This is a genomic window from Flavobacterium hungaricum (assembly GCF_015182285.1).
GTDB classification, from domain to species: Bacteria; Bacteroidota; Bacteroidia; order Flavobacteriales; family Flavobacteriaceae; genus Flavobacterium; species Flavobacterium hungaricum.
Genome location: NZ_PRDM01000001.1, coordinates 519,044 through 980,416 on the forward strand (window position 1 = coordinate 519,044; position 461,373 = coordinate 980,416).

The 461,373-nt window shown below is 34.0% G+C and carries 411 protein-coding genes and 2 pseudogenes (2 of these 413 only partly in view); 207 read left to right on the plus strand and 206 right to left on the minus strand.

Annotated features, from left to right (window positions below; all coding sequences use genetic code 11):
• The 15 genes from C4F50_RS02185 to C4F50_RS02255 form a co-directional block, all read right to left on the minus strand.
• On the minus strand, nt 1–132 hold the 5' portion of the coding sequence (locus C4F50_RS02185) for a M61 family metallopeptidase (protein WP_193844787.1). It extends 1,725 nt beyond the left edge of the window; only the first 132 of its 1,857 coding nucleotides appear in the window; the start codon lies at nt 130–132; its stop codon lies off the left edge, out of view.
• A 98-nt stretch (nt 133–230) separates the two neighbouring features.
• The gene (locus tag C4F50_RS02190) at nt 231–509 is read right to left on the minus strand and encodes a DUF2805 domain-containing protein (RefSeq protein ID WP_193844788.1); all 279 of its coding nucleotides are present in this window, start codon (nt 507–509) and stop codon (nt 231–233) included.
• A gap of 111 nt (nt 510–620) precedes the next feature.
• Nucleotides 621–1,457, minus strand: a complete 837-nt coding sequence (locus C4F50_RS02195; RefSeq protein WP_193844789.1) for a sterol desaturase family protein — start codon at nt 1,455–1,457, stop codon at nt 621–623.
• Nucleotides 1,458–1,565: 108 nt separating this feature from the next.
• On the minus strand, nt 1,566–1,805 hold the full coding sequence (locus tag C4F50_RS02200) for a GlsB/YeaQ/YmgE family stress response membrane protein (RefSeq protein WP_193844790.1): 240 nt from the start codon (nt 1,803–1,805) through the stop codon (nt 1,566–1,568).
• Nucleotides 1,806–1,826: 21 nt separating this feature from the next.
• Nucleotides 1,827–2,543 (minus strand): aquaporin Z, encoded by a 717-nt coding sequence (aqpZ, locus tag C4F50_RS02205; protein ID WP_193844791.1) that lies wholly within the window; start codon nt 2,541–2,543, stop codon nt 1,827–1,829.
• Between the two features lie 26 nt (nt 2,544–2,569).
• A complete protein-coding gene (locus C4F50_RS02210; protein WP_193844792.1) occupies nt 2,570–2,926 on the minus strand; it encodes a DoxX family protein in 357 nt (118 codons plus the stop codon).
• 85 nt (nt 2,927–3,011) lie between these two features.
• On the minus strand, nt 3,012–3,911 hold the full coding sequence (locus C4F50_RS02215; protein ID WP_193845830.1) for an EamA family transporter: 900 nt from the start codon (nt 3,909–3,911) through the stop codon (nt 3,012–3,014).
• 200 nt (nt 3,912–4,111) lie between these two features.
• On the minus strand, nt 4,112–5,242 hold the full coding sequence (locus tag C4F50_RS02220) for a peptidylprolyl isomerase (RefSeq protein ID WP_193844793.1): 1,131 nt from the start codon (nt 5,240–5,242) through the stop codon (nt 4,112–4,114).
• Between the two features lie 35 nt (nt 5,243–5,277).
• Complete coding sequence (locus tag C4F50_RS02225) at nt 5,278–6,354, minus strand: peptidylprolyl isomerase (protein WP_193844794.1); 1,077 nt, start codon at nt 6,352–6,354, stop codon at nt 5,278–5,280.
• Between the two features lie 13 nt (nt 6,355–6,367).
• Complete coding sequence (gene gldI / locus C4F50_RS02230) at nt 6,368–7,051, minus strand: gliding motility-associated peptidyl-prolyl isomerase GldI (RefSeq protein ID WP_193844795.1); 684 nt, start codon at nt 7,049–7,051, stop codon at nt 6,368–6,370.
• A 4-nt stretch (nt 7,052–7,055) separates the two neighbouring features.
• Nucleotides 7,056–8,060, minus strand: coding sequence for a DHH family phosphoesterase (locus tag C4F50_RS02235; RefSeq protein WP_193844796.1), 1,005 nt, complete (start codon nt 8,058–8,060; stop codon nt 7,056–7,058).
• A 123-nt stretch (nt 8,061–8,183) separates the two neighbouring features.
• Nucleotides 8,184–9,440 (minus strand): voltage-gated chloride channel family protein, encoded by a 1,257-nt coding sequence (locus C4F50_RS02240; RefSeq protein WP_193844797.1) that lies wholly within the window; start codon nt 9,438–9,440, stop codon nt 8,184–8,186.
• A gap of 78 nt (nt 9,441–9,518) precedes the next feature.
• Nucleotides 9,519–9,902 (minus strand): RidA family protein, encoded by a 384-nt coding sequence (locus C4F50_RS02245; protein ID WP_193844798.1) that lies wholly within the window; start codon nt 9,900–9,902, stop codon nt 9,519–9,521.
• 149 nt (nt 9,903–10,051) lie between these two features.
• Nucleotides 10,052–10,357, minus strand: a complete 306-nt coding sequence (locus C4F50_RS02250; protein WP_193844799.1) for a chaperone modulator CbpM — start codon at nt 10,355–10,357, stop codon at nt 10,052–10,054.
• Entirely contained in the window at nt 10,347–11,270 is a 924-nt protein-coding gene (locus C4F50_RS02255) for a DnaJ C-terminal domain-containing protein (RefSeq protein ID WP_193844800.1), read from the minus strand. The genes C4F50_RS02250 and C4F50_RS02255 overlap by 11 nt, the downstream gene beginning before the upstream one ends.
• Nucleotides 11,271–11,717: 447 nt before the next feature.
• Here C4F50_RS02255 and C4F50_RS02260 point away from each other — a divergent pair, with 447 nt between their 5' ends.
• A complete protein-coding gene (locus tag C4F50_RS02260; protein WP_193844801.1) occupies nt 11,718–12,428 on the plus strand; it encodes a hypothetical protein in 711 nt (236 codons plus the stop codon).
• Between the two features lie 148 nt (nt 12,429–12,576).
• On the opposite strand, the gene C4F50_RS02265 is transcribed toward C4F50_RS02260, so the two are convergent.
• Complete coding sequence (locus C4F50_RS02265) at nt 12,577–13,104, minus strand: hypothetical protein (RefSeq protein WP_193844802.1); 528 nt, start codon at nt 13,102–13,104, stop codon at nt 12,577–12,579.
• Nucleotides 13,105–13,383: 279 nt separating this feature from the next.
• Between C4F50_RS02265 and guaA the strand changes: the two genes are divergently transcribed.
• The 10 genes from guaA to C4F50_RS02315 all read left to right on the plus strand — a co-directional run bounded on the left by guaA (nt 13,384) and on the right by C4F50_RS02315 (nt 27,995).
• Entirely contained in the window at nt 13,384–14,913 is a 1,530-nt protein-coding gene (guaA, locus tag C4F50_RS02270; protein ID WP_193844803.1) for a glutamine-hydrolyzing GMP synthase, read from the plus strand.
• Between the two features lie 199 nt (nt 14,914–15,112).
• Nucleotides 15,113–17,011 (plus strand): muramidase family protein, encoded by a 1,899-nt coding sequence (locus C4F50_RS02275; protein WP_193844804.1) that lies wholly within the window; start codon nt 15,113–15,115, stop codon nt 17,009–17,011.
• A 95-nt stretch (nt 17,012–17,106) separates the two neighbouring features.
• Nucleotides 17,107–19,176, plus strand: coding sequence for a PBP1 and LysM peptidoglycan-binding domain-containing protein (locus C4F50_RS02280; RefSeq protein WP_193844805.1), 2,070 nt, complete (start codon nt 17,107–17,109; stop codon nt 19,174–19,176).
• Nucleotides 19,176–19,577: an OsmC family protein gene (locus C4F50_RS02285; protein ID WP_193844806.1), complete on the plus strand. Its 402-nt coding sequence runs from the start codon at nt 19,176–19,178 to the stop codon at nt 19,575–19,577. The genes C4F50_RS02280 and C4F50_RS02285 overlap by 1 nt, the downstream gene beginning before the upstream one ends.
• 417 nt (nt 19,578–19,994) lie before the next feature.
• Nucleotides 19,995–21,923, plus strand: a complete 1,929-nt coding sequence (nagB, locus tag C4F50_RS02290) for a glucosamine-6-phosphate deaminase (protein WP_193844807.1) — start codon at nt 19,995–19,997, stop codon at nt 21,921–21,923.
• Nucleotides 21,924–22,136: 213 nt separating this feature from the next.
• Complete coding sequence (locus C4F50_RS02295) at nt 22,137–22,373, plus strand: DUF3820 family protein (protein ID WP_056186218.1); 237 nt, start codon at nt 22,137–22,139, stop codon at nt 22,371–22,373.
• A 449-nt stretch (nt 22,374–22,822) separates the two neighbouring features.
• Nucleotides 22,823–24,436 (plus strand): CTP synthase, encoded by a 1,614-nt coding sequence (pyrG, locus tag C4F50_RS02300; RefSeq protein ID WP_193844808.1) that lies wholly within the window; start codon nt 22,823–22,825, stop codon nt 24,434–24,436.
• Between the two features lie 80 nt (nt 24,437–24,516).
• The gene (yidC, locus tag C4F50_RS02305; RefSeq protein WP_193844809.1) at nt 24,517–26,427 is read left to right on the plus strand and encodes a membrane protein insertase YidC; all 1,911 of its coding nucleotides are present in this window, start codon (nt 24,517–24,519) and stop codon (nt 26,425–26,427) included.
• 93 nt (nt 26,428–26,520) lie between these two features.
• Entirely contained in the window at nt 26,521–27,240 is a 720-nt protein-coding gene (locus C4F50_RS02310; protein ID WP_193844810.1) for a toxin-antitoxin system YwqK family antitoxin, read from the plus strand.
• 197 nt (nt 27,241–27,437) lie between these two features.
• Nucleotides 27,438–27,995: a DUF4956 domain-containing protein gene (locus C4F50_RS02315; RefSeq protein WP_193844811.1), complete on the plus strand. Its 558-nt coding sequence runs from the start codon at nt 27,438–27,440 to the stop codon at nt 27,993–27,995.
• Here the strand turns inward: C4F50_RS02315 and C4F50_RS02320 are convergent.
• Entirely contained in the window at nt 27,992–29,869 is a 1,878-nt protein-coding gene (locus C4F50_RS02320; RefSeq protein WP_193844812.1) for a PEP/pyruvate-binding domain-containing protein, read from the minus strand. The genes C4F50_RS02315 and C4F50_RS02320 overlap by 4 nt on opposite strands.
• Nucleotides 29,870–30,295: 426 nt before the next feature.
• On the opposite strand from C4F50_RS02320, the gene C4F50_RS02325 reads away from it, so the two are divergent.
• The 5 genes from C4F50_RS02325 to C4F50_RS02345 all read left to right on the plus strand — a co-directional run bounded on the left by C4F50_RS02325 (nt 30,296) and on the right by C4F50_RS02345 (nt 37,096).
• Nucleotides 30,296–32,701, plus strand: a complete 2,406-nt coding sequence (locus C4F50_RS02325) for a T9SS type A sorting domain-containing protein (RefSeq protein ID WP_193844813.1) — start codon at nt 30,296–30,298, stop codon at nt 32,699–32,701.
• A gap of 175 nt (nt 32,702–32,876) precedes the next feature.
• Nucleotides 32,877–34,064: a tRNA 2-thiouridine(34) synthase MnmA gene (mnmA, locus tag C4F50_RS02330; protein WP_193844814.1), complete on the plus strand. Its 1,188-nt coding sequence runs from the start codon at nt 32,877–32,879 to the stop codon at nt 34,062–34,064.
• A gap of 42 nt (nt 34,065–34,106) precedes the next feature.
• On the plus strand, nt 34,107–35,714 hold the full coding sequence (locus C4F50_RS02335) for a S8 family serine peptidase (RefSeq protein WP_193844815.1): 1,608 nt from the start codon (nt 34,107–34,109) through the stop codon (nt 35,712–35,714).
• An 8-nt stretch (nt 35,715–35,722) separates the two neighbouring features.
• Nucleotides 35,723–36,667 carry an NAD(P)H-dependent flavin oxidoreductase gene (locus tag C4F50_RS02340; RefSeq protein WP_193844816.1) on the plus strand — a complete coding sequence of 315 codons (945 nt, stop codon included), beginning with the start codon at nt 35,723–35,725 and terminating at the stop codon, nt 36,665–36,667.
• A gap of 18 nt (nt 36,668–36,685) precedes the next feature.
• Nucleotides 36,686–37,096, plus strand: coding sequence for a hypothetical protein (locus C4F50_RS02345; RefSeq protein ID WP_193844817.1), 411 nt, complete (start codon nt 36,686–36,688; stop codon nt 37,094–37,096).
• A gap of 86 nt (nt 37,097–37,182) precedes the next feature.
• On the opposite strand, the gene C4F50_RS02350 is transcribed toward C4F50_RS02345, so the two are convergent.
• The 4 genes from C4F50_RS02350 to C4F50_RS02365 form a co-directional block, all read right to left on the minus strand.
• Complete coding sequence (locus tag C4F50_RS02350; RefSeq protein ID WP_193844818.1) at nt 37,183–39,153, minus strand: DUF3857 domain-containing protein; 1,971 nt, start codon at nt 39,151–39,153, stop codon at nt 37,183–37,185.
• The gene (locus tag C4F50_RS02355; RefSeq protein ID WP_193844819.1) at nt 39,153–41,096 is read right to left on the minus strand and encodes a DUF3858 domain-containing protein; all 1,944 of its coding nucleotides are present in this window, start codon (nt 41,094–41,096) and stop codon (nt 39,153–39,155) included. The genes C4F50_RS02350 and C4F50_RS02355 overlap by 1 nt, the downstream gene beginning before the upstream one ends.
• Nucleotides 41,062–44,316 carry a toxin-antitoxin system YwqK family antitoxin gene (locus C4F50_RS02360; protein ID WP_193844820.1) on the minus strand — a complete coding sequence of 1,085 codons (3,255 nt, stop codon included), beginning with the start codon at nt 44,314–44,316 and terminating at the stop codon, nt 41,062–41,064. The genes C4F50_RS02355 and C4F50_RS02360 overlap by 35 nt, the downstream gene beginning before the upstream one ends.
• Before the next feature lie 197 nt (nt 44,317–44,513).
• Nucleotides 44,514–44,948 (minus strand): DUF4268 domain-containing protein, encoded by a 435-nt coding sequence (locus tag C4F50_RS02365; protein ID WP_193844821.1) that lies wholly within the window; start codon nt 44,946–44,948, stop codon nt 44,514–44,516.
• A gap of 93 nt (nt 44,949–45,041) precedes the next feature.
• On the opposite strand from C4F50_RS02365, the gene C4F50_RS02370 reads away from it, so the two are divergent.
• Both C4F50_RS02370 and C4F50_RS02375 read left to right on the plus strand, forming a co-directional pair.
• A complete protein-coding gene (locus C4F50_RS02370) occupies nt 45,042–45,698 on the plus strand; it encodes an NUDIX hydrolase (protein ID WP_193844822.1) in 657 nt (218 codons plus the stop codon).
• 120 nt (nt 45,699–45,818) lie between these two features.
• On the plus strand, nt 45,819–46,628 hold the full coding sequence (locus tag C4F50_RS02375; protein ID WP_193844823.1) for a lysophospholipid acyltransferase family protein: 810 nt from the start codon (nt 45,819–45,821) through the stop codon (nt 46,626–46,628).
• 167 nt (nt 46,629–46,795) lie between these two features.
• Here the strand turns inward: C4F50_RS02375 and C4F50_RS02380 are convergent, their stop codons facing one another.
• Together C4F50_RS02380 and C4F50_RS02385 are read right to left on the minus strand one after the other, a co-directional pair.
• Complete coding sequence (locus C4F50_RS02380; RefSeq protein WP_193844824.1) at nt 46,796–47,428, minus strand: DUF8845 family protein; 633 nt, start codon at nt 47,426–47,428, stop codon at nt 46,796–46,798.
• A 9-nt stretch (nt 47,429–47,437) separates the two neighbouring features.
• The gene (locus tag C4F50_RS02385; protein WP_116752151.1) at nt 47,438–47,932 is read right to left on the minus strand and encodes an RNA polymerase sigma factor; all 495 of its coding nucleotides are present in this window, start codon (nt 47,930–47,932) and stop codon (nt 47,438–47,440) included.
• 148 nt (nt 47,933–48,080) lie between these two features.
• Between C4F50_RS02385 and C4F50_RS02390 the strand changes: the two genes are divergently transcribed.
• The gene (locus tag C4F50_RS02390; RefSeq protein WP_193844825.1) at nt 48,081–50,837 is read left to right on the plus strand and encodes a carboxypeptidase-like regulatory domain-containing protein; all 2,757 of its coding nucleotides are present in this window, start codon (nt 48,081–48,083) and stop codon (nt 50,835–50,837) included.
• Nucleotides 50,838–50,841: 4 nt separating this feature from the next.
• A complete protein-coding gene (locus C4F50_RS02395; RefSeq protein WP_193844826.1) occupies nt 50,842–55,377 on the plus strand; it encodes a TonB-dependent receptor plug domain-containing protein in 4,536 nt (1,511 codons plus the stop codon).
• A 77-nt stretch (nt 55,378–55,454) separates the two neighbouring features.
• Here the strand turns inward: C4F50_RS02395 and C4F50_RS02400 are convergent, their stop codons facing one another.
• Nucleotides 55,455–56,516, minus strand: a complete 1,062-nt coding sequence (locus tag C4F50_RS02400; protein ID WP_193844827.1) for a DUF3810 family protein — start codon at nt 56,514–56,516, stop codon at nt 55,455–55,457.
• Between the two features lie 188 nt (nt 56,517–56,704).
• Between C4F50_RS02400 and C4F50_RS02405 the strand changes: the two genes are divergently transcribed.
• Nucleotides 56,705–58,165, plus strand: a complete 1,461-nt coding sequence (locus tag C4F50_RS02405) for an aminoacyl-histidine dipeptidase (RefSeq protein WP_193844828.1) — start codon at nt 56,705–56,707, stop codon at nt 58,163–58,165.
• A gap of 578 nt (nt 58,166–58,743) precedes the next feature.
• Here C4F50_RS02405 and C4F50_RS02410 read toward each other — a convergent pair.
• From C4F50_RS02410 to C4F50_RS02430, 5 genes are all read right to left on the minus strand, one after another.
• Nucleotides 58,744–59,082, minus strand: a complete 339-nt coding sequence (locus tag C4F50_RS02410) for a DHCW motif cupin fold protein (RefSeq protein ID WP_193844829.1) — start codon at nt 59,080–59,082, stop codon at nt 58,744–58,746.
• Between the two features lie 92 nt (nt 59,083–59,174).
• The gene (locus tag C4F50_RS02415; protein WP_193844830.1) at nt 59,175–59,948 is read right to left on the minus strand and encodes a carboxypeptidase-like regulatory domain-containing protein; all 774 of its coding nucleotides are present in this window, start codon (nt 59,946–59,948) and stop codon (nt 59,175–59,177) included.
• Nucleotides 59,949–60,036: 88 nt separating this feature from the next.
• Nucleotides 60,037–61,962 (minus strand): DEAD/DEAH box helicase, encoded by a 1,926-nt coding sequence (locus tag C4F50_RS02420; protein WP_193844831.1) that lies wholly within the window; start codon nt 61,960–61,962, stop codon nt 60,037–60,039.
• Between the two features lie 204 nt (nt 61,963–62,166).
• A complete protein-coding gene (locus tag C4F50_RS02425; RefSeq protein ID WP_193844832.1) occupies nt 62,167–62,745 on the minus strand; it encodes a non-canonical purine NTP diphosphatase in 579 nt (192 codons plus the stop codon).
• The gene (locus tag C4F50_RS02430) at nt 62,711–63,115 is read right to left on the minus strand and encodes a DUF2809 domain-containing protein (RefSeq protein WP_193844833.1); all 405 of its coding nucleotides are present in this window, start codon (nt 63,113–63,115) and stop codon (nt 62,711–62,713) included. The genes C4F50_RS02425 and C4F50_RS02430 overlap by 35 nt, the downstream gene beginning before the upstream one ends.
• A gap of 195 nt (nt 63,116–63,310) precedes the next feature.
• On the opposite strand from C4F50_RS02430, the gene C4F50_RS02435 reads away from it, so the two are divergent.
• From C4F50_RS02435 to C4F50_RS02445, 3 genes are all read left to right on the plus strand, one after another.
• Entirely contained in the window at nt 63,311–64,489 is a 1,179-nt protein-coding gene (locus tag C4F50_RS02435; protein ID WP_193844834.1) for a glycoside hydrolase family 88 protein, read from the plus strand.
• A gap of 8 nt (nt 64,490–64,497) precedes the next feature.
• Nucleotides 64,498–64,902: a hypothetical protein gene (locus tag C4F50_RS02440; protein WP_193844835.1), complete on the plus strand. Its 405-nt coding sequence runs from the start codon at nt 64,498–64,500 to the stop codon at nt 64,900–64,902.
• A gap of 266 nt (nt 64,903–65,168) precedes the next feature.
• Nucleotides 65,169–65,603, plus strand: coding sequence for a hypothetical protein (locus tag C4F50_RS02445; RefSeq protein WP_193844836.1), 435 nt, complete (start codon nt 65,169–65,171; stop codon nt 65,601–65,603).
• Between the two features lie 68 nt (nt 65,604–65,671).
• Here the strand turns inward: C4F50_RS02445 and C4F50_RS02450 are convergent, their stop codons facing one another.
• Both C4F50_RS02450 and C4F50_RS02455 read right to left on the minus strand, forming a co-directional pair.
• Nucleotides 65,672–67,186 (minus strand): FMN-binding glutamate synthase family protein, encoded by a 1,515-nt coding sequence (locus C4F50_RS02450; RefSeq protein WP_193844837.1) that lies wholly within the window; start codon nt 67,184–67,186, stop codon nt 65,672–65,674.
• 36 nt (nt 67,187–67,222) lie between these two features.
• Entirely contained in the window at nt 67,223–67,999 is a 777-nt protein-coding gene (locus C4F50_RS02455; protein ID WP_193844838.1) for an NYN domain-containing protein, read from the minus strand.
• A 201-nt stretch (nt 68,000–68,200) separates the two neighbouring features.
• Here C4F50_RS02455 and C4F50_RS02460 point away from each other — a divergent pair, with 201 nt between their 5' ends.
• The 7 genes from C4F50_RS02460 to C4F50_RS02490 all read left to right on the plus strand — a co-directional run bounded on the left by C4F50_RS02460 (nt 68,201) and on the right by C4F50_RS02490 (nt 75,941).
• Nucleotides 68,201–68,650 carry an RrF2 family transcriptional regulator gene (locus tag C4F50_RS02460; protein ID WP_193844839.1) on the plus strand — a complete coding sequence of 150 codons (450 nt, stop codon included), beginning with the start codon at nt 68,201–68,203 and terminating at the stop codon, nt 68,648–68,650.
• A gap of 21 nt (nt 68,651–68,671) precedes the next feature.
• Nucleotides 68,672–69,202: an azurin gene (azu, locus tag C4F50_RS02465; protein ID WP_193844840.1), complete on the plus strand. Its 531-nt coding sequence runs from the start codon at nt 68,672–68,674 to the stop codon at nt 69,200–69,202.
• Nucleotides 69,203–69,302: 100 nt separating this feature from the next.
• The gene (locus C4F50_RS02470; protein ID WP_193844841.1) at nt 69,303–71,546 is read left to right on the plus strand and encodes a nitric-oxide reductase large subunit; all 2,244 of its coding nucleotides are present in this window, start codon (nt 69,303–69,305) and stop codon (nt 71,544–71,546) included.
• A gap of 26 nt (nt 71,547–71,572) precedes the next feature.
• Nucleotides 71,573–72,304: an iron-sulfur cluster repair di-iron protein gene (ric, locus tag C4F50_RS02475; RefSeq protein ID WP_193844842.1), complete on the plus strand. Its 732-nt coding sequence runs from the start codon at nt 71,573–71,575 to the stop codon at nt 72,302–72,304.
• A 240-nt stretch (nt 72,305–72,544) separates the two neighbouring features.
• Nucleotides 72,545–73,696 carry a hypothetical protein gene (locus C4F50_RS02480; RefSeq protein ID WP_348536970.1) on the plus strand — a complete coding sequence of 384 codons (1,152 nt, stop codon included), beginning with the start codon at nt 72,545–72,547 and terminating at the stop codon, nt 73,694–73,696.
• Nucleotides 73,697–74,078: 382 nt separating this feature from the next.
• Nucleotides 74,079–75,341 carry a cysteate-C-fatty acyltransferase gene (capB, locus tag C4F50_RS02485; protein WP_193844844.1) on the plus strand — a complete coding sequence of 421 codons (1,263 nt, stop codon included), beginning with the start codon at nt 74,079–74,081 and terminating at the stop codon, nt 75,339–75,341.
• A 123-nt stretch (nt 75,342–75,464) separates the two neighbouring features.
• Nucleotides 75,465–75,941, plus strand: a complete 477-nt coding sequence (locus C4F50_RS02490) for a hypothetical protein (protein WP_193844845.1) — start codon at nt 75,465–75,467, stop codon at nt 75,939–75,941.
• Nucleotides 75,942–76,240: 299 nt separating this feature from the next.
• Here the strand turns inward: C4F50_RS02490 and C4F50_RS02495 are convergent, their stop codons facing one another.
• Together C4F50_RS02495 and C4F50_RS02500 are read right to left on the minus strand one after the other, a co-directional pair.
• A complete protein-coding gene (locus tag C4F50_RS02495; RefSeq protein ID WP_193844846.1) occupies nt 76,241–77,359 on the minus strand; it encodes a GTP cyclohydrolase in 1,119 nt (372 codons plus the stop codon).
• Between the two features lie 54 nt (nt 77,360–77,413).
• Nucleotides 77,414–78,391, minus strand: a complete 978-nt coding sequence (locus C4F50_RS02500) for a transporter (protein ID WP_193844847.1) — start codon at nt 78,389–78,391, stop codon at nt 77,414–77,416.
• Nucleotides 78,392–78,514: 123 nt separating this feature from the next.
• On the opposite strand from C4F50_RS02500, the gene C4F50_RS02505 reads away from it, so the two are divergent.
• The 6 genes from C4F50_RS02505 (at nt 78,515) to C4F50_RS02530 (ending at nt 86,432) form a co-directional block, all read left to right on the plus strand.
• A complete protein-coding gene (locus C4F50_RS02505) occupies nt 78,515–78,814 on the plus strand; it encodes a DUF4834 family protein (protein WP_193844848.1) in 300 nt (99 codons plus the stop codon).
• Nucleotides 78,815–78,866: 52 nt separating this feature from the next.
• Complete coding sequence (locus tag C4F50_RS02510; RefSeq protein ID WP_193844849.1) at nt 78,867–81,326, plus strand: YfhO family protein; 2,460 nt, start codon at nt 78,867–78,869, stop codon at nt 81,324–81,326.
• Nucleotides 81,327–81,343: 17 nt separating this feature from the next.
• Entirely contained in the window at nt 81,344–82,630 is a 1,287-nt protein-coding gene (locus tag C4F50_RS02515) for a glycosyltransferase family 4 protein (protein ID WP_193844850.1), read from the plus strand.
• 47 nt (nt 82,631–82,677) lie between these two features.
• The gene (locus tag C4F50_RS02520; protein WP_193844851.1) at nt 82,678–84,147 is read left to right on the plus strand and encodes a lipopolysaccharide biosynthesis protein; all 1,470 of its coding nucleotides are present in this window, start codon (nt 82,678–82,680) and stop codon (nt 84,145–84,147) included.
• A gap of 95 nt (nt 84,148–84,242) precedes the next feature.
• Nucleotides 84,243–85,895, plus strand: a complete 1,653-nt coding sequence (locus C4F50_RS02525) for a mechanosensitive ion channel family protein (protein WP_193844852.1) — start codon at nt 84,243–84,245, stop codon at nt 85,893–85,895.
• A 186-nt stretch (nt 85,896–86,081) separates the two neighbouring features.
• On the plus strand, nt 86,082–86,432 hold the full coding sequence (locus tag C4F50_RS02530) for a DUF8108 domain-containing protein (protein WP_228011942.1): 351 nt from the start codon (nt 86,082–86,084) through the stop codon (nt 86,430–86,432).
• Nucleotides 86,433–86,550: 118 nt separating this feature from the next.
• On the opposite strand, the gene uvrA is transcribed toward C4F50_RS02530, so the two are convergent.
• Nucleotides 86,551–89,346, minus strand: a complete 2,796-nt coding sequence (gene uvrA, locus C4F50_RS02535; RefSeq protein ID WP_193844853.1) for an excinuclease ABC subunit UvrA — start codon at nt 89,344–89,346, stop codon at nt 86,551–86,553.
• A 192-nt stretch (nt 89,347–89,538) separates the two neighbouring features.
• On the opposite strand from uvrA, the gene C4F50_RS02540 reads away from it, so the two are divergent.
• The 9 genes from C4F50_RS02540 to C4F50_RS02580 all read left to right on the plus strand — a co-directional run bounded on the left by C4F50_RS02540 (nt 89,539) and on the right by C4F50_RS02580 (nt 103,981).
• Nucleotides 89,539–92,340: a triple tyrosine motif-containing protein gene (locus tag C4F50_RS02540; protein WP_193844854.1), complete on the plus strand. Its 2,802-nt coding sequence runs from the start codon at nt 89,539–89,541 to the stop codon at nt 92,338–92,340.
• A gap of 242 nt (nt 92,341–92,582) precedes the next feature.
• Nucleotides 92,583–95,645, plus strand: coding sequence for a SusC/RagA family TonB-linked outer membrane protein (locus C4F50_RS02545; protein ID WP_193844855.1), 3,063 nt, complete (start codon nt 92,583–92,585; stop codon nt 95,643–95,645).
• Nucleotides 95,646–95,656: 11 nt separating this feature from the next.
• Nucleotides 95,657–97,153, plus strand: a complete 1,497-nt coding sequence (locus C4F50_RS02550; protein WP_193844856.1) for a RagB/SusD family nutrient uptake outer membrane protein — start codon at nt 95,657–95,659, stop codon at nt 97,151–97,153.
• A 12-nt stretch (nt 97,154–97,165) separates the two neighbouring features.
• Nucleotides 97,166–98,767 (plus strand): hypothetical protein, encoded by a 1,602-nt coding sequence (locus C4F50_RS02555; RefSeq protein ID WP_193844857.1) that lies wholly within the window; start codon nt 97,166–97,168, stop codon nt 98,765–98,767.
• A gap of 11 nt (nt 98,768–98,778) precedes the next feature.
• On the plus strand, nt 98,779–100,440 hold the full coding sequence (locus C4F50_RS02560; RefSeq protein WP_193844858.1) for a family 16 glycosylhydrolase: 1,662 nt from the start codon (nt 98,779–98,781) through the stop codon (nt 100,438–100,440).
• A gap of 74 nt (nt 100,441–100,514) precedes the next feature.
• Nucleotides 100,515–101,270 (plus strand): glycoside hydrolase family 16 protein, encoded by a 756-nt coding sequence (locus tag C4F50_RS02565; RefSeq protein ID WP_193844859.1) that lies wholly within the window; start codon nt 100,515–100,517, stop codon nt 101,268–101,270.
• A 325-nt stretch (nt 101,271–101,595) separates the two neighbouring features.
• Nucleotides 101,596–102,180 (plus strand): RNA polymerase sigma factor, encoded by a 585-nt coding sequence (locus C4F50_RS02570; protein ID WP_193844860.1) that lies wholly within the window; start codon nt 101,596–101,598, stop codon nt 102,178–102,180.
• 49 nt (nt 102,181–102,229) lie between these two features.
• Nucleotides 102,230–102,373 (plus strand): hypothetical protein, encoded by a 144-nt coding sequence (locus C4F50_RS02575; protein ID WP_193844861.1) that lies wholly within the window; start codon nt 102,230–102,232, stop codon nt 102,371–102,373.
• Between the two features lie 543 nt (nt 102,374–102,916).
• Nucleotides 102,917–103,981, plus strand: coding sequence for a tetratricopeptide repeat protein (locus tag C4F50_RS02580; RefSeq protein ID WP_193844862.1), 1,065 nt, complete (start codon nt 102,917–102,919; stop codon nt 103,979–103,981).
• A gap of 239 nt (nt 103,982–104,220) precedes the next feature.
• Here the strand turns inward: C4F50_RS02580 and C4F50_RS02585 are convergent, their stop codons facing one another.
• Nucleotides 104,221–104,865, minus strand: a complete 645-nt coding sequence (locus C4F50_RS02585) for an endonuclease III domain-containing protein (protein WP_193844863.1) — start codon at nt 104,863–104,865, stop codon at nt 104,221–104,223.
• Nucleotides 104,866–105,257: 392 nt separating this feature from the next.
• Between C4F50_RS02585 and bcp the strand changes: the two genes are divergently transcribed.
• On the plus strand, nt 105,258–105,710 hold the full coding sequence (bcp, locus tag C4F50_RS02590; RefSeq protein WP_193844864.1) for a thioredoxin-dependent thiol peroxidase: 453 nt from the start codon (nt 105,258–105,260) through the stop codon (nt 105,708–105,710).
• Nucleotides 105,711–105,996: 286 nt separating this feature from the next.
• Here bcp and C4F50_RS02595 read toward each other — a convergent pair whose 3' ends face one another.
• Entirely contained in the window at nt 105,997–107,457 is a 1,461-nt protein-coding gene (locus C4F50_RS02595) for a TonB-dependent receptor (protein WP_193844865.1), read from the minus strand.
• Between the two features lie 91 nt (nt 107,458–107,548).
• Here C4F50_RS02595 and C4F50_RS02600 point away from each other — a divergent pair, with 91 nt between their 5' ends.
• Genes C4F50_RS02600 through C4F50_RS02610 form a run of 3 tightly spaced genes read left to right on the plus strand, consistent with a single transcriptional unit; the run spans nt 107,549 to nt 109,296 of the window.
• Nucleotides 107,549–108,313, plus strand: a complete 765-nt coding sequence (locus tag C4F50_RS02600) for an MBL fold metallo-hydrolase (protein WP_193844866.1) — start codon at nt 107,549–107,551, stop codon at nt 108,311–108,313.
• A 10-nt stretch (nt 108,314–108,323) separates the two neighbouring features.
• On the plus strand, nt 108,324–108,827 hold the full coding sequence (locus C4F50_RS02605) for a hypothetical protein (RefSeq protein WP_193844867.1): 504 nt from the start codon (nt 108,324–108,326) through the stop codon (nt 108,825–108,827).
• Between the two features lie 46 nt (nt 108,828–108,873).
• The gene (locus C4F50_RS02610) at nt 108,874–109,296 is read left to right on the plus strand and encodes a hypothetical protein (protein WP_193844868.1); all 423 of its coding nucleotides are present in this window, start codon (nt 108,874–108,876) and stop codon (nt 109,294–109,296) included.
• A gap of 67 nt (nt 109,297–109,363) precedes the next feature.
• Here the strand turns inward: C4F50_RS02610 and C4F50_RS02615 are convergent, their stop codons facing one another.
• The 5 genes from C4F50_RS02615 to C4F50_RS02635 form a co-directional block, all read right to left on the minus strand.
• Nucleotides 109,364–109,933, minus strand: coding sequence for a cysteine hydrolase family protein (locus tag C4F50_RS02615; protein WP_193844869.1), 570 nt, complete (start codon nt 109,931–109,933; stop codon nt 109,364–109,366).
• Nucleotides 109,934–109,986: 53 nt separating this feature from the next.
• Nucleotides 109,987–110,631, minus strand: a complete 645-nt coding sequence (locus C4F50_RS02620; protein WP_193844870.1) for an alpha/beta hydrolase — start codon at nt 110,629–110,631, stop codon at nt 109,987–109,989.
• Between the two features lie 67 nt (nt 110,632–110,698).
• Nucleotides 110,699–111,025 (minus strand): hypothetical protein, encoded by a 327-nt coding sequence (locus C4F50_RS02625; protein ID WP_193844871.1) that lies wholly within the window; start codon nt 111,023–111,025, stop codon nt 110,699–110,701.
• Nucleotides 111,026–111,029: 4 nt separating this feature from the next.
• Nucleotides 111,030–112,277, minus strand: a complete 1,248-nt coding sequence (locus C4F50_RS02630) for a dihydroorotase (RefSeq protein ID WP_193844872.1) — start codon at nt 112,275–112,277, stop codon at nt 111,030–111,032.
• 179 nt (nt 112,278–112,456) lie between these two features.
• On the minus strand, nt 112,457–114,385 hold the full coding sequence (locus C4F50_RS02635; RefSeq protein WP_193844873.1) for a vWA domain-containing protein: 1,929 nt from the start codon (nt 114,383–114,385) through the stop codon (nt 112,457–112,459).
• A 238-nt stretch (nt 114,386–114,623) separates the two neighbouring features.
• Between C4F50_RS02635 and C4F50_RS02640 the strand changes: the two genes are divergently transcribed.
• Complete coding sequence (locus C4F50_RS02640; RefSeq protein WP_193844874.1) at nt 114,624–115,736, plus strand: lactonase family protein; 1,113 nt, start codon at nt 114,624–114,626, stop codon at nt 115,734–115,736.
• Nucleotides 115,737–115,965: 229 nt separating this feature from the next.
• Here the strand turns inward: C4F50_RS02640 and C4F50_RS02645 are convergent, their stop codons facing one another.
• Together C4F50_RS02645 and C4F50_RS02650 are read right to left on the minus strand one after the other, a co-directional pair.
• Complete coding sequence (locus C4F50_RS02645) at nt 115,966–117,318, minus strand: DEAD/DEAH box helicase (protein WP_193844875.1); 1,353 nt, start codon at nt 117,316–117,318, stop codon at nt 115,966–115,968.
• A gap of 796 nt (nt 117,319–118,114) precedes the next feature.
• Nucleotides 118,115–118,330 (minus strand): helix-turn-helix domain-containing protein, encoded by a 216-nt coding sequence (locus C4F50_RS02650; protein WP_193844876.1) that lies wholly within the window; start codon nt 118,328–118,330, stop codon nt 118,115–118,117.
• A 94-nt stretch (nt 118,331–118,424) separates the two neighbouring features.
• On the opposite strand from C4F50_RS02650, the gene C4F50_RS02655 reads away from it, so the two are divergent.
• Complete coding sequence (locus C4F50_RS02655; RefSeq protein ID WP_193844877.1) at nt 118,425–118,610, plus strand: SymE family type I addiction module toxin; 186 nt, start codon at nt 118,425–118,427, stop codon at nt 118,608–118,610.
• Here C4F50_RS02655 and C4F50_RS02660 read toward each other — a convergent pair.
• The 3 genes and pseudogenes from C4F50_RS02660 to C4F50_RS25820 form a co-directional block, all read right to left on the minus strand.
• On the minus strand, nt 118,607–119,371 hold the full coding sequence (locus tag C4F50_RS02660) for a TIGR02757 family protein (protein ID WP_193844878.1): 765 nt from the start codon (nt 119,369–119,371) through the stop codon (nt 118,607–118,609). The two genes, C4F50_RS02655 and C4F50_RS02660, sit on opposite strands and share 4 nt — an antisense overlap.
• A 112-nt stretch (nt 119,372–119,483) precedes the next feature.
• Nucleotides 119,484–119,933, minus strand: a pseudogene (locus tag C4F50_RS25815) (ABC transporter ATP-binding protein); the annotation flags it as partial.
• 216 nt (nt 119,934–120,149) lie between these two features.
• Nucleotides 120,150–120,362 (minus strand): annotated as a pseudogene (locus C4F50_RS25820) (ATP-binding cassette domain-containing protein); the annotation flags it as partial.
• 246 nt (nt 120,363–120,608) lie between these two features.
• Between C4F50_RS25820 and C4F50_RS02670 the strand changes: the two are divergent.
• Both C4F50_RS02670 and C4F50_RS02675 read left to right on the plus strand, forming a co-directional pair.
• A complete protein-coding gene (locus C4F50_RS02670; protein WP_193844880.1) occupies nt 120,609–121,322 on the plus strand; it encodes a phosphodiester glycosidase family protein in 714 nt (237 codons plus the stop codon).
• Nucleotides 121,323–121,334: 12 nt separating this feature from the next.
• Nucleotides 121,335–121,622 (plus strand): hypothetical protein, encoded by a 288-nt coding sequence (locus C4F50_RS02675; RefSeq protein WP_193844881.1) that lies wholly within the window; start codon nt 121,335–121,337, stop codon nt 121,620–121,622.
• Nucleotides 121,623–121,671: 49 nt separating this feature from the next.
• Here C4F50_RS02675 and C4F50_RS02680 read toward each other — a convergent pair whose 3' ends face one another.
• From C4F50_RS02680 to C4F50_RS02710, 7 genes are all read right to left on the minus strand, one after another.
• Nucleotides 121,672–124,446, minus strand: coding sequence for a T9SS type A sorting domain-containing protein (locus C4F50_RS02680; protein ID WP_228011943.1), 2,775 nt, complete (start codon nt 124,444–124,446; stop codon nt 121,672–121,674).
• Nucleotides 124,447–124,874: 428 nt separating this feature from the next.
• Nucleotides 124,875–125,180, minus strand: coding sequence for a DUF6787 family protein (locus C4F50_RS02685; protein ID WP_193844882.1), 306 nt, complete (start codon nt 125,178–125,180; stop codon nt 124,875–124,877).
• 33 nt (nt 125,181–125,213) lie between these two features.
• Entirely contained in the window at nt 125,214–125,645 is a 432-nt protein-coding gene (locus C4F50_RS02690) for a DUF6146 family protein (RefSeq protein ID WP_193844883.1), read from the minus strand.
• A 220-nt stretch (nt 125,646–125,865) separates the two neighbouring features.
• On the minus strand, nt 125,866–126,435 hold the full coding sequence (locus tag C4F50_RS02695; RefSeq protein ID WP_193844884.1) for a hypothetical protein: 570 nt from the start codon (nt 126,433–126,435) through the stop codon (nt 125,866–125,868).
• Between the two features lie 103 nt (nt 126,436–126,538).
• Nucleotides 126,539–127,489, minus strand: a complete 951-nt coding sequence (locus tag C4F50_RS02700) for a D-2-hydroxyacid dehydrogenase (protein WP_193844885.1) — start codon at nt 127,487–127,489, stop codon at nt 126,539–126,541.
• 251 nt (nt 127,490–127,740) lie between these two features.
• Entirely contained in the window at nt 127,741–128,811 is a 1,071-nt protein-coding gene (gene serC, locus C4F50_RS02705; protein ID WP_193844886.1) for a 3-phosphoserine/phosphohydroxythreonine transaminase, read from the minus strand.
• A 93-nt stretch (nt 128,812–128,904) separates the two neighbouring features.
• Nucleotides 128,905–129,978, minus strand: a complete 1,074-nt coding sequence (locus C4F50_RS02710; protein WP_193844887.1) for an acyl-CoA reductase — start codon at nt 129,976–129,978, stop codon at nt 128,905–128,907.
• A gap of 140 nt (nt 129,979–130,118) precedes the next feature.
• Between C4F50_RS02710 and C4F50_RS02715 the strand changes: the two genes are divergently transcribed.
• Both C4F50_RS02715 and C4F50_RS02720 read left to right on the plus strand, forming a co-directional pair.
• Complete coding sequence (locus tag C4F50_RS02715) at nt 130,119–130,469, plus strand: 4Fe-4S dicluster domain-containing protein (protein ID WP_193844888.1); 351 nt, start codon at nt 130,119–130,121, stop codon at nt 130,467–130,469.
• A 277-nt stretch (nt 130,470–130,746) separates the two neighbouring features.
• Nucleotides 130,747–131,907: a peptidase associated/transthyretin-like domain-containing protein gene (locus C4F50_RS02720; protein ID WP_193844889.1), complete on the plus strand. Its 1,161-nt coding sequence runs from the start codon at nt 130,747–130,749 to the stop codon at nt 131,905–131,907.
• Nucleotides 131,908–131,909: 2 nt separating this feature from the next.
• Here the strand turns inward: C4F50_RS02720 and C4F50_RS02725 are convergent, their stop codons facing one another.
• Together C4F50_RS02725 and C4F50_RS02730 are read right to left on the minus strand one after the other, a co-directional pair.
• Complete coding sequence (locus C4F50_RS02725; protein ID WP_193844890.1) at nt 131,910–132,656, minus strand: class I SAM-dependent DNA methyltransferase; 747 nt, start codon at nt 132,654–132,656, stop codon at nt 131,910–131,912.
• 89 nt (nt 132,657–132,745) lie between these two features.
• Complete coding sequence (locus C4F50_RS02730) at nt 132,746–135,400, minus strand: TonB-dependent receptor (protein ID WP_193844891.1); 2,655 nt, start codon at nt 135,398–135,400, stop codon at nt 132,746–132,748.
• 328 nt (nt 135,401–135,728) lie between these two features.
• On the opposite strand from C4F50_RS02730, the gene ychF reads away from it, so the two are divergent.
• The 12 genes from ychF to C4F50_RS02790 all read left to right on the plus strand — a co-directional run bounded on the left by ychF (nt 135,729) and on the right by C4F50_RS02790 (nt 149,165).
• Entirely contained in the window at nt 135,729–136,823 is a 1,095-nt protein-coding gene (ychF, locus tag C4F50_RS02735) for a redox-regulated ATPase YchF (protein ID WP_193844892.1), read from the plus strand.
• Nucleotides 136,824–137,146: 323 nt separating this feature from the next.
• Entirely contained in the window at nt 137,147–137,824 is a 678-nt protein-coding gene (locus C4F50_RS02740; RefSeq protein WP_193844893.1) for a TIGR02117 family protein, read from the plus strand.
• A gap of 7 nt (nt 137,825–137,831) precedes the next feature.
• Nucleotides 137,832–138,500 carry a hypothetical protein gene (locus C4F50_RS02745; RefSeq protein ID WP_193844894.1) on the plus strand — a complete coding sequence of 223 codons (669 nt, stop codon included), beginning with the start codon at nt 137,832–137,834 and terminating at the stop codon, nt 138,498–138,500.
• A 99-nt stretch (nt 138,501–138,599) separates the two neighbouring features.
• Complete coding sequence (locus tag C4F50_RS02750; RefSeq protein ID WP_193844895.1) at nt 138,600–139,559, plus strand: YihY/virulence factor BrkB family protein; 960 nt, start codon at nt 138,600–138,602, stop codon at nt 139,557–139,559.
• Complete coding sequence (locus C4F50_RS02755; protein WP_193844896.1) at nt 139,556–140,080, plus strand: NADPH-dependent FMN reductase; 525 nt, start codon at nt 139,556–139,558, stop codon at nt 140,078–140,080. The genes C4F50_RS02750 and C4F50_RS02755 overlap by 4 nt, the downstream gene beginning before the upstream one ends.
• 4 nt (nt 140,081–140,084) lie before the next feature.
• Complete coding sequence (locus C4F50_RS02760) at nt 140,085–141,065, plus strand: transglutaminase domain-containing protein (RefSeq protein WP_193845833.1); 981 nt, start codon at nt 140,085–140,087, stop codon at nt 141,063–141,065.
• A gap of 4 nt (nt 141,066–141,069) precedes the next feature.
• Nucleotides 141,070–142,050 (plus strand): transglutaminase domain-containing protein, encoded by a 981-nt coding sequence (locus C4F50_RS02765; protein WP_193844897.1) that lies wholly within the window; start codon nt 141,070–141,072, stop codon nt 142,048–142,050.
• A 77-nt stretch (nt 142,051–142,127) separates the two neighbouring features.
• Nucleotides 142,128–143,306 (plus strand): nicotinate phosphoribosyltransferase, encoded by a 1,179-nt coding sequence (gene pncB / locus C4F50_RS02770; protein ID WP_193844898.1) that lies wholly within the window; start codon nt 142,128–142,130, stop codon nt 143,304–143,306.
• 159 nt (nt 143,307–143,465) lie between these two features.
• On the plus strand, nt 143,466–145,334 hold the full coding sequence (locus tag C4F50_RS02775) for a DNA topoisomerase IV subunit B (protein ID WP_193844899.1): 1,869 nt from the start codon (nt 143,466–143,468) through the stop codon (nt 145,332–145,334).
• A 263-nt stretch (nt 145,335–145,597) separates the two neighbouring features.
• Nucleotides 145,598–145,729, plus strand: coding sequence for a DUF1016 N-terminal domain-containing protein (locus C4F50_RS25835; protein ID WP_228011944.1), 132 nt, complete (start codon nt 145,598–145,600; stop codon nt 145,727–145,729).
• 298 nt (nt 145,730–146,027) lie between these two features.
• Nucleotides 146,028–146,411, plus strand: a complete 384-nt coding sequence (locus C4F50_RS02785; protein WP_193844900.1) for a hypothetical protein — start codon at nt 146,028–146,030, stop codon at nt 146,409–146,411.
• Nucleotides 146,412–146,447: 36 nt separating this feature from the next.
• Nucleotides 146,448–149,165, plus strand: a complete 2,718-nt coding sequence (locus tag C4F50_RS02790; protein ID WP_193844901.1) for a DNA gyrase/topoisomerase IV subunit A — start codon at nt 146,448–146,450, stop codon at nt 149,163–149,165.
• 63 nt (nt 149,166–149,228) lie between these two features.
• Here the strand turns inward: C4F50_RS02790 and C4F50_RS02795 are convergent, their stop codons facing one another.
• Nucleotides 149,229–151,691 (minus strand): AAA family ATPase, encoded by a 2,463-nt coding sequence (locus tag C4F50_RS02795; protein ID WP_193844902.1) that lies wholly within the window; start codon nt 151,689–151,691, stop codon nt 149,229–149,231.
• Nucleotides 151,692–151,698: 7 nt separating this feature from the next.
• Entirely contained in the window at nt 151,699–152,751 is a 1,053-nt protein-coding gene (locus C4F50_RS02800; protein WP_193844903.1) for a PKD domain-containing protein, read from the minus strand.
• A 345-nt stretch (nt 152,752–153,096) separates the two neighbouring features.
• Between C4F50_RS02800 and C4F50_RS02805 the strand changes: the two genes are divergently transcribed.
• From C4F50_RS02805 to C4F50_RS02950, 30 genes are all read left to right on the plus strand, one after another.
• On the plus strand, nt 153,097–153,738 hold the full coding sequence (locus C4F50_RS02805; protein ID WP_228011945.1) for a C40 family peptidase: 642 nt from the start codon (nt 153,097–153,099) through the stop codon (nt 153,736–153,738).
• Nucleotides 153,722–154,666, plus strand: coding sequence for a hypothetical protein (locus C4F50_RS02810; RefSeq protein WP_193844904.1), 945 nt, complete (start codon nt 153,722–153,724; stop codon nt 154,664–154,666). Before C4F50_RS02805 ends, C4F50_RS02810 begins: the two co-directional genes overlap by 17 nt.
• A 2-nt stretch (nt 154,667–154,668) precedes the next feature.
• Nucleotides 154,669–155,649: a TssN family type VI secretion system protein gene (locus C4F50_RS02815; protein WP_095931719.1), complete on the plus strand. Its 981-nt coding sequence runs from the start codon at nt 154,669–154,671 to the stop codon at nt 155,647–155,649.
• A gap of 23 nt (nt 155,650–155,672) precedes the next feature.
• Nucleotides 155,673–156,755, plus strand: coding sequence for a LysM peptidoglycan-binding domain-containing protein (locus C4F50_RS02820; RefSeq protein ID WP_193844905.1), 1,083 nt, complete (start codon nt 155,673–155,675; stop codon nt 156,753–156,755).
• A 67-nt stretch (nt 156,756–156,822) separates the two neighbouring features.
• Nucleotides 156,823–157,317, plus strand: coding sequence for a DUF4280 domain-containing protein (locus tag C4F50_RS02825; RefSeq protein WP_193844906.1), 495 nt, complete (start codon nt 156,823–156,825; stop codon nt 157,315–157,317).
• 11 nt (nt 157,318–157,328) lie between these two features.
• Nucleotides 157,329–159,968, plus strand: coding sequence for a peptidoglycan DD-metalloendopeptidase family protein (locus tag C4F50_RS02830; protein ID WP_193844907.1), 2,640 nt, complete (start codon nt 157,329–157,331; stop codon nt 159,966–159,968).
• On the plus strand, nt 159,955–161,142 hold the full coding sequence (locus C4F50_RS02835) for a hypothetical protein (RefSeq protein ID WP_193844908.1): 1,188 nt from the start codon (nt 159,955–159,957) through the stop codon (nt 161,140–161,142). Before C4F50_RS02830 ends, C4F50_RS02835 begins: the two co-directional genes overlap by 14 nt.
• A 117-nt stretch (nt 161,143–161,259) precedes the next feature.
• The gene (locus tag C4F50_RS02840) at nt 161,260–162,462 is read left to right on the plus strand and encodes a hypothetical protein (RefSeq protein ID WP_193844909.1); all 1,203 of its coding nucleotides are present in this window, start codon (nt 161,260–161,262) and stop codon (nt 162,460–162,462) included.
• Nucleotides 162,463–162,607: 145 nt separating this feature from the next.
• On the plus strand, nt 162,608–163,612 hold the full coding sequence (locus C4F50_RS02845) for a hypothetical protein (protein WP_193844910.1): 1,005 nt from the start codon (nt 162,608–162,610) through the stop codon (nt 163,610–163,612).
• A 119-nt stretch (nt 163,613–163,731) separates the two neighbouring features.
• Nucleotides 163,732–164,271: a hypothetical protein gene (locus C4F50_RS02850; protein WP_193844911.1), complete on the plus strand. Its 540-nt coding sequence runs from the start codon at nt 163,732–163,734 to the stop codon at nt 164,269–164,271.
• Between the two features lie 21 nt (nt 164,272–164,292).
• Nucleotides 164,293–164,865: an SH3 domain-containing protein gene (locus C4F50_RS02855; protein ID WP_193844912.1), complete on the plus strand. Its 573-nt coding sequence runs from the start codon at nt 164,293–164,295 to the stop codon at nt 164,863–164,865.
• 104 nt (nt 164,866–164,969) lie between these two features.
• Nucleotides 164,970–165,860 carry a hypothetical protein gene (locus tag C4F50_RS02860; RefSeq protein WP_193844913.1) on the plus strand — a complete coding sequence of 297 codons (891 nt, stop codon included), beginning with the start codon at nt 164,970–164,972 and terminating at the stop codon, nt 165,858–165,860.
• Nucleotides 165,861–166,302: 442 nt separating this feature from the next.
• Entirely contained in the window at nt 166,303–166,596 is a 294-nt protein-coding gene (locus C4F50_RS02865; RefSeq protein WP_193844914.1) for a superantigen-like protein SSL4, read from the plus strand.
• 106 nt (nt 166,597–166,702) lie between these two features.
• Nucleotides 166,703–167,443, plus strand: a complete 741-nt coding sequence (locus tag C4F50_RS02870; RefSeq protein WP_193844915.1) for a hypothetical protein — start codon at nt 166,703–166,705, stop codon at nt 167,441–167,443.
• A gap of 223 nt (nt 167,444–167,666) precedes the next feature.
• Nucleotides 167,667–168,836 (plus strand): hypothetical protein, encoded by a 1,170-nt coding sequence (locus tag C4F50_RS02875; protein ID WP_193844916.1) that lies wholly within the window; start codon nt 167,667–167,669, stop codon nt 168,834–168,836.
• 23 nt (nt 168,837–168,859) lie between these two features.
• Entirely contained in the window at nt 168,860–169,372 is a 513-nt protein-coding gene (gene tssO / locus C4F50_RS02880) for a type VI secretion system TssO (RefSeq protein WP_193844917.1), read from the plus strand.
• 52 nt (nt 169,373–169,424) lie between these two features.
• Complete coding sequence (locus tag C4F50_RS02885) at nt 169,425–169,874, plus strand: hypothetical protein (protein ID WP_193844918.1); 450 nt, start codon at nt 169,425–169,427, stop codon at nt 169,872–169,874.
• Nucleotides 169,875–169,895: 21 nt separating this feature from the next.
• A complete protein-coding gene (locus C4F50_RS02890; RefSeq protein ID WP_193844919.1) occupies nt 169,896–171,266 on the plus strand; it encodes a DUF5458 family protein in 1,371 nt (456 codons plus the stop codon).
• Between the two features lie 95 nt (nt 171,267–171,361).
• Nucleotides 171,362–171,889 carry a hypothetical protein gene (locus C4F50_RS02895; RefSeq protein ID WP_193844920.1) on the plus strand — a complete coding sequence of 176 codons (528 nt, stop codon included), beginning with the start codon at nt 171,362–171,364 and terminating at the stop codon, nt 171,887–171,889.
• A 58-nt stretch (nt 171,890–171,947) separates the two neighbouring features.
• Nucleotides 171,948–172,661 carry a hypothetical protein gene (locus tag C4F50_RS02900; protein WP_193844921.1) on the plus strand — a complete coding sequence of 238 codons (714 nt, stop codon included), beginning with the start codon at nt 171,948–171,950 and terminating at the stop codon, nt 172,659–172,661.
• Between the two features lie 12 nt (nt 172,662–172,673).
• Complete coding sequence (locus tag C4F50_RS02905) at nt 172,674–173,105, plus strand: GPW/gp25 family protein (protein ID WP_193844922.1); 432 nt, start codon at nt 172,674–172,676, stop codon at nt 173,103–173,105.
• A gap of 180 nt (nt 173,106–173,285) precedes the next feature.
• Nucleotides 173,286–173,672 carry a type VI secretion system tube protein TssD gene (tssD, locus tag C4F50_RS02910; protein ID WP_012025247.1) on the plus strand — a complete coding sequence of 129 codons (387 nt, stop codon included), beginning with the start codon at nt 173,286–173,288 and terminating at the stop codon, nt 173,670–173,672.
• A gap of 154 nt (nt 173,673–173,826) precedes the next feature.
• Nucleotides 173,827–174,222 (plus strand): type VI secretion system tube protein TssD, encoded by a 396-nt coding sequence (tssD, locus tag C4F50_RS02915; RefSeq protein WP_095930969.1) that lies wholly within the window; start codon nt 173,827–173,829, stop codon nt 174,220–174,222.
• A 123-nt stretch (nt 174,223–174,345) separates the two neighbouring features.
• Nucleotides 174,346–176,067, plus strand: coding sequence for a type VI secretion system Vgr family protein (locus tag C4F50_RS02920; RefSeq protein ID WP_348536971.1), 1,722 nt, complete (start codon nt 174,346–174,348; stop codon nt 176,065–176,067).
• Between the two features lie 3 nt (nt 176,068–176,070).
• Nucleotides 176,071–177,354, plus strand: coding sequence for a zinc metalloprotease (locus C4F50_RS02925; protein ID WP_193844924.1), 1,284 nt, complete (start codon nt 176,071–176,073; stop codon nt 177,352–177,354).
• Nucleotide 177,355: 1 nt separating this feature from the next.
• On the plus strand, nt 177,356–178,159 hold the full coding sequence (locus C4F50_RS02930; protein WP_193844925.1) for a hypothetical protein: 804 nt from the start codon (nt 177,356–177,358) through the stop codon (nt 178,157–178,159).
• A gap of 221 nt (nt 178,160–178,380) precedes the next feature.
• A complete protein-coding gene (locus tag C4F50_RS02935; RefSeq protein ID WP_193844926.1) occupies nt 178,381–180,027 on the plus strand; it encodes a DUF3289 family protein in 1,647 nt (548 codons plus the stop codon).
• Between the two features lie 6 nt (nt 180,028–180,033).
• The gene (locus C4F50_RS02940; protein WP_193844927.1) at nt 180,034–180,534 is read left to right on the plus strand and encodes a membrane lipoprotein lipid attachment site-containing protein; all 501 of its coding nucleotides are present in this window, start codon (nt 180,034–180,036) and stop codon (nt 180,532–180,534) included.
• A 98-nt stretch (nt 180,535–180,632) separates the two neighbouring features.
• Nucleotides 180,633–182,471 carry a type VI secretion system baseplate subunit TssF gene (locus C4F50_RS02945; protein WP_193844928.1) on the plus strand — a complete coding sequence of 613 codons (1,839 nt, stop codon included), beginning with the start codon at nt 180,633–180,635 and terminating at the stop codon, nt 182,469–182,471.
• A gap of 173 nt (nt 182,472–182,644) precedes the next feature.
• Nucleotides 182,645–182,980, plus strand: coding sequence for a hypothetical protein (locus C4F50_RS02950; protein ID WP_193844929.1), 336 nt, complete (start codon nt 182,645–182,647; stop codon nt 182,978–182,980).
• A 62-nt stretch (nt 182,981–183,042) separates the two neighbouring features.
• Here C4F50_RS02950 and C4F50_RS02955 read toward each other — a convergent pair whose 3' ends face one another.
• From C4F50_RS02955 to C4F50_RS03010, 12 genes are all read right to left on the minus strand, one after another.
• Nucleotides 183,043–184,827 (minus strand): cytochrome-c peroxidase, encoded by a 1,785-nt coding sequence (locus C4F50_RS02955; protein WP_193844930.1) that lies wholly within the window; start codon nt 184,825–184,827, stop codon nt 183,043–183,045.
• Nucleotides 184,828–184,896: 69 nt separating this feature from the next.
• Nucleotides 184,897–186,375 carry a PhoX family protein gene (locus C4F50_RS02960; protein ID WP_193844931.1) on the minus strand — a complete coding sequence of 493 codons (1,479 nt, stop codon included), beginning with the start codon at nt 186,373–186,375 and terminating at the stop codon, nt 184,897–184,899.
• A 171-nt stretch (nt 186,376–186,546) separates the two neighbouring features.
• On the minus strand, nt 186,547–187,173 hold the full coding sequence (locus tag C4F50_RS02965) for a 3'-5' exonuclease (RefSeq protein ID WP_193844932.1): 627 nt from the start codon (nt 187,171–187,173) through the stop codon (nt 186,547–186,549).
• Between the two features lie 2 nt (nt 187,174–187,175).
• Entirely contained in the window at nt 187,176–189,095 is a 1,920-nt protein-coding gene (locus tag C4F50_RS02970) for a DUF294 nucleotidyltransferase-like domain-containing protein (protein ID WP_193844933.1), read from the minus strand.
• Between the two features lie 163 nt (nt 189,096–189,258).
• Entirely contained in the window at nt 189,259–189,630 is a 372-nt protein-coding gene (locus C4F50_RS02975) for a DNA topoisomerase IV (protein ID WP_193844934.1), read from the minus strand.
• A 138-nt stretch (nt 189,631–189,768) separates the two neighbouring features.
• Complete coding sequence (locus C4F50_RS02980) at nt 189,769–190,233, minus strand: hypothetical protein (RefSeq protein ID WP_193844935.1); 465 nt, start codon at nt 190,231–190,233, stop codon at nt 189,769–189,771.
• A 10-nt stretch (nt 190,234–190,243) separates the two neighbouring features.
• Nucleotides 190,244–190,819, minus strand: a complete 576-nt coding sequence (locus tag C4F50_RS02985; RefSeq protein WP_193844936.1) for a DUF1572 family protein — start codon at nt 190,817–190,819, stop codon at nt 190,244–190,246.
• A 194-nt stretch (nt 190,820–191,013) separates the two neighbouring features.
• Nucleotides 191,014–191,586, minus strand: coding sequence for a pentapeptide repeat-containing protein (locus C4F50_RS02990; protein ID WP_193844937.1), 573 nt, complete (start codon nt 191,584–191,586; stop codon nt 191,014–191,016).
• A gap of 233 nt (nt 191,587–191,819) precedes the next feature.
• A complete protein-coding gene (locus tag C4F50_RS02995; protein WP_193844938.1) occupies nt 191,820–192,041 on the minus strand; it encodes a DUF6095 family protein in 222 nt (73 codons plus the stop codon).
• 173 nt (nt 192,042–192,214) lie between these two features.
• The gene (murQ, locus tag C4F50_RS03000; protein WP_193844939.1) at nt 192,215–193,027 is read right to left on the minus strand and encodes an N-acetylmuramic acid 6-phosphate etherase; all 813 of its coding nucleotides are present in this window, start codon (nt 193,025–193,027) and stop codon (nt 192,215–192,217) included.
• Nucleotides 193,028–193,326: 299 nt separating this feature from the next.
• Nucleotides 193,327–193,995 carry a ZIP family metal transporter gene (locus C4F50_RS03005; protein ID WP_193844940.1) on the minus strand — a complete coding sequence of 223 codons (669 nt, stop codon included), beginning with the start codon at nt 193,993–193,995 and terminating at the stop codon, nt 193,327–193,329.
• Between the two features lie 89 nt (nt 193,996–194,084).
• Nucleotides 194,085–194,840, minus strand: coding sequence for a class I SAM-dependent methyltransferase (locus C4F50_RS03010; protein WP_431357467.1), 756 nt, complete (start codon nt 194,838–194,840; stop codon nt 194,085–194,087).
• Nucleotides 194,841–195,004: 164 nt separating this feature from the next.
• Here C4F50_RS03010 and C4F50_RS03015 point away from each other — a divergent pair, with 164 nt between their 5' ends.
• The 3 genes from C4F50_RS03015 to C4F50_RS03025 all read left to right on the plus strand — a co-directional run bounded on the left by C4F50_RS03015 (nt 195,005) and on the right by C4F50_RS03025 (nt 197,284).
• Entirely contained in the window at nt 195,005–196,171 is a 1,167-nt protein-coding gene (locus C4F50_RS03015; RefSeq protein ID WP_193845836.1) for a THUMP domain-containing class I SAM-dependent RNA methyltransferase, read from the plus strand.
• Nucleotides 196,172–196,334: 163 nt separating this feature from the next.
• Nucleotides 196,335–196,571 (plus strand): hypothetical protein, encoded by a 237-nt coding sequence (locus C4F50_RS03020; RefSeq protein WP_193844942.1) that lies wholly within the window; start codon nt 196,335–196,337, stop codon nt 196,569–196,571.
• 20 nt (nt 196,572–196,591) lie between these two features.
• Nucleotides 196,592–197,284 (plus strand): aspartate/glutamate racemase family protein, encoded by a 693-nt coding sequence (locus C4F50_RS03025; RefSeq protein ID WP_193844943.1) that lies wholly within the window; start codon nt 196,592–196,594, stop codon nt 197,282–197,284.
• A 295-nt stretch (nt 197,285–197,579) separates the two neighbouring features.
• Here C4F50_RS03025 and C4F50_RS03030 read toward each other — a convergent pair whose 3' ends face one another.
• The 3 genes from C4F50_RS03030 to rlmD are packed head-to-tail and all read right to left on the minus strand — an operon-like array spanning nt 197,580 to nt 200,308.
• Complete coding sequence (locus C4F50_RS03030) at nt 197,580–198,335, minus strand: DUF6048 family protein (RefSeq protein WP_431357466.1); 756 nt, start codon at nt 198,333–198,335, stop codon at nt 197,580–197,582.
• 19 nt (nt 198,336–198,354) lie between these two features.
• Nucleotides 198,355–198,885, minus strand: a complete 531-nt coding sequence (locus C4F50_RS03035) for a DUF6452 family protein (protein ID WP_193844945.1) — start codon at nt 198,883–198,885, stop codon at nt 198,355–198,357.
• A 10-nt stretch (nt 198,886–198,895) separates the two neighbouring features.
• A complete protein-coding gene (gene rlmD, locus C4F50_RS03040; protein ID WP_193844946.1) occupies nt 198,896–200,308 on the minus strand; it encodes a 23S rRNA (uracil(1939)-C(5))-methyltransferase RlmD in 1,413 nt (470 codons plus the stop codon).
• A gap of 159 nt (nt 200,309–200,467) precedes the next feature.
• Between rlmD and C4F50_RS03045 the strand changes: the two genes are divergently transcribed.
• On the plus strand, nt 200,468–201,517 hold the full coding sequence (locus tag C4F50_RS03045) for a sensor histidine kinase (RefSeq protein WP_193844947.1): 1,050 nt from the start codon (nt 200,468–200,470) through the stop codon (nt 201,515–201,517).
• Between the two features lie 99 nt (nt 201,518–201,616).
• Here the strand turns inward: C4F50_RS03045 and C4F50_RS03050 are convergent, their stop codons facing one another.
• The 5 genes from C4F50_RS03050 to C4F50_RS03070 all read right to left on the minus strand — a co-directional run bounded on the left by C4F50_RS03050 (nt 201,617) and on the right by C4F50_RS03070 (nt 206,326).
• Nucleotides 201,617–202,723, minus strand: coding sequence for a hypothetical protein (locus C4F50_RS03050; RefSeq protein ID WP_193844948.1), 1,107 nt, complete (start codon nt 202,721–202,723; stop codon nt 201,617–201,619).
• Between the two features lie 300 nt (nt 202,724–203,023).
• On the minus strand, nt 203,024–203,422 hold the full coding sequence (locus C4F50_RS03055; protein WP_193844949.1) for a hypothetical protein: 399 nt from the start codon (nt 203,420–203,422) through the stop codon (nt 203,024–203,026).
• Between the two features lie 132 nt (nt 203,423–203,554).
• A complete protein-coding gene (locus C4F50_RS03060) occupies nt 203,555–204,541 on the minus strand; it encodes an aldo/keto reductase (RefSeq protein ID WP_193844950.1) in 987 nt (328 codons plus the stop codon).
• A 104-nt stretch (nt 204,542–204,645) separates the two neighbouring features.
• A complete protein-coding gene (cysM, locus tag C4F50_RS03065) occupies nt 204,646–205,533 on the minus strand; it encodes a cysteine synthase CysM (RefSeq protein WP_193844951.1) in 888 nt (295 codons plus the stop codon).
• 1 nt (nt 205,534) lies between these two features.
• Nucleotides 205,535–206,326, minus strand: a complete 792-nt coding sequence (locus tag C4F50_RS03070) for a serine acetyltransferase (protein WP_193844952.1) — start codon at nt 206,324–206,326, stop codon at nt 205,535–205,537.
• A 190-nt stretch (nt 206,327–206,516) separates the two neighbouring features.
• Between C4F50_RS03070 and C4F50_RS03075 the strand changes: the two genes are divergently transcribed.
• Nucleotides 206,517–207,218: a DUF1003 domain-containing protein gene (locus tag C4F50_RS03075; RefSeq protein ID WP_193844953.1), complete on the plus strand. Its 702-nt coding sequence runs from the start codon at nt 206,517–206,519 to the stop codon at nt 207,216–207,218.
• Between the two features lie 14 nt (nt 207,219–207,232).
• Here C4F50_RS03075 and C4F50_RS03080 read toward each other — a convergent pair whose 3' ends face one another.
• Complete coding sequence (locus C4F50_RS03080) at nt 207,233–207,517, minus strand: DUF2752 domain-containing protein (RefSeq protein WP_193844954.1); 285 nt, start codon at nt 207,515–207,517, stop codon at nt 207,233–207,235.
• Nucleotides 207,518–207,646: 129 nt separating this feature from the next.
• On the opposite strand from C4F50_RS03080, the gene C4F50_RS03085 reads away from it, so the two are divergent.
• Both C4F50_RS03085 and C4F50_RS03090 read left to right on the plus strand, forming a co-directional pair.
• Complete coding sequence (locus C4F50_RS03085; RefSeq protein ID WP_193845866.1) at nt 207,647–207,796, plus strand: hypothetical protein; 150 nt, start codon at nt 207,647–207,649, stop codon at nt 207,794–207,796.
• A 1-nt stretch (nt 207,797) separates the two neighbouring features.
• On the plus strand, nt 207,798–208,349 hold the full coding sequence (locus C4F50_RS03090; RefSeq protein ID WP_193844955.1) for a DUF8465 domain-containing protein: 552 nt from the start codon (nt 207,798–207,800) through the stop codon (nt 208,347–208,349).
• Between the two features lie 148 nt (nt 208,350–208,497).
• On the opposite strand, the gene C4F50_RS03095 is transcribed toward C4F50_RS03090, so the two are convergent.
• Nucleotides 208,498–209,496, minus strand: a complete 999-nt coding sequence (locus C4F50_RS03095) for a hypothetical protein (RefSeq protein ID WP_193844956.1) — start codon at nt 209,494–209,496, stop codon at nt 208,498–208,500.
• Between the two features lie 86 nt (nt 209,497–209,582).
• On the opposite strand from C4F50_RS03095, the gene C4F50_RS03100 reads away from it, so the two are divergent.
• Complete coding sequence (locus C4F50_RS03100; RefSeq protein ID WP_193844957.1) at nt 209,583–210,707, plus strand: cysteine desulfurase family protein; 1,125 nt, start codon at nt 209,583–209,585, stop codon at nt 210,705–210,707.
• Between the two features lie 194 nt (nt 210,708–210,901).
• Here C4F50_RS03100 and C4F50_RS03105 read toward each other — a convergent pair whose 3' ends face one another.
• Nucleotides 210,902–211,471, minus strand: coding sequence for an L-threonylcarbamoyladenylate synthase (locus C4F50_RS03105; protein ID WP_193844958.1), 570 nt, complete (start codon nt 211,469–211,471; stop codon nt 210,902–210,904).
• A 284-nt stretch (nt 211,472–211,755) separates the two neighbouring features.
• Here C4F50_RS03105 and C4F50_RS03110 point away from each other — a divergent pair, with 284 nt between their 5' ends.
• Genes C4F50_RS03110 through C4F50_RS03125 form a run of 4 tightly spaced genes read left to right on the plus strand, consistent with a single transcriptional unit; the run spans nt 211,756 to nt 215,537 of the window.
• Entirely contained in the window at nt 211,756–212,883 is a 1,128-nt protein-coding gene (locus C4F50_RS03110) for a glycosyltransferase family 4 protein (RefSeq protein ID WP_193844959.1), read from the plus strand.
• Nucleotides 212,884–212,892: 9 nt separating this feature from the next.
• Nucleotides 212,893–213,822 carry a nucleotide-diphospho-sugar transferase gene (locus C4F50_RS03115; protein ID WP_193844960.1) on the plus strand — a complete coding sequence of 310 codons (930 nt, stop codon included), beginning with the start codon at nt 212,893–212,895 and terminating at the stop codon, nt 213,820–213,822.
• Nucleotides 213,823–213,828: 6 nt separating this feature from the next.
• Complete coding sequence (locus C4F50_RS03120) at nt 213,829–214,650, plus strand: glycosyltransferase family 2 protein (RefSeq protein WP_193844961.1); 822 nt, start codon at nt 213,829–213,831, stop codon at nt 214,648–214,650.
• Nucleotides 214,651–214,673: 23 nt separating this feature from the next.
• Complete coding sequence (locus tag C4F50_RS03125; RefSeq protein ID WP_193844962.1) at nt 214,674–215,537, plus strand: hypothetical protein; 864 nt, start codon at nt 214,674–214,676, stop codon at nt 215,535–215,537.
• A 2-nt stretch (nt 215,538–215,539) separates the two neighbouring features.
• Here the strand turns inward: C4F50_RS03125 and C4F50_RS03130 are convergent, their stop codons facing one another.
• The gene (locus C4F50_RS03130) at nt 215,540–216,616 is read right to left on the minus strand and encodes a glycosyltransferase family 4 protein (protein ID WP_193844963.1); all 1,077 of its coding nucleotides are present in this window, start codon (nt 216,614–216,616) and stop codon (nt 215,540–215,542) included.
• 84 nt (nt 216,617–216,700) lie between these two features.
• Here C4F50_RS03130 and C4F50_RS03135 point away from each other — a divergent pair, with 84 nt between their 5' ends.
• A complete protein-coding gene (locus C4F50_RS03135) occupies nt 216,701–217,468 on the plus strand; it encodes a Kdo domain containing protein (RefSeq protein ID WP_193844964.1) in 768 nt (255 codons plus the stop codon).
• Here the strand turns inward: C4F50_RS03135 and C4F50_RS03140 are convergent.
• The 3 genes from C4F50_RS03140 to C4F50_RS03150 all read right to left on the minus strand — a co-directional run bounded on the left by C4F50_RS03140 (nt 217,465) and on the right by C4F50_RS03150 (nt 220,236).
• Nucleotides 217,465–218,235: a glycosyltransferase family 2 protein gene (locus C4F50_RS03140; RefSeq protein ID WP_193844965.1), complete on the minus strand. Its 771-nt coding sequence runs from the start codon at nt 218,233–218,235 to the stop codon at nt 217,465–217,467. The two genes, C4F50_RS03135 and C4F50_RS03140, sit on opposite strands and share 4 nt — an antisense overlap.
• Nucleotides 218,222–219,307, minus strand: coding sequence for a glycosyltransferase family 9 protein (locus C4F50_RS03145; protein ID WP_193844966.1), 1,086 nt, complete (start codon nt 219,305–219,307; stop codon nt 218,222–218,224). Before C4F50_RS03145 ends, C4F50_RS03140 begins: the two co-directional genes overlap by 14 nt.
• A gap of 113 nt (nt 219,308–219,420) precedes the next feature.
• Entirely contained in the window at nt 219,421–220,236 is an 816-nt protein-coding gene (locus tag C4F50_RS03150) for a 2,3,4,5-tetrahydropyridine-2,6-dicarboxylate N-succinyltransferase (RefSeq protein WP_193844967.1), read from the minus strand.
• A 264-nt stretch (nt 220,237–220,500) separates the two neighbouring features.
• Between C4F50_RS03150 and C4F50_RS03155 the strand changes: the two genes are divergently transcribed.
• From C4F50_RS03155 to C4F50_RS03165, 3 genes are all read left to right on the plus strand, one after another.
• Complete coding sequence (locus tag C4F50_RS03155) at nt 220,501–221,124, plus strand: PAS domain-containing protein (protein WP_193844968.1); 624 nt, start codon at nt 220,501–220,503, stop codon at nt 221,122–221,124.
• Between the two features lie 148 nt (nt 221,125–221,272).
• Entirely contained in the window at nt 221,273–221,686 is a 414-nt protein-coding gene (gene ruvX, locus C4F50_RS03160) for a Holliday junction resolvase RuvX (RefSeq protein WP_193844969.1), read from the plus strand.
• Nucleotides 221,687–221,812: 126 nt separating this feature from the next.
• Nucleotides 221,813–223,306, plus strand: a complete 1,494-nt coding sequence (locus C4F50_RS03165) for a malate:quinone oxidoreductase (RefSeq protein ID WP_193844970.1) — start codon at nt 221,813–221,815, stop codon at nt 223,304–223,306.
• Nucleotides 223,307–223,342: 36 nt separating this feature from the next.
• Here C4F50_RS03165 and C4F50_RS03170 read toward each other — a convergent pair whose 3' ends face one another.
• Nucleotides 223,343–225,565, minus strand: coding sequence for an FUSC family protein (locus tag C4F50_RS03170; protein WP_193844971.1), 2,223 nt, complete (start codon nt 225,563–225,565; stop codon nt 223,343–223,345).
• 201 nt (nt 225,566–225,766) lie between these two features.
• Between C4F50_RS03170 and def the strand changes: the two genes are divergently transcribed.
• From def to mazG, 3 genes are all read left to right on the plus strand, one after another.
• On the plus strand, nt 225,767–226,357 hold the full coding sequence (gene def, locus C4F50_RS03175) for a peptide deformylase (protein WP_193844972.1): 591 nt from the start codon (nt 225,767–225,769) through the stop codon (nt 226,355–226,357).
• Nucleotides 226,358–226,420: 63 nt separating this feature from the next.
• Nucleotides 226,421–226,921 (plus strand): DUF5606 family protein, encoded by a 501-nt coding sequence (locus tag C4F50_RS03180; RefSeq protein WP_193844973.1) that lies wholly within the window; start codon nt 226,421–226,423, stop codon nt 226,919–226,921.
• A 104-nt stretch (nt 226,922–227,025) separates the two neighbouring features.
• The gene (gene mazG, locus C4F50_RS03185) at nt 227,026–227,796 is read left to right on the plus strand and encodes a nucleoside triphosphate pyrophosphohydrolase (protein WP_193844974.1); all 771 of its coding nucleotides are present in this window, start codon (nt 227,026–227,028) and stop codon (nt 227,794–227,796) included.
• Here mazG and C4F50_RS03190 read toward each other — a convergent pair.
• Nucleotides 227,793–228,476, minus strand: coding sequence for a Crp/Fnr family transcriptional regulator (locus C4F50_RS03190; RefSeq protein WP_193844975.1), 684 nt, complete (start codon nt 228,474–228,476; stop codon nt 227,793–227,795). The genes mazG and C4F50_RS03190 overlap by 4 nt on opposite strands.
• Before the next feature lie 201 nt (nt 228,477–228,677).
• Between C4F50_RS03190 and C4F50_RS03195 the strand changes: the two genes are divergently transcribed.
• The 8 genes from C4F50_RS03195 to C4F50_RS03230 all read left to right on the plus strand — a co-directional run bounded on the left by C4F50_RS03195 (nt 228,678) and on the right by C4F50_RS03230 (nt 237,299).
• Nucleotides 228,678–231,065, plus strand: a complete 2,388-nt coding sequence (locus tag C4F50_RS03195; protein ID WP_193844976.1) for a heavy metal translocating P-type ATPase — start codon at nt 228,678–228,680, stop codon at nt 231,063–231,065.
• 114 nt (nt 231,066–231,179) lie between these two features.
• Complete coding sequence (gene ccoS / locus C4F50_RS03200) at nt 231,180–231,371, plus strand: cbb3-type cytochrome oxidase assembly protein CcoS (RefSeq protein WP_193844977.1); 192 nt, start codon at nt 231,180–231,182, stop codon at nt 231,369–231,371.
• A gap of 2 nt (nt 231,372–231,373) precedes the next feature.
• Nucleotides 231,374–233,560 carry a cytochrome-c oxidase, cbb3-type subunit I gene (ccoN, locus tag C4F50_RS03205; protein ID WP_193844978.1) on the plus strand — a complete coding sequence of 729 codons (2,187 nt, stop codon included), beginning with the start codon at nt 231,374–231,376 and terminating at the stop codon, nt 233,558–233,560.
• A gap of 7 nt (nt 233,561–233,567) precedes the next feature.
• On the plus strand, nt 233,568–233,762 hold the full coding sequence (locus tag C4F50_RS03210) for a CcoQ/FixQ family Cbb3-type cytochrome c oxidase assembly chaperone (protein WP_193844979.1): 195 nt from the start codon (nt 233,568–233,570) through the stop codon (nt 233,760–233,762).
• Between the two features lies 1 nt (nt 233,763).
• The gene (locus C4F50_RS03215; protein ID WP_193844980.1) at nt 233,764–234,702 is read left to right on the plus strand and encodes a cbb3-type cytochrome c oxidase N-terminal domain-containing protein; all 939 of its coding nucleotides are present in this window, start codon (nt 233,764–233,766) and stop codon (nt 234,700–234,702) included.
• Between the two features lie 9 nt (nt 234,703–234,711).
• Entirely contained in the window at nt 234,712–236,130 is a 1,419-nt protein-coding gene (gene ccoG / locus C4F50_RS03220; RefSeq protein ID WP_193844981.1) for a cytochrome c oxidase accessory protein CcoG, read from the plus strand.
• Nucleotides 236,131–236,142: 12 nt separating this feature from the next.
• Entirely contained in the window at nt 236,143–236,592 is a 450-nt protein-coding gene (locus C4F50_RS03225; protein ID WP_193844982.1) for a FixH family protein, read from the plus strand.
• 5 nt (nt 236,593–236,597) lie between these two features.
• A complete protein-coding gene (locus C4F50_RS03230) occupies nt 236,598–237,299 on the plus strand; it encodes a sulfite exporter TauE/SafE family protein (RefSeq protein ID WP_193844983.1) in 702 nt (233 codons plus the stop codon).
• A gap of 36 nt (nt 237,300–237,335) precedes the next feature.
• On the opposite strand, the gene hemN is transcribed toward C4F50_RS03230, so the two are convergent.
• The 5 genes from hemN to C4F50_RS03255 all read right to left on the minus strand — a co-directional run bounded on the left by hemN (nt 237,336) and on the right by C4F50_RS03255 (nt 242,024).
• The gene (hemN, locus tag C4F50_RS03235; protein WP_193844984.1) at nt 237,336–238,700 is read right to left on the minus strand and encodes an oxygen-independent coproporphyrinogen III oxidase; all 1,365 of its coding nucleotides are present in this window, start codon (nt 238,698–238,700) and stop codon (nt 237,336–237,338) included.
• Nucleotides 238,701–238,817: 117 nt separating this feature from the next.
• Complete coding sequence (locus tag C4F50_RS03240) at nt 238,818–239,294, minus strand: hypothetical protein (RefSeq protein ID WP_193844985.1); 477 nt, start codon at nt 239,292–239,294, stop codon at nt 238,818–238,820.
• 104 nt (nt 239,295–239,398) lie between these two features.
• Complete coding sequence (locus C4F50_RS03245; RefSeq protein WP_193844986.1) at nt 239,399–239,746, minus strand: hypothetical protein; 348 nt, start codon at nt 239,744–239,746, stop codon at nt 239,399–239,401.
• Nucleotides 239,747–239,852: 106 nt separating this feature from the next.
• On the minus strand, nt 239,853–240,275 hold the full coding sequence (locus C4F50_RS03250; RefSeq protein ID WP_193844987.1) for a DoxX family protein: 423 nt from the start codon (nt 240,273–240,275) through the stop codon (nt 239,853–239,855).
• A gap of 120 nt (nt 240,276–240,395) precedes the next feature.
• A complete protein-coding gene (locus tag C4F50_RS03255; protein ID WP_193844988.1) occupies nt 240,396–242,024 on the minus strand; it encodes an acyl-CoA carboxylase subunit beta in 1,629 nt (542 codons plus the stop codon).
• 139 nt (nt 242,025–242,163) lie between these two features.
• Between C4F50_RS03255 and C4F50_RS03260 the strand changes: the two genes are divergently transcribed.
• From C4F50_RS03260 to C4F50_RS03275, 4 genes are all read left to right on the plus strand, one after another.
• A complete protein-coding gene (locus C4F50_RS03260) occupies nt 242,164–242,754 on the plus strand; it encodes a TetR/AcrR family transcriptional regulator (RefSeq protein ID WP_193844989.1) in 591 nt (196 codons plus the stop codon).
• A gap of 69 nt (nt 242,755–242,823) precedes the next feature.
• The gene (locus C4F50_RS03265; protein ID WP_193844990.1) at nt 242,824–243,282 is read left to right on the plus strand and encodes a hypothetical protein; all 459 of its coding nucleotides are present in this window, start codon (nt 242,824–242,826) and stop codon (nt 243,280–243,282) included.
• 2 nt (nt 243,283–243,284) lie between these two features.
• On the plus strand, nt 243,285–243,596 hold the full coding sequence (locus tag C4F50_RS03270; RefSeq protein ID WP_193844991.1) for a DUF3817 domain-containing protein: 312 nt from the start codon (nt 243,285–243,287) through the stop codon (nt 243,594–243,596).
• A 5-nt stretch (nt 243,597–243,601) separates the two neighbouring features.
• Nucleotides 243,602–243,808 (plus strand): hypothetical protein, encoded by a 207-nt coding sequence (locus tag C4F50_RS03275; protein ID WP_193844992.1) that lies wholly within the window; start codon nt 243,602–243,604, stop codon nt 243,806–243,808.
• Between the two features lie 60 nt (nt 243,809–243,868).
• On the opposite strand, the gene lpxD is transcribed toward C4F50_RS03275, so the two are convergent.
• The 4 genes from lpxD to prfB all read right to left on the minus strand — a co-directional run bounded on the left by lpxD (nt 243,869) and on the right by prfB (nt 247,616).
• Nucleotides 243,869–244,867, minus strand: a complete 999-nt coding sequence (lpxD, locus tag C4F50_RS03280) for a UDP-3-O-(3-hydroxymyristoyl)glucosamine N-acyltransferase (RefSeq protein ID WP_193844993.1) — start codon at nt 244,865–244,867, stop codon at nt 243,869–243,871.
• 316 nt (nt 244,868–245,183) lie between these two features.
• Nucleotides 245,184–245,630, minus strand: coding sequence for a peptide-methionine (R)-S-oxide reductase MsrB (gene msrB, locus C4F50_RS03285; protein ID WP_193844994.1), 447 nt, complete (start codon nt 245,628–245,630; stop codon nt 245,184–245,186).
• 32 nt (nt 245,631–245,662) lie between these two features.
• Nucleotides 245,663–246,517, minus strand: a complete 855-nt coding sequence (locus C4F50_RS03290; RefSeq protein WP_193844995.1) for a hypothetical protein — start codon at nt 246,515–246,517, stop codon at nt 245,663–245,665.
• A protein-coding gene (gene prfB, locus C4F50_RS03295) for a peptide chain release factor 2 (RefSeq protein ID WP_193844996.1) occupies nt 246,518–247,616 on the minus strand; the annotation gives its coding sequence in 2 pieces (ribosomal slippage) (nt 246,518–247,552 and nt 247,554–247,616; 1,098 coding nt in all). It lies immediately after the preceding gene.
• A gap of 153 nt (nt 247,617–247,769) precedes the next feature.
• Here prfB and C4F50_RS03300 point away from each other — a divergent pair.
• Nucleotides 247,770–248,789 carry a threonine aldolase family protein gene (locus C4F50_RS03300; protein ID WP_193844997.1) on the plus strand — a complete coding sequence of 340 codons (1,020 nt, stop codon included), beginning with the start codon at nt 247,770–247,772 and terminating at the stop codon, nt 248,787–248,789.
• Between the two features lie 165 nt (nt 248,790–248,954).
• Here C4F50_RS03300 and adhE read toward each other — a convergent pair whose 3' ends face one another.
• A complete protein-coding gene (gene adhE / locus C4F50_RS03305) occupies nt 248,955–251,654 on the minus strand; it encodes a bifunctional acetaldehyde-CoA/alcohol dehydrogenase (protein ID WP_193844998.1) in 2,700 nt (899 codons plus the stop codon).
• 626 nt (nt 251,655–252,280) lie between these two features.
• Entirely contained in the window at nt 252,281–252,601 is a 321-nt protein-coding gene (locus C4F50_RS03310; protein ID WP_035648504.1) for a YbaB/EbfC family nucleoid-associated protein, read from the minus strand.
• Between the two features lie 69 nt (nt 252,602–252,670).
• Between C4F50_RS03310 and C4F50_RS03315 the strand changes: the two genes are divergently transcribed.
• The 3 genes from C4F50_RS03315 to C4F50_RS03325 all read left to right on the plus strand — a co-directional run bounded on the left by C4F50_RS03315 (nt 252,671) and on the right by C4F50_RS03325 (nt 257,202).
• Nucleotides 252,671–254,806: a S9 family peptidase gene (locus tag C4F50_RS03315; protein WP_193844999.1), complete on the plus strand. Its 2,136-nt coding sequence runs from the start codon at nt 252,671–252,673 to the stop codon at nt 254,804–254,806.
• A 71-nt stretch (nt 254,807–254,877) separates the two neighbouring features.
• Nucleotides 254,878–255,918, plus strand: coding sequence for a cysteate synthase (gene capA, locus C4F50_RS03320; RefSeq protein ID WP_193845000.1), 1,041 nt, complete (start codon nt 254,878–254,880; stop codon nt 255,916–255,918).
• A gap of 369 nt (nt 255,919–256,287) precedes the next feature.
• Nucleotides 256,288–257,202, plus strand: coding sequence for a LamG domain-containing protein (locus C4F50_RS03325; protein WP_193845001.1), 915 nt, complete (start codon nt 256,288–256,290; stop codon nt 257,200–257,202).
• A gap of 122 nt (nt 257,203–257,324) precedes the next feature.
• Here C4F50_RS03325 and C4F50_RS03330 read toward each other — a convergent pair whose 3' ends face one another.
• From C4F50_RS03330 to C4F50_RS03365, 8 genes are all read right to left on the minus strand, one after another.
• Nucleotides 257,325–257,897: an SUKH-3 domain-containing protein gene (locus tag C4F50_RS03330; protein ID WP_193845002.1), complete on the minus strand. Its 573-nt coding sequence runs from the start codon at nt 257,895–257,897 to the stop codon at nt 257,325–257,327.
• A 24-nt stretch (nt 257,898–257,921) separates the two neighbouring features.
• Nucleotides 257,922–258,428, minus strand: coding sequence for a hypothetical protein (locus C4F50_RS03335; protein WP_193845003.1), 507 nt, complete (start codon nt 258,426–258,428; stop codon nt 257,922–257,924).
• 44 nt (nt 258,429–258,472) lie between these two features.
• A complete protein-coding gene (locus tag C4F50_RS03340) occupies nt 258,473–258,832 on the minus strand; it encodes a hypothetical protein (RefSeq protein ID WP_193845004.1) in 360 nt (119 codons plus the stop codon).
• Between the two features lie 51 nt (nt 258,833–258,883).
• Nucleotides 258,884–259,249: a hypothetical protein gene (locus tag C4F50_RS03345; RefSeq protein ID WP_193845005.1), complete on the minus strand. Its 366-nt coding sequence runs from the start codon at nt 259,247–259,249 to the stop codon at nt 258,884–258,886.
• Nucleotides 259,250–259,333: 84 nt separating this feature from the next.
• The gene (locus C4F50_RS03350; RefSeq protein WP_193845006.1) at nt 259,334–259,843 is read right to left on the minus strand and encodes a hypothetical protein; all 510 of its coding nucleotides are present in this window, start codon (nt 259,841–259,843) and stop codon (nt 259,334–259,336) included.
• Nucleotides 259,844–260,157: 314 nt separating this feature from the next.
• Nucleotides 260,158–260,703 (minus strand): hypothetical protein, encoded by a 546-nt coding sequence (locus C4F50_RS03355; RefSeq protein WP_193845007.1) that lies wholly within the window; start codon nt 260,701–260,703, stop codon nt 260,158–260,160.
• A gap of 317 nt (nt 260,704–261,020) precedes the next feature.
• Nucleotides 261,021–262,172, minus strand: coding sequence for a hypothetical protein (locus tag C4F50_RS03360; protein ID WP_193845008.1), 1,152 nt, complete (start codon nt 262,170–262,172; stop codon nt 261,021–261,023).
• Nucleotides 262,173–262,405: 233 nt separating this feature from the next.
• On the minus strand, nt 262,406–262,945 hold the full coding sequence (locus C4F50_RS03365; protein WP_193845009.1) for a hypothetical protein: 540 nt from the start codon (nt 262,943–262,945) through the stop codon (nt 262,406–262,408).
• A 427-nt stretch (nt 262,946–263,372) separates the two neighbouring features.
• Between C4F50_RS03365 and C4F50_RS03370 the strand changes: the two genes are divergently transcribed.
• Complete coding sequence (locus C4F50_RS03370; RefSeq protein WP_193845010.1) at nt 263,373–264,296, plus strand: LamG domain-containing protein; 924 nt, start codon at nt 263,373–263,375, stop codon at nt 264,294–264,296.
• A gap of 227 nt (nt 264,297–264,523) precedes the next feature.
• Here C4F50_RS03370 and C4F50_RS03375 read toward each other — a convergent pair whose 3' ends face one another.
• The 3 genes from C4F50_RS03375 to C4F50_RS03385 form a co-directional block, all read right to left on the minus strand.
• Complete coding sequence (locus C4F50_RS03375) at nt 264,524–265,129, minus strand: SUKH-3 domain-containing protein (protein ID WP_193845011.1); 606 nt, start codon at nt 265,127–265,129, stop codon at nt 264,524–264,526.
• 209 nt (nt 265,130–265,338) lie between these two features.
• Nucleotides 265,339–265,833 (minus strand): hypothetical protein, encoded by a 495-nt coding sequence (locus tag C4F50_RS03380; protein WP_193845012.1) that lies wholly within the window; start codon nt 265,831–265,833, stop codon nt 265,339–265,341.
• Between the two features lie 85 nt (nt 265,834–265,918).
• Nucleotides 265,919–266,419 (minus strand): hypothetical protein, encoded by a 501-nt coding sequence (locus C4F50_RS03385; protein WP_193845013.1) that lies wholly within the window; start codon nt 266,417–266,419, stop codon nt 265,919–265,921.
• A 131-nt stretch (nt 266,420–266,550) separates the two neighbouring features.
• Here C4F50_RS03385 and C4F50_RS03390 point away from each other — a divergent pair, with 131 nt between their 5' ends.
• Entirely contained in the window at nt 266,551–266,970 is a 420-nt protein-coding gene (locus tag C4F50_RS03390; protein ID WP_193845014.1) for a hypothetical protein, read from the plus strand.
• A gap of 7 nt (nt 266,971–266,977) precedes the next feature.
• On the opposite strand, the gene C4F50_RS03395 is transcribed toward C4F50_RS03390, so the two are convergent.
• The 7 genes from C4F50_RS03395 to gcvT form a co-directional block, all read right to left on the minus strand.
• A complete protein-coding gene (locus C4F50_RS03395; protein WP_193845015.1) occupies nt 266,978–267,217 on the minus strand; it encodes a hypothetical protein in 240 nt (79 codons plus the stop codon).
• Nucleotides 267,193–267,798: a hypothetical protein gene (locus tag C4F50_RS03400; RefSeq protein WP_193845016.1), complete on the minus strand. Its 606-nt coding sequence runs from the start codon at nt 267,796–267,798 to the stop codon at nt 267,193–267,195. The genes C4F50_RS03395 and C4F50_RS03400 overlap by 25 nt, the downstream gene beginning before the upstream one ends.
• Before the next feature lie 18 nt (nt 267,799–267,816).
• Nucleotides 267,817–268,230: a hypothetical protein gene (locus C4F50_RS03405; protein ID WP_193845017.1), complete on the minus strand. Its 414-nt coding sequence runs from the start codon at nt 268,228–268,230 to the stop codon at nt 267,817–267,819.
• 2 nt (nt 268,231–268,232) lie between these two features.
• Nucleotides 268,233–268,763 carry a hypothetical protein gene (locus C4F50_RS03410; RefSeq protein ID WP_193845018.1) on the minus strand — a complete coding sequence of 177 codons (531 nt, stop codon included), beginning with the start codon at nt 268,761–268,763 and terminating at the stop codon, nt 268,233–268,235.
• 128 nt (nt 268,764–268,891) lie between these two features.
• Nucleotides 268,892–269,605: a YebC/PmpR family DNA-binding transcriptional regulator gene (locus tag C4F50_RS03415; RefSeq protein ID WP_193845019.1), complete on the minus strand. Its 714-nt coding sequence runs from the start codon at nt 269,603–269,605 to the stop codon at nt 268,892–268,894.
• A 327-nt stretch (nt 269,606–269,932) separates the two neighbouring features.
• Nucleotides 269,933–271,969, minus strand: a complete 2,037-nt coding sequence (locus C4F50_RS03420) for a S41 family peptidase (RefSeq protein ID WP_193845020.1) — start codon at nt 271,967–271,969, stop codon at nt 269,933–269,935.
• 252 nt (nt 271,970–272,221) lie between these two features.
• The gene (gene gcvT, locus C4F50_RS03425) at nt 272,222–273,304 is read right to left on the minus strand and encodes a glycine cleavage system aminomethyltransferase GcvT (RefSeq protein ID WP_193845021.1); all 1,083 of its coding nucleotides are present in this window, start codon (nt 273,302–273,304) and stop codon (nt 272,222–272,224) included.
• Nucleotides 273,305–273,666: 362 nt separating this feature from the next.
• Between gcvT and C4F50_RS03430 the strand changes: the two genes are divergently transcribed.
• The 3 genes from C4F50_RS03430 to C4F50_RS03440 all read left to right on the plus strand — a co-directional run bounded on the left by C4F50_RS03430 (nt 273,667) and on the right by C4F50_RS03440 (nt 275,941).
• Nucleotides 273,667–274,524: an NAD(P)H-hydrate dehydratase gene (locus C4F50_RS03430; RefSeq protein WP_193845022.1), complete on the plus strand. Its 858-nt coding sequence runs from the start codon at nt 273,667–273,669 to the stop codon at nt 274,522–274,524.
• A 261-nt stretch (nt 274,525–274,785) separates the two neighbouring features.
• Nucleotides 274,786–275,568 carry a HipA family kinase gene (locus C4F50_RS03435; RefSeq protein ID WP_193845023.1) on the plus strand — a complete coding sequence of 261 codons (783 nt, stop codon included), beginning with the start codon at nt 274,786–274,788 and terminating at the stop codon, nt 275,566–275,568.
• Nucleotides 275,558–275,941, plus strand: a complete 384-nt coding sequence (locus tag C4F50_RS03440) for a DUF3037 domain-containing protein (protein WP_193845024.1) — start codon at nt 275,558–275,560, stop codon at nt 275,939–275,941. Before C4F50_RS03435 ends, C4F50_RS03440 begins: the two co-directional genes overlap by 11 nt.
• A 587-nt stretch (nt 275,942–276,528) precedes the next feature.
• On the opposite strand, the gene C4F50_RS03445 is transcribed toward C4F50_RS03440, so the two are convergent.
• Nucleotides 276,529–277,641, minus strand: a complete 1,113-nt coding sequence (locus C4F50_RS03445; protein ID WP_193845025.1) for a pectate lyase family protein — start codon at nt 277,639–277,641, stop codon at nt 276,529–276,531.
• 238 nt (nt 277,642–277,879) lie between these two features.
• On the opposite strand from C4F50_RS03445, the gene C4F50_RS03450 reads away from it, so the two are divergent.
• Nucleotides 277,880–278,452 carry a Crp/Fnr family transcriptional regulator gene (locus tag C4F50_RS03450; RefSeq protein WP_193845026.1) on the plus strand — a complete coding sequence of 191 codons (573 nt, stop codon included), beginning with the start codon at nt 277,880–277,882 and terminating at the stop codon, nt 278,450–278,452.
• A 207-nt stretch (nt 278,453–278,659) separates the two neighbouring features.
• Here C4F50_RS03450 and C4F50_RS03455 read toward each other — a convergent pair whose 3' ends face one another.
• Nucleotides 278,660–279,166, minus strand: a complete 507-nt coding sequence (locus C4F50_RS03455) for a GNAT family N-acetyltransferase (RefSeq protein WP_193845027.1) — start codon at nt 279,164–279,166, stop codon at nt 278,660–278,662.
• 251 nt (nt 279,167–279,417) lie between these two features.
• Here C4F50_RS03455 and C4F50_RS03460 point away from each other — a divergent pair, with 251 nt between their 5' ends.
• Complete coding sequence (locus tag C4F50_RS03460) at nt 279,418–280,188, plus strand: hypothetical protein (protein ID WP_193845028.1); 771 nt, start codon at nt 279,418–279,420, stop codon at nt 280,186–280,188.
• Nucleotides 280,189–280,380: 192 nt separating this feature from the next.
• On the opposite strand, the gene C4F50_RS03465 is transcribed toward C4F50_RS03460, so the two are convergent.
• Nucleotides 280,381–280,707, minus strand: coding sequence for a hypothetical protein (locus tag C4F50_RS03465; RefSeq protein ID WP_193845029.1), 327 nt, complete (start codon nt 280,705–280,707; stop codon nt 280,381–280,383).
• Nucleotides 280,708–281,276: 569 nt separating this feature from the next.
• Here C4F50_RS03465 and C4F50_RS03470 point away from each other — a divergent pair.
• Nucleotides 281,277–281,669, plus strand: a complete 393-nt coding sequence (locus C4F50_RS03470) for a helix-turn-helix domain-containing protein (RefSeq protein WP_193845030.1) — start codon at nt 281,277–281,279, stop codon at nt 281,667–281,669.
• Nucleotides 281,670–282,071: 402 nt separating this feature from the next.
• Here the strand turns inward: C4F50_RS03470 and C4F50_RS03475 are convergent, their stop codons facing one another.
• The 5 genes from C4F50_RS03475 to thrA all read right to left on the minus strand — a co-directional run bounded on the left by C4F50_RS03475 (nt 282,072) and on the right by thrA (nt 289,197).
• On the minus strand, nt 282,072–282,503 hold the full coding sequence (locus C4F50_RS03475; protein ID WP_193845031.1) for a hypothetical protein: 432 nt from the start codon (nt 282,501–282,503) through the stop codon (nt 282,072–282,074).
• Nucleotides 282,504–282,648: 145 nt separating this feature from the next.
• Nucleotides 282,649–283,842 (minus strand): Shedu immune nuclease family protein, encoded by a 1,194-nt coding sequence (locus C4F50_RS03480; protein WP_193845032.1) that lies wholly within the window; start codon nt 283,840–283,842, stop codon nt 282,649–282,651.
• Nucleotides 283,843–284,107: 265 nt separating this feature from the next.
• The gene (thrC, locus tag C4F50_RS03485) at nt 284,108–285,397 is read right to left on the minus strand and encodes a threonine synthase (RefSeq protein ID WP_193845033.1); all 1,290 of its coding nucleotides are present in this window, start codon (nt 285,395–285,397) and stop codon (nt 284,108–284,110) included.
• Nucleotides 285,398–285,666: 269 nt separating this feature from the next.
• Nucleotides 285,667–286,590 carry a homoserine kinase gene (locus C4F50_RS03490; protein WP_193845034.1) on the minus strand — a complete coding sequence of 308 codons (924 nt, stop codon included), beginning with the start codon at nt 286,588–286,590 and terminating at the stop codon, nt 285,667–285,669.
• A gap of 159 nt (nt 286,591–286,749) precedes the next feature.
• Nucleotides 286,750–289,197: a bifunctional aspartate kinase/homoserine dehydrogenase I gene (gene thrA, locus C4F50_RS03495; RefSeq protein ID WP_193845035.1), complete on the minus strand. Its 2,448-nt coding sequence runs from the start codon at nt 289,195–289,197 to the stop codon at nt 286,750–286,752.
• Between the two features lie 829 nt (nt 289,198–290,026).
• Between thrA and hutH the strand changes: the two genes are divergently transcribed.
• The 4 genes from hutH (at nt 290,027) to C4F50_RS25600 (ending at nt 294,362) form a co-directional block, all read left to right on the plus strand.
• Complete coding sequence (gene hutH, locus C4F50_RS03500) at nt 290,027–291,541, plus strand: histidine ammonia-lyase (protein ID WP_193845036.1); 1,515 nt, start codon at nt 290,027–290,029, stop codon at nt 291,539–291,541.
• Nucleotides 291,542–291,589: 48 nt separating this feature from the next.
• Entirely contained in the window at nt 291,590–292,234 is a 645-nt protein-coding gene (locus tag C4F50_RS03505; protein WP_029269365.1) for a DUF47 domain-containing protein, read from the plus strand.
• Between the two features lie 31 nt (nt 292,235–292,265).
• The gene (locus C4F50_RS03510) at nt 292,266–293,606 is read left to right on the plus strand and encodes an inorganic phosphate transporter (protein ID WP_193845037.1); all 1,341 of its coding nucleotides are present in this window, start codon (nt 292,266–292,268) and stop codon (nt 293,604–293,606) included.
• A gap of 309 nt (nt 293,607–293,915) precedes the next feature.
• On the plus strand, nt 293,916–294,362 hold the full coding sequence (locus tag C4F50_RS25600) for a hypothetical protein (RefSeq protein WP_228011946.1): 447 nt from the start codon (nt 293,916–293,918) through the stop codon (nt 294,360–294,362).
• Nucleotides 294,363–294,377: 15 nt separating this feature from the next.
• On the opposite strand, the gene C4F50_RS03520 is transcribed toward C4F50_RS25600, so the two are convergent.
• The 3 genes from C4F50_RS03520 to C4F50_RS03530 all read right to left on the minus strand — a co-directional run bounded on the left by C4F50_RS03520 (nt 294,378) and on the right by C4F50_RS03530 (nt 299,062).
• Nucleotides 294,378–294,896: a DUF421 domain-containing protein gene (locus C4F50_RS03520; RefSeq protein WP_193845039.1), complete on the minus strand. Its 519-nt coding sequence runs from the start codon at nt 294,894–294,896 to the stop codon at nt 294,378–294,380.
• A gap of 109 nt (nt 294,897–295,005) precedes the next feature.
• Nucleotides 295,006–296,376 carry a 30S ribosomal protein S6--L-glutamate ligase gene (gene rimK, locus C4F50_RS03525; protein WP_193845040.1) on the minus strand — a complete coding sequence of 457 codons (1,371 nt, stop codon included), beginning with the start codon at nt 296,374–296,376 and terminating at the stop codon, nt 295,006–295,008.
• A 139-nt stretch (nt 296,377–296,515) separates the two neighbouring features.
• Entirely contained in the window at nt 296,516–299,062 is a 2,547-nt protein-coding gene (locus tag C4F50_RS03530; protein WP_193845041.1) for an ATP-dependent Clp protease ATP-binding subunit, read from the minus strand.
• A gap of 257 nt (nt 299,063–299,319) precedes the next feature.
• Here C4F50_RS03530 and gyrA point away from each other — a divergent pair, with 257 nt between their 5' ends.
• Together gyrA and C4F50_RS03540 are read left to right on the plus strand one after the other, a co-directional pair.
• Entirely contained in the window at nt 299,320–301,965 is a 2,646-nt protein-coding gene (gyrA, locus tag C4F50_RS03535; RefSeq protein WP_193845042.1) for a DNA gyrase subunit A, read from the plus strand.
• Nucleotides 301,966–301,999: 34 nt separating this feature from the next.
• The gene (locus C4F50_RS03540; protein WP_193845043.1) at nt 302,000–303,268 is read left to right on the plus strand and encodes a tetratricopeptide repeat protein; all 1,269 of its coding nucleotides are present in this window, start codon (nt 302,000–302,002) and stop codon (nt 303,266–303,268) included.
• Nucleotides 303,269–303,342: 74 nt separating this feature from the next.
• Here the strand turns inward: C4F50_RS03540 and C4F50_RS03545 are convergent, their stop codons facing one another.
• The 8 genes from C4F50_RS03545 to C4F50_RS03580 all read right to left on the minus strand — a co-directional run bounded on the left by C4F50_RS03545 (nt 303,343) and on the right by C4F50_RS03580 (nt 312,778).
• Nucleotides 303,343–303,759: an OsmC family protein gene (locus tag C4F50_RS03545; RefSeq protein WP_193845044.1), complete on the minus strand. Its 417-nt coding sequence runs from the start codon at nt 303,757–303,759 to the stop codon at nt 303,343–303,345.
• 184 nt (nt 303,760–303,943) lie between these two features.
• Nucleotides 303,944–305,923 (minus strand): DUF349 domain-containing protein, encoded by a 1,980-nt coding sequence (locus C4F50_RS03550; RefSeq protein WP_193845045.1) that lies wholly within the window; start codon nt 305,921–305,923, stop codon nt 303,944–303,946.
• Between the two features lie 249 nt (nt 305,924–306,172).
• On the minus strand, nt 306,173–306,919 hold the full coding sequence (locus tag C4F50_RS03555; protein ID WP_193845046.1) for a lipid A phosphoethanolamine transferase: 747 nt from the start codon (nt 306,917–306,919) through the stop codon (nt 306,173–306,175).
• A gap of 68 nt (nt 306,920–306,987) precedes the next feature.
• On the minus strand, nt 306,988–307,734 hold the full coding sequence (locus tag C4F50_RS03560) for a shikimate dehydrogenase family protein (RefSeq protein WP_193845047.1): 747 nt from the start codon (nt 307,732–307,734) through the stop codon (nt 306,988–306,990).
• The gene (locus C4F50_RS03565) at nt 307,721–308,131 is read right to left on the minus strand and encodes an energy transducer TonB (protein ID WP_193845048.1); all 411 of its coding nucleotides are present in this window, start codon (nt 308,129–308,131) and stop codon (nt 307,721–307,723) included. The genes C4F50_RS03560 and C4F50_RS03565 overlap by 14 nt, the downstream gene beginning before the upstream one ends.
• 2 nt (nt 308,132–308,133) lie before the next feature.
• Nucleotides 308,134–309,528: a tetratricopeptide repeat protein gene (locus C4F50_RS03570; RefSeq protein WP_193845049.1), complete on the minus strand. Its 1,395-nt coding sequence runs from the start codon at nt 309,526–309,528 to the stop codon at nt 308,134–308,136.
• A gap of 202 nt (nt 309,529–309,730) precedes the next feature.
• Entirely contained in the window at nt 309,731–310,924 is a 1,194-nt protein-coding gene (locus C4F50_RS03575) for an aspartate aminotransferase family protein (RefSeq protein WP_193845050.1), read from the minus strand.
• A 198-nt stretch (nt 310,925–311,122) separates the two neighbouring features.
• Nucleotides 311,123–312,778 carry an OstA-like protein gene (locus tag C4F50_RS03580; protein ID WP_228011947.1) on the minus strand — a complete coding sequence of 552 codons (1,656 nt, stop codon included), beginning with the start codon at nt 312,776–312,778 and terminating at the stop codon, nt 311,123–311,125.
• Nucleotides 312,779–313,060: 282 nt separating this feature from the next.
• Between C4F50_RS03580 and C4F50_RS03585 the strand changes: the two genes are divergently transcribed.
• A complete protein-coding gene (locus C4F50_RS03585) occupies nt 313,061–314,926 on the plus strand; it encodes an alpha-amylase family glycosyl hydrolase (protein WP_193845838.1) in 1,866 nt (621 codons plus the stop codon).
• A 64-nt stretch (nt 314,927–314,990) separates the two neighbouring features.
• Here the strand turns inward: C4F50_RS03585 and C4F50_RS03590 are convergent, their stop codons facing one another.
• The 8 genes from C4F50_RS03590 to rsfS form a co-directional block, all read right to left on the minus strand.
• Nucleotides 314,991–316,052, minus strand: a complete 1,062-nt coding sequence (locus tag C4F50_RS03590) for a glycoside hydrolase family 130 protein (protein WP_193845051.1) — start codon at nt 316,050–316,052, stop codon at nt 314,991–314,993.
• A gap of 70 nt (nt 316,053–316,122) precedes the next feature.
• Nucleotides 316,123–316,902 carry a superoxide dismutase gene (locus C4F50_RS03595; protein WP_193845052.1) on the minus strand — a complete coding sequence of 260 codons (780 nt, stop codon included), beginning with the start codon at nt 316,900–316,902 and terminating at the stop codon, nt 316,123–316,125.
• An 8-nt stretch (nt 316,903–316,910) separates the two neighbouring features.
• Nucleotides 316,911–317,180: an acyl-CoA-binding protein gene (locus C4F50_RS03600; RefSeq protein WP_193845053.1), complete on the minus strand. Its 270-nt coding sequence runs from the start codon at nt 317,178–317,180 to the stop codon at nt 316,911–316,913.
• Entirely contained in the window at nt 317,181–317,834 is a 654-nt protein-coding gene (locus C4F50_RS03605; protein WP_193845054.1) for a phosphatidylserine decarboxylase family protein, read from the minus strand. It lies immediately after the preceding gene.
• The gene (locus C4F50_RS03610) at nt 317,824–318,714 is read right to left on the minus strand and encodes a phosphatidate cytidylyltransferase (RefSeq protein WP_193845055.1); all 891 of its coding nucleotides are present in this window, start codon (nt 318,712–318,714) and stop codon (nt 317,824–317,826) included. Before C4F50_RS03610 ends, C4F50_RS03605 begins: the two co-directional genes overlap by 11 nt.
• Before the next feature lies 1 nt (nt 318,715).
• On the minus strand, nt 318,716–319,321 hold the full coding sequence (locus C4F50_RS03615; protein WP_193845056.1) for a lactate utilization protein B/C: 606 nt from the start codon (nt 319,319–319,321) through the stop codon (nt 318,716–318,718).
• Nucleotides 319,322–319,437: 116 nt separating this feature from the next.
• The gene (ftsH, locus tag C4F50_RS03620; protein WP_193845057.1) at nt 319,438–321,363 is read right to left on the minus strand and encodes an ATP-dependent zinc metalloprotease FtsH; all 1,926 of its coding nucleotides are present in this window, start codon (nt 321,361–321,363) and stop codon (nt 319,438–319,440) included.
• Between the two features lie 15 nt (nt 321,364–321,378).
• Nucleotides 321,379–321,750: a ribosome silencing factor gene (gene rsfS, locus C4F50_RS03625; protein WP_007809313.1), complete on the minus strand. Its 372-nt coding sequence runs from the start codon at nt 321,748–321,750 to the stop codon at nt 321,379–321,381.
• A gap of 93 nt (nt 321,751–321,843) precedes the next feature.
• Here rsfS and C4F50_RS03630 point away from each other — a divergent pair, with 93 nt between their 5' ends.
• Nucleotides 321,844–322,572: a biotin--[acetyl-CoA-carboxylase] ligase gene (locus C4F50_RS03630; protein WP_193845058.1), complete on the plus strand. Its 729-nt coding sequence runs from the start codon at nt 321,844–321,846 to the stop codon at nt 322,570–322,572.
• Nucleotides 322,573–322,698: 126 nt separating this feature from the next.
• On the opposite strand, the gene C4F50_RS03635 is transcribed toward C4F50_RS03630, so the two are convergent.
• The 3 genes from C4F50_RS03635 to pyrE form a co-directional block, all read right to left on the minus strand.
• The gene (locus C4F50_RS03635) at nt 322,699–323,355 is read right to left on the minus strand and encodes a hypothetical protein (RefSeq protein WP_193845059.1); all 657 of its coding nucleotides are present in this window, start codon (nt 323,353–323,355) and stop codon (nt 322,699–322,701) included.
• 330 nt (nt 323,356–323,685) lie between these two features.
• Nucleotides 323,686–324,078, minus strand: a complete 393-nt coding sequence (locus tag C4F50_RS03640) for an SRPBCC family protein (protein WP_193845060.1) — start codon at nt 324,076–324,078, stop codon at nt 323,686–323,688.
• A 163-nt stretch (nt 324,079–324,241) separates the two neighbouring features.
• The gene (gene pyrE, locus C4F50_RS03645) at nt 324,242–324,886 is read right to left on the minus strand and encodes an orotate phosphoribosyltransferase (RefSeq protein WP_193845061.1); all 645 of its coding nucleotides are present in this window, start codon (nt 324,884–324,886) and stop codon (nt 324,242–324,244) included.
• Nucleotides 324,887–324,893: 7 nt separating this feature from the next.
• On the opposite strand from pyrE, the gene C4F50_RS03650 reads away from it, so the two are divergent.
• A complete protein-coding gene (locus tag C4F50_RS03650; protein WP_193845062.1) occupies nt 324,894–325,496 on the plus strand; it encodes an NUDIX hydrolase in 603 nt (200 codons plus the stop codon).
• Nucleotides 325,497–325,629: 133 nt separating this feature from the next.
• On the opposite strand, the gene C4F50_RS03655 is transcribed toward C4F50_RS03650, so the two are convergent.
• Both C4F50_RS03655 and C4F50_RS03660 read right to left on the minus strand, forming a co-directional pair.
• Nucleotides 325,630–326,217 carry a hypothetical protein gene (locus C4F50_RS03655; protein WP_193845063.1) on the minus strand — a complete coding sequence of 196 codons (588 nt, stop codon included), beginning with the start codon at nt 326,215–326,217 and terminating at the stop codon, nt 325,630–325,632.
• A gap of 2 nt (nt 326,218–326,219) precedes the next feature.
• Nucleotides 326,220–326,399, minus strand: a complete 180-nt coding sequence (locus tag C4F50_RS03660; RefSeq protein ID WP_193845064.1) for a hypothetical protein — start codon at nt 326,397–326,399, stop codon at nt 326,220–326,222.
• Nucleotides 326,400–326,831: 432 nt separating this feature from the next.
• Here C4F50_RS03660 and C4F50_RS03665 point away from each other — a divergent pair, with 432 nt between their 5' ends.
• Nucleotides 326,832–327,251 carry a helix-turn-helix domain-containing protein gene (locus tag C4F50_RS03665; protein ID WP_193845065.1) on the plus strand — a complete coding sequence of 140 codons (420 nt, stop codon included), beginning with the start codon at nt 326,832–326,834 and terminating at the stop codon, nt 327,249–327,251.
• 1,141 nt (nt 327,252–328,392) lie between these two features.
• Here C4F50_RS03665 and C4F50_RS03670 read toward each other — a convergent pair.
• Together C4F50_RS03670 and C4F50_RS03675 are read right to left on the minus strand one after the other, a co-directional pair.
• The gene (locus C4F50_RS03670) at nt 328,393–328,728 is read right to left on the minus strand and encodes a cyclic-phosphate processing receiver domain-containing protein (RefSeq protein WP_193845066.1); all 336 of its coding nucleotides are present in this window, start codon (nt 328,726–328,728) and stop codon (nt 328,393–328,395) included.
• 154 nt (nt 328,729–328,882) lie between these two features.
• Nucleotides 328,883–330,610, minus strand: coding sequence for a M14 family metallopeptidase (locus tag C4F50_RS03675; protein WP_193845067.1), 1,728 nt, complete (start codon nt 330,608–330,610; stop codon nt 328,883–328,885).
• A gap of 318 nt (nt 330,611–330,928) precedes the next feature.
• On the opposite strand from C4F50_RS03675, the gene C4F50_RS03680 reads away from it, so the two are divergent.
• Both C4F50_RS03680 and C4F50_RS03685 read left to right on the plus strand, forming a co-directional pair.
• Nucleotides 330,929–332,293 carry a DEAD/DEAH box helicase gene (locus C4F50_RS03680; protein ID WP_193845068.1) on the plus strand — a complete coding sequence of 455 codons (1,365 nt, stop codon included), beginning with the start codon at nt 330,929–330,931 and terminating at the stop codon, nt 332,291–332,293.
• A 176-nt stretch (nt 332,294–332,469) separates the two neighbouring features.
• Nucleotides 332,470–332,913, plus strand: a complete 444-nt coding sequence (locus C4F50_RS03685; RefSeq protein ID WP_193845069.1) for a hypothetical protein — start codon at nt 332,470–332,472, stop codon at nt 332,911–332,913.
• Nucleotides 332,914–333,466: 553 nt separating this feature from the next.
• On the opposite strand, the gene C4F50_RS03690 is transcribed toward C4F50_RS03685, so the two are convergent.
• From C4F50_RS03690 to C4F50_RS03705, 4 genes are all read right to left on the minus strand, one after another.
• Nucleotides 333,467–334,045, minus strand: coding sequence for a PhnA domain-containing protein (locus C4F50_RS03690; protein WP_193845070.1), 579 nt, complete (start codon nt 334,043–334,045; stop codon nt 333,467–333,469).
• 276 nt (nt 334,046–334,321) lie between these two features.
• Complete coding sequence (coaD, locus tag C4F50_RS03695) at nt 334,322–334,780, minus strand: pantetheine-phosphate adenylyltransferase (RefSeq protein WP_193845071.1); 459 nt, start codon at nt 334,778–334,780, stop codon at nt 334,322–334,324.
• 182 nt (nt 334,781–334,962) lie between these two features.
• Nucleotides 334,963–335,655 carry a DUF421 domain-containing protein gene (locus tag C4F50_RS03700; protein WP_193845072.1) on the minus strand — a complete coding sequence of 231 codons (693 nt, stop codon included), beginning with the start codon at nt 335,653–335,655 and terminating at the stop codon, nt 334,963–334,965.
• 187 nt (nt 335,656–335,842) lie between these two features.
• Nucleotides 335,843–336,814 (minus strand): D-alanine--D-alanine ligase, encoded by a 972-nt coding sequence (locus C4F50_RS03705; RefSeq protein WP_193845073.1) that lies wholly within the window; start codon nt 336,812–336,814, stop codon nt 335,843–335,845.
• A 419-nt stretch (nt 336,815–337,233) separates the two neighbouring features.
• On the opposite strand from C4F50_RS03705, the gene C4F50_RS03710 reads away from it, so the two are divergent.
• Nucleotides 337,234–337,851 carry a PASTA domain-containing protein gene (locus C4F50_RS03710; RefSeq protein WP_193845074.1) on the plus strand — a complete coding sequence of 206 codons (618 nt, stop codon included), beginning with the start codon at nt 337,234–337,236 and terminating at the stop codon, nt 337,849–337,851.
• The gene (locus C4F50_RS03715) at nt 337,841–338,884 is read left to right on the plus strand and encodes an RluA family pseudouridine synthase (RefSeq protein WP_193845075.1); all 1,044 of its coding nucleotides are present in this window, start codon (nt 337,841–337,843) and stop codon (nt 338,882–338,884) included. The genes C4F50_RS03710 and C4F50_RS03715 overlap by 11 nt, the downstream gene beginning before the upstream one ends.
• Before the next feature lie 157 nt (nt 338,885–339,041).
• Here the strand turns inward: C4F50_RS03715 and C4F50_RS03720 are convergent, their stop codons facing one another.
• The 15 genes from C4F50_RS03720 to C4F50_RS03790 all read right to left on the minus strand — a co-directional run bounded on the left by C4F50_RS03720 (nt 339,042) and on the right by C4F50_RS03790 (nt 352,812).
• On the minus strand, nt 339,042–339,653 hold the full coding sequence (locus tag C4F50_RS03720) for a 3-keto-alpha-glucoside-1,2-lyase-like domain-containing protein (RefSeq protein WP_193845076.1): 612 nt from the start codon (nt 339,651–339,653) through the stop codon (nt 339,042–339,044).
• An 88-nt stretch (nt 339,654–339,741) separates the two neighbouring features.
• Nucleotides 339,742–340,983, minus strand: coding sequence for an ATP-binding cassette domain-containing protein (locus C4F50_RS03725; RefSeq protein WP_193845077.1), 1,242 nt, complete (start codon nt 340,981–340,983; stop codon nt 339,742–339,744).
• 169 nt (nt 340,984–341,152) lie between these two features.
• The gene (locus C4F50_RS03730; protein WP_193845078.1) at nt 341,153–342,001 is read right to left on the minus strand and encodes a sulfurtransferase; all 849 of its coding nucleotides are present in this window, start codon (nt 341,999–342,001) and stop codon (nt 341,153–341,155) included.
• A gap of 142 nt (nt 342,002–342,143) precedes the next feature.
• Nucleotides 342,144–342,533 (minus strand): DUF1398 domain-containing protein, encoded by a 390-nt coding sequence (locus tag C4F50_RS03735; RefSeq protein ID WP_193845079.1) that lies wholly within the window; start codon nt 342,531–342,533, stop codon nt 342,144–342,146.
• A gap of 110 nt (nt 342,534–342,643) precedes the next feature.
• A complete protein-coding gene (locus C4F50_RS03740) occupies nt 342,644–343,633 on the minus strand; it encodes an alpha/beta fold hydrolase (RefSeq protein WP_193845080.1) in 990 nt (329 codons plus the stop codon).
• 94 nt (nt 343,634–343,727) lie between these two features.
• Entirely contained in the window at nt 343,728–344,564 is an 837-nt protein-coding gene (locus C4F50_RS03745; protein WP_193845081.1) for a maleylpyruvate isomerase N-terminal domain-containing protein, read from the minus strand.
• Nucleotides 344,565–344,677: 113 nt separating this feature from the next.
• Nucleotides 344,678–345,115, minus strand: coding sequence for an acyl-CoA thioesterase (locus C4F50_RS03750; protein ID WP_073409155.1), 438 nt, complete (start codon nt 345,113–345,115; stop codon nt 344,678–344,680).
• Nucleotides 345,116–345,347: 232 nt separating this feature from the next.
• Entirely contained in the window at nt 345,348–346,928 is a 1,581-nt protein-coding gene (locus C4F50_RS03755; RefSeq protein ID WP_193845082.1) for a T9SS type A sorting domain-containing protein, read from the minus strand.
• A 132-nt stretch (nt 346,929–347,060) separates the two neighbouring features.
• On the minus strand, nt 347,061–347,522 hold the full coding sequence (locus C4F50_RS03760) for an SRPBCC family protein (protein ID WP_193845083.1): 462 nt from the start codon (nt 347,520–347,522) through the stop codon (nt 347,061–347,063).
• Between the two features lie 78 nt (nt 347,523–347,600).
• On the minus strand, nt 347,601–348,068 hold the full coding sequence (locus tag C4F50_RS03765) for a hypothetical protein (RefSeq protein ID WP_193845084.1): 468 nt from the start codon (nt 348,066–348,068) through the stop codon (nt 347,601–347,603).
• A gap of 36 nt (nt 348,069–348,104) precedes the next feature.
• Nucleotides 348,105–349,388, minus strand: coding sequence for a Na+/H+ antiporter (locus C4F50_RS03770; protein ID WP_193845085.1), 1,284 nt, complete (start codon nt 349,386–349,388; stop codon nt 348,105–348,107).
• 68 nt (nt 349,389–349,456) lie between these two features.
• Entirely contained in the window at nt 349,457–350,020 is a 564-nt protein-coding gene (locus tag C4F50_RS03775) for a DUF3592 domain-containing protein (protein ID WP_193845086.1), read from the minus strand.
• A gap of 31 nt (nt 350,021–350,051) precedes the next feature.
• Nucleotides 350,052–350,621, minus strand: coding sequence for a hypothetical protein (locus C4F50_RS03780; RefSeq protein WP_193845087.1), 570 nt, complete (start codon nt 350,619–350,621; stop codon nt 350,052–350,054).
• A gap of 289 nt (nt 350,622–350,910) precedes the next feature.
• Nucleotides 350,911–351,669: a hypothetical protein gene (locus tag C4F50_RS03785; protein WP_193845088.1), complete on the minus strand. Its 759-nt coding sequence runs from the start codon at nt 351,667–351,669 to the stop codon at nt 350,911–350,913.
• 462 nt (nt 351,670–352,131) lie between these two features.
• Entirely contained in the window at nt 352,132–352,812 is a 681-nt protein-coding gene (locus tag C4F50_RS03790; RefSeq protein ID WP_193845089.1) for a hypothetical protein, read from the minus strand.
• A gap of 410 nt (nt 352,813–353,222) precedes the next feature.
• Here C4F50_RS03790 and dnaK point away from each other — a divergent pair, with 410 nt between their 5' ends.
• Entirely contained in the window at nt 353,223–355,106 is a 1,884-nt protein-coding gene (gene dnaK, locus C4F50_RS03795; RefSeq protein ID WP_115886724.1) for a molecular chaperone DnaK, read from the plus strand.
• An 81-nt stretch (nt 355,107–355,187) separates the two neighbouring features.
• Here dnaK and C4F50_RS03800 read toward each other — a convergent pair whose 3' ends face one another.
• Nucleotides 355,188–355,820 (minus strand): hypothetical protein, encoded by a 633-nt coding sequence (locus C4F50_RS03800; protein WP_193845090.1) that lies wholly within the window; start codon nt 355,818–355,820, stop codon nt 355,188–355,190.
• A 210-nt stretch (nt 355,821–356,030) separates the two neighbouring features.
• On the opposite strand from C4F50_RS03800, the gene corA reads away from it, so the two are divergent.
• From corA to C4F50_RS03880, 16 genes are all read left to right on the plus strand, one after another.
• Complete coding sequence (gene corA, locus C4F50_RS03805; RefSeq protein ID WP_193845091.1) at nt 356,031–357,104, plus strand: magnesium/cobalt transporter CorA; 1,074 nt, start codon at nt 356,031–356,033, stop codon at nt 357,102–357,104.
• Between the two features lie 67 nt (nt 357,105–357,171).
• On the plus strand, nt 357,172–359,262 hold the full coding sequence (gene pta, locus C4F50_RS03810) for a phosphate acetyltransferase (protein WP_193845092.1): 2,091 nt from the start codon (nt 357,172–357,174) through the stop codon (nt 359,260–359,262).
• A gap of 102 nt (nt 359,263–359,364) precedes the next feature.
• Nucleotides 359,365–360,549 carry an acetate/propionate family kinase gene (locus C4F50_RS03815; RefSeq protein WP_193845093.1) on the plus strand — a complete coding sequence of 395 codons (1,185 nt, stop codon included), beginning with the start codon at nt 359,365–359,367 and terminating at the stop codon, nt 360,547–360,549.
• A gap of 104 nt (nt 360,550–360,653) precedes the next feature.
• Complete coding sequence (locus C4F50_RS03820) at nt 360,654–363,401, plus strand: histidine kinase (protein WP_193845094.1); 2,748 nt, start codon at nt 360,654–360,656, stop codon at nt 363,399–363,401.
• 244 nt (nt 363,402–363,645) lie between these two features.
• Nucleotides 363,646–366,654 carry a SusC/RagA family TonB-linked outer membrane protein gene (locus tag C4F50_RS03825; RefSeq protein ID WP_193845095.1) on the plus strand — a complete coding sequence of 1,003 codons (3,009 nt, stop codon included), beginning with the start codon at nt 363,646–363,648 and terminating at the stop codon, nt 366,652–366,654.
• Nucleotides 366,655–366,658: 4 nt separating this feature from the next.
• Nucleotides 366,659–368,137: a RagB/SusD family nutrient uptake outer membrane protein gene (locus C4F50_RS03830; protein WP_193845096.1), complete on the plus strand. Its 1,479-nt coding sequence runs from the start codon at nt 366,659–366,661 to the stop codon at nt 368,135–368,137.
• Between the two features lie 76 nt (nt 368,138–368,213).
• Nucleotides 368,214–369,581, plus strand: a complete 1,368-nt coding sequence (locus C4F50_RS03835) for a glucoamylase family protein (RefSeq protein WP_193845097.1) — start codon at nt 368,214–368,216, stop codon at nt 369,579–369,581.
• Nucleotides 369,582–369,589: 8 nt separating this feature from the next.
• Nucleotides 369,590–370,303 carry a carboxylesterase family protein gene (locus C4F50_RS03840; RefSeq protein WP_193845098.1) on the plus strand — a complete coding sequence of 238 codons (714 nt, stop codon included), beginning with the start codon at nt 369,590–369,592 and terminating at the stop codon, nt 370,301–370,303.
• An 83-nt stretch (nt 370,304–370,386) separates the two neighbouring features.
• The gene (gene bglX / locus C4F50_RS03845; protein WP_193845099.1) at nt 370,387–372,687 is read left to right on the plus strand and encodes a beta-glucosidase BglX; all 2,301 of its coding nucleotides are present in this window, start codon (nt 370,387–370,389) and stop codon (nt 372,685–372,687) included.
• Nucleotides 372,688–372,797: 110 nt separating this feature from the next.
• A complete protein-coding gene (locus C4F50_RS03850) occupies nt 372,798–373,577 on the plus strand; it encodes a glycerophosphodiester phosphodiesterase family protein (protein ID WP_193845100.1) in 780 nt (259 codons plus the stop codon).
• A 31-nt stretch (nt 373,578–373,608) separates the two neighbouring features.
• Nucleotides 373,609–375,531: a discoidin domain-containing protein gene (locus tag C4F50_RS03855; RefSeq protein ID WP_193845101.1), complete on the plus strand. Its 1,923-nt coding sequence runs from the start codon at nt 373,609–373,611 to the stop codon at nt 375,529–375,531.
• A gap of 166 nt (nt 375,532–375,697) precedes the next feature.
• Nucleotides 375,698–377,089: a M20/M25/M40 family metallo-hydrolase gene (locus tag C4F50_RS03860; protein WP_193845102.1), complete on the plus strand. Its 1,392-nt coding sequence runs from the start codon at nt 375,698–375,700 to the stop codon at nt 377,087–377,089.
• A 334-nt stretch (nt 377,090–377,423) separates the two neighbouring features.
• Nucleotides 377,424–379,064, plus strand: a complete 1,641-nt coding sequence (locus C4F50_RS03865) for a tetratricopeptide repeat protein (RefSeq protein WP_193845103.1) — start codon at nt 377,424–377,426, stop codon at nt 379,062–379,064.
• Nucleotides 379,065–379,242: 178 nt separating this feature from the next.
• A complete protein-coding gene (locus C4F50_RS03870; protein WP_193845104.1) occupies nt 379,243–379,380 on the plus strand; it encodes a hypothetical protein in 138 nt (45 codons plus the stop codon).
• Between the two features lie 88 nt (nt 379,381–379,468).
• Nucleotides 379,469–385,600, plus strand: a complete 6,132-nt coding sequence (locus C4F50_RS03875) for a M4 family metallopeptidase (RefSeq protein WP_193845105.1) — start codon at nt 379,469–379,471, stop codon at nt 385,598–385,600.
• A gap of 63 nt (nt 385,601–385,663) precedes the next feature.
• Nucleotides 385,664–386,305, plus strand: coding sequence for a porin family protein (locus C4F50_RS03880; protein WP_193845106.1), 642 nt, complete (start codon nt 385,664–385,666; stop codon nt 386,303–386,305).
• 59 nt (nt 386,306–386,364) lie between these two features.
• On the opposite strand, the gene C4F50_RS03885 is transcribed toward C4F50_RS03880, so the two are convergent.
• From C4F50_RS03885 to C4F50_RS03965, 17 genes are all read right to left on the minus strand, one after another.
• Nucleotides 386,365–386,667: a hypothetical protein gene (locus C4F50_RS03885; protein ID WP_193845107.1), complete on the minus strand. Its 303-nt coding sequence runs from the start codon at nt 386,665–386,667 to the stop codon at nt 386,365–386,367.
• A gap of 4 nt (nt 386,668–386,671) precedes the next feature.
• Nucleotides 386,672–387,124 carry a hypothetical protein gene (locus C4F50_RS03890; protein ID WP_193845108.1) on the minus strand — a complete coding sequence of 151 codons (453 nt, stop codon included), beginning with the start codon at nt 387,122–387,124 and terminating at the stop codon, nt 386,672–386,674.
• 85 nt (nt 387,125–387,209) lie between these two features.
• Entirely contained in the window at nt 387,210–387,881 is a 672-nt protein-coding gene (locus C4F50_RS03895; protein WP_193845109.1) for a YiiX family permuted papain-like enzyme, read from the minus strand.
• A 101-nt stretch (nt 387,882–387,982) separates the two neighbouring features.
• Complete coding sequence (locus C4F50_RS03900; RefSeq protein WP_193845110.1) at nt 387,983–388,876, minus strand: hypothetical protein; 894 nt, start codon at nt 388,874–388,876, stop codon at nt 387,983–387,985.
• 19 nt (nt 388,877–388,895) lie between these two features.
• Nucleotides 388,896–389,714: a 3-deoxy-8-phosphooctulonate synthase gene (gene kdsA / locus C4F50_RS03905; RefSeq protein WP_193845111.1), complete on the minus strand. Its 819-nt coding sequence runs from the start codon at nt 389,712–389,714 to the stop codon at nt 388,896–388,898.
• Between the two features lie 238 nt (nt 389,715–389,952).
• Complete coding sequence (locus C4F50_RS03910; protein WP_193845112.1) at nt 389,953–390,387, minus strand: hypothetical protein; 435 nt, start codon at nt 390,385–390,387, stop codon at nt 389,953–389,955.
• Nucleotides 390,388–390,390: 3 nt separating this feature from the next.
• A complete protein-coding gene (locus C4F50_RS03915) occupies nt 390,391–390,717 on the minus strand; it encodes a hypothetical protein (protein WP_193845113.1) in 327 nt (108 codons plus the stop codon).
• 25 nt (nt 390,718–390,742) lie between these two features.
• Nucleotides 390,743–391,192: a 2-dehydro-3-deoxyphosphooctonate aldolase gene (locus C4F50_RS03920; RefSeq protein WP_193845114.1), complete on the minus strand. Its 450-nt coding sequence runs from the start codon at nt 391,190–391,192 to the stop codon at nt 390,743–390,745.
• A gap of 9 nt (nt 391,193–391,201) precedes the next feature.
• Entirely contained in the window at nt 391,202–391,897 is a 696-nt protein-coding gene (locus tag C4F50_RS03925) for a lysoplasmalogenase (RefSeq protein ID WP_193845115.1), read from the minus strand.
• A gap of 8 nt (nt 391,898–391,905) precedes the next feature.
• Nucleotides 391,906–393,177 carry a sterol desaturase family protein gene (locus tag C4F50_RS03930; protein WP_193845116.1) on the minus strand — a complete coding sequence of 424 codons (1,272 nt, stop codon included), beginning with the start codon at nt 393,175–393,177 and terminating at the stop codon, nt 391,906–391,908.
• A 176-nt stretch (nt 393,178–393,353) separates the two neighbouring features.
• Entirely contained in the window at nt 393,354–393,629 is a 276-nt protein-coding gene (locus C4F50_RS03935) for an ATP-dependent Clp protease adaptor ClpS (protein WP_193845117.1), read from the minus strand.
• A 34-nt stretch (nt 393,630–393,663) separates the two neighbouring features.
• On the minus strand, nt 393,664–394,497 hold the full coding sequence (gene prmA / locus C4F50_RS03940; protein WP_193845118.1) for a 50S ribosomal protein L11 methyltransferase: 834 nt from the start codon (nt 394,495–394,497) through the stop codon (nt 393,664–393,666).
• A gap of 226 nt (nt 394,498–394,723) precedes the next feature.
• Nucleotides 394,724–395,476 carry a triose-phosphate isomerase gene (gene tpiA / locus C4F50_RS03945; protein WP_193845119.1) on the minus strand — a complete coding sequence of 251 codons (753 nt, stop codon included), beginning with the start codon at nt 395,474–395,476 and terminating at the stop codon, nt 394,724–394,726.
• Between the two features lie 81 nt (nt 395,477–395,557).
• Nucleotides 395,558–396,052: a TlpA family protein disulfide reductase gene (locus tag C4F50_RS03950; protein ID WP_193845120.1), complete on the minus strand. Its 495-nt coding sequence runs from the start codon at nt 396,050–396,052 to the stop codon at nt 395,558–395,560.
• Between the two features lie 467 nt (nt 396,053–396,519).
• Nucleotides 396,520–397,986, minus strand: a complete 1,467-nt coding sequence (locus C4F50_RS03955; protein WP_193845121.1) for a hypothetical protein — start codon at nt 397,984–397,986, stop codon at nt 396,520–396,522.
• 109 nt (nt 397,987–398,095) lie between these two features.
• Nucleotides 398,096–399,217, minus strand: a complete 1,122-nt coding sequence (locus C4F50_RS03960; RefSeq protein ID WP_193845122.1) for a BT_3928 family protein — start codon at nt 399,215–399,217, stop codon at nt 398,096–398,098.
• Nucleotides 399,218–399,310: 93 nt separating this feature from the next.
• Nucleotides 399,311–399,853: a DUF1599 domain-containing protein gene (locus tag C4F50_RS03965; protein ID WP_193845123.1), complete on the minus strand. Its 543-nt coding sequence runs from the start codon at nt 399,851–399,853 to the stop codon at nt 399,311–399,313.
• A gap of 401 nt (nt 399,854–400,254) precedes the next feature.
• Here C4F50_RS03965 and folP point away from each other — a divergent pair, with 401 nt between their 5' ends.
• Genes folP through C4F50_RS03980 form a run of 3 tightly spaced genes read left to right on the plus strand, consistent with a single transcriptional unit; the run spans nt 400,255 to nt 402,577 of the window.
• Entirely contained in the window at nt 400,255–401,085 is an 831-nt protein-coding gene (folP, locus tag C4F50_RS03970) for a dihydropteroate synthase (protein WP_193845124.1), read from the plus strand.
• A gap of 8 nt (nt 401,086–401,093) precedes the next feature.
• Nucleotides 401,094–401,921: a hypothetical protein gene (locus C4F50_RS03975; protein WP_193845125.1), complete on the plus strand. Its 828-nt coding sequence runs from the start codon at nt 401,094–401,096 to the stop codon at nt 401,919–401,921.
• A 23-nt stretch (nt 401,922–401,944) separates the two neighbouring features.
• A complete protein-coding gene (locus C4F50_RS03980) occupies nt 401,945–402,577 on the plus strand; it encodes a hypothetical protein (protein WP_193845126.1) in 633 nt (210 codons plus the stop codon).
• A 78-nt stretch (nt 402,578–402,655) separates the two neighbouring features.
• Here C4F50_RS03980 and rlmH read toward each other — a convergent pair whose 3' ends face one another.
• From rlmH to C4F50_RS04015, 7 genes are all read right to left on the minus strand, one after another.
• Nucleotides 402,656–403,129 (minus strand): 23S rRNA (pseudouridine(1915)-N(3))-methyltransferase RlmH, encoded by a 474-nt coding sequence (gene rlmH / locus C4F50_RS03985; RefSeq protein WP_026729408.1) that lies wholly within the window; start codon nt 403,127–403,129, stop codon nt 402,656–402,658.
• Between the two features lie 172 nt (nt 403,130–403,301).
• Nucleotides 403,302–403,607 (minus strand): antibiotic biosynthesis monooxygenase family protein, encoded by a 306-nt coding sequence (locus tag C4F50_RS03990; protein WP_193845127.1) that lies wholly within the window; start codon nt 403,605–403,607, stop codon nt 403,302–403,304.
• A 128-nt stretch (nt 403,608–403,735) separates the two neighbouring features.
• On the minus strand, nt 403,736–405,151 hold the full coding sequence (locus C4F50_RS03995; protein WP_193845128.1) for an amidohydrolase family protein: 1,416 nt from the start codon (nt 405,149–405,151) through the stop codon (nt 403,736–403,738).
• Between the two features lie 221 nt (nt 405,152–405,372).
• Nucleotides 405,373–405,654 (minus strand): GNAT family N-acetyltransferase, encoded by a 282-nt coding sequence (locus C4F50_RS04000; RefSeq protein ID WP_193845129.1) that lies wholly within the window; start codon nt 405,652–405,654, stop codon nt 405,373–405,375.
• 10 nt (nt 405,655–405,664) lie between these two features.
• A complete protein-coding gene (locus tag C4F50_RS04005) occupies nt 405,665–406,060 on the minus strand; it encodes an OsmC family protein (protein ID WP_193845130.1) in 396 nt (131 codons plus the stop codon).
• Nucleotides 406,061–406,062: 2 nt separating this feature from the next.
• The gene (locus C4F50_RS04010; RefSeq protein WP_193845131.1) at nt 406,063–406,944 is read right to left on the minus strand and encodes a pirin family protein; all 882 of its coding nucleotides are present in this window, start codon (nt 406,942–406,944) and stop codon (nt 406,063–406,065) included.
• 311 nt (nt 406,945–407,255) lie between these two features.
• Nucleotides 407,256–408,356, minus strand: a complete 1,101-nt coding sequence (locus C4F50_RS04015) for a DNA alkylation repair protein (protein WP_193845132.1) — start codon at nt 408,354–408,356, stop codon at nt 407,256–407,258.
• A gap of 271 nt (nt 408,357–408,627) precedes the next feature.
• Between C4F50_RS04015 and nadC the strand changes: the two genes are divergently transcribed.
• From nadC to priA, 5 genes are all read left to right on the plus strand, one after another.
• On the plus strand, nt 408,628–409,485 hold the full coding sequence (gene nadC, locus C4F50_RS04020) for a carboxylating nicotinate-nucleotide diphosphorylase (RefSeq protein WP_193845133.1): 858 nt from the start codon (nt 408,628–408,630) through the stop codon (nt 409,483–409,485).
• A gap of 96 nt (nt 409,486–409,581) precedes the next feature.
• The gene (locus tag C4F50_RS04025) at nt 409,582–410,511 is read left to right on the plus strand and encodes a YihY/virulence factor BrkB family protein (protein WP_193845134.1); all 930 of its coding nucleotides are present in this window, start codon (nt 409,582–409,584) and stop codon (nt 410,509–410,511) included.
• Nucleotides 410,508–410,942 (plus strand): DUF2147 domain-containing protein, encoded by a 435-nt coding sequence (locus C4F50_RS04030; RefSeq protein ID WP_193845135.1) that lies wholly within the window; start codon nt 410,508–410,510, stop codon nt 410,940–410,942. Before C4F50_RS04025 ends, C4F50_RS04030 begins: the two co-directional genes overlap by 4 nt.
• 14 nt (nt 410,943–410,956) lie before the next feature.
• Nucleotides 410,957–411,709 carry a subclass B1 metallo-beta-lactamase gene (bla-B1-FLAV, locus tag C4F50_RS04035; RefSeq protein ID WP_193845136.1) on the plus strand — a complete coding sequence of 251 codons (753 nt, stop codon included), beginning with the start codon at nt 410,957–410,959 and terminating at the stop codon, nt 411,707–411,709.
• A 25-nt stretch (nt 411,710–411,734) separates the two neighbouring features.
• Nucleotides 411,735–414,185 (plus strand): replication restart helicase PriA, encoded by a 2,451-nt coding sequence (priA, locus tag C4F50_RS04040; RefSeq protein WP_193845137.1) that lies wholly within the window; start codon nt 411,735–411,737, stop codon nt 414,183–414,185.
• An 8-nt stretch (nt 414,186–414,193) separates the two neighbouring features.
• Here priA and C4F50_RS04045 read toward each other — a convergent pair whose 3' ends face one another.
• Entirely contained in the window at nt 414,194–414,892 is a 699-nt protein-coding gene (locus tag C4F50_RS04045) for a LytR/AlgR family response regulator transcription factor (protein ID WP_042564338.1), read from the minus strand.
• Nucleotides 414,893–415,069: 177 nt separating this feature from the next.
• Here C4F50_RS04045 and rpsF point away from each other — a divergent pair, with 177 nt between their 5' ends.
• From rpsF to C4F50_RS04090, 9 genes are all read left to right on the plus strand, one after another.
• Nucleotides 415,070–415,411: a 30S ribosomal protein S6 gene (rpsF, locus tag C4F50_RS04050; RefSeq protein ID WP_007810575.1), complete on the plus strand. Its 342-nt coding sequence runs from the start codon at nt 415,070–415,072 to the stop codon at nt 415,409–415,411.
• A gap of 5 nt (nt 415,412–415,416) precedes the next feature.
• Nucleotides 415,417–415,713, plus strand: coding sequence for a 30S ribosomal protein S18 (gene rpsR / locus C4F50_RS04055; protein ID WP_002987043.1), 297 nt, complete (start codon nt 415,417–415,419; stop codon nt 415,711–415,713).
• A gap of 67 nt (nt 415,714–415,780) precedes the next feature.
• A complete protein-coding gene (gene rplI, locus C4F50_RS04060; protein ID WP_193845138.1) occupies nt 415,781–416,221 on the plus strand; it encodes a 50S ribosomal protein L9 in 441 nt (146 codons plus the stop codon).
• Between the two features lie 138 nt (nt 416,222–416,359).
• Complete coding sequence (locus C4F50_RS04065; RefSeq protein WP_193845139.1) at nt 416,360–416,833, plus strand: DUF6495 family protein; 474 nt, start codon at nt 416,360–416,362, stop codon at nt 416,831–416,833.
• 1,237 nt (nt 416,834–418,070) lie between these two features.
• On the plus strand, nt 418,071–428,483 hold the full coding sequence (locus C4F50_RS04070) for an Ig-like domain-containing protein (RefSeq protein WP_193845140.1): 10,413 nt from the start codon (nt 418,071–418,073) through the stop codon (nt 428,481–428,483).
• Nucleotides 428,484–428,530: 47 nt separating this feature from the next.
• The gene (locus C4F50_RS04075; RefSeq protein ID WP_193845141.1) at nt 428,531–429,463 is read left to right on the plus strand and encodes a PorP/SprF family type IX secretion system membrane protein; all 933 of its coding nucleotides are present in this window, start codon (nt 428,531–428,533) and stop codon (nt 429,461–429,463) included.
• Between the two features lie 11 nt (nt 429,464–429,474).
• On the plus strand, nt 429,475–431,412 hold the full coding sequence (locus C4F50_RS04080) for an OmpA family protein (protein WP_193845142.1): 1,938 nt from the start codon (nt 429,475–429,477) through the stop codon (nt 431,410–431,412).
• 245 nt (nt 431,413–431,657) lie between these two features.
• The gene (ligA, locus tag C4F50_RS04085) at nt 431,658–433,664 is read left to right on the plus strand and encodes an NAD-dependent DNA ligase LigA (RefSeq protein ID WP_193845143.1); all 2,007 of its coding nucleotides are present in this window, start codon (nt 431,658–431,660) and stop codon (nt 433,662–433,664) included.
• Complete coding sequence (locus C4F50_RS04090) at nt 433,651–434,343, plus strand: lysoplasmalogenase family protein (RefSeq protein WP_193845144.1); 693 nt, start codon at nt 433,651–433,653, stop codon at nt 434,341–434,343. The genes ligA and C4F50_RS04090 overlap by 14 nt, the downstream gene beginning before the upstream one ends.
• Here the strand turns inward: C4F50_RS04090 and C4F50_RS04095 are convergent.
• Together C4F50_RS04095 and C4F50_RS04100 are read right to left on the minus strand one after the other, a co-directional pair.
• Nucleotides 434,330–435,244, minus strand: coding sequence for a bifunctional metallophosphatase/5'-nucleotidase (locus tag C4F50_RS04095; protein WP_193845145.1), 915 nt, complete (start codon nt 435,242–435,244; stop codon nt 434,330–434,332). The genes C4F50_RS04090 and C4F50_RS04095 overlap by 14 nt on opposite strands.
• 41 nt (nt 435,245–435,285) lie before the next feature.
• Nucleotides 435,286–436,065 (minus strand): 5'-nucleotidase C-terminal domain-containing protein, encoded by a 780-nt coding sequence (locus C4F50_RS04100; RefSeq protein WP_193845146.1) that lies wholly within the window; start codon nt 436,063–436,065, stop codon nt 435,286–435,288.
• A gap of 47 nt (nt 436,066–436,112) precedes the next feature.
• Between C4F50_RS04100 and C4F50_RS04105 the strand changes: the two genes are divergently transcribed.
• From C4F50_RS04105 to C4F50_RS04190, 18 genes are all read left to right on the plus strand, one after another.
• Nucleotides 436,113–436,625 (plus strand): DUF6913 domain-containing protein, encoded by a 513-nt coding sequence (locus tag C4F50_RS04105; protein WP_193845147.1) that lies wholly within the window; start codon nt 436,113–436,115, stop codon nt 436,623–436,625.
• 12 nt (nt 436,626–436,637) lie between these two features.
• Nucleotides 436,638–437,519, plus strand: a complete 882-nt coding sequence (dapA, locus tag C4F50_RS04110) for a 4-hydroxy-tetrahydrodipicolinate synthase (protein ID WP_193845148.1) — start codon at nt 436,638–436,640, stop codon at nt 437,517–437,519.
• A 138-nt stretch (nt 437,520–437,657) separates the two neighbouring features.
• Nucleotides 437,658–438,452, plus strand: a complete 795-nt coding sequence (locus tag C4F50_RS04115) for an outer membrane protein assembly factor BamD (protein WP_193845149.1) — start codon at nt 437,658–437,660, stop codon at nt 438,450–438,452.
• 9 nt (nt 438,453–438,461) lie between these two features.
• Complete coding sequence (locus C4F50_RS04120) at nt 438,462–438,779, plus strand: DNA-directed RNA polymerase subunit omega (RefSeq protein WP_008463064.1); 318 nt, start codon at nt 438,462–438,464, stop codon at nt 438,777–438,779.
• A gap of 9 nt (nt 438,780–438,788) precedes the next feature.
• A complete protein-coding gene (coaBC, locus tag C4F50_RS04125; RefSeq protein ID WP_193845150.1) occupies nt 438,789–440,003 on the plus strand; it encodes a bifunctional phosphopantothenoylcysteine decarboxylase/phosphopantothenate--cysteine ligase CoaBC in 1,215 nt (404 codons plus the stop codon).
• A gap of 67 nt (nt 440,004–440,070) precedes the next feature.
• Nucleotides 440,071–440,955 (plus strand): type IX secretion system protein PorD, encoded by an 885-nt coding sequence (gene porD / locus C4F50_RS04130; RefSeq protein WP_193845151.1) that lies wholly within the window; start codon nt 440,071–440,073, stop codon nt 440,953–440,955.
• A gap of 57 nt (nt 440,956–441,012) precedes the next feature.
• A complete protein-coding gene (recN, locus tag C4F50_RS04135) occupies nt 441,013–442,665 on the plus strand; it encodes a DNA repair protein RecN (RefSeq protein WP_193845152.1) in 1,653 nt (550 codons plus the stop codon).
• A 53-nt stretch (nt 442,666–442,718) separates the two neighbouring features.
• Nucleotides 442,719–443,420 (plus strand): hypothetical protein, encoded by a 702-nt coding sequence (locus tag C4F50_RS04140; RefSeq protein WP_193845153.1) that lies wholly within the window; start codon nt 442,719–442,721, stop codon nt 443,418–443,420.
• A 47-nt stretch (nt 443,421–443,467) separates the two neighbouring features.
• Nucleotides 443,468–444,658 carry an enoyl-ACP reductase FabV gene (gene fabV, locus C4F50_RS04145; RefSeq protein WP_193845154.1) on the plus strand — a complete coding sequence of 397 codons (1,191 nt, stop codon included), beginning with the start codon at nt 443,468–443,470 and terminating at the stop codon, nt 444,656–444,658.
• A 127-nt stretch (nt 444,659–444,785) separates the two neighbouring features.
• On the plus strand, nt 444,786–445,784 hold the full coding sequence (locus C4F50_RS04150; RefSeq protein WP_193845155.1) for a glycosyltransferase family 2 protein: 999 nt from the start codon (nt 444,786–444,788) through the stop codon (nt 445,782–445,784).
• Nucleotide 445,785: 1 nt separating this feature from the next.
• On the plus strand, nt 445,786–446,382 hold the full coding sequence (gene coaE, locus C4F50_RS04155; protein WP_193845156.1) for a dephospho-CoA kinase: 597 nt from the start codon (nt 445,786–445,788) through the stop codon (nt 446,380–446,382).
• A 59-nt stretch (nt 446,383–446,441) separates the two neighbouring features.
• Nucleotides 446,442–448,025 carry a sensor histidine kinase gene (locus tag C4F50_RS04160; protein ID WP_193845157.1) on the plus strand — a complete coding sequence of 528 codons (1,584 nt, stop codon included), beginning with the start codon at nt 446,442–446,444 and terminating at the stop codon, nt 448,023–448,025.
• 3 nt (nt 448,026–448,028) lie between these two features.
• Nucleotides 448,029–448,745, plus strand: coding sequence for a response regulator transcription factor (locus tag C4F50_RS04165; RefSeq protein ID WP_193845158.1), 717 nt, complete (start codon nt 448,029–448,031; stop codon nt 448,743–448,745).
• Between the two features lie 566 nt (nt 448,746–449,311).
• The gene (locus tag C4F50_RS04170; RefSeq protein WP_193845159.1) at nt 449,312–450,058 is read left to right on the plus strand and encodes a hypothetical protein; all 747 of its coding nucleotides are present in this window, start codon (nt 449,312–449,314) and stop codon (nt 450,056–450,058) included.
• 3 nt (nt 450,059–450,061) lie between these two features.
• Nucleotides 450,062–451,453, plus strand: a complete 1,392-nt coding sequence (locus tag C4F50_RS04175) for an RtcB family protein (protein WP_193845160.1) — start codon at nt 450,062–450,064, stop codon at nt 451,451–451,453.
• An 18-nt stretch (nt 451,454–451,471) separates the two neighbouring features.
• Nucleotides 451,472–452,077, plus strand: coding sequence for a hypothetical protein (locus C4F50_RS04180; RefSeq protein ID WP_193845161.1), 606 nt, complete (start codon nt 451,472–451,474; stop codon nt 452,075–452,077).
• Nucleotides 452,065–452,754: a peptide chain release factor H gene (prfH, locus tag C4F50_RS04185; protein WP_193845162.1), complete on the plus strand. Its 690-nt coding sequence runs from the start codon at nt 452,065–452,067 to the stop codon at nt 452,752–452,754. The genes C4F50_RS04180 and prfH overlap by 13 nt, the downstream gene beginning before the upstream one ends.
• Nucleotides 452,741–453,289 carry a hypothetical protein gene (locus C4F50_RS04190; protein WP_193845163.1) on the plus strand — a complete coding sequence of 183 codons (549 nt, stop codon included), beginning with the start codon at nt 452,741–452,743 and terminating at the stop codon, nt 453,287–453,289. Before prfH ends, C4F50_RS04190 begins: the two co-directional genes overlap by 14 nt.
• Before the next feature lie 114 nt (nt 453,290–453,403).
• On the opposite strand, the gene C4F50_RS04195 is transcribed toward C4F50_RS04190, so the two are convergent.
• The 10 genes from C4F50_RS04195 to C4F50_RS04240 all read right to left on the minus strand — a co-directional run.
• On the minus strand, nt 453,404–454,150 hold the full coding sequence (locus C4F50_RS04195; RefSeq protein WP_193845164.1) for an acyl-[acyl-carrier-protein] thioesterase: 747 nt from the start codon (nt 454,148–454,150) through the stop codon (nt 453,404–453,406).
• A gap of 32 nt (nt 454,151–454,182) precedes the next feature.
• A complete protein-coding gene (locus C4F50_RS04200) occupies nt 454,183–454,776 on the minus strand; it encodes a hypothetical protein (RefSeq protein WP_193845165.1) in 594 nt (197 codons plus the stop codon).
• Between the two features lie 115 nt (nt 454,777–454,891).
• On the minus strand, nt 454,892–455,464 hold the full coding sequence (locus C4F50_RS04205) for a hypothetical protein (protein ID WP_193845166.1): 573 nt from the start codon (nt 455,462–455,464) through the stop codon (nt 454,892–454,894).
• Nucleotides 455,465–455,512: 48 nt separating this feature from the next.
• On the minus strand, nt 455,513–456,436 hold the full coding sequence (miaA, locus tag C4F50_RS04210) for a tRNA (adenosine(37)-N6)-dimethylallyltransferase MiaA (protein WP_193845167.1): 924 nt from the start codon (nt 456,434–456,436) through the stop codon (nt 455,513–455,515).
• A 154-nt stretch (nt 456,437–456,590) separates the two neighbouring features.
• Nucleotides 456,591–457,430, minus strand: coding sequence for an ion transporter (locus tag C4F50_RS04215; protein WP_193845168.1), 840 nt, complete (start codon nt 457,428–457,430; stop codon nt 456,591–456,593).
• 22 nt (nt 457,431–457,452) lie between these two features.
• Nucleotides 457,453–458,814 carry an exonuclease domain-containing protein gene (locus C4F50_RS04220; protein ID WP_193845169.1) on the minus strand — a complete coding sequence of 454 codons (1,362 nt, stop codon included), beginning with the start codon at nt 458,812–458,814 and terminating at the stop codon, nt 457,453–457,455.
• Between the two features lie 118 nt (nt 458,815–458,932).
• Nucleotides 458,933–459,280 carry a four helix bundle protein gene (locus tag C4F50_RS04225; protein WP_193845170.1) on the minus strand — a complete coding sequence of 116 codons (348 nt, stop codon included), beginning with the start codon at nt 459,278–459,280 and terminating at the stop codon, nt 458,933–458,935.
• 60 nt (nt 459,281–459,340) lie between these two features.
• Nucleotides 459,341–459,997, minus strand: coding sequence for a YggS family pyridoxal phosphate-dependent enzyme (locus C4F50_RS04230; RefSeq protein ID WP_193845171.1), 657 nt, complete (start codon nt 459,995–459,997; stop codon nt 459,341–459,343).
• Nucleotides 459,994–460,566 (minus strand): hypothetical protein, encoded by a 573-nt coding sequence (locus C4F50_RS04235; RefSeq protein WP_193845172.1) that lies wholly within the window; start codon nt 460,564–460,566, stop codon nt 459,994–459,996. Before C4F50_RS04235 ends, C4F50_RS04230 begins: the two co-directional genes overlap by 4 nt.
• 7 nt (nt 460,567–460,573) lie before the next feature.
• Nucleotides 460,574–461,373 carry the 3' portion of a 3-hydroxyacyl-CoA dehydrogenase family protein gene (locus tag C4F50_RS04240; protein WP_193845173.1) on the minus strand. It continues 88 nt past the right edge of the window, so the window shows 800 of its 888 coding nt (coding positions 89–888); its start codon lies beyond the right edge, outside the window; its stop codon occupies nt 460,574–460,576.

Consider the following 461,373-nt stretch of genomic DNA (forward strand, 5'->3'; position numbering starts at 1 on the left):
AACTTTATCGTCTTTAACATCTACCAGGTTGATGTTTACCTCTACTATATTGCTTTTTGCGGAACCAGTGCTACCTGTTTTACAGCTCCAAAAGGTTACCGCTAGAGCTAAGGTGTAAAGTATTTTCTTCATTTCTTAATGTTTAGTTATGTCTATATGACTCTTTATTTGTAATAAAGTTACACTAAAATTAAAATAAAAAAAACTCCTGAAAAACAGGAGCTTTATTTTTAGTCAAATTTATTTTTTATATAATATTTTCCATCCAGATCTTCATCAAAATCGTCTATTTTAACCGGTTTTGGTTTTGGTTTATTAGCAATTGCCTTCTTTTTCCACATCTCAAATTTTTCAAGAGGCATTTTCTTTTTCATGATTTCCAGAACTTCTTTTTCTGCCAATCCAAATTCTTTTTTAATTACTTCGAATGGATTTTTTTCTTCTAACGCCAGCGAAACAAGTTTTTCGGTTTGTTCCCAAGTCAATTCTTTGCGGTTACTCTTTTTCATCACGTGAAAATTAATTCAAAATAGGGTGTTAATTATTAATAGATTGATTTTCAATTTATGTTTCAATATTAAAAAAAATAATAATAAGTTGGTTAGTAAAGCTTACTTTTTTTAATGATTTTTATTGTTTTTTTCAGATCTTGATTTTTGAAATGGAATTTTTAACAAATTTTTTAATTGATTGTTTTCTTCAACACGCATATGTGTATCTACTCCGTATACAAGCTGCTCTTTTGGAAGATAGGTAAAAGTGCCGAAAAGACGGTCCCAGACTGAAAAAATATTGCCATAATTGCTGTCAGTATAAGGTAAAACATAGTGATGATGAACCTTGTGCATATTGGGAGATACGATAAAGTAACTTAAATACCAATCGAGCCTTTCTGGAAGCGAAATATTGGCATGATTAAACTGAGAAAATACAACAGATAGGGATTGGTATAGAAAAACCATCCACATTGGAGTTCCGACAATTAAAACACCGAGCGTAGTAAAAACAAACCGAATAACACTTTCACCAGGATGATGCCTGTTGGCTGTCGTTGTATCTATCCAAGTATCAGTATGATGGATTAAATGAAAACGCCACAAAAATTTTGTTTTATGTTGGACCAAGTGTGCCAGATAAGCCCCGATTAAATCGAGTAATAACAAACCAATCAGGGTATAGAGCCAGAGAGGTATTTTAGGAATCCATTGTAATAAACCAAAATTGCTTCTTACAGTCCAGTCTGCAGTATATATTAAAATAAATGCTAAGATAAAATTGACAACAATGGTGGTAAATGTAAAAAAGAAATTTATTCCCGCATGATGCCATTTTTTATACTGCATCTGAAATAATGGAAAAGTATTTTCGATAAGCCAGAAAAGTGTAATGCCGCCAACTAAAATCAAACTCCTGTGTGAAGATGGAATCGTACTGAAATAATTGATAATATCATTCATAATACATCGATATTAGATTTGAAATACAATGTTTTACCTAATAAAAAAGAGAAAATCTAATATAAATATATTGGATTTTCTCTTTAAAAGTACAATTGTTGTCTGATATTATTTTCTGATGAGACTAACTAGGAATAATAAAATCCAGGCACCACCAGCAGCGATAATTATCTGCCAGAGCAGTCCGCCTTCGCCAATACCAAGTTTTCCTGCGATCCATCCTCCGAAAAACCCTCCAATAATACCCACAATAATATTACCGATGATACCAAATCCGCCGCCTTTCCATAATTGTCCAGCCAGCCATCCTGAGATTGCTCCTATCAGTAAAAAATATAAAAATCCCATTTTGTAAGGTTTAATGCGTTGTTAATTATTTTCAGTTTCAGAATCCTTTTGCAGTAAAGTTTTATAGAGAAGTCCGCCCACTACAGCCCCTAGAATGGGCGCTGCCCAAAAGAGCCAGACCTGAGAAAGTGGTTCTCCTCCAACAAAAATGGCCTGAGATAATGATCTTGCAGGGTTTACAGAAGTATTGGTGATTGGAATACTGATTAAGTGAATCAGCGTTAGAGCCAAACCGATTGCAATACCGCAAAAGTTAGTATTGGCACATTTGTCTGTACTGCCCAAAATAATCAGTAAGAAGAATAATGTAAGTACAAACTCAGCAATAAATGCCGCGGTTAGTGAATAACCATCTGGAGAAAAAGCTCCAAATCCGTTTGACGCAAAGGCTCCTGCTTTAGTAGCATCAATTACAAAACCTGCTTTTCCAGAAGCAATCGTGTACAAAGTACCTGCTGCGGCTATAGCACCGATACATTGCGCAATTATGTACGGAATTAAATCTTTGGCCGGAAATCTGCCTCCAGCCCATAAACCAAATGATACCGCTGGGTTAAAATGACCTCCAGAGATATGTCCTACAGCATAAGCCATTGTTAATACTGTTAAACCAAATGCTAGTGCAACTCCTGCAAATCCGATTCCGAGTTCAGGATACCCCGCTGCAAATAATGCACTTCCGCAACCTCCAAACACCAGCCAGTAGGTTCCGAAAAATTCTGCGAATAATTTTTTCATAATAAAATAATTTTAATGGTTAATTGTTAGAATGTATATTGGTATGCCCAATAGATCAAAACAAATTGTAGGGGCAAACGTACAAATAAAATCCATTTAGGTAAACCAAAACTTGCTTTTTTTTCTTGGAGCATGTAAAAATTGGCAGGAAAGACAGCAATTAACAATGCTATGATTCCCCAAGCTGCTATACGGCTGATAAAAGAGAAAGTTAACAGTACGCCTAAAATTATTTCGGCAGCACCACTTAAAATATTTATTAATTTGGGATTTTTAAACAGGGGCGGAATGATTCTGATGTACATTCCGGGTTTTCGAAAATGATTGATTCCAGCAATTATATACAATAAAGCCATTAAATACAAATGCCAAGGTAAATTCATGATAGTGAGTTATTTATCACGAAATTATGAAAAAAATTAACAATTATTACATTACAATTGCTTTTTTTAATTTGTTTGAAAAGGATTATTTTTTTGGCTTAAAATTTACATTCATAATAATGATCGCCAGAATGATCAGAATAATTCCAATCCATTGAGATAGAATTACTTTTTCGTTTAAAAGTACAAAAGCCATCATTACAGAAACAGGTAGTTCTAATGCAGAAACGATGCTTCCTAATCCAATTCCCGTTAAAGGAAAACCAGCATTCATCAACATTGGCGGAATAATTGTGCCAAACAAAGCCAAAACGATTCCCCACTTTAAGAAGATTTCAAAGTTAAATGGGGTTATCTGAGTTGCAAACGCAAAAGAAAATACGATAGTGGCACCGCCCAAAAGCATGTACAAACTTCTTTGTGCAGAAGAAATTTCGGTAGCAACACGGTTTGCCGTAAACATAGTGGTAGTAAAAGATGCGGCAGCCAAAATTCCCCAAATCAGACCACGCCAGTCTAGTTCAATATCGTTATTGATAATATTGGTTGCTAATACGGTTCCAAAAAGAACAATAATAACTGCAATTACCTTTTGCTTTGAAGGAAGTTTTTTTTCTAAAATCATTTCTAGTAAAACCCCCATCCAGACTGTCTGCATTAATAAAACAATTCCAATAGATACAGGGATGTATTTTACAGCCAGATAATAAAACAAGCTGGTCATTCCTAAAGAAGTTCCGGCAAGCATTAAACTAAAGATATTTTTTGGAGTAGCTTTTAAGGTAGTATTCTTGTTTTTTATTTTTTGAAATAGATTAATAAGCAGAATACCCATAATCCCATATATAAATTGTGAGGTCGTAACTTCTGCAGTAGTATATCCTTCAGAGTAAGCCATTTTTACAAAAGTGGCGAGCATTCCGTATGTAGTTGCACCAATAGCTACTAGAAATACACCTTTTAATACATTGTTTTGCGACGTCATCATATTATTTGTTTGAAAAAATTAAGCCGGCAAAGGTAACGTATTTTATTCAGTATTTAGTGTGAAATAATTAAAAACATTGACTTATTGATAATAGAGCATGGTTTTAATGCTGAATTTTAAGGATTTGATAAAAAAGAAAAAAGCCGTCAAAATAAAATCTTGACGGCTTTTTGAAAGTATAGCAAAACGTTTGTTTATTATTTATTAGGTTGATTTTGATACGTTTCAATTTCAAAAATCAATGTAGCATTTGGAGGAATTACACCGCCGGCACCTTTTTCTCCGTATGCTAAATTAGAAGGTAAAAAGAAAATAGCTTTTTCACCATCTGTCATCATATCCAATGCTTCGATAAAACCAGGAATCATACCATCTTTTTTACCTACTGTAAATGGAAATGCTTTATAACCGCCTTGAGAATCTCTACTGGCATCATATTTTCCGTATGTTTTTGCTATTTCTGCTATGCTGCTGTCAAAAAGAGTTCCATCTTCAAAATAGCCTGCATAGTGAAAATAAATTGTAGAACCTTCGGCACCTTTTATACCCGTTCCTTTCTTTGTAACAACATACTTTAAGTTAGAAGCTGTAGTAACAGCTTTTGCTTTTGTTGCTGCAAAATATGCTGCTTTTGCTGCAACGACTTTTTTAGCTTCTTCTTTTTTTGCTTCTAGTTTTTTTACTTCTTCACTGAAAACTTTTACAGCATCAAATTTTTTAGCTGCAGCACCTTTACGAGTAATTGTAATTTTAGTCATAATATCATCCTGAGCAATTTTGTTTACATTTTCCTGTCCAGAAATTACATGACCAAAAATAGTGTGTTTTCCGTTTAACCAAGGTGTATCTTTATGTGTGATAAAGAACTGGCTTCCGTTTGTTGCAGGTCCAGAATTAGCCATTGCCAAAACACCGCCTTTTTCAAATCTCAGGTCTTCAGCAAATTCATCTTTAAAAGAATATCCAGGGCCTCCAGAACCGTTTCCGTCCGGATCACCGCCTTGAATCATGAAATCGTTGATTACTCTGTGAAATTTTAATCCGTCATAAAAAGGTTTTCCTTTTAGTTTTTCAACTTTAACATAAGGATTTTTTCCTTCTGCCAAACTAATGAAATTAGCTACTGTTACAGGGGCTTTTACATATTCTAAAGAAACAACAATATCTCCTTTTGTGGTAGAAATTGTTGCAAAAATTCCATCGTTCGGGTCGGTGCTTGCGGCTGGTTTTGCAGCTGCAGTTTTTGCAGCAGGTTTAGCCGCTGGTTTGGTTTGTGCCTGAATATTTGCTATTGCTAAGCAAAATAAAAAAAGAAATTTAAACTTCATTGCTATTTAAATTTAAGTCTGTTATTAATCTTGTATTATGGTTTTTCTAACAATTGAATTTCAAAAATAATGTTAGCATTTGGCGGAATTACACCTCCAGCACCAGTTGCTCCATAAGCTAAGTGTGAAGGAATAAAAAGAATCGCTTTATCACCAAAAGAAAGCTGCTCAATTCCTTCGATAAAACCAGGAATCAATCCGTCTTTTTTTCCTGCAGTAAAAGGAATTGGCTGATATGCTTTTGCATCGGCTCTCTGCTGGTCAAATTTTCCAAATTGTTTTGCAACCTCTTCGATACTAGTGTCAAATAATGTTCCGTCTTCTAAGAATCCTGCGTAATGAATGTATACTTGTGATCCGTTTGCAGGTTTTTTACCGCCTCCTTTAGCTGTAACAACAAATTCTAAACCACTCGTAGTTTTAGTAGCTTTTGCTTTTTCTGCTGCGTAGTAAGCTGTTTTTTCTTTTTGAACACCAGCATATTTACTTTGCTCTTTTGCTATGTCAGCAAAATAATCGTGGAATACTTTTACAGCGTCAAATTTCTTAGCAGCTTCGCCATTTCTAACAATTGTTACAGAAACAATAGTATCTCCTTGAACTACTTTGTTTACTACTTCTTGATCTTTTACGGCTACAACATGACCAAAAATAGTGTGTTTGTTGTCTAACCAAGGAGTTTCAACATGAGTAATAAAAAACTGGCTGCTGTTGGTTCCAGGACCGTTATTAGCCATAGCCAAGATACCCGCTTTGTCAAATTTTAGATCAGAAAACTCGTCTTTAAATTTATAACCTGTATCGCCAGAACCTGTTCCAAGCGGATCGCCGCTTTGAATCATAAAACTTTCGATAACTCTATGAAATTTTAAACCGTTAAAAAAAGGTTTGTTTTTAAGGTTTTCGTGTGTTACAAATTCGTTTTTACCTTCGGCCAAGGTTACAAAATTGGCAACTGTAATGGGTGCTTTTTTATAATCAAGCTCAACAATAATATGTCCTTTGTTGGTTTCTATATCGGCGTATAAACCATCTGGAAGATTGCTGTGTTCCTCTTTACAAGAATAAAACGAGCTGATGGCAATTAATAATAATAAAATAATCTTTTTCATTTTAAGATGTTTTTTATGGAGTTAATGTGTCTTTTTTGGTTGAAGAAACTGGTTTGGCAGCTGCTGGTTTTGGTGCCGCTGGTTTTGTTGCAGCGGGCGGATTTTGTCCTGCTGGGGTATTTGCCGGAGCTGCAGTTTTTGCTGCAGGATCGGGTACAAAATTTCGAAGTGTCACAGTACAAATTAAGGACTCGTTCGGACCTATTTTTTTGTTGTCTCCATGATAACCGTAAGCAATATGAGATGGAAATAAGAAAGTTACGGTTTCATTTTTATGCATTCTTTTAATACCGTCGCGAAGCCCCATCATGATATCCTGCTTGTCAACATAATAAGTCTGAGGTCCAAGATCGGCTTCAGAATAAATGATTTTTCCAGAAATATCTTTAACTTCTAAATTGTAATACGCAATATCGCCTTTTCTTGGCGCAGCAGTTTCGGCAGTATTCTTTTCTTCATAACAAAACCAATAACCTTTTGGAGTTGCATAATATTTTACCTTCGGATTGTTTTTGATGATTTTCTTGATGACCTGTTCCTCGTTAGCGACTAACTTTTTGTTACGGTCGGCTGATTTTTTCATGAAGGTCCCAGAAGTTCTTTTGATAGGTCGTCTGGCTTCTTCATGATGTTTACAGCTTACCAATAAAACGGCAAAAAGCAGCAGCGATATGCTAAATTTCAAATTGTTTTTCATGGGACTATATTTTTAGTGTGGTTACTAAATCTTCAAATTTTTTCACTGTTTCTTCCATCGAGATTTCAGATCTTCCGCCTGCTGCATTACTGTGTCCGCCTCCATTAAAATGATCTCTTGCAAATTGATTGACGTCAAAACCTCCTTGAGAACGGAAAGAAATTTTAATAATTCCTTCGTCCTTATTTTCAATAAAAATAGCTGTAAAAACGATTCCTTTTATGCTTAATCCATAATTTACAATACCTTCTGTATCTCCTTTTTCATAATTAAAAGAGTCTAATTCTTCTTGTGTAAGGGTCATGTAAGAAGTTTTGTGCTCTTCAAATATTTTCATATTCTGTAAAGCACGGCCTAAAAGCTGTAGTCTGCTAAAAGAACTATTGTCAAATAATAATACCGGGATTTCGGTATTTTCTACGCCAAGGTCAATTAATTCTCCAATAATTCGATGCGTATTTCCTGTTGTTCCTGGAAAACGAAACGAACCTGAATCGGTTAAAATTCCGGTATATATACAAGTCGCTATGTTTTTGTCAATGTCTTCTTTTTTACCCAGGTAGGAAATAAAGTTATAGACCATTTCGCAGGTCGAACCAAAAGAAGTATCAGAATAGGTATATAGCGCATAATCATCAGGTTTTTGGTGATGATCGATCATGATAAACGGAGCTGTCAGCTTGGCCAAAGTATGTTCCATCTCACCTGTACGATGAAAAGCGTTAAAATCTAGCGTAAAAATAAGCTCTGCTTCTTGTAAAATCTGCGTACAGGTTTCAGTGTCTTTTTCGAATATTTTGACAGTTTCTGAGCCGGGCAGCCAAGCCAGAAAATTGGGAAAATCATTGGGAGCAATTACCGTTGCATGGTGATTGTTTTTACGCAAAAAATGATATAAACCTAATGTAGAACCCATAGCGTCGCCATCTGGTCCTCTGTGCGGAATGATGACGATTTTTTTTGGGGCAGCGAGTAACAACTGAATCGCTTGAATGTCTTGTATTTTCATAGTGTGCGAATTTACATTTTTTTAATGTAATGCAGCAAACATTTTACAGATTAACATATGATTTAGAAAAATACAATTATAAGTAATGAATTATAAATTTGGAGTTTTGAATTTGAAATTTTATTACAAATTTTGAAGTTCTTTTCGACGTAATTTCTGATATAACTTGTATTTTGGACCTTTAACAATCTGTGATTTATAAATCCCAATAGAGCCTGATGAAAAATAGGCAATTGTGCAAGCTGTTGCAATGAATATTCCTGGGGCAATTCCGAATAATTCCATCCCCATAATCGTACAGGCGATAGGAGTGTGGGTGGCGCCGGAGAAAACAGCAACAAATCCGATTCCTGCTAAAAGAGCAATTGGCATCGGAATCAGAATTGATAAGGCGCTTCCTAAAGTTGCACCAACAAAAAACAAAGGCGTTACTTCGCCGCCTTTAAATCCAGCTCCTAAAGTAAATCCGGTAAACAAAATTTTTAATAGAAAATCATACCACTGGCTGGTATTTGAAAACGAATCGACAATTACAGGAACTCCCAATCCTGAGAATTTGGTAAATCCAAAACCTGCAATCGCAATTGCTAAAATGATACCGCCAACAACTGGACGAAGCGGCGGATATTTTATATTTTTTGAAAAAAGGGAACTCCAAAAATGAGTACTTCTTGCAAATAATAATGCAGCAAATCCTGAAAGAATTCCAACTATTATGGTAAAAATAATGTTATTAAAGCTAAGTTGTGGGATTACAGGAATGCTGTAATGCGTGTGTTTGATTTCCCAGAATTCTACTGTAAAATAGGCGGCATAAGCGACTAAAAAAGAAAGCAGAATACTTTTAAGATTGATTTTACTGAAATACAAAACCTCTAAAGCAAAAATGGCGCCTGCCAAAGGTGTTCCGAAAACAGAAGCAAAACCAGCGCTTATTCCGAGAATAATGAGAATTTTTCGTTCAGAATTATCTAATTTAAAAATTTTAGTGAATTGATCGGCAATTGCACCTCCCATTTGTACCGCAGTTCCTTCGCGTCCTGCAGATCCACCAAATAAATGCGTTGCCAAAGTTCCGAAAAGTACCAAAGGCGCCATTCTAAACGGAATGACTTTTTTAGGATTTTCGTATTCTTCAAGCAGTAAATTATTTCCCTTAACAACCGATTCTCCCCAGTAGTAATAAGTCAATCCGACTAAAAATCCGCCGAAAGGCAAAAGCCAGATAATCCAATTATTGTGAAGTCTGATTTGTGTAACCCATTCTAAAGAAACCAAGAAAAAAGCAGATGCTGAACCAGAAAAAATACCAATTAAAAAACAAATGAGAATCCATTTGAAAGAGGTAAGAAGTGTTTTTTTTAATTGAAAAGAATTCATTAACAGGTTTATTTTTTCGCCGTGAATTCACGAAATTAGGTATAAAAAAAGAATTCGAGAATTCGCAGCGAAAAATATTTATTGAATAACAGCAGTAAATTCTATTTCGACCAGATATTCTGGAGCAACCAGTTTACTGATTTCGTAAAAACCTGTTGTTGGTTTTATATCTTTAAAAAACGAGGAATGAGCTCTTGCTACCTCTTCAAAAGTATCAACATTTGTGGTGAAAATTCGAGTTCTGATAACATCTTTCATGCTAACATTTAGATCTTCTAAAACTTTTTCAACACGTTCCAAAATGTTGTACGTCTGTGCATAAGCATCGTCAGTTTTTACTTTTTCGCCGTCAACAATCGCAACAGTTCCAGAAACTTCGACAATATTGCCAATTCTTACCGCACGACAGTATCCCATTTTATCTTCCCACGGAGAACCGCTTAAAATGTTTTCTCTTTTCATTTTTTTTGTTTTTTGAATTTATTCGATTTACAACAAATTCAGGTTAATTAAAGTTGCTGCAATTTAAGCATAATGATTAGGAACAAAAACAGAAAAAGCCTGAAATCAAATCGAAAATCAAGCTTTTTTGTTAAATTTATTTCAGAAAGTTATTCTATCTGATTTTCTTCATACAGGCGAAGTTTGTTTTGTGCTGCCTTAAGATTTTGCTGTAAACTTTCTATTTTGTTTAATAAATGCGCAATGGCATCAATTCCTTCCAGATTGATTTTGAGATCATAATGCATGCGAATCATTTTTTCTACCGTTGGGAGTTGTTCGGGTTCTAGAAACTCGTCATTTTCTTCAACTATTATTTGTATCAATCCATAGTTGTTAAGCTCGGTAATAAAAGTATTTTCAATTTCGTGATAGATACAAAACTGTTTGATCTGGATTAAATTTTTATTTTTCATGATTTCTAAGTTTTGCCAATTCTTCAAATAATTCTTTTTCTTTCTCACTCAATTTTGTCGGCAGTTTTATGGTGTATGTGATATACAAATCACCAAATTGATTTTCTTTTTTGTAAACAGGAAAGCCTTTTCCTTTTAATTTAACCTTTGTTCCAGGTTGTGTTTCTGGTGCCACTTTGATTTTTACCTTCCCATCAAAAGTAGTAATGTAAGTTTCGCCTCCAAGAATTGCAGTGTACAAATCCAAAGGAGCATCGGCATACAGATTATTTCCTTCGCGTTTAAAATCAGAATTATTAGAAATACTAAAAGTAATATACAAATCGCCGTTTGGACCGCCGTTGGAACCAGGTCCGCCGTGATTCGGGATTTTAATCACCTGTCCGTTTTCTACACCGGCCGGAATTGTGATTCTGATGTTTTTTCCGTTTACCGTTAAATTTTGTTTTTGCGTAGTGTACGCAGCGGTAAGATCTAATTCTAATTCGGCATTAAAATCCTGACCTCTATATTTAGACTGCGTTCGGCTTCTGCCGCTTCCGTACATCGAATTGAAAAAATCGGAGAAATCGCTTCCAGAAAAATCACCGCTTTCAAAACCAGAGAAATCACCGCCCGAATATTGCGAACCGCTTTGTCTGTTTTGCTGCTGATTTGGATTGTAGCCTGCTTTTTCAAATTCGTCAGCATGTTTCCAGTCTTTTCCGTATTTGTCGTATTTTTTTCGATTTTCAGGATTGCTTAAAACTTCATTGGCTTCGTTAATTTCTTTAAACTTTTTTTCAGCCTCTTTATCATTTGGATTCAAATCGGGATGATATTTTCGGGCCAATTTTCGATAGGCTTTCTTAATATCCGCTTCCGTTGCAGATTTGGTAACATCTAATGCTTTATAATAATCGATATAGTCCATTTTATTAAGGTTTTATAAATGGTAAATAAAGTCTTGAAGTTAAGAAAAATCTGCTGATTTTCAAAATGCTTATCAGAACGGGTGTGAAACAGATTCACTTTTGCGAAGACGAAGATTAATGCTGATTTTGAATTTTAGATCGCAAAAAGATTTGTTGTTTTTAGTATCAGTAAATCTGCATATAGGTTTTGGATTGATTGTTTAAAATTAATACAGATAGGAATGTTTTGATTGTTTTAGTTTTAGAATTTGGAATTTAAAATTTAGAATTTATTTTTCGAAGATTAATTATGTTTTGGCAGGTTTTTTGATTCCAAAAATTAGCTTAATTTAATGTTATAAAACTCATAAAGCCGTTAGGCGTAATGAAATTATAGTATTTTTGTAATGCTTGGCTTTTTGAGCCTGACAATTAATTATAAAAGCCGATTCTATAATCCCTATTGAATGAAACAGATTTTATTTTTCATATTATTGCTTACTGCAATGTCAGTTTCCGCGCAAGAGATAGGTGGAAAATACAAGCCTATTCCTGCGCCAAAATTTGGTGTAAAACCCAAAAAGACACCAATTCCTGAGGTAAAAGATCCACAAGCTGAAAATCTGGATATTCCTAGTATCAAAACACCAAATGTTTTTGAAAACAAGAGTATAACTCCAAAATCTCAATTGCAAGTAGGAGTAGAGAAAAGTAAATTCACCATGTCAACAGAAACAGATTTTGCAAATCCCGGCGATCGTTATATTGATAAAATGGAAAAAGATTTAGATAGATCTTTAAAAGATGCTGGTTTAAAAGAGGGACGCGGGGTCTTGGTGAAGAAAAATATTTCGTTAGGAGATTTTAAAACCAAATCAGAATATTTCATTATTAAGTTACGTGATTTTGGAGCGATTGATGGCGATTTAGTAAAGGTTTCTACAAATGACGTTGTGGTCAAGGATCAGATTTTATTGGATTCTAGTTACAAACAAGTAAAAATCGATCTGACCACTGGATTTAATAAATTGGATTTTGAAGCACTAAATATCGGTACTCTTGGCGGTAATACTGCAGAAATTCAAGTTTATGATGATAAAGGAACTTTAATCACAAACGACTATTGGAATAATCTTGCCGCTGGATTTAAAGCGACTATAATTGTTACGAAAGAGTAAATTTTTAAAGTCTATATATAATAAGGTTCTAAAGTGCTAAGCTAAAACTTCGCATCTTAGAACCTTAATTGTTTTTAATAATAGTTTTGTTTTAACGAAGCTAAAAAAAACTTAGAACCTATGTGGCTGAATATTTTAGCAGCTCAGATTAAAACGGATCTGCAGTAACCTTAAATTTCATTGCTGCTTTAACCGTTACATCTTGTGTAAGCGTTTCTTTTAGAGTTACTTTAGTTCTGATTTTGTAACTGTCAGCTTTTAAATATTCGTCTAGTTTTTTATCCGTACAAATCAAATCGATTGCGTTTGAAGTTGAATTGATGTTGTCTTGGTACGCCAATTCGATTTCGTTAGAATCGGTTGTCGAAATATACAGATGAACCGATTTTAAGAACGTAAATGTTTTGTCTGCTGGATTTTCGATGTTTAATTGCAGTGATCTAAGCTTCACATCTTTTACCAAGCTTGCTTTTGTTTTGTTGTTTTCAAATTCAGCAGAAGAATTTGTAGTTACTTCAGGAGTGATAATTTCCAAAGGAAGATTGATTGGAGAAGTACTTTTAATTTTAATCGAAGTATTGTTCGAAATAGTAAAAGACAGCAGGTCATCAACGGCATCACATGAAGTTAAAAATACAGATAAACAGATTGTAAGAGCAATTAATTTTGATTTCATAGTTTTTTAATAGTTGCAAAGTCACAAAGGTTCAGAGTGAAAAATGAAACTTAGACTTTTTAGGGTTAATTTAAATTGTTTTCTCTAATTACGAAGTTTTCCAGAAAATGGTTTTTTGTTTTAGGGACAAAGTTGCAAAGGCTCAAAGTGACAAAGTTTTTAAACCTTTGAGCCTTTGTCACTCAGTACCTTTATACCTAAAAATCGGAAGTGCGAAAAAAATATATTTTTTTCGCACTTCCGATTTTTCAATTTAAAATATAAAAAGTATTTTTGCGCATGCAACACAACGTACTTATTTTAGATTTCGGATCGCAATATACACAGCTTATTGCGCGTAGAGTTCGCGAATTAAATATATTCTGCGAAATTTTTCCTTACAATCACATTCCGAGTGATTTATCAAGTTATAAAGCCGTAATTTTAGGAGGGAGCCCTTTCTCTGTTCGTGGAGAAGATGCGCCTCATCCTGACTTATCAGAAATTAGAGGTAAACTGCCAATGCTTGCCGTTTGTTACGGAGCGCAGTATTTAGCGCATTTCAGCGGAGGAGAAGTTGCAGCTTCAAACACTAGAGAATACGGCAGGGCTAATTTGTCTTATATTAAAGAGAACGAAGTTTTCTTTGAAGGAGTTTCAGAAAACAGCCAGGTTTGGATGAGCCACAGCGATAGTATAAAAGCTTTGCCGGCAAACGCAGTAAAACTAGCAAGTACACATGACGTAGAATATGCTGCTTATAAAATTGAAGGCGAAACTACTTATGCAATTCAATACCATCCAGAGGTTTATCACTCTACTGATGGATCAAAAATGTTAGAAAACTTCTTAGTGAAAATTGCAGAAGTTCCTCAAAACTTTACTCCAAATGCTTTCGTTGAAGAAATGGTAGCAGAATTAAAAGAGAAAATTGGTGACGACAAAGTCGTTCTTGGTTTATCTGGAGGAGTAGATTCTACTGTTGCTGCGGTTTTATTAAATCAGGCAATTGGAAAAAATTTATACTGCATTTTTGTAAACAACGGACTTTTACGTAAAAACGAATTCCAAAATGTATTAGATCAATACAAAGGAATGGGATTAAATGTAAAAGGAGTTGATGCAGGAGATCGTTTTCTTGGTGAATTAGCCGGAATCAGTGATCCTGAAACCAAACGTAAAACGATCGGACGTGTATTTATCGAAGTTTTTGATGATGAATCACACCTTTTAGAAGACGTAAAATGGCTGGCACAAGGAACAATTTACCCAGATGTAATTGAGTCTGTTTCTGTAAAAGGACCATCGGCAACAATTAAATCGCACCACAACGTGGGCGGATTGCCAGATTATATGAAATTAAAAATAGTAGAACCGCTTAGAATGCTTTTTAAAGATGAAGTAAGAAGAGTAGGTGCTACATTAGGAATAGATCCAGAATTGTTAGGAAGACACCCTTTCCCTGGACCTGGATTGTCAATTAGAATTCTGGGAGATATCACGCCAGAGAAAGTTCAGATTTTACAAGATGTAGATGCAGTTTTCATCGACGGATTAAAATCTTGGGGATTATACGACAAAGTTTGGCAGGCTGGAGCAATTTTGCTTCCTGTAAACAGTGTTGGTGTAATGGGGGATGAGCGTACCTACGAAAAAGTAGTAGCGCTTAGAGCGGTAGAATCTACAGACGGTATGACTGCTGACTGGGTTCACTTACCTTACGAGTTTTTAATGAAAGTTTCTAATGACATTATAAATAAAGTAAAAGGGGTGAATCGTGTAGTTTACGACATTAGTTCTAAACCGCCTGCAACAATTGAGTGGGAATAAGATTTAATTAACACCTGAAAATACAATAAAAAAATGCCCGCATTGCGGGCATTTTTTTATACAATAAGATAAAGATGCTGTAATTCAGCACAGCAGTATTTTTTAATGTTCTAAGTTGTAACAAACATGTAAGTAAGAATAGTATCATTTTTAAAATTAAGTTACATTTGTAAGGCCTTAATTTTTAAACCTACTATTTATGAGAGAACTTTTAATGATTTCTCTTGTGTTTATTTTGTCTTTTAACAGAATAGCTGCACAAGATTCAATTATTGAATACCAAATTCAAAAAGGAGAAACTGCTTATTTTATAGCCCAAAAGTATAAGGTTTCTGTAGATGAGATTTTTAAACTCAATCCCGATTCACAAAATGGAATCAAGGAAAACCAGATTTTAAAAATTCCTGTTCATTCCCCAGCCAATTCAAATCTTAAAACGCATATTGTACAGCCCAAAGAAACGCTCTACGGACTTTCTAAACAATATCATGTTTCTGTTGAAACCATTCAGAATGCGAATCAGGAAACTCTTGCCGGCGGACTTCAAATCGGACAAGAACTTGTAATTCCGCAAAATTCGGAAATTACCGCAAAGGCTGTTTCGTCAAAAGTTACGCATCAGGTTATGGCCAAAGAATCTTTGTTTAGTATTGCCAGGCAATACAATGTTTCAGTGCAGGATTTAGAAAGCTTAAATAAAGAATTGCTGCAAAACGGATTACAGATCGGTCAGACAATTGCGATTCCCAATAAGCGCAAAACGCTGGACGGAAGAGTTCGTGTAATCAATCAGGAAACGGTTTTTCATGTTGTTGAACCAAAAGAAACTAAATTTTCAATTGCCAAGAAATACGCTATTTCAATTGATCAGCTTGAATCTCAAAATCCTGAAATTGTAAACGGATTGGTTATTGGAAATAAATTGGCCATTAATAAAAATGAAATTAAACCTGCCAATGAAAGTGAAGAACTAATGCTGGCTTTGGCCGAAAAACAAGTTGTAGTCGAAAAAACAAAAGCCAAAACTGTAGAGTTAGAGGATTTAAAAGACCGACTTGTCATTCAAAAAGAAATGAATCAGAAAATCATAAAAATTAATGATTTGAAATTGAATTTGAATGATATGAATGGTTCTAAAGAAAATTCAGTCGAAAAACTGCGCTTGGTTTTAGAAGCCAATAAAAATGTTCAGGATATTTTAATGGCAAAATTAGATTCGCTGGTAGTTTCCATGAATAATGATTTAAAAGAATTGAAAGGAATGAATGTTTTGAATATTGAAGAATCTAAAAGATTAGAAAAGCAATCTTTTGACGGAATCAATAAAACCAATGAACTATCGAATCAATTAAAGAAAGAATTGGCAGCAAACAGAAAAGCTTATGCCGGTTTGATGAATAAAGTAGAGCGAATTGCTGTCGAGGAAAATCAGGAGTACAAGAAGAAAATCCGCGAAAGCGAAAAAAATACCAACACAACATCATTGCAGCAGCGCTTGTCTTTAGAAGAAATTAAACGCTATAAAATAGAACAGGAGCAGGGAGATGCTCAGAACCAGCTTTTGATTGCTAAAATTGATTCATTGGACGTTCAGAGAAAAATTGAAGTAAAAAGGCATATAAGTATGGCATCTTATTATAGTATGGAGGCCCGAAAATTTGATGACAAACTCGCTCTGGTTAAATTGAAAAAATACCAAGATGCTGCGGTTAAAAAGCAAAACGATCCGAGTTTGACAGAAAATGCAAAAACACTTTCTTTGGAAGAAATGAAACAAGAGCTGAAAAACAATCCGTTAAAAGCGGGCAAAACAGTTAATGTAGAAGTTTATGATAATCTTAAAGAAGTTTCAAATGGGTATTACTTAGTTTTAGGTATATTTACAGACGCAGTTGAGCGCGATCAGTATATTATGAAACTCATTGATTCTGGCAATTTTAACGCTAGTTTCTTTTTTAACATTAACAGTCTTTCGTATTTTGTATATTCAGATAAGTTCGAAAACATGGAAGAAGTTTTGTACCAATGCAAGAAAAAAGAAGAAGATGAGTTATATAAAGATATCATAATTGCCAAAGTCGAAATTGATTTGAGGTGATTTTTTGCTTGAAAGCACAAACGGCTCGAATTTTGCTTTTGGTTAGAATATGAGTTGTTTTAAAATTAGAAATTAAATTGTTTTAAGTCCTATTTATGAAATATTATTTAACATTATTGTCTCTTGTTTTTTTTATAACTTCTACTGCTTTTTCGCAAGATAAAGTGGCAAAGTATAAAGTGTCAAGCGGTGAGACGATTAACCAGATTGCTCAAAAATTTAAGGTTACACCTTACGATATTTATCAGTTAAATCCAGATGCCAGAACGAGTCTGCCTCCAAATACCGTATTGTTGATTCCGATTAAGTCGGGAGAGGCCAAAAAAGAAGCTGCAGAATCTAAAAAAGCAGTTTCTTCTGGAAAAGAAATAATTCACGAAGTGCAGGCAAAAGAAACTTTTTGGAGTATTGAGCATAAATACGGAATCTCTGATGAAGCATTAAAAGCTGCGAATCCGTTTTTAGAAAAAGACGGTGTTCAAATTGGACAAAAATTGGTAATTCCAGCAAAAGGCAGTACGCCAAAGACTGCTGCAAAACCTGCTAAAGAAAAAGGCCCGGAAAAATATGTTTATCACGAAGTGCAGCCAAAAGAAACCAAGTATTCTATTGCGAAACAATATGATACAACAATTGAAGATTTAGAAAAAAGAAATCCAGAAATTGTATCCAGTCTTCCTGTGGGCTATCGTGTGACTATAAAAGGAACTGCTCCAAAAACAGAAAATGCTCCAGCTGAAGCAGCAAAACCTGCTGAAAACAAAAAAGCGGCAGAGACTTCAAAGAAAGCGGTAACGTATATGGAATATCAGGTTAAACCAAAAGAAACGTTATACAGTTTGTCTAGAACTTTTCACTTAACGCAAGACGAATTAAATGCCTTAAATCCTTCACTCTCTACAGGAGTTAAAGAAGGAATGGTTTTAAAAGTTCCAGCAGGATATGTTGCTCCGGTCGCTATAGTTCCGGTACAGCAGCCAGCTGAAAAATCGCCTGTAAGCACAAATGAAAAACCTGCAGCAGGCGGCATTAAAATTGTAGAAAGAGTAGAGTCTGAAGAAAATGATGCTGAAGTTGCGGCTTTAACTACTCTGACTAAAAAGAAAACAAACGAGCGTAAAAAAATTGCTTTGTTACTGCCTTTTAATTTGGCTAAAATACAAAGTGACACCACAGGAATCGCAACTAAATTAAAAACGGATAAGTTTTTAAACATGACATTGGATTTTTATGCTGGTGCAATGCTTGCAATTGATTCTGCTAAGACATTGAAACTGCCAATTGATGTGACTGTTTATGATTCTCAAGAAACCAAAACGACTTCAAATGTTTCAAGTCTGATCAATAAACTTCAGGATGCTGATGCCGTTATCGGACCATTTTATCAGAATAATGCAGAAGCAGCAGCAAATTCACTTCGATTGTATAATGTTCCTGTAATTTCGCCATTGTCAAAAGATGCTGCCAATCCGATTGACAATTTGTATCAATCGATTCCTGCTAATGACGTGATTAGAAATGCTGTTTTTGATTATATGCGTTCTAAAAACGGAAATATTGTGGCAGTTGTAGATAAGAAAAAAGAATCGGTTATTAATTATATAAAGCAAAATCAGCGCGGTGTTGCTTTTGCTTCTCTAACTGAAACTGGAGGTTTGGACGTGGCAAATCTAAAAAGCTTATTAATGCCGAACCGAATGAATTATGTGGTGATGGAAACGGGAAATACGGCGATGGTTAAAACAACGATTAAAGCTTTAATCGATTCTCAGAAAACGTGCCAAGTACAACTGGTTATTTTAGAACCTAATAGTACATTAGATACCGATGAAATTAGTTTTGAAAATTTAGTAAAACTAAAATTAATGTTTCCTTCTGTGACTCGAGAGAGTGAGGATCCGGCAGTTTTAATATATGAAAAACAATATCGTCTGAAAAATAAAATGAATCCGACAACCTATGCAACCAGAGGATTTGATATTACGTTTGATACCATGATGCGTTTGGTGCAGGGCAAGACATTTCAGGAAACAGCCGATTTAATGGCAACCCAGCAAGTTGATAATAAGTTTCAATATTATAAAAAAGAAGACGGCGGTCATGCAAACAAAGGTGTTTATATCTTGTATTATGACAGCGATTTAACTTTAAAAGCAGCAAATTAATGACATCAAAAGTAACCTATTTAGGCGATTTAAGAACAAAATCAATCCACGTACAGTCAGGAAGCGAAATCATTTCTGACGCACCAGTAGATAATAACGGAAAAGGAGAAGCATTTTCTCCAACAGATACAGTAGCAAATGCTCTGGCAAGCTGCATGATGACGATTATGGGAATCAAAGCTCGTGATCTGGAAGTTGATTTTATTGGTTCTACTGCAGAAGTAACTAAAATCATGAATGCAGAACCAAGAAGAATTGGAGCAATCGAAATTGTTTTTCAAATGAAAAGTAATGCTGATGAAAAAAACAGAACCATCTTAGAGCGTGCTGCAATGACTTGCCCAGTATTTTTAAGTTTAAGCAGTGAAATTGAGAAAAAAATCACTTTTAACTGGAGTTAACCTCTTAAAATTATAGTTTAAATAAAAACCATCAGGAAACTGATGGTTTTTTTATGGAATGTATTTTTTTATGTTGAGTAAATTTTGCAAAAAACAGATCCAACTACAATTTTTTTGCAAAATTTAAGATTGATTTTGCATCTTTAATTTTATTAAAGCTTATATTTGCAAAAAAAATGCAATATTTGAATCTAGAATTGCAAATTAATTTTAGAGTTATGTTTTTGAGTTGATGATTTTGCATTGTTCTTTTTATGGTGGGTAAAATTCTAAGCATTAAAAAAAAGGAACTATCTTTATGTGATTGACTGCTAAGTTTTTAAGTTTTTTAATAAAATAATGAATTTGGCAAATTCAGATTTACAGTTATAGTTCTGTATAAGATTGAAATTTATAATAAAATAAAAATAAACTATCATGTTAAAAAGTAAAATCGATAAAGCAACAGGTTTCGAAAAGCGCTTCGAAAACATCAATACTGTTGTTTTTGAAAACTCAACAGACGCATCAAAAGAAGTGGCGCAGGAAATAGCTGCTTTAATTAAAGCAAAACAAAAAGAAAATCAGCCTTGTATTTTAGGGTTGGCAACAGGATCTTCTCCAAAAGGTTTGTACGCAGAATTGGTACGTCTTCATAAAGAAGAAGGTTTGAGTTTTAAAAATGTAATCAGTTTTAATTTGGATGAATATTATCCAATGGAACCAAACTCGATCAACAGTTATGTTCGTTTCATGAAAGAATTACTGTTTGATCATGTCGATATTTTACCAGAAAACGCTCATGTGCCAGACGGACTTTTAACAAAAGAACAAATTGCGGATTACTGCCATGAATATGAAGCAAAAATAGAAGCTTTGGGCGGGATTGATCTTCAGATTCTTGGAATTGGAGGTAACGGACATATCGGTTTTAACGAATCGGGTTCGCTTCAAAACTCAAAAACGCGTTTAGTCGCTTTAGATCATATTACCAGAGTAGCTGCTAGTAAAGATTTTTTCGGATTGAACAATACACCGAGAACTGCGATCACTCTTGGAGTTAAAAAAATTATGGAAGCCAAAAGAGTAATTTTACTTGCTTGGGGTGAAGGAAAATCGAATGTTGTTAAAAGATCTGTAGAAGACGAAGTGACCAACAGAGTGCCAGCATCTTTTTTGCAGGAGCATGATAATGCTGTTTTTGTTTTAGATAAAGAAGCTTCATCAAAACTAACGAGAATTAACAGCCCGTGGCTGGTAGAGAAAGTTGTTTGGACAGATAAATTAACCCGAAAAGCAGTTTTAGGATTAGCACTTAAATTGAAAAAACCAATTTTGATGCTTACCGATGCCGATTATATCGAAAACGGAATGAGTGATTTATTGGCAGATTCGGGGCCGGCTTACGATACAAATATTAAGATCTTCAATAAATTACAAAATACAATTACGGGCTGGCCAGGCGGAAAACCAAATGCAGACGATAGTAATCGTCCAGAGAGAGCAGAACCGGCAAGAAAACGTGTTTTAATTTTTAGTCCGCATCCAGATGATGATATCATTAGTATGGGAGGAACTTTTATGCGTCTTCAAGAACAAGGGCATGATGTGCATGTGGCATACCAAACGTCTGGAAATATCGCTGTTGCAGATGACGAAGCATTGCGTTTTGCTAGTTTTGTAATTGATTATAATGAGAAATTCGGAATCAAAAGTCCGGAGGCTGATGCGATTTATGAAAAGGCGGTTACCTTCTTAAAAAATAAAAAGAACAGCGAAATTGATATTCCAGAAGTTCGTTACATTAAAGGATTGATTAGAAAAGGTGAGGCGAGAGCAACCAGTCATTTTGTTGGTTTGGATGACGATCATATTCACTTTATGGAATTACCTTTCTATGAAACTGGAACTATTGAGAAAAAACCAATAGGACCAGAAGATATTCAGTTAACAGTTGATTTAATTGAAAAAATTAAACCGCACCAAATCTACGCAGCAGGAGATTTAGCAGATCCGCACGGAACGCACAAAGTTTGTCTGGATGCTATTTTTGAAGCGGTGAAAGTTTTAAAACCAAAAGAATTCATGAACGACTGCTGGTTATGGTTGTACCGCGGTGCTTGGCAGGAATGGGGAATTGACGAAGTTGAAATGGCGGTTCCAATGAGCCCGGATCAGGTTTTGGCAAAACGTCACGGAATCTTCAAACATCAGTCACAAAAAGATGGTGTTGTTTTCCAAGGAACAGATGCGAGAGAATTTTGGCAGAGAGCAGAAGACAGAAACAGCGAAACAGCTGCTGTGTACCAGCAATTAGGTTTGGCAACTTATGCAGCTATGGAAGCATTTGTGAGATGGCATTATTAAGATGCTAAGGTTCTGAGTTTTTTAATGAAAAAGGTTCAAAGGTTTAGGGAACAAAGGCTCAAAGGCTTTGATTTATTGAAAATTTATTCAATGAAATCCTTTCATTATGACAAAAAAATAAAAAAATAGAATAGCTTTGCAATAATTAGAAGCAAGAGGAAAGAATGAGTTTGTATTCTTTTCTCTTGCTTCTTTTTTTCTTTTATAAAAAAAATGGAACAAGACAAAAAACTTCTCATAAAATTAGCTCATACTAAAATGCCTTTCGGGAAATATGAAGGGCGTTTTTTAATCGATTTACCTGAATATTATGTGGTTTGGTATCAGAATAAAGGTTTTCCAAAAGGAGAATTAGGGCAGCAGTTGCAGCTTATTTATGAGTTAAAATTAAACGGACTCGAAGAATTAATTCGCAACATAAAAAAGCAATATCCAAAGCCTTTGAAATAAATAGTAAGAAAAATCTTTTGTTATTTGGTTTTTTTTATTTAAGTTTGAAATACAAAAATATTATAATTTTTAAAAACAAAGTGATACCACAGAATTCCAGACTGAATTCGTAAATGTGTACAAGTCAGTGTTTTTTAAATTATAATATTTTTTTTAACCTGCTCAGAAACGATACACTAAGATTATTGCTGCATAAAATAGACGCATTACTTCCTTATTTTTTTAGATCTATTTTCTTTTCAGCTTCCTTAAAAATATTTTTTGACTTAGAATTAAAGACATTCTTCAAAAAAATCTCTAATTAAAAGTTAAAATTATCGATTACAAAACCAAGTAATCGATCTGTTTAAAAATTTGCAAAATTATCTCATTCTCTAATTGATAAATTATCTAATTAAATTTGTACTTTTGCCAAGTTTTTTACACAACTACTTACAAACAACAACAGAATGAATCAAACAAAATATATTTTTGTTACAGGAGGTGTGACCTCTTCATTAGGAAAAGGGATTATCGCGGCATCTTTGGCAAAATTGTTACAAGGAAGAGGGTACCGCACAACTATTCAGAAATTTGATCCGTATATTAACGTTGATCCGGGGACACTAAACCCTTATGAGCATGGAGAATGTTATGTAACAGATGATGGTGCAGAAACAGATTTAGACTTAGGACACTACGAGCGTTTCTTGAACGTTCCTACGTCTCAGGCTAATAATGTTACGACAGGAAGGGTGTATCTTTCGGTTATTGAAAAAGAAAGAAGAGGAGAATTTTTAGGAAAAACAGTTCAGGTTGTTCCTCATATCACAAACGAAATCAAAGACAGAATGCAATTGCTGGGTAAATCCGGCGATTATGATATTGTTATAACTGAAATTGGTGGAACTGTCGGTGATATTGAATCTTTACCTTATATAGAGTCTGTTCGTCAGTTAGTTTGGGAATTAGGAGAAAATAACGGAATTGTTATTCATTTAACTTTAGTTCCTTATTTGGCTGCTGCCGGAGAGTTAAAAACAAAACCAACGCAGCACTCGGTAAAAACATTAATGGAAAGCGGAATCAAAGCCGATATTTTGGTTTGTAGAACTGAGCACGAATTGTCTCAGGAATTACGTCAAAAATTAGCTTTGTTTTGTAATGTTAAAAAAGAAGCGGTTATTCAGTCAATAGATGCTTCTACGATATATGAAGTTCCAAATTTAATGCTGGAAGAAGGATTAGATGTTGTGGCTTTAAAGAAATTAGATTTACCTAAAAAAGCATCTCCGGATCTTAAAAACTGGAATACTTTCTTAAAAAGATTAAAAAATCCAAAACAAACTGTAAACATTGGTTTGGTTGGTAAATATGTAGAAATGCAGGATTGCTACAAATCTATTTTAGAGGCGTTTATTCATGCAGGAGCTGCAAACGAAACCAAAGTAAATGTAATCTCGATTCACTCAGAACATATTAATTCTGATAATGTTGAGGAGAAATTAGGAACACTTGATGGAGTTGTAGTTGCTCCAGGTTTTGGAGAAAGAGGTATAGAAGGAAAAATCGAAGCAGTTCGTTTTGTGCGTGAAAACAACATTCCGTTCTTCGGAATCTGTTTAGGAATGCAGATGTCTGTTATCGAATACTCTAGAAATATTTTAGGGTATAAAGAAGCAAATTCTACAGAGATGAACGATAAAACGCCTCATCCAGTTGTGAATTTAATGGAAGAACAAAAAACAATTACCGATAAAGGAGGTACAATGCGTCTTGGTGCTTGGAAATGTGATATCAAACCAAACACTTTGGCATACAAAATTTACGGACAAAAAACTATTTCGGAGCGTCACCGCCACCGTTATGAGTACAATAATAAATATGCCGACGAATTGCAGAAAGCAGGTTTAAAAGCGTCTGGAGTTAACCCAGATACAGGTCTTGTAGAGATTGTAGAGCTTGAAAACCACCCGTTCTTTATTGGTGTGCAATACCATCCAGAATACAAAAGTACCGTTGCCAATCCGCACCCTATTTTTGTAAACTTTGTGGCAGCTGCGGTTAATGCGCATAAAAAATAATAATTATATTCTGAGAGGCTGTAACATTTGAGAAAGACTCACAACTAATAACCTCAAACGAATAACTTTTTTAAATAATAATGGAAGAAAAAAAATTAGACTTTAATTCAATCATTGGTTTTGTATTGATATTTGGAATTTTGATTTGGATCATGTATCAAAATCAGCCTTCTGAAAAAGAAATTGCTGCTGAAAAAGCCAAAAAAGAATTAGTTGCTAAACAAGAAGCACAAGCAAAAACGGATAAAGCTAAAACTGCTGCATTACCAGCTGCAACAACTCCTGGAGATACGGTTCAATTGGCGAACTTGCAAAAAACTCTAGGCGGATTTGCTTATTCTGCAACACTTCCTTCTGCAAAAGAAGCTTTTACTACAATCGAAAATGAGAAATTGAGATTAAAAATCGCAAATAAAGGCGGTTATATTGTAGAAGCAACTTTAAAAGAATTCAAAAAATTTGAGAAAAATTCAGGGCAATTAGTTGAATTAATCAAAGACAATAATTCTAATTTAAACATTCAATTACAAACAACTGACAACAGAACTTTAAACTCTAAAGATTTGTATTTTGAGCCGACTTTAGAAAAAATTGGTTCGGATCAGGTTTTATCTATGCGTTTGAAAGCGGGTGCAAACGAATTTTTAGAATACAAATACATATTAAAACCAAATGATTATTTAGTTGGTTTTGATATTCGTTCTCAAGGATTAAACAGAGTTTTAAATTCTTCTAAGCCATTAGATTTACAATGGGATTTAAAAACATACAGAAACGAAAAAAGTATTTCGTATGAAAACCGTTATGCTGAAATTTATTATGAGCACGAAGACGGTAAAATTAATTATGCAGGTTTAGGTAAACATGAAGAAGAAACAGTAGAAAAAGTTAGTTTTATAGCTTACAAACAGCACTTTTTTACTTCTATCTTAGTAACTGACAAGCCATTTGCAACATCTAAATTAGAGTCAACTAATTTGGTTAACGATGAAAAAATCGATACTGTCTTTACTAAACAATTTAAGACAAATGTTCCTTTAGCATTCTCAAATGGTGAAATTGATTATAAAATGCAATGGTATTTTGGACCTGCAGATTATAAAGTTTTAAAATCTTATGATAAAAATTTCCAAAAAATCATTCCATTAGGATGGGGAATTTTCGGATGGATCAACAGATTGATTTTTATTCCATTATTTGGCTTCTTAAGTTCAACAATCGGACTTTCATTAGGAATTGCGATTATCATTTTTACAATAATTATCAAATTGGCGATGTCGCCAATTACCTATAAATCATTCTTGTCTCAGGCAAAAATGAAAGTTTTACGTCCTGAGATTACTGAGTTGGGAGAAAAATTCAAAAAAGACCCAATGAAGAAACAACAGGAAACAATGAAACTGTACAACAAGGCAGGAGTAAACCCAATGGCAGGATGTGTCCCGGCATTGATTCAGCTTCCGTTTATGTACGCATCGTTCCAGTTCTTCCCATCAGCTTTTGAGTTAAGACAAAAAGGATTCCTTTGGGCAGACGATTTATCATCTTTTGATGCGGTTGTAAAATTACCTTTCAGTATTCCGTTGTACGGAGATCATATCAGTTTGTTCCCAATCTTGGCAGCAATTGCAATTTTCTTCTACATGAAAATGACTTCTGGAGATCAGCAGATGGCAGCGCCGCAGCAGGAAGGTATGCCGGATATGGCAAAAATGATGAAAATCATGATTTATGTTTCACCATTAATGATGTTAATTTTCTTCAACAGCTACGGTGCAGGTTTGAGTTTGTACAACTTTATTTCGAACTTAATTACAATCGGAATTATGTTTGTAATTAAAAATTACATTGTAGACAGCGAAAAAATTCACGCTCAGATTCAGGAAAACAAATTAAGAGAGCCTAAAAAGCCAAGTAAGTTTCAGCAGCGTCTTCAAGATGTAATGGAGCAGCAGGAAGCAGCTAAGAAAGCTCAAGGCAAAAAGAAATAATTCTAAATAAAAAAATCTCGATTTATCGGGATTTTTTTTATACCGCTATAATTTATAATTTAGATTTTCGTTAAGTTAAAAAATAAAAATACTATGATCTCTAAAAAAATCATACTTGGATTACTATTTCTAAACGCATTGTTTTTGAATGCTCAGACAGAAATGAATAAAGTAGATGCCAATGGTAAAAAAGACGGACTTTGGAAAGGTACTTATGCCGAGTCTAAACGTCCTCGTTATGAAGGAACTTTTAGCCACGGAAAAGAAACGGGGATTTTTAAATTTTTTGATGATACCAAAAAAGGAGACGTTGTTGCGACAAGAGATTTTAGCGCAAACGACGGCAGTTCGTACACGATTTTTTATGATCAGAATAAAAACATTGTAAGCGAAGGGAAAGAAGTTGGAAAACTACGCGAGGGACAATGGAAATATTATCATAAAGCTTCTAAAGTTTTAATGAGTGTTGAAAATTACAAAAACGGAAAACTAGAAGGTTTAAAAACAGTTTATTATCCAAACTCAAAAATTGCAGAAGAACTGACTTATAAAAATGGTTTAAAAGAAGGAGCTTATAAAAAAATAGGTCAGGACGGCACGCTTCAGGAAGAATCTAATTATAAAAATAACGAATATAATGGCGACGCTGTTTTCTATGATTCTGATGGAAGTGTTGCATCAAAAGGGAAATTTGTTAACGGAAAAAAGGCAGGAATGTGGCAGTTTTACCAAAAAGGTAAATTGCTAAAAGAAGTTAACATGAGCGATCCTAAAAGCAGTTATCAAGCCGATTCGAAACCTAAAAATAAATAGTACCAATTTGTGCCCGCATTGCGGGCATTTTTTTTGCCGCGAATTACACGAATTTTCACGAATTGTTAGTAGCTGAAGAAAGCTAAAATTAATTCGTGAAAATTCGTGCAATTCGTGGCAGCCTTTTTTTGATAAAATTAATTAATGAATTCGTGGCTGTTTTTTTTCTACTTTTGAAAGTACAAAAACATTAACTTATGGATTTAAACGAACTGATTGGACGCTTTTTACTGCTGTTTTTTTCAATTTTAGTTTTGTATTTCTTCTCAAATAGAAAAGATAACGAAACCATAAATCCGTTAATGGTTATTGTTGGGCTTTGTACGTTTTCACTCTGTTATTTGTTTACCAAAATTGAAATCGGTGTTGGAATTGGTTTTGGTTTGTTTGCTATCTTTTCTATACTCAGATTCAGAACACAGTCTTTTACGGTAAATGCGATTATTTTTCTTTTTGCCACCATTACTTTGTCTATTTTAGATATCATGTATCCGTTTGAGAAGATTGAAATAGTATTGTTTTTTCAATTCATTATCATCGGATTTTATATAGCGGCATCGATAATCGTCAATAAAAAAGCGTCAAAATATTTAAATACAATTGATGTAAAAATTCCGATTGAAGGCAATTTTACTTTAAGCCAAGAATTTATTCGAAAATCAATTCAGCAGAAATTAAACATTCAAGACTTTGACTTCAAAATTATCCTGATTAACACATCAAGTAACGAAATAGATCTTCAGGTGTTTTATTAATCGTTAAAAGGGCGAACTTGTTTAATGTATAAATCCCGACTTTCGTTCACGATTTTAAATTCGATATCTACGGGATTAAGCGAACTTTTTCGCCAATAACGGGACATTTTGTGTTCTATGGTTTTACTGATTTCATAAAGACGCGTGATTTCTTTTTTGTTCAGAAGCGGTTCGTTATTGTTTAAATTCGAATTAGAAGTATAATCAATATCAAGATCTAAAGTCTTGTTTTCTTCATCAATCTGATAAGCAGTAAATTGTTCGCAGATTTCACCTTTTTCGGGTTTCACAACCGAGTTTTCTCCTTTTTGGATGTTAACAGTAATTCCTAGAAAATTTTTTCTGAAAACATTTTTTGTAATTACTACGCCATTCGCCAATTCGTCAGGAAAAGAACGATGCACCAAAACCGCCATAGCGATATTTTGCTGGTCGATGCCAAAAAGTTCTCTTTCGTTGTACGAAGCTTCATTCCAGACACTTGCCCAGACTTGTTTTATGGCTTTTTCAAAAGTTTTAATGCTGTCACCCAAAATACCGGTTTTAGAATCGTACAATCCGGCGCCGTTAAAATCGTCTAAATCTTCGGCATTAGTAGAAGAACGAAATCTAAAGTTCTTGAAAGAGGCATTTTTAAAGGTTTGATTTAATTTAGTAATTAGTTCAGGATCAATGTCTTCTTTTTTAATAGCGTCACGAATTTCTTTTAGTTTTTTGTTAATCCAAATTAGGGAATCTTTATTTTGATTGGATAATAGTTCCTTTATTAAAGGCGAAATGGCTGCTTTCTCAATATGTTTTGTATAATAATAAAACGGAATTGCATGGGCATTTTCGGGAGTTTTAAACGGAATTTCTTTGGAAACAGCGATTAAATACGCCATATTTTGCGCTTTAGAACCAATAAAATTGACACCTTTTTTTGGAATGACAGAAAGATCTACTAATTCGGTAACGCTGTTGTCAATGCTTAATTTTTTCTTTTTTGAGTTTTTTTTCTCGGTTATTTTTTTAGCAGTTTCTTTGATATAAAAAGTATCAATTTCAATTTTAAATTCTACTTTTTTAGAAAGCAGCCTTTTAAGATTATTGTCTTTATCGACAACGGTATACGCCATTATTGGAATCTTACGGTTTTTGCCCAAAAGAACCAAATGACTCAATGGGGTTTGCAGTTCGTTTACAATTATTCCTTTTACATCAGGAAGAATATTTGGAGTTCCGTCCAGAATTATAATTTCGTTAGAATTCGGTTTTATTTTCTCTAAGTCCTTGATTTTATATTGTTTTAAAATGCCAATTGTTGAGCCTGATACAACTTGCTGGTATTTTAAATCATTAAATATATAATCTGATTTTACACATGGAATTTTGAATTTTTGCTGCTGAAACAATTCTATTTTTTCTGGATCGTTGAGATAAAACTTGAGATTATCGCCGATAAAAGAAGTCAGTTTAACTTGATTGTAAAACCATTCGATCTGAGAAACCTGCATATGATCGGATGCAGCAAGCTCAAAAATCCATTTATCAGTTCCTTTAATGTGATTAAGATTTCCGAGCAGAAAATCACGATCTTTTAGACTGTTACTGTAATTTTCTTTATTAAAAACTTCAACGCCTTTGTCATAGCCTAAATATCCCGTTGCAAAATCATAATGATGCAAAATAATTTTACTGTTGAAATAGTACATTTTTTGTTTTTTCAAATCGTACACAATTTTTACCGATTCGATATTGGAGAATTTATCAGATAAAGGTTTTCCTTTAAAAGCTTTAAACGCTTCGTAATCTTTGATGGAGGGCAAAAATCGCTGCGCGTTTAAGGTGGTAAACACGAATATTGAAAACAAGATGTAAATGTATTTTTTCATGTTTTTGATTTAATGAATAAATGTAATTAAAAAAGGCATAGGTATATTTTTCTAATACATAGAATTGTAGTTTATTGAATCTGTAATCAGGTGTTTCAATTTTTTACTGCAAGTACTTATGAATTTGCAGTGAAAGAATCTCGTCAATTAGTTTTTTTATGGATTAAGTTCAATTTTTCAAACAATAGTGGAGTTAGTAAAAGTGATTATGAGAAATAATTTTATTCTATAGTGTTTGAATAGAATGACTTGGGAATGTATCGCTCGATTTTTGATATTTTTTTGTGTTCCAATTTAAAAGAATAATGCTTATTGATGTTTTTTTAATAAGTAAACATTTATATTCGTTGTTAAATTTTGATAATTTCCATTTTAATCCAAGAAGTATCTGCGTAGGCTTCTTCTTCATACAAAAAGAAAAAATACATGAAAAAAAATTACATTTTTTTATTACTCTTAATGTTTACTGTTTTTTTTAATAATGCGGCTGTCGCTCAGACCTCACTAGGGACATGCAGCAGTTTTATAAATAAATTGAAGAAGGAGCTTAGTGTTTCTACCGCAAAAAAAGAAAATAATGATATTATACTTAAAGTTTTGGATTCAAAAATTTTTACCGCAAAAGTCAATTATAAAGAATCGACGGTTTCGAGTGAATTTTTGATCGGAGAAATCAAAAACATCTCTGGATCTTCTTTTTACCTCAAGCTAATGGAGCGATCACTTGAAGGGCATATTATTCTTAAAAATTCAAAAGAAGCATACAAATATTCTTCTGATGCTCATGGAAATGCTTATGTTTCAAAAGTTGATATTAATTCAGTAATCTGTGTAGATTATATAAATGTATCACAGAAAGGAGCTAACACAGCAAAAGTTAGTGCCGCTGCTATTAGTCCTGAGCTGTTAAAGTTAGAAAGTCTGCCAGGAGGGATAGGTTGTGTATTATTGGATTTTGACGGATATAACATGCCTGCTGGAAATCTTTGGAATTTCGGTGGTGCGATCTATGCACTTCCCTCAGGAATGAGTGATGCCTTTATACTTCAGGCTTTCGAAATAGTTTCAGAAGATTACAGGCCTTTTAATTTAAACATTACAACAAATGAGGCTGTTTTTAATACCTATCCAAAAACAAAAAGAAAGCGTGTTGTAATCACTCCTACAGATACTGCACAACCGGGAGTTGGAGGAATAGCTTTTGTAGGAGCTTTTGCTGCGGACAATGATGTTCCAGCCTGGTGTTTTAATGTCAATACCGGTCAAGCAGCCGGGAATACAGCTTCACATGAGATTGGGCATCTCTTTTCATTAAGACATGATGGCCTAAGTTCTCCTGGAGAAGAATATTTTTCAGGGTTAGATGGAACATCTTGGGCGCCTATTATGGGATCGAGTGTCAAAACTGTTGTGCAATGGAGCAAAGGGGAATATAATAGAGCTAATAATGCACAGGATGATGTTGCCATTATTGCCGATAAAATTTATGGAGTAGGTTACAGAGTTGATGATTATGGGAATGATACAGCTTCGGCATTTAATCTGGCGCTGGATAGTAGAAGTGATATTATTCAAACTGATGGTGTAATAGAAAAAGAAAGCGACAAAGATTTTTTTGCTTTTACTACTCGCGGAGGAACTGTAAGGATTGCAGCGAATACAATAATCGGAACAGGAAGCGGTAATCTTCATATTTTGATTCAGCTATACGATGCAGCTGGTATCGAAATTGCACAACAAACAGATCCTGATCCTTACTATTTAGACGCTTTATTGTATGCAGATGTCCCGGCTGGTAAGTATTTTATCAGCATTAGTGGTGTTGGGGCAGGAGACAAAGCTTTTGGTGGGTATTCAGCGTATGGTTCTATTGGTAGTTATTCTATTACTGGAACTATTCCACCTCCTCCAGTTTCCGATATTATTATTTCGGGATTACAAACAAATATAAGTTGTTACGGAGCATCAGATGGATCTATAACGGTTAACCCTTCAGGAGGTGCTGGCAATTTTCGGTACGTTTGGTCACCATCTGGAGGAACAAAAGCGACAGTGTCTGGCCTGAAAGCCGGTACTTATACTGTTACTGTAGTGGATGAAGAGGGAAACTCCAAAGTAAAAAGTTTTGATATAATAGAGCCTGCAGAAATTAAAATATCAGGAATAAAAACAAATGTTACCTGTTATGGTGAATCAGACGGATCTATAACGGTTAATGCTTCAGGAGGTAATGGTGGTTTTACCTATGCATGGTCACCAACTGGTGGAACGCAAGCCGCTCCATCTGGCTTAAAAGCTGGAAACTATACAGTGACTGTAACGGATAAAAACGGATGTTCTAAAAAGGAAACTTTCAGTATAACGCAGCCTGTAATAGTAGATTCGGGCATAACAGTAGAAAATGATAGGCTGACTGCTAATCAATCGGGAGCAAGTTATCAATGGTTCGAATGCCCTGCTTCGCTGATCGCAGGCGAAACAAATCAGTTTTTTAAACCCAAAAAATCCGGTTCTTATAAGGTTGTGGTTAGATCAAATAATTGTGAGATTTCTTCAGATTGTGTGAATTTTAATAGTCTTAATACGGAATCATTTAATAAGGAAATAAAATTTTGGCTATACCCGAATCCTTCAAATAACAGCATCACTCTAACATCTGATCATGACGCAGACTTTCAATTTATAAATGCTTTAGGAAAGGCTGTTAAGACAGTAAAAGTATTGGCCAATGTGAATAGTGTAATAGATGTTGAAAACTTATCTACTGGGATTTATTTTATTTGTGAAGTGAAGGAAGGAGAATTAATAAGTCATAAGTTTATTAAAAATTAGTGTTTTAAAGTTCTTTTTATAACCTTTTTAAAACTTAAGACAAGCTTTTCGGTTAATCCAACACAAAAGCAATAAGTTTTATCTACTGCGGAATTACTTAAACTAATGAAAACGAATGCAGAGAATTCTATTATTTGGCTTACCTTTGCAACCTTGAAAAATTAAACATTTTAAAATGAAACGAGTAGTTGTTGGGCTTTCTGGCGGGGTAGATTCTAGTGTTGCGGCTTATTTATTGCAGCAGCAAGGATACGAAGTAATTGGTCTTTTTATGAAAAACTGGCACGATGATTCGGTTACTATTTCTAACGAATGTCCTTGGCTGGAAGACAGTAACGATGCACTTTTGGTTGCTGAAAAACTCGGGATTCCGTTTCAAACGGTTGATTTAAGCGAAGAATACAAAGAAAGAATCGTTGACTATATGTTTAACGAATACGAAAAAGGAAGAACTCCAAATCCTGACGTGCTTTGTAACCGCGAAATCAAATTTGACGTGTTTATGAAAATCGCTTTAAGTCTGGGCGCCGATTATGTGGCAACGGGACACTATTGTCAAAAAAGTGAAATTGAAGTTGATGGAAAACCAGTTTATCAGCTAATTGCTGGAAATGACGTCAACAAAGATCAATCGTATTTTTTATGCCAATTGTCTCAAGAACAGTTGTCTAAAGCTTTATTTCCTATCGGAGCTTTGACCAAACCAGAAGTACGTGAAATTGCGGCTGAAATGGAATTGGTTACCGCTGAAAAGAAAGATTCTCAAGGTTTGTGTTTTATTGGAAAAGTACGTCTTCCTGAATTTTTGCAGCAAAAATTACAGCCAAAAGATGGGAAAATCGTACAGATTGATAAAAATGATCCGATTTATACAATTGAAAAACCTGATGGAATTTCGTTAGAAGAAGAATTAAAATTAGAATCTCAAAAACTGCATTATCTTCCGACGATGGGAAAAGTTGTGGGAAAACATCAAGGAGCCCATTATTTTACGGTAGGACAGCGAAAAGGTTTGAATGTTGGCGGGACAACAGATCCGTTATTTGTAATTGGCACTGATGTTGAAACCAATACGATTTACACAGGTTTGTCAAGCAATCATCCCGGCTTGTTTAAAAAAGCATTGTTTGTAGAAAAATCAGAGGTACACTGGGTTAGAGAAGATCTAAAATTGAAATCAGGCGAAAAGATGGAAGTTATGGCGAGAATTCGTTACCGCCAGCCTTTACAAAAAGCTGTTTTACATCAGTTTGAAGATGGAATGTACGTTCAGTTTGAAGAACCGCAGTCTGCTATTACCGAAGGACAATTTGTAGCTTGGTATTTACAAAATGAATTAGCTGGTTCGGGAGTAATTTCTTAGCTTTATACTTTCTTAGGAAGTAATTCCGCTAAAAAGTATACTATGAGATGCAGCTTTACATTTCTTTTATTATTTATTTCGTTTGCCGTATTTTCTCAGGAAGATGCCTGGGTTTATTTTAATGCTAAACCAAATTCTCAGGCGTTTTTCAGTAATCCGCTTGCAGAGCTTTCTCAAAAAGCTTTAGATCGCAGAACAAATCAAAATATAGCTTTAGATTTAACCGATGCACCTCTGGAAACTGCTTTTGCAGATCAAGTTAAATCAAGTACCGGAATTACAGTAATGGCACAGTCTAAATGGCTGAATGCACTTCATATTCGAGGAACTCAAGCCAATATAAACGCTTTAAAAGCTCTTTCTTTTGTGTCAAAAGTCGTTTTTGCAGACAAAACCCTGAATACGACAGCGAAAAGTACTGCCGCAGCAAAAAGCAATAAAACAGCCGATAAACTCCAAACAACTATAGATTATTCGTACGGCAATGCAGCTAATCAAATCCAGATGTTAAACGGGCAGGTTCTCCACCAGCAGAATTACACCGGAGAAGGAAAAATAATAGCTGTTTTGGATGGAGGTTTTCCAGGTGTCAATACAGCACAGCCCTTTGAAAATTTAAGAAATAATAACCGAATTTTGGGCGGCTACGATTATACCACCAGAAACAGTAATTTTTACACTGGCGACGATCACGGTACTTTGGTACTTTCTACAATGGGCGGTTATAAAGAAAATGCTTTAGTTGGAACGGCTCCAAATGCATCCTATTATCTGTTTATTACCGAAATTCAAACCGTAGAAAATCCTGTTGAAGAATCGCTTTGGGTAGAAGCTGCGGAAAAAGCAGATGCATTAGGTGTTGATATTATTACCTCTTCTTTAGGATATTTTGGAGATCGAACAGAATCCAGATACGATCACACCTACAGCGACATGAACGGCACGAGCAATTTTGTTTCGCTTGGTGCAGAGATTGCCTTTAGTAAAGGAATATTGGTTTTGGCTTCAGCCGGAAATGACGGCGGGAGACCAGAAAACCATATTGGGTCGCCTGCAGATGCCGTTTCGGTGCTTGCTATCGGTTCTGTCAATTCAGTAAAATCAAGAGCAGCTTCAAGTTCTATTGGGCCAAGTTTTGACGGAAGAATAAAACCAGATGTGATGGCTCAGGGTGTCGCAGCTGCAGTTTCGAATGCAGCTGGTACTATTACAACTGCAAGCGGAACTTCATTTTCATGCCCAATTATGGCCGGAATGGCAGCTTGTTTATGGCAGGCTTTTCCGTCTAAGACCAACAAAGAAATCAGACAGATGATCTTGGCTTCTTCGGATCGATATACCAGTCCGGATAATAATTACGGATACGGAATTCCGAATTTTGGTACTGCTTTGGGAGTTGAAAATTTTGAGGCAGAGACCGCCTTTGCTGTTTATCCAAATCCTGTAAAGTCTTCTGTTACTTTTTCTTTTTTGAATGAAAACAATACTGCTTTAGTGACGATTTATTCTGTGCTAGGGCAGAAAGTAATCGAAACACAAATCACCAATACCAATTCAACTCTTTCTTTGCAGCCCCTTACAAGCGGCCTCTATTTTTATACTTTTGATGCTGGAAATCTGCATAAAACGGGAAAGATAATTAAGCAATAATTTTTTTGATGAATAAAATCACACAACTCTTTAATATAAAATACCCGATTGTTCAAGGCGGTATGATCTGGAACAGCGGTTACAAATTAGCCTCGGCAGTAAGTAATGCCGGCGGATTAGGACTTATTGGTGCAGGATCAATGTATCCAGAAGTTTTAAGAGAACATATTCAGAAATGTAAAAAAGCGACATACAAGCCTTTTGGTGTCAATATTCCGATGTTATATCCGAACATTCAGGAAATCATGGATATTGTGGTAGAAGAAGGCGTAAAAATCGTTTTTACTTCGGCTGGAAATCCAAAGACATGGACTTCATTTTTAAAAGAAAAAGGCATTACCGTTGTACACGTGGTAAGCAGCAGTGTTTTTGCTTTAAAAGCACAAGAAGCGGGAGTAGATGCTGTGGTGGCAGAAGGTTTTGAAGCCGGCGGCCACAACGGACGTGAGGAAACGACTACTTTAACTCTGATTCCGATGGTGAAAGAAAAAATTCAAATTCCGTTGATTGCCGCAGGCGGAATCGCAACGGGCAGAGGTATGCTGGCTGCTATGATTTTGGGTGCAGACGGTGTGCAGGTAGGAAGCCGTTTTGCAGCTTCTGTAGAATCATCAGCTCATAATAATTTTAAAGAAACGATTGTTACTGTAAAAGAAGGAGGCACGCAATTGACATTGAAAGAATTAGCTCCTGTTCGTTTGGTTAAAAATAAGTTCTTTGATGACGTTCAGGAATTGTACCAAAAAGGTCCGTCAAAAGAAGAATTAGTGCAGCTTTTGGGCCGGGCAAGGGCAAAGAAAGGAATGTTTGAGGGAGATTTGGAAGAAGGCGAACTTGAAATTGGACAAATTGCAGGTTTGATTCACGAAATCCTGCCGGCAGAAAAAATTGTAAAAGAAATGATGGCAGAATTTGAAACTGCCCAAAAAGAAAAGACTACATTTGAGTTTTAATTAGCGGAAGGAATTATTATGAGTTTGGGACGTATATTTATTATTTTACTTTTTATAGGTTTTGGTTATCAAAATGTTCAGGGGCAATCGTATCGTTTTAAAACTTCGGGATTTAGCGTTTTAGAAAAAAATGAAAGAGGCAAATGGGGCGAATGGTCTGCTCTTGATTTGGTCAATCTGTCGGTTGTACTCGATACAGACAAACATAGAATCGTAGTTTATTCTCAGGAATTACAGCTCTTTAATATTTTAAATTATATTGAAAGAGAAGAGAACGACACCGATATTGTTTACTCTTTTGTGTGTAAAGATAATGACGGCAGAGAATGTAAATTGTCTATCATTACCCGAAAAAAGCAAGATTACAGAAAGCAGTTATATATTAATTATGATGATCATATTATTGTTTATAATATCATCACAGTATAAAAAATAAAATAGTCAAAAAAAAAATTCCAAATTCCAAGCAGAGATGCACTTGGAATTTGGAATTTTATTTTTAGAATTTTCTCTGTTTACTGCGTTACAATAACCACAATTTTATTAAAATCGGCAGCAGCATTGATTACCGCTTTGTATTGATCAAAACTTGAAAGCGGATAATTGACGATGTTGTAAAACTCTGTATTTTCGACAATTACTTCGTTTTTGTTCTGTGTATATTTACTCGTAAACGCAGCTTCTGTTTTGCCATCCAGATCGGTTTTATAATCCATTACAAACTTATCTAAGTTTTTAATCGTAGCTCCGTCAGGAAGTAGAATTCTAATTTTTCTGGTATAATAATGCGGATAATCAATTTCTATCGGGAGAAGACGTTTGCTTTCCTGATAAAACTCCATTTGGCTTCCGATTGTTTGTCCAACCGAAAATAAATAGTTAGCGCCTGCTTTCTGAATCATGTCTTTACCATCAAAAGTCAAGTTTAACTGATACGGTTTTTTACCCACAAATTCAGTTCCGTCGTTTTCTGTTGTTAAGGTTTTATATTCTTTTTGCAGGGTATAATTCTCAGAAATAGACTTCAGCATTGTTTTATACTGTTCTGCAGAAACAAAGTCTTTTAAAGGCTGAAAATTCATCCCAGAATAACCACCATAAGTCATTTTACTGGTAATTAAAGGATTTTCTAAGTCTTTTGTAAAATCAACCGTGATGTCCATATAATCGTGTGTGATTTCTGTTCCTGGAATTTCAATAAAATTAACCTCGCCAATTCCCATTGCCACACCTGCAAAAACTTTTTCTTTTAAGAAAAGCCCGTTATTGTTTCCTAAATAATTTGGAAAAAGCGGCAAACGGTATTCAATTTCAGTAGGAGTAAGATATTTTTTTATTGCAGGAAAATAGAATAAAAACTCCGCTAAATTCTCATGGCTTTCAAAATCTTTATCAAATGGTATTTTATATCGGTTAGAAGTAAAAACCAGATTTTGTTCTATTTTAAAATATTTAAAAACCGCGATGTATAACTTTACAATATCGGGACTATTGGCTTGTTTAGAACTTAAAACTTCAGAAAGAGAAGATTTTGAATCAATATACTTATCGTAAATTATTGTTTTTTTGATTTTGTTTTCGATATTCCAAATCTGTTCCTGAGTATCTTTTGACTGCGGAATACTGCTGCAAAAATTAGCAATGGCTTTTTCTTGTTTTTTGTCTAAAACCGGATTTACAATCTCGAATGTAGTAGTGGCATATTCTTTAAAACTGTTTAAATTTCTGCCTTGCGTGTATAAATTGGCATCCAGTTTATAACGAAATAATTTAACACGAACGTCCCAATTAGAATACTGTTCATCATCTTTTAATGCTGGAGTATCTTTTTCGTTAACACGAAGAATTTTTTTATGTTCCAATGATTTCTCATCCAATTCCGGCTCGCTTAATCCGTTGTATGATTTTGTTTTAAAAACTAAATGCTCAGGAAAAATAAGTTCAAAGCTAGAGGCTGCGATCGGAAATTCGTCCTGTAATTTTACAGTATTTCCTTTTAAATTCGGAAGTTCCTGCAGCACGTACAGTTTTTCGATAACAGCTCCTTTTTCAAGACCGTTTATAGCAAAATAGTTGTATTTCATTCCCTTTTCCTCGTCGATCTCTTCTTTGATATCTTTTTTGTCTAGAGTAATTACTTTACCGCTTTTTAAGATTACACGCAGTTTGTTGACCAAGATATTCGCCTGATCTCCAATCGGAATGTATACTTTATTATTTCTTTCGATGGCATCGTCAGAATTAATGTATTTTTTCTCGTGTATTAAGCGATACTGTACAGACGAGTTTTTGTCGACAGCAATTTCAATTTTGATATTACGGTTTAAAATAACCTCTTTTTCATTTTGATAATTTTTCGGAACGTCTATTTTAGTGTCTTTTGCGTCCCAGTCGTAATTTTTAAAACTATAATCTTGACCAAAAAAGACAGTCGAGCACAGTAATGCTATAAAAGTTAAAATACTTTTGAGTAAGTGTTTTTTCATTATTTTTCTAATAAAATTATAGTTTCGTTATAGTTGGATTTCAGTTTTTTAATGGTTTCATTCCAAGGCTCAAAATCGTTTGGATTCAGCATCATCTTTTTTAATGTTATATTGGCTGTGAGCTGTAAATTACTGCCTTTCAATTCGTATGAAAAATTAATTTTTAAATAATCATTTTCTAAATCAAAGTTTTTAGGAAGGTATTTAACCGAATAGCCAGCAGGAATTTTTAAAGAATATACGGTATTGAACTGCGTTAAATATTCAAATTCATATTGCGCGACACGATCTTTTTCCATCAACGCTTTTTCCAGAATTTTGTCTAAAAACAAATTCAGATAAATTTCTTTATCAACCTTAACCAGATAATTATCAAGTTCAAAAGTATAGTCTACGCTGTACGGAAGCTCCTTATCGCCAAGATTTTCTTCTTTAAAATCTTTAAGAGTAAATTTGTTATTTCCTTTTATAACCAGCGATCTTATCATATCCATACGCGCTTTGTTGGCTGCATCGCCAATCTGCATCAAAGTATGGCTTCTGTTATAACCGTAACGATCTACTCTTGCAGTTCCTAATAATTTTGATCCAGAAACAATCAATTGTATGTTCTCGTCGATCTTATTTTGAACGGCAGGAACAGTAGGAACAGGAAAAATTTTATATTGATCGTTTTCACTAAAGAGTACTTCTTTGCCTTGAATAAAAGCAGTTGGGATTCCGTATCGGGTTTCTTTATCAGTTCCGTCCAGAAAAATATATTCCCCGTCTTTTTTAAAAATGGCAATCATGTGATTGTCAACAGACGGTGTCGCCAGATCTTTGTAAGAATACGGAATAGAGCGTGTGCCAATCCAGGCAACAGTGACATTTTTTACGCCCGCATATTGCGCCATACAAGAAATGATACTCGACATGTCTTTACAGTCTCCGAATTTTCTATGAAAAACCAGACTAGCTTCTCGCGGAATAAATCCTTCGTAACCATTTTCAAAAGCAATGTATTTAATGTTTGCTTTTACCCAATAAAAAATACTTTTAACTTTCTCCTCGTCTGTAGTTTTATCTTTAGTGATTTCAAGCGTTAAAGCTTTCAAATCGGCATCCTCGGTTTTGTTTAGATCTTTGACAAATTTTCTATAATAATTATACAATTCAGCTACATCTCCTAAAACAGGCGTTGTTTTATTGTTTATCGTATATTCTTTAATATAAAAATCGATGTGCGGTACCTGATACAAATATCCTGGTGTATTTTGTTCAAACTTAATAGGTTTTATATCTGCCGATTCCCATCGATGAACCCATTTGCCTTTTTTTTCTGTTTTAGAATAGGAAATGGTTTTGTTTGGATCATTAAAGATTTTATAATCTATTACAATGTTTTTATCTGTTTTTACTTCTAAAACACTCGATTGTACCGGCATGTAACTGCCAAATATAAACTTGTGCAAAAGATGCGGATCTATAAATTGTGTCTGGTAATTGTACACCTTTTTAGCACCTGGTTCCATATTCGGAAAAACCAGCTGACGCTCTTTTACATCATTATAAAAAATAGAACTTTGCTGCGACTGCTTCTCTAAAGATTGTGTAACCTTTATCTTTTTGTCTTTTCCATTTTCGTTTACAACCGTGTAAGCATCATAATTTTTTAATTGAACCAGATCTGAATAAGAAAATGATTCTTTGTTATTAATGATGCCGTTCTGGCTTAAAATCATCGATTCAAAATGATTGTCCTGAATGATTTTTAAGCCGCTGCTTTCAATAGAAATATCATAAGATTCGGTATTGGCTACAATAATTTCGTTATAATCCGGATACAGGTTTTTAATGTCTGCAAAGGATTTTTGTGCTATTGCCGCAACAGTACTTAAAACAAAAAACACTAAGCAGCCAACAGTTTTATTTGCTAATGCCGACCAATTCATCAGAATCATATTTTTTGGTTGCTATAAGTTTTCCAGCGTTGTAAAGTAAACTATCGCCGTGTAATTCGTCTTTTTTAATTGTAATGCTCGCCCAAAGCTGACCGTCTTCTTTAAAATATTCTTGTTTACCATCGTATTCGTTGTTTACAAAATGTTCTTTTTTGTAAACTTTTCCGTTAGCATAATATTCGATACGGTCTCCGTCCAGTACATCATCTTTATAAGAAGACTCATAATCAGGTTTTCCTTCAGCATTATTAATGACAAATTTACCCTGTAAGTTTCCTTTATTGATCGTAAACTGAATAGCAGTTTTACCGTTTGGATACTGAGATGCAATTGCAGCTGTCTGGTTTTCGATTACAACTTTCTCGTTCAATTCTCCCGTTTTATTTTTTCTGATGTAGAATTTAGGAGCGTCATTTTCATAATTAACAATTAAAATTGGCTCGCCTTTTTGGTTGTAATAAGTAGTGTTTCCGTTATGAAGATCGTTTTGATACTCACCTTCAGACATTTTAGATTTATTATTGTAATAACGAATCGATTTACCATTTTCTGAACCAAAAGCGTATTCTAAAGTAAGTCTTAGATTTCCAACATAATCATAGTATTTGTTAAGACCGTTAAGGCTTCCGTTGTAGTAATTACTTTCAACTAAAATTGAACCAGTCGGACTGAATTTTTTGTATGCATTTTGAAGGACACCGCTTTTATATTCACTTTCCAACATTTTAGTTTTGTTCTTGTCAAGAATAATTTGTTTACCATCTAATAAACCATTTTTATAGTTATTATTTTTGGTATACAATCCACCGCCATAGGTTATGCTAAAAGCTCCGTTCTTGTTTTTAAAATCAATGTCATTTTCTAATTTCTCCGTAACACTAAACGATTTTAATGTAGTTGGAACATTCTCAATATAAGATTCAATTCGTAAAATTTTTCCGTCTTGTCTGTATGTTATTTTATTGTTACTGAGTTCGTTATTGGTTAAATAACCTTCTGTATTCAGCGCTCCGTCAGAATAATACGTTTTAAAAGGACCGTTTTGATCTCCATTTTCGTAATTGTAAACCTGGCTTAGTTTGTTGTCTGTGTATACTTCGTACAAACCATTTAAAAGGTCGTTGCTTTCGTAATTAATGCTCGAAATTGTTCCGTTTGATTTGTAATTGGTAACAATACCATTTGTTTTACCGTTCGTGTAAGATTCTTTAAGGCGCAAAATTCCAGAATCGTACAAATAAGTCCATTCTCCTGTTTTTTTGCCTTTTACAAAATCACCTTTAATTTTTTCGCTTCCGTCAAAATTCTTTACCTCAAAACCTTTTTTGTTCAGACTGATTTCAGAACCTTTCGGATTAGCTACGGTAAACTGAAGAGCAGATTTTAACTCGCCTCCTTTGTATTTTTCTACAAAATACTTATTGCCGTCGTTGTCAAAGCAGTCATAGCTTTCCATTTCCTCTTTGTCATTGTAATAAGTTTCATATTTTTTCTTGCCGTTTTCAGCATAGTCCACCATTTTTACAATTTTCCCAGCGTTATAAATATTTTCTCTTTTTAAAGTTTTGTTCGGATAATAAGATTTATAAGTGCCTTCTATTAAACCATTTTTGTAAACAGTCTCCGATTTTATGGTTTTTCCATCATAATATTCTACATAATTACCTTCAATTTTGTCGTTTACACATACATAATTTTCGGTGATATCTCCAGCTTCGTTATAACGGATAAATTTTCCGTTAAGTTTATCCTCTGTATAATCAATTTCCGTTTTCTTATTTCCAGCTTCATGCAGACAAATTAATGTTCCGTTTCTTTTTCCGTTTACAAAATTCACCTCACATTGTTTACCGCCATTAGGATAATAAGAAGTACTAATACCGTCTAGAACATCATCTTTGTAATTTTCTGTCATCGAGATATTACCGTTTGTATAGTAAGCGTTACGAGTTCCGTTGGCTTTTCCGTTTACAAAATATTTCTCATCGGCAAGTTCCCCTTTGTCGTTAAAATACTTCTGGCTTCCGTCCAAGAATCCTTTTTTAAAGTTTAAGTCTCCTTTCAGATTCCCGAAATTATCCAGATATTTACATCTTCCTTCAAATTCGCCGTCTATTTGTTTTCCTATAATGTATGGTCTTTCCTGATCAATAGAAACGACTACTTCTTCTACAGTACCAAACATGTCTAGTTTTCTTTTTCCGAAAGCAGACCAAAAATCTTTTTTAAGATAATCCGTTACAAATGAGATTATTTTTTTCTTTTGTTTGGTCAATTCTTTACCAAGCTGTTCTTCCATAGAAATAAGGCTGTAATAGGAATAAGCTTCAAGCTGGTTCTTTTCTACCATTTGTTTTACCCACGGCAGGTAAGTGTTTTCAAAGAAACCATCGCCCATTTTATGTTCTAAGCTGTATTCTGCAATTGCCTGAATTTGTCTTGTAATTTTATCGTCGATGCTTGATTTTATTTTGTAAACCTTTTTTAAAGGAAGCTGATTTCTTAAAATAGTTTCGATTTCTTCAAAATTATCTCCAGATTTAGAGAAAACGAATTTATTTTCGCCCAAATAATTTTGTCCGTAGTTCGCATTTAAAGCCACAATAGCCTTGGTTGCATAAGGTCCTGTCGGAGCCAGAACAAGATAACTCATAAGAGCCAGTGTTCCCTCTGTGATTTTTCCGTTTTCAAAAGCGCTGATTCCTAATAAATAATGAGAAGAAGCATGATTCGGATTATTGGTAATGATGTTTTTCAGGATGTCAATTCCCTTTTGTGTTTCGCCTTTTCTGATGTAAAGAAGCGCAAAATTATATTGATAAGGAGAATAGTTGGACATGTATTTTTCGCCCTCTTTAAAAATCTTTTCTGAGGCTTCGTATTCTTTTTCATCACTTAAAAAGATACCGTAAATTTGAAAAAGCTCCGGATTTTCCGTCATTTTTCCTTTTGAATGCAAATCTTCCAAGAAAGCTCTCAGTTCTGTTTTCTTTTCCTGAGCACTCAGCGTAAGTGCTATTTCGTATTGTGTAGTAAGATATTTTGGATCAATTTTACTGATTCTCTGATATTCTTTTAAGGCTTCGTCGTATTTTTTTTCATTATGAAGACGAATTCCTTTTCTAATAATTGAGTCATTGTTGTAGACAAAAGCGTAGTCAGTTTGTGAATAGTTTTTTGAAAATGAAACTAATAAAAACAGCAGTAAAATTTTTTTCATTGCAGAGGTTTAGGTTTTTCCAAATATAGAAATTTTCACTAAATCTCGAGTGGTTATAGGTATTTCTTTATTAAATATTTTTAAAAAAGTTACATAATTATCATTAAAAGTATTAAAATTACAATGTTTTTAATATTAATTTCAGATATTTTTTACGTAACTTTCTGTTTGTTAATAAGTTGTGTTGCTGTTAAATGTTATTCTATATCTTTAATGAACTCATCGTATTCTAAATAAAACATTTCCAGTGCATGCATTTTTTCATTAAAAAAATCGAAAATTGCATCCCAGTTATTGCGGTTGCTAAAACCTACACCTTCTTTTTCGACCCAGATTCTGCTTATCGTTTTACCGCTTTCTAAAGTATAATTTTTTTCAAAAACCAGATCTTTAATAAATTCTTCTTCCAAAATGCCTTTTAAAGCTTCCAGCTTCTCAAAATAAGCAATACGTTTTTCTTCGCTTCTTTGCTCGATATCAATCAAAACCTGAGCTTTTTTATTATCAACAAAAAACTTAAAAGAAAAATCTTTTATTTTGGTATCGTACAGCACCCATTTGCGCGGATATTTTTCTGCAAACGCTACCCAAAATTCTCTCTTAATTCGTTGTGATTCTTCTCTACTGTACATTTTTTAAGGCTTTAATAGCAGAAAACTTGCGGTACTGCGTTTTCTGAAGTATATTTATGTTTTAATTTAAAAATACAAAAATAAGCTTTGATTATGAATTTTCAAGACTTTTTAAAATATGTTCCTGATATAATTCCTGCAGCATTGCCAGCCATTAGTTCTCATTTAAAAATGGCGCCAAAAGAACGTATAGAGGGCTTGAAAAATCTTGATACAGCAGCTCTAAATGCCAGAATGGCGGGAGTCATGATGTTATTTTATCCTAAAGAAGAGCAGACACATTTGGTTTTAATAGTCAGAAACTCTTATGAAGGAGTGCATTCGGCTCAGATTGCTTTTCCGGGAGGGAAATTTGAAAATGAGGATTTTAATCTCGAAAATACCGCACTCAGAGAAACTCAGGAAGAAATCGGAATTGACCGTGAAAAAATAGAAGTGATCAGACATTTTACACCAATGTACATTCCGCCGAGTAATTTTTTAGTGCATCCATTTTTAGGTATTGCAAAAGAAGAACTTGCTTTTTATCCCGACATAAGAGAAGTAGCGTCTATTATAGAATTGCCTTTGTCGGTTTTTTTGAACGATGAAATTATTATCGAAGCCAGATTATCAACGTCTTATGGAGCAAATATTCTCGTACCGGCTTTTAATATTCAAAACCATATTGTTTGGGGTGCAACAGCAATGATTTTGAGTGAATTGCGCGACGTCTTGAAATTGGTTTTGGATGAAAAACGTAATGACTAAAAAATTAACAATTTAATATTCTTTTTGATAACAGTTAGTTAAGGTAATTGTTTTATTGTATGGGTAAAAGAATAATTTTTGTATGTTTGCGAACTCACAAAAAAATAAGATTTAGTAGTTATGGGATTGTTTAAACGAAATCCTTTCGGTCATATATTATTCATCAAAAAATGGTTAATCCGTATTTTGGGGGCAATGACACATAGAAGATATCGAGGTTTTAATGAATTACAGATTGAAGGATCTGAAATTATTAAGACACTGCCCGATACTAATGTTTTGTTTATATCCAATCATCAGACTTATTTTGCCGATGTTGTAGCGATGTTTCATGTCTTTAACGCAAGTTTATCGGGACGTCAAGATACTATTAAGAACATTGGTTATTTGTGGCAGCCCAAAATGAATATCTATTATGTTGCCGCCAAAGAAACGATGCAGGCGGGCTTACTGCCGAGAATTCTAGCTTATGTGGGAGCTATTACAGTAGAAAGAACCTGGCGTGCAAAAGGGGTAGATGTGACCGAAAAACGAGATGTAAACCCAAATGATACCGAAAACATTAGAATTGCGCTTAAAGACGGCTGGGTAATTACTTTTCCGCAGGGAACTACAAAGTCATTTAAACCAGTCCGTAAAGGAACTGCACACATTATCAAACAGCATAAACCAATCGTAATTCCGATTGTTATCGACGGTTTCCGCCGCTCTTTTGACAAAAAAGGACTTCGAATGAAAAAGAAAAATATTCTTCAGTCTTTCATTATCAAAGAACCTCTAGAGATTGATTATGAAAACGATACCATCGAAGAAATCGTAGAAAAAGTAGAATACGCTATCGAACAGCACCCTTCATTTTTAAAAGTAATTCCAGCAGAAGAAATTAAAGTTCAAGAAGAACTAAACAAATTGCGACGTTGGGATTATTAGGATTTTTGTTTTGAAGTTTTAGGTTTGAGGTTTCAAGTTTCAAGTTTCAGGTTTGAAGTTTCAAGTTTCAGGTTTCAAGTTTGAGGTTTCAAGTTTGAAGTTTCAAGTTGAAATCTAAAATCTCAGAACCTTAGTACCTTAGTACCTTACCATCTCAGCACCTTCTCTTAAAAATCTATCTTCTTCAATTCCTTGTAATTCGCATATAATCTTCTTAAAAGTGTTCCGTAAATCAATCTATAGAAGCACCAGAATAAGCCGAAGAATCCGGCAATCATAAGAAAAAGAATTCCGATTGTAGCAAGCATTGCTTTTCCGTCTGCGGCTAGTTTATCTCTTAAAAATTCCATATCGGGATTGTAAAGAAAAACGATAAAGAAAGTAAAAATAGATACGATTACAATCATTCCTAAATTATACCAAACATAATACTGCACTGTTTTTCTGGTTCGTAAAATTGCACTCATTAATAATTTGGTCGAAACAGTAGCCGAAATTGTTCTATAATTTTTGTAAAAGAGTACAACAAAAATAAGCACAACAACGTAATTAAAATACGTAAGTATATTAAGCGCGGTTACTATTCCGGGATGATTCGCTTTTCTCGTAACTTCATCTGTGTTCAGGAATAGGTTAGAAAAAGTCGAAAGTGAAATCTCCAAAATGCTTATAATCAAAATCCATTTTACAATAGACGATGATTTTTTGTGAATCATTATGTAAATCTCTTTTTCAGAAATCTGTACAAAAGAATCTGAGTTCTTTTTCCAGTCTTTTTTTAATAAATCCAGTTCTTTCATAAATATCGTTTAGGGATTTAATATTTTTTTAAGTTTCCCTTTAATTCTGTTCATTTTCACGCGGGCATTTACCTCGCTGATTCCTAGTGTTTCGGCTATTTCCTGATAATCTTTATCTTCAAGATACATAAAGACCAACGCTTTTTCAATATCATTTAATTGATAAACCGCTTTGTACATCAATTTAATTTGTTCTTCCTCTTCATAATTATAATCAACATCTTTTACAAAATACTGGTGGCTTTCATAATCTACGGTAGATATGGTTCTTTTGGTTTTGCGGTATAATGTTATTGCAGTATTTAAAGCGACACGATAGGTCCAGGTAGAAAACTTACTGTCTCCTCTAAATTTGGGATACGCTTTCCAGAGCTGTATAGTAATTTCTTGAAAAAGGTCTTTATGAGCATCTTCGCCAGCAGTATACAACCTACAAATCTTGTGGATTATATTCTGATTTGCCTGCAGCTGCGCAACAAATGACTGTTCTAGATTTTCGCTCATATTTTGTATTAGTAGCGCCGTGATGCGTTTTGTTACATTCAAAAATAAAAAAAAATAAAATATCCTTTCTTTATTAGTTTTCTGAATAATTTTAATTTTCTTTCCAACCTTTTAACAAAAATAATTCTCTATAAAGAAAACGCCTCCTATGAAAATAATTTTACTCTTCTTTTTTATATCGACTGCAGTATTTTCACAAAAGATGTACAAAGGCAATATTAGCGACGAATACGGTGCTCTTCCTGGTGCCTCTATTTGTGTTAAAAATACTCAAAGATGTACTTCGTCAGATTTTTATGGAGATTATCAGATTTTAGTAAATCCTGACGATGAATTGATTATATCGTATATCGGGATGGAAACTAAGACTATCAAAATTAAAGATCTCGAAGAAAGACAGAGCGGTCTGGCTGTAAAACCCGTTTTGAGTGATGACTACAACGAAAAAATCAAAAAAGAAAATGATACCATTATAATTTCTAAGCCCGCTGGTAAAATTGATTCTAATGAATTTAATAAACTAGGATTTTTGGAAATAAAGAATATTGCACGAAAAAGCGATGGAGAATATGTCTTAAAACAAAGACGCGACTATGATGCTTTGTCGTTTGAGATAAATCAGGAATTTAGTGTTGCAGCACCAATTCGGCTTCCTAAATATCAAAAAAGTTTTGCGCAGGGAAGAAGCCAGAACGGACAATTGGTTTATCAGTCTCCAGAAACAAACGAAGTTTTCAGCTGGGGGCCGGACGTTACTACTTTAGCATATTCTAATACGGTTTCAGAATATTATCCTCAGGGAAATATTGTAAATCAATCGGCAGCAAATACGAGCCCTATAGCATTATACAATCCAAATCATTTTTTTCAAAATAAAACGGATAGCAAAACTTCTTTAATGGCTCAAATTGAAAATGTAAAAAATGATTTACTGACATTAAATCTCGCCTATGCAAGAGGAAATATTGTAATTCCAGACAGTAAAAACTACGAGATTAATACGTCATTGCGGTATTTAAAAAACATTTCAAAAAAGAGTAAAATAGAAATGCTTTTAAAATATAATACTTTTTATAATAATCTTTCGAACGCCAATTTCGGAGTCAACAAAATTGTTTTTGCCAATGCTGTAACACCAGTTCATTTTGATAATCAGCTTAACGCTTCATTGGCCTCTGGTCTGCAGCGCAGTTTTTCAAATACAGAAAACAATCCCTACTATCTCATTGATCAAAATATAGACAGTAATAAAAGTTCGACTATAGATTTTTATTTTAAACACGATTATTCTCATAGAAGCAATTCAAATATTGTTGACTTTACTTTTCAGTCTTCACAAATAAAAGGAGAAAACGGCCAGCATCCTTATTTTGCAGGAATTGATCTTCCGAATTTTGACATAAGAAATGAAAAATTCAATACTTTTTTGTTCTCAGATCGGTTTACATACGATTTTAATGGTGGATATGTCGAATCAAAAACAAGTTTAGGATTTAAAAAAAGAGATTTAGAACGAAATTATTTCTCCAATTATAACGCAGTCGAAAATTATCCGCTGCAAAGCGAGAATTCAGATCAATTTAAATCGGTGCAGGACCGTTTTGAGGCCGCTTCTGGTTTGAACGCTGCTTACACCATACAGGATATTTTAGGCAATTACGAAAGACTTATGCTAAGGGGGAGCGGCAATCTTACGTATTCGTCTACAGTAAACAACAGTCTGCTGGGTAATGCATTGTTTTCTGCACAATTACAAAATTTATTTAATACGAATTTGTCATTTTCTGCAACCCAGAATTTTATTCAAGCAGAGCCTTCGCTTCAAAATAATAATTTAAACTTTAATACTCTGAACTATGCTTTGGGCGACTTTAAGAAAAGCCGTAATAACTTAGAATTAATTACGCCGAAAAATGCCGTTCCGACGAATGAATTGTTGACCCATTTTATTTTGGATTATTCTATTTACAGTTGGAATTTTACGCTCAATTACTATTTCAAAAAAACAGATAATTTGTATGTCCCGCTTTTAAATTCGGGTACTTTCAGCTGGTCTCCAGAAGTAAATTACAAAGAGCGCGGTGTCGAACTTGAAATTAGAAAATACCTTTACTATGGTACTAATTTCCGTTACGGATTCAGTTTCAATTTTGCCTCTTACCGAAATGAAGTAACCAGTATCCATAACGGTCAATCCAGAATTTCGTTTGCTGGATTCAGCGATATCAATAAAAATTATGTTGTCGGCCAGCCGTTGGGCGTTATTATGGGAAGCAGTTATTTACGAGACGCATCGAATAATTTAGTTATTGATACAGATGGTTTTCCTATTAAAAACTCAAATCCGAAAATACTCGGAAACCCTAATCCAGATTTTGTGCTGGGTTTTAATAATACCTTTAATTACAAAGATTTTACGCTCAATGTTTCTTTTGATTATAATAACGGAGGCGAAATCTGGAACGGGACACAGCAGACGCTCAATTACTACGGAAAATCGGCTTTCACAGAACAACAGCGCAGTATTTCGAATTATGTTTTTGAAGGAGTTACACAAACTGGCGCTCCAAATACAAAAGCAGTTTCTTTTTATGATGTTAATCTGCCGGCAGAACAAAATCGCTGGGTACGTTATGGAACCGAAGGTGTAGCAGAAGACGCCATAGAAAAAGCAGACTATTTAAGATTGAGCTCACTGAGTTTACAATACAAAATAAGAAACAATAATTATGCTGCGCTCGATTTTTCGATTACTTTCTTTGTCGATAATGTTTTTGTCTGGGCCAAAAGTAAATCGGCTTTTAGTAACAATACCATGTTAAGTTCTGTCGAGACCAGCGGACTGGATTATTTTAATACACCTATGATGAGAAGTTTTGGTTCTCGATTAACTCTTAAATTCTAAAGCCATGAAAATTTTAAAAACGATATTTTTTCTTTTGATGTTTCAAACTTTTTCTGCGCAGCATTTAGAAAAAGATCTGGCGGCAGTGTATCAAAAATCAATTACCGAAAAAGTATACCTGCAGTTTAATAATGTTTTGTATACGCCTGGTGAAGTTGTTTATTTTAAAGCCTATATCGCTGCAGGAAATAATGCTCCGACTTTTTTAAGCGATTATTTGTATGTAGACATCTTGGACGGCAGTAATAAAAAAATCAGCTCGCAGACTTATTTAATAGAAAGCGGCAGTGCATCCGGCTCCTTTTTGATTCCAGAAAATACAGTATCCGGAATCTATAAAATTAAAGCCTATACCAAGATTCAAATTGATCTTGCAGACGCCGTTTTCGAAAAAACATTTTTTATACAGAAAGTCGTTTCGCCAAGGGTTTTAATGAAATTGGATTTTAAGAAAAAAGCATACGGAAAAGGCGAGGTCTGCGAAGCTGATTTTGATTTGAAAAACCTCGAAAATAATCCAATCAAAAATTATGAATTTAAATACGATGTTTTTATTGCTGGACAAAAGATAGATTCTCTCCATAGTAAGACAAATGAAGAAGGAAAAGCCGTTATTCAATTTAAACTCCCGAAAACGCTGCAATCGAATGACGGAATTTTAAATGTAATGATCGATTATGATAATTTTAAAGAATCGGTTACGCGTTCTATTCCAATAAATTTAGAGTTTGTCGATCTGCAGTTTTTACCAGAAGGCGGCAGTTTTGGTTTTAACGAAAAATATTCGCTGTTTTTTATTGCAAAAAATGAATTTGGACTTCCGATGGACGTGGCTGGATATATTGAAGATCAAAAAGGGAACAAAATAACCGAGTTTAAATCTTTTCATGACGGAATGGGAAAACTCGCTTTGAAACCTGAGGAAAATAAAAAGTATTACGCCGTTTTGACTTCGCCTTTTGTATCAAAAGAAAAAATAGCGCTTCCAGAAGCCGAAAAGAATGTTTTTGTAATGAATGCGGTAAAGGCTTCAGGAAATGTTTCTGTAACTATTTTTTCGCCAATTGAAAGTAAAGCTAAAATTCTGATCCGAAATACGTTTAAAGTACATCAGGTTCTGGATTTGAATTTAAAAACGGGATCGAATTCAGTTACTGTTGATACTAAAAAATTTCCTGTCGGGATTCACTCTTTTTCTTTAGTGGTTGAAGATAAAATCGCAGCAGAAAGACTGGTATTTTTAAATTATCAAGACGGCTTAAAAATTGAAATAAAAACAGACAAACAAACCTATCTGCCAAGAGAAAAAGTACAGGTTTCTATTTTGACAAAAGATAAAAATAGCAAACCAATAAGTTCCAATTTATCGGTTTCAGTTATTGATTCAAAACTGCTCTCTTATATAGACGACAAACAGGATAATATCTTGTCCTGGATGCTTTTGGGTTCTGAGTTAAAAGGAAAAGTATTTGAGCCTCGATTTTATTTTGATGAAAATAAAAAGCTGGAAGACAGAGAAGAAGCTGTAGACTTACTTTTGAATACATTGGGATGGCGAAAATACAGTCAGGAAAATATCGCAAAATTACTGGTGCAGAAAAATGCAGAACCAGAAAAAAGCAGCATGGTTGAAGGCTTTATAATCGACCATAACAATCGACCTGCAGCAGTAAAAGTGCTGTTTTTTACCGATACCGGAAAAGTGTTTGAAGTAAAAAGTAATACCAGTGGTTATTTTAAATTCAATAAAGTGCATTACGACAATTTGGCTTATTTGAGTGTTCAAAACAAATCAAAGAATAACCCATACGTGATTAAAAATTCGATTGTAAACAAAGACGAAGTTTTAAGAATGAAAGATACTCTTTTGAATAAAAAAGTAACTGAAATTGATTATAAAGATTTAATTAAAAAAGCTGGTTCGACGCAGGAAGACAGCAAAGAAATGAAAATCATTTCGTTAAAAGCTTCGGCAAATCACCTTGAAGAAGTTGTTACAATTGGTTATGGAATAAACTATAAAAAAGATTTGACATATAGTACTGTAATTGTAAGAGCAAGTGAAATTTTAAACTCAGTCAGCGGGCGCATGGCAGGGTTGTCTATTACAGCAACCTCTGGTCAAACAGGAACAACCGATAAAATCAAGATTAGAGGATTAAGCTCTATTTACGGCAGCAGAGCAGGCGGACAGCCCTTAATTGTGATAGACGGAATTCCTTATGTAAACAACGAAAATGCTTCTTATCTGGGAGGATTAACAGCAGCTTCAATAGATAATATTACAATCTTAAAAGATGCTGCAGCAGTTTCTCTGTACGGTTCTGAAGCTGTCAATGGAGTTATTGTCGTAACCACCAAAAAGAAAATGTGGAGAGGTAATCTTCTTTTTGGAAAAAAGAACCACTATACTTTTCAGTTTGTGAAAAAAGGAACATTGAAAAAAATGGATCAAGCCATTAGTTTCTATGCCCCTAAATATGAATCAACAATCACAGAAGAAAAAACAGATTTTAGAAACTGTATTTATTGGAATTCAATCGTTCAAACCAATAATAAAGGCGAAGCTAAATTGGAATATTTTAATTCTGACGATGCTACTTCGTTTAGAATTCTGGTAGAAGGAACCTCTTTTAAAGGTGATTTAGGAAAAGCAGAAGCCGTTTATACAGTAAAAGATTTAATTCAGACAGATTTAAAAATGCCAATTTATGCTTCGGAAGAAGATTTAATTAAAATACCGCTTTGGCTGAAAAACAATTCAGAAAAAATACAGACTTTAAATTATGCAGTAGATTTTAATGGACTGCCTTATAATAATCAAGGGAATAACGAATCGGTTTTATTGCAGCCCAATGAATCTAAAGTCTCTTATGTTTATTTACAGACTTCTAAAACAGGTAAAAATATTCCGTTTGAAATTACGGTCTCAGGAGAAAATTATAAAACAAAAATTAAAAAATCGATCGATATTTATGCAAAAGGTTTCCCAATGCATATTGCCATTTCGGGAACAAAATCGCAAGAGCAGGACTTTACACTTTATGATGTACTGCCGAATTCAGTTCAATCAGAATTCAAAATATTTTACAATCCGTATTCGTCAATTTTTGATGGTTTAGAAAGTATGCTGCGCGAACCAAGCGGTTGTTTCGAGCAAGTTTCGTCTTCTAATTATCCTAATATAATGGTAATGCAGTTGTCAAAATATAAAAATGGTGCAGAAGATTTTAAAGCAAAAGCTTTGAAACAATTACAATCAGGATATCAAAAACTAAAAAACTACGAATCCAGAGACGGCGGTTTTGAATGGTATGGCGGTAATCCCGGCAACGAAGCACTTACAGCTTATGGATTGCTGCAATTTCATGAAATGAACGAATATGTAAATGTTGATAAAAAGATGATTGACAGAAGCATTAAGTGGCTTTATTCTAGAAAAGATGAAAAAGGAGGTTTTATGCAAAACCCAGGAAAGTATGGTTTTTCTGGAATGAGATACGCAGTCAATAACGCTTATATCGTCTATGTTTTATCCGAAATAGGAGGAATGGATATTGAACTACAGTACAAAAAAGCAGTAGAAGAGGCGTTAAGCAGCAGAGATATATACCGAATGGAATTAGTGGCTTTGGCATCATTCAACTTAAATAAGATAGAGCAGTACAATAGATTAATGGAATTTATAAAAGCACAAGTCACCAAACAAGGTTTTGAAAATTTGAAGGCAGAACAAACCGTTATCAATAGTTATGGTAATTCGATGAATGTTGAAATTGCGGCGCTTTACGCTTTAAATCTGCTAAAAGAGAAAAGCGATTTTGTGGAGGTTGGCAAGGTTTTAGATTTTATTCAATCTTCCAGAAAATATTATGGTTTTGGTTCAACACAGGCAACGGCTTTGGCTCTAAAAGCTATTGTTGAATTTACTAAATTGAGTTTAGAATCAAAACTTGCAGTGCCTGTTTTGGTTAGTTTAAATAAAGAAGATATTCCGGCAAATAGTAAAGATAAAGATGGAAATGTTGTTTTAAAAGATTTAAAAATTAATAATGCTGCCAATAATTTTGCTGTTAATATTCCTGATGGAAGTTTTATTCCGTATTATTTGGCGGTTAATTATCAAAGTTACAAACCAAACAACTCAAAAGATTGCAGATTACTGCTGACGACAAAAGCAACGGCAGAAAAAGTAAAATTGAGCGAAACGGCAAGGGTTGAAATTACAGTTCAAAACAATAATGCTTTTCAGGTTTCTAATCCAATTGCGAGAATCGGAATTCCAGGCGGCTTTACTCCAGAACCTTGGCAGTTAAAAGAATTAATGGATAAAAATGTTGTGGACTATTATGAAATTTTTGGAAGCGAACTCGTATTGTATTTCAGAAAACTGGACGCAAAAGAAAGTAGAAAAGTCAATATTGATTTAAAAGCAATTATTCCCGGAAAATACAAAGGAATTGCTTCTTGCGCATATTTGTATTATGAAAATGAACACAGAAATTGGAATTCGGGAATTGAGCTGGAAGTTTTGCCTTAAAGCAGTTCTACCTGACAGGTTTTAAAGACCTGTCAGGTATTTTAGTTTAGAATTGCTGTGTTCTTTAAAAGAAATACTTAAAACTCTTTTCCCTTATAATAATTAATCATCAAATCAATAAACTTACTGTAGCTTTCCATTCCGTCTTTTTGGTTGTTTGTTTTTAAGAAATTATCATAAAGAAAATGAAAACCTTTGTCGATAAAAGTGTCGTATTTTTTCCAGAAATCCTGACTTTCCTGATAGTTTTTTAAAATGCCGGGATGAATCGTTTTTTTCAATTCATTAAAGATCCTTTCATTTTTAAATTTCCAGATTCCGAGACAATATCTAAGAGCAAAACTATATCCAGAATATTGAAAATATAAATCTTCATTTTTAATGGAAGCCAAAACGCCAATAAAATTACACTCGTTTTCGCTTGCAAAACCAATTTGATGTGCCATTTCATGAGCACTTGTAAGCGGAAAATTATACATCGGCAGCAAGTCATTAACCTGCGCTTCGTTTGTAAAAGGATTTAAATAGCCGCCAAATCCCATATAGGTCAGCGACATACTGAAAAGTGATTTTTTTACACTTAAAATTTCATATTTAAAAAACGAATGTTCTTTTTCTAAATTGCGATAACCATTCAGGTTCATTTGAAAAGTTTCTTCCTGTGAGTACGGAAAAACTACTTTTGCGGAATCATTTTTTGTAATCTGAAATTGAATGTCATTTGTTTTAGTAATTAATCTTTTGGTAAAAGCTAAAAGATCGGCATCGCTGTATTCTCTTTTGATTTCCATTTTTTCAAAAAGAGGTTTACGATAGTAATTAAAAGCCCATAACAAATGGAAGAAAAAATAAAAAATAGAAATTTTACCCACAACTTTTAAGAGATGATCTTTCCATGCCAATTTCCAAGTTTTTCGAATTCTCCAAAACCAGCTGATAATCGATAAAATTAAAAAGGCATACATAAAATCGCCAAACGAAAATGGAAGACGGCCTAATAGACCTCTTGAAAAATGCGAAATTCTAACATATAAATTGTTGCTGTAAAAGCCTTCTACAAAATCTGGAAAAAACGGTAAGATTTTTAAAAAGATAATTTGAACAAGAAGAAATAGAGGTAGAATGTATTTTTTTTTCACAACATTTTTTTTGGATAGGTAAATATAAAAATAAGTTAGCCACGAATGGCACGAATTTTTACTAATTGATTATTTGAATCGAACTTGGAAACATTATAATTTGCGCTAATTAGTATAATTCACGGTAAAAAAAGCATTAAACTTTGTAACTTTGAGGCTCTTAATTGTTAAACATCAAACAAAATATAATGAGTCAAGAAATTAGAAATCTGGAGCCAAAAGCACTTTGGAATAAGTTTGCAGATTTAAACGAAGTTCCTCGTCCGTCTAAAAAAGAAGAACGTGTAATCGAGTTTATGAAAAACTTCGGGAACAGTTTAGGTTTAGAAACTTTTGAAGACGAAATTAGAAACGTAATCATTAGAAAACCAGCGACTCCAGGAATGGAAAACCGCAAAGCAATCGTAATGCAGGGACACTTAGATATGGTGCACCAGAAAAATGCAGATACTGTTTTTGATTTTGATACGCAGGGAATCGATATGTACGTTGACGGAGACTGGGTTCGTGCCCGCGGTACCACACTTGGAGCCGACAACGGTTTGGGAGTTGCAACGATAATGGCAATTCTGGAAAGCAAAGATATTCCGCATCCAGCAATCGAAGCTTTGTTTACAATTGACGAAGAAACTGGAATGACAGGCGCTTTAAACTTAAAAGGAGGCATTCTTCAAGGTCAGATTTTATTGAATTTGGATACTGAAGAAGATGATGAAATTGATATTGGATGCGCTGGTGGAATCGATGTTACAGCAACAAGAAGCTACAACGAAGAAGAAGTGCCAGAAGGCTCTGTTGGATATACTATTACGGTTAAAGGCTTAAACGGAGGTCACTCTGGAATGGATATTCACAAAGGTTTAGGAAATGCTAACAAAATCATGAACCGTCTGCTTTTTGATGGTTTCGAAAATTTTGGACTGCAGGTTGCAGAAATCAACGGAGGCAGTTTGAGAAATGCAATCCCGCGAGAAAGTGTTGCAAAAGTAATTATTTCTGAGATGTTTGATGAAGCGTATCTTTTTGATATGCAGGAAATCATTAACGATATTAAAACCGAATTTAAAACCACAGAACCAAATCTTACAATAGAAATTGTAAAAGGCGATCTTCCAGCAAGTATAATGGATCTAGGAGTTCAGGAAGGAATTATTCGTGCTATTTATGCGGCTCACAACGGTGTTTACAGAATGAGTGCTGATATGGAAGATTTGGTAGAGACATCGAATAATATTGCGCGAGTAATTATAAAAGATGGTGAAATCTCAGTAGGATGTTTAACCCGTTCGTCTGTAGAATCTTCAAAATTTGATTTAGCGAATGCACTTCGTTCTGCTTTTGAATTAGTGGGGTGTGAAGTAGAACTTTCTGGATCTTACCCAGGGTGGACACCCAATGTAAACTCTGAAATTTTAGAAGTTTTAAAAGAGATTTACGAAAAACAAAACGGAGAACAGCCAAAAGTTGTGGCCTGTCACGCTGGACTAGAATGCGGTATTTTAGGAACAAATTACCCAGGAATGGATATGATTTCTTTTGGACCAACAATTCACGGTGCGCACTCTCCAGATGAAAGAGCCAGTATTTCTTCGGCTCAAAAATATTGGAAATTTGTATTAGAAATTCTTTCGAATATACCAGTGAAATAGTTTTAGTGTTCAGTGTTCAGATTTTTAGTAGTCAGTACTGCTGCTAACTAGAAAAACTGAACACTGAACTCTTTTTCCATTATTCAGCAAAAACTGCCAGCTTAAACCTGACCACTGAACACTTTTTTTCAATGTTAATAAAAAACTGCCAACTTAAAACCTGACCACTGAACTCTTTTTTCATTGTTCAGCAAAAACTGCCAACTTAAAACCTGCCCACTGAACACTTTTTTTTATTGTTTAGCAAAAACTGCCAACTTAAAACCTGACCACTGAACTCTTTTTTTCAATGTTAGCAAAAAACTGCCAACTTAAAACCTGCCTACTGAACACTTTTTTTCATTGTTTAGCAAAAAACTGCCAACTTAAAACCTGCCCACTGAACACTTTTCCTAATCTCTCTTAGGATTGTTTTTCTTCTCTCTTTTTTCTTCTTTTTTCTCTTTAGCCGTTTTTAGCGGTTCTTTTTTTGCCGTTTTTTTAGCATCCTGACCCTTTGCCATACTATTTAAATTTTAATTAATTTCTTTTTTGATTGTAAGTAAATATAGCCATAATATTCTGATTTGCTTGAAATATTATTTTAGAAAGTCTCCATCGATGATTAATAATTCTACACCTTTTGTGGTTATCGAGCGGTGAGAACTGACATCGTCAGAAACAACATAAGTCATTCCTTTTGAAAGTGTAAACTTTTCTCCATTTTCTAATTCACTTATAAATTCACCTTCCAGACAATGTACAACATGTCCTTTTTGGCACCAGTGATCAGCAATATAATTTTCAGAATAAGTGACTTTTCGAATGCGTAAACCGCCTAATTGCAGCGTTTGCCAATAAGCTGTTCCGCTGTCTCCGGAATGCTCTGTTTTTGGAATGAGATTCCAATCAATGGTTTGAAAAGGTATTGCAGTCATGGTTTTTGCTTTTTGATTATTGATATTGTAAAAAAAAAGTCCTCAATTACGAATTGTAAATGAGGACTTTAATTTGATATTTAAAAGTAAAATTAATTACGTTTTAATACTTTATATTGTTCATAACAGGCACTAATAGCGTCCATTATCTGCAAATCGTTTGCTGTCTGAATAAAAGAATCCGAATAGTTGCATCGATGCATAATTTCGGGAATTTCATCTTTGCTGATACCCAATAAAACAGCAACGGTTTCACGATCGTACTTAGATTCCAAAAGCGTTCGAACAGTATCGTCTTTTTTCATTTCCTTCAGCTTCTTGAGTTCCTTTCCGTTTTTTCCAAAGAAATTATACAGCATATCGGCGGGATTGAAAATAGATCCCAGAACCTTTCCGAAAGCATTTGGAGCATATTCCCCAGCTTCGTAACCTTGTGTAAGTCCAGAAATACTATAGCGGTAATTTTCTTTTGTTGGAATCAATTTAGAGTCAATTTCAAGATATCCCGTTAAGCTGAATGGTGCAATAACAACTTCTTCCAAAGCAATCGCTTTTTCTGTAAGCTGAATTCGGGTTACTTTATTCTTGATCCAGTCATTGGTAACTCGAATCCTTAAAGATTGAAATCCTAGAATAGAAAAGTGCAGTGTATCATTAACTTGCACGTCAATTTCGAAATATCCTTTTTCATCAGATTTTGCTCCTCTAACTTTATTAGTATTGATAATGTTAACACCCGAAAGCGGTTGTTTACTATCGTCGTTGATTACATAACCTGAAACTCTTTGCGGAACTGTTGACTGCGTTTCTTGTGAGAAACCTAAGTGGGCTAGAAGTGTAAAAAAGAAAACTGCGAAATATTTCATATCCTGATTTAAAGCTCTAAAAGTAATAAATCGGGATTAAATATCTCGCAGTCTTGGAATTTAATTATAAGAAAATTAACAAAGAGAATTAATCTCTTCTTGGTCTTCTTGGTCTTGAGCTGTCGCCAAAGTTTTCTGAACGTCTTGGAGCTCTGTCAGAGCCGCCTTCGCTTCTTGGAGCAGAGCTTCTAAAACCACCTTCTCTTTTTGGACCAGATGAATTTCTATCGCCTCTAAAACCTCCTTCACGTGATCCTCCGTCTCTTGAGCCAGAGTTTCTATCGCTTCTAAATCCTCCTCCAGAACCTTCACGTCTTGGAGCAAAATTTCCTTCTCTTCTTTGTCCGCCAGAACTGCGTCCGCCGCCACGATTGTTGTGGTCACGTCTTCCGCCTCCGTCATTTTTAGAAATTTCAACATTAATACGACGTCCTTCTAATTGAACGTTGTTTAAAACATCCATTACTTTATCAGTATGCTGCGGATCTGTGTTAAAGAAAGAGAAACCTTCTTTTACATCAACCTTAAATACATCATCACGACCTAAGTCTAATGTTTCTTTTAGGTAATCTTTTAATGACATCCAGTCAAAATTATCTCTAGAACCAATGTTCACGAAATAACGAACTGCACCATTATTATTGAATTCTCTTCCTTCAGAATCACCTCTTTCGCGTCTTTCTCCCGAAGATTGAGCAGAAATATCTCTGTTCTTTTTATAGTAAGCAATAAAACGGTTAAATTCTACTGATACCATTTTCTTAATTAATTCTTCTTTAGATAAATCTTCAAGAACATTGTTGATTGCTGGTAAATAGTTGTCAATTTCGTGATCAACCTCAGTATCTTTAATTTTATTTGCTAAGTGCAATAATTGGATTTCGCAGATTTCAATTCCAGAAGGAATTGTTTTTTCTTCGAATTTTTGTTTGATAATTCTTTCGATAGAAGAAATTTTACGCAATTCGCTTTTTGTAACGATTACGATAGAAGTTCCTAATTTTCCAGCTCTACCAGTTCTTCCAGAACGGTGGTTGTACGTTTCGATTTCGTCAGGTAATTGGTAGTTAACAACGTGAGTTACGTTATCAACGTCAATACCACGTGCAGCAACGTCAGTTGCAACAAGCATTTGGATTTGTCTTCCACGGAAAGATTTCATTACACCATCACGTTGTGCCTGAGATAAATCTCCGTGTAATGCAGCAGCGCTGTATCCATCTTCGATTAATTTTTCAGCAATAGCCTGCGTGTCTCTTTTTGTACGACAGAAAACTACAGAGAAAATGTCTGGATTAGCATCTGCTAAACGTTTTAGAGCCTCATAACGATCACGTGCGTTAACTAGGTAAAACTCGTGAGAAACGGTAGAAGAACCAGAGTTTTTTGTACCAACAGTAATTTCTAATGGATCTGTCATGAATTGTTTTGCAATTCTTGCAACCTCCTGCGGCATAGTTGCAGAGAACAACCAAGTGCTTTTTTCATCTGGAGTATCCGATAAGATCGATACGATATCTTCGTAGAATCCCATATTCAACATTTCATCCGCCTCATCAAGAATACAGTAATCTATATTTTTAATGTTAACCAAACCTCTGTTGATCATGTCCTGCATTCTACCTGGAGTTGCCACAATAATCTGCGCACCTCTTTTTATATCTCTTGCCTGCTCTGTAATACTAGCTCCTCCATAAACTGCTACTACATTAATACCTTTTTCGTATTTAGAGTAGTTTTTAAGTTCGTTAGTAATCTGTAAACAAAGCTCGCGTGTTGGCGATAAAACTAATGCCTGTGTATTTCTGTTGTCAGCATCAATTTTTTGGATTAGCGGAAAACCGAAAGCTGCCGTTTTCCCTGTCCCTGTTTGAGCCAACGCAACCATATCTGTGTCTTTTTCCAATAATAGGGGAATCGCCTTTTCCTGTACCTCTGACGGATTTTCAAATCCTAGATCTAAAATCGCCTTCAGTAACGATTCATTCAATCCTAATTGTTCAAATTTGTTCATATGTATTTTTAAAATAGGGTGCAAAATTAATGTTAATTATTCAGATAAACTAATGCTTATTTAAGAATTATGTATTTGTTAAGATTTGATTATCAAAAAGTTACACTTTTGTCAAAATCATTTTTTGAATAAACCCCATAATTTGAAGAAAAAATACGTCTTAAAATGTAAAATTTAAGTCTTAAAATGTTGTATTTGAAACAATTATTTTGTCGTGTTCAGAAAATCAATTAGTTGCTGGACTGCTTTTCCGCGGTGCCCGATTTTGTTTTTTGTTTCTAACGGCAGCTGGGCAAACGTCTCACTGTAATTTTCAGGTTGAAAAACCGGATCATATCCAAAACCATTTGTACCCATTTTTGTTGTTGTGATACTTCCTTTAATAATTCCTGTGAATAAGAATTGTTTTCCTTTTAGGTTTAAGGTAATAACAGTCTTAAACTGTGCACTGCGATCCTGTTCATTTTTTAAAGCATCCAGAACCTTATTGATATTATCCTCAGCATTTTTTTGTTCGCCTGCATATCTGGCAGAATAAACGCCGGGCTCTCCATTTAGAGCATTTATTTCCAATCCGGTATCATCTGCAAAACAATCAAAACCGTATTTTTGAGTCACATAATCTGCTTTCAAAATGGCATTTCCTTCGATAGTATCCGCAGTTTCTGGAATATCTTCGTGGCAGCCAATATCTTCAAGACTTAATATTTTAATGCTTTCAGGAAGCATGCTTTGAATTTCTGTAATTTTATTTTTGTTGTTTGATGCGAAAACGAGTTCCATGATGATACTGTTTTAAAAATGATTTTTCGATTAAAAAGGCAAATGTAATTCCGAATGTGTAGGCAGCTAGATCCGACCATAAAAAGCCTTGGCCTAAAACATATCTTCCAAAAAAGGTTTTTCTAAGATTAACCATCCACTCACTTTGATAAAGTTGTAAAAACTCAATAGAATAACAAATAAAAAGAGAAAGTACTATTACGAAGAAAGGTTTTTTTGCTGGAAAAATTATTCGAGTCAAAAAATAAATCATGACGGCATACAGAAAATCGCCCGTACACAAAGGAATAGATGAAATTTTTCTGGAAAGTATTCCTAGGAAAATAATTAAGATAAATAGTAAGGAATAATAGATTCTGGATTTTTTCAAGTTTATTTTTTATTTACTAAAAAAACAAATTTACAAAATAATGGTACTCCTGCATGTAGCACTCTGCAAAAGTTTAAGACGGCACAATGGGGTTGAAATTGTACATTTTTGGTTAAACAAAAATACAAAAGGAGATAGGGGTTGTTTTATTTTATAAATTTATCCAATTACAAACCAGCTATCAAAAACAACCACATGAATACAAAATTTTTCACGCTGATTGCAGCCTTGTTTCTTTTCGGAAATCACAGTTATGCTCAAAAAAACAATTCACTCAATATTAAGAAACAATTAGAATATTGTGCCGAGCAGGCTTCAAAAACCTTAAAAGTAATTCCCGACGATGGTACGTCGCCGCGAACAGTTCCTAATGGAAGCAGTGAATGGAAATTTGTCGGCTATAAAGATTGGACAAGCGGTTTCTGGCCAGGAGAATTATGGTATCTATTTGAAGCTTCTAAAGATAAAAAATGGGAAAAAGAAGCAGATAAATTCAGTAGATTTTTAACGCCCTTGTCTGTAAGTAAAGCGAATGATCACGATCTTGGATTCCAAATTTTTAATAGTTTTGGAAATGGCTACCGATTGACTAAAAATCCAGAATATAAAGAAATCATCTTAAAAACAGCCGACACGCTGGCAGCGCTTTTTAATCCAAAGGTGGGGACTATTCAATCCTGGCCTCATAATAAAATGGGCGGACACAATACTATTATAGACAATATGATGAATCTGGAACTGCTTTTTTGGGCTTCTAAAAATGGCGGCAGTAAAAAGCTCTACGATATTGCTGTAAAACATGCCGAAACTACAATGGCCAACCACTTTAGACCTGATAATACTTCTTATCATGTAATTATTTATGATTATGAAACAGGTAAAAAAATAAAAGGAAGAACAGCACAGGGCTATAGTGATGACAGTATGTGGGCAAGAGGGCAGGCGTGGGCAGTCTACGGATTTACAATGACGTACAGGGAAACCAAAGATCCTAAATTTCTAGATTTTGCGCATAAATTAGCCCGAGTATATTTGGACAAATTAACAACAGAAGATTTAATTCCGTATTGGGATTTTAATGCACCGAATATTCCGAATGAGCCAAGAGATGCATCGGCAGCTGCAATCGTTTCTTCGGCTTTAATAGAGCTAAGTGCTTACACAAAAGACAAAAAAATAAAAGAAGAGTATTTGACAAAAGCCAGAAAAATGGTAACTTCGTTATCAGACCATTATCAAAGTCACGATACAAATTCGGCATTTTTGCTGCATTCTACGGGACATAAACCTGCTGGAAGCGAAATAGACTGTTCAATAAATTATGCAGACTATTATTATTTAGAAGCTCTTTTAAGACTTCAGAAATTAAAATAAATGAAATTATGATCAAGAAAATTGCTCACATTACTTTTGTCCTTACGGCTGCGGTATTATTTGCCAGCTGTAAAAACACCAAGCAAAAACTACAGGAATACGTTAAAACTTATAACAGCACTGCTCCGAGTTTTCAGGCAGAAAATGTTTCGTTAACTACTGCACGAGGTTATATAGAAGACAATAAAATAGAATTGCGTTTTGAAACGAATCTGGAACCAACAGATCAAAATAAATCAGAGGCTTCTGCATCGTTTCCTAAATTATTAAAAGAAATGATTCATAAAGATCAGATTCCACAAGATTTAATCATGGAAGGAGTTCGTTTTGATGTTTATTTTTTAGCGAATGACAATACTGTTTTAGACAAAGAAATTTTAAACAGCGAATCGATTAAAGAATTTTCGAAATAAAAAGCACTTAATTTCAAACTTTTAGGCCGCTTTTATTCTTACATAATCTTAAGTCTCTTTAATTCCAAATTAGAGAGACTTTTTTTATGAAATCTGCCAATTTTAATAATAGCAGGATTTTTTTTATTCTTACAAATCGCAGTTTTTAAATAATATAATTGGTTTGTTTTCAAATATTTATCTTGTGTTTTTGCTTTGTTTTTATTGTTTTTATGATGTTATTTTATTATGTTTGAGTTAAAAAATAACCATAAAACCAATAATTTATGAAAAAAATTACCCAAATCGCATTTGTTGTAGTATTTGCATTATTTTTAGTAAGCTGTAAAAATACCAAACAGAAAATCCAGGATCATGTAAGTTCATATAATACTTCATCTTCTATTAAAGGACACGGAATTACTAGTACAGCGGCAAAAGCATTCTTAAAGGACAACAAAATTGAAATTAGAATTGAAACTAATTTAGAGGAAACAGACGCTAATAAAGCAGCGTACAAAGAATCATTTCCGGCACTTCTTCAAGAGATGATTCAGAACAATCAGATTTCGGCAGAATTAATCAGTGAAGGAGTATCTTTTGATGTTTACTTTTTAGCTTACAATAATGCTATTTTAGCACAACAACTCGTAGATCAGCAGGAATTGGCTGTTTTAGAAAAAGGAGGTGCGGTAGATAATAAAGAAACAGCAAAGCTTTAAGCCTATTGAAAAAAAATACTTTTAGAAAAACAAAAGCCTCTTTAATAATTTTAAAGAGGCTTTGTTTTTTATGAGAACTGAGTCACATTTTTAAGATTGTCAGGGAAATAAGCATCAGATAAATGAGCGAATTCATCACCGCGCATAAAAATATTGATATCAACATCTGCAAAGCTGTTTTTTCCTGCCGCAGCCAATAATTCATTTGCTGCATGTAATGTGTTTTTATGAAAATGATACACACGATCTGATTTATCAGTAACAACCAGACCTTTCATGAGCATTTTATCCTGTGTTGCAACTCCTGTAGGGCATTCATTGTTATGACAGCGCAGTGCTTGTATACAGCCCAGCGAAAACATAAACCCTCTTGCACTGTTGCACATATCTGCACCCAGTGCTACAGCATGCAAAATAGAATAACCCGAAATAATTTTACCGCTTCCAATAATACGCATTTTGTCACGAATGCCTAAACGAACCAAAGTTTTGTTTACGAAGATTAAAGCAGGTTCAAAAGGCATTCCCACACCATCTGCAAATTCTAAAGGCGCCGCTCCGGTACCGCCTTCGGCACCGTCAACAGTAATAAAATCCGGATAAGTATCTTCCGAAATCATTTCCTGACAGATCGTTTCAAACTCGGCTGTATTTCCAATACACAATTTAAATCCAACTGGTTTTCCGTTCGATAAATCACGCAGTTGTTTAATGAACTGGATTAATCCTCTCGCATCAGAAAAAGCGTGGTGTCCCGGAGGAGAGAGAATCATAGTATGCGGTACAACACCTCTTATTTTAGCAATTTGTTCGGTGTTTTTTGCAGCCGGAAGCACACCTCCATGTCCAGGTTTTGCTCCTTGCGAAAGTTTGATTTCAATCATTTTTACGTTGGGAAGGTTTGCTTTTTCAGAGAATTTTTCAGGACTGAAATTTCCTTCCGCGTCACGACATCCAAAATATCCTGTACCAATCTGCCACGTAATATCTCCTCCGCCTGCAAGATGAAATTCGGTCAAGCCGCCTTCTCCTGTATTTTGGTAGAAATTTCCTTTTTTCGCTCCGTTATTAATCGCGCGAACTGCATTTTCACTTAACGAACCAAAACTCATTGCCGAAACATTAAATAAAGAAGCGGAGTAAGGTTGTTTGCAGTCTTTACCGCCGACTAAAACACGAGGCAATTCCTCGTTAACTTTTGCAGGAAAAATAGAATGCTTAATTCCTTCGTAATTATCCGTGTTTAGATTTAATTGTGTTCCGAATGGAGTGCTCGAATCGATGTTTTTGGCTCTTTGATAGACTAAGGAACGTTGATTTCTTGAAAAAGGTTTTCCGTCTGTAGATCTTTCAATAAAATACTGTTGGATTTCTGGCGCTATCATTTCAAATAAATATCTGAAATAACCTAAAACCGGAAAGTTTCGTAAAATAGCATGTTTGGTTTGAAGGGCGTTGTAAATTCCAATAAGTAACAATATTGGTAATACTATAAGTAACAAAACACCTACTTTGTACTCGTAATAAATTGCTGCAACAATTAGAAACAATAAGAATCCGTAAATAAAGAATTTTTTTCTCATGTTTTTAAAAAATTTAATAGGTAATAAATGCGATAATTAATTGAATTTTAAACGTACATACACGTGTTTAATTCCTTTTTTGTCCGATTCTCTTTCATCAATTTCAAAAATTTCAGTCAGAGATTTCAACATTGGCGTCAGTTTAGAATAGCCATAATTTCGAGGATCAAATTCAGGTTTTTTCTTTACAATAAGATTACCGACATCACCTAAAAATGCCCAGCCGTCATCGTCTTCAATATCTGTTATAGTGTCTTCGATAAGCTCGATGGTTTGTTTGTCTACTTTATGGAGTGCTTTTTCGGCAGGTTTTTCAACTGGCTTCTTAACGTCAGCAGCAACTTTTGTTTTCTTTTTCTGAATTGCTCCGTCCAAAACCTCAATATAAATAAATCGGTCACAGGCTACTATAAAAGAGTTCGGAGTTTTCTTTTCTCCAATTCCAATTACTTTCATTCCAGATTCACGCAGTCTGATGGCGAGTCTAGTAAAATCACTGTCGCTTGAAACGATGCAGAAACCGTCTAGTTTTCCTGAATATAATAAATCCATAGCATCAATAATCAATGCAGAATCGGATGAATTTTTTCCGACCGTATAACTGTACTGCTGAATAGGCGTAATGGCATGTTCTAATAAAACCCCTTTCCATCCGTTTGCATTGGGTTTGGTCCAGTCTGCGTAGATACGTTTGGTAGTCGGAGTACCCAGTTTGGCTATTTCTTCCATCATTCCTTTTACATTACTGTAAGGCACATTATCTGCGTCTATAAGAACTGCCAGCTTTAGATCTTTTGAATTGCTTAAAGGCATTATTTCAATATTAAAAATTAAATACTCTCAAAGTTAAAATTTAAATTGGTTTTTATAAGAATTGAACGATGAATAAGTGTTTTAAAATGCACTAATTATTTTCATTATAAATAAGATTGTGTTTTCAGAAAATTAATTAAAGATAAATTTGTCTTTTATATAAGATCTCTCTATCTTTGCTGAGAATAAATTTAATTAAAGATGTTTTCAAAAGCATGTGAATACGGAATTAGAGCTTCCATTTTTATTGCGACCAAATCTTCAAAAGGAATTAGGGTTGGAATAAAAGATGTTGCCAAAGAAATCGATTCTCCAGAACCTTTTACAGCCAAAATAATGCAGATTTTGACAAAAAACGGAATCATTCATTCGGCAAAAGGAGTAGGAGGCGGTTTTGAAGTTTCTAATGAAGCTGTAAAATCAATTAAGTTGATTCAAATTGTAGATGCTATTGATGGCAATAAGATTTACAGCGGCTGCGGTATCGGACTTAAAGAATGCTCAGAAATTCATCCGTGTCCTGTTCATCACGAGTTTAAAAAAATTAGAGGATTACTTTTAGAAATGCTGACGAAAACCACTTTAGAACAGCTTGCTTCTGACGTAAAATCGGGCGATTTCTTTCTAAAAGGATTCCATACAAACGATTAATATTAAATAAATACCTTAAAAATGAATACAAAAACCAAAATTTCGCTATTGATCTTAATGGGGTTTTTAGCAGTCACTTCTTGCGGAAAGAAAGAAACTGTACCAGCAGATCAATCAACAGGAGTAAACGAAACATCTACTGAAGGTGAACCAGCTCCAACAGTGACAGCAACCGAAGAAAATGTTTTAATAATAGAAGGAAACGACCAAATGCAGTTTAATGCCAGTGAATTAAAAGCAGCTGCAGGCAAGCCTATCAAACTGACTTTAAAACACGTTGGTAAAATCCCAAAAGAAGCAATGGGGCACAATTTAGTGATCCTGCAAGAAGGGACAGATCAAACTGCTTTTGCGCTTAAAGCTAACGATGCAAAAGCAACTGATTACATTCCGGAATCTGAGAAAGCTTCAATTATCGCACATACTAAATTACTAGGTGGAGGAGAAGAAGATACCATCGAATTTACAGTTGATAAAAAAGGATCGTATCCGTTTATATGTTCTTTTCCAGGCCATGTGGCTATGATGAAAGGCGTATTAATAGTTGAATAAATAAATCCATAGACTCCAATGCATTTAGCATGGAGTTTTTTTAAAAATTAATAAAAGATAAAAATGTCTTTTATTGTTAAAAATTTATCCCCCAAGAGAAATGAAAAACGAAAAAAAATTATGGATAGTCTTTGCTTTGGTAATGACTATATCCTTTACTGTATTAGGTTATTATGGTTACGAGATTTATCAGCAGGCACCGCCTGTACCGAAGCAGATTGTTACAGATTCAGGAAAAATTGTTTTTTCTGAAGAAGAAATTAAAGACGGACAAAATATTTGGCAGAGTATAGGAGGACAAGAAGTGGGTTCTATCTGGGGGCATGGTGCTTATGTAGCTCCCGATTGGACCGCAGACTGGCTGCATAGAGAGGCTGTTTTTATATTAGATCTTTATTCTCAAAAAGATTTTAATAAAAAGTTTGAAGATTTGGATGCTGAAAAACAATCGGCTTTAAAAGTTCGTTTGCAGAAAGATGTGAGAACGAATCGCTACAATGCAGAAACGGGCATTCTTACCATTTCTGAAAACCGCTTGGCAGCAATCCAAAACTTAAGCGGCTATTATAAAGGTCTTTTTACAAACGATACGCAGTTTGACAAGTTACGAGAAGAATATGCGATTCCTAAAAATGCGGTTAAAGATGTCGAGAAAATGCATAAAATGAATGCTTTTTTCTTTTGGGCAACTTGGGCAACAGTAACAAATCGTCCAGATAATACCATTTCGTATACACACAACTGGCCGTCAGATGAATTGGTTGGAAACGTTGCAACCACAGAACTTTTGGCTTGGTCTGGAGTAAGTATTATTCTGCTTATTTTGAGTATTGGAGTTCTGGTTTTTTATCATGCAAAATCAGGAGAAGAAGAAGAATTTCCGCTTCCTCAAGAAGATCCTATAATCAAGCAGGGCAAAACACGTTCGATGGGTTTGGTGACAAAATATTTCTGGATTGTGAGTCTGCTTATGGTTTTACAAATGATTTTCGGAATCATTACGGCACATTATGGTGTAGAAGGAAACGGTCTTTACGGAATTCCAATCGATCAAATTCTGCCTTATGCCGTAACGCGAACCTGGCATACACAATTGGCTATTTTCTGGATCGCAACGGCATGGCTCGCAACAGGATTATATATCGCTCCAGCAGTTTCGGGCAAAGATCCTAAATTTCAATGCTTTGGTATTAACTTTTTGTTTGTGGCCTTGTTGATAATTGTTTTAGGTTCAATGGCTGGACAATGGTTTGGTGTTATGCAGAAGCTGAATTTGGTTCAAAATTTTTGGTTTGGCCATCAAGGGTACGAATATGTTGATTTAGGTCGCTTCTGGCAGATTTTTCTCTTAGTCGGATTGTTTTTATGGCTGGCTTTAATGTTTCGTCCGCTGCTGCCTGTTTTAAAGAAAAAAACAGAAGAAAAAAACTTAATTATTTTGTTCTTAGTTTCTTGCAGTGCTATCGCTATGTTTTACGGAGCCGGCTTAATGTGGGGAAGACAAACCAACTTAGCCATTGCAGAATATTGGAGATGGTGGGTTGTGCATCTTTGGGTTGAAGGATTCTTTGAGGTTTTTGCAACAGTAGTGATCGCATTTTTGTTTGTTCGATTAGGATTATTAAAAACCAAAACCGCAACACTAAATGTATTATTTGCGACTATAATCTTTATGGCTGGAGGAATCTTGGGAACATTTCACCACTTGTATTTTTCAGGAACGCCCACAGCAATTATGGCTTTAGGAGCGACTTTTAGCGCCTTAGAAGTGGTGCCGCTGACTTTAATAGGTTTTGAAGCTTATCAGAATTATAAAATTTCAAAATCGACGCAATGGATTGCTGATTATAAATGGCCGATCTATTTTATGATTTCGGTAGCATTTTGGAATTTCCTAGGAGCTGGAATCTTCGGATTTATTATCAATCCCCCAATAGCACTTTATTATGTGCAAGGTTTAAATACAACACCATTGCACGGACATACTGCTTTGTTTGGAGTTTACGGAATGCTCGGTATTGGTTTGGTGTTATTCGTATTAAGAAGTTTATACAGAAATGTAAGTTGGAATACCAAACTGCTTCAAATTACTTTTTGGTCTCTGAATATAGGTTTGTTTCTAATGGCAATTTTAAGCTTACTGCCAATTGGAGTCTGGCAGGCAATAGAAAGCATCAATCACGGAATGTGGTACGCGCGTTCGTCAGAATTAATGCAGCAGCCCGAAATGATTACTTTAAAATGGCTTCGTGCAATTGGTGATTCTATTTTCGGAATAGGGTTTATTACAATGGCATGGTTTGTATTTGAGCTTACGCTAAAAAATAAAAACAGAAAAGAATAAAAAACAAGATATAAAATTCAATTATTATGGAAAATTTAAAAAACAAAACAATCGGATCATTTGTAGCTGATGACTTTAGAACGGCTGCGGTATTTTCTAAATATAAAATTGATTTTTGCTGCAAAGGAAACAGAACGGTAACCGAAGTATGCGAAAAACAACAAATTGATGCAGACGTCTTGCTGCAAAATATAAATGAAGTTTTACAGTCTGAAAACAGCGGAAACATTGATTTTAATTCCTGGCCTTTGGATTTACTGGCAGATTATGTAGAAAAAACACATCACCGCTATGTAGAAGAAAAAACAAATGTTTTACTTCCGTTTTTAGATAAACTATGTAAAGTTCATGGTGGAGGTCATCCAGAATTGTTCAGAATCAATGAGTTGTTTATTGGCTGTGCCGGAGAATTATCACAACATATGAAGAAAGAAGAATTGGTTTTGTTTCCGTTTGTAAAGAGAATGGTCAAAACCAAAGGATCAGACGGAATTTTAGCACAGCCTTCATTTGGAACAGTTTCAAATCCAATCGCTATGATGATGAACGAACACGATAATGAAGGAGAACGTTTTAGAGAAATTGCAGCTCTAACAAATAATTATACGCCTCCGGCAGATGCTTGCACTACTTATAGAGTAACGTTTGCTATGCTGAAAGAGTTTGAAGAAGATTTGCACAAACACATTCATTTAGAGAATAACATTCTATTTCCAAAAGCTGTTCTTCTTGAAAAAGATTTTGTTGCAGTAGAATAATAGACTAAAGGTTAGTTTAATAGTTGGAAAAGCACCGATGAAATATCCCAAAACGATAATTGTCGGTGCTTTTTATCTCGAGAAATAAGGGATTAATTTTTTTACCGCAAATTTCATAAATTACACTAATTCTTGCAATTCGTGGATAAAATAAATAAAATACACATTATGTCGCTGCAAAAAAGCTGGATACTCTGCTGTTTTTTTAATTTTCTGATTGCCTGTCTATTCGGATTGTTAATGAGATTGATGTATCTTTTTCCTTTAAATTTTATAAACTACAGTTTCCTGCTTCATGCACATTCTCATGTGGCAATGCTCGGCTGGGTTTACTTGATTGTTTATGTATTGATTGTTCATTTTTTTATCCCAAAAGAAAAAAGTCAAAAATCAATATACAATCGTTTGTTCTGGCTGACAGAATTTTCGGTTATCGGAATGATGATTGCCTTTCCAATTCAGGGATATGCATTGTTTTCGATTTTTTTTTCTACGATGCATATAGTTTTGAGTTACGTTTTTTGCAGACTGGTGTGGAAAGACAGCCTCAAAGATAAATCTCCGTCGCATCAACTTTTGCTTTCTTCTGTTTTGTTTATGATTTTGTCTACTTTGGGAGTCTGGTGTTTAGGACCCGCAGTGAGTACATTAGGAAAACAGAGTGCCGTATATCAGATAGCAATTCAGTTTTTTCTGCATTTTCAGTTTAACGGCTGGTTTATAGCAGCAGTTTTAGCTTTGTTTTTAAAACAATTTCAAGATAAAATAAATGAAATGAAATTTCAGAGGTTTTACTTCTTGCTGATCATTTCGACTATCTTAACGGTTTCTTTTCCGATCAGATGGTATATAGAAAATGATTTGTTGAGCTGTATCAATGGTTTGGGAGTTTTAATTCAGCTGGGCGCATTTATTTATTTTTATAAAATGCTGCAGCCGCAATGGAGTCATTTTAAAAGTACTTTAGACAAAGCTGCTAAAACGGTATATGGATTGGCTTTATGTTCTTTATTTTTAAAAATAGCAATTCAATTACTGACTATTATTCCAGATTTGGCGGAGGTTTCCCATCAAATTCGAAATTTTGTAATCGGATTTATTCATTTAACTACTTTGGGGATCATAACCGGATTTTTGTTTGGAATTTTACTTCAGAATAAAATACTTGCCGCTCATTCTAAAACATTAAAAATAGGCACAGTATGTTTTATATTAGGATATCTAGCAACAGAGGTCTTATTGTTTTTTCAGGGAAGTCTTTTGTATTTTGAAAAAGGAATGATTTCGGGCTATTACCACAGTATTTTTGTTTTTAGTGCCTTACTTGTATTGGGATTACTTTTGATAATGGTATCGATAATAAACAAAAAACAAGAGTCGACCCATTCCTAAAAAATCTCCTCTTGTTTTTCTCCTAAATCAAAATGTTACGCTTTATATTTTACTGTTTCTTTTTACAGCGGTTAGTTACAGAAGTTATAAGAACAATAGCACCTTCATTGAAATGCTGCTCTTCTTTCATAGGATTATTTTTGTTGGTTTTAATTAAGGACAAAAATAAAAGACTGTCTTATTTTTTACTGTGATAAAAATCATATTATGTCATTAAAGAAATCCTGATTTTGATATTTAACAAACTCAAATCTAAAAGGTAAAGCTTGTTAAAAAATGGATGTTGATTATTTTTTAATAAAAATAAATGACACTCTGCATTTTAGAATAATAATTATTATTTTTGCTCCCTGATTAAAAGAAAATTATTACTTCATATATTATGGTAAAAGATTTATTCGAAAGAATTCAAAACAATAAAGGACCATTAGGAAAATGGGCTTCACAGGCAGAAGGTTATTTTGTATTCCCTAAATTAGAGGGAGAACTAGGACCTAGAATGCAGTTTGGTGGAAAAAACATTTTGAACTGGAGTATAAATGACTATTTAGGATTGGCGAATCATCCAGAAGTACGTCAGGCAGATATTGATGCCGCGGCGGAGTATGGCGCAGCTTACCCAATGGGTGCTCGTATGATGTCTGGTCATACAAAATACCACGAACAACTAGAAAATGAATTGGCGGCTTTTGTGATGAAAGAATCAGCTTATTTATTAAACTTCGGATACCAAGGAATGGTTTCTACTATTGACGCTTTGGTAACTAAAAATGATATTATTGTTTATGATGTAGATGCTCACGCTTGTATTATTGACGGAGTTCGTCTGCATATGGGTAAACGTTTTACTTACAAGCATAATGATCTTGAAAGTATGGAGAAAAACCTGCAGCGTGCTACTAAAATGGCACTTGAAACTGGAGGAGGTATCTTATTTATTACCGAAGGTGTTTTTGGAATGCGCGGACAACAAGGAAAATTAAAAGAAATTGTTGCTCTTAAACAAAAATATAATTTTAGACTATTAGTAGACGACGCACACGGTTTTGGTACACTTGGTAAAACAGGTGCTGGAGCAGGTGAGGAGCAGGGAGTACAAGATCAAATTGATGTTTATTTCTCTACTTTTGCTAAATCTATGGCAAATATTGGAGCATTTATTGCTGCAGATAAAGACATTATAGATTATTTAAAATACAATTTACGTTCGCAAATGTTTGCAAAAGCGTTACCAATGATTCAGACAATTGGATCTTTGAAACGTTTAGAATTATTGCGTAATCACCCAGAATTAAAAGATAAATTATGGGAGAATGTAAATGCATTACAAAACGGACTTCGTTCTAGAAACTTCAATATCGGAGATACAAATACTTGTGTAACACCGGTTTATTTAGAAGGAAGTGTTCCAGAAGCTATGGTGATGGTAAACGATTTAAGAGAAAACTATGGTATTTTCTTGTCAATCGTAATTTACCCGGTAATTCCAAAAGGTATTATTTTGTTAAGAATGATCCCAACGACTTCACATACAATTGCTGATATCGATGAAACGTTAAGTGCTTTTGAAGCTATCCGTGAAAAATTAGAGAACGGTACTTATAAAGAAATTGCGAGCCGTACAACGGTTGATTTAGATGCTTAATCTTTCAATAAAATAGATTCTCATGTTTAATGGGAATTATGTAAAAAAATCCATTTGTTATACGAATGGATTTTTTTTTATTTGAAGTAAATTTATAATTCGAAAACACTAAAGCTAAGGATTATGAAAAAAGTATTCGCACTAACACTAATGATTTTGGCTGTTACGACAGCCTGCAAAAAACAAGACCCTGTTACAGGAGAAATTACTCCGACCGCACCAGCAAAAGCAACTATTGAAGAGCCATCTGGAAAACAATGTTACAGTTATTCCGGCAATAATAATTTTGTCGATTTAAGTTTCAATGTAAATTCACATCAAGAAGTAAATGGAACTTTAAGTTACAATTATTCAGAAAAAGATAAGAATGAAGGTATCTTGGTCGGAAACATGAAAGGAGATACGCTGATTGCAGAATATACCTTTACATCAGAAGGTGTTTCTTCTGTTCGTGAGGTAGCTTTTCTAAATAGAGATGCTACTTTTATAGAAGGATACGGTGAAACTGTAGAAGCAAATAATAAAATCACTTTTAAAGATAAATCAAAACTAAAATTTGATCAAAAAAATATACTTAGTAAAGTAGATTGTAAAGAATAACTAAGTATAACTAAAAGTGATATCTAAAAAATCCATTCGTTTTGGGGACGAATGGATTTTTTTTAAATTTAAGTAAGCTAAAATTTAAACGCAAAGCACACAAGGATTTTTAAAAATTATTAGTTTGTTGTATAAAATATAAAAGTTCGCAAAGCTTTGTGTATCCAGCTTTGCGAACTTTATGAGCTTAATATTGATTAAAAATCCTTGCGTGCTTTGCGTTTAATATTTAAAAGTAAAATTATAATAATTCGTTAAGACTAAAACTGAATACTAAAAACTGCCAACTGACCACTTTTTTAAAGATTTTTCAAATATGTTTTTCTTTGGCAGTGAATTGTGGGATCAAAGTTTTTCCAAAGTAGATGAATGGCATTGTTTTCCAGCAATTCTGGAGTTCTAATACAAGTTTGAATTCCTTTTGCCGAAAAAGTTTTGTAATATTCATCAAAAATAATAGCAGTAACACCTTTGTTTTGGTATTCTGGATGAACGCCGATTAGGTAGAATACAACATCTTTACTATGTTTTCTGGCTCTTAAAAGGTGAAGGAATCCAAATGGAAATAGTTTTCCCTTTATTTTTTGCAAAGCTTCTGTAAAACTTGGCATTACAATACTAAAAGCAACCAGTTTATCGTCTTTATCTACCACAAATTTGATGTATTCTGGATTGATAAAACTAATGTATTTTTTCTTGAAATATTCTTTCTGAACGTCTGAAATAGCGACAAATGAGGCTAGTTTTTCATAAGATTCATTAAACAAATCGAACATTTTGTCTACGTGAGGCATAATGTCTTTAGTTTTGGTAAAAGTAAGCGCTTTTAATTCGTAACGTTTTTTTATCAAAGCCTGTGCTTTTTGAAAAAACTCTGGTTTTACATTTGAAAAAGGAAATATACTTTCGATATATTGTTTTTCAACCTGAAAACCCAGCTGTTCTAAATGCGTTACATAATACGGGTGATTGTACCATGTAATCATCGTTCCTACTTGGTCATAACCCTCGGTTAACAAGCCGACTTTGTCTAAATTAGAGAATCCCATTGGGCCTTCTGCGTGTTCTAGATTGTGTTTTCTTCCTAATTCAAACACTTTTTCCAATAATGCTTTCGTAACTTCAATATCATCAATTACATCAAACCAGCCAAAACGTACTTTTCTTTTATGCTGATTATTTACTTCAGACCAATTGATGATTGCCGTAATACGTCCAACAATTTTATTGTCTTTGTAAGCCATATAAAAATACGCCTCGGCATTATCAAAAGCAGGATTTTTTGTTTTGTCAAAAGACTCTAGTTCGTCTGAAATGATAGGCGGTACCCAATACGGACTGCCCTCATACAGTGAAAAAGGGAATTTGATGTATTCAGTTAATTCTTTTTTGCTTTTGGCTTCTTTAATTGTAATCATCTAAGATCGGATGTAAAACTCTTCAAAATGTATTAGAAGAATTTTGGTTAAATGTTATTCGTATTTTGATTTTCTTTTTCTTTCTTGTTCCTGATAATCGGTTTCTCTTTGCTCCATTTGATTATCCTTGTTCTTTTTGGCTTTTTTATCAGCTTTCATAGCCGACATTTTTTCTTTATACCAGCCGTCATAGCGCCAGGAAACACCTACGCCGCCATATAGAATAGAAGGAGTGTTTTTAAAGTTAGTACTAACAGAAGCATCAACCTGCATATTGGCACTTAATAAATAAGCAGCGCCGCCGCGAACAATGTTGTCGCTGTAAAAGTCACTTTTAAATCCTTGAGTTTCTACAAAACCAGACCATTTATCATTAAAACCGTGGGTCAAAGTTAAGACATATCCGTAACTTGGGTAATCTGTAGAGATATAATCTGCGATAATATTAGTGACAAAAACCCATTTTCCTCCACCAAAAAGGTTTTGAGTGATTAAGACTACTTTTGGAGAAATGGCACCATCTTTTGAAAAATAATACGGATTATCTGCTCCGACAAAGTTGGCACCCGCAAATATAGAAACCGCAGGGATCAAAGAATGCCAGTCAAAAGTGTAGTTGGCTTTCCAGCTGTAAATATTTTTGGCTCTCTTGTAATTTTTAAAAGGATCGTAAATTAGATATTTAGCTCCTAAAACAGTCTGTCTGAAATTGTTCTTTTTGTAGCTTGTATAAGGAGTGTCAAAGTTTTCCATTTGATATTGAAAATCAGCAATAAACTCCAGTTTTTCAAGAAATGCACCGTATCTAATGGTCAAGTCGGTTCCAAGACCGCTGGCATCATAATCTAATAAATCGTGTTTTTCTTTGATACCGTAAATACCAAATTCGGCTTGAATAACGTTTTTTCCAACGCTGAAAGCCGACATGGTTTCGCCGGGACGGTTAGAATTGATAACGTCTGTATATTGTGCAAAAAACAGTTGTGGAATAAAAAAAAGTACCGGGGCAAGTAAGTTTTTAATTTTGAACATAAATTTTTTTTTGGGTTAAAAAGTAATAACGCATTTCAAATGTACATATTTTATTATTTATTTAAGATTGATATTTTATTTTTAAAGAACGGATTTATTAATTTTGGAAAAAATTATACAGTTATGCAAGAAGCATCATTTTCAGGTTTGTTTAAAACCATCATGTGGGTTATAGCTTTTTATTATATTTTTAAATTTTTAGCTAGAATCTTTCTGCCGGTATTGGTAAAGAAGGCAGTAGAAAAAGCTGGAGAGAATTTTGACAGACAACAACAGCAATACCGACAATATAATCAAGCTAATTCTTGGCAGAGTACCCGTACTAATACTAATGATGAAATAATCATTGATACGGCCAATGCCAAAAAACCGCGTGAGACCAAAAAGATTGGAGATTACGTTGATTACGAAGAAATAGATTAGATTTGTATCCTGAAAAATAAAGGATTCATCATTTAACCCAAACCAGCCAAAATTGAAAATAGTAAATAAGTTCTATCCGCATGCCCTTGCAATCTTGGGCTTTATTTTTGTTTCATTAATTTATTTTTATCCTGTTCTTCAGGGAAAACAGATTTTTCAGTCCGATATCGCACAATATACCGGAATGGCAAAAGAGCAGAATGATTTTAGAGCTGCGGAACATACAGAACCTTATTGGACCAATTCGGCTTTTGGCGGTATGCCTACCTATCAGCTGGGAGCTCATTATCCAAATGATTTTGTAGGTAAAATTGATGATGTACTGCGTTTTCTTCCAAGACCTGCAGATTATCTGTTTTTATATTTTCTAGGCTTTTACGGCTTATTATTGGTTTTAAAGACAGATCCGCTTAAAGCTTTTATCGGAGCCCTTGCTTTTGGTTTTTCTACCTATTTAATCATAATTTTAGGTGTCGGTCACAATGCAAAAGCGCATGCCATTGCATATATGCCATTGGTTATTGCCGGTTTTATACTGGTTTTTCAGAAAAAATATATTTGGGGAGGTTTGCTCACCATGTTTGCGGTTGCGTTAGAAGTTAATGCCAACCACTTCCAGATGACCTATTATTTATTGATTTTTTTATTAATACTTTCAGGTTATTTTGCTTTCACTTTTATAAAAGACAAAGAATACAAACCGCTTTTAATTTCGATAGGAGTTTTACTTACGGCAGGAATATTTGCTATTGGCGCAAATGCTGGAAATTTATTAGCAACCAACGAATATGCTAAATTCAGTACAAGAAGCAACAGTGAATTGACTTATAATCCTGACGGGACAAAAAAAGAAAACGAGAATGCTTTAAGCCGAGAATATATCACAGAATACAGTTACGGAATTGCAGAAAGTTTTAATCTAATTGCGCCAAGACTTTTTGGTGGTTCTAATCATGAAAATGTGGGTACAGACAGTAGTATGTACCAGTTTATGATTGGGCAGGGAGTTCCAGAATCTAATGCAAAAGATTTTGTTTCCGGAATGCCTACTTATTGGGGAGACCAGCCAATTGTTGCGGCTCCGGCTTATATTGGAGTAGTGGTTTTCTTTTTGGGAGTTTTAGCGTTGTTTATTGACGACAGAAAAATAAAATACGTTTTCCTTGGAGGAGCTCTATTTTCTCTGATTTTATCTTGGGGAAAAAATTTCTCATTCTTAACAGACTTTTTTATCGATTACGTTCCGATGTACGATAAATTCAGAGCTGTTTCGTCTATACAGGTTATTTTAGAATTATGCTTCCCAGTTTTAGCCGTTATGGGATTACAATCCTTTTTTAAAGCAAAAGACGAACCAAAATTACAACAGAAAGCGCTTGTACAGACAGGAGTTTTTGGTTTAGGAGTACTTATTATTTTGGTTATAGCAAAAGGCTTTTTCCATTTTACAGGATCTAATGATCAATACTTTTTAGAGAGTTACGGACCAGGTTTTGTTGACGCGTTAAAAGAAGATCGAATGACGATGTATTACGCAGACTTATTGCGTTCTGGCTTCTTTATTCTAGTTACTTTTGGAATTTTATGGTTGTTTATTAAAAACAAATTCTCTCAGAACACGACCTTAATTATTGTGGGTATTCTGATGATTTTTGATTTGTTTTTTGTGGATAAAAAATATGTTTCAGGAAAAGACTTTGTGAGCCCGGTTCAAATTGCAGCACCGTTTCAGGAAACACCAGCAGACGCTCAGATTTTACAAGATACAACTCACTACAGAGTTTTTGAAATAAACGGGAACATGTCCAGCGCAAGAGCTTCTTATTTCCATAATTCAATTGGAGGTTATCATGCTGCTAAACCTAGAAGAATGCAGCAATTGTTTGATTATCAAATTGCCAAAAATAATCTGGAAGTGCTTAATATGTTAAACGTTAAGTACGTAATCCAAACAGATAAGGAAGGAAAAGAGATTCCAACCGTAAATCCAGATGCTAATGGAAATGCATGGTTTGTAAGCGCTGTTAAATTGGTAAACAAAGCAGACGATGTAATGAAAGCATTGAATACGCTTGATACCAAAGAAGTAGCCGTTTTTAATGTTCATGAGAACGAAAGTAAATTTGAAAACGCACGTGCAAAGAAAGTATGGGATACAACGGGAACCATTAAAGTTGTCGAGTACAAGCCAAATTATATCAAATACCAAGCAGATACTCAAAAAGATGCTTTGGCAGTATTCTCTGAAATATACTATAAAAATGGATGGAATGCTTATATCGATGGAAAATTGACGAACCATTTCCCTGTAGATTATGTTTTAAGAGCTATGGAAATTCCAAGCGGAAAGCATAAGATTGAATTTAAATTTGAGCCTCAGGTTGTTAAAACTGGAGGAACAATTACTTTGATAAGTTCTATCGCAATGTTATTGCTTTTGGCTGGAGGTATTTATTTTGAAAAGTTCTATCGCAAGGATTCAGAAAAAAACAAAACAGCTACTCAGAATTAAATATTAAACCAATTTTCTTGGAACAAAAAAAACTTTTAATAATTACCTATTATTTTCCGCCTGCTGGAGGTCCTGGCGTACAGCGCTGGCTGAAATTTGTAAAATATCTGCCAGAATTTGGTGTACAGCCTATTGTTTATGTTCCAGAAAACCCAACTTATCCTATTGTTGACGAAGGTTTGGCTGGTGAAATATCAGATAACGTAATTGTTTTAAAGAACAAAATTTGGGAGCCTTATCAATTGGCTTCTGTTTTTTCCAAAAATAAGACCAAGAAAATCAGTTCTGGGATTTTTCCGCAAAAGAAAAAACAGACTTTTTTAGACAAGACTTTTCTATGGGTTCGAGGCAATCTTTTTATTCCAGACGCAAGAGTCTTTTGGGTAAAACCATCTGTTTCTTATTTAGAAAAATACATTCAGGAAAATAATATTGATACTATTGTAACTTCTGGACCACCGCACAGTCTGCACTTAATTGGTTTAGAATTACAGAAAAAATTAAATGTAAAATGGTTTGCAGATTTTCGCGATCCGTGGACTACAATTGGGTATCATAAAGCACTTAGATTATCTTCTTACGCAGCAAAAAAACATAAAGCCTTAGAACATCAAGTTTTAAATGCAGCTGACAAAATTATTGTAACCAGTAAAACTACAAAAACAGAATTTGAAGCTATCACCAATAAACCTATTACGGTGATTACAAACGGTTATGATGTAGAAACGGTAGAGAAACAAACTTTAGATACTAAGTTTACTCTGGCTCATATTGGTTCGTTCTTATCCGATAGAAATCCGCCGTTCTTATGGGAAATTTTGACAGAACTTTTACAGGAAGTTCCAGAGTTTAAATCGCATTTAGAAATTAAATTGATTGGAGCCGTAAGTCAGGAAGTTTTGGACGCCATACAAGAACATCAATTAAAAGAGTATTTAAATCTTTTAGGATACGTTTCTCATAAAGAAGCTGTGGCGCATCAAAGAAAATCACAGGTGTTGCTTTTAATCGAAATTAATTCGGAAGACACTAAAAGTATTATTCCGGGTAAATTGTTCGAATATATGGTTTCAAACCGCCCTATAATCGCGATCGGACCTCAAGGTTCTGACTTTGCCGATATTGTAACCCAGACTAATACAGGAGTATTTTTTGATTATTCTGAAAAGGCGAGATTAAAAAGTGTAATTTTGGACTTTTTTAATCAGTTTCTGGAAGGGAAATTACAATCGCATGGTATTGGTTTACAGCAATATTCGCGAAAAAACCTGACCAAACAATTAGTTCAGTTGATTAACGGATAACAGCTTGCGTAATCTAAACTCTAAAATCTAAATTCAGAAATCCAATAATGGGCATTGTCTTAAATCAGTCTTTTAAAAATACGATCATAACTTACATTGGCTTCGGAATTGGCGCCATCAATACGCTTTATTTATACCCTATTTTTCTTGGTTCAACATTCTATGGTTTAACGAATTATATTACTTCTTCTGCAAATGTCATAATGCCGTTATTTGCAATTGGAATGCAGAATACATTAGTAAAATTTTATTCTCAATATAAAACCGATGAGGAGAAATCTCGTTTTTTATCCTTCACCGTTTTGTTTCCGATGCTCTTAATAATTCCGCTGTTATTAATCGGACTTTGTTTTTATGATCAGATCTTGTTTTTCTTATCAAAAAAGAATCCCATAGTAAAAGAGTACATCTGGCTGATCCCGATTATTGGGTTGAGTATGGCTTATTTCGAGATTTTTTATGCCTGGGCACGCGTGCACATGCACTCTGTTTTTGGTAATTTTATAAAAGAAGTAGGGTTACGACTCTTTTCGTTGTTTTTATTAATCGCTGTTTATTTTGACTGGCTTACTGTAGAAGGATTTGTTTATGCAACTGCCGGCTTGTACTTTGTGGCTTTTTTAGTGACCATGTTTTATGCATTCAATATCCAGAAACCTAATTTTCAATTTACAAAGCCAATCAATACAAAAGATATATTGACGTATACTTTTTATATCATTCTATCGGGAAGTGTTGCCAATTTACTGCTGGACGGAGATAAAATGATATTGAATCAATATATGATTATTGATAACATTGCTTTTTATTCTGTAGCAACGTATATCGCTTTGGTAATTTCTGTTCCGAGCCGTGCCATGCATCAAATTGTATATCCAATTACAGCAAAATTAATGCATGATAATAAACACGATGAATTAAATACATTATACAAAAAGACATCAATAAACCTTCAATTTGTGGGAGGATTTGTAATGCTCTGTATTTTTGTAAATATTAATCAGTTGTACGAAATGGTTCCTGATGAATACAGAGGTGGAATTCCGGTTGTATTCATGATCGGAATCTCTAAATATTTTGATTTAATTTTAGGGAATAATAATGCTATTATTTTTAATACCAAATATTATAGAATGGTCTTGTATTTAGGGTTGATGCTTGTCTTTTTAACTTTTGTTTTAAATATGATATTCATTCCGATTTGGGGAATTTTCGGTTCTGCATTTGCGACCCTGTTGTCTATCACATTGTATAGTTTGGCCAAATTACTATTTGTGGTCAAAAAACTTCATTTATATCCGTTTACCAAACAAACGGTAGAATCTATTGTATTGACTTTTATACTCTTTTTAGTATTCTACTTTTGGGAATTTCCATTTTATCAGCTCATCAGTATTGCTTTAAAATCTATTTTGGTTACAATTGCTTATGTATATCTGAATTACAAATTTAAAATCTCAATAGACATTAATAATGTAATTGATTCTCTTTTAAAGAAAATCGGAATTAAGATTTAATACAGGTTTACTTAAAAACCAGCGGTATTTTAAAATTGTAAGAATTTTGTTTTTATATTTGTTAGAAAGGATAACTAATTTATTTCTAGTCGAATATGAAAAAAGAATTACTTAGGTTATTAGCTTTCTTTCTGTTTTTGCATTCTGTAGAAACTGCTGCTCAAAACAGCAGCAGACAAGATTCTGTCAAAGCACCTAGTTCCGTAAAATTAAAAGGATATCCTGTCAGTCCGTTCAAGGATACGCTCTTTTATGTTTATAGCAAAGTAGGATCTTTTTCTGCCAAAGAAAGAGCTTCTTATATTACAGATAAAATAAAAAGGCTTTACAGCGAATCTTTTTTTGAGAAAGATTCTATTAAGGTCGTTCCCTCAGATGTTTCTTTTGATATTGTGTACAAAAACGATTTTGTCGTAATGTCTATTTTAGACTCCGATGCCAAAGCCGAAAACCTGACGGTGCCAGTTTTAGCCAATCGTAATTTTGTTAGAATCAAAAACGCTATTGTCTATGAAAATGAAAATTATTCGCAGCTGCCCAGACGTTTTGCTTACACGGCGTTACTGATCCTTATTATTGGAATTGTGTTGTTTTTGGTTGGAAAAATTTTCAATGCAGTTAAAAAATACATTGTCAGAAATAAAGAACGTTATTTTAAAGGAGTTAATTACGGAACTATAAAAATTTTATCGCCAGAAAAACAGCAGTTTCTCTTTCTCAAACTCTTCAGCATTATCAAAATAGTCACGCTTATTGTGATCGTTTATTTGTCGCTTCCTATTTTATTCAGCCTATTTCCCACCACAAAAGAATACACGACGATGCTTCTCCGCTGGATTCTAACGCCGGCGAAGTCTGCTTTAATGGGTTTTCTAGGTTTTTTACCAAGTTTGTTTACGATAATTGTTATCATCATCATTTTTAAATATTCTTTAAAAGTCATTAAATTTTTCTTTGATGAAATAAAAAGCGAAAACATCAAAATCGACGGGTTTTACAGCGATTGGGCGCTTCCTACATTTAACATCATAAGGTTGTTAATGTATGCTTTTATGCTGGTCATTATTTTTCCGTATCTCCCAGGCTCAGATTCTACAATATTTAAAGGAGTTTCGGTTTTTGTCGGCGTGCTGTTTTCACTCGGATCTTCAAATGCAATAGCAAATATGGTAGCTGGTCTCGTAATCACGTACATGCGTCCGTTTAAAATTGGTGATTACATAAAAATAGGCGATGTAAGCGGCGAAGTGATCGAGAAAACGGCATTGGTAACCCGAATCAGGACACCAAAATTTGAAGACATTACAATTCCAAATGCGACCGTTTTATCGAGTACATCAACAAATTACTCGGCAAACACCAAAAACTCAACTAACGGTCTTTTAATTCATACTACGGTGACAATTGGTTATGATGTTCCTTGGGCCGATATTTACAAAGCTTTGATCGATGCCGCATTAAAAACAGATTTGACTGAAAAAGAACCGGCACCTTTTGTACTGCAAACCAGTCTGGACGATTTTTATGTTTCGTATCAAATAAATGTATATACCAAAGAACCTACCAAGCAGCCAAGAATCTATTCTTCGCTGCATCAAAATATTCAGGATTCTTTTAATGCTGCCGGAATAGAAATTATGTCACCGCACTATAGTGCACTCCGTGAGGGAAATACGACAACAATTCCACCAGATTATTTGAAAGAGGATTACCAAGCGCCGGCATTCAATATTAAGTCAAAAAGTTAAATTATTGGTATTGAGAGGTTAAGTGTTGAAAATTAACAGTTAAATATTTTGTAATTAATTATATTAAATTTAACTTTAGTCTGAAAATTTTGCAGCGATAAATAAAAACTCCTGTTTAAAAACTAACAAATTACCCGAATAGAGGTATTGGATGGATTTTTTTTAAAGGATATTTTTGCATCAAAATTGGAATACAACAATAAAGATAGAATGTGGATTAATTTTAGAGGAATTATTATGAAAAGCAATCAGCTCAACCAGGAACAAAGCATGCAGGTATTTTCGAAGATGATATCGAACAAGGTTCGTAATGGATTTACGCTTGAGGAAAGAAATGATGAATTACTTTTTGCAGTCCTTTCTAAAGGTGGAAAAGTAGTCAACCACAGTTTAAATTTTATTATTTTTTGTTTGACATTAGGTTTATGGTCATTTGCATGGCTGTATTTAACATTTGAGGCCTCCAAACAAAAGAAGGTTTTAGTAGCTATAGATGAAGATGGTTTTCCGTTTGAAGAAAGATGTCTTGTAGCTTAGATTTAGGAAAATTAAAAAAATTAAAAGCCATAAACTGCACTCCCCGTATGCAGTTTATGGCTTAATTTTTTAACTGAATTATAGTTTTAAATGTAAATTATAATTCTAACGATTAAACTCATAACTTATCTTTAAGATAAACTCCCGTAACAGACTCTTTTACTTTTACAATGTCCTCTGGAGTTCCCGAAGCTAGTAAATGCCCTCCATTTTCTCCGCCTTCTGGTCCTAAATCCAAAATCCAGTCGGCACATTTTATTAAATCGAGATTGTGTTCGATTACAATGATCGAATGCCCTTTTTCTATTAACGCATCAAATGAGGCCAATAGTTTTTTAATATCATGAAAATGAAGCCCCGTAGTAGGTTCGTCAAAAACAAATAAAGCTTTGTCTTTTGTTGCTCCTTTTACTAGAAAAGATGCCAATTTTATACGCTGTGCTTCTCCGCCCGAAAGAGTAGAAGAAGATTGTCCTAATTGTACATATCCTAAACCAACGTCTTGAAGAGGCTGTAATTTTTGCGTTATTTTTGTTTGTTTATTTTTTTCGAAAAAAGCAATCGCATCGTCAATCGTCATTGTCAAAATATCATTGATGTTTTGATTATCGAACATGATTTCTAAAATCTCTTTTTTGAATCGTTTGCCGCCACAGGTTTCACAAGGCAGTGAAACATCGGCCATAAAGACCATTTCGACGTTTATAGAGCCTTCTCCCTTGCAAGTTTCACAGCGTCCTCCGTCAACATTAAAAGAAAAATGTTTGGCCTGATAACCTCTTATTTTAGAGAGTTTTTCTTTAGCATATAGATCTCGGATATCATCATACGCTTTGATGTACGTAACAGGATTTGAACGAGAACTTCTCCCGATCGGATTCTGGTCTACGTATTCGATATGTTTGATTTGCGAAAAAGAACCTTTTATATCAGTAAACTGACCTGCTTTTTCAGAAGCACTTTCCAGTTTTTTCTGCATGGCAGGAAACAAAATCTTTTTGATCAGAGTACTTTTACCACTTCCAGAAACGCCTGTAACAACGGTTAAAACGTCTAGAGGAAAAGTAACATCGATATTTTTTAGATTGTTTTCTCGCGCACCAATAATATCAATATGATTTTTGAATTTTCTTCTCTTCTTTGGAACCGAAATTTCTAAATCGCCGTTTAAGTATTTCGCCGTTAAAGAATCTGATTGCAGGATTTCATCGTAAGTTCCCTGAGCCACCAAGTTTCCTCCAAAAGTTCCCGCTTCGGGCCCAATGTCAATAATCATATCTGCTGCTTTCATGATGTCTTCATCATGTTCAACAACAATCACTGTATTGCCTAGATCACGAAGAGAAAGAAGTACTTTGATCAATCGTTCTGAATCTTTTGGGTGAAGTCCGATACTCGGCTCATCCAAAATGTACATAGAACCGACCAAACTTGAGCCTAATGATGTTGCTAGATTTATACGCTGGGATTCTCCTCCAGAAAGTGTAGCCGAATTTCTGTTTAGTGTCAGATAATCTAAACCAACTTCTGTTAAAAATGATAAACGGTTATTGATCTCGACCATCAAACGCTTCGCAATCTGCTGTTCGTAAACGTTTAGTTCAATATTTTTAAAGAAAGTAACCAAATGTTTGATTGGCAGATCAACCAAGTCAGAAACTGTTTTACCATTTATTTTGACATAAGAAGCTTCTTCACGCAGACGCTTGCCTTTGCAGACATGGCATTTGGTTTTGCCTCTGTAACGTGATAACATGACACGGTTCTGAATCTTATAATTTTTTTCTTCTAATTCTCTAAAGAAATCATTTAAACCTTGAAAATACTTATTTCCAGTCCAGATAATATCTTTTTGTTCCTCTGTAAGCTGAAAATAAGGTTTGTGTATTGGAAAATCAAATTTATAAGCGTGTTTTACCAATTCGTCTTTGTACCAGCTCATGCTGTCGCCGCGCCACGGATAAATGGCACTTTCAAAAACAGAAAGAGAAGTATTCGGTACCACTAAATCGGCATCTATACCAATAATATTTCCGTAACCCTCGCAGGCAGGGCAGGCACCATAAGGATTATTAAAACTAAACAAATGAACGTTTGGTTCTAAGAATGTAATTCCGTCAAGCTCAAAATTATTAGAATACGAAAATCGTTTCTCTGCATTTAATTCCTGTAAATAACAAATCCCTTTTCCTTCAAAAAAAGCAGTTTGTACAGCATCTGCCAGACGGTTATAAAATTCTTCTTCCTCTTTTACAACAATACGGTCAATAATCAATAAAATGTCTTTATTGTCTAATTGATGCATATCTGAAGCCGTAAAATCGTCTAGACGAATCATTTCGTTGTCGACCAGAATACGCGCAAAACCTTGTTGTAAAAGCACTTTTAATTTGTCTTCTAAAAGTCTTCCTTCTTCTAAATGAATAGGAGCCAGTAAAAGCCATTTACTTTCTAACGGAAGCGTTTTAACATCGGCAACCACATCGGTAACAGTGTTTTTTTTAACTTCTTGTCCAGAAACAGGAGAATACGTACGTCCGATTCGGGCGTACAACAGTTTCATATAATCGTATATTTCTGTAGAAGTTCCAACCGTAGAACGTGCGTTGGTCGTATTTACCTTTTGCTCAATGGCAATTGCAGGAGCAATACCTTTAATATATTCTACTTTAGGTTTGTCTAAACGCCCCAAAAACTGTCGTGCGTACGATGACAGACTTTCGACATAACGTCTTTGTCCTTCGGCATATAAAGTGTCAAAAGCTAAACTCGATTTTCCGGATCCAGAAAGGCCGGTAATAACAACAAGTTTGTTTCTAGGAATGGCAACATCTACATTTTTTAAATTATGTACCTGTGCACCTTTGATGATAATATTTGATTTTGGGTCTAGTGTAGAAAGATCAATCTGCATACAAAAAGTCAATTTTTACAAAAGTAATCAATTTTGAATTGAGTTATGTTAAGTAAAATGTTCCAAATTTTAACTAAATGCATGGTAAATCAGGTTGTTTCAATCCGTATTTTTTTATTAAAAACGCATCGTATCTTCATAAATTAAGCTATTTTAGAACTGTATTTACTAATAAACTAACCTTGAACCAATTTGAAAACTAAACTTTCTATACTGTTCTGCTTATTTTGTTTTGTTGTTTCTTCACAGGAATTTCCGCCGATAATTAAATACGCATCTGCTGTTTACGGGGCAGGAAACCAGAATTGGATGGTGTCTCAGGACGAGCATAATTATTTATATTTTGCAAATGACGAAGGGCTTTTAGAATTTAACGGTACCAATTGGGAACTTTATCCAGCACCTAACGAAACTATTATCCGATCGGTAAAAGTAATTGGAGAAAAGATTTATACAGGCTGCTACATGAATTTTGGCTATTGGGTACGACAATCCAACGGCAAATTGAAGTATACGTCGCTTAGTGATACCATAAAAAACAAAATTTTAGACGACGAACAGTTTTGGAACATTCTAAAATACGATCATTGGGTGTTGTTTCAATCCTTAAACCGGATTTTTATTTACGATACCAAAACAAAAAAGTTTACCATTATAGCTCCTAAAAATGGCGTTGTAAAATCGTTTGCAACAAAAAACGCGATTTATTTTCAGACCATAAAAGAAGGGCTTTTTGAAATCGAAAGCGGGAAAGCAAAATTAATTTCAGACCATCCGACGCTCAAAAAGTTTACAATAGTCAATATGTTTCCGATGAATGATAAGCTTTTGATTCAGACACAGCTGGACGGAATATACATGCTTTCGGGAACTAATTTAACTCCATTTAAGACCGAAGTTGATACTGCTCTTAAATCGAGTTTTGTTTACAGCAGTCAAATGCTTGAGGACGGAAGTTTTGCCTTGGGAACAGTTTCTAACGGCGTTTTTATTTTAAATGCCGACGGAAAACTTAAATATCATATTTCGCAGAGTAAAGGATTGAGTAATAACACCGTTTTGTCTCTTTTTGAAGATAAAGACCAAAACCTGTGGGCAGGATTGGATAACGGCATCAATTGTATCAACGTGCAGTCGCCTGTTCATAGTTTTACAGACGATTCTGGCGTATTGGGAACTGTTTATGCGTCTGCTGTTTTTAACGATATGCTTTATATAGGAACCAATCAAGGTTTGTTTTGCAGAAAACAGAATAGTAATGAGGAGTTTAAATTTATAAATGGTACAAAAGGGCAGGTGTGGTCTTTGTTTGTATATGATAATACTATTTTCTGCGGTCATGATTCTGGGACTTTTGTGATAAACGGCGAAACTGCCAAAAGTATTTTTTCGAGTTCTGGAACTTGGAAGTTTGAACCTGTTCCGAATTCTGAAAATAAATTGCTTCAGGGAAATTATTACGGACTTTCGGTTTTAGAAAAAATAAACGGGCAGTGGGTTTTTAAAAACAAAATAGCTGGTTTCGAGTATTCGTCTCGTTTTTTTGAAATCGGTGATCATTTAGAGGTTTATGTAAGCCACGAATACAAAGGAATTTTCAGATTAAAACTAGATCAGGAACTAAGAAAAACATCAGGATTTTTTACTTACAAATCGCCCCAAAAGGGAAACAATGCCAGTCTTACAAAGTTTAACCAATCAATTTATTATGCATACAAAGGCGGTATTTTTAAACTCAACAGAAAAACCAGACAGTTTGAGAAAGACAGTGTTTTGAGTTCTATTTTTGAAAAAGACGAATACACTTCGGGTAAATTAATCGTTGACAATTCTAATAAAATCTGGCTGTTTTCTAAAAACTACATTCATTATTTTTCTGCCAGTAAATTAAGCAGTCAATTAAAACAAAATATTATTCCGATTCCCGCTTCGCTAACCAATTCGATGCTGGGATATGAAAATATTACACAGATATCAAAATCAATCTATTTAATAGGAACAACAGATGGTTATTATACCTTAAACATTGATGATTTAAGTTTTAAGAACTACAGCGTTTTTATTACCGATATTGGAGTTAACAAACAAAACGAAAATTTAAAAAATGTTCCGTTACCTTCTGAAGGTGATTTTTCGTCAAGCGAAAACAACATTACATTTAACTACACCGTTCCAGAATACAATAAATACATTAATTCGGAATACCAATATCTGTTGGAAGGATTTCAGAACGAATGGAGCGAATGGAGCACTAAAGCCACTATTAATTTTAAAAACCTGCCGCCGGGACAATACACTTTTAAAGTAAGAGCAAAATATGCCAATACTATTTTGGAAAATACAGCCGTGTATACTTTTGTAATTCAGAAGCCGTGGTATTTGACGCATCTTGCGTGGTTTATTTATATTTTACTAATGCTCACAGCAGGTTATTTTATTAATAAAGCCTATCAGAATTTTTACCGCAAACAAGAAGCAAAATTGATTGAAGAGAATAATCTGCTGCTCGAAATTCAGGAACTGGAAAATGAACAGCTGTTGATGAAACTTCGAAACGAACAATTGTCACAAGATGTTGATAATAAAAATCGGGAACTGGCAGTTTCGACAATGAGTCTTCACAGTAAAAACGAACTGCTGGCTTTCATCAAAGAAGATTTAAAGAAAACGACTCCCGATGATAATAAAAACATCAAATCGGTTATTAGAACCATAAACGATAACATCACAGAAGAAGATTCCTGGAAGGTTTTTAAAGAAGCATTTGATAATGCCGATAAAGATTTTTTGAAACGAATTAAACAGCTGCATCCGCTTTTAACGCCAAACGATCTTCGTCTTTGTGCTTATCTCAGATTAAACCTTTCGTCCAAAGAAATTGCGCCGCTCTTTAACATTTCTGTAAGAAGCGTAGAAATAAAAAGGTATCGTTTGCGTAAAAAAATGGATTTGAAGCACGAAATCGGTTTAGTTGAATATATTTTGGCTGTATAGCTGCTTAAAAAAGCCATCAAAAAAACTATACATTACCTCAACATGACGGTTTTTAAAGGTGTTCTGGTCTAAAAGTGTTAATAAAATTAACATTTGTAATTTATCGTATTTAAAGGCATTTTTTTATGATATATTGAATTTTGACAGGTATTTTTTGGCATGTATGTTTTTTGTTGAGGTTAATTTTATAGGATTCTAAAACAGAACAAATAAATTTAGACTTCAATAAAAACTAACTAATTATGAAATCCAAATTATTACTAACAGTACTGTTACTGTTTACATCTTTTGCCTTTGCGCAGAATCTGGATGTTACAGGAACAGTATTAGATGCGTCAGGATTATCGTTGCCAGGCGTAAATGTAAAAGTTAAAAATTCGTCGAAAAGCACAACCACTGACTTTGACGGAACTTTTAAATTAACAGACGTTCCAAAAGGAACCACAATCGTATTAAGTTATATCGGTTTTAGAACGCAGGAAGTTGTCGTTTCTGGAACCAAAGTAACAGTTAAGCTGACTGATGATGCCAAATCGCTTGATGAAGTAGTGGTAATTGGTTACGGAAGCCAGAAAAAAAGAGAAGTTACCGGTGCAGTTGCCGTGCTGGATAGTAAAACCATTGATCTCTTGAAACCAGCAAGAATCGAACAGGCTTTACAAGGAACTATTGCAGGGGTAAACGTTACCACACAATCAGGTGCGCCGGGTGCGCCTTTGGATATTCGTATTCGTGGGATAGCTACAAATGGTGAAAATAAACCAACGGTTATTGTTGACGGTTATGTGGGAGATTTAGGAATTTTGAATCCTAATGATATAGAAAGTATCACCGTTCTTAAAGATGCTCAGGCGGCTATTTACGGAACAATTGGAGCAAACGGAATCATTTTGGTTACCACCAAAATGGGAAAAAAGAATTCTAAAACCAGAGTTTCATTCAACAGCTATGCCGGTTTTCAGGAAACTTCTAGAAAACTGCCTACTTTAAACGCTACAGAATATGCTCTTTTATTAAACGAAAGTTATGCAAACGGCGGTCGAGCACTGCCTTATCCTAACGTAAGTAATTTAGGAAAAGGAACCAACTGGCAGGACGAAGTTTTTCAGATGGCACCCATTATCAATAATGATTTGACCATTTCTGGAGGTTCAGAAAAAATTACTTATTCGGTGAGTGGTTCGCATTTGGATCAAGAAGGAATTGTTGGAGGCGACAAATCGGGTTATTTAAGAAATACAGCCAGAATTGCCCTTGGAGTAGATTTAAGTGATAAATTCAAATTAAAAACAAATGTTATTTACACCTATTTTACTCGAAATACGTTAAACGAAAATGGGTTAGGTTCTGTTCTTTTTAATGCTTTAAATGTACCCGCAACTTTACAGCCTTATGATGAAAACGGAAATTACAGTCTGGTTCCAAGCACAACAGGGTTAGGAACAGAAATTATAAATCCACTGGCACAAATAGCCAATACTTATAACGATTATAATTATAAAAAACTCAACGGTAACTTTGGTTTAGATTATAAAATCTTCAAAGGATTTACACTTTCAGGTGCTATTGGTTTTAATACTGCAAACAGCGAATCTAAAGATTTTGCAAAACAGATCAGCTACGGCGGAAAAGTGTTTGATGTTCAGAGAAGTTCGGTTACACAGAGAGCGGTAAATGACAATGATTATTCATTTGATCTTTTTGCAACTTACAATACTAAAATTGCAGACCGCCACAACATTACAGGAACTTTAGGAACGACTATTTACAAACAATGGGGTAACGGACTTACCGCAACCGGATTTGATGTGCCTAATAACACTTGGGAAAATGCGGATATTTCGTTGACAAAAGGAATTTCAGAAACGCTGACTAACAGCTCTTATGTATACGATCAAAGAAGACTTTCTTATTTTGGAAGATTGCAATATGATTATAAAGGAAAATACCTGCTTTCTGCCATGATAAGACGTGATGCTTCTACAAGGTTCGGTCCAGGAAACAAAGTAGGTTGTTTCCCTTCGTTTACCGCAGGATGGGTAGTTTCTGATGAAAATTTCTTCGGCGAACCTAAATTCATTAATTTCTTAAAATTCAGAGCAAGTTACGGTACTTTAGGAAACGACCAGATTCCTAATTACGGTTATTTAGGTTTGCTTAATGGAGAAGCAACGTATGTTTTTAACGGAACATTGGGCAATGGTACCGCAATGGGACAAGTGCCAAATCCTGATTTAAAATGGGAAGAAGCTCAGAAATTTGATGTTGGTTTGGACTTAAAATTATTCAACGATAAAGTTTCTGTTGTAGCCGATTATTTTATCGATACCCGAAAAGATTTATTGATCCCGAATATTCCAGTTTCAGGTATCAATGGTACAGGAGCGCCTGGAGCAAGTGCACCCACATTAAATGCTGGTACAGTAAAAAATTCTGGTTTTGAATTTGCTATTGATTATAAAGAAAAATTATCAGACTCTTTTACAATGACATTAGGTTACAATGTTACGTTCCTTAAAAATGAAGTTACAGAGGTTAACAACGGAACAGGTTTTATAGAAGGAGGAGCTTTTGGAGTAGGACAGCCCTCTCCTTCAAGAATGGAAGTCGGTAAACCAATTGGATATTTTTACGGATATAAAACAGACGGAATTTTTCAAAATCAGGCAGAAATTGATGCACATCCTTCTCAAATCGCATTGGGAGCAAACGCATCACCTGGAGATATTCGTTACAAAGATGTCAATAATGATGGTGTAATCAATACTAACGACAGAACAGATATCGGAAAACCAATTCCAGATGCTACAATGGGTTTTAATTTACAATTAACTTATAAAGCTGTTGATTTTGCAGTGTTCACATTTGCTTCTATCGGAAATGATATGGCGCGCAACTACGAGCGAACACTTTCTGATGCCAACCGTTTAGATTATGTTTTAGACCGATGGACAGGTGCAGGAACTTCAAATTCTACACCGAGAGTTACTACAGGAGCAACTGCCAATAATGTTTTCTCAGATTATTTTATTGAAGATGCCTCTTATGTTAGAATTCAAAATGTTCAATTAGGATATACGCTTAACCCAAATATTTCGCAAAAAGCAGGTATTACAAAATTGAGACTTTATGCACAGGTAAACAACCTTTACACTTTTACAAAATACAAAGGTTTTGATCCAGGTGCTTCATTCGGACCAGGAAATAGAGATAATGTTTCTCAATCTCCTATTGGTGCAGGAATTGACTACGGTTTCTATCCAATCCCAAGAACATATTTGCTGGGCTTAAACATTAATTTTTAATTTGAGTTAAAATGAAAAAATATTTCTTTACAACCATTATAACACTGACTCTATTCTCGACATTAAGTTCTTGTTCGGATGAGTTCGTGGACCCAAAACCAGAATATTCTATAGATTCTGAAAATTATTTCAATTCTAAAGAAGAATACGATAACGCCTTGATTGCAGCTTATGATTTATTACAAGCTACTTATGTAAATGTATTATTAGGCGAAATCGCATCAGACAATACCTTATGCGGCGGCGAAAGCCCGACAGACGTTATTGGTTTTCAACAGATCGATGATATGATTCATACACCCGTAAACAGCAATCTAAGAGATGTCTGGAATTGGATGTTTGCAGGAGTTCAAAGAGCAAATTATATTCTTGAATTTAAGGATAAAACAGATTTTCCAGGGAAAAACCAAGTTATTGCCGAAGCTCGTTTTTTAAGAGCTTATTATCAGTTTGAGTTAGTAAAATGGTTTGGCGGTATCCCGATGAAAGGAGATGCGAGATTTAAAATTGGAGATGAAAAAATTATCGGACGCGCTTCTGTTGCAGAAGTTTACGCTTCAATAGAAGCAGATTTAACGTTTGCCGCTGCTAATTTGGCTCCAAATGCATCTCAAACAGGAAGAGTTACAAAAGGTGCTGCTCAGGCATTACTAGGAAAAGCCTATTTATATCAAGGTAAATTTTCTCAAGCCGCAACAGCTCTTGATGCTGTTATTACTTCAGGAAAATATACTTTGGTAACAGATTATAATGCCATGTTTGAAGCAGAAGGCGAAAACGGAACCGAATCTGTTTTTGAAGTGCAATACACCGATATTGAAGGGGCTGGTTTTGGATGTCTTCAATGTAGTGAAGGAAACGTAGCAGTGGGTTTTAACGGAGTTAGAAATTATTCCGGACCTCTTTTCTCTTCTGGATATAGTTTCAATCTTCCGACACAAGAAGCCTCAAATGCCTTTGAAGCGGGAGATAAACGTAAAGATGTTGCAATTTTAGATATCAATGCATGGGCTTTGGCAAACGCTTCTTTTGACAACGGAAACGGAATCACCTTTGGTAAAGGAAATGAAGATACAGGGTTCTTTAACAGAAAATACCTTCCGAGAAAAAGAAGCGCTACCTCACAAGGAGATTTAAATTTAACCAATCCGAACAATTACAGAGCCATTCGCTATGCCGATGTTCTATTAATGGCAGCAGAAGCTTACAGCAGAGGAGGAATTAATGATGCTAAAGCAAAAGAATATCTCAATCAAGTAAGAAGACGTGCTTTTGGAGATAATACACATGATATTACAACTGGCGGCGCACAGTTAACAGAAGATATTTTAACAGAAAGAAGAGTAGAGCTTTTAGGAGAAGGACATCGTTTCTTTGATTTAGTAAGAACTGGAAAAGCAGCAGGAAAAATTCCAGGTTTTAAAGCAAACAAAAACGAATTATTTCCGCTTCCTATAGAAGAAATTCAATTTGCTAACGGAAACTGGTCACAAAATCCTGGCTACTAAAAAACATCAATCATGAAAAAAATACATTTTATTATACATCTTTTCGTTTTTGCACTCTTAATTGCCTGCTCAAACGATACCGGCGATATTGATTTGGATGGAATTACAGCTCCAGCAAATGTTTCGGCCCTGACCACAGTGACACAAGACAATACAGGAAAAGTGACTTTTCTGCCAAAAGGAGAAGGAGCAACACAGTATAAAATTAGTTTTGGAGACGGAAGCCCGGATTCCGATTATTTGGGAGTAGGAGCGGCAGTTTCGCATGTTTATAAGGAAGGAGTTTACAAATCCAAAATTACAGCGATGGGCTTGAATGGAAAAACTACAGAAGTTGAAAAAGAAGTAGTAGTTTCTTTTAGAGCACCAGAAAATTTAGAAGTTGTAATTACGAATGATTTGGCAGTTTCTAAAAAAGTTACCGTAACGGCCTCGGCAGATTTTGCTTTGTTTTATGACGTTTATTTTGGAGAAACAGGAAAACCAGATCCAATCTCGGCAAACAATGGCGAATCGGTATCTTATACCTATAAAGAAGCGGGAACCTATACTATTAGAGTAGTTTCTAAAAGTGCTGCCATTAAAACAACAGAGTATACAGCAGAAGTTACAGCAAAATTAATTTTGGCACCGACTACTGCAGCACCAGCACCGCCTAACAGACAAGCTGGAGACGTTATCTCAATTTACAGTTCTAAATATACAGATGTTGCAGGAACAAACTTTAATCCGAATTGGGGACAGTCAGGTTCTTTTGCAGAATTTGATTTAAACGGAGATAAAATATTGAACTATATCAAATTGAGCTATCAGGGAATTGCATTGGCAGACAATGTAACAATTGACGTTTCTGGAATGGAATACCTGCATATGGATGTTTGGACCGCAGATTTAGAAAAATTAGAAACATCTTTAATTAAACCTGGACCAGACGAGAGAGCGGTAACAAAAGATCTTACTGCCAACCAATGGACAAGTTTAGATATTCCGATTTCGGCCTTTACAAGCCAAGGTTTAAGCGTTAATAACATATTCCAATTAAAATTGGTAGCAAAACCAAATGCTGGCGGAACAGTATTTATTGATAATATTTATTTCTATAAAAGCCCAGCTGAAGCAGTGGCATTACCGCTGGATTTTGAATCAAGCACATTGAGTTACGTTTGGGGCGGATTTGGAAATGTAGATGCTTCTGTGGTAACAAATCCGAATAAAACAGGAATAAATGTTTCTAATAAAGTAGTGAAATTGGATAAAAAGAATGGAGCAGAAACTTGGGGAGGCGCCAGTTTAAATTTTGAAAGCCCATTTGACGCTGCAAAAGGAACTAAAGTAAAAGTGGCCGTATGGTCGCCAAAAGCCGGCGCAGCAATTCTGTATAAAATGGAACTTTCGACTTCTCCAAAAGACGGAAACGGAAACCCAAGTGTTAATCTCGAAGTACAGGCATTAACAACAGTAGCCAATGCGTGGGAAGTATTGACATTTGATCTTACAAGTGCGGCTTCTTTTAACAGCAGTATTAAATACGACAGAGTAATTTTGTTTCCAGATTTTGGAAAAACAGGTGCAGGAGAAACGTATTACTTTGATGATATCAAACAATCCAATTAAATTAAGAAATCATGAGCAAAAAAATAATTATAAAAATCGCATTCCTATTTACGATTCTCTTGATGACGGGTTGTCAAAAAGATGATTTTACATTCGGATCAATAGATGCGCCCGCAAATCTTAAAGTAACCGCCGAAATTGTTGGTAAAACAACAGATACGCCTTATGGTGACGGTTCTGGAACTGTAAAATTTGCAGCGACGGCAGATAATGTTATTTCGTATAAATACGTTTACAGCGACGGAAGTTCGGATAATGCTCCAAACGGAAAAATTACCAAACGATTTACTAAAACAGGTGTTAATACTTATACCGTAACTGTAATTGCTTTCGGAAAAGGAGGTTCCGCTTCCAACACTACAATAGATGTTGAGGTACAAAGTGATTTCAGCGATGAGCAGGCAGTTCAATTATTAACTGGCGGTGCCTCTAAAAAATGGTATTGGGCAGCAGGAGAACCAGGACATCTTGGAGTAGGACAAAACGATGGAGATGCAGAGAAAAACTTCTACGCAAACTATTATCAGGCAGGTGCTTTTGAAAAAGCAGCTTCACCAAACAGCAGTTGTTTATATGATAATGTACTAACATTCTCTTTAGACGGCGATCAGTTGAAATTCCAATTAGACAATGGCGGTGCGACTTTCTTTAATAAAGATTTTGCAAGTGTTGCCGGAACAGCTTTAACAGAAGATATGTGTGTGGCTTACAACCCAGGAGGCGCTAAAAATGTTTCGTTAAGTCCTTCTGAGTCTGTGATAATGGCGAATCCGAAACATGCAGAACAAACCAGAGGTACAACAATGAATTTTGCGGACAACGGATTTATGGGGTATTATATCGGACAGAGTTCTTATGAGATCATCTCTATCACAGCAACTAGAATGGTAGTAAGAGCTGTAATGGGCGGAAACCCTGCATTGGCTTGGTATCATATCTTTTCAACGACACCTCCAAATCAAAATTCTGGTCCAGATTTTACCAATTTAGTTTGGTCTGACGAATTTAATACAGACGGAGCGCCAGATGCTGCAAAATGGGTTTACGATCTGGGACGTGGAGACAACGGCTGGGGAAATAACGAAAAACAAAACTATACCAATGCAGCTTCAAATATTATCGTGCAAGGTGGATTTTTGAAAATTACGGCTAAAAAAGAAACTTCCGGCGGTGCAGAATACTCATCTGCAAGATTAAAATCGGATGGAAAATATTCTTTTAAATACGGTAAAGTTGAGGTACGTGCCAAATTACCTTCTGGCGGCGGAACTTGGCCGGCTATCTGGATGCTAGGGCAGAATTATGCAACAAAAACCTGGCCTGCTTGCGGCGAAATTGATATTATGGAACACGTTGGAAACAGCCTGAATCTGGTTCACGGAACGTTTCATTATCCAGGTCGTTCTGGCGGAAATGCCAATACAGCTTCCAAAACCATTCCGAATGTTTCGACAGAATTTCATATCTATAAAACAGTATGGAGTGCCGAATCTATAAAAATATACGCTGACGATGTATTGATTCATACCTTAGTCAACGACGGTTCTTTACCTTTTAACAGCGACTTTTTCTTGATTTTAAATGTTGCGATGGGAGGTAATATGGGAGGTAATATTGATGCCGCTTTCACCCAGTCTACTATGGAAATTGATTATGTGAGAGTGTATCAATAGGTTAGATTAATTAGTAATTTTAATGAGAGAAGGTCAGTTTAGGCTGGCCTTCTTGATTTTGCAATTTTATGATGATGAAAAGAATAATTTTAGTAATAATGATCAGCAGTCTTGGCTTTGCACAGCAAAAAAGGAAACTGGTCTGGGAAGAAAATTTTAACAAAAAAGCTTTAAACGAATCGGTTTGGAATTACGAATTAGGAGACGGCTGTCCAAATTTGTGCGGCTGGGGGAATAATGAAAGGCAGATTTATACCAAAAAAAATCACGAATTTAAAGACGGCAGCCTTGTTATCGAAGCCCGAAAAGAAGGCGATGTGTACACTTCAACCAAAATAACCACAAAAGGAAAAAAAGAATTTCTATACGGGCGTATAGAAGCAAGGGCAAAATTACCAATCGGTCACGGATTATGGCCTGCATTCTGGATGCTGGGAGCAAATATCGATGAAGTAAAATGGCCAAAAACCGGCGAAATTGATATTTTAGAGTACATTGGACGCGATCCGCACATGGTTTATACAACGCTTCATACACAAGACAGCCACGGAAATACCATTAATACCAAAAGAACACCATTTCCTACTATTGAAGAAGGATATCATGTTTATGCAATCGAATGGGATAAAGACCAAATAGCCTTTTTTGTAGATCAGGAATTGGTTTATACCTTCAATCCGCAGCCAAAAAACGAAGATACCTGGCCTTTTGACAAACCCTTTTACATCATCTTAAACTTAGCCATTGGAGGAAATTTTGGCGGGCCGGATGTAGACGACAAGGTATTGCCGCAAAAATATTATATCGATTATGTTCGGGTATACCAATAAAAAATTGTAATTTAAATTTCAGTTTTAAAAAGGCGTAAAAAATCTTATTTCGTTAGTTGTAAGTTATTTACGTCTTTTTTTTGACTTTCTTAATCGGGATCCAAATTGCAGATTTTAATCATTTTCACTGTAAATTTTATGTTTAATTTAGATTATTTACTGATTTGCAGCTAATTTATATTCGTTTTATTTGCTTTTTAAAATAAAAAATTGTTAAATTTGGTCACGATATTAACATAACTTAAAAAAGATTCGCCTATATAATAAAACTACTTTTTAGAAAAATTACTCCAAATTTTAAAACAGAAACTAAAAAAGTAGTACTATGGCTGATCTGCATACTCCAGACGCTCTATTAGTTAAAAATTATGTTGAAGGCAGTGAAGCTGCTCTGGCAACATTAATTAAAAGGCACGAATCTAAGATATATGGTTTCATATATTCTAAGATCTCTGATAGAGACATTTCAAATGATATTTTTCAAGACACTTTTATTAAAGTAATCAAAACTTTAAAAAGCAATTCTTATAACGAAGAAGGTAAATTTCTGCCTTGGGTGATGCGTATTTCTCACAATTTAATTGTAGATCACTTTCGCAAAACCAAAAAAATGCCAATGCATAGAGAAACCGAAGAATTTTCTATTTTCTCTATCATGTCAGACGATACGTTAACAATAGAAGGCAAAATGATTGTAGATCAAGTAGAACTTGATCTTAAAAAATTGATACAAGAACTTCCAGAAGATCAAAAAGAAGTACTCGTAATGCGTATGTATCAGGATATGAGCTTCAAAGAAATATCTGAACTTACAGGCGTGAGTATCAATACAGCGTTAGGCAGAATGCGTTATGCTCTAATGAATTTGAGAAAAATAATAGATAAACATCAAATTATTTTAACCAATTAATACTAATTTGATAATAAGCTCGTTATACTACTATAAATCATTTTACAGTATGGCGAAAATTTACTCAAAAAAAGCATTAGCTTCTCAAAATCTTAAACCTAAAAAAGAAGTAGTTTCTTTTATATTAAATTATTCACAAGCTTTGTCGGTGATCAAAGCCAATGAAAAAAGTTTTGAAATCATAGCTAACTAAACATCCCGCAGCTTTTGTCGGATGTTTGTAAAGAAAAACCAACTGGTCGTTTTGGTTATTCAGCCCACTATCAGCATTAAAATGCAGTTATTGGGCTTTTTTTATGTTTTAAAACTAGATATTTTTGTATCTGTCTTACATTAAGTGTTTTAGATTCTTTTTTTGCGTTTTAAAATTATAAGTTTTTTAGGGTGTTTTTAGGTTGATTTGTTAAAATTTAATATTTTCGGCTGTATTTCTGTGTTTATTTATAATTTAATTCTATTTTAGTTAAAAAGTAATTTTTTATTCATGCAAAAAGCTTTGTTAAGAAGTTTTTCGTATTAAAATATTAGATTTACTAAATAATATAAACCAGAATCAAAATTTTAACCAAAACCAATATTTATGAAGAAAAACTACCCTCAATTATTTCCATTCTAGTTGTTGTAAGCTTAGCATTCTAAAATGCCAGGCATCTTAAAAGTTGTTTGACTATTCTAAAAGGTCAAATATTTTCGCTTTACACCAAATCTATATTAACAACTAAACCTAATTGGAAAAATGAAAAAGAATTTGAAAATAATAACACTTTTATTATTTGTAAATGGAGCAGCTTTTGCTCAAAAAGAACAAATAAAAGAAGCACAATCCTTATATGATAAAGGAAAAAGCCAGGAATCTTTAGTAATCTTAAATAAGACAGAATATATGATCCTTAACGCAACCGATGAGGATAAATCCGATTATTATTTCTTAAAAGGAAATGTTTTAAAAGATTTAGCCGTAAAAAATATTGACGCTGCAAATAATTTCACTTTAGCTTCTCAATCGTATCAAGATGTATTTTTGTACGAAAACGAATCGGGGAAATTTAAATTTACGGTAAAAGCCAATGCGGCTTTAAAAGAAATGAAATCAAGCCTTGTAAACGGTGCTATGGCCGACTTTAATGCAGGGAAATTCAAAGAAAGCGCAGAGAAAAGTTATAAAGTTTATTTGTTTGACAAAAAAGATACACTGAATTTGTTCAACGCCGCCTCATCCTCTATCAATGCAAAAGATTATGACCATGCCATTCAGTATTATGAAGCCCTGAAAAAGCTTAATTATTCTGGAAAAGGAGTGCTTTACATGGCGACAAACAAAAAAACAAAAGAAGAAGATGTTTTTATTTCTCCAAAAGCTAGAGAAAATGCTATCCAGCAAGGACTTTATGAAAAACCAAGAACAGAATCTGTTCCTTCAAAAAGACTTGAGGTAAACAGCAATCTGGCGTATTCTTATATGGAGAAAAAACAATATGCTAAAGCAGAAACAGGTTATAATTACGTTTTAGAATTAGATCCCAATAATACAGATGCGTATATCAACATGGCTTACCTAAAGCTGCAGATGAAAAAAGATCTAGTTGAGGAGATTTCATCTTTAGGAACAAGCGCGGCAGAAATGCAGAAATACGATAAATTAAATGCCAGAAAAGATGACGTAACAAGAAGCGCCATACCGTATCTTAAAAAAGCACTTGCATTAGAACCTAAAAATGCCGATGCTGCCAAAACACTATTAGGCGTTTACAGAGCGCTGGACATGACAAGTGAATACAATGCTTTGAAAGCAGGAATGTAGGTTTTTTGCGGAGCTAAGATTCTAGGGTAGGCACTAAGGTACTAAGGTGCTGAGATTCTAAGATATATATATAAAGATTTAAAAAAAAAGCAGTCTAAATGTAGACTGCTTTTTTATGTTTAAAAGCGAATAACCTTAGCAACTTAGTACCGCAGTCCCTTAGAGCCTCAGCACCTCAGCAACTTAGAGCCTCAGTACCTCAGCACCTTAGTAACTTAGAGCCTTAGCACCTCAACGCCCTAGCTCATCGCCTCAATTATAGATTTTTTTCCGATCGTTTTGGTGATAATATCTTTTTCTAAGCTCCAGCCTCTTGCCGGTGAATATTCGCGGCCGTACCAGATAATCTGCAGATGCAAGTCATTCCATAAAGCTTTAGGGAATAATCTTTTAGCATCTTTTTCGGTTTGAGCAACATTTTTTCCGTTCGAAAGATTCCAGCGATACATTAATCTGTGGATGTGTGTATCAACAGGAAAAGCAGGAACACCAAAAGCCTGAGACATTACCACACTTGCCGTTTTATGTCCAACAGCAGGAAGTTCTTCAAGAGCTTCAAAACTCTGCGGAACCTCACCGTTATGTTTTTCAATCAAAATTTCAGACAAACCATGAATTCCTTTCGATTTCATTGGCGATAAGCCGCATGGGCGAATAATTTCTTTAATTTCCTCAACAGACATTTTTACCATATCATACGGATTATCAGCCTTAGCAAACAACAGCGGTGTAATCTGATTCACGCGAACATCTGTACATTGAGCCGACAATAAAACTGCGATTAAAAGCGTATAAGGATCTTTATGATCTAATGGAACAGGTATGGTAGGGTAGAGTTCTTTTAACGTATTTATAACAAATTGTACGCGTGCTTCTTTATTCATTTCCGTATTTTTAATCCTGTAAAAATAGCACAATTTTTATCATATGCCTAATCCAGCTTTCCGTTGCAACTCCTCATTTCGTCTGAGTTATGAGTTAGGGGTCATGAGTTAGGGGTTATGAGTTATGAGTTATGAGTTATGAGTTATGAGTTATGAGTTATAGGTTATAGGTTATGTGTCTTGAGTTTTATTTTAGATTTAAAAAAAGCGCAGCTTTTTTTAAATCTAAAATCTAAAATCTAAAATCTAAAATCTAAAATCTAAAATCTAAAATCTAAAATCTAAAATCTAAAATCTAAAATCTAAAATCTAAAATCTAAAATCTAAAATCTAAAATCTAAAATCTAAAATCTATCCCGAGGCTTCGGGACTAAAATCTAAAATAAAAAAATATGACAACATTAAAAGCGGGAGATAAAGCACCCAATTTTTCAGGAACAGATCAAGACGGAAAAACACATCAATTAGCAGATTATGCTGGAAAGAAACTAGTCGTTTTCTTTTATCCAAAAGCAAGCACACCTGGTTGTACCGCAGAAGCGTGTGATTTAAGAGATAATTTTGAGCGATTCAAAGCTAATAATTACGAACTTTTGGGAGTAAGTGCCGACAGTCAGAAAGCACAATTAAAATTTAAAGACAAATACGAATTTCCTTTTCCGTTATTGGCAGACGAAGACAAATCTGTAATTAACGCATTTGGTGTCTGGGGGCCAAAAAAGTTTATGGGAAAAGAGTATGACGGAATTCACAGAACCACTTTTGTCATCAACGAAAAAGGAATTATTGATGAAGTAATCGAAAAAGTAAAAACAAAAGAACACGCGTCACAGATTCTGAAATAAAGATTCTCTTTTATAGCAATTCGCATTTTGGATTTTACCGCAAAGAAGGCTAAGGTTTTTATAAATGGAATATACAAACGCTAAGTTCGCAAAGCTTGATCACGACAAGCTTTGCGAATTTTTTTTTGCAGAAACGCAAAGAATGTGAAAAACTTCATATTCTTTGCGTTTCTGCTTTAAGTGCAGATTATAACTTGAAACCTGAAACAAAAAAACTTGAAACAAAAAAAACCTGAAAAAAAAAAACTTGAAACAAAAAAAATCCCTTAAATAAGGGATTTTAATTTTATGTGTTTTGTTCTAATTCTTTTTGAGGATGATATCCAAAAAGGTGATGTTCTTTTATGAGTTCTGATACACCAGACGGAAGCATGTGCTCCCAGCCGGTTTTTCCTTGATTGATCATTTTTAAAACTTCTCGAGAGAAAACAGCTAAGTTATCCGGATCGTAATCTTCAATATCAACTACTTTTCCGTTGAATTTAAAGAATTTATACAACTCTTTCATTCTAGGATGTACCTTTAAGTTGTTTGAATTCATTAATACACCCTCTTCATCAAGCATTGGATATAAGAAAACTTTCATATCGCGATAGAATAGTTTTCCAAAAGCTTCCAGAATACCGCCGCTTAAGTGACGGTAGTATTTCTCATCAAAAATATCAACAAGGTTATTTACTCCCATTGCCAATCCCATACGGGCTTTTGTATAATTAGCAAAATACTCTACAACCTTATAATATTCCTGAAAATTCGAGATCATTACGGTTTGGCCAAGCGAACAAAGTAATTCTGCCCTGTCCATAAAGTCACGTTCGTCAATCTCACCATCCGATCGTAAATTCGAAAGCGTAATTTCAAAAACAACCAGCGTATTATTTTTTTCGACTTTATTTTCTTTGAGAAACATTTGCAATGATTTCTCGTACATGTCCATATTTACTTTGGTAACCGGGCGAAAACTTCCTCTTAGAGCTAAAAGATTCTTTTTGTAAAGAATAGCTGCCGGAAGAATGTTTTTTCCTTCTGGATTAAACATTACGGCATCCGTCATTCCGTTTTTAACCAATTGTAAACTCATCAAACGATTGTCTACGTCAGCAAAACGAGGTCCAGAAAAGTTAATAGTATCAATTTCTAATTGATCTTTATCTAAGTGATCGTATAAATAACGAAGTAATCGTTTAGGATCGTTGTATTTGTAAAAAGCACCGTAAATAAGGTTAACACCTAAAATACCTAGTGTTTCTTGCTGTAGTCTAGCATCAGTCTCTTTAAAACGAATATGAAGAATAATTTCGTTATAAGCTTCGTCTGGTTCAATTTGGTATCGAATTCCTACCCAGCCGTGACCTTTAAATTGTTTGGCAAAATCTATCGTAGCTACCGTGTTGGCATAACTAAAAAAAAGTTTTGTGGGATGTTTCTCTCGGCTCAAACGCTCTTCGATGATTTGACCTTCGTGGGTAAGCATTTTTTTTAATCGCTCTTCGGTCACATATCTTCCGTCACTTTCTATTCCGTAAACCGCATCACTAAAATCTTTATCATAGGCAGACATTGCTTTTGCAATTGTTCCTGATGAACCTCCGGATCTGAAGAAATGTCTAACTGTCTCTTGTCCAGCGCCAATTTCAGCAAATGTCCCGTAAATATTTTCGTTTAAATTAATGCGTAACGCTTTGTCTTTTATAGAAGGAATCTGTTCGATGACCCTGTCACCTTTGAGCTTTATTTCTGTACCCATTTTTATTTTAAATAGATTTGTTACAAAGTTAGCAAATTAGGCTTCTAATGAAAGAGAAATAATCCTATTTTTGTAAAAAAATTAAGTTCAATTGAAGGTTTATTTTTTAGGTACTGGCACTTCTCAAGGCATTCCGATTATCGGAATCGATCATCCCGTTTGTAAAAGCACTGATGCTAAGGATAAAAGGCTTCGTGTATCCATCTGGATTACATGGGGCGAGCATTCTTATGTTATCGATTGCGGACCCGATTTCAGACAGCAGATGCTTTCCTGCGGCTGCACCAAACTCGATGCCATTTTGTTTACTCACGAACACGCAGATCATACTGCTGGTCTGGATGATATTCGTCCATTCAATTTCAGACAGGGCGAAATTCCCGTTTATGCACACCAGCGTGTAATTGAGAATTTAAGACGTCGTTTTGATTATGTTTTTGAGACCGTAAACAAATATCCGGGTGCACCAAGCGTAAAGACAATAGAAGTTATCAATGACCAAACATTTGCGGTAGGTGATAAAACAGCCATTCCGATTAATGTGATGCACGGACAATTACAGGTTTTTGGTTACCGTATAGACGATTTTGCGTATTTGACAGATGTTAAAACTATAGAAGAGTCAGAAATAGCGAAGCTCAAAAATCTCAAAGTTTTGGTGGTAAATGCTTTACGTGTAGAACCTCACGATACACATTTTAACCTGCAGGAAGCACTTGATTTTATAAATCTGGTAAAACCAGAAAAAGCCTATCTGACACATATCAGCCATGTTTTAGGTTTTCATGAAGAAGTACAGCAACAGCTGCCGGAAAACGTTTTTCTGGCATACGACAATTTAGAAATTACAATTTAATTATACCACAATGAAAAAATCCCTAATGCTTTATCTTTTGATCTTAGCTGTATTAATGAACCTTTTTACTTATGCGTTCTACAGTCAAGAAGTAAAGTTTGAGCAAAACAGATACGAAAAAACGACTAAAAAACTACGCGACAGTATCAATTTGGTTACTACAAAACTAACAGATGCCAATTATTTTTCGTTAGAACATAATGAAAACGCACAAAATTATTTTGATAACAGTGCTTCTGGCGGAAAAGTGATTTTATTTGAAAAACTGATTCCGGTTGTAACAGAAAAATTATTGGATTTCAATGCAAATCTAAAAGGAAACCCTTATACAGGACAAGATCAAATCGGACCCAATAAATTTATAATTAACAAAGTAAAAATCTTAAACCACAGATGGATCATTGCAGATTACAGTAATGGGGAATTATGGGGAGAAGTCTTGTTAAAATACTTTGTTGATAATGATGATAACATTACCTTTGAAGTAAATCAAACTTGGTTATATCAAAAATAGGATTTTATAATCCTATTTTTTTTTGACCTTAAAAATTTATAGGACTATGAAAAAGATTATGCTGTTTACAATGATTGCGGGGCTTTCGTTCTCGTGTGCAAAAAAAGTTTCGTCAGAAAACACTAGTACAAAAGAAGCGCCAAAACAAGTTATGACAGGCGGTGACTCAGATGCTCACGGCTGTAAGGCTTCTGCCGGTTATACTTGGTCAATACTTAAAAAAGAATGTATTCGGGTTTTTGAAGGAACGCAATTATCGCATGCCGACGACGGAAAAAAATATACAACTGCATCATATGTTATTTTTGAAGGAAATAAAGCCGAACTTTTCCTTGACACTCAAAAAGAATCGATTATTTTAGAAAGAAAATCTGAAGGAGATTCTTGGACTAATGGTGATTGGCAGTTAATTCCTTGGAAAGGATATGTTTTGAAAAAAGGAAAAGATATTCTTTACACCGGACAGTAAAAACAGAAAGTGATATGTACAATGCTTAAACATTTAATACATATCACTTTTTATATTTTATTCTAATTTAAATAATCTCTTTAATAAACTCAGAGTTTACCACCTGAGCAAATTCTTCGTTTAAACTTGCCAAAGCAGTCTGATGTATTAATTCGGCAGAAAAATCTTCTCCGTTAAGACCTTTTTTGTTGAAGGTTGCTGTTGCATCTGAGATCAGATAGACATTGTAGCCAAAATTTCCAGCCATTCTTGTTGTGGTGGAAACACAGTGATCTGTAGTTAAACCAACAATGACAAGATCAGTAATTTTAGCATTGTCAAGAAGCTCCTTTAAATTCGTTCCGATAAAAGCGCTATTAACATTTTTCTTTATGATAATTTCACTTTCCAAAGGTTTTACAACATCCTGAAATTCATTTCCTGGACTCGTTTCGTTTAAAATCGAATTTGGATTTGAAGAACAATGCTGAACATGAAAAATAGGCAGTTTTTTACTTCTCCATATTTCTAGAAGTTCTCCAGCTTTTTCTTCTGCGTTAACGTTATTACGATCTCCGCCCCAATAAGCAATGTCATGAAAAGCTTTTTGAATATCAATTAATAGTAATGCGGGATTATTAAGTTTTGTAATGCTCATATGCAAAAGATTTAGTTCTGGTAAAGCTGTGGCTTAAAACTGCTATTGAATCCTTAATTTTCCAGCCAATTCTTAAAATCAAAGAAATTCTGCGGAGCAACTCCATGTCCAACAGGATATTCTTTGTATACAACTGGAATATTTAAATGTTCTAAAATTGCAGGAGTTTTTCTCGCCCATTCAATCGGAATAACCTGATCAACAGTTCCGTGCGAAGCGAATATTTTTAGGTTTTTAAAGTCGTTATTTTGATAACCGTCTTTGATGATTTCTTCATTAAAATAACCGCTCATTGCGACAACACGCTGAATTTTTTCTGGATAAGAAAGTGCTGCTGCATAACTCAAAATAGAACCTTGGCTAAAACCAATCAGGGTCACATTATCAGCATCAATAGGATAATTGGCAGTTAATTCATCAATAAAATTGGCAATTGCATCTCTTGAAGTTTTTGCCTGTTCGTTGTCTGAAAACTTATTTTGATCGGCATCAAAATTGATCGCGTACCAAGCGTAACTTCCGTATTGTAAATCGTAAGGAGCTCTGGCAGAAATGATATAATAATTGTCAGGAAGTTCTGTTGCAAACGAAAACAAATCGGCTTCGTTGCTTCCGTATCCGTGTAATAAAAGCAATAAAGGATTTTTATCTAAAATTACTTTTGGTTCTTGTATTTTATATTCTAGAGATAGATTCATTTTTTTTAATGTTCAGTTTTCAGATTTTTAGTGTTCAGTTGGTGCTAGTTTTTAAGTTGGAATTTACTTATCCAATAGACTTTAACCATTTTTGGTAAAGCCCGCCAACTAAAGGCATTGGTCTGGTCTGGCCTTGTATAGCGCTAAAGATTCCGTAAGCCCATAATATAGAAACACAAATCCACATCGGAAAAGTAATATAAAAGCTGTCAAAAGGACTAATAATTAAAGCAAGTGAGATAAACGTAATTGATAATCCCGCTGCCTGGCGTATATGAAAAGAAGCAAAACTATTTTTGTTTTCAGAATTCATGCTCATGGCAATCAAAACGCCAATAATTAGAATGTAACTGGTAATTGCGATTGATTTGCCTTCTTCGATGGTATTGTTCATTGTATTATTTTGTAACTAGTTGATTTTGATTTAAAATTCCATACACAGAACCTTTTAATTCTGTTCCCAAAAAAGCACTATTTTTAGATTTAGAAAGAATATCTTCTTTGGTAAAAGTTGATTTTCCTTCTGTTGTAAACAAAGTTAAATTAGCTTTAGCGCCTTCTTCAATTGTTTGGTTTTCAAGGCCAAAAATCGCTCTTCCTGTAAGTTTTGCAATAATAGTTTCAACAGGTAAAACCGTTAGTAAAGCTCCAAAAGCACTTTCTAACCCAATAGTTCCATTTTTAGCGGTATCAAATTCCATTTTCTTAAATTCAATATCAATCGGATTATGGTCTGAAGTGATCAAATCGATTGTATGATCAGCAATTCCGTTTAATAAAGCCTGTCTGTCAACTTCTGTACGTAATGGAGGAGTGACTTTAAAACGAGTGTCAAAACCGTCTAGTTTTTCATCTGTTAAAACTAAATGGTGTACAGAGACGCTGCAGGTTACGTTTAAACCTTTTGCTTTTGCTTCTCGAATTAATTCAACCGATTTGGCTGTAGAGACTGTCGGAATATGAAGTTTTCCGCCTGTATATTCTAATAAAAATAAGTTTCTTGAAATTTGCAGTTCTTCGGCCAGATTCGGAATTCCTTTCAATCCCAATCTCGTAGATACAATTCCTTCGTTGGCAACGCCGTTTCCTTTAATGTTTGGATCCTGAGAATAGGCGATTACCAATCCGTCAAAATCCTGTACATATTGTAAAGCGATTTTTAAAAGGTTGGCATTGTCAAGACTTTTGTTATAATCGCCAAAAGCAATCGCTCCGGCTTTTTTCATATCAAATAATTCTGCCATGTCTTTTCCTTCGCTGCCTTTTGTTAAAGCACCAATTGGAAAAATTTCTACCGCAGCACCATTTGCTTTGTTTTTTACAAAATTTACTTGAGACTGATTGTCTATAACCGGGAAAGAATTTGGCTGTAAACCAATTGCAGTAAAACCGCTTTTTGCGGCAACATTTAGTCCGTTTTCGATGGTTTCTCTGTCTTCATATCCAGGTTCTCCGAGTGAAACACTGCTGTCAAACCATCCTTGTGAAACATGAAGGTCATCGAAGCGTACTATTTCGGCATCGTCATTAGGAAGCGAAACCCCAATTTTTTCTATTAAACCATCTGCAATTAAAAGATCAACGGTCTGGTTATGAAACGGACTTTGGGAGTCGATAATTTTGGCGCTTTTGATGATTATTTTCATATGTAGAGAAATTTATTTTAATTGAAATAATAAAATGATTTAAACATTCAACTTAAATTTTCTTAACCATTAAGAGATTAAGTGAATTAAGCACAGAATTTAATTTTCTTTATCATTAACAAGTTAAGTTAATTACGTATAAAACTTAATGTTCTTAACACTTTAATGGTGAAAAAAAACTATTTCACAAACTTTATAATTGCCATTTCTAATGCTAAAAATAACAGTGCAAAGATAACAAACCATTTCCAAATCTGGCTGTCGGTTCGCTCGGTTTGCAGTGTATTAAAAATAGTAGCTAGAGTATCGGCTGTTTTAAAATCAGATAGCATGCTGGTATTGATCAGACTAAGATCACTTTCTGTTCTTTTGTAATTAAAACTAATGTTTTCGACCCATTCTTTTTTATCAAAAATACTGTAATTGCCAGCCGTTTCTGGGAAATCATTAAAGGTCAGTTTTACTTTATTGTTTAAAATCTGCTGAATCGGGATGAACGAATCTTCAGTTCCTTTTACTTCCAAAATAGCATCTTTAGTCAGCAGTACATCTACAAAATAAGGTGCATTGTTTCCTATTGTCAATGCATTTACACCTGTTTTCTGATTGTTTTGTCCGATTTTGTAAAATAAGGGTACAATTAAAGGCGACTGTTGAAAATTAGAATTTGAACTGTTTATGGGAGCAGTAAAAATCGTTACACCAGAAATCGGAGTTTGAATCGCCGTTACAAAAGGGGTCTGGTCTTCAAAAGATAAAACCGAAGGGTATGGACTTGAAACTGCAAACGAACTGTTGGTTTTTGGGTATTGAAAATTCGTGATTTTAGTTTCAAAAACTCCAGAGAATAAAGGATGATCGAAATTAATTTTAGTAATTAGTTTACTGTTGCTTTCTAAGTTTTTAAATAGAATTTTTCCAAAATTCCCTAAAAATGTATTTAAGTTTGAAGCTGAAGTCTTTTCAGAAGGGATAATGACCAAATTACCGCCTTTTCCAACAAAAGCTTTCAAAGTGGTCTGCAAAGCCTGCGGAATTTCTTCTAATTCATTTAAAATGATAGTATTCTGTTTTTCAAGACTATTATAGTCCAAAACATTCAAAGCATAATTTTGATAATTGAATTCGGCAGAAGTATAAATTCTCGATAAGAAATTGCTTTTTTCTGGAGCTCCAATACTGATTACGTTTATTTTTTTGTTTTTAGAAATACTGAAAAACAATTTATTATCATAAGTTAATCCATTGTCTTCGATACTCACATAACCATGAAAAGCTTCTTTAGGAATGGTGAAAGTGATTTTCTTTTTCTTCGTGTCAAAATTGATAATTGTTTTGGCAATTAATTTGTTTTGATTGTATAAAGCTGTCGAAACGGGTTTAAAATCTTCGCCATAAGCTGAAAGATTAATACCGATTTCATAAAAATTTTCCAACGTCTGATTGATGTAAACACTGTCAATTGAAATGTTATTTTTTTGTTCTGCTTTTGGAACAATAAAATAAGGTTTATCATCAAAATCTATATTTTTAATGTCCTTTTCTTTTAAGCCCACCGCATCTGTAATAATCACAATGTCTTTTTTATGAGCCGATTGGTGCGCTTTTATTTTTGCCGTAATTGCAGAAAGATCAAAGGCAGCGGCGCTGTATTTTAAGTTTTGTAAAGCACTTTTAGAAGATTTAATATCGGTATTCCAGAAGTTCTCGGTATTGGTTAAAAGCGAGAATTGGGCATTTTCAGGCGTATTTTCTAATAATTCCTGAACGGCACGCTTTAATAATTCGCCCTTTTTGCCTTTTGCCTGCATACTGAACGAATTGTCTAAAACAATATACATTTCGTTTGATGCGTTTTTACTGTCTACAGCTTCAAAAAAAGGCTGTGCAAAAGCTAAAATAAGAAATGTAAGCAAGAGCAGTCGTGTTGCTAATAAAAGGAGTTTTTTTATTTTAGAACTTTTACGAGTCTGAACAGCAAGTTCTTTTAAGAATCGGACATTGGTAAAATAAGAAGTTTTAAAACGTCGTAATTGAAATAAGTGAACCAGGATTGGAACGATTAATAAAAACAGAAAATATAAAATTTCGGGGTGCTTAAAATGCATTCTGGCTTTGATTTATTTCAATACGTTAATTGTCCAAAAATACAAATTTTAGTTTAAACCTTCATGATGTTACATAAGAGTTTATAAGTAAGATTAGAAAGAAATCTAAAATGAACTTATAGCACTTATATGATAATAGGAGATCTAAAATGTAACTTTTGTAATTTCTTTTGTAACAAAAAATAAAGATTCAAATGTTTTTATTGATTATTTTAGCTGATTCAAAAAACAAAAAACTATGAAAAAAATACATATGGTGTTGTTCACCGCAATGGCATGCGCAAGCCTCCAAGCGCAGCACAAATTTAATCTGCTGATTGGAACTTATACCAATACTTGTCAAAGCAGCGGAATTTATGTTTACGAATTTGATGCTGATACAGGTGCGTTTTCGCAAAAAAATGCTTCAGAAAATGTTTTAAGTCCAAGTTATTTATCTGTTTCTGCGGATAATAAATACATATATGCCGTAAACGAAAACGGAACGCAAAGTACTGTAAGTGCTTTTGGTTACAACTCGGGTTCAGGAAAATTAACTTTTCTCAATAAAAATGATGCTTTAGGAGCCGATCCTTGCCATATTATTAATGATGATAAAAATGTAATTGCAGCCAATTATTCTGGAGGAAGCATTGCTGTTTTTAAGAAAAATGCAGACGGCAGTATTGGTGCAGCAGCACAGTTGGTGCAGCATGAAGGAAAAGGTCCAAATGCAGCGCGTCAGGAAAAAGCACATGTGCATATGGTTGCTTTTTCGCCAGACAAAAAGTTTGTTTTGGTAAATGATTTGGGTTTAGACAAGGTTTTTATTTACAAATACAATCCGAATTCTAAAAACGAAATATTGACTTTGAAAGAAAGTGTTGATGTAAAACCAGGAAGCGGACCAAGACATTTGACTTTCAGTAAAGATGGAAAATATGTGTATTTAGTTCAGGAATTAGATGGTTCGCTGACAACTTTCAGTTACTATAAAAGCGGCAGTTTAAAACAAATTGCAGCAACGAGTATTCTTCCAAAAGATTTTAAAGGCGGCACAGGAGCGGCGGCAATTAAACTTTCGCCAGACGGAAACTTTTTATATGTATCCGATCGTGTAGATGCTAATGCTATTTCGGTTTATAAAACAGCCAAAGACGGAAAATTAACTTTGGTAGAGCAGGTGAGTACGTTAGGAAAAGGTCCAAGAGATTTTGCTATTGATCCAACAGGAAATTACCTTTTAGTTGGACATCAATATACTAACGATATCATTATTTTTAAAAGAGATAAAACCACAGGTAAATTAACCGACACAGGAAAGAAAATTGAGCTGTGTTCACCTGTTGGTTTGGTGTTTACGAAAATTTAAGAGGCTAAGGTTCTAAGATACTAAGGCACAAAGGTGCAAAGTAACAAAGGTTTAAAGTAACAAAGGAACAAAGTTTCAGAGTGATAAAGGCGCTAAAAGAATAAAAAAGGCTCAAAGATGCAAAGTAAAAGTTTAGAAAACTTTGAACCTCTGCATCTTTGAGCCTTTGAACCTTTTAAACTTAGAATCTTAGAACCTTAGAACCTTAGCATCTTAGAACCTTAGCATCTTATTTATCCTTGTCTTTTCTCTTCTTATCTCTCGTTTTCAACATGTTTCTATTAACAGAACCGTGTGTTTTCTTTTTCGTTTTTGAAGGACCTCCAAGATTGACTTTTTTATTCTTTTTTGATTTTTCGTGAAAAGCACCCTCACCCGCAAGTTTTGGTTTTTTCATTAAAAACTTCATTGGCTGTCTGTCTTTTTCAGGTTCGATTAGTTTTTCAGAGATTTCTACCTCTTCTGGAAAAGCAGCGATTTCAAGTTCCTGATTCATTAAAACTTCCACTTCTACTTTAAATTCTTCTTCACGAGGCGTTACAAAACTAATTGCAGTTCCCGTTGCATCGGCACGGCCTGTACGGCCAATTCTGTGCATATAAAGTTCTGGTTCTTCTGGAAGTTCAAAATTGATAACGTGCGTAATGTCAGAAATATCCAAACCTCTCGCCATAATATCGGTTGTAATAAGACCGCGCAGGTTTCCTTCCTGAAATTCTGCCATTGTACTCAAACGATAGTTTTGAGATTTATTGGAGTGAATCACCCCAAATTGTCCGTCAAACATTTCTTCAATACGAGTATGAAGCATGTCTGAAATCTTTTTATTGTTAACAAAAATCAGCACACGATCCATAGTTTGATCGGTTTCTAATAAATGTTTTAGAAGATTTACTTTTGTATTAAAGTTAGGTACATTATACGTAATCTGCGTAATTTTTTCTAATGGAGTTCCAGAAGCGGCCAAAGTTACTTCTTCAGGAAAATCAAAATAATCATTTAAAATAGCATCCACTTCGTCAGTCATGGTAGCCGAAAACAAAATGTTTTGACGTTTGGTTTTCATCATAGCCAAAAGCGCAGTCAATTGTGTACGGAAACCAAGATTCAGCATTTCGTCAAACTCATCGATCACTAATTTCTGAGTTTCATCAAAACGAACAACAGCATCAAGAGCTAAATCCATTGTACGTCCCGGCGTTCCAACTAGAATATCAACACCTTCATAAACAGCTTTTTTCTGTGAATTAATGTTGACACCGCCGTAAATTCCCAATGTTTTAACCGACATGTATTTAGTCAGTTTTTCTACTTCTTCTACAACCTGAACCACAAGTTCACGAGTAGGAACCAAAACAACAATTTTTGGCGTATTGGTGTTGGTAAATTTGTATAATTTTAAAAGCGGTAATAAATAAGCAAATGTTTTACCTGTTCCAGTCTGTGCAATTCCCATCATGTCACGACCAGACGTAATTACAGAAAACGACTTTTCCTGAATTGGAGTTGGCGTAACAAATCCTAAATCATCGATTGCTTTTTGGACAGATTTTGGAAGATTAAATTTTTCGAAAGTGCTCATTTGCTTTAAATTTTGTGCAAATGTACGTTAAATTCATGGTTTTTTTGACGAATTTGTAATTTTAGATCATATAGATCACTCTGAGCGAAGTCGAAGAGCCTTACAAGAGGCTTTGACTTCGCTCAGCCTGACAATCGGCTCTATGCAACTTTGTAATTATTTTTCGACATTGAAAACCTTGAAAATACATTTTAAATCCGTGATTTTTCGCAATCTTGTCATTTCAGCGAATGAGACTCGCCGGATAGCGAATAGAAGCAAATCACACAAATCGACAAAGATTGAAAATTGTATATTTTGATTGTTAAGCTCCGGAGGAGCGTGCTATTTGTAGAAAAAATGATTCCCAAATGAGTTAAAGCTCCAGCGGAGCGATCTATTTTGAAATCATGTCGCTCCACTGGAGCTTAATAGCATGTGGTTATAGAATCTATAAATATATCGTCCCTCTGGGACTTGATTGATAATGAATTTTATAGAAATAACAAACTTTGAGGATTTACTAATGAGGCTTACGCTATATCGAATAGGTGAAACAAATCACAATCATAATCGACAAAGATTGAATTGTATATTTTGCTTGTCAAGCTCCGGAGGAGCGTACTATTTGTAGAAAAAATGATCCCCAAATGAGTTAAAGCTCCAGCGGAGTGATATATTTTGATAATCATGTCGCTCCGCTGGAGCTTAATAGCATGTGGTTGTAGAATCTATAAATATATCGTCCCGCTGGGACTTGATTGAATAGCAATGATTTTATAGAAATGGTAAATTGTGAGAATTTAAATAATAACTCTTAGAAATTTAAAAGTTGAGAAAGCGAAATTTCTAGTGCCTTTGAAACTTCAAATAAAGAATAAAGTGTTGAATTGACTTTTCCATTCTCCATTTTTTCAATTGCTTGTCGTTCTTTTTTACAAGCTCTCGCCAAGTCAGATTGGCTCCAGCCTTTCTTCTCTCTAAATTTAATGATCTGCAGACCAATAGTTTTATTTAGGTTATCTTTCGTCATAAAAACAAATTTATAATTATTTGTTGAAAATTTTGTCATATAATTGTATGACAAGTTGGTTTTTGTTTTATATTTGTCATATAATTATATGACAATGAAAAATTATAGAAAACTCAAAATTCATAAAAAATATCAAGCTAGAACTTACCGCGGAATAAATGTTCCTGAAATTATTCTTAAAGGAAAATGGCTTGAAAGTCTTGGCTTTAAACAAGGGAAAATGGTTGTCGTAAAACAAGAAAAAAATAAACTTACGATTACTGTTGATAAAAACAATTAAAACCCTTCAAAAACTCCCAATCCAAATAATGCAAAATCATATTTTACAGGATCTAACGGATCCATTTTACGAAGCGCAAGATCTAATTCGGCTAAAGCTTTGGCGTCGTTTTGCTTTCGCGAAAGAATTTCAAGTTTGCGGGCAACATTTCCAGAATGTACATCAAGCGGACAAGATAAAGCAGCAGGTGAAATACTTTTCCAGATTCCTAAATCAACGCCTTTTGTGTCCTGACGCACCATCCAGCGCAGGTACATATTGATTCTTTTGGCTGCCGAATTGTTCAGCGGATCTGAAATGTGTTTTTGTGTTCTTGGAAGATGATCGGTTTCGAAAAAGATTTTTTTGAATTCGCTAATGCTCTTTTGTAAACTGTCATTTTCTTGATTTTTAGCAAAAACAGCTTCGAGTCCGTTGTGGTTTTTATAGATATTCTGCAGCCCTTTTATGAAACCGGCAAAATCATTTCCGTTAAAAGTTCGGTGAACAAAAGTTTCCAGACGCGCCAAATCTTCGTCGGAATGGGACATGACAAAATCGTACGGCGTATTGCCCATTAATTCTATCATTCGGTGCGAATTTTTGATGATCATTTTACGGTTTCCCCAAGCGATAGATGCGCTTAAAAAACCTGCAATTTCAATATCTTCTTTCTGTGTAAATAAATGCGGAATCTGTACAGGATCACTTTCTATGAAATCCTGATTGTTATATTGAATGACTTTTTCGTCGAGAAATTCTTTGAGCTCTTTTTGGTTCATAATAAAAATGAAAATTCTTGAAATACGGAGAGGCCTAGCCCTGATGGAAGCGGCATCCTTTTTCTTGCTTCTTTAGCAAGGAAAAGATATAGCGGACAGCAGGAAACAGCTCCTAATTACTAATTTGACCGTCGACCATAACTAATTTTCTGTCGGCCATATTGGCTAACTCTTCGTTATGCGTTACAATGACAAATGTTTGTCCGAATTCGTCTCGAAGTTTAAAAAATAATTGATGCAGGTTTTCTGCCGAATGTGTATCTAGGTTTCCAGAAGGCTCGTCGGCAAAAATAACATCTGGTTTGTTGATTAAAGCTCTGGCAACCGCAACACGCTGTTGTTCACCGCCCGAAAGTTCGTTTGGTTTGTGATTAATTCGATGAGAAAGTCCTAAGAAATCAAGAAGTTTTTTGGCTTCAGCTTCGGTTTCAGAAGGTTTTTTACCTGCAATATATGCTGGAATACAAACGTTTTCCAGAGCTGTAAATTCGGGTAAAAGCTGGTGAAATTGAAAAATAAATCCAAGATTTAAATTTCTGAACGTAGATAATGTTTTGTCTTTTTTGCTTTTTTGTTTGAAGTATCGAAAATAATAAACCAGCATCGAAAATAATGGTAAGAAAAGCACCGCTAAGGTTACTTGTCCTAAGACATCATCTATGATTGCACGTCTGAAAAACAGCAGATAAACGGCTAAAATAACGGCATAAACAGAGCCTGACCAAGTTATTATTTTGAATGTTTTTTCTTCTTTGGTATTGTCTTTTTCAACATCTTGAAGTGTCAGGACGTTTTCTCCGTTAATGGTCAGCGATGAATCTGGATTTATTTCGGGTTTGTCTAATGTGCCCAGAATTTGCAATAAAGTTGTTTTTCCAGCACCCGAAGCGCCTACAATTGAAACAATTTCGCCTTTTTTGATATGTAAATCGACACCTTTTAAAACTTCAAGCTTGTCGTAGAATTTATGTATGTTTTTTGCGTGTATCATGTATTGAAACTGTTTTTACAAAGAAACGAAGATTATAGTCAATGTCAAAAGTTATTTGTTAGATGTTAGATTTTAAAAATAGTCCGTCTTTTTAATTTTCTTCATTTTACTTTTGCATCTAGTTTCTCAGATCTTACATTTAATATTTTTCCAGCATTTCGGCAGATGGAAATTTCGGAATGATATTTGAAAATGAAATAAGCTGAAAATCAGATATTGTTTTAAATTTATAAAAATATTTTGTCAATGAAATTAAAAATCAGCGTTTTGTTAATTGCAATTTTAATGCTTTTCATAAGTGCAGATCGATATGATGCCGATTCTTTTGTAGTGTATTCTGTTGATCCTAAAAAGCAGGATTTGAAATTGTATTGGAAAAAAGAAAACGACGAAAGATTTGGAAGTATTCAAAATTTGAAAACGTGGATTGAAAATAAAGGGATGGTTTTGGATTTTGCGATGAATGCCGGAATGTATAACAAAGACAATGCGCCGCAAGGGCTTTATATAGAAAACAAAAAGACATTAACGTCATTGGACGCTGGAACTGCGGCTGGAAATTTTTATTTGAAACCGAATGGTGTGTTTTATATAACGACTGCTAAAGTGGCAAAAATAGCCACTACAGAAGAGTTTAAAAACGACGGAAAAATTCAATATGCAACCCAATCTGGACCCATGTTGGTTATTGATGGTAAAATTCATGCTGCATTTAAGGAAGGTTCTGCTAATTTGAATATTAGAAACGGAGTTGGGATTCTGCCAGATGGCAAAGTGGTTTTTGTATTGTCTAAAAAGGAAATCAATTTTTATGATTTTGCACACTATTTTAAAGAATTGGGCTGTAAAAATGCCTTGTATCTGGATGGATTTGTATCCAGAGCCTATGTGCCTTCAAAAAAGTGGACACAGACCGATGGGGATTTTGGTGTGCTGTTTGCTGTAACTAAAAAAAGATAAAAGATGAAAACAATGAAAAGAGAAGAAATTGTTGTTGAAGATGATAAAATGTCAAAATTAATTATTGGTCTAATTCTGGACGGAATTGGTATGATTTCATTCACGATTCCGCTTCTGGGTGAATTTTCAGATGTTATCTGGGCGCCAATTGCTGCATTTATCATGACCAGAATGTATAAAGGGCGGGTAGGAAAGGCGGCTAGTGTTTTGACTTTTTTAGAAGAGGCACTGCCATTTACGGATTTTATTCCGTCGTTTACGCTGACATGGATTTATACGTATTTCTTTCAGAGAAAATAAAAAAAAGGCGGTTCATCTGAACCGCCTTTCTAAATTTGTTGGGGCAAATTTATTGAATAATAATCTTCTTTACATATTCTGTTTTTTTGGTTTGAGGATTACTAATTTTTATTAGAAAAACACCTTTTGAGTGCAGTTGAATGTTTTCTTGAGTTTTTCCTTTTATTTTTTGTTTGTATAATTCTTTTCCCGAAACATCATAAATCCTAAGGTCGGCATTTTCTATTTCTTCATCGTTTAACACTACAGAAAATGAGCCACTGCTGGGTACCGGCCATACGTTAAAAGCACTGTAATAATCTTTTTTGGTTTCTTCTCTGTCTAAGTTTAATGTTAGACCGCTCACTGTATTTATTTTTCGTTTCATAGTACCGCCCTCAGAATCGGTCACTGTAAATTCAAAAGATCCTAAACCGTTTGCTGTTGGGGTAAAAGCGACGATATTACCGTTTAAGACTGCATTTCCGTTAACAACATTTGAAACCGTGTACGAAACACCATTTGTAAAGCCGCGGGATAATTTTTGAATGTCAATGTCAATTTTAGTTCCATTTGGAGATTCGTAATGAGGCAGCGACAGCCATTGTAAATAAGCGTCTAAGTTGGTGTAGCCGTCGTTATTGGTATCGGCATTCGAATCCGAAAAATCGCCTGTTGCAGAATTTATATTGGTGCCAATAATGTTTTCCCACCAATTTGGTAATCCATCTTGGTCAGAATCCCAATTGGTATCGCGGGTTACAACAGGATAAACCTCAAATCCGCCTGCATCGGCTTCGTTGTCGGGAAAGCCTGGTTTTCCGGTTACGCTCCCTACGGCAGAATAGGTTCCGTTCAAAGTTTCGTTGATGATTCGCTGGTCATGATCGTCGAATTCAGGCTGCGTACAGCCCACATCAGAAAGTACTATTTTATAAGCATTTTTGGCAGACTGCGTAGTTACATAAGATGGAAAAAAAGGTGTGCTGACAAAATTTTCAAAAGTAATTGCTACTCCAGAAGCTTTTCTGCCAACTGTCTGGTTGTTTTCGTCAAAATGGCCCGGCATTACATTGCCGTTAAAATAACACTGCTGTGTTCCTGTCCCAGCACCTTCATTCTGCTGGTTAAATGCAGTGAATATTTTAGAACCCGCTCCAGGTTTGTAATAATTGTTTACAAAATTGACCTCTTTGGTACCGCCGTCTGTGGTTCTGTTTCCCCAATTGTATACGACATTATTGGTAATATCCATTCTTCCTGCATAAGCCCCGCTGCCGTCTAATCCACCTCCGAGCGACCAATTTCGTCCATAGCAATGCGCTAGCAGATTATGATGAAAACTTCCGATATCGCCCCCAATCGTTGCTGCGTATCCGTGTTCTGTTCCAGCAGGATAATTTTGGTGATTGGCTGCATTGAGCGCCTCAGAGATTAGCGTTCTTTGCAGTGTAATGTTTTTTCCTGATCGCGAACTAAACGATTCATCTATTGTCCAGCTGATAGAGCAGTGGTCGATGATGCTGTTGTCGGCACCAGTTAATCCCATTCCGTCAAAAGTAGGACCGGCACCAATTCTTACCCTTAGATTTTGTACTACGGCATCGTTTCCGGTGACACCAAAAGGAGCAGAGCGAATCGTAATTCCTTTTCCAGGAGCAGTCTGCCCCGCAACAGTTACATATGGCTGGCTTAGAACAAGGCGGGAGGTAAGTTGAATAACTCCCGAAGTATTAAAAACAATTGTTCTAGGACCAATATCATTAGTTACAGCTTCTCTAAAGCTTCCGGGACCGCTGTCGTTTAAATTGGTTACGGCAACAACTTTGCCCCCGCGTCCGCCGCGAGCAAAACGTCCGTAACCTTCAGCATCAGGAAAAGCAAGCTGGGCAGGACGAAAACGCCAAATATTTCCTTTTTCAATTCCGTCTGCTAAAACTTCATCCACACGCCAAAAATAAGTTGCGCCAGTATATAAGCTGCTTACTTGATAAGAAGTATTAGCAAGGGCTTGATTGCCTTTGTATTCTGGAGAAGAAGTCGTTGCATTGTCTACAGCAGTTTGATCTGTGCCAAAATAAACATTATGCGAAACGGCATTTGCTGCTGCAGTCCATTGTAAAGTCTTGCCGCCAGAAATCAATTCGACGTGTTCGTCATTGTGTTTTGGATTTGGATTGGTTGATTGATAAAAAATATTAGGTGTATTTAATTCAAAACCATTGAGCATAATGTTTTTTATGTTTTCCGTTCCAGAAGTTTCTGCTGCGAATAACAAGACAACATCTGTCCCTGTAGTGGCTTGAAATTTTAAATAGGTAGATTTTGCATCTGCGGTTTTGGTTGCTCTAACAGACGGAATCAAATTGTTTACCACTAGAGTCCCGTCTACAGAAATGTCAATCGGACTAAAAGTATTGGTTGTCGGACTGTCTACCGCATTAAAAAAAGCCAGTAAAGTGTGCTGGCCTGTTGTTAAACCGCTTATTTTGAGTTCGATTTGAGCGCCAAGATTTGCAGTTGTTCCTTTTACTGTGAGTCCGTCACTAATTAATCTTGCATAATAAGGCGCTTGTATTCCGGCTTTGTACCAATTGGTTCCTAGTGCGTCTCCTTTGTCTCCCACTCTGGTAATGGTAAAAGTTACTCCGTTTTCGGTATAGGTACTGGTATTTCCAGAAGCAATAACCCAAGCTGTATAATCGGGTTCGTTTACTTCGGTTTTGGGTCTTCCAGATTGATCAAAATCTATTTTTACAATAGGATTTTGGGCAAAAGCAGTTGTAAATGATGTAATGAGACCAATTGCCGTCATTACATAGAGGTTCAAGTAGTTTTTCAGCATTTTAATGGTGGTTTGGTTAGTAAGTAAGTAGTAATAGTGTTTTAATTAATTGAAAATCAATTTTTAAAATCAATATTACTATTGTAAAGATTGTTAATGCTTACAATAAAACCATCCTGTACCATCCTGTTCTGGTTGTTGTTTTCTTATTATTTTGTGATTAAAAAAATGATATGTATTTTTTTAATATATTTTTTTTGAGAAGTATATATTTGATGAATGCGGAGATTTGCTCTGTTTCCAATTGGAAAAGAGAATTTAAAAAAGAAAATAGTTATAATTTGAAGGAGTAATAAAAAAAACAAGATTTAGAAAAAATAACAGGATACGAAGATTATTGTTTCTGCTATAATTTTAAATTGTCTCTCTGAAAAAAAAAAGGAAACTTTGATTATTAGCGTTTTGGCGGCTAAAAAAAGACTAGAAAGTTAATCTTTAAATAAAAAACCAAGTCCCATTCTTTTGAGCATTTTCTTTTCGAAATTCCAAAAAAAACGAAATTGTCCAAAAAAAGTTCCGATGGCAACAAGTAAAACTTGGTAAACAGGAAGGATAATTATTAAACGGATTAAAGTAAACCAAACGATTCCCAAATCCTCTTTGTGTATTCCTACCCAGTCACAAAAAGGTCTAGAGATCCATGCAGATGCCGATCCTGTGATGGCAAAAACAATAAATATCACTATGGCTTGTAGATTTGAGGTTATGCCCCAGCGTTTTTTTAACTTGTCCATTATTTATCAATAATCATTACAAATATAGCAACATTATCTTTGCGGCACGTATCCGCCGAGCTTTTGTTTGTAAGTATTTTGAAAATAAATCATGTAATTATAAATCAAATAATTTACTTCGTATCCGTAACGAATTTGCGGCTGGTAATCGATCGTCATTTCATAAAGATTTGGACTGTAACGATTGGGTTGTAAAACACGATTGTTCCATTCGGTTACATACAAATAGTTTTTATTTTCTAAATAAGCCAGCGAATAATAATTTCTAGGAAGTGCTCTTGAAGCCAGCCAAGTATTAAAACCGTTGTCGATAATAATAACTTCATATTCCAAAGAGTCATTTGCAATTCTCACTGTATCATTTCCGGTTTTAGCAGGCTGTGAGCTGTCTGCAATGCTTTTTGATGCCGTAGAGCAGGCAATTATAAAGAGAAGAACAAATAATATAATAACGATCTTTTTCATGACTTAAAGTTACAAAAAAAAATTAATAGGTACTAAGGCATGAAAGTGCAAAGCTTTTTGGACGCGAATTCACGAAACGTTTAGAAGTCTTCTGCTTTTTTGTAAAAACGAAACTATAAAAGCTTTGCGTCTTCGCGTCAAAAACCTCGTTATTCTAAAAAAGAAAAAAGCCTCAATAAAGAGGCTTATAAAAACTTTGTGGCTTCACTGCAAAACGCAGTTAAGAGCTCGATTTTCCAAATAACTTACCAATAAATCCGGCAATACCGCCTTTACTTTTCGTTACTACCAAAACATCGGCTACATCTACTTTTCCATCATTATTTTGGTCAAGGCCAAACTGCATTCCGTATTTAGAAATCGTTTCCATAATTCCAGAAGCTTGTCCGCTGTTTCCTGAAATTGCCGAAATTATATCAGAAATTTGAAAACTGCCGTCTTTAGGATCTTTTGCCTTATTTATTAAAGAACTCAAAATCTGAGGAATCATATTCGAGGCAACTCCTGTAGAATCGGCACTGCTTAATCCGAATTTTTCGCCCAGACTCCCGCTCAATTGCTGTTGTATCTGCTGTATTACAGGATTTGTACTGTCTATTGCTGTGTTTCCGCTGAATAACCCCGCCAATTGTTCACCTCCGCCTTCTGATGCTAATTTTTGAAGACTGCTGAATATAGACGAACTGGTTTCGTTAATAACCGCTTCATTCTGTTCATTTGGTATGGCTGCGTTGTTTACAACAGCGTCGCCTCCGTATTGTTTTACTAATTGGGTTAATTGTTCAAACATGATATTGAGAGTTTAAAATTACACGCCAAAAATATATAAAAAGAAAGGGATTTACTACAATTTTATAGTAAATCCCTCTAAAGGTAAGTTATTTTTCTATTACTTAGCTTAATAAAGTAATAATTTGCGATGCTAATTCAGTACCAATTCTGTCTTGTGCTTCTCCTGTTGCAGCCCCAATGTGCGGCGTCAGCGAAATTTTAGAGTGCATTAAAATTGCCATTTCTGGTTTTGGTTCGTTTTCGAAAACGTCTAAACCAGCAAAAGCTACTTTTCCTGAATCTAAAGCTTTTACTAAAGCAACTTCATCAATAACACCTCCACGAGCACAGTTTACGATTCCTACACCATCTTTCATGATTTCAAGTTCTTTTTCGCCAATGATGTAACCATTTTGAGCTGGAACGTGAAGTGTAATAAAATCAGCTTCTTTAAATAAAGATTCTAAAGATTGAGAAACTACTTTAGTTGTAATTGACTGTCCGTCAAAAAACTCTACTTTAATATCCACTTCTGGAATAAAGCTGTCTGCTGCGATTACTTTCATCCCTAGTCCAAGAGCCATTTTTGCAGTAGCTTGACCAATACGGCCAATACCAACAATTCCAAGCGTTTTTCCTCTTAGCTCAATACCATTTGCGTACGCTTTTTTCAAGCCGTCAAAATTGGTATCTCCTTCTAGAGGCATATTTCTGTTAGAATCATGTAAAAAACGTACACCGTTAAATAAGTGTCCGAAAACCAGCTCAGCTACAGATTCTGAAGATGAAGCAGGAGTATTAATTACGTGAATTCCTTTGCTTTTTGCATATTCAACATCGATATTGTCCATACCAACACCACCGCGGCCGATGATTTTGATTCCAGGACAAGCATCAATAATATCTTTACGAACCTTAGTCGCACTGCGTACCAAAATTACGTCTACATTGTTTTCATTAATAAAGTTAGCTACTTGTTCTTGAGCAACTTTTGTAGTTATTACTTCAAATCCGCCTTTTTCTAAGGCTAGAATTCCGCTTTTAGAAATTCCATCATTTGCTAATACTTTCATTGTGTGATATTTTTTATTTGATTCATCGCTTAATTGTTTAATCGACGAGCCAGCTATTATAAGTTTTTCTTTTTTTTGAATTTGGAGCTGTTTCCTGCTATCCGCTGCAATCTTTTATTTTTTTAAAGGAAAAAAATAAAAGGATTTCCGCTTCTATCAGGGCTAGGGCTCTTGTTTTCAGCAGTCATTTTAAAGTAAACATTAGTGCGATTAAACAGTTAAATCAAATTAACGATTAAACGCAGCAACGATTAAACTTTAGATTCTAACGCTTTCATTACATCTACCAAAACCTGAACGCTTTCAATCGGCATAGCGTTGTAGATCGAAGCTCTGTAACCACCAACAGAACGGTGTCCTGGCAATCCAGAAATATTTGCTTCTTTCCATAATGCGTCAAATGCCGCTGCGTGATCTGGATTGTTCAATAAGAACGTTACATTCATTGCAGAACGATCTTCAACAGCTGCTGCACCTTTAAATAATGGATTTCTGTCGATTTCAGCATAAAGTAAAGCTGCTTTTTCGTTGTTTAATTTTTCAACAGCAGCGATTCCGCCTTTTTCTTTAATCCATTGTAATGTTAAAAGGGAAACGTAAACAGCAAAAACAGGAGGTGTATTGTACATACTTTCTGCTTTAATGTGTTTAGCATAATCTAACATACTTGGAATTGTTCTGCCGGTCTTTTCCAGAATTTCTTCTTTGATTACTACCAAAGTAGTTCCTGCAGGTCCCATATTTTTTTGAGCTCCAGCGTAGATAAGATCAAATTTTGAAAAATCTAATTGACGAGAAAAAATATCAGAACTCATATCGCAGACAACAGGAATATTTGTTGCTGGGAATTCTTTCATCTGAGTTCCAAAAATGGTATTGTTACTGGTGCAGTGAAAATAATCTGCATCACTTGGTATTGTGTAACCTTTTGGGATATGGTTGTAATTTTCTTCTTTTGAAGAAGCCACCACAACAGTTTCTCCAAAATTCTTAGCTTCTTTAATAGCTGCAGTTGCCCAGGTTCCTGAATCTAAATACGCTGCTTTTCCGTTTTCTTTCATCAAGTTATAAGGAGCCATCAAGAATGCAGTACTTGCACCGCCTTGTAAAAACAAAGCCTGATATCCTTTTCCTGTAAGACCTAACAATTCTAAAGCAAGGGAGCGAGCTTCATCCATAACGGCCACGAAATCTTTGCTTCGGTGCGAAATCTCCAGAATAGAAAGTCCTGAATCGTTAAAATTTAAAACTGCTTTTGATGCTTTTTCAAAAACTTCTTGGGGTAAGATACTTGGTCCTGCGCTGTAGTTGTGTTTTTTCATGGTTGTTGTTAATAGTCGAAAATTTTAAAGACGCAAATTTCGTTAATAAGAGCCGAAAAAGCGTTAAAATATTCGAAATAATTAAACATTTTATTACTTTGTTGTTAACAAAAACGTTATAGTATCGACATTATCTGCGTAATCCCACAATTGCGGTTTTTGGGTTTCTCCAAAAGCGATACTGTCGGCTGTTAAATTGCTGCTTACAATACATTGAATTTGTTCTGAATCGTCTGTAAGACGTTTTTTAAGCGCATCCACATTTTCGTAGAACTCATAAAAAACGCTCGATATTGGAGAAGCATAACTGGAATCTTCTTTTAAAGTAAGGAATCCGTTATCCAATAATTTGAAATTACTCATTAAGAAAACCGCTTTATTATAATCGTAGTTATTAGCATATTTTTCGTAGTGAATCACGTCCTGATATTTAAAGACAGCTTGAAAAAAAGTATCAAAATTATAGCCTTTTGGAACAAAAAGTTTAGACACATTACGGCATCCTAATCCAAAATAGCGAAAAATATCTTCACCTAAAGCTTCCAGTTCTTCGTTGGTTTCTTTTCCAGTCAGAATCGCGGCGGAATTTCGGTTTTTACGAATGATCGACGGTTTGTCTTTAAAGTAATACTCAAAATAACGTGCTGTATTATTGCTTCCGGTTGCAATTACAGCATCAAAATTCTCCAGTTTTCCTTCTGCGAAAGTGATTTTATTTTCAAATTCTGGATTGACAGCTATAATGTATTTTGCTAAAAACGGCAGTAAATGCTGATCGTTTGATGAAGTTTTGATTAAAGCTTTGTTACCCGTAATTAAAACGGATAGAAAATCATGAAAACCCACTAACGGAATATTTCCAGCTAAAATCAAAGCAACTGTTTTGCTGTCAGACTGAGCGGAGTCGAAGTCTGAAGAATACTTAGACAGCCATTTAGAAATATTTTCTTCTGTTAAAGCATCTGCCCAAGACTGAATCGCAAAATAAACCTGTTCTGGTGTGTACCAGCCATTATGAGATTGTGATAAATGAATTAGTTTTTCGAAATTATCAAAGAATGCAGCGTTGTGTAAAACATCTGCTCTTGCAGCAGATTCGTTCTCAGAAAACTGACTTAAAAATTTTCCTAATTCAACAAAAACACTTTTTTTTGTTTCTAATGTCATAATGTTTGTTTATGAATTGTTTTGATTGTAATTTTGCACAAAAATAAGCTATATTACGTTATAAGGCAAAGTAGATTGAAATCTTTACTGCTTTAATCTACAAATCCTATATAACTTTTAACTAAGTAACGACAAAAACGATGGCAATTATTATAACTGACGAATGTATTAACTGTGGGGCTTGCGAGCCAGAATGCCCAAATACAGCAATCTATGAAGGAGCTGATGATTGGAGATATAAAGACGGAACAAGTCTTTCTGGAACCATAATTTTACCAGACGGAACTGAAGTAGATGCAGACGATGCGCAAACTCCTATTTCTGACGAGGTGTATTATATAGTACCAGGAAAATGTACAGAATGTAAAGGTTTTCACGATGAACCGCAGTGTGCAGCAGTTTGTCCTGTTGATTGCTGTGTTCCAGATGATAATCATGTAGAAGATGAGGAGACTTTATTAGCTCGTCAGGCGTTCCTGCATAATGAATAAATTAAAATTTTTGGTTTATTCTGCATTTTAATGCAATAATGAATTAATTCTTGTTTTGCTTTCATTAATTTTTTGTACCCGATTTTATAAAAACTTCGAGTAAAAAATGGCAGTATTTACAATATATAAGAAAAATCCTGAGTCTCAGCTCAGGTTTTTTTTTACCCTGAAATCAGGTATTTTCAAAAGTTACTGTCTTGATAACGAATGTTTTATTTTTTGACTGTTGCTTTATTGTTAAAAAATTAATACTTTAGTTGAAAATTTAATAACGCGTATGAAGAAATTGATACTTTTATTTGTCGTATTATTTAATATTAACATTTCTGCACAAAATCAGGAGTATTCTATAATTGTTAAGGATATAGAGACACTGGAGCCAATAGAAAATGCTACGGTTGTAATAATGAAAACACAGCAGATTTTATTAAGTAATGAAGAGGGAAAGGTGACTTTTATGTTAACCGGCGGTTCTAACGTACAGGTTTCTGAAACTAATTATGAAGATTTGACAGTACGCTGGACGTCTTTGAATGGAGATCAAAAATTTGTTATTTACCTAAAAAGTAAAAACAACAAACTAGATGAAGTTGTTTTGTCTAAAGAAGCTCCAGATAGAATATTGCAGAAATTGGTAAATAATTCGACCAAAAAAATTAGTATTTCGCACAGACAAAAAGTGTATGTGAGAGAATTTTTTATGCTGGACAATCAATATTCTTATTATAATGATGGATTGGTTAATTTTCAGTTCGATAAAAATAATAATGCAACTACATTACTTGTAGAACAAAACAGATCTTATGGATTGTTAGAAACCGATATCAGCGCTGACTTAAGAGGTTATAATTTGAATGATATAATGGAGAATTATTCCAACTTTAAATATTTTGATCCTTTATTAGATTCAAAATCAAAAAAAGAATATGATTTTACTATAAAAGGCCATTCTACCAACAAGGATTATTATGTAATGTCTGTAACTCCATTGGATAAAGCAAAAGAAGCAGTCGATAATTTCGAGATAATTTATGATCCGGCTTTGAAACTTATTATAGAGTTTACGATTTCGGTAACGCCGTCTAATCTTGATAAAATCGAAGAAAAAACAAAAGAAGGCGATAAAAACATGACCAAATCTTTTGTAAAAGTAAATTACCGCTGGGACGGAACGGATTATTATGTTTTGAACTCTAATGAAGAAATTGGTTATACTATTATACAGAAAGAAAAAGCAAAAAATATACAAGTTCGAAACAGTTTTGTGACAACCGGATTTAACAAACAGAATTTTACGTATAGTGAAAGCGATGTTTTTAAAGAAAAATCACTTTTTAATAAAAAGAATAAAATCCTGACAAATTACTGGGATATTTCGGGTTTTACCGCAACTGATGAAGAAAAAGCAATCATCGCATCTTTAGAGTTTAAATTGTAAGTTTAGACTTTTTTTCTTGCTATAATAACATAGGTGTCATAAGCATACGTTTTTCGGTCAATAGTTTTAATTATTTCAAAATTACTGAGATAAAGAAACAGCTCTATTTCATTAAGTGTAAAAACACGAACAGTAGAAAAATCTTTTTCCAGCAGTTCTTTTTTGTCATTTATTACAGTAAAGTAATTTGCACTCCATTCCAGCATAAAGTTTTCTAAGGCGGTATTGGTGTTCCAATGGCTTTCTCTTCTGTAGTTTACGTTTTCATAAACCGCTTCATGAACTATTAAAGGATTTTCTTTTGTAAAAGGAATAAAACGATTGGCATCAATAAAATCAAAAATGATGATTCCATTGTCGTTTAGGTTTTTATAGAGCGAATCAAAAGTTCTATTTATATCATCATTTGTGATTAAATAGCTTGTAGATCTTCCGGTAATTAAAATAGCGTCAAATAAAGTATTAAGTTTAAAATCGCGCATATCTCCTTGTGTAAAGGAAGAATTTGGGTTTCTTTCTCTGGCGATTGTAATCATATCATCGCTGTAATCAAGACCTTGATAATTTTGATTGTTTTTTGCGAATCGTTTGGCCAGGTTTCCAGTTCCGCTTCCTATTTCTAGAATACTAGAGCCGTTGTTTTCCTGAATGAGATTGTTGTAAAATGCATATTCTTCATCATAATCCACAAAAGTCTGGTACATTGCATCATAAATTGCGGCCATTTTGCCGTCGTATAAATTTGCCATAGCTTTTCAGTTTTAAACATAAAATTAATAAAAGGGCTGCCGTAAGACAACCCTTTTGGATATGATTCAATAAAATTCGAATTCTTTTTTTAGAATTTATAGTTTAATGATAAGTTAAACATAGTTCCTAATTGGCTGAAATGAAAACCATCATAAGTCATTCTAGAGTAACGCTGATTGAAAGTAATCAGGTTTGACTGCGTTTTTGTTTGTGCAGGATCTGCTAGTATAGCTTCTCCAGCTGCATTTTCTGCAACAAATTTCCATTCTGGTAAAATGTTGAATAAGTTGTTTACGTTAAATGCAATCGTGAATTTTTCTGTAGCATTAAAATTAATACCTAAATCAGTAATAATTTTTGGAATAAATTCTGTTTTTAAGTTTTCATCAAGACCGTCTTGATTAAAAGTAGTTTTTCCGAAATAGGTATTATTCAAAGAAAAACCAAATTTACCAATTTCGTAGTTGATACCAAGAATCCATTTTGTATCAGGTCTTGAAGTAAAGGTCAACGAATTTAAAATATCACCAAATGAATTGTTTCTTACATCAGAGATTCTTTCATTTTCTAAAGTAATATTTCCTGAGACATTAAAACCTAATTTACCTTCACCGATTCCGATGTTGTTGTAATTTGCTACAACGTCTAAACCTGATGTTCTAGAGTCAAAAGAGTTAGAGAACCAAGCTACATTACCAAATGCAGTATCTTGTCTGTCTCCTAATACGATTCTGTCTTCAACTTTGATATTGTAATAATCGATTGTAAAATTGAAGTTTGTAAAAGGTTTAGCACCAATACCAACTGTTATGTTAGTTGACTTTTCTGGATCTAAAGAAGGAATTCCTAATTGACGTGCCTGAGGCGAAATATTATTGATGATACCGCTGATTTGAATTCCCTGTCCAGCAACAAAAGAATATTGTGATTTTTGGGTATAAATCTGATGTAAAGTAGGTGCTCTAAAACCTGTAGAAACAGATCCTCTCAAAGTGATTTTATCATCAAGAAATTTATATCTGGTACTTGCTTTCCAAACTGTAGCGCCTCCAAAATCGCTGTACTCCTCATGGCGGACAGTTCCGTTTATTAAAAAGTCTTTGGTAATATCCAAAGCGACATCCAGATAAACACCTACGTTATATCGGTTCCATTTTCCAGAATTTTCAGGTCGGTTACCTGCAAAAGAGTCAGCTCCTGTTCCGTCCCAAGATGCTTTATCTCCTTCAATAACAGAGAAGTTTTCAGATCTAAATTCCGATCCAAAACCAATACTCAATTTATCAGAAATAATTTTAGAAACGTCGATATTTCCAACAACATGATTAAATGAAGTTCCTCCTGGTTTAAAAGAAATTGGGCTGTTTTCTCTATAAACATTATTTCCGTCCGCATCTACAATGTCAGATCTGTTGACAGAATTATTTACAATATAAATTTGTTTGTTGCCTCCAACTGTAACACTGGCATCGGTATTCCAGCCATTTTTAGTGGTTTTAAAGCCTAATGTACCGTTATAGTCATTTAAATCTCCTTCAAACGTTGGGCCGTAACCAGCATACGACGGATTGTTTGGATCACCGTTTCCGAAGAAATTATTTAGATAGGGGTCATCTGCCAAAGGTCTCCAATAAGGTGTTCTAAAATTGGCAAAAGAGTTTACTTTTTTGTAAACATAAGCGGCATTATAGTAAAGATTGGTGTTCTCACTAATTTCATTTCCACCATTAATCAAGAATTTTGCTGATGCAGTTTCCGGCGATCCATTGATGTTTCTTGCATCAGGATATTTAGCAAGATAGGCCTGAACATCGGCAATATCGGCTCCAAAATCTCCAGCTTCACCTTCGGCATCAACTTTTCCAGGTCTGTTTGCCAGATTTACTTTAGAGAAATCGATGGTATAATTTAAAAAGCCTTTTTCGCCAACTGTAGTACCGCTGTTTAAGCTTACGCCAAGCATTTCTCCATCGCCTTCAGAAGTAATACCACTTCTTAAAGTTAAAGATCCGGCATTGTTGTTTTTCTTTAAAATAATGTTCATAACTCCGGCAATCGCATCAGAACCGTATTGTGCCGAAGCTCCATCACGAAGAATCTCTACTCTTTCGATAGCGTCTGTTGGAATTGCAGAAATATCAGCACCTGTTTCTCCACGCCCCGGAGAAGTCTGTACATAAAGCAAAGAACTTAGGTTTTTACGTTTACCATTTATAAGGATTAAAGTTCTGCTTGGTCCCATATTTCTAATTTCATAAGGATCCAGTAATGAGGTGGCATCATTAACAGGAGTTTGCACCGTATTAAAAGATGGAATTTTGTATTGCAGCGCCTTATCAAAAGTAGCTTGTCCTGTCGAAGTTAAATCTTTGGAGGAAAGAATATCAATAGGGAGAGCACTGGTGGTATTACTTCTGGCTGCGGCCCGCGATCCTGTGACGACGACTTCATTTAGATTTTGTTCTCCTTGTTCGGATAATGCAACATCAATTGGGGATGTATTGGCTGTTTTTGTAATGCTTGTGTAACCTAAATACGTAAAGATCAAAGAGGCGCCTTCCTTTACTGTGATTTTGTATGACCCGTCACTGTCAGTAGATGTTCCATTATTGGTTCCTTTTTCAATAATGTTTACTCCGGGCAGAGGGGTTCCCGTGTTGTCTTTTACTACACCAGAAATTTGCTTCTGCGCAAAAATTAAAAGTGTGTTAAATAGAAAAAATAAAATTGCAACTTTTTTCATGGTAATTGTTGTTTTGGTTTAAAAAATGCTATGGTTTGTTAAATATTGTGATAAAAATAGTCTTATTTAACAAAAAATTATAAAAAAGTTTGAAAAACTTTAAGAAAAGTACTAAAAAAACATATATTGACATTTTTTGTACAGTTACGAGGTATTAAATCATATATTTGCAAAATTTTAATGCCGAAAAATATCATTTTGGCAAAATAAAAACATTGTAAAAAGTAATATAAATAAGACTAATAAAAAGCTAAGTAATTGATGTTTAAATCAGTATTGGCGGGGTCTGAGAGATTAAAATCAAGTTAAAAACAAATATTGTCTATAGATGAAAGCAGGAATTGTAGGATTACCAAATGTTGGAAAATCAACATTATTTAATTGTTTATCTAATGCAAAAGCGCAGAGTGCGAACTTTCCGTTTTGTACAATTGAGCCAAATATTGGTGTTGTAAACGTTCCAGATCCAAGAATCAACAAATTAGAAGAATTGGTTAAACCAGAGCGTGTACAAATGGCAACTGTAGATATCGTAGATATTGCAGGTTTGGTAAAAGGTGCAAGTAAAGGTGAAGGTCTTGGGAATCAGTTTTTAGGAAACATTAGAGAGTGTAATGCTATTATTCACGTTTTGCGTTGCTTTGATAATGATAATATTGTACATGTTGACGGAAATGTAAACCCGATTCGTGACAAAGAAACGATTGATATCGAATTGCAGTTAAAAGATCTTGAAACAATCGAAAAACGTTTAGAAAAAGTAAAACGTGCTGCAAAAACAGGAAATAAAGAAGCACAGACTGAGGAAGCTTTACTAAACCGAATCAGAGAAGCATTATTGCAGGCAAAATCGGCAAGAACAATTGTTCCTCAAAGTAATGAAGAAGAAGTTTTAATGGAAGCTTTTCAATTAATTACAGCAAAACCAGTTTTGTATGTTTGTAATGTTGATGAGGGTTCGGCTGTAAACGGAAACAAATATGTAGATCAGGTTCGCGAATTGGTTAAAGACGAGGATGCAGAAGTGATCATTCTTTCGGTAGGAGCAGAGGCTGATATTACAGAATTAGAAAGCTACGAAGAGCGTCAGGTTTTCCTTGAAGATATGGGATTAACTGAGCCGGGAGCATCTGTTTTAATTCGTGCAGCTTACAAGCTTTTAAAACAGCAGACGTATTTTACCGCAGGTGTAAAAGAAGTACGTGCCTGGACTATTAATATTGGAGCAACTGCACCACAGGCTGCAGGAGTTATCCATACTGATTTTGAAAAAGGATTTATTCGTGCAGAAGTAATTTCATACGAAGATTACGTTCAATACGGTTCTGAAGCAAAAGCAAAAGAAGCTGGTAAATTTAAAGTAGAAGGAAAAGAATATGTGGTAAAAGATGGAGATGTAATGCATTTCCGTTTTAACGTTTAATCTTTTTTACAGAAAATAGAGTAAAGAACAAACAAAACAAAAAAACTGCTGGAGAGATTCAGCAGTTTTTTTGTTTTTATTATTTAGGTTTTTATTGTCTGGCTGAGCGAAGTCGAAGCCTGCGCAAAGATTGGATATTTATTGAAGTTTCGGATCGGGATCGCTCAAGATGATACAAGAGAGTAAAAAAATCTGCGTAAATCCGCGCTTTCGCGAAAGCGAACCTGTAAAATCCGCGTACCATTTTCGGGAAATAAAATTTTTGGCTCAAAAATTGGTTACAGAAAAAACAACCAATTACTAATTTAAAATAACCAATTAAAATGCTAAAAAAAACCTTCAAATTTTTGGGCTGGACGCTTTTCGGAATCTTCACTTTTATAGCCTTGTATGTAACGTCAGTATTGTTAATTTCAAAAATCACGGTCAATTCAGAAACGGATCTTGTAAAAGAACAAAAAACAATTCCCATTTACATTCTTACAAACGGAGTTCATACCGATATTGTAGTTCCGGTAAAAAACGAAATAAAAGACTGGCGAAACCAAATTCAATTCAGTCAGACACAATCAAAAGATTCGTTGATGAATTATATTGGTTTTGGCTGGGGAGATAAAGGTTTTTATCTGGATACGCCAGAATGGTCCGATTTGAAAGTAAGTACCGCCTGCAGAGCCGCATTCGGAATCAGTTCTTCTGCCATGCATACCACATTTTTCAAAAACTTACGTGAAGGAGAAGACTGTAAACGCATTTTGATTTCAACAGAAAATTATCAAAAATTAGTCAATTATATTTCAGACAGTTTTACGGATCCCGTTCATCCGCAATGGATAGAAGGCCACAGTTACGGAAGAAAAGATGCTTTTTATGAAGCAAAAGGAAGTTACAGTCTTTTTTATACCTGTAATACCTGGGCAAATTCTGCTTTAAAAGCTGCCAATCAAAAAGCAAGTTTATGGACAGTTTATGATAAAGGTATTTTCTGCCATTATAAATAATTCTGTGATGAAAAAGCTAATTTTAATTTTTACAATAATTACAATAGCAATTTCTTGTAAAAAAGCAGATGCAGAGTGTGTAGATTGTTTGACATTTTATTTTGAAAACCCGCAGCCTGATAAGGATTCAGAATTAGATCATTTTCCAAATAAATTTAGAGGACTGTATGTAAATGCGGATTCGATTTTTATTAGGATTGACGAAGATCTAATTATGAAAGAATATTTTTATAAAAGTAAGATTCATAAACTCGCTTTAGATTCTTTAAAAGAAACGTTTGATATTGTTGATGGTAAACTGATCGTAAAAAATACAAAGGATGTATATGAAATGCTGCCCAAAGGAGATTCCATAGAATTGATTCAAAAAAACACAGATACTTTGTTCCGATTTTCGCTTTTTAAGAAAGCAAAACGCATAGACGGGCAGTTAATTCTGAGCAGTAAAGATTCTATTTATTGGACTGTTGAATTTCTTTCTATTCAAAACGATTCCATTAAATTTAAAAGACTTTACGATCAAAAAAACTTGAAAAAGCTGGATTCTATAACTAAAATAAAGGCAAAAATGCTGGATTCTACTTCTTATTTAATTAAGCCGACAAGAAGAGAATTTAAAAAGATCTTAAAAATTAAAGATAGGAGCTGGGATATTGGATATAAAAAGGTTTCGTGATAATTTAACATGGAAAAAATATAAAATTCTGCTAAAAAGCGAGAATCAGCGATTTTGGAATATTGTTTAAATTTGAGTGTATTTCAAAAAAAGCAGCAAATGAAAATCAAAAATATTTTTTCGAAAACATGGTTTCTCTTAAAGAATACCTTCTTAGAATTTAATGATGATAATGCAATCAAACTTAGTGCGGCACTCTCGTATTACACTATTTTTGCATTGCCTCCTTTATTAATTATTATAATTACGATTTGTGGTTTTTTCTTTGGAGAAGATGCCGTAACGGGACAATTATACGGTCAAATAAATGGTTTGGTTGGTAACGGTGCAGCAGTCCAGATTCAAGAAGCTATAAAAAATGTGGAGTTATCTGGAAGTAATGTTTTTGCAAGTGTATTCGGAGTTGTAATGCTTTTGGTTGGTGCTTCTGGAGTTTTTGCGGAAATTCAGAGTTCGATAAATTTCATTTGGGGATTGCGTGCAAAACCAGACAAAGGGGTTAAAAAATTTATCCAAAACAGGTTAATGTCCTTTTCGATGATTGCTTCTGTGGGGTTTTTAATGATTGTCAGTTTGTTTATCAATACCATATTAGACTTGATGAGTGCCCGTTTAAAAATATATTTTCCAGAAAGTACCGTCTATTTGTTTTACGTTGTCAATATCGTGATTGTGCTGGCTAGTATTACGCTTCTGTTTACGATAATTTTTAGAACATTGCCAGACGGAAAAATTAGATGGAAAGATGCCATTATTGGATCTGCGGTTACTGCGGTGTTGTTTATGATTGGTAAATTTGCAATAGGTTTTTACTTAGGAAGTTCAACAGTGGCATCGGTTTATGGTGCTGCGGGTTCTGTAATCATTATTTTAGTTTGGGTGTATTATTCAGCAATTATTCTTTACTTTGGTGCAGAATTTACTAAAGTCTATGCAAAATCGTATGGAGGAAAAATCTATCCAAATGAGTATTCCGTAGAGATTGCAAAAGAAGTTTATGAGATCGAAGATGTAACACCACATTCAACACAAGAACGATTAACACACGAGAAGCCATGAAAATTATAGCCTTTGGAGGAAGTAACAGTACTCAGTCAATTAATAAACATTTGGCGACTTATGCTGCAAGTTTATTTGAAAATGCAGCAGTTGAAATCTTAGATCTTAACGATTATGCAATGCCATTATTTAGCGTAGATCTCGAAAAAGAAATCGGTCAGCATGAACTTGCGAAAGCTTTTCTGAGTAAGATCGGCGAAGCTGATGTTCTTGTGATCTCTTTAGCAGAAAACAATGGAAGTTATTCTGTTGCCTTCAAAAATGTTTTTGACTGGAGTTCCAGAATTATGAAAGAAGTTTTTCAGCAAAAACCAATGTTATTATTAGCGACATCTCCGGGACCTAGAGGAGGTGCATCTGTTTTAGAAATTGCTAATAATGCACTGCCTAGATATGGTGCAAAAATTAAAGCAACTTTTTCATTGCCAACGTTTGGCGCAAATTTTGATATAGAAAAAAATCAAATATCAAATGCTGAACTAGATAAGGAATTAAAAGATGTTATTAAATCAAGTTTTTAAATCGATGCCAATAAAAAAGATTGTTTTTATATTTTTATTACTTAATATTATTTTTCTAAATTTTACCATTGCCCAAAAGTTGAGTGATGTCGATAAAATGGTTGCAAAATATCCCAAAAACTTTACTACTACTGAAAAACTAGCAGAAAGAATCGAAAAAGATTTTAACTCTGAAGAAGAAAAAGCGCGTGCAGTTTTCAGCTGGATCGCCTTTAATATTAAGTACGATTACAATTCATTTTTAAATCCGCAAAGGGTGCAGGGCTTTAGTTATTCTTCTGAAGCTGAAAAACAAAGAAAAATCAAACAGCTCAATGATAATCTGATTCAAAAAACTTTTAACTCTAAAAAAGGGGTTTGTGAGGGCTTTACGGCTTTGTACCAGCATTTGGCTACTCAGGTTGGATTAAAATCAGAAGTAGTCAAAGGGGATTCTAAAACGCGTTTGGCAGATATCGGCCGTAAAACAATTTCGTCTAATCACGCATGGAATACTGTTCTGATTGGAAGAAAATGGATCTTGGTAGATGTAACGTGGGGGCAGGGCTATTATGACAGCAGTAAAGGAAGAATGGTCGATGATTTTGCTCCTATATATTTTGATACCGATCCCGATTATTTTTTTGCTAAACATTATCCCGATTCAGGAACTTTTGATGGAGATAAAATCAGTAAAAGTGATTTTTTAAACGGACCTCTTATTTACAATTCAGCTATCGTGGAAGATTATAAAATTAAATCTCCAGATTCGGGTATTTTAGAAGTAAAAAACGGTGATAAAATTTCAGTTGAAATTAAAAATGTTTCCAAATCAGATCAGGTTTTTTATTTGAATAAAAAAAATCAGCCGGTTAAAGTACAAAACCCAAAAGAGAAACGCGGCGGTTTAGAGTTTCAAATTGCTGTAGATGCCAATGTAGGCGAGTATATTACGGTCTTTATTGGTAACGCGAGTGTCGTTTCTTTTAAAGTAATTCGAGCTTAATTTAATGAAAATTAAAAAAATCGTATTTACGATACTTATAATTAGTTTACTTATAAATTCTTCTTTCGCGCAAAAATACAATGCTATTGAAAGCATCGTTTTAAAATATCCAAATTTTGGCAGTACAGAAAAATTAGCAGAAAGAATTCAAAAAGATTTTACATCAGAACACGATAAGGCACGAGCGATTTACAGCTGGATTGCTTTGAATATTGATTACGATTTAAAGACCTTTCTTGATCCACCGGCACCAAAAAGCATTAGTTATAAAAATAAAGCCGAAGAGGATAAAAAAATACAATTGTTAAACGCAGAGACTACTCGCAAAGCTTTTAGATCTAGAAAAGCAGTTTGTGAAGGATATTCGCTCCTTTATGCGCATTTAGCTGCGCTGACAGGTCTGAGATGCCAAGTAATAGTTGGAGATGCTCGAGTAACTCCACAAGATATCGGCAGAAGAAATTTTATTATAAACCATGCGTGGAATAAGGTTCAGATAGATGGAAAATGGATTGTAGTAGATGCAACATGGGGTGGAGGAAGTTATGATTATCGTCGAAAAATACTTGTAAAGAAGTTTACGCCCGTTTATTTTGATACCGACTTAAAATATTTTAACGTAAAGCATTATCCTGAAGATGCTATGTATAAAGGAAATACAGGGAATAAAACAGAATTTTTAAACGCACCGCTTATTTATAGTTCATTTATTGAAGAAGAAGCCGAAATCTTATTGCCTTATTCGGGTGTAATTATGGCAAACGAAGGAGATAAAATTGCATTTAAAATAAAAAACATTGACAGACTAGATGACCTCTATTATTTGGATAAAAAAGAGGAAAGAATGAAGCTTGAAAATGTGAAAGAAGAAAATGGGGTATTAGAATTTCAGATTACGTACTCCAGAAAGTTAGGGCGATTTATCACTTTATATCTTTTTAATAAAAACTTTGCCACTTTTAAAATAGTTCCCAAAACAACTTAGATTTTAAGGAATTTTTAGAAAAACAATTTGTTTATTACCGTATCTTAGCCATAAGTATTAAAAACAGCTTTTGACTTATGGAAAACACATTTTTGAAATCGATTTTAGATAACGATTTCTACAAATTCACAATGCAGCATGCTGTTATAAAGCTTTTTCCAAAGGCAAAGGTTCGTTATGCATTTATCAACCGCGGCAAACATGTTTTTCCTCCTGGATTTGCAGATTTACTTCGCACGTCTGTAGATGCGCTGGCTGATCTTCGCTTGACGAAAGCAGAAAAAAATTACTTAGCAAAATATTGCCCCTATCTTGATCCTACTTATTTAGATTTTCTTCAAGGATATCGATATGACCCGTCTGAGGTTCAGATTTCTCAAAAAGGTTCAGAGATAGAAGTTACGGTAGAAGGTTTTTGGTATCGAACAATTTTATGGGAAGTACCTTTGATGGCTTTGATTTCAGAATTATTTTATAAATCGAATCATCTCGTTCGCGTAGACGACGAAAAAATAAAAGAAGTTACTAAAAACAAAATAGACAGCTACAATGCTTTGGGAGTTTCTATTTTAGAATTTGGAACCAGAAGGCGCCACTCGTACGATGTTCATAATTTAGTAAATGAAACATTAAGGACTTTTGGAGGAGAAAGTTTTATAGGAACCAGCAATGTCCATTTTGCCATGATTAATGATAAACGCCCGCTGGGAACTCATGCTCATGAGTGGTTTATGTTTCATGCTGCTGTTTACGGATTTCAAACCGCAAATCTAATTAGTCTCGAACATTGGACACAAGTCTACGGCGGTGATCTCGGAATTGCCTTGACAGATACTTACACAACCGATATTTTCTTTGATCAATTTGATAAAAAATATTCTAAACTTTTTGACGGAGTTCGTCACGACAGCGGTGATCCGATAGAATTTGCCCAGAAAGTAATGGCACATTATACCAAAATGGGAATTGATCCGAAATCTAAAACCATTGTTTTTTCAGATTCGCTGAATGTCGACAAAGTGAAAATAATCTCTGATTTTTGTAAAGGTAAAATAAAAATGTCTTTCGGAATTGGAACCAATTTTACTAACGATACAGGGCTGCCTTCTATGAATATGGTAATCAAATTGACGGAAACCAAATCGGAAAATACAGATTGGCAGGGTGTAGTAAAACTTTCTGACGAAAAAAACAAAAATACGGGAACCCCAGAAATGATTGCGCTCGCCAAGCAGGTTCTTGGAATTAAATCGTAATTTTTTGTCAAATAACTGATTTTTTATACTTTTAGCGGTTGTATTTTTTTAAAATCAATTTAAATAGATTTTAAACTGTTATTATTCATAACAAAAAAGAAATACGCTTTTATTTTTTACCGATAAATGGTACATTAGCCAAAAATCCTAAATTCATTTATGCTAGAGCAAAATCAATACAACGAAGATAATATTCGTTCACTCGATTGGAAGGAACATATTCGTATGCGTCCGGGTATGTACATCGGGAAATTAGGGGACGGATCATCGCCGGATGATGGTATTTACATTCTTTTAAAAGAGGTTCTGGACAACTGTATCGATGAATTCGTTATGGGGGCCGGAAAAACGATTGAAGTTACAATCAAAGATAAAACGGTTTCGGTTCGTGATTACGGACGCGGAATTCCGTTAGGAAAAGTAGTCGATGTAGTTTCGAAAATGAACACCGGAGGAAAGTACGATTCTAAAGCTTTCCAGAAATCAGTTGGTTTAAATGGTGTCGGAACAAAAGCGGTAAATGCTTTGTCTAATTATTTTAGGGTAGAATCTGTTCGTGATGAAAAACAGAAAGCAGCCGAATTCTCTGCCGGAAATCTGGTTCAGGAAGAAGATGTTATTGATACCACAAAACGTAAAGGGACAAAAGTAACTTTTACACCAGACGAATCGATCTTTAAAAACTATAAATTTCGTTTGGAATATGTGATTAAAATGGTCAAAAACTATTGTTATTTGAACAATGGCTTGACGATTCTTTTTAATGGCGAAAAATATTATTCAGAAAACGGTCTTCGCGATTTATTAGAAGAAACCATTAATGAAGAAGATTTAGAATATCCGATCATTCACTTAAAAGATCATGATATAGAAGTTGCGCTTACACACAGTAAAACGCAATACAGCGAAGAATATCACTCTTTTGTAAACGGTCAGAACACCACACAGGGAGGAACGCACTTAGCGGCTTATCGTGAAGCGGTTGTAAAAACAATTCGTGAATTTTACAATAAAAACTTCGAAGCATCAGACGTTCGTAAATCGATTGTGAGTGCGATCAGTATTAAAGTAATGGAACCCGTTTTTGAGTCTCAGACCAAAACCAAATTGGGTTCTACTGATATGGGTTCAGACGACGGAACGACACCAGTTTCGGTACGTACTTTTGTAAACGATTTTATCAAAACCAAACTTGATAATTATTTGCATAAAAATCCGCCGACTGCTGAAGCTTTACTTCGTAAAATTCTACAGGCAGAACGTGAACGTAAGGAATTGTCAGGAATTAGAAAACTGGCTACAGATCGCGCTAAAAAAGCCAATCTGCACAATAAAAAATTAAGAGACTGCCGCGCGCATCTTCCTGATACCAAAAACCCAAGAAATTTAGAAAGCACGCTTTTTATTACCGAGGGAGATTCGGCTTCTGGATCGATCACCAAGTCGCGCGACGTAAATACTCAGGCGGTTTTCAGTTTGCGTGGTAAACCTTTGAATTCATACGGAATGAGTAAAAAAATTGTATATGAAAACGAAGAATTCAATTTACTGCAGGCAGCGCTTGATATTGAAGACGGATTAGAAAAACTGCGTTATAACAACATCGTAATCGCAACCGATGCCGATGTCGACGGAATGCACATTCGTCTATTATTGATTACATTCTTTTTGCAGTTTTTCCCAGAATTAATTAAAGAAGGACATTTGTACATTTTACAGACACCGCTTTTCAGGGTTCGAAACAAGAAAGAAACGATTTACTGCTATTCTGAAGAAGAAAGAAAAGATGCTATCGAGAAATTAAAACCAAAACCAGAAATCACCCGATTTAAAGGTTTAGGGGAGATTTCGCCAGATGAGTTCAAAAACTTTATTGGAGATACGATTCGTCTTGACCCAATTATGATGGATAAAAATACTTCGATTGAGCAATTGTTGTCTTTTTATATGGGTAAAAATACGCCGGACAGACAGGATTTTATTATCAAAAATTTGAAGGTAGAAATTGATGAATTGGAAGAAGTTTAGAAAATATGAATAAGAAAACATTGATTTACATGATAATTGCATTCATTTTAAGTTTTGCAGTTACTTATTTTATAATTAAAAGTGTAAGGGAAGAAAATAAAAATACGATTGAGAATGCTGAGGTTAAATAAAAAAGGTTTTATGTGGGTAATCTGCAGCATATAAGAAAGTTGTATTTGGCTTACTGAAATTCCGAGTCACTGACTCGTATTTTCGAAATTCAAAAATACAGTCACTGACTGGGGATTTTAAATCTTTTCAAATTGACTTGGACTCACTATATTTTTCTAATGCGAATTGACGATGAAAAAGAAAGACGTTTTTACAAAATAGAATCAGAGAAAAATAATTGGAGTGTACGCGAATTAAAACGACAGTATGATTCTGCACTATAGTAGTTCGCTATATTTTACCAGAAAATAATGAACAGATTTTTGCCAGTAAATATAAAACGGTTTTAACAAGCGTTGAGATTTTTAAAGAACTACTTCAAAACAAAGAGATTTTTGTAAATGAAGAAAATTATATTTTTACTTTCGATTTTAATATTAATTTCTTGTAAAAAAAGAAGAAGAAAAACCACAATTTCCGGAAATTTCTAAGATTGTTAAATCTAAAACTGAAATAATCAGAGAAAGAGGTTTTCCTCTGAAAAAATCGTCCAAAGTTGAGATTTTATCTTATGAAAATAGGATGAATTGGGATAAAGAAAAGGCAGGAGACCAGGATAGTAGATACACTAAAGACCTTGTTGTTGATTACAAATTGAATTTTGACAGTACGAGGATTAAAGATAGAGTACAACTAAATTCACTATTGAAAGAAGAATTGATTGAATTAATGTCTCAAGATAGCTGTAAAGTTGTAGAGAATAATGCAGATTGTTATTTCCCCAGACATATAATTCTTTTCAGAGATTCAAAAAATAGAATAATAGGTTATAAGGAAGTTTGTTTGTCCTGTAAAGGTTTTAGAGAATCTAAAAATCTGGAAGGATACGATGGTTTTTGCTATAGTCAAATGAATGACCTTTTTAAAAAGGCAGGAATAGTTTATTTTGACGAAGATTATGAATAAAAAAAATAGTTTACTGAAATAATTCAGCATATAAAAATGAAAGACGAAGAAGACGACAACATAATTCCAAACGACGACGAAAATAATTACGATGAGAATCCGAAAGATGAAAATCAAGAGGATTCTGATGAAATTATCGATGTAGATGCTAAGAATTTTGAAGGACAGCATTTTTACGAAAATCAGGAAGAAGAAGGCGAAGACGTGATTACCAAAGTAACCGGAATGTACAAAGACTGGTTCTTGGATTATGCTTCGTATGTAATTCTAGAACGTGCTGTACCAGCAATCGAGGATGGTTTTAAACCTGTTCAGCGTCGTATTATGCACTCTCTTAAAGAATTGGATGACGGTCGTTATAATAAAGTTGCCAATGTTGTAGGACACACCATGCAGTATCATCCACACGGAGATGCGAGTATTGGTGACGCTATGGTGCAGATTGGTCAAAAAGATTTATTGATTGATTGTCAGGGAAACTGGGGAAATATCTTAACAGGAGACGGAGCGGCAGCTTCGCGTTATATCGAGGCTCGTTTATCTAAATTTGCTTTGGAGGTTTTGTATTCTCCAAAAATTACCGATTGGGGTGTTTCGTATGATGGTCGTCGTGCAGAACCAAATAATCTGCCTGTAAAGTTTCCGTTGCTTTTAGCACAAGGAGCAGAAGGTATTGCAGTTGGACTTTCAACAAAAGTTTTACCTCATAACTTTAATGAATTAATCGATGCTTCGATCAAGATATTAAAAGGAAAACCGTTTACGCTGTATCCAGACTTTATGACTGCGGGTATTGCAGACGTTTCTAATTATAACGACGGTTTGCGAGGCGGGCGTGTGCGCGTGCGTGCTAAGATTTCGCAATTAGACAAAAATACGTTGGTGATTACACAGATTCCGTTCTCTACCAATACATCAAGTTTAATTGACAGTATTTTGAAAGCCAATGAAAAAGGTAAAATCAAAATCAAGAAAATCGAGGACAATACGGCAGCTGATGTTGAGATTTTAATTCATCTTTTCCCAGGTGTTTCTCCAGATAAAACAATCGATGCATTATTTGCTTTTACAGCCTGTGAAACTTCTGTTGCGCCTTTAGGCTGTGTTATTGAAGATAATAAACCGTTATTTATCGGGGTTTCTGAGATGTTGAAAATTTCGACAGAAAGAACCGTTGATTTACTGCGTCAGGAACTAGAAATTCAGTTAGAAGAACTGAAAAATAAATGGCATTTTTCGACTTTAGAAAAAATCTTCATTCGCGAAGAAATGTACATTGATTTCAAATTGTATGGAGATAGAGAATCGCTTTACAAATATTTGTATGAAAGATTTGAGCCTTTCAAAAAATCATTTGTTCGAGAAATAACAGATGATGATTTACAAAGGCTGACTCAGATTCCGATGATTCGTATCACTCGATTTGATTCTGATAAAGCCGATGAATTGATTTCTAGGTTAGAAGAAGAAATGAAAGAAGTAGAATACAATTTGGAAAATCTTACCGATTTTGCGATTGCCTATTTTACAAAATTAAAAGAGAAATACGGAAAAGGACGCCAGCGTTTGACAGAGCTTCGTGTTTTTGATAATGTTGAGGCGACAAAAGTAGTTTTACGTAATACCAAATTATTTGTAAACCGCGAAGAAGGTTTCGTAGGAACCAGCTTAAAGAAAGACGAATATGTAGCTGATTGTTCTGATATCGATGACGTAATTGTGTTTTTACGTGATGGTACCATGATGATTACAAAAGTTGATGCTAAGACGTTTGTTGGAAAAGATATTATCCATGTGGCAGTATTTGACAAGAGTGATAAGCGTACGATTTACAACATGATTTATCGTGACGGAAAATCAGGTCCTTCTTATATCAAACGTTTTAACGTTTCTGGAGTAACCAGAGATAAAGCATATGATTTGACAAATGGAACCAAAGGTTCACAGGTCGTTTATTTTTCACATAATCCGAATGGTGAAGCAGAGGTTGTTACGATCTTACTGCGACAAGTTGGAACGATTAAAAAACTAAAATTCGATATAGATTTTGCTGCCTTGGCAATTAAAGGCCGTGCTTCTAAAGGAAATTTGGTTACGAAATATCCGATCAAGAAAATCGAATTAAAAGAAAAAGGAATTTCGACCTTACTGCCAAGAAAAGTTTGGTTTGATGATACTGTAAAACGTTTGAATGTCGATGCAAGAGGAGAGTTGTTAGGCGAATTTAAACCAAGCGATAAAATTTTGGTTATCAGTCAATCAGGAAAATTAAAAGTAATTATTCCAGAGTTATCAACTCATTTTGAGGAAGATATGATTGTGTTGGAAAAATGGAAACCGAAAAAACCAATTTCTGCGATTTATTATGATGGAGAAAAAGAACGTTATTTCCTGAAGCGTTTCCTTGTAGAGAACGAAGGTAAAGAAGAAAGTTTTATTACCGATCACCCAAATTCGCAATTAGAAATAGTATCTACAGATTATCGTCCGGTTGCGCAATTGGTTTTTGCCAAGGTAAAAGGCGTCCAAAAAGACGATCTTCATGTTGACGTAGAAGATTTTATAGCTGTAAAAGGTTTTAAAGCATTAGGGAATCAATTGACCACAGATAAATTAAAACAGGTTAATTTATTAGAACCGCTTCCGTACGATGAACCAGTAGAAGAAATTCCTGAAAAACCTGAGATTTCAGAAGATGATCCTGTTGAAACAGAATTAGATGACGACGGTCAAATAGGTTTGGTTCTAGAATAAAAAATAAAAACGCTAAGATTAAAATTTCTTAGCGTTTTTTTTATGTGTTCAGAAAAATGAAATTTAGTTTTCGATAGGAACAATTTCTTCCTTAGTCCATTTTATTTCATCATTTTCGATCCTAACTTTAATTTGATCTCCATCTTTAAATTCTCCTGCGATTATTTTCTTGGCCAAAGGTCTTCTTAAATGACTTCTGATAATGCTTTTTATAGGTCTTGCACCGTATTTGGCATTATAACCATTTTCAGCAAGATGCAGTTTAGCTTCCATCGGAATTTCAACTTTAATATTGATGTTTTTCAATAAGTCCATAAATTCCTTTTTAAGGTGGATTTCGAATATCTTCAATGCGTTGTCTTTGCTGATTGGTGCAAAAGGAACAATTTCAGTTAAACGTCCTAAAAATTCAGGTCGGAAATAGTTGCCCATAATTTCCATCAAAGAATTAGAAGATGGAATTTCACCACTGTTAAACGTATTTACAATATGGTCGGCACCAATATTTGAAGTAAAAAGGATAATCGCATTTGAGAAATCACCTTCTTTTCCTAAACGATCGTGTAGTTTTCCTTCGTCCATGATTTGCAGAAAAACATCAAAAACAGATGGATGTGCTTTTTCAATTTCATCAAATAAAACAATAGAGTATGGTTTTTGCCTGATTTTGTTTACCAATAAACCGCCTTCTTCATATCCTACATAACCCGGAGGTGCGCCATAAAGGAGTGCTGCTGAATGTTCTTCTTTAAATTCAGACATATCAAATCGAATTATGGCATTTTCATCCTGAAACAGAAATTCAGCCAGACTTTTGGCTAATTCTGTTTTTCCAGTTCCTGTTGGCCCCAGAAAAAAGAATGATGCAATCGGCTGTCCGGCCTTACTTAATCCCGATCGTGACTCTAAAATAGATCCTGCAACAGTTGCAATACAGTGATCCTGTCCAATTACTCTTCGGGTTAAGACTTCCTCAATATTGTTTAGTTTCTGTTTTTCTTCTTCTTTAAGCTTTCCTGCAGGAATTCCCGTTTTTTTAGCAATGATTAGAGACAAATCAAAAGCTTCAATATGCGAACGTTTATCAAGCGCTTTCTCTTCAAGCGTAATAATCAGGCCTTCTATATAATTTATAATTGATTCTGATGTTTCAAAAGTTCTCTTTTCATTTTGTTCATCAACATCCATTAAAAAGGTTGTCTTGTTTATTAAATCAATCAGGAACCAATTGTATTCTTGGATCAATTGATCTTCAGATAAATTACTGCTGTTCTCCTTTAAAAGATTTAATCTATTGATAATGGATTGTTTTTCGTTAAGAAAAGTTTCTCCAGAAGTTTTTAAAACCGACATGGTATGATCGATCAGATTAATTGCCGATTCCGGAAGGCTTTTTTCTTTTAAGTACCTTCTGGACAATCGGATCGATTCAGAAATAGTTTCGTCATCAATCTGTATTTTGTGATGTTCCTGATACGTTTTAATAGATTCGCGAATCATGCGAAACAAAGTCTCATCATCAGATTCTTCCAGTTTAACAATTTCAAACATTCCCGAAAGACCTTGCTCTTTTTCGATTCTCTTAGAAAATTCGTCAATAGTTGAAGTTGCAATAATAGTTAATCCCTTTGCTAATTCCCCTTTTAAGACATTAGATACGCCAGAGTCACCTCCATTTTTGTCTAGTAAAGTATGGATTTCTTCAATAATTAAAATAGCTTTTGGATAGTGTCTAAGTTCTTGAATGCAATTTTTTAATCGATCCTCAATTTCTCCCTTATACGAAGCGCCTGCAATAAGAGAAGATAAATCAAGTTCAAAAAGCTGTACTTTACTTAAAGTATCTGGAACTTGATTGCTTATGACATTCTGCACCAAAGTGTCTATTAATATCGATTTACCAACACCACGGTCGCCAATAAGTAACACGTTAGGTTTAGAGAAACGGCAAAGAATTTCCTTTATGGCATTCAGTTCAGCTTCACGACCAATTGCGGGGATTCGGTTTTTATTCTTTTCAACATTTTTATGAATAGTATATTTACTAAGAAAGCCTTTTTTAACCTCTTGTTTTGAATTACCCTCATTCTGCGGGATCACAATATGATCTTCTAGCAATTCATTTCTAGAAATAGGGTAAGATTTCATTTGATCAAAAGTAAAACCTACTCCCGGAGAACTAATAGCAATTATAATGGCATACAGACTAATTTCATCTTCGTTTAATGCAATTCGTACCGATTCAGCTTCTTTTATAATTTCATCAATAATATCGCTTGGTTCAGCGTCAAGAACATTGGTGGTTTTGGGTTCTTCCTCAATTCGTACTTCTGCCCATTCATCAAGATAATAAACATCTTTGCCCATAGCTTCAAGACGTTTTAAAAGAGATAAATCCCTGTTTAAAACAGCTTTTAACAAATGCGATGCCGAGTAATATTTATTTAAATTGTTTTTAGCAATTTTCTTAGCAATTTCAAATGCGCTTAGTAGTTCTGCACTGAACACGTTTTTTTCTTCTTCCATAATCAAATTAATCTTTAGACCATATCAGGTATTTTTTTACTTTATAGCTGATATTTAACCCCTTAATGCAGTTTGTTTGTTTGTCTTTATTTAAGCGAATTGATTCAATTTTTATTTTCTTTCCTTTTACAGCAGCGCACAACTGCGCAAAAGTTACCAGATCTTTATCATTTTTTACAACCGGAATATCAAGATCATCGCACATAAATTCTGCAAAATCATCTTTTACTTTGCTGCCTTCTGCGACTTTTTTAAACAATATTTCAAATTGATCTTCAGACATTTTGGGTGCTTTTTTAATTGCTGCGGTGCTGTCTTTTACAGTTTTAGTTTTCGGCGCAACAGGAACGTATTGGAGCATTTCTTCCAGCGGATCTTTTTTAACAGGGCCGCGGGGCAGGGCAAATGCTTCAGCTTTTTTCTCAAATTCATAGGAGCTTACGTCCAGCGGATTTGTCTTTTTTATAACTCTCGGATGTACATAAATAACCTTTTTTGCCACACGGCTGAAATCTCCGTTGATAACAAGGGTAATGGTTTTTTCTCCTGGAGTAATAAAATTGTAAACAGGATTAGAGGACGTTTCATCAATACCTTTATTTTCTCCAAATGCCCATTCCCAGGTTTTGGCATCTTCTGAGATCGATTTAAAATAAGCAGGCTGCCCAACGGTAATTGTTCTGGGTACAATAATTCGGGGTGTTCCTATTTTATCAGCAGCAAATTTATCCTTTATGGTGATTTCTTTTGTATGGGTGCAATTGCCGTTTAGGGTTAAAGTAACGTAGTATTTTCCTGGATTTTTATAGATATGAAAAGTATGCTTTCTGACATCTTTTTCTGATCCGTCTCCAAAGTCCCAAATCCATGATTTTGCATTAGGAGTCTTATCATAAAACTCGATCGATTCTTCAGACTGCGAATGATCCGCGAAAATATAAAATTTAGCATCATCACAATCAACATGATTAAAAAACTGAACGATAAATGCAATGATTCCAGCTAATAAGAGAATCGTGAAAAAAAACACCACTCTAATATCAAAATTTTTTTGATTCATTTTTAAATTTTAAACAATTTACGATGTAAGATAATTTTAACAAAAAAAGAAAGCAAATGTAGTTTTAAATAATTTAAAAATGTTATAATTATTACTATAAATTTTACAAATTTTATTTGTATTCTTACAAAATATTTCTTTAGGTTTGTATCCATCACGTTTAAAAAAGTAAAGGAATTCATAATAAACAAGTTAGCTCAAAAAAGAAGAATTTTCTCAAAGCAAAAAAGTGAAATAAACTCAAAAGCTGGTTTTTTATTGTAACTGAAATTTTGAAAAAATCCATTTGGACAGTGAAATAATTTTTAATTATTAAAAAAAAAAGAATACTAAATAATATTTTTTATGAGGCAGATTGTTATGATGATTCTTATGATGCATTTATTTACAGAGTGTCCTGCTCAAAAATATATTTCGCAAATTCCGTTCAAATATGATTATTCTCTTGAGCAATTGAAAAAGGAGTCTGGAATGAACGAAAATGGTTTAAAGAATAAAACTGTAATCAATGATAATTCAGAGAATTTAAGTGATGCTGTACTGGCACTCAAAGAAAAATATTCTATTATTCTTGCTGTAATGCCTAATAAAATTACCAATTACAAATTGTACTCCTATATTGATCCTTGGCTTAATACGCCATACAAGGAGAAGACTTTTTCTAAGAAAGGAATAGACTGTTCTTATTTTTTACAGTCATTGTATAGTGATGTTTATAAAGTTACCCTTCCAAAAGATCCCGCTGGAATGTGGAAATCCAAATCGATTCAGATTTTTACCGGAAGAAGTTTCCTTGCAGAAGGGGATCTGGTTTTCTTTAGGTATGATAAAGACCACCCAATATCCGATGTTGGGTTGTACCTCCATAATGACCGAATTTTAGCTTGTACAGACAAAGGTCTGGCCATCTATAATTTCAATGATGAATATTTTCAGTTACGATATATAGGCGCAGGACGAATTAACGAAGATGGAAAGAAAAAGTAAAAAATGTCTTGAGGATCTGGTATACGAAATTGAAAACATTTCGTATGACATTAGGGCTGAAGTTGTTGCTAATGAGCTTCTTGAAAATAAAGCGGTGCTGCAGGACGAAATTACGATTTCTAATCACGGACAGTTTTCAAGAGCCTACAGGAGTGATATTTTGGGAGCTGGAATTCAGGATGATAATTATGATAAGCAGGAATATCTAAACATACGATTATCTCGTGATAGTATGTATGATGCTCTTCCTGAAGGTTTTGTTCATAGTTTGACGGAAAACAATGCTGATAAATCTGTTAAACAGATGATCAGGGAGCACAAACACCAGAAAAAGCAGGAAGCTGACGCCCGTGTTTTTTTTACTCCTTTTGAAAACGAAGTTTTTCATTATCGGACTAAAATAGAAAGTGTTGAAAGAAATTTTTTGTATAAGCTGAACGGAAGCAAACCGCTGGATTTTTTCTATGATTTTTGGGGATTGTCACACATTTACCCAGAAATTCTAGTTTCAAAATTCATTCAATTACTGCCGTATGCATACAAAATAGTTGGAGACATCGATTTAGCCTGCAGTTGTTTGTCTAGTATTATTGAAGAAAAAGTTAGTTATACAACAACCACTTCAAAAGAATACAGTGAAGAGGGAGAACAGATTAAGTTAGGAGAAAACAGGCTGGGGGTTGATTTTATTACTGGAAAAGATTATATGGATTATTCTATGAATTTAACAATAGAAATTGGTCCCATAGTCAATAAACCTTATCAGCACTATCTTAAAGATAGCGATATAAAAATATTTATAGATTGTTTTTGCGAACATTTCTTTCCGATGGAAGTAGAAGTAAAAACAGTTTTATTGATTAATGAAGAAACGGAGCAGTTTAATTTTAGTAAAGAACCTGTATTAGGGTACACAACACGAATATAGTAATGATTAAGAAGCATTTATTAGACCTTATTGATATCAGGCTTATAGTATTTTTAGTAATAATTGTAGGGGTAAGCCTTATACTTACCATGTTATTCAGAGATAAAGTAAAAGAATTTGCGCAGCAATACAAAAGGAAATTTTATATCTATGTTTCCTCTTTTGTCTTAGTATATGCGCTGGTAGGTTTTTTGGGCTACAACAAACTATTTACTGAATTATCAGACGAATTTCTTTTTTATCAAATTGCATCATTGTTATTCGGTATCCTGAATGTTTACTTGTACAGATGGTATTTTAACGAGTTTAATAAAAGCGGCGATGTGGGCATAGAACTGTTGTTTTCGCTGCTCATAGTACTGTACTCCAGCGTATTGTTTATAATTATTTACACCGCTTTAAACGGCATTACCCTGACCTTTTTAATGTGTTCTCATTTTTTGGTGTTTATAGTGCCGACAGGCGTTTATATTGTGTTTAACTATATGATGCAGATTCCGCCAAAAGAATATGTTACGTGGAAAATTCCAGAGAGAAAAGATCCTTTCCCAGATATTGAAAACGTTCAAATGAAGGATTTACTGTTGATAACCTTATTAATTCAGAAAAAAGAAAGTGATACAAAATATACTTCAATAAGATCAAAAGGTCCGGTAAGAATTGATTTTGGCGCTTTGTTTTATCATACTGTCTCTGGATACAATGAACATAATGCAGAAAGTAAAATTGAATTAAAACAAGATGGAAAAAATTGCAATTGGGTATTCTTCCTGCAGCCAAAATGGTATCAAACAGCAAAATATGTAGATGCAAAATATACTTTAGGAATGAATGGTATTACAGAAAATTCGGTTATTATCTGTAAAAGACAGAAAAAAGAAGAAATCAGGATGCCTAAAAAACAGGAAGGAGATGATGGTTTCATGTTTGAACCTAAACCCAAACAGAAAGAAAAAGAAAAGGAAGCTGAATTGACTAATTAGAAATAAAAAGTAGTTTAAAGCAAATGTATTATTTAGAAAACTCAGACGAAGAATCAGTTTATGATAAACATCTTACTTACAAAGTAAGAAAAGGAGATACGCTGCAAAGTGTAGCAGATGAACTTGGAATCGATTCGCAAGAGCTCAGAAGATATCATAATATATATTGCCCGCTTCCCGATTTGATTGAAGCGGATTTTAAAAGTTATTTGAAATTTGTCATTCTGGCTTCTGAAGAAACAAAGGCTAAAGTAAAAGAGGAAATACTAAAAAAGCCCAAAAAAGTAATTTTTGGAAATGATTACAAAATACCTTTTTTATCAGAAAAAAGCACCAAGACTTATAAAGCAAAATATACTACTGTGGCAGGCAGTGCAGTTGACGTGATCGAGATGACTATTGGCGTAAAATGGCTCGCGACGGATAAAAACAAATACCATCTCTTTGAAATAAATAGAGAAAAAGAAATTTATGTCAATGGTTCACCACCAGATTCTGTAATACAGGAACTTGAAGCAAAGACCGCAGAAGTGCTGTATCCTTTAAAGATTGTGGTTGACGAATTTGGTAAATGGGTTGATATTTATAATTACGATGAAATTGAAAGCCGCTGGCCAAAAATAAAGAGGGAAGTTTTAGACTATTATGAAGGAGAAGTAGCAGAAACTTATATGGAACAAACAGAATATGCTTTAGAAAACTCAGATACCTTATTAGAATCGCTGCGTTCAGATTATTTTTTGAGGACTTTTTTTAATGGCATTCATGTAGGATATACAGGAGTATATTCATTTGAGACCGAAGTATCCTTTCCGTTGGAAAAAGATGAAGAATCGGTTTTTAAAGTAAAGCAGAAAATAGATGCTGTTCTAGACGATAACGATTTAATAAGAATCGAGCAAAAAGGAGATTATGTAGACACAGGTTACGATGTTATATACGGTTATGCGCCTTGGAAAGGAAATTTTAGTTCAGTTTACTTTCTAAATCCTGATTCTTATAATATTGAAAAACTAAATGCACAATGTAATATTGAATACGATGAACCTATAAAAGCAACTATTGAAATTGAACTTGTAAAGAAAGAGGAAAATCAAGATAATTAAAAGAGGAATTTAAGATTATAGTGCTAAGAAGGTTAAAAGAATAGTTGATATTCAAAAAAGTAAAGCCATGAGTGAGAAACATGTAGTAGTACAAGGAGCGACATTGAAATGTAAATTCAGTGTAGAACCCAAAACAGATACTTTGAAGGTAAAATCGCAGGAAAAACATTATGCCAACGATAAAGATGCCGAAAAGAAACTGATTGCAACCGATAAAGAAATTGGGCAGACACTAGAGAAAAATACTTTTGGTAAATGCAAAATGCAGCCAAACGGAAGCGGTGATTATCTCCCTTGTCAGGCTGTAATTAATAAATGGAGCAGTTTTTATGAAAAAGTGACGCTGTCTAATAAAGGAAAAATATTATTAGAAGACAGTAAAGGAACTTGTCCCATTGGAGGACCGGACTGTATCACGGTAGACAAACACGGACAAAAGGCCGAGCCTGGAAAACAGAATGCAAAAAAAGAAAAACCGCAGGTAAACAATCAAATTAATCCTTTGGTAAATACATCAAAATTTAAGGAGAGTTTAGAAGAGAGTGATTCTATTTGTAAATAAAATAAAGCAGTATGTCAGATTTTAAAATAATTGGAAATACGGATCCTGTTGTAGGTAAAGAAGAATTTTATTCAGTAAATACTTTTTTACCAAGTATTCTGCCTTTTCAAAACACAGCTTCAAACAATAGTTTTGAACAGCCTGTAAAATGGGAAATTTACATTCTAGAAAATGGAAGATGGCGTAAAACAAAAGAGAATGATAAAACAGGAAAACGAGTTTCGTATACCTTTCTTCAAAAAAGTTTAGAGAGAAAAGGAATCCGTATTCTGGCAAGAAGAGGAGAAGATGTGGCACGCCTCAATATAAAAACACATCCTGCCGAGACTCCCAAAATTGAAAGTATAGAATTGCTGGATAAAGCAGGAAAAAAGCCAACAGCACCGCTTTCTTACGGACAGACTCTTAAAGCAAGAGTACATTGTCTGCATATGGAAAAACGCAAAGTAGCTGTAACCCTTTGGGAGGATGATGCCGCTGGAGCAGGGCATAATAAAGCGAATGAAAAAAATATATTGCAAACGCTTTCTGGAATAGTTAAAGACGGAAAAGCAGATGTCGATTTTGTATTACGACCAAGTTTTGCAAAAATTGCCAATAAGAGTAAAGACGAGGGAAAAATACACGAATATTATGTAACTACTGATTTTGATAACGAAAAATTGGCTAGCAAAAATGTTGATGTAAATGACCTGGAAACACCTGTAGCGCCTGTTAAAAAGAAAATACCATTACAGCAGCCGGCACAAACTAAACCGCCTGTGCAGCAGCCAAAAGCAAATGCACCAGTTACAACTGGAACTGAAAAAGCTAAAAAAATTACAAGAGTACATATTACAGATGCAGCAGGACGCCCTATTGTTGGGACTTTTAAAGAAAAACAAATAAAAGTTTGGATTGATTCCGTTGGATTAATAGGAAGAGAAATTCGTCTTAAATTGTATGAAGATGATGGAGATGAAACATTCAGTGATTTATTATTTGATGAAAAATTTACTATAAAGAGTAATATTTATGGAGTACTTATACCACTAGACACTATACCTAAAAGTTTGGGTGACGATACTTTTGAAGGAAGTCAGCAAGAGTTGTATGCAGATGTTCAGGTTTTACAGACGAACATAACTAAGCAAAGTGTAACAGTTGACGTTGACTCAAAAGTGTTTAAACAAGATTCTTTCAGTATAGTAAATGCTGTAATGAAGCTTTTTGAACCTAGTAAAGATGATGGTAATAAGGATGAAAAAGGTACTTGCCCGAATTGTAATAAACCTGTCACTTCTGAAGAACTGAAGAGAATATTTACTCAAGCTGATGAGGAAACTTTGAAAAAAGCTGCTGATTCTTATTCCAAATATATGAAAGATATAGGAATGAACACTTGTTGGAATAAGGCACATTTTTTTGCACAAGCTGTTGTAGAATCGGGACTTAAATTAAAAGTCAAAGATGGTGAAAATTTTAATTGGTATTATGAAAAACTACCAAGGAAATTTAGTGCTTTTGATTCAGTAGAAGGAAGGAGAAATGCAGAACTTTGGGGTAGAGCAATTGAGGATAGGAGGGATCCACGAGCAGTTGATGTAACTTTAGAAAATCAGAAAAAAATTGCGAATTGGGCATACTCTTCAAATTTTTCTAAGGGTAAAGAATTAGGGAATACAAGTCCAAATGATGGATGGAATTTTAGAGGTAAGGGCCTGGTTCAGCTAACTGGTAGAAAAGCATATAATTATGCAAATAAGTATACAATTAAGGAGGGAGCAAATATTCTGAATAATTCTGATTTAGTTTCTACTGATATTGCGATTGCAGTACTATCTTCAATGGCATTTTTTAAATGGAAAGATATCAATACTATTACAAACGGCAACTCAAATACAAAATCGATTTCAAAAAGAGTAGGTAATGATATTGATGGTAGTCATGAAAAAAAACAAAATGCTTTTACAGACGTGACTTCTAAAGTGTTTAAAATAAATGAATGCAAATGGAAAGAAGAAGCTGCAATTGCAGGTAATTGGCATGAACCAGTGGATAACCCAATATCAACGCTATATATGCAAAGTGGTGGTGGAGGAAGATTAGGAGAGCACTGGGGATTATTTGGTACTACTAGAAGTGGTCATGAGCATCAAGGTTTAGATTTATTTGCTGAGCTAGGAAGTAATGTCTATTCTTGTGTGAAAGGTGTTGTATATGAATCTAAAAATCATTCAGGATATGGTAAAACTCTTACTATTAAAATAACAGATAAAGAGGCTTTCTTTAATCATAGAAGAGATTATAAAATTCTATATTCGAATGAAGGAGAAATAATACAAGGTCAGCATTTCGACAAAACTCAGGACATATATTTATTTTATGCTCACTTAAGAGAAGTATTAGTTACTAAAGGAATGTCGGTTGATGCTGGAAAAGTCATTGCAAAAAGTGGAGTTTCGGGTGTAGTATCAGGAACATGCGCACCTCACTTACACTTCGAAATATTCACAACTTTATATGCTGTGGGTAGAAGATTAAACTACAGGTGTAATCCTGGATATTATGTACATTTTAAAGGTGCATCAGAACAATCAAGAGCAGAAAAAGATTTACAAAAAAAAGTAGCAGAAAGTGGAAAAATTATTGAAGTTAATGGAAAAATTTAAATTAGTCTTATTATTTGTATTAGCATTTGGAATATTAAACTGTAAACATGTTGACAATTCAACCGAAAGCACAAAAACCGAGGCCAATAATCAAGGTGCATATAGAGAAGTAGTTTTTACAAAGAACTATAAAAGTAATGGTGATGTAAGTGAATTGAATATTGGCTATAAAAATTATTTACTTCAATTTAGATTTATTGAGGATGTTACTTTATTACAATTTATTGTTGATAATAAAATCGTTTCTAATTGGAGACAAGTATTGTTTAATTTCCAATATCTCCCTGAAAACTATGATGGAATCAGATTATTATTTAATAAAAATGATTCTGAAGGAATTTTATTGCTACCTGGCTATACAGAAGAATATCCAAATTTAATTTCCTATAAATTTGATACAAGCCATTTTTCGTATTCTGGTAATTTCGATATTAAAAGCAGTGATCTGAATAAAATTCCTCTTGAGAAATTAGTAAAGGAATGGAAAAAAGGCTCTTTTGAAGCAATTAAAAAAGAAAATGAATATGTTTTAACATTTAGTGATGATTCAAGGCAGAATATCTTAAATTTTGAAAATTCCCAGTCACATGATTTGTTATCAGCTGCAGATTTAAAAAGTTACATTGATAAGGTTTTACTTTTAGAAAATAGTGATTTGCAGGTAAATTCAGGTTTTGCTGAATTCAAAAAAAATATAGAGAAACAAGGATTTAAAAGTGTTTTTGAGAGGGAGTGCGATCTGAATCAAGATAATGATCAAGATAAAATTACAGTATATTCAACAGATTTTCCTGAAAATATTGGCCCAAATGATTACAAAGAATTTATTGTATCTGTACTTATTTCTGGAAAAATCTTTAAGAATAAAAATATTGTTTCAAAGTATTATGCAGATAATGTTGCAGCCGGCTTTAGCGATGTAAAAGTAAAAGATAGTTTTTTTACAATTGAGCAAGTTAATGGTTTGGGAAATGGAATGGTGCAAGAGTATACAACATTTAAATATCAGAAAGAAACAAATGGAATTATTCTTCATAAATATTCTAGAATAGAAAATGAACGTAGCGATGGTGACGAGAAAGAGAAAATTTATACTTATACTAATAAGAATTTTGGAACGATTTCTTTTGAAGACTATAATTCAGAAACCATATTGGAAAAATGTAGAAAGTAATTTTTTTTATTTACATAATTCATAATATAGAAAAGCTCCTTGACATATTGAAAAGAAAAGCCCAGCTAGCAAAAACGTAATGTTTTTGTTAGCTGAGGTAATTTATAAATAGAAATTATGAAAAAAATAATAAATCTTATTCCAATTGTTATTATCATTTTTTTTAACTCTTGTGATTCGAAAAAGAAGGGAAATAATATTGAAAACCACGATTTAAAATTATTATTAGAAAAGCAAATTAAAGCAGGTTATGCTGCCGAAAAGAATGAAACAGATTATCCTAATTATAACTTCTCAGAAAATGATTTGAATTCATCAAATCAAATATTGAAAGAATATCTAATAGAGAATGGATATAAACTTCCTGATAATAAAGTGTTTAATGAGTTGGTTAACAAAGTTTTTCAAAGAAGCTTAGATTATAGTTCTACAAAAAAAAATGTTTACTTAGATTTTACTAATCCATGTGATAGAGAAATAAAATTCTTGAAAAATAGTTCAGAGGAGCAGCAAGATGTTTCATTCTACATTAGTAAGGAAGGCAATTTCATAACTGAGTTATTTTCAATTCCAGAAATTTTAGATTATGAAAAAGTTTATCCAGAAATGAAAATATTAGAAGAAAAACTCCCTTTAATCAATAATAATATTAAAATATATAAGTGGAGTTCGCTAGAAAATTTATCTAGAACTAGAGAACGAAATTTAAAAACTCTTTTATCTAGAAATAAGTTTTTATTTAATAATAGTAAAGTCGATTTGATTTGGCTTCTTGCTAATGATAAAAAATTCTTAATTGATTTAGTTGTCAAATTTGGTTTTGATAAAGAAAAACAAATCAATCAAATAGCTTTAGAAGAACTGTATGCAAAATACAAAAATGAGAATCCAATTCAAGTTGAAAAGATAGGTGATTTATTTTTTTCTAAAAATTGTGATAATTCGCTTTCTATTCGATATGGTTTGCTAGATTATTTAAAAGAAATTACAACTGAAAAAGACAATAGATTTATTTATGCTTTATCGGATTACGCATCAATTTTATATGATGGTGATCTAAATAATGTATTTGAAAAAGACCCATCGAAAAGATTTAATGATGTTCAGAAGGCAAATATAATTGCATTGATTGCATCTATAGAAAATCCAGCAAAAAATAAATTTAAATATAAAAATGCTGTCTTATGGAATAATGAGTCAACAGCAATTGAAGATTTGTCAGTTTCCCACCCTGAAGTAGTAGATATAATTGTTAAGAATAAATATTTTGGAATAGAAAATTTAAAAGAAATCATTGATAATCTTGGAAGTGATGAATAGATAGGTGCTTTCGCAGATCTGAAAATTAAATAAAATATTAAGAAATACTGAGGTTCCTTGACATATTGAAAAGAAAAGCCCCAGCTAGCAAGAGCGGTATGCTTTTGCTGGCTGAGGGAATAAAGTAGGTTTAAAAAAAAATAGAATGGAATTAATTGAAGGGTTTAATAGGAAAAAAATATTTTTTGTCTGTTTATTATATACTCTTTTTTGTTGTAAAGGAAACAATAAAGAAGAGTTTGTCGCGAACGATTTAAAAAGTGATGCGAAAATTAGCAATAGTAATGCTTCATGTTTTGTTAATCAAAAATGTATTAATAAAAATCATCTGAATGGCTTTATTTATGAGTTTCAAAATGAAATAGTTGAAGTTGTATCTGGTAAAAATTCTACAAATGATTTCGTGATTAATGGAGAAAAATATCTTTCAAATTTAACTCTAGAAAGTGCAGATTTAAACCTTTATTATTATAAATGTAGTGCTAAAGAAATCTTTTTATTAGAGGGAGATGATTACTATAGTTCTACAATATTTGCCTATTTATTTGAAAATAAGAATTTATATTATTTAGGAAATTTTAGTGTCAGCCAACCTAACGTAGAAAAAACGGGAGTTAAAAAAAAGGATTTTAAAATATCTACAGATAATAGTCAAATATCTATTGAAGTACTATTAAATAGCAAATCATTTAATACTTATAAGTTAAATGAAAGAAAAAGTATATCTAAAGAAACTCAAATTACTAGTAAAATTGACCTTTCTGGTATTTGGAGGTTGAATTGTGAAAATTCTTTAACAACATTTGATATTTCAGGAACGGAGGGTTATATGTCATTATATTCTGATAATGCAATTTTTATTAATGTGGAATTGGTAGGTATCGAGAACAAACTAAATGAATATTATGTGAGATTCAAAGGAACTGAATCTCAACAAAAATATTACGAGGATAAAAAGAATACAGTTGACAGTGAAATATCTAAAACACAAAATATAGGTAGGTTTGTTTTAAAGGATAATAATATTCTGTTTTATTGGAATGGATTATATAATGATAAAACAAAGAAGAGGGATTTTGTAGAGGATTTTGTAATGCTTAAAGAAAATGATGGAAAAAATCCAATAGTTCTAAAAAAATGTGAAGAATAAATTGTAAGTCAATTAATAATTTAAGCTCCTTGACATATTGAAAAGAAAAGCCCCAGCTAGCAAAAACGTGATGTTTTTGTTAGCTGCGGGAATTAAAAGAAGTTAATAAGTAAGTTATAATGAAAAAAATAAGAATAATATTTTTTGTTTTTGTATCAATCATAATATTGAGTTGTGAAAGTAAAAAAGATAAAATTGAATTAAAAAATACAACTGTTTTGACCTCTACCAGAGAAATATCAGACTGTGAGAAAATTCTTTTTCAGCTTTTTTATACTAGTGATTTTGAAAACAAAGAAAAGTATGAGGTTAGAATTGATAATATCAGAAATGATACTATTATAATAAAAGCTTTTACAAGAAACAATTTATCAGATAATCCTAAAACTCAAGAAATCGTAGAAAGTGTTGTCGGCTGGTTTGTCATTCCTCCAAAAAGGGACGGACTATATGTATCATTAAATGCTTTAGATCCGATCGAACCTAATTTTAAAAAAATAAAAACTAAACAAAATTGTTTTAGAGATTTTTTAAACTGTAATAATCAAAAACAGACAAACAAGATAAAAGATGAAATAAAATTCACTGATTTATTTAATGAAGGTACTAATATTGATTTTGCTCCTAATGATTTAAATAAGAATCCTTCAAAAATTTAAGATTTCAAAAAAAAGCTTGAAATGTATTTTGATGAGACTCCTTTGCCAGAAGATTTTGATATTAAAAATTTATCATACTTAATAAACAATGAAACTTTTTTTGATTTGAAATATTATACAAATAGCGCTTGGTTACAGTATTTTATTACTAAATACAAGATAGATGTTACGCTGCTAAATGATTTAATGAGTCAAGCAATAAAGCAAGAAGATTATAATGCTGTAAAAACATTAATAAATAATCATTATGCTGTTTCTAAAATAGATTTAGAAATTTCTTCTGAGGTTAAACAAGAATCGGAAAATAAAATTCAAGAAAATAAAACAGATGGTTATGAAAGCTATATTGTTTCAAATTCCAAAATTGATGAAATAATAAATTTGCTTCATAAAAAATTTAATTCAAACAAAATAAGTGATCCCGATGGTTTTACAAATTTGAGAAAAGAGAAAAATACATCTTCTGAAATTCTTCAAAAAATTATTGCAGGAAATAAAATTGAAATTTTAGATAATTCAGGAGATTGGTGGTTAGTGCAAACGAAAGAGGGTAAAAAAGGATATGTATTTAAAACTAAAATAAAAGCAGGATAATATAAATAGGACATGCTCCTTGACATATTGAAAAGAAAAGCCCCCGGCTAGCTAGAGCGGTATGCTTTTGTTAGCTGAGGGAATTTATAAATGGTAAAATTAAGATGAAAATAATTCTAAACAATAAGGCTTTAATTGTACTGATGATGTCTCTTACGATAATTAGTTGCAAGAAAACTGATTCGAGGAAAGATTCAAATTTTGTAGCAAAAACTGTAAACAAAAAAGAGCGGGGAATTGTTTCTACAAAATTAGAAACAAAAGATTATAAGGATGAATCATTTGTTTTAAGCTGTGGCTCGGGTTGTGCCATGACCTACACGCCAGAAGTTGTTGAAAAATATGCTGCAACTATTAAAGTAAAGTTTAGTGTAAAAATGTATGTTGATGAAGTATTATCAGACACTTATGATGAAGCATATATTTTTTATTATGATAAAGACAATAAATTAGAGAATGTTAAATTAGAAGGAAAAAGTGAAGATATTTTAAAAACACTTATGCCTGATGCTCAAGATTCTTTTAAGAGTTTTGGGGAAAACATAAATCTTACTCATGCAGAAAAATCGAAAAAAAACTGCTTTGAACCTAGTAAATTAAAGTTGCCATATAATCAGCAGATTAATATAAATACAGTAAAATATAATTTTCTTGATTGTAATTCTATCAAAGGAGTTGATAAATACGATTGTGGAGAAAATAAGCTGAGGTATTTATCATTACCAAGTAAGGGAGATATAAGTGTTATTTTAGTGCCACAAGATTGTGGAGATTTTGCTTACAGATATTATTTATTGACTATTAAAAATAATATAATTGTAGGTAATCTGTACGTTGAAGGGGAATGGTATGAACCAGAGAATTATAATGATAAAGAATTAACATCGTTTTCCATAGATGAGCAATATAATATTGTAGTTAAAACTAAGAATTCTACGTCTACTACATCAAACACTTATCTTATTATAGAAGGAAAGATTGTAAAAAAGAAATAAGTTTTCATTGTTGTTAATCTTTATTCGGAAATATAAAGAAACTTATTTCAATAAAAAGATTTAAATAATTTATAAGCTCCTTGACATATTCAAAAGAAAAACCCCAGCTAGCAAGAGCGGTATGCTTTTGCTGGCTGAGGAAATTTATTAAAATAAATATAGTATGAAAAAAATATTAGGATTAACACTTTTAGTTGCTCTGATGATTAATTGTAAACGTAATGGGAATGAAAGTAACTATATTAATGAATTAGATAAGAATTCAGAAATAAAATGATAAAAAGATTCTTTAAATAAAGAAGGTATTACTAATGATGCAGAGTGTTATTCAAATACTAAGATTACAAATCTACCTATTACTAATTCTGTCATCGATGGTAATAATGTTTGGAATGAATTAGATTGTAATATATCTGATTTACAAACGCGAGATTATCTAAGATTGCCAGATATTAGAGATATTAAAGTCTTTATAATTGCTGATTTTAATTTTGATGATTTTAGATACACTTTAGTAACATTAAAAAATGATAAAAAGGTTATCTCAAAGCAAGATATTGGTTTTGCAAAAGAAGGTGATGAATCGAATACAATATCTGAAATAACTGATTTTGAAATAGATAAAGATTATGTTTTTACTTTAAATACTAAATCAAAAACGGAGAATGATTTTAAAATCATAAAGACTGAAAGATTTAGGATAGATGAGAATGGCTTAATAGTAGTTATTAAATAATTAATTAATATTAGTCCATATACAGCTTCTTTTAAAATATTGAAAAGAAAAAGTCTCGACTAATAAAAGTTTGAAAAACTAATGATACTTAATAGCTTAGATAGTAATGAAAATAACATTTAAATTTTTAATAATAATAGCTCTGCTAATTTCTTGTACTGGAAAATCAATAAAAAATAATGATAAGACTGTGAAAAAAATAGATTATTCGAACAGATCGATTTCGCATAATGCTAAGGAAAAATTCGCAGATAGCCTCTCAATAGATACATTAAGTACAATGATGACAGAATATGGCGGAATTAAATTTTATACTGAAGATAACTTGAGAGGTGATGGTGTAGTTCAAATATCAATAGATAGTGATCTCGAAATTCTGAATTTCGACAAAACAGTGTATGGAAGTATAAAATTAACTAACAATGCAGGAGAGCCTTTTAGTATTAAACTTCCAAAAAGTGTTATAGCAAGAGAAATAATTCCAAATGTTGAATATAGAATATTTTGTTTCGATGCTGAAAAACCTGAAAAAGATAATGATTTTTTGATTGTTTACATAAATAGAGAGAAAAGATTAATAAGTAAAAAAAAATGTAATTATAAGTTTAATTCATGGGAAGAATATATTAAAACAGCCTTTATTCATCTTACCTCAAAAGTTGAGAACAGTTCAAAAGAAGAAAAAAAATATTATTATGCAGCTTTGAGGATTAAAGGAGATTCTATGCAAGTCAAATCAGTTGCAAAAACGGCGTGTGATTATGTTGAAGAATATAAAGATGTTACAAGATGGATAAAATGGAAAGAAAATTCATGTAAACTTATCACATTTGATTTTTGTTATTAAGCAATAAAATATACAGATAGCTGTAAAACGTTTCTGTTTTTAAATTTAATTATAGTTCAAACGGAAAACTTAAAATCCGGCTCAGTGCGCGTAATTGTTGCTATTTAACCCGAAAAAGCCTGTTATTATTAATGAAACATCATTTCATAATAACAAAAGCTAACCTAAATTAAAACAGAGAAAAACAAAAACATTCTCATTTCAAAATAAAAAATATAGAATTATGATAGAAAAATTAAGTCATTTTCCCGTAAACTGGATTGATGGGATGAAGATAAATAAAAGTCATTTTTTATCGATTCAGGATAACGTTTCTGAGTTGGTAAACGATGCTATAGGTATTCATACCACGCCTATAAGTTATGGACTGCTGGATTCTGGAAATCAAAATAAAGAGGCCACAAAAATCACTTTAGGAATCGATAACCACAAACTGCTTCGCGTACGTGTAGAAGAATGCCACGCCATTACGCCAAACGGATCGAGAATCGAAATTAGTAAAAGCAACACCGATACATTGGATCTTCAGGTTCCGTATCCAGAAGACACTTACGAGATTAAAGATGGCGAGCAGTTGGTTTTGTTAGCCTGTATCTCGGTGAATTCTAAAAAGAGAATTCCTTTTGGCGAACCAGATCCTGATGAAGTACCGCCAAGATATCCGTACACACAGCCTGAGTATAAGCTTCATTTAATTAAAGCCGAAGAATTTCGATCAGGAATAGGGTATGGTGGTTTTTACCTGGCAATTGGTAAAGTCCTTATTGGAGATACAACAGTTTTAGACGAAGATTATATTCCGCCATCAGTAACGGTAGCCTGTCATCCAAAATTAGTTGACATGCAGGCGCAGATCGCACGTTCGTTTGGTCAGATTGAGATTTATTCGGTTCAGATCTCTCAAAAAATTAACCGTGCACAGCAGACAGGAGTTTTGTCCCAGACTGTTATGCAATTGGCAGACAATACGGGATATTTTCTTGGAAATTGTTTAACGCAGTTCCGTTGGTTTTCGTTGCAGCAGCCTCCAGCTTTGATGTTAAGTACGGTGGTGTCATTTGCCAGAGTGATGAAGAATTTTATCGATTCAAAATCCGGTGCAGGGAAAGAAGAACTGCTGAATTATTTTGCCGAGTGGTGTGATATCTCGCAGGGAGATCTCGAAATCATGTTTACCACTCTTATAAATACTGGTTACGATCATGTTCATATTGATAAAACAGCCTCACTTGTAATGAATGCTTTGGCTAGAATTGAGAAATTATTCGAGACACTGAACAAACTGGATTACATCGGTAAGAAGAAAGAAAACATTGAGTTGTTTGTGGCTGAAACAGATAAAAAAGACATCGTTCATAGCCCAAAACGACACGGTTTCTTTATAAAAGATTAAAAAATAAAATAGTAATATAAATTATGGAAGTATTAAATAAACAAGAACGCCAGAAAGCTTTTATAGCTTTTTTAATTGCCTTTGTCCTGACTTTTTCGGTTATGCTGATTGCAGTTTCGTTCAATTTTTACATGCCTGTGGCAGAAAATAAAATGCTGAAAGCAGAAAATGAAATGATGAAAAGAGAATACGATTATCAGACTAACTTTTCGGTTAAAATAGACAGCATCAGAATGACTATCGATTCGATCAATTCACCAAAGGTAGATAACGATTTTCAACAGCGTCTGGCGAATGTCATGATTGCCAATATTTATCAGAAAGTGCCAAAAGACACTACTGAAAACAAAAAATTATACAATAATGTTATTCTGGCGTACAAAAATATTATTGACTATAAAAAACAAATTAGAAGTCTTACACACAATTCGCACTTAATAGACAGTTTGAACCAATCGGCAAAAACCTATAAAGAAGAATTAGAAAAAGTAAGCAGAGATTTGGATGTATGTCGTCAGATTTATCAAAATCAATAAGTATAAAATCAGAATCAAAAACAATAAACTAATAATTTAAAAATTTGAAATTATGTTGTCAAACTATGGAATTGGAGGAAATGAAGTAAAAATTGATGCAGATGAAGCGATCACTGCAATCCCTCAAAACAGAACACTTGTTGCTCAAAAATTAACAGTTGATGCACCTGTAAAACCAGAATTGGTAGAAGGAATTACAAGTATTGAAAAAGCATTTGAACATTTTAAACCAGAAGTAAAAGTAAATTTTGAAACTGCTGACGGTGCAACTAAAGTGGAGCCTTTAAAATTTAAGAATTTAGGAGATTTTGGTATCAAAGGAATCACAACACAAAGCAGCTTTTTATCTGATCTTGAAACAGAAAAAGATCAGTATCAAAAGATTATCCGCCAGTTAAAATCAAACAAGATTTTAAAAGCAGCTTTAGAAGACGGAGAAGCTAAACAAGCTTTATTAGAAAGTCTTGGAGCACTGATCAGCGAGTTAAAAGAGAACAAATAAGAATTTAAAAATAGTATAGATATGGCAAGTAAAGAAGCATATAAAGGAGATCTGGATACAGCAGTATTAGAACCTAAAGCAGTAAAAGGAATTTCAATTGAAAAAAATGTTGAAAAACTAGCTAAATACGGCGGTTTTGATTTGCTGGAAATGGCGATTGAAGGTGTTCAAAACCTTAATCCAGAGAGAAAAGCAAGAAGAAAAATCTTTTTAGGAGAAGTAAATAAAGCTAAAGAAAGAGAAACACTTTTAAAAACTTTGGAACTTTGGTCTTCTGTTTTAAGCAATAATGAAGCTTTGACTGATATGGTGGCTCAAAGTGAAGACAAGTGTAAAGAATCTGAAGCTTTGCTTCAAAAAAACCTTGCTAAAGCTGTTGAAGATACAAGAGAGATTGAAGCAGCCTACAGAACATTGGCTTTATTCTTTAAAAATACAGAAACAGATAAAGTAAAAAATGTTACGATTGTAAATGCAGAACTGGATCAATTAAAAGATCTTGACAATACACGTTTTATCGATGCAATTCACTCAGAATTGGTAGACAATTACGATCGTTTGGATCTTAAAAACAACTACGGTATTTTGGTAATTCCAGGATATTTAGGATCTAATAAAGTGATCGAAAAATGGGCAAAAATTGCGCATGAAAATAAAGTTATGTTGGTTACAGATTTCGAACACCTTGACGAACCGGATGATGTAATGGAAATGTTTGACGCTGCTTCTTTAACAGGAGGAGATGTTTACCGTTCTAACGTAATCATGACTTGTAACTGGCTGGTGGGACGCGGCAGATTTGATCAAATTGGTGAAAGCGAAGACTTACACGTTGCACCTTCTGCAGCATTGGCAGGAAAAATATACAAAACATTAATGTCTCAAGTTACTGCAGGTAAGAAATTTGGTGGAATTAATGAAGTGGATGGAGTAAAATTTGATCTTAAGAAAAGCGAAATCGCAAATCTTGAAAACTTAGGATTGGTTCCAATGGTAAATGAATACGGTAAAGTAATGGCTTTCTCTGCTAAAACATTATTCAGCGGAGACAATCTAGGATTGCAAACCTATTCTGTAGTTCGTGTTTTTGATTATGTGACTAAGGTGTTAATGGATTTCCTTAACCGTCGTGCTTTCGAAAACTTTACAGCAAAAACGCGTAAAGAAATTATGAATCAGATCGTTGCTTTCCTTGACGGAATCACTGGTCCAGATAAATTAATCGAGAATTTCGAAATCCGCAGATTCGAGCAGGATCCAATTCAAAAAGACAGAATCTATATGGACATTCACATGAAACCATATTTCCCGGCAAAAAACTTCCTTATTAAAATGGATGGTCAAAAAGGAAATGACGGTACAGAATGGGATACAGATTACGAGCAAAAATAATTGTACAGTAAATAAAAAAGGAAACATATTTGATATGTTTCCTTTTTAAACAAAACATTGATCTTTTGAATGATCAAACCAAATAATTCAAATTCATGAACGTACTTAAAATTTTACTTTTAGTCGGTTTGTTTTCTATTTCAAACGCAATTAAAGCGCAAAAAGTAAATCAGATTGATACTTTAAGCTGTCCTATTACGCAAAACGATTTATTGCTTTCAGGAAAATTATTTGCAAGTGCGAAACCCATTTTACTTCGTGTTTATAACGAAGATTATGAATATGCTGTTTTTCAGTTAGGAAAAAGAAGAGGCAGTATTTACCTATATTTTAAAATTTTTTCAGATAATGTCTGTGTAAAACAGGAGCAGCCTCTGGAACTCTATTTTAAAGACGGAGAAATGTATATTCTTAAAAATACTTTCAAGGTAAATTGTGACGGAACAGCAGCTCTTGAACTTACACGAAGGGACATTAAAAAACTAATGTCGCACAACATCAATACTATAAAATTTTTCACACTTAAGAAAGACTACGAATTTAGTCCTACTGAAGTTGATAATCAGAATATAAAGTTTTATCTGCACTGTTTGAAACTTTATAAGGTGAGGAAGAAAAAATAAATTTTTAGTTGAATTAAACACAAAAACACTCAAGTACAATCTATCAAAAAATCAAAATATGCCATTTCCAGAATTAAACCTTTCATTGGGACTTACAGATAACGATGGTTCTGTTTTCTATGCAGGAAGCGGAGAAGGAAAAGTGATTGTAAGAACAGATTCTGCTCTAAAAAAACACACAATTAATATCATTATCTCGGAACAGCAGACAGGATCTGTTTATTTAAAAACACAATTTGAAGGTTCTGAAATTCCAGCCGAAATCGAAGTGCCAACGTATCAAATGATTGTGACGGATGATAAAACAAACGAAAAAGAAATATATAAAGTTACCCGTGATACTTTTTTTTATAAGCAGCAGTCTAAGAAAAAAGGATTATGGAGTTTTTTGGGTTTAAAATTTTTAGCGCCAAAAAACTTTCTCTTTGAAAATATACCCTTCGAACCTTTAAAAGAGGAAATCGAGACGTATGATATTTCGAGATATAGAAAATTAAATGGAGAAGAACTTAGTTATACTTTTCAAAAAGACGGACAGAATATTCAGCTTTTTGCCGGTGATATTAATGTATTAAAAGTAGAGAAAGGAACCAGCTATTTTGTAATTGTTGATGAAAAAAAAGGACAGCGGTTTATAGGAGATATATTGTATCGTGAAAAATTCCTAAAACTGACACCTTCAGTAAAACTGAGTCTGATTAAACGCAAACAGGTTTCTAAGGAAATGGAAACAGATAAAAAAGGTCGTACAGACAGATTGATTTATATTTAATATGTGCAAAATATGAAAGGAGCATTTTACAAACTGCCTATAGACTTTAATAGCGTAATGCAAAAAAAAGAGTTAGAAAAAACTTCAATAGAGCATTCTATTGCACAACAGGTTATTTTATTGGCCACAACCACATTTGGCGAGTGTAAGTTTGATGAAACGTTTGGGTCAAAAATTTGGGAGATAGATTTTGATCTGCTAATGAACGAGAATACGCTTAAAGAGATCATTTCGAAGACAATGAAACAGTCATTGACTCTTCACGAAAAGAGGATAAAAGTAAAAGAACTTAAAGTTGAACTATCAGAAACAATGTATTTGGTTGATGATGTCAGCAGAGCAAAAAAGAAAGTTGATATCATAATTGAAGCAACAATAAAAAGTACCAACCGTGATTTTGATTTTAGAGGCTATTTTTTTGTTGGTCCTTTATCTTATAAATAACTTTTTTAGTAATATTTTATACTCATTAAGCCAAAAAAATGTTGTTTTTATTTTTAACTTATTGATAATGAAAATATTGAATATGTAAATAAAATTTTATTAAAAATATTATAATAATAAGATTTTATTTATATATTTACAGCATAAATAAATAAATTAATAATTAAAAAATTTTTCATTATGTCGTTTTTAACATCATTAACAGTAGCAGGAAAAGATTACAAAGTATTAAACGTAAGTTATGATTTAGCTCAAGAAACAGATGCTTCTGGGCGTCCATCTACGGTAACACGCGGAGGAAGAATCATGATCGAAGTTGAATCAACTGGAAGTACTGAATTGTTTGAATGGATGACTAACAATTTCGAAAGAAAAGACGGGTCAGTAAAATTCATCAAACGTGATTCAAATGCTACTTTAAAAGAGCTAAAGTTTACAGAAGCTTACATGGTTAAGTACAAAGAAAACTTTGATCATAACAGTGAAAATCCATTAACGGAAACTTTTATGATTTCTGCTCGTAAAATTTCGATGGGTGGAGGAGAATTTGATAATGCTTGGGTATAATCCTTTGGACTTTATCAAAATCTAATTAAACTAAAAGGGAGTCCAATTACTTGGACTTCCTTTTTTTTGTTTTTTCTTTCGAAATATCTGGTTTTGTAATAGTAAAACTAGATTTTCAACATTTCCTAAATTTAATCATCTAATAAATCTACCAATGAGTTTTTTATCTAAATTACATATAGACGGCGAAGAATATAATGTTCTTGAATTTAATATTGGCTTTAAACAAGAAATAGATACAACAAGTAAACCTACAGGTAACGCAAAAGGCGGCGTGATCAAAATGATCATCGAAGCAAGCCAGAACAGCCATTTTTTATCTTGGATGCTAAATGGGGATTTAACCAAAGACGGAAAAATTGTTTTTTACAGAAGAGATGCTTTAAGCAAAATGAAAGAGCTTTCGTTTACTAAAGCATTTTGCATTGGCTATGATGAGCAATTTACAAGCACTACCGAAATACCAATGCGAATTACGATGGAGCTAGTAGCAAAAGAATTGACTTTTGGAGACGCTAAATTCTCAAATAACTGGATTGCTTTAGATTAATTGTTTAAATCTTATTAAAAACAAGTACGCATTATTATGGCACATTTTTCAGAACAAGTACATATAACTATAGGGAGTTTTCCCAAAAATATTGTCTATTATGATTTAAAGCTATCCCAAAAAATGGCCGAACATCATCATTTTTCTTTTGTCTGGCAATATACAGGTCAAGCAGTAATTAACCCGGCAGAGCAGGCAAAAGCACTAAGAACCTATCTTGGTGATGAGGTGATTTTTACCTTTAAAAGTCTTACTGGAATTAGACTAATGAGTAAAGGAATAATTACGGAACTTGCATCTATTGATCTTGACGGAAGCCCCGCTGGTTTACACGTATCGGGTGTTAGCCATAGTATTGTTATTGATGATATGAAGAAATCAAGAACATTCCAAGAAAGAAGTATGGATGATATTGTACTTGGTATTTTTGCTGAAGGACCAGGAGAATTTTATCAAAGAGATTCTATTAGATCAACTTATTTAAAAGAATTTAGAAATCTTCTGCAATATAATGAGAGTAGTTTTGAATTTTTAAAAAGAATTGCAACACGTTATGGACAGTGGTTTTATTTTGACGGAATGCGTATGCAGTTCGGACAAACAAAAAACAGCCAGACTAAACTTATTAATGGCGCTTCGCTGCATAGTTTTAAGATACAGGCAAATATGGCCTCTCATAAAATTTCATTAACAGGTTATGATTATAGCAATGTAACAACTTTTCGTAATTCGGCTGCTAAAACTTCGTCTGGAAGTAAAGACAGTTTTGCTGCTATTGTAGGTTACAATCAGGGAACTGTGGCGAATTCTGATTTAAATAATGGTGTGTACACTGCAAACGCTACAATTAAAGAAGAATTAGATGATATGATAGCACTGCAAACTGCAGGACGCGATGCCAATAGTGTATATTACAGCGGTATTTCTTATTTTCCAATTGGTCTTGGGCAAGTATTTACAATAGTAAATCAAACAGTAGTACATGAATTGATTGCTATCGAAGTTACGCATCATTCTCAGGTGCATGGTAATTATTCTTGCGAATTTAAAGCTATTCCAGCAGATGTAGCGGCACCGCATTATACCGATGTATTCGTTTTTGGTAAAGCAGAAACACAGCCTGCACAAGTAAAAGATAATAACGATCCAGAAGGTTTAGGACGTGTAAGAGTAGAATTTTATGGTGCAAGCGGTACAGCAGTTACAGATTGGATTAGAATGGTACAGCCTTATTCTGGTTCAGGAAAAGGATTTTATTTTGTTCCCGAAATTGGAGAAGAAGTTTTAATTGGCTTTGAAGGCAATAATGTGCAGAATCCATACGTAATTGGTGCACAATATAACGGACAGGATTCAAGCGGCTATGCTGATGCTCAGAATAATGTCAAAGCAATTCATACTCGAAGCGGCCACATTATAAAATTTACAGAAGAAGAAAGTATTACTATAGTTGATAAAGCGGGTAACGAAATACTTTTGGATAGTGTTGGAGGAAATATAAATATTACAGCATTAAAGACTATTAATCTAAATGCAGAAAATATAAATGTTAACGCTTCTCAAAATATTAGTGTAAGTGCGGGAATGAATATTACAGAAAGTGCTGGAGCGGATAAATCTACTGCTGTAGGCATGTTACATACAGTTATGGTTGGAGGTGATCATATGCTTAATGTTACCGGAAACTTTATGGAAAGTATTGAAGGTAATTTGGAGTCGCATAGTGCACAAGAAAGACAGGAAGTAGCTGTAAAGGGAATTGAAACAAGCAGTGAAGGTGGGATAAATAAGCATTCTAAAAAAGAAATACAAATTAATAGTGCTGAGAAATCTAAATCACACTAAGGTATGAGTAGAATAAGAATTGTAGGAGGTACTATTACAAAAACTACTGGAGGAGATTATAATATTTATTCTGACGGTAATATTGTGTATAATTCAGGAACAGCTGTTGCAGAAACAAGTGATACTAGTATTGTTTATGGAGAACCTAAAGATGCGCCTGAAAAGAAAATTGTATCCAAAATCAAAGTTGAGTTTAGACCGAATTTAGGCTGGGAAGGTGAGTTTGGATTTGACTGGGCAAGAACAGGTGATAGTCAAATGCCTGTAGATGTACCATATTCATCTATAATTGGAAAATATGGTAGTGTTTATGCTACTGACTCAAAAGCAGTATTTACATTTGATAATGCTCTTTATCAAAAAAAACTTTTAGAGTATGAGTCTTTTCTATTAGTTGATTTTGGAAAATATTATGTGCCAAATATGACGCTTATGATTGGTGAAACTGCAATTTTAGATGCAAGTATTGAGGTTCTTGAAAAACCAGATTCAATGCGTTACAAATACGACGAAAGTATTTTTGAAGTGCTGATATTAGAAAAATTAAGCAATAAAGAGGGAAAACATTACAATGATAAAGTTATACAGATAAAATGCCTTAAAGAATTTTCTGCAAAGCAAAAAATAGAATTAATAGCTACTAAGGATAAAATAAATACTAGAATAGGTCAGATTAATCTATTGCCTAACAATGTAGTCAAAGAATTGGACGTTTTGTTTATTCCAGTTAAACATAATGGTACTACAGGAGCAGTTAAGGGAAATGAGATGAAAATACTTTCAAATGCTTTTAAGCAGGCTTATATTAAAGGTAATATACAACAATATACAAGCTATGTAGAAGTCGGAGGCTGGTGGTTTGATTTATTCTTTACAACCAAAGATAAAAAAGGAAACAAGATACTAGATAGATCAGATGTCAGATCCCTTCATTCAGCACTCGATAGTGCGTTTTTTGATGATGATGCAAATGAAATTTATAAAGATCATTATAGATTGTATATGATGTCAAATGGTACTATAAACGGAGAAGCAGAGGCAATCGGAAATGCTAAGACAGTAGTTGTATTCCAAGGAAGAAACGATTCAACGGCACCTCATGAACTTATGCATGCAATGGGGTTATATCATACCTTTGATAATGATGGAAAGTTTACTTATAAGCTTCATAAGACTGATAATATCATGGATTATACCCATCAGACAAAAAACTCAAAAACAGGAAAACAAAATGAACGTTTTTCAACAAATAAATGGCAGTGGAAAATTCTAAACAAAAAAATGTAGAATGAAGAATATAAAACAAATTATTTTTATTTTCATTGTACTTAGCCTATTTAATTGTAAAGGGCAAACCGAAGAAGGTGTTCAATACCCCAAAGAAAAGATTATGACAACAGATAGATTTGATATTGAAAGGTTTAAAAATTACCCTAAAGTTTTGAAATTAGGAGAAGAAAAAAAATTACCTTCAAAAATAGATACTTTGCCAGATGGGACAATTATTGACTATTCTTGGGGAAAAGGATTAGATAAGAAAAAATATTATTCCAAGAAAACTATTCCTCCTGTTCCTGCATTTTCCTACATTGATAAAGAATATTATGAAAACGGTGTTTTGAAACAAGAAAGGGAAGTTTTTTTAGGACAGTCAATAAATAGTGACCAGATAAGATTTGGAGTATCAAAATATTATGATGAAACAGGTCAGTTAATTAAAACTGTTGATGAATTGGTAAAATATGATAAAATTAGAGTCAAACCTTCTAATTTACTTGAAATTCTAAAAAGAGAACCCCTTTTTGTGAGTTTTACTAAAGAAGAACGTAAACATTTTATAGAGATATTTCAACTAAATGAAAAAATAGATGAGATTACTCCAGATATTGTCAATAAGGCTTTAAAAAAGCATGTTATTCTTGATCCAGATAGCAGACCTGATGTTGAAAATGTTTTTTTAAAACTATCAGAAGATGAAAAAAGCTGGAATGTTATTAAAGATATTTATCCTTTTGGTCTTATTGAATTAAATATAGATGCTAACTCTGGTAAAATAATCAGCAGAACATATACAGAAGAAACGCGACCATAGATTCATTAAAAAGATGTTTTGATATTATTCTTGATAGTTTAAAATCTAGACACTATAAATACTCCTTTATTATTAAATAGAATTTTATATTTTTTGATGTGATTATAAAAAAACTCACAAAAAATGAAATACATTATCTTATTTATTTTCATTAAAGTATTGTAAGAAAAAAATATAAGAGTTTAGTAATTAAAAATTAGTTTAATATATTAAATAAGTTTATGAGCAGAATTAGAATTGTAGGCGGTAGCATTACAAAAACTACCAAAGGTGATCATAATATTTATTCTGATGGTAATATTGTTTATAATTCTGGAAAAACTATTACTGAAACAAGTGATGAAGGAATTATTTATGGAGAACCAAAAAGTTCTCCGCCTGTTTCAAAATTACACTTTGTTGACGGATGGTGGGCTTTAGATAGACAGGGAGAAAAAAAAATAAAAAGGGCAATACCCGGCATGACTGTTTTTTTTCACTTAAAAACTAAAGAAATTCCTAATGGAAATGCTGTATTTCTATCTTTATTTGATGAAGATAATCATGAAAAAGAGGAACCTCAAAATAAAGATGGTAAAAAAGATAAAGATGATGCTGTTAAATTAGTTAATACAAAAACAAAAAAACAGGTTCTTGTTGCCAAAGTAACTGACAATAAAATTGTACAAGAAATTAATCTGGTAGGTTTAGGATCATTAATAGCAGATGAACAAGATAAATGTCTGGAACTTTATTTTCGTTGCAGTTATAAGAGTGAAAATGTTCAGTATCCTGCAGATAGAAAAAATTATCTCGAAGTAGGCACCGTTGTTATTGACCGTTATAAAATGCCTGGTTTGAATAGTGATGGCTCAAATATTGCCGACGATATGACTTACGGAAAAGGAGTAAAACATATTGGAGAAATATATTCAAATGATGTTCTTGAAAAATTTAAGAAAGAATATGAAAAAACAGGTTTTGATAATCAAAAACATGCACTTTTTTCACATGAACAGAGTACAGGCGAAAAAGCTAAATACAGTAAAGAAGAATGCTATAAAACAAGTTACAAAGTAAACATTCCAATAATAAAAAAATTAATACCTGAAATTTCAACTGGTTTAGATGTACGATTATTTGATAAACTCTCTAATGAAAGTTTATTTTGGGATTTTGAGCAAACAGCAGCTTTATATTTTGCTTCAGGTGAACTGCAGGGAAATATAGAGCGGATGATTGCTAAATTCAAAAAAAATGAAGGTGGTGTCTATGAAGATAGAATATTAACTAAATATGTTAGTGATAATCCAAATACAAAAAAGTATTGTATGAATGTTGAGGATTTTATGGCAGAACAGTTAAAACAAAATGTCGCAGATTTGAAAAAAGCAGAAGATGCTAAGCCTTATTTTGGAAGTCCTGAAACCATTACAAGAAATCGAAAAATTAAGAACAAAGAGTATTTTACCAAACCAATGTATTCTTATGATAATTTAAGTAATGTAACTGGAGGATTAACTATTGCTTTAAATGATATCTGGGCTTCAGAAGTGCTTTTACAAGAGCTAAAATTTAATAATGATAGTTATACAGGAAAATATCAGGTAACGCTATGGGATCACTTTGGACTTGATTTACCAGATATGGAAAAAGTCTTTAATATTATTCCAAGTGTTGGAGAAACTTTTGTGACATGGTTTATTTTACAGCATTTAAGAGGATACAAACCTTTTATAACTAAAATGACTTTCGAAAGAACATTTTCAGGTAATATTAAAGAAGGTAGAAAAGAAAGGGTAGATAAAAGAAAAGCCGAAGAACAAGCAAAAGCACAAAAATGGGCAGAACAAGAAAGAGCAAAAATGATGAGAGGACCAAAATTTTAAAAAAGAATGAAAAAAATATTTTTTTTAATAATACTAATAGCAGTTTTGTCTTCCTGCCAAGATAAGAAAATAACGTTTGTTAATTTAGAAAAACACAGTGGAGAAGGCTTTTTTGACAGAGGAGATTACGAAGGAGAAAAATTTATTTATAAAAGCATTTTGGTTGAAAACCCTCCTACTGGAGATAAAGAAATACTAAACATGCTTATTAAATACAAAAATCAAAATTTGAAAGAGGCAGATATAAATAAAGATGCTTATTCATTTACAGTTTTCCTTTATGAAAAGAATAATTCTACATCTTATTTTATTGAAAATGCTGATGATCCAGGTGGACTAACAAGTCAAATTTTACAAGACTATTATCAAAAAAATGGTATTGGAGAAATTACTTTTGATAAATGTAAAAGTGATAAAGGAAGCTGGTCATCTAAGATTTCATACTTTGATAAACAGAGAAATTTAACAGATACCATTTTGTATAATTGTAAAATGGATAAAAAGTAAAATTTTTAATTTTTTGAAGTTTTCTCATATTACAGTAAACACAGCGTTTTAGGTTTTATCAATAGTATATTTAATATTTCAGCCATTATATAAAAACAATGAGACAAGATCGAATAAAAGACAGAGTGCTAAAAAGAGCGGCTAGGTCATGGGGCTTTTCAGATGTTGAAATGGAAACATCATTTGATCCTGTAGTATCAATGATGCTCAATGCATTGTCTTACGAATTAGAAAAAGTAGCTCATGAGCTCGAGGACTCAAAAACACGTGTTGTGGAAAGGGTCTTAGAAATTATGTTTCCAGAAGTTACGGCAGGAGTGAAGCCGGCAAGAGCAATTTTACATGCATTACCATTAGAAAATAATATGAAAGTTTCCTTGCAGAATCAAATGTCTGCAAATCGAAGAATTCATAATATCTATAATCCATTAGCACCAATAAATAAAGAAATTGCCCTTTCACCAACATTAGAAGTAAAGCTGTCTTCTGCGGAGATCAAATATGTCGCTTATGAGCGAAATTTATTCGAAATTTCGAATCTTTTTTATAAAGACGCTGTTCGCGATTATAAAAATTCCCTGCCTTCGGGTGTAGTCTTTATGGGGATTGAATTAAAGAACCCAAAGATATTAGAGCTTGAGGACCTTATGCTTTATATTGATATTAAAAATACGCATCAGAAAGAAATGTTTCATTACTATTTAAAGCAAATGAAATGTTTTCAGGATGATGTACAAATTACTGTTGAAGAGGGTTACAATGTTCCTGTTAATAATATTGACGTAGAGAATATTATCAATCGTAATTATACACATTTGAGTGAGATAATGCAGGAGGTAAATGAATTTTATTTTGATAATTTTTATACTCTAAAAGGATCATTAAAGCACAAACCCATTACTCAATACAGTGGAGAATATAAATGTTTTGAAGCTATAACAGATCGGAATGATAATCCTATTATTTGGGTGAAAATGGTTTTTCCGGAATCGCTAATTCCTCAAATATTAGACAATGTTTCTTTTACGGCAAATTGTTTTCCGGTAATCAATAAAAAGAAACATATTATAAATAAAACGCTGGGTAATTTTTTGTCTTATATCGCATTAGAAACAGATAATAATATCTACCTGGATGTTGATACGGTCATTGATGGATTTAATAATCATTATGAAATAAAAGAATTTAAAGATGGTGTTATTGAAGAAGGAAATGCAGTATTGCGAACGGGAGGGGTTTCCAGATTTGATTCCAGAAGTGCATCTGAATTACTTCAAAACGTATTAGATTTGTTAAAAGACGAAAGCTCCTCGTTTGCAGGTTTAGGTAAGGACTTTATGAACAGTTCGTTGGTAGAAATTAATCAGCTGTTAGCTTCTGTAGAACAACAAGCAAGGGAAAGTAGTTTTTCTAAAAATAATGATCCCTATTTAATGATTAAACCAAAGATTGACGAAGCTATTGGAAAATCTTTTGCCATACATTATTGGTCGACCTGTGCTGAAGAAGGGAATGATATTAAAGCAGGGACTGTTTTAGAAACTAAAGATGATATGCTGTTCGTTAGTAAAGAGGCGGTTCTGATTACCAATACTGTTGGCGGAATGAACAAACAGAACAACAAAGACAGAATTCTAGCCTATCGTAATGCTTTGCTGACTCGAGGCAGAATTGTAACTTTTGCAGATATAAAAGCATTTGGTTTTAATCATTTCAAAAGCTGTGTAACAGATATTAGAATCGAAAAAGGCACACGAAAAGAAATTTCTGTAAAAGCAGGTTTCAGCAGAACAGTAGATATTTATTTAAAGGTAAACCTTGTTGAAAAAGATTATTTATCAGAAACAGAATGGGATTATCTATGTGACAGTTTTATGAAACAGCTTAAAAATAGATCTTCAAATGTTTTTCCGTATCGACTTTTTATTGAACATTAAGATATAAACGCTAAGATTAATTTCTTAGCGTTTTTTTTTAATCATTCTATAAGTTAAAAACCGTATTGCAGCGGTTTTAAGACTTATTCTAGACGTTTTACTAAATTCTCAAACTTATATTTGTTTCTAGTCTTATTACAATTGAGTGAAAATTAACAAATAGAAATTACGGAATGAGAATTACATATGTTTTTGTATTATTGTTATTTTGCAGTTGTACCAATAACAAATTTTACAGCTATGTTTACGATTATGATACCGGTAAACCATTAAAAAATGTGCTGGTTACTGTAAATGGAGTTGTGACGGCAACAGATAGTACTGGTTTTTTTACTTCAAATATAAAATCAAATGCAGATTGTGTGATACTATTGCAGAAAGAGGAATATGCTGTCAAAAAAATATATCGAAAACCAGATTCTTTAGGAATGTTTAGTAAAAGAAATTTAAATAAACATAAAATTTATTTGTTTAAAAAAGAAAGTGATTTTTCAAATAAAAGACACTAATTACAAAAGAAAATGCCAGAATGAGTTCTGGCATTTTTTATTAATTTGCTATTTATTTGGTTCTATTGGTATTTCTTATCCGTTAGTGTTTTCATAAAGGCAACCAGATCTTTTTCTTCGTTAGGAGTCAAATTTAAAGCATCAAAAGGTAAAGTCTGATTTTCTAAATCAAGTCCTAATCCTTTTCCGCCTCCTTTATTATAAAAAGAAACAACTTCTTCTAAAGTATTAAAAACACCGTTGTGCATATAAGGAGCCGTGACAGCTGCGTTTCTAACAGTTGGAGTCTTAAAGGCACCTTTTAACTGCGGCATTTGATTGTATAAATAACGGCCTAAATCCGGACTCAGTTTTTTGCCTGCAGCATCTTGAGGAGTGCCAATTACTTCATGTTCAGTTTTAGAATAACTCGGAGGAACAGTTCCGTTAAATAAAGGCGTAAAATGACAGGTAGCGCATTTTGCTTTTCCCATAAAAAGATTCATTCCGTTTATTTCCTGTGCAGTCAAAACATTTTTATTTCCTCTCATATACAAATCAAATCGAGAATCAAAAGCATTTAATGATCGCACATAACTAGCAATAGCGTTCTGGATCTGCCACGGTTCTGGTTTTGCAGTTTTCGGAAATGCTTTCTTGAAAAGCGCACCATATTCGTTGTTAAGTAAAATCTTAGCGTGAATAGCATCCATAGAGCCATGCATTTCGTCTTTATTCTGAATTACATCGACACTTTGTTTTTCTAGATCCAGCTGGCGCATATCCCAAAATTGCCCATTTTGTAGAGAAGCATACGTTAGCGTAGGAGTGTTTCGTGCTAAATTTGATCCTGTTAAAGAAACATTCGTTTTTAGACCGTCAGTAAATGCTTTTTCCGGATTGTGGCATGTGGCACAGCTTCGGTTATTGTTTTTGGAAAGTGTTTTGTCATAAAATAATTTTTCGCCCAAAATTACTTTTTCCTTACTGAAATTATATTCGCGAGAAAGTATAAAACCATTCACATCAAAGGCGTCTTGATCAAATAGTGTTGAAGCGGTTTGTTTTAAGGGACTAGTTTTTTTGATGTCTTTAATTTTTTCTTCTAATTGAAACTTTCTTACGTTTTTTGAAATCGGATTTAAAAATTCAGTAATAAAATAAGCTCGGTTAAAAGAATTAAAGTCGTTGTTTTCTTCACAATACTTTTTTGCCTTAGAAGCAAGGTCTTTGATAGAACCTAAAGTTTTACTTTTTGAATTAATTATTTCGAGAGAATTTGAAATAGAAACGACACTTTGACCGGCTTCTGAGATAGAAGACTGCAAAATCGGACTATCAAAACCTGTGATTCCTAAAGTGATAATTCTATATACATTTTGTTCTACAGCGTCTAAAACATAGTCGTCGCTTAAAGTTATCGCTTCAAAATTGGTTTTAAGCTGTTTAATATTGGCTTTAAAAATCTTAATTTCTCGTATTAATTCTTCTTTGCTTTCGGTACTATATTCAGGAAAAATCAATTCTTCTATAACTTGAAACCCATGAGGCTCAAAAGAACGATTTTCTTCCAGTTCCATTTCATCCAAAGCCGGACCATTCATAAATCGTGCTGTTTCTGGAATAAAATATTCAATGGCCCATTCTGTTTTTTTATAGGCTAATCGTGATTTTTTAAATTGTTCCAGAATCTCTTTTTGCGAAGCATTATGGGTAACAAGGTTCTGAAAATTTTCAATTTCATTATTCAATTTATCAAGATCAATCAACAGATATTGTTGTATTGTTATTTGAGGCTCAGAATTTTCTTTACAAGAAATAAAAAAAGTAAAAAGCAGGAGCAGCGCAGTAAGTTGCTTAAATTTCATAATATAGCTTTAATAGAAACAACCCTTATTAGGAAATAAGGGTTGTGTTATTATATTTAACCGAAGTGATTAACGCTGTACGTTTCTAATGATTACAGTTTGTCCGCCTTCTTTATTTGTACTTGTTCCAGAACCGTCCGCATTTTTAAATGAATCTAGCTGCCAAGTATGAGGGTGAATGTTTACTGTAAAAGTATTTGGAACACCAATCAAATCAGAAATGTCTTCCATTGCACCAAATTCCCAGCTTCCTAATCTCATTTCACCGCTTTGGTTGTATAAAGTATTCCAAGCAGCGTCAGTTCTTTTGTGGTTCATATTCAGCCAAGCTTTATTTTGTTTAGTAGCAATATTGTACTGCCAGATATAAGAATCGTGTTTGGCATCGGCATAATAACTGTCTCCATCTTCCTGAATGTAAACGTAGTTTTCTGTAACACATAAGTTATCCGGATTGATAATTCCTGTTCCAGGAGTACTATCGCCTTCCACAGCCAATTCAAGAGTTCCTTTTAACGGATTTGCAGCATCCATTTTTAATTTATAAACTCTTCCCCACATTGTATAACCTTCAACAGGCGCATTATTTGTAGCCTGACCTGTTGCAGTAAAATAAACTTCTCTATTGTTGCCTGCACTTCCTTTTCTATAATCTACATCTTCAACTCTCGAAAAACGAATGGCTTTTAAATCGTTTACAGTAGTGTTGATTACAGCACCAGTTAGGTTTTTAGCATTTGGAATTTCAACAAATTCAACAGGATAAGAGTTGTTTAACGTCATAGAAGTTTCAACCTGATTTCCGTCAGTTCTTTTTAAAGCATATAACTTTCCGTTAGATAAATCACCAACTGTACTCACGTACATGATTAATTGTCCGGCACTTACGTGAGAAGTTGCATAAGATTGATCTTCTCCAATCAGAATAACCGTTTTTCCAGGATAAGCCTCTTTTGGCAGGGGTACTGCATTTTCCATACTTGCTTTTCCTAAAGCAGGTAAAACTCTGTCCGTTCTGCTTTTATCCGTAGATAATCCTAACGGGTTGATTCCGTGAACCATACTTTCTTGACCACTTTCTCCTGCAGTTAAGAAAATCGGACCAAATCCGTGAATTTCCGGCGTAGCCAATGTTGCAGAGCACAAACGAGTTAAACCTCCAACAGCATCAACTAAATAATCACCTTTTACAGGTTTAAAAGTTTTATCTAAATATACTCGTGAAACCGATTGTAAAATTTCGTGGTTGGTAATCAAGATGTAGCCATCGCTGTTCGGATCTTTCATTAATCCAGCACCGTCTGGCTGTGCACCGTAAACAAAAGATGGAGATTGCGGCAGTACATCGGCACTACTGATTAAAGTGCTGATTTTTAAATCTTCGAAACCGCTCATGGCATAAACAAAAGGAGGAATTTTTGATTGCGATGTAAAATCAATAGAAGTGTTGATTGTGTTCGGATTCTTGTTTTCGTCATCATTACAACTCATTACAAGAATACTTGTAACGCCTAATAATGCGATTGATTTTAGTAAGTTAAATTTCATAATAGCTTGTTTTTTTGTTAGAACAAAGCTAGAATGTTGTACGAAATTAAATGTTAAGCAACGATTTTATAAAAGCTGCTAAATGCAAAGGGAAAGATTATTTTAAAGTTAATTTTGATAAATTTTTGTAAATTTTATTCTCGTTAAAATTTTCTTATGGTGTATTATGGGTTATTTAAAGAGATAATTTAGATTGACAGCTTTTTTTTCTTTTAACTTTTTAACTATTTTCAAGAATGCTATAGCAGTAATATAAGCATCGCCCAGGGCAGTATGTCGGTCTTTTTTAGAAATATCAAATTTATCGGCAAGATCATCCAGCGTATAGTGATCCTTTCTTTCAAACAAATGAGATTGAATCAACGTTTTTTTGTACAAATGCGCCGTATCAAGTCTTTTGTTTGTCAATTCCGGAAGTCCGTTACGTTCCAAAGCTTTGTTGATCATCGTAACATCAAAAATGGTATGATGTGCAATAATAATAGAATCTCCAAGAAATTCTAAAAATTGCTGCAGCGCCTCTAATTCAGTCGGGCGCTGAATCACAAAAGCTTTCAAAATTCCGTGAATCTGAGCAGTCGCTTTATCGTAATGATCTTGTTCGATATAAACTTCAAAACTTTCCTGAACAGCAATCGTTCCGTTATGCAGAACCAAAGCGCCAATACACAGCATGCGGTCATTTTCGTAGTCAAAACCAGTAGTTTCAGTATCTAGAACAACAAAACGTGTTTCTTCGATTGTGATACTTTCATCAAAAAGATTTTCTTCTTTCTTCCAAAAATCAAATAACCCCATAATTATACCAGATTTGAAATATTAAAACGAACAGAAATTAGTTCCTGAAGTTCTTTGATGGTTTTAAAAGTTCTTTTAAGCTTAATTTTTTCCATTTTTGTCAAAGACTCCAATTCAATAAATTGACCAGAATCATGGTGCAGTAAGCCTTGTTTTGTTCTAAATTTTAATAAAGCTTTAAATGAATACGAACAAGACAAATACAACTCTCTGTTAGTAGGTTCTAATTCGGCCAATTTCTCAAAACGCTCTGCCGTATTACTGATTCCTTTGATAGAATGAGACAGCATTAAAACACGCGCAGCATCTGTCAAAGGCATTAAAGCCCTGCGCTTTATATCAAAATTATCTTTGTTAGCACCGTCCTGTTCGACCAAAAATTGTCTAAAAAATCCTGTAGGAGAAGGGCTTTGCAGCGCGCCGCTTACCAAATGCATGTAAAAAATAGGATTTGCTTTTATAGTTTCAAGAATATGATCAGACAATTGATTCACAATTTCAGCGTCACCATAAGTTTTGCTGTAATCAAAGAAAATAAACGACAGCAATACCTCATTTTTTCCTGGATTCGTAATCCAATGATGTACTTGATTTTTCCATTCATCCAAACTCATGCACCATTTTGGGCTTGACGCCATCATTTCGGCAGGACAATAATCGTAACCAATCTCAAATAATCCTTTATTTACCAATCCGGCAAATTTGGAGAAATAAACCCGAGTTTCATCTCTAAAAACTTCATTTACATTTTCATACACAATAGCATTATCCTGATCGGTATGCAGCATTTGTTCGCCTCTTCCTTGGCTTCCCATTGCCAGCCAGGCAAATTTTACAGGAGGCGGACTGCTCATTTTTTCTATACAAATCTCAATAACACGAGAAGTACAAGCCTCGTTAAGCTCTGTTATGATTTTGGTAATCAGAGTCATTGGAATGTTTTGATCCAGATATCCCTGCAGCAATTGCATAATCTGATTGCGGATTGGTTTGATTTCTTTAATTTTTTTAGTTCTTTTTAAAGCCTTAATCAAAACCGCAGGATTATTTCCAAGCGCGACCATAACATCATGTTTGGATAAAATACCAACTGCTTTTGTATTTACTGTTCCATCTTTCGTTAAACACAAATGGCTGATATCACTTTTCATCATCGCCATCTGCGCCTCTGTAACCGTCATTTTTTTGGAATACGTAATCACAGGTTTTGTCATGATTTCTTCTGCGATGGTTGTAATAGGAAAATCTCCTGTTACAATCTTGTTTCTTAGATCTTTGTCTGTCAAAATACCAATCGGAAGCATTTCATCAACAATTAAAATCGCACCCACTTTTTTCTTGCTCATGATTTTGGCAATGTCTTTAACTGTCGTTGACGGACTGCAGGTCACAATTTTTTTAGAATATTTAATAGGAGCCAAATCAAAAGAATGACTATTCGAATTTAAATTTTCATCCAAAATATCGTCACCGTATAATTTACCCTTGTGAATATCAGAATACGGATTTCTGGTGTTAGAGGCATAACTTTCAATCAGGAAATTACCAATGTTTCTGTTTTCAAGCGCATAAGGTTTAAAAATAGCAATCGGAATAGCGTATAGAATGCTTTCTTCATGCGCCACAGCTTCCATAATATAATTTTCCTGAGCTAATAGCGGACGAAGACCAAAAATATCACCTTCATCGCACATGTCCAAAACCGTATTTTTGGTACTTTTTTTCAAAGCCACCGCACCTTTATGAACCACATAGAAAGAATCATGTGTTTTCTCATTCTCAGCAAAAATAACGCTGTCTTTTTCTTTGTATAAAATAGAAATCTGTTCAGATAATTTTTCTAAATCTCTCTGATTAAGAAAACTAAACGGAGGATATCCCTTTAAAAAGTCGGCAACGCGCTGTGATATAGTATTTTTCATTGGTTTGTTAGATTGAGGCTCCAAAGTACTATTAAAAATAGAAATGTAAAAGAAACACTGTATAATAATTTGCTGCAAAGGCGCAAGTTCACAAAGAAACAATGGCTTAGTGTCTCAGTTCCTTTATGACAAAAAAAAGGCCCCAAATGTGAGACCTTATAAATTAATCAATTTTAAAAACTTTACCTCGTTGTTTCTCCTCAGAGCCAACCAATCCAAATTCAAACGTATACGAATCTTTAGCAGTAGTTAAAATCTTCATGCTGATTGCTTTTTCCTCAGCCATATTTTTTGGATGTTTTTTCTGCAAAACATATTCACAGTCACTTACCCAGCGAATAGTTGCCGTGTCCGTTTTTCCATCAAAAGTTTCGATTTCAATATTGTCCTTACGTTCAAAATAAGTTGTTTTTTTAACTCCATTTACTTCAAACTCAAATTTAAATTTTCCGGTTTTAAAATCTTTACAATTGTGTTCGGCATTATAGCAGGAAACTAGAGCAAGAATAGGAAATAAGAATATAATTTTTTTCATTTTAGATGGGTTGTTTTTTAGGAGCTATTTCCTGCTTTCCATTTCAATCTTTTTATTTTTTAAAGAAAAAAATAAAAAGGATTTCCATTGCAATCAGGGCTAGGGCATTAGGATAAAAAGATCCAGTTATGTTATAATTTAGATTTTTTGAATATAAAACTCTTTTAATTTTTTGGATTCCTTTACAGCAGCTCTCACTTCCTCTTTAGATTCGCTTTTGGCCGTCTTAGGCCAGATATGAAAACCTCCATGAGTCAGCGCTTTGAATTTCTGATAAATCTCCGGTTCTGATTGCGCTAAATCACTAAAATCTTCAGGATTATCCCAAAGTCCCCAAATACCATTTTCGTCAACATCTCCTTGATAATTAATGATATGAGTTGCATATTTTTTGACCATTTTAATTTTGAAATGTTCCAGATTATAAGTTCCATTCCATTTAAAAGAGTCTACATCATCAATTCCAGAACCTGATATAATAGAGTTTATGAAATGTAATTCAATAGACATTTTATGCTGTGCAGGTGAGTTGGAATAACAATAAAATCCTTCCCACTCACCGCTGGGTAAAAAATGATGTGTTTCGTTTTCTACTGGTTTCATTGGCGATATCTTATTTTAAGCGCTTCAGCTCATCATCGGTAAAGTTCTTAATTTCTTTTTCTTTGGCAAACTTTTCGGCATTGTAATTTTGGGATTTATTTTTAGGAATCGACAAACTAGTCCATTCACTCTTTTTCAATTGTTTTGCATAAAAAACAATCTGCCCAACATGATAAGGATAATGCGCCAATTGACGATTGATAGCTTCAATAACCGTGTGGCCTTCGTTTCGTATGTAAACAATATCAGAAAGTTGTTCTGGTCTTAAACTGTTCAAAGCACTTTCGAGACAATTCCAGCCTTTGTTCCAAATGTCAAGAACCGCTTCTTTCGATTGTAAATCAACTTCAAATTCGGCGTCACGGTTTCGCCATTCTTTTTCGCCGTCCGAAGTCAAAAAATCGGTCCAACGCGATAGCATATTTCCAGAAAGATGTTTGATAATGGCAGCAATACTATTAGTATCATCGTTTACAGCAATAAAAAGCTGTTGAGCTTCCAGTTGCTCCATTGCTTTTTCGCCCAGCATTTTATAATACAAAAATTGCTTTCTGACACTTTCTAGATAAGATTGATTGGCATTCATAATGGATACTTTTTAATTTTATAATGAAAAATTGATAGGTATCGCCCCGCTGGAGCTTTATATAGGGGTAAGATCTGATTTTTCAATAAATATTTAGCCTCTCCGAGGCTTGTATGTTTTTATAAGCTTTGGAGAAGCGAAATGCTTATAGAAAGCCATTTATTCAAACCTCGTAGCGGTGACCTGTTTGTAAATTAAACTATCCTAATATCGTATTTGTCCAAAAGCCCGACAATTCCCTGAGTAGAAAACTGCGCTTTTTTCATCGGATTAAATTCAGGATCGATTTTGTAATTATAAGCAGTTCTAAAATCAACTCCTGCCAATTGTGTTTCGTTAAAAATAGCACCATCGAGATTCGAATTATCAAAAACAGAACTTGTTAAATTAGTTCCGATAAAGGTAACTTCACGAACAGAAGAATTGATAAATTTGGTTTTAGGCATTTTTTTATTCGAAAACAAAGCGTAATCCAAAGTACATTCTTCAAAATATACCTGAAATAAGAAATCGTCGCATTCGTTAAAAGCAATTCCTAGAAGTTTACAATTTTTAAAAGAAACATTTTTTAAACTTGTTCCTGCCAAACTGGTCATGGAGAGATTACAGTCAATAAATTCACAGTCCAAAAAAGTATTGTATGCAAAATTGCTATTCGAGAAATCACAGTTTTTAAAAACACAATCTTCAAACTCTCGATTGTTTATTTTTTTGTCGATATAAACAACTTTCTCAAATGTTTTCTGAATGTGGATTAAACTTTCCATAGAATGTTTTTTTGATTTTCGAGCATTATGACGAACTCGTAAAATATAGATTGAATCTTGAGTTATTTGGTAAGAAATACTGTATTCGTATAATTGCGGTATTATTTATGGATTGTAAAAGATGTTTTAGTTTCTCGACAAAAGAGGGACCTTTTTACTTTATCAATTTCTTGATGAATCCAGTTTATTTCTGCTTGTATGTCCATAACAAAGAATTTTAGTAAAGATACAAATTAGTCATTAAATATACCTTTCATAATAATTTTCAATCCCACAAAGATTAAAACCATGGAAGACAAACAAGCAGCAATTCCAATTCCTAAAACCAAATAATGCCAGTTTGTATGCTGATTTTGAAATGCGTTATAAATTAAAGTTGGCCCAAGAAACATCAAAGGCAAAGCGCCTGTTAAGTATTTTACTCCTTTTCTTAGCAATTCTTTATTTGTAGACATTTGTTTGTTTTTTGTTTCAGGTTGTTGGACTTACATTTAACCGCAAAGTGCGCTAAGATTTAAGCAAGGTTCGCAAAGTATTTTGATAAAGCTTAGCAGACTTTGTGCTTTATACAAAGCATTGCAAACAAAAAAACGTTGCTTACTTTGAGATTAAATTAAAGAAAACCTAATTACTTATTATAATTATCGACAGCTTTTCTAACACTGCCGTGTTTCTTCAATAATTCAGAAGCTTCTTCATAAGAAACCGGAATTTCCTGCATAATCATCTTTACGCCGCGATCAACTAGTTTTATGTTGCTCAACTGCATATCGACCATTTTGTTTCCTCTTACTTTGCCAAGTTGAATCATTGCCGCGGTAGAAATCATGTTAAGCACTAATTTTTGTGCTGTTCCTGCTTTCATTCTGGAACTTCCTGTTACAAATTCTGGACCTACAACTACTTCAATAGGGAATTGTGCTGTTAAAGCAAGCGGACTTCCGGCATTGCAGGTTATACATCCCGTTATGATGTTCTTTTGATTACACGTTTCTAAACCTCCAATAACATATGGAGTTGTACCTGAAGCTGCAATTCCGATGACCACATCATTTTCTCCAATATTATGATTTTGAAGATCGATCCAAGCTTGTGTCGGATTATCTTCTGCATTTTCTACTGCACGTCGTATGGCTGTATCACCGCCCGCAATGATGCCATTTACCAAATCAAACGGAACACCAAATGTTGGCGGACATTCAGAAGCGTCAACAACACCAAGTCGGCCGGAAGTTCCGGCTCCGATATAAAATAATCTCCCGCCAAGTTTTAATTTACGGACAATTTCGGGTATTAAAGCTTCTATTTGCGGCAACGCCTTTTCGACTGCATAAGGCACCGTTTTATCTTCTTGATTAATGTTTGACAACAATTCATGAACAGACATTTTTTCTAAATGTTCATATTTTGATGCGAGTTCAGTAGTTTTAGTGAATGTCATTTTATCATTATTTAGACTGGTCAAAATTAATCTTTTTTATATCAATCTCGAAATTTACTATGCAAAGTCACAAAGATTTATAGATCTTTTATGTTTTGTTTATTGTGCTGCGAATCTTAGCAGGTTTTTAAAACCTTTTATGGTATTCTATAACTGTGATGATAGTTTTTTGCGTGCGTGAGGGATAGGAGCAGACTACCGAAGTAGTGCGGATAGCCCGACCGCATCGCGATAAGAGGGCGTATAACCGCAAAGTGAGTTTGCCCTCTTATCGGGATGGGGTCACGCCCTCGTGATTATTATAAAAAGAATGCCAGTAAAATTCCGAGAACGATCATCGACACTTTGGCAACGTTAAATTTGTGTCCTTCGCTGCTTTCAAAAATTATAGTCGACGAAATATGGAATAAAATACCAATTACGATGGCAGTGATTTCGGTATAATAATGATTTAGAACCGGCAGATATTCAGAAGCCACAGTGCCTAGCGGTGTCATAATGGCAAAAGTAAGCATAAAAGCAAAAATGGCTTTTTTGTTTAAATCGGCGTTAATAAAAAATGTCGTTAAAATTACGGCAATTGGCAAATGGTGAATGGCAATTCCGATGGCTAAACCTTGATGATGGCTGACTGGAAAACCTTCTAAAAAGGCATGAATGCACAAACTGATAAACAAAAGCCACGGAATTTGAGACATTTTTGCATGCCCGTGTACGTGTCCGTGTTCTGCGCCTTTGGAGAAAAACTCTAATATGATCTGAAACAAAATTCCGATCATTATAAAGATTCCAATATTATGATTGTGTGATTCGTAAACTTCTGGAAGTAAATGCATCACGGTTAGTGACAATAAAAAAGAACCGCTGAAAGCCAGCAGTAATTTTAAATTGGTTTTGTTATTGGGTTTGATAAACAAAGCCGCGCTATATCCTAAAAGTACAGAAAATAAGGGTAATAGATAATTCATTTGTATTTTGTTTAATCGTTGATTTGTTCAATCGGTTAATTGTTTTTGTTTACCGATTCAACGATGAACAATTAAACGATTAACTAATTTTACTTAAAAATCATGATTAATCTTTCGCTTTCGGTTTTATGGAATTTTTTGAGTTTGTAATCGCCAAAAATATCCAGCAGAAAAATTCCTGCTTCGTCCATTAAATCTTGAAAGTCTTTTAAAGACAGGGCTTTTACCTTTTCGGTAAAATGGTATTTTCTGCCTTTGTCTTCAAAATCGATTTCTTTAAAAATATGTCCGTCTTCAACATATCTTTTGATGTGAAAGTCGATTTCGTCAACCGTTTTTGTTTCTTCGGGAACCAAAGTTTCTATAACCTGAGTTACATTCATAAAATCGATTACGGCAAAACCATATTCAGATAAACTCTCTTTAATCGCTTTTAGCGTGGTAAGATTGTCTTCGTCGTTTTCAAAATATCCGAAACTGGTAAACAGATTAAAAATTGCATCGAATTTTTCTTCAAAAGGTTCACGCATGTCATGAACTTTAAAATGAAGGGTTTCGTTGCTGTTTTTATTGGCTTCTGCAATGCTGTTTTCAGACAAATCTGCGCCTAAAACATTGTAACCTAACTGATTTAGATAAATAGAATGACGGCCTTTACCGCATGCCAAATCCAGCACGTTTGCCTTTTCGGGCAAATTGAGGTAATGCGTTAAGTTGTCCATAAAAATTTGGGCTTCACGATAATTTCGATCTTTATAAAGAATGTGGTAGTAAGGGGTATCAAACCACGATGTGTACCAGTTTTGATCGCCGTCTTCTTGATTCGAGATTGATTCGTTATGCATTGCAGCCATTTATTCTATTTCAATTAATTTTAAGTCCGGCAAATTTAGTGTATTTTTGCCGAAAAATTACTATTAACCATCGATACATCTTATTGATGTATTGTATAAAAATGTACAGATGTGCCATTTTTTAAATTTTAGTTTTTTTTAATTCAAAAATAATGATGGAAGAAAATTTTAAAATGATTGCCAAATGTTTTTTTGGCTTTGAAGAAATATTAGAAAAAGAATTGCGTACGCTGGGTGCTCAAGATGTTGAGAAAGGGGTGAGAATGGTGAGTTTTAAAGGTGATAAAGGTTTTATGTACAAAGCCAATTTGTCGCTGCGTACTGCTCTTAAAGTCTTAAAACCTATTTATTCTTTTAGAGCCAATAACGAACAGGCATTGTATAAAGGAATTTCGGGAGTGAACTGGTCTAAGTTTTTAAATGCTAACCAGACTTTTGTAATCGATGCAACGGTACATTCTACTTATTTTAATCATTCTGAATTTGTTTCGCAAAAATGTAAAGATGCCATCGTAGACCAGTTTAGAGAAAGAACAGGACAGCGTCCAAGCATCGACAAACAATATCCAGATTTAAGAATTAATATTCATATCGATAAAGATCAGGTTTCTGTCGCTTTAGATACATCTGGAAATTCGCTGCACCAGCGCGGTTACAGAACAGCAACCAATATAGCGCCGATCAATGAAGTTTTGGCAGCTGGGATTTTATTATTATCAGGCTGGGAAGGACAGAGTCATTTTTTAGATCCAATGTGCGGTTCTGGAACTTTCTTGGCAGAAGCAGCGATGATTGCCTGCAATATTCCGGCAAACATTAACCGTAAGGAATTTGCGTTTGAAAAATGGAAAGACTGGGATAATGATTTATTCGATCAGATCATTAACAGTTTGATGAAAAAGACAAAAGAGTTTCATTATACTATAAAAGGTTTTGACAAAGCGCCAAGCGCAGTCAGTAAAGCCAAAGATAATATTAGAAACGCAAATCTTGAAGATTATGTAACGATTCGTGAGGATAACTTTTTTGATACCGAAAAAGAGGTTGAAGGGAAACTGCATATGGTGTTTAACCCGCCGTATGATGAGCGTTTAGATATTCAGATGGAACGTTTTTATGCGAGTATAGGAGATACGTTAAAGAAGAATTACCCAGGGACAAATGCTTGGTTTATTACTGCAAATCTGGAAGCTTTAAAATTCGTTGGATTAAAACCTTCTAGAAAAATCAAACTCTTTAACGGAAGCCTAGAAGCACGTTTGGTAAAATACGAAATGTACGAAGGAAGTAAGAGAACAAAATTTCAGAGCGAAGCTCGTTGATTTTAAGGTGCTAAGATTTTAAGAACCTAAGGTACTGAGGTACTAAGGTCATAAGATTATTAGTTTCTCAACATCTCAGCAGCTTAGAGTCTCAGTACTTTAGCACCTTAGTACCTCAGTACCTTTAAAAAGAAAAAACTTAGAATCTTAGCAACTTAAAAAAATGTCAAAACTACAAATACGCGCTTTTTTATACCAATTAGGATGTTTTGCAATCCTTTTTATCACATTTAGATTTATTATCGCGTCTTATACGGGCTTAACGGGATTTTGGATTCCGCTGACAGCTTTTGTTATTGGAACTATTATTGGGCCTAAATTTCAGGCAGCGAGAACTAAAGACGGTGAAAAACTTTTTATGAAATGGATTTTTATAAAAGGAATTAGAGAAATTGGGTAACCAGTAATTTAGATTATAATATGAAGAAAATTGGACTTATCGGAGGAATCAGCTGGGTTTCTACATCAGATTATTATACTTTAATTAATAAAGGAATTAATGAAAAACTCGGCGGATTAAATTTCTCTGAATGTTTGATTTACTCTTTTAATTATGCTGATATTAAAAAGAATAACGATGCTAATGATTGGGATTCGACATTTAATATGCTTTATAAAGCTTCAGAATCTTTAAAAGCGGGCGGGGCAGAAGCAATTGTTTTGTGTGCCAACACCATGCATTTGATTGCTGATAAACTTCAAGAAGCATTGAAACTTCCCGTAATTCATATTGCTGCAGTTACAGCAGCAGAAATTCAGAAACAAGAAATAAAAAAAGTAGGTTTGCTGGGAACAAAGTTTACTATGGAACTCGATTTCTTTAAAGATAAACTGACAGCCAAAGGCATCGAAACCATTATTCCTGTTTCTCAAGAAGATAAAGATTTTATTCATTATACTATTTTTGAGGAATTAGGAAGAGGAATCGTAACTGATGAGACCAAAAAAAGATATTTGGAAATTGCGGAGAATTTAATTCAAAACGGTGCAGAAGGAATTATTCTGGGTTGTACCGAAATTCCGTTAGTGATCAAAGCAGCAGATGTAGCGGTTCCTATTTTTGATACGGCCTTACTGCATGCAAAAGCAGCTGTAGAATTTCAGCTTTCATAAATTTTTATTATTATAACTTTAAGTATGAATTGCCTCCAGCTTTAGCTGGAGGAATAGATTTTAAAGATAAAAGGCTTTAGCCGAACTTAAATTCGGCTAAAGCCTTTTTTTGCTGGAATTATTGAACTTCAGCTAAAGCTGGTGGCAATTTATATTTTAATTAAAATTCGTGAATTCGTGGCAGAAAAAATGAAGAACAATCTGCCATTACTTCTGAATTTAAACGAAGAGTTCGCAAAGCTTTTTATCATTTTTAGCGCACTTTGCGTTTAAAATAAGCTTATATTAGGGCAAATTATTTTTTAGGCTTTTCTGTTTTTTTTATTTCAGAAGCCATTGTCTTTTTCTTGTAAATTGGGATAAAATAAGAGACAGTATAATTAAATCCGACACCAAAACTTCCGTCGTAAGTTCTGTTAAAACCTGGAATATAAAGATTATCAAAACCACTTGGTTTGTTATTCATGGCCAAAAGTTTAAGTTGCACACCAAAGCCTACAAATAGGTTTTGAAAAACCTCTGCTTTTAATCCTAAGACTACCTCTGCCCAAGCAGCAGATAATCCGTTATATTTTTGATTCACAACAAGAGAAGATTCTTCTCCCCAATACGGATTTGGATTGTAGATTTTATAACTGTTCAAGTCCTGACTAAAGCTGCTGAAACCTCCTCGAAGTCCAATTGTAATCAGGTTCTCCATATCAAGCCAGTTTTCATAAAAGTTATAATCAAAACCACCTTTGATATAAGTACCCGTTGCAGTAGAATTTAAACGATCATCATCAGTCGTTTTATCTTCAAAACCAAGTTCGGCCGCTAGGTAATATTTTTTGGTTAAACGCCAGTCTGCTACAACTTCGATTCCTTTGTAATCTTTATCATAAAGACCTCTCGTCAATTTGTATAAATCAAGACCTACACGAAGTCCGTAACGATCCGTTTTTACAACGCTGTCAGTTTTAATTTCCTGAATTTCAGGCTTGGCAGTTTCTTTCTTCTCAGGAATACTTTTCTTTGTTTCTGGTGTTTCCTGCGCTTGGCCCAGAAACATTGTAAACAATAAGCAAAAACTAAAAAAGGATGTCGAGGTGTGTTTCATTTTCTGATACAATGTTTCGGTTTTTTACAGTAATATTCAACATCCAAGGAGTTCCGTCTGATGTGTGAACGTATGGTTCTAAAGGATCTAAAACAAAATTCATTTTAAAACCACAGGCTCTGGATACATAAATGTTTTCTCGTGTATATCTAAAGGTCAGGTAATCAACAACTATTGCTCCTGGAGTAGGGCTGTTTGCGTTATAAGTGAACTTATAAGTTACAGTATCTTCATTCGTTTTTAGCGGTAATTTAATACTGCTTGTATTAGCCAAATACTGTGCTTCGCCAGCTGCACCCGGGTTAAAGATAATAGGAGTATCTTCTCCTTCTCCTTCTACCTTCAAATTAAGTACAGGAGCCGGAGTCGTTGGATCTATATCATCATAAAATGTAATAACCAGTCTTGGTGTAGTTGGTGTATTAGCATCACAAATATCATCTTTCTCACAGCTTGAAAAGCCGAAAGCGAAGAGCAACACAATCGAGATTATTTTTTTCATTTATTTTGTCTTATCGAAGTTCTAAAAGTACAACATTTTCAACATGATGCGTCTGCGGAAACATGTCTACAGGTCTCACGCGTGTTACTTTGTATTTTTCGTCCATTAAGGCTAAGTCACGAGCTTGAGTTGCAGAATTACAACTTACGTAAACAACTCTTTTTGGAGCAATTTTTAGAATTTGTTCTACAACATCTTTGTGCATTCCGTCGCGTGGCGGGTCTGTAATAATTACGTCAGGTTTACCGTGCTGTGCAATAAAAGCTTCATTGAAAACTACTTTCATGTCACCAACAAAAAACTCACAATTCGTAATATTATTGCGTTCCGCATTTGCTTTAGCATCAATGATCGCTTCAGGAACACTTTCTACCCCGATCACTTTTTTTGCTTTTTTAGATACAAATTGTGCAATAGTGCCCGTTCCAGTATACAAATCGTATACCGTTTCATTTCCTGTTAAGTCAGCAAAATCTCTGGTTATTTTATAAAGTTCGTACGCCTGATCAGAATTGGTTTGGTAGAATGATTTAGCATTAATACTGAATTTTAATCCTTCCATTTCTTCCAAAATATAATCTCTTCCTTTGTAAAGAATCACATTTTGATCGTAAATAGTATCATTTGGTTTTCCGTTTACAACATATTGCAATGAAGTAATTTGAGTAAATTTCTCGTATAAGTTATCTAAGATTAATTCTCTCTGTTCTTTGTTTTCTTCAAAAAACTGGATTAAAACCATTATTTCTCCTGTAGAAACGGTTCTAATCATTACAGTTCTTAATAAACCAGAATGTTCTCTCGGATTAAAAAAGGCTAGATTGTGCTCATTTGCAAATGCTCTAATTTCGTTTCTAATAGCATTTGAAGGATCTTCCTGTAAATGGCATTTGTTGATGTCAAGGATTTTGTCCCACATTTTCGGGATATGAAAACCTAAGGCATTTCTATTACCTAAATCTTCGGTACTGCCAATTTCTTTTTCAGTCAACCAACGGCTGTTAGAGAAAGAAAATTCCATTTTATTTCTGTAGAAAAATTGTTTTTCAGAACCTAAAATAGTTTCAAATTCTGGAAGTTCTATTTTTCCTATTCGCTGCAAATGATTTTTAACTTCGTTTTGTTTGAAAACAAGCTGCTGGCTGTATTTCATATTCTGCCATTTACAACCGCCGCAAACCCCAAAATGTTCGCAAATAGGTTCTACTCTGTAATCTGATAATTCATGAAATTTTACGGCTTTTCCTTCGTAATAAGCCTTTCTTTTTTTGAATGTCTGTACGTCAACTACATCACCAGGAACCACGTTCGGAATAAAGATTACTTTTCCGTCAGGCGCCTTGGCTACTGATACTCCTTTTGCTCCAGCATCAAGAACTTGAATTTGATGAAAGACAATTTTGTCTGTATTTTTTCTTCCCATAGCGCAAAAATAAGCCTTTGTGAAGTTTTTCAAATTTTATTTTGAAAATATTTTAGAATTTCTTTAAAATAGTAGTTTAATTGACTATAAAAGTTAACTTTGTTTCTGTAATATCCCCCAAAAATTACATTTTTTAACCTACAATATTGTCACCTTTTTATGAAGTTGTATCACGCACTTTCACAAATCAGCTTTCTAAAAAAAAGTTACGCCTTTAAATTTTTATTTGTTGCTTTTATAGGAATTCATATTCCTTTAATCGGTATTTTGTTTTTTGTACTTTATTTCAAACACAGTATTTCGCCAACTTCAATTTTAATTTTTTCTTTAATAATGACCCTGCTGGCAACGGCCATAACACTGTTGGTTTTAAATCGTTTGATTAAACCTATCGCAACGGCTTCTAAGGCATTAGATGATTATAGAAATTCGAGAACAGTATCTGTTTTACCAACAGAATATACCGATGAAGCTGGACTGCTTTTGTGTAACATTCAGGAATCGATATACGAAGCCGAAAGTTTTATCAACGAAAAACAGGATTTGATTTACATGCTTTCTCATGATTTGAAAAATTTTGCTGGAAATCCGCAAGGTTTGGCGAATCTTATTATAAGTGAAAATCCTTCAGAATCAGTTCAGAACTTAGCAGAACTAATCTGCGAATCTACCAATCTGCAATTTAGATACATCGAAAATTTTATAAAACTTCTTGACGAGCAGGATCAGGTTGCAAAACCCACGCAAGAAACTAAGAATATCTCGTTTTCTAGTATTGTTCCGTTTATTAATGAACAGGTTGAGCAGCGTTTAATGGATAAAAAGATCAGACTCGACTTGTCGGTAGAAACTCCAGAAGCAAAACTTAGAATTGATGAAGGGCTGCTGGTTCAGGTTTTGGTAAACTTAATAAGCAATGCTGTCAAATTTTCGTATTTTGAAAGCGAAATTAAGGTTCGAATTTATAGCGAAAAATCCAATCTTGTTATTACAGTAATGGACAGCGGTGTAGGTTTTGATAAAACTCAAATTGAAGAATTATTCAAAAAATTCACCAAAATGAGCCGTCTCGGAACCGCAAACGAAACTTCAACGGGAATCGGACTTTATTTATGCAAAAAAATCATCGAAAGAAACAAAGGCCGTTTAACCGCTTCTAGTGAAGGTAAAAATAAAGGTGCCGAGTTTAAAATTGAGTTTGAGGTTTAGGAATATTTAAAAAAAAAAATAGACTTAATTATTTTTTGAATTCTCCAATAACAATAATTAAGCCTATTTTTTTAATTCAATTTTAGTAATAAAAGTATCTTAGTTGTGTTTAGGTAAGCAAGTTTCGGCTACGGTCATTATTGTTCCTCCAGCCATAACAAAATTAAATAGCTCTGATTCAATTTCGTCGGTTGTTATAGTAGCATGACATATATGATATTGAGTCATTTGCCAAATTACATTTCGTGCAAAATTTTCATAACTGTATCCCCAATTTTTTTCTGTAAGCTTTTGTAGCATAGTAGTATATAAGGAAGCATTGTATAAAGCCCATTTACGCTCAGGATAGGTTAAACTATCAAAAAAGTAGCGAGCACTTACATTGTTTGCTTCATTGATGTCATCTAAAACGGGATAACTAGAGAAGTCATTTCCTAAGGTATATGGAAGGTCATCGTAATTGTAGGGTGGTTGGTATACTGGGGAATAATTAACGTTTGTATTTATTTGTGGAACTGTAGTAGGGTCTATTAGTGTACCTGAAGGAGTTGGAATATTCTCAACGCATGTTACAGGTAAATATTGGTACTGAACATATTCATAGCTATCGATATCTATTATTTTAACAGGAACTAATTCCCAACAAGTCTGCCAATAAAGTAAAATACCTTTATTAGTTCCATTGTTAGCTGTTTTAGAATTTATTGTTTTTACTAAACTTGTTAAAGGAAAAATTTCTGTTTTGTTTTCTAAATTTAAAATTTCTCTATTTTTAATTTTAGCTTTATCTGAATCAGTTAGGTTATATTTTACTATATACGATTCAGAAATACCCTTATTGTCAATTTTGAGTACAAGATTTTCTAGAAGTTGACTCTTTGCTGATCGGTAAATTGGGAAAGTGAATGTTTTAGATTGAGCATTTTCAATAAATAAAATTTTCTCTGTATCAATTAAAAAAACAAATTGATTGTTATCAATCATTTTTGAATTTCTTAAAATGTTCAAATCGGCTTCCATCTGTTGAAATTTAAGATATGAGTAATTATCCTTCTGAAGTTCTTCTAAATTGATATACTTTGTTGTGTTTGTTTGTTTTTTGTTTTCGATTGTTGTTTGATTTTTGTCATGACTTCCTTCATCAGTGGTACATGCAAACAGTAAGAAAACAGAGCAAAAACTTAGGGCAATTCTGGTTTTTTTCATAAATTTGTTTTTATTGATTTATACTTAGGTGTTTACGAATGTAAAAAATATATTTCAATTAATATTTTTTGTTTAATAAAAGTATTACAAAAAATAATATGCAAACAAAGAAACTCTTAAAAGTAAGACTTTGGAAATCTAAAAATTAGAACTAATTTTTTTGATGAAATTGTAAGCCTATTTTAAAAAATAACTAAAGAATTTTGATATTTATTAGAATCAAAAGATGTGAAAGTGAAACTAAAATTTGAACTTTAGTCGTTCTTTTGTCTATGAAAAACTTATATAACTTAATTTGTTTTAAAAAGTGGTATTTTTTAAGAATACCGGTTTCCCATCAACGCAACCAATTCCATCTGGTGGCACGGGAACATTACAGGTTGAGTAGATATTCCATTTCACATTAAATGCAGCTCTTGCATCAGTATACGCTTTTACTTTAGCCAAAAAATCGACTGTATTTATTTTTTTAGAATAAATAATGAATTTTTCAGGTCCGCCACAAGCTTTTGCTCCAATTGCAGTGAAATCCCAATCTTTAGAATCGGTACAAGACTGCGTATTGGCTAAAGAAAGCGTTATAATTTCAGTATACATTTTTTCTAGTGCAGCTTCGTCTACTTCTTTCTTAGAATCTTCGTTATCACTACTGCAGGAAAAAGCGAAAAATAGAAGGGATAATAAACCTAGTTTTTTCATAATGAATTATTTATTGGTTAGTTATAGTAGTAAGATGTGATATTTCACCATTGGTTGCGTAAAGTCCAAAAAAAAGTTGAGTTTTTTTTAAAACTCAACTTTATATAATTAACCTCAGAACCTCAGAACAAACTACCATATCTGATGAACAGATTGTTTAATGAATTTCTCGTAAATTTTATTCATTGCAGCTATTTGTTCTGATGTCAATTTTGGAATATCATAGACCGATAAATTCGAAACAACGTGATCTGTTTTTGAAGCCCCAGGAATAATACAGCTGATCTCGTTAAAACTCAAAATCCATTGCAACGCAATAGGAGCAAGGTTTGTGTTGTTCGGAAATAAAGCTTTTAATGCCTCAACCGCTTTTAATCCTAGATCGTAATCAATTCCAGAAAAAGTCTCGCCTTTATCAAAAGCTTCTCCGTTTCGATTAAAGTTTCTGTGGTCTTGTATATCAAAAGTTGTTTTTGAATCAAATTTTCCTGTCAAAAGACCGCTTGCTAACGGAACTCTGGCAATAATTCCGATGTCTTTTTTCTGCGCTTCCGCGAAAAACAATTCGGAAGGACGCTGGCGAAACAAATTGAAAATAATTTGAACTGTAGTTACGTTCGGATATTCAATCGCTTTTAAAGCTTCTTCAACTTTTTCGACGCTGACTCCAAGATGCTGAATCTTGCCCTGCTCTTTTAATCTATCAAAAAGTTCAAAAATTTCAGGTCGGTAATATACTTCAGTAGGAGGGCAATGCAGCTGCATCAGATCTAAGGTTTCTAAACCTGTTCTTTTTAAGCTGTCTTCTACAAATTTTTGAAGCACTTTTGGTGTATATCCTTCATTTACATGTGGATTAATTTGTCGCCCGCATTTTGTAGCAACATAAATTCTTTCCGATCGAGAACGAACAACACGGCCAACCGCAGTTTCACTCAATCCGTTTTCATAAACATCGGCGGTGTCAATAAAATTAACGCCGTTGTCGATTGCAGTATTCAAAAGTGCGTCGGCTGTTTGATCATCAAAACCCGATCCCCATTTTCCTCCAACCTGCCAAGTGCCAAGTGAGATTTCTGATATATTGAAGTTTGTTTTTCCTAGTTTTCTGTAGTTCATTTCTTTTTTAGTTATAAAGGTTCAGAGGTGCAAAGGGACAAAGATTTTTTCAGGGAAAGTTTAGAGGCTTTGTCCCTTTGCACCTCTGAACCTTTGTCCCTTTTTTAATCAAATAAATCCGAAGACAAATAACGATCGCCGCGGTCGCAGATCACGGCAACAATAACTCCAGATTCTAATTGTTCGGCAATTTTTAAAGCTACTGCAACAGAGCCTCCGCTGCTCATTCCTGCAAAGACACCTTCTTCTAAGGCTAATCTTTTAGTCATCTCGCGGGCTTCTTCTTCGCTTATATCCACAACAGTATCTACTTTTGAAGCATCAAAAATTTTCGGAAGATATTCTTGCGGCCATTTACGAATTCCGGGAATCTGAGAACCGTCGCTTGGCTGTGCTCCGATAATCTGCACGTTCGGATTTTTTTCTTTTAAGTAAGTAGAAGTTCCAATAATGGTTCCGGTAGTTCCCATTGCCGAAACAAAATGTGTTACAGTTCCTTCAGTATCATTCCATATTTCAGGGCCAGTCGTTTTGTAGTGTGCTTTCCAGTTGTCATCATTCGCAAACTGATTCAGCATTAAATAACCGCCTTGCGCTACTTTTTTGTCTGCATAATCTCTAGAACCAATAATTCCTTCACTTGCTGGCGTTAAGATGACAGTTGCTCCATAAGCACGCATCGTTTGTGTGCGTTCTTTGGTAGAATCTTCAGGAAGAATCAATTCGATTTCGATTCCAAATAACTGTGCAATCATTGCCAAAGCAATTCCCGTATTACCGCTTGTTGCTTCGATTAGTTTATCTCCTTTTTTAATATCTCCTCTTTCTAATGCTGCAGCGATCATATTGTAGGCTGCTCTGTCTTTTACACTTCCTCCGGGATTATTTCCTTCGAGCTTTAGTAAAAGTTTTACATTTTTATTTTGAACCAAATTGACCGTTTCCATCAAAGGAGTATTTCCAATTAGGTTTAGTAATTTCTGTGGACCCATTTTATTTTTTTTCTTTTATTTTAACTTCAGTTGTAGTGGTGTTGAGTACGATAGAATCTTCTGGAATAGATTTAGTAATCCAGGAATTACCGCCAATTACGCTGTTTGCGCCAATAACTGTACCTCCGCCCAAAATGGTAGCATTGGCATAAATACACACGTTAGCTTCGACTGTTGGGTGTCTTTTGGCATTTTTCATATCCTTACTTACGCTTAGTGCACCCAGCGTAACACCCTGATAGATTTTTACATGTTTTTTGATAACAGTAGTTTCTCCGATTACAATTCCAGTAGCGTGATCAATAAAAAACGGAGAAGCAATATCAGCTCCTGCGTGAATATCAGTTCCGGTAATTCTATGCGCATATTCGCTCATTAAACGAGAAAATAACAACAAATCCAGTTTGTACAGTTCGTGGCTTAATCTGTAAATGGCAATGGCATAAAAACCAGGATATCCCAGATAAACTTCATCAATACTGTTTGAAGCAGGATCATTTTCTAAAATATACTCGGCATCCTGATTTAGTTTTTCTAAAACTCCCGGAAGTTTTTCTAAAAAGCGATCCCAAATCGACTCGCATAAATTCTGCGGTTTTTTACACGCTAAAACGGCGATTTCTTTAAAACGGATTTCAAGTTCATCTATACTCTCGTCTAATGCTGCATTAGAATCAAAAAGGGTGTAAAAAAGCTTCTCTGTAAAATCTTCTGTTTTTGTTTTAATGCCGTAATTTATGTGTGAATGGCTTTTAAGAGCCTTTATGTTTTGTATGATAGTGTCTTTTGTCACAATGGTAAAAATGAGTGAATAATTTTGGAACGTTAAAAGTAAGGCGTTTTTTGGAAATACAGCCGCGATTTAACTAAAGAAATTTTCTTTTGAAAATCGGATTTGTGATAAAAAATGAATTCGAAACACTTCTTTTTTATTCATTTCTTACGAAGTTAATTGCGTAAATTAGCTTTCAAAACATATCAAAATGAAAAATAATAAAACATTTAAAAGTGCAATTTCAGGGCTTTCTTTTAGCGAAAACGAAAAGATCTGCGGGAAATCAATTCATGATCCGATTCTGGGTTTAATCAAAAAAGAATTTCCCGATTTTAATGATGCCGATTGTATTGCTGTAAATGAATTAAATGTGTACCGCCAACAATATATTTCCAATTATCTTTCCACAGAAATCGGAGCGCTTTCGGCAATGGAGAAAAGTGTTATTTCGTCATTAAAGCAAGATAAATCCATTGTGAGTATTGTAGAGGATGAAGAAGAGACGAGGAATTTTGGTCAGAGAGTGGCAGACAAAGTAGCTGATTTTGGAGGGAGCTGGACTTTTATTATTTCTTTTGTCGTTTTTATTGCCATCTGGATCGGCTCTAATGTTTATATTCTTACCAATAAAGGTTTTGATCCGTATCCTTTTATTCTTTTAAATTTAATTCTTTCCTGTGTGGCAGCATTGCAGGCGCCTGTGATTATGATGAGTCAGAATCGCCAAGAAGAAAAAGACAGGAACCGCGCTAAAAAAGATTACATGATTAATCTAAAATCGGAATTGGAAATCAGAATGATTCACGATAAAATTGATCATTTGATTATGCATCAGCAGCAGGAATTAATCGAAATCCAGAAAGTACAGATTGAGATGATGAACGATATCTTGGATCAGATAAAAAAATAGAACCAGCATCAAAATCAAAAATAAAAGTGTTTGAGTCCGTAACCAATTATGATGAAAATGAAATTTATAAATGCCAGCTGCCAAACTAATTTTTGAGGGATTTTTGTTTTGTTTTGAAAGTAAAAAATTAGAAAAACAAAAAATAAAAGTGTGGTAAAAATCGCTGGATACATTTTGAAAGCTTCTGAAAAACGACCTTGAAAAAGTAAGAATAAGGAGCGCTGAAATCCGCATCCTAAACACTCAAAACCAAAGTATGTTTTGAATAAACAAGGGATCATATAGTTCTCTAAAAGCATGGAGTTTGTTTTGTACAATTTACTAAAAAAATAAGATAAACCTTTTTTAGACAATAGAGTAGTATTTTAAAGTTTCATACTTTTGAAATCTTAAACCTTGAAATGATGAAAGCTTTAAAAATTTTAATAATGATTCTCGCGATTTCTGTTGCACTTTACGAACAGGTTTCAGAAGAAAAAAACATATACATCATGATTATTGCGATAGTAGTTTTCATGTTCGGAATGATGCAGCTCAGTGCAAAAACACCAAGTAAAAACCAAGATAAAGAAGAGTAACATGTTGGTAAAAGGAGATAAGGTTTCAGTCTTAGACGAAGCCATAAACGGAACAGTCGTTTCAGTTAAAAATAACGAAGTTTTAATAGAAACCGAAGATGGTTTTATGATGACATTTTTTGTCAACGAATTAATTAAGATTCAAGAAACCAGTGATTTAATGAATTCTATTAAAAGAATTGATTTAGATAATGCTTCGATGGATAAAATTGAGCCAAAACCGCGAAGTTTTGTAAAAGAAAAGAAAGAAAAACGCGATGTCGGCGTCCCGGAATTTGATTTACATATCGAAAAATTGGTTCCAAATAAACGCGGCATGTCTAATTATGATATTTTGACACTGCAGACTGAAACGGCAAAAAGACATATCGAATTTGCGATTAGAAACCGCATTCCAAAAATTGTTTTTATTCATGGTGTCGGCGAAGGAATTTTAAAAGCCGAGCTTGATTTTTTATTAGGTCGTTACGACGGAATTGATTTTCAAGATGCCAATTATCAGAAATATGGTCTCGGTGCAACCGAAATTTATTTTAGGCAAAACAATAAATAAGTTAGTTTTTTTGACTTGAATATAGTCTAGCTAAAGCACAAAAAAACATCCGTTTTTCGACTGTGATTTTAAATTAAATCATGCTGAAAAACGGATGTTTTTTTGTAAGAATTTAAAAGGCTTATTTTTGAAATGCTTTTATCAAATTTTAGCCTCCAATTCTTCCAAGGCTGAAATTTGTAGGCAGCTTAAATGTGCCGGTTCCTTTTGTCATAGTTACATTTTTCAAGACAATAGTATGTAAATATACGGATCCAGAACGAGTCGTAGTAACCTCAATAATACCGCTTTCATTAACACCAGTTGTTTCATTTTTTGTTCCATTTCTACCAAGCCAGTCTTCTTTGATTGATGGGCTTGCTGGAGTCGCTTTACAGAAATAGTCTGCAGTAATAGATCCAGTATTAGGTTCTACACTTTTGTAATAAACTTTATTAACTGTAGTTTGTATTAAGCCTTGTCTTGGCTGCCCTGCTGGAGTCTCTTCTTCTTTTAAAAGAGCAGGATCAATATTATCAATCATGATATAAAAAGAAGCTGCATAATTGTAAATTTGTCTATTTGCAGCAACAGTACACTGAGAAGCAATTTCTGGATTAGTAAAAGCTAAAGTTGCCGGAATAGTTACCGATGTAGTATAAGTGCCAAATGAATATTCAGGATAAGACTGCGGTACGCTGTTTGGTATATTAAAAATTACATTGAGAAAAGTAATATTATGATTATAGCCGGTTATTTTTGTACTTCCGTCCTCAGCTACTGTTGTGCTTGGAATTTGCTCTGTTATAATTTCAATTTTTCCAGTTTCAGCAACCCATTCTTCTACAACCTTAGGTGTTATTGGCGGTATTGCACCACAGATGTTGTCTGTAGTAACTGTACCGTCAAAATTTCTGTATAAGGCACGGTAGCTTGTATTGTCAATGTCATAAGTATAAGTGCCAGGAGTGCTTTTAAGACCATCTTTCGGGAGTTGTACTAAAAACGCTTTTTGATTATCCAGCTTATACAGTAAAGTAATGTCTGTTGAACTACAGAGTTGTGGTTTGATTGTTTCTCCAAACTCAACAGTAGCTATGGTCAAATCGCCATCATCGCATCCGTTTAGTAAAAGCGAAAATATAAGAAGGCAGGCATATTTTTTCATCGTAAATTTATTTGTGCCAAAAATAGTGAAAAAATTGGCAATTGATATTTAAGTTTTCACAATTGATATTTCATAACTTTGCAGTAATGAAAAAAGTATATCTAGATAACGCTTCTACAACCGCTATTCGTACTGAAGTTATTGAAGAAATAACCAAAGTGATGGCATCAGACTTCGGTAATCCATCCTCAACACACAGTTTTGGACGCAATGCCAAAACAATAGTAGAACTCTCCAGAAAAAGTATTGCAAAGCATTTAAATTGCACTGCACAGGAAATTATTTTTACTTCGGGCGGCACAGAAGCAGACAATTGGGTATTGCGTTCGGCAGTTGAAGATCTTAAAATAGAACGAATTATTACTTCAAGGATCGAACATCATGCAGTTCTTCATACCGTGATGGCGTTAGAAGAAGAATATGCTGTACAAGTAGATTACGTAAAGGTAAATAGCGACGGAAGTCTAGATCTGACTCATTTATCTAATTTATTGGCAGAAGACAAGAAAACGCTTGTTAGTTTAATGCATGTCAATAACGAAACGGGAACTGTTTTAGATTTAGATCGAGTAGGAGTAATCTGCAGGCAGTACAATGCTTTATTTCATTCGGACACTGTTCAGTCTGTCGGAAAAACAGAAATAGATCTGCAGAATATACCCGTAGATTTTATAGCTGCTAGTGCACATAAATTTCACGGTCCAAAAGGAATTGGATTCGCTTTTATTCGTAAAAATTCTGGGTTACAGCCTTTGATTTTTGGAGGCGAACAAGAGAAAGGACTTCGTGCGGGAACCGAAGCGGTGCATCAAATTGCGGGAATGGCAAAAGCCCTGACTATCTCTTATGAAAATCTGGATGAAGAAAGAAATCATATTTCGGATTTAAAAAAATACCTGATTTCTCAATTAGAACTTCATTTCCCAGGATTTAGAATCAATGGTAAAGCTTCGGATTTTTACAATATCATTAATGTCATCCTGCCGTTTTCTTCAGATAAAACAGCTATGCTTTTGTTTAGTCTGGATATGAAAGGAATTGCGGTTTCAAGAGGAAGCGCCTGCCAATCTGGAAGCATAAAACCGTCTCATGTCTTAAAAGAAATGCTTTCTGAAACAGATTTAAAACTGCCCAATCTTCGAATTTCTTTCAGTCATTATAATACCAAAGAAGATATCGATTGGCTTATTGAGAGTTTGGGTTCTTTGTAAGGTTCTAAGATGCTGAGAGACTGAGATACTAAGATGCTAAGTTTCTAAGTTTTTTATCAAGTAATTTAAAACTACAATCTACAATCTACAATCTACAATCTACAATCTACAATCTACAATCTACAATCTACAATCTACAATCTACAATCTACAATCTACAATCTATCCCGAGGCTTCGGGACTAAAATCTAAAATCACTTGCGTATTATTTTTACCTGAGAATCGTTTGTCAGTTTGATTATGGTAGAAGATTTTCCGTTTATTTTGTCCTGATTTAGTTTAACCACATAGTCAACTCCTTTTACAATTTCTGGGCTTATGTCTTTAAAGGCAAGCGGTGTTGGCTGTCCAGAGATATTTGCAGAAGTAGAAACCAAAGGCTTTTTCATTCTTTCCATTAATTTGAAGCAAAAAGGCTCTTTAACCAATCGCATTCCAAGAGATTTATCGGCTGCAATAATGTTTGGGGCAACATTTCGTGCGTCGTCTAAAATTAAAGTTGTTGGTTTTTCAGACAAATCGATAAGCTGCCACGCTACTTCCGGAATGTTTTTGAAAACATTGTACATCATTTTTTCACCATTCATTAAAACAATCATACTTTGTGTTTCTGCGCGCTGTTTAAGCTTGTATATTTTTGCCACCGCTTCAGGATTTGTAGCATCGCATCCAATTCCCCAAACCGTATCAGTCGGATATAAGATAATACCTCCTTCTTTGATGATTTCGTAAGCGTTGTGCACTTCAGTATTGATGTTTTCCATAAAATGTTATTCTGTTTTAACCGTAAAGGTGCAAAGATACTAATAAACTCTAAAAATGTATTCTATTAGAATGCTAATAAAAGTCTTTAAAGCAACGGCTTTAAAGTTTACCTCTAAAAACCGATGAAAAAATAGGCTTTAAGTTTTTTATGCCTTTATTTTGCATAATAATTTAACGTTTGATTTGTTTTAATATCCTAATTTATTTGTGAAATAAATGATCGGTATTAAGGAAAGGAAACCTTGACTTTTTGAATTCTAAATAGGAAACTTAATTGGCAATAATGAAAATAATACTCGATTCGCAAGCTTTTAATTATCAAAAATACGGAGGTGTTTCAAGATATTATACAGAGATATTTTCAGAGCTTCAAAAGAATAAGTCCGTAGCTATTGACACACCTTGGTTTTTTACAAAAAACATTTATTACAAGGAAAGTACTTTGTTTTCTAAAAAGCAAAAACAAAAAACTTTTTGGTTAGGATTATTAGACAATTTGGGAATAAGTATTCGTAAAAAAAGCCAGAAATTAAATTTTTCAGAAACTAAGAATAGAGTTTTAGAAAATAATTTTGACGTATTTGTTCCGACATATTTTGATCCTTATTTTTTAGATTTTATAGGTCAAAAGCCTTTTGTGTTAACTGTTTATGATATGATTCATGAACTTTTTCCAGGGTATTTCTCGGATGCCGAAAAGATGAAGGAGAATAAATTACTGCTAATTGAAAAAGCGACGCGAATAATTGCAGTTTCTCAAAACACAAAAAAAGATATTTTACAGTTGTATCCTCATATTGATGCTTCTAAAATAGATGTTATTTATCACGGAACCTCAATTACTGTAGAAGAGGATAAAAATATAAATCTTCCGTCTAATTATATTTTATATATTGGATCTCGTGCTCAATACAAAAACTTTGATTTTTTACTTCAAGCTGTCAAAGAACTTTTAAAAGAGAATCCCGATTTGTATTTGGTTTGCGCAGGCGGCGGAGAATTTAGCAAACAAGAAAAAGAACATTTAAAAAGTTTAGCATTAGAAAATCAGATTATACAAAAGGATTTTGAAGAAAACCAATTAGGACAGTTTTACAAAAAAGCAAAATGTTTTGTATTTCCGTCTCTTTATGAAGGTTTCGGAATTCCTGTGTTAGAATCTATGGCCTGCGGTTGTCCCGTTGTTTTAGGAAACCATAGTTCGTTTCCCGAAGTAGCAGAAAATGCGGGGGTATATTTTAAAATAGATGATAATCAAGATTTGAAAAATAAGATTGAATCACTTCTTAAAAATGATATATTAAGAGAAGAATTTGCACAAAAGGGATTGGAACAGGTAAAGAAATTTACTTGGGAAAATGCATCAAAACAATGTTTGGATGTTTATAAAAAAGCAGTTTCAAATAATTAATCTATAAAGATGAATAATTACAAGACAAAATCTCCCCTTTTATTTTTGATTTTCAATCGTCCAGATGTGACAGCACTTGTTTTTGAGGAAATTAGAAAATGTCGTCCGTCTAAATTGTACGTTGCAGCAGACGGACCAAGAACAAACAAGGAGAACGAAGCGGAACTCTGTAATGAAACTCGAGATATTATAAAAAAAATAGACTGGGATTGCGAAGTTAAAACTTTATTCAGAGATCAAAATCTGGGCTGTAAATATGCAGTCTCGTCGGCTATAGATTGGTTTTTTGAAAATGAAGAAGAAGGAATTATTTTAGAAGACGACTGTCTGCCTTCATCAGATTTTTTTGTTTTTGCTGATACTATGCTGGAAAAATACCGTTATGATACTAGAATCAGGCACATAGGCGGGACTAACTTGCAAATGGGACAGAAACGAGGTAATGATAGTTATTATTTTTCTAATTTAACTCATGTCTGGGGATGGGCGTCATGGAGAAGAGCTTGGAAAGATTATGATGTGGAGCTTTATAAATATAGGCAAGAAAACGTACAAGAAAGCTTTAGAAATATATTTAGTAATGAAATCGTAGTCGAGTGCTGGAGAAAAATTTTCTATGAGCTGCGAGATAACAAAATAGATACATGGGATTACCAATGGACTATCACTAATTTTTTTAATAATAGTTTGTCGATTATTCCAAACGTAAATTTAATAAGCAATATTGGTTTTGGAGTAAATGCAACGCATACAAATGATGTGAACGATTTGTTTTCGAATCTGAAAACAGAAAAGTTGTTGGAGATTACACATCCTTTGGTCATTCTCCCCAATAAAGAAGCAGATTTTTTTACTCTAAACAGAGAGTTTAAAGTAAAAAAGAGAAAAAGAAAAAATATGTGGAGAAAGCTTAAATTCTGGAAAAAATACAATAAATAAAATTTTATGACTAAGATATCTGTTATCACTATAAATTTTAATGACCAAAAAGGATTACGTAAAACGCTGGAAAGTGTTACCGGCCAAACGTACGCCGATTTTGAATTTATTGTGATAGACGGCGGCAGCACAGACGGAAGTAAGGAGTTAATTGCACAATATCAGGACAAAATAAACTATTGGGTCAGCGAAAAAGACACGGGTGTTTTTAATGCAATGAACAAAGGAATTAAACAGTCGTCTGGCGAGTTCTTGATCTTTATGAATGGAGGAGATTGTTTTTATGACAATAAGGTTTTAGAAAATATTGCCGCTGATTTGACATCTGAATATGATATTTATTACGGGGATAATTATAAGGACAATAACGGATCAAAGAGATTAAAAACATATCCGGAGAAATTGAGTTTTTCTTTTTTCTATAACAGCTCCATCAATCATCAATCAACATTTATTAGAAGAACGCTTTTTGATAGTATTTTCTATTACAACGAGAATTACAAAATTGCTTCTGATTGGGAATTTTTTGTATACGCAATCTGTTTTAAAAACGTTTCATATAAATATTTAAGAAAAACAATCGCTGTGTACGATTTTACTGGGATATCTTCTAATCCTAAATTTAGATCGATTTATGAGGAAGAAAAAAAGCTCACTTTCAATAGATATTTTCCTGCCTTTATAGATGATTATGAGTTTGTTGAGGTTTTAAATTCCAAGCGTTTCTTGCAATTTGAACATATCAAGAAATATAAAATTTCTTGGAAATTATTAAAGGCTTTTATTAATTTATTATTACTATTTTTACCTAAAATTAAGTCCAAATAATTTAGGTTATTCGCTAAAAATACATGAAGAAAATCCACGTAGGTTTTTTGTTTTCTCACGATTATGAGAAATTAAAATTATCAATCCCGCCGGTCTATGCAGGTGCCGATAGAATTTTTATAGCTATAGATGAAAATTTTACGACATGGTCCGGAAATAAGTTTGAAGTGGATTTGTCTTTTTTTGACTGGTTGAAGGAATTTGATACAGAAAACAAAATTGAAATTTACAAAGATAACTTCTATATTCCATCTCTTACTGAAATAGAAAATGATACTCGTGAACGTCATTTGCTTTCGTTAAAGATGGGAATAGGAAACTGGCTTATTCAGGTTGACAGCGATGAATATTTTCTTGACTTCGAAAAGTTTATTTCGGACCTAAGAAAGTATGATCATTTTCTGGATAATCCCGAAAAAAACAAAATTCAAATTGCCGCTTTCTGGATTATTTTATACAAATACACAGAAGAAGGGATTTTGTATGTAGATATGCCAATGAAGGCAATATTTGCAACCAATTATCCCAACTACAATCTTGCGAGAAGAACCAGCTCACGCGTAATTTATACCAATAATATTGTACTTCATGAATCTTTGTCAAGAAGCGAAGAAGAATTGCGTTTCAAACTAGAAAATTGGGGGCATAAAAGACAAGTCAATGCTGCCTTTATCGATAAATGGTTAAAAGTAAATGAGACGAACTACAAGGAGTTAAGAGATTTTTACTATATTGAACCAGAACGATGGAAAAAGTTAGATTATTTTCCAAGTAAAGATATAAAACAGATCAAAGAATTTGTCAAAAATTCTAAGGTATTGAGAATCTCAAAGATCTATTTAAATTCTAAAAACTTTGGACAATGGTTTAAGTTTTTAGTTAAATAAAATCAGAACAAAATTTCATTATAAACTTTTAGATATGCTGCAGCTGCAATTTTCCAGTCGAAAGTTGCGGCTCTTTTTTTGAGGAGCATTTCTTTCTCAAATGTATTACTTTCATGATTGTGCAGTCCTTCAAACACAATGTCTTTCATGTATTCAGGATCAAAATTTTCCCAATAATTTGCTGCGTCGCCACCAATTTCCGGAAGTGAAGTTTTATTCGACAAAAAGACAGGCTTACCAAAACTCATTGCTTCTATTGGAGGTAATCCAAATCCTTCTCGGATAGAAGGAAAAAGAAAAGCGGTACAATTTTTCATGTAAAACTGCTTCGCCTTATCACTGACTCTTCCAGTTAAAAAGACCTGATTTTTAAGACCATTATCGTCAATTAATTTTCTTATTATGGCTCCATATATTTTGGTGTCATTACCAGAAATAATTAGATTAAAGTCTTTTATAAACTTCATCATGTTTACAATGGCAGTGAAATTTTTTCTTTCGATAAAATCTCCAATGGTGTAAAAAAAAGGTTTGTCAAGAGGAATAGCAGTAGTAAAATCTGATGTGTCTAAAACTGTAGAGATAGGATTTCCGTTGTATATAATGTGTTCAGGAATATTTGGAACTTCAAAATAATCATGTGTTTGTTTTTTGGCAAATTCAGAAATATAAGTGATGGCTGTTGCTCTTTTTAATTTCTCAATAAACAATTGATTTCTTTTGTGATTCATATCTTTTGATATTTCCTCTACAAAATTTACATCATGAATAGTTAATAGATAATTGGTAGTTTTTCTGGGTTCTAATTTAGAGTTTTGATTTACAGAATGCCATAAATCATACTTATCAAAAGATCTAAAAGCTTTGTATCTGTGAAATGTCCAATATTTATGATAAATAAATTTATCTCCAAATTCATTTTTAAGTAAACCAGGCTCGCCAGAATTAAGATGAAGTTCTAAATTCTCAAAAGAAAGTTGTTCTAATCCCTTAATAAGTTCATAATTAAACGTTCCTAGTCCGGTAGCTCTATTATTTATATTATGAGTCTCTAAAAAAACAGTTTTCTTCTGTTGCATTCTTGGTTTTTTTTTACGAAAATACAATATTAATTTGAAGTCTTAAATCCAATGTGTATTTTTGTTGAATATAATCTGCAACTAATGAATTTTAAAGTAAATCCTGTTTTTGAGAAGAGTACGAAATCTATTTTAGATACCATCACGACCTTTAATTCATCAGGGGAACTTTTTGGCAACGGAGACCGAAATAAGATAAAACTTTTTGATTTAAATGGGAAAACGATTAACATCAAATCATTTAAAATTCCGAACATAATTAATAAAGTCGCGTATCGTTATTTTAGAAAATCCAAAGCGAGACGATCGTTTGAATATGCGACTATTTTACTGGAAAAAAATATCGGAACTCCAGAACCTATTGCCTTTTTAGAAAATTTTAATGTTATCGGGTTAAAAGACAGTTATTATGTGAGCGAACATATGGCAGCCGACTTAACGTATCGTGAATTGGTTGAGATTCCAGATTATCAAGACCGCGAAAATATTCTGAGACAGTTTACCAAATTTACTTTTGGGCTTCATGAAAAAGGAGTCGAATTTTTAGATCATTCGCCCGGAAATACTTTGATCAAAAAAACAGAAAATAATACCTATGATTTCTTTTTGGTTGATTTAAACCGAATGAATTTTCATGAAAAAATGAGCTTTGAGCAGCGCATGAATAATTTCAGCCGATTAACACCTCAAAAAGAAATGGTGGCTGTTATGAGTAATGAATATGCTAAGTTTTACAAAGAAAAACCAGAAGCTGTAATTTTTGAAAAAATGTGGCTGGCAACAACTACTTTTCAAGAAGAATTTGCGAGAAAAAAAAGATTGAAAAAGAAATTGAAATTTTGGAAATCTTAATTTTCAGTTCTAATTTTTTTCAATTTCTGAAAACGAACCGCAACACTCAAAGCATTTAAATAACAAATAATAATTCCTTTTCTGCCGTCTAGAAAGCCTAAACGAAAAACATATTGGTTTAGAAACTGATAGGCTGGGCGAATATAGAAGTGAAAGAAATTAGGCTTCGTGTTTTTACTTAATTCTTCCTGTGCTTTTAATTCTCCATAGAAAATCATTTTCTGTTTATAATCTTCAAAATTGGAATACGAATAATGAATAAGTTTGTTTTTTAGTATTCCAGTATCGCCTTTAATAATAAGTTTTTCGTGCACAATTTTTTCTTCATTATAAACGGCTTCATTTTTTTTAAAAAGCCTGATAATCTTATCGGTCTGCCAGCCGCTAAAACGTAAACTTTTGTTTTTGAACATGAAATTTCGTTTCATAAAAAAGGCAGAAATATTATTCTTTTGATTGATAACAATTTCAATTTCCTTTTTAAGCTCGGGAGTTAATCTTTCGTCAGCATCAATAAAAAGGATCCACGGATGTGATGCCAGACTTAAAGCATAATTGCGCTGAAAAGCAAAATTATCAAAAATACGCTGTTTAATTGTGACGTTTTTAAACTGGGATGCAATTTCAAAAGTACGATCAGAGCTAAAAGAATCGACCACGATAATTTCATCAGCGAAAGCCAGATCAGCAAGAACCGTTTCGATGTTTTTTTCCTCGTTAAAGGTTATTATTAAAGCCGATAAAAGTTGCTTCTCAGGTAAAATCATTTGTTTTTATGCTGAGATTTTGATTAAGAAACGATTCGATTTTATCTTTAAAAAATTCTGGCTGAAATTTTTCATACAGCAATAAAGATTCTTTTTTGAGTGTTTTTTCCGTTTTATTTTCAAATAGTGCCGGACGATAATCTTTTAAATGAACAGAAAGATGATGAATTCCGTCTTCAAAAGTAGCCCAGATTTTCTTCTCAATCCAAGGAGAGAAAATAATAAAAGAAGGTTTGTTTAGTGCTTTGGCCATATTAATTGCGCCGCCATCATTACCGATAATAAGATCACATTGATTGACTAAGCCTATAAAAGACCTCAGATCGCCGCCCAAAAGATCAAAGTAAATTTTTTCTTGTGTTGATGGCTTGCAGTTGTTAAAAACCGTTCTGGCGTCGTCAATCTGTTTTGGAAAATAATTAAAAAGGATATTAACATCGGCTGCATCAGCGATGTAGTCAACAACCTTTGACATAAAATGTAAAGGGTAAGTCTTTAACTTTTCGCTGCCCAACAGGCTTATCATCACAGTTTTTCGATCCTTTCGAACATCAAACTTATTAAATAAAGCTTTTGCATCCTGATTTTCTTTCTCTGAAACAAATAAATGAGGAACAGGATCTATTGTTGTGTTGAGATTTAAAGGTTCTAATAAAGAAAGGCGTCTTTCTATTGCCAAACCAAGATTAGTTTTAGGAAAAGGCTCAAAAGGGACTGTGTCGGTGTAAAGAAAAGTTCTGCCGTTTTTTTTATACGAAATTTTTCTTTCGGCACCGCTAAACCAAGAAATGATCCAGCTTTCTAATTTGGAATAGGCATCAATTAACAGATCGTATTTTTCAGATCTAATCTGTAAAACAAGTTTTGCCAGTTCAATTTTACTTTTTCGATGTTTTTCTTCGAAAAGAATAATATTGTCGATACTCGAATTGCCTTCTAAAACAGGAGTGGTAGAAGCGTAAACCAAATAGTCTATTTGGGCATCAGGATATGCGGTTCGCAGATTGTTGCATATAATGCTGCTGACCAAAACGTCCCCAATCATTTTTTGCTGGATTACAAGTATCTTCATTTATAATGTTATATTTTACAAATAGTATGCAAATTGAAGCAAAAAAAATCCAAATTCCAATCAAGAACAATCGGAATTTGGATTTTTTAATTGAAATTTAGTATAACTAAACTTTATACAGCAACATCGTATTCGCGAAGCGCATTATTTAAAGAAGTTTTTAAATCTGTAGATGGTTTACGAGTTCCAATAATCAAAGCACAAGGCACTTGATATTCTCCTGCAGCAAACTTTTTAGTGTAACTTCCTGGAATTACAACAGAACGAGCCGGAACAAAACCTTTCATTTCAACAGGTTCGTCGCCAGTAACGTCAATGATTTTTGTAGATGCAGTAAGACATACGTTAGCACCAAGAACAGCCTCTTTACCAACATGCACACCTTCTACAACAATACAACGAGATCCGATAAAAGCACCGTCTTCGATAATTACTGGAGAAGCCTGAAGTGGTTCTAAAACACCTCCGATACCAACACCACCGCTTAAGTGAACATTTTTACCAATTTGAGCACAGCTTCCAACAGTTGCCCAAGTATCTACCATGGTGCCTTCGTCTACATATGCACCAATATTTACATAACTAGGCATTAAAATAACACCGCTTGAAATGTAAGCTCCGTAACGTGCAACAGCGTTTGGCACTACACGAATCCCTTTTTCAGCATAACCTCTTTTAAGAAGCATTTTGTCATGATATTCAAAAATACCAGATTCCCATGTTTCCATTTTTTGAATTGGGAAATACATTACAACAGCTTTTTTTACCCATTCGTTTACCTGCCATTTGTCTCCAACTGGTTCTGCAGTACGAAGTTTTCCTGCATCAACCAATTCGATTACTTCTCTAATAGCATCTGTAGTAGCTGATTCTTGTAATAAAGCTCTGTTTTCCCAAGCTTGTTCGATTATAGTCTGTAACGAATTCATATGTTTAATTTTTTGGCAAAGATAAGGTATTTGTAGAAATGCAGAAAAAGCAAAACGGATTGAAAATGTTATAAATTTAACTTTTTGTTACTTATTTGTAAAATCAGAAAAAGGTTTTAATTAAAAAATATATTTAGAAGTACCACTAGAAGTTTTTTTTATATCAAAATATGACAAAAGTCAGATTTTGTGCTTTTTGTTCTCTCTAATTTCGCAGTGTAAAAATTAGAAAACCTTACAAAATAACCCTAAGCAGTAAAAATCATGGATCAAGAAAATCAGCTTCAAAATAGAGTCATTATTGACAAAGAAGTAACCTGGGATAAAACCCAAGTTATTATGAGTAAAACCAATTCTTTTGGTATTATCGAATATGCCAACGAGGTTTTTGTAGACGTATGCGGCTACGAAGATTACGAATTAATGGGGCAGCCTCACAATATTATACGACATCCAGACATGCCGAAAGTTATTTTTAAAGTGCTTTGGGAGAATCTTAAAAACGGAAAAAACTTTCACGCGATTGTAAAAAATCTTGCAAAATCAGGAAGATACTATTGGGTAATTACTGATTTTGATATTGCAAGAGACGAAAATGATGTTATCGTAAATTATTTTGCAAGAAGACAATCCGTACCGCAAGAAGTAATTGCGATGCATATTGAGCCTCTTTATAAAAAATTGTTGCAAATAGAAGCAGCAAGCGGAGTGGAGTTTAGTGAGAAGTATTTAATAGGCTTTTTGGAAGAGAAAAAACGCAGCTATGTTGAATACATTAAAGAGTTGATTTTTGAACACGAAAAATCGCAGTCAAAATTCTCGAATTATGTAGAGACTGAGGATGAAGAAGAACACAGAGGTTTTTTCGGCCGATTATTTGGCCGATAGTAAATTGTATTTTTTTAGGTTAAATATTTGGATATGAATGGGTCCGTTTTGATTTTTCAAGACGGATCTTTTTTTTCCGGTTTTATAAAATACCGAGGATCTTTATAAGTTCTAAGAAATCAATAGTATCTTTGCTGAAAAAATAAAAATGCCAAGAATTCTCTCTATAGATTACGGACAAAAACGCACTGGAATTGCTGTAACCGACGAAATGCAGATTATAGCTTCTGGATTAACTACAATTCCAACCCATACGTTAACTGATTTTCTAAAGGACTACTTCGCAAAAGAAAAAGTCGAAGCCGTCTTAATTGGTGAGCCGAAGCAGATGAACGGCGATCCGTCAGAAAGTGCCTCCATAATTAATGGTTTTGTTAAGCATTTTTTAAATGTTTTTCCAGAGATGAAAGTCATTCGTGTAGACGAACGATTTACTTCCAAAATGGCCTTCCAGACAATGCTCGACAGTGGACTTAGTAAAAAACAGCGTCAAAATAAAGGTTTGATAGATGAAATTTCGGCAACGATTATGCTGCAAGATTATCTTTCTTCAAAAAAATAGTGCAGATCGTCGGAATTACTGCTTTTAATTTAATGGTTTTTAGAAATTCCTAACTTTTATCATCTAAAAATTAGTTTTTTTTTGCAATTAAAAAAGTACCTTTGCATTTTAAATTAAAATACTGTTATGCCTGACGAAACCATACGTTCAAATAGTGATGTAGTACTCATTGGCGCTGGAATAATGAGTGCCACTCTTGGAGTAATTTTAAAAGAATTACAACCAGATATAAAAATTGAAATTTACGAAAGATTAGATGTTGCTGCTGCAGAAAGCTCCGATGCTTGGAATAATGCAGGAACTGGCCACTCTGCTTTTTGCGAATTAAATTACACTCCCGAAAAGGCAGACGGCAGTATAGATCCTAAAAAAGCAATAAGTATTGCTGAATCTTTTGAGGTTTCTCGTCAGTTTTGGTCTTATTTAGTGCAGGAAAAGAAAGTGCCTTCTCCTGAAAACTTTATTAAAAGCGTGCCTCATATGAGTTTTGTGTGGGGAGATAAAAACGTTGAATATTTAAGAAAAAGATTTGAAGCACTTCAAAGCAATCCTATTTTTTCTGACATGACTTTCAGCACCGATTTTGAACAACTTCAAAAATGGATGCCATTGGTAATGGAAGGACGTAATAGCGATGAAAACTTAGCAGCTACACATATGGAAATTGGTACCGACGTAAATTTTGGTGCCTTGACAAGAAGTATGTTTAGTTATTTAGAAAAATTAGACGGTGTTTCTTTATATTTCAATCACGAGGTTAAAAAACTGAGACAACGCGAGGATAAATCTTGGAGAATTAAAATAACAAATTTAGCAACTGGAGCAAAACGTAAAGCTTATACTAAATTTGTATTTATTGGTGCCGGCGGCGGTTCTCTGCCTTTATTAGAAAAAGCAAATGTTCCAGAAGGACATGGCTACGGTGGATTCCCAGTAAGCGGACAATGGCTGAAATGTACAAATCCGGAAGTTATTGCAAAACATCAGGCAAAAGTTTACGGAAAAGCCAGTGTTGGAGCGCCTCCAATGTCTGTTCCTCATATTGATACTCGTGTAATAGATGGTGAAAAAGCATTGCTTTTTGGACCATTTGCAGGATTTTCTACTCGTTTCCTGAAGAACGGATCTTATTTAGATTTGCCTCTTTCAATTAAATCGAATAATTTAATTCCGATGCTTGCAGCAGGATATCATAATATTCCGTTGACAAAATATTTGATAGAACAAGTTCGTCAATCTCCAAAAGATAGAATGAAAGCTTTACGCGAATATCTGCCAACAGCCCGATCTAAAGACTGGAAATTGGAAAAAGCAGGACAGCGTGTTCAGGTAATCAAAAAAGATGAGAAAGAAGGCGGTGTTTTAGAATTTGGAACAGAAGTTATTAATACTCATGACGGAAGTTTGGCGGTTTTATTAGGAGCTTCACCAGGAGCATCTACGGCCGTAGGAATTATGGTTGATTTGATCAGCAGATGTTTTACAAATCAAGTAAAAACACCAGAATGGGAAGCTAAGTTAAAAAATATGATTCCGTCTTATGGACAGACTTTAAATGATAAGCCAGAGCTTTTGGCAGAACTAAGAAAACATACTGCCGAAGTTTTAAAAATTAAATAAAACTTCTTTTTAGAATAAAAAACAAATCCAGATGAATTAATCTGGATTTGTTGCTTTTAAATCGGTTGTGTTTTTAAGAATCTTCTCTGCCAGATTACTCATCCAGATCAATTGTTCGATCACCATTTGAGCCTCCTGCATTTTAGCCTGACGGGTTTCTTTGTCTAGTTCGTCATCTTCGGCCAGACGTGTAAAGTGTTTTCGTTTTAACTCTTCAAATTGCAGCGTCACATCTTCTTTATCAAAAAAGGTATCGGTTATAATGGCTTCATTTCTTAAAATAGAAATAGAATGATCTAGATTGGATAAAATGGTTTTAATGATATAATTAAAAGATTCTGATGCCGACGTGGTTTGGTGCGACTGAATATAAGTGGAAAGAGAGGCTAATGCTGATAATAACGAATGATTTAAAACCACCAGTTTGTTGACCAAAGGCATTGTTTTTTGCTTGGATTTTGGTTCCTGCATCATTCTCTGAAAAGAGGTCATAAGATTTCCAATTTCAACAAAAGCATTTTTTCTAGCCAATCGATAGGAGGTAGGCATTTCTCCTTTTTTGTTATAAAAATCAGCAATTTCCTTGAGGTAAGTACGGTTGGCTCGTATTGAATTTTCGATATGAATCGGTGTATTGATAAACTCCCAAGCAGGCCATAAAAATTGATTGGCAATAAAAGCCAAGGTAGCTCCTGTAAGCGTATCTAAAATCCTGAACTGAATAACTTCGTTTATGTTAGGAGTCAGAATTCCGTAAATAAATACGACATACATTGTGACAAATGTGGCGCTTATTTTGTAATTGATCTGTGTAAATGAAATCCCCATCAGCATGCATATAATAGAAAATATGCTTAATACTACGTGGTTTTGAATAACCAGTACAATACCAAAAGCTAATATTCCTCCAAAAATGGTTCCCAGCATACGGTTATAAGATCGTTCTTTAGTCAATCCATAACCTGGGCGCATGATCACCACTATGGTTAGTAAAATCCAATAAAAGTTTTGTAATTTAAGAATTTCACCTAAAAATAGTCCGACCAAAATAGTAATAGTCAATCGGAGCGAATGCCTGAATATAGAAGAAGAGTAACTCAGGTTTTCTGTTAAGGTACGCAAAGGATAATATTGCGGCGTCAGGAATTTTTCGAGTTCTTTATCCTTGTCTTTCAGTTTGTACGACTGCATCGCCAGAGAAAAGGCACGCTGGATAATTTTGATTTTCCCAACTTGGTTTTTGGCATATTTGAGCATATTGGTCAGCATCAAAACGCCTTCTGCAGCTTCGTCTTTACCTAAGGTTTTTTCATAATCAAAAATAGCAAATTCAAGAGCATCAAGTTCATTTTTTAAATCGTGTTTGTCTACATAAACGCTAATGTGATGTACGTTTTTAGAAAGTTTTTTTAAAGTAGAAGCTAGTTTATAAGCAACATTTTGATAGGTTCTTAAAACCTCCGGATGCTTTGCAAATTTCTCATGAAGCTTACTATGGTCAAAAGAAGTATAAAGTGCCAGTTCTTGAATTTCAACTAAGGTAATAAAAACAAGCAGCATTTTACGGTTTTGACTGGTAGTTCCAGAAGTGTTTTGATTACCAATAAGCATCTTGCGTAAATCCTCATGAATTAAATTTAATTCAACTTGAACCTCCAGCTGTTTTTCTATAATAGCCTTTCTATTGGCTTCTGGACTCCATAAATCGCCTCTTAGTTTTAAATATTTAGCAGTCAGCTTGATGCCTTCGGCGATTTGTAATTCAACGTATTTATAAGGTTGTACAAAGTGAAAAACTAGAGAAACTATAAGGTATAATATTCCTCCAATAAAAATAAAACCAGCATATTGAAAAGCTTCTAATCCTTCATGCAAATGTCCAAAAGAAAGAGAAATAGAAAGCAATGCAGAAAAAGAAATCAAGGTAGCTCTTTGTCCATAAACAGATATCATTGAGCATGCAAACAGCAGAAAACCAAGAAATGGGTAGAATAATATCGGAAACGGGTAGGTAAGATTAACCAAAAGATTGACTCCAGAAACAATAAACGAAGCAACAATAAGACCTTTTACTTTATGAATCAGCGAACTCGGAATATCACTGGGATAGGTATAAAAAGCTCCAAGAGCAATGGTGAAGCCTATTTCGAAATGACCTAAAAAATTTAGAATTAAAACAGGAACAACAGAAGCAATAGTTACTTTAGAGGCGTTTAAAAAAGAAGTACTGTTAGTAAATTTTGTAATACGATCAATCATAAAGACAGGTTTACTAGCAAAGGTAAGAATTGTACGAATGATTTTGGCATAATTATAGCTGACTTTTTTATCTGCTTGGAAAAAATATGATATAAAACAGGTTTAGAATTATTCATTGACTATTTTTTACTATTTTTGCCAGCTGAAATATCAGAAATTTAAATCTGTTTTTACAGCACATTAAAACATAAATAAAAACAAATGATTTTACCAATTGTAGGATACGGTGATCCTGTTTTAAGAAAAGTAGGAGAAGCAATAACGCCAGAATATCCAAACCTAAAAGAAACGATCGCAAATATGTACGAGACTATGTATAACGCGTACGGAGTTGGGCTTGCTGCACCGCAGGTAGGTCTGCCGGTTCGTTTGTTTGTTATTGATACAACCCCTTTTAGCGATGACGAGGATCTTCCATCAGAAGAACAAAAAGATTTAAAAGGATTCAAAAAGACTTTTATCAATGCTAAAATCGTTAAAGAAGAAGGTGAGGAGTGGAGTTTTAATGAAGGCTGTCTGAGTATTCCAGACGTTCGTGAGGACGTTTATAGAAAACCAACTGTTACAATAGAATATTGTGAAGAAGATTTTGTAATGAAAACAGAGGTTTTTGACGGCTTAATTGCAAGAGTTATTCAGCATGAATACGATCATATCGAAGGTGTTTTGTTTACAGATAAAATATCTTCTCTAAAAAAACGTTTAATTCAAAAGAAATTGAAAAATATCACGGAAGGAAAAACGTTTCAGGAATATAGAATGAAATTTTTTGGTGCGAAAAAAGGGAGATAAGATTTCTAAAGCAATTTAGAAACGATAAAATAAATCAAATTCTTAATACTAATTTTAATAAAAATGAATTTAGCGAAAATTTTAGCCATTTCAGGAAAACCAGGTTTATATGAACTAAAAGTACAAACTCGTACAGGTTTTGTGGCAGAATCATTAATTGATGGAAAGAAAATTACTGTAAATCTAAAAAGTAACGTAAGCCTATTGTCTGAAATTTCGATTTACACTTATGAAGGAGAAAAGCCATTGACTGAAGTAATGCAGCAGATTGCCGTTAAAGAAAATAAAGGTCAGGCTATTTCTCACAAAGAAGATAATGCTACATTGGCGGCTTACTTTAAAGAAATCCTTCCAACTTATGACGAAGAAAGAGTTTATCCTTCAGATATCAAAAAAGTATTAAATTGGTATAACACACTTCAAGCAAAAGGATTAGTAACAGATTTGGCTCCTGCTGTTGAAGAAGCTAAAGAAGAAGCTCCAGCTGTTGAAGAAAAACCTAAAAAAGCGCCGGCAGCTAAAAAAGCTCCAGCAAAAAAAGCAGCAGCAAAAAAAGAAGAATAGTATTTAATACATTCAAAATATAATAATCCTGTTAAGATGTTTTTCTTGACAGGATTTTTTACTTTTACTTAAATTTTTATTTACTACCCAATTACACTTCGCAAATGAGCAGAGAAAACCAACTTAAAGCTTTTGAAAGATTATTAATCATTATGGACGAACTTCGTGAAAAATGTCCGTGGGATAAAAAGCAGACGCTGCAGACTTTAAGACATTTGACAATTGAAGAAACCTACGAATTGGGCGACGCGATCTTGGATAATGATTTGAATGAAGTAAAAAAAGAGTTGGGAGATTTATTGCTGCACATCGTTTTTTACGCTAAAATTGGAAGTGAAACGAATGATTTTGATATTGCTGACGTGTGCAACGAAATCTGTGAAAAACTAATTTACCGCCATCCTCATATTTACGGTGATGTAAATGTAGAAAATGAAGAAGAAGTAAAACAGAATTGGGAAAAGCTAAAGCTAAAAGAAGGTAAAAAATCGGTATTAGAAGGCGTTCCTAATAGTCTTCCGGCTTTGGTTAAGGCAAGCAGAATTCAAGACAAAGTAAAAGGTGTCGGATTTGATTGGGAAGAACCGCATCAAGTTTGGGATAAAGTCCAAGAAGAACTGCAGGAACTGCAAGACGAAGTAAAATCTGGTAATCAGGATAAAATTGAAGACGAATTTGGAGATGTTTTGTTCTCCATGATTAATTATGCCCGTTTTTTAAATGTAAATCCAGAAGACGCTTTAGAAAGAACCAATAAAAAATTCATCAAACGTTTTCAATATTTAGAAAGCAAAGCAAACGAATTAGGAAAGCCATTAATGGACATGACTCTTACAGAAATGGATGTATTTTGGAACGAAGCAAAAAAACTTTAATTTTCTGCTAATTTTTTTAAAGCACGAACATCTTTTAGTTTGATTTTTTTACCTACCAATTCAATCAATCCCAGTTTGTTAAAATCAGATAATAAACGAATACAGCTTTCTGTTGCAGTACCGATAATTCCAGCCAATTCTTCGCGTGTTAACTGCACTTTTAGTGTTTGGTCTTTGTCTTCTCCAAACTCGTCATGCAGATGAAGAAGCGTTTCGGCAAGGCGCTGTTTAACTGTTTTTTGGACTAAAGCAATTTTTTCGTTCTCAGATTCTTTCAAATCTTCACAAACAGACTGCATAAGATTTAAAGAGAATTGATTATTACTGTTAAAGAAATTAATGATTTCAGATTTAGGAATAAAACACACTTCCATATCCGCAATAGCTTTGGCTGTTAAGTTGGCCGGCTCATTACTAATCATGGAACGCTGTCCAAGAAGTTCGCCAGATTTTACCAATTTTACAATTTGGTCTTTACCGTTTGCACTTAATTTTGAAAGCTTCCCTACACCGTCTTTTACACAAAAAACACCATTTGTAACTTCTCCTTCTTCAAAAATGGCTTCTCCTTTTTTGATTTTGTAGGTGGTTTTACTGCCGGCAAGTTTTATAACTTCTTCTTTACTAAGGGCTTTAAGTGAACTTAACTGACGTACTATACATTGATCACATTTATTCATGACAATAGTTGTTTGCTGCAAAATTAAGCATTATTCGCCGTTTTTACGCTTATTATTTCTTAAAATATCCGGAAAAAGAAGAATGTAAAAATTCGTTCCTTTTATTTTCTTAAATTAGAATTCGAATTAATTAAAACATGATAATTATCATCTTAAAAACTGCTTGTTAATCTGAAATTTGCAACCTAAAAACAAATTTTTATGACTGGCCTAAGTTGTTTTCATTGTGGTTTGACCATAGCGAAAAATGAGGAAATCGATTTTGATGAAAAAAAGTTTTGCTGCGCCGGCTGTAAAACGGTGTATGAGATTTTTAGCAGCAACGACTTAACCTCTTATTATGAGTTTGAAAAATCGCCAGGAGCCACTCCACAAGACATTGCCGGCAAATACGATTTCTTAGAAAATGATAGTATTCTTTCAAAACTATTAGAATTTCATGAAGGAAATACTGCTATTGTATCTTTAAATATCCCTCATATTCATTGCAGTTCTTGTATCTGGATTTTAGAGAATCTCAACCGCCTCCAAACAGGAATTAGTACTTCACAAGTTAATTTTCATGAAAAGAAAGTTAGAATTACCTATAATTCCGACATTGTTTCTTTAAAAGAAATAGTTTACTTATTAAGCTCTATTGGTTACGAACCTTACATTAGTTTAGAAAATTATGGTGAATCTAAAACTAAAATTGATCGAAGTTTAACTTATAAACTTGGAGTAGCATTTTTTTGTTTTGGAAATATTATGCTGTTGTCATTTCCAGAATATTTTGAAATGAAAGAGTTCTGGCTGGACAGCTACAAACCCTTTTTTAGATTTTTGATTTTTGTTTTGGCATTGCCAAGTTTCCTTTATTCTGCAAGTGGTTATTACGTATCGGCATATCATAGTATTAAAACTAAAATGCTGAATATTGACATCCCGATCGCGCTAGGAATTATTGTTATGTTTATCCGCAGTACTTATGATATGCTGATGGATCATGGTCCCGGCTTTTTTGATAGTCTGGCGAGTTTGGTTTTCTTTATGCTTCTAGGCAAAATGTTTCAGACTAAGACGTACAGCTTTTTAAGTTTTGAAAGAGATTTTAAATCCTATTTTCCTATTGCTGTAACTAAAATAAACAAAGATAATTCTGAAGAAAATGCGGCTATTTATGACATCTCTAAAGGAGACAGATTGTTAATCCGAAACCAGGAACTTATTCCAGTTGATGGGATTCTGATTAGTGAAAGCGCAGAAATAGATTATAGTTTTGTTACAGGTGAGGCGGTTCCTATAACTAAAAAATCGGGCGACAAAGTATTTGCCGGCGGTAAACAAATTGGCAGGGTAATAGAAATGGAGGTACTGCATTCTGTTTCTCAAAGCTATTTGACACAATTATGGAGCAATGAAATTTTCCAGAAAAAAGTAAAACAAAAACATAAAACGATCACAGATGCAATAAGCCGCTATTTTACTCCAATTTTATTATTGATAGCCTTTGCAGGATTTGGTTATTGGATACTTATTGATGCTAATACTGCATTTAATGTTTTTACTGCGGTATTAATTGTTGCCTGTCCTTGTGCATTAGCACTTACAGCACCTTTTACTTTTGGAAATATTTTAAGGATTCTTGGAAAAAAGAAATTCTACCTGAAAAATGCTGTTGTAATCGAACAATTAGCTAAAGTAAATACTATTGTTTTTGATAAAACAGGAACCATTACAACGAATAAAAAGTCGAATATTACCTACGAAGGAAAATCAATTTCTGACGGGGATATTTTAGTGATTAAAAATGTTCTGCGTGCATCAAATCATCCTTTAAGCAGAATGTTATATGATTTTCTGCCAGAAACGAAACGTATTAAAATTGAAGATTTTCAGGAAATTACAGGTAAAGGTATTTTGGCGATTGTTGATCAGAAAGAAGTTAAAATTGGTTCTGGCCAATTTGTGGATGATATAAAGTCTGATAATTTCGAAATAGAAAAAACAGCTTTGCATATCAAGATAGATGGAGTTTACATTGGGAAATATGTATTTCAGAATCAATATAGAGATGGTTTAGAAGAGCTTTTCCGAACTTTGAGCAAAGATTACAATATAAAAGTACTCTCTGGAGATAATGATGGAGAAAGAGTTAATTTAGAAACCATTCTTCCAAAAGGTACTGAGCTTATATTCAATCAAAAGCCAGAACAAAAACTAGAGTATATCAAAAAACTTCAGGAGCAGGGGCAAAATGTTATGATGGTTGGTGACGGACTGAATGATGCGGGGGCTTTAGCACAAAGTGACGTCGGGATTTCGATTTCTGAAAATGTCAATGTCTTTTCACCTGCCTGTGATGCAATTTTAGATGCTAATGAGTTTTCACGCCTCAATTACTTTTTGCGACTATCACACAAAGCTATTTTTATTATAAAAATGAGTTTTGGATTATCGTTACTTTATAACGTTGTGGGACTAGCTTTTGCGGTTACAGGTAATCTGCTTCCTTTAGTCGCGGCAATCATCATGCCGTTGAGTACAATTACCATTGTAAGTTTCGTTACTTTAATGTCTAACTATTTCAGCAACAGTAATTTAAAGTGAATTTAAATAATTGTAAAATTATTTTTTTTAATTTTAACATTCTTCTATACCATGATAAATATCATATTTTATCTGCCTTAATTCTAATAGTTTTGTTTAACAAAAATTTAAGGAATGAGTGTTATTTATCTATTAATTTCAGTAAGTATTTTCGTGGCAGTCTGCTTCTTTATTGCCTTTATTGTCGCTGTAAAATCGGGACAGTACGATGATGATTATACGCCTTCAGTCAGAATTCTTTTTGATGATGAGACCAAAATTAATCCCCAAAATAATAATTCACAAATCGAAGAAAAACAAGTATAATTATGGAAATGGAACAGTTTTATTACGACAACAAAATTGTAAAAAAATTCATTTACGCCACAATCCTCTTTGGAGTTGTGGGTATGTTAGTGGGGCTTACTCTTGCAGTAATGTACCTTTTTCCCAATATGACAGATGGGATCTCGTGGCTTAGTTACGGCCGTTTAAGACCGTTGCACACCAATGCAGTCATTTTTGCATTTGTGGGTAATGCCTTTTTTGCAGGTATGTACTATTCTTTGCAAAGATTACTAAAAGCCAGAATGTTTAGTGATTTTTTAAGTAATCTTCATTTCTGGGGCTGGCAGCTTATCATTGTAGCCGCAGCAATCACGCTTCCGTTAGGTTATACTTCTTCTAAAGAATATGCAGAACTGGAGTGGCCGATAGATATTGCAATAGCACTGATCTGGGTTGTAATGGGAATCAACATGATTGGCACCATGCTGCGTCGAAGAGAACGTCACCTATATGTTGCAATTTGGTTTTATCTGGCAACATTCGTTACAGTAGCGGTGCTGCATATCTTTAATAATATTGAAATACCGGTATCAGGTCTTAAAAGTTATTCTGTTTACGCAGGGGTTCAGGATGCATTGGTACAATGGTGGTACGGGCACAATGCGGTGGCATTCTTTCTGACAACTCCTTTCTTAGGATTAATGTATTATTTTGTTCCTAAAATCGCAAACAGACCTGTTTATTCTTATAGATTGTCTATTATACACTTCTGGTCTTTGATTTTTATTTACATTTGGGCTGGACCGCACCACTTATTGTATTCTGCACTGCCAAACTGGGCGCAGAATTTAGGAGTTGCATTTTCTGTAATGTTGATTGCTCCATCTTGGGGAGGTATGATCAATGGTCTTTTAACTTTAAGAGGCGCTTGGGATAAAGTTCGTGAAGAACCAGTTTTAAAATTCTTTGTGGTAGCCATTACAGGTTACGGAATGGCAACTTTTGAAGGTCCGATGCTTTCTCTTAAAAATGTAAATGCTATTGCGCACTATACAGACTGGATCGTAGCGCACGTACACGTTGGAGCTTTAGCTTGGAATGGTTTTATGTCGTTTGCTATTATTTATTGGTTGATTCCAAGAATGACAAAAACGAATTTGTTTTCAAAGAAATTGGCAAATTTCCATTTCTGGATTGGCACTTTAGGGATTATTTTATACGCATTGCCTATGTATGTTGCTGGATTTCAGCAAGCTTCAATGTGGAAACAGTTTAATCCAGATGGAACTTTGACCTACGGAAACTTCCTTGAAACAGTAACTGCAATTATGCCATTATATTGGATGAGAGCTATCGGAGGATCTCTATATTTAGTCGGAATGTTGACATTAGTGTACAACATTATCATGACTATCAAAATTGGTGAACCTGTAGAAGATGAATTAGCACAGGCACCAGCTTTACAAAGAATTAGCAGCAGCAGGGTAAGAGGCGAAAAATTCCATTCTTGGTTAGAGAGAAAACCTATTCAGTTAACCATTTTGGCTACAATTGCCATTTTGATCGGTGGAATTATTCAAATTGTACCGACTATTATGGTAAAATCTAATATTCCGACAATCAGCAGTGTAAAACCATATACACCTTTAGAACTTGAAGGACGCGATTTATACATTAGAGAAGGCTGTGTCGGATGTCACTCTCAATCAGTTCGTCCGTTTAGAAGTGAAGTAGAGCGTTACGGACCTCAGTCAAAAGCTGGAGAATTTGTTTACGATCATCCATTCTTGTGGGGGTCAAAACGTACAGGTCCAGATTTATTAAGAGTTGGCGGGAAATATAATGATAACTGGCACTTTAATCATTTCTGGAATCCACAGAGTATTTCTGCAGGTTCAATTATGCCGGGTTACAAATGGTTATTTGATAATAAACCAATGGATACGTCATTAATTGAAAAGAAAATGAAGGCTATGATTACTCTTGGAGTTCCTTATACAGAAGCAGATGTTGCTAATGCACAAAAAACACTAAGAGATCAAGCAATTGGAATTGAAAAAAGTCTTGAAAATGACCCTGACTTTGTTAAAAGTTATGAAGCCAGCAAGAAAAAAGCAGCTGCAAGCGGAGAAAAATTCATTCCGATGAATGAGCGTGAAATTGTTGCTTTGATCGCTTATATTCAAAGACTTGGTACTGATATTAAAGTAAAAGAAACTTCAAAATAGTTGCGTCATGTTCGAACAAATTAAACACAATATGGAAACAATATCGGGTATAGAAATTTACCCGATAATTTCCCTCCTTATATTTTTCTTATTTTTTGTAGGCTTAGGCTTTTGGGTGTTTTCATACAAGAAAGACAAGATTAGAGAAATGAGTGAAATACCTTTAGATGAAGGACTTAGTTTAACTTCAAAAGATTTATAAAATGAAAAAGTTTTTCCCAGTATATGTTAGAGTCCCAGTAATTTTCTTCATCGTTTTCGGGCTGATGGAGTTCTTTGTAGACTCTGGAGACAGACCGGCGTTTGTAAAATATCCAATGATTTCGGTTTTCTTGTTTGCATTCCTTTTCATTTTAATAGCAATAGAGATTACACTTAGTGCTGTAAACCGTGTCATGTATCAATTGATGACCCCAGAAGAAAAGGCAAAACAAGAATATGAAAGCAGTTTAAGTTTTAGCGAAAGCACTTGGTATAAAAACCTAATGCAGAAATTAACTCAAACTTCACCAATAGAAAAAGAAGGAGAGCTTTTAATGGATCATGATTACGACGGAATTAAAGAGCTTGATAATAATTTACCGCCTTGGTGGGTGTATTTATTCTATATCTGTATCATTTTCGGTGTTATTTATGTAGTTCGTTATGATGTTCTAGGAGCTGATGATCAAGAAATGGAGCTTAAAAAAGCAATGGCACAAGCTAAGATTGAAGTTGAAGAATATTTAAAAACGGCGCCGGATTTAATGGACGAGAAAACAGTCGTACTGCTTACTGATGGTGCTGATTTAGCAATAGGAAAAGAAATCTTTACCACCAATTGCGCAGCCTGCCACAGAGCTGATGCAGGTGGACAAATTGGCCCTAACTTAACAGACGACAAATGGATTCTGGGTGGTGGAATTAAAAACCTTTTTCATACGATTACCAATGGAGGGCGTGACGGAAAAGGGATGATTGCCTGGAAAGGTACTTTAAAACCAAAAGAAATTCAAAAAGTGGCCAGTTACATTTTGTCTCTTCAAGGAAGTAATCCTAAAGATCCAAAAGAGCCAGAAGGTGAAGTTTGGGTAGACGACAGTGCTCCTAAGACAGAAACTGCTGTAGTAAAAACAATAGATACCACTGAAGTTAAAAAATAATAAAATATCATGTCAAATTTACCAGACGAAGCATTTAGAGATACCATCGGAACGATTGATGAAGGCGGTAAAAGAAAATTTATATTTCCCAAAAAGCCGTCTGGTAAATTTTATGATTATAGAAAGATTGTCAGTTACGTTCTTTTAGCGATCTTAATTGCTAATCCTTTTATTAAGGTCAACGGGAACCAATTTATGATGTTCAATGTGATTGAACGTCGCTTTAGTATTTTTGGATTTCCTTTCTGGCCTCAAGATTTTTATCTTTTTGTGATCTCAATGTTGGTTGGAGTTGTATTTATTCTCCTTTTTACTGTGGTTTTTGGAAGAATTTTTTGTGGATGGATTTGTCCTCAGACAATTTTTCTGGAGCTCGTTTTCCGTCGTATAGAATATTGGATTGATGGTGATCGTGGAGCACAACAGCGCTTGGCAAGACAAAAATGGGATGCTGAAAAAATTAGAAAAAGAGTAACCAAATGGGCTGTCTTTTTTATAATCTCCTTTTTTATCGCCAATATTTTTTTAGCTTACCTGGTTGGCAGTGATGAGTTATTTTTAATGGTAGAACAAGGGCCAATTCAGCAAGCTAGTAATTTTATAGCGCTTTTAATTTTTACTGGTGTTTTCTATTTTGTATTTGTATGGTTTAGAGAACAGGTTTGTATTATTGCTTGCCCATATGGACGTTTGCAAGGGGTTCTTCTAGACAATAAATCGATTAATGTTGCTTATGATTTTGTACGTGGCGAAAAAGAAGCAGGCCGTGCTAAATTCAATAAAAAAGAAGACAGAGTTCTAGCAGGAAAAGGCGATTGTATAGACTGTTTTCAATGTGTGCATGTCTGCCCAATGGGAATTGATATCCGAAATGGTACTCAGTTAGAATGCACCAATTGTACAGCCTGTATAGATGAGTGTGACCATATTATGGAAAGTGTTGGACTGCCAAAAGGCTTGATTCGATACGCTTCTGAAGATGAAATTACTAAAAAGGAACCTTTCAAATTTACAGCAAGAATGAAAGGTTATACAGCAGTTTTGTTTATATTATTGAGTGTTTTTGTCGGAATGCTGTTTTTGAGAACCAATGTAGAAGCTGTTATTTTGCGTCTGCCAGGACAGTTGTTTCAGCACAAAGGAGATAAGATCAGTAATGTTTATACTTATAAAATAGTCAATAAGACAATGAAAGATTATCAGGATATTCATTTTGAATTGATTGATCAAAAAGGAAATATTAGAAATGTGGGTAAACCTCATTTTAAAGTGGCAAAAGAAAGTATTTCTCAAGGAACTTTATTTATTGAAATAGAGGAAGCACTTTTGGAAAGTGATAAAACCAAAGTAAAGATTGGCGTTTATAACGGAAAAGAACTCTTAGATGATACCGCAACAAACTTCTTAGGGCCACGCAGCTTTAATTAAAAAAATACTATTATGAAAATCAATTGGGGAACAGGAATCGTAATTGCATTTGCGATCTTTATGAGTTTTATTTTATATTTTGTTTTTGAGGTTCAGTCAAATTCTAAATATGATAATGATTTGGTTGTGGAGGAATATTACAAACACGATACGCATTTTCAGGAAGAAATGGCACGCATTCAAAATGCGCATGATTTGCAGCAGAAACCATCAATTAAGTATATAGATAACGGGGTTAAAATTGTTTTTCCTTCTAAGTTTGATGAGAATAAAGTAACGGGAAATGTTTTATTATACCGTCCATCCGATAAAAAATTCGATTTTAATACACAAATTGCACTTCAGAATTCTTCTTTGTTTATTCCGAATAACAAATTAATTAAAGGCCGTTGGGATGTTAAGATGGAATGGCAGTATCAAGGTGTTAAATACCTTTCTAAAGAGGTTATCTACATAAACTAATTAAAATGCTTTATTCTGCTTTAATATTAGGTTTGATCAGTAGTCTGCACTGTGTTGGAATGTGCGGACCAATTGCTATGATGCTTCCTGTAGACAGATATAATCAAGCAAAAAGAGTGACGCAGATTATTACGTATCATTTAGGCCGATTAACAGCGTACACTTCTATCGGCTTAATTTTTGGACTATTAGGAAGAGGTTTTTTTCTGGCGGGCCTACAGCAGAAAATGTCTATAATTATTGGGGTTATAATGATTATTGCAGCGCTTATTCCAGAAAAGAAATTTGCAAACTATAATTTTTCAAAACCAATTTATAAAATCATCTCTAATGTCAAATCAAGTCTTGGAGCTCAATTTAAAAACAAAAGCTACAAATCTCTTTTTACAATTGGTCTCTTAAACGGTTTTTTGCCTTGCGGAATGGTCTATGTTGCTTTATTTGGTGCAATTGCGATGCAGAGCGCAAGTTACGGGATATTGTATATGTTACTCTTTGGACTTGGAACAATGCCGTTAATGACCGTTGTAGTGTATATTAATTCATTATTAAAATTGCCATTTAGAAACAAGATCCAAAAGGCAATTCCATATGTTGCAGCAGTTATCGGGGTTTTATTTATTCTAAGAGGCTTAGGATTGGGAATTCCTTATATTTCTCCTTCCAATGTAAGTTTGTTTGTGCAGCAGTCCCCGAATTGTCATTAAAAAAAATATAATACTTACTAATACTAACCATCTTTTTTAGACAGTCATCGAGAACAAATTTGTTTCCGGTGACTTTCTTTTTAGATGTAAATCAAAAGCCATGCAGATATTGCGAACAAAAGGTCTTCCTGCTTCTGTAATGGTTATTTTTCCTTCTTCTATAACAATTAAGCCGTCATTTTTGATTTCCTGTAAATCTTCTAAAACATTCGGAAGTTCTTTGAAATAAAGTGAATTTTCGTTCCAAGAAGTTTGTAGTTCGCAAGTTAAATTAAGAATATGTTTTCTGATAATTAAATCTTCGTTATTTAGAATATGTCCCTTTACAACCGGAAGTTTATCTTCTTCTAATAATTGATAATATTCTTCAAGATTTTTAGTGTTTTGGGCAAAACTATACCAGCTGTCACTAATGGAAGACACACCCAGCCCAATCATAACCTGGGTTTTTGAAGCGCTGTATCCCATAAAATTTCGGTGCAGATCACCGTTGTGTGCTGCTTTGTATAAACTGTCAGAGATTAATGCAAAATGATCCATACCGATTTCGCTGTAACCATTTTGAGAAAGAAGCTGTTTTCCTGTCTCGTACAATTTTCTTTTCTCAGCATCTTTTGGTAGATTTTCGTCATTAAAGCCACGCTGTCCGTTTCCTTTAATCCAAGGCACATGGGCATAACTATAAAAGGCTAATCTGTCTGGTTTTAGAGAATTTGTTTTTTCGACAGTATCAATAACGTCTTCTATAGTTTGAAATGGCAGACCAAATATAATATCATGACCAATAGAAGTATAACCAATTTCTTTTGCCCAGAAAGTGACTTTGGCAACATTATGAAAAGGCTGAATTCGATTAATTGCTTTTTGAACTTTTGGGGCATAATCCTGAACCCCAAAACTTACCCGGCGAAAACCTAAATCGTATAGTTTTTTGAGTTGTTCATAAGTTGTATTGTTTGGATGTCCTTCAAAGCTAAATTCATGATCTTGTGCTTTTACAGCACAACTGAAAATTCCGTTTATCAAAGATTCCAGATTGTTTGTAGAAAAAAATGTCGGTGTTCCGCCTCCTAGATGTATTTCTTTAATCACAGGTTTCTCAGGAAGAAGATTGCAATATAAACTCCACTCTTTTAAAACTGCCTGAATGTAAGTCTCTTCAACAGAATGATTTTTGGTAATGCGTTTGTTGCAGCCGCAGAAAGTACACATGCTTTCGCAGAAGGGAAGATGAATGTATAAAGTGATTCCGTTTTTTGAATTGCTTTCTGAGAATGATTTTTGTAATGAAGAGATCCATTTTTCAGAGGTGAAATCTGCTTCCTTCCAATAAGGAACTGTCGGATAACTTGTATATCTTGGACCTGGGACATTATATTTTTGAGTCAAAGAAATTTTCATAATGACGGATTTTGTTTATATCAAAATTAAAACTTCAAACTTTAACAGAAAATGACAAATATCATGTAAGAATAAAAAAAGAGACTCAATTTTGAGCCTCTTTAGTGAATTAAATAACTAACTTGAAATAGAATCTTGGATGATTGTAAGCCATTTTTTTGCAAACATATGATCCTGATAAACGCTTATTTGTTTGATGCGGTCATCATCGAAATCATAGAATGGAATTAATATTTTTTTGGATGTTTCTTTTTCAATAAATTCAAAATCAATTTTAAGAATCGTGTCAGAATGTGAATCGGTTGTAGGGATTAGTCTGCACGAAACAATAGTATTTAAATCTACATAGGTAGATTCCTGTTGACTCGGGTTAAAATTCATCAGAACAAATTTTTTGTTTTTCTGATCGATTGTCAAAGTCTTATTATTGATCGATTCTGTTAAATTAAAATCTTCGGGACGCGAAGGGTTGAATCGTTTCTTAATATTTAGAATTCTTGATTTACTTGCAGCGGTAGATCGTGCAGAGAAATATATAGGGATTGCTACAATAAGTGCAATAACAATACCCATAATTGTTGTTGTAGTTTCCATATTTTTTAATGAAATAAATAGTTGAAATAGAAAACAGTCTTCTGGAAGAACACCGTTTTATTGCATTGAAAAGTGATTTTCAATTAGAAAAATCAAAAATTTATTTACCAGAAAAAATGGAAAGCATAGAGTATGACTAGGACTTTTTTACTTTGAGTTGTAAAAACCTTAGCGTACTCCGTAGTCGTTGTAATAGTTTGATGTTGTGGGATGAGCGGTAATAAAATATCAAAGCATTTTATTATCCCCAAAGGATTTGTTTTGATATTTGCCGCAAATTGGTAGCTTCCCTGCGGTTGAATAAAAGCAGAGGAATCGGCGGTGTCTTTAGAGAAATTGGAATCTGTGTTTTCTATGTCAATTTTGCACACAGAAACTTTATCTGCTTGATAAGCAAACAAACCTGCAGACAAAAATGCAATTAAAACAACAATTCTATGAATCCATTTCATGTCGGCGAAATTAACTCATAAAACACAATAAAAGAAATTTTAAAGAATTAATTAACATTCTAAATATCCTCAATCTATTTTTGCAGAGATTGAGGATATTTAGATTTTATTGCTGCATTTTAAAGTAATAATCTGCAGAGTGTTTACCGCTTCCATAAAACAAGAAGAAGATACAGATTAATAACACAACGATTGCTAATAGTAGACTTTCTGAATGCATTTTGCCCATAAAATTAATGAGTACAGCACCAAATAATATAGGTAATTGTGCGGCTATGGCCCAGCGGGTCAGCAAGCCGAAAATAATCATGATACCGCCAATCATATGAGCAGGAGCAATGTAATGCAGCATAAACATACCGCCGCCGAACTGATCAACAGGCGAAATTAAATCATGCAGGTACTGAACATTCGTGACAAACGAAACTCCTTTCATAAATAAAAATCCACCCAAAACAATACGTACTAAATCCACTGGTAAATAAGTGTGCGAATTTGCCCATTTATTCAAACTTTTTACATTTTCCATGATGCTGTGTGATTAAAATTATATACTAAGTTACTAACTTTTAATGATATATTTATTTTAAACAGCCTGAAAATAAGTTTGTTGCTTTTTTATGGTGTTTTATCGAGAATTCTTAAATCGCTAAACTTGAATAACTCCCAAATTAAATGGTTTTTGAATAGGAGCATGGTTAGCGGCTTCGATTCCTATTGAGATCCATTTTCTAGTGTCCAGCGGATCAATAATCGCATCTGTCCATAATCTGGATGCAGCATAATAAGGCGAGGTCTGTTCGTCGTAACGTGCTTTTATTTTGTTGAAAAGCGCATCTTCTTTAGCTTCATCTATAATTTCTCCTTTGGCTTTAAGCGAAGAAGCTTCGATTTGTGCTAAAACTTTAGCAGCCTGCGTACCGCCCATAACAGCAAGTTCTGCACTTGGCCATGCAAAAATTAATCTAGGGTCATAGGCTTTTCCGCACATCGCATAATTTCCTGCACCATAAGAATTACCTACAATTACAGTAAACTTAGGCACCACCGAATTACTAACGGCATTTACCATTTTGGCACCGTCTTTAATAATACCGCCGTGTTCCGATTTTGAACCCACCATAAAACCGGTAACGTCTTGCAGGAATACAAGTGGAATTTTCTTTTGATTGCAATTGGCAATAAAACGGGTTGCTTTATCAGCGCTGTCAGAATAGATCACGCCTCCAAACTGCATTTCGCCTTTTTTTGTTTTAACTACTTTGCGCTGATTGGCTATAATACCAACAGCCCATCCGTCAATTCTGGCGTAACCGGTAATTATAGTCTGGCCGTAACCATCTTTGTAAGCTTCAAATTCTGAATTATCTACCAAACGATTGATGATTTCCATCATATCGTATTGCTCGTTTCGGGCTTTTGGTAAAATTCCGTAAATGTCATTTGGCTCTAACGCTGGTTTTATAGCTTTGATTCGGTTATAGCCGGCTTTATCATAATCTCCAATCTTATCGACTATGCTTTTGATTTTATCTAAAGCATCTTTATCATCTTTCGCTTTATAATCGGTTACACCCGAAATTTCGCAGTGTGTTGTAGCACCGCCCAAAGTTTCATTGTCTATCGTTTCGCCGATTGCGGCTTTTACCAAATAACTTCCAGCAAGGAAAATACTGCCTGTTTTATCTACAATTAAAGCTTCGTCGCTCATGATTGGCAGATAAGCACCTCCGGCAACACAGCTTCCCATAACGGCAGCGATTTGCGTAATTCCCATACTGCTCATTTGGGCATTATTTCTAAAGATGCGCCCGAAATGTTCTTTATCAGGGAAAATTTCATCCTGCATAGGCAGGTAAACTCCCGCGCTGTCAACCAAATAAATAATCGGAAGTCTGTTTTCCATGGCAATTTCTTGCGCACGAAGGTTTTTCTTTCCTGTAATTGGAAACCAGGCTCCGGCTTTTACAGTCGCATCATTAGCAACCACAATGCATTGTTTTCCTTTGACATAACCTATTTTGACAACAACGCCTCCACAAGGGCATCCGCCGTGTTCTGCGTACATTCCTTCTCCGGCAAAACCGCCTATTTCAATACTATTTGAATTTTCATCTAATAAATAAGCGATTCTTTCACGTGCGGTCATTTTTCCTTCGGAATGTAATTTCTCGATTCGTTTTTCGCCTCCGCCTAATTTTACTTTTGCAAATTTTTGTTTTAGTTCTGAAAGTAATAGTTTATTGTGATCTTCGTTTTTATTGAAGTTTAAATCCATGATATAATATTGATTTTACAAAATAGTGTTGGCTAATTTACAAAATCAATTGAAATAAATGGGTTGCTTTGTGAATTAAGAAAAAGTTTAAACCAATTATTTTTCTTTAATTTGTTTTTCATACTAATCAGTATTTTTTATGTCAAAAGCTGCAAATACCCGACTTAACATTCTTCATAAAGCATTTGAGTTGATTTATACCAAAGGCTATCAAACCACGAGCATTGATGAAATAATTGCAACAACTCAGGTTACAAAAGGGGCTTTTTATTACCATTTTAAAACAAAAGATGAAATGGGAGTTGCTATTATTGAAGAGATTCTAAAACCAACGATGCAGGAACACTTTATAAAACCAACCGAAGCTTCTCAAGATCCAATTGAAGATTTTTATAATATGATCTCCTATTTATTGCTTGAAGATCCTTTTCTGCAGGTAAAATATGGATGCCCGGTTGGAAATCTTACGCAGGAAATGACCCCATGGAATACAAAGTTTAGTGAAGCTCTGGCTGAATTGGTTGATTTATGGAAAGCGACCATTATAAATTCTATTGAAAAAGGAAAAGAAGCGGGTTTAATTCGTAAAGATGTAATTGGCGAACAAGTAGCATTTTTTATTTTATCTGGCTATTGGGGAATACGAAATTTCGGAAAACTTCAAAATGATAATTCTTCTTATCTGGTTTATTTAAAGGAGCTTAAGGGGTATCTAAATGGTTTAAAATAAAATTATTATTCAAAAACATACTAACTGGTATGTTTTTGAATATATTTGCATTGTCTTAATCAAAAAACAATGTATCAAACTCTTTTAGAATGCCATTCTTTTATAAGATGGTTCGTATTAGTAAGCTTGTTATATTCTATTTATAGAGCTTACAAAGGTTATTCTCAAAAACTTCCTTTTACTAAAAAAGATAACCTTGTCCGTCACTGGACGGCAACAATTGCCCATATCCAGCTTGTTTTTGGAATATTGGTTTATGTACAAAGTCCGATTGTGAAATATTTCTGGAAAAACTTTAAAGAAGCGATTCAAAATTTGGATGCTTCATTCTTCGGAATTATTCATATTGCCTTAATGCTGATTGCCATAGTTTTTATTACCATTGGCTCTGCTTTAGCCAAAAGAAAACTTCCTGAGGAGCAAAAGTTTAGAACCATTTTTGTTTGGTTTTCTATTGCCTTAGTTGTCATTTTTATTGCCATTCCGTGGCCATTTTCACCTCTTGCCAACCGACCTTATTTTAGATAATTATGAAAAATTTATTGCAGACCAATACCGGAAGATTGCGAATCATTGGATTTTTGGAAGGAACTTCGCTTTTAATTTTGCTTTTTATAGCAATGCCAATGAAATATATTTTTGAAATGCCCTTTTTAACCCGGCCGGTAGGAACGGTTCATGGGGCTTTGTTTCTTCTTTTTATTTTTAATACGCTGAGTGTTGGAGTAGAGCAGAACTGGAAATTTAAAAATACAACATGGAAAGTGCTTTTGGCTTGTGTGATTCCGTTTGGAACTTTTTATATTGATTCTAAAATTTTAAGCAAAATTAAAAACGAATAAAAGCCATGGTTTTTGTATTCAAAACAAATATTGACAGCATTTCGAAAGTGAAAAAGGTAACTCCTAAATTGAATAGGTTATTTCCAAATTCAAAGTGGAATTTTGATCTTGAAGATTGTGATAATATTCTGCGATTGGAATGTAAAGATGATATTATCGAAAAAGTTATTTTTTTAATGAAAGTTGTTGGCTTTGAGTGTGAAGCTTTATAAAAACAAAAAAACATTCACCGCGGTGAATGTTTTTTTTGTTTTATCTCAATTAAATTTGAATTATTTTTTAGGAGCGCAGGCCATTCTTTTAAGTGTTGCCCATTGTTTTAGAGCGTCGCGCGCTTCAACAGCAGGGTAGCCCAGCATTGTTTTTCCTGCAGGAACATCGCCAATAACACCAGATCCAGCTCCAATTGTAGCTCCGTCACCAATAGCAGTATGATCTTTTATAGAGGCACTGCCGCCAATAATAACACCATTTCCTAAAGTTACAGAACCAGCAAGACCGCTGTTGCCGGCCATTATACAAAATTTACCTAATTTGCTGTTGTGTCCAATTTGAACCAAATTATCAATTTTGCAGCCGTCCCCAAGAACTGTAGAACTAAATTTACCACGATCTACACAAGTGTTAGCGCCAATTTCTACACAATTGCCTATAATAACATTTCCAATTTGTGGAATTTTAACCAAACCTTTTTCTGAACAAGGTCTAAATCCAAAACCATCAGCACCAATTGTTGCATTAGGATGAATGATACAATCATTTCCGATATGGCAGCGTTCGCGAACAACAGCACCAGACCAAATAGTTGTATTGCGTCCTATCGTGCACTCGTCCAAAATAGTAACGTTTGGATACAGTATTGTACCAGCACCAATTTCAACTTTTGGACCCACATAACATCCAGCTCCAATTTTGACACCTTCGCCAATAATAGCGGTTTCGTCGATAGTGGCTGTTTTGTGAATGTTGTTGCGAAATAACGGAGCAGGTGGAGCAAAAAGAGCTAAAATCTGGGACATAGCCAAATCGGCATTTTTTACTTTAATAAAAGCACGATTTTCACCAGGCTCTATAGAAATGTCTTCGTTAACAACAGCAACAGAAGCGTTTGAAGCTGACCAGTATTTTTCATATTTTTTGTTTCCTATAAACGAAATTTCTGAAGTTGTAGCCTTTTCAAGTTGCTCAGTAGCAGTTATATTTTGAGATGTTGCGCCATAAATTACGCCATTAATTACTTCGTTAATTTCTTGAATTGAATAGGATCTCATGTAATGAATTAAAAGAGTTGGGGTTAATTTTTGCCAAATAAAATGAATTAGATTTTAATTACCTAATACTATTTTTTAATTTTTATGCGATATGTTTAAAATAATAATGTAAATATTACAAAATTAACATTTTAGCTATTAAATTTTTGATTCTTTTCTAAAATTCTATTTTTTATTTAGTATGTATTTACTGATGTATTTTCTTTTGTAAATTCTGTACTAGTTGGTAAAGAGGAACTTATGACTGATTTATTTCAAAAAAAAAAGCGATTCGCTCTAAAGAGGAACCGCTTTTAAAATTGTATTTAATGTAATTTTATTCTTTGACTTTGTTTAATGATAATGCATTAATACAATAGCGAAGACCACTTGGAGGAGGACCATCTGGAAAAATGTGTCCTAAATGCGCGTCGCAGGTATTACAGGTTACCTCAACACGAATCATTCCATGTGATTTATCGGCATGATATCCAACAGCATTTTCTTTTACTGGCTGTGTAAATGACGGCCAGCCGGTTCCTGATTCAAATTTTTCGGTAGCGTCAAACAATAAGGTGCCGCAACATTTACATTCGTAAATTCCAGGTTCAAATAAACTGCACATCTCTGAACTAAAAGATCTCTCAGTTCCTTTTAAACGTGCTACCTGAAACTCTTCTGGAGTTAGAATTTGTTTCCATTCTTCATCCGTTTTTTCCACTCTTTTATCTGGAGTTGGATTTCCTTTATTTGTAAAATGAATTACATCTGCCCATTTTATCATAACCTTTGTTTTTTAGTAAAATATGAAAAAGTTTAATTGTCAAAAGGATAATTGCTGTAACGCTTGTATTCTCCTGTTGCGCAATTTATTTTAACTACGTAATGTTTTAGATTTCTTGGAACTAAATCATTTGGACGTGTTCCAGATTCTGTTTCTTCGCCAAATAAATAGTAACTGTCTTTTGGTCCCACTTCAATACCATTTATTGTAGTAGTTCTAAAAACCTGATTCTTTCTTTTCTCTTTCAGGATACGCTCTGCGTCTTTTATTTTTATCCTGCATTTTTCAGCAAAACTATAATAGGCAATACTATCCGAAGGACTTATTTTTTTTATATGTTTTGAAATTTCTGGATTTAACCAGCCGTGTTCTCTAAAAAGAACAGCGCTCAAAAAAACTTCATTATTAATAGTTGGATTATCATTAAATCTACAATCGTGACTTCCGAGATATCCCGCCATTCCGTAATGAAGATAAGCATAATGATTGTAACCTGAAATATAATAATGTAATTTGTTTTGTGTTGTAACTACAATTGTATCGGTTTTTAAAAAACTCTTGTAAGGAATAGTAATAGTTTTGTATTCAGTATCAGGAGATTTTTTGGCATTACCATTTTTGATCAATGTGTCCTCAATCAATTTTCCGTTTCTCAGGATTTGGAATTTAAGAACGCTGATTTCATTTTTTTTAAACTTTGCTAACTGAATTTCTGGTTGTTCAGTTATAAATTTAACGGAATCACATTCTTTGGAGAATGTGATTCCATCAATTTCAGCTTGTTTTATACGTTTGTTTGATGACCAAAAGAACCATCCAACTGCCAGCGCTATTAATGCGGTAACAATTGCAATAAACGTCAAACAACCTTTTACATATTCATTCATTTATTCTTCTTCTTTTTGTCCCATCATCATTAGATAGGCTTTTAAGAAAGCGTCAATGTTTCCGTTCATAACGCCGTCAACGTCGCTGGTTTCGTAACCTGTACGAACATCTTTTACTAATTTATAAGGCTGCATTACGTAATTACGAATCTGCGATCCCCATTCAATTTTCATTTTTCCGGCTTCGATATCAGCGCGTTGTGCCTGCTGTTTCTTTAATTCAATTTCATACAATTGAGATCGAAGCATTTGCATAGCACGTTGTCTGTTATCTTGCTGTGAACGCGTTTCTGAACATTGAATCTGGATTCCGGTTGGTTTGTGAACTAATTGAACTTTTGTTTCTACTTTATTCACATTCTGCCCCCCGGCACCGCTCGAACGAGAGGTTGTAATCTCAATATCGGCAGGATTAATGTCGATCTCGATGCTGTCATCAACCAGCGGATAAACATACACAGATACGAATGAAGTATGACGTTTGGCATTACTGTCAAAAGGAGAGATTCTAACCAGACGATGTACACCGTTTTCTCCTTTTAAGTATCCAAAAGAATAATCGCCTTCAAACTCTAAAGTTACGGTCTTTATTCCCGCAACATCACCTTCTTGAAAGTTAAGTTCTTTTATTTTGTAGCCATAACTCTCGCCCCACATCATGTACATACGCATGAGCATTCCTGCCCAGTCGCAACTTTCGGTTCCACCGGCTCCAGCAGTAATTTGAACAACGGCACTTAAACTGTCGCCTTCATCAGAAAGCATGTTTTTGAATTCGATGTTTTCAATGTGCGATTGTGCCGCATTGTATTGTTCATCTAGTTCATCAACAGAAAGTTCTCCTTCTTTGTAAAAATCATGCGCCAGCTGCAGTTCTTCTGTAAGAGAGACAGCTTTGTCATAATCTTCAATCCATTTTTTCTTGTTTCGAAGATTTTTGACGATGTTTTCTGCTTCTTTTGGATGGTTCCAAAAATCAGGAGCAAAAGTTTTTTCTTCTTCGTTTGCGATTTCGATTAGCTTGGCATCAACGTCAAAGATACCTCCTCAACGCACCAAGGCGCTCCACAATACCTTTTACTTGTTCGGCTGTTGTCATAAATTAATTAATAGGTTTTTATATGTTTTTTACAATTATTACGTTAATTTGGTCTATAGAAATCTGCAAGTTAAAATTTAGTCAAACTTGCTGAAAATAACTATCAGTAATACGTAATTTTGCGTTACAAAAATAAGATATAGTTTTTAGAATATGGAAATAAATTTAATCAGCGATACCATAACAAAGCCTACTTATGAAATGCTGCAGTATATGTTTAACGCCCATGTTGGCGATGACGTATACAAACAAGACCCAACGGTGATTGAATTAGAGAATAGAACGGCCGAGTTTTTTGGTATGGAAGCCGGACTTTTTTTTCCGTCTGGAACTATGGCCAACCAAACCGCAATTAAACTGCACACACAGCCAGGCGAGCAGCTTATTGCCGATAAATATGCCCACGTTTATCATTATGAAGGAGGAGGGGTTTCTTTTAACAGCGGCGTTTCTTGCTGTTTGTTAGACGGACATCGCGGGATGATAAATGCAGCGCAGGTTGCAGCAGCGATTAATGATCCAGAATTTTATCACAGTCCGTTGACAAGTTTGGTTTGTGTAGAAAATACAACCAATAAAGGCGGCGGTGCTTGTTATGAATTAGAAGATTTAAGAGAAATAAAAAAAGTTTGTGACGCTAATAATTTGAAATTCCACCTAGACGGCGCCAGAATCTGGAATGCCATGGTAGCCAAAAGACAAAATCCGAAAGAATTTGGAGCTATATTTGACACTATTTCAGTTTGTTTGTCTAAAGGGTTGGGAGCTCCAATAGGATCGGTACTGCTTGGAAGTAAAGCGGATATTCACAGGGCATTGAGAATCAGAAAGATATTAGGGGGAGGAATGCGTCAGGTAGGGTATTTGGCAGCTGCGGGATTGTATGCTTTGGCCCATAATATTGAAAGACTGGCAGAAGACCACAGAAGAGCAAAAGAAATTGCTAAAGTATTGAGTACAAAACCTTGGATCGCTTCAATTGAGCCTGTAGAAACTAATATTTTGATTTTTTCACTGGCAGAAGGATACAGCGATCAGCTTTTAATTGAAAAACTAAAACAGAAAAATATTTTAATAAGTTCGCTAGGTCATAATAAACTTAGAATTGTAACTCATTTAGATTATAAAGAAGTGATGCATACTTACGTAATTGATACGCTGCAAAAGTTTTAAAAAGGCTTAAAGCTAGAAGTTTAACAGAACAAAGATTAAAAAGAAGTCTTTGAGAATTTAATACTGGCGACCAATGCTTAAATGAGGACCCGAATAATAATAGAAAAAGAGGCTGTTTCATAATTAATGAAAGAGCCTCTTTAAGTATTTATTTGAAATTAATCTCTAGATTTTTTCTCCGTAATATGCTTTACGCATAATTTGTTCCATGTCTTTTATCAAAGGTAAACGCGGATTTGCCGGAGTACATTGATCTTCAAAAGCATTCATGGCAAGTGTATTTAGTTTTGCTAACCATTCTTTTTCATCAAGACCCTGCTCTTTAAAACTCATTTTTATTCCCACTTTTTTACCCAATTCATAACATGCCTGGGCATATACCTGAGGTCCGTCTTTTGGTCCTTTTGCAGGAAGACCTAACATTTGGCAAATTTGAAAATATTTTTGGTCTGCTTTATAAGTAGAATATTTTGGCCATACTGAGAGTTTTCCCGGAACCTCGCCATTGTACTTAATAACGTAAGGTAATAAAATAGCATTGGTACGACCGTGAGGCGTATGGAACATTCCGCCAATTTTGTGAGCCATAGAGTGAGAAATTCCTAACATTGCATTGGCAAATGCCATACCTGCAATTGTCGAAGCGTTATGCATTTTATCGCGTGCTTCGTCGTCATTTTTACTGTCAAGGTAAGTTCTCTCCAGATATTGAAACACCATTTTGATAGCTTGCAGTGCCAGTCCGTCTGTGTAATCATTGGCCACAATAGAAACATATGCTTCTGTTGCGTGCGTAAGAACATCCATTCCTGTATCTGCAATAACTGCCGGAGGAACTGTTTTTGTTAGTTCAGAGTCAATAATGGCAACAGTTGGCGTAAAAGCATAATCTGCCAAAGGATATTTTTTATTAACAGAGTGATCTGAAATTACCGCAAAAGGAGTTACTTCAGAACCCGTTCCTGAGGTTGTAGGTATGCAGATCATTTTTGCTTTCTGTCCTAATGCTGGAATCTTCACTGCACGTTTACGAATGTCAAGGAATTTTTGTTTTACATCATCAAAAGATACTTGAGGTTGTTCGTATAGCAGCCACATTACTTTTGCAGCATCCATAACAGATCCGCCGCCCAGTGCAATAATAGTATCCGGCTGAAACTCACACAAGGTTGCTGCACCTGCTTTGGCAGTTTCTATACTTGGATCCGGCTCTACATTAGAGAAGATTCTAACATCAACTTTGTTGTCACGAAGGTTTAAAACGTCTATGATTTTTTGAACAAAACCAAGTTTTATCATACTCAAATCCGTTACAATCATTACTTTGGTAAGAGATTGCATTGATTTTAAATATTGAATCGAGTTAGGCTCGAAATAGATTTTTGAAGGGACTTTGAACCACTGCATATTATTGTTTCTTCTACCAATTCGCTTGATATTTATTAAATTAATTGCTCCAACATTTCCTGAAACAGAGTTTTTTCCATAAGATCCGCATCCAAGTGTAAGAGATGGAATAAATGAATTGTAAACGTCTCCAATACCTCCAAAAGTAGAAGGTGAATTCCAGATCACACGAATGGCTTTTACAGCAACTCCAAATTCTTGGGCTATTTTTTCATCTTTTGTATGAATAGCTGCTGAGTGACCCAATCCGTCAAATTCGACCATTTGTTCAGATAATTTAATACCTTCTTTTGTTGAGTTTGATTTTAGAACAGCCAAAACAGGAGAAAGTTTTTCTCTTGTCAAAGGTTCGTTTACACCAACTTCTGATACTTCGGCAGCAATAATTACTACATTTTCAGGTACAGAGAAACCGGCTTGTTCTGCAATCCATTGCGGAGATTTTCCAACAATATTGGGATTTAGTTTTGCGCCGCCGCAGTTTAGGCCTTTTGCAGTAACGCCAAACATAAGTTCTTCTAGTTTTGCTTTTTCTTTTTCATCAGCAAAATAAACATGATGGTGTTTAAAAGCAGCTTTGGTTTCTTCGTAAATTTCTTTATCAATAATAGCAGCTTGTTCAGAAGCGCAGATCATTCCCCAGTCAAATGATTTTGAAAGTACGATATCGTAAACAGCTTGTTTTATATTAGCTGTTTTTTCAATGTAAGCAGGGACGTTTCCGGCACCAACACCCAGTGCAGGTTTACCGCAAGAATAAGCAGCGCGAACCATTGCATTTCCTCCGGTCGCCAGAATGGTTGCTATAGTGGGGTGATTCATTAAAGAATTGGTTGCTTCTACAGATGGATATTCGATCCATTGAATACAATTTTCCGGAGCTCCGGCGGCAACTGCGGCATCGCGTACAACAATTGCAGCGGCTTTAGAACATTGCTGCGCCGAAGGATGGAAACCAAATATAATTGGATTACGGGTTTTAAGAGCAATTAAAGCCTTAAAAACAGTTGTAGAAGTTGGGTTTGTTGTTGGAGTAACACCACAAATAACGCCTACTGGTTCTGCAATTTCTACAATTCCTGATAATTGATCTTCGCCTATAATACCAACGGTTTTTAGGTTTTTTAAGCTATTGGTTACATTTTCGGCAGCAAACATATTTTTGGTCGCTTTATCTTCAAAAATACCACGACCTGTTTCTTCAACAGCGTGTAAAGCAAGTTCACCGTGTTTGTCTACAGCAGCAACAGAGGCTTTGGCCACAATATAATCAACTTGTTCCTGATTAAGTTCAAGGAATTGTTCAAGAGCAATGGCGCCTTTTTTGGCAAGTTCTTCGACATGAGCAGCAGCATCAACTTTTGGAGTTTCCTTGACAGCATCTTTTACTGATCCAGCACTTTGTTTTTCTGCTGTTTTGGTTTCAGTTCCATTTGGACTTAAGGTTTTCTCATTCATAATAATTTGTGTTATAGTTAATATTCACTTTTAATACAGTTTTTATAGATTGTGATAACTAATTATTTTATGACGAACTTTTTTGAGTCTGATGCAGGATTAACTCTAAAAATCTAATAACTAATTTCTCATTCCATCTCTTTGTTCATTTTTTAATGTTTTTGGTTTTTCAGTTTGCTTACATTTTTTCTCTTCCGAAGAAAAAAATATTTGTAAGATTTTACTTTTGATACCGATAAAAAGCTATTGGGTTAGGGTTTTTATCTGTATCAAATATCAAGACATATCAAGAGAATAAAACTGATATTTGTCAGTAGAAAAAAAAATCTACGCAAACGTTTTCTGTTGGAAATCAGTATTTTGTATGTATAAATTGAGGTCGAAAATACATGTAGAAGAAGTAATTTTTGATTTTAAAACCGAAGAAAATGGAGTGGATTTATAGCTGCTAAAAAAAACGTAAAGGCAGAACTATTTCGATTGCAACAAAGAAATTTGAAAAGAAATTTGAAAAGAAAAATGAGAAGAAAAATGAGAAGAAAAAAGAGAAGAAAAGGCATAAAAAAATCCGATTCATTTTGAGATAAATGAATCGGATTTTATTTAAAAAGAAGTAAAAATTTATCTTATTTAAACAAATTATCCATTCCTGGAATCATTGGCATGTCCATTTTTGCAACAGCATCTAGTTCTCTTTCGTTTATATTTGTTGCTTTTTCAATTGCTTTGTTCAAAGTTACGATCAAATAATCTTCTAATTGTTCTTTATCTTCTAGAAGAGAATCGTCTACAGAAATTGTTTTTATTTTTCTGCTTGCAGTAATTGTAATTTTCAATAATCCGTCGGCGCTTTGTTCGTCAATCAAAACAGTATCTAAGCGCTTTTTTGTATCTTCAATTTTTTGCTGGGTTTCTTTAAGTTTGCCCATCATTCCCATTAAATCCATTTTTATTGATTTTTTAAATTATTTCAGACAAAATTAGTATATTGCTGTGTGAATTCAATAGAATATTTTATGAAAAAATTAATTTTGTTCTGTTTGGTTTATAGTATTTTTGCCACTTCGTATTTAAAAATTAATGCTCAATCAATGCAAAATGATATACAGGCTCCAAAGGCCAAAGTAATTCCAAAAACACTTAAAAAGCATAAAGAAGCCAGAATAGACAACTATTTTTGGTTGAATGATCGTGAAAATGCAGAAGTAATCGACTACTTAAACCAAGAAAATTCTTACTATCAGAGTATGACAGCTCATACCAAAAAATTACAAAATGAGCTGTATGAAGAAATGAAAGGAAGAATCAAAGAAGATGATTCTTCTGTTCCTTATTTCTATAATGGATATTTCTACATTACACGTTTTGAAACGGGGCAGGATTATCCCATTTTTGCCAGAAAAAAGGGAAGTCTGGCTGCAGATGAAGAAATTTTATTCAACTGTAACGAAATGGCAAAAGGGCACGCTTATTTTAAATTGGGCGGTCTAAGCATTAGTCCAGATAATAAATTTGCCAGCTTTGGATTGGATCTTGTCGGAAGGAGAATTTATACTATTCAAATAAAAAACTTAGAAACAGGCGAGATTTTAGCAGATAAGATACAAAATGTTACTGGAGCTTCAGTCTGGGCAAATGATAACAATACCATTTTCTATGTTAGACAAGATGAAACTACATTGCGTGCAGATAAAGTTTTTAAACATAAACTAAATACAGATTCTAAAGAAGATGTTTTGGTTTATAATGAAACAGACGATACTTTTAATGTTTCGATAAGTAAAGAAAAATCTAGAAAATACATAGTAATTGGCTCAGGAAGTACTTTAACAACCGAATATAGAATTTTGAATTCTGATAATCCAGACGGTGAGTTTGAGGTTTTTCAGCCTCGTGTACGCGGATTAGAGTATAGCATTTCTCACTACGAGGATTCGTTTTATATTTTGACCAATAAAGACAAAGCGACCAATTTTAAATTAATGAAAACGCCTGAAAACAAAACAGGAAAGAAAAACTGGGTAGATCTTATTCCGCACAGAGAAGATGTTTTGTTGGAGGATATAGAGATCTTCAAAAACTTTTTAGTGGTAGAAGAACGCTCAAACGGCTTAAATCATATCCGTATTATGCCGTGGAATGGTGAACCGGATTATTATCTTCCGTTTGGCAGTGAAACTTATAATGCTTACACTACAACCAATGTTGATTTTGATACCGATATCCTTCGTTACAGTTACCAATCTCTTGCAACGCCTTCGTCTGTAATTGATTTTAATATGAAGACCAAAACCAAGGAAATCTTAAAAGAACAGCAGGTTTTGGGCGGAAAATTCGATAAAGAAAACTATGTTGAAGAACGAGTTTGGGCAACTGCCAGAGATGGTGTAAAAGTGCCTATCTCGATGGTATACAAAAAAGGATTGCAAAAAAACGGTAAAAACCCGTTGCTGCTTTATGCATATGGTTCTTACGGAATCACAATGGATACTTATTTTTCATCTACAAGATTGTCACTTCTAGATCGCGGTTTTGTTTATGCTATTGCGCATATTAGAGGAGGAGAAGACTTAGGAAGACAATGGTATGAAGACGGAAAACTGTTAAAAAAGAAAAATACCTTTACAGATTTCATTGATTGCTCTAAATTTGTAATTGATCAAAAGTATACCTCTGCTGAACATTTGTATGCTGAGGGAGGATCTGCTGGAGGTCTTTTAATGGGAGTTATCGTAAACGAAGCTCCAGAATTATATAATGGAGTCATTGCTCAGGTACCTTTTGTAGACGTAATTACCACGATGCTGGATGACAGTATTCCGCTTACAACTGGAGAGTATGACGAATGGGGAAACCCAAACAATAAAAAATATTACGATTATATGTTGTCGTATTCACCTTACGATAATGTAAAAGCACAAAAATATCCTAACATGTATGTATCTACCGGATTACATGATTCGCAGGTACAGTATTGGGAACCAGCAAAGTGGGTTGCAAAATTGAGGGATTTAAAAACAAATGACAAACTTTTGTTTTTGGATACTAATATGGATGCTGGCCACGGCGGGGCTTCGGGACGTTTTGAAGCTTTGAAAGACTTAGCAAAAGAATTTAGTTTTTTATTAGATTTAGAAAAAATTAAAAGCTAATTAGAAATTTTTTGTTAAATTTGCAACCTATCAAGGTTAATTTGAAAAGACCTTTGATTAACTATTTTTTTATGAAAGAAGAAATAACCGCTTATAATAATGTTTTAGAGTTAATAGGTAACACCCCCCTTATTAAACTAAATAAAATCACCGAAGAGTTAGAAGGAAATTTCTACGCAAAGGTAGAAGCTTTCAACCCAGGTCATTCCTCAAAAGATAGAATCGCATTATATATTATTGAAGAAGCCGAGAAAAAAGGAATTCTATCTCCCGGAGACACCATTATAGAAACAACATCTGGGAATACAGGATTTAGTTTAGCAATGGTAAGCATTATTAAAGGTTACAATTGTATTTTGGCAGTAAGTTCAAAATCATCTAAAGACAAAATTGACATGCTGAGAAGTTTAGGCGCCAAAGTCTATGTCTGCCCAGCTCACGTTTCTGCAGATGACGAAAGATCCTATTACAATGTTGCCAAACGTTTACACGAAGAAACAAAAGGGTCCGTTTACATCAATCAATATTTTAACCAATTAAATATTGATGCTCATTACAACTCTACAGGTCCTGAAATCTGGGAACAGACAAAAGGAAAAATCACGCACTTAATTGCTTGCAGCGGTACAGGAGGAACTATCTCTGGAACTGCAAAATTCTTAAAAGAAAAAAATCCAAATATTAGAATACTCGGAGTTGATGCTTTTGGTTCTGTATTGAAAAAATACCACGAAACAAAAGAATTTGACAGCAAAGAAATTTACCCGTACCGTATAGAAGGTCTAGGTAAAAACTTGATTCCGTCGGCAACAGATTTTGATATTATCGATAAATTCATGAAAGTAACCGACGAAGAAAGTGCCCACTCAGCAAGAGAAATCACTCGTAAAGAAGGTTTATTTGTGGGATACACTTCTGGAGCAGTAATGCAGGCCATTAAACAATACGCTGAAGAAGGAGAGTTTACTAAAGACAGTAATATCATTGCAATCTTCCCAGATCATGGTTCTCGTTATATGAGTAAAGTATTCAGCGATGATTGGATGAATGAACAAGGTTTCTTTGACAGCGTTAACGAAGAAGAAGCTCAAAAAATTGAATTCGTAAAGTAACATAAAATTACTTTTTAAAATAATAACTCCATTTGCATTTGTAAATGGAGTTTTTTTATGCAATAAAACCAAAAAAAGCACAGCTTTTTTTGGTAAAATCTATCCCGAGGCTTCGGGACTAAAATCTAAAATTCTTGCTTATACCGTATTTATACGTAAGAAATTATTAAGTTGTTTGAGTTTAATTTATAATTTTAATAAAATAAATAAAACTACTTCAAAATTGTTTTAAGTCTAAAATGATCAAAAAAGGTGATTTTAACGAGTATTTTGGTAAGTTGTCGGAAATATTTTTGCTCAAATGCATAATAATCTAGTTTAGCGGTGTTAAAATAACCCGATGTTGTTTAGCTCCTAAAATCTACTATTATGAAAAAATCACTGCTAACTTTACTGTTTGTAAGTTATTTGAATGTGAATGCACAAACACCGATTCAGGAATTTAATTTTGACGGTACTTTAAATAATGCTGCCAATACAATCTCATTTATGGGAACCGGCAATTTTGTTACCGATAGAGCAGGAACTCTAAAAGGAGCACAGCGATTAAACAATAAAGCTTTAGAAGCTGTAATCGATGATCTGCCGCAAGGTAAAGACGCCAGAACAATCAGTATTTGGGTTAAGTTTAATGATATTGCTGCTGCTAATTACATTTGGGGCTATGGAAGTGCTTATAATGCCCAATATTGCGGCTTATTACAGCAGGGAACCTCTTCTTCTAACTCTGATTTAAGTCTCGCAGCCTGGGGAGCTTCTAATGATGTTATTGTGCCAGTGCCTTTGGAGAAAAACGTATGGTATAATTATACGATTACTTATGAAGGCGTGACTTCTAAAATTTATCGCGACGGAAAATTATTAAAATACCTTGAGGGAATGAGCCGCGCTACAAAAGGTACCATCTTTAGACTAGGCGAAATTAATACTACAATCGGCATTAATGCTGATGTAGACGATCTCAAAATCTACGATGTTGCCTTGACAGCAGAGCAGGTGAGTACTCTTTATGAAAGTTCTAAACCTTTAGTTTCAATTGCAGCATCGCCTGCCACGGACACCAAAGCAGTAAAAGCGGAAGTTGTAAAAGGAAAAGCGGTTGCAAAACAAGCTTCGAATTCTATTATTGCAACTCATGATGTAAGCGGAACAAAAACGGTTGAGGTATATTCTCAAGGACAAAAAATAGTGGGCAGCAACTCAATGAGTATAATCGATTTGCCAGAAGGTACTTATCTTTTAAAAATCACGAATTCTCCCGCTAAAAAAATAACTTCGAAGTAAAAGAAATATAAAGATTTGGGTTTGTTTAAATGTTAGTTTTTTAAGTTGTTAGCAGTAATTAATTTTTTTGGAATAGTAAAGAAAACCTTCTGAGATTATATTTTGGGAGGTTTTTTTGTTTTTTACCATGGATTTTCTGTTAATAAAGGATTGATTGGAGGATTGTATAAAAGTTCTTCATCTTTTGCAAACATCCATTTCATATTATGTTCATTGAAAATACCAAAACGGCCGAGTCCAAATATTATTATTGATAGAGCATCAAAAGTATTATTTGAGACCCAGATGAGTTGCGGTATAAAATCTATAATATAAAAATTACCATTTTCATCCATTAATAATGTATTATGTTCTATTAGTCTTCCAATAGGATATAAATGTGTGCCAACTAATGTCGAATAATAATAGAGGTCTTCACTTTTTGATAAATCGATCTCATCTTGTATTTTATAAATAAGAGAAGAATGATAATCGAATACTTTTTGATCGTTAAAATGAGTTGTATTAATAATCATTGTTTCTATTTTATTTTCAGCATGAATTGTCAGATCTCCAAATTCACAATAAAACTCTTGAACTTTCTTTGGAAGTATTTGATAAACAAGAGTATTTTCAATTTTACTTTTTAGACTTCTTCCTTCGTACCATCCGGCCACTTTTAGAACACTTTTAATGTCTTGTTCTTTTTTGCTCATACTGCTTTAATTTTGTTATGAAATTCATTTCTTGTACAAAATGTACATTTTATACATTAGAAATCCAGCAATAGCTGCTTGCACTAAAATGACCAGCCAAATTCCAAAAATATCCCAAAATTTATTGACAGGATTTATTTGAAGGTTTTTCCATTCTAATATTTTAGCCTCTTTATCATTTACTATTTTTATTGTAACGGTATCATTCTTTTTTATTTCTTCGATAAGTCGTATTTCTTCAGCAGAAAGTACAAATGATTGATCGGCGTTCTGGATTTCGAATGTATAATTTTGTGTTCCTGTTTTAATATTGCAATAAAATAAACTTGTAGGCGGGCTGTCTCCAGAGCTTTCAAAATAAGTATTGTTGACGATACCTTTGCTAATTTGTCCGTATTTAAAATACTCATTATACTCCGATTTAACTAAATGAAAAGAGATAAAAAGTAACAGAATAATAAGGATAAATAAAAAAGGACCAAGAAATATCTTTTTTAACTGCTTTATTTGAGTTTGGTGGTTTGTACCCATTTTAAATGATATGCTTTAAAGATTTTTTTAGAACCTTTAATTATTTACGAATGATCTGGCTTAATGAGGTAATTTCTCCAATCTCGAATAAATTCATAGATTTCTTGTGTTGAAATTTCTGCAATACATTTCCAATGGTTGTAGGTATCGATTATAAATGAAATTTCATTTTTACATTCAATAGTATAAACTTCATATCCAAATTCGTAGTGTTGTAATTCTCCCGATAAAATTTGCTCTAGAGAGTTGACTATTTCATCTAAATATTCAAGATTTAGATTTGTAATCTCTGTAGAAAAGTACGCTCCATATTGCTCTTCATTTTCAATTAAAATTATTGAAGTTGATTTATTACTATTATCCCTTTCGTCGTAATACTGATATTTTTCAAATTTGTATTGCATTTATATTTATCTTTTCAATCCATTTATTTAGTCTTATTGATTGGATCCAATTTAAATTGTGTCATCAAGAGCATTTTTAGCTTCATCTATATTATCCAATATTCGCTTGTAATATTTATAGCTTGTATATTTTTTAGCGGCATTTTCAATTCTAATTATAAAACCTTTACTTTGAAAAACACCGCTCAATCTACCAAAATAACCTGATACATCTTCAAAGTCATCTTCGTTGTCTAATTGTTCGATAAACTCAATTGTTTTAATTTCATTTATCATTAGTAACGTCTCAATAATATTAAAATATAATACATGAGCATAATCATTTGGATGCAGCTTTTGATTATTGTGAATTAAGAATAACAATTCGGCATTTCGAAAAGGGAAAATGCAATTTTTTGAGTTAGTGTCAAATTTCATTTTTAAAATTTAGAGTTAGAAATTATTAATATGGAAATTGAAAATAGACGACAAACAGGTTTAATAGTTTTGAAAATAAGAAATTTAAGAATCTATTTTTAATAAATATTTTTCTAAATCAAAATTCGGATTAGGATTTTCCTCATATTCTCTTTTTATCACTTCTGGTGAAAGAAAAATAGTGTAGCCATTTTGAAAACTTCCTCTTTCGTGAACCTCTTTGACTAATAAATAGTCATTTTCCCAACCAAGACTGTCAGCGATATTTTTGAGAACAGAAACTATTCGATGATGATTGCGATTGTATTTTTCTAAATTCCATACAAACGAATACGTGCTCTCATCAAAAGACATTGGCAGCCAGATATCAGACTTTGTTGATAAAGTAAAATTTTGTTGAAACGTTCGGAAACTATCCAGATTAAAAATATCAGAATAGATTTCTTCGCCATGTTCTGTGTAGATAACCGAATCTCCTGTAAAGCCAAATTCTAAACAATTACTGAGATCATCATCTTGATTAATTAGTGCTATTAAATCTTCAACGTTGTTGTATATCAGTTTTTTATCACCTAAAAATTTTGGAAGAAACATTTTTGATTTGATCAGTATGTTGAGTACTGTTTTTAGGTCCTATACTATTTCATTATACGGCACTTTTTCGTAATCATACCCATATTTAACACTGCTAAAATGCCAGCTTCCTCTTAATTTATTTGGTGTGTAAAGTTTCATTTTTTTTAGACTAATAAGTAGGAAGATTTTAATTTTCTTTTAAAACACCAATTTATAATTATTTAACCACGATCGCGTGGATTTGCAATCCGTACCCGAAGCGATGACCACAAACATAATAAAATATACGGGTTTAAGAATTGATTAGGTACTGTTGTGTTAGTTTATTTAAATTATTTGTTATCCTGCGCTTCCCATCTGCCGTACTTTTTCCTTTTTTCAATTTGATGTAAAGCTAATTTTCGTATTTCTTCATCTTCTGATTGTGAAATTTTTTCTAATGCTTCAATATTATAAGGTTCTGGCTGTGCGCCAATTGCATAAATGACTTTTCGAATAAAAGGATATTTAAGGTCATCGTCATGTTTGTGAAAATCAGGTAATTCTGAGATTATTTGGATTAAATAGTTTATACTATTTTCATCATTATTGTAATATTGTTGTAACGATGTAATAATTTGTTCATGATCATGATGCCAGTATTCTAATAAAAAAAAATGCAATAGTTTTATAAAATCACTTTCCGACATAGAAATTGGAAATCTCCACAATATTGCGTTAAATCTTCTGTTGAAAACAGAATCATTTTTTGACTCTAATAGCAATTGTTTAAGCTCTTTAAAATTTGCTTTATAAGGAAATATAGGCAATAATTCCTCTCTACTAATTCGAAAATTTTTATGAAAAATCTCCCAATCTTTTTCTGATACTTTTATCATTTTTTTTTGCTCTTAGTATTACTTCAAAAAAACAAAATATTTTTATTAAATACTGTCAATGCATCGGCTTTTCCTAATGAAATATTTACTTAAGATATTTCTTTTGAACTATTTATGTGATCAAGATCCTGCAGATCGCAATCCGTTCCGCAACGATGACCACAAACATAATAAAATATGCGGGTTTAAGAATTGATTGGGTACTGTTGTGTTAGTTTATTTTTGATAATTGATATGCTTTGTGGGCACGGATTGCAAATCCGCGCTATGGGATTTTGTACTTTAAAGATTTCATATATTTTTTGTGAGGGAAGTTGTTAAAATCTAAATTGACTGCAATCATCCTTAAAACCTGTTGGGCATATTCCGTTCATATTTTCAGATTCGAAATCAAGTGGTTCTGCAATTCCAAAATCGTTACAGATCTGCTTGAGTAATTCAGTTAAAGCATTTCTATTAAATGCAGCACAGTCTCTGCCTAATAAAAGTTTGTTAGGCTGATTTAGTTCTTCATTAAATCCTGCCCATATATATTCTGAAAAAATATTAATGTTCATTCCTACATATAAATATAATTGTAACGTCGGATATTGGCTCGTAGTCAGTAGTATGTCACCGCCTAGAATAGAGTGTTTTTTTTGGCCTATAACATCGATATTGAATTTATAATTGATTAATTCACCACTTATATTTTCTTCATCAATTGTTAATTCATCAATCCATTCCTCTATAGGTTTTTCATTATTCCATCCGTCAATCTGATTTTTGGTAATGCTATCATTTAACATTGTATGAAGTAGGTCAATTGGAGGTCCCGTAATAGCGAGTATTTTATAAAGAAGGGCAACGATATTATGTTGATTTAGCTCAAATTTGATAAAACTTCCGCTCCAACTGCCTACAGTTCTTCCATACGGACTTAATTTTTCAATGTTATCCTCTACTTCTTGAGATATTTTAAAAGTTGGCTTATACGAGTTTGAATTCACTTTTTTAAAACACCAATTTTTATCAAGTGGTTTTTTGCTGAGCTGGTGCAGTTCTTCCAAAGAAAAAAGATAATCCCATTCAAACCAGAAAAACTCATCCGGATTCAATTTTAAATATTCGTATGCAAATCTAAAAATAAGTTCAGTGTTATCGTCTCTGACCTTTTCTATATAGGCAAGAGAACAAAGATTGCCGTCCGGAATAAAATTGTCAAATTCCTGATCCAGTCCCAGATTAATATCCTCCATATTCACGCCCTGAATATTAAAAATAAAACCAATATCTTCAGTACTAACAGTCTTAGTATTGTCTAGTATCCCGATGCTGGTATGTCTAAAAGTGCCGTCTTCAAAAAAAGATTTTGCATTACCATAATCAAACATGGTATTTATTCTGAATGCAACTGTAGAAGCATCTGCAAACACCCTTTCGGGATCATGATTTTTCCAGCTTTTTAATATATGTGCGTAAGTTCCCATTTTTTACATATTCTAATTTATGATTGTCTCGATCATTGCAGAGTTTTGAAATAATTAATCATCGAAATAAAAATTCGGGATCAAAGGCCAATATTTCGTTCCAGTATTTTCCTTCCTGCACTAATTCTGCCATTCTTAAAAGTAAATAAGGCAGATGGCTGTGTATTCTAAAACTAAATCTTGTGCATTTTCAACAGCCAGTAAAAAGATGATTAAGAGCGCTGAATATTTTTTCATTTTGATTTTATTATTAAAATTATTAAGATTAGGATCAGTGGAACAATAGATATAAGAAAATAAGAACTTCCAAAAGCATTGTCTTTTGCAGGAACTAAATAGCTTTTGTCTCCTAAAAACGCCACGCCGTTAATACTATTTTTCAATACTTTTATTGTTTTTTTATTTTTATAATCTTTATGATCTAAGACGGTTTGAACCACGTAGTGGCAAATCATTTCCTGTTTAATTTTAGAATGTAATAAATTACCTTTAATTATTGTGTAATCCTTGAAAGTTGGAGAAGATGTCATATTTGACCTAGTCTGAACTTCAATATAAGCAGTATCAACTATAAAGAAATCCTCTTTTAAATATTTTTCAGGATTAGATAGCGCGATGTAATTTTGGTAATTTTTTATAAAGTGTATTGTTATATTTCCCTCGTTGAATCCATGTATTGCAAGTGAAATGGTAACAAAAAGTGAAAATATAAGATGTGCTATGACTATAATTTTAATTATTTTATATTTTTTAAAAAAAGGAATGTTTTCCATTTACTTCAATTTATAGTGCTTATCTGTTTCTTTTAATGACATCAAATTAATTCTTAAAAAAGAAGTCAATTTTAAACGCCCTAAAATAGAGTATTTTCAATAACTATCGCATAAAAAATAAAAAATGAGAAAAAATTAGATAGGGAAGAAGCTGAAGAAATCGTCAGCCGTTAATTGATTTTAATAACCTTTTGATAAATAATTGATATTTCTATTTTTGAGATGTTAATATTATGAATTTATGTGAGAATAATATATTTTTTTGTAGGAAGTGTTTGGTTGTGTTGAATTAAAATTATAGTTTTAACAAATTTTCAGAAAATAGTAGTAAAATATAACCTCGCCATTGAAGCATATCGGCTCTACAAGGTTTTTATTTCTATTTTGATTGTAACTAACACTATTTGCCGATTTAAAATTTCTATATATGAAGAAACTATTACTCACTTTAATGTTTGTAAACTGTTTAAATATTTATGCTCAGAATCCCGTTCAGGAATTTAATTTCAACGGAAATTTGAATAGTGCCGACAATACCATTTCGTTTTTGGGAACTGCGGCATTTGTAAACGACAGAATGGGGGCAGCCAAAGGAGCTCTTAGACTTACAAATAAAGCTTTTCAAGCTGTAGTGGGTGATCTTCCCCAAGGTAATAAACCTCGAACGATATCGGTATGGGTAAAATTTAATGCGGTTACAGCACCTCATCATATCTGGGGTTACGGTACAGCTGTAAGTTCTCAATATTTTGGATTATCTCAGCAGGCTTCGGCTGGAAGTAATTCAGATTTAAGTCTTATTGGCTGGGAAACGGCGAATAATGCAACCATTTCGGTACCGCTTGCTAAAGAGGTTTGGTATCATTACAGTGTAACGTACGACGGAAATATATCAAAAATATATCGTAACGGCGAGTTGTTAAAAACGGTAGAAGGAATTCCGCGTCTTACGAAAGGGTATATTTTGACAATCGGTAAAATGAATACTACAACGTCTATAAATGCCGATATTGATGATCTAAAGTTATACAGTGTTGCCATGACAGACGAACAGGTTTTGGAGTCTTATAATAGCTCTAAACCGTCGAATATGCCTAAAACAGCACCAGCACCAGCTCCTAGTAACGAAAAAACGGTTACTGCAGCACTAGTAAAAACAGCTGCTCCGGCAAAAGCTCCGGCTCCTGTTACAACAGCGATAACAGCAACGCCGGATACAAATAATTATACTAAAAATGTTGAGGTTTTCTCGCAGGGTAAACAAATTATGGGGGCAAACGCCTCTAATATTGACGATTTACCAGAAGGCACTTATTTGTTGAAAATAACAAAAAAGGCAGCAAAAAAGTAAATTGATTTCTAAAAAAAAAACAAAAGCCTTCTGAATTCAGAAGGCTTTTTGTTTTTAGCTCAATACGCTGATCACTACAAATAAAACAACGAGTAATATAACGGCGTATCTTGTGATTTTTGAGGTTTGCATTTTTTTGTATTTAAATGTTCTTTTTTCAAAGATATAGAATTGATTGTTTTATCAAAACTTAATTTTCTCTATTTGTTGTATTCCGTTTAAGGAAATCAGAAATTCCAGGGATTTTTTAACAGTTTTTTATTTAAAGGGAGGGGATCTGCAGGCAATTCTTTTCCTAAACTAGGAATCCATTCTAAAGTTGTTTCTTGTAAAATTACAGCGTCATTGGGGCCAAAAAATATTTTTTGAAAAGTATCAAAAGCATTATCAGCAATAAAGAAAAAGTCAGGAATAAAAGTATGAATATAAAATCTGCCGTCTCCATCCATAAAGAGACTGCAGTTTTCTCTTAATTGACCAACAAAATAAATCTGCGTTCCGAGTAATACAGAAAAATAATATTCATCGTCTTCATTTGTAACGTCGATATCTTTTGAAGCATTAAAAATATTTGTTTTATAAAAATCTGCTATTATAGTATTTTCAAGATAATCGACACCCATTACATCAATCTGTTCAATTGATGGAGTTCGGCTTATTTGCAGACCTCCAAAGACTGTAATAAACTCAATTATTTTTTTCGGAAACAATTTGTAAAGCGGCGCATGTTGGATTTGCGAAGTTATATCACGGTTTTTACTCCATCCGGCTTTTATTAATATTTCCTCTACTTTAGTGTAATCACCAGAAATTTTCTTTTTTTTGTTTTGCATTATTTAGTACAATTTTTAAGATTTAGAAAAACAATTAATTTCTTCGTTTTTAACTTCTTTATTATTCTAATGTTATTAAGTAGTTTTTATAAGATTCAAGTTTTTCCAACATTTCCCTTGATGCATTTGTTTTAGAATGATTATTAAATTCAATACAACTTTCAGGAACATTATTATCAAAATGCGAATCAACCATAAAGAGACTTTTTCTAAACTCCATTGTAATAGAATATTGAGTATTGTTTTTTTATTTCATTGAAAAATAGATGGATAGCTATTCTGTCATTAATAGATTGGTATAATGTTCTTTCTTCTCCATCAACATCAATAGAATAATTACAGAATATATCTGTAGAATCTTCAATGTCTGGAAAATGGGTAGTATCAATTTCAAAATTGTATGCTAATATTTTTTCTTTCCAAAGTGAATAATCTTCACCATTTTTAAGAAATTGAAGATTGTTTTCTGTCAATTTTTCGCTCCATATTAATCTTATGTAATCAATCTTAATGAAATGATAAGAAGAAATAAAAGCTTCTATAATTTTAAAAACAGTTTCATAATTGAATTGATTGCCTGGAAATTCACCATTAAAAACTGCTGTAAATAATTCTCTATTATCAATAGTGGTAATATATTCTATATTTTTTTCATGAAATTGATCTAGCCATTCTTTTGTTACTTTTAATGTGTTAGTTGACATAGATTTTGTTTAGATAATTTGAATTTTAAAATGGTGTGAAAAATATAAATTTGATATAATAAATCAATGCGTAAATTTTAAATTTTCAGCCTACAATTCCAGACTCTATATCTTCTATCAATGATCCCCAAAAATAGCCGAGATCATTTTTCAGTAAATCAGGATCTATATCTAAAAGTTTGGTTTCTAATACAGCTGCATATTTTTTATGATTGTGATTTTCTCGATAATCACCAAGTTTTTGCTGCGGAATATCTATTTTCCATAAAGTATCAAGAACATAAAGCTGGCAGACAAAATTTTTAAGTGACTGCGCAAGAAAAAAATCAGAACCTCTGAAAATTTTTCTGGATTCTAAATTTAGAATTACAGGATCATTGTAAGCTGTATTTCCGATCAAAAGTTCTGATGTTGTCAGCAGAACGAGCGAATTTGTAAACTCAAAATCCTGACAGTTATTGGGCAGTCCGATCTTTGAAAGCAGGTAAATTTCTTCTTCTGTAAGTATTTGCATTAAACTTGTATCAATTTCTCTTTTTACTAAACAAGAACCAAAGTGCTCGATTATTTTATTTTCTAATACCATTTGCTTTTCTTCTTTTTGATCTAAAATCTTCCTTACTTTGGCTTTGATTTGCTGCTTGTTTTTTGAAAATTATTTCAAGAAAAAATACAACAGCCCATTTAGTAAAAATAGAAGTTTAAAGTTAATCTCTCATGGAAAAAAATGTTTTCATCTTTGGAAACGGTAATTTAAGTTTTAATGATTTTTTGAGTCATTACGAAAAACCTTTGACAGCATTATTTAAAGAAGAAAACACAAAATTTATATTGTGTGATTTTAAAGGTGTAGACACTCTTGCAATGGAAGTCCTTAAATGTGTTTCGCCAAATGTTACGCTGCTGCACATAGGTGAAAAGCCGCGTTATATGCCCGACAAATACAAAACACAAGTAAGTCAGTGGAAAATAATAGGCGGTTTTGAATCGGATCAAGAAAGGGATTTTGAAGCTGTAAATTTGTGTACACATTTTTTGGCTTTTGATTTCAATTCAGATGAAAAAAGAAAAAGCGGTACGCAAAAAAGTATCGAAAAATGTTTAGAGCAAGGAAAAATTAGAATAAATGCGCTTTAAATATATTTTATTCCACATCATTTTTAGAAAACCAATTATTGGGCGGTTTGCGATACAAAACAATTTCTAACGCATTGCAATGCGTACATTTTATGTAACGCTCGCCGCCTTTGTCGCTATTTTCGATTTCAAAAGCAACATCAATCGTAAACAAAGTGCCTGTTTTACAAGTCGGGCAGTTAATTTTAGAATCAATATCATTTCTAAAAAATTCTACAGCGTCTAGCCAAAGTTTTCTTTCTTCCATTTGGGATTCCAATAATAATTTCTATCAAAACGGGTTTTCAGAAAATCTGTAAATTCTAATGTTTCCAGATCCAAAATTTGAGATTCAGTAATTTCGTTATTATAGTTAATATCAAATATATCGAGTTCACTATTTTGGTTTGAAATGTATCTGCTGTATTTTTCAAATGATAATTTTGGCTGCTCTAAAAACTCTTTAAGAAGAAGGTTTTTTACATTTTCTTTTTCGATTATTTCATGAACAAAATCAGATTTAAATTTGGGCAGTTCTAAAATTTTATGAACACTTCCATCCAAATTAAAAAGAACCCCATTATTTGGAGACGAATATAAATTACTGTTTTTAAAAATCGCAGCGACATATTGTAAGTTAGAAAGCGGAAAACCTTCTACACTTCCGTCCTTATCAAAAATATGTACTTCGTTTCCGTTATATTCCCAAGAAATGCCAAACTTTTTTCCTTTCAAGAAAGCATTCTGTACTTCTTTATCGATTTTATCAAAATTAAAAAGATGCGGATTTAGAATATCAACAGCTATAGAAACACCTTTTTCATTATTTTTTTTCCAATTTTTTATCATAAAGCGCTGGGTGGTTTTTCAAGAGTTTTTATATGCCGCATAACACAAATTCCCGGCTCTTTTCGCTATCATTACATCAAGATAATCTTTTTCACTGTAATGCTCATTGTATTTTTCCCAAGGCCTTTGTATGTCCTTGTTTTTTTCAAAATAAAAGTCAATTAAATCCAATATTGCTTTTCGGTCAAATGCTTCCTCCTGATAATTTTCCAGCAATTCATGTTCTTCATAATTGTTAATAATGTTGTGAAGCATCGTTAACTGTTCTTTAAAGTTGTTCTCGCCAAAGAGTACAATAGAACTTTCTAAATTATTTGTACTCAATGGTTCTGGAAAACGAAATAGGGGAGTTCGAATTATATAATATTCGGTAAATGGCGTCTGATCTTCTTCAATTTTACAGTGCGGTAATGTTTCAGTATCGATATGCATTATTATTGAAGTGTTTTTGTGTTTTTAATTTTTGCAAGTATCCCATCTGTCAACAAAGGATTTTCCCATATGCCGTTTATAAAAGTTGTGTCCTCGCCCAAACTATCTTCACCGGCACTTCTTGGCTGTGATTCCAGTTTCCAGCGCGAAAACTCAATCCATAAATATTGTCTCTTTTCTTCTTCAACCAAAACGATAGTTCCAGAGGCAGTGTATAGCGAATTATTAGTCAACAGACTAGTAAAATAACCTTTATGAACATCGTGTTCTTTTATTTCAAAATCGTAAGTATGCGCTAAAAACTGCAGTTCGTTGAGATCAAAATATTCGTTAGATGCTGCATACGGATTTACAACAAGTTTTTTTCTATACGCTTTTCTTTCTGCCGATCGAATGCTTCCGTCGGCATTTAAAAATTGAATAGAAGGTCTGGTTAATTCCGTTTTGATCCAAACAACACCGCTCCAAATATTTTCGGAGCCATTACCAAAAACTTCGGTTTGAATGCAGTAGAAGTTTTCTATTAATTTCATTTGAAAGATTTGGTTATCATTGGTTTTATAAACAAATATAATTTTTTATTCGAAGTAAGCAGAAGTTCATCAAAACAAAAAAGCCCTAGAAAATCCAGAGCTTTTTGATGATATAAAGAGAAAGAAAATTATTCTTCTTTCATTGTATGATAAACGTTCATAACGTCATCATCTTCTTCAATTTTTTCGATCAATTTTTCAACGTCAGCAATTTGAGCTTCGGTTAATTCTTTTGTGATCTGCGGAATACGTTCAAAACCAGAAGATAAAATTTCAAGACCTCTGTGTTCAAGTTCTTTTTGCAAAGCACCAAAACTTCCAAAAGGAGCATAGATTAAGATTCCGTCTTCGTCTTCAAAAACTTCCTCAGCACCAAAATCAATTAATTCTAATTCCAGTTCCTCAGCATCAAGTCCGTTGTTTGCAATTCTAAAGTTACAAGTATGGTCAAACATAAACTCTACAGAACCCTGAGTTCCCATAGTTCCGTTGCATTTATTAAAATAACTTCTAATATTTGCCACCGTTCTATTATTATTATCAGAAGCAGTTTCGATCAAGATTGCAATACCGTGAGGCGCATATCCTTCAAAAAGAATTTCTTTATAGTTAGCAGTATCTTTGTTGCTGGCATTTTTAATCGCGCGCTCCACATTGTCTTTAGGCATGTTGGCCGCTTTCGCATTTTGTATAACAGCTCTTAATCTAGAATTGGCATCTGGGTTTGGCCCGCCTTCTTTAACAGCCATTACAATATCTTTACCAATTCTAGTAAAGGTTTTGGCCATTGCAGACCAGCGTTTCATTTTTCTTCCTTTTCTAAATTCGAATGCTCTTCCCATTTCTAATTTTAAGTTTTGTGATGCAAAAATACGGTTATTCCTTATTTTTCCAAAAACAAAACAACTCTTTTTTATGGAATGTTTTGGTGTTGAAGTTTCCAGTTTCAGGTTTCACGGTTCAAGTCCTGCTTCTGGTGTTGAATTTAACCACAAGGTTCGCAAAGATTATACATAGCCTTGCGACCTCTTTTTATTGTAAAATTATTGTAAAAAAATCTTTGTGTACTTTGCGTAAATCTTTGCGCACTTTGCGGTTAAACTTGAAACATGAAACCTGAAACCATAAACCATAAACCATAAACCATAAACCATAAACCCGAAACAAAACTACTTACTCCCTCCATTAAATTCATTAATAATATTTACCGCTTCATTTAAGTACGGATTAGTTCGAAGGTTTTCCATTTGATATTGATTAATGGTCTTGTCTGTCGGATAAGTTCCCAGTAAAAACTGATTTACAGAAGAATTGTAAACATCCAGCGGATTATTTTCATCGTTAAAAGTGTTGATCTCTGTCCACAGTGCCGTTAATGATTTATTTTGATTAAAAATCGCTTCTAAAGTCATCGGAATCTCTGCTTTTGGAGTATTTACAATCTGATCAATTTTTTGATTGATTTTTTTTATGTTGTTAAAAAAGTAATTATCAGAAAGTCGTGCCGAACTGTTTTTGGCAATTTTATCAATAATGCTTCTTTTTACATACGTTCTATATTTTAAGAAAGGAGTAAGGCTGTCATTTTTTACCGCTGTTGGGAAATCGCTTTCTTTTTGGTAAATATCCTCATAAAATTCAGGTAAAACTACGTCTGGTCTAACGCCGACATATTGATGGCTTTTACCCGTAACACGATAAAATTTGTTGATCGTAATTTTAAGGAAATCAGTATTTTTTTCCTCGTCAAGCGAAAGAATAGTCTGCATCGTCGCTTTACCCAATGTAGTACTTCCTAATAACAGAGCGCGGTTGTAATCCTGCATGATCGAAGCAAAAAACTCACTTGCCGAAGCCGTATTGCTATTCACCAAAACCACAATCGGACCTCGATAAATAACACCTTTAAACGGATCATTGATCACCGATTTTTCCTGTTTGTTATCAACCACGATCGAGATAGGGCCGTAATCTACAAACATTCCAGCCATTTTAATGGCTTCCTCCATCGATCCGCCTCCATTGTCAACCAAATCAATAACCAAACCGTTGATATTATCACGCTCTAGTTTGATCACTTCGCGGGCAACATCATCTGCACAGCCTTTACGACTGTTACCATCCAGATCGGCATAAAAACTCGGAATCTTGATATAGCCTATTTTAGTATCCTTACCGATGATAAAACTGAAAACCGAATTTTCTTCGTCTTTCATCACTTGTTTTTCGATAAAAACGTCAAAGCTCTTGCCTGAATTTCGCTTTAGCGTAAGCGTAATATGTTTATTCGTTTCAGACAAAATCATGCTCGAAATAGATTCTAATGAAGCACAGGAAACCTGCAAAGTTTCTTTTTGATTTGAGATCGAAAGAATCTGATCGCCTTTTTTGATTTGTCCGGTCTGATATGCCGGGCCATTCGGATCTACCTCATCAATAATAATTTCATTTTTATCATTCAAATTCACAGTCATTCCAAGCGACAAATGTTCTTTTGACAAAGAAGCTACAAAGCTTGTTTTAGAATCATCGCTAAAATAAGCCGTGTGCGGATCAAAATACGTGCAAAAGAAGTTGTAAAGTTTCTCTTCCAGCTTAGATTTGCTCTCTAATAAAGTGCTGATCCTGCATATTTCGTTAGAAACAATAGTTTTTTTAACAGGCAGTTCGATTGATTTAAAATTAACTTTTAAAGAATCCAGATTATTACTCGTATCGGCCACTTCGTCCAAAACCTGATAACGAAGTTTTTTGAGCCAGACTCTTTCCAGATCTTCTTTTTTGAGATAAAAAGCAAACGACTTTTTGTAAAACCGAATCGTATCTTTTTGAGTATAATCAAACGGCTGCGTCTGGATTTTCTCCAAAACGGCTTTTGTTCGCATCAGACCATTGCGGTATTTTTCTTTGATATCAGTCAAAAAACTACAGTCATTTTCCAGGATTAAATCATCCAATTTGAAACGGTATTTTTTAGCCATTTCATCATATTCTGTTTTAAAAAATATATTGCGGGACGGATCCAATTCATTGATGAGATTATCAAATACAAAGACAGACAAACTATCGTCGACAGGTTTCGGTCTAAGATGTTCGCTTTGGATGAGCGCATTTATTTTGTTCAAAATCTCACAAGTTGCTGCGCTGCTTTGACCAAAAGAAACGGTATAACATAGCAAAAAAAGGAGTAGTGAAATCTTTTTCATAGGTGGAAAATCAACGTTCATATTAAAGTTACACTAATTTTTTTACAAAAAACACGAATCCCTTTAAAATATCGACAGCCTAAAGATTTTTTAATATTCTTTTTGCAACGAATTTCACGAATTAGCGCGAATTTTATTTTTACTCTGTGCAATCTGCGACAAAAAAATAGTGTAATTAGTGAAATTCGCGGCCATAAAAAAATGCGTTACAACTTTCGTCGCAACGCATTTTAATTATAATTCAAAAAGAATTTATTTCTTGTAAAACGGTAATTTTACCACTTTAGCAGCAACATCATTTTTTCTAATTCTGATAAAAATATCACTGTCTACAGCACTGTTAGCAACCGTAACATACCCTAAACCGATACCTTTATTCATAGAAGGCGACATCGTTCCAGAAGTCACAATTCCGATCACATTTCCATCCGCATCAACAATTTCATAATCATGTCTTGGCACTGCACGTTCCTGCATTTCAAAAGCAACCAATTTTTTAGTAACACCCGCTTCTTTTTGTTTTTTAAGAGCTTCAGAATTGGTAAAATCTTTAGTAAATTTTGTGATCCATCCCAATCCAGCTTCAAGCGGCGAAGTAGTATCGTTAATATCATTACCGTACAAACAGAAACCCATTTCAAGACGTAATGTATCTCTTGCAGCAAGACCAATTGGTTTAATTCCGTAGGCAGCACCCGCTTCAAAAACTTTATTCCAAACCTGTTCTGCTTCGTTATTTTTGCAGTAAATTTCAAATCCTCCAGAACCAGTATAACCAGTAGCAGAAATAATTACATGTTCGATTCCTGCAAAATCACCCACTTCAAAATGGTAGTAAGCAATAGCAGACAAATCAACAGAAGTAAGCGCCTGCATAGCCTCAACCGCTTTAGGTCCCTGAATTGCTAATAAAGAATAATCCTCAGAAAGATTCTTCATTTCAACACCCAAATCATTGTGAGACGAAATCCAGTTCCAGTCTTTATCGATATTAGAAGCATTTACAACCAGTAAATACTGCTCTTCTTTCATTTTATAAATAATCAAATCATCTACAATGCCGCCTTCGTTATTAGGAAGACAAGAATATTGCGCTCTTCCAATTGTCAAAGTAGACGCATCATTCGAAGTCACTTTCTGAATCAAAGCCAAAGCATTTGGACCCGTCAGCAAAAATTCACCCATATGCGAAACATCAAAAACTCCCACACCATTACGAACCGTTTCATGTTCAGCATTAACCCCTTCATAAGTAATCGGCATGTTATAACCAGCAAAAGGAAGCATTTTAGCCCCTAAACCTTCATGTATGTGCGTAAGCGCAGTATTTTTCATTGTGTTGTTTTATAAAATTGTTTTGCAAATCTATTCAAAAAATATCTAATTTGAATGCCTTAAATTATAAATTTCGCAATGATTAGGAGCTATTTCCTGCTATCCGCTATATCTTTTTGTTTTTAAAGGAAAAACAAAAAGGATACCGCTCCTATCAGGGCTAGGAATTTACGTTCAAAAGAAACATTCGTGCATTCAAATTTTATGTAACTTAATAACCTGATTTTATATCCGTATTCATTTAAAGTAAAAAGTGCAGAAACAGCAAATTAAAAAATCCGTTTTTTATCCGCTTTTTTACGAAGTAAATCCGTTTAATCCGCGTCATAAAAAAACATCAAATTGATCCAAAATAAGCCCAAATGAAAGATCCATTTTTAATCACCAAAGAAGAAATTCTAAAACTATACAAACCTGTAGATTCCAAAGCACACAAAGGAACCCAAGGCCATGCTGTGATTATTGCCGGAAGTTACGGCAAAGTAGGAGCGGCCGTTCTGGCGTCAAAATCCTGTTTAAAATCAGGATGTGGACTCGTAACAACCTTTATTCCAAAATGCGGTTATCAAATCCTGCAAATCTCCATTCCCGAAGTAATGACCGTTACCGATGAAAATACAAATTTTATCACGCATATTCACTTACCATTAATTCCCCAAGCCATAGGAATCGGACCCGGAATAGGAAAGGAGCTTGGCACACAAAAAGCATTATTTGAGTTTTTAAGAATTAATAAAGCGCCTTTAGTCCTCGATGCAGATGCTTTAAATAATATTTCTGAAAATTTATCTTGGTTAGAATTAGTTCCAGAAGACACCATTCTAACACCTCATCCAAAAGAATTAGAGCGTTTAATCGGCAAATGGAATTCGGAATCCGAAAAATTTCAAAAAACAATTGCTTTTTCAGAAAAGTACAAAGTCATTGTCATCATGAAAGGCGCGCCGACATTTATTATAAACAGAACTTCGGTCTACGAAAACACCACCGGAAACGCAGCCCTCGCCACCGCAGGAAGCGGCGACGTCTTAACCGGAATCCTGACCAGTCTGCTGACACAAGGTTACGAACCCAAATACGCCTCAAAACTAGGCGTTTTCCTCCACGGTTTAACAGCAGATTTAGCTTTGCCCAAAACAGGTTACGAGTCTTTTACCGCTTCGACCATTATTAAGTATTTAGGAAAGGCTTTTTTAGAATTAGAAAATGCGGCAATTTGATAATTAGATAATTTTATTGAACGTTTGTCACCCTGAGCGAAGTCGAAGAGGCACGAGAAGCTATGTAAAGTAACCATAAAGAATTACACCAATCTTTGTCGAGCCACTTGCGCTCCTTCGACTTCGCTCAGGATGACACAAAATAAGAAAAAATCTAAAATCCACCTTCTCAATCTAAAATCAAAAAAAACGTAAGTTTGTAATGTCAAAGATTAGAAACTTAGCAACTCAGTTCCTTAGCATCTTTGAATCTTTAAAAAAATGAAAAACAACTTCGATCTCAGAACGGTAAACGTTACTCGTTATATAACCCCATTACGCGAAGGCGGTTCTCTGCCGGCTTTAGCAGAAGCCGACGACGATTTTAAATACGTTTTAAAATTTAGAGGTGCCGGACACGGTGTAAAAGCCTTAATTGCGGAATTAGTAGGCGGACAAATCGCGAAAGCCTTAAAACTGCAATTACCAGAATTAGTATTCGCAAACCTAGACGAAGCTTTCGGAAGAACCGAAGCCGATGAAGAAATTCAGGATTTGCTGCAAGGAAGTCAGGGATTAAATCTGGCACTGCATTTTTTATCAGGAGCCATCACTTTTGATCCTGTTGTAACCACTGTAGATGCCAAATTAGCCTCACAAATTGTTTGGTTAGATGCATACATCACCAATGTAGACCGAACGTTTAAAAATACCAATATGCTCATTTGGCATAAAGAATTGTGGCTTATCGATCACGGAGCTTGTTTGTATTTTCATCATTCCTGGAACAATTGGGAACAGCACGCCAAAAGTCCGTTTGCGTTGATTAAAGACCATGTCTTACTGCCTCAGGCCTCACTTTTAAAAGAAGTTGATACAGAGTTTAAAGCGATTTTGACGCCGGAAATTTTGGAGGAAATTGTAAATACCATTCCGTTAGACTGGCTGCAGTGGGAAGACGCAGACGAAACCCCAGAAGGGCTTCGAAATGTGTACCTGCAGTTTTTAAAGACACGATTAGAGAATTCAGAAATCTTTGTAAATCAGGCTCAAAATGCAAGATAGTCACTTATACGAGTATGCTGTGATTCGTGTTGTGCCAAGGGTAGAGCGCGAAGAATTCCTGAATATCGGAATCATTTTGTTTTGTAAAAAAGCCAAATTCATAAAGGTTCTTTTTCATCTAAATAAAGAAAGAATACAAAATCTTTCTGCCGATTTTGATATCGAGCAGCTAGAATGCAATTTAACTTCATTAGAAAAAATTACGAATGGAGCCAAAGACGGCGGCCCGATTGCCGAATTTGAAATTCCAGAACGTTTTAGATGGTTAACAGCCATTAGAAGTTCGGCAATACAAACCTCAAGACCGCATCCAGGTTTGTGTCAGGATTTAGAAAAGACAATCCAGAGGCTGTTTGAAGAGTTGGTTCTTTAGGGAGGTTCAGAGGGGCAGAGGTTCAAAGTAACAAAGGTTTTTCTGTAGAGGCGCACTGCAGTGCGTCTAACCTTATATTTGAAAATTTCACGCAGATTGTGCAGATTCAGGCAGATTTAATTTTATAATAATTATTTTAAATCTGCTTAGATCTTTTTAAATCTGCGTGAAAAATCTTTTCATTTTCGCTGCCAATAGTTATCGGTGTTATGGATAAAAGAACTTAATGCCTTAGCGCCTTCATGAAAAAAAAACTAAAAAAAAACACGAAGGAGAGAGGTTTTTATGTAGAGAAGCACTGCAGTGCGTCCAAACTAATATTTGAAAATTTCACGCAGATTATGCAGATTCAGGCAGATTTAATTTAGTAATAATTATTTTAAATCTGCTTAGATCTTTTTAAATCTGCGTGAAAAATCTTTTCATTTTTCACTGCCAATAGCTCTCGGGAATGCGAGAAAAAAAACTTAATGCCTTAGCGCCTTCGTGGCAAAAAAAAACAAAAAAAATAAAGCCACACATTATACAAAATAATGCATGGCTTTAAAAACTAAAACTAACTAACTCAGTTTTTTATTGTAGTCTTATTAAAAAGAACCACAAACATTTCCGCCTAAAGTTGCTCCTGCATTTGCAGAGATATCAGCTTTAACAGCAGTTTTATTCAATTTTACAATAGAATATGGCGGTGTAAATGCAGTACCGCTTCCTGCTTGATTTCCTGTTGTATTAGTAAAAACGTTGTCTGTTGCTGTTACGGCAGTAAAACCAGTCATTAAATCGATTGGAGTTTTTACACCTTCAAAAACATTGCTTTCTACGCGAATACTAGCTTCAAAACCTGCTGCAACACATTTGTTGCTTACAGTACTGTTAAAGAAATTGTTTACCAAATGTACTTTTCCAAAACGAACTCTTGGCATTCTTTCTTTACAGCCTGGAGCCCACCAGCATCTAGCAAAAGTGATTCTAAGTTTGCCGCGGTCGCCTGTAGCACCGTCGCTAGAACCAATTAAATTAGAATATCTGTGGTCGTCTGATCCTCCTGAACCTCCTGCTTTTGGTGGTTTTAAGTAATGGAATTTAGAATACGTAACCGAAATATAATCTGATTTGTTTTTGATATCAAAGTTTCCGTCAACACCATCTCTAAATTCGCAATGGTCAACCCAAACATTTGTACACTCGTCTAGAATTGCGTTATCCCATCCATCAGTATCGTAAGCACCTGGACCTTCAAAAATTAAGTTTCTAATAATGATGTTTTTACATCTTTTGATGTTGATAATTCCAGAAGCATCTTTAGTTTGGTTTGTAGAAACCAGTTTAGCACCATTTGCTCCGTAAATTGTTTTTCCAGTTTGATCCTGAAATGATAATCTCGTTGTAACTGTGATGGTTCCAGAAACTTTGATCACTTTTACAGCACTGTTCTCGATAGCCGATTTTAGCTGTGCATAAGTGGTAACAGTAGTTTCTGCAGCAGAACCTCCTCCAGTAGTACCTCCGTTTTGAGAAGCCCAGCCCGGAACCTCGGCACAATTTCCAATTTTAGCAGTACTGCCGCTAGATGGAGTTGTCTCAGTTTCGGTAACTGTACTTTGAGCATTTTGTTCAGAAGCAAATTCTTCGGTATTACATGACGTAAAGCCCAAAGTTAGTGCCATTAGGCACATTGCGATTTTTGTGTTTAAGTTCATTACTAATAAGTTTGGTTATTTATAAATGTTTAACGGCACAAAACTCTTGATAATTTGTAGGAAAAAAATTGAACAAGTTCAAACTTTTGCAAATATTTCTACGGGAAACAATATTTTTAACACTTGTTAGTTTACAAAAAAAAGATAAATACCGTACTTTTACGTAATCGATTACATAATGTATGCCCCTACAAACAGTGTAACGATAAAAAGTATTCCACAAACAAAAACCACAATTATGTACAACCTACTACGTAAGAACATCGAAAGGAAAATTCCGCTCAGCGATGAAGAATGGAATGTTATTGTCTCAAAAGCAGAACGCGTTAAACTCAAAAAGAATGAGTTTCTGCAGATTCAGGATTCCAACAACAGTTATGAGGGATTTATTTTGAAAGGCTCGTTTAAAACCTACATCTTAAACGAAAACGGCACCGAAACCGTAATTTTTTTTTCGTTTGAAAACGAATGGATGTGTGATCTTGAAAGTTTTTACCATCAAAAACCCACAACTTACAACATCAAAGCGATTGAAGACAGCGAAATTTTAGTCATCAACAAAATTAAAAAAGCGCAGTTATTTGCAGAAGTTCCCAAGCTGATGCAGTTTCATGTCTTGATGATCGAAAGCGCCAATGTCGCCATACAGCAAAGACTTCTGGACGTTCTCAACAAAACTTCCAAACAACGTTATTTAGAATTTAAAGAACGCTATCCGCAAAAGATGAGTTCGATAAACAACAAAAATTTATCATCGTACCTCGGCGTCTCGCATGAGTTTTTGTCGAAGATTAAACGAAGGGTTTCTTAGTTTTTTTTAAGCGGCAAAGCTGTTGCAGAGTTGCAGAGTTGCAAAGTGACAAAGGTTTCTGAAAAGGCGCACAATTGTGCGTCTTTTGTTTTTTTATACAAGGATGACAAACGGTATGGAAACTATGAAGGAACTGTCTAAAAAAAACTTTGCGCCGCGAGGCTTCGGGATTGCGAAACCTTAGCGCACTTTGCGGTTTGAAAAAAATTAAAGCTTTTTCTCTAAATATATAAATTCCAAAGGTTCATCAGAAACCGTTACATGAATTTCGCTTTGAGGAAAGGCTTCACGTTTGCCCGTATCTGCATACCCATGACGTTTGTACCAGGCGACAAGTTCTTCACGAACCGAGATAACAGTCATAATAATCGAAGACAATCCTAAAGATTTTGCATGATTTTCGGCTGCTGCCAAAAGTTTTTTGCCGATACCGCCATTTTGAAGTTCAGGAGAAACCGTCAACATTCCGAGATACAATTGATTTTCTTTTTCGGACAATAAAACCGAACCGATTATTTTTTCATTTTCGGTAAATTTTAGAAATGTATTTTTCGGATCCGAGAAAATTTCCGTCAGTTCCTCTTCATTTGTTCTTTTTCCTTCGAGTAAATGTGCTTCGGTTGTCCAGCCTTTTTTAGAAGTTTCGCCTCTGTAAGCCGAGTTTATTAAAATAACTAATGCAGGAATATCTTCTATTGAGGTTTTTGTAATCATGTATTTATAAAAGAATTTTGAAATTATTTTCCTTTAAAAGTGCAGTAAATGTATGAATTTACTCTAACTTTATCTGGAAAACAAAATTACAATATTGAAATGGCTTTATCCGAATCTTTAGAATATTTTGACATAATCAACTATTAGATCGAAATACTTGTCTATAACCAAATTTCAATTCATTCTAATTTTATTTTAATCAAAAACTAAAGAAAAATATTGTAATTTGTTCAACCCAAATTAAAAAAATAATGAGCAGAATACATTTATTCGAGTTTGAAGACCAGCAATGGCTTCCCAAATTTATTAGAAATTACATGACCGACTTTTTGCAGTTTCTATCGAATAAAACTCCTATGTACAAAGGAATACTACCGGTTTTAGAAAAAGGTTTAAAAGAAACAAACACCAATCAGATAATCGATTTAGGTTCTGGCGGCGGCGGCGGCTTAATCTGGATCAATAAAGAATTGAGAAAAAAAATTCCAGACCTTAAAATTCTCCTGACCGACTATTTCCCTAACATTCCTGCGTTCGAACATACCCAAAAGCAAATTGATAATTTTGATTTTATAAGAACACCAATAGATGCCCGAAACGTTCCCGAAAACCTAAACGGACTCCGGACACAATTTTTGTCCCTGCATCATTTTAAACCCCAAGACGCACAGCAAATCCTGCAGAATGCGGTTGACAGTAACAGTTCGATTGCAATTTTTGAAGGACAGGAAAGAACCTTGCAAAGTATTATGGCGATGATCTTTTCGCCGATTACTGTTTTACTCACAACTCCGTTTATCAGACCGTTTCATATTGGCAGAATTATCTTTACGTATCTTATTCCGATTGTGCCGATTTTGATTTTGTGGGATGGCGTAGTTTCGTCTTTAAGAACCTATTCTGTTGACGAAATGAATGCCTTGGTTTCTAATTTAAATAATAAAGAAAATTTTAATTGGGAAATTGGAAAAGTAAAATCGGGACCAACTAAGATTTTGTATTTGCTGGGAACTAAGAAATAAAGATTATGATTATAGTAATGATCTGAATTGCCTCCTGCTTTAGCTGGAGGAAAAAATAAGAATATGATAAATGGCTTTAGCCGAAATTAATTTGGCTAAAGCCGATTGACTTTGCTTTAAGTGACCTCCAGCTAAAGCAGGAGGCAATTAATAGCATAAACTATGTTATTACAGACTAATAAAATAATTTTTCTAATATTTTAAATGGATTACAGCGCTTAAAAGCAGTAAACCAGCCAAAGAAGCCAGAAACAAGATCAACTCTTTTTGTATGTTGTGAATTATTTCCTGATTCTTTACTTTATATAAAATTGAAATTACAATCAAGGTCAAAGCATTGACCAATAATATAAAAAGAGATAAAAAGACGACACAATAATTAATGCCATAACTTGCAAATCCGGTGGTGAGCAAAGTAATAATGACAGCAAAAAACAATATTAAAATTAAAAACCAAGAAGAAATTCTTATTAGATTTTTGACAACTTCTAGTTTTTCAAAAGAGTATGCTTTATTCATGTTTTTTACTGTTTTAAACTTTAATTTTAAATGTTGTTTTTAGTTTCTTAGTATTTGTGATAGTTACTTTTAGTGTGTGCTTTTATTGAAGTAATCCTCTTCCTGTACTTTTGTATAAGAGATGTAAAATGAGATAAACTATTACAGAGGCAATTACAATTGATAAAATTAGTTTTATAAAGATATTGACTTTCCAATACTGAAAAAGTTTTACAGTTATTAAAGCTGGTAAAATGGTAAGCAGTAAAAAAAGAAAAAATACAACTAAGAGAGCAGAGTCATTCATAGGCATGAAATCACGTATTGTGCTTAAAATTTTTATAGAAAATAAAAGTACTTATTTTAATGATTTGCTAACGTAATTGTTCCTTCTTTTTGACCTCCTGACACGACTTTTTTCTGTTCTTGAGTTTAGAGCCTTGCTAGAGACGAAATAATTTTTAGATTTATGGGACACAAAGATTGGGAAACAGCTCTTTGGGTACGATTTGCAAATTGTATCTTACAAAAACAGGTTTGTTTTTTACCGAAATTTATTTTCGTTTAAGAATTTTAAATATCTTTGAATTATGAGTACAGCAATAAAACCAAAACATATCGGCAGAAATATAAGCCGTATCAGAGAGCTTAAAGATATGAAACAGGAAGCACTGGCACAGGCTTTGGGCACAAACCAGCAGGCAATTTCTCTTATTGAAAACAGCGAAACGGTAGACGAACAAAAACTAATTGAAATAGCAAAAGCTCTAGGGGTTTCTGTTGAGGCAATTAAAAACTTTTCAGAAGAAGCGGTTTTAAATATCATTGGTAATACTTATCACGATAATGGTATTGTTAACGCAGGATTTAATTACAATTGTACTTTTAATCCTTTAGATAAAGTTGTTGAACTTTACGAACGTTTGGTACAGGCTGAAAAAGATAAAGTTGAGTATTTGGAGAAATTATTGAACGGGAAATAAATGTTTTTTAAGATATATTAAATTGAAAAAGAGACCTTTGATGAGGTCTCTTTTTTGTTATTTGACTTTCTGTTGCTAGCGCGAGCGTCTCGCTCGTGCACGTTCCAATTGGTTTTTGATATTCTTTACGTTCACGAGCGGGACGCTCGCGCTAGCGGGGGAATATTTAGAGAAATTATTAAACGGGAAATAATCTTTTTGAAGATATATTAAATTAAGAAGAGACCTTTTGTGAAAGGTCTCTTTTTTGTTATTTGACTTTTTGTTGCTAGCGCGAGCGTCTCGCTCGTGCACGTTCCAATTGGTTTTTGATATTCTTTACGTTCACGAGCGGGACGCTCGCGCTAGCGGGGGATCTTAGTAAGGTCTCTTTTTTTGTGTTAACGAGAAGTACGCTCGGATTTATTTTTTAATTAAAGTTCCTTCACTTTCGGTTTGTTGTAATTGGTTTACATACGTTTTTCGAAATGATAGTATTTTTTCTTTTAAAGTTATTTCAAAAATTGTCGATCCTAGATTTTTATATCCATCAAACACCCCTACAACAATCGAATCACCAGTTTTATTCATTTCTTTAATATCACCACTATTTTTTTTCCAAATTATATCGTTGCAAACAATTAAAATTTTTTCGGAGCTTAACACGAAAGTTTTGAATTTTCCTTTTCCAATTGTTCCACTGACCATTTTCTTAGAATAGCTATGACTTTTCATATCAAATGTATATATACTTTCATTTACGGAATCGGTTTGGTATTTTCTACCAGTCAAGATTGATTCGGATTTGCAACTAATCAAGATTGAAAGTAGTGGAATTAAAATATATTTATTCATTAATTGAGAATTTGTTTCTGTTTATTCTATTTTTTGGCTAGAAGCTAATTCCTCTTTGCTAGCGCGAGTATCTCGCTCGTGCCAGTTTCAATTGGTTTTGATGTTCTTTGTGTTCACGAGCGGGACGCTCGCGCTAGCATGGGGATTATTTTTCACAAATATATTTTGCTCTCTGATATAATTCGTCGAATGTTAGAATTTCAATATTTTTTAAATTTTTTCTAAACATTTCAAATGACGAGTATTTTATTTGATTTATTCTGCCTTCAGTAATAAATTCATTTTGATTACCTATCAATATAAATCCTTTTGGATTGTATAAATAAAGTTCTTCTCCTGTCAAATCACCTTGCTTATCTACAATTTCAATTTTAGTTTTCATGTCAAAAATTGCCTTTTGAATTGTTCTTTGAACTTGAGCAATTGCACCAGATAAAGAATCTGAAATTTGCCAAGATTCTGGACGATAAGAATTCTTAACTTGTTTTAAAAGACTATGTGAACTAAGCTTTAATTCACAAAAGCAAAGGGAATTTATTGCACCTTGAGATTTTAATAAACCGTCAATTCGTTTTCCGCTTTCATTAAAATTAGCACCACTAGTTATTTGTTCTAATTTTTTATCATCTAATTCGGTATTAAAGAGATATTCTAAGCCATAACCTAAAATCCAAGTGTTTTTTTCGAAAAATGATTGCCATAAATCTTCGTCTTTAGCTTTTGATGATAGTTCTCCCTCGATAATTAAGGCTTGTTTATGATTATTGAAAAAGCCGTCTTCATAGAGCAATTTTTTAAATATTTCGAGTTGAGCTTTCCTATAACCATAGTTAATAATGTCTCTCGTAGTTATATTATTCTTAAGTGCTTCTTGTAATTGAGGAAGATTTTCTAAAATCAATTTTTTTGCTTGCTTATCATCCAAAAGCATTTTACGTAAATCATCATCCTTTATATTATAGGTTTGATTGTTTGGAAATTCGACTTCTTTAATGCTTTTCAGAAATAAATATAGTCTTTCTATTTCATCTTCAGTGAACGATGCTTGTTTAGACAAATTTTTTACAGGTAACTGAACTGCGTCGAATTGTTGAAGAAAAAGTTTTTTTATATTTCTACTATCTTCGTAAAATAATGCTTTTAATGCTCTTTTCCCGAGAAAAGAAGTGCCTATTATAGCTTCTTTTCGTAGAATAAATTCAGTTTGATTATCGTCTAAAATTTTGAATGCAAATCTCTCAGTTTGCCCTGTGAATTTATCTTCAAATGATCTAGCAAAATATGTTTTGTCAACACTTCCCGTATTCATATAATTCAAATCTATTTCATTATTTTCCATATATTTATTGTTTTGCAGAATATTGATTTATTGCTGTTAGCTCATTTATAGAAACAAATCTTCAGATATGCATATAAATTCGGGTAGATAAGCAAAGCTTTATTTCGTTTTCTTGTTTTTCAAATATATGTATTTTTTCTTGCCAATTTTTACAGATTTCCGTACTTGATATCTTTATTTATTAATTCAAAATAATTAATTGTAATGCAATAAAAAAGCGAGCAAAAATATTTTTACTCGCTTTTCTCATTTAATTATATGTTTTTTACCCTAAAAAATCCTTCAACTCCTCATAAGTTCCAATCTTTACACTAACTTTCTCTTCATTAATAACACTTTCAATTTGAGCAGGAATCGGAAGCGTAATTCCTAGCGCCGGTTCAACCACATCTAAGAATTTAATTGGGTGAGCCGTTTCTAAGAAAATACCAATGGCATTCGGGTATTTTTCAAGTTCTTTTTTCAAACCTAAATAACCAACAGCACCGTGCGGTTCGGCGATATAGCCGTCTGTTTTGTAAATTTTCTTTAGAGCTTCAAGTGTTTCTTCGTCGGTATAACTATAAGAAGAGAAATCTTTTTCGAAAGCTTTTAAATCATTATTGTACAATTCTTGAATTCTAATAAAGTTACTTGGGTTTCCAACGTCCATGGCGTTAGAGATTGTCGCTTTAGAAGGTTTAGGATCGTATTTTCCGTTTTCTAAGAATCTTGGCACCGTATCGTTTACGTTTGTAGAAGCAACAAAATGTTCAATTGGCAATCCTAATTTCTTTGCCATAATTCCGGCGCAGATATTTCCGAAGTTACCACTTGGGCAAGAGAAAACCAATGGTTTGTTTTGGCTTTTCAATGCTTTGTAAGCAAAGAAAAAATAAAACATCTGCGGTAACCAGCGCGCAATATTTATAGAATTAGCCGAAGTCAGGTTTTTATGCGCTAAAGTCTCGTCTAAAAACGCTTTTTTTACCATATCCTGGCAATCATCAAAAACACCATCCACTTCAAGTGCTTTAATGTTTTGTCCTAAAGTCGTCAATTGTTTTTCCTGAATATCGCTCACTTTCCCAGACGGATATAAAATGACAACATCTACGCCGTCAACGCCCAGAAATCCGCTGGCAACGGCTCCGCCTGTATCGCCCGAAGTCGCTACTAAAACGGTGTTTTTAGCATCTTTTTTGTCTTTATTAAAATAACCCAGACAACGTGACATAAAACGTGCTCCAACGTCTTTAAACGCCATTGTCGGTCCGTGGAATAATTCTAACGAATAAATTCCGTCTTCGACTTTCACAACCGGAAAATCAAAAACCAAAGTTTCAGCAATGATTTCTTTTAATTTTTCTGCTGGGATTTCATCGCCCACAAATTGTTTGATCGCTTCATAAGCAATATGTTCGTGGCTTAAACTTTCGATTTCATCAAAAAACGAAGGATCAAGAGGGGTAATATTTTCTGGAAAATACAATCCTTTGTCACTCGCTAATCCTTGTATTACAGCTTCTTGGAAAGAAACTTTTGGGGCATTATGGTTTAAACTGTAGTATTTCATTTTTTATTTTAGATTTTAGATTTTAGATTTTAGAAATGGAAACAAATTCCAAATTTTTAAAATTCCAAATTCCAATAATTATGTTTTCAATTATGTATTGCTTTTGTCAGGCTGAGCGGAGTCGAAGCCCCGCAACGTATAGACATAAAGTAAATCCACATAGTTTTGTCATTTCTCTCCCGAAGCCTCGGGATCGCTCAGCCTGACAAAAGTTGTCCTAATACTTAAATCTTTTTACTTAATACATTTCACATTTCACATCACACATTTTACAAAATACGAACTCCATCCGGATTGATTTTTGAAACGTGAATCTCATAAGGTAAATTCATTTTTTCGTAAACCTCGCTCATGGCTTTTGCGATTTGGTCGGCGGTATTTTTTCCTCTGCTTAAAGCAAAAATCGACGGACCAGAACCTGAAATTCCAGAACCCAAAGCACCGTTTTCAAGAGCCGTTTGTTTGATTTGATCGAAACCTGGAATTAAAACACTTCGTAAAGGTTCAACGATTTCGTCGTGAAGTGATCTTCCAATCAAATCGTAATCTTTTGTGTATAAACCTGCGATTAATCCGCCCACATTTCCCCATTGCATAATGGCGCTTTTCAGCGAAACGTTTTGTTTTAAAACCGAACGCGCATCAGATGTTTTTAATTCAATTTGCGGATGAACTACTGTTGCGTATAGTTCTTCGGGACTGTCAATTCTGATAATATCAAGCGGCGCATAACTTCTTACCAAAGTAAAACCGCCTAAAAGGGCAGGAGCAACGTTGTCGGCATGCGCGTTGCCGCTGGCTAATTTCTCGCCCTGCATGGCAAACTGAACCAGATCTTTACGAGAATACGGTCTTCCGAGTAATTCATTAATTCCGAAAACCGCTCCTGCAGAACTTGCAGCGCTGGATCCGATACCGCTTCCGGCTTTAATATTTTTATAAATTTCGATTTCAAATCCAAAATCCAATTCGTCCAAAGTTTCAAGCATTGCCAAAGCCGCAACCCCCGAAACATTTTTCTCAGTTTCAAGCGGTAAATCGGCACCCGCAATTTTTGTGATTCGAACTCCTTTTTGATCGACTTTTCGAACAATCATTTCATCACCCGCATTGTCTAAGCAAAGTCCCAATACGTCAAATCCGCACGAGAGGTTTGCGATAGTTGCTGGGCAAAATAGTTTTATTTCTTTCATTTTTGGTTGGTTTTGCCACGAAGGCACAAAGTCACAAAGTTTTTATTTTTTTTTGCCACGAAGGCAATAAGGCGCTAAGTTTTATTATTAAGAATTTAAGTTTCTGAGCTTGAAAAACTTAAAGACTTAGCGCCTTTGCGTCTTAGCAGCTAATAAATATTACACATTCCCGATACGGATTACGTCAGCAAAAATTCCTGATGCTGTAACCGCTGCTCCGGCTCCGGCGCCTTTGATCAATAAAGGCTGATCTACATAACGATCGGTGTAGAAAAGCACGATATTGTCTTTTCCTTCCAGATTGTAGAACGGATGATCTTTCGGGATGAATTGCAGGCCGACACTTGCTTTTCCGTTTTCGAATTGCGCTACATATTTCAATCTGGAATCTTTGGCTAAAGCTTCTTTGTAGATGTTTTCGAAATGCGGTGCGTGTTTCAGCAGCGAAGCAAAAAAGTCTTCGTTGTTTGTTGTTTCCAGACATTCTGCAGGCAGGAACGATTCGTTTGCAATCGCGTCAATATCCATTTCGTAACCGCTTTCGCGAATTAAAATCAGGATTTTACGCGCTACGTCGATACCGCTGAGGTCGATTTTTGGATCTGGTTCTGTAAAACCTTGAACTCCGGCTTCTTTTACCACATCGTGGAAAGAATTATTCTCATCAAAATTGTTGAAAATAAAGTTCAGACTTCCCGATAAAACCGCCTGGATTTTATGCACTTTGTCTCCAGAGGCGATAAGGTTTTTTACAGTGTCAATAATCGGTAATCCCGCACCCACGTTCGTTTCAAACAAAAACGGCGCATTGTATTGGCGTGATAAGTTTTTTAGTTTTTTATAATTGTCGTAAGCAGACGAACACGCAATTTTGTTGCAGGTTACAACGGCAATACTTTCTTTTAAGAATTTCTCGTACATTTCAGAAACGCTTGCATTGGCCGTAATATCTACGAAAATACTGTTACGTAAGTTCAGTTCTTTGGCACGTGCAATAAATTCTAAAGCAATGGCTTCTTCACCTTTATCTAAAGACGACTGCCAGTCTTTTAATGAAATTCCGTCTTCGTCAAAAAGCATTTTTCTTGAATTCGATAATGCAATGACGCGAACATTAATCTTTAAAACATCTTTTAAGAATTTCTTTTGGCTGTGAATTTGTTCGATGAATTTTTCGCCCACATTTCCAACGCCCATTACAAATAAATTGAGCTGTTTGGTATTTTCTTCAAAGAAGTTTTCGTGTAACGTATTCAAGGCTTTTTTAACATCTCTTTCGTTAATTACAGTCGAAATATTTCTTTCAGATGCACCTTGCGCAATTGCACGTATGTTTACGTTGTTTTTTCCTAAAGTACTGAACATTCTTCCGCTCAAACCTTGGTGGTTTTTCATGTTTTCGCCGACTAATGCAATAATGCAAAGGTCTTTTTCTACATAACAAGGATCGATTTTATTCTGCGAAATTTCGATTTCAAACGCTCTGTTAATTGCAGCTTCGGCATTATCAGCGTCAGAATTCAGGATTCCGATACAAATAGAATGCTCAGAAGAGGCCTGAGTAATAAAAATAACGTTGATTTTTTCCTGAGATAAAACCTCGAACAAACGTCTGGAAGAACCCGCAACTCCAATCATTCCTGGACCTTCAAGCGTTAAGAGCGAAATATGATCGATATGGCTGATTCCTTTTACAACCGTATCTTTTGATGATGGCTGGCTCGAAATTAAAGTTCCTTCTGCCTCAGGTTCAAAAGTATTTTTGATTAAAATAGGAATGTTTTTTCTTAAAACCGGCTGAATCGTTGGCGGATACAATACTTTGGCACCAAAATGCGATAATTCCATTGCTTCTTGGTACGATATAGTGGCGATAGGCTGTGCTTGTTTTACAATTTTTGGGTTGGCAGTAAACATTCCGTTTACATCTGTCCAGATTTCCAATTGTGCAGCGTCAAGTGCGCCGGCGATAATTGCTGCGGTATAATCAGAACCTCCGCGCCCCAGAGTTGTAGTGATTCCGTCAAGAGTCTGTGTAATAAATCCAGGAAGAATAGTAATTTGAGCTCCATTTTGAGTAAAATATTCCTGAATTAAACCATTGGAAACTTCAAGGTTTACAACTGCTTTTCCGTAGTTGTGATCTGTTTTTATTAATTCGCGACTGTCTTTATACGCCGCATTGTTATCGATTTGCTGATACGCCTGCGCAATAATGTAAGACGATAACAATTCGCCAAAACTTAAAATTGTATCTGCAGTTCTTGGAGATAATTCGCCTAGTAAGAAACAACCGTCCAATAAAGTTTCTAAGTGGTTGATGATTCTTTTAACATGGCTTAAAAGGCTGCTTTGTTCGCTTACAGGAATCAGTTCTTTTAAAGTGTCAAGATGTTTTTTCTCTATTTCGGCTACAATTTCTCTAAAGCTTTCATCGTTAGAAGCTGCTTTTGCTGCTGCAGCCTGTAATAAATCGGTTACTTTGCTTAAGGCAGAAACTACTACAGCGATTTTATCCTGCTGCGATTTTTGTTTGACAATTTCGAGAACGAGTTTTATATTTTGAGCATTGGCTACGGAAGTTCCGCCAAATTTTAATACTTTCATTTTTGATATTTTTTAATAAGGTGCAGCGATTTTGAGTAACAAAGGTTCAACGTTTATTAACTGTGAACTGAAACTGAAAACTGCGGCTTTTTTTCTTTTTTTGTAAATGTTTTCATGTATCCAATGCCTTTCTTCTTTTAAGAAAAAAGTATAGATAATCTGGATTATATGTAAAAATGTATACCCCTAAGGGGTAGTAGTTGTTGTAGTAGAAATAATCGTAGCAGCAATTGCAACTCTAGTTGGAGCTGTCATTGTAGATTGATATTTTGCGCTGTTACTTTTCATTTGATTTTTCAAAAATACAGTTTTTTATAAGAGTTAAAAACCTAAATGTCCTTTTTACGAATATTTTAATATTTCATTTTTCACCAAATTCAAATTGAGTTTTTGGCAGGATTCAAGATCTTAATTTGCTGTTTTCGTATATTTTTTAACATTTTTAGTTCATCTCAAAAGGCTTTGAGTCAATTTTAATGATGAATTTCTAACGAAAAAACGGCATTAGTCTATAGAATCAGTAGGAATTTGTGAAAAAATTGTACACGGATAAAACGGATTTGCTATCGCAAAGACGCTGATGAAAAACAGATTTTTTATTGCTTAATATCTTAAATATAAAAAAATCCGTAAAATGCGAGTCTTCACGAAGTGAATCCGTTTGATTCGTGTTCTATGCAGCAAGCTAATTGACTATTTGTGTGATCAATTTAGATTATCAAATAATTAAAAGTCTAATTTCTGATGCAATCAAATTTTAATTATTAGGAACAAATGTTGCTTTTTAATATTGATTTGCTGAATTTTGATGCCTTAAATTAAAAATGTTATGAGAGACATCCATTATATAAGTATTGAAACATTAGGTTTAGAAACAATTCAAGAGATTATTGTAAATCAAAAAATGCTCGAATTGTCTGAGGAGGCAAAAGTAAATGTGCAGAAATGCCGTGATTATCTGGATAAAAAAATGGCTTCACACTCTGAACCAATCTATGGAATTAATACTGGTTTCGGATCACTTTGTAATGTGAAAATTTCAAACGAGAATTTATCTAAGCTTCAGGAAAATCTAGTAAAATCTCACGCCTGCGGAACAGGAGAGGAAGTTCCGTCGGAAATTGTGAAAATGATGCTTTTGCTTAAAATCCAATCTTTGAGTTACGGACATTCTGGAGTTCAGTTAAAAACTCTGGAGCGTCTTGTTGATTTCTATAATAATGATATTCTGCCAATTATTTATACACAAGGGTCTCTAGGCGCATCTGGCGATTTGGCACCTTTGGCTCATTTGTCTTTACCATTATTAGGTGAAGGTGAAGTTATGTTTGAAGGAAAAAAAGTGCATTCAAAAGAAGTTTTAAATCATTTTAATTGGGAGCCGATTGTTTTGCAGTCTAAAGAAGGACTGGCATTATTAAACGGAACGCAGTTTATGAGTGCTTACGGAGCTCATATTTTAATAAAAGCGTATAAATATTCTTATCTGGCAGATTTAATTGGAACAATTTCTTTGGAAGGTTTTGACGGAAGAAGTGAGCCTTTTAATGAATTGATACATTATATACGTCCGCACAAAGGACAAATTGTGACGGCACAGCGAATAAATGAGTTTTTAGAAGGAAGCGAAATCATTGAGCAGGAAAAGAAACATGTTCAGGATCCTTATTCTTTCCGTTGTATGCCTCAGGTTCATGGAGCTTCCAAAGATGCGATTGATTATGTTCGAAAGGTTTTTAAAACAGAAATCAATTCGGTTACTGATAATCCTAATATATTTATCGAAGCCGATCAGATTATTTCCGGCGGTAATTTTCACGGTCAGCCTTTAGCGCTAGCTCTTGATTTTATGGCAATTGCTTTGGCAGAATTAGGAAGTATTTCTGAAAGAAGAACCTATCAGTTAATTTCTGGTCTTCGAAATCTTCCGGCGTTTTTGGTAGATAATCCGGGGTTAAATTCAGGATTTATGATTCCGCAATACACTGCAGCGAGTATCGCCAGCCAGAACAAACAATTGGCAACGCCTGCCAGTGTTGACAGTATTGTGTCTAGCAACGGACAGGAAGACCACGTGAGCATGGGAGCAAACGCAGCTACAAAAGCGTTGCGCGTTATGGATAATCTGGAACGTATTCTGGCAATCGAATTATTAAATGCCTCACAGGCAATTGCTTACAGAGAGCCTTTGAAGTCAAGTGATTTTATCGAAATGTTTTTAAGCAGTTATAGAGAAGTAGTTCCTTTGGTTAAAGAAGATAGAATCTTACATTATGATATTGAACATACCGTTTCGTTCTTGTCTAGTTTTCAAATAGAAAACGATTTGTTAACAATGGCTTAACATTGTAAAATATTAATGAAGTAATTTTGCCGTATCAAAAATAAACAAATGTCAATAAACAGTATTTTCCAATTTTTAGTGCCGAAAGACAAAAAATTCTTTCCACTTTTTGAAGAAGCTTCAAGCAATTTAATTGAATTAGCTTCTAACTTACACGAAGCTGTAAATTTACCATTAAAAGAAAGAGAAGTTCTTTTTCAAAAAATTGACGAATTAGAACAAAAAGGTGAAGATATCACACGCCAGACCAATTTAGAGTTGAGCAGAAACTTCATTACTCCATTTGATAGAGAAGATATCCATACTTTAATTACTTCAATTGATAACGTTGCAGATTATCTGCACGGTGCAGCAAGCCGTATGAGACTTTACCAAGTTGACAAGATTACAAAGTCTATCAGAAAAATGACAGAAATCAACCTTGAAGCTTGTCAAAATATTGACAGTGCTGTAAAAGAGTTGAGTAACTTGAAAAACATGAATGTTATTAAAGATGCTTGTGCAAGAATTAACAAGCTTGAAAATAAATCTGATAACGTTTACAATAAAGCTGTTTTCGAAATCTTTGAAAACGAAACAGATGCTAAAAATATTATTAAGTATAAAGAAGTATTGTCTGTTTTAGAATCTGCTACAGACAAATGTAAGAGTGTAGCTAATATATTAGAATCAATTTCTGTAAAACACTCTTAATTTAATTCATTTCATTCTGAAGTTATAATTTATGACGATACTTATAATTATTATAGTATTAGCTTTAATTTTTGATTACATCAATGGTTTTCATGATGCTGCAAATGCTATCGCTACAGTTGTGGCTACAAAGGTTTTAACGCCGTTTCAGGCGGTTCTTTGGGCTGCATTTTTTAACTTTCTGGCGTATTGGGTTTTCGGATTTGGTGTTGCAGATACCGTTGCCAAAACAGCAGATACAATGCAGATTGATCTTGTTGTGATTCTTGCGGGGGTTATCGCTGCAATCTGCTGGAATTTATTGACTTGGTGGCTGGGAATTCCTTCTAGTTCTTCACACACCTTAATTGGTGGTTTTGCAGGAGCGGCCGTTGCGCATGCAATAGCGGTTCACGGCTTTTCAGGATATGTTGGGCCAGACGGAGCGACACATCATTGGTATGATATCGTAAGCTGGTACAAAGCAGGTAAAGATGGCGGAATGCCTTCGGGGGTTCTTATAATTATTGCTTTTATTGTCTTGGCACCATTATTGGGAGCTTTAGCTTCTTATTTGATTTCGATTTGGCTTTTAAATGCTTCGCGCAAAAGTATTGGTCCAAAAATATTTACCGTTGCTTTGATGATTGCGACTATTTGGTTTGTTTACACTCAAATGATTCCTTATGAAGAAATCATAAAAGGCGGCCATAAAGCTCGTTTTCCATCTTCAGAATTTTGGAGTGTGGCATTAGAACCGCATAATATTAAGTGGTTTTTAGTAGCATTTATTGTTTTAACTGTAAGTATTTTTTGTTTGATATTTAGCAGCTTAAATCTTCATCAGGCTGATGCGGCTTTGAAAAAAATGCAATTATTATCTTCTGCAGCTTTTAGTTTAGGTCACGGAGGAAATGATTCTCAAAAAGTAATGGGAATTATTGCAGCAGCAGTTGTTGTGTATATCAATTCAAATCCAGGTGTTCATATGTCCTCTTGGTTAGATGTGGCACTTCCTTCTGAAGACGGTGCTTTTAAAATGCCTGCTTGGATTCCGTTAGCTTGTTACTCTGCCATTGCTGCAGGTACATTAAGCGGTGGATGGAAGATTGTAAAAACAATGGGTTCTAAAATTACAAAAGTAAGTTCGTTTGAAGGTGTGGCTGCAGAAACTGCCGGGGCTTTGACACTTTACTTTACAGAACACTTAAAAATTCCAGTAAGTACAACACACACAATTACAGGTTCTATTATTGGAGTTGGATTAACAAAACGTGTGTCTGCAGTTCGCTGGGGAGTTACAGTAAGTTTAATCTGGGCTTGGATTTTGACTATTCCAATTTCGGCTATATTAGCAGGTTTTGTTTACTTTATTTTAAGCGTGTTTATTTAATAAATGATCATTGCAAAATGTGAGATGTAAATCACATTTATCAAAATATTTTTAAAGCCGATTTCAATTTTGAAATCGGCTTTTTTATTGGATTAAAATTAATTAAATAATGTCTCAAAATAACATTTTTTTAATTTTTAGCGGCTCTTGTTGGTATTCAATAGATTGATATTTGTGCAATTAATTTTGGTGTGTTTTCATGAAAAAAAATATTGAAACCACTCTAAACAGCAGCAAATTTCAAAAGAAATGTTTAATTTCAAAAGTATTATAAGTTCAAGATTCTATTGCTTAATTATTGTTTTTCTAGTGTCTTCTTGCAAAGAATATGATGTTAGAAGAATTCGTTTAAAAGTAGATCAAAAGAAAGTAACGAGCAGTCCCAATGAAGAATCAGATTTAATTTCATGTTTCCTTAAAGAATCGGTCAGCAGGTCTTTAAAAGGTATCGATATGAGTAAGCTGAAATATCATTCAGTAGAAAGAAATGATACAATCTTGGTGATTGTTAAAGTTACTGATATCATAGGAATTGAAAAGGCTTCACGGCGAAAATTGCTATTTGCAATTAATGATTGTTTTTTTACTTCTGAAAGGTATAATATGAAAAAGATTTACATTGATGTAGAAGGAAATTTCAGTACTCTATTGGTCAAAACACCTTTGCAATATGATCTGGATGGAAGGTTTGCAAATGAAGATTTACTCTTGTTGTTTTATGGAAAATCAAAAGGTTCGTCTAATATCAAAGGATAATTTTTTTTGCTGGCTCTAAAACTTTTGCAGATTTTTCCGATTATGCTTTCGTTTATAATGGGTCTGCTTCAGGTTTTCTTTATCTTGAGAGATGATGCTTATGGTTCCGTCTATTTCCAGCATGGCCAATTTTACGTTTTTAAAAAATTCAATTCCGTGTTCTCTCATAGCTTCCTTGAGTTCTTCGTCAGAAATATCCAATCGGCTTAAAGTTTTAAAGTCGAGTCTGCCGTCGTGAATAAGGATTTCGGGCTTATCTACCAGTAATTTGCTAAGTGTCTTGTACCTGCGGATTAATTTTTTAATTATAAAATTTATTATAAAGAGAACCAGTGCGGCTACTAATCCGCCGATTAAGCTTGTGTCTGGCCCAACCATGGCATTTTGAACAGAATTGCTAATGAGTAGAATCAGGATAATATCGGCTGTGTTTAATTGGGAAAGTTCTTTTTTACCAAAAACTCTTAAAGCAATTGTCATGAAAAAATAAACGGCAATACTTCGTATAATAATATCAGAATAGGGAAAAAGCATGTTTTTTACTTTAAAGTTAAATAAAAAAGCTTTGCCAAAGTTTTAAACTTTGACAAAGCTTCTAAATTAATTATGGGATATTAAGTTAAATGAATTTAAAAACGAATGTTTAAATCAATTTAAAGTTTTTTTCAATAGCTTTAATCATTTCTCCGGCAACATCTTTATTGGTTGCGCCTTCAATTCCTTCAAGACCTGGGGAAGAGTTTACCTCAAGCAATAACGGACCTTTAGAAGAACGAATGATATCAACGCCGGCTACTTTTAAATCCATAGCTTTTGCTGCTTTTATAGCGATTTTTTTCTCCTCAGCAGTTACTTTAATTACAGAAGCTGTTCCGCCAAGATGAATGTTAGCTCTAAACTCGCCCGGCATCGCTTCGCGCTGTATTGCGGCTACGACTTTTCCGTCAATCACAAAACAACGAATGTCTTTACCATTTGCTTCTTTAATAAATTCCTGAACTAAAATATTAGCATTTAGACTTTTAAAGGCATTGATAACACTTTCTGCAGCTTTTTTGGTTTCGGCCAAAACGACCCCTTTTCCTTGCGTTCCTTCTAATAATTTTACTATTAAAGGTGAACCGCCCACCATTTTAATTAAATTGTCTGTATCTAGCGGAGAATTGGCAAAACCCGTTGTTGGAATATCGATACCGCTGTTTAATAATAATTGCAGTGAATATAATTTATCACGGGATTGTGTTATGGCTGTAGCTGAATTTAAAACAAATACTTTTAAAGCTTCAAACTGACGTGTCAAAGCACAGCCGTAAAAGGTAATGCTTGGGCGTATTCTTGGAATAATCGCATCAAATTGATTTAAGATTTTTCCGCCTCTATAATGAATTTCTGGAGTCTTAGCGTCCAATTTCATATAACATTCCTTGATGTTTAAGAAATGCATTTCATGGCCGCGCATTTCGCCCGCTTCCATGATTCTTTTATTGCTGTATAATTCCGGATTACTGGCTAAAAGCCCGATGCGTAAACCCGAACTTGCTTTTTCGGAGTTTTGGTACAATTCTTTTAATGCTTCGGTTGTCGGCTGTCCTAAAAGATATTTTTCTTCCGGATCTACTAAAACGCGTCCGCTCATTGCTTCGCGGCCTAACAGCATTCTAAAACCCATCGAGTCACGATTGGTAAGCGTCATTTCTATAGGCCATTTGGCATCGCCGATTTTTAAGCTGGTTTGAATAACGTAACGATGCTCTCTAAAACCGCTCGAACTTTTTACAATTCGTTTGTCTACAAGCGGCGCTTCGCAGTGAATTATCGTTTTAATGTTATTCTGAATTGGGTTAATGTCAAATTTCACCCAGTTCGCATCATTTTTGATAAAAGGAGCTATGTTTATAGCGTGCATTGCCGAAGTTTTGGCACCAGAATCTACACGAGCTTTAATCGTCGGGATTCCAAGTTCTGGAAATGAGCACCATTCTTCGCTTCCTAAAATGACCTTGTTTTGAAGCATACTGTGATTATTATTATGTAATTTAAATTCAAAAATAGCTATTTGCTTTTACTAAAGATAGTAAATTATGCAAAAAAAATACCCGTTATGTTATGAAAACGTAACGGGTAAATTATTTTTGTTATAAAAATTAACTAATTTATTGATTAGTCGGCTCTTCGGCTTTGTGTATTTCTACAGAAAGTTCTTGAGAATCATCTTTCAGATCCATTAAGATTTCGTCACCAGAATGAATTTTTGAAGTTATGATTTCTTCAGCCAGTAAATCTTCTACATATTTCTGAATCGCTCTTTTTAGCGGTCTCGCACCAAACTGTTTGTCAAAGCCTTTTTCTGCGATAAATGCTTTTGCTTTGTCAGTTAAGCTTAAGTTGTATCCTAATTCAGCAATACGAGAATATAGTTTTTTCAATTCAATTTCGATAATCAAATCGATGTCTGCTTTTTCTAGTGCATTAAATACAATTACGTCATCAATTCTGTTTAAGAATTCTGGAGCAAAAGTTTTCTTCAATGCATTTTCGATAATGCTTTTTGAGTTTTCATCAGCTTGAGCTGTTCTTGCAGCTGTTCCGAATCCAACACCTTGTCCGAAATCTTTTAATTGACGTGCACCAACGTTAGAAGTCATAATAATGATCGTGTTTTTGAAGTCGATTTTGCGACCTAAACTATCTGTCAAATAACCATCATCTAACACTTGAAGCATCATATTGAATACATCTGGATGCGCTTTTTCGATCTCGTCTAAAAGTACCACACAATATGGTTTTCTACGAACTTTTTCAGTCAATTGACCTCCTTCTTCGTAACCCACATATCCCGGAGGCGCTCCAACTAAACGAGAGATCGCAAATTTCTCCATGTATTCACTCATGTCGATACGAACTAAAGCATCTTCAGAGTCAAACAATTCTTTAGCTAAAACTTTAGCCAATTGTGTTTTACCAACTCCTGTCTGGCCTAAGAAAATAAACGAACCAATTGGTTTGTTCGGATCTTTAAGACCAGCTCTGTTACGTTGGATAGAACGTGCGATTTTAAGAACTGCTTCGTTTTGACCAATTACTTTGTTCTGAATTAATTCAGGTAATTTTGCCAGTTTGTTGCTTTCTGTTTGTGCAATTCTGTTTACAGGGATTCCGGTCATCATAGAAACAACATCGGCTACATTATCTTCTGTAACCTCAATACGGTTGTTTTTAGAATCTTCTTCCCATTGTTCCTGAGCAACGGCTAAATCTTTTTCGATACGTTTTTCGTCATCACGAAGTTTAGCGGCTTCTTCATATTTTTGTTTTTTAACAACCATATTTTTAAGCTCACGAACTTCTTCTAATTGACGTTCTAAATCCAAAATTTGTTTTGGAACATCAATATTAGTAATGTGTACGCGTGATCCAGCTTCATCCATTGCATCGATCGCTTTGTCTGGTAAGAAACGCTCAGACATGTATCTGTTTGTTAGTTTAACGCAGGCTTCAATAGCTTCTGGAGTATAGGTCACGTTGTGGTGATCTTCGTATTTGTCTTTTACATTGTTCAAAATCGCAATTGTTTCTTCAACAGAAGTTGGTTCTACAATTACTTTTTGGAAACGTCTTTCAAGAGCTCCGTCTTTCTCGATATATTGTCTGTACTCGTCAAGAGTAGTAGCACCAATACATTGGATTTCGCCTCTTGCTAAAGCAGGTTTGAACATATTGGAAGCGTCAAGCGAACCAGTTGCGCCGCCAGCACCTACAATAGTGTGAATTTCATCAATAAAAAGAATAATGTCATCATTCTTTTCAAGTTCGTTCATAACCGCTTTCATTCTTTCTTCAAACTGTCCTCTGTATTTTGTTCCGGCCACTAAGCTGGCAAGATCAAGAGTTACGACACGTTTGTTGAATAAAATACGAGAGACTTTCTTTTGAATAATTCTGAGAGCAAGTCCTTCTGCAATAGCAGATTTACCAACTCCAGGTTCTCCAATAAGAAGCGGGTTGTTCTTTTTTCTGCGGCTTAAGATTTGTGACACACGCTCAATTTCTTTTTCGCGTCCTACCACAGGATCTAGTTTACCTTCCTCAGCCATTTCTGTTAAATCTCTCCCAAAATTATCCAAAACCGGCGTTTTAGATTTTTTGTTTGACTTATTGGCGGGATTATTAAAACTGCTCTCTTTTAAACTGTCATCTTGTCCTGAATCGTCATTGTACGATTCGTTTCTTGGCAAGTTTTCTAAGAATTCTTCTTCGTTTGGAGTCATATTTAAATACTGTTCTTTAGCTATGTCATAATCTATTTTAAGTTTATTCAACAGCTTGGTTGTTGGATCGTTTTCGTTTCGCAAAATGCATAAAAGCAAGTGCGCAGTGCTAATTGATGAGCTTTGAAATACTTTAGCTTCAAGAAAAGTGGTCTTCAGGGCTCTTTCGGCCTGTCGGGTAAGATGAAGATTCTTCTTTTCGGCATTTACTTCAACACCCAAATTAGCAGGGCTCAGTACTTCTACCTTTCTGCGTAAATGGTCTAAATCGACTGCCAGGTTATTAAGTATATGAATAGCTTTTCCGTTACCATCTCTTAAAATGCCCAGCATTAGATGTTCAGTACCAATAAAATCGTGGCCTAAACGTAAGGCTTCCTCTTTACTGTAGGTAATAACATCTTTTACTCTTGGTGAAAAATTATCATCCATAATATATAATTGGTATTGTAAATTTAATGAATTACAGTTTCAAAAACAAAAACCGTACCCTTCAAGATCTCCTGACAGCTAATAGACAAAAAAAATAACAATAAAAGCGTTAAAAAACGCTTAATTTATTAACTAAAACCGCAATAAAAGTTGTTAATAAATCATTGAAATTAGTATTGGGAAACAGCGGAAAAATCTTCAAAAAAACGTATCTTGGCACGCTTTGAAACTAATATAATTATTTAATATAACAACTTATGTCTGAAGGAGAAAAGTTAATTCCCATTAACATAGAGGATGAAATGAAATCTGCTTACATCGATTATTCGATGTCAGTAATTGTATCGAGAGCACTTCCTGATGTTAGAGATGGCTTGAAACCGGTACATCGAAGAGTGCTGTACGGAATGTATGATTTAGGTGTAACTTCAAGATCTGCCCATAAAAAATCTGCGAGAATCGTTGGAGAGGTTCTGGGTAAGTATCACCCGCACGGTGATACATCTGTTTATGACGCAATGGTGCGTATGGCTCAAGAGTGGAGTATGCGTTATTTATTAGTTGATGGTCAAGGTAACTTTGGTTCTGTAGACGGCGACAGCCCTGCAGCAATGCGTTATACTGAGGCTAGAATGCGTAAAATTTCTGAAGATATTATGGCAGATATCGAAAAAGAAACAGTTGATTTCCAGCTGAACTTTGACGATACATTATATGAACCAAAAGTAATGCCTACAAGAGTTCCGACCTTATTGGTAAACGGAGCGACAGGTATTGCGGTAGGTATGGCGACCAATATGCCGCCGCACAACTTAACTGAGGTTATCAGTGGTACATTAGCATATCTTGATAATAATGATATTGAGGTTGATGAATTAATGACACATATTAAAGCACCTGATTTTCCAACGGGTGGTGTAATATATGGGTACGAAGGAGTTCGTGAAGCTTTTAAAACGGGTAGAGGACGTATTGTCATGCGTGCAAAAGTTGGTTTTGAAGAAGTTGACGGCAGAGAATGTATTATAGTTACCGAAATTCCATATCAGGTTAACAAAGCTGAGATGATCAAGCGTACAGCTGATTTGGTTAACGAGAAAAAAATTGAAGGTATTGCCAATATTCGTGACGAGTCGGATAGAACGGGAATGCGTATCGTTTACATCTTAAAACGTGATGCTACGCCAAACGTAGTTTTAAATACCTTATATAAATACACACAATTACAATCTTCTTTTAGTGTAAACAATATTGCATTGGTAAAAGGCCGTCCGCAAATGTTGAATCTAAAAGATATGATTCATTATTTTGTAGAGCACCGTCATGATGTTGTCGTAAGAAGAACTCAGTTCGAATTGCGTAAAGCAGAAGAAAGAGCGCACATTTTAGAAGGATTGATTATTGCTTCTGATAATATTGACGAAGTTATCGCAATCATTAGAGGTTCTAAAAATACAGAGGAAGCCCGCGAAAAATTAATCGAAAGATTTAAATTATCAGATATTCAGGCGCGTGCGATTGTTGAGATGCGTCTGCGTCAGCTGACAGGTCTGGAGCAGGATAAATTAAGAGCTGAGTTTGAAGAATTAATGAAGTTAATTGAGCATTTAAAAGCTTTATTAGCAGATGTTAATTTGAGAACTGCATTAATTAAGGAAGAATTAGAAGAAATTCGTGAGAAATACGGTGATGAGCGTCGTTCTCAAATTGAATATGCTGGTGGAGACGTAAGTATTGAAGATTTAATTGCAGACGAAAATGTGGTTATTACCATTTCTCATGCAGGTTACATCAAACGTACAAATCTTACTGAATATAAAACTCAGAACAGAGGCGGGGTTGGACAGAAAAGTGCCGGAACAAGAGATCAGGATTTCTTAGAGCATATGTTCGTGGCTACAAACCACCAATATATGATGTTTTTTACCCAAAAAGGAAAATGTTTCTGGATGCGTGTTTACGAAATTCCAGAAGGAAGTAAAACCGCAAAAGGAAGAGCAATTCAGAACTTAGTGAATATTGAAAGTGATGATAAAGTAAAAGCTTTCATTTGTACACAAGACTTAAAAGACAAAGATTATATCAATACGCATAATCTTGTAATGGTTACCAAACAAGGCCAGGTGAAGAAAACTTCTTTAGAGAAATATTCTAAACCAAGGGTTAATGGTGTTGCTGCAATTACAATTAAAGAAGGTGATGAGTTAATCGGGGCACAGTTAACTAATGGTGAAAGCCAAATTATCTTAGCTGTTAAATCTGGTAAATTGGTTCGTTTTGAAGAAACAAAAACCCGTCCGATGGGAAGAACAGCTTCTGGTGTACGAGGCATCACTTTGAAAGACGATACCGATGAAGTAATTGGAATGGTTACTGTTGATAAAAATGATATTAACGATTCGCAAATCTTAGTTGTAACTGAAAATGGATACGGAAAACGTACTAAATTGGTTGATGAAGACGGAGAAGACGTTTATAGAATTACTAACCGTGGAGGTAAAGGGGTTAAGACACTTAATATTACTGAGAAAACGGGTAAATTGATTTCTATTAACGCAGTAACCGATGCGGATGATTTAATGATTATCAATAAATCTGGATTGACGATCAGAATGGCAATTGAAGATTTACGTGTAATGGGGCGTGCAACGCAAGGTGTTAGATTGATTAACTTAAAAGGAAAAGATTCTATTGCTGCTGTTACAAAGGTAATGAAAGACGATGCGGAAGAAGTTATTGTTGATGAAGATGGAAACGTTGTAGAATCGGTTATCGAAAGAGTGAAACCTGATCTGGAGGTTCTTGAGGATGATGGAACTGTAGAAGATGATGACGACGATTCTGACGATGAAGTAGTTGACGATGATGACGTTGATGCAGAGGAAGAGGAATCAGAAGAATAAAAAAAAAGAAAAATTTTAATACAAATAAATCACTATGAAAAGTAAATATGTAATACTTGCTTCAGCATTAATGATCTCACTAGCTGCTTTTGCTCAAAAAGATCAAATCAAAAGTGCTGAAAAAGCTTTAAAAGGAGGCGATGCTCAAGGTGCAATCACAATCTTGAACGACGCTGAAAATATGGTAGCAAATGCAAAAGATGTTGAGCAGGCTCAATTTTATTTTGTTAAAGGAAATGCTTATTTAGATCTTGCAAACAAAAAAGTAGAAGAAAGCAAAAATTTGTCTTTGGCTGCAGCCAGCTACAAAAAATTAATTGATGTTGAAAAAGCATCTGGAAAACAAAAGTATTCTACTCAAGCTGCAACTTCAATTACTGATATTAAAGGTAAATTGATCAACTCTGCAATTGCTGATTCTAAAGTAAATAAGAGCTCTGAAGGTGCAAAAAAATTATACGACGCTTATTTATTAGATAAAAATGATACGATCAATTTATACTACGCAGCTTCTACAGCAGTAAATGGACAAGATTTTGATCTTGCCTTGAATATGTACGAAGAATTGAAAAAGATAAATTATTCTGGTAAAGGTACTTCTTACACAGCTTTTGAAAAAGGTACTGATAACGAAGTTGGATTTGCTAATGCTAAAGAAAGAGATTTGGCTGTTAAATTAGGAACTCACGAAAAGCCTAAAACAGAAAGCATTCCTTCTAAAAGAGGTGAAATCTACAAAAACTTAGCATTAATCTTAGTTCAAAAAGGACGTACGGAAGAAGCTAAAAAAGCGATTTCTGATGCTAGAAAAGCAAATCCAGAAGATACTTCTTTATTGTTAACAGAGGCTAACTTATATCTTGAAACAAAAGATTATGAAACTTACAAAAAATTAGTAGGTGAGGCTCTTCAAAAAGATCCGAACAATGCTGATTTAGTATTTAACTTAGGAGTTATTAGTGCAGGTGCTAAAAACAATGCTGATGCTGAAAAATACTATGCAAGAGCGATTGAAATCAACCCTAACTATGCAAATGCTTACATCAACTTAGCAGTTATCAAATTAGAAGCTGAAAAACCAATCATTGACGAAATGAATAAATTGGGTACTTCTGCAAAAGATATGAAACGTTATGATGAATTGAAAGTGAAGAGAGAAAACGTATTTAAAAGCGTAATTCCTTACCTTAAAAAAGCAAACGAATTAGATCCTAAAAACGAAGACATTGCAAAAACTTTAATCGGTGTTTACAATGCTCTTGAAATGACTGCTGAAGCTAAAGCTGTAAAAGCAAAAATGTAATTTTAGAGATTAAATTTCTATAAAAAAAACCAAGGCTGATAACCTTGGTTTTTTTATGTCTTAACTTTTTTAGATTACAGCAGTTCAGCTGATAAAGTAATAGTTGTGTTTAACAGCTTAGAAATAGGACAGATTTCTTTTGCCTTAGCAGCTGTAGCAGCAAATTCTTCTGCCGAAATAGAAGGAACTTTTCCTTTTAAATCTAAATGGATAAGCGTAATGGTACCGTCTTCAAATGTTACTGTCGCTTCGGTTGTCAGGTCATCTGCTGTAAAACCGCCTTCATTAAGTAAAAAACTTAACTGCATCGTAAAACAGCCAGAATGTGCTGCTGCAACAAGTTCTTCGGGATTTGTACCAACACCATCCGCAAATCTTGTTTTAAACGAAAGCTGTGCATTGTCTAAAGTTGTACTTTGTGTGCTGATTGTTCCTGTGCCTTCCATACCTGTTCCTTTCCAGTTGGCGTGTGCTTTTCTTGTAAATTTCATTTTTGTAGTTATTAAAATTAATAATTGAATTTGTATTTTAATTCTTTGATTTTGTTAATCGTAACTCAAATATAGCCAATATTTTACATTTTTGTTTTATCAATTTGTTACTCAAAAGTAAATTCACAAAAAAAAGGTGCAATGAATAGTCATTACACCTTTTTTAAAATTTGGAATTTTATATTTATTCCTGATTTAAGTTTCTTAGTTGTTTTAATTTATCTTTCCAGACTTCAAGAGTCTCTTTATGAATCGCAATGTTTTTACGTACTTCAAGAACTATAGAATTTTCTTTTTTCGCATTTTTGGTATTAGCAAAGAACTGAATGTTGTTTTCTAACTGGAAGATTTCGTTTTGAACTTCTTCAATTTTACGCATTATAAAGATCTTTTCATTGTCCAGTTTACGCGTATCATTGCTGTCAGATAAAGAATCTATGCGATTAGAAAAACGCATCATTTCGGTTTCTTTTTTGCTTAAACTCAGTTTTTCAAAAAGGGCATCTAGAATTTTATTGAATTTACCTTCAATATGACGTCTGGCGAATGGAACTTTTCCGTAGCCTTTCCATATTTCTATATGCGCTTTGATGGCATCTAAATCGGTTTTATGATCTCCAGTTAACTGAAAAGCTCTAATCACGTCCAAATACGCTTTTTTGTTGTCAAACGCTGCAACTTCTTCGCTGTTTTCTTCTGATTTGTGCTCCTTTAATTTATCAAAATAATGATTGCAGGCATCTTTAAATTCCTTCCAGATTTTGTCTGAATATTTTTTAGGAACATGACCAATTTGTTTCCACTCCTCCTGAATTTGTTTCATTATCGGAGTAGTAGTAGAGAAGTCAACACTTTCTTGTAATTCTTTTGCTTTTGCAACAAGAGCCAGTTTTTTGTTGAGATTATCGTTTTGGTCTTTTTTAATGTCTTTATAAAACGAATTTTTAAAGGCGTTAAAATTTCTTACCGCAGTTTTAAAGGCCGCCCAGGTTTCTTCGTTTACATCAGCAGGAACTTTACCGGCAGCAAAAAACTCATTACGCAAAGCTTCTACTTTTTCAATTTGCAAAAGCCATTGAGAGTGAGAGTTTACTTTTTCTGTTCCTAAAACCTCAATTTTGCCAATAATTTCTTTTTTGGTTTCAAGATTTTGTTGCTCACCTGCTCTTTGGTTTTCAAAAAGCACTTCACGTTTATCGTGGATTTTTTTAGTTAATTCACTGAATTTATTCCAGATTTCATCGCGGTGGTCTTTAGAAACAGGACCAATATCTTCTTTCCAGATTCTATGTAAATCTTGTAATTCGCGGAAAGATTTGTTGATATCTGTTTCTTCTGCTAATTGCTCTACCCTTGAAATGATCTTTAGCTTTTGCTCAAGATTGTGTTTAAAATCTAAATCTCTGGCTTCGCGGTCCAAATGCAGGTAATCGTAGAAATTTTCTACATGAAAGTGGTAATTATTCCAAACGTGATTGTATTTGTCTTTTGGTATTGCTCCCGCATTTTTCCATCTTTCTCTTAAATCATTAAAATGTTTAAGCGTGTCTTTGATGTTTTCCTGCGGATTGATCAGCTCTTTTAATTCTTCTACTATAGCAAGACGCTCTTCTAAATTTGATTTTAAATTTGTCTGCAGATTTTTAAAATGAGCATTTCTTTTTTCTCTAAATACATTGTAGTATTCATCAAATTTAGATTTCAGAGGCGAATGATATTCAAACTCTTCGTTTGGATCTTGGTTTGCAGCATTAAATTCTTCTTTTTTCTCTTCAATTAAATGATGGTATTGCAGTAAAAAAGCTTTTTTAATTTCTTCAATATGATCTTTTACAGACATTACTTTATCTGTATCGATTAGTTTTTTTAATTCCGAAACAAGAGCATCCAGAGAAAAAGTGTTATAATCCTGCATCGGAATATCATGGCGCTCTTTCAGCGTTTCATCTTCACTTTCTTCAGCGTTCGAATTATTTATAGCATCTAATGCAGTCTGATGGTTGGCATCTGTATCAATTTCTTTTTCTTCTGCTGGTTCAACGGTATTTTCAGCCGCTGCAGAATTGTCAGATACTTCAATACTGTCATTTGATGTAGAATCTGTTATTTCGATTCCATTTTTTCCGTCTGCTTCTTGCAGGTTATCATTCTTTTCTTCTAACATCTTAAAATGTATAAGGTTTTTATTGTAAACAGAGCGAAAGATAGTAAAGGCAGCGTTAAATACAAAATAATTCGTTTGTTTATGCTGTAATTTATGATGAAATTCTTATTCTTTGGGTTTATTTAGAATTATGTTGCTTATTTTTTTATCGATTTGCTGCACTATATAAAAATTTTAAATTGCTGCTTTTTAGCAGATTCTTTAAAAGATGATTTTATTTAATAGCTGTTTTTTAGTTATTATATCAATTTAAAAGAGAACCAAAATACCCGCTTCTATACCAAAATTATATGTTTTCTGCCCTCCAAAAGCAACACTGGGGTGAATGTAAACTAAATTCACTGGAGTTATTTTTCGCCCAAATTCAACGAAAGCATTGTTCTGAAAGCCTTTTAAAATAACATTATATCGAAATGCTGCATCGGCTGCAATCCAGTTTTTACCAAAAAAATAGAAAAATACATTTTCAAAAACCGTAACGCTGATGTCGGTTCGTTCGTCTTGACCGGCAAAACTGCCTTGATATTCTAAAGTCGAAAGCCATAAAAATTTCTTGTCGAAAAGATATTTTCCGTAAATCGCGGCGGGCATAAAAACCCATTTTCCGGTTCCGAAGTTTGGATCTGCTGCCGAATTTGCATACACTCGTGCACGAAAAGCAATGCCGTTGCTATTCTGTAAAAAAGGAATATAACTAATTCCCATGCCAACATCTCCAATGGAGGTTTTATTGACAGAATTAGTATTGGCAGAAATTAAAGGGAGATCAAATCGTAAATTCCACGCTTTATTTCCGATCGGAAGCAAAACCCGGACTTGAGTGGTATTAAATGAGCCATTGTCAGTATCCAGATATTCATCAAAAAAGATAATTGTTTTGAGAAAATAATGATAACGTGCTTCTGAAAATGGACTTGATGTCGAGATAGTATCTTGAGCTGAAAGGGAGCTGTTAAATAAAAAAAATAAAATGCTAAGTAATTGTATTTCCTTCATAACTACTTAAAAATAAGTAAATTAAAAATACAAAAAATACTTTAACATTTTATTTTTTATGTTGTTTTTTATTTATTCCAGATCTTCCAGGCTTTTTCTGCTTGAAAAATAAGCATGTCATAACCGTTTTTGATAACGGCTCCTTTTTCTTTTGCCTTTTTTAGAAAAGTAGTTTCTTCTGGATTATAGATCAAATCGTAAGCGATATGTTTTTCGGTGAAAAATTCATAAGGCAGATTCGGACAAGCCTCTATATTGGGACTTGTGCCTACTGGAGTACAATTGATAATGATCTGAAAATTATCAAAAGTCGTGGCATTAATCAAATCGTAATCGATGATGTTTTCTTTTGCTTCTCGCGAAACAAAAGTATACGGGATATCGAGTTCGTCAAGCGCAAAAGCAACTCCTTTTGATGCACCGCCTGTTCCTAAAATCAAGGCTTTTTTATGATGCGGCTCTAACAAAGGTTTTAAAGATTTTTTAAATCCGTAATAATCCGTGTTATAGCCTTTTAATTTTTTTCCTTTGGTAAACTTAATAGTATTTACTGCTCCAATTAAAGAAGCTTTTTTTGATAGTTTATCTAAAAAAGGAATTACCTGCTCTTTGTACGGAATCGTAACATTTAAGCCTTTTAAATCAGGATTATTTTTAACTAATTCTGTAAAATAATTAATCTCTGGTATGTCAAAATTTTCGTAACTGTTTCCAGTAAAAACTTCGTGATTAAATTTTTCGGTAAAATATCCTTTAGAAAATGAATAACTAATATTGCGGCCTAATAAACCAAATCGTTTTTTAACTTCCTCCATTTGGTCTGTATGTCAATTCAAATAAAACTCTTACTTTTTTTCCGTTTAATTCAGCAGGAAGCCACGCCGGCATTAATTTTAAAACTCTAATCATCTCTGCCTCGGTGTTGAAGCCGGTATCTTTAGTGATTTTGATGTCAGACAAAGAACCGTCTTTTTCTACAACAAAAGTACTTGTAACAGCAGAAGTATTGTAAGTTTCGACCATTTGCTTTGGAACTGCAAAATTAGCTTTTATAAAATCTCTCATTTTTTCGGTTCCATCTTTAAATTCAGCTCGTACTTCGACTTTTTCAGAACTGTAAATTCTATTGTCTCCAGAATTTTCTGCTGATTTGTTTTGAGCATAGGTCAAAGAAAGAAATGTCAAGGATAAAATTGTAAGTAGGTTTTTCATATTTATTTGCGGTGTTTTTCGATATAATTTTTTACCATTTTTTTTGACCAGACTACGGGGAATAAATCTTCGATCAAAATATAATTTTCAAAATTTAAACGTAAGCCATTGCTTAAATGAAATTTTGCTTTTGTATTGTCTTGAATCATAAAATACAGTCCAGCCAGACGGTATTCGATTTCATTTTCTTCTGGAAAATATTCGGTAGCTTGAAGCAGGGTTTGAATTGCGCTTTCAAATTCGCCTAAAAACTGCAGGATATCTACCCAGTACAACCAAGTATCTAAACCGTAATCTCCAAATTCAACTGCTTTTCTGTATCCAAATTCAGCTTCTTCAAAAAAGTTCATCTGCTTATTGATCGTTGCATATCTTTTCCAATACAAACGATTTTGATTGTCTATTGCCAAAGCTTTATTTACAAAGAATAATGCTTTCTGATAGTTTTTCTGGCGAAGATGAAAATCGGTAATAGCAATCCAGCCTTTATCTAAAAGCGGATCTTCATGAACAGTTTGGTTATAGTATTGAATCGCTTTCGCTAAATTTCCAAGCTTTTCATAACATTTTCCAATTCGTAACAAAGCATAAGAAGTCGCATCGTCAAGTTCGATGGTTCTATTGTAGCTTTCGATTGCTTCCTCATATTTTTTTAGACGTTCGTACGCTTTTGCTTTTTCCATAAAAGCGCCTAAAAATTCGTCATCAATAAGTGTAGCATAATCAAAGGCGCGAATCGCTTCTTCATATTCTTTTACCCCGTAATGGAGACGTCCCAGCTGATGCCAGGCGATTTCACTATACGGATTTCTGTCAATGTATTGATTAAGATAAGCAATCGCATCATGATTTTGATCTAAAAACTCAAAACAATACACCACGTTATAAAGTGCAGATTGGTCTTCTAAATCTTCTTCAAGGCATTTTATAAAGTTCTCTTTTGCCATTTCAAGATTATCCATAAAGAGATACTCCATACCAATTAAGTTGTAAACATCGGCATAATCGTCTGTATACTGCAGTGCGATTTTCAGCAATTCTACAGCTTTTTCGTGCTGGTCTCTTTTAGAACAGATATTGGCTTTTTGAATGTAGATTTCCTCATTATTAGGTTCAATTGCATACAACTCGTTCAAAAGCTTTTCGGCGATGTCGAGTTTATCATCATAAACCAGCATTTCTACTTGTACTAATTTTAAGCCTGTAGATTTTGGATGTTGGTCTAGAGCCAATTTTAAGGCCTTCTTTGCTAAATTAGCCTTGCCTATATCCAGATAATGAAGAATGATTTCTTCGAATTCTTCAGAATCAAAAAAGAGCACTTTGTTAGTTTTTAACATAGACTCAAATTTGGATAGGGATAGGTTATAATCTTCTTCTTCGTTGCTTAATTGCATACTTCGTGTTTTTGAAATTAGCCTATTATAAAATTAGGCAACCATATAGTGCTGTAAGGAAAGAGAATTAATTGTTTTGAACAATTTAATTAACAATATATAGCGTTTTTTATTCTGTTTTGGGAAGAAATCTCTCTTATTTACAAGTGATTAACTTCTTTTTATTTTTTGTGTAAGCCAAAATGCAGTGACTTATTAAATTTTAATTTGAATTCCTTTTCATTATATCATCCATTACTTCCAAAATAATAGCGCAGCCTTCTTTTATTTCTTCTTCGGAAATAGTTAACGGAGGCGTAATTCTAATAGCGCATCCTTCAAATAAAAGCCAGAACAATATTAGCCCTTTATCTTGGCAGGTTAAGATTACTTCATTTGTAATTGCAGCCGATTCTGTCATGGCAGCCAGCATTAATCCCTTTCCTCTTACTTCTGTAATCAAAGGATGTACCAAAAGCGATCTAAAGAGCTTTTCCTTTTCGATTGCTTCTGTCATTAAATTTGTTTCAGTTAATTCTTGCAAAGTCGCCAGGCAGGCTGACGCAATGACAGGGTGGCCTCCAAAAGTGGTAATGTGACCCAGTTTTGGATTTTCGGTCAAAAGATCCATTTTCTCTGCAGCAGCTGTAAAAGCACCAACCGGCATACCGCCTCCCATTCCTTTTCCCATAACCACGATATCGGGAACAACATCATAATTCTGAAAACCAAATAGTTTTCCTGTTCTTCCAAATCCAGGCTGGATTTCGTCTACAATCATTAGGGCTCCAACTTCGTCGCAGCGTTTGCGTACTTTTTGAAGAAAGTTGTTTTCGGGCTGTATAAAACCTGCACCTCCCTGAATCGTTTCCAGAAGAATTGCAGCTGTTCGGGTGGTTATTTTCTGTAAATCTTCTTCGTTATTAAAAGTGATAAAATCAACATCAGGAAGTAAGGGTCTAAAAGCTTGTTTGCGTTCTTCAAATCCCATAACACTCATTGATCCCATGGTGTTGCCATGATAGGCGTTATGACAGGAAATAAGCTGGCTTCTTCCTGTAGTTCTCTTGGCGAGTTTAAGAGCGCCTTCTATGGCTTCTGTACCAGAATTTACCAAATACGTTTTATTCAAAGATTCGGGCAGGAGTGAAGCCATAAGTTTGCAATACTCAACAGCTGGACTCTGCGAATATTCTCCGTAAACCATTACGTGAGAATATTTGTCCAACTGATCTTTTATCGCCTGGTTTACTCTCGGATGCTGATGTCCCAGCGTACAAGCCGAAACTCCGGCTACAAAATCTAAATATTTTTTATCGTTTGTGTCGTAAATATAAGAGCCAATGGCGTGGGAAACTTCCATTCCTAATGGATAAGGAGAAGTTTGTGCCTGATATTTTATAAAATCTGGATTCATTTTTTTAAAGGTTCAAAGTGACAAAGGTACTAAGGTTCTATTTTTTTAGGTTCAAAGCAACTAAGGTTCTAAGATTTTTTGAGTTTTAAAAGTAAAAAAGGTGCTGAAATTCAAAGATAATCAGGTTCTGGATTTTTAATATTAGGCTTAAGTTAAATTCCTATTTATTGGACTGAACACTAAAACTAAAACCGAACACTATTTCTTGCTCTTAGGAGCAGGCGCCTTCTTGTCGTAATTCAAGGTTTCTTTCCTGACTTTCATCGGGGTATTTTCTTTTGCGGCTTCTTTTTTACCTTCTTCAATGAATTTATCGTTGAGCTCATTTTCTTCTTTTGTAAAAATATCATCCTTAGACATTATTCTTTCGTCACCACGCCATTTCATGCCTTTTAGTCTTCTTGCATTTTCGGGCAGTTCATCTTCAGGGAAAATATCTCCATCTACTTTATTATAAAAAGTAATGTCTTGCAATTGATTGTCTTCCAAAATCATTGTAATTTTACTGCTGACGTTTTTATTAATACCGATAAGTTCGTTGGCATCATTACGCATATAATAAATCACCTCGGTGTTTTTGACCACATCAACATCATGTAATTTTCCATCCCGGAATTTCCCAAAGAGATTAAGTCCTTTTACCTGATTAAAGCCGGTTCCCAGAGTATCTTTAGAGAGAAGAAAAGTATTGTTTATTACTTTGAGCGAATCTATTTTTCTAGTTTTATTATCGCCAATCAAATGCATTAAATCGCCGGTAATCTGGCTTTCTCCATTCCATAAAATCGGATTTCCGATCAATTTTGTCAGAGCCGATTTGGAGTTTGAGTGAATAGAATCGCATTTACCGCTCATGTCTGTTTTATAAAAACGAACATTTTTAAAAGCTCTTAAAATTCTTTCGCCTTCTTTTCCGGTAACCATTAATTTTTGTCCGTGAATGTAAACCGAATCGTTCTCAACCAGATTAATCGCCACAGCTCTTTTAGTTACAAACATCGAATCTTTAAGTTTGTAAAGCTCCGCATAATGTCCTTTTACCACACCGCGGTTAACAGAATCTGTAACTTTTACATTTCGCGTAGCCGATGCAAATTCGGTATTTCGATTGTAAAATAAACTGTCGCCTTCGATCCTTCGGTCATCGTATTTTATGTACGATTTCCTCAGAAAATGCGCTAGATTTTTCTTCGTATCATAAAAACCTTTTTCGGTATAAATATAATTGGCTTTGCTTGTAATAGTTGAAGGTCCAAACAAATAAGTATGACCCGAATTACTGTAATAATCCAAATGATTGGATTTTATAACATATTTCGGATTGGTGATCGTAACTTCGGTAAGAAATTGAAATTTTTTCTCATTTGCAAAATACCTTCCCGATTTACTTACTAAAGTATTGTCTTTATTGATGATCGTACCTTTGGTATTGTAAAAAGCCTGCTGGATATTTCGATCAAAATGGATCGTGTCAGTTTGCAGAGTAGCATCTGGAGAAGTCATTACAGCATCTCCGGTTGCAAAAGCTTGTTTTAAATTCCCACTGTATTCGGCATATTTACTATTTAAGAATAGAGTATCGCCTTGCACTAATTGTACATTTCCGAAAGCTTTTAAATAATTTTCTCCTTCAAAAACATAAGCCTTATTACAAGTCAAAACGACTCCGTCATGATCAATTTTTACATTTCCGCTCAAAAGAACCGCTCCAGGCACCAAAGGCTCGTTACGTTCAAAATTATCGGCATGTTCTATATGAATCTGTTTTGGAGCTGTTTTTTTTGCCTGCGCAGCAAGAAATTGAACGCTTAAAAAAAGCAGTAAAAAAGATATAAAAAAGAGTGATTTCTTCAAGTGATTAAATTTTTGTCAAATTTATGAAAAAGGATACAACTGTAAGGGATATTAGCATTAATTTATAATTCATAATTAACATTCGCTATGCGAGAAATCTTAAGCTTTTATTTTTCAACAAAATGCTTAACTCCCACGTTGTAGTTACGGTTTTCTTTCTTAAAAAAGGTTAAAACAAAAGCTTACCGCATGTCATTGTAAAAAATAGGTTAAATTTAGAAAATGATTTTACTGTTACTGAATGGTAAAATTAGAGTCAAAATAAGTTTATTAATTGATTTTATGATAAGTAAAAGATTTTTTACAGTTGGAATTGCTTCAATGCTATTATTTTCAGCGTGTAAAACAAAGGATTTAAAAATGAGTGAAAAGAGTCATTCTCAGGATAAAAAAGTAGTAGTTTATCAAGTTTTTACGCGGCTGTTTGGGAATAAAAACACCACAAACAAACCTTGGGGAACTATAGAAGAAAATGGTGTAGGTAAATTTAGTGACTTTACAGATAAGGCACTTTTTGAAATTAAAGATTTAGGAGTCAATTATATTTGGTATACTGGTGTGCCTCATCACGCATTGGTTCGAGATTACACCGCATTCGGAATTTCAAATGATGATCCAGAAGTAGTAAAAGGCCGTGCAGGTTCGCCGTATGCGGTAAAAGATTATTATAATGTAAATCCTGATCTGGCAGAAAATCCAGCAAATAGACTACAGGAATTTGAAGCATTGATCTCTCGAACACATAAAGCGGGTTTAAAAGTGATTATTGATATAGTTCCCAATCATATTGCACGAAAATACGAAGGGAAATCAAATCCGGCAGGAGTAAAAGATTTTGGAGCTTCTGATGATGTTACAGTTGAATATAAAAGAGACAACAATTTTTATTATATACCGAACCAGCATTTTGAAATTCCTGATGGAGATCTTCCATTAAATGGAGAAAAAAATCCATTGGTTGATGGTAAATTTGATGAAAATCCTGCGAAATGGACGGGAAATGGTTCGCGCAAAGCAAAACCAGATCAAAATGACTGGTACGAAACTGTAAAAGTAAATTATGGTATTCGCCCCGATGGATCAAAAGATTTTCCAGAGCTTCCGCCTGGTTTTGATCAAAAATCGACTCAAGAACACTTTGCCTTCTGGCAGGATAAAGATGTTCCTGATTCTTGGAAGAAATTTAGAGATATTGCCTTGTATTGGACTGCAAAAGGTGTGGACGGTTTTCGTTATGATATGGCAGAAATGGTTCCGTATGAATTTTGGAGTTTTATGAATTCTTCCATCAAAATGAAAAATCCAAATGCCTTTTTGCTTGCAGAAGTCTATAATCCTAATGAATACAGAAATTATATTCGTTTAGGAAAAATGGATTATTTGTATGATAAAGTAGAAACGTATGACAAACTGAAAGATATTATTCAAGGGAAATCTTTGCCTGATGAGTTAAATGCCATTCAAAACAGAATGACTGATATCGAACACCACATGCTTCATTTTTTGGACAATCATGACGAACAGCGTCTGGCTTCTGCTGCATTTGCAGGAACTCCAGAAAGAGGTAAACCCTTGATGGTGGTTTCGGCTACACTAAGCACTTCGCCAACAATGATTTATTTTGGACAAGAAGTAGGAGAGGCCGGAAATGAAGATGCTGGTTTTGGAAAACGTTCCAGAACTTCTATTTTTGATTATATCGGAGTTCCAAATCACCAGCGCTGGATGAATGACGGGAAATTTGACAGCGAAAAACTTTCTGAATCAGAAAGACAGCTTCGTGATTTCTATAAGCGTTTGTTAAATTTTACCATAAAAAGTGATGCTTTAATGGGAAGTTTTCAGGAAATCCAATCTGTTAACAGGCAAAATACTTCGGGTTATGATGGTTTAATTTATTCTTACGTCCGCTGGTCTGGAAAACAAAAATTAATTGTTGCTGTCAATTTTTCTTCTGATAAAACAAGTGAATTTGAATTAAAAATTCCTGCCGACGTTATTTCAAAGTGGAATTTAAAAGATGGGTCGTATGTTTTAGTAGATCAGATTTATTTAAAAAGTAAAACATATTTGTATGTAAAGAATGGAGAAGGAACGGCACAAGTTAAAATAGCTCCTTCTGAATCTTTTATTTATGAAGTGAATTAAATTATTCTACATTAAAATTTTAAAAAGAACTTGTTTAGAAAGAGTATTTTCCAAACAAGTTTTTTTATTGGATATCTTTAAAAAGGGAAAGTATCTCTTTGATAGAAAACGAAGCGCCGCAGACAAATTCATCAGAAGCTCCGTAATAAATGGTCAAAGTATCTCCGTCTGGTTCTATAATATGGCCATTTGTGAAAACAACATTTCCAAAAAAGCCGCTCAATTCGTAATCGGTTTTCGGGAACATAATCGGGTCTATTGTTCTCGAAATAACTTTTGAAGGATCATTAAGATCCATTAAAAAAGCGCCCAGACAATATTGATGTGCTTCATTTGCTCCATGATAAATTTCCAGCCAGCCTTTTTCAGTTTTAATCGGTGCTGCACCTGCGCCAACACGTTTGCTGTCCCAAAGATTTTTTCGGGTTTTGACGATACATTTATGATTTCCCCAATGAATACCGTCTGGAGATGAAGCGATCCAGATATAATTACCGCCTAGATCAACGCTGCTCGGACGATGCAGTGCATAAAACAAACCATTTACTTTTTCTTCAAAAATGGCACAATCTTTATTGTGAGCAGGAAATATCATTCCGTGCTTTTCAAAACTTTTCCAATCTGTCGTAGTTCTTAAACCGACACCAACACCGTTGTCAGATACTGAAGTAAAGGTGAGGTAATATTTTCCTTCAATTAACGAAACACGACAATCTTCAATTCCAAAAGATTCTAATATACCCTCTCCAACCAAATGCGGATAATCTTCTGGCTCATAAAAATGACGTCCGTCTTCACTGCATAATAATCTAATATGAGATAAAGTAGTTAAATAGTCAAGTCCTTGATAATTAATTACGCGGGCGTCTGTTGCAATGAGTTCTGGGTGGTTTTTTAGAATTTCGATAATTTGAATTGCGCCCGTTTCTGTTAAGACAGGAAATGAAATAATATTTTCAATTTGCTTAGGTCTCTCGGCAACCCTTACAGCCAGCCAGATTTTATCTTGAAATCGAAAAACACCAGGGTTTAATAAACAAGTGATTTCTAAACCTTCTCGGCTGGGGGGTAAATCGGCAGGTGATAAAAGTGGATTTTGTATAAAACGATTTGCTATGTCTTTCATATCTATATAATTATAAATACTTAAGGTATAAAAAAAAGCTGATACAGAATTCTATATCAGCTTTTTTGTTTTATACTTTTTTAACCTTTTTGAGCGCTTCGACGTAATATTCGTTTACTTTTTCCCAATTGATATGTTCATAAAAAGCGTCAATATAACTGCCTTTTCTGTTTTGATAGTCTAGGTAATAAGCATGTTCCCAAAGATCGATTCCCATGATTGGCGTTCCAGGAATCAACGCGTTTTTCATCAACGGATTGTCCTGATTTTCTGTTGTTGTGATCTGCAGTTTGCCGTATCGATCAACAACCAGCCAAACCCATCCCGAACCAAACTGTTTTTCTGCCTGAGCTTTAAACTGATTGGTAAGGTTATTAAAAGAACCGAATTCTTTATTAATCGATCCAGAAAGTGTGTCTTTTGGAGTCTGCTCTTTTGGTGTCAGAATATTAAAATAAAGAGTATGGTTGTAATAACCGCCTGCATTCTGGCGAAGTTTGGCATTGCTCAAATCTATTTTTTTCAAAATATTCTCTATCGGCATATTTTCAAACTCTGTAGACAGGATCTCTTTATTAAAATTATTGGTATACGATAAATAATGTTTAGAATAATGTGTTTCTAAAGTCAGTGATCGTATTGCAGGAGCAAGTGCATCATAGCCAAATGGTAATTTTGTAATTTCAAAAGAACCAGGATCGGCTTTAACATCATTGGGCGAACCAATAGTTATTTTTTCTTCCTTAGTTGGGAGCGGTACTTCTACAACTTCAATCAGCTTATCCTCTTTACAAGAAAATAATAGTAAAAATGAAGTTAAGATGCTAAAGAGAACAACGTATTTCTTCATAATGTTATTTATTTTGATGTTAATGAATTGATGATTTCAATATAGTTTTCTTTTGCCTCATCAATAGAAATATGACTAATCTGCATCCAAGCATTGGTTTTAAAAGCATCTCTTAAATCAAAATTTTCAGATTGATTGTATACAGCAGTACCAAAAGTTGCCTGTTTGTAAAATGCATAAAGTCTTAGCTGCACATCTTGCGGCAGTGAGGCTTGTGTCATTGTCAAAGCAGTTTCTACAGCCTCTGCAAAACGAATATCTAAATCTTTTTTAGTCATTTATGCTTTAGTAGCAATTATTGTTTTTCCGCCAATCGCTTTTTGATTTAATTCAACATTAATTGGTGTACCTAAAGGTAAAAATAAATCTACTCTTGATCCAAATTTAATAAAACCAGCATCAGTTCCCTGAACAACCTGCATTCCTTCTTTAGCGTAATTTACAATTCTACGCGCCAAAGCACCAGCAATTTGTCTGTATAAAACAGCACCAAAAGTTTCATTTTCGATAACTACTGTAGTTCTTTCATTTTCTTCGCTTGCTTTTGGATGCCAGGCAACCAAAAACTTTCCAGGATGGTATTTGCTGAATTTAATGATACCGTCCATAGCATAACGCGTTACGTGAACATTGATCGGTGACATAAAAATAGATACCTGTAAGCGCTTATCTTTAAAATATTCTCCTTCATAAACTTCTTCAATAACCACCACTTTTCCATCAACCGGCGCAAGGATATGATCATTGTTTCTTACCGCAATTCTTTTAGGGTTTCTAAAGAATTGTAAAATAATAATCAAAATTACAACTGCTGCAATTTGAATAAGCATTCTAAGCCAATAGATATCAATAAATCGATCAGCAATTAAGAGTACAGCTACTGTAAAACTTGTACCTAATAAAATGGACGGGCCTCCTTCTTTATGAAACATAGTATAAAATTTGATAAAATAAAAATATAATGGGTGCTACAAATATAACACTATCTAATCGATCTAAGATGCCTCCGTGGCCGGGCATTATCGAGCCGCTGTCTTTAACTCCGGCAATACGCTTAAATTTGGATTCTATTAAATCTCCAATTGTTCCAAAAATGCTCACAATTACAGCTATTGTAGTCCAGATTGTAATAGACATGCTGCTAAACTCTGGTTTGGGCTGAATGTAAAATTTTGAAATCAAAAATCCTGCAAAAGCTGCAAAAACAGCGCCGCCAACAAACCCTTCAATGGTTTTTTTAGGAGATACACGTTCAAATAATTTGTGTTTTCCTATAGATTTTCCAACTAAATAAGCAAAAGTATCATTGGTCCAGATCAAAATAAACAGGCCTAGAATAATTTTAGGGTTGTAATCATTGGTTCCAAAGGAAATTTTTACAATAAAAATGAAAGGAAGTGTAATGTATCCTAGTAAGTATAAGTATTTTGAAGAAGTACTGATTTTTTGAACAGAATCATAAAATAAAAACAAGATGCATTTAATAGAAACCACAATAGTGATAGCCAGCAGTATTAAGTCAAGCTGCTTAATATTGGTTTCTAAACTTATATCAGTTTGAAATGTCTCGTTTATAAATTTTGCCGTTTGTTTATTGTAATGGCTGACTAAGATTGTACTTGAATACACCAGTGTCCCAAAAAGGATAGAAAAAACTTTATTAAGGTTTACAATATTGCAAAATTCATAAATGGTAATGATTAAAAAAATACCAAAAAGAATAATGAAGCTTTCAGTAGAAAACAATATCGAAGTTAATAACAAAGCGATATAAACAGCACCAGAAATGGTTCTCTTCAGTGTTTCGTTCATCTTAAAGATCTTCTAAAAGCAACAAATATAGATTTTTGGCAACACTTCCGTATTGTGTAAAATCTTCTTCTTTTGCTTTTTCGAAATATTTTATTGTAGTGATATTGGTTGGATAGTCTCTTTCATATTTGCGTTTTATAGCGCTTAATCCGTCGCTTTTCATAGGCAGGATTTGGCTTGTGGTTGCTATAATTACAATATTTGCAGGCAGATCGTTTGGTTTGTTTTGTCTGATTTGTTTTGATGAAAATAAAATGGAACCTTCGTCAGCAATTAAGTTTTCACAGCTTGCCAATAAAAATTTAGGTCTGGTAGGCGCAATATAAAAAAGTTTGTTTTCTTCTAATAAATGAAACAATGCCGATTCGTAGCACAAAACTTCATTTTCGAACCAGTCATTTTCTTCCAGTATGTTTTCAAACTGTTCAGCTACTTCCTGAGTATTTTCACAATACAGAAATTTCCCTCCATTTTTTTTGAAATTAAAAATGAATTGTTCATCCAAAGATAAATGACTATTCTGACCAGAAGTTCCTGCATATTCGCTTTCATGTTCTTCGTCAGAAGCGGATTCGCTGGAACCAAATATTTTTTTGAAAAAATTCATTTTTTATATGAAATACTTTACATGTTAATTGAAACCGTTCAAAGATAAAAAAATCTTAATTCAAAAGGGTGTTTTGAATTAAGATTTTGAAAAATTATTACGTATTTCGTAATTTTTTATGAAACTACTTCTTCTAAATTTTTGTCAAAAGTGCGTTTTCCGAAAATGTTTTCTAAATCATCTTTGAATATTACTTCTTTTTCAATCAGAATATCAGCAAGTTGGTTTAGTTTATCTTTGTTTTCTTCTAAAATTTGAATCGCTCTTTGGTATTGACCCTCGATTAATTCTGAAATTTCGGCATCAATGATTTTTGCAGTTTCATCAGAATAAGGTTTAGAGAAGTTATATTCGCTTTGTCCTGTAGAATCGTAATACGTAACGTTACCAATTTTATCGTTCAATCCGTAGATCGTTACCATAGCACGAGCCTGACGTGTTACTTTTTCTAAGTCGCTTAATGCACCAGTAGAAATTCTGTCAAAAGTAACTTTCTCTGCAGCTCTTCCGCCCATAGTAGCACACATTTCGTCTAACATTTGATCTGTTCTTACGATTTGTCTTTCTTCTGGCAGATACCAAGCAGCTCCTAAACTTTGACCACGAGGAACAATAGTAACTTTAATAAGCGGTGCAGCATGTTCCAGCATCCAGCTTACCGTTGCGTGACCCGCTTCGTGTATTGCAATTGCTCTTTTTTCTTCTGGAGTTATAATTTTGTTTTTCTTTTCAAGACCGCCAATAATTCTGTCAACAGCATCTAAGAAATCCTGTCTGTCTACTGCTGGTTTATTGTTTCTGGCAGCAATCAAAGCAGCTTCGTTACAAACGTTAGCAATATCAGCACCAGAGAAACCTGGAGTTTGTTTTGCTAAGAAATCTAAATCAAGACCTTCTACTTTTTTAATTGGTTTAAGGTGAACTTGGAAAATTTCAGCACGTTCGCGAATATCTGGTAAGTCAACAAAAATTTGTCTGTCAAAACGTCCTGCACGCATTAAAGCTTTGTCTAATACATCAGCTCTGTTTGTTGCAGCTAACACAATTACATTTGAGTTTGTACCAAAACCATCCATTTCTGTTAGTAATTGGTTCAAAGTATTTTCTCTTTCGTCGTTTCCGCCAGACATATTGCTTTTTCCTCTTGCTCTACCAACAGCATCAATTTCATCGATAAATATGATAGCAGGAGATTTTTCTTTTGCTTGTTTAAATAAGTCACGTACACGAGACGCACCAACTCCAACAAACATCTCAACGAAATCTGAACCAGATAACGAGAAGAATGGTACCTGAGCTTCACCGGCAACAGCTTTTGCTAGTAAAGTTTTACCAGTTCCCGGAGGACCTACAAGTAAAGCACCTTTTGGGATTTTACCTCCAAGATTAGTGTATTTTTCTGGGTTTTTAAGGAATTCAACGATTTCCTGAATTTCTTCTTTAGCACCTTCTAAACCTGCAACATCTTTAAAAGTTGTTTTAATGTCTGTTTTTTCATCAAACAATTTAGCTTTAGATTTTCCGATATTAAAAATCTGTCCGCCTCCTCCAGCGCCTCCGCCAGACATTTTACGCATAATGAAAATCCATACACCAACAATAATGATGATAGGCAGTAAGCTGATTAAAATATCGCTCCAGTTGTTTTTTTGAAGAAAGTTAAAATCTTTTAATTTTCCTTCTGTAACTGCTTTTTCTAGTTTAGTCTGAAATATTTGATCATTACCAATTTCCAAAGTAAAATGAGGACCTTTGTTTGGCTGTTTAAAAATATCTTGAGCAACTTTTTTGTTTGCCGGATCTTTAAGAGCGGCAGCATTTAAATATACCTCAGCTTCTGCTTTGTTGTAAACAATAACTTTTTCAATTTGTCCCTTTTCTAAGAGGGTATTAAAATTTGACGAAGTTAATTGAGCAGGCTCGCTTAAGCTTGATCCTCCTGTAGCAAAACTTATAAATAAAAAAACTAAAAGTATTGCGGTGTAGATTAACCAAGGACTTATTTTAAATTTATTCGGATTTGGATTATTATCTTTAGCCATTTAATGAATGTTTCTTTAGTATTTGTTCTCGATTGTAGTTATTTTGGCATCTCCCCAAAGGCTTTCGATGTTGTAATATTCGCGAATGTGTTTCTGGAAAACATGTACTACAATGTGTACGTAATCCATTAAAACCCACTCTGCGTTATCAGTTCCTTCTACATGCCAAGGCTTATCTTTTAAGTCTTTTGATACTGTTTTTTGAATTGAGTTTACGATGGCGTTAACTTGGGTGTTTGAGCTACCGTTGCAGATTACGAAATAATCGCACACTGCAGTATCAATTTCTCTTAAGTCAAGAATATCGATATCATTTCCTTTTACTTCCTCAATCCCTTTTATTATGTTCGCCAGTAGAACATCATTATTAATAGTCTTTTTCGCCATGAATTATTTTATATGAATTTGTAAAGTTACCAAATTTTGTGATTATTTTTGAACCTTAACAAAATATTAAACTAAGATATTTAAATTATTGTAATGAAACTAATCAAACTCGATGCCATAGATTCTACAAATGATTTCTTAAAAGCATTGGCAAGCCAAGATGAACTGGATAATTTTACAGTCGTAACGGCTGAAAATCAGATCAAAGGAAAAGGGCAGATGGGGTCTAAGTGGGTGTCTGAGTCGGGTAAAAACTTAATTATGAGTGTTTTGGTAAAAGATTTTTTGTTTGATACCGAACATGTTTTTAATCTTAGTGTTGTAGTCTCTTTAAGCGTAATAGAGGTATTGAAATCTTTAAATATTCCTGAATTGTCTATTAAGTGGCCAAACGACATTATGTCATATAATAAAAAAATAGGTGGCATACTGATAGAAAATACGCTCAAAAGCGATGGCAGAATCGTGTCAGTTGTCGGAATCGGTTTGAACGTTAACCAAACCAATTTTGATGCATTTCCTACAGCTTCTTCTTTGGCAGCAATAACAGGGAAAGTTTTTGATAAAACAGATCTTACTATTTCAGTTGCTGCAAAACTCCAGCAAAATACAGAAGCTTGGAATAATGATTCTCAAACTCTATGGGATGCATATTTTGCTTTGTTATTTAAAAAAGGAGTTCCCATGCCTTTTCAAAATAAAAAAAATCAAAATTTTATGGGAATCATTAAAGGGGTTTCTCCGCAGGGAAAAATACAAATTTTACTAGAGGATGATACTGTTTCAGAGTTTGAGATTAAAGAAGTTAAGATGCTTTATTAAAAAGCTCTTAGGTTTTGAAAAGATGTTTTTTGATTTATTCCAACTAAAAAAAACTTTTAAACTTCTATAAATTTACTTTTCCCGCCTTTACACTTTCGAAAGAAAAGCTTATTGTCTTACTATCAATTATGCTGGAGTTTGAAGCGTTTTTTTCGGCTCAATTTTTCTGTTCCAATACAGAATATAAATAGTTCCGATAATCGATGGTGTAATCCAGGCAATTAAATTTCCGATTCCTAAGCCTGCAACAATATAAGCTGTAATTGAAGCAATTAATGCTCCCATCATTTTTCCAATATGTTTTGAAAGCCATTTTTTATTGGTTTCAGCAAGATTTTTGAAGAATATAAAATCCTTAACTGTCATGTACAATCCGAAACCGCCGAAGAATGTAAACAAAATTCCATTTGTAATACCGCTGAATTGGCAGTACAATCCAAGTAAAATCATGACTATCGAAAAGAAAAGCATTGTTCCAGAAATCAGTTTGTCTGTTAAATCGGCTTTGGTTTTATACTTGAAACTCAAAAATCGGTTTCCAGAAATTACTAGATAAACGGTAAAAAGAGCGATAAGAAATAAAAATACATTCTGATGGTTGGGCATCCAGCAGATCGGTATAGAGATTAGTGAACTAGTTAACATTCCGACAGAAAATAATTTCCCCATTTGTTTATGTAATTTACTGCCTTTTTTAACGACAATACTTCCAATTCCAGTAATTAATCCGATACCGCCAAAAAATGCGTGAATGTAAATTAAGATTTTGATAGCTGCTTCCATTTTGGTTTAGTTTGTTTGGGTTGATGAGGCAAACTTCCTTCAAAATTTTCGATCAAAATAAATTATTCGACTGAATTGTTATTTTTTACGGATGAACTGTTTTTAAAGTTTCAAAGTTGCAGACAAGCAGCGGTTTTGCCAAGAAGACACAAAGGTTCTAAACTTTTTTGCCAAAGATTAAAAGCATTAAAATGATTTGCAAATGGTTTCTTTTTGAATTAATTAAACCAAAGAAAGTAATCCTTAAATCTTTGTAATCTGTGGAAAAAAAAAATGCCCAGCAAAAGCCAGGCATCTTATTTATAATTCACAATTTATAATTTATCAATATTAAAGCTTGTGCATATTATTGGCTAAAGTTTCGATAAACTTGCTGATTGGTCCTTTGATCATCATGCCCATCATGGCATTAAATTCACCATCAAAAACTAATTGAACAGCACTTTCAGAATCAGAGATACTGTCAATGTTTGAAACTAGTGTAAAAGGCAGTTTATCACTTGCAGCGCCTAAAACAATTTTGTTTGGAGCCACTTTATCTTTCATTTTTAATTTGATTTCCGGCATGCCTTTCAATCCAAAAATAAAAGAGTCTTCGCCAGTCACTTCAAATTTAGCGATATTATCCGGCATTAATTTTTCAAAATTCTTTACATCAGTCAGTTGATCAAATAAATCCTGTGCTGATTTCTGAACAGTAACTTTTGGACTTTCTAAGTTCATATTTTTTTTATTTTTTTATTTTTACTGCAAAATGCGCTAAATTTTTTTAATATACAAGGTTCAAAAAGCTAAAACTTTAATAAAATTACAAATTTTTATCTCGATGCTTCGGAACCAAATTCCAAAAAGAGCGCAGCGATTTTTAAAAATCTAAAATCTAAAATTATTCCTGCCCCCAGGTTGACGGACTTTCGTTCCATTCAAGAAGGGTAGACTGCTGGTCTTCTGTGATGTATTGTTTTTGAACGGCTAAGTCTAATAAATTTTCGTAGTTGCTTAAAGTAAATAAATTAATATTTGCATTTTTAAAATTTTCCTCAGCAACACCAAAACCATAAGTAAAAATAGCAGCCATACCTTTTATATTAGCACCTTCATTACGAAGTGCTTCAACAGCCATTAAGCTGCTGTTTCCAGTACTGATCAAATCTTCTACAACCACAACATTTTGTCCTTTTTGTAAAAAACCTTCCACTTGGTTTTGTCTTCCGTGTTTTTTTGGCTCCGGACGCACGTATACGAATGGAAGACCCAAACTTTCGGCAACCAAAATTCCTACTCCAATTGCTCCAGTAGCAACACCGGCAATAACATCAGGCTTTCCAAATTGTTTTTCGATATTTTTAGCAAATTCATCACGAACATAATTTCTGATGCTCGGAAATGAAAGAATTAACCTATTATCACAATAAATAGGAGATTTCCAACCAGAAGCCCATGTAAAAGGATTTTCGGGATTCAATTTAATTGCATTTATTTGCAAAAGCAATTCGGCTGTTTTTTCGGCAGTATCTTTATTAAAAATCATAGTACAAATGTATAAAGTTTTTGTAAACGACAAACCACTTTTTTTGACAAATGAAATCTCGAAAGAAACAGATTTTCAATTGTTCTTGTTAGAAAGTATTGATATAGAGCATCTTATTATAAAAATGTTTCAGAATAAAATTCAAAAAGCCATTCTATATCATCCTGACGAAAGTGAAATGATGAAGACCCTAAAAGCCAAAATTCCTGTAAACAAAGCGGGTGGAGGCTTAGTGTATAATAAGAATGGCGAAGTTTTGTTTATTTTTAGAAACGGCAAATGGGATCTTCCTAAAGGCGGTATAGAGAAAGGTGAAGAAATTGAAGACACCGCTATGCGCGAAGTGGAAGAGGAGACAGGTGTCGGGCAGCTTAGGATAGGTAACAAACTCGAAAAAACCTACCATATTTTTAAACGCAACGGAAAATACAAACTCAAAATCACGCATTGGTTCGAAATGTTCTCTGATTTTGAAGGAACACCGCACGGGCAAATAGAGGAAGGAATCGAAAAAGTGGCTTGGCTAAACCCAGAACAAATCAAAGAAGCACTGACAAATTCTTATGAGAATATAAAGCTGCTTTTTGAAGAAAAGAAAATTCAATATTAGGAAAATCAGATTCCAATAAAAATTCCAAATTCCAACTTTAAAATCAAGCTTACAAAGTTGGAATTTGGAATTTTTTATTTGGAACTTGAAATTTAAGTTGGAATTTGGAATTTATTTTTTTGAATTTAATCCACTATGTTGAAAAGCAATTCCAGCTGAAAATTGCTTTCCAATTATTGGATTGACTATCGCGTTCGTAAACGTAAATACATTGATCAGAACACATGAAGCCACAGAAAAACTGCTGTGTAACAAGAGCATATTTTTTGTCAAGCGAAAAAAGCGGCATCGAAAAAGAATACGAATAGTAGGAACCCATTCTTTGGGCTTTTTTACTGTGTTCAACGATTTTCTTTTCTTCTGCTGGACCTGTTATGTTGAGTTTTTTAAAATCGTTTTTCTGCCAGACCGAATCTTTTTGACTTAAAAATTGTTTTTCAATAAATTTTAAATCTTCTGGTTTAAAGTAATTTTGCAGCGTTTTATATCTTAAAATACCGCTTATAAACGAACCTATTTCTACTTTAAGATTCTGTTCTCCATAAATATCATAATCGGTCCATAAAATAATTTTACGATCAATTTTTTTAATTTCTTTTCCAGAAACGTCTATGCTTTCCAGAAATTGGACCATTTCTTTATTGGTTGGAATATTTTCATTGGTTTGCGAAAAGCTGTAAATTGAAAATAAAACGGAAAAATAGGTAAAAACTCTTTTCATTATTAATTAAATCTGTTTGGTTTTTCTATTTCGCTTTTTATTGCTTGAAGAGTTATTGGCTGAAAAGCCAGATTTTTTTCGGCTATTGCAGCTGTTGTTGTTTCCTTATTTTCTTTAGTATCATTTTTAAAGGCAATAAAAATCAAAATAAAAACAAAAGAAAGCAGTTGTTTTGGCATCATTTGAGGTTTTTGAATTTGGGTCAGTGATATTTCAAATATAAATTATTTCTGATCAAAATTCAAAATTAAAATTCCAGTATTAATGTCAATGTTAATATCAATGTCAATGTCAATGTCAGTGTGAATTTCAATATCAATTTCAATATCAATGTCAATTAAAATGTCAATATCAATGTCAATGTCAATTTTAATAAATTAAATATTGTTGTTTTACGTTTGTCAGGCTGAGCGTCCCGTAGCTTCGGGAGAAGCCCTGCAAAGTAATTCCATAATCAAAAAAATAATTACTTTATGTCTCAAAAATCGTACTTTTGTTGAGCAATTCGAAAACAGCAAACGCCGCATAAAACAAATTATTTTGATTGTATCGTACCTTGCACAATGCGTTTTTTACCTATTGCTTTTTATTACACTTACCATTATCTTTGAATTATGAGCACACTAACAAGATCAAACCATATCGGGCGAAAAATAAGCCGCATTCGTGAACTTAGAGACATGAAACAAGAAGCTTTAGCACAAGCTTTGGGCACAAGCCAGCAGACCATTTCTGCATTAGAAAATAGTGAAACGATTGATGATGAAAAGCTTGCGCCAATTGCAAAAGCGTTGGGAGTAAGTCTTGAAGCTTTAAAGAATTTTTCGGACGAAGCTGCGATAAACTTTTTTAATAATTTCTACGATAATAGTGGAAGTCATGGGACTAATTTCGGAACCAATAATACCTGTAATTTTAATCCACTCGACAAATTAGTCGAAGCTTACGAAGAAAATAAAAAACTTTACGAACGTTTGGTTCAGGCAGAAAAAGAAAAAGTGGAGTTTTTAGAAAAGATATTGAAGGATAAATAGTCTTTATAAAATTAAATAAAAGCCCCAATAAAACGATTTGTTTTATTGGGGCTTTTTATTGATTTATCGTTATCGCTGGCGCGAGCGTCCCGCTCGTGCCTTATTTGCTTGCACGAGCGGGACGCTCGCGTTAGCAGGGAACAGGTGTCCTTACAGGACACAATACAAAACGATATTAATTTTATGCTACCGATGAGATATTCCTACGGAATATTTACTCTTGTGTTACACACTTCTCTCTCGTTACTATTTTGAATCATCTTATATTTGATTAGAGTTTCAACTAATCTTTGCGGATGCGGATTGCAAATCCACACTATGGACAAAGCTATTGTTAAATTCATTCCGTAGGAATGTCTCATTGGTAGAAAAAAAATAAATTACGGTTTATACGTTCCATAGGAACGTTTGAGTGATTATCAGATATGTTATTTCGTGAGAGCAGGTGTCCTTACAGGACACAATGCAAACGATGAGATATTCCTACGGAATATTTACTCTGCTGTTACAAACTTCTCACTCAAGACTATTTTGAATTATCTTATTTGATTAGAGTTTCAACCAATCTGTGCGGATGCGGATTGCAAATCCACACTATTGACAAAGCTATTATTTAATTCATTCCGTAGGAATGTCTCATTGGTAGAAAAAAAATAAATTACGATTTATACGTTCCATAGGAACGTTTGATTAACGGAGTAATTATGTCCGTAAACAGGTGTCCTTACAGGACACAATGCAAACGATATTAATTTTATGCTACCGATGAGATATTCCTACGGAATATTTACTCTTCATATTGCAAACTTCTCGCTCGAGACTATTTTGAATCATCTTAATTTGATTATAGTTTCAACTAATCTTTGCGGGCGCGGATTGCAAATCCACACTATTGACAAAGCTATTATTTAATTCATTCCGTAGGAATGTCTCATTGGTAGAAAAAAAAAATAAATTACGATTTATACGTTCCATAGGAACGTTTGATTAACGGAGTAATTATGTCCGTAAACAGATGTCCTTACAGGACACAATGCAAACGATATTAATTTTATGCTACCGATGAGATATTCCTACGGAATATTTACTCTTCTGTTACACTTCTCGCCTGATACTATTTTTAATCATCTTAATTTGATTTTTAACCTTTCAAATGTTTAATATAATTATCAAGTAAACCCTGAATCTGCTTGCTCGCAACAGGATTTGCAGAATGAACATTGAATTTTAAATCTCTTAAATCTATCCCAGAATCGTAAACCAGCCATTTGGCGCATGCATAACCGTCTTCGGCGATTTGTCCGTTTTCATCCAAACCCAAATCATTGTCAAAACTTATTAATTCCGGAAGACCTTTTTCTAGAATTACTTTTTTGAAATCGTGAAAATTTCGAACAATAACAAAATCTTCGTCATTCAGGTTTTTATAAACCATTGGAACGTCTCGTAAATCGTCTAGAAAAAGTTTGTATGACATAATTTGTTGATTATTAGAATGTTTAAAATCTTGTTCAACTTTGTCAAAGTTTAAAATTTTGACAAAGTTCTACGCGTAAAGCTTTGCGATCTTAACGTTTTTTCAACTCAATCAAAAGCAAAAAAAACTTAGCGCTCTTTGTGGTTAAAAAAATCTACAAAACTCGATAAACAGGATATTGCATATGTGCCTTTTCATAATGGATAGAATTCTTATAAATCCAGTTTAATTGTGCTTCGGCGTTTTTTGCAAACTCGCGGTCATTTTGTTTTTTGGTTTCAAACTCAGCTTTTAGAGTTGGATTTTCTTTAAGGATTTTTGCAGCAGAATCTTCAAAAACATAATCCGAATAATGTTCTTTTTGCTGTAAAATAGGATCGAAGAAATTCCAATTAAAGAAGGAATCAACACCTTCTGGTTCAAAAGCTTCCAGCAGATATTTTACGCCCTTTTGAGTGGTTGGAACATAATAATCTCCTTTCGCGAAAGCGGTTTTAACTATCTTAGAAGTTATCGTGGTGTTTCGATGCAGATAATGTCCTTCGTAAGCAGAGGAAACGGTTTTAAAATCGGCAATTTTATAGCTTTCAACTTCTATAATTGTATCGTTTTTAAATTGTCTAAATGAGATATTGTTATTCTTTAAAAGATCAATAATATTCCAATAACCACGCGGAATGATATAAGCGGACGGAATAACAACTTCTTTCTGCGATTTGAATTCTTTAATATACGGAACTTCTTTTTTGTACGGTTTACTGCGGTCATAATACAAGCGGTTGCCTGTTGTAGCGTCGCTTTTTTTGTAACCCGCTTCGTAACCTAGAAAGGTAAATTTGGCGGCTTTTGTGCTGTCCATTTCCCATTGCAAAGTATATTTTTTCTTTGGCTGATATTGTTCCAGATTTTTTAGGCGAAGCTCTTTTATTTTTAGATAATTGGCATCGGTAAAATCCAAAGTCGATTTCATGTATTCGTACGTAACCTTTACCCTTTCTGCATATTTTTTCAGCATGTGTGTTTCGACCACAAAACCAATTGTATTAAACAAAGAAGTATAACCCGTAGTATATCGCGGACTGTCTACAAATTGTCCGAAACCTTTGTCTGGCGTGTCTTTAAAAGAATCTACATAAGGCGTTGTTTCGATTTTTTTGTTTTGCAGATCTTTTACCAAAGCGGGCATCATAACATCGTTCATGTAATTACCCAAAACTGTTCCTAGTTTATTATGCTGCGTCATAATGTAGGTAAGTTTGTATTGATAATCGGAGCCGTTGCTTACGTGATTATCAATAAAAACGTCGGCATTTATTTTTTGAAAAATTTCTACAAAACTTTTGGTATTTCGGGTATCTGATTTTATTAAGTCACGGTTCAAATCGTAGTTTCTGGCATTTCCTCGAAAGCCGTAAACTTCTGGTCCATCCTGATTGGCGCGTGTTGTCGAATTTCTGTTCAACGCGCCTCCAATATTATAAACCGGAATGCAAACCAAAACGGTGTTTTTGGGTGCTTTCATTTTTCCTGTTGCCAAATCTCTGTAAAACTGCATCGAGGCGTCTATTCCGTCAGGTTCTCCGGCGTGGATCCCGTTATTGACAAAAAGAACCGCTTTGGTTTTCTGAATTTTATCAAAATTAAATTCCCCATCAGGATTATAGGTAACCATATGTAAAGGTTCGCCAGAATCTGTTAATCCCATTTCTTTGATCTGAATCGTCTTGAAATCATTTGCCAAAAGCTTAAAATAGCGAATGGCTTCGTAATAATCTGCCGCTTGATTTCCGTTCCCTTTTTCGAAAAACGTATCGTATTTTTTGTTGTCCTGAGCGAAAATTGTGGTGGTGAAAAGTAAAATGATGAATGTGAAAAATTTCATGGTTTTTGGTTTAATAGAAAGGTCAAATATAAAGTTTTATTGTTTTATTTGTTTCAGGTTTCAAGTTTCAGGTTGATATACTTTCTGTGTTTTTACCGCAAAGAGCGCAAAAGTTTACGCAAAGTTCGCAAAGCTTTTTAAAAGGTTTTATTAAACATAGAGTTCACGAAGCTTTCCGAACTTTGTGTTTGTCAAAATAATCTATATTAAAAATAACTTTGCGCTCCCTGCTTTAAAATGACAAAGTTGCTCTATTCTCATTTCAACTTGAAACCTGAAACAAACAAAAACCTGAAACAAATTGTATACTTTTGCAAAATGAATAAAAAACACCATTCTAACAATATACTTTCGAATTTAGGCATTGAGAGTCTAAACGAAATGCAGGAAATGGCACAAGATGCTATTTTGAACGACAGCAATGTTTTGCTGCTTTCTCCTACCGGTTCAGGAAAAACATTGGCATTTTTGCTTCCAATATTAGAATTATTACAGCCAGAAATCCTTTCTGTACAATGTTTAATTTTGGTTCCTTCACGTGAACTAGGACTGCAGATCGAGCAGGTTTGGAAAAAAATGGGAACGCAGTATAAAGTAAATATCTGTTATGGCGGGCATTCTATAGATACCGAAATTAAAAATCTAAGCAATCCGCCAGCGGTTTTGATTGGAACGCCAGGAAGAATTGCAGATCATATTGACAGAGAAACTTTTAGAACAGATAAGATTCAGACGCTGGTTTTAGACGAGTTTGACAAATCGCTGCAATTGGGTTTTCATGAGCAGATGTCTTTTATTATCGGTCGATTACAAAAAGTAAACAAAAGAGTTTTGGTTTCGGCAACTTCAGATATTGAAATTCCGAAATACACAAGAGTTATCAATCCGACTGTTTTAGATTTTATTCCAGAAGAAGACGAAAAAACAAATCTTTCGATGAAAATGGTGGTTTCTCCATCAAAAGATAAATTAGGAAGTTTGTTTAATCTTATTTGTTCCTTAAAATCAGAATCGGCGATTATTTTCTGTAACCATCGTGATGCAGCAGAGAGAATCAGTGATACTTTAAACGAAAAAGGGATTTATTCGGTTTATTACCACGGCGGAATGGATCAGGAAGAGCGGGAGCGTGCCTTGATTCAGTTTAGAAACGGAAGTGTGAGTTATTTGGTCACAACCGATCTGGCTGCGCGTGGACTTGATATTCCGGAAATGAAACACGTTATCCATTATCATCTGCCGTTAAAAGAAGACGAGTTTACGCATCGTAATGGTCGTACAGCACGTATGCAGGCAACAGGAACGGCCTATATTATCATTCACGAAAGTGAAAAAGAATTGGATTATATTGATTATGAAATGGAAGTTTTGAATGTTGACGGAATCGTTTCGTTACCAAAACCGCCGCAATTTCAAACTATTTACATTAGCGGCGGAAAGAAAACCAAGCTTAATAAATTTGATATCGTGGGCTTCTTTTCTCAAAAAGGAAAATTAGAAAAAGAAGATTTGGGGCTAATTGAAGTAAAAGATTTTGTTTCGTTTGCGGCTGTAAAACACAATAAGGTAAAAGAACTGCTAAAAAACATTAAAGACGAAAAAATGAAAGGCAAGAAGTTCAAAATCGAGATCGCCCGTAACGTAATCAAAAAGGAAGAAGACAATAAAAAAGAGAGATATTAGAACTTGTAAGACAAATTTTAAACTTGATTTTTTGGTTATTTGTCTGAATTTCAATTATTTGGAATTGGATAACTAAGTTTAACAAATTTATGTTAAAAAAATAATCAATTGATAGCTGTTTTTTCAATATTTCTGTGTTTTTTTGTGATCGTAAAATTGTAAACCCCAAATACCATATGAAAAAGATTATTACTCTTGCTGCATTGTTTTTTAGTTTTGTTTCGTTTGCACAGGTTAAGGTTCTAGAAACTGTTCCTGTTGAAAAATTAGGAAAAGTAAATAACAATTACATTCAGAAAATTGGAGACGAATACACAGTGTATTACACAATTATTCAAAGTGATGATGATTCGACTTTGAGAAAATTTTCGTTCAAGAACATCGATAATGCTTATAACTCTTTGTACAGCATTATTATGGGCGGATTTACAGCTTCTCCGTTGTACGATATCAAATTAGAGTTACCTAACAACTACATTTGGTTGCACTACACTGGAAATGTTGTTCCAGACAAAGCTACAGTTCAGTTTATGGTTTCTGGTAAAGAAAGAGATGCTGCAACAAACAACGTTTCTGAGCCATTCGTAAAAGATCAAATCAATAAATTATTCCAGAAATAATTTTACGGAAAATATAAATTTAAAAAGGCTGTTCAGATTTTGAACAGCCTTTTTTTTGTTTTAAGTTTTTGAGGTTTTTCGTGTTTTAGAAACTTTAAACTTTGTCTTTAGTTTAAACGCAAAGCACGCTAAGTTTTTACTTTGTAAGGTTTTAATAAAAGCGCAAAGTCCGCAAAGCTTTGTCTAAAAAACTTTGCGGACTTAGCGTAAATCTTAGCGCTCTTTGCGGTTAAACAGTTTTAAGAAATTAAAAATAAAGTCCGCAAAGCTTTGTCTAAAAACTTCGCGGACTTTGCGTAAATCTTAGCGCTCTTTGCGGTTAAACAGTTTTAGAAATTAAAAATAAAGTCCGCAAAGCTTTGTCTAAAAAACTTTGCGGACTTCGCGTAAATCTTAGCGCTCTTTGCGGTTAAACAGTTTTAAGAATTAAAAATAAAGTCCGCAAAGCTTTATCTAAAAAACTTTGTGGACTTAGCTTAAATCTTTGTGCTCTTTGCGGTTAAACTATTTAGAATTCAAAGTAAAAAACTTAGAACCTTAGCAGCTCAGAACCTTATATCTTCTTCACATACTGCGTAATAATCACAATCTGTTGTCCGTCTACTTTTCCTTCAATATATTCGGCGTTCTCATGATCTAAACGGATGTTTCTAACAGCAGTTCCTTGTTTTGCTACCATACTAGATCCTTTTACTTTCAAATCTTTGATTAAAACAACAGAATCACCGTGTTGTAAAACAACGCCGTTACTGTCTCTGTGAACCAACTTATTTTCATCATCATCACCTTCTCCGGTTGCTTGTGCCCACGCCAAAGTATCTTCGTCCAAATACATCATATCCAGCAATTCTTGCGGCCAGCCAGCAGCACGCATACGACTTAACATTCTCCATGCAACAACCTGCACAGGAACATTTTCGTTCCACATGCTATCGTTAAGACATCTCCAGTGATTTAAATCTACTTTTTCTGGATTCTCAATTTGGTCAATACACGTATTACAGGCTAATATAGCTTCATCAATACCGCCTTTTTTTGTAGGCAGGACTTGATAAACTTTTAAATTTTCTTCAGCGCCGCAAAGCTCACATTTAGATTCGCTTCGTTTGCTTAATTCTCTTTCGATGCTCATTATTTATGGGTTATTTTGAAAATGCGAAATTACTTATAATTTATTTCGCGGGCAAGTTTATGGTAAAGATTGTAAACTCTTTAAAACAATAGAATTTTGTACTGTTTTTTGAAGCACATATCTCCGTTTTTCAAGACCTTTTGTCCCGCTATCCGCTTGTATTCCAGATTACCAAAACTACGGCTGAAAGCCTCGTTTTGTCAATCTGGAGATACCGCTTCTATCGGGGCTAGATTAGAAATTATTGTTTTCACAAGATCTCTAAAACTCAATTTCTCACTTTTTTACTCGTACCGCGTCCGGAACCAGCATTTCGTATTCGCCTCCATGGCGCAATACATCGCGTACAATGCTTGAACTAATAAATGAGGTACTTGCTGCAGTCAATAAGAATACAGTTTCTATTTTAGAAAGTTTTCTGTTAGTGTGTGCAATCGCTTTTTCGAACTCAAAATCGGCAGGATTTCTTAAACCTCTTAAAATGAAATTAGCTTTTAGTCTTTTTGCTAAATCAATTGTCAGTCCTTCATAAGTGATTACAGAAACTTTTGGTTCGTCTTTGAAGGTTTCTTCGATAAAACGTTTTCTTTCTTCTAGCGAAAACATGTATTTTTTCTCGGCATTAACACCAATTGCAATTATAATTTCATCAAATAAAGGAATTCCTCTTTTGATAATATCTTCGTGTCCTAATGTAATTGGATCAAATGATCCTGGAAATATGGCTTTTCGCATTTTTTTGTTTTTTTTTGGGTTCAAAGCTGCAAAGGCGCAAAGGCGCAAAGGCTTTTTTTGGGTTATAAGTTTTTTTTAAATGTTCAGAGCCACAAAGGCACAAAGGCGCAAAGTTTTTGAATTATGAGTTTTCTATCGCTGTCGAATTCATAATTTATAACTCATAATTTATAATTTCAAATCTAAGTAATTCTCTTCGTATTAATAGATTCTACCCATTCTTCTTTTCTACAGACTTTGCACGTTGCTGTTCCCGCTTTTTGTTCTTGGGTATGGCCGCAGAAAGTGCAGGAATAAATCCCGTCTTTTGGAATGAATTTATTTTTGGCATAGAATAAAGAAGGCAGGATAGGGAGGCCGTATCCTACTTTTTCGTCTTCATAAAAATAGACACTGATTTCACCGCTGGTTTCTATAAAAGCATGTTTAACCTGACCTAAATGCTCAATAGATCTTATTCTTAATTCTGCAAAAAATTCATCTTGTGCCAAACTCTCTTTTTTGAAAGTCGAAACCGAAAATTTTCCATCGTTGATTAAGCATTCCGTTTTACCTTCGATAAATTCTTCAAATCTTTTGCTTTTTCCTGTCAGCCAGGTTACCGATCGGTATAAAATAATGATTACCGTAAAAACGATTGCTGCCGGAACAATTCCGACATCTTCATAAAACATTGGATCGCCGGCTGCAGAGCCTAATGCGATGATGATTACGGTTTCGAAAATTGATAATTGTTTTACTCCGCGTTTTCCTGCCAGTTTTAATGTCAACAGTAATATGATAAACATGACGGTTGAACGAAATATTACTTCAAGAACAAAGCTCTCAGGCAGATTGTTAAATAGAAGTCTTTCCCACTCGAATATTTGTTTCATTTTTTAAGTTGCTAGGGTTCTAAGTAACTAAGGTACTAAGTTTTGCTGTTCGAAATCTATCTTAATTCCTATGTTGGAAAGGAATATTATCTGTTAATTATGAAAACTTTTTTAGCGGAGGGATTCTAATGCAAATTGAAAAAAGGTGCTAAAATCTTAGGATCTTAGCACCTTAGTATGTTAACGGCTATTGTAAAGCCAGCTCAATTGCATTTGTAAATAAATCTTCAAGCGAAATTCCGGCTGCTTTTGCTTGCTGCGGAATCAAACTTTCTGTGGTTAATCCCGGAATGGTGTTCATTTCGAGCATGTATGGTTCGTTGTCTACGATAATAAATTCGCTTCTCGAGAAACCTTTCATTTTTAAAACCTCGTAAGCACGTTTTGCCGTTTCTCCTACTTTTTGAGTCAGTTCGTCTGATATTCTGGCAGGTGTAATTTCTTGTGATTTTCCTTCGTATTTGGCTTCATAATCAAAGAAATCATTGTCTGAAACTATCTCTGTTATTGGAAGCACGATAATATCGCCTTTGTAATTAATTACGCCGACAGAAACTTCCGTTCCGTCTAAGAAACTTTCAATAATGATTTCGTTGTCTTCTTTGTAAGCTACTTCAATTGCGATTGGAAGTTCGGCTTCGGTTTTTACTTTTGAAATTCCGAAACTAGAACCTGCTTTGTTTGGTTTTACAAAACATGGCAGTCCCACTTTTTTAACGATTTCTTCGGTATTGATAACATCACCTTTATTCAAATAATAAGAAATAGCCGTTTTGATTCCGTATGGTTTTAAAACCGACAATAAATCTCTTTTGTTGAATGTAAGAGCCGATTGGTAATAATCGCAGGAAGATTGCGGTAATCCGATTAATTCAAAATAAGCCTGCATTAAGCCGTCTTCTCCCGGAGTTCCGTGAATGGCATTGAAAACGCAGTCAAAAGTAATTTTTTGTCCGTTTACAGTAACTGAAAAATCATTTCTGTCGATTGGGAATTCGGCATCATTTTCGTCTACATAAACCCATTTTTCTTTAAAAATATGAATTCTAAATCCGTTAAATTTTGTTTTGTCCAGATATTGGTAAACGACGTTTCCGCTGATTAATGAGATTTTGTACTCGCTGGAATAACCGCCCATGATGATGGCAATGTTTTTCATTTTTATATGTTTAGTTTTTTTATTATTTTGTTTGTTTCAGGTTTCAAGTTTTTTTGCCGCTGATTGCACAGATTAAAAGGATTTCTCTTTCGTCGAAATGATAAATATTACGTTGCTGCTTTGACTTAAATCATGTAGACAAATTGTACTATTTTTTATTAAAGAACGTTCTTATAAAACCAAGCGGCCTAGCCCTGATGGGAGCGGCATCCTTTTGCTTTTTTCTTTAAAAAGCAAAAGATACAGCGGACAGCAGGAATTAGCTCCTGAAAATTGAAATAATGAATTCCAATTTCCAATTTCAAACCTTGTGTAAACTTTGCTCAGGATGACAATTGGAAAGCATTCATGTTTAAAACAAAATTATCATTTTTTTTGAAACGAAATACTTTATCTTTGTCGCTACTAAAAATAAATTTATGAGTTTACGTCAGTATTTAACAAGCCGAGTTTTTTTCTTACAGTTGCTTGCTTCGGCAGCTATTATAGCTGTTATTGGTTATTTATTTATGCATTGGTTGACTTTTACAACTGATCACGGACATGAAATTGAAGTTCCGAATTTGTCTAAATTAACTGAAGAACAGGTAGAAGCAAAACTGGATGATCTGGATTTAGATTATGTGCTTTTGGATAGTGTAGATTATAGAAGTGAATTTCCTAAATTTAGTGTGGTTGAGCAAGATCCGCTTCCTGGAACTAAGGTAAAAGTGGGTAGAAAAATTTACATTAAAATTAATGCTTCTGGTTTTTCGTCTGTAAAAATTCCTGATTTGATCGAGAAAACGTATCGTGAAGCGGTTCCTACTTTAAAAGCTTTAGGACTTGAGCCGGGAACGATTACTTATATTCCGAATCTTGGAAAAGATATGGTTCTAGAAATGCGTTTGAAAGGCAGAAACTTGAAAGTAGGAGACCGAGTGCTAAAAGCATCTAAAATTGATCTAGTTTTAGGAGACGGAAAAGCAAGTTATGTAGATGATAGTCAGGCAGACAGTACTGCAGTGCCTGTAGAAACCCCACAAGATGAACAATAATATTGAAGAAAATTTAGATCTGGAAGACGAGTTATTCGAGCATTTTAGATTTGAAGTCCCTAAAGGTCAAGCGTTTTTGCGTATTGACAAATATTTAATGAATTTGATTCAGAATGCCACGAGAAATAAAATTCAGAACGCGGCAAATGACGGAAACATTTTTGTAAATGAGATTCCGGTAAAATCAAATTACAAGGTTAAACCTTTTGATGTGATCACGGTTATGTTATCGCATCCTCCATATGAAAATCATATTCTTCCTGAAGATATTCCGTTGAATATTGTTTATGAAGATGATGCTCTTTTATTGATTAACAAAGAGCCGGGTATGGTAGTGCATCCAGGTCACGGAAATTACACCGGAACTTTGGTAAATGCTTTGGCACATCATTTTGATAATCTGCCAATGAACAGCAGCGAACGTCCTGGTTTGGTACACCGAATTGATAAAGATACTTCTGGACTTCTGGTTGTGGCTAAAACTGAAGCGGCAATGACGCATCTGGCTAAACAATTTGAAGCTAAAACTACAGAGCGCGAATATATTGCCCTTGTTTGGGGAAATGTGACAGAAGAAAGCGGTACAATTGAAGGAAATCTGGCAAGACATTTAAAAGATCGTATGCAGATGGCGGTTTTTGCTGATCCGGAAATTGGTAAACCTGCTATTACGCATTATAAGGTTTTGGAGCGTTTTGGTTATGTTACTTTAATTTCTTGTAAACTAGAAACGGGTAGGACGCACCAGATTCGTGCGCATATGAAACATATCGGACATCCGTTGTTTAATGATGAACGTTATGGCGGTCATTTGATTTTAAAAGGAACGACTTTTACAAAATACAAACAGTTTATCGAGAATTGTTTTAAAGCGCTGCCTCGTCAGGCGCTGCATGCAAAAACGCTTGGATTTGTTCATCCAAATACGGGAGAATTAATGCGTTTTAATACAGAATTACCAGATGATTTTAAGGAATGTATCGAGAAATGGCGTAATTATGTGAAATCGCATAACACGGATGAGGAAGAGTAATTAGATAATTTGTCAATTAGAAAATTAGATAATTTTTTCTAACCATTAAAAGATTTTGAGGCATTAAGTTTTATGCTTAATTTGCTTTTTTACCATTAAGAGATTAAGTTAGTTTGAGCTTAATTTTCTTAATCTCTTAATGGTTAAATAAAAAACTTTATAGTGTTTTTATAATTAAATTCTTGAATTGTACTTTTCCGTTAGTTAAAAATCCGATTTTTCCTTTTTGGCTGAGACTGTATTTTTCCAGAGAACAATCTAAACTTGTGCTGTCGTCTACAATAAACTGTAATTGCTTGTTCTGCATTTTAATTTTTACACGGTGCCAGACATTCGAAGAGAAATCAAAAGGCTTTTTTAAAATAGTAGGACCGCCTCGTTTGCCATATTCGTCGCTGTTTTTATCATAATTTCCTTTACCAATTACAATGTTTTGGTCGATATTGTACAAGTAAGTTCTAATGTAATTTTGATTTTCAAAATTCAGCATAACTTCAAATAAATTGCCGCTTATTAAATTGATTTCAAATGTGATCTCATAGTTTTCAGGTAAATCTTTTTTTGAAGTTATAGCGGCCCAATGTTCTGGTGAGCCATTTCCGTTAAAAGTTTGGTTTTCTAATGTCCATTCTTTGGTGTTAAATTTCCATGCGGTTTTTAATTTTGATTTTTCTGTAATTTGATATTGCTTTTTAGATGTAGTAATAGTTGGAGAACATGATAGGAATGTTAATCCAATCAAAAGTCCGAGAATATAATTTATTTTCATTTTAATTCAATGGTGCTGTTAAATGATGCTGTTTTCTGCTGACAGGGATTTGAGGCTTATTTTTTTAATTCTTAATGGTGAATATTTTCTAATTCAATTCAGAATGGTATTTGATTTTGCCAATTGAGCCAGTCTCTGCTGTTAAAAGTTCAAAAACAGAAGTAGGAGCAAGGCCTTCTTCAATTCGGTGCGAAACGTAAATAATACTTACGTTGGTTTCTTGCTTGATTGTATTGATAAGCTGAATTACCAAATCTACATTTTCGTCGTCTAGGCCTTCTACAGGTTCGTCTAAGATTAATAACGGCGGATGTTTTAAAACGGCGCGTACAATTAAAGCAACTCTCTGCTGGCCGATAGAAAGATCTATAAAGCGTTTTTTGCGCAAATGACTCATCTCAATTACTTCCAGCCATTGCGTTACCACTTGTTTTTGATGTGTTGTAGGCTCCGTATACAATCCGATTGAATCAAAGAAACCCGACAAGATCATTTGTTCTAGTGTATGGCTTTTTTGAAATAGATCGGTCATAGAAGTGGCGAAGATTCCGATTTGTTTTTTGATGTCCCAGACACTTTCACCGGTTCCTTTTTTTCTTCCAAACAAAAATAAATTTTGTCCGAAACCTTTCGGGTTATCACCTGTTATTAGGGATAAAATAGTGCTTTTCCCAGATCCATTCGGACCGATTAACTGCCAGAATTCGCCTTGTTTGATAGTCCAGGATATTTTATCAAGTATTTTGCGCTCTTCATAACTTACAGAAACATTTTCTAATTTAATTAATTCACTTTCGTGAAAGGAATGTGGTTCTGGAGCTTTGGGAATTGATGCTGTATTTAAAGTTTTAAAATGGCTTTCGGTTTTTGAAATTGGATGCAGTTCAAATGTATTGTCTTTGATCTGCGCTTTGTTCGGAACAAAACTCAAGACGTCTGTTATTCGATTAACCAATTGAATAATCGCAATATCTTCGGTTAAATCTTTTAGAGATTCGGCTAAAATAACTCTTGATGCTTGGTCTAAATGATCAAAAGGATTGTCGAATATGATAAAATCTGGTTTCTGATTGATGCAGTATTTTAAAAACTCTTTTTTTCTTTCGCCAGACGAAAAAGTTCTTAATTGTCTGTGTGTGTCTGGAGAAGCTTCTACGCTGTCGTACTGAAACTCTTTTTCTATAAATTTCTCAATCGCGATATCAGAGAAAAGAATTCCTTTCTGCTCATTAAAAACTGCCAATTCGCCTTTGGCTTCTCCGTTTAGTAGAATATCAATGAAAGCTTTTTTATTTACTTGATTTGATAAGAGTATATCCCAATGCTGCATTATTGTATTTTTATAGTATTTATGGTAAGTTGTAGATTATTTTTAAGACATCGGGACATGGGCTTTTTGCTGCTTTAAATTAGGCATTTCACTTATTTTAAATTGATACCGATAGTTGTCTTGGTGTGTTAATTTTTCTTTTGTATTATAACCCATAATTATTATAAGGTTATCTTACGTTTTGTGTCGCCATTTCGCGGTCATTTCTTGACCATTCGCTCCATGAACCTGGGTATAATTTTGGAATCGGAAGTCCGGCGTAATCCATTGCTAGAAGTGTATGGCAGGCTGTAACGCCAGAACCGCAGTGTACGATTATATTTTCTGCTTTTTTATCTCCAATTATCGAATGGTATTTTTCAGCTAAAACTTCAGAAGGTTTAAAAAATCCGTTTTGATCGAGATTTTCTGTTAAAGGAACATTTATCGCTCCTGGAATATGCCCGGCAATTAAATCTAAAGGTTCTGTGAGTCCCTTAAATCTATTTTGATCCCGAACGTCGATCACAATATTTTGGTCACTTTTACGAGCTGTTTCGACTTCATCAATACCTGCCAATGGTAATTGCCAGTTTTGAGTTGGATATTCTGTTTTTTCAAAAGTTTCATTTCCTGTAGTTACAGGGAAATTTAATTGAACAGCAGCCTGATAACCGCCATTGAGAACCTGAATTTTTTCGTGCCCCACAGCACGCAGCATCCACCAGAATCTTGCAGCAAAGTTTGAACCGTTTTTGTCATCATAAACCACGATAGAATCTTCTGTAGAAATCCCCAGTGAAGAAAGTGTTTTGGCAAACTGCTCTGGAGCTGGCAAAGGATGTCTTCCGCCATTTGCTGGATTTTCGGGAATGGCAGCCAAATCGCGATTCAAATCTACAAAACGAGCGCCTTTTAAATGTTCTTTTTGATAATTCTCAAAAGCATTTGCACCCGCTCTGGCATCAATTAAGATAATTTGCGAAGCGTTATTGAGTAATTCTGCAGCAGTAATTATGGGTGAAAATTTTGTTGACATTCGTTGTGTATTATTTTAATGTAGAAGATTCTATTTTAAATATGATTCCATATAAATAATAGAAAACTAAAACAAAACGGGAACTCTTTTTTATGATTTAATAGTATTCGGAGTTACTTTTTTATAAATTCATTTAAGGAAATCAGCTTGGTATTTTTTCTATTAAAATTTCATTCTCTGCTTTATCAAAATAGGTGCAGGTCATTTCGATAATATCAACACGCCACTTTGCGATACCGCATTGCGCGCAGTGATTGCAGAAGGTCATATAATCTGTTTCGCCGTGCTGGTGTTTTACCAGAAATTCGATAAAAAGTTCCTTGTTAGGAAAATCAGCTACTTTTATTTCGGGATATTTTTCCTCGGCTTCGGCTGTATAATTGTTTAATCCATAATAGACAACGCTTCCGTCGTGCACATACGTGTCGTATCCTTTTACGCCTAAAATGATTAAATCTTGTATATAATTTGGAAAATCTGCTCCGGTTTTTACTTTAGAATGTGCTTCTTTGATTTGTTCGATTGTAAACATATAATTTAAAATTTTAGATTGTAGATTTTAGATTTTTTTTTCGCAAATTCACGAATTTCTTTAGTAATAGTGTGGATAAATAATTAGTGAATTTGATTCGATAAGAAATATTATTTCAAAAATACGATTAATGGTTTTATAAATTGATCAAAAGATTCGATATGCGGTAAATGTCCCGTATTTGGAATTTCGACCAACTTAGAATTCGGAATCGCTTTTTGTGTTTTTTTTCCTAATTCGGCATAATTTCCCATTGTTTTCTGAACTTCTGCACTAACTAGTGGTTTGCCTAAAGCAGTTTTATCTCTGGTTCCGATTAATAAAAGGGTAGGACTTTTGATATTTTTAAATTCATACAAAACGGGTTGTGTAAAAATCATATCGTACAAAAGAGCCGAGTTCCAAGCCACGCGATCGTAATTTGGAGCTGTTGTCCAGCCGGCGCCAAGTTCTGCCCATTTTTGGTAATCGGCGTTCCATTTTCCATCGTAATAATTCGCCATTTGATATTTTTTTATGGCTTCATAATTTTGTTTCAACTCCGATTCGTACCACCAATCTACAGGCTTATATGGAACTACCAACTTCCAGTCTTCCAAACCAATTGGGTTTTCTAGAACCAGTTTTTCTGTCGTTTCTGGATACAGCAATGCAAAACGCGTTGCAAGCATGCCGCCCATAGAATGTCCTAAAACGGTTGTTTTCTCGATTCCTAAATGATCTAAAAGTCTTTTGGTATTTGCTGCTAACTGCTGAAAAGTGTATTGAAAATTATCTGGTTTGGTAGATTTTCCAAAGCCAATCTGATCGGGAACAATTACACGAAAACCTTCTTTGGTCAGCGCTTTTATAGTGGTTTCCCAATAAGCACCGTTAAAATTTTTTCCGTGAAGAAGAACAATGTTTTTATTATTATAATTATTCGGTTTGATATCCATATACGCCATTTTAAGCTCCTGACGCTGATTGCTCAATTCTATGAATTGAACAGGGAATGGATATTCATAATTCGTTAAATTGATATCGAGAGATTTTATTTTCGTTTCCTGCGCAATACTTATTATTGGAAGTAAAAGGAATAATAGTCTGATAATTTTCATTTCTTAGTGTTTTTTATGACTTATAAAGTTAAACCGAAGCATTTTTAAAACAAAGCTTTAAATCTTAAAATTATCAGAAAATTAGATGACAGGTTTAAGCCATCACAGCAATAATTTCTAAAGCGACTTTTCCAATTTCTTTATTTCCTATTATTTCTGCTTTTTCTAAAGCGTCAGAAGGTGCCATTCCTTTTGAGAATAAAAGCCATGCATCTTGGGGAGCTATTTTTAAAATGGAATCGGGTTCTTGTTGAAATGAATCTGTGAATTTCCAATTGTTTTGTTCTCTTATAATGCTCCAGCTGCCACCAATATCACTAGTTACAATCAAAGTTACAACAGTGTTTTCGGGTGCTTCTGTATTTCTGTAAGTATAGGGTAAAGCCTGAATAAAAGTTTCTATAAAAGGACCGAATAATTCACGGGTAAAAAGAGTCTGTTTGTTTACAGCATCTCGTATTTGCTGCTGATGGAGGAATTTCTCGGTATATTCTCTTGCAATGTGAAACCAGTTTAATGAAGTTTCTTCTCCTGCCCAGGCAACTGAAAAAACAGCATTTTCTTTAGGATTTAAAGTTTGCAAGTGTTCATAATATTCTTTTCCGGTTGTTTCAAGCAGGTTAATCAACAGGTTTGGACTAAGTCTTTTTGCTGCATTTGTCCAACTCATATTCAACTGATTTAAAAAATCAACCAGATCATTGTAAGAATTGATGTTTTGTGGTTTTTCTCCAAAATAACGATCTCTTGAAATAGATAATCCGCGTAAATTTCCGTCTAATAAATGAGATGCGATATCTTTAACAGACCATTTTTTTGCCACAGTCGCTGCGTGCCACTCTTCCTCAGTTAAAGATTTTAAAAGTTCTATCAGCAATTTATCTAAAATGGGAAAAAGATGTATCGTCTGGATTACTGCAGCTGTTTTCATGTTTCTTGTCTTTATTAAATATTTTGATCTATAGTCTTTCTTTAATAAAAAAATCCAAAAAACAATCAATGCTACTTTTTGGATTTTATAAGTGATACTATTTTTATGTTCTTTTACAGTCCAACAAAATCATCGCTTTTTGGGAAAATGCTCAAAGCTTGAATTGCAATTTCTGGAGTCGGAGAGGCTAGTTTTCTTAATTTAGTATCCATCCATGCGCCATCTACGGTAATGGTTGCGCAAAGGGTGTCGTCTTCTCTTCTAAATTCGTGAATGATTGACCAGCGCGAAGCATCAGCTTTCATTTTTGAAGTTTTAGTATGAATGAATATTTTGTCTGAAAGTTTTAATTCTTTTCTAAAAACACATTCTTCTCTAAATAAAACCGGACCAAAACCCTGTGTCTGCATTACTTTTAGAGTCAATCCCAGTTCTTCTAGGATTTCGATACGATGCTGTGCACCAAAATCATAATAAGCACTGTGACGAACGTGAAAATTAGGGTCAAGATCTGACCAGCGAAAAGAAATTTCTTTTATAAATGATGCCATTTTGTAATTGTAAATTTAATTAGGATTCGAAATTACGAATAAAAAAGGAAACAGTTTGGTAGAATATTCAAAGTCATATTTGACTATAATTCTGTAGGTAAATTTTAAATTATTTCTAAATTTTAGATAGTAAAACAAGATTTAAAAAAAAACAGTTGCAAGAATTTGCAACTGTTTCTAAATGTCCTCATTTATGAGAATTATAAAAAGATATTTTTTGATTATAAAGATTCTAGTTTATTAAAATTTTATTACTTTCCTCTTTACCATTATTGTTTATTTTTAAAATGTATACTCCTTTTTTTAATCCTTCAACATTTAAAGAGTTATCTTGATTATCAATCTTAATTTCTCGTTTTTGTGTACCATTTAGGTCATATAATCTAGCGTAAATTTGAGAGTTTAATTTTGTTTTTGAATTAGTGTCCTTCAATTTTATATGTACAATGCTATTTGAAGGATTAGGATATATATCAAATTTTGGATTTTCTATTTCATTTTCATTAATGTTTTGTTGCAGAGGTCCAGCAACTCTACTTATTTCTTCATCTTCATTATTTAGTGCTTGAGTAAAATAGATCTCGTCACTTCCGCAAGAATTTGTTGCAGTTAGTTTAAATGTTGCTGAAAAAGGAGGGTAAGCTGTTAAAATTCCAAGGCCGCCGCTTGCACTAAAAAAATCTACATAACCTGAACTGGCCACAAGTTGCCAAGTGTAGGTTGAAAAGTCATTATACATATCCTGACCGCGATAATTAAAGACATATCTTTCTACTCTTTCTGCTGTAAAGTTTGCTACTGGAGAACCCACAATTGCTACATTTTTTGTTAGAGCAAATGTTTGTCCGCATGGGTTTCTTAATAAAGCTGTTAGAGTAAAAGTTCCTTTTGAAACAGGAACTATTACAGCTTGATTTCCAGAATTTGTTACAGTTGCAATTGCATTGTTTGAGGAACTCCAAGTTACAGTCAGGTTATTGTGTAAATTTGGGATTGTGTATATCGATGATGCTGTTTGATAACAAATTGCAGGACCCCCGTCAATTGACAAAAGTGTTGGACTAAAACCGCTTCTTGCAACTGTACAAGTTTTTGAAGGTTGATCTACTCCATTTAATACAGGAACTACTGTTACTTCTGATGGGATAACTGTAAAATCTGTAGGGCTTAAAGCTATACTGTTTGTAGTTGTAGTTACTACAGTGTTTCCTGGAACTGAAGAACCGTTAATGCTCCATCCATATCCAAGATACCATTTATAAGATAAAGTTCCTGGAGATCCGTAAACATTTGTAACAGAGAAGTTGTAGGTGCGTTGTTCGCAATATATAGGCTGTGATTTAGGACTGATTTCGAATGTAGGAGATGGATTTTTTGTTAATTTATATATGCAGGTTTTAGCAGGAGAGTTGGTAGAAGAATGACTATATTCTCCATAAAAATTACTTCCAGTAACATCAATACTAGATGCTGCAATTGTTGTACTAAATGTTCCTTCCCATGTTGATGTTCCTCCAAAAAATGAATTATTAACAATTATTCCATTGATTTGAACAGCAGGGTCGGTGCTATTTTTTTTTAAGAAAATTTTAAATTGCGCTGCAGGTCCAACGTCTGTTGATGGTGATGGTTTGGTAACTCTAAGGGTAAAAGTAACATTAACAGAACTGTTGTTTCCTAGAGCAATTGTACTACAATTTTCAATGGATGAATTGTTAACACGCACATCAAACATCCCTGCGGTTATTTGCGCGTTAACAAAATTTGTGAAAATAAAAAAGATTAAAAGAATCTGTAAAGTAGTTTTTTTCATAAGTTATTTGTTAAATTAGTACTATTTGTTTTGTAAAAATAACTTATTTATATGAAAATACTTTCTTTTTTTTAAATTAAAATTAATAATTTGTATTTAAAAATAGAATTAAACATCAAAGATTATTGTGAATTAAAGTTGCATTTTTGCCAGTTCCACTTCCAATTTATCAAAGTTCTCTTCGTTTTTATCGACAACGTAGGGTTTTAATTTCTGGCATTCTTCAACAGTTTCAAAAAGCATTTTAAAAACAACTTTGGTTTCGTTTTCGGAAATGGCTTCAAAAGTGGTCAGAATTTGAAATAAAGGTTTAGAATGCCGTTTCCACGCGATAAGACTGGGTTCGTCAATTTTAATAAATTCGACATCATTTTCGTAGTTTCCTTTATCGGGACCGTGCATCGTGAAAGTCCATTTGCCGCCTTCGCGAAAATCAAACTGATGAAAAGTATTGGTAAAGCCTTTTGGCCCCCACCAATTTTTTAAATGTTCTGGCTGGCTCCATGCTTTGAAAACAAGTTCTTGAGGAAACTTAAAAATCCTGGAAGTGACAATTTCGGAATCTGGTGTTGTTGAAAGAATCTTTGAAATCATTTTTAATAACAGATTAAGTTAGACGAATCTTTAATAATAAATTTACGCTTATTTCTGATACCTGATTCTTTGATTTGTTTAAATCGTCTCAAGATTATCCCATTCATATTCAATTTTATTAATTTTCATGAAATAGGGGATAAGCAAGATAATCTCCAATCTTAAAGAAAAATGTCCGTTTGCTGTAGTAAACGGAAGTATAAACATAGATGCAATACAAATTGCAATACCTACAATAGCATCTATTTTTGCAATCATAATGGCATTTGGTCTTTCAAACCAAAGCGAATACGCAGCAAAACCTTTTAAAATCATTATAGCAATTATAAAAATTCCAATTCCAGAATAAGCAGTGTTGGTATAAAATCCGTAAATGGATAGATTTACATTTTCGACAAAAAGATTTGTTATAAGAGCGCCTACGGCAAATACACTTAAAATCATGAAAATCCAGCAGAAAACTTTTATCCACCACGGTAATAATTTTCGTCTTATAATTTCTGGTTTGTCAAATTCATCAAATTTACTTTCTAATTCTTGGTTCATTGGTTGTTTTAGGTTTTAATTGGATAACGAATGTAGTTAATTATTCTCTTTTTGTTCTTGATTGATTTCTTCTTTTGCATTCAATTTTTTAACAATCCAAGGAAGCGTTAATCCTTGGCCGATTAATGTTAAGAGTACAACTGCGACTGAAATAAATATTACAGCATTTCGATGCGGAAACGGGGTTCCGTCTTCAAGAAATTTAGGAAGTCCGATTGCGATTGCCAGCGAGACGATACCGCGCATTCCGGACCAGCTTAGAATGATACTGTTGTTAAAATCAAGTAAAGCATGTTCGCTCACTTTTCGTTTTCTTCGATTGTCCAGAAAGGCTTTCTGAAGATTTATTTTTTGGATAAAGACCCTTGCCATTCTGATAAGCAGGGCTACAATTGTAATGATAAACGCATAACCTATGTAAGGCAGAATCATTTCATTGTCTATATCTTTTAGAATGTATCTGAAATTGAGTCCGATTAAGATAAAGATTAATCCATTCAATAAAAAAATAATCACATCCCAAAGACCTTTAGATTGGTTTTTTAGACTTTCTGGGAATATCTTTTTGCTGAATCGTGAAATGGCCAGTCCTAAAATTACAACAGCAATTACACCAGAAACATGCAGATGTTCTGCAATTAAATACGTTACAAACGGCATTAAAAGCATAAAACTAATCGTGACTTCTGGTTTTTTCTTTACTCGCGTTAATATAAAAGCAAGGATTTTTGACATTACAAATCCAACCAGAAATCCGCCTCCAAGTAAAATAACGAATTCTAAAGCGGCTTTCCAGATTATAAAAGCACTGCCTAACACCGCAGCAACAGCAAATCTGTAGGCAACCAATGCTGAGGCATCGTTGATAAGACTTTCGCCTTCGAGTATCGTAATGGTTTTATGCGATATTTTAAGCCCTTTGGTAATACTGATTGCAGCTACTGCATCTGTAGCAGATAGAATTGATCCCAGTACAAAGGCTAGAGGCCAGGTCATTTCTGGAATGAGATAATATGCTGTTACTGCAATGGCAACGGTGGTAAGAAAAACCAGCCAAATGGCTAATGTCGTTATGGTATGAATATTGGTTTTAAAATCTTTCGGAGAAATATTAAAAGAGGCATCGTACAATAATGGCGGCAGAAAGAGTAAGAAAATAATATCCGGATTAATTTCTATTTCTGCCATGGTCGGAATAAAACCAATTTCGACTCCAACGATAACCAATAGAATAGGGTAGGGAATTTTTAATTTATCAGCGAAGGCCGAAAGACCTATTACAATCGCGAGAATAAAAATTATTATGCTGTAGTTTTCCATTTATCAGGCTTTTAGAAAATAAATAATTTGTGCTTGATTAAAGTTTTGTAATTTTTGCAAGGGTGAATTTATTTAAGTTTGGCTCTAACTCTCGATTTTTTTATTGATTTAAGATTTAAAAAGTAACTTATTCTTCCGATAAGAAAGAGTAGAAATAACCCCGAAAAAAAGCTGATAATGGCATAGAGAAAGTAATCATTTGTTGAATAATGTAAGCTTTTTAATAAATTGAGTATACCTAAAGTGAAAAAGAAGAGACCGAAAATTAATATAAGATATTTCATTAAAAAGTCTTTTTTGGGTAAATAATACTCTTCTCCAGGATTTTTAGGATTGTAATATACAGGCGTTATTTCTCCAATTTTAGCAGAAGAATTCGTTTTACCTTTGACTCTGTAACTTTTAGTGCCATATTCATTTTTATGAGAAAATGTAAAAACAGGTACTTTTACAGAAGGCGAGTCATCGCCACTGTTTTCAATAGAAATATCGATCATTTTTGCTTCAGTAAGGAGTCCATTTTTCTTTAGCTTTGACTGTTCTTTATGAACAGAATACGAAATATAAATGGCTATGGAGCTAATTAAAATCAGAAAAGCATTCCAAAAATAGGTTCCGATAAATTCTAACATAGTTATCTTGATAATTGTAATTTAATTGTATTTAATCGAAATCAAACCATCTCGGAAGCTCTTCATTTTCATCAAGATGAGCGTACTCTTCAGGAAACATTTTGCTGAGTCTATAAATCATTTCTACTTTTACAACTGGATCTTCTGAGTTTTCGGCTAAATTTCTAATAGCAGCTATTGCTTCTTCGGTTCCAATGCTGCGTAATGCATGTCCACATTGATTGATAAATTGTCCAGTGCCAGTACTGTAAGATTCTAAGTAATCAAATTTCTGCTGCATTGCAATTTTGATAAAAGAAACGCTGGATGGATGCTGTCTCCATTGCAAATCTTTAATAATAGCGTGATATTTTTCATGCCAGGGTTCTAATAACATTTCGTGAAGCAAATCTATACAGTCGTCATCTTCGTCTATTACCCAGTGAAATAACAGACAAAAGTCCATATCAGCACTATTTTTAGAAGTTATGATGTCTTTAATGATTTTCCTGCCTATTTCGTATTTAGATTCTATCGAGAAAGGAAGTTGTGCTTCTATTTCGGGTTTTGAGTAGCGGCCACTTTTATTTTCGTTAAAGATCTGTTTTATTTTTTCTATCATTGGTTGTTGCTGTAGAATTTCTCTGTAGTTATTTTTTACGAATGTAATTATTTTTACTATTGTTTGCAGAGATTATTATTCAGGATGGCTAATCTTCTTGTTACTCTATTTGTTATAAAGTACGATTGTATTTGTCGTATAGTAATTTTTCTCGATCATAATTGGTGTTCGGTTTCGAATATTGCTCCGTTTTTGTATAGTTACCTATGTAGTTCTTTTTCCCATATAATTTTATTATGCAATTTTTATTTCATTGACAGCTAAAGAGAAACGAATTGTATTTAATTTTTTAAGGCGGTCCATCAATTGTTGGGTTGGGATTTACTTTAAATTTTCTTTTTACAGGCAAATACTTAACAGTCAGATAACCGCCCATTCTGCCAACATTATTCCATATAATAAAATCTTTAGATTTTGAGTTTCCAGTTTCGACATTTTGATAAATGATTGTTATTACATTTCCTGTTTCGGTCTCTATATTTGAAAAATCTAAAATTTGAAAAATAGAATTATCGTTTTTTCTGATAATTTTCAGATGATCCATTTGTGCACTATCTTGATCATTTTGTTTAGAATAAACACCAACAAAATAGTAATCGGCTAATGAATTTAACTGTAGGATTTCGATATCATGAAATGCATTGTTTTTTGCAGTGTCGATGAGTTTGGAAGTGAAGTTTAAACTTAAAGACAATACCTTTTTGGTATTAAGGTCTGTCCATGTTCCGTTGCATTCTTTCTCTGAAAAGTTAAATTCGAAGACAGCAGCATTTTTATTATTCTGAATTTCATAAATGTAGGCGCGATTGGTTTTAAAATTTATTTTTCCTTCAAGCTTTATAGGGTTGTTGTGTTTGTCGTATTTATATACTCCATTGATATTAAAATCTTTCTTTTGCTTTTCGCCAAAATAGCCATCGGTAATTTGAATGGAAAATGAGATTGGATACTTATCAATAGTACCTTTATAATTATAGCATTTGTACCATCCGGCATAAGTGTTGGTAAAACTGAAAATAATGATTAAATTCAATAATATGTTTTTCATAGTTCTAAAGGGCTTTTAAGTTGCAGTATGTAAAGGCTTTATTAATTTTATTTAAGGCTTGTAATTCTTTCATTTTGGTACTGAATTGTGGTGGGAATTTTATTATTTGCGATATGTTTTTATTATTTGTCCTTTTTTGTTTAGCAAATGATGGGTTTTATCTTTTGTCCATGCTTCTCTTTTGTTATTTTTTAGTTCGGTTACAATTTCAAATTCTTGACCATATTTATTTAAGTAGCCGCTTTCTATAATATTTCCACCCTAAGTCCAATGGTTATCGATCAAACCTTCATATCCATTTTCTTTAATGATTTGCTTTCTAGTTTTTTTTCCATTTTCATAAATTTCTTCTCCAATTTAAAGTTATAGGACAATAGAAAAAAACTTTTTAAAGCTGGAAATCCTCTGATTTTAGTATCGAAACAGAATTACCTTTGTTTATATACAATTCTATTCTGGCTTTTATTCTACTGCTTCTCCATACCAAAAGATTTTATCACGTAAAAATGGAAAATCCCAATTTTCTGCATATATGTTTTGAAGTTCTGCTGACCAACCATCTACAGAATCAGTTTTTTCATTACTTTTTCGTGTGGCTATATATTTTCCTGTAATAAAATTGAAAGACTTTTTAATAAATTTGGAGTTTTTATTATAGGTTAATTCATATCCTATAACTTGAATTTTCTGGTTTTGATTATTAAATCGTAGTTTTATTTTTTCAATCAAATCTTTCTTTTCTCCCGATATATTTGGGACAGATTCTTGGTCATTATAGCCGATTCTTATAATGCATACTTTTTTTTCTGTTATTGTGAAAGATGTAGAGTAGTAGGATTCTATATTATTATAGAGAACGCTATTATTAATTAAATTAAATTTAATTTTTTTGTTTTGTGAAGACAGAAATACCGAAAGAAAACTTTGTACTAATTCATCTTCATTTTTTTCGATATTAAAATCATCATCTAGATTATCGTTATCAAATTTTGCATATAAACTTCCTGCAACTTCTCTGTCTTTTTCTTTAGTCCATTCTTCTTCTTTTTCATTCTTTTGATAAGAATCATCACTATTTTTAGATTTGTTTTCACAAGATTGGAGTGAAAGAATAAATAGAAACAACGTAAATAACTTATTCATTAAATTTTGATTTAATTTCAATTTTTACCGCAAATGTAATCGAATTCCTTATAAAACTGTAGAAAGATTAAAATTGTTTAAAATTGGTAAACTGCAGATTATTCAATTAGCATGTGTAGTTTTAATTTTTTTTTTTGAAAAAGACTGCCCTAGCCCTGATGGAAGCGGCATCCTTTTTACTGCTTCTTTAGCAGGGAAAAGATAGAGCGGACAGCAGGTTTATGCTTCTAAAATGACAGCTAAAGCACTGATATGCCATAGTTGTCAGGTGTTGAAAATGTCATGTTGGCAGATTTTTTTTGGCATGCCAAGGGCAAACTGACAAATTATATTGGTTTTTTATATTGGCACAAAGATTGACTTATGCCACCTGAGTTATAAAATTAAATCAAAAATTAAATATATAAAAAATGGGTAAAATAATCGGAATTGACTTAGGTACGACGAACTCTTGTGTTTCTGTAATGGAAGGTAACGAAGCAGTTGTTATCCCTAATGCAGAAGGAAAAAGAACTACTCCTTCTATTATCGCTTTTGTTGAAGGTGGAGAAATTAAAGTAGGGGATCCTGCAAAAAGACAAGCAGTAACGAATCCTACAAAAACGATTGCTTCTATTAAACGTTTTATGGGACACACTTTTGCTGAAACTCAAGATGAGGCAAAAAGAGTTCCTTACAGTGTTGTAAAAGGTGACAACAATACACCTCGTGTGGATATTGATGGTCGTTTATACACTGCTCAAGAATTGTCTGCTATGACACTTCAAAAAATGAAAAAAACTGCTGAAGACTATTTAGGTCAAACTGTAACTGAAGCGGTTATTACTGTTCCTGCTTACTTTAACGATGCACAACGTCAAGCTACTAAAGAAGCTGGTGAAATTGCTGGTCTTAAAGTGATGCGTATCATCAACGAGCCAACTGCAGCTGCACTTGCTTACGGATTAGATAAAAAAGGAACTGATCAAAAAATTGCTGTTTACGATTTAGGTGGAGGTACTTTTGATATCTCTGTTCTTGAATTAGGAGATGGTGTATTTGAAGTATTATCTACAAATGGTGATACTCACTTAGGTGGTGATGATTTTGACCAAGTTATTATTGATTGGTTAGCTGACGAATTCAAATCTGAAGAAGGTATTGACTTACGTTTAGACCCAATGTCATTACAGCGTTTGAAAGAAGCTGCTGAGAAAGCTAAGATTGAATTATCTTCTTCTGCAGAAACTGAAATCAACTTACCATACGTAACTGCTACTGCTTCTGGACCAAAACACTTAGTGAAAAAATTATCTAGAGCTAAATTTGAGCAATTATCTGATACTTTAGTAAAACGTTCTATGGAGCCAGTTGCTAAAGCATTAAAAGATGCAGGTTTATCTACATCTGATATCGACGAAGTAATCCTTGTAGGAGGTTCTACTCGTATGCCAAGAATCGCTGACGAAGTGGAGAAATTCTTCGGTAAAAAAGCATCTAAAGGTGTTAACCCTGATGAGGTTGTTGCTATTGGAGCTGCTATTCAAGGTGGAGTTTTATCTGGAGACGTAAAAGATGTATTGTTACTTGACGTAACGCCTCTTTCTTTAGGTATCGAAACTATGGGTGGTGTGTTGACTAAATTAATCGAGTCTAACACAACTATCCCAACCAAAAAATCTCAAGTATTCTCTACTGCTGCTGATTCTCAACCATCTGTTGAAATCCACGTATTACAAGGAGAAAGAGCAATGGCTGCTGATAACAAAACTATCGGTCGTTTCCACTTAGACGGTATCCCACCAGCACCAAGAGGAGTTCCTCAAATCGAAGTAACTTTCGATATCGATGCTAACGGTATTATCAAAGTTTCTGCAACTGATAAAGGAACTGGAAAATCTCACGATATCCGTATCGAAGCTTCTTCTGGTTTAACAGCTGAAGAAATCGAAAAAATGAAAAAAGATGCTGAAGCTAACGCTGACGCAGATAGAATCGCTAAAGAAAGAGCTGAGAAATTGAACGAAGCTGACAGTACTATTTTCCAAACTGAATCTCAATTGAAAGAGTTAGGAGATAAATTGACAGACGATCAAAAAACAGCTATCGAATACGCTTTAACTGAATTGAGAATGGCTCACCAATCTCAAGATCTTGACGCAATCCAAAAAGGATTAGACAATGTAAATGCAGCTTGGAAAACAGCTACAGAAGCAATGTACGCTCAAGGCGGTGAAGGACAACAAGCTGCTCCACAACAAGAGCAGTCTTCTGGAGACAATGTTGAAGACGTTGAATTCGAAGAAGTTAAATAATTTACTCGTAAAGACGCACTGCAGTGCGTCTTTACCATTTGAATATGAAAACCGAGTCAGAAATGACTCGGTTTTTTGTTTTTAATTTTTATGAAAAAGGCGGTATAAAAAGCTTCTTTTTGTTATTACATAAGCACCGCCAAGAGTATAAGTCTCACACTTACTTTCTTGAAATAATTCTATAGAAGCAAATTTAGATAACTTATATGCGAAGGTATTATAAGGCTCAAAACCTGTTTTAGTAAATAGAAGTGAATCCTTTTTATTTGCAGTAAAACAAAATTTACCATCAGTAGAAGGATGAACTATTTTATTCTTGCTGACAACGAGAATTTCAACATCTTCAAAATTTGGATTATTATCATCAATGATAATTTGTCCGTTAATTTCTATTTCTTCATTGTCACAATCTACAGGAAGATTTTTTTCAGTTGTTTTTTGGTCCGTTTGTACTATTGTAGGTTTTCCTTGTGCTATTGCAGTATGATTTCCGAGACCTAAAAATGCAATTAAAGATGCAGTTGCAATTACCCATATTGAGTTTTTTTCTTTTGGAATATTTATTTCCCTTTCCAATTGTGAAGTTTTAAATCTTCCACATAAATTTTCATCTTCTTTATAAGCTAAAAAAATCTCCCTGTCAGATGATTTCGTAAAGTCATTTACGTTTTTTTGGCAGCTTGCGCAAAATCTCCCTTTTTTAGATGGAGACATTTTAGACCAGTTTTCATGACAAGGTTCTGGAATCTAGATAGTTATTTTTTGAGCCATTTTTAGTCTGATATAATAAATTTTGCAAAATTTAATATTAAATAAAAGTAATTATTATTTTGAATTATAAAACATAACTTTCTCATCAAACTGACAATTGTCATTTCTTGTTCGAATTCTTTTTCGTAATATTACTATTGTAAATTTTCATGAATGAGAAAGATCAAGTACAAGAAAGGGCGTAAGCTGCAACACATTACATTAGAGTATACTGGCTCGCATAAAGAGCTGAAAACAGAGATGCAGCTTTTTGTATATGATGATGCTGATGTTGTAGAATACGAAAAGTTTACCGTTCAGGCTCTCAATTCTTGCTTTGATTACACTAAAAATAATTGGCTGAATGTTCATGGTTTAAATGATATCAATCTCATTAAAACAATCGGTACGCATTTTAAACTAGATGATTTTCTGCTTGCAGATATCTTAAATACGACTAAAAGAACCAAATTAGAAGAACAGAAAGATGTTTTATTTTTTAATATAAAATCGTTGCTGCCTTCTGAATATTCAGACAACATCAGTGTAGAACAAATCAGTTTTATCTTAAAAGATGGAATTTTGATCTCATTTCAGGAAAAGCGAAGTGATTTCTTTACGCATATCAGAGAGCGTCTTCGCACGCATGCAGGAATTGTTCGAACCAAAAAAGTAGATTATCTTTTGTACCTGCTTTTAGACGCGGTTATGGAAAACTTTTATATTACACTAGAAGATGAAGAGGATAAAGTAGAAGAATTGATCAATTTGACTAAAAAAGATGCTAAACCAGTCATTTTAGAAAAAATTGAAAACCACCGTGATAACTTGAATTTTTTAAAACGTTCTATTGTGCCGTTGAGAGATTCGTTATACTATCTAAAAACCAAGAAAGATGACGACGATAAAAATGATTTAATTCAGAAAGACACATTCAATTTTTTTATCAGACTGCATCAAAAAAGTTTAGAACTTTTAGAGCAGATAGAATCTGATATGAGTTCTTTAGAAAGTGCTTCTAACTTTTATTTTTCGGAACAAAGCCGCAAAATGAATGAGATTATGAAAACCCTGACGATTATTTCAGCCATATTTATTCCGCTTACATTTATAGTTGGAGTGTATGGAATGAATTTTGAAAACATGCCCGAACTGAAAATGGAAAATGGTTATTATATCGTAATGATCAGCATGTTTTTTCTGGTAATCGCATTGATTATTTATTTCAAGAAAAGACGCTGGTTTTAACGTTTGTTTCTGTTGAAAAAGAAAATGATTTCTATAAATTTGTTATTTAGAATAAATATAAATAATTATGAGTAAAGCAATATATATAGCCACAAGCGATCATAACAGCGGAAAGTCGATTATTACCCTCGGCCTAATGAGTATCTTGATTGGTAAAACGGCTAAAGTAGGTTATTTTAGACCTATAATTGAAGATTTTGTCGATGGGGTAGATAATCATATTGAGACAGTTTTGTCTCATTACAACCTCGATATTAAAATTGAGGATGCTTATGCTATTACAAAAAGCAAACTCATTAAAAAGAAGAATAAAGGCAAGATAGGAGAGGTTCTAGACTTGATTATTGAAAAATATAAAAAGCTGGAAGAACGTTATGATTTTGTTTTGGTAGAAGGTACAAGCTTCACCGGCGAAGGAACTTCAATTGAATTAGACACGAATGTTTTAATCGCGAAAAACCTCGGAATTCCGACTATAATCATTGGTTCTGGAGTTGGTAAGACCTTAGACGAATTGGTAGACAGCCTTTCTTTAGTTTATAATTCATTTAAAATAAAAGAGGTCGAAGTATTATCTGTTTTTGCGAATAAAGTACAGCCAGAAAATATAGAATTAGTTCGAAAAGGACTTGAAAAAAGCTTACCGCAAGACGTTTTAATCAATGTCATTCCGTTGATTTCAAGTTTGAATAATCCAACAATGCAGGAAATTGTCAATCAATTACATGCAAAAGTATTATTTGGCGATGCTTACTTAAATAATGAGATTGGACATTTCAGCGTGGGAGCCATGCAATTGCACAATTATTTAGTGCATTTAGATAACAATGCATTGGTAATTACGCCGGGCGACCGCTCTGATATTATTTTAGGAGCCTTGCAAGCCAACGAATCGGCTAATTATCCGACTATATCCGGAATTATCTTAACAGGGAACATTATTCCAGAAGAAAGTATTTTAAAGCTTATAGAAGGACTTTCTGCTATTGTGCCTATCATTGCAGTTGATGGCGGAACTTATCATATTACAAACAAAATTGGGGCTATCAAATCTGAAATTTATGCTAATAACACGCATAAAATTGAAACCTCAATTACGACATTTGAAAAATATGTCGATGTCGAACCATTGTCTGAGCGTTTAATCACGTTTGTACCAGAAGGTATGACGCCAAAAATGTTCCAGTACAACATGGTGCAGAGAGCCAAACAGCATCGCAAACATATTGTACTTCCAGAAGGAAATGACGATCGAATTATCATTGCCGCGTCTCGATTATTAGATATGGATGTAGTCGACATTTCGATTATTGGAGATAAAAAACAAATCGAGAATAAAGTAGCAGAACTAGGTTTGACTTTCGATTTTTCTAAAATTAACATCATTATACCAAGTGAGTCTAAGATGTACGAAGATTATGCAAATACCTATTATGAGCTTCGTAAAAATAAAAATGTGAGTATTACAATGGCACGCGATTTAATGGAGGACGTTTCTTATTTCGGGACCATGATGGTTTACAAAGGTCATGCAGACGGAATGGTTTCTGGTGCAGCTCACACAACACAGCACACTATTTTACCAGCGTTGCAATTTATTAAAACCAAACCAAATTCATCTGTGGTTTCTTCGGTGTTTTTTATGTGTTTAGAAGACAGAGTTTCCGTTTTTGGAGATTGTGCTATTAATCCAAACCCAACGGCTGAACAATTGGCAGAAATAGCGATTTCATCTGCAGAATCCAGCTCTGCTTTCGGAATTGAACCAAAAATTGCCATGCTTTCCTATTCTTCTGGATCTTCTGGAAAAGGGGATGAAGTAGACAAAGTAAGAACAGCTACTGAAATAGTAAAACAAAAGCGTCCAGATTTAAAAATTGAAGGGCCGATACAATACGACGCCGCTGTAGATCGTGCAGTGGGAAAAAGCAAAATGCCCGATTCTGAAGTTGCAGGACAAGCAAGCGTCTTAATATTCCCAGATTTAAATACCGGAAACAACACTTATAAAGCCGTACAAAGAGAAACCGGAGCGCTAGCCATCGGACCAATGTTACAAGGTTTAAATAAGCCTGTAAACGATTTAAGCCGAGGCTGTACAGTAGATGATATCATAAATACTGTTGTAATTACAGCAATCCAAGCGCAAGGGCTGTAAATCAATTAAAAAGTTAGAATTAAAAAATAAAAATATTGCGCCTAATCTTGTAAGAACCTCAGGAGCTTAGAACCTTAGTCGCTTAGTAACTTAAAATATCCAATGAAAATATTAATTATAAACTCAGGAAGTTCATCAATAAAATATCAATTAATGGTCATGCCGGAAAATGAAGTAATTTGTTCCGGTATGATCGATAGAATTGGATTAGAAACGTCAAATGTGACCTTCAAGACAGCAACCAATTCTCATGAAGAGATCATTCCGATTCTGACACATAAAATTGGTTTGCAGAAAGTAGCCGATATGCTTTTACATCCAGAAAAAGGCGTAATAAAATCTACATCAGAAATTACGGCAGTTGGGCATCGTGTTGTTCACGGCGGCAGTTATTTTTCTGATACAACCATCATTACAAACGAAGTAAAAGAAAAAATAAAAGAACTTTCAGAACTAGCTCCGCTGCATAATCCGGCGCATTTAGTGGGAATCAATGTGGCCGAAGAAATTTTTGCATCTGCAAAACAAGTTGCTGTTTTTGATACCGCTTTTCATCAGACAATTCCCGTTGAAGCACATAAATATGCGATTCCAAATTTCCTTTTAACAGAACATAAAGTTCGTGTTTACGGTTTTCACGGAACAAGCCATAAATATGTTTCAGAAAAAGCGATTAGTCATTTAGAGAAGAATTCTAAGATAATAACCATTCACTTAGGAAATGGCTGCAGTATGTCGGCAGTAAAAGATGGAAAAAGTATTGATACGACAATGGGATTTTCACCTGCAAATGGTTTGATTATGGGAACCCGTGCCGGTGATATTGATCAGTCTGTAATTTTCTATATGATCAAAAGTCTTGGTTATACGCCAGATGAGGTAAATTCGATCTTATTAAAACAAAGCGGTATGCTGGGACTAACTGGTTACAGTGATTTGCGTGATATCGAGGCCAAAGCTCAGGAAGGAAACAAAGACTGCGAATTGGCTTTGTTAATGAATGCGTACCGAATTAGAAAAACAATTGGTGCTTATGCAGCAGCATTAAACGGATTGGACGCCATTGTATTTACAGCTGGAATAGGTGAAAATTCTTCATTTATGCGAAATTTAATCTGTACTGATATGAGTTATTTCGGAATTGAAATAGACAAAGAAAAAAATCAAATCCGTTCAAAAGAATTACGAGAAATCAATTCTTCAGAATCGATTGTTAAAATTTTGGTTGTACCAACAGACGAAGAATTTGAAATTGCAAATCAAGTTTATCACTTGCTTGAAAATTAATAGAAAAAAAGGCATTTTGTATCAAAAGCTTCTCAATTGAGAAGCTTTTTTTACGCCGTCAAATTAAATTTTTGTCAGTATCTTTGAATATAAATCCGAATATTGTGAAATCGATCCTTTATAAATTCATTTTCTTCTTTTTCATCACTTCTTTACAAATTCAGGCACAAGAATTACTCCCTTTCGTAGAAAATTACAGTAAGTCTGATTATCAAGGAGATAACCAAGTGTGGAATGTCGCTCAAGGTAATGACGATGCGATGTACTTTGCTAATAATCATTATTTACTGAGATACGACGGTGTAAAATGGGAAAAATACACGCTTCCTAATAAAACGATTATTCGCTCTATTTTGATCGAAGGTGATAAAATCTATTCTGGATCTTATAAAGAATTTGGTTATTGGTATCGAAAAGACGGGAAAATGCATTATTTTTCTATTACTAAAAATCTTAGATTATTTGACGAAAGAGACAATGAAGAAATCTGGAAAATTTTTAGATTCAACGGTTCATTGTATTTTCAGTCATTTAATGATGTTTTTATTTATAACGGAAAATCAATTCGAAAAATAAAATTTCCGTTTCTTATTTCCTATTGCTTTGCTGTAGATCAAAATCTTTACGTTGCATCTGTTCAGGATGGAATTTTTAAAATGAACGGTAAATATATTGCAAACCCAAAAGGATGGAATGTTTTAAAGCATACTGTTGTTCATGCTATAGAGAAGTACAAAGGCAAGACTTATATATTTACGCAGAAAAAAGGAGTTTTTGTTTTTGATGGTGTAAGTTTAAAAAACTGGGACAATCCGATAAATGAAGTTTTAAAATCGGCTACCATAAACGTTGCAAAATTTATTAAAGGTGAAAAACTTATAATAGGCACTGGAAATCGAGGTATTGTAATTTTAGATTTAAAAACAAATCAATACAAAAATATTGAACGCGATAATGTCCTAATGAATAACTCAATTCTAAGTTTAGGATTTGATAAAGAAAATGATTTATGGATTGGATTAGATAATGGATTAGCGCATGTAGAGGTCAATTCTCCAATTTCTTTTTTTTATGATAATTCAGGAATATTAGGATCGGTTTATTCTGTTGCAACTGTTGATAAAGGGTATCTAATCGCTTCTAATCACGGGATTTTTGAATATAGCGCTGGAAAATTTAATATGATCCCTAATACTCAAGGACAGGGATGGAATATTTCTTTGATAAACGGAAAATATATAATAGGACACAATGACGGTACATTTTCGTATGAAAATAATACGCTTAGTAAAATTAATGGCATAAGCGGGGGCTGGAATATGTCTAAAAGCAGTATTAATAATACCTATTTTCAATCAACTTACAGCGGTATTTTGGTTTACGATGATCCGTCAAATTTATCTCATTATAAAATTATAAAAGATCTTGCAAAACCAATCAAATATGTAGCCCAGAATAAAAAAAATGAAATTTGGGCAGCCGATAATTATCGAGGATTGTACAGGGTTTTGCTAGATGATAATTACAATACTTTAAAAGTTGAAAATGTCACGCAGCAGAGCAAAATACAAAACGATTTTGGAATCAAGATTTTTGAATTTAGAAAAGAGATACTTTTTCTAATCAACAATTCCTGGTACACCTATAATTCGATTTCGAATAAATTAGAAGAAAATGATTTATTCAATCAAAACTTCAAAAATGTTACCGACGTCATTTCTATTGACGAAGATCATTTTATGGTATTGCAAAATGGAATTCTATATCATATATATGCAGAAGGAAATAAATTTATCTGGAATATTATTCAGGAGAAGTATTATAAAGGAAAACTAATAAACGAAAATCTTAGAGTTTTTAAGAAAGACAAAGATTATCTTTTTAATCTCGACGATGGATTTATTTCTCTTAAGCTGGAATATGAAAACAGACAAAATTCTAAAGTTGAAATTGAAGCTTTTAGTGACAATCAACTAATACCAAACGATAGTAAAATAAAATTCAATACCGAATTGCGTATAAATGTAATTTCGGGAATCTATGGAGCCAGCAAACCTAATTTGTTTTATAAAATAAATAAAGAAAAAGATTTTATTCCGATCTCTGATGGATTAATTATTTTAAATAATTTAGGCAGTGGTTATCATTCCATAGAGATTTTTAAACATGATGGGGCTACGTATGATAAAGTTTCAGAATATAAATTTCGAGTAACCGAACCTTGGTATTTTTCATTCTGGATGGTCTCTCTTTATCTCCTTATTATAGGAGCTGTCTTGTTTTTTTATTACAAATGGAATAAGCTGCGATACATGCAAAAATTAAAACTACAGGCAGAAGAATTAAAGCATCAAAGAGAAATTCTGGAAATGGAATTGAAAAAAGAAAATGAACTTAACATTCAGGAATACGAAAAACACATTTTAGAATTAGAATTACAGACAAAATCCTCAGAGGTTGCCGGAAAATCGCTGTCCATAGCCAAGCAAAGTGAAATGATCGAAAAAATTCAAGGTATTTTGGAGAGTGAAAAAGATTTCAGCAGACTTAAAAGCGAAATTAAGAAAGCAATCAAAATAAATGAAGTAAATAAGCACGAATGGGAAACTTTTGAAACCAATTTGAATCAAATTCATAACGAGTTTATTATTAATCTCTCTAAAAAATATCCTCATCTTACGCCAAAAGATCTAAAATTGTGTGTTTATCTCAAAATGAACCTTTCTTCTAAAGAAATTGCACCTTTAATGAATATTTCATTTAGAGGTGTAGAATTACATCGATATCGTCTAAGAAAGAAATTAAATCTAACTCAAGAAGAAAACCTGTCCAAGTTTTTATTAACTCTGTAAGATTTGCATTTGTTTTTTAAATATTTAATATTTTTAGATGTCTAATTTTATATTATTCAAACACATCATTACTACATCATAATATACTGTTAATGAAATTTATTTAACATTTATTGTGTTGAAAATCAAATTCATACATATAAAATTTAACACAATGATGTAGCTATGCTGTAGTGGTAAATGATGTACTACAACGTTGTAATTGCTTAATTTGGCTGTACTAACTTAAACGATTACATACTGTATGAAAAATTTTATTTTTAGCTTTTTAGCGCTCTTGCTGCTGCCAGCTTATATGTCTGGGCAAGCAATCAAAGGAAAAGTAGTAGACAGTAGTGGAATGGGAGTTCCAGGTGCAATAGTTTCTGCACCAGAATCCAGGGCCACGGCTGATGCTGATTTCGACGGAAATTTTACAATCAATGCCAAAGTGGGCGAAATGATCAAAATCTCTATGTTAGGTTTTGACTCAGTTACAGTTCCTGCAACCGCTGCACCAATGACCATAACTTTAAAAGAATCAGAAGATACTGCTTTAAAAGAGGTAGTAGTTATTGGGTATGGTACCAGAAAGAAAATTGATAATACTTCGGCTGTAAGCTCAATCAAGTCGGAAGAAATTACTAAAATGAAGGTTGTAAATGCTTCTCAAGCCATTCAAGGTAAAGCGGCTGGTGTTCAAGTTGCTACATCTGATGCACCTGGCAGTACGCCTTCTATTGTAATTAGAGGGGTTGGTACCGCTTTAGGAGGTAGAAATCCTTTATATGTAGTTGACGGAATGCCAACTGATAACATTAATAATATCAATACAAATGATATTACATCATATGAAGTTTTAAAAGATGCCTCAGCACTTGCTATTTATGGTACTAGAGGAGCAAATGGTGTTATCATGATTACTACTAAAACAGGTAAAGGAAAACTTGTTGTTGATATTGATAGCTACGCTGGATTTAGATCGCCTTTAAAGAAAGTTAGAATGGCGAATGCTGATCAATATATTCAATATAATAATGCAGCATTTATTAGTCAATTTCCAGCTGGAAGATTTTCTGCAAACCAGCAATACAATACCAATTGGTTTGATGAAATAACAAGAACAGGAGTGTATACTCAAAATAATGTATCTCTTTCTGGATCGTCTGAAAATATTAAATATTTTTTTAGTGTAGGTAATTACGAAGAAGAAGGTATTTTGAAAGGTACAGAATATGGACGTACTACTTTTAGAAGTAATAACGAATATAAAATTTCAGACAAACTTAAAATTAGTCAAAATTTTAGTGTTAGTTCTATAAAAAATACACCGCAGCCAATGTCTGCATTCACATCAGCTTACAGACAATCTCCTTTAGTTTCTGTACGTTATCCTGACGGAAAATATGGTGTGCCGTTTATTGCAAATGGAGTTGTAGGTGAAACTGGTGACTCTTTTAACTCAGTTGGTAACCCTGTTGTTGCTTTAGATTATAATAATGAAGAGCAAAAAACGGTCATGATTCAAGGAGGATTAAGACTAGATTGGGATATCATGAAATCATTGAAATTTACTTCACAATTTAACGGAGAATATTTCACATACAAACAATACAATTTCGTTGATAATTTAGGTCTTTGGCTGGCTGCTGATCCAACTAGAGTAGAATCAGGCTATGATAAAAAGAGTTTGAATACAAATACATTGACTAGAAATACAGATGATTATTTCAACTGGAATTTATCTAACTACTTTACATATAATAAAGTTTTTGGAGAGATTCATGATGTTGAAGTTACTGCTGGTATTGAAGCTAACGTGATAGGTGTTAGATCAAAAACTACTGCAGATGTAAAGAATGTAAATCCAAATAGTAATTATTGGGCACTTGATGGAGTAGCTTATGCACAAAACGGAGGTGTAACCAATTACAAAGCTGTAAATGAAAACGAAGCTACATTAGCATCGTATTTTGCTCGTTTTCAATACAAATTAAAGGATAGATATTTAGTAACAGGAACTGTAAGACGTGACGGATCTTCGAACTATTCAAGCGATTACCGTTGGGGAACATTCCCATCATTTGGTATTGGATGGATTGTAACCAAAGAAAGTTTCTTATCAGATGTAAAAGGTTTAGATTTATTAAAACTTAGAGGTTCTTGGGGTAAATTAGGAAACCAAAAAGTACCACTAAACATTCAATCATTTACATCTGGAGTAGATTATAATGGTGGTTCAGGAACTACAATTAATTCTCAGATTGACCCAAGTTTATCATGGGAAATTGTAGAAGAAGCATCAGCAGGTTTAGATGTTGAGTTGTTTAACAGCAGATTAAAAGGATCATTTGATGTTTATAGCAAAAACACTAACAATGCAATTTTAAATGTTACACCTTACTCAACTTCAGGGATTACTTTAGAATCTCCAACACATGTAGGAGAAGTATCTAATAAAGGTTACGAAATTGCTTTACGTTGGGACGATAAAATTACAGATAACTTAAGTTACTGGGTTGGGGGGAACTTCTCTCATAACAAAAATGAATTAGCTAGTTTAAAAAATGTTAGACTTGCAACTATAAATGGAGGTTCATTAGGTAATGGCCAGGTTACAAAAATACTGGATAATACATCAGTAGGACAGCCTTTAGGTAGTTTCTATATGTATGAATATGCAGGTGTTGATCCAGCAAATGGACAGATGTTGTACTACACAGCAGACGGAAATAGAGTTGCTCAAGGTGCTTTAGATCAAACTAAAGATAGAAAATACGTAGGTTCGGTTTTACCAACTTCTACTTATGGAGTTACTTTAGGATTAAATTACAAGAACATTGACTTCTCTGTAGATGGATACGGCACAGGAGGAGCGAAAGTATATAATGGAAAAAAAGCACAGCGTTTTTATGGAGAAAATGTAGAAACTTCTTTATTAAATGATATGTGGACAACACCAGGCCAGGCAGCGTCAAACCCAGCACCATTTAATCAGGTTCCAGTAGCATCAACCTACTATTTAGAATCGGGAGATTTCTTCAGAATCAATAACATCACTTTAGGATATAAACTTCCTTTAAGAGAAGAAGGCTTTATTAACTATTGCAGAATTTATGTAAATGCTATGAACCCTTTCATTAGTCAAAAATTTTCAGGATTCTCACCTGAGGTTTTAGGAGATGGAGAATTAGTTAAAGGTACTCAAGGAGTTGAGTTAGATGCTTATCCAGCGTTAAAAACATTTGTAGTGGGTGCAAACTTAAAATTTTAATATTATGAAAAAGTTATATATATCACTTTTTGTACTTTCTGGATTGTTTGTGTCAGGATGTTCAGAGGATTTTTTAGAAGTAGATCAAACAAAAAACATACCGGCAGATCCTGCATTGGTTAATAGCGATGCAGGTGCAACCTCAATGGTTGATGCAATTTATAATATATTTTTATCTTGGGATATGTCTTCTTTTGCATGGAACGGAGTTACCAGTATTATGACTGACGATGCAGACAAAGGATCAGATCCAGGAGATACAGGTACAGATAAAGATGTTCTGGATGCTTTAACTTTTAATTCTTCTACGCCATCATTCAGCAGTATTTGGAATTATAATTATGCAGGAATCAATAGAGCAAATCAGGCTTTAGCAATGTTACCAAAGCTTGATCAAGTAAGTCCATCTTTAAAAACAAGATTAGAAGGAGAAGCAAAATTTTTAAGAGCTTTTATGTATTTTACTTTGTTGAAAGGATATGGAGGAGTTCCAATTGTAGATCATTTACCAATTCCTGGAAATCAAAATGACATAAACATGCAGTTGATCCGTAAAACTCCAGCGGAAGTTTATGCTTTTATCGAACAAGACTTAAATGACGCCGTGCAGGCATTACCATTAAAATCTTCATATAGTGGTTCTGATGTTGTACGTGCATCTCAAGGTTCAGCCTATGCTTTATTAGCGAAAGTTAATTTATACCAGAAAAAATGGCAAAACGTGATTGACAATTGTGATAAAGTAACGGGTTACTCTTTGGTTTCAGATTACTCTTTACAGTATAAAAAAGAAGGAGAATTTGGTCCAGAATCTATCTTTGAAATTAATGGAATTGGAGGAACTTCTTCTCCAGGATACGGAATCGGAAATTATACAGTTTCTCAAGCGCCTAGAGGTGCTGGAGGATGGGGCTGGGGTTTCAACACACCTAGTCAAGGTTTAGCAGATGCATACGAAGCAGGAGATGTTAGAAGAGCGGCTACTATTATTTTTAGAGGTTCTACTTTATATGACGGAACAGTTGTGGCAGCTACAGTTTCTAACCCAATGTACAATTATAAAGCGTATTCATCAGCTTTTTACAATCAAGAGTTTACAGATACAAACCTGAGATATTTGCGTTATGCTGAAGTATTATTAATGAAAGCGGAAGCGTTAAATGAATTAGGACAAACTGCCGCTGCGATTCCTTTGATCAATCAGATTAGACACAGAGCTAATCTTGGCGACACTCCAGCAGTATCTCAAACAGATGTTAGAAAAGCAATCTATAAAGAAAGAAGATTAGAAATGGCTTTTGAGCATGACAGATGGTTTGATCTTGTAAGAACTGGTCAGGCTGAAGCAGCTATGAAAGCAGATGTAAGTCCAACTTTCCCTAACGGAAAAACTTTTATAGTTGGTAAACATGAGTTATACCCAATTCCAGCTACAGTTGTGCAGCAATCAGGAGGGATAACAGCTCAGAACCCTGGTTATTAATTAAAATCTTTTAAAAAAATCACTTCCTTCAATCTGGAGGAAGTGATTTTAATTTCAATATAATAAAAACAAAGACATGATTAGATTTTCACTTTTAGTACTTTCATTTGCTTTTTTAAGCTGTGGTTCTAAGGAACAAAATCAAAATGAAGAGGATAATACAAAACCTTCTATAGAGAAATTAACAGATGAACAGCTTTTAGATGTTGTTCAAAAACAAACTTTCAAATATTTCTGGGATTATGCTGAACCTAATTCAGGATTGGCAAGAGAACGTTACCATCCAGACGGAAATTATCCTGAAAATGATGCCAATATTGTAACAACAGGAGGTTCAGGATTTGGACTTATGGCTTTAGTTGCAGGAATAGACAGAGGTTATGTTTCTAAGGAAGAAGGTGTAAAAAGATTGGATAAAATTGCAGATTTCCTTGCAAAAGCAGATCGCTTTCACGGAGCGTGGTCACACTGGATTGATGGAAATACCGGAAAGGTAAAACCTTTTGGGACTAAAGATAATGGAGGAGATTTAGTCGAAACATCATTTTTAGTTTCAGGATTTATTACGGTTCGAGAATATCTTAAAACAGGTAATGAAAATGAGAAAGCCGTAGCGGCAAAATACGATGCACTTTGGAAAGGTGTTGATTGGCAATGGTATACCAATAACAAAAATGTACTGTATTGGCACTGGTCTCCAAGTTATGCATGGCAGATGAATTTTCCTTTAGAAGGTTATAATGAATGTTTAATAACTTATGTCTTAGCAGCATCTTCGCCAACACATACAATTGATGCAAAAGCATATCACGAGGGATGGGCGAGAAGCGGTGCTATTGTTTCTTCAAAAACAAAATACAATTTACCTCTGATTTTAAAACATAATGGGGCTGAAGAATTTGGCGGGCCATTATTCTGGGCGCACTATTCTTATGTAGGTTTAGATCCAAATCAGTTGAGCGATAAATATGCTGACTATTGGAATTTAAATGTTAATCAGACGAAAATCAACTATCAGTATTGTGTAGAAAATCCAAAAAATGGTTACAGTGCCGATTATTGGGGCTTAACCGCATCTTATTCTAGAAATCCTGACGGATCGATCGGTTACAATGCACACATGCCGAGTAATGATCAGGGAGTGATGTCTCCAACGGCTGCAATAAGCTCGATTGTTTATACACCAAAAGAATCTATGGCTGTAATTCGCAATTTATATGATAATCACAAACAAGAAACGTGGGGTAACGCAGGTTTTTATGATGCTTTGAGTTTACAAAATAAATGGGTTGCAAAACGTTATTTAGCAATCGATCAGGGACCAGAAGTAGTGATGATTGAAAATTACCGTTCAGGCTTATTATGGAAATTGTTCATGAATGCTCCTGAAGTAAAAGAAGGTTTAACAAAACTTGGATTTAAATCGGGTAAATACGGAATCTAAATTTTAAAATGAAAAAGAAACTATTCTTCTTAATGTTGCTTTTTTCTGGTTTTGGTTTTGCTCAGACTGAGACAACAGGAAAAATAAAAACAGTTGTGATGAGCAATTTTGAATTAGGTTATGTCTTGCACAAACCTATGAATACAAAAGAAAAAAAGCCATTAATTGTTTTTATTTCTGGAGACGGAGAAAAAGGAACCGATTTAGAGAAAGTCAAAATTAACGGTCCTTTAAAATACTTAAAAACTCATGCATTAGACGCATATGTTTTGGCTCCTCAATGTAAAGAAGATGAAAATTGGGATATAGAATCGATTTATCAATTGATTTTAAAAATCCAAAAAGAAAATAAAATAGATGCTGACAGAATTTACGTTACAGGCTTAAGTTCTGGAGGCTGGGCAGCTTGGAATTTGGCTTTTTCACATCCTGATCTATTTGCCGCAAACGTACCTGTTGCTGGTTTTGTAGATTTAATTGAATTAGAAAAAACTTGTGAAATAGCCAATATTCCAACGCGAATTTTTCATGGACTGCTCGACGATGTAGTAAATGTTAAATATGCAATAACGATTTACAAAGAATTAAAAAAATGCAATGCCAAAGATGTGCAGTTAACCATTTTTGATGATGCAAATCATGACAGCTGGACGAGAGTGTATGACAACGCAGCAATCTATGACTGGATGTTACAGCAGAGAAAAACAAAAACAAATCAATAAATTATAATGAAATCGCTTTGATTCCAAATTAAAGTAAAATCAAGAAAAGCGATTCCTGTTACATTAAAACAAACACTAAAAACATGAAAAACAAATTAGTCTTACTTTTTTTAGGATGTGCTGTTTTGGGTTATGCTCAGAAGAAAACGACTAAAAATACAGTGAAAATTAAACCAAAGTCTGAATTTGTGGCGGAATTAATGTCAAAAATGACTTTAGACGAGAAATTGGGTCAGTTAAACCTGCCGACATCTGGTGATATTACCACAGGGCAGGCAAACAGCTCAAATGTGGCAAAAAATATTGCTGAAGGTAAAGTGGGAGGTTTGTTCAACATTAAATCTGTTCAAAAGATTAAGGAAGTACAAAAAATTGCAGTTGAACAAAGCCGATTAAAAATTCCATTACTGTTTGGTATGGACGTTATTCACGGTTACGAAACTACATTCCCAATTCCATTAGGATTATCTTGTACGTGGGACATGGGCTTAATTGAAAGAAGTGCGCAGATTGCAGCCCAGGAAGCAAGTGCAGACGGAATCAACTGGACTTTCTCTCCAATGGTTGATATCTCTCGTGATCCAAGATGGGGAAGAGTTTCTGAAGGTTCAGGTGAAGATCCTTATTTAGGAAGCCAGATTGCAAAAGCAATGGTTAATGGATACCAGCAGCGTGATCTTTCTAAAAACAATTCGATTTTAGCTTGTGTAAAACACTTTGCATTATACGGAGCACCAGAAGGCGGACGTGATTACAATACAGTTGATATGAGTCATATTAGAATGTTCAACGATTATTTTCCTCCTTACAAAGCAGCTGTTGATGCTGGTGTAGGTTCTGTAATGGCTTCGTTCAACGAAGTTGACGGAATTCCTGCAACAGGAAACAAATGGTTGATGACTGATGTTTTAAGAAAACAATGGGGCTTTAAAGGTTTTGTAGTAACCGATTTTACTGGAATTCCAGAAATGATCGAACACGGAATGGGTAATCTTCAAGATGTTTCGGCTTTAGCATTAAATGCAGGAGTTGAAATGGATATGGTTGGAGAAGGTTTCTTAGGTACTTTAAAAAAATCTTTGGATGAAAAAAGAGTAACTATGGCAACAATTGATAATGCTGTTAAACTTATTTTGGAAGCAAAATACGATTTAGGTTTATTTCAGGATCCATACAAATATTGCGACGAAAAAAGAGCGAAAACAGAAATCTTTACTGCAGCAAGCAGAAAAGAGGCACGTCAGATTGCAGCACAATCACTGGTTTTATTAAAAAATCAAAACCAGCTTTTACCTCTTAAAAAATCGGGTACAATTGCACTTATCGGACCATTAGCAGATGCTAAAGAAAACATGCCGGGAACTTGGTCTGTAGCGACTAAAATGGAAAATGCAGTTTCATTATTGGCTGGGATCAAAGAAGTTGCAGGAAAAGGAACTAAAGTTTTGTATGCAAAAGGAAGCAACTTAGATTATGATGAAACTTTTGAAACTAATGCAACCATGTTTGGTAAAACGTTACACCGTGATGCACGTTCAAAAGAAGAATTATTAGCAGAAGCTTTAAAAGTGGCGAATCAGTCTGATGTTATTGTGGCAGCTCTTGGAGAATCTGCAGAAATGAGCGGAGAATCTAGCAGCCGTACAAATCTTGAAATTCCACAAGCACAAAAAGATTTATTAAATGCTTTATTAAAAACAGGAAAACCTGTTGTTTTAGTATTGTTTGACGGACGTCCTTTGGTAATTACGGACGAAGAAAAAACAGTTCCTGCAATTTTAAATGCTTGGTTCGCTGGTACAGAAGCAGGTTACGCAATTGCTGATGTTTTATTTGGAGATGTAAACCCTTCTGGGAAATTAACATCAACTTTCCCAAGAAGCGTTGGTCAGCTGCCAATTTATTACGCACACAAAAATACAGGAAGACCACTTTCTAATACAGAAGGAAAATTCGAAAAATTCAGATCAAACTATATTGACGAAAGAAACGAGCCATTATTTCCATTCGGTTTTGGATTAAGTTACACAACTTTTGATTATTCAAACTTGAAAATTTCTGCTGATAAAATGAATTTCTCAGGAAAATTAAAAGTAACAGTTGATGTAACCAACACAGGAAATTTTGACGGAAAAGAAACCGTTCAATTATACATTAGAGACTTAGTTGGATCTGTAACAAGACCAGTTAGAGAATTAAAAGGTTTCCAAAAAATAACACTTAAAAAAGGTGAAAAACAAACCGTAAGTTTTGACATTACGGTTGAAGATTTAAAATTTTATAACTCTGACTTACAATTTATTGCAGAGCCTGGACAGTTTGATATTTTCGTTGGAGGAAATTCAGCTGCCGACAAGAAAGTTAGTTTTGAATTAACTAAATAGTTGGTTTATTGGTTAGTAATTAGCCCTTCGTTCTGGTTGACGAAGGGCTTTTTTACTAAAATTAAAACCGTAATATATTATTCTGCAATAATTATCAAACCAAATGTATTATGAATACTTTTAAAATAGTTCGTTTTGGCTCCTTTTTACTAACTGCAGTTTTGTTTTCATCTTGTTGTACACAAAATGGAATAGTAGCTCACAGAGGTGCGTGGAAAAAAAACAATCTTCCCGAAAATTCTATTGCAGCGCTTAGACATGCAATTGATTTAAAACTTCCAGGTTCAGAATTTGATGTTTGGCGTACCGCAGATGATTCTCTTGTAATCAATCATGACGCACATTATAACAAACTGCTGATTGAGCATACAAATTATGCAGATCTGATAAAGTTTAAACTATCGAATGGCGAAAAACTGCCTACTTTACACGAATACATCTCAGAAGGAATTAAAAATAACAAACATACTTTGTTGGTCTGCGAAATTAAGCCTTCGGAAGTCAGTAAAGAAAGAGGAAAAGAAACAGCCGTAAAAGCGGTTGCAGTTATTAAAAAACTGAAAGCCGATAAAAATACTTGTTACATTAGTTTTGATTATGACATCTTAAAACAAATTAGAGCTATAGACGCCAAAACTTCACTGCAATATCTAGAAGGAAATAAAACTCCAAAAGAAGTAAAAACAGATAATATTAATGGCGTTGACTATCATTATTCTGTCTTTAAAAAACATCCAGAATGGATTAAAGAAGCAAAAGAAAACAAAGTAATTCTAAATGCTTGGACAGTAAATGAAGCAGCAGATATGGATTGGATTATTGAACAGAAATTCAATTATATCACAACAAATGAACCTGAACTTTTAAAAGAACGATTACAGAAGAAATAATTCTTTTAAATCTTCCAAACAAAATCAAATCATGAAAAAAATATATACACATCTGACTGTTCCAGTTTTGTTATTGATCCTTTTCAGTAACTCTATTCTGGCTCAAAATGCAATTGGCAAAACAGAGTGGTTTGACCCCGGTAAACCAGCCAGAACTTATTGTAATCCGATTAATATCGGTTATAATTATACCACTCACAATCACAACAGAATTCCCGAATCTCGCCGTTCCAGCGCAGATCCTGTTATCATTACCTACAAAGGCGAATATTATTTGTTTGCAACCAATCAAGCAGGTTTCTTTTGGAGTAAAGACATGTCAGACTGGAACTTTGTTTACGGAAGTTTTCAGAGAGAACCTGGTGACGACGATCAATGTGCTCCAGCGGCTTGGGTTGTAAATGATACTTTGTTTTATGTGGGCTCAACTTGGAAGAGAGACCATCCTATCTGGAAAACAGCCGATCCAAAATCAGGAAGATGGACAAGACACGTAGACAAAGCAATGCTGCCAACTTGGGATCCTGCCATTTTTCAGGACGATGATAAAAAAGTTTACATGTACTACGGATCAAGCGGCAAATTACCGCTCGTTGGTGTTGAGGTAGATTACAATACATGGCTTCCAAAAGGAAATCAAGCTGATTATGCGCAATTGTACAGAGCCACAGAAGTTGAAGACATTCAGCGTCCGTACGGGCAGATTAAAGAAGTTGCTGTTTTAGAACCTTCAGAGCATGGCTGGGAACGTTTTGGACCAAATAATGATATGGAACCTGCGCCTTGGGGAAATTTTATCGAGGGAGCCTGGATGACCAAACACAACGGAAAATATTACATGCAGTATGGCGCGCCTGCGACCGAATTTAAAGGATATGCCAATGGTGTTCATGTAGGAGACAATCCGTTAGGGCCGTTTACCTACCAAAAACACAACCCAATGTCTTATAAACCGGGCGGATTTGTAATTGGAGCTGGGCACGGAAATACTTTTGCAGATAACTATGGTAATTATTGGAATACTGGAACTTGTAAAATATCTATTAAAGACCGTTTTGAGCGTCGTATCGATATGTTTCCGGCAGGATTTGACAAAGACGATGTTATGTATTCTATAACCTCTTATGGAGATTTCCCGATCGTATTGCCGACTGCAGCAAGAAATCAGGAAAATGGCGCTTCATCAGGATGGATGTTACTTTCTTATAAAAAAACAGTAACCGTTTCTTCTTCAGAAGAATGTATGGAAGTAGAAACCCATAGAATGGATAACGGAGGTAAAAAAGTATATGAGAAATTCTGTTATGGAGCCGAAAATTTGACAGATGAAAATATTCAAACCTATTGGTCAGCTAAAACTGCAAATCCGGGAGAATGGCTTCAAATGGATTTAGGACGAAAAATGCAGATTAATGCTTTACAGATTAATTATGCAGATCATAAAGCTACACAGTATAATAAAGCGATGGATATATATTATCAATATAAAATATTCATGTCTGACGATGCTGTAAATTGGAAATTGGTAGTAGATAAATCTCGAAACGATAAAGATGCTCCTCACGATTATGTGGAGCTTTCAAAACCAATTGAAGCCAGATACATCAAAATGGAAAACATTCACAATGCTTCGGGCTTATTTGCTATTTCAGATTTTAGAGTATTTGGAAATGGACTACAGGCAAAACCAAAAGCAGTTGCGGCTTTTAAAGTGGATCGCAGCAAAACAGATTCTCGTAACGCCATGATTTCTTGGAAGAAACAAACTGATGCTGTAGGTTATCATATTTATTACGGAATTGCGCCTGATAAATTATACAACAGTATTATGGTTTATGGAGACACTGCATACGATTTTAGAGGTTTGGATAAAGGAACAAAATACTTCTTTACCATTGAAGCTTTTAATGAAAATGGCATTGGAACAAAAAATAAGATTATTGAAGTAAAATAGTTTTATTTTAATGAAATCATAAAAACTCTAATTATAAACTAACAGGTTTGTAATTAGAGTTTTTTTTTGAGAAAGGATATGCAAAAACGCTGACAATTCTGTAGAATTTTTGTTTCTTTGTGAAATAAGCCAAGAAATTGGAAAAACCCAAAATGCTAAAAAAACTATGAAAAAAACGATTCTTTTAACTGCTTTAGTTTTAAACGGATTGACATCATCTTTTGCACAGTCAAACGATGAAAAAAACATTAAACTATTTTACAAAAAAGCTTTGACCGAAGCAAAATGTTACACTTGGCTGGAGTATTTATCTAATGATATCGGAAGCCGTTTATCGGGTTCTAAAGGAGCTGCAGAAGCTGTAGAATATACCAAAAGACAATTAGAAAGTCTAGGTTTAGACAAGGTATATCTGCAGGAAGTAATGGTGCCTCATTGGGTTAGAGGAGAAAAAGAAACTGCTTTTATTCTGGACGGAAAAGTTAAAACTGTTGTGCCAATCTGCGCTCTTGGCGGATCTGTTGCAACACCAAAAACGGGAATCACTGCAGAAGTAATAGAGGTTAAAGGTATTGACGAGTTAAAAGCATTAGGAGATAAAGTAAAGGGAAAAATTGTTTTTTATAACAGACCGATGAATCCTGAAAATATCGAAACCTTTACATCCTACGGAGCCTGCGTTGACCAAAGATATGCTGGTGCAAAAGAAGCGGCAAAATTAGGAGCTGTCGGAACAATTGTCCGTTCTATGAACTTACGTTTAGACGATTTTCCTCATACAGGAGCGCAAAGTTATGGTGATCTGCCAAAAGAACAATATATCCCAACTGCAGCGATTAGTACAAATGGAGCGGAATTGTTGAGTAAAACGTTAAAAGCAAATCCTGCTGTAAAATTTTACTTTAAACAATCGTGCGAAACCCTTCCAGATGCCTTGTCTTATAATGTAATTGGTGAATTAACAGGAACTGTAACACCTCAAAATATCATGATAGTAGGCGGTCACTTAGATTCTTGGGATTTAGCTGATGGTTCTCATGATGATGGAGCAGGAGTGGTACAGAGTATGGAAGTAATTCGTATTCTTAAAAACTTGAATTATAAACCGAAAAATACAATTCGTGTAGTCTTGTTTATGAATGAAGAAAATGGAGGAAAAGGCGGTGCGAAATACGAAGAAATTTCAAAACAAAATAAAGAAAACCACATTTTTGCTTTAGAAAGTGATTCAGGAGGATTTTCACCAAGAGGATTTTCAATTGAAGCTGATGATACGAATTTGAAAAAAATACAAGGATACAAAGATCTTTTTGAGCCTTATTTAGTGCACAGTTTTACAATCGGACACGCAGGTTCAGACATCAGTCATTTAACATCTCCAGCTATTGTAAAAGCAGGTTTAAAACCAGATTCTCAGCGTTATTTTGATTACCACCACGCAGCAAATGATAAATTTGATGCCATCAATAAACGTGAACTTGAACTTGGAGCTGCAACAATGACAACATTGATGTATTTACTTGATCAAAACGGAATCACGCTCCCAGCAGCGAATTAATTCCTTTTTTAATAATTACAAAACAGCCGTCTTAAAGTACATTTGAGACGGCTTTTTTTATGTATAGAGGTTGTAAAGTATAATAAAACTGTTTATTTTTTTACCGCAAATTTGTTAGTAGAACTTTGTGTAATCAGGCGTTTTTTTTCTTAGATTCCTAGTTGGTTTAGAAATTTAAAAGACAATTTCACTTTACTTAAATAAAATCCGTATTGAATTTTTATGCATTACTGCCAACGGATTATAATAATAATTGTTTAAAATAGTTTATGCTTTCTATACTGTACAAATCAAAAGGTACATGTCGTATTAATCCTATTCTTTTTGTTTAAATTTGAAACTTTACTTTTTAGTTTTACGTATGATGGCACGATTATTTTCTATAGTATCTCTTTTTCTATCCGTTACAATTCATTCTCAATCTTCTACAAAAGAAATGATCGATAGTTTAAATACGATTAGCGATCATGGAAAGAAAACAGAATTGTACCGCAAGATTGCATTAGATTTGCAAAAAACAGACTGGGACAGAGCTATAAAATACATCGAACTAGCCGAGACTGAAGCCAAAAATACAAAAGACTCTGAACTTACTTTGGCAGCTGTATATGTTACCGCGGGTAAAATGTATGCAGCAAAAGAAGTGTTCGATGTTGCTTTAAAATATTATTTTAAAGCCCATGACATTTACAAAAAGAAGCATAATAGTGAAGAAGTTTCTAAATTAGAAAACAATGTAGCAATCATCTATTCATTGGGCAAAAACAAAGAAAAAGCGCTGCAATTTTTCCTAAACGTATATCATTACCAAAAAACGAAAAACGATCCGGCAAAGCTGGTAAAAATCTTAAATAATATAGGAACCCTATATTTAGAAAAAAATGCAGATTCTTCCTTATTCTACTACCAAAAAGCGCATAAGATCAATGAGACAATAAAAGATGATGCTTTAAAAATTTACATCGCTACAAATTTAGCCCGAGCCTACACCTTAAAAAATGACCTTAAAAATGCAGATTATTATTTTGAGCAGGCTTTTTCTTTAACAGATAAACCTGTTGATAATCTGGTAAAAGCTTTTGTATACGAATCTTTCTCTCAATATCAGTTTAAACAGAAAAACGATGAGGCAGCAATTGTAAATGCAAAAAAAGCATTAGAACTGTTGAAAGAAAACAGCTTTAGCTTTTCGGGTTTAAACCTAAACAAAATGCTTTACGAAGTTTACATCCGAAAAGAAGATTATAAAAATGCAGTTTACTATTTTCAGCAGTATAACACTATCAATGACAGCATCCATGTAGAAGAAAAAGCAGTTAATCTCGAAAGAATAAAGCTGGAACAGGATTACAAAGTTCGAACCCAGATAAAAACACTGACAGAGCAAAAGAAACTTTTTAAATATTCTGTCGTAGGATTGATCTTAATTGTAGGCATCCTGATTTTGATAATTTTACTGATAAAATACAGAAACAGGAATATTAAAAATCAACTCGAAAAAGAGAAATTAAATACCAAAATGCAAGGTTTAAAAGAAAACCTGAAAGCAAAAAATATGGTTTTGGTAGGAAAAGCAATGTCAGAAATACATCGTACCGACAGCATTAATGAAATCCTCACAGATCTTAAACAAATTAAACTCAAAACAGTAAACAAAGAAATGCAGCAGGCTATAGACATAGTCTTAAAGCGTTTAGAAAAGAATTTGAATACCGATATCTGGAAAGAATTCGAAATAAGTTTTGAGCAGGTACATCAGACTTTTTTTGATAAACTCAAAAATGATTATCCTTCACTCACTCCAAAAGACCGCAGATTATGTGCCCTTTTATACCTCGATTTAACTACAAAAGAAATCTCTCAAATTACGGGACAATCCTTTAAAGCCATCGAAAATTCCAGAACAAGACTCCGCGCAAAGTTTGATTTAACTAACGAAAAAGTGAATCTCTCCACGTATCTCAATTCATTTTAAACTTTAAAAACACAAAAAAATAAACCAAACTAATCAATTGATTTAGTTTGGTTTATTTTTTTTTGAGTGTTTTTTGGGTACTGCTTTTTTACCTATGAGTGTTTTTGTAATAGTCTTTTTTTCTTCAAAATCTAGAGCACCATTCTACATTTACCCAGTCGATGTAAAATAATAAAAAATGACGGGGAGAAAAAAGAAACAGCCTCCTAAAAGTTTAGAAGAGCTTTTAGAAGAAGCAAAAACAAAAAAGAAAATACTCTTAAAGATTCTGCAAAAAATAACAAAAGAAGATCCCGAAAATCCAACACCAAATTGATTTTCACAGTCGGCTTTTATGACTTTGTCATGCAGTAGTACAGCTTAATAACCTAGAAAACCATAATAGTAATTTAAATTTTAAAAAGATGAACCAGATTTACTTCAAGATGAGGTATTTATTTGTTTTGTTAAGTTTCTTGGCCTGTTCCGGAGGAATGGCTCAGTCACCTTTTCCAAACGTAAAAAATACCGGCGCAAAAATGGCAATCAGTGCGCCCGATGCACCAAAAGAGCAAGTTTCAAAAAAAAATGATTCCAACTCGAATGCAGGAAACAATGCCGTCAATCTCTCTGTACAAGAAGAAAAACAACAAGAAGAGATAAAAGGCATAAAACTTTCAGAACAAGAAAGTCAAGCTATTAAAAAGCAAGCACAGGAAAGCCAAAAAATAGTAGTACAAAAAATAAGCGATGCTGAAAAAACAAGTGCGCAGGATTCTGTTAAAACCAATGTAAAGTCCTTTGCTAAATCGGCAAGTTTGACTGCAAAAAACATATTCGAAGTTAAAAAAGGAGATTTTGATTTATCAAAGTCAGATAAAATGCAGTTAAAATCAATTTCTGATAATCATGGCAGAACTCTCGCTACATATCAGCAAATGCATAACGCAGTTCCTATTGAAGGCGCAATCTACAAGATTAGAGAAAATAAAACCAAAATTGATGCTTTTGGTACTACAGCCAAAAAACTGCCTGAAAGCAGCAATTATAAAATAAGCGCTGCTGCAGGTTTAGAGATAGCTCTTAAAACCGTAAATGCAAAACAATATGTATGGGAAAGTAAAAAGTTAGGCACCGTGCTCAATAAAGAAATCAGCACAAAACCACAGGGGGAATTAGTATACGTGGGGCCTAACTTTTCTTCTCAGTTAACGGCTTACTATCTGACTTGGAAATATGATATCTACGCGATTAGTCCGCAATCAAGCCAGACCATTTATGTTGATGCAAACTCAGGAAAAGTAGTTCTTACTATTGATCTAAGCCACGATTCTGGTCTTGCAGCTCAAAGTTTAGGTAAAGGTAAATCGAGATATTCTGGAGAAGTTACCTTTAACACCACACAATATCCAGAAGGATTTAAACTAGAAGGTTCACAAGGAAAATACAATGTACCGATGTATACCTGGAACATGAATCATGCTGAAGAAGCTTCAGATGAGGTTATTACAGAATATATTGATCAGGATAATATCTGGAACGAATTACATAATAAAGATCACGATGAGGTAGCTCTTGATATTCATTGGGGAATGCAAAAAACGATTGAATATTATGGCGAAAAATTCAATAGAAACAGTATCGACAACAAAGGAATGACCATTATTGGTCTTGCACATTTAGGCACCAATGTAGAAAACGCTTCGTGGACAGGAGGCTGGGCGCAGTTTGGAGACGGAATCAATACGCCTTATACAGGTTTAGGAATCACAGCTCATGAATTAACACATGGTGTAACACGTTTTACAGCCGGATTAATTTATCAGGGAGAATCGGGTGCTTTAAACGAAGCATTTAGTGATATTTTTGGAGTTTCTGTTGAATTTTATGTAGGCAGAGAATCTAAAGATGCGATCTGGCTGCTTGGAGATGAATTGTACAGCTATGGAAGTATGCGAAATATGGGCAACCCAAAAGCACAGGGACAGCCAAGTACTTATGGAGGAGTAAACTGGATTGCGCCAACAAATTTGAGCTATGATAATGGCGGAGTTCACATAAACAGCGGGGTTGCTAATTACTGGTATTATTTGATAGCTGAAGGAGGTCAGGGTGTAAACGACCTTAATAATAGTTATGATGTTAAAGGAATTGGCTTGGCAAAAGCTGAGAAAATTGCTTACATCACACTTACAGAGTATTTGTCGCCTTCATCCAACTTCAGCGATATGCGTCAGGCAACTTTAATGGTTGCAGAAGATTTGTACGGGTTAGGTTCTGATGAATACAAACAAATTACAAATGCTTGGTATGCAGTAGGAGTAGGAGTAGCGTATGCCAATAAACAGATTTCTATTGTTTCGATCGAAAAACCAACTGCCGCTTGTGGAACTTTGAAAGGGAATGAACCTTTTTACATCAAAATAAAAAATACAGGTTCTAGTGTAATCAAGTCAGATGAAGGTCTTAATTACAAAATCAGATTAATGGTTCCAGGATTTGGCGGCAGATTATCAACGACGTATACTAACGATGCTGTTGTTAAACTTGCAAAAGACTTACAGTCAGGAGAAGAAACAGTAATAAAAATTCAGGAGCAGATTCCGTTTAGAATAGGTGCAACGGTCACCAATTATGTAGAAGTTAAATTTGATTTTAAACCTATTGCAGAATTTGGTGCCAAAGACGGAATTTCTTTTGTTTCGACTTTTGTGATTCCTCCTGGCGAAAAAGATTTTGATCTTAAAGTTACAGGCTTAAATCTGCCGGAATATACAGGACAGATTTTAACTGCAAACCATCCATTGGCTGTATCGCTCTATAATCTGGGCTGTCAGGATATACCAGCAGGGTCTGCGTTGAGAGTAGGGTATAGAAACAAATTGGACGGAAATGAAGTGATATGGAAAGACATCACATTGGAAACAGCTTTCAGTAAGAATTCAGAAATGTCGATTCCGTTAGGCAGCGTAGATTTATCTGCTGCAGGATTACATGCCTACGAAGTTTTTGTAGAATACAGTAATGACCCTGTAACAACCAATAATAGCGCTGTAAATGCGGTATATAATGGCATTGTAAACCAATTTCCGTATTTTCAGGATTTTGAAAATACACCAGGAGGCTGGTATTCAAAATCAATACTTACCAGCCAAAAATTTGTATGGCAGCAAACACCTCAGATTTCATTTAGAGACACCAATTCAAAATATTTATGGGGAACTGTAAAATATGGTAATAATGAAAAGATTCCTGCAAATGCTGATTTTACATTGCAATCCCCAATATTTGATTTTACTAATGTAGTTTCACCTTATGTGGAATTTGATATGGTTTACTTTTTTACCAGAGGAGCTGACGGATTAATTATTGAATATTCTGAGGACAATCAAAACTGGAAAAAAGTCGAAGATGTTAAATATAATGAAACGGTACATTATAATGATTTAGTTGAAGGACCTTGGTTTACTGCAGTGAATAATATTACCGATAAAAAACCTATGGGAATGTACTTGAACGACCTTGCAGGAAAAAAAGCCGCTATTCGTTTCCGCGTAGTGACTTCTGATGCTGTTAGTAGTTTTATGGGAGCCTTTATAGATAATGTTCGTGTAGACAATGCCACTTACGATCTAGAAGTTATAACAGCAAAAGGAGATGCTGGTTCCTGTGATATTAATAATGATAAATTGGCTATTAATACCACAATCGTTAATAATTTCTCCACCACAAGTGAGCAGGTTACTGTTGCGGTTAAAATTTTGGATAGTGCTCAAAATGAAGTTTTTTCAAAAACTGAAAAAGCCTCTTTAGTATTTACCAAATTTAAAGACACGATAAATTATTCTATACCAAACATTAATTTGAAAACCATAGGAAGACATACCATTGTAGTTTCTGTTTTTCCCGAAGATATGGCTCAGGATCAGAAGCCAGAAAACAACACGATCACATTTACCTATGACAATTGGAATAATGACGATATGAAAGTAACCACACTTCCATATACAATGGATTTTGAAGGCGAAAACAAATATAAAGGATGGAGAAGTTTTCAAAACAAAACCAGTGCAGGATGGATATACGGTACAAGCCAAGAGTTAGGCTCTCCGGGATGGTTCTTAGAAGGCCACGATCATTTTATGGCAAGTAATGACGATAAATGCAATTGTGATGCCTCAAACGATATGCTGCTCTCGCCGGTATTTGATTTAAGTAATTACAAAGAAGCTCATTTAACATTTGACGGTTTTGCAGATGGGCAGAGGTTTTCTGATGGATATGTAAAAGTAAGTACAGACGGAGGTAAAACATGGGAACAGGTGTTTAAAGCATCTTACATTACCAATTGGATAGAATATCGTGTAGACTTAACACCTTATGCAGGAAAACCTTGTGTTATCATAGCATTTGTACATGATGATAACGGATTGTTTGCGAATGGTTTTGCAATAGATAATATTAAAATCGAAGAAAAACAAGATTTTCTACAATTGTCTAATTTAAGTATTGCTGCAACTGTTTACGAAGATGCGCCTTCACACGAGTTTTATATCAGTGCAAAAAATTTAACATACAGCACAATTAATAAAATTATCGTAGAATATCAAATTTCTCAAAACGGTAACGCTATTGGTAAACCTGTTGTATTAGAAAGAAATACAGAGTTGTTTGAATATCAAACCAGTGCTTATAAAATAGACGGTATTCCACAGCTGCCGGCAGGAAATTACGAAATAGCTGTAAAAGTATATACAGACGGACAGCCAAAAGATAAAATAACAAGTCTTACAGGAAGATTTGAGGTAATGGCAAAAGCGCTGGTATTGAATACACAAACGTTTTCAGACGTGCCTCTGGGGGCATTATTGGGAACAAAAGGATTTGTATCCAGCCAGAGTGACCAAAATTATCCTTGGAGCGCAATAACTACGCCTGAGAATACAAACTTGGGAATTCCTAAAAAAGACCACACAGGAGATGGAGCTGCCACAATGCTTTACAACCCATTGGAATATTCTGCTGTTTATGGAGAATTAATTTCGCCAATGTATCATTTAGCTGAAAATGCCGGCGCTTTAGAGTTTTATTATGCAATGAATAGTAATTACAACAACGCTTTTATTGTCGATATTAAAACAGCGGGAAGCGATTGGAAAGAAGAATTTAGAAATTCAAGAAGCGGAGCCTATGCAGACAGTGAATGGCTGAAAGGAATAATAAACCTAAGCAAATATGCTGGAAAATCGGTAATGTTCAGATTTAGACATGCAAAAGCAGGCGGTTATTCGTATATGATTTTAGACGATTTAAAAATAACCACAGATCCTATTCAGGACGTATCTGTAACATTGCTTTCGCCAAAAGACATCTGCGGTACATCTGAAGTTAAGGTTAAGCTGACCAACGAAGGCAAAGTTGCAATTCAAAAAAATGCTATTGAATTAGTGGTAAACTATGCCAACACAAACGAAACTATTTCAGAAATTATTGAAACAGAAATTCCTGTTGGTCAAAGTGTAGAGTATGCTTTTAAAAAACAGCCAAAACTAAATGAAAAAGGAATATCGCACGTATTTAATATAAATGCAAAACTGGAAAACGATGCTGTTTTGCAAAACAATGAAATAAAAGAGTTTGTTTATCAGGAAACTGCCAGCGATTTTAAAATATTCGATAATCCGACAATTCATGGCTACACAGGCAAAACCCTGTATGTTGATGCGGCCACTAATTTTAGTTTTAATAAACTAGAAGTTGCTTCATACAAATGGAATACAGGAGAAAGTACTAATGATATTGAAATAAACAAAGCAGGAGATTATACCGTAACAGCCACATTGAAAAACGGCTGTATACTTACAGAAACTTTAAAAGTAACATTTGATACTTTTGAATCTGACTTAGTTAGTGGAGACGTTTGCGGTCCCGAAGTTGTTTTATCTCCTGGAGATTACCAAGCTTATGAATGGTTTGACGGCTCAACAGACGCCACTTATCCGGCAACAGAAAGCGGTACTTATTTTGTAACGGTTTACAATGAAAACGGACTGGGCCAGACATTCAGCACAACGATTTCAATACTTGAAAACAACGTAGTACCAGAAATTAGAGTGGCAGGCGATAAAAAACTGACCGCTTCAATTGATGCAGCTTCTTATCAATGGTACTTAAACGACAGACCTATACCAAATGCAACCGAAAAATCTATCGTTGCTTTCTGGGAAGGAAATTACAGTCTTCAGGTAACCAATAATAATGGCTGTAACAATATTTCGGCACCGTTTGATTCAAAAGGAATGCTTTTAGGAAAAATAACAAATGCCTTTAGAGTATTCCCAAATCCGGCCATTGATACCGTCAATATCTTTTTGGCAGACAAAGCAGAAGGCGAAACACAAATCAAAATTTATGCAGCAGATGGAAAAGAAGTGTGGAAAAAAAGCTATGCTGCTATGCCGTCAAGCATCAATGTAAGTGCATTAAATAGTGGAATGTATGTTTTAGACTGTCAGGTACAGGGTAAAAGATATACGGCAAAAATTATTAAAAACTAACAATTATATAAAGAAAGCAGCTCTCGGTTTGGAGAGCTGTAATTCTTAAAACAAATAATTACGATGAAAAAATATATAATTATTTTAGGCACACTGTTTTTGAGTGCTGCGGCAGCTGCCCAAACTGAAAAAGTGAAAATGGGTATCAAAGCAGGATTAAATCTTTCGACACTTACGTACGATGAAAACGAATTAAACTCCTCTGAAAAAACAGGATTTACAGCAGGAATTATGGTCGAAATTCCTGTAGTGAAAAACTTTTCGCTTCAGCCAGAATTATTATACAGCCAGCAGGGAACAAAAACTTCCTTTTCTGATCCTGATGTAACAAATTCAAATTATAATGGCACACTCAAACTGAACTATTTAAACATTCCGGTAATGCTGAAATATTATCTAATACAGGGTTTAAGTGTTCAGGCCGGTCCACAAATAGGAATACTTTTAAAAGCGAATAATAAATATCAGGATAATTTTTTAGGTTATGAAAATAAGGAAAGCCTCAATCTAAAAGAGTATTCAAGTGGCATAGATACCTCGGTAAATTTTGGTTTAGGGTATCAATTCAAAGAAAAGTTTTATGCAGATTTAAGATATAATATTTCCTATTCCAATGTTTTTAAAAAAGGAGATGTAAATCATTTTATCAGCAATGACATGAAAAACAGAGTTTTTCAAATAACTATTGGTTATTTTTTCAAATAATTAATAGCAGCCAACTTCCAAACCCAAAGAAGCAGTCTCTATTTGAGGCTGCTTCTTTTTTATGCTTTCATTATAATCGTATAATACAAAAACGTAATAGGAATATTAGACAATAAAAGCAAAATCTTAACCGCTATATCTTTTCGATATTCTGGAAGATGAATAAATCGATCAGTCAAATGAATGAACATAATTAAGTTAACAATAATGCACGCCAAAGCAAAAGGCCATGCAATAACCAAAACGATTGCATTTTCTTTTGATACAATGTACAGCATAAACAAAAGCGTGCAAATTGTAAAAGTGCCAATAGCCAGTTCAAGAGATTGTTTTTCTTCAAAGTGTTGCGGTATAGTTTTCATAGTTTTAAATTTTAAAAGTTTGTTGAATAGATTGAACAGGAATAAGCAGCATTTTTGAAAAATCCAAATAATGATACGGAAGTGCTTGTTTTCCTTTTTGAAATTGTTGCATAAAATACTTTATGCGTTTTGGGTAAAAAATAGTCCCCGTCAGCATTACCATAAAGAGATACAAGCTTCTTTTACCATTTCCAAAAAGGTAATACTGCATTCCGATTTCTTCATAAACAGAAATTCCTGTATTGGTCAAGACATGTATTATATCGTGATCTTCTAGTTTTTCCTGAATATCAAAATGATTTTTATGTAAAAAACTCCCCAAACCAAAACCCAGACTTTCTTTGGGATAATCCATTAATGAAGTTTTATCTATATTCCAAGGCTCATTTTTCTTAAAATATTTCTGATACGGTTTTTTAGAACATTCGTACAGTCTTTCTATTAAATAATCTCTCATAAAGTTAAATTTATAAAGTTCTTTGAATTTCAAAGTAAAACGATAAATAAAAAGCCGGATTGGGTATTACCGGCTTATTATAAAATTAATAAGTATCTGTAATTGTTTTAAGTAAGTTAGAATCAGCAAGGTCAGAAGGAGCAACCACTTTTTCGTCAAGCGGAATTTCGTTTCCATATCTCTCCTGTAAAATGGGTTGAATCCTCGGATCTGTCAAATTAAAATCTTTCAATAATTTCGTTTGGCACAATTCTATTCCAGCGCCATTTTTGTATACTTTCCAGATTAATTCAGAGCAATAAATACGATTGTCCGTCCATTCAAAATAAGCATCGTATTCTTTTCCTACAAGCGATTTTCCGTAATTTTTCATCTTCAGCAGTGCATCAGTAGTTAGTGCGCTCGTATCTTTAAGCCTTTTGATCACATATTTAGAATCTCTGCCGTGTTGAATCCATTGTTCCAGGGGAGTAGTTTTTACAGGCTGAACAGCTTCAAAAACCATCCAGCGGCCATTTTCTTTAAAGATAATACCACAATGCGAAAATTTAGAATTCGTAGCAATTCGTACCGCCTCACATTGTTTCGATTCTGAAGTTTGAAAGATCAGATCTCCCTCTTTGATATTAGACGCAGCATTTGCCTCTACCTTATTTCCGGTAAACGGATTATTAGGGAATACCTTTATGGCAACAAAAAGAGCACATCCAAAACTCAGGATAAACGTAGTAATTGGAAATAGATATTTAGTCTTCATTAATTATGTTTTTAAAGTACTTTGAAGTACAAAGTAAATAATAAAAAAAATAGCTGCCAAATAAAATGACAGCTATTTTTAAATATATTTTAAAGCCTGGATTAGATTCTAAAAATCCCTCCCACAGCAATAATTTTCTGAAAGAAAAAGAAATCCTGAGAAGCTTTATCATCACTGCTTAAAGTAGTTCTAATGTCCTGCATGTTGATGTAACCGCCTTTTAACTCTCCTTGAATGTAGAAGTGTTTAAAAAAAGTAACGTTTAAACCTGCTTTTGCAGAAACTCCGTAACCCGAGATATGAAAATCATCATGACGATCTTTACCCAAAAGCGTTGTATTTGTTTTAGGGTATAAAACTCCAGCGCCTAAACCTTCTGTTAAGTTAATCTGAACCTTATCAATATTTGGCAGACTAAACAATTTCGAAATATCGTCAAATCTAGAAACCTCTGTATTAATGTAATTCAAACCATCTGTATGCTCATAAATTAAAAAAGGAGTACCGCCTGTAGAAGAACCGCCGCCTTCCATAGCACCACCTTGAGACATGTCTACAGGTCTGTTATTATACACTCCATTGTAAATAGAACCAGCCTGATCTGCAGGTAAATTGATGTTTCCTGTAACATTTGCTGTCTGATTTTGTGTCATTACATATTTCATATGGTCCACACCAATTGTTACACTGTAATGATCGCTAAAGAAATAACCCAATCTCAAATTGGTCTGAGGAATGGTCATATTAGCCGGATTAATATAATCAACATGCCAGCCTTTTGGTTTGTCATGAGCTTTCATATTATCAACAGTAAAGTTGTAATCCTTACCTCTAAAATTCACATCAGAATCCGAGTAAGTTTCTCTATTCCCGCCCCACATTACAAAGAATTTACCTTTATTATGTGCAGCATATTTTTGTACTGGTATTTCTTCCTGAGCAAAAGTGTTTAATGAAACACAAGTCAGAAAGAAAAATAAAATTTTTGTTTTCAAAGAACTTAAGTATTATAAATTAAAAGGCGTTTACTGTTTTTCTAATAGCAACTAACTTATTCATTAAACCTTCAAAATAGTCTAAATGAAGCATATTAGCGCCATCACTTTTTGCATTAGCAGGATCAAAATGCGTTTCGATAAAAATACCGTCTACACCAACTGCAATCCCTGCTTTTGCAACTGTTTCGATCATATCTGGTCTACCGCCGGTTACACCCGCAGTTTGGTTTGGTTGTTGTAAAGAATGCGTTACGTCTAGTACTGTCGAAGCATATTGCTGCATAGTAGGAATTCCTCTAAAGTCAACAATCATATCTTGGTAGCCAAACATAGTACCGCGATCTGTAACCATAACATTCTCGTTATGACAGTCTAATACTTTTTGAACAGCATGTTTCATGCTTTCAGGACTCATAAATTGTCCTTTTTTCAAGTTTACTACTTTTCCAGTATTTGCAGCAGCAACAACCAAATCGGTCTGGCGTACTAAGAAAGCCGGAATTTGTAAAACATCAACATATTGCGCTGCCATGGCAACATCTTCGTTAGTATGAATATCCGTAACAGTCGGAACGTGAAAAGTTTCTGAAACTTTTCTTAAGATTTTTAATGCTTTTTCGTCACCAATTCCAGAAAAACTATCGATTCTAGAACGGTTCGCTTTTTTAAAAGATCCTTTAAAAACATAAGGAATCTGAAGATTGTCGGTAATACCAACTAATTTTTCAGCAATTCTAAGTGCCATTTCTTCTCCTTCGATAGCGCAAGGCCCCGCCAATAAAAAGAAATTTCCGCTTTCAGTATGCTTGATTTGTGGAATATTGTGTATGTTCATTGTATGAAATTTTGGTAGTGCAAAGGTAGTTATGATTTATGAATACCAGATGAAGATTTAAGAATTATTTATGAAGCTATTCCTGCTATTCGCTTCAATCTTTTTCTCTAAAACCCTTTTTTCTTGATCCTTGCAGGAGCTTCCGCTGGTCGCTCTGCAACGACCAGAAAAAACAGGTTTTCTCAAAAAAGGATTTCCGCTCCTATCAGGGCTAGGGCTGAGGTGGAATTAAGAAAAATTAAGTTAACTTTTTATAAAAAATAAGGAACCAGATAAAACCGCTAAAAAATAAAATATTAGCAGAAGAATTTATCCAAATTATAAGTTGAATTTGTTTTATAAAACTATCAGGAGCAGCAGAATGAAAGTTGAGCAGATTGTACAGATTTATTTTGCTTAATAAAACAGCCGGCAGTATAATAGAACAATGAATTACAAAATTTTTAAGCTCAATTTCTTTTTTAATTTTGGAAAGTTTCCAATAGCGAAAAGTAGTGATCGCTAAGAATAAAAACTTTAGAAGATCTAAAATTAGTTTTCCTCCTTCAAGGTCAGTGTGCCATCCAGGAACTATTGATGATAAAAAATCAGATTGTAAGTAAACAATATAATACGGGAATAGAAGCAGTAAAAATGCTGCAAATACAACCAGAATAGAATTTACTTTAATCATAATTTATTTTAACGCGGCTTTCTTATCGCGGTATCTTTTAATAAAAAACTGTACCGTAATAGTAATCAAAAGTAAAACTGCAAATAGAAAATTTAAAGCCACAATTCCTAACATTATTAAACCGCATTTGTTTCCATATTCTGAATTCGCATTTACATTCTCAGAAGCGATATAAACCGAAAGGATCGATAAAGGAATTTGTAAAATAATTGTAAGCAGGGAAACATATCCAAACTTTAAATTTGTAGTTTCTCTGATCGCTTTATTTCCCCAAATAATCTGAATCAAAAATGGAATTACAAGTAATACAAAAGGCGATGTTCCGTACATTTTTATTAGTTCTTTTATTGTAGTACTATTGTTTCAGTCTCAATCCCATCGGAACCATCAAAACTCCTTTTTCATAAACATTTAAATACAAGATAACCGGCTTTTTCTGACCTTCCCATTTTAGTTCGTACACATTAAGAAATCCGGCGCCCATATTGCTTCTTTTGGTCGGGAACGGACAGCAGGTTTCTAATCTTGTAAACGTAATTTTTTCGCCGTTTGGTCCTGCCAGAGCATTTAAGAAACGGGTTTCATTTAAAGCCTCGTTGTTTGTGTTTTGAAAAAATATATTAATCGGATAATCAGGATCGTAACCGTACTTTTTATCCTTAGAAAATTGTGTAATGGCAAAAGTGTTGTCTTTTTTTAATATTAAATCAGGTGCATTATCGTCCACATTTTTTAAAGTTGATTTGGTGCTGACACAAGAAGCTGCGGTTAATGCTAAAAAAAGAACTAAGATTATTTTTTTCATGATTTCTGGTTATTGGTATTCGACTACTTGCTGTATTTTTTTTGGATTCAGTTTTAAAATACCAACTACAATCAGATATTGTGCCAGAAGATACGTTGTCATAATAAAAAACGAGCTTTTTGGTATTGGAGTATGAAATTTATTCACCGCCAGAATACTATCTGAAATGACAAAAAATAAAGCACCCAAAAAGACCCATTTACTGCCCGGCCTTTCCCAAAGCAAGAATCCATTAAAAGCAAACAGAAGCATTATCGAAATAACGGTGGCATATACCGCAACTGGTATTTCAAGATTTCCTAAGTAAGGCATTAAAACAGTCACCATTCCGATTAAATAAACTGCAATTAAGATACTTCCGATAACAAAAAAAGTTTTATTTCTTTTTTTGCTAATGCGGTTTTGTCTGTTGAAAAGGATACAATAGATAAGATGTGCCGTTAAAAAAGAAATCAGACCTAAAATAAAGTAAATTTCTCCTAAATCTGTAAATAACAAAATAACATCTCCAATCCAAGAAAATAGAAGCGCCGCCAACAGCGTGTTTTGTGAGGGAAACTTTCTGTAAAAATAAGCTCCAAATCCAAGAACAGGAATCAGAATTGGTTTTAAAAACAAATCCAAATTCTCATCAGCTGTAAGCAGCACGATGAGATATACAATGCAGCAAACTGCATAAATTTTAAAAAAGGAAGAATTTCTCATAATAGGGGTTATGAAGTTATATATTGGGTTTGGTTGGTTTTAAAATCGATTGCAGCAAAATAAACTGCCGCTAAAAATGATAAGCAGGCATAAGCTAAAACAATATAATTGCTTAGAAAAAAAACTTTATTTAAGCCAAACCAATCACCATAAAAAATGATAATTGAAATAGCAGATACCAAACGAATTCCTTCCCATAGAACAGCAAACCTGCTTTTGTCCATTAACTCTGCACAGCTATATACAGTTGCAAAAATATAAAAACCGTAAATAAAAATAGCAGGAAGGCCGATTTTAGCAATATTGTCAAACAAATAACTCACAAACAGCAGTGTAATCAAGACCTGCAATACGGACCAATAAACTAATTTTGGAGAATTCTGAATGCCGTATTTTTCAAAATCGTAAACATTTTCGATTTTATGTACCGGATATTTCTCTTCAAAGTTCTCTGGACGCCAGCCAGTTGGTCTAAACCAAATAGTGAGTTTATCGCTCCATTTTGGTGCCCGCCAAGCATCTTTGATCAATAAACTTAAATGCTGAAAATTGATTTTTATCGGATTCCAGGTATGGGCAGGTCTCGTAATGCCAAAAACAGGCGGAACGGCATCTAATTCTTCCTGAAAAGTGCCGAAAAGTTTGTCCCAAAAAATAAAAATCTGCGAATGATTTTTGTCTAAATATTCGGGGTTAATAGCGTGATGCACACGATGGTGCGATGGAGTAACCAAAATATGCTCTACAAAACCCATTTTTTTAATATGCTTGGTATGGTACCAAAACTGTAAAAACAAATGAAGCGGAAGTGTTATTGCAATTACAGAAGCAGGAACGCCCAGCAAAGCAGCGGGAATTAATAAAAAGGTAAATAAATTAACCAAACTCGCGATAGGCTGACGTAGGGCACAGGCCAGATTAAACTCTTCGCTGCTGTGATGAATGGCATGTTTATTCCATAAAAAATTAATTTGATGTGCCAATCGATGGCTCCAATATCCGTAGAAATCAATTACAAAAAAGGCAATGAAATAGGAGAGCACACTTGGCTCTAGGTGCTGAAAAGCGATTTTAGAAACCAGCCATTCGTAGGAAATAAAAGTAATGCTCAGTCCCAAAACATCCTTAACAGAATTGGTAATCCCAGAACTGATACTGGAAACGCTGTCGATTAATGGTGCGGTATCATTCTTTTTATAGATGCCGTAAAGTTTCTCGATTATGATCAAAACCAGAAAAACAGGCATTGCGATAATTAATATTTTTCCATACTCTTCCATAAAAAAACATTCTATTTGATGTCAAATATAAAATAAAATAGAATGCCTCTTGAATTATTTGCAATTAAGCCGTTTAGAATATGTTATTTATATAAATTTAAAATTGGTAGAAATTAAAAAGCATTCAATTTCATTCCAATAAAGAATAAAATTGAATGCCTTTACATTATTTTCAATTAAACGATCTCTGCGCTAAGTCCAGCTTCTAAAAGTTGTGTACATTGAGGTTTTAATTTGTCAATCGGACCTGTTTTTACAGTGCATTTTCCGTTGTAGTGAACAATTAAAGAACATTGCTCAGCTTGTTCGGCTGTGTGGCTGCACACTCGCATAAGAGTATCAATTACATGATCAAAAGTATTTACATCATCATTGTAGACGATAATCTCGTTATTAAAAGCGACAGCTTCTTTCTCGCGAACTTTTTCTCTTACTTTTTCTTTAGTACTCATATCTTTATAAGTTTTTGTACTGAATAATCAGTATCTAATTTACGTATTTTAGTGATACCCAGTTATTTCTTTGAAGTTTTTTAACATAAGTTAATCCTTTTTCAACGCAGGAAGCGTCAATAAACGGAATATCTTCTTCATAAAAACCGCTAAAAAGAATAATCCCTTTTGGATTTAAAGAATCAACATAAGCCTGCATGTCATTCAATAAAATATTTCTGTTGATATTGGCAATAATCAAATCGTATTTTTTACCCGCTAATAAAGCTGCATCGCCCTCATAAACGCTGATTTGTTTGCAATTATTGCGTTCTGCATTTTCGATAGAGTTGAGGTAGCACCAATTGTCAATATCAATAGCATCAATAGGAGCAGCGCCTTTCATTTCGGCTAAAATAGCTAGAATAGCAGTACCGCAGCCCATGTCAAGAGTTTTTAAACCGTTAACATCCATTTCAAGCAAATGCTGAATCATCATATGTGTAGTTTCATGATGCCCTGTTCCAAAACTCATTTTCGGTTCGATTACAATATCAAACTCAGCGTCTGTTTTTGGATGAAAAGGAGCACGAACGTGACATTTTCCGTCCACATCAATCGGTTCAAAATTCTTTTCCCATTCCTCATTCCAATTAACTTGATCGATTTCTTCAATTGTATAGCTAATTTTAAACTCTTCAGATTGTAAAATATAAATATCGTCCAGAATATTTTCGTCCCATAAATCCTTCTTCACAAAAGCAGAAATTCCGTTCTCTGATTCTGTAAAACTTTCAAATGCTTTTTCGCCTAGTTCTGCAACTAAAATTTCAGAACCCAGATCTTTTGGTTCAATTGTAAAATGATATCCTAAATATATATTCGACATAAATAATTTTTTTGCAAAGGTATGAATAGAAAGTAAAAGTTTTTAATTTTTTAAACCATATAAGTGATATAAGTAAATATAAATTTGAGCAGCAGTAATTACTGTAATAATTGACAGCACATATAAAAAAAGACCATAAAAAAAGCGTTCAAAGAACGCTTTTTTTATGGTAAAATCTAAAATCTATCCCGTCCCGAGGTTTCGGGATCGGGACTAAAATCTAAAATTAGATAGCAGTTACAATTGCTAAGAAATCATCAGCTTTTAAAGCTGCACCTCCAATTAAACCTCCGTCTACGTCTGGTTTACCAAAAATTTCTTTAGCATTTTCTGGTTTTACAGAACCACCGTATAAGATAGAAACTTCGTCTGCGATTTCTGCTCCAAAAGCTTTACGAATTGTTTCTCTGATAAATTCGTGCATTTCCTGAGCTTGTTCCGGCGAAGCAGTTTCTCCAGTTCCAATAGCCCATACAGGTTCGTAAGCCAATACAATTTTTGACCAAGATTCTTTTGCAATATGGAAAACTCCGTCGCGCAATTGGTTTTCTACAATATTGAAATGGTTGTCAGATTGACGGTCTTTTAATTCTTCTCCAAAACAAAAGATAACAGTCATATCATGTTTTAAAGCAGTATCAACTTTGTTTGCGATTAAAGCATCTGTTTCGTGAAAAATAGCTCTGCGCTCAGAGTGACCTAGAATTACAGTGTTTACACCAATGCTTGTTAACATATCTGCAGAAATTTCTCCTGTAAAAGCACCGCCTTCAGCTTGGTGAACATTTTGAGCAGCAACACCAATTGTTGTGTTTTTTACTTTTGCAACAGCAGCTTGTAAGTTTACAAATGTTGGAGCCACAATAACTTGTGCATTTGTTTGAGCAGGTATTTTTGTAATTAATTCACTTAATAATTCTTCTGTCTGTGCAGCATTTTTATGCATTTTCCAGTTTCCTGCAACAATCTTTTTTCTCATTTTGGTAGTTTTTTATTTTTTATTTTTATTGAAGTAAAGTCAAAAATGAATTCTTTTTTGACATTGCTATTTTATCAAAAATTATTTTAAACCTTGTAAAGTTTCATTGATTTTATCAAAATCAGTTTCTATCGCACGGTATAAAACAATTTTTCCTGTTTTGTCTACAATAATGTATCTCGGAATCCAGTCTAAGTCAATTGCTTTTCCAAAAAGTCCTTTCATTCCGTCATTCATCATAAAATGATCGCCTTTTAATTCGTGTTTTTCGATTCCTGCTTTCCATTTATCAGCTGTTTTATCAGCCGAAATAAATAAGTAAGATACACTTGGATTGTTAGCCTGAAGTTCTTTTAATTTTGGCATTGCTTTTACACAATCCCCGCACCAAGAAGCCCAAACCTCGATTACCAAAGTTTTTCCCTTATATTTTTTTAAAATGTTTTTAAAAGTTGTCTGACTATCGTCAGTTCCTAAAAGTTTTTCAGACAAAGCTTCTTTAGAGAAAGTGGTTTTCTGAGCCTGAGAACATGAAAATGTAATAAATGCAATTACAATTAAAGCAATTTGTTTCATATAGTAAATTATAATAAGTTTTTGGTAAGTACCGAATTCACAAAGTTAAGCAAACAAATTGAATGCTAAATGGAGATTAACAAAATTTGAAGAGTCTTCTATTTTGTAACAAAACGAAGATTTTGGGTTAAAAAATGACGAATGAAATCGTAATAGTAGGTTGAAAATCCTTCGATTTTTAAAATGAATCTTTTTCAGAGGATAAAAAAAGGTCAAAATTTTAGTTTTTTGATATTTTTTTTGATGAAAAAAACGTCTGATGAAATGCTAATTCAGCTCAAATTTCCACTTGCCCATTTCTTACTTGGAGCAATCCAATTATCTGCGGATTAATTAAAAAAAACCGTGTTTTAAAACCGCATTTAATTCGATTTTATTGAAATGATTTATTTTGAGTTTTACTGGATTTGCTGATTAAATCGAAACAAACTGCGTAATGTAACCGTCTTTTAAAGTCCCGATTACGTTTAGTCTACAACCAATGGTTGCGGCTCATTGTTATAAAAGCTTAAAACTTCCTGCGCATCCTTTTTAGAAAGATATTGTAAATCGGAGTTTTTAATAGCTTCTTCAGAACTCATCATCGAACGGGATAAAATCAGTTTAAAAACTTCTTTCTTTTCTTCTAAGTTTATTTTGTTTTTTCTAAGATAACCTTTGTAAGCATTTGCCATCTGCATCCATATTTCAATTTCAACATCAGGATGCAAGTCTCTTTTAAAATTGGTTATAGTTTGTTCTAAAGTGCTTTTGTCCACTTCTTCAAAAGTTTTGTGAATCTTTTTTATTTTTTTAATTTGTTCCGAAGTCAGATCCGAAACAACTTCATTTATTCGGATATTATCAGGATCAATTTTATCAGTTTTCTGATTGCAGGATATAAATAGAAAAATAAATAGGATATAAGCGTAATATTTCTTTCCTGTAAGATGATTGAAAAGCATTATTATAAAAGGAAAGGATACAAAAGCCATCCAGATTAAAAATTGTTTGGGAACAATTTGGTAGTAATAATTTAAAAAGAAAATTGTGCCAATAAAGATAATACAAAATAAAGAATGCAATGGAGATACCTGCTGATCTGAATAGCGATAAATATGATCATCTTTGAGTTCTCTCACTTTTTTGAAATATTTTGAATTAAAAAATTTCCCCGGACGCGGTAAAAAGCGAAATAACATGATGAAGTTTTGTATAATATAAATACTTGAAATCCCTAATAGGAAATATTGCAGACCAAGGTAAAGTATTTGCAGTAAGTTTTCGATACTTTCAACTGGTTCAGCCTGATCAATAAAATGAAGATTATCCAAAGCAAAAAGGAACATAATTATAGAACTCCAGATGCTTAGAGTAAGCTTGTGGGTATCAGATAAATGAGTTTTGGTAAAGGCATGAAAAATCGAATATAACGAAAATAGTAAGCCAATTACCAATAATATCTGAATGAAAATATTGTCAGTACTAATAAGTCCAGAATCTACCACCCAATAAATTACAGCTATAGATTGAAGCAGCGTTATTCCTTCGGTTAATTTTGGGATTATTCTATACTTGTAAAATAGAAGCGAAAAAATGAAATATAGTACAAGAAAAATAGGAGGCCAAATTTGAATACTATAATTAAAAACGACAGTAATGCCTTGTCTGTTGTGTGTATCTGCATTATTCACAAAGTTTAAAAATGCAAAGGCAATAAAAAAAGACACAAAACCGATAATTACTACGAGAATCCATCTACTGGTAATTCTTTTACTTTCAAAAATTACTCCAGCCATCAGTGCTATAATGTTAACTGGAATTAAATGACTGCCAGAAGTTGCTTTGATATAAGTGTCATAAACGACGTAAGTAAGCAATGCAAATACAAATAAAAAGAGTAGTGGGTTTGAAAAAAATTGTCTGCTTAATGCTCTCGATATCTTTGAAATCATGGTTATAGCGTTTGCTTTGGATGTGGTATTTATTTTGCTGCTAAAAAAAGCGCCAATATATCTAAAAAAATTAGAAATATTGGCGCCCTATATTTAATCTCAATTATTTTTAAAGACCATAAGCAACATCAGACAATTTTAAATCGTCAGTATCGTTATAATGTACTTTTTGAACTACAGTTCCTTTATGCAGTACTACAATACTTGGATTTGCTCTTTCGATTGTTTTTAGAGTGGTAGCATCGCAGAAATAAAAATCAGCATCTAAGTTGTATTGTTTTTTTGCTTTTGCAATTTCATCTGCTCCAGATGCTGTCATTGCAATTACTTTGTAACCTTTTGCTTTAGCATCCTGACTTACTTTTGCTAATTTTTGCATTCCTTCTGGATTTGATTTAGTTAAATCATAAGTTACAAAAACAACTAATTTTGGTTCTTGAAGCAATTCTTCCTTATAATCAGAATCGTCTTTTGTCATGGTAAAATCGTGAATAGGAGGAACGTAACCTTCTGTGATCACTTTGTCTTTACGATCAACAAAAACAGCACCTTCTGGAATATTCATTAAGTCCTTTTCTGTAAATTCTTTATCCACTCCGTTTACTTTGTAGATAAAAATCATTTCTACAACCGATTTTGGTGCACCTTCTGGAATTTCCATTCCTTTTTCGATATTATTTCCAACTTTAAAAGGACGGAAATCTTTGATCGGATTATGGTTTAAAACCCAAACAGCCATAAAAACGCACAATGCAATGCTGATAAAAGTAATGATATTGGTTACCGCCTTTGAAAATAAAGGTTTAACTAACTTTTTATTAATAAATAAAATCAAAATAAAGAAGAGTAAAACAATATCTTTTGTAAATGACTGCCAAGGTGTTAAGTGTAAGGCATCTCCAAAGCATCCGCAATCTTTTACTACATCAAAATAAGCAGAGTAGAAGGTAAGGAATGTGAAGAAAACGATTAATAGTAATAAAGCCCATATTGTCAGTTTTGATTTGTAACCAACCAAAAGCATTACACCTAATACAACTTCTAAAATCACTAAAAAGATTGCTAAGCCCAAAGCCAAAGGCTCTAAGAACGGCATATTAAAAACAGGTTCGCTAAAATATTCAGCGAGTTTATAAGAGAAACCAACAGGATCATTCAGTTTAATTAATCCAGAAATGATAAAAAGTACACCGACAAATAATCGGGAAAATTGAGTAATGATGTTTTTCATGAGGAAATGTTTAAAATTAAATTCCTCCCGACAGCTATCGGGACCAAATTCCAAAGTTTAATATTGGAATTTGGAATTTATTTTTTGGAATTTCTATTTATTGATGGGGTTTAAAATTAAAGCAAAAACAGAATAATTAATCATATCCTGATAATTGGCATCAATGCCTTCAGAAACGATTGTTTTCCCTTTGTTGTCTTCAATTTGTTTGACGCGAAGGATTTTCTGAAGGATCAGATCAGTTAAAGAACTTACACGCATATCGCGCCAAGCCTCGCCATAATCATGGTTTTTAGCCTCCATTAATTCTTTCGTAAGTTTTACTTTAGCATCATACAATTCCGTTGCTTTTTCGACGTCAAGATCGGGTTGTTCTACCACTCCTAATTCTAACTGAATCAAAGCCATGATCGAATAATTGATAATTCCGATAAATTCTCCTTTTTCATCTTCATCAACCTTACGGATTTCATTTTCCTGTAAACTTCTGATTCTTTGTGCTTTTATGAAAATCTGATCTGTCAAAGAAGGCAGGCGTAAAATTCTCCATGCACTGCCGTAATCCGTCATTTTATTGATAAACAAGGTGCGGCAAACCGTAATTACATTATCAAATTCTAAGGAAGTATTCTTCATTTATATGCTGTATATTTGCTAAAATTTCTTCAAAAATAGGGATTATATTAAATAGTTTCAAGTTTAAGGTTTTCTTTGTTTCAAGTTTTTTCTAAACAAAGTGTTAACGGTGATTACCTGAAACTATCAAAAGGTTTCAAGTTTCAGGTTTTTTTAGTTTCAAGTTGAAGAGCTTGCGTAATCTGCATTAAACTAAAACTATTCAAAGGGTTTCAAGTTTCAGGTTATCATAGTTTCAAGTTGAAGAGCTGTTGTAAACTGCATTAACCTGAAATGATTAAATAAAAAGTTTCACGTTTCAAGTTATCTTAGTTTCAAGTTCAGGAGCTTGCGTAACGAATATTAACCTGAAACCTGAAACCTGAAACTTGAAACCTGAAAAAAAATAAAAATAAAAACATATGTTGATTAACTGCAAAGGCGAACTTATAGATTTATCGATTCCTAAAGTAATGGGAATTCTGAATGTTACTCCCAATTCTTTTTTTGACGGAGGAAAATATAAAAACGAATCAGAAATTATTTCTCAGGTTGATAAAATGCTTTCTGAAGGAGCTGCTTTTATTGATATCGGAGCTTATTCGAGTAAACCAAGTGCCGAATTCGTGTCTGAACAAGAAGAAATTGACCGAATTGTTCCTGCAATCGAATTGATTTTAAAACATTTTCCAGAAACTTTATTATCAATCGATACCTTTAGAGCTGAAGTGGCGAAAGCAAGCATTGAAAGCGGTGCCGCGATTATTAATGATATTGCTGCAGGAGAGTTAGACGACAAAATGTTTGAGGTTATTGCAAAATACAATGTACCGTACATTATGATGCACATGCGTGGTAATCCGCAGACGATGCAGAGTCTGACGCAGTATGAAGATATAGTAAAAGAAATGCTTTTTTATTTTTCTGAAAAAGTTAAAAAAGCAAGAGCTTTAGGAATTAACGATTTGATTCTAGATCCAGGTTTTGGATTCGCTAAAACAACTGAGCAAAATTTTGAAGTGATGCAGAAAATGGAACTTTTTAATGTTTTAGAATTACCTGTTTTGGTGGGGATTTCGAGAAAATCAATGATTTATAAAACATTAAATACTACGCCGCAAGAAGCTTTAAACGGAACAACATTTCTAAATACAATTGCGTTAACAAAAGGAGCAAAGATCCTTCGAGTTCACGATGTGAAAGAAGCGGTGGAATGTGTGGCTTTGTTTAATAAAATGAGTTTTACTAATTAACTATGAGAATGAAGAAAAAATACTATTTTTTAGCAGTCCTATATTTTTTATTTAATTTTAGTTTTGGACAAGTTCCGCCACCTCCGCCACCTAAAAAAATAAATAAATCAGATAAAATTTACGGAGATTATTCTCAAAAGAAAGACAAGAAGCAGAAAACTAAAAATACAGTTAGTAAAATTGAAATTGTAGAAGTTACTAATGATAATTTTAATGATGAGGTAACAAAAAAAAGTATTCCGGAATTTAAAATTTCCATAGACGAATCAACAGATATAAAATCAATTTATTACTTCAAAAATGTTGAATCATTATTAAGTAAATTAGATACGCTTGTGTCTGCTGAACAAATAATAAGTTTGACAAAATATAAAATACATTCTAAAACCATAAATCCAACGTATTTAGATAATTTGGCTAGTAAAGCATACAAGTTAAATGAAGCCAAAAAATATATTGAAGCCATCGATGTGTGTAAAGAGATTCTTAAACAAAGTCCGAATAACATAACCGGACATAAAGAAAGTGCATACGCATACAAGCGTCTTGAAAATATGGATATGGCTAACCAACATTTTTTAATGATGGTTAAAATAATACAATCAGTATTTAAATATGGAGATGGAAGCCGTAATAAACCTTTTATTTTGAATAATTTTTATGAAGGATTGTCGATTTATGAAGCAAAATTCGGCTGTTTTCCAAGTAAAACGAGATTAATTCTAACTTCAGAAAAAATGCTTTTAGGAGGTTATGACTGTTTTCATATAATGCGTTTTTCAAATTTGACACATTGGTTTCCAATGCTGAAAGATGGAGATTATAAAGTGGAATAGAATTTACTATAAAAATTGTTTTTATGAAATACTTAATTATACTTTTAACTCTTTTGTTTTTCTCCTGCGGAAAAAAAGAAGACGTTTTACTTCCAAAATCAAATGTTTCTATTGTAAAAGATGTACAGGATCTTTCGCCTATTTATATTTTCTTTAAAACCGAAGGAAAAGATACTATTGCCGATTTAAATCGAAAAAACAGCATAATATCAACCAATTGGATTTTGAATATTGACAAACGACTGCCCTTAAAATTGGTTATTCCAGAAGTGATTAAACTGCAGGAAAAGAAACGCGGAGACAGCGCTCATAAAAACGAAAATGCCGAAAATTACTATTCTTATGCAGATTCTGTTGGAAAGAATTTAGCTTTTGTTCCTTTCACGAAAGTGTATTATAAATTGGAAAGACCTGACAAAGGGAATTTCGTGGTTTATTTTGCGAAAGGAAAGCAGCAGGTTTTTATGGGGAATAAGGAAATTAAAATATCAGAAATACTAAAATATTTTTATAGTATAAAATTTGAAAAAGTACCAAATTTAGTATTTGTATTTGATAAAAACATGAGTTATGAAGAATACATTCAGTACAAAATTCTACTGCAAAAAGAGGTGACTTATAATCTAGACAGGCTTCCAGTAGAATTTATCTTGTAAACTTGAAACCTGAAACTTGAAACCTGAAACTTGAAACTTGAACTTTGAAACAAACAAAACCTGAAACAAAAGAAAAGACTATTGATGATGATAAGGTTCGTTTCGTAAAATCGTAAAACCGCGGTACAATTGTTCGATAAAAAACAAACGAACCATTTGGTGTGAAAACGTCATTAGCGAAAGCGAAACTTTTCCCTGTGCTTTTTTGTAAACCGTTTCAGAAAATCCGTAAGGACCGCCGATTACGAAAACCAAAGTTTTAACACCTGAATTCATTTTCTTTTGCAGTTCTTCTGAGAAACCGACGCTTGAGAAGTTTTTTCCGTTTTCGTCTAATAAAATTAATTGGTCTGTTGCAGAAAGTTTAGATAGGATGAGTTCGCCTTCTTTTTCCTTTTGCTGACTTTCAGATAAGTTTTTTACGTTTTTGATGTCTGGAATAATTTCCAAATCAAATTTGATGTAAAACGACAAACGTTTGGTATAATCGTCAATCAAAGTCTGCAATGACTTGTTATCTGTTTTGCCTATGGCGATGAGTTTGATATTCATTGGTTTAGTTTTTTTGCCACCAATTGCTCGAATTAGCACAAATTTATTTTAAATAATAGAGACATAGTTTCTCTTTGTCTTTAAAGGCGTTCGCTTATTGTAATACACATAGCTATGTTTTTAAAGCTTTATACCTGTGTTTCTATGTGTTTAATTGTTTATACAAAGAAATTTACTTTTTTTTATTTTCAAAAACCGTTTCAAAATGTTCTACAACAGGAAACGGTTCGTAATAATGATGTAAAATCTTTTTCCATTCCAAATAAGCTTCAGAAGTTCTAAAACCCACTGTGTGATCTTCCAACGTATTCCAATTAACCAATAAAAGATATTTGTTTTCGACTTCCAGACATTTTTCTAAACGATGTCCCAAATAACCTTCAATAGATGAAATGTACTGGCTTGCTTTTGCAAAATCAGCTTCAAATTGAGGAGCTGATTCTGGCTTTACGAAAAGAAATACTGCTTCTAGAATCATATTGTAAACGGTTTTTCGCGCAGATTTGGTAGATTTAAGCAGATTTGTTTTTGCTATTTCTAATGAAAATCTCTTTTAATCAGCTTAAATCTTTTTAAAATCTGCGTGAAATATTTCTTATAGATTATTTAATTTTTAGAAAACTTCGCTTCAAAGGTCTTAAATCTATTATCCAGATCTTTAATTAATTGTTTTTTAACTCCTGCATCTTGAATAAAACTATAATTTATACTGTTGTAAACGTATTGTTTTATAGTCGCATACGAAACATCAGGATATCTTTTGGCTAACAAAACATATTGTTCGGTCATATTGCTTCTTAAAATACCCGCGTCGTCTGTACTGATTACAATTGGAACATTAAATTCTTTATAAAGTGTAAACGGATGACGGTTTTCTTTTACCTTCAAAATGAATTCGTTACTCACTAAATTAATCTCAATCGGAATATTATTTTTAGCCATGTATTTTAATAAATCATAAGAATTAGCTTCGTAAGCAATATCTACTCCATGACCAATTCTGTTTGCGCCAGCGACATAAATGGCGTCATTAATGTGCCAGGTCAATTCTTCGGGCTGTACCAAACCTAATGTCAATTCGCCCGCGTGAAGCGTGTATTTTACATCAGGAAACTTAGAATGGCAGTATTTGAACATCACCATGTGAAGCCAGTAATCTTTCATCGAATTTTCGCCGTGTTCTGGAGAAACGATATTTACGCCCGCTGTCAGTTTACTTTCGCTTGACGAAATAAAAGCGATAGTCAAATTTTTAAATAAATCAACCGGCTCCATAAAACGAAGCACAAAGTTTTGATAACGCATGGTAAAACGTTCATCGTCTATTTTTAAGTCCTTGTGAAGTTTTGCTAAGAAATTGGTATTGAAATCTTCTGCATATTTTTTAGCGTCTTTTTTCTGAAGCGCTTTATACAATTCGTCTAATAATTTTAAAACCGTTTTTTCGTCTTTTTGAATAGAAGCCTGACGAAGTTTTGTGTTGAAATCATTCAAATCTGAAACACTCATATCGCATGGAATTGTTGATAATTGTGTTTCGATATACGATACATTTTCGGCAAGGGCACGTTTTTTTAATTCCAGCATTCCTTCTGCGAAATGACCTGCAATTGTAGATTCAAATTTCATAAAAGAATCAAAAAACAAATCATCAGAAGGGACAGAACCGTTATAATCTTTTGCAGACCAGGTTTGTATAATCTGCTGTTGGTAAAAATCTAATTTACCGTCTTTTTTTAGAGAAGAAAAAGTCTGCCAATTGCCATTTGCGGGTTTGGTTTTGGAGACTGCCATAGTTTCAATATTCAGATAAAAGTCTTGTGCAATTGCTCTTTCTAAAAGCGGTTCGGCATAAACAGATCCTGAAAAATGGTGGTGTAAATCGCCTCCTTTTGGCATTTGTTGAAAAAAAGCGGTTAAGAGAGCTTCATTATTTCTGATTTTTTCTAAATAACTTTCAGCCGATTGAGTAAAGCCGATTTGTGTTATTAAAAAACAGAAAATTGTAATTATTCTTGTCATACTCTAAGATTAAATTACGCGCAAATATACGAGTTTCTGCGGAAATTTGAAAATTTGTTTTTAAAGAGGCAGAGGTTCAAAGGAGCAAAGGGACAAAGTTTAATAGACGTGAATGAGATTGTAAAAAAGAAAAGACGAACAAAAGTCCGTCTCAGTATTATAAATTATAAGGTATTTCGAGAAACCTCTGAACCTTTGTAACTTTGTTTCTTTGCCTCTTATTAAGAAAGCACATCACGTATTTCCTCTACTTTATCAAAAACACTTTTTGCAAAAGGACAAAGCGGAATAATTTTTACATTGTTTTTTCGGGCAAATTCTACAGTGGCCATAAGTAATTTTTTGCCGACACCTTTTCCCGCAAAATCCTCGCTGACTTCAGTATGATCGATGATGAATTGAGAATCTCCTGCCCAGGTGTAGGTCATTTGTCCGGCTTGTTTTCCGTCTTCTACGGCTTCAAAATACCCTTTTTTAGTGTCGTTTATTTGTTGGATTTCCATTATGTTTTTTTTAGATTAAAGTGGTTTTAATTTCGATTGAATGGGTTAAGGTTTTGTGAATCGGACAGCTGTTTGCAATGGTTTCTAATCTTTGTCGCTGCGTCTCATCAACTTCGCCGATTACTTCAATTTTTCTGGTAAAAACGGATACATTTCGATCAGAATCCCTTTCAAAATCTATTTTTACATTTATTTCTGATACTTCCCATTGTTTTCGGTTAATGTACATGCGTAAAGTAATTACGGTACACGAAGCCAATGATGCTGCCAGAAGCTCTGTCGGATTTAAACCTAAATTTTTACCGCCTAATTCCTGCGGTTCATCAGAAATTAAGATATTTTCAGATGCTGATTGTATTTCGGTGCGATACAAACGGGTATCTATTTTTGCTGAAACGGTATCCATAATTATTTGATTCTTGGTTCTGGTAAAGGAACAAATTCAGTTTCGCCTGGAACTTTAGGAAAAGTCTGCGCGGTCCAGTCTTGTTTTGCTTTTTCGATTAATTCTTTGTCAGATGAAACAAAATTCCAAAAAATAAAATGCTCTTCAGGAAAAGGTTGTCCTCCAAAAATATAAACAGTAGAATTTGCTTCAATTTCAAATTCGCATAATGTACTGTCGTTTGTAATCAAGATTTGTTTAGGATCGTAAACATGTTCACCGCTTTTGATGCTTCCTTCTAAGATGTACAAACCGCTTTCGCCAAATAAATGGTTTCCAATATTGATTTTTTGCGTCGTCGGACTTTTAATTTCAATAAAATACAACGGACTATAAACGGGAACGGGAGATTTTTTTCCAAAAGCTTCTCCGGCAATCAACTTATATGAAACACCATTTTCTTCCCACTGCGGAATGTCCTGTGCTTCTACATGCGTAAAGTTCGGATCCATTTGTTCCAATTCTTTTGGCAATGCCACCCAAATCTGCAGACCGTGAAGCATTTTGTCTGAATGTCTTAAATATTCTGGCGTTCTTTCAGAATGAACGATTCCTTTTCCGGCTGTCATCCAGTTGACAGCGCCAGGTTTTATTTCTAATTCTGTTCCCAAACTATCGCGGTGCATGATGCTTCCTTCAAATAAAAAAGTCAAAGTCGAAAGTCCGATATGCGGGTGCGGCGGTACATCCATATTTTGATACTCATTTAAATGTGCAGGACCCATATGATCGATAAATACAAAGGGACCAACGGCTCTTTTTTCGCGGAAAGGCAATAAACGGCCTACCATAAAATTGCCAATGTTGGCAGCGCGTTCTTCGATAATTAAACTGATGTTTGACATGTGGTATTTTTTAGTTGAAACAAAATTATAGCAGTTGTGTTTTACTGTTGCTTAATTTAGATTAAGAAAGTTGTTTTTGGTATTATTTATAAAAGTAATGAAAATGTATGTTTTTTCAAATACACCTATTTTATTTAGAATTCTCCTCCTATTTTGTCATTTCGACGAAGGAGAAATCTTCGTGAGAAACTCGACAAAGATTGAAGATTTAGATTGAAGATTTAGATTGCGGAGCTGCTTGCGAAGATTTCTCCTTCGTCGAAATGACAAACAGGGTGATTGAATCATATGTATTATTAAAAATCATATATTTAATCAATCAATTCAAACTCTAAAACCTCACTTTCAGTTCCATTTATGATAATCGATAATTGATGCATTCCAGTATGAAAAACACGAGTGGTAATTAATTTAAAAGACTGGTTTCTTTCAATCTTTGTTAATTGATTTGGCTGGTATGTTTTTTCACTGATTTTAAATACTTTTTTTGCCAAATGCCCTTTTGCTTTTTTGTAATGAACAGCGTATTCTAGACGAATCGTTTTAGGCTCTTCGTTTTTGTTATTTAAATGAAAATGAAACTGCAGATAATCTCCAATCTTTACTTTTTGGGTTTTAATTTCGAATGAGGAAAGTTCAATATTGGTGCTTTCTAAACCATAATGACTTAAAATTTCCGGATGTCCTTGTTTTAATAAAGTGCGGCAGCCATGTTTGATAATTCCGTCCGTTTCTTTAGTACGACCTTTCCATCTTTTTGCAATTTCCAAAACAATTTCCGGATTGTCTTTGGAAATATCATTTAGATTATTGGCTACACTTCTGCGAACATATTCTGAAGGATCATTTTTTAGGTTTTCTAAAATCGGAAGTATAGAAGAGGGATCTTTTTTAAGAAACGGAATCGCCATTGCCCACGGTAGTCTCGGGCGCGAACCTTCGCTGGCTAAACGTCGGACATGATGATTTTCATGTAACGACCATTTGCTCATTTCGGAGATCATTTTTTCTTTGTATTTTAGAATAAAAGGACGAACCGCAAACTCACAGCTTATAAATTGTGTTATAGAAACAAAAGCTTTCGCCGAAGTTTCAAAATCGTCTAAACCGTAGACTTCAACATAATCAGCAAAGAAAATGAAAGCTAGATTGCTGTCTGCAAAATTGTTTTTTCTGAGGTTTTTAATGATTTTATCAATTAAAGCGGCGGCTTCGGGAAAATTTTGAGGCATAAATTGATGCAAAACCACCGTGGTGTGTTTCATTCGCTCTTTCCATTCTTTTTGAGCAAAATCGCCTTCGTAAATAGTTTCGATAAATTTTTGTTTGTCGAATGCTGGGTAAACTTCGGCGACAGCCTGACCAAATTTTTCGTAAAAGGAAACCGAATAAATATCTTTAATTAATCCCATGATTTTGTTTGAATGAACCTCAAAGATATTTAATGTTTTTATTTTTTTTAATCATTGAGGCATTAAGTTTAGTAAGATTTTGAGCTTGTTTTTTTTTGGATGGTCATTCTGGAAGTATATTGAGTTTACTAATAAAATGAAAGCCTGATTTTTCTTAATATCTTAATAGTAGAAAAAATAGTATTAACTGTTTTAAATGATTTTTCATGTTAATTGAATTTTCAAATCCCCAAAATATGTTCTAATTTAGCAATTCATAAAATTTATAAAGATGATAAGCGAAGCACAATTTCAAGCCGAATTACAACTGATGATTTCCAATGCTATACGCGAAGATGTGGGAGCAGGCGATTACAGTTCGCTGGCATGTATTCCAGATACAGCACACGGACAAGCAAAATTATTGGTAAAAGATCAGGGAATTATTGCAGGTGTTGCTTTGGCTCGTATGATTTTTGAATATGTTGATCCAAAACTAAAAGTGAAAACGTATATAGAAGATGGAACTCATGTAGAATATGGAGAAGTTGTTTTTGAAGTTTCTGGAAGTTCGCAGTCTATCTTAAAGGCAGAAAGAGTGGTTTTGAATACCATGCAGAGAATGTCTGCTATTGCAACAAAAACAAATCAATACACGGTTTTATTAGAAGGAACGGGGGCTAAAATATTGGATACTCGTAAAACAACCCCAAATTTTAGAGCTGCAGAAAAATGGGCCGTAAAAATTGGAGGCGGCGAGAATCATCGTTTTGCACTTTATGATATGGTGATGCTAAAGGATAATCATATTGATTTTGCAGGTGGTATTACTTTGGCAATTAAAAAAACAAAAGAGTTTTTAAAAGAAAATAATCTTGATTTGAAGATTATTGTAGAAGCCAGAAACTTAGACGAAATACGCGAAATTCTTTTAAGCGACGGGGTTCACAGAATTTTGATCGATAATTTTAATTACGAAGATACCAAAACGGCAGTTCAGTTAATCGGAACAAAATGCCAGACAGAATCTTCGGGTAATATCAACGAAAAAACCATTCGCGAATATGCTCTTTGCGGTGTAAATTATATTTCATCTGGCGCTTTGACTCATTCGGTATATAATATGGATTTGAGTTTGAAAGCCTTTTAGTGAAGTTAGGAGTTTTGAGTTATAAGCTATGAGTTAGGTTTACAATCTAAAATCTATCCCGATGACTATCGGGACAACAATCTAAAATCAAAAAATATGTCTAAAGAGATAGAAGATCGGATTGAAAAACTGCCTTTGGTTCGTTCTTTAGCCCGATTCTTTAAAAGCATAAAACTGCCTTGGCTCGAAGGTTTTTCGCTGTATGATTTGTTAGAAATGTATACTTTAGGAATTCTTGAAGGTGCTTTTTCGTATCATGCCAGCGCAGTTTCGTTTAGCTTTTTTATGGCATTATTCCCTTTTGCATTGTTTATTTTAAACTTAATTCCGTTTATTCCAATAGACAATTTCCAGGCTGATTTTCTGTTGTTTGTCCAGCAGAGTGTCCCGCCAAACACCTACGATGCGATTAGTAAAATTATCAGCGATATCTTGAATAATAGTCATTCTGGCTTGTTGTCCTCAGGGTTTTTGCTTTCTATTTTTTTGATGGCAAATGGTGTGAACGGAATTTTAAGCGGTTTTGAATCTTCAAAACACGTTTTTGATAAACGCGGCTTTTTCAGTCAGTATTTGGTAGCTCTTGCTATTTCTTTAGTAATGACCATTATACTGTTTGTAACCGTTGCGACAATTGTTGTCTTTGAGGTCTTTATTCAAAAAACAATTATTCAGGATGTTTTAAGCGATCGTATTCCGCTTATTATTTTAGGAAGATATCTGTTCGTTTTGTTGATGATTTTGGTAACGTCTTCCATATTATTACGTTACGGAACCAAGCAGTATAATAAAGTACCTTTTATAAGCATCGGATCGGTTTTTACGACCATCTTAATTGTTATATCTTCGTTCTTTTTTGGGATTTGGGTTATAAAATTCTCAAAATATAACGAACTTTATGGTTCTATTGGGACATTATTAATTCTAATGTTTTATATTTGGATAAACTGTATGATATTGCTTTTGGGGTTCGAACTGAATGCATCTATCAGAAAATTAAAACAAAAAAAAAATAAAGACGTATGAAAAATTGGATGCTGACTATCGGAGTGTTTTTCTTTGCGCTGACCATGCAAAGTCAAAGTCAAGGTGTAATTGGAAAATGGAAAACCATTGACGATGAAACTGGAGAAGCAAAATCTATTGTTGAAATTTATGAGAAATCTGGAAAAATTTACGGTAAAGTAGTAGATATACTTCGCGACAGCCATAAAAAAGATGTTTGTGCGAAATGTGAAGGAACAGAAAAAAATAAACCTATTTTAGGAATGGTTATTATTAATGGACTAAAAAAAGACGGTTCAGAATATAACGGAGGTACCATTTTAGACCCTACAAGCGGTAAAAAATACAAATGTTATATTACCTTAGATTCTGCAGATAAATTGAAATTACGCGGCTATGTTGGTGTTTCGATTATGGGAAGAACTCAATATTGGACCAGAGTAAAGAATTAACTTTTTAATTACTAATGCAAAAATTAGCATCGATAATTTTATTCTTAGCCGTACTATGCAATAGTTTCGGACAATCTAAGGGTTCGCCATTACAAATAAGTCATCTTACAGGTGACTTTTATGTTTATAAAACCTTTCATGATTATAAAGGAACTCTGATTGCTGCCAATGCTATGTATCTTGTTACAGATGATGGTGTTGTGCTGTTTGATGCTCCTTGGGATAAAACGCAGTTTCAGCCTTTATTAGACAGTATAAAAGCAAAACACAACAAAAATGTTATAATGCATTTTGCCACACATTCTCATGAAGACAGGGCAGGAGGTTTGGATTTTTACAGACAAAAAAAAATCAAAACGTATACTATAAAATTAACCGATGTTATTCTTCAGAAAAACAATGAAAAAAGGGCTCAATTTATAATTCCAAATGATACTGTATTTACAGTAGGACAGCATACTTTTGAGGTTTATTATCCAGGAAAAGGGCATGCTCCAGATAATGTTGTGGTTTGGTTTGATAAAGAAAAAGTACTTTACGGAGGTTGTTTTGTAAAAAGTACCGAGGCTGTTGATTTAGGATATTTAGGAGATGCTGCTGTCAAAGATTGGGAAAAATCGATTAAAAAAGTGCAGGCAAAATTTAAAAACCCTAATTATATTATTACCGGCCATGACGATTGGAAAGATCTGAATTCTTTGAGCCATACTTTAAAACTGGTTAAGGAATATAACGCAGTAAAAACCAAGTCCTCTGGTAAAATATAATCTCTCAATCTTATAAAATTATTACATGTTTTTTGTCGAAGTTGTTTTACCTCTTTCATTAGCCAAAACATTTACTTATCGTGTTTCTGAAGCCGAATTTCATTTTATTAAAAAAGGAATGCGTGTGGTGGTGCCTTTTGGTAAGAGTAAAATGTATACAGCTTTGGTTTTGGATCTGCATCAAAATGAGCCTAATTTGTATGAGGCAAAGGAAATTGATCAGATTTTGGACGAAAGGCCTATTGCAACCGAAATTCAGATCAAACACTGGCTTTGGATTGCGGATTATTATATGTGCAGTATCGGCGATGTTTATCGCGGTGCTTTTCCCAGCGGTTTATTGTTAGAAAGTGAAACCGTAATCTCCAATAAACCAGAAACAATAGTAAATGACTCAGAGCTTTCTGATGATGAATTTTTGGTTTATGAAGCACTGCATCATCAGAGCTCTTTGAGGGTTCAGGATATTACTTCGATTTTAAACAAGAAAAATATTTTTCCGGTTCTTCAAAAAATGATAGCAAAAGACATTATTGTTTTAGAAGAAGAAATTAAAGAAACTTATAAGCCAAAATTGATTCGTTATGTGAAACTGCATTCAAAATACGAATCGGATAATGGTTTAAACGAGCTTTTGGAAGAACTAAAAAGCGCCAAAAAACAGAAAGAGATTGTTTTGGCTTTTTTTCAATTAAAAGCTTCAGAAAAAAAGCCTGTAACGGTAAAAAAGCTCACAGAATTTTCTAATGTATCTGCGGCTGTTGTAAAAGCATTGGTTGAAAAAGAAATTTTTGAAGAATATTTGCTGCAGCAAGATCGCATTGTGTATTCTGGTGAGAAAACAGACAAACAACTTCAATTAAGTCAGCCTCAAGAAAAAGCTTTTTTGGAAATAAAAGAATGTTTTGCTGCAAAAGAAGTTTGTTTGCTGCATGGTGTAACTTCAAGTGGAAAAACGGAGATTTACATCAAATTAATTGAAGAATACTTAATCACAGGAAAGCAAGTTTTGTACCTGCTTCCAGAAATTGCTCTTACTACGCAATTGGTTTCCCGACTTCGTCTTCATTTTGGAGACAAAGTGGCTGTTTTTCATTCAAAATACAGTAATAATGAACGAGTAGAAGTCTGGAAACAGACGCTTGAAAATTCTTCAAAAGCACAAATTATAATTGGGGCTAGATCAGCATTGTTTCTTCCTTTTTCTAATTTAGGGCTTCTTATTGTAGACGAAGAACACGAACAGACTTTTAAACAGACAGATCCTGCACCTCGATATCATGCTCGAGATGCTGCGATTGTTTTAGCAAATTTTTATAAAGCAAAAGTACTGTTAGGATCTGCAACGCCAAGTATAGAAACCTACTATAATACACAAGCTGGAAAATACGGATTGGTTACACTTTCAGAACGTTATAATAATGTTCGAATGCCTGATATTGTTTTAGTCGATTTAAAAGACAAGCATTTTAGAAAACGAATGACGGGGCATTTCAGCGATGTTTTAATTGAAGAAATTACCGAAGCGTTGTCATTGGGAGAACAAGTTATTTTGTTTCAAAATAGAAGGGGTTATTCGCCTATTATAGAATGTTTGACCTGTGGTCATGTACCGCATTGCCAGCAGTGCGATGTGAGTCTGACTTTTCATAAACATAAAAACCAGCTGCGCTGTCATTACTGCGGCTATTCTATTGCAAAACCAACAAACTGCCATGCTTGTTCAAGCATCGATTTGACTACAAAAGGTTTTGGCACCGAGCAGATTGAGCAGGAATTAAGTTCTATTTTCCCGAATGCTAAAACCGCCAGAATGGATCAGGATACGACTCGCGGTAAGTTTGGTTTTGAAAAGATTATTGACACTTTTAAAAATAGAGAAGTAGATATTTTGGTGGGGACACAAATGCTCGCCAAAGGATTGGATTTTGATAATGTCAGCCTGGTCGGAATTATGAACGCAGATAATATGCTGCATCATCCCGATTTTAGGGCATTTGAAAGAAGTTATCAAATGATGACACAAGTGGCTGGAAGAGCAGGAAGGTCAGAAAAACAAGGAAAAGTAATCATTCAGACTTATAATCCGAATCATAATACCATTCAGCAGGTTACGACTCATAATTATACAGGTATGTACAAAGAACAGCTGTACGACCGCCAGATTTATAAATATCCTCCTTATTTCAGGATAATAAAGTTAACGCTTAAGCATCGGGATTTTGATAAATTGAAAGAAGGTTCAATGTGGCTGTATCAGGTTTTGAGCCAGAATCTGGGAATGCCGGTTTTAGGTCCAGAAGAGCCTGCAATCAGCAGAATCAGAAACGAATACATCAGATCGATTTTGATTAAAATTCCGCACAGCCAGCATCTGGGTAATACAAAAAAAACTATTCAGAAAATGCTAAATAGTTTTGAAGCTGTTGCGCAATACAGAGCTATAAAAGTTGTAATAAACGTAGATTTTTATTAGAAAAAAAATTAAGATGAGGTAGAAAGAGCTTTTACCAAATCTTCTTTTTTATTTCGGCTCAAAGGTATTTTTGTAATTCCGATTTCGGCAAATTTACTATTAAAGCGTTCTACCTTATCGATATTAATAATATAAGATTTGTGAACGCGTATAAATTTGTCTTTAGATAAATCGTTTTCAAAAGATTTCATTGTAGAAAGAACCAAATTACTGTCGTCTTCTGTAACTACTCTTACATAATCGCCAAAAGCTTCAATCCATTTGATTTTTGCGGTAAAAATTTTGAGTTTTTTTAAGTTACTTTTTATGAAAATATGTTCGCCTTCTTCTTCTTTGACTTCTTTTTTTAAGAGATGCATGTCAATTGCCCTTTTGACCGAGGCATTAAAACGATCTACTGCAATTGGTTTTTGCAGGTAATCTGTAGCGTCGTAATCAAAAGCCTTTAGAGCATATTCTGCTTTAGAGGTAATAAATATAATTTGTGGTTTTGTTTTTAAACCGTCAAGGAAATCAAAGCCATTAATAACGGGCATTTCGATATCAAGAAATATTAAGTCAATATTATTTAAAGAGATACAGCTTTTTGCTTCAATTGCATTAGAGAAGTCTCCGATTAAATGCAAGCCTGGGTGATTATTGACCAATTTGGCAATAATCGTCCTTTGTATAGAACTATCATCTACAACAACACAGTTTAGTTTCATAACATTTACATTTAGAATAAATTCAGGATAGCAGTAGTAAATGTATTGTTTTTTTGTAAAAAAAACTAAAATCAGCGAATATTTTTTACTTTACGACGAATAAAACCAGAAATCTGTTGTGTATTTAAATTAAATGATTACTTTTGCACCCAATTTTAACAAATAAATTTTTTATTTATGAATCATTATGAAACTGTTTTCATTTTAAATCCCGTTTTATCTGAGGTTCAGGTGAAGGAAACAGTAACGAAATTTGAAGAATTTCTTACTAGTAGAGGAGCTGAAATGGTATCGAAAGAGGATTGGGGGCTTAAAAAAATGGCTTACGAAATCCAAAACAAAAAAAGTGGTTTTTACCATTTATTCGAATTCAAAGTAGCTGGAGAAGTCCTAATTGCTTTTGAAACTGAATTCAGACGTGACGAAAGAGTTATGCGTTTCTTAACTGTAAGTTTAGACAAACATGCTATTTCATGGGCGGAGAGAAGAAGAGCAAAATTAAAATCTACTAAAGCGTAATTATTATGTCTACAATTGAGCAATCTGCAAAAGGAAAAAAAGACGGAGATATCAGATATTTAACGCCTTTAAACATTGAAACTAACAAAACTAAAAAGTATTGCCGTTTCAAAAAATCAGGAATCAAATATATCGATTATAAAGATGCTGATTTCTTATTGAAATTCGTTAACGAGCAAGGAAAAATTCTTCCACGTCGTTTAACTGGAACTTCATTAAAATACCAAAGAAAAGTTTCTGTAGCTGTAAAAAGAGCTCGTCACTTAGCTTTAATGCCATACGTGGCCGATTTATTAAAATAATTAAAAACTCTAGTCGCTGGTTTCTGTTAAAGCAGAACCTAACTTCTAATAATATAAGGACAACAACATGGAACTTATTTTAAAACAAGACGTACAAAACTTAGGATTTAAAGATGATGTAGTATCTGTAAAGCCAGGTTACGGACGTAACTTTTTGATTCCTCAAGGATTCGCTACTTTAGCTACTCCTTCTGCTAAAAAAGTTTTAGCTGAAAACTTAAAACAAAGAGCTCACAAAGAAGCTAAAGTTGTTGCTGATGCAAAAGCAACTGCAGAAGCTCTTAAAGCACTTGAAATTAAAATCACTGCTAAAGCTGGTGGAGAAAAACTTTTTGGTTCTGTTACTAATATCGATATTGCTGAGGCATTAGAGAAATCAGGTAACGCTATCGATAGAAAATTCATCACAAGCGGAATCGTTAAACGTACAGGAAAATACAATGCAAGCATCCGTTTACACAGAGATGTTATCGTTGAATTACCATACGAAATTGTTGCTGAAAAGTAATAATTCTCGAATCTAACTAAAATCCCGATGAAAATCGGGATTTTTTTGTTTAATGAAAGATTGATTAATTAGACTTATGCTGATGGCTAAAGCCTTTTGCTTATACCATACAGCGTAAAGCATACAGCTTATAATGAAATGAAATACGCAAGACTAACTAAAGAGCAGTTTGATGAACTGCATGCAGAGTTTGCAAGCTTTTTGGCAACGCAGACAATTGATAAAAAGGAATGGGATGAACTGAAGGTTAATAAACCTGAAGTTGCTGAGCAGGAACTTGATGTTTTCTCGGATTTAATCTGGGAAGGAGTTTTGTCTAGAGCAGAATTTCTGGAACATTTTTCGAAAAATCATATTTTCTTGTTCCGCTGTTTTGAAACCGATGTGCAATCTATCGTTTTGAAATCGCTAAATTCAGAAGTAGATTTCTTGACTAAAGAAGGTTTGCAATGGTTAAGTGATAATATGTTTACAGATAACATTGAAATGAAAACGGGTAAGAAGGTTTTTACTGAAGAAAGAAATGTTTCCATCTTTGAATTGATAAAACAAGGTGCATTTTTAAGCGATGGACAGCTTTTTACTCAAATTAATACTATTATTGAGTCGTAAACGACTTTTTAAATATTTTTAAAAGACAAACGATTGGTTTCTAATTGTTTGTCTTTTTTTTATGTTTTTAACATTTGTCTAATTATTTCAAAATTTCTATACCCGTATTTCTACGTTTTTTTTCGGAATGCTCTAATTTTTTCTGAATTGAATTTTATTGTAAGTTTTATTTTTCATTTGGTACGTATAGCGGATATTTTTTTTCGTGTTTTTTGTTAAAAAGTAGGTTTTTACTTTAATTTTTAATTTTTAACATAATTTCTATAAGTTTTGTTTAAGTTTAATTACGAGACTTAATTGTGTTAAAATGTGTAGGTTTTTCTGATGTTTACGTGATGTAGCGACCCCTGCTGAAATGTCAAAATAGAAAACATAAGAATTTTATAGTTGTTTTGTGTTTGTGTTTTTTCTAATTTTAGAATACAAAAGTTAAACAAAGTTTTTCTTTTGCAATTACCAAAAACATTTTAAGCTTATACTTTTAATTCTATTGTTAGAATTATTGACAAATTCACTTATTATGTTTTTGACATTTTTTAAAATTTATATTTTATAATAATAACTTAATAAGTCTGCGTATGGAATTGACAATTACTTTCTTCATCAAGTTTACTTTAGTTAGTTCTCTTATTTCGGCTTTATCTTTTATTCTTTTAAGTTTACTTCATTCAAAACGTAGATTGAAGTTTTTCTCTATATTAAATTTTACCCTTATATATTTCTATAATAAGATTCTGTTTTTTTCACCCGCGCCGAGGCCAGTTGATTAAATCGGGATGTTTTGTTGTTTTAAAAAAAATTAAAGTATTCAATCTCTCTTAAAAGTATTGTTTTATTGTAAGAGGCTTTATAAAAGGAGTAATCAACCTTCTATAAAATTTTGAATTCTTATATACATATTAAAATAGAATTTCCCCCCAATTCTGCTTTAACTAAAAATTTTCATTATGAAAATTAGACCTGCAGCAAATCACTCCTCTTGGAAAACAGATTTATGTCTTTTTTCCTTTCAAAAAATAGAACAGTTTCTTTCTCTTCGAGATCGTTTTTGTTCTTTGGTATATTTCGATATACCCGATTCAACATAATTTTTTATGAAATGTAAATTAAAAACTTAAGCGTTTTAAGTTTTTAATTTAAAAATTAACTATTTGATTTTTAACTGATTGTTTAATTGCGTAAGCTTTTTGCTTATTGCGAGAGGTGTTTTATTGTCCATTTTCTAATCTTCCAAATTATGAAAAAAAATTCTACTTTTTATGATCTCGCTGTTCACAAGAGATTATTAGGACTTTTATTTTTATTACTTATATGTAATAAAAGTTTTGCTCAGACTTTTTGTCGACCAGTATCCAATACAAACAGTATTTCTGGTTTGGCTTGTATTGGTGCTACTTTGACCAATCCAACGGGGGCTTATGACAATGATCCTAGTCTAACCACTTTTACTTCTTTAAATACGCTTGTCGGTGTATTGTGTACAGTAGAAGAGACTATGAGATTTGGTCAGACGGCACAAACGGGAGATCAGGTAGTTCTGTACGTTGGCAGCGGACCTGGATTACTTAGTTTATCTTTGTTGTCAACAGCAAGTCTACAGGCAAAACTTAATGGAGCCAATGTTGGTTCTAGTATAGCAGTCAATAGTCCGCTGCTGAATTTGTCATTGCTTCCCGGGAATACCGTGGGAGTTTTAAGATTGACGTTGCCTGGTCCGGCAAATGAGATTCAGTTTAATTTAGGCGGTGCGGTTACTGCACTAACTGAATTTAGAATTTATGATGTACGACTTGAGTTTGCAAAACCAACAGTAAATGGAGGTTTGACTCAGACTGTCTGCTCAGGAAGTACGGCAGCTTTAACAGCTGTGCCTGCTGCAGGAACATCTTTAGCGTGGTACAGTTCTCCGTCTTCTACAACTGCTTTGGTGACTGGAAATACCTTTACGACTCCAGCTTTAACTACAAATACAACTTATTATATAGGTGTAAGTCGTTCAGTAGGAGGATGCGAAAGTAATGAAAGAGTTCCAGTAGTATTAAATGTTTCCAATCCTGTGGCTCCAGCTGTAAGTAACGTTGGAACTGCTTTATGTTCGTCGACACCAACTCAGTCGACAACTTTGTCTTTGGTTAATCCTATACCTGGAACTACATATAATTGGTTTTCTGTTCCAAGCAGTGGAACATCTTTGGCAACAGGAACAACATACTCTCCAACAGTGCCTTTAGGAACGACAAGTTTTTATGTAGAAGCTTCAATTGGAGGTTGTATAAGTCCGACAAGAACACAGGTAAATGTTGTTTCGAATCCTGTTCCGGCAGCTCCGACTGTTTTAACACAGAGTGTTACGATTCAATCAGGTCAAAATGCAACTTTAAGCGCCTCTACTTCTGAAGCTGGAGCAACCATAAATTGGTATGAAACACTTACCGGAGGTACTGCCGTTGCCACTAATTCACCAACTTTTACGACACCAATATTAACGGCGTCTAAAACATATTACGTAGAGACTCAGAGTGCTTCTGGTGCCTGCGTAAGTACAGCTAGAATACCTGTCTTGGTAAATGTCATTACAACTTCGGTCGGGTGTCTTCAGGCGAGCAGTCAGCAGACATTGCTTAATGGGCTTTGTGTTTTGTGCAGCTCGACAAATCCGAACTTATCTGTTGATGGAGATATCAATACAGCAGCGAGATTAACGGTGCCAGTAGGGCTGATTAATGGCTGGGTACAGCAGACTTTACAGTTTAGTAATCCCGGAAAAGCGGGCGATATTGTAGATGTAGAATTGGAACTGCCTGCGGGTGTTTTAAACGTTTCGGCTTTAAGTTACATTAGCCTTGCTACTTATAATGGAGCGACTTTTAATAATGATAGAACGTCTATTAATAATTTACTAAATGTTCAATTATTAGGAGGAAATCGTTTTAGAGCAAGTGTGGTTGCGGGAGCAAATTTTGATCGTGTTGAAGTGCGATTGGGAGGTCTTGCTACTTTATTAACCAGTTTAGATATTTATCAAGCGGCTTATAGATATAAAGTTCCGGCAATTTCTGGAAACGATCCTATTTGCAGCGGCGCACAAGCTAATTTGACAGCAGCTCTTGCGGTAGGAGAAACAGCTGCGTGGTATGATGCAGCAACAGGAGGAAATCTTTTGTCAAGCACAGCTTCGTATACAACTCCTGCATTAACAGCTGGAGCTACTTATTATGTTGAGATTACAAGAAATGGTTGTGTAAACAGCGAAAGATCACCAGTTTCTGTTTCTGTAGTTGCACCTATTGCACCAGTGGTAACGGCTTCTTCTCTAGATCTTTGCAGCGGACAGACTTCTACACTTACTGTTCAAGCACCAGTTGCAGGAACAGATTACAATTGGTATGATGCTGCTTCGGGAGGAAATTTAGTATTTACAGGAACATCATTTACAACTCCGGTTTTAACGGCAAATACTAGTTATTTTGTTGAAGCTGCAATAGGAAGTTGTATAAATGCGACGCGTACTGCTGTAAATTTAAATGTAAGTCCATTACCAGCGACACCAACAGTTGCCTCTTCAACAGTTAGTATTCAATCGGGACAAACAGTTGTCTTGCAGGTTTCTAATCCTGTTGCAGGTATCATATACGATTGGTATGATGCACCAACAGGGGGGACATTATTGACTTCAAATTTAAATTATACTACACCAGCTCTCACCGCTAATACGACTTATTATATTGCTGCGAGAAATGCTGCTGGTTGTGTAAGTGCTGCTAGAGCATCTATCACAGTAGTTGTAAACAAGCCTATTACCACTTGTCTGCAGGCTAATAATCAGACTATATCAAATGACGGAGTATTGTGTTTGTTGTGTGGAGCTGTAGTTGGAACGGAGTCTCTTTCTGTAGACACTGATATAAATACAGCAACTAGACTTAGTATAGCTGCTGGGTTGGGAGGATTTGTACAACAAAAACTTGATTTTGCTTCTACAGGTCTTGCTGGAGATATTATCGAAGTTGAATTAGGGCTTCCTACAGGAGTTTTAGACATTAGTGCGCTATCCTATATTACGTTAGAAAGTTATAACGGGGGGACAAACAATCCTGATGAAGTTTCGATTAGTTCACTAGTAAATGTACAGCTTTTAGGCGGAGACCGTTTTAGAGCTAGTTTTGTAGCTGGTGCTGATTTTACCGGAGTTCGAGTAAGATTGGGAGGGCTATTGACAGCTTTGAGACAGTTAGATATCTATGGAGCATCATTTAGATTTAAAGATGCTGTAATTACAGGGAATGCGACACCAATTTGTGAAGGAACGGGAACTACTTTAACAGCTAGCTCTACTGTACCAGGAGAAACATTTGCATGGTATGATTTACCTAGCGGTGGTGCATTGCTGTCTTCTACAGCTTCGTTATCAACAGGGAACTTACCTGCTACTACTATTTATTATTTAGAAACAGCTAGAGGAACTTGTCAAAATAGTGCCCGCCAGCCTGTTGCGGTTACAGTAAATCCGTTGGCACTAAGTACAGATATCACAATTGCAAGCCCGATAGAGGCTGGATGTGACGGCACAGCAATTTTGGCACCTGCCTCTACGATAGCCGGGGCACAGTATAGATACTATACCCTTGCAGATAAATCTGTAGAGATTACAGGAAGTTCTGTTGCGGGGGTTCCTAATGCAGTCTTCTCAAAAAATCCTACTACTGGGGCATTGTCAATTTCAGGATTGGATGCGACTAATACTCCGTTTACATACTATATTTCTGTTTCGGGTACTGCAACATGCGAAAATGCAATCAATACACTAAAACCTGTAACAGTAACTCTTCCAACAGCAACGACTTTAAATGTAGATTCTGCATTAGCAGGCTGTGGAAGTGCCAATTTACGAGATGCTATTGTTAATTTTGACAGTACAGGAAACACAACGTATAGATTTTATAATTCAGCAAATACTGAAATTACTGGCGATCAGGCGTCTAATATAACGGCGAACGGTACTTATTCGATAGAAGCTCAAGGTAACGGTGTTACTTGTCCTTCTGTTCGACAATCGGTTACTGTTACAATTAATGCCTTACCAACATTAGTTATTACTAATCCATCAGAATCGGTAAACATAGGAACAAATGTAGCCTTGACTGCAGTTTCTAACGGAACAATTGTGTGGTATGATCCACAAGGAAATCAGTTGAATCCACCTACAACAGGAGTTTTAAATACACCTGGAGTTTACACTTATACAGTAGTTGCCACACTAGGAACTTGCAGTGTAACGGGAGTAAAAGTTATTAATGTGATTGACTTGACTAATTGTCAGTCTTTAACAGAGAGAGTATATGCTGACGGACAAACTGTTGGATCTATTATCACTGGAGGTGTTTCTGATGCTGCAAATGCAGCGGACGGAAATCCGCAAACATACTCTACTATAAATACAGGAATTGGACTTTTAGGAGTTGGTACCACATGGCAGAATTTAACTTGGCCGGGTAATATCGTAAAAGGAACTCCAGTAACTGTAAAATTAGGTTCAGAATACAGTTTATTGGCAGTTGGACAAAATTTATCAGTAATCGGAACTAAAGCGGGGGTTGATATCGGAACAATGCAGTCAGTATCTGGTTCATTATTAAATTTAATCTCAGGAGATAACACTTATGAGTTTACTTTTGTTCCTTCTAATGCCTCAGGTCCGCAAGATTACGATGGAATCAGAATTCAATCTGCATCTCTAGTAAGTGTGGGACAAAATGTAAAAGTTTTTGATGCTTATTACAAACAGCCAACTACCACTGTTAGTTGTATCGGAGGAGATATTCAAGATGTATTTTATGGAGCAACAGATATCGGTATCGGTGCGGCTACTGCTTTAGTAGGAGTAAGTGATGCATTTAATGTTGCAGATAATGATATTACAACTTTTGCTACAATGTACAGCGGTGCAGGGGTCTTAGCAGCAGCAGATTTAACGGTTCAATTTAAAACGCCTTCTGTAGTAAGTGATACGTTACGAATTGTGATTTCTAAACCAGCAACTCTTTTAGATGTTAATCTGCTTACAGGATTCACTATTCAACGTTACTTAGGAAATGTTGCGGTAGGAGCGCCTATTCAAAATACAAGTACTTTATTAAGCTTGAGATTATTGCCTGGAAATACGATGGCAGTGGCATTAGTTTCTTCTCCAACAGAAATTTACGACAGAGTAAGAATTCGTTTTGGAGGAGTTGCAGGTGTGCTGGAATTCTTAAGAGTTCACACTGTTGAAAGAAGTGCTAATACAACCGTTATAGGAGCAGATCCTGCGAACAAAATAGTAGTTTGTCCAGGAACCACAATTACACTTCAGATACCCGAGACCTCGTGTTCGACTTATATTTGGTACGATGCACCAACAGGAGGAACAGCAGTTTCAACAGGTATTAATTTTACGGTACCGGCAAACTTAACCGCCGGAATTTATAAATATTATGTACAGCCGGTACGTTACGGATGTGAAACGTTTGCAAGAGGAGAAGTAACTGTAGAAGTTAAAGCTTCTGCTCCAGTAAATGCTTTAACGGATATTACTTTAAATGGAGGAGCAGCAACTTCGATTTGTGCCCCTTCAGGAACAGTAACTTTGGCAACCTCATTAAGCGGATCGCCGGCTTTAACGAATCCGGTTTATTACTGGTATAGTTTTAACGGAACTACAAGCCAATTGATTGCAGGGGAAAACACTTCGCAATTAATTGTTAATGGATTGGCACCAGGAACATACACTTATTATGTTGGTGTTAGTTCTGATGAATTTTGTGAAACAGCAGCAGCAGATAGAAAACAAATTACGTTCACAATTTTACCAGCGTCAACAGTAAATGATATTTTGGTTGATGATTTGGTAAGCTGTCACAGCGTGCCGGCATCACTAACGCCAACAGCACCAACATTGAGTGCGGCAGTATTTACGTGGTATTTGGATGTAAATAAAACACAGCCAATCACAGATGGTGCTGTAATAAATGGTGTTACTTATGCAATTAGTCCAGCAGGTGTTTTAACAGCAGTTGGATTAACAAAAGCAATGAGTCCGATTACTTATTATGTAGCTGTTTCTAGCACTAATACCTGCGAAAACATCGCCGGAACTTTACAAGATGCGGTAATTATAATTAGTGATCCAGATACACCGACTTTGGTTACGCCAGGAACACAAAACTTCTGTGCGGCAAATGCGCCGACATTTGCAAGTATTCAAGTTAACGGAGCCAATATTGTTTGGTATACTGCTGCAACAGGCGGAACAGTAATTCCAGCAACGACAGCACTTACAAGTGGTGTTTATTACGCAGTATCTGGTGATTTGGCTACGGGCTGTGAAAGCTCGGTAAGACTAGAAGTTACCGTAATTGTAAGCGATCCAGGAACACCAACTTTGGTAACAGCAGGAACGCAAAACTTCTGTACAGTAAATGCACCAACATTTGCAAGCATTCAATTTAATCAAACTAATATTGTTTGGTATACAGCTTTAACAGGAGGTACATTGATTCCTTCATCAACAGCATTGACAACAGGTCAGTATTTTGCAGCAATTTTAGATCCGGCAACGGGTTGTGAGAGCGCAGTAAGATTAACAGTTGATGTTATTGTGAGCGATCCTGGAACACCAACATTGGTAACAGCAGGCACACAAAACTTCTGTTTAGAAGATGCACCTACTTTTGCTAATATTCAGACTAATGAAGCAAATATTGTTTGGTATACTGCTTTAACAGGCGGTACATTTATTCCATCAACAACAGCATTGACAACAGGTCAGTATTTTGCAGCAATTTTAGATCCGGCAACGGGTTGTGAGAGTGCAGTAAGATTAACCGTTGATGTTATTGTAAACGATCCGGGAACACCAACCTTGGTAACAGCAGGAACACAAAACTTTTGTACGGTAAACGCACCGACATTTGCAAGCGTTCAGTTCAATCAGACAAATATCGTTTGGTACACTGCTTTAACAGGAGGAACTGTTATAGCTCCAACAACAGCTTTAACGACAGGCACATACTACGCTGCATTAACAGATGGTGTAACAGGATGCGAAAGTGCTGCAAGATTAACAGTTGATGTTATTGTAAGCGATCCGGGAACACCAACTTTGGTTACAGCAGGAACACAAAACTTCTGTACGGTAAATGCACCAACGTTTGCAAGCATTCAATTTAATCAAACTAATATTGTTTGGTATACAGCTTTAACAGGCGGTACATTGATTCCTTCTACAACAGCTTTGACCACAGGTCAGTATTTTGCAGCAATTTTAGATCCTGCAACGGGTTGTGAAAGTGCAGTAAGATTAACAGTTGATGTAATTGTAAGCGATCCAGGAACACCAACCTTGGTAACAGCAGGAACACAAAACTTCTGTTTAGAAGACGCACCTACTTTTGCAAGTATTCAAACTAATGAAGCAAATATTGTTTGGTATACTGCTTTAACAGGCGGTACATTGATTCCTTCTACAACAGCATTGACAACAGGTCAGTATTTTGCAGCAATTTTAGATCCGGCAACAGGTTGTGAGAGTGCAGTAAGATTAACAGTTGATGTTATTGTAAACGATCCGGGAACACCAACTTTGGTTACAGCAGGAACACAAAACTTCTGTACGGTAAACGCACCGACATTTGCAAGCGTTCAGTTCAATCAGACTAATATCGTTTGGTACACTGCTTTAACGGGAGGAACTGTTATTGCTCCGACCACAACTTTAATAACAGGCACATACTATGCAGCATTAACAGATGGTGTAACAGGATGCGAAAGCGCTGCAAGGTTAACAGTTGATGTAATTGTAAGCGATCCGGGAACACCAACTTTGGTTACAGCAGGAACACAAAATTTCTGTACGGTGAATGCACCAACATTTGCAAGTATTCAGACTAACGAAACTAATATTGTTTGGTATACAGCTTTAACAGGAGGTACATTGATTCCATCAACAACAGTGTTGACAACAGGTCAGTATTTTGCAGCAATTTTAGATCCGGCAACGGGTTGTGAGAGCGCGGTGAGATTAACAGTTGATGTAATTGTAAGCGATCCGGGAACACCAACATTGGTAACAGCAGGAACACAAAACTTCTGTTTAGAAGATGCACCTACTTTTGCTAATATTCAGACTAATGAAGCAAATATTGTTTGGTACACAGCTTTAACAGGCGGCACATTTATTCCATCAACAACAGCATTGACAACAGGTCAGTATTTTGCAGCAATTTTAGATCCAGCAACGGGTTGTGAGAGTGCAGTAAGATTAACCGTTGATGTTATTGTAAACGATCCAGGAACACCAACCTTGGTAACAGCAGGAACACAAAACTTCTGTACGGTAAACGCACCGACATTTGCAAGCGTTCAGTTCAATCAGACAAATATCGTTTGGTATACTGCTTTAACGGGAGGAACTGTTATAGCTCCAACAACGGCTTTAACGACAGGCACATACTATGCAGCATTAACAGATGGTGTAACAGGATGCGAAAGCGCTGCAAGATTAACAGTTGATGTAATTGTAAGCGATCCGGGAACACCAACTTTGGTTTCAGCAGGAACACAAAACTTCTGTACGGTAAATGCACCAACATTTGCAAGTATTCAAACTACTCAGGCAAATATTGTTTGGTATACAGCTTTAACAGGCGGTACATTGATCCCTTCAACAACAGTGTTGACAACAGGTCAGTATTTTGCAGCAATTTTAGATCCGGCAACGGGTTGTGAAAGTGCAGTAAGATTAACAGTTGATGTAATTGTAAGCGATCCAGCTACACCAACAACAACTGCAGCAGCACAGACATTCTGTTCAGGAACCAATCCTACGGTTGCCAATATTCAAGTAAACGAAAGCAATGTAGTTTGGTATACTGCTCCAACAGGCGGAACAGCTTTAGCTGCAACAACAGTATTAACAACAGCAACTTACTATGGAGCCGTAACAGATCCAGCAACAGGCTGCGAAAGCAGTGTAAGATTGCAAGTTGCGGTTACAGTAGGAAATACAGTTAATCCAACTACCAATAATGCGGCGCAGACATTTTGTTCTACAAATGCACCAACGTTTGCCAATATTCAGGTAAATGAAGGAAATGTAACTTGGTATACTGCTGCCACAGGCGGTACAGCTATTCCAACCGCAACATTGTTAACTTCTGGAGTTTATTTCGGAAATGTAATTGATGCAGCAACAGGCTGCGAAAGTACAACACGTCTGCAGGTAACGGTAACAGTTGTTGATCCTGCGGGAACTCCAACTACCAATAATGCAACACAAAACTTCTGTACATTGAATAATCCGACAGTGGCAAATATTCAAGTAAACGAAGCCAATGTAATCTGGTATACTACAGCAACAGGAGGAACTGCATTGCCGCCAGCAACAGCATTAGCAACAGGCACTTATTACGGTGTAATTTCAAGTGCAGTTGGATGCGAAAACTCAGTTCGCTTGGCAGTGGCGGTAAATGTAAATGCACCAGCTGTAATTACAACACCAAGAACAGCGCAATCATTCTGTTTGAATGCTTTACCAACATTGGCCAATATTTTAGTTAACGAAGCGAATGTAGTTTGGTACACAAATGCAACAGGAGGAACACCATTAGCAGCGAACACGCCGCTTACAGCCACAACTTATTACGCAGGAGCACTGAGTAATACTACAAATGGTTGTGACAATGGTCCTAGATTAGCGATTACAGTTTCGTTTGAAAATGATGCAGCAGTACAAATTGCAACAACAGATGATACACCTTGTGTTTTTAAAGGAGTAACATACTCAATAGCAAACGGCAAATCAAGTTATCTATGGACAATTACCGGCGGTACGATTATTTCTGGAGGCGGTAATGCTGACGGTTCTGTAACAGTTTCTTGGTCAGATATTGGCCCAGGAAGAGTTGAGGTAGTTTATTTGAATAATTGTGATGAAAGAACGGTAAAATCACTTAATGTAAATGTGTCAAGCTGTTCAGACTTAACGATTACACATACAGTAGACAATCCAACTCCAAACTTTGGCGATAAAGTAACTTTTACCATAACGGTAAATAACGTTGGCGAAGGAGATTTTATTAACACTATAGTTAGTGATTTATTACCTAGCGGTTTACAATTAGTAAGTTCATCTGCATCTATAGGAACATATGACCCAGCTACACAACTTTGGACCATACCGACATTAAATGCTGGTCAAAGTGTAACACTGACTATTGTGGCAGAAGTTCTATCAAGCGGTAACTACACCAGTGTTGCAACTGTCGAAATTTCTACGCCTTTAGATGTTGATCCATCAAATAATTCGGCTTCGGTTACATTAGAACCAATTTGTTTGACGGTTTACAATGAGTTTACACCAAATAATGATGGAGCAAACGATCTGTTTAGAATTGATTGTATTGAATCTTATCCAAATAATGAGCTGAAAGTATTTAACAGATACGGAGCATTAGTGTACAGTAAAGTACATTATGAAAATGATTGGAACGGAACTGCAAATGTATCCGGAGTTGTTAATAGAGGAGATATGCTGCCAACAGGTACTTATTTTTATGTGATTACCATTGGAGATGGAACGGTTAAAAAAGGCTGGTTATCTATCATGAGATAAGCAGCTGCTATTAATCATCTAACTAATTAAACTAAATAAGTATCGTTATGAAACTATATATAAAATCATTAGAAACATATTTCATCTTAATATGTTCTTTTATCACGGTTTGTGCCACAGCACAACAGGATCCGGAGTACACTCAGTACATGTACAATACTATGGCGGTAAATCCAGCGTATGCTGGATCTACCGGAACCATAGAGGCAGCACTTTTATATCGTTCTCAATGGGTTGGAATTTCTGGAGCGCCAGAAACACAGTCTTTCTCTATACATTCGCCGCTGCGAAATGAAAAAGTGGGGTTAGGATTGAGCGTTGTAAACGATAAAATAGGTCCTTCCAACGAATTATATCTTGACGGAAACTTCTCTTACTCATTACCTCTTGGTTATGAAAAACGCTTGGCCTTTGGTCTAAAAGCGGGTATGAGAATGTTGAATATAGATTGGTCAAAAGGAAGATACTATGATAATAATGACGTTTTATTAAATCAGAATATTGATAATCAAATGAAATTGGCGGTAGGAGCCGGAATTTACTACTACACAGAAAAATGGTATGTAGGACTCTCTGTTCCAAGTTTTATTCAGAATGATTATTATGACGACGTTCAGGAATCTATAGATTATGATCGTATGCATTACTATTTAATGGGAGGTTATGTTTTTGATTTGAATCCAAATTTGAAATTTAAACCAGCATTTTTAGTAAAAGCCGTAAGCGGAGCACCAATTACAGCAGATGTATCGGCAAATTTTATGATTCAGGAAAAGTTTGTCATTGGGGGAGCGTATCGAACAGATGATTCTGTGAGTATTTTGGCAGGTTTTCAGATTTCGCCAAGTTTTTATCTCGGATATGCATTTGATTACACGGTAAGTCAATTGAACAAATACAATGATGGTTCTCATGAGATCATCTTGCGTTATCAATTTGTGAAAAACCAAAGCAAAATTAAATCCCCTCGATTCTTCTAAAAATAAAACCTATGAGAAAACTATATATCCTATGTTTAATTTTGAGCGTTACGTTTAGTTTCGCTCAAAAAACAAACTTAAAGAAAGCCGATGCTTTGTTTAGAAATTATGCCTATTTGGATGCTTCAAAAGCCTACGAAGAAATTTTGCAGAACATAAAAGATCCATCGGCTCAGACCTTAAAAAATGCAGCAGATTCCTATTATTTTATTTCGGATTCCAGAAATGCATTAAAATGGTATAGAAAACTTTACGAAGTTCAAGGAAACAATTTAACTGATATTTACTATCTGCGTTACATCCAATCCATGAAAGCCGTTATGGATTATGATCAAGCAGACAAAATCACCAAAGAATATCTGGATAAAAAAGGCGACAAAGCAGAAATCAATCGATATGTCTATCAAAAAAAATACATGGACAGTGTTGCAAAAGCAAAACCGCTTTACGTTATTAAAAATCTAGATATCAATACCAGTAAATCAGATTTTGGAGCTACTTTCTTTAAAGATAATATCGTCTTTACATCAGCACGTGATACCACAAAATTCAGTGAGAAATTGTATACTTGGAACAATCAGCCGTTTTTAAATCTGTATTTCGCAGAAAGAAATCCAGCAGACGGAAGTTTGTTTAATGAAACGGTTTTTCTGCCAAATGTAATGACCAAATATCACGAAGCAACAGCAAGTTTTGACAAAGAAGGGAAGACAATTTATTATTCAACCAATATTGTAAAGAAAAATAAACTGGTGGTTGACGAAGCAAAAGTCAATAATTTCCAAATTGTCAAAGGAGCAATTGTAGACAATAAACTGGAAAATCCGCAAAAAGTATTTTTTGACAGCGATGAATATTCTGTCGGGCATCCATCCTTAAGTGAAGATGGACAATGGCTTTTCTTTGCATCAGATATGCCGGGAGGTTACGGGGAAACCGATTTGTATGTTGTAAAAATTGCAGCCGACGGAACTATGAGTTCTCCGCAAAACTTAGGGCCAAAAATTAATACTATTGGTAATGAAGTCTTTCCGTTCTATCAAAACGGAGTATTGTACTTTTCTTCTGATGGACATTATGGCTGGGGAGATTTGGATATTTATGAAAGTAAATTCCTGTCAGACGGAAGTTTCTCAACTCCAAAAAATTTGGGAGCACCTGTTAACAGTAACAAAGACGACTTTTCTTTTATAATAGACAGAACAAACAATTACGGTTATTTTTCTTCTAACAGAGCAGGAGGTAAAGGAGATGATGATATTTACTCTTTCATAAAAGGAAAACCAGTCTGCAATCAGAGTATTTCTGGAATGGCATTGAATCATAAAAGCAAAAAACCTTTGACAGATGTGACCATTATGGCGTACAATTCTTTTAGTGAAGTTTTAGGTGAAACCAAAACCAACTTTGACGGAAAATATGCCATTGAGGTTCCTTGTAATAAAGTGGTTAAAATGATTGCTGCAAAAATAAATTACAGCAGCGATGACAAAACCGTTGAAACTACTGGGGAAAATGCTGGAGAAATCAAAGATGTCAATTTTGAATTGAGTAACTATGATGACTTAGTCGTTAAAAAACAAGGTGTTGAGAAAGTTGACGTAAATCCTATTTATTTTGATTATGATAAATTTGATATTACTCCAAAAGCAATCGAAGAATTGTCTAAAGTAGTTTTTATCATGCAGAAATTTCCGAATATCAGAATCAAAATTGAGTCGCATACCGATTCTCGCGGAAAAGATGCCTATAACTTAAAACTTTCAGATAATAGAGCCAAATCAACCAGAGATTATATTCTTTCTCAGGGAATTGATGCTTCTAGAATCGAAAGCGCGATAGGATATGGTGAAAGCCGTTTGATCAATAAGTGTAAAAATGGTGTAAAATGCACAGAAGAAGAGCATGTGCTAAATAGAAGGTCAGACTTTATCATTATTCAAAAATAGCTTTATATTTGTATTGTAATTATTTGATTATCAATGTAAAGTATAAAACGTCGAAACCATTTGGAAGTTGGTTTTTATTAATTCTTTTTTAAGAATAATGGACAAGGAGAAAATCAGACTGCATGAATTTGCAGTCTGATTTTTGATTTTATAAAACTTTCAATTTTAATGCTCTCGAACAAAAATAAATCCTAATTTTGATATTTAGTTATCCATTATTCCAATCTGCAATATTTTAATATTTTATGAGCATTCAAGAGACCATTCAAGCATTACGAGAAGAACTTAATAAACACAATTACAACTATTACGTACTAGACAATGCTACAATTTCTGACTATGATTTTGATATAAAGCTCAAAGAACTGCAAGATTTAGAAAACAAACACCCTGAATTTTTTGACGAAAATTCGCCTACACAGCGCGTAGGAGGTTCGGTGACAAAAAATTTTAAAACCATTGCGCACCAATACCGCATGTATTCTTTAGATAATTCCTATTCGAAAGAAGATCTTTTGGATTGGGAAAACCGTATCCAAAGAGTTTTAGGCAATGTAGAGCTTCAATATACCTGCGAATTAAAATACGATGGTGCTTCTATCAGTATTTCGTACGAAAACGGAAAACTAGTTCAGGCATTAACACGCGGCGACGGTTTTCAGGGAGATGAGGTAACTAATAACATTAAAACCATAAAATCAATTCCTTTACATTTAAAAGGAAATTATCCGGACAGATTTGATATTAGAGGAGAAATCATCCTGCCTTTTGCTGGTTTCGAAAAAATGAATCAGGAATTAATCGAAATTGGAGAAACACCGTATTCAAATCCAAGAAATACAGCGTCAGGAAGTTTAAAATTGCAAGACAGCGCTGAGGTTGCCAAACGTCCGCTTGAATGTTTATTATACTTCGTTACAGGAAATAATTTACCGTTTAAGTCGCAGTTTGAAGGTTTAGAATCTGCAAGAAATTGGGGATTCAAAGTTCCAAAAGAAGCCAAATTGGTAAAAAATATGCAAGAAGTCTTTGATTTTATTGATTATTGGGACATACACCGCCATACACTGCCTTATGAAACCGATGGTGTTGTTATAAAAGTAAACAGCATCCAGCATCAGGAAGAATTAGGTTACACAGCAAAATCACCGCGCTGGGCAATTGCCTATAAATTTAAATCAGAGCAGGTTTCTACAATATTAAAATCCATTTCTTATCAAGTGGGAAGAACGGGCGCCATAACCCCAGTTGCAAATTTAGAGCCGGTACAGCTTGCGGGAACCATAGTAAAAAGAGCTTCTCTGCACAATGCCGATCAAATCGAAAAACTAGATATTAGAATAAATGATACCGTTTTTGTAGAAAAAGGAGGCGAAATCATTCCGAAAATCATTGCTGTAGATTTAGAAAAACGTCCAGAAAATTCAGAAAAAACAACTTACATATCCTATTGTCCAGAATGCCATACCGAATTGGTTAGAAATGTGGGCGAAGCCAATCATTACTGTCCGAATTTCTACGGATGTCCGCCGCAGATTATTGGCAGAATTCAGCATTATATTTCTAGAAAAGCTATGGATATTGAAGGCTTGGGAGGAGAAACTGTTGCGCTGCTTTTTAAAAACGGATTAGTGCACAATTATGCAGATTTGTATCAATTGAAGGTAGATGATATTCTGCACTTGGAAAGAATGGCAAAGAAATCTGCTGAAAATTTGGTAAATGGTGTTGAGAAATCAAAAGAAATTCCGTTTGAAAGCGTTTTGTTTGCCCTTGGAATTCGTTTTGTCGGCGAAACTGTAGCTAAGAAATTAGCAAAACATTATAAAAATATTGACGCATTGAGCCAGGCTTCTTTAATGGATTTAATTTTAGTTGATGAAATTGGAGAAAGAATAGCTAAAAGCGTAATTGAATTCTTTGAAAACGAAGAAAATAAAACCATCATTGAGCGTTTAAAAAGTTACGGAATTCAATTTCAAATTGAAGAAAAAATCAATCCAAATGCAACAGAGAAATTTGTTGGAAAAACATTTGTAGTTTCTGGAGTTTTCAGTCAGTTTTCTAGAGACGAGCTCAAGAAGGCGATAGAAGATAACGGCGGAAAAGTAGGAAGTTCCATTTCTGCAAAAACAGATTTTGTTGTAGCTGGTGATAATATGGGACCAGCCAAATTAGAAAAAGCCACCAAATTAAATATCACAATATTGTCAGAAGAAGATTTTGTAACTAAATTGAATGAAAGCGAATAAGCCGTCTTTAATTTTATTTTTTTTGGCCTTGCTCTGCACCATCATTTTTGACTGGACAGAGCAGGAATTTCTTGCGACTTATGCAAAAACCATTGTACTGCCAGCGATATTTATTTACTATTTAATAAGTTCAGAATTTAAAATAAAAAAAACAGAAGGCTTTATATTTTTATTCTGTTTTGTGGGACAGGTTTATGATTTAATGGAAATAGAAACCTCTGAAATTGCTGGAGTTATCAGTTTTTTAGTGGTCTATATGTTATTGGTGAAAATTTTTATCAGAGAGCACGAAAGAATCCGCCTTACCAAACGAGACATTCTTCCAATTTCGATAGTTGTAGTTTTTATAGTGTACCTTTTGGTTTCGGTTTTAAGCCTGCAATTGGACAATATGAAAAAATTCAATTTTCTCTATACTTTTTACGGAATCGTTTTGAGTCTTTTAAGTTATTTTGCCTTTGTAAGCTACATCACAAAAGGAACACACATTACTTTGCTAATGTCACTTATGGCAATAAGTTATATCTTTTCGGATATCTTCTATATTTTTAATGAATATTTCTCGTATTCTGTAGTATTGGTTCTCATACGAGACATAACTCAAATTCTGGCTTATTTCTTTATGGTAGAATACTTTTTGGAAAAAGCCAGAATTCAAAAAAAAGTTACACAACAATAGTTCTGCCTTGATTGGTATGCGCTTTGTCTTTGTCAAAATAAAAATCGATACGGCCTAGATTTATTCCATAGCAGCCAACCTGATTTACCAGAACATTTTCTCCTGCTTTATTTTTAACAATAGTCGGTTTGTCAAGAAAAGTATGTGTATGTCCGCCAATAATCAAATCGATATCCTGCGTTTGTTCGGCAAATTTAAGATCAGAAATCTTATTTTCATCGTCTTTATATTTGTAACCTAAATGCGAAAGACAAATAACTAAATCGCATTTTTGTTCTTTCTTTAAAAACTGTGTCATATCCTGAGCAACTTCAACAGGATTATTATAAACAGTCTCCAAGTATAATTTTTTATCTACTAAACCTTGTAATTCAATTCCAACACCAAAAACACCAACCTTAATTCCGTTTTTATTAAAGATTTTGTACGGCTTAACATGTCCGTCCATAACCGTGTTTTTAAAATCATAATTCGAGTTGATAAAATCAAAACTAGCATGCGGCAGCTGCGCATATAACCCGTCAAGACCATTGTCAAAATCATGATTTCCGATAGTGGAAGCGTCATATTTCATCATACTCATCAGCTTAAATTCCAATTCACCTCCATAATAATTAAAATAAGGAGTTCCCTGAAAAATATCTCCAGCATCTAATAAAAGCACATTCGGATTTTCTCTACGAATGGTTTCTATCAAAGCAGCACGTCGCGACACGCCTCCTTTATTAGGATTACGCGGATCGTCTGCTGGAAAAGGATCAATGTGGCTGTGCACATCATTAGTATGTAGAATGGTTAGATGCTTAATTTCGTCGTAAGTTTCAAAACTGCTCAAAGACAATCCTAAACTTAATAGGGCAGTACTTGCTGCTGTTTTTTCGATAAACTCTCTTCTTTTCATTTTATATTTTATTTTGTGAAAGCGCTGGTATATTTTAAATTTTATTCTTCCGTAATTCTGATATTTTTTGGAGCAGTAACGGTGTCCACTTCTTTAAAATAATCAATTAACACATTTCTCAATTTGTAATTAAGATCAAATTTTTGAGTGTTTTTGGCAAAGAAAGTCATGCTGTCACCGCCATTTGCCAAATAATCATTTGTAGCAACATAATACGTTTTATTAAGATCAAGCGGTTTTCCTTGAATCAATATGTCTTTAGCCGCATTTTGTTTCGTAATCGTAAAAGTCATTCCAGACAAAGGCTGTGGTTTTTTCTCCTTAATAATGTAAGCTGCGATTTCTAGAATCTGTTCTCCTTTTAAGGCTAAAACAACCAGATTGTTTTCAAAAGGCATAATTTCAAAAGCCGTTCTTGTAGTGACATTTCCTTTAGGAAGAATAGCGCGGATACCGCCGTGATTTAATAAACATAAATCAATGCTCTTTTTTTCGCGTTTTTCAAAAACAAGGTTTCCTCTTTGCAGACAGACATCTGCTAATAGGCTTCCAATGCTCGTCTGCCATTTTCCAGTGCTTTTGTCAAGTGTTTCAGGAGCATAAGCCAAAACGTTGTCCAAATCTTTGTTAATGTGGTCGCGATAAGGTTTAATAAAGTTTTCAATCTCTGGAGTTTCTGCAGTCTTCTCAGTAACAGGAAGTTGTTTTCCTTCGATTTTGGTTAAATTATAGTTTTTCTGACTGCAGGAAACTATAAAAAAAAGTGTTAAGAATATAACAAAAAGTTTTAAAAATCCGTTATACTTTTTTAGTTTTACCATTTTAAATGCAACTTAAATAATTAATTTTGTAATCTGGTAAAAGTACTATGTTTTTGAATTATATAAAGGAATTTTTTGTAAAAAAATCATTAAAAAATAACTGGAGTAATCAAAAAAACGAAGTCTTTTCTAAGGATGTTCAAACGATTGGTTTGTTGGTAGATGAAAGTGAATTTCTCGAATCAAAAGCGCTGATACAAGAATTAACGCTTCACGGAATTGCTCCAGAAAACATTAAAATAGTCGCGTACAGAGATAAAATTGAAAAGAAAAAAACGTATTCTAGGCCTACTTTTGGTAAAAAACACATCGATTGGAAAGGGGAGATTACAGCAGATTTTTTGAACGATTTTATTCAAACAGAATTTGATATTCTGATTAGTTATTACGACATCGAAAAAGCAGTTTTAATGCTCGTAACCAAAAAGTCAAAAGCAAAATTTAAAATTGGTTTTTCTTCTGTAGATGCAGGTTTAAACCGTTGGATGATTAATACCGGCAGAGAGAATTACAAACTTTTCGTTTCCGAATTGTTTAAGTATTTAAAAAGTATAAAATAAATTAGTTAAAATATGCAATCATTAATAGGAACTGGTGTTGCCCTTGTAACTCCATTTAAAAAAGATTTTTCAGTAGATATCGAAGCTTTGCAGAGAATCGTAAACTTTTCTATAGACGGAGGAGTTGAATATCTTGTAGTAATGGGGACAACCGCAGAAAATGCCACCCTAACTGCTGACGAAAAAGAATTGGTTATCAATACAGTAATCGATGTAAATAAAGGAAGACTGCCTCTTGTTCTAGGAGTAGGAGGAAACAATACCATGCAGGTTGTAGAGGAGTTAAAAACCAGAGATTTTAGTGCTTTTGAAGCTATATTATCGGTTTCTCCTTATTATAATAAACCAACACAAGAAGGAATTTATCAGCATTTTAAAGCAATTGCAGAAGCTTCTCCAGTTCCTGTAATTTTATATAACGTTCCAGGAAGAACTTCAAGTAATATGCTTCCTGCAACGGTAGTGCGTTTGGCTAATGATTTTGAAAATGTTGTAGCCATAAAAGAAGCTGCAGGAGATATGGCGCAGGCTATGCAGATTATTAAAAATGCACCAAGTGATTTCTTAGTGATTTCTGGTGATGATATGCTGGCGCTGCCTATCGTTTTAGCAGGCGGAGCAGGGGTAATTTCTGTAATCGGGCAGGGATTTCCTAAAGAATTTTCAGAAATGATTCGTTTAGGACTCAATAAAAAAGCCGCTGACGCGTTTAAAACACATTATTTTCTTTCTGACAGTATCGATATGATTTTTGAGCAGGGAAATCCAGCCGGAATCAAACAAATATTCCAGGCATTAGGAATTGCAGACAATACGGTTCGTCTTCCGTTAGTAACTGTTGATGATTCGCTCGCGTCAAGATTAAATGAATTTGTGAAAAATAGTATAAAATAAACGTCACGTTTACGGTATTTTAATATACTAAAAAATATATTTTGTAGTAGCTAAATTAATAACTAAATTTGCCACCGAAACTTCGGTGTGATTTTGCTTTGGCATAATTGTCTCAGAGATCATAATAAAAGTAAGAAAATGAAAAAAATAGTTGCGCTTTTAATTGTTGCGGTTCTTATTTGCTCTTGCAGCGAATACCAAAAAGTGTTGAAGAATGATGATGTTGCGGCTAAGTTTGACCTTGCAACCAGAATGTACGAAGCTGGAAAATATAATAAAGCAATTCGCCTTTTTGAGCAGTTATCGGCTTCTTACAGAGGAAAACCCCAGGCAGAAAAACTTTTTTATATGTTTTCACAATCTTACTACAAAACTAAGCAATACTATTTGGCTGGTTATCAGTTTGAAAGTTTTGTTTCGGGGTATCCAAGAAGTGAAAAAGTACAGGAAGCAGCCTTTTTGGGAGCTTACAGTTATTCAAAATTAGCGCCTGTTTACAGTTTAGATCAGACAGATACAGTTAAGGCTTTGGATAAATTACAAGCTTTTATTGATAATTATCCTAATTCAGAATACATTCCTCAGGCAAATGCAACTGTTCAAGTGCTGAATGGTAAATTAGAGAAAAAAGCCTATGAAAATGCAAAAGGTTATAATACAATTTCGGATTATAAATCTGCATTAGTGGCTTTTGATAATTTTATTGCTGATTTTCCAGGAACACCTTTTAAAGAAGACGCTTTGTTTTATAAATACGATTCAGCATACCAATTGGCAGTAAACAGTATTCCTTCTAAAATGGAAGAACGTTTAAATGTTGCAAAAGCAGCTTACAACAATTTGATAAAATTTAAAAGCGACACAAAATATAAAAAACAAGCAGACGAAATGTATGCTAGAGTTGAAACAGATTTACAAAAATATACTAAATAAAAACAAGTCATGGATTTAAAAAAGACGAATGCTCCTGTAAATACAATAACTTACAACAAAACAGTTATTGAAGAGCCAACAGGAAATGTGTATGAAGCAATTACCATTATGGCTAAAAGAGCAAATCAAATTAATTCTGAAATTAAAAAAGAATTGACTGAGAAATTAGAAGAATTTGCTACTTACAATGACAGTCTTGAAGAAGTTTTTGAAAATAAAGAACAAATTGAAGTTTCTAAATTTTACGAAAAATTACCAAAACCACACGCTTTAGCTGTTCAAGAATGGTTAGACGGTAAAACTTACCACAGAAGTTCAAACAAATAATACAGTACAATGTCAGTTTTAAACGGGAAAAAGATTTTACTCGGAGTATCCGGTGGAATCGCAGCCTATAAAACAGCCTCATTAGTACGACTTTTTATAAAAGCAGGTGCACATGTCCAAGTGATCATGACACCTGCTTCTAAGGATTTTGTAACCCCGCTTACATTATCTACCTTATCAAAAAATCCAGTACATTCAAGTTTCTTTAACGAAGAAGATGCAGATGCAGTTTGGAATAATCACGTAGAATTGGGTCTTTGGGCCGATATCATGCTGGTTGCTCCTGCTACTGCCAATACATTGTCTAAAATGGCCACAGGAAACTGTGACAATCTGTTAATTGCAGTCTATTTATCGGCAAAATGCCCAGTGTATTTTGCGCCTGCAATGGATTTAGATATGTATAAACACCCATCAACATTGTCTAGTTTTGCTGCCTTAAAGCAGTTTGGAAACATCATGATTCCAGCTGAAAGTGGAGAATTGGCTAGTGGTTTGTCAGGAGAAGGTCGTATGGCTGAACCAGAAAATATTATTGCATTTCTAGAAGCCGATCTGGAAAGTAAACTGCCTTTGAAAGGAAAGAAAATACTCGTAACAGCAGGGCCAACCTATGAAGCGATCGATCCAGTACGTTTTATTGGAAACCATTCTTCTGGAAAAATGGGATTTGATATTGCTAATGAAGCTGCAAATCTAGGAGCAGAAGTCTTTTTGATAGCTGGACCTACACATTATAAAGCTAAAAATAGCTTAGTAAAAGTAATTAATGTCGTTTCTGCACAAGAAATGTACGATGCCTGTCATATTTATTTTGATGAAGTTGACGCTGCAATTGCAGCTGCGGCGGTAGCAGATTACAAACCTAAGTTCGTTGCAGATCAGAAGATTAAAAAAACGACAGCGGAGTTTTCTATAGAACTCGAAAAGACTAAGGATATATTATTTTCATTAGGAACTGTTAAAAAAAATCAGTTTTTAATTGGATTTGCGTTAGAAACACAAAATGAAATTGAAAATGCAAAGTTGAAAATTCAGAAAAAAAACTTAGATTTGATTGTTTTAAATTCCTTACAAGATGAAGGAGCTGGTTTTAAAAAAGAAACCAATAAAGTAACTTTTATTGATAAAAATTTTAAAATCGAACCAATGGAATTAAAATCAAAAGAATCGGTTGCATCTGATATTTTAAACAAAGTGATTTTGCATTTTTCAGAATCTTAATTTTAAATCTGTTTCTAAAACATAAATTTGAGATAATTTATGTTTGTAAATCAATATCTAAAATAACATGAATAGAATAGCTGCACTTTTAGTTTTTTTCAGTTTTGGCTTCTTGCAGGCTCAACAGCTAAATTGTATTGTAACTATTAATACAGAAAGACTTCCAAATCCGAATCAGCAGGTTTTTAAAACATTGCAGACTTCTCTTTCAGAATTTGTAAACAAAACAGATTGGACAGGTGCCGTTTTAAAACAAAATGAACGAATTAACTGTTCTATGTACATTACGTTATCATCAAACAGTTCCGATCAGTTTACAGGGACAATTCAGGTTCAGTCATCAAGATTGATTTTTAATTCGACTTATTCTTCGCCTGTTTTAAATTTTAATGATAAAGACTTTAATTTTAAATACACAGAATACGAGCCTCTATTATTTAACCCAAACGTTTACGAATCAAATTTGGTTTCTGTTATTTCTTTTTACAGCTATTTGATTTTAGGCATGGATGCCGACACTTTTCAGATGGGAGCAGGAAATCAATATCTTGAGACGGCTCAGAATATCGCAAACGTAGCACAGCAAGGCGGTTTTAAAGGCTGGACTCAATCAGACGGACTTCAGAATCGTTATTATTTAATCAATGATATGATTGCGCCTACTTATAGTGATCTTCGTCAAACCATGTTTTTATATCACACAGGTTTAGATGCTATGAGTCTTGATTTAAAAGCTTCTAAAGAGAAAATAAAAGGCTCACTAATGCTAATTGGAAAACTGGCATCTGTAAAGCCAAATGCTTTTATTACCAGAGTATTTTTTGATGCAAAATCAGACGAAATTGTCTCTATTTTTTCAGGTGGTCCCAGTATTCCAGTCACCGATCTGACCGATGTTTTGAATAAAGTTTCGCCATTGAATTCAACCAAATGGTCGCAAATTAAATTTTAGTATAAAACCCGTTTACAAATTTTCAATAGTTAACTATTATATTACATTTTTACCCCTATGATTACGTCCCTTTCTATTAAAAATTATGCTTTGATTGAAAAACTTGCGATAGATTTTTCAAAAGGTTTTTCTATAATTACAGGAGAAACAGGTGCGGGTAAATCGATTATTTTGGGAGCGATTGGCTTGGTTTTAGGAAAAAGAGCCGATTTGACTTCTCTTAAAAACAAAGAAGAAAAATGTGTAATAGAGGCACAGTTTGATATTTCTAAATATAATTTGAAAGAGTTTTTTGAAGCAAATGATCTTGATTATGAGGATGAAACCATTATAAGAAGAGAAATTCTTCCTTCTGGAAAATCACGAGCTTTTATAAATGATAGTCCTGTAAATTTACAAGAATTGCAAGATTTAAGTTTGTTTTTGATTGATATTCATTCGCAGCAGCAGACACAAGAGTTGTCAGATGAAAATGTGCAGTTTAAAATCATTGACGCTATAGCAGGAAATTTTGATACTATTGTAGAATATCAAAAAGAGTTAAAAGCATATAGATCAGATAAGTCTAAGTACAATGCTTTGGTTAAAAAGCAAAGCGACGCTGGAAAAGAGCAGGAGTACAATACCTTTTTGTTAAATGAATTGGTTGCTGCAAATCTTAAATCTGGCGAACAAGAAGAATTAGAGGCAGATTACGAAAAATTAAACAATGTAGAGATTATAAAAGAATCTCTAGATAAATCTTTAGCAATTGCAAATGAAGAACAATTTGGTGTTTTTCATAATTTAATTGAAATTAAAAATTCTATTCAAAAAATTGTATTGTTTTCACCAGAATACCAATTGCTTTTTGAGCGAATTTCAAGCCTGTCAATTGAATTTGATGATGTTTCTAAAGAGCTTCAAAACAACTCCGAAAAGTTGCTGAATGACCCTGCTCAGCTCGAGCTGACGAGTCAAAAATTACAATTGATTTACAATCTGCTCAAAAAACATCAAGCAAACACTGTTGATGATTTATTGCAGATTCAGGCTGATTTGGGTAATGCTTTATTAGCACTCGACAATATTGAAGAAGAGATTGCGGCACTTGCAGCTGAAATTGAAAAGAAAGCAGCAACATTAGATCGTATTGCAATGCTTATCCATGAAAACAGAATAAAAGCAATTCCGGTTTTATCAAGCCAGTTGATTTCAATTTTAGAAACATTAGGAATGCCTAATGTTCGATTTAATATGGAATTGATTTCTTCTGAAAATTATCTTCAAAACGGAAAAGAAGAATTACAGTTTTTATTTTCTGCTAATAAAGGAACCGATTTTGGATTGCTGAAAAAAGTAGCTTCAGGTGGAGAAATGTCTCGTATTATGCTGGCAGTAAAGGCAATTTTGGCTAAATATTCAAAACTGCCAACTTTAATTTTTGACGAAATTGATACAGGAGTTTCAGGAGAAATCGCCATTAGAATGGGTGAAATCATGAAGGAAATGAGTAATACCATGCAGATTTTTGCTATTACGCACTTACCTCAAATTGCAGCAAAAGGAGATTCACATTTTAGAGTTTCAAAATCAACTGTAGGAAATGATACGGTTTCAGAATTAAAGCTATTGACTCAGGATGAAAGAGTTATAGAAATTGCGCAAATGTTATCTGGAGCAAACATCTCAGATTCGGCATTAAATCATGCAAAAGAATTATTAAATTAAATATTTGATTTATATTTGTTGAGTTCAAACCTTGAATAGAAAACATTAAATCTATGCTCAAAAAAATTACTATTTTCTTTTTTTTAAGTTTTTTCGCTTGCACTATTCAAGCACAGGAAGTTGCGGAAAATAACAGTTCTACTTCTAAAGCTGTTGAAGGAAATGGTGTTTTTTTAGTTAAAGATTTTCCAGAAGGAGTGTATAAAACGTATGAAGATTTTTTGGAAAAAAAAGGAATCTACATGGGTGATGCTATAATACGAAAAAGCGTAGCGCGTTATAAGCCAATCGATAAATCTATTAGTGCGGATCAAGTTTATTTTGCTTGGACAAGAAATGATGTAAAACTCGACTTTTTTGCTGTTTCTTATAATGGAGTTCTATATATACAGCAAAAGTATTTTCGTAAATATTCAGTAAAAGAAGATAGAAATCAAGAAGGTGACAATGCACTATCTTATCATAGAGTTATTAATGATGGTAAGTTTTTGTATTTGGAGGGTTCTTTTGCTAATGGATGGTCGAAAGCATTTGCTTATGGCACCGGAGGGGCAGTTGGAGGAGCGATAGGTGCAAACTTAAATAGGTTAAAAGGTGTTGTGTTTGATGTCGAGAAAAAAGAATTTAACTATATAAGAGATTGTGAAGATTTGAATCTTTTAATAGAAAAATACGGCGGAACTAAAATAGAATGTAAAGATAAGGATGTTGATATTTTGACAGTACGTGAAAATATTCAAAAAATCATCCAATAATTCTAGTTGCTTTTACAAAAACAAATTAAAATAGAAATACAAAGAATATGATTATAGAACCTAGAATGAGAGGATTTATTTGCTTGACAGCCCATCCAGAGGGTTGCGCGCAAAATGTTAAAAATCAAATTGACTACGTAAAATCAAAAGGACAAATCGCCGGAGCTAAAAAAGTTTTAGTTATTGGTGCTTCAACAGGTTTTGGATTAGCTTCAAGAATTACCAGCGCCTTTGGTTCAGGTGCGGCAACAATTGGAGTATTTTTTGAAAAACCACCTGTAGAAGGTAAAACGGCTTCTCCAGGCTGGTATAATTCTGCAGCTTTTGAAGTTGAAGCGAACAAAGCAGGATTGTATGCAAAAAGTATCAACGGAGATGCTTTTTCTAACGAAATAAAAAGAGAAACGCTGGATTTAATCAAAGCAGACTTAGGACAAGTAGATCTTATTATTTATAGTTTAGCTTCACCAGTACGTACCAATCCAAATACAGGAGTAACACACCGTTCTGTTCTAAAACCAATTGGACAGACATTCACAAATAAAACAGTTGATTTTCATACAGGTAAAGTTTCAGATGTTTCAATTGCACCGGCAAATGAAGAAGACATCGAAAATACAGTTGCTGTAATGGGAGGTGAAGACTGGGCAATGTGGATCGATGCTTTAAAAAATGAAAATTTATTAGCGGAAGGAGCTACAACAGTTGCTTATTCTTATATCGGGCCGTCATTAACAGAGGCAGTTTACCGTAAAGGAACAATCGGACGCGCAAAAGATCATTTAGAAGCTACTGCATTTACAATTTCTGACAGCTTAGAATCTTTAGGAGGAAAAGCATACGTTTCTGTAAACAAAGCTTTAGTGACACAAGCAAGTTCTGCTATTCCTGTAATTCCGTTATATATCTCTCTTTTATATAAAATCATGAAAGAAGAAGGAATTCATGAAGGTTGTATCGAGCAGATTCAGCGTTTATTCGAAGATAGATTATACAATGGTTCTGAAGTTCCTGTTGATGAAAAAGGAAGAATTAGAATTGATGACTGGGAAATGCGCGAAGATGTTCAGGCAAAAGTAGCTAAGCTTTGGTTAGAGGCAACTACAGAAACGCTTCCAGAAATTGGTGATCTTGCAGGTTACAGAAGTGATTTCTTGAATCTTTTCGGATTTGAATTTGCAGGTGTTGATTACAATGCAGATACTAATGAAGTTGTTGAGATTGAAAGTATTAAATAAATAAAATATTCTGATTGCAGAAAGCAAAAACCATCAGCTAAAAGTTGATGGTTTTTTTATGAATATACGCTATCTTTGTTAAAATTTTTAGAATCTAAAAAATACACCTTAATACGCATATTCTGCTATGATTTTTTCTTTAATTATACCCGTGTATAATCGCCCGGATGAAGTAGATGAACTTTTGGAAAGTTTATCGAAGTCGGATTATAATGAAGCATTTGAAATTGTTCTTGTTGAAGACGGATCTTCTGTTCCCTGCCGGGATGTTGTAATGAATTACCAAGGAAAACTCAATATTTCGTATTATTTTAAAGAAAATTCGGGTCCTGGAGATTCAAGAAATTTCGGGATGCAGCGAGCGAGAGGTGATTATTTTATCATATTTGATTCAGATTGCATCATTCCTTCCAATTATCTCACAGAAGTAAGAAAGGCATTGGATGAAAAATATGTAGATTGTTTTGGAGGGCCTGACAAAGCTCTGGATAGTTTTTCTAATGTTCAAAAGGCTATAAATTTTGCAATGACCTCGTTTTTGACAACGGGAGGTATTAGAGGTGGTTCTGAAAAAATAAATAAGTTTCAGCCTCGCAGTTTTAATATGGGAATTTCTAAAAAGGCTTTTGAGGCTTCAAAAGGATTTGGAAATATACATCCAGGAGAAGATCCGGACTTATCTATACGTTTATGGAACCTTGGTTTTGAAACTCGTTTGTTTTCTAAAGCTTTTGTGTATCATAAAAGAAGAATTGACTGGGAAAAATTTTCTATTCAAGTCAATAAATTTGGGATCGCTCGTCCGATTTTAAATAGTTGGTACCCAGAACATAATAAGATTACTTTTTTCTTTCCGACCTTGTTTATCTTAGGTCTATTATTAGCTTTTTTATTGTTAATTTTAAATATTGATATTTTATTACAATTATATTTCGTATATTTCGTTATAATTTTTCTTACAGCGAGTATTCAGAATAAAAGTATTAAAATTGGATATCTCTCTTTGATAGCAGTTTGGAAACAATTCTATGGTTACGGAACGGGTTTTTTGATATCATATATAAAAATCATTTTGTTGAAGAAAAAACCACAAGAGGCTTTTCCTAAAATGTTTTTTAAAATATAGCATGACAAAAGTTATTGGTTTGACGGGCGGAATTGGAAGTGGTAAAACCACTATAGCATCCTATTTTAGAGAATTAGGCGTTCCGGTTTATATAGCAGACGATGGTGGAAAGAATGTGATGCAGACAGAGGAAGTTACCGATCAGATCAAAACAATTTTTGGTACCGGCATTTTTGATAATAATGTTCTAAATCGAGGAAAATTAGCGGACATTGTTTTTAATGACAAAGACGAACTTGAAAAGCTCAATGCTATTGTTCATCCCGCTGTTAAAAAAGATTTTGAAAAATGGCTGGAACAGCATAAAAACTTTGATTACGTCGTTTACGAAGCGGCAATTTTGTTTGAAAGCGGCCGTTATAAAGAATGTGATGTTGTGATTACAGTAACTGCGCCAGAAGAAGTAAGAATCGAAAGAGTAATGAAGCGTGACAGCAATACAAAAGAACAGGTTTTGAATCGAATGAAAATGCAGTGGAATGACGAAAAACGAATTTCTAAGAGCAATTTCGTGATTAATAACAATAATCTTAAAATTGCTAAAGAAGAAGTTGTTGAAATTCTTAAAATTTTGAATATAAAACAAAATCGGTCTTAAATGTTAATATTTGGTTAATGTATTATTTAGTATATTGTTAAAATATTAATTTTGTTTCGATGAATAAATTATTTTTTAGAATACTTGTTTTATTGATGAGTTTGTCCTTAATCGGGATTATTCTGGTTCAAGTATTTTGGTTCAATTCTTCATTTAAGAATAATGAAGAGCAATTTAAATACCACGTCACTCAAGTAATTGGGAATGTTGCAGATAAACTGGAGCAACAAGAAGAGTACAGTTTCTACGACAAATACAATCGCATTAAAGATAGTACAGGCAAAATTCCAAAGAAAGAAGATTTACTTCAAGTGTTTTACGTACAGCGAAATACAAAAACAAACAAGACAATTGTATATTCGAGCACTTTGACATCTGAGGATTATGACATCAGCGGTTCTCTTTTTAATAAAAAATTCAGCAGTGAACGTTTTAAAAACTTTAGTGCAAAAAGAGTAACTGAAGTTTACAATAACAGCGGCATTGATAATAATAACTTAGGACAAAGTATTATTCCGGATCTTACAATTGAAAAATCAGGGAGTTTAGATATCTTAAACAAAGTACAACAGCAGATACAGTATAAAGATATTGCTTCGTTAACACCGATTGAAGGCAGGGTAACAAAAGATAAACTTTATAAGCTGTTAAAAAAGGAACTTGAAGAATATGGCGTTAAGACAAAATTCGAGTTTGGAATTTACAGTAACCGCGTTCCGACAAAAATAAAATCGGACGGATTTCATTACGATAAAGAGGCGACATACAATATCCCGATTTATACCGATAATGAAGGAAACAGCAGATACGAGTTGTCTGTTACTTTTCCGCACAAAAAGAAATTTTTACTGTCAGAATTATTGAGCATTACGATTTTATCAATAGTTTTTACTTTAATTATAATTGTTGCATACACAAGTGCTTTAAATCAGTTACTGCGTCAAAAACATATTTCTGAAATCAAAACTGATTTTATAAATAATATGACGCATGAGTTTAAGACACCTATTGCAACCATAAATTTAGCGCTCGACGCTATTAGGAATCCAAGAATTATAGAAGATAAAGAAAAAGTATATCGTTATCTTCAAATGATTCGGGACGAGAATAAAAGAATGCATGCGCAGGTTGAAAACGTTTTGCGAATATCCAAACTTGAGAAAAGAGAATTGGATATTACTAAAGAACCAACTGTAATTCATGATATTATTGACGATGCGATCGAGCATGTTAATCTTATTTTAGAAGACAGAAAAGGTACTGTTGTAAAACATTACAATGCCACAAGAACAACCAGCTTAATAAACGAAGTTCATTTTACTAACGTTTTGGTTAATATTTTAGAAAATGCAATAAAATATTCTCCAGATACACCAGAAATTGAAATCTTTACAGAAAATGTAAAAGATATGATTTTAATTAAAGTTAGAGATCATGGATTGGGTATGAGTAAAATAGCTCAAAAAAGAGTTTTTGAGAAGTTTTACAGAGAACATACAGGTGATCTTCATAATGTAAAAGGTCATGGTTTAGGGCTTGCATATGTAAAGAGAATTGTAGAAGACCACAATGGTCAAGTATATGTAGAAAGCGAGAAAGGAAAGGGTAGCACCTTTATAATAAAAATACCATTAATAAATTAAAATATGGAAAATACTAACAAAAGAATACTTTTAGTAGAAGATGACCTGAATTTTGGGGCAGTTCTTAAAGATTATCTAATGTTAAATGACTTTGAAGTTACTTTAGCTAAAAACGGTATGGAAGGTTTTGAGAAATTCAAGAAAGATGTATATGACTTATGTATTCTTGATGTAATGATGCCTTATAAAGATGGTTATACTTTAGCCAAAGAGATTAGAGAGAAAAATAGCGAAGTGCCAATTATCTTTTTAACTGCAAAGTCGATGAAAGAAGATGTATTAAAAGGATATAAAGCAGGTGCTGATGATTATTTGAATAAGCCTTTTGATTCTGAAGTACTTTTGATGAAAATTAAAGCAATCATTCAAAGAAAATCTGCTGATACAAAAGCAGAACAAGTACAGTTTGAATTCAATATTGGAAAATTCCACTTAAATTCAAAATTAAGATTCTTGACTTTCCAAGATGAAGAACCAATCAAATTGTCTCCAAAAGAGAACGAATTGCTTAAAATGCTTATTCTTCATGAAAATGATTTAATGCCGAGAGAATTAGCTTTAACAAAAATCTGGAGAGACGACAATTACTTTACTTCAAGAAGTATGGACGTTTACATTGCTAAACTAAGAAAATACCTAAAATCTGATGAAGACGTAGAAATTCTAAATATTCACGGAGAAGGTTTCAGATTGGTTGTTAAAAGCAAAGTAACTGAATAAAGAAAACCACCTAGAAAAATACAAGCCCTGAGAAATCAGGGCTTTTTTTTATAATTAAATTTAACCGCAAAGCTTGATTTTTTTTTAGTGGGAAAAACACAGAGAAGGCAAAGAGAAGTTCAAAATTTTGTTGCTTTGTGACTTGTTGCATATAAATTTATCTAAAAAGAATCTCAAAATATTTTTGTTAAGTTTTTGATTTTTAATTGTATATGTTTTTTGTAATGATTTTTCTTAAAATAAATTTGGAAAATCAAAAAACAATTACGAATCTTTGCAAACGAAAAAATAATAATAACCCTTTAAAACGAAGAAAAAATGTTTGTACTTACATTGACATCTCAGAGCTTTACACCAAACGGATTTGGTGAGGCAATTCTTCGTGGCTTATTTCAATCTTAGAAATATATTTTTAGATATATAAAAAAGCCCGAAGACATTTAGTTTCGGGCTTTTTTTATTCTAGACACTTCAAAACTTTCCCGAAAATCGATTTTTAGTATTTATCCTTTTGGATAAAATGTTAAGCCTATTTGGCTTGTAATTTAATACGCGATAATTTTTTAATGAAAAATTATACGATAGACGAGTATGTGTTATGTACTCGTTTTAAAAGTAAAAGAAGAAAGAAAAGATTAGTAAAAAAAGATTTTGAAAAACAATTAATTCAGCTCGATAAGCTTGAAAAAAAGCTCTGGAAAGAACGTAATAATCTGCCGTGGATCCCACTTGAAGAGCCTTATCAAAAAGGCTGGCAGCGTAATTTTAAACTACGTGAGGACGTCGCAAGATCAAGTGAAGGCGAATTTTATAATACGCTGTTGGAAAAGATAAATACATGGCAGTTTTCTTCAGAAAAAACTTTTAAAAAGAAGAAGAGTAAAAGAAGGAAAAATGCTTCTTCTGAACAAATTCAGAGACTTAAAGAATTTACTGAGGGTGAGTGGAGCAGTCCAAAATTGGAATTGTCAGATAGAGAAAAGGTTCATTTTAGCAGACAGGAACGCTGGAGCAAAACTTTTCAGAGATATAGAATTCATTACGTGTTTAATGAGTCTTGGCGTTATGTACTTCACGTTAAACCGTACATGATTACGCATCAAAAAATGCTGGATTCTGATTTGGAAAGCCAAATTAAGCTGATCGAAAATTATATTTCAAATTATAATCTTCAAAATAAGATAAACAAATTAGTAAAGGGCCATTCTTATAATTGGAATTACTATCGTAAAGGAAATCCAAAAGAGACGAGCCCAATAAAAAATAAAAGTCTGCCAGTATTGTATGGGCAATATGTAGACGAAATGATATAAATCATGGGAAATAAATTATCTGGAAAAGACCTGATTAAATTGGGTTTTCCAAAAAACAATTCAATAAATATCGCCTTAGGGCAGATAAACAGATATAGAAAAAGAGAAAAAAAGGAATCTATTCTAACAGAAGCAAAAGATGTTTTGCTGAATCCTGAAAAGTATGAAGGAAATGGCACTTGGGGAAAAGTGGCCGAGGGTTTAATAAAACCGGTTCAGGTAAGAATGCATCAGCTCAATAATACAAGAGCGCCTTTTACCATTTTTGGTGAAAACGAAATTGACCAGCAGGCTAAGTTTCAATTGTATGATTCTTTAAAACTGCCGATTTCTGTTGCAGGAGCATTAATGCCAGACGCGCATTCTGGTTACGGACTGCCCATTGGTGGCGTATTAGCAACTGATAATGCGGTGATTCCGTATGGTGTCGGGGTTGATATTGGATGCCGAATGAGTCTTTCGATTTTTGATTTACCGGCTTCGCATTTTAAAGGAAGAGAGCATCAATTGGAGGCGATCTTGAGAGATAATACCAAATTTGGAATGAACGAAGTGCAGTCTTCAAGGGTGGATCATGAAGTTTTTCATAAAAGTGAATTTCAGGATATTCCGCTCTTAAAAAATCTTTTGCCAAAGGCTTACAAACAATTGGGAAGTTCTGGGGGAGGAAATCATTTTGTAGAATTTGGAATTGCCAAAATTGAGAATCCTGAGAACGAATGGAAATTAGGAAAAGGAGAATATTTTGCTGTTCTGTCTCACAGTGGTTCGCGCGGATTGGGCGCTAATATTGCAAAACATTATACTTATCTGGCGACAAAACAATGTCCGCTGCCAAAAAATGTGCAGCATTTGGCGTGGCTGGATCTGAATACACACGACGGTCAGGAATATTGGCTGGCTATGAATTTGGCAGGAGAATATGCAAAAGCTTGTCATGATGATATTCACAGAAGAATTGCTAAAGCAATTGGAAGCAGGGTAGTGGTAACGATTGAAAACCATCACAATTTTGCATGGAAAGAAATTGTAAATGGTCAGGAATGCATTGTGCACAGAAAAGGAGCAACGCCGGCTGGTGAAGGTCAGTTGGGAATTATTCCAGGTTCTATGACGGCCCCAGGTTTCATCGTGAAAGGAAAAGGTAATGCAGAAAGTTTAAACTCAGCCTCACATGGTGCAGGGCGCTTATTTTCGAGAGCCAAATGCAAAAGTACTTTTACGCAGAGTGAGATAAAAAAGGTGTTGAAAAAGCATGAGGTTACTTTGATTGGAGGGAATATTGACGAGGCTCCAATGGCTTACAAAGACATTACAAAGGTTATGAGTAACCAGACAGAGCTGGTTGAAGTGCTTGGGACTTTTACTCCGAAGATTGTTAGAATGGACCGCTAATTTTTAAAATTTTAAAAGATGGAAAGATTTCAAGATGAAAATAAATGGCTGGCAAGTTTTGGAGATGTAATCGATGTTAAATGTCCTAACTGCGGTCAAAAAGCGGTCGTGAAAAGAACTTTTGAAAGCACGTATTATTATCGTGATCAAAAGATTCTGGAATGTAAAAATTGTCATTATTCTAAAAAAGAAAATACTGTAAAATACATTGCACATGTTGATTCGTACTGCTGTAATAATGTAGATAAAGTGGAATACAAATCGCAGCTGCTCAATAAAAAACCAGACACGATTAAATTGAAATGCCCTGTTTGTAAGGAGATAAAAGCATTTAAACCTAAAATTGAAGAAATTCGATTCGAATTTAGTTCTGATGGTTTGAGTCAAACAGAATCTTGGTTTAATGCAGTTTTATGGTATCAGAAAGAGCTGGGAGGGAATCTTTTTTGGGCTTACAATCTGGATCATATTGATTATCTGCAAAGGTACATTCAGGCAGATTTAAGAGAACGTAACCCAAAAGTGAATGGCGGAGGTACTATGGCAGCACGTTTACCGCAATTTGTAAAAGCAGCAAAAAATAGAGAAAAGCTGTTGAAAATTTTAAAGAAATGGAAAGAATAATTCAGATAACAGCGGGTCGAGGACCTGCAGAATGCACTTGGGTAGTTGCCCAAGTGCTAAAAAAAATACTGGAAGAAGCACAAGAACAATCTTTGGAAACAGTTTTGCTGCAAAGAGAAGCTGGAGAAGAAAATGGAACTGTAGAAACGGCTTCGATTGCTATAAAAGGCAAAAATGCCAATGAGTTTGCAGATTCTTGGATTGGAACGATTCAATGGATTGGTCAGAGTCAGTTTAGGAAAATGCACAAACGCAAAAACTGGTTTATTGGAGTTTTTGAAATTGAACAGCAGAAAAACAGTTCATTTTCTGAAACGGATATTCAATATCAGGCTATGCGGAGTTCTGGTGCAGGCGGACAACACGTTAATAAAGTGAGTTCTGCAATTCGGGCAACACATATTCCAACAGGAATTGCGGTTGTTGCGATGGACAGCCGTTCGCAGCATCAAAACAAAAAACTGGCAACAGAGCGATTATTAAAAAAACTAGAAGACGAGAAATTACTGCAGCTTAAAAACCATGTTGGAAAACAATGGGAAAATCAATTGAATGTGGAACGCGGCAATCCGGTTCGGGTTTTTGCAGGAAGTGATTTTAAAAAGAACAAAGTAAGCAAAAGTTATAAAGGAACTCGTCAGAAATTAAAAAACGATTTACGAAATGAAAACAATTGATAAATACCTTTTTCAGGCTTTGGATAATTACCCTTACTCGCTTGAAGAAACTATAGAATCTTTGGATTATGCTTTTTCTTATGATTCTAAAAACAGTATGGTTTTGTGCTTATACGGAAGAATTCAGGCCGAACAGCTAGCTAATTATGAAGAAGCAAAAAACTATTTTCAGGAAGCTTTGGCAAACAACATTCATGCGCTTCAGGTGTATCCGCATTATTTGCAGGCCTTGATTTTGAATGAAGATTATGAAGAAGCGCTTAAATTGGCAGATTTTGCCTTAACTATAAAAGGAATTAATAAGGCTGAAATTTTTATTCGAAAAGCAATACTTTTAGAAGTGCAGCACCAATTTAAAGAAGCTTTAAAAGAGATTAAATCGGCTAAACTTTATTCTATCCAGCATGATTATGATTCTGGAATTGGTGAAGTAGAAAAAAGAGTTAAAGACAAAATAGATCTTTTAAAAGATAAAAAGAAGAAATCTCAGAAATCAAAAAAACAGTCAAAAAATAAGAAGTCAAAGAAAAATTGATTTTTTTGACACCAATTACATTAATTACTGCGTTTTTTCTATAAAGAACTACATTAATTAAGATCTTAAACTTTCCTGCAAGGTTTTTAAAACCTTGCAGGAATTAATTTTAAATTATTTCCATTGCAGCTCTAGTGCGAAGCATGTTTTTTCTTCTTTTGTAATACTGAATTTTGTTTTCTGCGGATCTTCAACCTCATTTTCGTGTATTATAACAGTATCTTTTAACGAAAGTTCTTTCATGAAATTCATTTCAAAACTTTGAAGTTCCTGTTTGATGATCTTTGATGGATTTACGTGATCCAGGCACCATTCTAAATATTTGACATTATTTACGTGATTTACAATGTCTAAATCGGATAAATACACTTTTTTTTCAGCTACAGCCTTCTTCTCGTGATTAATATTGATTTTAGAAAAACCTTGCTCGGTAGCTTTATTTTCGGGATACAGTTCAAAATGTTCAAATGGCAGCGCCAAAGGTTCAGAACGGCGTGTCTGTGTATTAAAAACGGCCCAATAGGTTTCGCAGCCGACGATTTTTTTGCCTCCTACATACATTTCTAGTGCTCGAAGGGAACGTGAATTTTCAAGATTATTGATCCAGGTTTTTACAGTCACAATATCCTGCCATTTTGGTAATGCAGTTACTTCTACACGCATTCTGCTTAAAACCCATGCTTGGTTGAATTCCTGCATATCGTAAAAACTGATTCCTCCCACTTCTGAATGTGCTGCTGCAGTTAATTGTAATATATTGCACAAATCGGTGTATCTTAAATAGCCCGTTGGCGTACATTGTGTAAAATTAATTTCCCAGTCTTTGCTTAAAACTGATGTGAAATTTGGAGAAATTGGCATGACGTTTTCATTTTATTTAAACTGCTGCAAAATTAGTGAATTTTTAGACCAATATTGAGCTGAATCAATTTTGCATTGTCATAAAACGAGACAAATTCAGGAGAAGTGTTAATATCAAGATTTGAGTGTAAATAGCAAAGCCCCAAAAATACGGATAATCTTTTAGCCAGTTGATAATCGGTGTTGAAACCAATTCGGATGTTATTTCCTGTTTGTTTTCCAAAGCTTTTGTCGCTGGAGCTAAATTTAAGCCTTACATCTCCAATACCGAAATAAGGCTCTATATTTAGTTTTTCGAGTATTTTTATTTCATACGAAATATTTCCGTAAGCAGTATGATAATGTGCTCCATCGATATTTCCGGCTTTTGTAATGTCTGTAGTTGAATAGGGGATATAATCATAACCAGCCCCGAGTTTAAAATTGTGAATTCTTAAGAAACTGAAATTGGTTCCGATTCCTAATTTGCCATCGTTGGCTTCTGCTAAAAAATTAGCACCAAAATTTGATGGAATTATGGCATTTACTCGAATATCGTGATTGAATTTGACTAGATTATTATTTTCAGTTTTTTGACCGTATGTTAATTGAAGAATGAATAAGAAAATAAAAACTTTAAATTTCATAATTAATAAGTTATGGTGTGGATTACTTTTTCAGAATTGATAGTGATAACGGCTTCGTGTTTTGTGCTCACAATATTGGCAGGATTAGAATGATCTCTAACCGTATAATTTAATTTTAGATTTGATTCTTTGCCACGTCAAAGTGGGTAGTGATATACTGGTTTTCATCTTCATTTTTGTCTAAATTGATGATGCTTTCGGCTAAATTACCTTCAACAAACACTTCGGTGATTTCTTTGTTATTTGTTGTACTGTTTAAAACTACTTCGAGCTGTGTAATCTCATCGTTTTTGTACAAAACTATTTTATTGAAATCTAATTTGTAATTAGAGAAATTTCTCTTTGAGGTCTTGATGTTTTTAGATTGATAATCAGATGTTAGATTCGAATTATAATCGATGTAGGAGCGGCCGTTGATTGTAGTTATAATATCGATGTCATCACTTTTTGGTGCTGGAAAAATCATCGTAAATTTTCCATCTGTATCAGTATTTGTGTAACTGATCAAATCAGAATCTCCGTAAGTTCCGTCAGAATAAGTGTTTATTTCAATCCTTTTATCAGCAATAGGATTGTTTTCTTTGTCAATAAGCTGGCCTTGAACAACAAATCGGGTTTCGCCGTCGTATTGAATCTCACAAGAAGAAAATGTAAAAACAGTAAGAAATAGAAGTAGATTTTTTTTCATTTAGACAAATTTTGATTGAGTCTAAATGTAAGTAATTAACTGATAAATTTATATTTTTAGATTTAAATTTATGTAATCAATTATATCTTGTCGATTTACTGCGTAATCGAACCATTTGGTATTTTCGTTACGTTTGAACCAGGTTAATTGTCTTTTTGAAAATCGTCTGGTATTTTTTTTGATTTCTTCGACAGCAAAATCAAGCGAAAAATCTCCATCGAAGTAACTGAATAGTTCTCGATAACCGACCGTTTGCAATGCATTTAATTCTTTGTTGGGATAAAGTGCTTTTGCTTCTTCTAGTAATCCTTGATTTATCATTATATCAACCCGCTGGTTTATTCTGCTGTAAATCATTTCTCTATCGGCATCTAATCCGATTAAAATGGGAGTGAAGTTTCTATTGTTTTTCTTTTGATTTAAGAAAGTAGAATATGGTTTTTGTGCGCCAATGCAGACTTCTACAAAACGCATCATTCGCTGCGGATTTTGTAAGGTCTGAGGATTTTCGGTTGTTATTTTTTGATAATAATCGGGATCTAGATTTTTCAGCTGTTGCTGGAGGTATTCGATTCCGAGTTTTTCGTAATTTGCATTTACTTCTTGTCGAACTTCTGTAGCAATTTCGGGAAATTCGTCAAAACCTTTTAAAATAGCGTCAACATATAAACCAGAACCTCCGATCAGGATTGCAAAATCGTTGGTTTGAAATAATTCATCTAGTTTTAAAAGTGCTTCTTTTTCGTAATCACCAACGGTATAATTTTCAAAAATTGATTTATTTTGAATGAAATGATGTTTTGCGGCATGTAATTCGTCCTGACTTGGAACTGCGGTTCCGATTGTCATTTCTTTGAAAAACTGACGGCTGTCGCAAGAGATGATTTCGCAATTAAAATGCTGTGCCAAAGCAATACTTAAGGCTGTTTTGCCTATGGCTGTTGGTCCGACAATGGTAATTAGGTATTTCATATTTTTTTAGCCCAGATAGAAACGAAAACCCCGGACTTATATTTGTTAGTTTTTTTGGAATAAAAAAGCGACCAGCGGAAGCTCTTTTTATGACTTAAAAAAACAACAAAGATAAGGAGGAGTTGAAGTGTATAGCTGGAATTGCTTCATAAAATTAATTAGTTGGTAAGGTTTTGCCGCATTGATAGCAATATTTTGCATTGTCAAAGTGCAATTGGGCATTGCATTGTGAGCATGTTTTTTTACCGCTTACAGAACTGTTTCTTAGACTGGCTTTTGCAAATTCAGCTGTTACAATTCCGGTTGGGACGGCAATAATTCCGTAACCCATAATCATGACAAGCGAGGCTAGAAACTGTCCTAGAGGTGTTATTGGTGAAATATCTCCATATCCAACGGTTGTTAATGTTACAATGGACCAATAAATGCTGACGGGAATGCTGGTAAAACCGCTTTCTTTTCCTTCTACAACGTACATTAAGGATCCGATGATGACGGCGCTTATTACGACGAAATAAATGAAGACTAAGATTTTTTCTTTACTGGCTTCTAATGCTTCTTTTAATTGGTAGGATTGATGTGAGATTTGCGGAATGTGCAGGATTTTGAATAATCTCAAGAAACGCAGGACTCTTACAATTGTTAATACGCTTGTGGCCGGAAAAAATATGGACAAATACATGGGTAAAATTGCCAATAGGTCTATAATTCCGTAGAAACTGATGGCGTATTTTCTTGGTTTTTGGATGGATATTATCCTTAAAATATATTCTATAGTAAAAAATATAGTTATGATCCATTCGCAGACTAACAGCTGTTGATGGTATTTACTACTGATTCCTTCTACAGTATCGAGCATTACCAAAAGGACACTGAGCAAAATAAGCCCAAGAAGAACCAAATCAAACATTCTGCCGGCTAAAGTGTTGGTTCCGTAAAGAATGATTTTTATTTTCTCTCTAAAAATCTCGTATTTTGATTTATGTTTTGCCATATCAGGAAGATAGGTAAGTGGTTTAAAAATGAAGAATTTTGAGCGATTTGGTTTTACGGATGTAATTTTGAATTATATTTTTTACATCGCGATTGTGCTGCATCGGAATTAAGATGTTTTTTAGGATTTCGATGTTGGTGATTTGATAATTTAGATCGTAATAGGCATACCCTTTGTAAGTTCCATTTTCTATTAAAACAGCGCTTCTTTCGTTAACGTTACGGCCTTTGTCTATCAAAATCATGCTTTTATTATCAAAACTGTTTTCTGAAATGAATTGTTTTACGCGTTCATTGTACATTTCGGGAGTTATGGCACCAATGCATGCGCCGTCACATTCTTTAATTTTGTATTGAAAGCATTCTGCTTTGCTTTGGTATAAACCGGTAAGTTTCTGGCAAAGATGGTATTTTGATGTAAACCTGAAAAGGGCATTTTTACCTTCTTGCAAAGAGGCATAGGAGGTAATTTCTTTTTTGCGCCCGTCTGCTTTTTCAAGTTTTAAATTAAGATATCCGTTTGCGTCTTTCTCTGCGTAAATTGCAAATGGAAATATAGTTTTGCGCTGCGAACGATTGTATCTCGGACGGTTTACTTTTATTTCTTCGCTTTCTTTTAAAAGAGCGATTAATTCACTTCCGGTTTCATCATACGTAATGGTAAAAACTTCGGCTTGAATTCTTTTACTTTTTTTATTTGTAGATGTAAAATGCTGATTGATTCTCTTTTTTATATTGCGGCTTTTACCAATATAAATTAAGGTGCCGCCTTCGTCATGTACATAATAAGTTCCGGTTTTAGATGACATTTGGGCAAGTAAATCCAATAATTTTGGAGCGATTCCTTTTTCTATTTCAAGTTTAATGAAATCTTTTACAATTGTTTTTTCTAAATCCTTTTCTAAAAGCATTTTGAAAAGTTTAACCGTGGCCATTGCGTCGCCGCTGGCACGATGACGGTCTGCCATCGGGATGCCCAGTGCACGAACCAGTTTTCCTAAGCTGTATGAGGTTTGTTCTGGAATTAATTTTTTGGCTAATTCTACTGTACAGAGTGTTTTGGCTTCAAAACTGTAGCCAAGACGTCTGAATTCGGTACGAAGGATTCGGTAATCAAAAGAGGCGTTGTGGGCAACTATAATACAATCTGAAGTGATTTCTATAATTCGTTTTGCTACTTCGTAAAACTTGGGTGCCGATTGCAGCATCGCATTGTTAATTCCAGTTAGTTTTACCACAAAAGGCTGAATCGGAATTTCAGGATTAACAAGGCTGATGAATTGATCAACTACTTCATGCCCGTCAAATTTATAGATGGCGATTTCGGTAATTCCCTCTTCATTAAATTGTCCTCCAGTGGTTTCTATGTCAAGTATTGCGTACATTTTCAATGTCAATGTCAAAAATCAATATCAAAAATCAATTTCAATGTCAATATCAAAAATCAAAGATTTAAAGTTGAAGTTTGTTATTGCTATTGCTATTGTCATTGCCATTGAAAAATTATTTTTTATTAAGTATCATTTTTGATGAAATAGCTATTAGTTGTTCTACTTCAATTAAAAGCTTATTTCTTTTTTCACTGTTGCCTTCTTTAATATAATCTAAAATTTTTAATGAATTTCTCGATTCTTTTAGTTCTTTTACAACTAATGAGACTTTGAAAATAAAATCTTTATCAGTTATTGTTCCTTGTGCTTCCCCAAAATTCAAAGATGCACTTCCGGATGATCTGATTAATTGATTTTTATAATATTCATTTTCAAAAAGTTTGCTTAATTCTCTTGTGAAAAAAATACTTTCTCCTGCAAAACGAACTAGGCGATCTTCAAAATTGAATATTTTTTCCATTTTTAATTATTATTTTAAAAATTGTAATTGATTTTTGATCTTGTAATTGATATTGAAAATTTATCTTCCTCCAAAGATGCTGCTTCCAATTCTTACCATCGTGCTGCCGCATTCAATTGCCAATTGATAATCTCCGGACATTCCCATAGAAATTGTTTTTAAATCAACAATGTCTAGTTTTTGAATGGAATCAAAAATAGATTTTAGATGTGTAAATTCTTTTTTTATCTGGTTTTGATCTTCTGTAAAGGTGGCCATTCCCATTAAACCTAAGATACGAATATTTTTTAACTCTTTAAACTCCGCAGAAGTTAAAAGTTGATTTAATTCTTTTTCGTCCAAGCCAAATTTAGATTCTTCTTCTGCAATATAGATTTGAAGCAGACAATCTATAACTCTATTATTTTTAAGTGCTTGTTTATTAATTTCCTGTAATAATTTTAAACTGTCAACACCATGAATCAAACTTACAAACGGCGCCATAAATTTAACTTTATTGGTTTGAACATGACCAATCATATGCCATTGGATATCTTTTGGCATTTGTTCCCATTTTTCGGTCATTTCCTGGATTTTGTTTTCTCCAAAAATGCGCTGGCCGGCTTCGTAAGCTTCTATTAAATCAGGCACAGGTTTGGTTTTAGAAACCGCAACTAAGGTTACATGTTCTGGTAGTGTAGATTTTATAGAATCAAGGTTTTGTTTTATTGTATTCATTTTTTCTTATAAATCTTAAGTATATCTTCGTTTTTCTTAAGAATCCAATATTTGAAATCAAATAGAAAGGTCGTTTTAAAAACCTTTGTTTCGTTTAATTCTGAAATACCAATGTTGAATTTTTCGGATTCTATTTCTTTTTTATCTTTACTTCTTACCACATTAACTTTTGCATAATTAAGTGTGTCGTTAGTGTAATAAAATTCTCCGTCAATAGTTTCAGAATAAGAATTACTATAGTATATAATTTCATGATATTTAGCCTTTATCAACTCGCTATTGGCATCAAAATTGTATTTTCTTTTTTCAATATTTGATAAACCAATATAATTTTCTTCATTAAAATGATTCAGATATAGACTGTATGAAAATGTACCTTTGGCAAGAGATTTTTTCGACTTGCTCTCAATTTCTTTGTTTATTTTTCCTTCTGAAGTAATACTTCTTCCGTTTTTTAAACAAATACTATCAATCTCCTTTAGAGTGAACTGTTTTTTAGAAATAATAGTGTTTTGCGAAAAACAAATAGTTAGTACAAAATGGCAGATCAACAAAAAAGATTTTCTCATATTTATTTTACAAAAACTGTTTGGAAACTTTCTCTGCTTTTTTACTTTCGCTGTAATCATAAAAACCTTCACCAGATTTTACTCCGAGTTTTCCAGCGCGAACCATATTTACAAGAAGCGGGCAAGGAGCATATTTAGGATTTTTGAATCCGTCGTACATCACGTTTAAGATAGCAAGACAAACATCAAGTCCAATAAAATCTGCCAATTGAAGTGGTCCCATTGGATGCCCCATTCCAAGTTTCATTACTGTATCAATTTCGTAAACGCCGCCAACTCCGTTATACAATGTTTCAATAGCTTCGTTAAGCATCGGCATCAAAATTCTGTTGGCCACAAAACCAGGATAATCGTTAACTTCAACAGGAACTTTGCCTAATTTCTCAGACAATTTCATAATGATTTCGGTTACTTCATCACTTGTGTTATAACCGCGAATGATCTCTACCAATTTCATAATCGGCACAGGATTCATAAAATGCATCCCAATAACGCGTTCCGGATGTGCAACTACAGCACCGATCTGTGTAATAGAAATCGAAGAAGTATTGGTTGCTAAAATGGTATTATGAGAACAAGCTTCATTTAATTGTTTGAAGATGTTTAATTTTAATTCAAGATTTTCTGTAGCGGCTTCTACTACCAAATCTACACTAGTTACACCATCTTTGATATCGGTATAGGTAATAATATTGGTAATTGTTTTAGCAACATCTTCTTGCGTGATTGTACCTTTAGACAGCATTCTTTCTAAATTGGCAGCAATAGTTGCCATCCCTTTATCTAAAGATTTTTCAGAAATGTCAA

Excerpts from the sequence above, each read along its gene's own strand:
- C4F50_RS03575 (WP_193845050.1), bottom strand. The coding sequence starts at position 310,924 with ATGAATCCAGATTTTATAAAATATCAGGCACAAACTTCTCCTTATCCA.
- C4F50_RS04170 (WP_193845159.1), top strand. The coding sequence starts at position 449,312 with ATGAAAAATTATACGATAGACGAGTATGTGTTATGTACTCGTTTTAAA.
- C4F50_RS03365 (WP_193845009.1), bottom strand. The coding sequence starts at position 262,945 with ATGGAAAACATTCCTTTTTTTAAAAAATATAAAATAATTAAAATTATA.
- C4F50_RS02730 (WP_193844891.1), bottom strand. The coding sequence starts at position 135,400 with ATGAAAAAAGTTGCAATTTTATTTTTTCTATTTAACACACTTTTAATT.
- C4F50_RS03960 (WP_193845122.1), bottom strand. The coding sequence starts at position 399,217 with ATGAAAAACATCATTACTCAATTTTCCCGATTATTTGTCGGTGTACTT.
- C4F50_RS03355 (WP_193845007.1), bottom strand. The coding sequence starts at position 260,703 with ATGATAAAAGTATCAGAAAAAGATTGGGAGATTTTTCATAAAAATTTT.
- C4F50_RS02900 (WP_193844921.1), top strand. The coding sequence starts at position 171,948 with ATGCCATTTCCAGAATTAAACCTTTCATTGGGACTTACAGATAACGAT.
- C4F50_RS03505 (WP_029269365.1), top strand. The coding sequence starts at position 291,590 with ATGTCAATAAACAGTATTTTCCAATTTTTAGTGCCGAAAGACAAAAAA.
- C4F50_RS02650 (WP_193844876.1), bottom strand. The coding sequence starts at position 118,330 with ATGACGAAAGATAACCTAAATAAAACTATTGGTCTGCAGATCATTAAA.
- C4F50_RS03225 (WP_193844982.1), top strand. The coding sequence starts at position 236,143 with ATGAAAATCAATTGGGGAACAGGAATCGTAATTGCATTTGCGATCTTT.
- C4F50_RS02895 (WP_193844920.1), top strand. The coding sequence starts at position 171,362 with ATGAACGTACTTAAAATTTTACTTTTAGTCGGTTTGTTTTCTATTTCA.
- C4F50_RS03095 (WP_193844956.1), bottom strand. The coding sequence starts at position 209,496 with ATGAAAAAATATGCCTGCCTTCTTATATTTTCGCTTTTACTAAACGGA.
- rimK (WP_193845040.1), bottom strand. The coding sequence starts at position 296,376 with ATGCTTCAAAACAAGGTCATTTTAGGAAGCGAAGAATGGTGCTCATTT.
- C4F50_RS03860 (WP_193845102.1), top strand. The coding sequence starts at position 375,698 with ATGAAAAAAACGATTCTTTTAACTGCTTTAGTTTTAAACGGATTGACA.
- C4F50_RS02610 (WP_193844868.1), top strand. The coding sequence starts at position 108,874 with ATGAAAAAGATTATGCTGTTTACAATGATTGCGGGGCTTTCGTTCTCG.
- C4F50_RS03435 (WP_193845023.1), top strand. The coding sequence starts at position 274,786 with ATGAAAAACAACTTCGATCTCAGAACGGTAAACGTTACTCGTTATATA.
- C4F50_RS03325 (WP_193845001.1), top strand. The coding sequence starts at position 256,288 with ATGAAAAAATCACTGCTAACTTTACTGTTTGTAAGTTATTTGAATGTG.
- C4F50_RS03090 (WP_193844955.1), top strand. The coding sequence starts at position 207,798 with ATGTTGGTAAAAGGAGATAAGGTTTCAGTCTTAGACGAAGCCATAAAC.
- C4F50_RS03545 (WP_193845044.1), bottom strand. The coding sequence starts at position 303,759 with ATGAAATTTACAAGAAAAGCACACGCCAACTGGAAAGGAACAGGTATG.
- C4F50_RS02825 (WP_193844906.1), top strand. The coding sequence starts at position 156,823 with ATGAGTGAGAAACATGTAGTAGTACAAGGAGCGACATTGAAATGTAAA.
- C4F50_RS03825 (WP_193845095.1), top strand. The coding sequence starts at position 363,646 with ATGAAAAATTTTATTTTTAGCTTTTTAGCGCTCTTGCTGCTGCCAGCT.
- C4F50_RS02630 (WP_193844872.1), bottom strand. The coding sequence starts at position 112,277 with ATGAAAATAATCATCAAAAGCGCCAAAATTATCGACTCCCAAAGTCCG.
- C4F50_RS02870 (WP_193844915.1), top strand. The coding sequence starts at position 166,703 with ATGAAAATAACATTTAAATTTTTAATAATAATAGCTCTGCTAATTTCT.
- cysM (WP_193844951.1), bottom strand. The coding sequence starts at position 205,533 with ATGGGTCCACAGAAATTACTAAACCTAATTGGAAATACTCCTTTGATG.
- C4F50_RS02625 (WP_193844871.1), bottom strand. The coding sequence starts at position 111,025 with ATGAACAATACCATCGAAGAAGGCAAATCAATCGCAATTACCAGTTAC.
- folP (WP_193845124.1), top strand. The coding sequence starts at position 400,255 with ATGTTGATTAACTGCAAAGGCGAACTTATAGATTTATCGATTCCTAAA.
- C4F50_RS03615 (WP_193845056.1), bottom strand. The coding sequence starts at position 319,321 with ATGAATTTTTTCAAAAAAATATTTGGTTCCAGCGAATCCGCTTCTGAC.
- C4F50_RS02320 (WP_193844812.1), bottom strand. The coding sequence starts at position 29,869 with ATGAAAAAATACATTTACATCTTGTTTTCAATATTCGTGTTTACCACC.
- C4F50_RS02295 (WP_056186218.1), top strand. The coding sequence starts at position 22,137 with ATGGAACAAGACAAAAAACTTCTCATAAAATTAGCTCATACTAAAATG.
- C4F50_RS02235 (WP_193844796.1), bottom strand. The coding sequence starts at position 8,060 with ATGAAAATACAAGACATTCAAGCGATTCAGTTGTTACTCGCTGCCCCA.
- C4F50_RS03290 (WP_193844995.1), bottom strand. The coding sequence starts at position 246,517 with ATGAATGAATATGTAAAAGGTTGTTTGACGTTTATTGCAATTGTTACC.
- pyrE (WP_193845061.1), bottom strand. The coding sequence starts at position 324,886 with ATGATTTTTAATAAAGATACTGCCGAAAAAACAGCCGAATTGCTTTTG.
- C4F50_RS03170 (WP_193844971.1), bottom strand. The coding sequence starts at position 225,565 with ATGATTGATCGTATTACAAAATTTACTAACAGTACTTCTTTTTTAAAC.
- C4F50_RS03480 (WP_193845032.1), bottom strand. The coding sequence starts at position 283,842 with ATGGAAAATAATGAAATAGATTTGAATTATATGAATACGGGAAGTGTT.
- C4F50_RS03745 (WP_193845081.1), bottom strand. The coding sequence starts at position 344,564 with ATGAAAACAGCTGCAGTAATCCAGACGATACATCTTTTTCCCATTTTA.
- C4F50_RS02775 (WP_193844899.1), top strand. The coding sequence starts at position 143,466 with ATGCTAGAGCAAAATCAATACAACGAAGATAATATTCGTTCACTCGAT.
- C4F50_RS03735 (WP_193845079.1), bottom strand. The coding sequence starts at position 342,533 with ATGTTTACAATCGAACAAATCAAAGAAGCACATTCTAAAGTAAAAACC.
- tssD (WP_012025247.1), top strand. The coding sequence starts at position 173,286 with ATGTCGTTTTTAACATCATTAACAGTAGCAGGAAAAGATTACAAAGTA.
- serC (WP_193844886.1), bottom strand. The coding sequence starts at position 128,811 with ATGAAAAAACACAACTACAGCGCAGGACCAAGTATCTTACCCCAAGAA.
- rsfS (WP_007809313.1), bottom strand. The coding sequence starts at position 321,750 with ATGGCGAAAAAGACTATTAATAATGATGTTCTACTGGCGAACATAATA.
- C4F50_RS02285 (WP_193844806.1), top strand. The coding sequence starts at position 19,176 with ATGACATCAAAAGTAACCTATTTAGGCGATTTAAGAACAAAATCAATC.
- C4F50_RS02680 (WP_228011943.1), bottom strand. The coding sequence starts at position 124,446 with ATGCTGAAAAACTACTTGAACCTCTATGTAATGACGGCAATTGGTCTC.
- C4F50_RS03565 (WP_193845048.1), bottom strand. The coding sequence starts at position 308,131 with ATGAAAAACCTACTTACAATTTTATCCTTGACATTTCTTTCTTTGACC.
- C4F50_RS03490 (WP_193845034.1), bottom strand. The coding sequence starts at position 286,590 with ATGAAAGAAATAAAACTATTTTGCCCAGCAACTATCGCAAACCTCTCG.
- C4F50_RS03310 (WP_035648504.1), bottom strand. The coding sequence starts at position 252,601 with ATGGATTTAATGGGAATGATGGGCAAACTTAAAGAAACCCAGCAAAAA.
- prmA (WP_193845118.1), bottom strand. The coding sequence starts at position 394,497 with ATGTCGAATATATATTTAGGATATCATTTTACAATTGAACCAAAAGAT.
- C4F50_RS02835 (WP_193844908.1), top strand. The coding sequence starts at position 159,955 with ATGGAAAAATTTAAATTAGTCTTATTATTTGTATTAGCATTTGGAATA.
- C4F50_RS03110 (WP_193844959.1), top strand. The coding sequence starts at position 211,756 with ATGAAAATAATACTCGATTCGCAAGCTTTTAATTATCAAAAATACGGA.
- C4F50_RS03665 (WP_193845065.1), top strand. The coding sequence starts at position 326,832 with ATGAGCACACTAACAAGATCAAACCATATCGGGCGAAAAATAAGCCGC.
- coaBC (WP_193845150.1), top strand. The coding sequence starts at position 438,789 with ATGTCAGTTTTAAACGGGAAAAAGATTTTACTCGGAGTATCCGGTGGA.
- C4F50_RS03010 (WP_431357467.1), bottom strand. The coding sequence starts at position 194,840 with ATGCATAACGAATCAATCTCGAATCAAGAAGACGGCGATCAAAACTGG.
- C4F50_RS03600 (WP_193845053.1), bottom strand. The coding sequence starts at position 317,180 with ATGACTAAAAAAGATTTAGATATTCGTTTTGCAGAGGCTGTAGAAACT.
- C4F50_RS02765 (WP_193844897.1), top strand. The coding sequence starts at position 141,070 with ATGAAAATTAAAAAAATCGTATTTACGATACTTATAATTAGTTTACTT.
- dnaK (WP_115886724.1), top strand. The coding sequence starts at position 353,223 with ATGGGTAAAATAATCGGAATTGACTTAGGTACGACGAACTCTTGTGTT.
- C4F50_RS03640 (WP_193845060.1), bottom strand. The coding sequence starts at position 324,078 with ATGAACTTAGAAAGTCCAAAAGTTACTGTTCAGAAATCAGCACAGGAT.
- ccoN (WP_193844978.1), top strand. The coding sequence starts at position 231,374 with ATGGAAATGGAACAGTTTTATTACGACAACAAAATTGTAAAAAAATTC.
- C4F50_RS04015 (WP_193845132.1), bottom strand. The coding sequence starts at position 408,356 with ATGGGATTAATTAAAGATATTTATTCGGTTTCCTTTTACGAAAAATTT.
- C4F50_RS03210 (WP_193844979.1), top strand. The coding sequence starts at position 233,568 with ATGTTCGAACAAATTAAACACAATATGGAAACAATATCGGGTATAGAA.
- C4F50_RS03650 (WP_193845062.1), top strand. The coding sequence starts at position 324,894 with ATGTATAAAGTTTTTGTAAACGACAAACCACTTTTTTTGACAAATGAA.
- C4F50_RS02990 (WP_193844937.1), bottom strand. The coding sequence starts at position 191,586 with ATGGAAAGTTTAATCCACATTCAGAAAACATTTGAGAAAGTTGTTTAT.
- C4F50_RS02850 (WP_193844911.1), top strand. The coding sequence starts at position 163,732 with ATGAAAAAAATAAGAATAATATTTTTTGTTTTTGTATCAATCATAATA.
- C4F50_RS03165 (WP_193844970.1), top strand. The coding sequence starts at position 221,813 with ATGCCTGACGAAACCATACGTTCAAATAGTGATGTAGTACTCATTGGC.
- C4F50_RS04190 (WP_193845163.1), top strand. The coding sequence starts at position 452,741 with ATGAAAACAATTGATAAATACCTTTTTCAGGCTTTGGATAATTACCCT.
- C4F50_RS03345 (WP_193845005.1), bottom strand. The coding sequence starts at position 259,249 with ATGAAATTTGACACTAACTCAAAAAATTGCATTTTCCCTTTTCGAAAT.
- C4F50_RS03570 (WP_193845049.1), bottom strand. The coding sequence starts at position 309,528 with ATGCAATTAAGCAACGAAGAAGAAGATTATAACCTATCCCTATCCAAA.
- C4F50_RS03030 (WP_431357466.1), bottom strand. The coding sequence starts at position 198,335 with ATGTTTCTGGGCCAAGCGCAGGAAACACCAGAAACAAAGAAAAGTATT.
- C4F50_RS03080 (WP_193844954.1), bottom strand. The coding sequence starts at position 207,517 with ATGCTTTTAGAGAACTATATGATCCCTTGTTTATTCAAAACATACTTT.
- C4F50_RS03405 (WP_193845017.1), bottom strand. The coding sequence starts at position 268,230 with ATGCATATCGATACTGAAACATTACCGCACTGTAAAATTGAAGAAGAT.
- C4F50_RS03265 (WP_193844990.1), top strand. The coding sequence starts at position 242,824 with ATGTATCAAACTCTTTTAGAATGCCATTCTTTTATAAGATGGTTCGTA.
- fabV (WP_193845154.1), top strand. The coding sequence starts at position 443,468 with ATGATTATAGAACCTAGAATGAGAGGATTTATTTGCTTGACAGCCCAT.
- C4F50_RS04105 (WP_193845147.1), top strand. The coding sequence starts at position 436,113 with ATGTTTTTGAATTATATAAAGGAATTTTTTGTAAAAAAATCATTAAAA.
- C4F50_RS02405 (WP_193844828.1), top strand. The coding sequence starts at position 56,705 with ATGAGTCAAGAAATTAGAAATCTGGAGCCAAAAGCACTTTGGAATAAG.
- C4F50_RS03740 (WP_193845080.1), bottom strand. The coding sequence starts at position 343,633 with ATGAAAATTATCAGACTATTATTCCTTTTACTTCCAATAATAAGTATT.
- C4F50_RS02420 (WP_193844831.1), bottom strand. The coding sequence starts at position 61,962 with ATGAACAAATTTGAACAATTAGGATTGAATGAATCGTTACTGAAGGCG.
- C4F50_RS03470 (WP_193845030.1), top strand. The coding sequence starts at position 281,277 with ATGAGTACAGCAATAAAACCAAAACATATCGGCAGAAATATAAGCCGT.
- C4F50_RS02595 (WP_193844865.1), bottom strand. The coding sequence starts at position 107,457 with ATGGGTACAGAAATAAAGCTCAAAGGTGACAGGGTCATCGAACAGATT.
- C4F50_RS02860 (WP_193844913.1), top strand. The coding sequence starts at position 164,970 with ATGAAAATAATTCTAAACAATAAGGCTTTAATTGTACTGATGATGTCT.
- C4F50_RS02995 (WP_193844938.1), bottom strand. The coding sequence starts at position 192,041 with ATGTCTACAAATAAAGAATTGCTAAGAAAAGGAGTAAAATACTTAACA.
- C4F50_RS02440 (WP_193844835.1), top strand. The coding sequence starts at position 64,498 with ATGATCAAGAAAATTGCTCACATTACTTTTGTCCTTACGGCTGCGGTA.
- C4F50_RS03590 (WP_193845051.1), bottom strand. The coding sequence starts at position 316,052 with ATGAAAGACATAGCAAATCGTTTTATACAAAATCCACTTTTATCACCT.
- C4F50_RS02425 (WP_193844832.1), bottom strand. The coding sequence starts at position 62,745 with ATGGAACTCGTTTTCGCATCAAACAACAAAAATAAAATTACAGAAATT.
- C4F50_RS02415 (WP_193844830.1), bottom strand. The coding sequence starts at position 59,948 with ATGAAATATTTCGCAGTTTTCTTTTTTACACTTCTAGCCCACTTAGGT.
- C4F50_RS02960 (WP_193844931.1), bottom strand. The coding sequence starts at position 186,375 with ATGAAATTTAACTTACTAAAATCAATCGCATTATTAGGCGTTACAAGT.
- C4F50_RS02520 (WP_193844851.1), top strand. The coding sequence starts at position 82,678 with ATGGGCATTGTCTTAAATCAGTCTTTTAAAAATACGATCATAACTTAC.
- miaA (WP_193845167.1), bottom strand. The coding sequence starts at position 456,436 with ATGAAATACCTAATTACCATTGTCGGACCAACAGCCATAGGCAAAACA.
- C4F50_RS03875 (WP_193845105.1), top strand. The coding sequence starts at position 379,469 with ATGAACCAGATTTACTTCAAGATGAGGTATTTATTTGTTTTGTTAAGT.
- C4F50_RS02975 (WP_193844934.1), bottom strand. The coding sequence starts at position 189,630 with ATGAAAAAAATTATATTCTTATTTCCTATTCTTGCTCTAGTTTCCTGC.
- C4F50_RS02255 (WP_193844800.1), bottom strand. The coding sequence starts at position 11,270 with ATGGACTATATCGATTATTATAAAGCATTAGATGTTACCAAATCTGCA.
- C4F50_RS02690 (WP_193844883.1), bottom strand. The coding sequence starts at position 125,645 with ATGAAAAAGATCGTTATTATATTATTTGTTCTTCTCTTTATAATTGCC.
- C4F50_RS03255 (WP_193844988.1), bottom strand. The coding sequence starts at position 242,024 with ATGGATTTAAACTTCAATAAAAACGAAGATCACAATAAACTATTACTT.
- C4F50_RS02210 (WP_193844792.1), bottom strand. The coding sequence starts at position 2,926 with ATGAATTTACCTTGGCATTTGTATTTAATGGCTTTATTGTATATAATT.
- ric (WP_193844842.1), top strand. The coding sequence starts at position 71,573 with ATGGAAAATTTAAAAAACAAAACAATCGGATCATTTGTAGCTGATGAC.
- C4F50_RS02685 (WP_193844882.1), bottom strand. The coding sequence starts at position 125,180 with ATGGACAAGTTAAAAAAACGCTGGGGCATAACCTCAAATCTACAAGCC.
- ccoS (WP_193844977.1), top strand. The coding sequence starts at position 231,180 with ATGAGTGTTATTTATCTATTAATTTCAGTAAGTATTTTCGTGGCAGTC.
- thrA (WP_193845035.1), bottom strand. The coding sequence starts at position 289,197 with ATGAAAGTATTAAAATTTGGCGGAACTTCCGTAGCCAATGCTCAAAAT.
- C4F50_RS02245 (WP_193844798.1), bottom strand. The coding sequence starts at position 9,902 with ATGAAAAGAGAAAACATTTTAAGCGGTTCTCCGTGGGAAGATAAAATG.
- C4F50_RS03530 (WP_193845041.1), bottom strand. The coding sequence starts at position 299,062 with ATGGATGATAATTTTTCACCAAGAGTAAAAGATGTTATTACCTACAGT.
- C4F50_RS02605 (WP_193844867.1), top strand. The coding sequence starts at position 108,324 with ATGAAAAAATCCCTAATGCTTTATCTTTTGATCTTAGCTGTATTAATG.
- C4F50_RS03275 (WP_193844992.1), top strand. The coding sequence starts at position 243,602 with ATGGTTTTTGTATTCAAAACAAATATTGACAGCATTTCGAAAGTGAAA.
- C4F50_RS03340 (WP_193845004.1), bottom strand. The coding sequence starts at position 258,832 with ATGCAATACAAATTTGAAAAATATCAGTATTACGACGAAAGGGATAAT.
- C4F50_RS04115 (WP_193845149.1), top strand. The coding sequence starts at position 437,658 with ATGAAAAAAATAGTTGCGCTTTTAATTGTTGCGGTTCTTATTTGCTCT.
- C4F50_RS04150 (WP_193845155.1), top strand. The coding sequence starts at position 444,786 with ATGATTTTTTCTTTAATTATACCCGTGTATAATCGCCCGGATGAAGTA.
- C4F50_RS02455 (WP_193844838.1), bottom strand. The coding sequence starts at position 67,999 with ATGCCTTTAAGCAATTCAAAAGATCTAAAGCTGGCAGTTCTTATAGAC.
- C4F50_RS03975 (WP_193845125.1), top strand. The coding sequence starts at position 401,094 with ATGAAGAAAAAATACTATTTTTTAGCAGTCCTATATTTTTTATTTAAT.
- C4F50_RS02250 (WP_193844799.1), bottom strand. The coding sequence starts at position 10,357 with ATGAAAAATAAAAATTTAATCCAGATCAAACAGTTTTGTATCTATCAC.
- C4F50_RS02345 (WP_193844817.1), top strand. The coding sequence starts at position 36,686 with ATGAGTTTGGGACGTATATTTATTATTTTACTTTTTATAGGTTTTGGT.
- C4F50_RS03635 (WP_193845059.1), bottom strand. The coding sequence starts at position 323,355 with ATGGAAGCAGCTATCAAAATCTTAATTTACATTCACGCATTTTTTGGC.
- C4F50_RS04140 (WP_193845153.1), top strand. The coding sequence starts at position 442,719 with ATGCTCAAAAAAATTACTATTTTCTTTTTTTTAAGTTTTTTCGCTTGC.
- tpiA (WP_193845119.1), bottom strand. The coding sequence starts at position 395,476 with ATGAGAAAAAAGATTGTTGCAGGAAACTGGAAAATGCATAAAAATGCT.
- C4F50_RS02930 (WP_193844925.1), top strand. The coding sequence starts at position 177,356 with ATGAAGAATATAAAACAAATTATTTTTATTTTCATTGTACTTAGCCTA.
- C4F50_RS03270 (WP_193844991.1), top strand. The coding sequence starts at position 243,285 with ATGAAAAATTTATTGCAGACCAATACCGGAAGATTGCGAATCATTGGA.
- C4F50_RS04045 (WP_042564338.1), bottom strand. The coding sequence starts at position 414,892 with ATGAAACTAAACTGTGTTGTTGTAGATGATAGTTCTATACAAAGGACG.
- lpxD (WP_193844993.1), bottom strand. The coding sequence starts at position 244,867 with ATGAGATCCTATTCAATTCAAGAAATTAACGAAGTAATTAATGGCGTA.
- C4F50_RS03830 (WP_193845096.1), top strand. The coding sequence starts at position 366,659 with ATGAAAAAGTTATATATATCACTTTTTGTACTTTCTGGATTGTTTGTG.
- C4F50_RS03835 (WP_193845097.1), top strand. The coding sequence starts at position 368,214 with ATGATTAGATTTTCACTTTTAGTACTTTCATTTGCTTTTTTAAGCTGT.
- C4F50_RS04120 (WP_008463064.1), top strand. The coding sequence starts at position 438,462 with ATGGATTTAAAAAAGACGAATGCTCCTGTAAATACAATAACTTACAAC.
- C4F50_RS02480 (WP_348536970.1), top strand. The coding sequence starts at position 72,545 with ATGAGATTGATGTATCTTTTTCCTTTAAATTTTATAAACTACAGTTTC.
- C4F50_RS03585 (WP_193845838.1), top strand. The coding sequence starts at position 313,061 with ATGATAAGTAAAAGATTTTTTACAGTTGGAATTGCTTCAATGCTATTA.
- C4F50_RS03660 (WP_193845064.1), bottom strand. The coding sequence starts at position 326,399 with ATGATGCCAAAACAACTGCTTTCTTTTGTTTTTATTTTGATTTTTATT.
- C4F50_RS03465 (WP_193845029.1), bottom strand. The coding sequence starts at position 280,707 with ATGAATAAAGCATACTCTTTTGAAAAACTAGAAGTTGTCAAAAATCTA.
- C4F50_RS02280 (WP_193844805.1), top strand. The coding sequence starts at position 17,107 with ATGAAATATTATTTAACATTATTGTCTCTTGTTTTTTTTATAACTTCT.
- C4F50_RS03190 (WP_193844975.1), bottom strand. The coding sequence starts at position 228,476 with ATGAATAAATGTGATCAATGTATAGTACGTCAGTTAAGTTCACTTAAA.
- C4F50_RS03420 (WP_193845020.1), bottom strand. The coding sequence starts at position 271,969 with ATGAAAAAGATTTCACTACTCCTTTTTTTGCTATGTTATACCGTTTCT.
- C4F50_RS03920 (WP_193845114.1), bottom strand. The coding sequence starts at position 391,192 with ATGAAAAAAATAATCTTAGTTCTTTTTTTAGCATTAACCGCAGCTTCT.
- C4F50_RS02215 (WP_193845830.1), bottom strand. The coding sequence starts at position 3,911 with ATGACGTCGCAAAACAATGTATTAAAAGGTGTATTTCTAGTAGCTATT.
- C4F50_RS03780 (WP_193845087.1), bottom strand. The coding sequence starts at position 350,621 with ATGATAGAAAAAATAAAACAGATCTTTAACGAAAATAAAAGTGGCCGC.
- C4F50_RS03035 (WP_193844945.1), bottom strand. The coding sequence starts at position 198,885 with ATGAAAAAAATAATCTCGATTGTGTTGCTCTTCGCTTTCGGCTTTTCA.
- C4F50_RS02645 (WP_193844875.1), bottom strand. The coding sequence starts at position 117,318 with ATGAGCACTTTCGAAAAATTTAATCTTCCAAAATCTGTCCAAAAAGCA.
- C4F50_RS02955 (WP_193844930.1), bottom strand. The coding sequence starts at position 184,827 with ATGAAATTTAAGCAACTTACTGCGCTGCTCCTGCTTTTTACTTTTTTT.
- pta (WP_193845092.1), top strand. The coding sequence starts at position 357,172 with ATGAGTAAAGCAATATATATAGCCACAAGCGATCATAACAGCGGAAAG.
- C4F50_RS04180 (WP_193845161.1), top strand. The coding sequence starts at position 451,472 with ATGGAAAGATTTCAAGATGAAAATAAATGGCTGGCAAGTTTTGGAGAT.
- bla-B1-FLAV (WP_193845136.1), top strand. The coding sequence starts at position 410,957 with ATGCAAAAATTAGCATCGATAATTTTATTCTTAGCCGTACTATGCAAT.
- C4F50_RS03730 (WP_193845078.1), bottom strand. The coding sequence starts at position 342,001 with ATGTCAACAAAATTTTCACCCATAATTACTGCTGCAGAATTACTCAAT.
- C4F50_RS03700 (WP_193845072.1), bottom strand. The coding sequence starts at position 335,655 with ATGAAACAAATATTCGAGTGGGAAAGACTTCTATTTAACAATCTGCCT.
- C4F50_RS02925 (WP_193844924.1), top strand. The coding sequence starts at position 176,071 with ATGAGTAGAATAAGAATTGTAGGAGGTACTATTACAAAAACTACTGGA.
- capB (WP_193844844.1), top strand. The coding sequence starts at position 74,079 with ATGGTAAAAGATTTATTCGAAAGAATTCAAAACAATAAAGGACCATTA.
- C4F50_RS03765 (WP_193845084.1), bottom strand. The coding sequence starts at position 348,068 with ATGAACCAAGAATTAGAAAGTAAATTTGATGAATTTGACAAACCAGAA.
- C4F50_RS04010 (WP_193845131.1), bottom strand. The coding sequence starts at position 406,944 with ATGTCAAACATCAGTTTAATTATCGAAGAACGCGCTGCCAACATTGGC.
- C4F50_RS03800 (WP_193845090.1), bottom strand. The coding sequence starts at position 355,820 with ATGTCTCCATCTAAAAAAGGGAGATTTTGCGCAAGCTGCCAAAAAAAC.
- C4F50_RS02885 (WP_193844918.1), top strand. The coding sequence starts at position 169,425 with ATGTTGTCAAACTATGGAATTGGAGGAAATGAAGTAAAAATTGATGCA.
- C4F50_RS04175 (WP_193845160.1), top strand. The coding sequence starts at position 450,062 with ATGGGAAATAAATTATCTGGAAAAGACCTGATTAAATTGGGTTTTCCA.
- C4F50_RS03430 (WP_193845022.1), top strand. The coding sequence starts at position 273,667 with ATGAAAGATCCATTTTTAATCACCAAAGAAGAAATTCTAAAACTATAC.
- C4F50_RS03720 (WP_193845076.1), bottom strand. The coding sequence starts at position 339,653 with ATGAAAATAAATTATATTCTCGGACTTTTGATTGGATTAACATTCCTA.
- C4F50_RS02240 (WP_193844797.1), bottom strand. The coding sequence starts at position 9,440 with ATGAATTCTTTTCAATTAAAAAAAACACTTCTTACCTCTTTCAAATGG.
- C4F50_RS03710 (WP_193845074.1), top strand. The coding sequence starts at position 337,234 with ATGAGTTTACGTCAGTATTTAACAAGCCGAGTTTTTTTCTTACAGTTG.
- C4F50_RS03870 (WP_193845104.1), top strand. The coding sequence starts at position 379,243 with ATGACGGGGAGAAAAAAGAAACAGCCTCCTAAAAGTTTAGAAGAGCTT.
- C4F50_RS02715 (WP_193844888.1), top strand. The coding sequence starts at position 130,119 with ATGGCAATTATTATAACTGACGAATGTATTAACTGTGGGGCTTGCGAG.
- C4F50_RS04030 (WP_193845135.1), top strand. The coding sequence starts at position 410,508 with ATGAAAAATTGGATGCTGACTATCGGAGTGTTTTTCTTTGCGCTGACC.
- C4F50_RS02840 (WP_193844909.1), top strand. The coding sequence starts at position 161,260 with ATGAAAAAAATAATAAATCTTATTCCAATTGTTATTATCATTTTTTTT.
- C4F50_RS04200 (WP_193845165.1), bottom strand. The coding sequence starts at position 454,776 with ATGAAATTTAAAGTTTTTATTTTCTTATTCATTCTTCAATTAACATAC.
- C4F50_RS03770 (WP_193845085.1), bottom strand. The coding sequence starts at position 349,388 with ATGGAAAACTACAGCATAATAATTTTTATTCTCGCGATTGTAATAGGT.
- coaD (WP_193845071.1), bottom strand. The coding sequence starts at position 334,780 with ATGCGAAAAGCCATATTTCCAGGATCATTTGATCCAATTACATTAGGA.
- C4F50_RS03995 (WP_193845128.1), bottom strand. The coding sequence starts at position 405,151 with ATGACAAGAATAATTACAATTTTCTGTTTTTTAATAACACAAATCGGC.
- C4F50_RS02845 (WP_193844910.1), top strand. The coding sequence starts at position 162,608 with ATGGAATTAATTGAAGGGTTTAATAGGAAAAAAATATTTTTTGTCTGT.
- C4F50_RS02820 (WP_193844905.1), top strand. The coding sequence starts at position 155,673 with ATGTATTATTTAGAAAACTCAGACGAAGAATCAGTTTATGATAAACAT.
- C4F50_RS04230 (WP_193845171.1), bottom strand. The coding sequence starts at position 459,997 with ATGAATACAATAAAACAAAACCTTGATTCTATAAAATCTACACTACCA.
- C4F50_RS02800 (WP_193844903.1), bottom strand. The coding sequence starts at position 152,751 with ATGAATCAAAAAAATTTTGATATTAGAGTGGTGTTTTTTTTCACGATT.
- C4F50_RS03315 (WP_193844999.1), top strand. The coding sequence starts at position 252,671 with ATGAAAAAATTAATTTTGTTCTGTTTGGTTTATAGTATTTTTGCCACT.
- C4F50_RS03260 (WP_193844989.1), top strand. The coding sequence starts at position 242,164 with ATGTCAAAAGCTGCAAATACCCGACTTAACATTCTTCATAAAGCATTT.
- C4F50_RS02950 (WP_193844929.1), top strand. The coding sequence starts at position 182,645 with ATGAGAATTACATATGTTTTTGTATTATTGTTATTTTGCAGTTGTACC.
- C4F50_RS03135 (WP_193844964.1), top strand. The coding sequence starts at position 216,701 with ATGAATTTTAAAGTAAATCCTGTTTTTGAGAAGAGTACGAAATCTATT.
- C4F50_RS02945 (WP_193844928.1), top strand. The coding sequence starts at position 180,633 with ATGAGACAAGATCGAATAAAAGACAGAGTGCTAAAAAGAGCGGCTAGG.
- ftsH (WP_193845057.1), bottom strand. The coding sequence starts at position 321,363 with ATGGCTAAAGATAATAATCCAAATCCGAATAAATTTAAAATAAGTCCT.
- yidC (WP_193844809.1), top strand. The coding sequence starts at position 24,517 with ATGGAAGAAAAAAAATTAGACTTTAATTCAATCATTGGTTTTGTATTG.
- C4F50_RS02450 (WP_193844837.1), bottom strand. The coding sequence starts at position 67,186 with ATGAGAAAAAAATTCTTTATTTACGGATTCTTATTGTTTCTAATTGTT.
- aqpZ (WP_193844791.1), bottom strand. The coding sequence starts at position 2,543 with ATGAAAAAATTATTCGCAGAATTTTTCGGAACCTACTGGCTGGTGTTT.
- C4F50_RS03550 (WP_193845045.1), bottom strand. The coding sequence starts at position 305,923 with ATGTTAGAAGAAAAGAATGATAACCTGCAAGAAGCAGACGGAAAAAAT.
- C4F50_RS03410 (WP_193845018.1), bottom strand. The coding sequence starts at position 268,763 with ATGAAATTAATAGAAAACTTCTACTGCATTCAAACCGAAGTTTTTGGT.
- C4F50_RS03100 (WP_193844957.1), top strand. The coding sequence starts at position 209,583 with ATGAAAAAAGTATATCTAGATAACGCTTCTACAACCGCTATTCGTACT.
- C4F50_RS02550 (WP_193844856.1), top strand. The coding sequence starts at position 95,657 with ATGAAAAAATATTTCTTTACAACCATTATAACACTGACTCTATTCTCG.
- C4F50_RS03140 (WP_193844965.1), bottom strand. The coding sequence starts at position 218,235 with ATGATTTTACCTGAGAAGCAACTTTTATCGGCTTTAATAATAACCTTT.
- C4F50_RS03965 (WP_193845123.1), bottom strand. The coding sequence starts at position 399,853 with ATGAAGAATACTTCCTTAGAATTTGATAATGTAATTACGGTTTGCCGC.
- rpsF (WP_007810575.1), top strand. The coding sequence starts at position 415,070 with ATGAATCATTATGAAACTGTTTTCATTTTAAATCCCGTTTTATCTGAG.
- C4F50_RS03715 (WP_193845075.1), top strand. The coding sequence starts at position 337,841 with ATGAACAATAATATTGAAGAAAATTTAGATCTGGAAGACGAGTTATTC.
- C4F50_RS04090 (WP_193845144.1), top strand. The coding sequence starts at position 433,651 with ATGAAAGCGAATAAGCCGTCTTTAATTTTATTTTTTTTGGCCTTGCTC.
- C4F50_RS03375 (WP_193845011.1), bottom strand. The coding sequence starts at position 265,129 with ATGCAAAACAAAAAAAAGAAAATTTCTGGTGATTACACTAAAGTAGAG.
- C4F50_RS03150 (WP_193844967.1), bottom strand. The coding sequence starts at position 220,236 with ATGAATTCGTTACAGACTATAATCGAACAAGCTTGGGAAAACAGAGCT.
- C4F50_RS03105 (WP_193844958.1), bottom strand. The coding sequence starts at position 211,471 with ATGGAAAACATCAATACTGAAGTGCACAACGCTTACGAAATCATCAAA.
- C4F50_RS04000 (WP_193845129.1), bottom strand. The coding sequence starts at position 405,654 with ATGGAAATCCAACAAATAAACGACACTAAAAAAGGGTATTTTGAAGCC.
- C4F50_RS02370 (WP_193844822.1), top strand. The coding sequence starts at position 45,042 with ATGAATTTTCAAGACTTTTTAAAATATGTTCCTGATATAATTCCTGCA.
- C4F50_RS03045 (WP_193844947.1), top strand. The coding sequence starts at position 200,468 with ATGAAGTTGTATCACGCACTTTCACAAATCAGCTTTCTAAAAAAAAGT.
- C4F50_RS02500 (WP_193844847.1), bottom strand. The coding sequence starts at position 78,391 with ATGTTCAAAATTAAAAACTTACTTGCCCCGGTACTTTTTTTTATTCCA.
- recN (WP_193845152.1), top strand. The coding sequence starts at position 441,013 with ATGATTACGTCCCTTTCTATTAAAAATTATGCTTTGATTGAAAAACTT.
- C4F50_RS03630 (WP_193845058.1), top strand. The coding sequence starts at position 321,844 with ATGAAACTAATCAAACTCGATGCCATAGATTCTACAAATGATTTCTTA.
- C4F50_RS03415 (WP_193845019.1), bottom strand. The coding sequence starts at position 269,605 with ATGGGAAGAGCATTCGAATTTAGAAAAGGAAGAAAAATGAAACGCTGG.
- C4F50_RS03950 (WP_193845120.1), bottom strand. The coding sequence starts at position 396,052 with ATGAAACAAATTGCTTTAATTGTAATTGCATTTATTACATTTTCATGT.
- C4F50_RS03180 (WP_193844973.1), top strand. The coding sequence starts at position 226,421 with ATGAATTTAGCGAAAATTTTAGCCATTTCAGGAAAACCAGGTTTATAT.
- C4F50_RS03385 (WP_193845013.1), bottom strand. The coding sequence starts at position 266,419 with ATGGTATTAGAAAATAAAATAATCGAGCACTTTGGTTCTTGTTTAGTA.
- C4F50_RS04100 (WP_193845146.1), bottom strand. The coding sequence starts at position 436,065 with ATGGTAAAACTAAAAAAGTATAACGGATTTTTAAAACTTTTTGTTATA.
- C4F50_RS03915 (WP_193845113.1), bottom strand. The coding sequence starts at position 390,717 with ATGTACGGAACATCGCCTTTTGTATTACTTGTAATTCCATTTTTGATT.
- C4F50_RS02785 (WP_193844900.1), top strand. The coding sequence starts at position 146,028 with ATGAATTGGGATAAAGAAAAGGCAGGAGACCAGGATAGTAGATACACT.
- C4F50_RS02790 (WP_193844901.1), top strand. The coding sequence starts at position 146,448 with ATGAAAGACGAAGAAGACGACAACATAATTCCAAACGACGACGAAAAT.
- C4F50_RS03560 (WP_193845047.1), bottom strand. The coding sequence starts at position 307,734 with ATGGAGGAAGTTAAAAAACGATTTGGTTTATTAGGCCGCAATATTAGT.
- nagB (WP_193844807.1), top strand. The coding sequence starts at position 19,995 with ATGTTAAAAAGTAAAATCGATAAAGCAACAGGTTTCGAAAAGCGCTTC.
- C4F50_RS02310 (WP_193844810.1), top strand. The coding sequence starts at position 26,521 with ATGATCTCTAAAAAAATCATACTTGGATTACTATTTCTAAACGCATTG.
- C4F50_RS02335 (WP_193844815.1), top strand. The coding sequence starts at position 34,107 with ATGAGATGCAGCTTTACATTTCTTTTATTATTTATTTCGTTTGCCGTA.
- C4F50_RS03300 (WP_193844997.1), top strand. The coding sequence starts at position 247,770 with ATGGAAATAAATTTAATCAGCGATACCATAACAAAGCCTACTTATGAA.
- C4F50_RS04220 (WP_193845169.1), bottom strand. The coding sequence starts at position 458,814 with ATGTACGCAATACTTGACATAGAAACCACTGGAGGACAATTTAATGAA.
- C4F50_RS03990 (WP_193845127.1), bottom strand. The coding sequence starts at position 403,607 with ATGATTCTAGAAGCAGTATTTCTTTTCGTAAAGCCAGAATCAGCTCCT.
- C4F50_RS02390 (WP_193844825.1), top strand. The coding sequence starts at position 48,081 with ATGAAAATAATTTTACTCTTCTTTTTTATATCGACTGCAGTATTTTCA.
- gyrA (WP_193845042.1), top strand. The coding sequence starts at position 299,320 with ATGTCTGAAGGAGAAAAGTTAATTCCCATTAACATAGAGGATGAAATG.
- C4F50_RS02795 (WP_193844902.1), bottom strand. The coding sequence starts at position 151,691 with ATGGAAGAAGAAAAAAACGTGTTCAGTGCAGAACTACTAAGCGCATTT.
- C4F50_RS03685 (WP_193845069.1), top strand. The coding sequence starts at position 332,470 with ATGAAAAAGATTATTACTCTTGCTGCATTGTTTTTTAGTTTTGTTTCG.
- C4F50_RS02615 (WP_193844869.1), bottom strand. The coding sequence starts at position 109,933 with ATGAGCATTACAAAACTTAATAATCCCGCATTACTATTAATTGATATT.
- C4F50_RS03955 (WP_193845121.1), bottom strand. The coding sequence starts at position 397,986 with ATGATTTCAAAGATATCGAGAGCATTAAGCAGACAATTTTTTTCAAAC.
- C4F50_RS02700 (WP_193844885.1), bottom strand. The coding sequence starts at position 127,489 with ATGAAAGTATTAGCAAATGATGGAATTTCTAAAAGCGGAATTCTAGCC.
- C4F50_RS03335 (WP_193845003.1), bottom strand. The coding sequence starts at position 258,428 with ATGGGTACAAACCACCAAACTCAAATAAAGCAGTTAAAAAAGATATTT.
- C4F50_RS02265 (WP_193844802.1), bottom strand. The coding sequence starts at position 13,104 with ATGAAATCAAAATTAATTGCTCTTACAATCTGTTTATCTGTATTTTTA.
- C4F50_RS02760 (WP_193845833.1), top strand. The coding sequence starts at position 140,085 with ATGCCAATAAAAAAGATTGTTTTTATATTTTTATTACTTAATATTATT.
- C4F50_RS03750 (WP_073409155.1), bottom strand. The coding sequence starts at position 345,115 with ATGGCATCATTTATAAAAGAAATTTCTTTTCGCTGGTCAGATCTTGAC.
- C4F50_RS03510 (WP_193845037.1), top strand. The coding sequence starts at position 292,266 with ATGACGATACTTATAATTATTATAGTATTAGCTTTAATTTTTGATTAC.
- C4F50_RS02815 (WP_095931719.1), top strand. The coding sequence starts at position 154,669 with ATGATTAAGAAGCATTTATTAGACCTTATTGATATCAGGCTTATAGTA.
- C4F50_RS02635 (WP_193844873.1), bottom strand. The coding sequence starts at position 114,385 with ATGCATTTTAAGCACCCCGAAATTTTATATTTTCTGTTTTTATTAATC.
- C4F50_RS02260 (WP_193844801.1), top strand. The coding sequence starts at position 11,718 with ATGAAACAGATTTTATTTTTCATATTATTGCTTACTGCAATGTCAGTT.
- rlmD (WP_193844946.1), bottom strand. The coding sequence starts at position 200,308 with ATGGGAAGAAAAAATACAGACAAAATTGTCTTTCATCAAATTCAAGTT.
- C4F50_RS03350 (WP_193845006.1), bottom strand. The coding sequence starts at position 259,843 with ATGTTTCTTCCAAAATTTTTAGGTGATAAAAAACTGATATACAACAAC.
- C4F50_RS03855 (WP_193845101.1), top strand. The coding sequence starts at position 373,609 with ATGAAAAAAATATATACACATCTGACTGTTCCAGTTTTGTTATTGATC.
- C4F50_RS03980 (WP_193845126.1), top strand. The coding sequence starts at position 401,945 with ATGAAATACTTAATTATACTTTTAACTCTTTTGTTTTTCTCCTGCGGA.
- C4F50_RS02315 (WP_193844811.1), top strand. The coding sequence starts at position 27,438 with ATGGATTTAAACGAACTGATTGGACGCTTTTTACTGCTGTTTTTTTCA.
- C4F50_RS03025 (WP_193844943.1), top strand. The coding sequence starts at position 196,592 with ATGAAGAAAATTGGACTTATCGGAGGAATCAGCTGGGTTTCTACATCA.
- C4F50_RS02580 (WP_193844862.1), top strand. The coding sequence starts at position 102,917 with ATGAAAAAGAATTTGAAAATAATAACACTTTTATTATTTGTAAATGGA.
- C4F50_RS03760 (WP_193845083.1), bottom strand. The coding sequence starts at position 347,522 with ATGATTTCAAAGATTCTTTCAACAACACCAGATTCCGAAATTGTCACT.
- bcp (WP_193844864.1), top strand. The coding sequence starts at position 105,258 with ATGACAACATTAAAAGCGGGAGATAAAGCACCCAATTTTTCAGGAACA.
- C4F50_RS04215 (WP_193845168.1), bottom strand. The coding sequence starts at position 457,430 with ATGGCAAAACATAAATCAAAATACGAGATTTTTAGAGAGAAAATAAAA.
- C4F50_RS03840 (WP_193845098.1), top strand. The coding sequence starts at position 369,590 with ATGAAAAAGAAACTATTCTTCTTAATGTTGCTTTTTTCTGGTTTTGGT.
- C4F50_RS04095 (WP_193845145.1), bottom strand. The coding sequence starts at position 435,244 with ATGAAAAGAAGAGAGTTTATCGAAAAAACAGCAGCAAGTACTGCCCTA.
- C4F50_RS03130 (WP_193844963.1), bottom strand. The coding sequence starts at position 216,616 with ATGCAACAGAAGAAAACTGTTTTTTTAGAGACTCATAATATAAATAAT.
- C4F50_RS02980 (WP_193844935.1), bottom strand. The coding sequence starts at position 190,233 with ATGAAACCAGTAGAAAACGAAACACATCATTTTTTACCCAGCGGTGAG.
- hutH (WP_193845036.1), top strand. The coding sequence starts at position 290,027 with ATGAGAGACATCCATTATATAAGTATTGAAACATTAGGTTTAGAAACA.
- C4F50_RS02490 (WP_193844845.1), top strand. The coding sequence starts at position 75,465 with ATGAAAAAAGTATTCGCACTAACACTAATGATTTTGGCTGTTACGACA.
- C4F50_RS03880 (WP_193845106.1), top strand. The coding sequence starts at position 385,664 with ATGAAAAAATATATAATTATTTTAGGCACACTGTTTTTGAGTGCTGCG.
- C4F50_RS03895 (WP_193845109.1), bottom strand. The coding sequence starts at position 387,881 with ATGAAGACTAAATATCTATTTCCAATTACTACGTTTATCCTGAGTTTT.
- C4F50_RS02620 (WP_193844870.1), bottom strand. The coding sequence starts at position 110,631 with ATGAATCTATCTCTAGAATATAAAATACAAGAACCAAAAGTAATTTTA.
- C4F50_RS03925 (WP_193845115.1), bottom strand. The coding sequence starts at position 391,897 with ATGAGAAATTCTTCCTTTTTTAAAATTTATGCAGTTTGCTGCATTGTA.
- C4F50_RS03475 (WP_193845031.1), bottom strand. The coding sequence starts at position 282,503 with ATGAATAAATATATTTTAATTCCACTACTTTCAATCTTGATTAGTTGC.
- C4F50_RS02555 (WP_193844857.1), top strand. The coding sequence starts at position 97,166 with ATGAAAAAAATACATTTTATTATACATCTTTTCGTTTTTGCACTCTTA.
- C4F50_RS03145 (WP_193844966.1), bottom strand. The coding sequence starts at position 219,307 with ATGAAGATACTTGTAATCCAGCAAAAAATGATTGGGGACGTTTTGGTC.
- tssD (WP_095930969.1), top strand. The coding sequence starts at position 173,827 with ATGAGTTTTTTATCTAAATTACATATAGACGGCGAAGAATATAATGTT.
- C4F50_RS04065 (WP_193845139.1), top strand. The coding sequence starts at position 416,360 with ATGAAATACGCAAGACTAACTAAAGAGCAGTTTGATGAACTGCATGCA.
- C4F50_RS04165 (WP_193845158.1), top strand. The coding sequence starts at position 448,029 with ATGGAAAATACTAACAAAAGAATACTTTTAGTAGAAGATGACCTGAAT.
- C4F50_RS04160 (WP_193845157.1), top strand. The coding sequence starts at position 446,442 with ATGAATAAATTATTTTTTAGAATACTTGTTTTATTGATGAGTTTGTCC.
- C4F50_RS02565 (WP_193844859.1), top strand. The coding sequence starts at position 100,515 with ATGAAAAGAATAATTTTAGTAATAATGATCAGCAGTCTTGGCTTTGCA.
- C4F50_RS02220 (WP_193844793.1), bottom strand. The coding sequence starts at position 5,242 with ATGAAGTTTAAATTTCTTTTTTTATTTTGCTTAGCAATAGCAAATATT.
- C4F50_RS02525 (WP_193844852.1), top strand. The coding sequence starts at position 84,243 with ATGAAAAAAGAATTACTTAGGTTATTAGCTTTCTTTCTGTTTTTGCAT.
- C4F50_RS02350 (WP_193844818.1), bottom strand. The coding sequence starts at position 39,153 with ATGAAAAAACACTTACTCAAAAGTATTTTAACTTTTATAGCATTACTG.
- C4F50_RS02340 (WP_193844816.1), top strand. The coding sequence starts at position 35,723 with ATGAATAAAATCACACAACTCTTTAATATAAAATACCCGATTGTTCAA.
- C4F50_RS03020 (WP_193844942.1), top strand. The coding sequence starts at position 196,335 with ATGTCAAAACTACAAATACGCGCTTTTTTATACCAATTAGGATGTTTT.
- C4F50_RS02395 (WP_193844826.1), top strand. The coding sequence starts at position 50,842 with ATGAAAATTTTAAAAACGATATTTTTTCTTTTGATGTTTCAAACTTTT.
- ligA (WP_193845143.1), top strand. The coding sequence starts at position 431,658 with ATGAGCATTCAAGAGACCATTCAAGCATTACGAGAAGAACTTAATAAA.
- mazG (WP_193844974.1), top strand. The coding sequence starts at position 227,026 with ATGAGCAGAGAAAACCAACTTAAAGCTTTTGAAAGATTATTAATCATT.
- C4F50_RS02695 (WP_193844884.1), bottom strand. The coding sequence starts at position 126,435 with ATGTTTGAACAATTAACCCAATTAGTAAAACAATACGGAGGCGACGCT.
- ccoG (WP_193844981.1), top strand. The coding sequence starts at position 234,712 with ATGTCAAATTTACCAGACGAAGCATTTAGAGATACCATCGGAACGATT.
- C4F50_RS03785 (WP_193845088.1), bottom strand. The coding sequence starts at position 351,669 with ATGAAAAACATATTATTGAATTTAATCATTATTTTCAGTTTTACCAAC.
- C4F50_RS02660 (WP_193844878.1), bottom strand. The coding sequence starts at position 119,371 with ATGAACCAAAAAGAGCTCAAAGAATTTCTCGACGAAAAAGTCATTCAA.
- C4F50_RS02385 (WP_116752151.1), bottom strand. The coding sequence starts at position 47,932 with ATGAGCGAAAATCTAGAACAGTCATTTGTTGCGCAGCTGCAGGCAAAT.
- C4F50_RS03670 (WP_193845066.1), bottom strand. The coding sequence starts at position 328,728 with ATGTCATACAAACTTTTTCTAGACGATTTACGAGACGTTCCAATGGTT.
- C4F50_RS03240 (WP_193844985.1), bottom strand. The coding sequence starts at position 239,294 with ATGGAAACTACAACAACAATTATGGGTATTGTTATTGCACTTATTGTA.
- mnmA (WP_193844814.1), top strand. The coding sequence starts at position 32,877 with ATGAAACGAGTAGTTGTTGGGCTTTCTGGCGGGGTAGATTCTAGTGTT.
- prfH (WP_193845162.1), top strand. The coding sequence starts at position 452,065 with ATGGAAAGAATAATTCAGATAACAGCGGGTCGAGGACCTGCAGAATGC.
- C4F50_RS02805 (WP_228011945.1), top strand. The coding sequence starts at position 153,097 with ATGAGGCAGATTGTTATGATGATTCTTATGATGCATTTATTTACAGAG.
- C4F50_RS02410 (WP_193844829.1), bottom strand. The coding sequence starts at position 59,082 with ATGACTGCAATACCTTTTCAAACCATTGATTGGAATCTCATTCCAAAA.
- C4F50_RS02855 (WP_193844912.1), top strand. The coding sequence starts at position 164,293 with ATGTATTTTGATGAGACTCCTTTGCCAGAAGATTTTGATATTAAAAAT.
- C4F50_RS02675 (WP_193844881.1), top strand. The coding sequence starts at position 121,335 with ATGAAAAGAGAAGAAATTGTTGTTGAAGATGATAAAATGTCAAAATTA.
- def (WP_193844972.1), top strand. The coding sequence starts at position 225,767 with ATGATTTTACCAATTGTAGGATACGGTGATCCTGTTTTAAGAAAAGTA.
- C4F50_RS04195 (WP_193845164.1), bottom strand. The coding sequence starts at position 454,150 with ATGCCAATTTCTCCAAATTTCACATCAGTTTTAAGCAAAGACTGGGAA.
- C4F50_RS03380 (WP_193845012.1), bottom strand. The coding sequence starts at position 265,833 with ATGTCAACTAACACATTAAAAGTAACAAAAGAATGGCTAGATCAATTT.
- C4F50_RS02810 (WP_193844904.1), top strand. The coding sequence starts at position 153,722 with ATGGAAAGAAAAAGTAAAAAATGTCTTGAGGATCTGGTATACGAAATT.
- C4F50_RS02875 (WP_193844916.1), top strand. The coding sequence starts at position 167,667 with ATGATAGAAAAATTAAGTCATTTTCCCGTAAACTGGATTGATGGGATG.
- murQ (WP_193844939.1), bottom strand. The coding sequence starts at position 193,027 with ATGACATTCACTAAAACTACTGAACTCGCATCAAAATATGAACATTTA.
- coaE (WP_193845156.1), top strand. The coding sequence starts at position 445,786 with ATGACAAAAGTTATTGGTTTGACGGGCGGAATTGGAAGTGGTAAAACC.
- C4F50_RS02275 (WP_193844804.1), top strand. The coding sequence starts at position 15,113 with ATGAGAGAACTTTTAATGATTTCTCTTGTGTTTATTTTGTCTTTTAAC.
- C4F50_RS03460 (WP_193845028.1), top strand. The coding sequence starts at position 279,418 with ATGAGCAGAATACATTTATTCGAGTTTGAAGACCAGCAATGGCTTCCC.
- C4F50_RS02905 (WP_193844922.1), top strand. The coding sequence starts at position 172,674 with ATGAAAGGAGCATTTTACAAACTGCCTATAGACTTTAATAGCGTAATG.
- priA (WP_193845137.1), top strand. The coding sequence starts at position 411,735 with ATGTTTTTTGTCGAAGTTGTTTTACCTCTTTCATTAGCCAAAACATTT.
- capA (WP_193845000.1), top strand. The coding sequence starts at position 254,878 with ATGAAAGAAGAAATAACCGCTTATAATAATGTTTTAGAGTTAATAGGT.
- C4F50_RS02940 (WP_193844927.1), top strand. The coding sequence starts at position 180,034 with ATGAAAAAAATATTTTTTTTAATAATACTAATAGCAGTTTTGTCTTCC.
- guaA (WP_193844803.1), top strand. The coding sequence starts at position 13,384 with ATGCAACACAACGTACTTATTTTAGATTTCGGATCGCAATATACACAG.
- C4F50_RS03400 (WP_193845016.1), bottom strand. The coding sequence starts at position 267,798 with ATGATAAAAAATTGGAAAAAAAATAATGAAAAAGGTGTTTCTATAGCT.
- C4F50_RS02545 (WP_193844855.1), top strand. The coding sequence starts at position 92,583 with ATGAAATCCAAATTATTACTAACAGTACTGTTACTGTTTACATCTTTT.
- porD (WP_193845151.1), top strand. The coding sequence starts at position 440,071 with ATGAATAGAATAGCTGCACTTTTAGTTTTTTTCAGTTTTGGCTTCTTG.
- rplI (WP_193845138.1), top strand. The coding sequence starts at position 415,781 with ATGGAACTTATTTTAAAACAAGACGTACAAAACTTAGGATTTAAAGAT.
- C4F50_RS02190 (WP_193844788.1), bottom strand. The coding sequence starts at position 509 with ATGAAAAAGAGTAACCGCAAAGAATTGACTTGGGAACAAACCGAAAAA.
- C4F50_RS02740 (WP_193844893.1), top strand. The coding sequence starts at position 137,147 with ATGCTAAAAAAAACCTTCAAATTTTTGGGCTGGACGCTTTTCGGAATC.
- C4F50_RS02195 (WP_193844789.1), bottom strand. The coding sequence starts at position 1,457 with ATGAATGATATTATCAATTATTTCAGTACGATTCCATCTTCACACAGG.
- C4F50_RS02920 (WP_348536971.1), top strand. The coding sequence starts at position 174,346 with ATGGCCGAACATCATCATTTTTCTTTTGTCTGGCAATATACAGGTCAA.
- C4F50_RS03675 (WP_193845067.1), bottom strand. The coding sequence starts at position 330,610 with ATGAAATTTTTCACATTCATCATTTTACTTTTCACCACCACAATTTTC.
- C4F50_RS02585 (WP_193844863.1), bottom strand. The coding sequence starts at position 104,865 with ATGAATAAAGAAGCACGCGTACAATTTGTTATAAATACGTTAAAAGAA.
- msrB (WP_193844994.1), bottom strand. The coding sequence starts at position 245,630 with ATGATAAAATGGGCAGATGTAATTCATTTTACAAATAAAGGAAATCCA.
- C4F50_RS03120 (WP_193844961.1), top strand. The coding sequence starts at position 213,829 with ATGACTAAGATATCTGTTATCACTATAAATTTTAATGACCAAAAAGGA.
- C4F50_RS02470 (WP_193844841.1), top strand. The coding sequence starts at position 69,303 with ATGAAAAACGAAAAAAAATTATGGATAGTCTTTGCTTTGGTAATGACT.
- C4F50_RS02570 (WP_193844860.1), top strand. The coding sequence starts at position 101,596 with ATGGCTGATCTGCATACTCCAGACGCTCTATTAGTTAAAAATTATGTT.
- C4F50_RS03075 (WP_193844953.1), top strand. The coding sequence starts at position 206,517 with ATGAAAAATAATAAAACATTTAAAAGTGCAATTTCAGGGCTTTCTTTT.
- azu (WP_193844840.1), top strand. The coding sequence starts at position 68,672 with ATGAATACAAAAACCAAAATTTCGCTATTGATCTTAATGGGGTTTTTA.
- gldI (WP_193844795.1), bottom strand. The coding sequence starts at position 7,051 with ATGAAAAACAATTTGAAATTTAGCATATCGCTGCTGCTTTTTGCCGTT.
- C4F50_RS02830 (WP_193844907.1), top strand. The coding sequence starts at position 157,329 with ATGTCAGATTTTAAAATAATTGGAAATACGGATCCTGTTGTAGGTAAA.
- C4F50_RS03775 (WP_193845086.1), bottom strand. The coding sequence starts at position 350,020 with ATGTTAGAATTTATCGGAACCTATTTTTGGAATGCTTTTCTGATTTTA.
- C4F50_RS02710 (WP_193844887.1), bottom strand. The coding sequence starts at position 129,978 with ATGACATTAGAAACAAAAAAAAGTGTTTTTGTTGAATTAGGAAAATTT.
- pncB (WP_193844898.1), top strand. The coding sequence starts at position 142,128 with ATGGAAAACACATTTTTGAAATCGATTTTAGATAACGATTTCTACAAA.
- C4F50_RS03930 (WP_193845116.1), bottom strand. The coding sequence starts at position 393,177 with ATGGAAGAGTATGGAAAAATATTAATTATCGCAATGCCTGTTTTTCTG.
- C4F50_RS03245 (WP_193844986.1), bottom strand. The coding sequence starts at position 239,746 with ATGAAATGGATTCATAGAATTGTTGTTTTAATTGCATTTTTGTCTGCA.
- C4F50_RS03085 (WP_193845866.1), top strand. The coding sequence starts at position 207,647 with ATGATTCTCGCGATTTCTGTTGCACTTTACGAACAGGTTTCAGAAGAA.
- C4F50_RS04225 (WP_193845170.1), bottom strand. The coding sequence starts at position 459,280 with ATGGAAAAAATATTCAATTTTGAAGATCGCCTAGTTCGTTTTGCAGGA.
- C4F50_RS03330 (WP_193845002.1), bottom strand. The coding sequence starts at position 257,897 with ATGAGCAAAAAAGAACAAGACATTAAAAGTGTTCTAAAAGTGGCCGGA.
- corA (WP_193845091.1), top strand. The coding sequence starts at position 356,031 with ATGAGAAAGATCAAGTACAAGAAAGGGCGTAAGCTGCAACACATTACA.
- C4F50_RS03680 (WP_193845068.1), top strand. The coding sequence starts at position 330,929 with ATGAATAAAAAACACCATTCTAACAATATACTTTCGAATTTAGGCATT.
- C4F50_RS02720 (WP_193844889.1), top strand. The coding sequence starts at position 130,747 with ATGAAGAAATTGATACTTTTATTTGTCGTATTATTTAATATTAACATT.
- uvrA (WP_193844853.1), bottom strand. The coding sequence starts at position 89,346 with ATGCAGATTGATCTTTCTACACTAGACCCAAAATCAAATATTATCATC.
- C4F50_RS03050 (WP_193844948.1), bottom strand. The coding sequence starts at position 202,723 with ATGAAAAAAACCAGAATTGCCCTAAGTTTTTGCTCTGTTTTCTTACTG.
- C4F50_RS04205 (WP_193845166.1), bottom strand. The coding sequence starts at position 455,464 with ATGAAAAAAAATCTACTTCTATTTCTTACTGTTTTTACATTTTCTTCT.
- C4F50_RS02725 (WP_193844890.1), bottom strand. The coding sequence starts at position 132,656 with ATGGCAAATTTATACGACGGCAAAATGGCCGCAATTTATGATGCAATG.
- C4F50_RS04025 (WP_193845134.1), top strand. The coding sequence starts at position 409,582 with ATGTCTAAAGAGATAGAAGATCGGATTGAAAAACTGCCTTTGGTTCGT.
- rpsR (WP_002987043.1), top strand. The coding sequence starts at position 415,417 with ATGTCTACAATTGAGCAATCTGCAAAAGGAAAAAAAGACGGAGATATC.
- C4F50_RS03815 (WP_193845093.1), top strand. The coding sequence starts at position 359,365 with ATGAAAATATTAATTATAAACTCAGGAAGTTCATCAATAAAATATCAA.
- thrC (WP_193845033.1), bottom strand. The coding sequence starts at position 285,397 with ATGAAATACTACAGTTTAAACCATAATGCCCCAAAAGTTTCTTTCCAA.
- C4F50_RS03115 (WP_193844960.1), top strand. The coding sequence starts at position 212,893 with ATGAATAATTACAAGACAAAATCTCCCCTTTTATTTTTGATTTTCAAT.
- C4F50_RS02750 (WP_193844895.1), top strand. The coding sequence starts at position 138,600 with ATGAAAATCAAAAATATTTTTTCGAAAACATGGTTTCTCTTAAAGAAT.
- C4F50_RS02970 (WP_193844933.1), bottom strand. The coding sequence starts at position 189,095 with ATGAAAAATACTATATCACAGCGCGTTGCCGACTTTTTAAAGGGATAT.
- bglX (WP_193845099.1), top strand. The coding sequence starts at position 370,387 with ATGAAAAACAAATTAGTCTTACTTTTTTTAGGATGTGCTGTTTTGGGT.
- hemN (WP_193844984.1), bottom strand. The coding sequence starts at position 238,700 with ATGAAAATTTCTTTGACTCAAAAATATAATGTCCCAGGTCCAAGATAT.
- C4F50_RS02360 (WP_193844820.1), bottom strand. The coding sequence starts at position 44,316 with ATGAAAAAAATTTTACTGCTGTTTTTATTAGTTTCATTTTCAAAAAAC.
- C4F50_RS02575 (WP_193844861.1), top strand. The coding sequence starts at position 102,230 with ATGGCGAAAATTTACTCAAAAAAAGCATTAGCTTCTCAAAATCTTAAA.
- C4F50_RS03395 (WP_193845015.1), bottom strand. The coding sequence starts at position 267,217 with ATGGAAGAAAGAAAACTTTGGCTAGACGCTGTAGAATTTTTTAGAAAT.
- C4F50_RS03540 (WP_193845043.1), top strand. The coding sequence starts at position 302,000 with ATGAAAAGTAAATATGTAATACTTGCTTCAGCATTAATGATCTCACTA.
- C4F50_RS03215 (WP_193844980.1), top strand. The coding sequence starts at position 233,764 with ATGAAAAAGTTTTTCCCAGTATATGTTAGAGTCCCAGTAATTTTCTTC.
- C4F50_RS03725 (WP_193845077.1), bottom strand. The coding sequence starts at position 340,983 with ATGCAGCATTGGGATATACTCTTATCAAATCAAGTAAATAAAAAAGCT.
- C4F50_RS03555 (WP_193845046.1), bottom strand. The coding sequence starts at position 306,919 with ATGAAGGAAATACAATTACTTAGCATTTTATTTTTTTTATTTAACAGC.
- C4F50_RS02755 (WP_193844896.1), top strand. The coding sequence starts at position 139,556 with ATGAAAATTATAGCCTTTGGAGGAAGTAACAGTACTCAGTCAATTAAT.
- C4F50_RS03155 (WP_193844968.1), top strand. The coding sequence starts at position 220,501 with ATGGATCAAGAAAATCAGCTTCAAAATAGAGTCATTATTGACAAAGAA.
- C4F50_RS03605 (WP_193845054.1), bottom strand. The coding sequence starts at position 317,834 with ATGTTTCATAAAGAAGGAGGCCCGTCCATTTTATTAGGTACAAGTTTT.
- C4F50_RS02965 (WP_193844932.1), bottom strand. The coding sequence starts at position 187,173 with ATGGGGTTATTTGATTTTTGGAAGAAAGAAGAAAATCTTTTTGATGAA.
- C4F50_RS03610 (WP_193845055.1), bottom strand. The coding sequence starts at position 318,714 with ATGAACGAAACACTGAAGAGAACCATTTCTGGTGCTGTTTATATCGCT.
- C4F50_RS02935 (WP_193844926.1), top strand. The coding sequence starts at position 178,381 with ATGAGCAGAATTAGAATTGTAGGCGGTAGCATTACAAAAACTACCAAA.
- C4F50_RS03690 (WP_193845070.1), bottom strand. The coding sequence starts at position 334,045 with ATGAGCATCGAAAGAGAATTAAGCAAACGAAGCGAATCTAAATGTGAG.
- C4F50_RS02365 (WP_193844821.1), bottom strand. The coding sequence starts at position 44,948 with ATGTACAGTAGAGAAGAATCACAACGAATTAAGAGAGAATTTTGGGTA.
- C4F50_RS02670 (WP_193844880.1), top strand. The coding sequence starts at position 120,609 with ATGAAATTAAAAATCAGCGTTTTGTTAATTGCAATTTTAATGCTTTTC.
- C4F50_RS02435 (WP_193844834.1), top strand. The coding sequence starts at position 63,311 with ATGAATACAAAATTTTTCACGCTGATTGCAGCCTTGTTTCTTTTCGGA.
- C4F50_RS03885 (WP_193845107.1), bottom strand. The coding sequence starts at position 386,667 with ATGAAAACTATACCGCAACACTTTGAAGAAAAACAATCTCTTGAACTG.
- C4F50_RS03450 (WP_193845026.1), top strand. The coding sequence starts at position 277,880 with ATGTACAACCTACTACGTAAGAACATCGAAAGGAAAATTCCGCTCAGC.
- C4F50_RS03595 (WP_193845052.1), bottom strand. The coding sequence starts at position 316,902 with ATGAAGAAATACGTTGTTCTCTTTAGCATCTTAACTTCATTTTTACTA.
- ychF (WP_193844892.1), top strand. The coding sequence starts at position 135,729 with ATGAAAGCAGGAATTGTAGGATTACCAAATGTTGGAAAATCAACATTA.
- C4F50_RS04080 (WP_193845142.1), top strand. The coding sequence starts at position 429,475 with ATGAGAAAACTATATATCCTATGTTTAATTTTGAGCGTTACGTTTAGT.
- C4F50_RS03060 (WP_193844950.1), bottom strand. The coding sequence starts at position 204,541 with ATGAACTACAGAAAACTAGGAAAAACAAACTTCAATATATCAGAAATC.
- kdsA (WP_193845111.1), bottom strand. The coding sequence starts at position 389,714 with ATGAACATACACAATATTCCACAAATCAAGCATACTGAAAGCGGAAAT.
- C4F50_RS03015 (WP_193845836.1), top strand. The coding sequence starts at position 195,005 with ATGGAAGAAAATTTTAAAATGATTGCCAAATGTTTTTTTGGCTTTGAA.
- C4F50_RS03935 (WP_193845117.1), bottom strand. The coding sequence starts at position 393,629 with ATGAGTACTAAAGAAAAAGTAAGAGAAAAAGTTCGCGAGAAAGAAGCT.
- C4F50_RS03440 (WP_193845024.1), top strand. The coding sequence starts at position 275,558 with ATGCAAGATAGTCACTTATACGAGTATGCTGTGATTCGTGTTGTGCCA.
- C4F50_RS02890 (WP_193844919.1), top strand. The coding sequence starts at position 169,896 with ATGGCAAGTAAAGAAGCATATAAAGGAGATCTGGATACAGCAGTATTA.
- C4F50_RS03055 (WP_193844949.1), bottom strand. The coding sequence starts at position 203,422 with ATGAAAAAACTAGGTTTATTATCCCTTCTATTTTTCGCTTTTTCCTGC.
- C4F50_RS03455 (WP_193845027.1), bottom strand. The coding sequence starts at position 279,166 with ATGATTACAAAAACCTCAATAGAAGATATTCCTGCATTAGTTATTTTA.
- C4F50_RS03195 (WP_193844976.1), top strand. The coding sequence starts at position 228,678 with ATGACTGGCCTAAGTTGTTTTCATTGTGGTTTGACCATAGCGAAAAAT.
- C4F50_RS03390 (WP_193845014.1), top strand. The coding sequence starts at position 266,551 with ATGGAAAAAAATGTTTTCATCTTTGGAAACGGTAATTTAAGTTTTAAT.
- C4F50_RS03445 (WP_193845025.1), bottom strand. The coding sequence starts at position 277,641 with ATGAACTTAAACACAAAAATCGCAATGTGCCTAATGGCACTAACTTTG.
- gcvT (WP_193845021.1), bottom strand. The coding sequence starts at position 273,304 with ATGAAAAATACTGCGCTTACGCACATACATGAAGGTTTAGGGGCTAAA.
- C4F50_RS03890 (WP_193845108.1), bottom strand. The coding sequence starts at position 387,124 with ATGAGAGATTATTTAATAGAAAGACTGTACGAATGTTCTAAAAAACCG.
- pyrG (WP_193844808.1), top strand. The coding sequence starts at position 22,823 with ATGAATCAAACAAAATATATTTTTGTTACAGGAGGTGTGACCTCTTCA.
- C4F50_RS04235 (WP_193845172.1), bottom strand. The coding sequence starts at position 460,566 with ATGAGAAAATCTTTTTTGTTGATCTGCCATTTTGTACTAACTATTTGT.
- C4F50_RS03250 (WP_193844987.1), bottom strand. The coding sequence starts at position 240,275 with ATGGAAAATGTAAAAAGTTTGAATAAATGGGCAAATTCGCACACTTAT.
- C4F50_RS03125 (WP_193844962.1), top strand. The coding sequence starts at position 214,674 with ATGAAGAAAATCCACGTAGGTTTTTTGTTTTCTCACGATTATGAGAAA.
- dapA (WP_193845148.1), top strand. The coding sequence starts at position 436,638 with ATGCAATCATTAATAGGAACTGGTGTTGCCCTTGTAACTCCATTTAAA.
- C4F50_RS03230 (WP_193844983.1), top strand. The coding sequence starts at position 236,598 with ATGCTTTATTCTGCTTTAATATTAGGTTTGATCAGTAGTCTGCACTGT.
- C4F50_RS02495 (WP_193844846.1), bottom strand. The coding sequence starts at position 77,359 with ATGATTACAATTAAAGAAGCCAAAAGCAAAAAAGAATTAACTGAATAC.
- C4F50_RS03850 (WP_193845100.1), top strand. The coding sequence starts at position 372,798 with ATGAATACTTTTAAAATAGTTCGTTTTGGCTCCTTTTTACTAACTGCA.
- C4F50_RS02200 (WP_193844790.1), bottom strand. The coding sequence starts at position 1,805 with ATGGGATTTTTATATTTTTTACTGATAGGAGCAATCTCAGGATGGCTG.
- C4F50_RS04075 (WP_193845141.1), top strand. The coding sequence starts at position 428,531 with ATGAAACTATATATAAAATCATTAGAAACATATTTCATCTTAATATGT.
- C4F50_RS02380 (WP_193844824.1), bottom strand. The coding sequence starts at position 47,428 with ATGAAAGAACTGGATTTATTAAAAAAAGACTGGAAAAAGAACTCAGAT.
- C4F50_RS02355 (WP_193844819.1), bottom strand. The coding sequence starts at position 41,096 with ATGATTCTGATGAATTGGTCGGCATTAGCAAATAAAACTGTTGGCTGC.
- C4F50_RS02745 (WP_193844894.1), top strand. The coding sequence starts at position 137,832 with ATGAAAAAGCTAATTTTAATTTTTACAATAATTACAATAGCAATTTCT.
- C4F50_RS02225 (WP_193844794.1), bottom strand. The coding sequence starts at position 6,354 with ATGAAAAAGATTATTTTATTATTATTAATTGCCATCAGCTCGTTTTAT.
- adhE (WP_193844998.1), bottom strand. The coding sequence starts at position 251,654 with ATGAATGAGAAAACCTTAAGTCCAAATGGAACTGAAACCAAAACAGCA.
- C4F50_RS02375 (WP_193844823.1), top strand. The coding sequence starts at position 45,819 with ATGGGATTGTTTAAACGAAATCCTTTCGGTCATATATTATTCATCAAA.
- C4F50_RS03655 (WP_193845063.1), bottom strand. The coding sequence starts at position 326,217 with ATGAAAAGAGTTTTTACCTATTTTTCCGTTTTATTTTCAATTTACAGC.
- C4F50_RS02985 (WP_193844936.1), bottom strand. The coding sequence starts at position 190,819 with ATGAATGCCAATCAATCTTATCTAGAAAGTGTCAGAAAGCAATTTTTG.
- C4F50_RS03705 (WP_193845073.1), bottom strand. The coding sequence starts at position 336,814 with ATGAAAAACATTGCCATCATCATGGGCGGTTATTCCAGCGAGTACAAA.
- C4F50_RS02505 (WP_193844848.1), top strand. The coding sequence starts at position 78,515 with ATGCAAGAAGCATCATTTTCAGGTTTGTTTAAAACCATCATGTGGGTT.
- C4F50_RS03790 (WP_193845089.1), bottom strand. The coding sequence starts at position 352,812 with ATGAATAAGTTATTTACGTTGTTTCTATTTATTCTTTCACTCCAATCT.
- rlmH (WP_026729408.1), bottom strand. The coding sequence starts at position 403,129 with ATGAATATCAAACTCATCGCCATAGGCAAAACAGATAACAAGTCATTG.
- C4F50_RS03910 (WP_193845112.1), bottom strand. The coding sequence starts at position 390,387 with ATGATTAAAGTAAATTCTATTCTGGTTGTATTTGCAGCATTTTTACTG.
- C4F50_RS04005 (WP_193845130.1), bottom strand. The coding sequence starts at position 406,060 with ATGGATACCGTTTCAGCAAAAATAGATACCCGTTTGTATCGCACCGAA.
- C4F50_RS03360 (WP_193845008.1), bottom strand. The coding sequence starts at position 262,172 with ATGGGAACTTACGCACATATATTAAAAAGCTGGAAAAATCATGATCCC.
- C4F50_RS02460 (WP_193844839.1), top strand. The coding sequence starts at position 68,201 with ATGTTTTCAAAAGCATGTGAATACGGAATTAGAGCTTCCATTTTTATT.
- ruvX (WP_193844969.1), top strand. The coding sequence starts at position 221,273 with ATGCCAAGAATTCTCTCTATAGATTACGGACAAAAACGCACTGGAATT.
- C4F50_RS03520 (WP_193845039.1), bottom strand. The coding sequence starts at position 294,896 with ATGCTTTTTCCCTATTCTGATATTATTATACGAAGTATTGCCGTTTAT.
- C4F50_RS04070 (WP_193845140.1), top strand. The coding sequence starts at position 418,071 with ATGAAAAAAAATTCTACTTTTTATGATCTCGCTGTTCACAAGAGATTA.
- C4F50_RS03005 (WP_193844940.1), bottom strand. The coding sequence starts at position 193,995 with ATGAATTATCTATTACCCTTATTTTCTGTACTTTTAGGATATAGCGCG.
- C4F50_RS03755 (WP_193845082.1), bottom strand. The coding sequence starts at position 346,928 with ATGAAAAAAACTACTTTACAGATTCTTTTAATCTTTTTTATTTTCACA.
- C4F50_RS02325 (WP_193844813.1), top strand. The coding sequence starts at position 30,296 with ATGAAAAAAAATTACATTTTTTTATTACTCTTAATGTTTACTGTTTTT.
- C4F50_RS02445 (WP_193844836.1), top strand. The coding sequence starts at position 65,169 with ATGAAAAAAATTACCCAAATCGCATTTGTTGTAGTATTTGCATTATTT.
- nadC (WP_193845133.1), top strand. The coding sequence starts at position 408,628 with ATGATAAGCGAAGCACAATTTCAAGCCGAATTACAACTGATGATTTCC.
- C4F50_RS02655 (WP_193844877.1), top strand. The coding sequence starts at position 118,425 with ATGAAAAATTATAGAAAACTCAAAATTCATAAAAAATATCAAGCTAGA.
- tssO (WP_193844917.1), top strand. The coding sequence starts at position 168,860 with ATGGAAGTATTAAATAAACAAGAACGCCAGAAAGCTTTTATAGCTTTT.
- C4F50_RS03370 (WP_193845010.1), top strand. The coding sequence starts at position 263,373 with ATGAAGAAACTATTACTCACTTTAATGTTTGTAAACTGTTTAAATATT.
- C4F50_RS02560 (WP_193844858.1), top strand. The coding sequence starts at position 98,779 with ATGAGCAAAAAAATAATTATAAAAATCGCATTCCTATTTACGATTCTC.
- C4F50_RS02640 (WP_193844874.1), top strand. The coding sequence starts at position 114,624 with ATGAAAAAAATACATATGGTGTTGTTCACCGCAATGGCATGCGCAAGC.